Below are 461,373 nucleotides of genomic sequence, written 5' to 3' on the forward strand. Positions count from 1 at the left end.
CGAGGAAGCTCCCGGCAGGATCCACATACTTGGCAGTAATGCTGTGAGAGCCTACGCCAAGTGAACTTGTACTGAACGTTGCAGTGTAAGGTGCAGTCGAGGACAACGCGCTACTTCCAATCAGCGCACCTCCATCGTAGAACTGCACGCTTCCGGCGATCTGGCCTCCACTAACCGAAGATACGGTTGCCGTAAATGAGACACTCTGACCGACGTTAGCGTTCAGTCCCGAGGCGGCCAGAATAACCGAGACCGTATCCGGACTGACAGAGTGTGACACCGCCGCAGAGGTTACGCTCGTAAAGAAGCGATCCCCCGAGTAGCTCACGACAACCGAATGCATCCCAGGTTGCATATTGGCGACTTGAAACTCCAATGGCTGGCTGCAATCAGTTCCATTAAGCGTTACAGGATCACCTGTTACCGTTCCGTCCACGATCAGCAGCAACTGCCCTGTTGGGCATGGCGTCTTTGCCGTCGTAAGTTCCAAGAGCACTGATGTCCCATACGGCGACGGCTCTGGCATTCCTGTCAGAAGAGACAAGCTCAGTGCAGGATCGATTTTGTTGATCGTCAGCGTTCCACTCGCTTGACCGACATAGTTTCCATTTCCCACCGTCGCGACCACGTTATAACTTCCCGGATCGGTCGGCGGCATGGAAGTGGCGTCGTATCCCTCACCACTGTAGAGGACGTTGACGTTCAGGGGACTGGGCGTCGTCATGACAGACACAGCCTTGGGAGTTCCATCGAAAGGCTGATTCAGATTGCTCAATTGCACCAATGCCGTTGCTGGCGTGATCGTGAGCAGCGCCGTGTTGTACTTGATGCTGTAGTTCTGTACGGCATCTGCGGGGCTCAACGTCGCGCTGATTACATATGGGCCAGCGGCAACATCTTCACCCGGAGTGCGGCTATAGGTTGCGACGACTTTGTCGGAAGAAACGAAGCCGCTCAGCGTGCCCGTGAGTGCCGGATCAACCGCACCGTAAGTTTTGCTAGTTGCATCTGGCGTGACGGATGCGATTGCCTTATTGACTACGAGCGTTATCGAGGTACTGGCGCCACTGTAGTTGGTGGCGTCTGTCGGCGCAAATGTCACGTTTAACATTTGCGACCCTGCGCCCAAAATTGCACCCTCGGACGGCGTGTAGGTAAACGTTCCCGGAACGCCTCCGCTGCTGGCATTGAGTTGGACGCCGCTAAGAGCCGTACCGTATGTGATCGCATCAGGAGCATTCCAGGCGAGAACCGGAGTGGCTTTCGTTACGCTTAGAGTACCCATCGCGAATTGGAAGCTATAGTTCGCAGCCGTCAATGAACCAGGGGTCGCAGTGATGTCGTACGTTCCAACAGTGCTGTTGTTGTCGGCTGATGTGCTCAGGAACGGGGTACCGGAAACCACCGTCTCTGCTGTCTCGCCATTGACGTATCCGGTGATCTGGTACGTGAACTGTGGATTTGCGATGCCGTAGATCCGTGTCGCATTGTCCGGCGTCACAGTTAACACCGCGCCCGTCACTTTGATCGTCGTCGAGGCGCTCTGGGTCGTGTATGTAGCACCATCCGCAGGAGTAAATGTAACCGTCAGATTGCGCTCACCTACGGGCAACAACGTTCCGGAATCTGGACTGTAGCTGAACGTGCCATTCACGGTCTCGCCGTTATAAGTCGCGGATGCATTCAACTGCGAGCCGTCCAGCTTGGTCCCGTACGTGATGTTTGCAGGTGTGGGCCAGTTGATCACAGGAGCAATCTTGTTGACCGTCTCCAACAGCGCAGCGGAACTGCTGCCCGCGAATAGTCCGTCTGTATTCACGAATTTCGCGACGATGCTATGCGAACCTGCGGGAAGTCTCGTGCTCCATGTAGCCGTGTACGGTGCCGTCGAAGGCAAAGCCGCCGATCCAATTTGTACTTCGTTGTCGAAGAACTGAATCGTGCCTGTCAATGCCTGGCCTCCGTCCATCGGACCAGGATCTACCGTCACCATGAACGTCACATTCTCACCCACATTCACAGTCGAACCAGAGGTAGCCAAGATCACGGACGTCGTATCAGGATTCACAACATGCGAGACAACGCCAGAATTCGCACCCTGGTAGATCGCATCACCTGAGTAGCTGGCCGTCACCGTATGCGAACCCGGAGTTAACGTCGTCAATTGCAGTTCGACCGGTTGCGTGCAGGAGCTTTCATTCAGCGTGACCGGAGAGCCCGAAGCTATCCCGTCAACGAAGAACTGCACCGTTCCACTCGGACATGGTGACTTCGCCGTCGTCAGTTCAAAGTAAACTCGCGTGCCATAAGCAGAGGGCTCCGGCATTCCGGTCAGCAGCGCGAGAGACAATGCCGGGTCGACCTTGTTAATCACCAACGTTCCAGAGGTCTGACCTTGATAGTTCGAATCTCCGGCGATCGCCACCACCGAGTAGCTACCCGGCAGAGTCGGAGGCATAGCGTTAGCTGCGTAGGTCTCGCTGGAGTACGTCACCTGGACACTCAGAGCACTCGGCGTAGTTGAAACCGAAATCGCCTTCGGAGTGCCGTCGTAATTCTGGCTTAGGTTGCCGAGGTTGATGATCGCCGCCGCGGGAGTAATCGTGAACGGCGCCGTGTTGTACGTGATGTTGTAGTTCGCGAGTACATATGCCGGGCTCAGCGTGGCGCTAATCACATACGGGCTTCCCGCGACCGACTCACCTGTAGTCCGGCTATAGCTCGCAACTACGTTGTCTGAATCTACGAAGCCCGCCAGCGTTCCCGAGAGTGCCGGATCCTGTGCGCCAAAAGTCTTCGTTGTCGTTGCCGGGGTCACAGACGCGTTGGCGAGTTCCACGCTCAGCGAACCTGGAACCATATTGAAGATGTAATTCGTCGCGCTCAGAGATCCTTGCGCACAGGTAATTGCATAGGGACTTCCAGCCACAGGACTCGTCGTAGTCGCTGTTGTCGAGCAAGCACCTGCACCGCTCACAACCGAAGCAGAATCGCTATTCACGAATCCCGTGATTGCGTAAGTGAATTGCGGATTGCTCGCGCCATAGGCACGGGTGGCGTTGTTCGCCGTAACCGTCAGCGTAGCAGCGGATACGGTCAGAGTTCCGGCGTTGAACGCCAGGTCATAGTTCTGTGCGCTCAGGGTTCCCAGAGCTGGCGTAATCGGGTACGCACCCACTGCACTGGTTGCCGTTGCCGTGGTCGTAATGACAGGCGCACCGGTGACTGCAGTCGCTAGCGTGTCTCCACCCACAAATCCGCTATAGGTGACGCTAAATGCCGGATTTGCCTCGCCATAAGTTCTCGACGCATTCACTGCTGTCACCGTCAAAGGTGCAGCCGTGATATCTGCACTCGTGCTCGCCGTTTGGGATGAAAGCTGGTAATTGCCGGCATCAGTCCCAGCTATGGTGATTCCGCTCACAGACACAGTCTTGCCTGTACCAACGTTCTTGTCCGCAAAACTCGCGCTCACGTAGCTCGTCGATAAGGTGTCACCCGGCTTGCGATTGTCAGTCAGATTGACCGTGGCCGTTGCTGTGCCGTCATATGCCTTGTTGACGCCCGTCGCGCTTACGCTCAGCGTTGCTGCCGAGATGTTCGCGGTTGTCGTCGCGGAAGTATTCGCCACGTAGTTAGCGGCGTCGGTTCCACTGATCGTGATTCCGGAGACACTTACCTGCTTCGCTGTGCCCACGTTCTTATCAGCGAACGTCGCTGTCGTGTACGCGGTCGTCAGCGTATCGCCCGAAAGACGGTTGTCGCTCAATGTGACATTCGCAGTCGTTGTGCCGTCGTACGTCTTATTCGTGCCCGTGGCAGTGACGGCCAGCGCTCGACCGGTAATTACGCCGCTGTTGTTGCTCGCAAACGTAATGCTGTAGTTGCTGCCTCCATTGCCATCGCTCACCGACCCTGTGGGCGTCAGTGTCTTGCCTGTACCCACCGCCTTCGTCGCAAAAGCCTGAGCAAAGCTGCCGGTATCACCACTAACCAGGCTGCCGCTTGTAATCGTGGGCACGCCCGAGGAGGCCGTCGTTCCGTCGTATTGCTTCGTGTCCGTTGCAGCCGTCACCGTGATCGCGCGAGCCGTGATCGCGCCGGTGTTGCTCGCAAAACTTACGGTGTAGTTCGCGCCGCCATTCCCGTCAGAGACCGTGCCCGATGCAGTCAGAGTTTTCGTTCCGACATTCTTGTTGTTGAATGTCTGAGTGAAGCTCGCTACATCGCTTCCTGCCGGCGCCGGACTGACCGTCGGAACACCCGCCGAGGCCGCGGTCCCGTCATACTGCTTGGTGTCGGCTGCCGCGGTGACCGTGATTGGCAACGCCGTGATTACGCCCGTCGAGATCGTCGCCTTCGTAATCGTATAGTTGTTGCCGCTGTTGCCGTCGCTGATTGTTCCCGCTGGCGTCAGAACATGGGTTGTACCGACGTTCTTGTTGTCGTAGGTCTCCGTCCAAGTCGCCGTGTCACCCGACGCTAGCGATCCAGAAGTGATCGTCGGAATGGCCGTTGATGTCACGCCGCCGTCATAGGTCTTTGCCGACGTCGCGGCAGTTACCGTGATCGCACGCGCAGTGATCACACCAGTCGTATTGTTGGCGAACGTGACCGAGTAGTTCGCGCCACCATTCCCGTCCGAAACAGAACCTGCCGGAATCAGCGTGAGATTCGTGCCCAAGTTTTTGCTTGCGTACGTCTCGGTGAAGTTCGCCGTGTCACCCGAGACCAGACTGCCGGAAGTGATGCTCGGAACCGCGGCGGCAGATGTTGTACCGTCATACGGCTTGCTGTTCGCAGCAGCCGTGACCGTGATGGGGCGAGCCGTAATCACGCCAGTCGTATTATTTGCGAACGTGACCGAGTAGTTCGCACCGCCATTGCCATCGGACACCGAACCTGCCGGAATCAGCGTGAGATTCGTGCCCACGTTCTTGCTTGCATACGTCTCCGTGAAGTTCGCCGTGTCACCTGAAACAAGACTCCCGGAAGTGATCGTCGGAACAGCAGCTGCTGATGTGGCACCGTCATAGGCTTTGCTGTTCGCTGCAGCGGTCACCGTAATCGCACGCGCTGTGATCACACCGGTGTTACTGGACGCGAAAGTAATTGCGTAGTTTGCACCACTGTTCCCGTCCGACACTGAACCTACCGGAGTCAGTGTAAGGTTCGTGCCCACATTCTTGGTTGCATACGTCTCGGTGAAGTTCGCGGTGTCGCCCGACACTAGACTTCCGGAAGTGATCGTCGGAACAGCGGCTGCTGAAATGGTTCCGTCATAGGGCTTGCTATTAGCTGCCGCGGTCACAGTGATCGGCAATGCCGTGATTACGCCCGTGGAAATCGTTGCCTTCGTAACCGTGTAGTTGTTGCCGCTGTTACCGTCACTGATAGTTCCCGTCGGAGTCAAGACGTGGGTCGTGCCTACATTCTTATTGTCGTATGTCTCCGACCAGGTCGCCGTATCGCCTGAGACCAGTGAACCAGAAGTAATTGTCGGGATGGCGCTTGATGTTGGACCCCCGTCATAAGTCTTCGTCGACGCCGCAGCCGTCACCGTGATGGGACGTGCAGTGATCACGCCCGTCGTATTGTTCGCGAACGTGACTGAGTAGTTCGCACCGCCATTGCCATCGGACACCGAGCCTATCGGAGTCAGCGTGAGATTCGTACCTACATTCTTGCTTGCATACGTCTCGGTGAAGTTCGCCGTGTCACCCGAAACAAGACTGCCAGAAGTGGTCGTCGGAATCGCGGTCGCCGAGGTCGTGCCGTCATAAGCCTTCGTGTTCGTCGATGCCGTGACCGTGATTGCACGCGCTGTGATCACACCGTTGTTGCTGGACGCGAAAGTGATTGCGTAGTTCGCTCCACCATTCCCGTCCGACACTGAACCTATCGGCGTCAGCGTGAGGTTCGTACCTACATTCTTGCTTGCATACGTCTCCGTGAAGTTCGCAATGTCGCCCGAGACCAGGCTGCCGGAAGTTAACGTCGGAACCGCGGTCGCCGAGGTCGTACCGTCATAGGGCTTGCTGTTCGCAGCAGCCGTCACAGTGATTGGCAACGCCGTGATTACACCCGACGAGATCGTCGCCTTCGTAACCGTATAGTTGTTGCCGCTGTTGCCGTCGCTGATCGTTCCCGCTGGCGTCAGAACATGGGTTGTACCGACGTTCTTGTTGTCGTATGTCTCGGTCCAAGTCGCGGTATCTCCAGAGATCAGTGAACCAGAAGTGATCGTCGGAATGGCGCTTGAAGTCACTCCGCCGTCATAAGTCTTCGTCGACGCCGCAGCCGTGACAGTGATGGGACGTGTAGTGATCACACCGGTCGTATTGTTGGCGAACGTGACCGAGTAGTTCGCGCCACCATTCCCGTCCGAAACAGAACCTGCCGGAATCAGCGTGAGGTTCGTGCCCACATTCTTGTTTGCATACGTTTCGGTGAAGTTCGCCGTGTCACCCGAAAGTAGAGTTCCGGAAGTGATCGTAGGAACAGCAGCGGCGGAAGTCGTACCGTCATAGACTTTGCTATTCGCCGCGGCCGTCACCGTGATCGGCAAAGCCGTGATCACGCCGGTGGAGATCGTCGCCTTCGTGATCGTATAGTTGTTGCCGCTGTTGCCGTCGCTGATCGTTCCCGCTGGCGTCAGAACATGCGTGGCACCGACATTCTTGTTGTCGTAAGTCTCCGTCCAGGTCGCCGTGTCGCCTGACGCGAGGCTTCCAGACGTAACGGTCGGAACGGCGGCGGCTGATGTTGTTCCGTCATACGTCTTGCTATTCGCCGCCGCTGTTACGGTGATCGCACGAGCTGTGATCACACCAGTGCTGACCGTCGCCTTAGTGACCGAATAATTGTTGCCGTTATTGCCGTCACTTATCGTGCCTGACGGAGTCAGAACGTGAGCAGAACCAACGTTCTTACTGTCGTAGGTTTCCGTCCAAGTCGCCGTATCACCTGAAACCAGCGATCCAGAAGTGATGCTCGGAACCGCGGCGGCCGAGGTCGTTCCATCGTAGGCTTTGGAATTCGTGGTGGCAGTAACCGTAATCGGACGAGCCGTGATCTGGCCCGTTGTATTGCTCACAAACGTAACGGCATAGTTATTGCCGCTGTTTCCATCCGAAACCGAGCCCGTAGGCGTCAGCGTCAGGTTGGTACCTGTGTTCTTTGTTGAGTAGGCTTCGGACCACGTCGCCGTATCGCCTGTCGCCAGTGAACCTGAAGTAATGGTCGGCGCCGAACTCGCAGTGGTTGTGCCGTCGTACTGTTTCGTGTTGGCTGCCGCAGTGACCGTAATCGACCGGGCTGTGATGTTAGCCGAAGCAGTTGGCTCAGTTAGCGTGTAGTTCGCAGAATTGGTGCCGGTGAGTGACTGGCCGGAGATGGACACAGAAATCCCAGTACCCGCGTTCTTGTTGGCGAAGGTTCCTGCTGCTGTGCCGGTCAAAGTCACCGCATCTCCGGTGACTACTCCCGCGAGTGTTCCAGGTGTACCAGTAAGCGTAGCGGTTGTCGTTCCGTCGTATGCCTTATTGCTCGCCGTAACGCCCGAAACGGTCAGCGCCTTTTGATTCACCGTTAGCGTGACTGCCGTTGACGTACTGCCATTGTTGCTCGTGTCACCGCCATACACAGCCGTGATCGAGTGACTTCCCGCAGTAAGTTGACGCGCCGTTGTCGTATAAGCAGCGCTGCCGGCACTGAGCGTTCCGCTACCCAGCGTTGTGGCCCCGTCCATGAACGTGACAGTACCGGTGGCAGTGCTGGGTGAAACCGTTGCGGTAAACGTCACCAAGTCGCCATAGGTCGAGGGATTCGCGGAGGAGGTAAGGCTGGTTGTCGTCGTTCCGAGGCCTGTGATTGTCAGCGTACCAGTGTTGGAGGTAGTACCGATGGTCCCCTGGATTGTCTGCCCGCTGGTCCCTGTATAACTGGTGGGAGTGTAGTTCACAGAGCAAGTGCCATTCGAGATGGTGCAAGATGTCGGGGAGAATGTGCCCGAACCACCTCCCGTCACCGACCACGTGACGATGTTCGTTTTTTCGCTATTGCCAGTGCCACTTACTGTACAGGTAGTCTGAACGCCGACTGATGTCGCGGTGCAAGTAACGCTGAAATTGTCCGTGAATGTGTTCTGTGCCTGCGCCCCGGATGTTGTACCTACTGCAGTGAGGTAGAACTTTGCGCCGAGGTCCGTTGAGTCCGGAGCCCACATTCCATACATCACATTGCCGCCCGAATCTGCGACCGTCGTTTGCAACGGCGAAACGTTCGCAGTGGACGGGATCACCTGCATATACAGGTTGACGGTTTCATCCGGCTTCCACCCCGTGCCGGTCATAATCACCGGAGTTCCGGGAGCGTAGTCGGCCTGATCCGTTTTGATCGTGGCAAAGCCGTACAACTCGGCTGTCTTCTGATTGCTTCCGCCCGCGACCAAGAGTTGACCGTCGGCCATAGGGAACAGTGCTGCTCCAGTAGCACTCGAACGCGCATACGACATCGTTCCGGTGGCCGTGAACTTGCCACTCCAGGGTGTGTACAGTTCAGCCGTTGCCGTGTCAGCGCCATTGAATCGGCCACCAACCAGCAGCACCATATTATTGTTGGGCAGCAGGAACGCCTGATGCCCCGCGCGCGCGTTCACCATCGAGGCTGAGACCGGATTAATCGCTCCGGTTGCCGGATCAAAAATCTCAGCCGATCGCAACTCCGCAACGCCGCCATTTGCCGCAGCCCCCTCAGGATAACTACCACCTGCGATCAGAACGGTTCCATCCAACAGGGTTGTGGCTGTGGCGTTGGCTCTGGGTGTACTCAGATTTGGTCCTGCGTAGATAGTGCCGCTCGCGGGATCATAGATTGCCGTGGAGGCCAGTGTGTTTCCATCTGCGTCGGTACCACCGGCCAGCAGCACACGGCCATCCTGCAGGGCCGCCGCAGCGTGAGCTTTCCGTGCAGGCTGCAACGCGCCACCGAATGCAAACTGTCCACCCGAAAGGCTGAATAATTCCGCAGAGGACAATACGCCGTAAGAGTTCGCGCCTCCAGCAACCAACACAGAATCCCCTGTCAGCGCCGCCGGGTGGCCAGTTCGAGCTTCGCTCATGGGTACCGTGGCTGACCAAGTGTTCGTGGATGGATCGTATATCTCGGCCGATGCAAGCACTACCCCGTTGGCCCCTGTTCCGCCGGTCACAAGTACATACCCGCCGTCGCCACTCGCATTTTTCAGGAACGTCGCCGTGTGGCCAGTTCGCGCCTCATTCATCGGGGCGACCGCCTTAAACGTCCCGTCTGGAGAGTAGATTTCAGCGCTCGACAACACTGATCCGGCAGCATCCATGCCTCCGGTCACCAGCACCCTTCCATCACTCAGCGAGGCCGCAGCCGCACCAGTGCGTGCCGCAGACATAGCTCTGGTCTGAGTCCAACGTCCCGTCGCGCTTGGGGTTAGGGTGAGCGACTGCGCGTAAGACATCACAGCCAGACTCAAAAGCACAATCGCGACAGCGACCAGACCAGATTTGCGCATATATGTATAAGCCTCCTGCAATCAATAGCTTTCTGACATCTTTGGACACGGGTACGACACGGCACAGCTCGGCACACACTTCGCCCATTGCCTGTTTCAACAACAAACAAGTTTTCGAATTCGACTGCTTACTTCTTTAGGGGGAGGGTGAAAGTTCGGACAGAATCTCTGTCCAGGAACTTACATCTACGAGTATGTCAAGACCAGACTAGGTAGACAACTGTTTTTTGGGTGATTACCGAGGTTCAGTGCCATTTGTGCGATTTTTTTATTAAAGTTTGGGCGAATCTCGACCGACAGGTCCACAACGGCACCGCCGAACGGGCACTCACGACACGTCCGGTGGCCATATCTACACCCGCCGCTCCAGATGTCAAAGACGTATCAGTTCAGTCCACATGGAACTTTCAAAATAGGTTGCGTTCAGCGGAATTCCTGAGACAACATAGATTTTCGCCTTAAAAGCCGAATTCGCCCGCCCCAAGCGAAATGTCACGCTGCGCAGTAAATGCGTGCCCAAGCAGGGTGACTGTTGATCGGCCAAATCTTGTCCGGAGATCCTCTGTGTCCTTCCGTAGCTCGTTGTGTCTATTTCTACTCTCCTGCGTTGCTCTTTCCCCATCAGTCCTTACGGCTCAGATTGGCGAAACTCAACGGGGATCGTTTCGGGTGTTTGCGGGTTACTCCGGGTATCACCCGGGAGGGACGATTAGCGGAGCCACGGTCCCAGACTTCAAAAAGGGTTGGGCCGGGCAGGTCATGTTCGACGCAAATCGATGGGTCCGAATCGCTGCCGATGTGAACGGCCATTACAACAACTTTGCGGTAGCTCATGACTTCGCTCTCGGTCCGCAGTTCACGTTCCGGATCGGGCCGTTTACTCCATTTGCCGAAGTCATGACTGGAGTTCAGCACTTCAGCCCAAAGAATTTTCGCCAGCAAAACACGGCCACATATATTTTCGGTGGGGGGCTGGATATAAAGATCAACCGCCGATTCTCGATTCGCCCATTCCAAGTTGATTACATCAACACCTACTACACTGCGAATCTGCCATCCCTCAGCTCCAACCAGTTCAATGGATTCCGAGACCAGGCGGGATTGATCTATGCCTTCGGCTTACCAGAACCGCCTAGTCGCGCAGTGGCGGAATGCGCAGCGCAGCCCCCAACGGCCGTAACGGGCTCCCCCGTCGCGATTTCTGTCTCCGCATCTGGCTTCAAGCGGCACGACGTAGGTTATTCATACTCGAGCACCGGGGGAATAATTACAGCGAATGCAGAGTCCGCGAAGCTGGACACAACTGGCCTCGCTCCAGGCAGCTACACAGTCACGGCAAAGGCTACCGATCGGCACAAGTCACACCCTGAAATCGCGATTTGCAAGGTGTCAGTCACGCTAACCGCTCCACCAAAGCTCGATCCATCTCTCTCGCTCACAGCTGACCCCGCAACGGTTGTGGCAGGTACTCCGGCAACGATCACCGCCACCAGCAGCAGTCCTGACAACCACCCGTTGAGCTTGCAGTGCACTGCGTCGGCCGGAAACTTAACTGGCAACTCCCCAACACTGACGCTCGACACAGCGGGTGTTCCTGAAAGCACTATCGCCGTCAACTGCACGGTTAGCGATGACCGTAAACTCACGGCATCCGCTACTACGTCCGTGCAGGTCCATCTGCCACCACCCGTGCCAAATGCCTCCGAGTTTGGCAGCGTGGAATTCAAGCACGACAAGATTCGTCCCACCCGCGTCGACAACGAAGCAAAAGGCACGCTCGACCGTTTCGGTGACGCTCTCGCCGCAGCGCCAGACGCAAAGGCTGTGCTCGTTGGATTTGCAACAACGCAGGAGACAGCGGCTAAGAGCGGCACCGCCTCGCCACTTGATATGGCGGCGCAACGAGCAATCAATGCCAAGGACTATCTTGCGAAGGCCAAGGGCATTGACCCGGCGCGCATGGAACCGAGAGCAGGAACAGCGAGCGATCAGAAAGTGCAACTCTGGATCGTTCCTCCCGGTGCGACGGTTCCCGTCGAGGGCACGCGCGTTGTGGACGAGAACAAGGTCAAACCGGTCCCGCGCGTTCCGCTGAAGTCGCTTCGGAAATCGACTCATAGGGCAGCGCATTCAAAGGCTCACGCTAATACGCAAAAGGCCGTCCGGAAGACGAGTAAGGGGGCTAAATAGCCCCCTTGTAGTCACTACTTCGCGGTATGTAGTTAATTTCGGCGTTCGGTGAGCGCGGATGGGCAGGATGCCACAGGCATTCTGCCCGTTTCTGTATGCCCAAGCGTCTCGCGCACTTTTCTCGCTAACGCTCCCAGGCTGAAAGGCTTCTGCAGGAACGTCGCGCCGAGTCCGTGAACACCATGTCGCAACACTGCATCATCCGTGTAGCCAGACATGAAGATTGTTTTCAATCCCGGCCGTAATTCCGCCAGCATTTGCGACAGCACTCTCCCACTCATCTTCGGCATCACGACATCCGTGATCAGCAGGTGAATATTCCCTTGGGTTTTATGCGCCGCTTCAAGGGCTTGTTCGCCTGAGCTTGCTGCGATTACTACATACCCCAAGCTTCGCAGGAAAGAACTCATCGCATTCCGAAGCGCTTCTTCGTCTTCGGTCAGCAAGATGGTCTCTCTCCCCATCGGTCGCGGATCCGATTTTGCAAGCCTGACGGACTCCGCAGTCAGGTCCTCCACTGCTTTCGGCCAATAGATCGTGAAACACGCACCATGTCCCGGCTCGCTGTCCACCCAGACATACCCACCGCTCTGCTTCACAATCCCGTAAACGGTTGCGAGACCCAGTCCGGTACCTTTTCCCAACTCTTTCGTCGTGAAAAAGGGCTCGAAGATTTTTTCCTGCAATTCCCTGCTCAATCCCTCGCCGGTGTCAGTGATCGAGAGTTTCACATAGTCCGCTGCAGCCACATACTGACGTGCGATGGTGCTGGTGTCAGCAGCTACATTCTCGGTCGTGATCGTCAAGTTGCCGCCCTGCGGCATTGCATCACGCGCGTTGACAGCAACATTCATCAGCACTTGTACGATCTGATCCGGATCCGCCTGAATTGCCCACGTTGCGTTCAGAGCTTCCGCACATAGATCCACGTCTTCTCCGATCATGCGCTTGAGCATCTTCGTCGTTTCTTGGATAACTTTATTCAGATCGAGCGTTACAGGAGAAATCATCTGCTTTCTACTAAAAGCCAACAATTGCCGCGTGAGACTCGCAGCCCGATCCGAAGCCTTCATGATTTCTTTTATGAACCGATGGACCTCATCGTTTGCCGCAAGTGTGGTATCCAGCATATCCGCGTAGCTCTGGATAACCATGAGCAGGTTATTGAAGTCGTGAGCGACACCCCCGGCTAAGCGCCCGACGGCTTCCATTTTCTGAGCCTGCCTCAGCGCCTGTTCGAGTTTTAGCTTTTCTTCTTCTTTGGATTTGTATTCTGAAATATCACGAACAAAAACCAGTGCCCCCTTACGCCCCTCATAAGTGAAAGGGATTCCTGTCACCTCAGTGTCGAACGTGCTTCCATCGAGACGCAAATATCTTTCTTCAATGAAGGGAACGGAGACCGACTCCTCTGCCACTTTCCGCGCACGCTCCTCAACTTCTTGCCGATACTCGGGATGAATGCGATCCAGATGACTCGTTCCAATTAACTCCTCGGCATTACGCGCACCAAACATCTCGAGCATCGAGGGGTTCACGTATCGAATAACATCGTCCGTCTCAATGAACAGTCCCAGCGGTGCGCTCTCCACGACCTGACGGAATCTCGCTTCACTCTCTCGCAATTCCTGCTCCGCGCGTTTCCTCTCAGTAATCTCTCGCTGGAAACACACGTATATTCCACTTCCGTCTTCACCCTTCTGAAAGGTGACGCTCACTTCCATTTCGACAATGGTGCCGTCTTTCCGCCGGTGCCGCGTTTCAAACAGGTCGCGCCCTTTTTCCGCAATCTGCGCAGAATGGCGAGCGAACTCGTCGTCATCTTCTGTGTCCTCTAGATCGGTGACAAACATCAGCAAAAGCTCTTCCCGACTGTAGCCAGACATTGAGCAGTAGGATTCATTCACCTCGAGGATTTTTCCGCTTCGATCGACGAGGTAGAAGGCATCCTGCGTGGTATTCAGAATTGTGTGAAGCTGTCGTTCATGATCCCTCAATGCCGCCTCGGCTTGCTTATGCCGAGTGATATCGATGAACGCCCCTACCGCTCCTTGGACATTGCCGTCAGCATCAATGATCGGCACCGCATTACCGAGGAAATCGATCCAAGATCCGTCGTCGAAGACAACGCGATGCTCGAAATCTCGCACATCGCGTCTTATCCTCGCGGCAGTTCGCAACGGGAGTTCACTCAAAGGAATCTCACTGCCATCTTTCACGATGCAATGCGTGCTATGCCGTTCGCCAGGAACTGTCGGAGAGATACTGGAACCATAAGGCAACCTGAGAAGTTCATAGCCGGCCCGATTACTTGTAATCCTTTTGCATTCAGGGTCGTGAGCAATCAACGTGAGCGCCGGCACTGCATCCATGATTGCCGACACCTCTGTAGCACGAGCCTGAGCTTCTGCCTGGCTGCGTTCAAGCTGTGCATTGAACAACTTCAAACTTTCTGCTTCGCGACGTGCTGCAGCAGCTTTTTCGCGCTCATCTGCCCGCAGCTCAATCAACCTTGCTGCCCTGCGTAGCGATTCTCCGACTTCGTCAATCTCGCGGAGATCAAAGCGTTCAATGTTGGGTATTTCGCCCCGTCCGAGAGCGGATGCTGAGTTGAGCAGCGTCCTTACAGATACTGCCATCCTTCGCCCAATCAGGAGAGCGAACGAAAGACCGATTATAGAAAGAACTCCTGTACAAGCAATTGCCCCGAATACCCAACGCCAAATGTCTGCGATCAAGATCGCCTTCGGAGCACCCACCACGACAGTCCAACCAGACTCAAGTGATCGGCTGAAACTGTTTAATGTCTGTACGCCCTCCAGATTGACGGCCTCGGCGTATCCCTCCTGCTGATCCTTTATTTTTGACCCAAGTTCTGCTCCAATCTGCGCGCCCACGAATTTCTGAGAATTACGGTTGCGGGCCAGTATTGTATTCTTGCTATCAAAAAGCCTGCCCAGCCACCGTTGAGGCAGATACTTGCTGGAAAGAACGACCTCTAGGTTCTCTGCTGGGACGGATAAAGCCAAGTCGTAGACGACCTTGCCTTTGCGAAATACCGGCACATCAACACTGACCCGAAGATCCCCAGAGGTGACTGCTATATATGAATTGCTGATAACAGGCCGCCCCGTTGCAAATACTTGGTGAACCACTTCCACGACCGGCCGTTGGGGAAGCTTTGTACCGTAAGGTGTGACTGTGTTGAAGATTTGCATTCCCGTAGCGTCTATAAGAACGACATGCGCATTCGGCCGACTAGCGGCCAAAACCTCAGCCTCGTGGTAAAACGCTTCAAGGTTGTCTGATTGAAGTGCAGTAGAGCCAGCCAGGACACCGACGTCCGACTGCATGTCGAGCACTTCTCTATCCACGAGTTGCGTGAGGGCTCGTGCGGTGTCGAGCATGTTCTGTTGTGTCAGCGCACGTTTTGTCTGGTAGTTGTTATAGACAAGCAGTCCTGCGGCACCCCAAACAGGCAACACACATGCAGCGGCAAGCAATACGAGCCAAACGCGTATGGTCGCGGGGCGACGTTTGCGCCCCGGCGTCGTTTCTCGTTCGTTGCACGGTTGATCGCTTTCAGCTTTCTCAGCGAAGTGATGCGTCGCTTCCGTCTCCAGCTTCATGTATGTAGCGCCTATTTTGGGTATTGTGTAAGCAGAGTAAAGACAATTCAGTATTAGTCACTCGGGCGTTTGCCTTGTTTCGACTCTGGCCACATGCGATATTCGGCGCAAGCTAGGGCCTTTGCATGAGGGAGGAGGCAAAGCGCAGGTGGGTAGGCGCTTGGGCGTTACTGAGAGTTCCGCAATCTCCAGTAATCTTCGCACTCCAGCACTGAGAGTTTGTTGTTCTCGTGTACTTCGAAGGCAGCACCCTCCGACAGCAGCGCCTCGAACTCGAAGAGTAGTTCTCCGTCCCACCAGCCTTTCGCACATTCGTCACGCATGATTTGCAGTGCGTTTTCCTGAGTCAGTGCCGCTTTATAAGGACGATGCGTGGTCAGAGCGTCATACACGTCCACAATCTGCAGTATGCGCGCGGTCAAAGGGATCGCCTCCCCCTTCAACCCGTCGGGATAACCTGAGCCATCGAGTTTTTCGTGATGGTGACGAATGATCGGCAACACGGAGCGGAACGACTTCAGAGGGCGGCAAATTGCCTCGCCCACGACCGGGTGTTGCTTCATGACCACCCATTCCTCTTCGTTCAGCCTTCCGGGCTTCAGCAGAATCATGTCAGGAATCGCGATCTTGCCGATATCGTGTACGATTCCTCCGCGCCACAATGCAGCAATATCCTCGGGCGACACTGCGATGCGTTCGCCCAATTTTGCCGACAGCTTTGCCAGCCTTTCGCAATGTCCTTGCGTGTATGGATCTTTCGCCTCGATCGTGCGAGCCATGGTCAGTAACACCGCTTCAGCACGATCTAGTTCGTCGATCTTGCTCTTAAATGCGATCAGAGATTTGACCCGCGCTACCAACTCATGGCGGTCAATTGGTTTTGCGAGCAGGTCGTCTGCTCCAGCTTCGATACTGCGAATCCGATCCTCAACTGCTGCCAATCCCGTGATCATGATTACGGGGATGAACCTTGTATCCGGGGAGCCTTTCAGGCGGCGGCAAACCTCGAACCCATCCATTGAGGGAAGATGCACGTCGAGCAACACTACATCCGGCTGAACTGCGGAGATCAACTCGAGACATCCGGGGCCATCGACGGCGGTGCTGACATTGAGGCGTTCAAACATCAGCAGATTGCTCAGCAGGTCGCGGATCTGTTCATCATCATCTACAACCATTGCGGAACCAAGACAGCCTGCAGTCCGCACAAACCGGCTTCCCACGCGCGGCAGGAAATCTGGCGGATTCAAGGTTTGCAGTTTCACGTCTTCCATCCTGGGTAGAGAATCGGAAACCAGCAGCGTTCGTGCCGCACGCAATGCATGCAGCACCGACACAGCTCCCACTAACACGGGGCCTGTATATCGGCACAATTCTGAGGAAGATCAGAGTTTTCTTAATTATTTCGAGAACGACTGATTAAAACGGAGTTAGCGAACTCCCAAACGCACACAAAACGAAACCCGAGCCACGGCTCGGGTTCGATTAGTCAAGATTTAACATAGCTCTAATTACATTGCGGGCTTGTCAGTCTTCTGTCCCGGCTTCATGTTGGAATGCTTCTTGGCCTGGGCGATGTACATCCTTACCTGGTCAGCCTGCTCGTAATTCGGATTCTGCTTCAACAGCGTTTCCCAATCGCTCACGGCGCCTTTCACATCCATCTTGGCCTGCCACTTCACAATTCCGCGATTGAACATAGCGTTGCCGTTCTTCGGATCATCCTTCAGCGCGCGATCGAACTCCGCGATAGCCTGATCGGGCTGATTCGAATAAAAGAGCGCAGTTGCATAATCCGTGCGGACGGAGGCACTCTTCGGATCGGCCGCTAGTGATTTCTGGTAGTAATCGATCGCCGTCGGGAAAACCTGCGCGTCGTAGTACATGTTGCCGATCTGCGCCAGCAATGCCGGATCGTTCGGCTTCGACTTCAACTGTTCAATCATCGGAGCCGCTTGCTTGTCGGCCATCGCCTTCATCTGCTCCGGCGTTGGCATCTGCTGCCCATTGCCCATTCCCGCTGGAGGCATCCCTGGCTGACTGGAAGTCGCCGCCGCGGTCGCTGCCGGAGCGCTGCTGCTTCCCATCGAACCGCGCAGCAGGTAACCCACCGCACAGCCCACCACGAGGCAAAGCACCGCCATGATGTAGGCCTGTGTGCTGGTCCAACCTTGGGAACTCTTCGTTCCGTTTGCTTCTGCCATTGTCTCTATCCTTGGAAATAAACTGAAGCGGCTCGGCACGGACTGCTCCGCAACCTGCCTCCCACGACCTTATACTATCCCGCAGCGACCCGCCTGCGTGTGACTTTCATCACGAATCGGCTTTTTCGGAATTCTTGCAGATACCGTGAACGCCCTAGCTCAGACAAGGGCATTCGACGTATGAACTTGGCGTAATCAGTTCGTTTCGCCTGTTCCGATTGCGGAGGCGTGAGGCTACGAGGTTCAAGCGCAATCAACGCCTGCGCATTCGAAACTATTTTCTCGTAGCCCGTTCACCTGCGGATCATGCCCTAAAGCTGGAACAGGTCCCAACTCGCCGTCATGTTCCCGGGAACCGTCTTGCCATAATCCGGATTCCCTTCCGGATCACCTTCGATTTCCAGCACAAGCGGTGGAACCTGCGGGGCCGTCTTGAGAAGGTCTATCGTGTTCTTCCAATCGATCGTTCCCCCTCCGGGCCACAGGTGTTCATCTTTCGAGCCGTGATTGTCGTGCACATGCACGGAACGGATCACCGGCCTCAACATCTCGAATGCGGCCTCTACTCCCGGAGCCAGATGCGCGTGCCCAAGGTCCAGGCACACACCAATATCGTCGTAGTGCAAGGTCTCTATGAGGCTTAAGAGCTTTTCGGGCGCGGTGAGCTCGTTTGGAATGTTCTCCAGCAGCAACCGCACTCCAAGAGGCTTCGCAAAAGCATGCAAATGCTCTATCGATGTCAGCGAATGTTCGAACTTGAACTCGTCATACGATTCATCCGAGACCCCGACATGCAACACGAGTGATGTAAACGGCATGATCTCTGCCACTTCGATTGCGCGCTTGATCTCGTCCATTGCCTCAATGCGTTCTTTGCGCTCGCGTCCCGCCACATTAAGAGGGACCAGTTCCGAGCTGCCCCATTCGTCTCCAATAAACATCGGTGCATGCATCGACAACAGCGAGATACCGTCCTGCGAGCGAAACCACGAGGAGATTTCGCGCACCTGCTGTGAGTTCGTGTAATCAAAGTGCCCACGCATGGCAAACACTTCGATTCCATCGATTCCGCCCTTTGCCAGTCTGTCTAAAATCCCAGGATGAAGCCGTTCCTTTATATGCACATATGTCGATATAGCTTTCAGCATCCCATCACTCCATCTTGCAGACCACGCACGTTAAATGAAATACACACCCAACAAAATGCGACGGCAGGCTCACCAACCAACCGCCTTTCCGCCGTTCCTGGCATCGCTGGCTCCGATGCGCTCTCCGGTCTTCCAGTCGATGCCCACGCACTCGGCATCGCCCCACGATCCGGAGCGAACCACGTTATGCCCCATTTTCTCCAAAAGATCAATCGTATCTGGAGATGTCTGCCAGCCTTCTACCCTCAGTTCATCCGGCATCCATTGGTGATGAAACCTGGGCGCGTTCACCGACCGCTGCAGGTCCTCACCAAAGTCCACCGCATTGATCAACACATTCGCCACGGTCGTAATGATCGTTGGTCCGCCCGGTGATCCCAGCACCAAAAGCAGTCGGCCATCTTTCACCACCATTGTAGGAGTCATCGCACTCAGCGGGCGCTTTCCGGGAGCGATTACGTTGGCTTCTCCCTGGATCAGCCCGTACATATTCGGCACTCCTACTTTGGATGCGAAGTCGTCCATCTCATCGTTGAGCAAAAATCCCAAACCCGGCACCGTCACCCGCGAACCGAACGAATCATTCAGCGTTGTGGTCACTGCGACGGCATCGCCGGCTTCGTCGACCACCGAGTAGTGCGTTGTATTCTGCTTCTCGGGCCCGACAAATGGAAGCTGTAACTTCGCAGACTCGTCCAATCCCGCCATGCTGGGTCTTTTCAGTCCCGCACTCGCCGAAGCCTGCGCAGGATTGATCGTTTCCCGCCACCCCGCCGCGTATTTTTTATCAATCAACTGCGCCACTGGCACGTTCACGAAATCGGGATCGCCGAGGAATGTTGCACGATCAAAGAAAGCCCTCCGATATGCCTCCCCGACCAGGTGCAAATGCTCCGCCGAGTTCCGCTTAGCCGCCCGCAGATCGAATCCTTCCAGGATGTTCAATGTCTCGATCAGCGCGACGCCCCCCGACGAAGGTGGCGGAGCGCTGTAAATGTCATATCCGCGATATGTGCCATGAATCGGCACGCGTTCCACGACTTTGTACTCTGCAAGATCCTCAGCGGTAATCAGGCCACCACCTTTGTGAACCGCCGCTGCAATCTCCTTAGCCATTGGGCCGTGGTAGAACTCGTCCGGATTCTGCGCGATGCGCTCAAGTGTTTTCGCTAACTCCGGTTGTATGAGCAACTCTCCCTGCTCATACAAATGCCCATTCCGCTGAAAGATGCGGCGCGATTCCGGGTCGCGCGCCAGTTCTTTATCGCGCATGTTGGCGGCTTCATACTGCGTTACCAAAACGCCATCTCGCGCCAACTTGATTACCGGTGCCATCACCCGCGCCAGACCGAGTTTGCCCCACTTGCGTTCCGCCTCGACTAATCCTGCGACGGTTCCTGGTACCCCTGCCGAACGATATCCGTACTGGCTGTCTTCGGTAACGTTCCCCTTGCGATCGAGGTACATATCCCGCGAAGCGGCTTTGGGAGCCTTCTCCCGAAAGTCGAGGAAATGAGTCTCGCCCTTTGCGGTACGGAACAGCAAAAAGCCGCCCCCACCTAGGTTCCCCGCAGCGGGATGCACCACGGCAAGCGCGAACCCCACGCCTACAGCAGCATCTACGGCATTACCGCCTTCGCGCATGATCTCAGAGCCAACGTTCGAAGCCTCTAGATGCACGCTCGCGACCATCACGTGCCGTGCTCTTACCGGCTGGAACCCCTCGGCCCAAAGTTCGCCAATCATCAGTGCGCAGACACACGTGGCAGCCAGCAGCGTTCTGAGCGCTGGAATCCATTGGAAAACTCTTTTCATTCTCTTCAACTGCAACAGGGATTGGGTAGGCATTCGCATTCGGATTTTCAACCTAACCTCATTGTTAGCCAAGGTCAACCTGCACGCTTCTGCCACACACCAGAGAGATGATGCACAGAATTGCCACCCTAGACTACCTTAGCGCTGGCCTTCCATTTAGCACCTCTGCCGCATCTACCAAATCTCTGATTCTTTGCGAAAGGCCGGGGCCCTGAATGGATTCTTCGCACGCTGAGCACCTTCCAGATTGTCGATCGCAAGCCAATTCCGGCGGCGAGCCACAGCGTGTTCCACTGGAATCGGTGCTCATTACCCGCGAGCTTTCCCTTCGACCTCCCCGTGCTCCCCAATTCGAAGCAGAAAACCGTGCGCTGAAAGCACTCGCCCGCCACCTCGCCGATTCACCTGAAACCGTGCTGCAGAAGCTCGTGGACCTCGCCATGGAGCTCTGTCACGCTCACTCTGCCGGAGTCAGTCTGCTTGAAAGCAGGAAAGGTGAAGAGTACTTTCGGTGGAAAGCGGTTGCGGGACAAATCACACACAGCGCCGGATCGATAGTGGCGCGTGAGCTAAGCCCCTGTGGCAGAGTTTTGAAGGAACTGAAGCCGCAGCTATTTAGCTATCCGGAGAAGCATTTCGGTTCCTCGTCCCCTGCCGGTGCCCCAATTATCGAAGAGCTACTCGTCCCTTTTCGTCTGCATGGAAAGCCTATGGGTGCCATTTGGGTGATCTCGCACGATGAACAATTGAAGTTCGACAGCGAGGACGAGCGCATCTTACAGGATCTCGGAGACTTTGCTGCATCCGGATACCAAGTGCTCAGCTCACTCGAAGCCCGGCACGAATCCGAGGTGCGCTATCGCAAGCTCTTCGAGTCCATCGATGAAGGCTTCTGCATTATCGAAGTTATCTTCGATCACGAAGGCCACCCAGTTGACTATCGCTTCCTTGAGACGAACCCGGCGTTTGAACATCAAACCGGCCTCATTAACGCCAGAGGAAGGACTATACGCGAGCTTGCTCCCCGACATGAACAGCACTGGTTCGAGGCTTATGGGCAAGTCGCACTCACCGGCAAGCCAGCACGCTTCATAAACAAAGCCGAACAACTGAGAAGGTGGTTCGACGTGTATGCGTTCCCGGTAGCGGCGCCCGAGTTGCGACATGTGGCCATCCTTTTCCACGACATCACCGAGCGCAAGAGTGCGGAGCAAGCATTAAGAGAGAGCGAAGACCACCATCGCACGATCATTCACAACCTCTCCGAGGGGCTCATCATTGTCAATCCCCAGACAGGAGCATTGAATTGGAATAGGGCGGCACTCAAGATGTACGGCTATGACCAACCCGGACGGGAACTCCTGGACCTTCCCACTTTGGTGAAATCTCTCGAACTGTTTCGGCTTGATGGCACTCCGGTCCCGAGCAACCAGTGGCCTATTGCCCGGCTGTTGCGCGGCGAAGAAGTGCGCGATCACGAACTCATCGTGCGTAGAAAGTCCGATAACCGCGAACGCGTGTACAGCTACACTTCAGCGATGGTCAAAGGCTCCGGCGGCCAACCGAACATTGGCATTCTCAACGTGCGCGACCTGACTGACCTGAAGAAGGCCCAGCTACAGCTCATCCAAAACGAAAAGCTCGCGTCTGTCGGACGCATGGCAGCCACCATCGCCCACGAGATCAACAATCCGTTGGCCTCTGCCATGAATACGCTCTTCCTGGCCTCCAACAGCCCGGACCTTCCCGAAACCGCGCGATCATACATCGACATTGCCGACGCTGAACTCCGTCGCATCGCCCACATCATGCGCCAAACCCTTGGCTTCTACCGCGAAACAGGAAGTCCCGCCACGCTCGACGTTCCCAAGATGCTCGACGCAACGCTGCAGCTGCTCGGTCAGAAATTGCGCAACAAGTTCATCAAGGTTGAGTGCCGTTACCGCGGTACCAGACTTGCCTACGGCATCGAGGGCGAGTTGCGACAGGTCTTCTCCAACCTGATTTCCAATAGCATCGACGCGACCTTCCGCGGAACTCTGTACGTGCGAACCGATTCTTGGGATGGCCCCCGCCCGATGGTCCGGGTAACAATCGCCGATACCGGACACGGAATTCCCCCTGAGGACCTCACCCGCATCTTCGAGCCCTTCTTCACCAGGAAGAAAGCTTTCGGCACCGGCCTCGGGCTCTGGGTCACCTGCGAACTCGTCAAGAAACACGAAGGCCGCATTCGGGTCCGCAGCACTGTCGGCAGGGGCACCGTCTTCTCCATCTGGATTCCCGGCGAGCGCCGAGGCGACCAGCGTATATCCCTCGCGTCCTGATCGGCGTTCGTTTCCGGGCTCTAGAATAGGGGCAAAGCGCACAGAGCAGAGGGGGGAATGGCTCAACCAAGCCTTCGGCTGCTTGGAAACTCAGGTAAAATCCATATACTAGATTGGAATCTGAATTGCTAAATTAGACGGGTAACCGTTTTCAGTTCACAGCACGCGTTCGCGAATCCAGCTCTCGCTGGCATTGCGCGACTCGGCAGACCACAGCGGAGGGCGAATGGCATATACAGTGCAAGAGATACGACTTGGGAAGAAGATAGTTGGCAATGGCCATCCCTGCTACGTGATCGCCGAAATCGGAATCAACCACAATGGAGACGTTGATCTTGCTAAACGGTTGATCAGCGTCGCGGTCGCAGCTGGATGCGACGCGGTTAAGTTTCAGAAACGTACCATTGACATTGTGTACTCCGCTGAAGAATTGAGCCGTCCGCGCGAGAGTCCGTTCGGAACTACCAATGGTGACCTGAAGTATGGGCTCGAATTCCAGTACGAAGATTATCTGGAAATTGACCAGTACTGCAAGGCGGTGAACATGACGTGGTTTGCATCCTGTTGGGATGAGCCTTCGGTGGACATAATCAATCGCTTTGACGTCCCCTGCTTCAAGATCGCCTCTGCCTCGCTGACAGACGACAATCTTCTCCGCCACACTCGCGCAACGGGCAAACCGATTCTGCTCTCTACAGGCATGAGCACAGTCGAGGAAATCGACCATGCTGTGGAAGTCCTCGGCAAGGAAAACCTCATTCTTCTTCATGCTTGCAGCACATATCCGGCTTATTACGAAGAGCTGAATCTCCGTGCGATTACAACGCTCGAGGAGCGTTATGGCATTCCGGTTGGCTACTCAGGGCATGAGACAGGACTGCCCGCTTCACTCGCCGCAGTGGCGATAGGCGCCTGCGTCATCGAACGCCACATCACGACCGATCGCGCACAGTGGGGATCTGATCAGGCAGCATCCCTGGAGCCGAATGGAATCACAAAGCTTGTGAGCTATATTCGTTTGGCTGAGCGCTCCATGGGAGACGGAGTGAAGAGAGTATTGGAGCGCGAGCAACCGATTCTGAAGAAGCTTCGCCGTGTCGGAGCCGGCAGTGCCCATTAAGCTGATCGCCATGGATGTGGATGGGGTTCTCACCGACGGATCATTCTGGTGGGGACCGAACGGCGAAGAATGGAAGCGCTTCCACTTCGCCGATGTCATGGGCCTTTCCCGGGCCTGCAAAGCCGGATTAAAGTTGGCGCTCATCTCTGGAGAGGACAGCCCTCTTATCGACCGGCTTGCGACGAAAATGCAGATCATCGATGTCGCGAAGAACTGCAAAGACAAAGCAGGAGCACTCCGAGAAATCGCAGCTCGGCGGGACGTCGCATTGGATGAGGTCTGTTTCATCGGCGACGATGTAAACGATCTGGCAGCGCTCGAACTCGCTGGATTTGCGGCTGCACCAGCCGATGCTCAGCCCAAAGTTCGGGCTGCATGTGATTTCGTCTCCTCCGCCAGAGGTGGGAATGGCGCGGTGCGCGACGTGATTGAGAAAATCCTGTGCGAATCCGAATCCCGCTCTGATTCTAAGAACGGATAGCGCGTATGAATTGGCATGAAATCAGGAAACCTGCATGAAGGTTCTGCTGACCGGCGGTTCAGGCTTCATCGGCAGAAACCTGGTGGAATGCCTCGGCCACCAGTACTCAATTTGTGCGCCGACGTCATCTGAATTGAACCTGCTCGACGAGCAAGCAGTACGCGAATTCCTGCGAGCTGGTACGTTCGATGTTGTCGTGCACTCAGCGACAACTCGATCCAACCGCCGCCTCGGTGCTCCGCCAGACATGCTCGACCGCAACTGTCGCATGTTCTTCAATCTTGCGCGTAACTCCTCCTTGTTCGGCAAAATGCTGCATTTCGGATCAGGCGCCGAGTACAGCAGAGAAGGACTCCCTGCACATGTAAGCGAAGAGTATTTCGATACACGAGTGCCTCGGGACCCTTACGGCTTCTCGAAGTACATTTGTGCTAAACAAGCAGAGAACATCGAAAACATCTTCGTTCTCCGTTTGTTTGGGGTTTTTGGGAAGTACGAAGATTGGGACGTTCGCTTCATTTCGAACGCCTGTGCCCGGGTTGCAAAAGGTTTGCCGATTGTTATACGACGAAACGTCAGATTCGATTATCTTTACGTTTCGGACCTCGCAGAAATCACAGCTTGGTTCATGGCGCATACGCCACAGCACAAGGCCTACAACGTCTGCCGGGGGTGTACGTACTCGCTGCGTGAACTGGCAGAGATGGTGGCGATGTCTTCCGGAGTTGATCCTGCGATTGTGGTTCGCAACGATGAGTTGGCGCCAGAGTATAGCGGTGACAACTCGCGTTTAATGCAAGAGATCGGACCGCTCCAATTCCGCGATATGAGCGACTGCGTGAAGGAACTCTACCAGTGGTACCGAGTGCAGGCGGACGGAATCGACCTGCAGCAACTAAGGTTTGACGAGTCGGAGTGAACCGTTGAAAACACTAAGCATCGTTACCCCCTGTTTTAACGAAGAACTTAATGTTCGCGAACTTTACGAGCGTGTGCGTGCAGCAGTCGCATCGCTGGGAAACTACCGATACGAGCACATCTTCATTGACAATGCCTCTACGGACAACACTCTGGGCGTGCTGAAAATGCTTGCGGCAATGGACAAGAATGTGAAGGTGATCCGAAATACCCGCAATTTCGGGCACATTCGCTCACCAATTCACGCTTTCCATCAGGCTACAGGAGACGCAGTGATCGGCATGGCTGCTGATCTACAGGACCCGCCGGAGTTGATTGTCGACATGGTTCGTCACTGGGAAGCGGGAACGCCTGTGGTGATCTGTGTGAAGAAGGCGAGCGATGAGAACAAGCTTATGTTCTGGATTCGCAGACGCTACTATCGGATGGTGAATCACCTATCGGGAATTGAGACGTACGAGAATTTCACGGGATTTGGACTGTATGATCGCAAAGTTGCGGACCTGATTAAGTCGTTTGATGATCCCTATCCGTACTTTCGCGGAATCATTGCGGAGCTCGGTTTTCCGCGGGTCGAACTGCCATACCATCAACCAGCGCGGGTTCGTGGAGTGACGGCGAACAATTTTTATACACTGTACGACATGGCGATGCTGGGGATTACGAATCTGTCGAAAGTACCCCTGAGGATCGCTGTTTTCGCGGGTTTCGGAGGCGCAGCGGTTTCGGTTATCACGTCATTTTTGTACCTGTTTTACAAATTACTGTTCTGGAAAAGCTTCCAGGTGGGCGTGGCTCCGATACTGATCGGGTTCTTCTTTGTGGCCTCGATAAACCTGCTGTTTTTGGGGATTTTGGGGGAATACGTGGGGGCGATTCATACCCTCGTTCAGAAGCGTCCGCTAGCAATTGAACAGGAGCGAATCAACTTTGAATACGGTGCGGGAGAGCCGCTCGTGCCAGAGAGAGATTTGCGTCCGAGCCCGCATGTTTAGCGGGTGGGAAGGCAGTTTTGAGGCATTATCCGATTGCGTGCCGAAGCGGTGAGCCATTAGCTTTTGGGCTAATAGCTTCGGAGGCAGATTATAACTTTGTGGTATACGGTTTCTTTCCAGCGGCAAAAGTTAACCGAAAAGTACATGACTCTTCGCGAAATTAGTTCCTACAAAGTAACACCGTCGATTTCAGAAATGAGCTGATGCATCTCCCCGTGAAACATTCCGTCAGGACCACGTTCGCAAGTTTTCGAGAATCGCGGATATTTCGTGAGAATACCGGCAATGCGTTCTCGGCGGTAATGGACTAGAAAGTACGAGAGGAGTAATAGTGCTGGCAACGATCAGGCATCATCTGTCCGAGTTCAACGAGTACCGCAGAATGTTTGGCCTGTGGGATGCGTTGGGCGCAATTGTGTTCCACGCAAGCAGCGCGTTGTTTCCTCAGGTCTATCGTCGGCAAGGCGTGGCAATTTTACCTGAACTCGGAGGAAAGGCGTCAAGCATAGGTTCGGATGCGGCGAAGTTACTTGGCGACCTCGGTGTGGACAAAGACTCCCGAGAACTTTATGTCAGGGAATACGAATCTCTCCGACAAAAGTTATCCGAACGCGAACAGTCGGTCGCAAGAGCTTATCCGGAGTTTTACGCGGTCGAGAGTGAAAGCGCCTTGGTTCTTTACAGTCTTACTCGCTTCTTCCGACCACGCACCGTGCTGGAGACGGGAGTGGCGAACGGCCACTCAACCTATTTCCTGCTGCATGCTCTTCGGGAGAATGGAGAGGGAGAGCTGCACAGCATCGATATTGCGACGGATGTTGCGGGACTGTTGACTGTGGAAGAGCGCCGCCCGTGGAAGTTGCACCTGCTGGATATGACCGAGCCGGACGTATCATTGCAACAGATCCTGCGGGAGCTTCCCGCTGTGGACTTTTTCCTGCATGATGCGGACCATACCTATCGCGGGGTATGGCGAGAGTTGAATGCCGTGTGGTCTCATCTCGACAAGCAGGCGTTAGCCGCAGCCGACGATATTGACTTTTCCTGGGCGTTCGCAGATTTCTGCGAAAAGCACGACTTACCGATGCATGTTCTCTTCGATACAAGGAAGCTTTTCGGTGTAACTCGACTCAACGCCGGCAATAGTGTCGCTAGTGTGTCAAACAAAAACATTCAAAGCAAGACTGTTGGCATTTCATCCCGCTAACAAACAATCTGAGAAAGAACTCTTTAAAATGATCAAGAAAACTGTAGAACTTCTCTTGCGTTCGATGGGCTATGAACTTAAGCGAGTACAGAACTCCGATTTATCAAAGGAGCAGTACCCTGATTTCACTGACCGGGAGTGGGATATCTATCGCAAGGTGCGAATGTTCACCAAGGTTTCTCCCGAGCGTGCGATAACAAATATACGAGCCGTGGACCACATTCTGGCGAACAACATACCTGGGGATTTTGTGGAATGCGGCGTGTGGCGCGGCGGCAGCAGTATGTCAATGGCTTTAGCCTTGACTGGTCATGACCGGGCTATCTGGATGTTTGACACTTACTCTGGAATGACTGAGCCGACGGAGGTTGACTTGAGCCACAGCGGAGTGAAAGCTTCTCTGCTGATGACCAAAGCTAAGAAACATGAGCGTCTTGATACCAGCGACGTCCTGTCATATGCGTCACTTGGAGATGTAAGGGAGAACTTGCAGTCGACAGGTTATCCGATGGAAAGGATCCATTTCGTCGAAGGCCGTGTCGAGGACACCATTCCGCAAACCATCCCCGAGCAAATCGCGCTCCTCAGACTGGATACCGATTGGTACGAATCCACACGGCATGAACTGGAGCATTTGTATCCTCGACTCTCTCCTGGCGGAGTTCTGATCATTGACGATTATGGCCATTGGCAGGGGGCTAGGCGGGCTGTTGACGAGTACTTTGGTGGACGCTTGTTTATGAATCGCATAGATTACACGGGAAGGCTAGCGATCAAGCCAAAGGACTAACGCCCTCACAAGATTTCTATATTATCTTCAGCGTTCGGGAGAGCGAGTTAGGCAGCGGCGCGGTAAAGCCAATCAGCTTAGGATTCCACATCCGGCCGGAACGCCGAGTGAGAGGCCCGCTTAATTTGCGAAGGTGAATCTTCTCAATTAGGCGGCAATACTCTTTTCCCATCTGCTCAACCGAAAACTCATTTTGAACGCGTAAAATGCCTGCCTCACTCATGGATTGCCACTTAGCGGGATCGCTTACCAAGATGCTAACGCTATCCGCGAAGCTTTTGGGATTGTCGCTCTCTGCTAAGAATCCCGTGACATTCTCCAGAACACTTATGTCTGTGATTCCCACCAGACGCGAAACAATTGGGACACAGCCGCGAACCTGTGCTTCCACTGCTACAAGCCCGAATCCCTCAAAGAAGGAAGGCATGAGCAGAATATGAGCTTCCTGCATTTTCAATGCGGCCTCATCCTCCGATAATGCGCCGCAGAAATGCACCTGCTTCTGCACTCCCGCGCGGGCGACCCGCTGTTTCAATTCGGGCAGGTCTACTCCGTCGCCAACTACTTCCAGTGAGGCATCGATTCCGGTTTTGTTCAATTCAATGAGAATCTGGGGCAGAAGAAAAACATTCTTTTGCGGCTGATATATGCGCCCAGCGTATAGAAGCCTTGGCTGAAGCGAAACCGGAGGCCTCGTTCCTGTTGGGGAGAGTTTCGGCGGATCGATGCCCGCCAGAATCTGTGATACTTTGCTGTCGCCGACCCGTGCTACAACAGTCTCCCGCACCTTGGGACTGACGGGAACCAGAGCATCCAGCAACTCCACATTGGCGCAGCCGACCTCGTAATGGAGATCAAGATCGTTGTGGATGATGGCGACGGTGATGATTTTCTCAGGCAAGTTGGGAAGCGCCGCCTGCGCGTATCGCGCATCGTTCAAAATGAGGCAGTCGAAGTTTTTCAGTACCTGATGAACCCGGCGCACATGAGTCAGGCGGTTGAACGAACTCATAAGCGGAACGGATATGCCCTGCATGCCCGCTTCGGCAACCCGTGGCCACCACTCGCCTGGCTCCTCGGTGGCCACCACCGTGACCTCATGCCCCTGCCGCAAGAGATAGTTGCCCAGTCTTAGAACATAGGACTCCACGCCCCCGACAAACATATGGGCTACTACCAGGGCGATTTTCATACGGCAGATTGGTCCTTCGCTTTCCAGTCAGCGACAAATGCAGCCAGAGTGCGCGATAGTGGCTGAGTGATCAGCACGCGATCTGAGAAATAGCGGACCGCAAGGAGCAGTACACATACAGACATCGGTAAAGCTATCCAAGGCTGCGACCAAGTCGGAGTCCAAAGGCAGAGTGTCGTCACGCCAATTGTTGCAAATATGGCCTCCGTCATGTGAAGAGCGGTGCCTTTCGGAAAGGTTTTGCGAAAATAAGACAAATTCAAGTATGTGAGTACAAGATAGGCGAGCGCCGAGCTAAAAGGCAGTGCCGCAGCTCCCCATCTGCTCACGCCAGCCCAGGCGAACTGCACATAAAGCACAGCCCAGATGAGATGAAACACAGCGGGAGCCCACATTTGTCCCCACGCCTCAACCGCCGGGCCCAAACCAATTCCCGTACTCTGGATCATCACCACCAGTAATACCGCAACAAGGACTGTGCTGCCACAGTCAAAGTTTGCTCCATACAGTTTGAACACCTGAGGAGCCAGAAACATGAGGAGTGTCGCGAGGGGAAGGATCAGCAACATTATCGCGTTTTGGGAGACAACGGTAATACGGCGAAACTCCTCGGAGTGTGGGCCGTGGGAACTCTTGACCGAAGCAAAAACAGGCAACGCCGATTGCACGATCATGAGGGGAAGAAACATCATGAGGTTACGCCATTGCAACGCGGCAGTGTAGATTCCCATGGCGGAGTAGCCGCTGTGCCGCACCAACATCGAATTGCATAACCATTCCGCGGGAGTCATCATGACGGCGCTGAGGATGGCCGGAAGGGAAAAGCGCCATAGCACCGGCCATTCGCGGGCACCGCGAAGGGTGATAGGAATGCAGTGTTTCCTTGCCATGCGACGGCTCATCCAGCAGACCAAAAGACATGAAAGCAGCGCCTGCGCGGCTAGCGCGATGACGACCCCCTCAACTTCCCTCGAGAAGGCGCCAATTATTATGAGAGGGAATGCGGCCAAGCCACTGACGAAGTTAATGGCAGCAATTGATCGAAACTCTTCCAGCCCGGCCATAGTACCGTTCATAGCACCGGTCAGCGAACTCAATGCGATAGTTACGGCAGCAATTCGCAGCAGAGGGACCATTCCCGGGCGGGCCAGCGCATGCATAGAAAGCCATGGCGCAAAACAGTAGACAACGATCGCAGCAATTGCTCCTGAGACCGCAGCCACCGAATCGGAAATGGCGATGACATGGCCAGCGCGTATTGGTTCCCTAACGCGGTATTCGGCGACATGCTTCATGGCGGTGAGACCAAGGCCAGCAGAGGCGAAGACCTGGAACATCGCAACTGTGCTCTGCAGTATCCCCAGCTCACCAAACGATTCGCGCCCAAGGTGACGTGCCACAACAATCATGGCAGTGAAGGTCAGTCCATTGGCAGTGATTGTGCCAAACGTTGTCCATCCGACAGCGTGCGTCAAACGCTGAAGCAGCGGGAAGGGAGCTAGCAGCCTCTTTGCAGCGTCAACCGGTGCCCGCAGGAATGACACAATATCTCCATGATGCAAACAGATGTTGACAGTGACATCACGTTGAATACCATTCGAGAATACGGACCACAAGTCGTATAACATTCTGCAAGCGTGGCATTTGGTTCACTGTCGCTCTGAGATTATATGACAGAACTCTCGATCATCATTCCGACCTATAACCGATGCGAACTGCTTCGCCGTACCTTGCGGGGACTCTGCGAGCAGACGGATGGTGTTTGCATTCTTGAAGTGTTGGTTGTGAGCGATGGATCGACAGATGCCACGGCGGAGGTGGCGCAGTCGTTTGCGGAGAAACTTCCGATTCGTTGTATCCATCAGGAGAAGAGCAGCGTATCGGCGGCAAGGAATCGGGGGCTGCGTGAGGCGCGCGGGAAAATCGTGCTTCTGCTGGATGACGATGTGGTTCCGACGCGGCGGCTAGTACGAGAGCATTTGCAGTTTCACGACGAGCATCCCGAAAGGAATTCGGTACTACTGGGCTATGTGACGTGGCTCCCGGAGGTTCATGTGACTCCGTTCATGCGCTGGTATGGGGAGCACGCGCTGTTTCTGTATGGGCTGCTTGAGGATGGGACGGAAGTTGATAGGCGTTTTCTTTACACATGCAATTTAAGCTTCAAAACCGAGTTTCTGCGCGAGAGCGGGGGCTTAAATGAAGAGCTCTCGATCTACGAAGATCAGGAACTCTCCTACAGATTGAAGAAGATGGGCATGCGACTGTTCTACAGGCGCAGCGCACTCGGCTATCACAACCAGAGCTTTACGTTTCAACAGGCCTGCGACCGGATGCAGCGGTACAGCCGGGGTTTTGACGCTTTTCTGGCGACGGAGGCGGGGCAGGACATGGCCCGCTGGGAACTCACCCTGTTGACGGGTAAGAATCGTGAAATGGCAGGTTGGGAGAACAATCTGAAAAGTCCCCTCGCGATTTTGAATCGAAGCCGAGTGTTCAGAAAAGCGATCCGACCTCGCTTGCGGAGCGTGTTTCGCGTGGTGTTCAGGCCCTTGCTGCCACTGCTCAATAGCAACTTGAAAATGCCAGACAAGATCTACTCAGTGTTCTACTACGAGTATTCGGCACAGCCGGATTTCGCAAAATCAGCAGAGCAAAACATGCAACAAGTCGCAAACGACTAATCCCGCAGACACCCATGCTAGATCGCTTTCGGAATTGCTGTGTCCGGAGTTTCGAAGAGAACTGACCCGGCGAAAAAGCTATTGGCGGCGCGCAAGATTGGAGCTCTGCGGGGATCCTTCGCTGACGCTCAGAGTTTGTGACTTTTTTGGATTTTGGAGTTTTCGTCCTTGTAAGTTCCTTTGCTTGCAACGCGAGTTCTTACGCGATTTAAAAAGGTCACAAACTCTCAGGATGACTCCCACTCTTCCGATGCCGACGTGGATACAACTTCTGTGAAAGCGATTAGCCGAACAACTCGCGCTCAATAATTTCGCAAAGGATGTGGCCGGTGAGGATGTGGGCCTCCTGGATGCGAGGGGTGCAGTCGGAGGGGATGGCGAGAGCGTGGTCAACGACGGTGAGGAGTTTTCCGGCGCGTCCGCTGAGGCCGATGGTCGTCATTTGCCGGCTGCGCGCTACTTCGAGGGCGCGGAGGACGTTGGGCGAGTTTCCGCTGGTGCTGATGCCGAAAGCGATGTCTCCGGGGGCGCCTAGAGCAGAGAGCGGGCGGGAGAAGACTTCGTCGAAACCATAGTCGTTGCCGATGGCCGTGAGAGAAGAGCTGTTGGTGGTGAGGGCGAGGGCCGGAAGGCTTCGTCGCTCGAGAAGGAACCGTCCGGTGAACTCGGCGGCAAGATGCTGGGCGTCGGCGGCACTGCCTCCGTTGCCGAAAAAGAGCACCTTGTTGCCTCGGCGCAGGGCTTCGGCGATGGCTGCGGCTGCACAGGACAGGGCGGAGTGGAACTGGGCATCCTGCAAAAGCGTGTTGATGACAGCAATATGGTCGGCAATGCGGGTCTGGATGAAGGCTTCGTGCGTGGATGACATGGGGTCTCCGGAAAACAGGTCCGAATGCATTATCGCCCGGCGAAACAGAGAGAAGAGAAGATTTCTTGGGCCAAATCGTTACGGCAATCGTCAAACATAGGCGCGAAGCTGCGAGGACGTAACTGGCAGGTCAATTGAATATCTGGGTGGAAGTGAAGATGGGAGCGGCGACTGTCATCCTTCCTTCGCTTAGAATGACATCTCAAACCACGATCAAATGCAAACAGGGCGAGGGAGGGTGATCATGCCAAGTGTTCATCTGCCCAGGCTAACGCCAACGGAAGGCGCGAACCTGGGCATGATGAGTGAGTTAAGCGCCTCTGGAGCCTGCGCGGGCTTCGTCTAGCTGCACTTTGGCAGTTTTGCGATTCTTGCCGTGATAGTAGACGATCGCGACGGTGTCGCCGGAGCGATGGTTGTTCATGATATGCGCGAGATCCTGCACATCGTTGACCTTCTGGCCGTCGATTTCGACGATCAGGTCGCCTCCGATGATGATCTCGTAGTTTCCGTAGTAAACACGCTGGTTGCCGCCCTGGATGCCGGCGCGGGCAGCAGCAGATCCGGGAACAACCTGCATCACGAGAACTCCGCTGTCCGTGGGAAGATCGAGTTGCTCGGCCAGTTCACGGTTCATTGGAACAGGCAGAGGACGAATCCCGAGCGTTGGACGGCGGACGCGTCCGTACTGCACTAGATCGTTGAGCACGGCCTTGGCAGCATTGATGGGAATCGCAAAGCCGACGCCGGAATTGCCTCCGCTGGCAGAGGCGATCATGGTGTTGATGCCGATGACTTCGCCGTGAGAGTTGAGCAGTGGGCCGCCGGAGTTACCTGGGTTGATGGCAGCGTCGGTCTGGATGGCTTCGTCGATGTAGGTACCGTCGGGTTCCTGCACTTGGCGGATAGAGCTGACAATGCCGCGCGTCATTGTTCCGTTGAAGATGCCGAACGGATTGCCGATAGCGAGCACTTTTTGCCCGACCTGAAGGCCAGAGCTGTTGCCCAGTATGGCAGGCTGCAGGTTCGGAGCATGGATCTGGATCACAGCGAGATCGTGAGACTTGTCTCCGCCCACGACCGTGGCGGGATAGTGCTTCTTGTTCTCGAGAATGACTTCGAGCTTACGCGCGCCTTCGATGACATGGTAGTTGGTGAGGATATGGCCTTCTCGATCGATTACGAAGCCGGATCCGGCACCCTGCTGCGCCTGCGGTCCGAAGAAGAAATCATAGGAAACCGAGGTGGACGTGATGTTCACGACCGAGGGGACGACGCGCTTGTAGACATCGACATTGTTCTGCTCTTCGCCATCGAGCGCGGGGGCGGCCTGGGCCTCGGTGATGTGCACAGGTTCGCGTGTGACCCACGAGGCAGCCGGGCCAAATCGATGCGTTGTGTACAGGAAGAATGCCGCCGCAAGCAGCACTCCGAGAACAAAGGGTCTGAGAGCTTTCATAAGTGATGCCTGTTTCACAAGCATAAGTATAGACGCGCAGCCCCGGAGAAAGTTGCGTTCCGATGGGCGAACTGGCCGGGGGAGCGGGGCTGGAGTGGTTTAGCCCTCGACTGCGGTTTCCAGCTTGGCACCGCGGCGAAGCTTGCAGGCCTTTACCGTATTGCTCATGAGCATCGCGATGGTCAGCTTGCCGACTCCGCCAGGAACCGGTGTGCAGGCTCCGGCCACGCGCGTAACGCGAGGGTCGCAATCGCCAATGAGTGTGCTGCCCTTACTCGCAAACTGCTTTTCACGTTTTTCGTCGCCTTTGAAAAAGCGTTCAAAAAGAACCGGGTCGGTGAGGTGATTGATTCCCACGTCGAGAATCGTCGCGCCGGGCTTCACGAATTCGGTGGTGATGAATCCGGGGCGTCCAATGGCGGCGATAAGTATGTCTCCACGGCGGCATACAGCCGGAAGATCCCGCGTGCGCGAGTGGCAGATGGTGACGGTGGCATTGGCATTAGTCAGCAACATAGCGATCGGCTTGCCGACAATGTCACTGCGTCCGACAACGACCGCTTCCTGACCTTCGACGGGGATGTTGGCTCTGCGCAGAATTTCCATGCATCCGGCCGGAGTGCAGGGCACGAGTCCGGGACGTTGCGTGCTGAGATTTCCCACGTTCACCGGGTGGAATCCATCCACATCCTTGTCGGGGGAAACTGCGAGAAGAACGCGCTTGGCGTCAATGTGCGCGGGCAGGGGAAGTTGGACGAGAATGCCATCGATCTCGTCGCGGGCATTGAGTTGCTCAATCATTGCCACGAGTTCGTCGGTGGTGATGGTATCCGGCGGGGTGATGAGTTCGCTGAAAATGCCCAGTTCCTCGCAGGTGCGAACCTTGTTTCGAACGTAGGTCTGCGATGCAGGATTGTTGCCCACAAGAACCGCGGCAAGCCCAGGTCGAAGATCGGCGAGAGTCATTCGCTTAACCTCTTCGGCAATTTCGGACTTGATTTGTGACGAGTACAGGTTTCCGTCGAGCACGATTGCGGGCATAACAGGTGTCTCCCAAGACGAAAAGGGATGAATTGATCCTAGTGTACCGGATTGGAGCCGGAAGTGAGAGCTTGAGCGATTACAATGGGCACCATGATTCCCGCTAAGCTTGTGAAAATAGTGGTTTGCCCTATATGCCATGGTACTCTGCGCATCAATGCCGACTTCACGAGTCTGCGCTGCACGCAATGTGATAAGCGCTACCGTATACAGGATGAAATCCCGGTTCTGCTGCCCCAAGAGGCGGAGTAATCTCTGCGAATAGCGCCCCACCCGCTAGCGCGACCTTGGGAAAACAATTCGAGGGTTTCTGATCACGCTCCGGATGACATCTTTAGGTGGTGACTAAAGAGCCATTCGGGAAGTTGATCTTCTTCGTAGCTTCGATCCCAGATGAAATGCCCAGCGTGCTTGTACTCCGTGTATCTAACATCAGCGTGCAGCGCCTTAAGTGCTATGACCATTCTGCGGGATTCGGTCACCAGAACATTCCTGTCCGCATCACCATGAAAGACCCAGACGGGAATGCTCGCCACCATCCGCGCGGTTTGGGCATAGGGATTATCGTTCGGGTCTGGCTCTGGTTCAGGTGCTGGCCATATGATCCCGCCACAGATAACCACCAGTGCTGCGAAGCGGTCCGGATGGTGGGCGGCGATGGTCCAAGTTCCGTATCCGCCCATGGAGAATCCAGTCAGATAGGTGCGCAGTCGATCACCATTGAACTCCTTCGTCGCGGCTTCCAGTGCGGCGAGCGCCTGGGCCTCCATGGAAGGTGATCCCCACGAGTCATCCTTTCGGCACTGTGGCATCACGATCACGGCCGGAAAACGTTCGGGGTATTTGCGAACCGCGCTGCCTAGACCGACATAACTCTGAGTAACACCATCATCCCCACGTTCGATTGAACCGTGCAGAGAGAGGATGATGGGCCACGTCTTTTGAGCGGTCCAAGCCGCCGGGACGTAGACAGAATAGCGATAAACTGAACCATCCACTTGAACTGTACGCTGGAGAAAACCGGTTTCCGCAAAAACCGCAGCGGATGCCACAACTACGAACAGCGTTATGCCACACAGCGTTCGGAATTGCATGGCAGAGATGTTACATCCGCAACGAGCACCTCTGCCAAGAAAACGGACTTTCAGATTCGATCCCATTCTTGGAACGTCTATGGATGCAGGATGCGTCGCCCACTTTGGAAAGCGGGCGGAAATCAGTGTTGTTGATCCGTTCTATGTGCAGCGTCCAGCGAAGCATCCCAGATGGCCCGCGCAATACGCGCGATGACACCATCACGAACGCTTTCGGTGGCATACGAGTCGGACACGAACACGGCTATCGCCAGTTGCTGTCCGTTGGGCAACGTCACGAGTCCGAGATCATTTGTGGCGGGTGTGAATCCTCCGTCGGTCGACGAAGTTCCCGTCTTGTGTGCGACTGGCGTTCCGGGTGGCAAGAGACCCTTAATCCTTCGTGTACCGGTCTCGGTTTCGGTCATCCACTTCAGGAGCATGGCCGTGTGTTCTGGGGATAGCGGAGATCGATTGGCCAAGCGTTCCAGAAGTTGCACCATTGCGGCGGGCTCAGCGTAGTTTCGGTATTGGGCACGTGGATCCTGACCCAACTTCTTCTCTGTACTCCGGATCTCAATCCCCTTGATCCCGAGACTCCGAACGTATGTGTTGGCAGCGGACGGGCCGCCAATTTGGCGCAACAGTATGTCGGAGGCGATTCCGTCGCTTTCGGATACTGCCAACCGAAGCAGTTCCTCCAACTTCACATCCACATTTGCCTTCGGATATTGCTTGCCAAAAGGGCTGTGTTGGTGCGGGGAAATCAAGTCAGAGGGCAGGAATCGAACCGAAGATGTAAGAGACAGCTTGCCGTGCTCGACTGCATCCAAAACCGCCATCGCGATTGGTAGCTTGTAAACCGATTGCATTGGGAACTTGGAATGCGCGTTCCAGTTGCAGTCCAGTGGCACGAGCGTGTATGAGCACGCGACGCCGACATGGCCATGGGCCGCCTCTGAGATAGAGGCGATCTTGTTACTCAGGAGACCCGATTGCGCAAATGCTGCTTGTAGGAAGAACAGGAATATCCATGCTTGCCGCATACACCGAAGATTGTAGACGGCACTGCAGGATGGAGGAAGGCTTGAAAATGTTGCATTCAGGGGGAGCCAATCAGCCGATTCCTGGCGACATGTATACATCGCACTTTCGAAACCATCTCGTAATTCGATGATGTTTCCGGTAGGTGTTGCCGATGAATTAGCTAACCCCGACTCGCGTTGCTCGAAGATGCGAGTGAGATGACTCCCAACGGTCGATTCCGACTTTGGGACCCGGCGATTGCTGGAGGTGAAGAATGCCTGCACCCAAGCGCGACCTTTTTCCATCCAAAGGGTTACTTGATGTATGTGGAGGTGACCCAATGAACGTCGAAAAGTTCTCGATTCTGGAAATTGCGGAATTGCGCAGCGAGCTGTTACAGAGCGGGTTGGACGCCCGCGATGCGGCGGAGTTGATGCAAGCATTTCTGGCGGGACGCGGCTATGGGGTCTCTCCGGAAGAAGCACGTGCGGCCGCTTTCACAGTGGAAGGGTCGGGGTGCTCGCTTGAGGTTATGCAGCGCGAACTGGATCGGATCGCCATGATTCAGTAATCAAGCATCGAGAACATTGAATGGAAAAAGGGCGAACCGAATGTGGCCGCCCTTTGTATATGCAGCAATCTACTGAATAGCTACTTCTTGCCCTTTTTCGAGCTGCCGAATGTGGTTTGAACCGGAGCTCCGAGCGAGGCGAGCAGGTCCTTGGCAGCCTGGGCATACTTGCCATCAGGAGCCAGCTCAAGGTACTTGTTCAATGCATCGGTGGTACCGGGAGCCGGAACCATCTTGCCATCCTTAAGGCTGGCCTTGCTGAGAAGGTTTACGCCTTTCTGGTAGTAAGGATCCGGACGGGTCGGGTCGGCGGCGATTGCCTTGTCAAATGCCTGATTGGCCTCGTCAGCCTTACCCTGGTTTGTGAGAACCGCACCTTCGTTGAAGTAGTACATGCCGGCGTTCGGCGGGTCAAGCTGGGCGGCCTTATCGAACTCGGCCATAGCTGGGGCGGTCTTTCCCTGCTTCAAGAGAGCAGAGGCGAGACCGTTGTGATACATGCCAATAGACTTCGAGGTTGCGGGCGCAAGTTCGATGGCTTTGTTGTATGCAGTCTCAGCTTCCGGGAACTTCTTGTCATTGAGATATGCATCGGCCAGCGAGCCGTAAATGACGTCGTGGGTCTGATCCTGGGCGGCAGCCTGCTCAAGGATCGCCACGGCTTCGTCATACTTGCCCTGCTTCTTCAACTCGGTCGCTTGCGTAAGCATTCCGTTAAGGCCCTTGATCTTATCGTTTTCCTTCTTGGCCTTCTCGTATTCTTTGCGCTGTGCCTCAGTTACGCCAGTGGTCTTCGCGGTTTCGGCAGCGATCTTGGCGAGGTCAAAGTCGATGACGTTGTCGCCCGAGGCAGAAATGACTACGTTGTTGAAGAAGTAGAGTTGCTTGCCGTCGGGTCCGTTCAGCGTGACCTTGTACTTGCCCGAGGTGATTCCCATGGTGAAGTAATCACCGCGTTCGTTGGTCTTGACGTTCATTTTGTGGCCGTTGTCGAGGTTGTAATACTCGACCGTGCCACCAACGACGGGCTTGCCTTCCGTGTCTTTACAATTGCCTTTTACCGAGGTGGTGAACTGCGCGAAAGCAGCAGTGGCACAAATAGAAATTGCCAGGAGTAGGAGTGCTATGCGTTTTGTCATTTCCCGCCTCCAGCGGAGAAAGTGTCTGGTTGCCACGCGCACCTCTTGGCTTCCTGCTAAATGGCAGGCGCCAGATAAGGAATGGGATCAGAAGTACCCGCAGCTTCAAAGGCGCGCAAACGCAAGGCGCAGCTCTCACAGATACCGCAGGCACGATCTTCCCGGCTGTAGCACGACCATGTTAGCTCGAACGGTGCATGTAGTTCCAGACCTAGCTTGACGATCTCTAACTTCTTCATGGCAATCAAAGGCGTTTTGATTGTGATGTTTCCCTCTTTGGTGCCGGCCTGGATCAAACGATTGAACGCCTCGTAGTACTCGGGACGGCAATCGGGGTAGCCGGAACTGTCCTGGGCAACGGCTCCGATGTAGATGTCGCTGGCTCCGACGACCTCAGCCCAGCTCACAGCGACGGACAGAAAATGGGCATTGCGGAAAGGGACATAGGTGATGGGCACATGGGCACCAATCTCCGGACCCGCGTCAGGCACGGCCAGAGACGAGTCCGTAAGCGCCGATCCGCCGATCTGGCTGAGAGCCTGGTCGCGCACCATGAGGCGGCGCTGGATGCCGAGGCGATCGCAGATCTCCTGAAAAGCACGCTGCTCACGAGCTTCGGTGCGCTGTCCGTAGGAAACATGTAAGGCAGCAACATGCTCCGGTCCGCGGTCGCGAACGGCGAGCGTGGCGCAAACTGTGGAATCCATTCCTCCGGAGAGTGTGACGACGGTTTTGATATCGCTCATTTTCCTTGTCTTTCGATGTGATCTCTATACGCCCTTGAGTTGCGGCTCCCATATGAACTTGTGAATCTGGAGTCCGAGCCGCGCGTTGATGTTGTCGGCCAGCATCCAGTCGGCAAGTTCGCGAGGATCAAGCAGGCAGTTTTCGGTGCTGCGCGTGCCAGTGGCTCCCTTGCGGAACGCTGGGGAGAAGATGATGCTGGCCGCTTCCAGTTGATGGCGACGGATAAAGTCCCGGGCGTACTCGTAGTCTTCACGCGATGCGAGAACGAACTTGAGTTCGTCGCCTGTGGTGAGCGTGGCGAGATTCTTAATTCGGAAACGCAGATGCTCGCCGCTGCCCGGACACTTCACATCAACGATCTTGTGAACCTGCGATGGCACGGACTCAAGTGGCCGCTCGCCGCTGGTTTCGATCAGCAGTTCATAGCCAAGCGAGAGCAACTGCTGCATGAATGGAACGAGTTCGCGCTCCTGGAGCATGGGCTCGCCGCCGGTAATCTCGACGAGGCCGCCAGCGGGCGAGAGGCGCTGAACCTCGGCGATAATCTCGTCCGAAGACATCTTATGTCCGCCGGAAAACGTATACTCCGAATCACACCAGGCGCAGCGAAGATTGCATCCTGCTAGGCGCACGAAAATGCAGGGGAGCCCTGCGAAGGAACTCTCGCCCTGCAGCGATTTGTAAATCTCGATAATGTGCATTTTGCCTGTTAGGCCTATTCGTAGTAGGTCGCGATGGACGTGTCGGTCTCCCAAATGGTGACCTGCTTCACGCTGACGCGGCCTTCGGTGGTCTTCTTGAGACCAGTGTTGCACTCGTCAAAGAAATACTTGGCCAGATTTTCAGCTGTGGGATTGAGACGTGTGAACGGCTCAATGTCGTTGATCATCTTGTGATCGAGATAGTCAACGACGGGCTTCATCACCAGCTTCAATTCCTTGAAATCGAGCAGAAGTCCGGCGCTATCGAGTTCCTTGCCCTGCAGAGTGACGCGAACCCGGTAGTTGTGGCCATGCGGGTTCTCGCACTTTCCCTTGTAGTTGCGCAGGTAGTGGCCGGACGAAAAAGTATCTTGCACAGTAACTTCGAACATGAATCTCCAGACAGGATGCGGGGCATCCTCATGCCTTGACGTTGCGCCGGGGCGCCCTCGCAGTGCGAGGGACACAGCACAGGTCTCAAGGGGGTGCGACTGACCTAATTATAGTCGAGCCCGAGGTTTTGGATTCAGGGAGCGTGAGTCCGGAACGACCTACAGCTGCTTGCGCATGAAGATGGTAGCCTGCGGGTTGTCGTTGTAGCGAGGGCAGGCTGGGAATCCGGGATGACGACTCACGGGACCATCATTTCACGAGCAGGTTGCGAAGCTTCAGCTTGGTTCCGGGGGGAAGCAGCCCCACGGCCTGCTCGGCGAGGCAGTAGAGGGCAGCTAGCGGAAAACCGCCGGTGTCTTGAAAGTACCCGCCCTTCCACGGGGAACGAGCACCGCGCAGCCATCCTGAAAGACCATGACCGTGGGCGAGAATCAGAGGTGAGGACCACTCATCACTGGTCGGCTCTGTATGTACAAGTTGATGTCCGAGGTTTCGCTCCTTCGCACTTGGGAAAAACGCCAGTTGAAAAAGACGTTTCTGAGCGGCGAGGCGAACCTGATGCTCGCGAGGAGGGGCGCAGGCTGCTTGTGAAGCGAACCAGCGCGCATACGCCAGAACTCCTTCGCGCACGCAGTTCCGCACGGAACCGGACTCACGCTCCGCTTCGCGGGTAGCGCCCCGTTCACACAATAAGGGACGAACGGCGCCATCGGACTGCTGCTCAAAACCAACTGCCATGCCATGATCAGCCCGGCAGATGGACTCAAGCAGATAAGCTGCATGCCAGGCAGCAGCCTCAAGAAGTGTCGACCCTACTCGCTGATCGCACAGAATACCAACGGCTTTGCCTGCGGGAGACACCCTGTGAACTTCGTTCCAAAGGCCTAGGTAATAGCCGCGCGGCGGGAAGGCATCAACAGGCAGCGACAGTTTCGAAATTGCCCTCTGAATCGACCCGCGCCAACCGAGATCGACCAGCGCCGAGTTTCGATTCAAAACACCTTCCTGCCCTAAATAGCGAACAAGAAGATTGCGTTGATCGGCAATGTAGTTTCGGAGCGTCGCGGCCGTCGTCGAATCAGAGAGCAATGCCCGGATCCCCTCATTGCTTTGTACGTTGACACCCAACCGATGCGCCTCACGAGTCAGCAGGTCGAGGGGCAGCGCGTACATGGCACAGAGGCGTTCGAACTGAGTGCTGCCACGTCCGATGATTGAAACCTCATGAAGCGCGCAATCAATGCTGTGAATATCTCCGGTACACATTTCGTTGAAGGCGCATGCCACGGAGCGGCGGGACAGGTAGAGATAACTAAGGTTGAAGGAAGCCTCTGGTTGCTGAGCGACGATGATGCGAGCAATCTCAAGCGGTAACTCACCATCGCGAGCAAGAAAGGCGAGATGGTCAACTCCATCCTGAACGGCTTTGTTGAGTAGTAGCCGAACAAAGGAGACAAAAATTGGCCCGAATGTACGGTATCCCACAGCAAAGGAATTGGCCGAAAGCTCATTGGGATGAGGCGGAGCAACGGGCAGAGGGGCAGAACAAGTGGGGCGAACAGGTTTGACGCGGCGAACGCGGATTCCGAGATGTGCAGGGGAAAGACAATCAGAGAGAAGATTATCGCCAGTGTGCAAAATGTCAGAGAGAGGCACTTTTTCTTCACGAGCGACGAGCTCAAATAGTGTTCCACTGAACTTATTCGCCCGGTGCTCTGAGGACGTGTAGATTTTGGCAACTCCAGTCACGCGGTGAAGCTTGAGGAGGGCACAGATTTCGTCACTCGTGTAACGCGTGTCGGAGACCGCCACAATGCGATGGCCCTTTGCTGACTGTTCCCCAATCCAATTCACGAGCTCTGCATTTGGATACGTGAGGGCAGCTTCGTAGGCAAGTTCGAGAGCGGCTAACGCATCCGGTTCGGATTCGGCGAGATCTCTCAACCCAGCCTCCAAAAGTAACTGGCGAAAGGCATGAGCGTGAGTGAACTCAGGATCGCAGCCACAGCGGATGAGTTTGGCCGAGAGTTTGCTTTCAACGTCGCGGCGGAATCGTTCCAACCCGTGAAGCGCCGGGAAGTGATTGCGGTGAAGGACAGGGTTGACAGCAAGCGTTGACGCGCGCCATGCTGCGTCCTCCTCGGCGGTTCGGTTGAGTATGGTTGCAAATACGTCAACTGTTATCAGCTTTGGCCTGATCTCTGACGACTGAGTCGCGGCACGCAGCACTCCGATAGCCATGCGCATTGCGTTCCGAAACGTTTTTGTTGGCCTAAATCGCATTTAAAAGGTCCTGCATGCCGGAGCAGTGCTGGTCTGGTTTTACCAAATTCATTAGCACGCGAGGAAGACTTTCTTTCGGAGTTCACCTGTCCGCGTAACGATTCCTGATTCCGTGAGATATCATCGTGTTCTGCAATTTCAATAGGTCAAATCCCGAAGCTTGCAGATCCGTCGAGCACGGGACTGGAGTTCGTCCTTCGATGAAGCTTTCCGATTATGTAGTGCGATTTGTCGCCGATCTGGGAGTTAAGCACGTTTTCCTGGTCACGGGCGGCGGAGCTATGCACCTTAATGATTCTCTCGCTCGCTGTGAACGCATCCAGTTCATCTGCAACCATCACGAGCAGGCTTCGGCAATTGCTGCGGAGAATTACTCGAAGGCGACGAACAACTTTGGCGTTGCCATGGTGACTACAGGGCCGGGTGGAACAAACGCCATCACTGGAGTGGCTGGAGCGTGGCTGGATTCCACCCCGTGCCTATTTGTTTCAGGGCAGGTGAAGCGTGCCGACCGGATGTATGACGAAGACGGAACTCCGATTGGGGTAAGGCAGCGAGGGCCGCAAGAACTGGACATCATCTCGGTCGTGAAGCCGCTGACCAAGTACGCGGTCACTGTAACAGACCCAGCTTCAATTCGCATGCATCTGGAAAAGGCCGTTCATTTAGCAAAGGGCGGCAGGCCCGGACCGGTCTGGATCGATCTACCGTTGGATGTACAAGCTGCGACGATCGACGAAAACTCTCTCGCGGGTTATACACCGGAAGAATCGGACGTAAGTGCACCGGAGTTGTCCGAGCACGTGCATGAACTGATTGAGCAGTTTAATCGCGCGGAGCGACCCTTTGTTCTGCTGGGTAATGGAGTGCGTCTGGCGCATGCCGAACAGGAATTCCGGGACATAGCGACGTTGCTAGATGCTCCCGTGGGTACCACTTGGGTCGCGATGGATGTGTTTGGCGAGGACTATCCGCTGTGCATGGGATGCCCGGGTACGCTCGCCGGACGCGGCGTAAATTTTGCGATGCAGAACTCCGACTTTTTGCTGATTGTGGGCGCGCGCATGGATGTGCCATTGGCGGGCTGGAACAGCAAGCAACTAGCGCGCGGCGCATTCAAAGCGATGGTCGACGTGGATGCGGCAGAGCTTCACAAACTGGCGAGCGTGGTGCAACTTCCGATCTGTGCGGACGCGGGGCGCTTCCTGCGCGAGGTGCTGGCGCAGAAGTCATCCCTGGCTGCAAAAGACCGCAGCCAGTGGAAGCAGCGCTGCCTGGAATGGAAGAGGCGTTATCCGGTGATCACAGAGGAGCATCGGGCGAAGGGACCAGTGAGTGTCTTTCACCTTGCGGAGGTGATCTCGCAGGTAGCTGACCCCGGTGATCAGATTGTGTCGGGTAGTGCTGGAGTCGGAATCGAGATTTTTCTATTTGCGTATCCTGCAAAGACAGGGCAGCGAGTGTTCCATACCGCAGGTCTGGGCGCGATGGGGTACGGCATTGCCGCAAGCACCGCTGTGAGCCTCGCGACTGGGCGCAGTCGCACGATTTGTGTAGATGGTGACGGCGGGTTCCAGATGAACATTCAGGAACTTGCAACGGTTGCTCATTATCAATTGCCGATCAAGTTCTTCATCCTGAACAACGGCGGGTACTCGTCAATTCGTACGACACAAGAGAGCTTTTTCGGCACGCCGAACATCGGCTGCGACGAAAGAACCGGGCTCACTCTGCCGAATATTTGCGATGTTGCACGTGCATACGGTCTTAGCACAGCATGCATTGAGGATCAGACGAATCTGGCAGAGCAAGTGAAGCGCGTTTTGGAAATGCCAGGTCCAGTGGTCTGTGACGTGAAGGTGATTCCGGGTGAAATGCGCGCACCGAGAATGACTTCGAAACAGCGCGGTGATGGAACCTTTGTTTCGAAACCTCTCGAAGACCTATGGCCGTTTCTAGAGCGTGAGGAATTTCTCCGAAACATGATCGTCGAACCGATTAAAGAGTGAGTACCCCACGATGCATTCTGTGCTTCAGTTCAGCGTTGTATAGACTTAGGACCATTATTGCGACAGATTGATTACACCAAAGGCCGGACAGAATTAAAATGTTCATAGTCACCGAGATTGGAATGAATCACATGGGCGACCCAAGTTATGCGGATGCCTATCTAGATGCCCTGACTGCTGCACGTACGGACGGGATCACATTTCAAGTTCGCGAGGAAACCTATTACGCGAAGCAGCCTGCCGGTGAATCACCGTACCTTGATCCGGACTATTATCGCGAAGCTCGAAGCCGCATGCACAAGGCCAAGATCGCTTTTGGCGTGGGGCTCTGCGATATAAAAATGGTAGGGTTCTTCGCCGAGATTGGGACGGATTTCTACAAAATTCTAAGCAAGGACATAAACAATCTAGATCTGACTTCGGCAGTGATTGCGACAGGTAAGCCAGTGTACGTTTCCACCGGGATGTCGGACGAAGAAGAGATCGGAGACTTTCTTAAAACAACGGCAACGGCGGCGACGCAAGTGTCGCTTATACATACTCAGCTTTCGTATCACGACACGGACACGAATCTTCGAGCAATCGCCAGGTTGCGCGAACGTTTTCATGTTCCCGTCGCGTTTGGATCTCACAGCACCGACATGAATGTCCTGTACGCAGCGACGGCCTTTGCTCCTTCCGCGATGTACTTCTACGTGAAGGGAGACCGACCGATCCAGCACAAAGACGAAGATCATGCCGTGCCGCTGTCCAAGACAGCTGAGGTCCTAAAAGAAATCCGGCGATTAGAAACTATGCTCGGTGACGGATTGAAACAAAAGATGTCGAATCGAATTCCTGCTCAACGTATATGACAGAACCCACACAAAAGAACGCATTGGTGCTTGGAAGCTCTCGGGGCGTCGGCGCGGCGATCGCGACGGAGTTACGCGCTGCCGGCCTGACGGTCCCCACGATTTCGAGCAAAGATATCGACACTTCGGATGCGGCCTCGGTAGCAGCCTTCGCAAAACAGAATCCACAAACGGATGTGCTTGTACTCAACACCGGCGGCCCACCAAAGAAGGACTTCTTCGCAATTACAGACGACGAGTGGGCACGGTATCATCAGCAGCTTTTTGTGAGTTTTGCAACGCTGGTGCAGCGTGTGGAAGTGCGCGAAGGTGGATATATCTTCCTGATTTCGTCGCACCTTGTGACTGAACCGACGGAGAAGATGATCCTTTCGGCTTCTTATCGAATCGCAAGCTGGGCGATGCTCAAGGCACTGACGAAGCATTTCGCTAAACGGCAAGTTAGCTGCATCAACATAGCGCTCGGCCCGATACTTACCGACAGACTGCGCAAGCTGAACCCCGATCTAGGGAAACTGGAAAATGGGCTGCCGCTAAAGAGAGCCGGACGCCCGGATGAAGTTGGGAAATTTGTGCGGTCAATCGTTGAGAACGATATCAAGTATCTAACCGGTGTCAGCCTCACGTTCGACGGCGGGATTTCGAACTACCTGCTCTAGTTTACAAACGCTTGCGCATGAAGATGGTGGCCTGCGGGTTGTCGTTGTAGCGCGGGCAGTGCTCGTATCCGGTACTCAGGTAGAAGTGAATGGCGGCGTGGAGGTCGTCCTTGGTGTCGAGGTAGAGCCATTGGACGCCTTCGCGACGTGCGTGTTCCTCAGCCTCTTGCATCAGGATGTGAGCGATGCGGTGCCCGCGAAACTGTGGACGGACGTAGAGGCGCTTGACCTCGGCGGCACTGGGGATCTCCGGTAATGGGCGAAGCATAACTACTCCGGCAGGAACGCCGTCGGCAAGCGCAATCCAGATAGAGGCATCGGGGCTCTCCAAGTAGTGTTCGAGCGAGGCACGATCATCCCGCACTACTACCCCGATCGCTTCGTAGTATTCCTCGATCAACGAGAAGGCAGCGTCAGCTTCATGGGCAGTTGCATGCTGGACGGTGATGATAGAAGGTGTCACAGGTTTCAAGTGTCTCAAGGTTCGATGTGGCTTGTTCAAGAGTAGAACATGCGCCCAAGCATTGAAAGCTAACTCGCGCCCGCGTTCTGCGGCCAATTAGAATATTCCATATGAATGAGCAACGATGGAAGTTGGGGACGGTGCGTGCAGGTGAGGATGTGGCGTGGAGCTACGATCCGAGTTTTGCGCGGCAGGTAGTGGGCGGAATGGAACGTCTGGTGATTGCTCCGGGAGAGGCTCCGGTGCAGCTTTTGCGCGAGTTGCTGCCGCTACTGCCTGAGCCGCTATGGGTTCTGTATGTGCTGGTTACGCCTAGAACCGAAGCTCCGGCAGGACGGTATCAGTCGGCGACACAGCACAGTCGCGAAGAAGTCTTTGGAATGCTGAATCGCTTCGAGAATTACCTCGGGCATGACGGGCGGCACAATTTATGGCTCGCGGCACCTCCAGCCGGACAACTCGTGTTTGATCGCCATGACGTGATCTACGCCTATGGACAGATTGCAGAAATCAGCGCGAAGCTGAAGGAAAAGCAATTTGCTGAGACCGATATGATTCGCGTGCCGGTGCCGCACTCGCATCATTTTCACGAAGATCTCGACGCAGATGAACAGGCGATTCTTGCACACTGGCCGTGGCTGCATTCGGAGTTACAGGAGACAGACGACCTTTAACAGTTGAAGGAACCGTAGCGCTAAGAACCGATTTGGCAGCCCTAACACCCTCCAGTGGAACTTTGAGGAAGCGGGAAGCATCTCACAGTGTTGGGTTTGTTAGAATCTGTGGTTACTTCGAGCCCTTCCGAGTTCACAAAGATCATGACAACTACAAGCATTGTCGACAGCAGCATCCGTTGGGATTTGACTTCCATTTACACCGGCATCAGCGATCCACAGCTTGATGCGGATATCGCAGAGTTCACAAAGCAGGCAGAACGGTTTAGCAAAGAGTTCAAAGGCAAGCTGAGCGAGAAGCTTGGCCCCGCGATCACCGCATACTCCGAGTTAGACATGCTGGGGGGGAAGATTCTCGTCTATCTCTCGCTCAAGCAGAGCCTCGATGTCACGGACGAAGGCGTTAAGGCGAAGGTCGCCGAAGCGCAGCAGATTATGAGCCAAGTGCAAGGCGAGTATCTGACGTTCTTTGACCTGGAACTGGTTGCGCTCGATGACACCACGCTGGACGAGTGGTACGCGAAGGACGAAGTCGCGCGCAAGCATCGCCCGTGGATCGAACAGCAGCGCATTTTTAAACCGCACTTTTTGACTGAAGAGGTGGAGTCGGCACTGACAAAGCGCTCGCCGTTTGGGCCGAGTTCGTGGGATGAGTTCTTCGATGAGTGCGAGGCCGACTTGCGCTTTGACTACACGGGCGACGGCAAGCCGGAAAAGAAAACGCTCACGGAGATGCTCGATATTCTCGGCAACTCGAAAGACGCAGCGCTACGCGCCGAGGTACAGAAATCGATCAACGACGGGCTGGGCGGGTACTTTGCAAAGTATTCGGCGCAGACTCTGTGGGTGATTGTCGGAAAAGGCGCGGTGGAGCGCAAGGAACGCCACTACAAGAATCCGATGGACGGGCGGAATAAGGAAAACCGCATTCCGGACGAAGTTGTGGACGCGCTGCACAATGCCGTTATGCACGAAGGCGGTCCGCTAGCGCGACGCTATTACAAACTCAAGGCCGAGTTGCTCGGCATGAAGACGCTGAAGTGGAGCGATCGAAACGCGCCGATGCCGTTTACGGATACAACCGTGGTGCCGTATGAAAATGCGATGTCCACGGTCCTGTCGGCCTACGAGAGCTTCAGCCCGACGCTGACGAAGATCATTCGTGAATTCATTGAAGCGCGCAACATTGATGTTCCAGCAACGCAGGGCAAGCGCGGTGGAGCTTTCAACTGCTCGTTTGTACTGCCGGGAAACAGGCCGCAGTCGTTCACGTTCCTGAACTATCTCGGGTCGAACCACGATGTGATGACACTAGCCCACGAGCTGGGACATGGCGTGCACGGCATTCTTGCAGGCAAGGAGCAAGGGCCGCTGATGTTCCATCCGCCGATTGCATATTGCGAGACGGCTTCGGTGTTTGGGGAGATGACGACATTCAATTTTCTCAAAGACCAACTGCTCGCAAGTGGAGATCGCACGGCTCTGTTGGCACTGCTCACGCAGAAGATCGAAGGGATGCTGAACACGGTCGTGCGACAGATTGGCTTCTCCAATTTCGAGCGCCGGTTGCACGGTATGGACTCAACGTATTCGAAGTGGGAAGAACCACGGAAGCATTCGGCAGAAGAACTCGACAACCTGTGGCTGACGACGGCGAAGGAATTGTATGGCCAGGATGGCGAGGTTTTCACGTATGAGAACACAAGCCATCTGTGGACCTACGTGTCGCACTTCCATCGGCCGTTTTATGTGTACGGGTATGCGTTTGGCGAGTTGCTGACTCAAAGTCTGTATGCACAGAAGAAGCGCTTGGGAAGCCAGTTTGAGCCGCTTTACCTGGACCTGCTTCGTTCGGGGGCGACGAAGAGCATTTTCGAGTTGCTCACGCCGTTTGGATTGGAGCCGGCCAAGGAAACATTCTGGGCCGATGGGATCCGGGTGAGTCTGGAATCGATGATCGCTGAGGCTGAAGAGTTGGCACCAGCAGTTCAGCGGAGCTAGAAAGAACAAGCCCGTTTTCGTCTGAGTGCATGCTGTAGACTGATCTGCAGCTTGCATCCAGGGGAAGCGAGTGACTGAAGAGGAATTTCAACTAGATCGACGCAACTTCATTGCAGGAATAATGGCTGCCAGCGCAACGCTCGCCGTGCAGTCTTTTGATTTGCTGGCGAAGACGCATCGGGGAAGACGCGCGGCGTTAGCGCATAGCGCGACTAAGGATCTGCTGGTCGGCACCGGGACTGAAGACGGCATCCTGCACTACTCATGGAATGCTGCAACGGGCGAACTCTCCGGAGGCAAGATCGCGGCGAGAGTTCCCCGCCCTGTTTGGATCACGCTGTCACCTGACCGGCGATATCTGTATGCGGCGTGCGAGGTACCGAACTTCGATGGCAAGTCTACAGGTGGCGTAGCCAGTTTTCGGTTGCGCGGGAGCGAACTGGAACCGATGTCGCATGCGCCTTCGGCCGGGCCGGGCACGTGTCATGTCGCAATTGATGAGACAGGACGTGTACTGGTGGCAGCGGACTACGCGGGCGGAAGTGCCGCGAGCTTTTTGTGCGAGCAAGGAAAGATTATCGATCGAGTGTGGAGCGAGACGTACTCGGGTTCCGGGCCGGTTACGAGCCGTCAAGAGAAGGCGCATGCGCATTTTGCAAGCTTCTCGCCCGATGGACGATTCGCCTACATCAATGATCTCGGCTCAGACTGCATTCACATCTACGCCGTGGACGTCACCACGGCAAAGCTGAAACCTGCCGGAGCATTCCGCACTCATCCGGGTGCTGGTCCGCGAACGCTGCATTTCCATCCGAACGGGCACATCGGTTATGTGGTGAACGAGCTGGATTCCACGGTCGATGTGGTTGAACTGGATCGTGCGAGCGGAGCACTGAAGCAGGTGCAGAAAATCAATCTGCTGCCGGAAGGATACACGGGGCCTACTCGGGCCTGCGATACATTGCTTACGAGAGATGGACGCTTCGCTTACTTTGCCAATCGCGACAACAATTTCATCTACTCATTCCGAGTGAATTCCCCGGATGGAGACCTGATACCCATCGAGCGCACTCCCGCGGGAGGGGATAGGCCGCGCCACTTCACTCTTGATCCGACCGAGCGATGGATGCTGGTTGCGAATCAAGATTCGAACTACATCACCGTATTTGCCCGGAATCCGAAGACAGGAGAGTTGGCGAGCGAGGGAAAGAACTTCGCGGCGACGATCCCGATGAGTTTGGTGTTTATTTAGAGCGGCTTTAGGGCTGGTGCAGCTATGGGCGTTTTGCTCTCCCACCTTAGCCGCGCAGAAACGCGCGTCGAAGGTGGGGCACCCAGGCTGATGGGTATTTACCTAGTCCTCGTGGCTGCAGCCGAAGAACTCTTCGACTTTGCGGATGTCTGTGGTGCGTGTGTAGGCCGGAAGGCTTTCGACGAAGACTTTGCCATAGCGCATCTTGAGAATGCGATTGTCGAGTAGCACGAGCAAGCCGCGATCGCTTAATGAGCGGATAAGGCGTCCAAAACCCTGCTTCAACGTGATGACCGCCGCGGGGACGGAGTAGTCGAAGAAGCTGTTGCCTCCATCATCGTCGATGGCTCGGCAGCGCGCCTGCACGATCGGGTCACTGGGAACGGCGAACGGGATTTTGTCGATGACGACGCAGCTTAGCTGCTCGCCCTGCACATCGACTCCCTGCCAGAACGAGGAAGTCGCGAACAGCACTGCGTTAGGCGTAGCACGGAACTGCTCGATGAGCGCGGTCTTGGGTGCGGATCCCTGCAACAACATTGGGTAATCGAGTTGGCCGAGCAGCGCGTCGTGGACCTGCTGCATTTGCGCGAAGCTGGTGAAGAGGCAGAAAGCGCGGCCGCGAGTGATTTCGAGCACCTGCCGGATGCGCATGGTCGCCTTGGCCGTAAAGTTCGCATCACGCGGGTCGGGCATGTCGGGCGGGACGTAGAAGATGGCCTGTGATTCGTAATCAAAATGCGAATCGACGATGAGTTCGCGCGCGTTTTCCAGCCCGAGTCGCCCCTTTATGTAATCGAAGCCCCCGGCGACAGCCAGCGTGGCAGAGGTAAGCACGATGGAGTCGAAGCGGTCGAACAGTGACTGACGCAAGATGGCCGAAACATCTATTGGCGTGGCCTGGAGAAAGACGTTTTCGACCTTGGTGAACCTGCTGCTATCGCGAGTTGCGCCGCGTTGTCGTCCGCCCGAGCCCTGACGACCACCACGGCGCTCAATCCAGTAAACAGTGTTCTTGTCGTGGCTTTCCATCAGGAAAGAGAGCTGTGCGTGCAATTCGTCGGTGCGGCGGACGAGGTTGAACACTTCGTCGGGCTTGTTGGGGATGGCCTGCAACTCGGAATGAAGCTGGCGTAGGACATTTTTGAGGCCGAGGAACTCCGAGCCGCACTCTTCGAGGAACTCTTCACGATTGGTGAACGCAAAACGACCATCACCCTCAGGCAACAAAGAGAAGAAGAACTGCGAGCGTTCGCGCACTCGTGACGAGAGCTGCAGAAGATCGGTGGAAACGATCTTCTTGTCCTTGATGGTGAATTCGAGATCGCGAAGAAGGTCGTCAACCTTGAGATTTGAAACCGAGATGCCGAAATAGCTCGTGGCTACATCTTCGAGTTCGTGCGCTTCGTCGAAAACGACACAGGCGGCCGTGGGCAGAATGCCGACATCCGGAGCGCGCTCGGCAGCCAGCTTCACTGAGAGATCGGCGAAGAAGAGATGGTGGTTGACAATGACGATGTCGCTCTCAGCAGCCTTGCGGCGCATCTCGGTGATGAAGCATCGTTCGAACTCAGAACACTTGCTGCCGATACAGTGATCGGCGCTGGCGTTGAGCTTGCCCCAGAGCTGGCTGCTCTCGGGGAGAGACGAAAGCTCGGCGCGGTCGCCAGTCGTAGTCTCCTTGTCCCAGTCGAGAATGGTGCGAAACTCGTTTACCTCTTCAAGGCCATTGAGGATGGGTGCGTCGGTGAGTTCGTAGAGCTTCTTGCGGCAGAGATAATTCTGGCGCCCCTTCATGTAGCAGACCTTGAGCTGCGGCTCGCCTTCTTTTGATTCGCCAAAGAGTGCGCGCTCGAGGAACGGTACGTCCTTAAAAAAGAGCTGTTCCTGCAGGTTCTTTGTTCCGGTAGAGACGATGACGCGCTTGCCGCTCTTTATGATCGGCAAGAGATACGCGAGGGTCTTGCCGGTGCCAGTTCCGGCTTCAACGATCAAATGGCGCTTTTGTTCAAGTGCCTCTTCGACGGCGGTCGCCATCGAGAGCTGCCCGCGACGAAATTCGTACGCTGGATGGCGCTGTGAAAGCACACCTCCGGGGCCGAAGAACTGGTAAAGCGAAAGACGCGAGAGCTCAACCTGCGGCTTGGCGCTGGGCGTGGGAGATGACGAGGGCGCAGTAACGGATTGGGTACGCTCGGGCACTGCCCCTATAATAGACGGTACGGCAGCAATGACGGCGAAGAACCGGGGCGTCGTGATGACTCAGGGCCAAACTGCCGGTGGCCGGCTCCGGAATCCGGGTAACTTTGAAATTCAGGACAATATAGTGGCGAATATTCTGCAAGACCAGCACGAGGGCCTGCTGGCGATCGTGGGACGGCCCAACGTGGGCAAATCAACGCTCTTCAACAAGATGGTGGGACGCCGCCGTGCCATCGTGGGCGACGAACCGGGTATTACACGCGATCGCCTCTACGGCACCGTGCGGTGGAATGGAAAACAGTTTCGCGTGGTGGATACGGGCGGAATCGTGCCCGAAGACAAGGACCTGATTCCGGCAGAAATCTTCCGGCAGGCGCGCGTGGCGCTGGAAGAGGCATCGGCGATTGTGATGGTCACGGACGTGAGAACCGAACTCACCGGACCGGACATGGAACTGGCACGATTGCTGCAAAAGCTCGGAAAGCCTTTGTACCTCGCCGTAAACAAAGTGGATGATCCGAAGTTTGAGGCAGAGGCGGAGAACTTTCGGCGGCTCGGGATCAAGAACCTGTGGGCCATCTCGGCCGAGCACTCGACGGGAGTGGCAGAGCTGATCGAAGAGCTGATGCAGGTGATTCCGACGATCCCCGAAACCGAAGACGAGAAGCGGCTGAACAATTTCGCACGCCGGATATTGCCCGTAAAAGATATCGACGGGGATATTGAGGACGTGGCTGACGAAGAGGAAGAAGCCTCCGATGCGTTTGAGCCAGCGGATGAGGACGCGTTGGAAGATCAACTGCTCGAGGCAATGCCATCGGAGATGAAGGTGGCAATTATCGGGCGTCCGAACGTGGGCAAAAGCACGCTGCTGAATCAACTGACGGAAAGCGATCGGGCGATTGTGTCATCGATCGCAGGAACGACGCGCGATGCAATCGATGAGGTGGTGGAGCACGGAGAAAAGCGCTACCGCTTCATTGATACAGCCGGAATCCGACGCAAGGGCAAGACGCACCTGATGGCGGAGAAGCTGAGCGTGGTGATGGCGCGCAAGCATCTGGAAGAGGCAGACGTTGCTCTGCTGGTGATTGATGCCGTGGAAGGCGTTTCGGCGCTGGATGCGAACATCGCAGGCTATGCGCACGAGTCGGGGCGTTCGGTGGTGATCGTGGTGAACAAGTGGGACCTAGTCACCACGGCACGCAAGGATGGGAAGCCTGCGGCGGATAGTCGTCTTTACGAAGAGCAACTGCGGCGCACGCTGAAGTTCCTGGAATATGCTCCGGTGATCTTTATCAGCGCAATGAATGGCAAGAACGTGAAGCGCGTTTTTGAAACCGTGGAGCGAGTAGCGCGCGAACGTTGGCGCAGAATCACCACGGGCGAGATGAACCGCTTCCTGAAGACGGTCGATTTCGAGCGCGCATCGGTGCCAGCACGCAACAAGGTGAAGATCTATTACATGACCCAGGCGGCAGTGGCTCCGCCAACGTTCATTCTGTTTACGGATAAGGACGTGAAGCTGCACTTCTCATATCAGCGATTTTTGGAGAACCAGATTCGCGACGTGTTTGGGTTTGAGGGGACGCCGGTGTGGATCAAGGTGCGGGCGAGGAAGCGCAGAGAGTTTGTTCCGAAACCGGAGAAGGCATCCAAGAAAAGCAGGTAAGAGGAGTTCGATGCTAGTCGGGAGGTGCGCTCAGGGGTATAGTTCGGCGCATGAACAGACTGGCATGGGGAGCTTTGTTTCTTGCGGCGTTTCTGATTGCGCTCGGAATTGGATTTCTATTGCGAGATCCACTTCTGGGCGCATTGCTTTTTGCCGCAGGCGTGACCTTGACCGCGCAACTGGTGGTTGGGTATCTACAAGGGCGACGCCTCTAATGTAAGGAAGTGCATAACACGATCCCCGCCTGCTTTGGCGAGCCGATTGTCAGTCACTCGCTAGGCACGTCCATTCATCACGAAATCAGAAATGATGCGTGTTTCGGGATCGTAAAGCGCACCCCATGCACACGAACCTCCATCGCACACCTCCCAAAACTTGGTTGTCCAAGATTTCGTTACAGGTCCGCAGTACGCGTTTATATAGATCAGCTTACGGGTCCCCACCGTAATGGCTAGATATTGACGATAGTACTCGTACGGATTTTTGATGAGGTCGCCTACTTTGCCGCCCCCTCGACGTGGCAGGGATGGAATCTTTCGCAAGTCTGTTTCTAGCTGTTGTAGCTGGGTACTCGTTGGATTCCAGGTGCCCTGCACATTCTCCGGACCTAACCGAGAGCACTGTCTTGAGATTTCCCCAGCTTCGCTGGATGGGAGTAGCACCGAATTCTTGGGTTGAGACTGCAAGCTGCAACTGAGCACAAGAAGTACTGTGGTTGCGACAACGCCACGGCGCATTGCTGTCCTCCATATCCTAAGACACCTCACAACCACCACTTGTTCCAGCTATCTCTACTCGTAACGCAGTGCCTCCACGGGATCGAGGCGAGAGGCTTTCATGGCGGGTGCCATGCCGCTGATGAGTCCGACGACAAACAGAACAGCAGTGGAACCCAATACCGTAGCAGCTGAGATCTGCATGTGGATGTCGGCGCGGCCTGAGGTGTCTTTGTAGAGCGGGCCGAGCAGCGGGAGCGTGCCAACGGCCTTGGTCATGAGCCAGGCAAGCAGGATTCCGGCGGCTCCGCCGAGAAACATGAGGACGAAGGTTTCGGCAAAAAGCTGCAGCTTGATATAGCGGCGGCGAGCACCGAGGGCGCGACGTAATCCGATTTCACGAATGCGTTCATCGACGGAGACTAGCATGATGTTCATCACTCCAACGCCGCCGATGCCGAGAGTGAGCGTTCCGATGAAGAGCAACAATGCCTGGAGGCCGATGGTGATGCCGTCGATGATGGGACGCGTTTCGTCGCGACCAAACATGAGGACGGCTTTTTCGTCGGTGGGCGAGAAACCCTGGCGGGCGGCGAGTCCGGCGACGAACTGCTTCTTGGCAACAGACTCCATCGAGGGCTTCACGGGGGCGAAGATGAATACCGGAGCGTTCTTGGTGTCGTAGAGATCGCCGGCCGTCGAGAACGGAATCCAGGTGGACTTGTCGTCGCTGGTGAAGTAGTTCGAGAGCTGAATCTTCTTATCCATCACGCCGACGACTTCAAAACGCATGCCGCGCACGAGCACGGTTTCTCCAATGGCATTGCGGCTGCCAAAGAGCTGATGCTTGATTTTGTCGCCGAGGAAGATGACGCGGCGACGCTCAACGATATCCATGGGCGTGAGCCAGCGGCCAGCGGACGGGACCTCGTTGCGCATGTCTCCGTACTCGGCGCAGACTCCGCGGACGGCGGCGTTGACGTACTGCTCGTTGTACTGGATGGGCAGCCACTTGTTGCTCTCGCGGCAGATGGTTTTGATGGCGGGCGAGGTGGCCTTGATGTAGTCGAGGTCCTCCTGCTCGAAGCGAACCTGTTTTCCGGCGCGCTGGCCTCCGGCTTGCTGGCTGGTCTGCTGTGCCCAGGCGATGACGGCGGTCTTGCCGAAAGAATCAAAGGCCGTCACAAGCACGGAGCGGAAGCTTGAGCCATAGGCGATGAGCAACGTGACCGAGGCAATGCCCCAGATGATTCCGAGCATAGTGAGCAGCGAGCGGGTGCGGTTTTTGAGCAGCGCGGCCATGGCTTCGCTGAATATGTCATGAAGCAATCCCATGATTAGCCTCCGGCCTCGAAGCGCAGGGCTTCTATGGGCTCAATGCGGGCGGCCTGGCGCGCTGGATAGAGCGCAGCGCAGAACGCGACCGTGCCGAGCAGAACAATGGCGAGCGTTCCCGATTGCCACGTCGGGAGAAGTCCGGCGAAGAACGGCGGCATGGGGAAGCTATCGACAAAGGCGCAAAGGCCGTAGGCGATGCCGAGGCCGATGCCTCCGCTGAAGAAAACGACAATCATGGTCTCAAGGAAAAACTGCCGCATGATGCTGTGTGCGGGCGCGCCGAGCGCTTTGCGAACGCCGATTTCGCGGGTGCGCTCGCGGACGGCAACCAACATCACGTTCATGACACCAATGCCTCCAAGGAAAAGCGTGGTGACGCCAACGGCTCCGAGAAAGTACTTCATGCCATCGGTCATGGTGGCGAAGGCAGCGGCTTCCTCGAGGGTGTCCCAGTTGGAGATGGCTTCCTTATCTTCGGGATCGAAGTTGTGCAGGTGTGCGAGCGCGAGCGTGAGCTGATGCTTGCAGTTCTCGTGCTCGGCGGTGCTCTGAGGCTGGATGAGGAGGCGATCGACGCTGTGCGCGGTTTGCGGAGGCTTGTTGGGAAGATCTTGCTGAAGCACTGGAAACGGAACGAACACCTTGTTCACATCCCAGCCGTCGTAGCTGGAATTCTGCTTCTTGTCGCGCATGACACCGATGACGACGTAAGGGACGCCTTTGATGTAAATGTTCTGGCCGATGGAGCCCCCTTCGGGGAAAAGCTGCTTGTTGATCTCGCTGCCGAGAAAGGCGACACGCCGTCCTTCGCGAATGTCCTGCCAGGTGTAGAAGTTGCCTTGCGCGACATCGACGGCGCGAATCTCGGCAAAGGGCGGAAACGATCCGGCGACGGTGGGATGCGCGCTGTTGTAGTTGCTGCGGACGGAGGCTTCGTTGCTGAGTTCGGGAAGAACGTATTTGCAGGAGGGCGACTGCTCGGCGACGTACTGTGCGTCGGAGTCTTCGAAGCGAATGGCACGGCCGGCACGAGCGCCGCCGGCCTGCATGCTGGTGCGTCCGGCGAACACGATCATGAGGTCGCGCGCGAACGTCTGCTGCTGCTTGAGTTGGCCGACGCGCATGCCTTCCCCGGCGGCGACCATGAGCACAATGGAGACGATGCCCCAGGCGATGCCGAACATGGTGAGGAAGGTCCGAAGTTTGTTGGACCACAGCGTCGTGAAGACGTCGACAAACAGGTCGCGCAGCGACATAACCTACTCCGGCCGATGAGCCGCAAAGATTGCTGCGAGCTAGCTCGCGCAAGAGTAGATACGCTGGAAAAGGGCGAAAAGTTCAGCGGGCGGGAAGAATTTCTGAAACTCGGTTCACCCAGGCCGAGAACGCGGCCATTGCGCGCTCGCAAACCATCTGGTGTCGGATCTTTTTGTCCCGAACTTTCTTCTTGGTGGCGTCGTCGAGCTGCTCAAGAAGGTCGAAGGTGATGTTCGCTGGCTGGAAATCCTTGGGATCGGCTCCGCAGATGTAGTTCACTAGCGATCCGTGAGCCGATGCGCGGGGCGCAGGAATCGGCTCAACGCCGGTTGCGAGCGACGCGGCGGTGATTCCCGCTAGGAGGCCGGTGGCGATAGATTCGACGTAGCCTTCGACGCCCGAGATTTGTCCGGCGAAAACTATGCTCGGGTGCTGCTTCATTTGCAGCGTCGGAGTGAGCAGCGAAGGCGCGTTGATGTAGGTATTGCGATGAATCTGGCCGTAGCGCAGGAACTTTGCGTTCTCAAGGCCGGGGATCATGCGCAGGACACGAGCCTGCTCGCCGAACTTGAGGTGGTTCTGGAAGCCGACGAGATTGTAGGAGTCGGCGCGAAGGTTTTCCTGCCGCAATTGCACGACCGCGTAGGGAGTTTTGCCAGTCCTGGGATCGCGCAGGCCAACGGGCTTCATGGGACCGAACCGCAGAGTGTCAGGACCGCGACGGGCAATTTCTTCGATCGGCAGACAGCCTTCGAAATACTGTGCCTTGTCCCAATCGTGACCATCGACGCGCTGCCCCTCAGCGAGTGCGGCGATGAAAGCCTCATACTCCTCGCGAGTCATGGGACAGTTGATGTAGTCGGCAGTTCCCTTGTCGTAACGCGCCGCCATGTAGACCTTCGATTGGTCGATGGAATCAGCGTCGACGATGGGAGAAATCGAATCGTAGAAGAACAGCCGCTCGGTGCCCGAGAGCTGCTGAATTTCGGCGGCCAAGGCATCAGAGGTCAGCGGTCCCGTGGCAATGATCGTGATGCCATCGTAATCGGCGAGCGAAGTGAGTTCCTCGCGAATGAGGCGGATGAGCGGCTGGGCCGAAATGGCTTCCGTGACCATGCGGCTGAACTCAAGGCGATCGACGGCGAGCGCGTGTCCGGCGGGAACGGCGGTGGCGCGGGCCATATCCATCAGCAGCGAGTTGGCGTGGCGCATTTCCTGCTTCAGCAGCCAGGGTGCTGTGTTTTCGCTGTCGCTCTTGAGCGAATTGGAGCAGACAAGCTCGGCCAGCAGATCGGTTTCGTGCGCCGGAGTCTTGCGCGTGGGGCGCATCTCGTATAGGTCGACGCGGAGGCCACGGCGAGCACACTGCCACGCCGCTTCAGGGCCCGCCAGACCCGCGCCAATGATTCGAATTGCGACTTGCTGATTAGGCGACACTGATTGTTGTTTCCGTTTCAGAAGGCCGCCGCGATTTTGCCAAACGCATGATGAGCCAAATGGCCGCGATGACGCCGAGAATGACCGTCAAAGTGAGCGAGCGATGCTGCTTGAACAGCGAGGTCATAAGCTCGATGATCTCAGGGCCAAACTTGATGGTAAGCGCCGAGAGCAGCAGGAATCTCGTGAGGCGTCCGGTGAAGACCGCAAGCAGGAAATGCGGGTACGGCATTTCGGCCACTCCGGCCCCGAAGACAAAAAGCTTGAATGGGAAGCCGGGCGGCATCATCGCCGGAACGATCAGGGCAAGGTCTCCATACTTGTCCGACGCGGCGCGTACACGCGCGTACTTGCTCTCTCCCACGCGGCGGACGATAAGAGCTTCGCCACCTTTGTACCCGATGAGATAAGGGACTGTGCTGCCAATGGCGGATCCAACCGAGCCTACGAGGGCGTAGATGAGCGCTCGACGTGGATCTACATGGACGTAATAGGCCACGATGGGATCAAGGGGAATGCCGAACGCCGCAGCATCCAGAAAGGCAATGATGAGGACAGCCCAGATGCCACCCAAAGGGGCGAGCACGGCCATGATCCACTTTTTATAGGCAGCGAAGAAATGTTTCAGTGCGTTCACTCAATCTGCTTCTGCGCTGGCTTGGGCACGCGGGCTGTGATGAGCCCCGATGACGGCGGCAATCCTACGCTAAAAGTTAATAAATCGATTGTATCAAGATGCGGGTTTCGATCGGGAAGGGATTTAATCCAAAACGGGAGTCTGAAGCTAGGCACCAGCGGATTTTCGGTTGATAAGAAGGTGCCCGGAGCTATTCTCCAGCGAATACGAAGAGCACATAGAAGGAGAGGCCGATGAGTGCTGATCGTGATCGAAGGAAATGGCCGATTAAGAACATGGCGCTTGCATTTGCCGTCTCTTTTATCTCAGGTTGTCTCAGCGGGACCGCCATGTCAGTGCCTGAGGTTTCTGCGGCGACGAACTTACACCCCCAGCAACTTGAGCTTCGCGAAAGTGGCCCGCGATACTCGATTGCCATCTCTTATCCGCACATTGAAGGAGCGGATCAATTTAACAAAGCTGTGCACCAAGCCGTCACTCCAAAGGTGGAAAACTTTAAGCGCGCGATGGGCGAACCACTCCCCAAAGGCCTTCCTGATTACGACGGATACCTAAAAGGGCACTACACACTCATGAATGCCCGTTCGGGAATCGTCAGCGTTGTTTTTGATTTCGATGAGTACACGCCGGGCGCAGCCCACCCATGGGGCACGATGGCAAGCATCAATTATGACGTCCGCACGAGAAAAGTACTTACGTTCTCCGCCCTCTTCCGTCCCGAATCGCCGTACCTGAAACGTGTCTCAGAGCTCTGCATCGCCTCTCTCAAACAAACGCTCGGAGAGGCGCTGAATACGCAGGGTGCAGCGCCTCTTGAGAGCAACTTCAGGGTGTTTGAGTTAGACAGTGGCGCGCTTACATTGCACTTTCCTATGTATCAGGTTGCGGCTGGTGCGGCGGGTCCACAGAAAGTTACGATTCCGCTGAAGACGCTTGCACCTTTCCTGCGGCCCCGGTTCTCGCCTGGGCACTAAACCGGAGCGAAGCAGCTATGGCATTTCAAGCGAATCGTGCATAGCCCTATAATCTCCCACTGTATGACTACGCACCTTTCGCCCGCCGAGCGCGCCGAAGAACTACGCGATCAGATCCGCCATCACGAACACGCCTACTTTGTCCTGGACGCACCCGAGATCACGGATGCCGAGTTCGACAAACTCGTCAACGAACTCAAGAAGATTGAGCGCGAACACCCCGAACTCGTAACGCCCGACTCGCCTACGCAGCGGGTGGGCGGAAAGCCGCGAGAGGGATTCGTAAAGGTGCCGCATTCGGTGCAGATGCTCTCGCTTGACAACGCCTACAACGAAGACGAGTTGCGCGATTGGACACGACGTGTGACTGAACTGGCGGGTAGTCGCGATCTGGAATACGAGTGCGAGTACAAGCTGGACGGGCTTTCGATGGCGCTGCATTACGAAGCGAACGGAGATCACGGAGCGCGCTTTGTTCGGGGCATCACGCGAGGCGATGGAGCGGTGGGCGAGGACGTCACTGCGAATCTGAGGACGATTCGCTCGATCCCGCTGGCGGTGAGCCACGAGCAGATGAACAAGGCGGGACTGAAGGCTCCATTTGAAGTGCGGGGCGAAGTGCTGATGCCCACGAAATCTTTTGTGGCAATGAATGAGCAGCGCGAGGAAACAGGGCTATCGCTGTTTGCCAATCCGCGCAATGCTGCGGCGGGCGCGGTTCGCGTGCTGGAGCCGAATATCACAGCGCAGCGCAAGCTCGATTTCTATTCGTACTTTCTGCTGAAGGATGGGCGAATGGTGTGTGACACGCAGGGCGAGGCTCTCGATTCGCTAATGGCTGCAGGCTTCAAGGTGAATCCGCATCGCACGGTGGCGCGTTCGTTTGAAGAGATTTGGAAATTTGTGAGTGCGACCGAAGAGGCTCGCGACACGCTTCCCTACGAGATTGATGGCGTAGTGGTGAAGGTCAACGCGATTCCCCTGTGGGGACGACTTGGATTTACAGGCAAAGCTCCGCGATGGGCAATCGCTTACAAGTTCGCGGCTCGCGCCGGAGTGACACAGGTGGAAGACATTCTGATCCAGGTAGGGCGCACGGGCAAACTCACCCCGGTAGCTGCCCTGAAGCCTGTCCCAATTGGCGGCACGACTGTATCGCGCGCGACGTTGCACAACGAAGATGAAGTCCAACGCCTCGGTGTCCGGATCGGCGACTGGGTGATGGTGGAGCGCGGCGGTGACGTCATTCCCAAGGTGACGCGCGTGGTAGACGAGGGCGAACACAAGCGTCCGGCAGACACACGCGAGTTCCACATGCCTGCGACTTGCCCCGAATGCGGCGGCCACGTGGTGCGTACAGAGGGCGAAGCGAATACATACTGCGTGAACGCGAATTGCCCAGCCAAGCTTCGCGAATCATTGCTGCACTTTGCTTCGCGTCACGTGATGAACATTGAAGGCATGGGCGACGCACTGGTGGATCAACTGCTTTCCCGCGGGATGGTGCACGACATCGCCGACCTCTATTCGCTCACGCAGGCAGACTTGCTGCAATTAGAGCGCATGGGCAAGAAGAGCGCCGACAACGTACTGCGAGAGATCGAAGAGTCGAAGAAGCTCCCCCTGGAGCGCGTGATCTTCGGACTGGGAATTCGCATGGTCGGCGAGCGCACGGCAGAGTTTCTGGCGGGGCACTTTGGCTTGATGGATCGACTGATGGAAGCGAGCGAAGAAGAACTGCTCGAAGTAACTGAGGTCGGACCGCGCATAGCGGCCAGCATTCGGGAGTTCTTCGACGAAGAGAAGAACCACAAGCTGCTCGAACGACTGCGTGCAGCGGGATTGACTTTCACGGGCGAGCGCAAGGTGCGCGGCACGAAGCTGAATGGTATGACATTTGTCCTTACCGGAACGCTGCCAACGTATTCTCGCGATGACGCGAAGAAGATGATCGAAGACGCGGGAGGCAAAGTCAGCGGCTCGGTTAGCAAAAAGACAAATTACGTCGTTGCGGGAGAGGACGCTGGATCAAAGCTCGACAAGGCTCAGGCGCTCGAAGTAAAGGTGATTAGTGAGGCTGAATTGATGGAGATGCTCAAGGATTGATAGGTCTGCGACCAGACAGAAAGGAAGCTTGCGGTTATGACTCGAAATCGCTGTTTCACTTTCGTTGCGGTTCTTGTATTTGTCTTTTCTCTGCTTGGCGGATGGGCGGACTGTCTGGCACAGTCCGTTCAATCTGTCGAGCAAGTTCTCACTCAGCTCTCGAGGAATGCGGCTGAGTATAAAAGCGACCTTCCGAGCCTTATCTGTAGCGAGCGTATTACGTCGCAGTCTGTGTCAAACGCGAAGGTAAAAGAGACAATCCAGTTCGAATCAATTATCGAATTCAGACGCACCGCCGGAAAGATCGAATCTTCGGAAGTGCGCACCATTCTCAGAACTGATGGAAAGCCAGCGAAGTCTCAGAAACTGACCGGACCGATCATGTTCGCCGGAGCTTTTGACGGTGCGCTCAGCTTTCTGCCAACCTCGCAGGATTTGAAGTGTTATCAAGTCAGCATTGAAAACTCGAAAGAGAGGTCGCTGGAGATCAAATCTTCGCGCAACGACAACCAGGATGAACTCTGCCGTCACGCGAGTCCCAATTCGACGACTCACGCATGGATCGATCTGGATACAATGCATGTAACACGCATTGAGAGACGGCTTCTTCATCCTGGCACCCATCAACACGGAACATGGACATGGGCCGTTGACTATACTCCGGTGAAACTTGGCGACACCGCCTTCTGGCTGCCAAAAGTTATCGAATCGCGACTGAGTGATGACAGAAATCCGCGATACCTTAGGTATGTGGCCGAGTACAGCGACTGTCATCGCTTCGCGGCTACTACGAGGATAGTGATGCCCAATGGGGCACAGTGATGGACGGCGCAAGAGAATAGCTACATGAGATTTGCAGCCCTCGATTTCGAAACCGCCAACGGTGCGCGCGTCAGTGCGTGCGCGCTGGGGCTTGCCGTAGTCGAGGATGGCAGCATTGTATTTCGGCGTGAATGGCTGATCAGGCCTCCGTCGCTGTACTTCAGTCCGGCTGGTATCGATGTTCATGGCATCACGCCAGAGATGGTGGCCGATGCGCCGCAATTCGACGAGCTATGGCCCGAAGTTGAGCGCGAGATTGGCGACCGCGCGCTGGTGGCTCACAACTCTGGTTTCGACATGCCAGTGCTGCAAGCGGTTCTAGCGCATTACGAGATCTGGTCGGTAAGGATGCCGTTTCTGTGCAGTTGTTCGCTGGCGCGGAGGACGTGGCCGGAGATGGATAGCCATTCCCTCGCGGCACTGGCAGACAGGTTCGGCATCGTATTTCGCCATCATCATGCAGGTGAAGATGCGATGGTTGCGGCGCAGATCATTTTGCGAGCGGCGAAGGAGTTCAAAACTAACTCGCTCGAAGAACTTGCTGAATGCGCGCGGCTGCGCATGGGCGAGGTGTCGCCGGGAAAATACGTTGCGTGTCGCTCCATTGCGAAGAAGCGCACTCGGAAGTTAACGTATGAACCGGTGGACGCGACCTAGCGCATCCACCGCAACTCTAACGCGACAATACTTCCCTCATCCGTCGCGCAGTGATTTCCAATGATTCCGGCAGCACGCGGGTTTCACCAACGACCGACATGAAGTTGGCATCGGCCACCCAGCGCGGCAAAACGTGCATGTGAATGTGGCCTGCGACTCCGGCGCCGGCGGCTTTGCCAATGTTCATTCCCAGGTTAACGCCATCGGGGTGATAGAGCTCGCGCAAAGCAGTTTCGACGCGCTGAGCGAGGGAGATCATTTCCATCGCTGCGGGAGCTTCGAGCTTGTCGAGCTGATCGATGTGCGCGTACGGCACGATCATCACGTGGCCCGAAGTGTAAGGAAATGCATTGGCGAGTATGAAGCAGTGTTCGCCGCGATAGATGACAAGGTTCTCTTCGTCTTTCTCGCAGTTTACGTTGCGCCCGGGAGCGCGGTCACAAAATATGCAGGAGGGAGCGCGATCAGCCGTGGTGATGTAGGAATAGCGCCAAGGTGTGAAGATGTGGTCCATATGAAGCAGGGTACCAAAGTAGCGCGGAATTCCGATGTGCAAACGTTCGAAGTGTTCTCTACTCTTTTTCCGCTTTCACGATTTCTTCGAGTGTGCGCAGTTTGAGTGTGGGGTCATCCTGCACAAAGCGACGCAGCAGTGTGAGATGGCCTGCACCGTAGATGACGAGCACACGGTCGCCAGGTTCGATGATGCTGAGCAGGTTGTTGTGAATGCGCGTATTGCGGCGGTACCACTGCGTCAGCAATTCGGCACCCGCAGGGTGGGCATCGTCGCTGAAGTGAGCCGACAGCGCGTACCATCCGGCGCCGTCTCGAACGGCGTCGTCTGAATTCATCCGGCGGAGCATTTCGAAAACAGTGTGGGTCTTTAGGAATTCGTTACTTTCATTCACGAGCTCGCCGCTCTGTTTCAGTAGCGCACCGAGTTCTTCCTCCCGACCGTTCGCCTTTGCCCAGTTCTGAATGGCACCGAACGGGAACTCACCCTGAACGTCGATGGCGTACATTTTCTTGAGGCCGACCTGCTTGCCCAATCGGAAGCCGACTTGTTGCGTCTCATTCGTACTCAGCTCGCGCTTGCCGTCGAGGTACTCGCGATAAAATTTGTCGACCTTTTCCTGATCTTCGGCATTCCATTCAAGCGCAATCTTTGTGGGCTTGAAGCGTGCGAGCACAGCGGCCAACTCCTGAAGTTCGGCCTGACGTTTGGGAGAGCGCACGTCGTCCACCTGCATGTTGTGGAGGTCGCGCCCGGGATTGCTCATGTGATACGTGCCCAGAATGAGGACTTCGGCTTGCGGCTTCGGGTTGAGCACGTCGAGAGACTTCGGCTTTGAGGTTTGCGCATCAGCGACGGTTACCGCCAGAAATGCAAAAACGCAAGAGGCGACTGCGCGAATCCGTGACAGGTGCATGAGACAGAAATCCTCCAGGGTCAACTTACGGAGCAATGCTTAGATTTGTTCCAGAGTAGGGTACGTGAATTCGATTGCTGGTGTGCAGGTTCCTGCAGGTGAATACAAAATATCGGCCGTGCGCCAAGGGACTGCGGTGAAGTTTGCCTTGCTTCGCGGAGGGTGCACCGTGGTTTCTACTGACGCGCAGTTCGCAGAGTCCGAGAACTTCTGCGCCCCAGTGGCAGTCGTAACCGGATCTGACTCAAAAGTGGTGCAGATTCAAGTCGCGGCCATGAAGGGCGCCATCGTTTTCGGGCAGGACGCAAAGTAGAAACCCTTCTGAGCTTTTGCCAGCCGCGGGCACGCCTGCGGCTTTCGCATTTGCCTCGAGGTTTGCTCAGGCAGAATGCCCCTAGATGGCGGGCGTGGAGCTAGGTAGCATTTCCATGACCAACTCTGAAAATCTTGATTAAAACTTTGCGATATCGCGGCCCCTGCGTTTGACTCCAATCTTGGCCATTGCTATAGTCAGAACAGTCTCCCTGTTCCGGGCAATCTACTACAGGGAGTCCCGGCCGCTGGTTAGTTTAAAGCCTGTGCAAACAGGTTCCATTCCAATCAAGAATGCACACCAGCAGTCCGTATTTCCAGAAGCATCGGGAGTGCTTACCCGCACACCGACGCAGACGCGAACTTAATGGCTTTCGACGATATCCGCGACGATTCTATAAATTACGAGCATCCTCAGGACACCGGTTTGCCAACGGACAACCAGCCAGCCGAGCAACAAAGCCCCATCTCAAAAACGGTGCTGGAGAAGCCTGCCGAGGGCGGCTCCCGCAACACAAAAAACGAAAACATGACGGAAGATTTCGCAACAGCACTCGAGTCGTTCGAGCAAGAGCAAGCCGAACTCGCCGCTAACGAAGACCGCGTCCTCAAAGGCACGGTGGTTAGCATCAACAACAACTACCTTGTCGTAGACATTGGCCTCAAGTCCGAAGGCGTTGTGCCTCTAGAGGAAGCCAAGGATCACGAAGGAAATGTCAAGTTCCAACCTGGCGATGCCATCGACGTAATGGTCGAAAAGGGCCACACAGAAGAGGGATACGTCAATCTCTCGTATCTGAAGGCGCAGCGCCTACACGCATGGGACGAGATCGAAAAAGCTCATAACGAAAAAGCTTCCGTCAAAGCTCGCGTGATTGACCGCATCAAGGGCGGTCTGACCGTTGACATTCTCGGCGCTCGTGCCTTCTTGCCCGGTTCCCAGGTCGATATCCGCCCGGTACGCAATCTGGACGCACTGAAGGGTCAGGAGCTTGAAGTTCGCGTTATCAAGGTGAACAAGAAGCGCGGCAACATCGTGGTGAGCCGCAAGCAGATCCTCGACGAAGAGATCTCTGCCAAGCGCGACGTCACGATGGAGCACCTGGAAGAGGGTGCGGTGCTGACCGGCACGGTGAAGAACCTGACCGATTACGGCGCCTTTGTGGATTTGGGCGGAATCGACGGCCTGCTGCATATCACCGATATGAGCTGGGGCCGTTTGACGCATCCGCGCGACCTAGTCAACGTTGGCGACCAGATCCAGGTAAAAGTTCTGAAGTTCGATCGCGATAAGCAGCGCGTATCGCTGGGCTTCAAGCAGTTGACGCCTGACCCGTGGCTTGACGCCGCCGAGCGTTACCCGATCGGCGCACGCGTTCATGGCCGCGTCATCAGCGTCACCGATTACGGCGCGTTCATTGAGCTCGAGCAGGGCATCGAAGGCCTCGTCCACGTCAGCGAGATGACTTGGTCGAAGCGCATGAAGCATCCCTCGAAGCTGGTGAACGTGGGCGACCAGGTGGAAGCCGTCGTCCTGAACGTGAACCCGCAGGAACGCCGCATTTCGCTCGGCCTGAAGCAGCTTGAGTCCAATCCGTGGGAGAGCCTGCACGAGAAGTTCCCGGTCGGCTCCACCGTGGAAGGCAAGGTTCGCAACCTGACCGACTTCGGTGCCTTCATCGAGATCGAAGACGGCATCGATGGACTGGTTCACGTGAGCAACCTGAGCTGGACCAAGCGTGTAAAGCATCCTTCGGAAGTTCTGAAGAAGGGTGACAAGGTAAAGGCTATCGTTCTGGCAATCGAGCCGGAGAATCGCCGCCTATCGCTCGGCATCAAGCAGCTCCAGCCCGATGTTTGGGAGAGCTTCTTCGAACAGCATCGCGTGAGCGATGTGCTAAAGGGCAAGGTGCTTCGCCTTGCAAGCTTCGGAGCCTTTGTCGAACTCGCAGACGGAGTGGAAGGCCTGTGCCACAACTCCGAGGCAGTGGACGCCAACGGTCAGCAGATTGCAATGGAGCCTGGCCAGGAGTTCGAGTTCAAGATCATCAAGATGAACCCCGAAGAGAAGAAGGTGGGTCTGAGCATCCGTGCGGTAGGCGAGGAAGCAACTCGCGCCGACGTGGAAGCCTACAAGCATCCGCAGTCTTCGCCGGGCACCTCGACGATCGGCGAACTGCTCGACTGGAAGCGCTCGGGCGAGTAACTCGCGACAACGTTTCAGAGAAACACCTCCTTCAGGAGGTGTTTCTTTTTGTGCCAAATGTCGACTAATGCAGTTTGGCGTACTCGGCTTTTGCTTCCTTTAGCAAAGGTATGTCTGGGTCCGCGTCTTTCCACGCTCTGAAGAATTCCTCATATGCGACCTTTGCTTTGCTTCCATCGCCGGTCAACGCATACGCTCTTCCCTGCCCCAGTTGCGATAAAGGCACGCTGAGCGAATTTCCCCACCTCGCACAATGAACTTGGGTATTCTGAAACTCGGCAGCAGCGGTACTCGGTTGATTGCTCGCGAGGTAGGCTTGTGCGCGCAGGTACGTACTGCAGCAGTTCACATTTGCACGAGCGCTTGCGAACCCGTTGCTCTCGGCCGGAGCAAGTTCCTCGACGGCACGCACGAAATTACCAGTATGCATCCAGGTTACACCGCGGACCGCGGGCAGGACGCTGAGGTGAATTAGGGTGTCTTCCGGGAAACGAGTGGCTAAGTCGTCGGCCAACTGTTTTGACTGAGTCACATCTCCGGAGATTGCAAAGGCGATGGAGGAACTTGATTGCACATATCTCGCTCTGGAGTAGGTGAGAGCCGTGCTTGCTTGCGCTCTGGCTTCGCGGCCATTACCAACGAGTGCTTCGCGAATCGCAGCCGCAGCGTGATACGTGGCGGCGGGTTCAGCTTCGTCTGCGAGGAGTGCAGTGTCTGCCGCCTGTCGCGTGAGTACCCGCTGTTTCGCAAACTGTCCAGCGTACGCTGCCGACTCCGCTTCGAGTGCGAGCACGACGCTGCTGAGTGAGGACACCTTGCGCAGCTCGGCCAATTCCCTCTCCGCCCCTTGTCTATCTCCCCCAAGAAAGCTGATCCGATAGAGAACGAGGTGAATCGCGGGAAGGTCTCCATGCTTCAGCAGCGCTTGCTGTGCCACAGATCTCGCCTCGTCAAAGTGTCCTGCCTCGACGAGAGCCGCCGCGAGTTTTGCTTTGCCCGCGCCATCGTGCGGATTGAGCTGAATGGCTTTCTGAAACAAACTGAGAGCCTCGTCCTGCCGCCCAGTTTCGAGATAGATATCTGCCAACCCGAGCACTGCAACAGTGTCGCTTGGATACATGCGCGCCCATGAAGCGTATGCGGTCCGAGCTGCTTCCAGATTTCCCGTGACAGTAGCTGCGTACTGAGCTTCGATGAAGAACTTTTCGGGACCACTGGTTCGATCGCGCAGTTCGTACGCTTTGCGAATGCTCTCTGCTGCGCGCTCCGTTTCGCCGAGGCTTGTATACTCAACACCCAGTTGGGCATGGGCCATTGCGAAGTTCGGGTCCAGCGTTATGGCACGCCGAAACAGAGTCAGAGACGTAGCTCCATCCTCATGAGAGTTCGTCGCCTCTATGGCCAGCTTATATGCCTGCAGCGCGTCCATGGACGACGTTGTCAGATCCTCGGCAGGAGATTGATGTTTCTCAACAGCAGGCAGCGACTTGCCCAATTCCTGTCGTAGCCTTCGAGCTGCCTTGCCTAGTGATGACAACACTTGTTCCTTGCTGCTAGCTGTCGTCTGCACATCGGCCAAAAGATCGCCCGTGCGGCAATTCGCTGCTCTCAGATGCAGTACGTATTGGCTACCCATCGCGGAGATGGCGCCCTCGATCATCGCAGCGCTTCCTGTGCGCTGACACAGATCCCTTGCCACTTCGCTTGAGAGCCTTGCATTCTGTGGGTAAGTCATCAACGACAACTCATGAGCTATGCGCTGATCGGAGATCACTTTGAATGACTGTTGAAGGTGCGCCGAGAGACCTTGTCGCAAGGTTTGGTCAAAGGCTGAATCTCCTGTAGTGTTCGCAAACTCCGCGATTAAGACCGAATCTCTTGCGGCGAACTTCATCGAACGCATTTCGAAAAGGACCAGAGCAATCAGAGATGCTGCGAGCAGAACCCATCCAGCAGTCCGTGCATGAAGCTCAGTCGAAGAACTGGGCGGAGCCGGGGCGGCTTCGATTTCCGTACTATTGTCGTTTGGCGCATCAGGCTCTTGTTCCGCAGAAGTCGCATTGGAGCCTGATATTGCATTATCATCCCGCGAAACATTCTCAACCGGAGCAATGAATCGGTATCCTCGCTTCGGCAAAGTTTCGATGTATTTCGGCTCCTCAGCGGAATCTCGCAGTGCGCCTCTGAGCTTCGTCATTGCGAGATTGATCGCATGGTCTGCATCACTATACGGAGCATCGGACATTAGCTCGCTCTTTAGCTCGTCACGTGTAATCAATTCCCCAGGATTTTCGAGCATTGTCAGGAGGAGCTTAAGTGGTTGGGGCTGTAGCCTGACCGTCGATTCGGAATCGTGCAGTTCCCCTGTTGTGGGATCGAGTGAGAACAATCCGAATCGCACCAAATTGCGAGAATGCTGATGCTGCTGCATCTCACACATCCGTTCGGCAAGAGTCTAACCCCTGTTGATCACTCCGGCTCAACTTATTGAGACGCTCAGTTCCATCATGAAACTTTGCTCTGGAGACTTTTTGGAGACAGGTTGCATATGCGAAAAGTAGAGCCTGCGAATTGATATCCCTTTACCAAAGGGTGGATCGTGTCAACGTCTGTAAATGGCGACCATTAAGGAGGTCCGTGATGATTACCAATCTGAACAGGTCGCTCCGCTCTCTGCTGTTTGCAGCAGCAGTTGTTCTACTCTCTGTCAGTGCAGCGCGGGCTGAAGACGTTACAGGCAAGTTCAGCCTTCCGATGCAGGTGCAAATGGGAAGTGCCGTTTTGCCTCCGGGTGATTACAGCTTCGTGCTTGACACAACTGGCCAGCACCCAATGCGGCTGTATGCAACCGTGCAGGGCAAAACCAATGGGATGTTTACCATGTTCGGGTACACCGACCAACTGAATACTCCGTCCAAAAGTCAGTTGTTGTTGGTAAACATCGAAGAGAAGCCGATGGTTCATATTCTGTATATTGAGCCGATCCACACAGCGTTCCACTTCTGGGTCCCCAGAAGGTATGAAGTGACGAGCCGGATTATCGCTGGAGCCTCGAAAGCGCCTATTCAGCACATTCCGGTCATAGTGAATGGGGAATGATCATCTTGTCTGAAAGAGTGTTGGCAGGTTTTGGCCGTTGAACACGCGACCGAAACCTGCCAATCGGGATAGCTTGTTATTCCTTGTCCGTTCGGACGATCTTGCCTACAGCTATTTTTCGAGTTTCAGGTTGATGTGTGCCTGCTTGCGTGTATCGAATGAACTTAGAGTCTTAACCTGGCTCTTGTGGCCCTTCCACTCAGCGCGAATCTCGTAGTCGATATTCGGAGAGAGATTGTTGAAGCGGTAGCCGCCGTCCTGTTCGGTGATGAACGTGACGACGGCAAGTGTGCGGGTGTTCTTCAGATAGACGATAGCGCTCGGAACCACCCTGTCATCGTGGTCGAAGATCTGTCCGGTAAGGTTGCGCGGAGTCGAGATGTCGTCGCCTTTTTTGCCTCCGAACAGTTGGGCACTCAAGCATGCGGACAGAAACAAAATAGCCGTAGTAATCATGAGAACTCGACGCACGGTGACACCTCCAGTGTCGGACTACTTAGGATTCTACTCCTGAAGGTGTACACCAATGTCGACGCGTTCGTCGCTGTCAACGTGTATGCGGGTTTCCGGCAATTTGTCTTTTGAACGTTTCAGATCTGGAATCAGCACGTAGTCGGCTTTTTCGGCCGGGACGCGGAAGGCGAATTCGCCGCGATGATCCGAGACTGCTTCCCAACGGAACTTCTTCTCGTTAGCTCGACGCAGTTTCATATGCACGCCGTACAAGGGATGGTCACCCGGTCCCCACAGCGTCCCAAAGATCAGCGCGTATTGTGACGATTTTTTACTACCCGAGGCGGGCGCGACACAAGCCGACAAGCAAAGCAATACAACCGCAGAGATTGCCAAATGCTTGAGCCGACCCCGCCTAGTAGTCGCCATCTTCGTCCGAATCTTTTATCCCTTCCTCCTCGTCTTCATCGCTGACCTTGGTCAGTTCAAGGGGGCCGACACTAACGACTTCGAAATCACTGCCGCACTCGGTACACGAAACGATTTCGCCTTCGTCTAGTTCATCTTCTTCAATATCCAGATCGCTCTCGCACTCTGGGCACAGGACCATGATTTCCTCCAAACCGATTCACTGGGTTGCAGATGAATGCTTCCACCCGCCGTCCCGCCATTTATATTTAGATTCTCTTCCGTGCAGCGTCAAGTGGGGTCACAGACGGAAGTGACCGACTCGGAGCGTTTGGATGCCAAAGATGAACGTAAGAAACTTTTTTTCTGTACTCGGATTTGCAGTTCTTACTACATACTGCCCAGCGCAGGTTGCACAAATCAAATCGGACAAGCTCGATCCGAGGATTCAGCGCGCGGTGGCCGCCGTTTCTGCGCAGCAGTTACAAGCCTCAGACGTGACCCTCGTGAATTTCGGAACCCGGCATACGCTTGGGACTTCACTGCCGCCCGAGAAGCATCCCGGCGTGGTTACCTCGCGCCAGTGGCTGACCGCACAGCTTGAGCAGATTGCTAAAGACTGCAAGGGCTGCATGGAGGTCAAGAGCTATTCATTCACCGCAGGCCCGGCTCCACGTATTCCGCAGCCTGTAGAACTCACCGACGTGTATGCGGTGCAGAAAGGGACAGATCCGGCAGCGGCACATCGCATGATCGTCATCTGCGCGCACTACGACACCATCGCGATGGCAAGGATGAACGATCCGGAAGCACCAGCGCCTGGCGCCAATGACGATGGCAGCGGCACGAGCCTGGTGTTGGAAGCCGCACGAGTTCTGAGCCAGCAGAAATTTCCGGCGACGATTGTATATGCACTCTTTCCCGGTGAAGAGCAGGGACTCTTTGGCAGTGGCGGATTCGCCAAACTCGCTAAGGATCAGGGCTGGAAACTGGAAGCCGTGCTGAGCAACGACATCGTGGGAGGCGACAATACTCGCGATCAACATGGGCTGGCGCGCATCTTCTCCGAAGGGCTGACCGCTGGCGCGAAAGAATCCGAAACCCGCCGCGTGCGCCTGCTGGGAGCCGAAAGCGATTCGCCGTCACGTCAATTGGCTCGCTATATTGCGAGCGATGTCACGCCGTACCTTCCCGCCGGCAGCGTTCACCCGAAGATGATCTTCCGGCAGGATCGTTTTCTGCGTGGAGGAGACCATACTCCGTTCAATGAACAGGGCTTTTCCGCGGTTCGGATATCGGAGTTCCAGGAGAATTTTGACCATCAACATCAGCTTCCTCGGCAGGAAAATGGCATCGAATATGGTGACCTGCCGAAGTTTGTGGACTTCGAGTACCTGGCCGGAGTCACCAGGCTGAACGTCGCCGCGGCAGCGCTACTGGCATCAGCGCCAGCCCCGCCCGCCGACGTCAAGCTGCAAACAAAGGAGCTGGTGAACTCCAGCACGCTGCACTGGACTGCCTCTCCTGATGGACGCGCCGCGGGTTATGAAGTTTTATACCGGGACACGACGGCCCCACAGTGGGAGCAGGTCGTTCCAGCAGGTCCGGAATTGCAGATCACGGTGCCGCAATCGAAGGATAATGTTGTATTCGCAGTTCGCGCTTACGACGCGGAAGGACATCGCAGCTTGGCGGTCTATCCGACGCCGGAGCGATGAGTCAGAGGAGAAATATGGCACGCGGTGGCCCCGCAACGACGTTTGGATTCCCCCCGTTCACACGCGCGGTAAAAACACTAATCATCATCAACGTCGCCGTCTATTTGGCGATGCTGCTGATACGGCTGACCGTGCCATCGCTGAATGTCTGGGCCGAGTATCACCTGTATCTGCGCCCGTCTGCCGTACTGCATGGCCAGATCTGGCAGCTCATCACCTACTCCTTCATCCATGATCCGGGTGCCATCTCACACCTGCTGTTCAACATGCTTGGACTGTGGATGTTTGGTGCGCAGTTTGAGATGGATTTCGGCACCCGCAAGTTTTACGAGTTCTACTTCTGGTGCGTACTCGGCGCAGCGTTCACAGCGATGGCCGTGGGTGCCGTGGGAATGCTCGCGTATTCGTCTATTCCCATTCCGCTATTCGCCATCATGGGAAACATCTGGCACCAGGCGACAATCGGTGCCTCGGGTGGTGTCTATGGCCTACTGATCGCCTTCGGCATTCTGAATGGCGATCGCGAGGTGTACATGTTCCCGCTGCCGATCGCGATCAAAGCTCGCTACATCGTTGCGATCTGGATATTCATCTCGTTTGTCAGCGCGTTCGGCGGCGCAAATGGTGTCGCGGAATTTGCTCATCTCGGCGGCGCGTTGTTTGGCTGGATGTATCTACGATTTGTTCCGCGATATGGGCTGCAGACTGCCGCGTCGGAAGGCATTTTTGGAATTCGCAACCGCTACTATAAGTGGAAGCGGCGGCAGGCGGCGAAGAAATTCGAAGTGTATATGCGGAAGAACAAGAAAGAAGAGTACTTCGACGAGCACGGGAACTTCCGCAGTTCCTCTCTGGATGACAAAGATGATGACTCAGGCTGGGTAAACTAGATCACTACCTTGCAGGAGAATAGAAACGAGAAGGCCCCTCCTTCGCCGCGCACGGCAAACGAGGGGCTTTCGCTTTAAGCCCTAAACGCCGCTCTCCAGGATATCTTCCACAATTCCCTCCTGGGTCGAGAACACTGGCTGAAGCTCTTCATAGATCGTGTTGATCGTGCCGAACTCAGGCAGTCGCTGCCAGTAATAATGCACAGCCGGATCCTGCATAGCCGTATTGCGTGCTTCTTCCGACACCCAGATCCGCATGTGAACCAGTGTTCCGGGTTTCTTCCGATCATGGAATAGCATGTCGCGCGAATACTGTTTCGAGTACATCATCGCGTAAAACTCGCGTAGGAAGGCCATCATCTCCGGTTCTTTGCCGGAATGCGCTTTCATGATCGCCATCGATCGGATTGAATCGCTCATCGTTTAGAGTCCTTTGCTCTTTTTTTCTTCTGTTTCCCGTTAGCCCCGTCAGCAAGGGGACGAACTCGATGCAGGCGGATGAAGTTGGTCGATCCCGGCAGCACCATGCGGGTTCCACCAACAATGGCCACGACATCGCCGGTTTGCGCGACTTCTGCGCGGCGCACCTCGGCTTCCGTGACGTGGATCATCTCCTCGACCGTATGCGGAGCGTTGATCAGCACCGGCCGCACGCCCCAATACAGGTTAAGCCGACGGCAGACCTTCTCAACCGGAGTAAAGGCGTACACCTCGGCTCTGGGACGGTACTTGGAGAGAAGTCCAGCCGTGTTGCCGGTCGCAGTGAACACCGCGATTCCGCGAAGGTTCAGATCTTCACCCACATGGGCCACACTCTCGCAGATTGCCTCGGGGATCGTCAACTCACGCAGATCTCGGCGGTGTACCGGGGTGACGCTTCGGATGTCGGCCTCAGCCTCCATCACAATGCGTCCCATCATGCTGACTGCTTGCCGCGGATACTTGCCCGTTGCCGTCTCGCCAGAAAGCATGACCGCATCGGAACCGTCGTAAATTGCATTGGCTACGTCGCTTGCCTCAGCGCGCGTAGGCCGTGGGTTCTGAATCATCGAGTCAAGCATCTGCGTCGCGGTAATGACTGGCTTGCGCCAGCTCCGGGCGCGCCGGATGACATGCTTCTGGATGATTGGCACACGCTCCGGCGGAACTTCCACGCCGAGGTCGCCACGAGCGACCATCACGCCGTCAGCAATCTCCAGAATCTCTTCGAGGTTCTCGATTGCCTGTGGCTTCTCAAGCTTCGCAATTACCGGAGTGTCGCATCCGGCAGCCGCGATGATCTTCTTTACCGCTTGGACGTCCTTGGCCGAGCGCACAAATGAAATCGCTACGACATCCACGTCGGACTGCAAGCCGAACGCGAGGTCTTTTTTGTCCTTCGGTGTAAGCGACGGAACGCTCAGCACGGCGCCGGGCAGATTGATACCCTGATGCTCGCCCAATATGCCGCCATCGATCACTTCGCACAGCACATCGTCGCCCCTCACCTTCAATACCTTCAGCGACAGTCGGCCATCGGACAACAAAATGCGCGAACCGACTTCGGCCTCGCGGGCCAAGGTCTTGAATGTGGTGCCAATGAGTTCCGGTGTGCCTTCGATTTCCTTGTTGGTAATGGTCACGCGCGAGCCAGCCACAAGTTTTATCGGCTCGTGATTGCGCAGTGTGCTGGTGCGAATCTTGGGGCCTTGCAGGTCCTGCAATATGCACACGCTGCGTCCCAGCTCGGCAGCAACCTTGCGCAGGATGCGAATTCGCTCCTGATGCTCCTCGTGACTACCATGCGAGAAGTTCATACGCGCTACATCCATTCCCAGCGTAAGCAGCTCGCGTATTTGTTGCTCGCTGTTGGAAGCCGGCCCTAGCGTGCAGACGATTTTTGCGCGGCGGTGCGCCGTGGGCTGCAGTTGATTCTCTTCGGCCAGCAATGCTTTCACGTTCATATTCCTTTCGAATTCCCTTCACTGCCAGCAGGTTCCGGCTCGAGTTTGGAGAAAGATCCAAACAGGTAGCGCGGATTGCGAAGCGCGTTAAACTCAGCCCCGATCAGCACGACCAGGGACACGAGGTACAGCCAGATCAACAGCGCAATCGCAGTTCCCACCGAGCCGTAAATCACGCCGTAGTCCGCGTAATGGCGCAGATACCACCCGAAAATCGTGGTGGACGCAAACCACAACACAGTGGCCAGCACCGAACCGGGCACGACTCGGTGCCATGGTTGAGTGCGTGGCAATCCGTGGTGGTAGATCAGGGCCAGAACAGCAATGGTCGTGATCACCGCGATCATCCAGCGCAACACCGTCCACACGGCGAGAATGTAAATGTCCAATTCGTGATTGGCTCGAAACGCCAGCCAATGTTCAATCTGATGTCCGAAAGCCAGCAGAAAGCTGGCAAACGCCATGGGCAGTCCGGCCATAAAAACGAGCATGAATGAAATGAGCCGTTCCTTGGTCAGATTCCATGTCTTCGGAAGCTGGTAGGCGCGGCGAAATCCGTCCATCCACGAGATCATTACGCCCGAGCCGGTCCAGAGAGTAATTGCAGAGCTGGATACAATCATGCGGAAGGGCGCTGGTTTGCGGCCTTCGAAGAAGGTCAGAATGGACGACGCCGTCCCTGATGGCATGATGCCGCCAATGGCAAATGAAATTTCACGTACAAGACTAAGAGTGCTGTGTGATGCGGTAAGAATGGATGAAATCAGAAGAACAGCAGGAAACAGGGTAAAAATGGCCGAAAATGCCGTAGCCTTGGCGACCGCAAACTGGTCGTGCTCCAGCGTATTCACGAGCGCTATCTGTACCTGCTTCAGGAATCGCAGCATAGATGTGCTGTGCCTGCATTCTCCAGGGCCAAAGTTGGCCATGTTGATTGTAATTGACTAAACATCACTGGCGAAATGGCGAATCCGAAACTCTGGTTGTTATTCCTGAGCCCCCGGAAACCGAACAACCTGCTGACGGCCTCCGTGCTCAGATTCGTATGACAAAATCTCCAACCGACGCCAAAAGAAAAACATTTGCTTCAAAGCCTTACGCGAAGTCTTCGCGTTGCTGGCCAGGCTATGAACCCGTTCCGGGCAAGGGCGAGCACGAGGAAGGAAGTTGCCGCAAAAAGCCCGCCAGCCGAAACGTTGGACAAGAAGTAGATCGAGAAACGGCGCGAACGAAGCAGATCAAGTTGGGCGGAAAGCGGGCCGAGCAAGCGCACACTAAATCGCCAAACGCCTCCGAGCGTCGCGCCCACTCAAAGGCCGCCCGTGCTGGCAATAGCAAGCGAACCACGGCATCAAAGGCGCGCTGACATACTCTGCAGTAAGCACCGGCGGAGCGATCCTCCGCCGGTGTTGATTTCTATGCAGCGTAGCTTATGGTGTGGGTGGCGAAATCGAGGACGGTGGGCTTTACCAGTTGTTCGAAGTCTCGATAGGCAAGCTGAATCAGTTCGAGATGCGAGCCCGCGTTGAACGCAATTTCTTCATCGCGTGCCAGCGAAGGATCCACATACACCGGCAATCCATAAAGATTCCCAAACGGAGGCATGGCTCCGACTTCGCAGTCAGGGAAACGCCCCTTGAAGTCGCGCTCGCTCGCCAGGCTCACGTCCGTGCTGCCCGTGAGTTTGGCAAAGACTCTGAGATCGACATGCTTCGATGCTGGCAACACAGCCATGCAGAGTTCTCCATCTCTCTTGAGCATGACGGTCTTGGCAAGCTCGTTTCCCGAGATGTGCGCGCTGGCCGCTACACCCTGGGACGTATATGCCATGCTGTGTGTAATCACAACGTACTTGATTTGGTTTTGATCGAGATACTCGCGAAGCTTCCTGATGGGCATAGAACCTCCTGTCGTGCGCGAGTTCGGAGTGCGCGCGGTGCGTAGCGATATCGCACCGGATAGCGTTAGAGGTGCTTTCTTCTCTTGCCACAGTCTTCCAAGTGCAGAGTTCGCAGGCGAAAGACGCCCACTATTCTACGACCGTCCTCGGTCGCAGCAACGTTTATAGAGCCTTAGTCCGAAAATGGCACACCGCGGCGATCCAAAAGAACAGAGTCAGCGCAAGTTGCACATTTCAAAGACAAAAGAAAGACATGGCTGGGACTTTTCAAGCGTAGAAACTCGTGGTATTTTCACGGCGGTTGCGATGGGAGGCAGTATGCAACTCCAACTAACACCCAACGAACTACAGGTTTTAAACGACGCTCTTTCACGGCAAAATCGTGAATTGAGCCAGGAAATTTCCCACACCGACCGCCGCGAATACAAACTGATGTTACAGAAACGATTGGAGGCGCTAATCACGCTCCAGGGCCAGATACTCCACGGCAAGTACGAACCGAATGAGGAGAAGCGCACCCTGCTCTCCGAGGTGCTTGATGAACGCGAGCGCTCACTTTACTTCGAGATTGCGCGTACAGACGATCGGCAATTCAAGCATCTGCTGCGCAAAAATCTCGAATGGCTGGAGAGCGCACATAGCAAGCTTGCCGATGTTCGCGCGGCGGCGTGAACAAGTGTGAACTGAGCCTGTATAGCCGAGTGCTTGGTTGAGCCGCAATCGGGGGCTGCTCGGGGTCTCAGAGGATATTTCCATCCAAGATTCATCCGACAGGCGAGGTTCCACTTAGGGTAGAGTGGAACCTATGCCCGAGTTCAGCCGTGACATACCTCGCAATGCAGGAATCGACCTGCTGCGCGGAATTTCCATCGTGCTCGTAGTGATGCACCACGTCGGCCTGCGAATCCCGTTACGGAACGGTGTTCTCGCAACATTCCTTCCCAAGTGGTTTCTTAACGCACTCATTTACAACGGCTACGAAGCGGTTTTTATGTTCTTCGTAATCTCAGGCTTCCTCATCGCCTCAAACAGCCTGCAAAGATGGGGCAGACTGAGTGCAATACAGCCTAAAGCATTCTACGTTCGCCGCGCAGCACGCATCGTGCCCTGTCTCGTAATCCTGGTTTCCGTCCTCAGCCTGCTGCATCTGGTCGGAGTGCAGGATTACGTCATCAAGCATGCGAACCAATCGCTCGGGCGCGCTGTGTTGTCCGCGTTCGGACTGCATTTGAACTGGTACGAGGGCAACACTGGTTATCTTCCGGCAGGATGGGATGTCCTCTGGTCGCTATCCATCGAAGAAGTCTTCTACCTCGCGTTCCCGATCGTCTGTCTGCTGCTCAGACGCAGGTGGATGCTGGTTCCGGCATTGCTGTGTCTCGCCGCCTCCTTACCGGTCACACGTGCTGCAATCGTAGGCAACCCTATCTGGCAGGAAAAGGCTTACCTTCCCGGCATGGCTGGAATCGCCACCGGCGTACTTGGAGCCCTTCTGGCCGTAAGCTTTCGACCGCGGAAACGAGCGGTGCTCTACCCATTCTTTGCTGTCGGAAGCGTCGGCGTCGTGTGGGTCCTGTGTTTCGAGGACTCGCTATGGCGTCGGCTGGGCAATGGCACAATGCTCGTCCTGACGCTCTCCTCCGCGTGCCTGCTGCTGTTTTTCCGGTGGAATGACGCTGCAAAGCTCTCACCATGGTTTCTCGCGACTACAGGCTGGCTGCGCTCGTTCGGGACGCTGAGCTATGAGGTCTATTTGACGCACATGTTCGTCGTGATGGCGTTGGTGCGGGTCTTCAAGCGAACAAACGCGGGAATGTGGTGGGGCATTCTGTGGTACTTGCCCGCGCTGCTCGCTTCATGGCTCCTGGGATGGCTCGTTGCACGCTACATCTCAAATCCCGCGCAGCGGTATATGATCTCGGCGTTTGGTGCTCATGCACCTAAAACAGTAGACATCGAGATGCCGATTACAGAGGCTTCTCCATCCGAATGAGCTTGATCGGCATGGTGAGCTTTCTGCGCAGGTCTTCGTGCGGTTCTTCCGTACCTGTTTCGGCGTACCCGAAACGACGATAGATGGGCAGCAACGCGGTGCGTACGCTGACCACCGCGATCTGGGCAAACTTGCATCCCGCGTCGCGTAGAGCTTGCTCGGCGACTTGCATCATGGCCCGGGCCAAGCATTGATGCTGATGGTCGGGGCTCACGGCCAGCATGCCGATATAGCCTCGCTCGCCTCGCAGCTCGTAATAAACCGAAGCCACCAACTCGGTCCCCAGATGCGCGAGCAGAAAGTGTCCAGTACGAAACTGCTGTTCCAGTTGCTCGCGGTAAGTTCGTGGCCGATTCACAAAAAATGCTTCTACCTCAAACGCTGCATTCACGACGGCCATCATCTCGGGAATGTCGTCGGGCGTGGCCTCGCGAAAAGCAAGCCCGGCGGGCAAAGTCGAACTCTCCACAATCAGCTCCTGATCTCGCACTACAGCTTTAATCCATCCACCGGCACAGGTGTTGTCCACTTCGACTCGAGCAGGGCTGGCTTGTATTCTCGAATCCCCCTGAGCAGCGTCTCCGGCTCACGCTCGCTGATGCACAGATTCCGCCCGGATTGCTTCATGAAACCTTCACCCATGACGTGATTCAAGAAAGACTCAAGCCCATCGTAAAAGCCTTCGCAGTTCAGCAGAGCGACCGGCTTGCGATGGATGCCCAATTGCGCCCATGTCCAGATTTCAAAGGTCTCGTCCAGTGTTCCGATTCCGCCCGGGAGGGCGATGAATGCTTCCGAAAGCTCGGCCATAAGTGCCTTGCGCTCGTGCATGGATGACGTAATTCGCAGGTCGGCAAGGCCTCTGTGTGCCACCTCGCGATCGACCAATGCCTGCGGGATCACTCCGATGACGTCACCACCTGCCGCGAGGACCGCATCGGCCACTACGCCCATCAAGCCGACAGATGAGCCTCCATACACAAGCCCAACCCCCTCGGCTGCCATGCGCTCGCCCAACTCTCGTGCAGCTTGCGCATACTCAGCACGTACTCCCATGCTCGATCCTGAAAACACGCAGTACCGTTTGCTGACCTTCATTCCTTCTCCCAGCGATATCACAGCATACATAAATGAAGGGCTGCATCCGAAGACGCAGCCCTTATTTGTATCCGCTCCAAAGGAGCTGAACGGGTTAGCTTTCCGTGGGGAGTTCTTCCGGCTCGTTCTCGCCTTCGGTCCGCATGAGCTCGAGGTTGCGTTCGAACTCCTCCTGCTCCTTGCGGATCTCTTCCTGAACGTTTTCGGCAGCGGCTTCGAGTTCCGGAGCCAGTTGCACGTTGCGGTAGTACTCCATGCCAGTTCCAGCAGGAATCAGGCGGCCGACGATGACGTTTTCCTTCAGACCGCGCAGACCGTCTATCGAGCCAGTGATAGCTGCCTCGGTAAGCACACGCGTGGTCTCCTGGAACGACGCCGCGGAAATGAAGCTGTCGGTCGAGAGCGAAGCCTTCGTGATACCGAGCAGCAGTGCACGGCCAGTTGCCGGCTTGCCACCTTCGGCGATCACACGCTCGTTCTCTTCGCGGAAGCGGAACTTATCGATCTGCTGTTCGAGCAGGAAGTTCGTGTCTCCCACGTCCTCGATCTTCACCCAGCGCAGCATCTGACGCACGATGACTTCAATGTGCTTGTCGCTGATCGCCACGCCCTGCAGACGATAGACTTCCTGGATCTCGTTGACCAGGTAAGCCTGCAGTTCCTTTTCGCCGAGTACGGCAAGAATGTCATGCGGGTTAAGCGGGCCATCCATCAGCTGTTCGCCAGCGCGGATGCGTTCGCCTTCCTGCATGTTGACGTGGATACCACGCGGCACCGAGTATTCCTTTTCGGTACCGTCGTCGGACACGACGTACACCTTGCGGTAACCCTTGGACACTTCGCCGAACTTCACCACACCATCGATTTCGCTGATGATGGCGGTTTCACGCGGCTTGCGGGCCTCGAAGAGTTCGACCACGCGAGGCAGACCGCCCGTGATGTCCTTCGTCTTCGTGGTCTCGCGAGGAATCTTCGCCAGCACATCGCCCGGCGAAACCTCGTCGCCATCCTGCACCATGAGGTGAGCGCGCGAGGGCATCAGGTAACGCTTGTTGCCCTTCGCTCCCTTAATGACCAACGCCGGCTGGCGCTTTTCATCCGGGGAGTCGATCACCACGTGACGCGACAGACCGGTGACTTCGTCCACTTCTTCCTGAAGCGTCATGCCATCGATCAGGTCCTTGAAGGCCACGGTGCCACCGATTTCGGTGATGATCGAGAAGGTGTAAGGATCCCACTCGAGCAACGTCTGTCCGAGCTTCACCTGGTCGCCTTCGTTCACCTTGAGGTGAGCGCCGTACACGACAGCGTAGCGTTCCTTTTCGCGTCCCTTGTCGCCCAGAACCACGATCGAACCGTTGCGGTTCATCACGACCAGCGTGCCGTCCTTGCTGCGAACGGTCTGCAGGTTGATGAAGCGCACCGTACCGTTGTTCTTGGCTTCCTGACGCGACTGTTCGCTGACTCGCGAAGCCGTACCACCGACGTGGAAGGTACGCATCGTGAGCTGAGTTCCCGGTTCGCCGATGGACTGTGCCGCGATAACGCCGACTGCTTCGCCCAACTCGACCAAGCGGCCCGAAGCCAGATTGCGTCCGTAACACTTCACGCAAACGCCGCGCTTCGATTCGCAGGTCAGCACGGAGCGGATCTTTACGCGCTCAATGCCTGCAGCCTGAATCTGTCCAGCCAGATCCTCGGTGATTTCCTGGTTGATATCGACAATGACGTTGCCTTCGTAGTCCTTGATCTTCTCCAGCGAAACACGGCCCACAATGCGGTCGCGCAACGCTTCGATCACGTCTCCGGCTTCGATGATGGATCCGACATAGATTCCATCGGCCGTGCCGCAGTCGTACTCGCTGATGATCACGTCCTGAGAAACGTCAACCAGACGACGTGTCAGGTAGCCCGAGTCGGCCGTCTTCAGAGCCGTATCGGCCAAGCCCTTACGAGCGCCGTGCGTCGAAATAAAGTACTGCAACACCGTCAGACCTTCACGGAAGTTCGCCGTGATCGGGGTCTCGATGATTTCGCCCGAAGGTTTCGCCATCAAGCCGCGCATACCGGAGAGCTGGCGGATCTGCTGTTTCGAACCGCGGGCGCCGGAGTCGGCCATGACGTAAATCGGGTTGATCACGCCGGCCTTGTCGCGCTTCTGCATGTTCCCGAACATCTCGTCGGCCACCTTTTCGGTAATGCCCGACCAGATTTCGACCACCTTGTTGTAGCGCTCGCCCTGGGTGATGGCGCCGTCGAGGTACTGCTTCTGAACGGCGATCACTTGGTTCTGAGCATCGCCCACCGTGGTCTTCTTCGAATCCGGGATGACCATGTCGTCGATGCCGATCGACAGGCCCGAACGCGTTGCCGACTGGAAGCCCAAGAGCTTCACCTCATCGAGCATGCGAACCGTCGTCTCTAGACCGAACTTCAGGTAGCAGAAGTTCACCAGTTGGCTGATGCCCTTCTTCTTGAGCAGGCCGTTGATGTACGGCATCTCAGGAGCTGCTACACGCAGTCGGTCATTGAGAATCGCGCGGCCCACCGTCGTGCTGACGAACTGACGATCGAAGTGTACTGGCTCGGTGTGAGTCATATCCTGATCGTCGTACGCGGTCGTCAGGTCGATGACTTCGCCCGTGTAGCGCAAGCGGATCGGGGTCAGGGTTTCAACCTCCCCTGCCTCGCGCGCCAGCAGCACTTCCTCGATATTGGCAAATGCGCGGCCTTCGCCCTTCGCATCCACCTTCGCCTTGGTCAGGTAGTAGATACCAAGCACCATGTCCTGCGTAGGAACGGTGATCGGCTGTCCAGATGCAGGCGACAGGATGTTGTGCGATGCCAGCATGAGTACGCTGGCTTCGACCTGCGCTTCCGGCGACAGCGGAATATGAACAGCCATCTGGTCGCCGTCGAAGTCGGCATTGAACGCCGTGCAGACCAGCGGGTGAATCTTGATGGCCTTACCTTCCACCAGCACAGGCTCAAATGCCTGAATGCCCAAGCGGTGCAGGGTTGGAGCGCGGTTCAACATCACCGGATGGTCCTTGATGACCTCTTCCAGGATGTCCCACACGATCGGTTCCTGCTGCTCCACCATTTCCTTGGCCTGCTTAATGGTCGAGCAATGTCCGGTCTGTTCCAGACGGTGATAGATGAATGGCTTGAACAGCTCCAGAGCCATCTTCTTCGGCAGACCGCACTGGTGCAGCTTGAGGTCTGGGCCGACCACGATGACCGAACGGCCAGAGTAGTCAACGCGCTTGCCGAGCAGGTTCTGGCGGAAGCGTCCCTGCTTGCCCTTGAGCGTGTCGCTCAACGACTTCAACGGACGATTGTTCGCACCGCGCAGTACGCGGCCACGACGACCGTTGTCGAACAGAGCGTCCACCGCTTCCTGCAACATGCGCTTTTCATTGCGCACGATGACTTCGGGGGCGTGCAGATCCATCAGCTTCTTAAGACGATTGTTGCGGTTGATCACGCGGCGATACAGATCATTGAGATCCGATGTCGCAAAACGGCCACCGTCGAGTGGAACCAACGGGCGCAACTCCGGCGGAATGACCGGGATCACGTCAAGAATCATCCACTGCGGCTTATTGCCACTCTTGCGGAATGCCTCGGTCACCTTCAACCGCTTGGCATACTTCAGCCGCTTCTGCAGAGAGGTCTCGGTGCGCATTTTTTCGCGCAACTCCACTGTGGCCGTCTCCACATCCACGCGCTTTAGCAGTTCCTTAATGGCTTCCGCTCCCATCATGGCCTTGAAGCCCGTCGCGCGATACTGCAGGTCGAGTTCGCGGAACTTTACTTCGTCTTTAATGATCTCGCGTTCCTTCACCGGAGCTTCGCCAGCTTCGACAACCACATAGGCTTCGAAGTACAGCACCGCTTCCAGGTCACGCAGCGAGATATCCAGAATGTGCCCGATACGGCTGGGCAGGCCCTTGAAGAACCAAACGTGCGAACAGGGCGAAGCCAGCTCGATGTGGCCAAGCCGTTCACGACGTACCTTGCTAAGCGTAACTTCCACGCCGCACTTGTCGCAGATCACGCCGCGGTGCTTCATGCGCTTGTACTTGCCGCAGAGGCACTCCCAGTCCGTGACCGGGCCAAAGATACGGGCGCAGAACAATCCGTCGCGCTCCGGCTTGAAGGTTCTGTAGTTGATCGTCTCCGGCTTTGTTACTTCACCGTGCGACCAGCTGCGAATCTTCTCCGGAGAGGCGAGCTGAATCTTGATGGCGTCAAAATCCGCAATGTTGTTTCCGAGATCGAATGGGCTCGAGCGGTACAAATTGCCTCCTCACCTGGACGTTCGGTTTAGCGTCCAGGACTTGCGGCCTTGCGCGGCCGCCGTTCGGCTTCCGGTCGTTCGGAATCTCAAAATCGCTGACCGTCAGAGCCAGCTTCGTTGAGAACCCTTTAATTTCTTCCCGCCTGCTGCCGGAAGCGCAGCCGCAGGTTCAACTCATGAGAGCGAGAGAGTGATGGGCACCGGCTGACGACCGGTCCCACCCTCTAAATCGCTAATCAGCCGCTGCCGGAACAGGAGGCTCGGCCGGAACACGCGGCTTCACCTTTACCAATTCCACATCAAGACACAGCGCTTGCAATTCGCGGATCAGCACGTTGAACGACTCAGGCACACCAGGCTCGATGGCTGCTTCGCCCTTGACGATGGCTTCGTAGATCTTCGTTCGGCCATACACGTCATCGGACTTCGCGGTCAACAGCTCCTGCAGAATGTAGGCTGCACCGTAAGCTTCCAGCGCCCACACTTCCATTTCGCCAAAACGCTGTCCACCAAACTGCGCCTTGCCGCCCAGCGGCTGCTGGGTGATGAGCGAGTACGGTCCGATGGAACGCGCGTGGATTTTGTCGTCGACCAGGTGAGACAGCTTGAGCATGTATATGTAACCCACCGTTACCGGTTGCTCAAATCGCTCGCCTGTCATGCCGTCATACAAGTAAGTCTTGCCCGAGGTCGGCAGTCCAGAACGCTCCAGCAGCGCCTTGATTTCAAACTCCTTCGATCCGTCGAATACCGGCGAAGCGAAGTAGCAGCGCTCCTGCATATCCTTTGCGATCTTGATCAGCTTCTCGTCGTCGACGCCGTCGAACTCCGGAACGAACGGCATGCCGGTGAACAGCTCGCGAATCGACTTGCGGGCCTGCTCCGCGCCGTTGCCATATTCATCCAGCAATTCGGTGAGCTTCTTGCCAATCTCGGCTCCGGCCCATCCAAGGTGCGTTTCCAGAATCTGACCGACGTTCATACGGGAAGGCACGCCGAGCGGGTTCAGCACAATCTCCATCGGCGTTCCGTCTTCGAGGTAAGGCATATCCTCTTCAGGCAGAATGCGCGCGATGACACCCTTATTGCCGTGGCGTCCGGCCATCTTGTCACCGACGGAAAGCTTGCGCTTCATCGCAACATAGACCTTGACCAGCTTGATGACGCCCGGCGGCAGTTCGTCGCCCTTCTGGAGCTTTTCGATCTTCTCGCGGATGATCTTGCGCAGTACATCGATCTGGCGCGAAGTCATCTCTTCGATTTCGTCGATCTGTTCGTTTACACGCGGGTCCTTATCGTTTAGCTTGATGCGTTTCAGGTTGCGGGTCGAGATGCGCTCGATCGTCTCGCGATCAAGAACCGTGTCCTTGGTCAACAGACGCTTGTTCGTGCGCTCGTCGTGCAGGTCAGCCTGTACGGTCTTCCCGCCCAGCAATCCTTCCAGTCGCTTCAAACGCTCGTCGGTAAGGATTCGGATTTCATCCGAGAGGTTCTTTTCCAACCGCGCTACCTGCATGGCTTCAATGGCCTTCGCGCGCTCGTCCTTTTCCTGACCCTTGCGCGAGAAGATCTTCACGTCCACCACCGTGCCTTCGATACCCGGAGGGCACGTCAGCGAGGCATCGCGAACATCGCCGGCCTTTTCGCCGAAGATGGCGCGCAGCAGCTTCTCTTCTGGCGTTAGCTGGGTTTCGCCCTTTGGCGTTACCTTGCCCACCAGAATGTCGCCTGCCTTGACGTTGGCGCCGATGCGGATAACACCGCTTTCATCCAAATCGCGGAGCGCATTTTCACTCACGTTGGGAATGTCGCGGGTAACTTCTTCCGGTCCCAACTTGGTGTCGCGAGCTTCGATCTCGAATTCCTCGATGTGCACCGAGGTGTAGTAGTCTTCGCGAACCATCTTCTCGGAAACGAGGATGGCGTCTTCGAAGTTGTAACCACGCCACGGCATAAAGGCCACCAGCACGTTGCGTCCAAGCGCCAACTCGCCGTTGTCCGTGCAAGGACCGTCGGCGATCACCTGCCCCTTCAACACGCGGTCACCCTTCTTCACGATGGGCCGCTGGTTGATGCAAGTGTTCTGGTTGGAGCGCTTGAACTTCGTGAGCTGATAGATATCGCTGCCCACCTCGCGCGAAAGCTGCATCGGATGATGCTCGCCTTCAACACGAACGATAATGCGCTCGGAGTCAACCGAATCGATGATTCCCGAGCGGCGAGCAAGGATCACAGCTCCCGAATCGCGCGCCGTGACGCCTTCCATACCAGTGCCCACAATCGGAGCCTGTGCGCGAAGCAGAGGAACCGACTGGCGTTGCATGTTTGCGCCCATCAGTGCGCGGTTAGCGTCATCGTGCTCGAGGAACGGAACCAGCGAGGCAGCCACCGAAACCAACTGCTTCGGGCTGACGTCGATGTAGTCGACTTCATTCTTGCTGACCAGGACGAAGTTGCCCTGCTTGCGGGCGTTTACCAGATCAGTGACGATGTTGCCGTGTTCATCGAGTTCGGCGTTCGCCTGCGCGATGGTCCACTTGTCTTCTTCCCAAGCCGACAGGTAGAAGGAAAACGGCTCGTGCTCGACTGCCTTCTTACCCTTCGAGCGCAGTTCCTCGTTCACCTTCAGGATTTCGTCCTTCTCGAGGTGATCGCCTACCTTGTACTCGCTATCGCCAGCATTGAGCACGGTCACGTGATCGAGCACGCGTCCGTCTTTCACACGGCGGTACGGCGACTCGATGAAGCCGTAGTCGTTGATGCGTGCATAGCAGCTCAGCGACGAGATCAGGCCGATGTTCGGACCTTCCGGCGTTTCAATCGGGCAAATGCGGCCATAGTGCGTGGGGTGAACGTCGCGAACTTCGAAGCCCGCGCGCTCACGAGACAGACCGCCCGGTCCGAGTGCCGAAAGACGACGCTTGTGCGTGATTTCCGACAGCGGATTGGTCTGATCCATGAACTGCGACAACTGCGACGAACCGAAGAACTCGCGGATCGCTGCCATAACCGGCTTGGCATTCACCAAGTCGTGCGGCATCGCCGTCGACATTTCCTGGTACACGCTCATCTTTTCCTTGATGGCGCGTTCCATGCGGACTAAGCCGATGCGGAACTGATTCTCCATCAACTCGCCAACCGCGCGCACACGGCGATTACCGAGGTGATCGATGTCGTCCACCGAACCAATGTTCTTGCGCAACTTCAGCAGGTAGCTGATCGTGGCGTAGAAATCGTCCGGCTCCAGCGTGCGAACCTTGCGGTCCGTGGCGTCTTCGTTGTCAAACAGCTTGATATTGAACTTCAAGCGGCCCACAGCCGAGAAATCGTACTTGCGTGAATCGAAGAACATACCGTGGAACAGCGCAGTGGCCGTATCCAGCGTCGGGGGATCGCCCGGACGCAGCTTGCGGTAGATTTCGATCAGCGCTTCCTGCGGAGTCTTCACCGAGTCGCGCCGCAGCGTACCGGCAATGACCGTACCCACATCGTCACGCTCAGGGAAGAACAGGCTAATTTCCGTCACGCCAGCGTCGATCATCTTCGCCAGCTTGTCTGCCGTCAGCTCATTGTTAGCTTCCAGCAGAACTTCACCGGTGTTGGTATCGACCACATCGGCGGCAGTGAATGCGCCTTCCAGGTCGGCCAGATCGATTTCGATTTCGCTGATCTGGTTAGCATGGAAGTTCTTCAGAACGCTGCCAGTCACCTTGCGGCCGGAGTGTCCAATTTCTTCGCCTGCACGGTTCTTCACCGAGTGCGAAAGCTTCATGCCAAGCAGGTTTGTCGGACGCTCCGAGCCTGGCTCCAGAGTCCAGAACAGCTTCTTGTCCTTCAGCGCAACCTTGTCGACCGTGTAGAACGTGCGCAAAATCTCTTCATCCGAACGCAGTCCCAACGCGCGCAGGAAGATCGTTCCCAAAAACTTGCGCTTGCGATCGATGCGGACGTACAGAACGTTCTTCTGGTCGTACTCGAACTCAACCCACGATCCGCGGTAGGGAATAATCTTTCCCAGGAAATAGGTGCGATTGTTTGCCGTTTCGAAGAACACGCCCGGCGAGCGGTGCAACTGCGACACGATTACGCGCTCGGTGCCGTTGATGATGAACGTACCGTTATCGGTCATCAGCGGAATGTCACCAAAGAAGACTTCCTGCTCCTTGATGTCGCGAATCGTCTTGTTGCCCGTCTCTGCATCCTTGTCGAAGATCGTCAGGCGCATCGTGACCTTCAGCGGTGCGCTGTAGGTCATGCCGCGCTCTTCGCACTCGGGGACGTCATACTTCAACTGCATGCCAACCGGGTCGCCGCACTTCGAGCAGAAGTCAGGCGTGTTCGCGTTATACGTGCCGCACTTGGTGCAAAGCACATCACCCGGATGGAACGGATCGGTAACGACCGTAGATCCGCAATTGCGACAAGTGGTGCGCAGGTGATTCAAGCCCTTAAGGTGACCGCACTTGCACTCCCAATTGCCGATTGAGTAGTCAACAAACTCCAGTTGTGAAACGTTACGAAAATCCGTGATTGGAAACACAGACTGGAACACTGCTTGCAATCCAGCGTCGTCGCGCTCGCTGGGCAACTTGTCCATCTGCAGGAAGCGCTCATAGCTGCGCTTCTGAACTTCAATCAGGTTAGGGATTTGAATGGTCGCCGGAATCTTGGAAAAATCGAGTCGTTTACGATTGGCGATTTTCTTCTCTGCCATTTGAACTCCTCAGGATTGCCACACCCGCTTTGCTCGCGGGCTCCGGCGCCGCGTTCGCCGGAGGCATTACGTGCGGCTGTTTTACCGCACTTGCAGGCTGCCGGACCAGGCACGGCAACTCGCACAAACTATTCGCCATCCGGCCGCGTACCAGACAGCGAAGAACTTCGTTAAACAGAGCTGGACTGCTGTTGTAAAGCTACGAAATCAGCATGAACGTACCGACGTTGCGGGTGGGCAAGACCTTCTGCGACAACTGTCGCCACGGTCGCTGCGCAACGTTTTTGCAAGGCTGGCATAGGGAAAACACAGAGATCCCGAGGGACACAATGCCCCTTGGGCGCCATAATTGGCGTCTGCCACGTTTGCCCCGCGTGCTGGGGCTCCCGATGGATCACACCGGTACACAAATTGTAAGTTTCCCGCGCCAGTTCTTCAGAGCCTGTTCTTCAGCTCACCACGCATCCAGGAGCTGGAAGATGATGGTAGCTGCCGCCGTTCTTCTTTAGACCGCACAGCCTCTCCGCATGAGGCCGCACACGCTTCCACCAAGGAATTCTGCGGTTCACAGAAGATGTGTATACCCGCTCCGCTTCCTGGCTGAAAATCATATTGATGCGCCCGCTCCAACGCATCAAAATCTGAAATCGTGGGCAAACAGATTGCTGCACCCTTATCGATTTCGATATCTATTGATAATACAACAGAAACACGCCTCCCGGGGACTACGCGAGGCATCCAGATTGTAAATATTCGCAAACATAGATAAGGGCCGAGGCACAATCCGTGCCTCGGCCTATCTACTCGCAGCCTGTAAGCTGCAGAAACTACTTAACTTCGACGGTCGCGCCGGCGTCAGTGAACTTCTTCTTGATCGTCTCGGCTTCTTCCTTCGAAACGCCTTCCTTGATCGGCTTGGGAGCACCGTCAACCAGGTCCTTGGCTTCCTTCAGACCCAGGCTCGTGACTTCACGAACGGCCTTGATGACGTTGATCTTGTTCGCACCAGCGCCGGTCAGGATAACCGTGAACTCAGTCTGCGCTTCTGCGGCCGGAGCAGCAGCAGCGGCAGCGCCGCCAGCAACAACCACAGGAGCAGCCGCCGCAGCGGAAACGCCCAGGGTCTCTTCCAGTTCCTTCACGAGCTGCGCAGCTTCCAGCAGCGACAACCCAACAATCTGTTCCTTCAAAGCAGCCAAATCAGCCATGACCTTTAATCTCCAGTTTGATTCGAAATTCGTTGTGGTTCGGTTATCTCCGGCAAAAGTCGCGATTCTGGAGTTTCGAGTGGCCGCCACGCAATCCCTGCGTTACTTTGACTCGCGCTCCACTTGGGAGCTCTCCTGCCGCTGCCCCAGACAAGGCTGCGAACTGAACCGGCTTTCGACAATAGACAACACAAGCCGTAACTCACCAGGCGTCCGACAACGGGCGGCCACCCGGCGTGGTGCTGGGATAAACCAGCCCCGAAACCTATACCCAAGTTCATGATTCATGCCGTGAAGGCCAAATCTCCCGAACCTGGGTGGCCCACACATACCTTTTTGAGGCACGCGTGGAATGCAAACCCACAGGCGCGATTAGGCCGAAGCCGCGTCGCCACCCTTGAACTTGTTTTCCTTGACGCCCTGATCGACCACGACCGCCATTTTGCGTCCCACACCGGCCAGAGCCGTCGCCAGACGCGTTGCCGGAGCGTTGATCAAGAACAGCAGCTTGCTGTACAGCTCGTCCTTCGACGGAAGGCTTGCCAACGCATCGATCTGCTTGATGTCGACAACCTTACCTTCGACAACGCCAGCCTTGAACGACAGCTCTGGGTTGTCCTTTGCGTACTTTGTCAGCGCCTTCGCCAGAGCGACGATGTCTCCCTGGGTGTAAGCGATCGAGGTGCGACCCTTTAGAGACTTCGCAACCTCTTCGAATGCCGTACCCACAGTGGCGCGCTCGGCCAAGGTGTTCTTGACCACACGATACTTTGCGCCCGCTTCGCGAATTGACTTGCGAAGCTGATCGTCCTGAGCCACCGTCAGCTTGCCGTATTCGGCTATGAACCCATTGGTAACGCCCTGCAGTTCGCCGGTGAGCGTTTGAACCTGTTCGATTTTCTTTGCCTTAGTAACAGCCATTGCAGTTCCTTCTTAAATCTTGTCTGGGGCGGGAATCTTCCCGCCGGCAGCCTCGCGGCCGCTCCAACCTCTACGGGCTCTACTTCGTCTTCAGCGCTGCTTCCAAGGCCAGCGTATCCAGCGGCACACCAGGTCCCATGCTCGAACTGATGAAGCAGCCCTTGATGTATTTGCCCTTGGCCGCAACAGGCTTCGCCTTGATGACGCTACTGATCACTGTGCGCGCATTGTCCACCAACTTATCGGAAGTGAACGAGATCTTGCCCACCGGCACGTGAACCAGAGCCGTCTTGTCGGTGCGGAATTCAACCTTACCGGCCTTAACTTCGGCAACAGCCTTGGCGATATCCGTGGTAACAGTTCCGGTCTTCGGGTTCGGCATCAAACCGCGGGGACCGAGCACCTTGCCGAGGCGACCAACCGAACGCATCATGTCGGGGGTGGCGATCACAGCGTCATAATCGGTCCAGCCTTCCTTCTGAATCTTTTCGACCAACTCTTCGCCGCCAACAAAATCTGCACCTGCCGCTTCAGCTTCGCGCTGCTTTTCACCAGTGGCGAGCACCAACACCTTCTTGCTCTTACCAAGTCCGTGCGGCAAAACCACCGTGCCACGAACCATCTGATCGGCGTGCTTGGGGTCGACACCGAGGCGGAGAGTCACATCCACCGTTTCGTCAAACTTTGCAAACTTCACCTTCTGCAGCAGATCGACTGCTTCGGGAAGATGGTATGCGCGTGCTTCTACCTGCTCGCGCGCCTTCGCGATATTCTTTCCTGATTTACGTGCCATTCCATACTCCTGTCTTCCACCGCCGCCAACTTGCCGACCCTCCCGCCAACTTCGGCGTTCTTCGAGTCCCCCGTGACCGAAACCGGACAGGGCTGACAGCCGTGGTTCTTGCGACCGGGATCAGTGTGATCCACGGAAGAACTTCTTCGCCCACCCAGCGCGAGCCTTTCAGGGTGGCCCACTCGACGTTTTTCGTTGAGTGGGGCTGTTCCTTGTAAATCTAAACTACGCGACGGGGATTACGCGGTAACTTCCAGACCCATCGAACGTGCCGTACCCTTCACACTCTTGACGGCAGCTTCCAGAGATGCTGCGTTCAGATCTGGCATCTTCTGCTTCGCGATCTCGAGAACCTGCTTCTCGGTCACCTTGCCGACCTTGTCCTTGTTCGGCGTACCCGAACCCTTCGCGATGCCAGCCACTTTCTTCAGCAGCACGGCAACCGGCGGGGTCTTGGTAACAAAGGTGAACGTGCGGTCGCTGTACACGGTGATAACCACCGGCACAATCAATCCAGCCAATTCCTTGTTCTGCGTGCGAGCGTTGAACTGCTTGCAGAACTCCATGATGTTGACCTGCGCCTGACCGAGTGCGGGACCAACTGGAGGTGCCGGAGTCGCTTTGCCGGCTTCGATCTGCAGCTTAACCGAACCTGTAACTTTCTTTGCCATAACGAACCTTCCTTATAGCCCCGCCACCTCGAAGTCTAGGTTTTTCGGCTTCGCAGTACTTTGCGGCTAGAGCTGAGATACTTACGCTATTACCTTCTCCACCTGGCCAAACTCCAACTCCACCGGAGTCGAGCGGCCAAAGATGGTGACCATCACCTTCAGCGTTTCGCGATCTTCGTTGACCTCGTCCACCACTCCAGTAAAGCTGGCGAATGGGCCTTCGGTGATGCGAACCGTTTCGTTCTTTTCGTACTTGATCTTGAGCTTTGGCTTTTCCTTGCTGTCGGCGACGCGGTAGACGATCTGCTTTACTTCATCGTCCGAAAGAGGAGTCGGCTGCTGGCCGGTTCCAACAAACCCGGTGACCCGGGGCGTGGATTTCACCATGTGCCAGACTTCGTCATCCATGTCCATCTCAACCAGCACGTAGCCGGGATAGAACATGCTTTCGCGCGTGTACTTTTTGTTGTTGCGGATTTCCGTAACCGTCTCGGTGGGAATCAGAACGCGTCCCATGCGATCCTGCAAGCCAAACGCACGGATGCGCGATTCCAGTGACTCACGAACCTTCCGCTCGAACCCCGAGTAAGCGTGGATGATGTACCACTTCATCCGCGGGTTTTCGGACGACGCTTGCGACTCCGAAGTTGGCGGAGTGGCTGGCGCGCCGATCTCAGGAGTTCCTTCGGACGACCCCTCAGGCTTCGCTTCCGGTTGCTGTCCTGACCCGTCGCTCTCGTTCTTTAGAATGTCTTCCATAGTTTCCCTGCGCGCCGGCCATTCGGGCTGCGCGGCGGGCGCCCTCGTTAGTGTGTGCTGAAGTACTTGAATACCCCGTCCAGCGACCGCCCAATCACGCCATCGACTGCCCAAAAATAGGCGCCGAAGATGAACACCGTGACGATGACCACAACGGTCGTTGCTTGCACTTCCTTGCGCGTCGGCGTCGTGACCTTGCGCATCTCGTTGCGGACGTCGCCATAGAAAGCCTTGATGCGCTCAGGCAAGCCTTTCACCTGCTCCACGAAACCGGGTTGCGCGGTTACTGCTACTGTCTTCGCCATACATCCTGCTTTCGCTCTCGGAGCCTCTCCGGGTCCATCGAGCTGCTTGCTGCTGAATTCTGATTGCCATGGAGCTGAATCATGGCAGGGGCGGAGGGATTCGAACCCCCAAAAACGGTTTTGGAGACCGCCGGTTTACCGTTGAGCCTACGCCCCTAAGTTGCCACCGGACTTCACGAGGAACCCGGCTGCAGGTTACCCACATTCGGCGCTTCTGGCGCAAATCTTGTGGGCAGCCATGCGAGCTTACTTCACTTCGCGATGGTCCGTGTGCTTGCGGCACTTACGGCAGAACTTGCTGAACTCGAGACGTTCGGTCGTGGTCTTGCGGTTCTTGGTCGTCGAGTAGTTCTTATTCTTGCACACAGTGCACTGGAGCTGACAAATTTCACGAGGCATTTACTTCTTCTCCTATACCCGACAGGTTCCCTGCCGAGCCTTGTCCGGGTCAGAGCCCGGATATCGGCGACGAATAGCTAAACCGCCGAAGTACATCTCAACCGAACCAGTTGCCCCACATCTGCCATTGTCAGCAGATGTGGGGACGAACCTTACAGAATCTCGGAGATCGTACCAGCGCCCACGGTACGGCCGCCTTCGCGGATGGCGAAGCGCAAGCCCTTTTCCATGGCCACCGGAGTGATCAGTTCCACTTCGATCGTAACGTTGTCGCCAGGCATCACCATTTCGGTGCCTTCCGGCAACTTCGCCACGCCCGTCACGTCCGTCGTGCGGAAGTAGAACTGCGGACGATATCCATTGAAGAACGGAGTGTGGCGGCCGCCTTCTTCCTTCGACAGCACGTAAACTTCGCCCTTGAACTTCGTGTGCGGCGTGATCGATGCCGGCTTCGCCAACACCATGCCGCGCTCCACGTCTTCCTTCGCAATGCCGCGCAGCAGCAGGCCGGCGTTGTCGCCCGCCATACCTTCGTCGAGCTGCTTCTTGAACATTTCGACGCCGGTCACAACCGTCTTGCGGGTGTCGCGGAAGCCCACGATTTCAACTTCCTCGCCAACCTTCACCTTACCGCGCTCGATACGGCCCGTAACCACCGTGCCGCGGCCCGAGATCGAGAAGATGTCTTCGATCGGCATCAGGAACGGCTGATCAATCGCACGCGCCGGCAGCGGAACATTCTTGTCCACCGACTCCATCAGCTCGTCGATCGTCTTTTCCCACTTCTCTTCGCCGTTCAGCGCGCCTAGGGCCGATCCGCGAATCACCGGCAGATCGTCGCCCGGGAACTGGTACTTCGACAGCAGTTCGCGAACTTCCATCTCGACCAAGTCGATCAACTCAGGATCTTCAACCGCGTCGCACTTGTTCAGGAAAACCACGATGTAGGGCACGCCTACCTGGCGGGCCAGCAGAACGTGTTCCTTCGTCTGCGGCATCGGACCGTCGGTCGCCGCAACCACCAGGATCGCGCCGTCCATCTGCGCCGCACCGGTGATCATGTTCTTGATGTAATCGGCGTGGCCCGGGCAATCCACGTGGGCATAGTGACGATTGGCCGTCTCGTATTCCACGTGCGCCGTCGCAATCGTAATACCGCGCTCGCGCTCTTCCGGCGCATTGTCAATCGAGTCAAACGAGCGGAACTTGATGTTCGGATTGTGCTTCGCAAGCACCTTCGTGATCGCCGCCGTTAGCGTCGTCTTCCCATGGTCAATGTGACCAATCGTTCCAACGTTCACGTGCGGCTTGCTGCGGTCAAATTTCTCTTTCGCCATTGCCCTTTGCCCTAAATATTACGGTGAATTTTTGCGTACTTCCCGCGCAGACCTTGTGTGTGGTTCGCCTGGATGGGCGACCGCGGCTGCTGGTACCCGGTTCGCGGCACAATCCTTCTTGCACCACAAGGCGACCTGCGCGCGCCGACCGTTGCCGACTACTCGCAATCGCCTTCACTCAATCCCCGAACCCACAACAGCCCTCCAGAAGGAGGGCCGCAGTCGGATTCGGCCTTACTTAGAAATGGAGCTGATGACCAGGATTGAACTGGTGACCTCTCCCTTACCAAGGGAGTGCTCTACCAACTGAGCTACATCAGCATTTACAACTCGCAGTATATACGAACTGCAGAACTTCTGGAGCGGGAGACGGGAATCGAACCCGCGACCAACAGCTTGGAAGGCTGAGACTCTACCACTGAGTTACTCCCGCCCGCTAAAACTTACTCTTGCCCGGAACGGCTACGCTCTTCCAAAACCTCTCGCCGGTAATGAATCCAGCTTCGAAACGCGAACAACGCCAGAACTCCCAACGCTACTCCGCGAACGCTCACATCGAGCAGTGGCGCGCCACCAGGCCCAGTCACCGTGCGAATCGTTTCCGGACTCAACGTCGCCCATTCCAACACGGCCAGCACGGCGAACATAACCATCGCAATCCGGAATCTCTTCGCTCGCGCCATCACGCCTCAATCATACGCTGCCCCGGCGAGCCTTGCTCAAACCGGAGCGAAAAATGGTGCACAGGGGAGGATTCGAACCTCCGTAGACCTAAGGCCGACAGATTTACAGTCTGTTGGTTTTAACCACTCACCCACCTGTGCGAAAACTCTTGAATGGCACCGCAGTGCGCAATCGATTCCGCGCTAACTTTTGAAAGATCTGTCGGCGATCACCCGCCGCGGAACTTATATCATCCGGTTCAACCGAACGCTTCTGAACCGAACCTCACCGTGCGCGGACATGCCGCACTTTCAGTTTGTCCGGTAGATCCTATTGGAGGGCGTTTCTTCGAAAAGACGACCGCACTAGGGATCTTGCCTTACCGCGCATCCGCCGTGCACAGCAAGACGGAACTTGGAGCTGGCGAAGGGATTTGAACCCCCGACCCTCTGATTACAAATCAGATGCTCTACCAGCTGAGCTACGCCAGCCCTCCAAAGCCGTTTCCTGCCACACAACTACCGCGCTTCGGAAAACTGAACCGGCGTCCGGGACTCCAAAGCGAAGATAGCACGTGACCTTGCATCGCGCAACTCGCTTTCAAGTACCGACGCCAGGTGCTGACCTCGTGCTATCATTCGGCACCAAGACATGATATTACCTGAAAAGTTTTGGAGTGGCTACCAAAGCGCCATGAGCGATTTTGCAGCCGACTCCTCGCCATCTTTACGCACTTCCAGCTCTGCCTGTGCGCTACAAGTTCGCACCTGCGCCCGCAACACCACACAATCATGAGAGCCCGGCGCCGCCTTTTCATAATTTCGATTTGTGTTCTGCTGTTTGTAGCAGCCGTAGCCTCCGTAGTGTTGCTGCGAAAGCAGGCTGCCCCTGAAGCCGCGCGACTTTTGCCCGAAGCTGACGCCATCATTTACGTTGATTTCGGCACGGTTCGCAATCTCACCGCATTCGACCAGCAGCAATTGCCGCGGCTCGCGCCCGGCTACGACCAGTTCGTGAAGGACACAGGCTTTGCCTTTGAGCGCGACCTCGACGAAGCCGCCATGGCCGTACATCGCAGCCCCAATCGCGGCGGTACCCGCTATTCGGAAATCCTGGTTGGCCACTACGATCAGGTCAAGCTCACGCAGTATCTTCGCCAGCACTCGCGATCCATCGAGAATTATCGCAATGTCGATGTTTTCGCGATTCCCATCGAGAACCGAACCCTGCGCGTTGCCCTACTAGCCATCGATACGGTGGCCATCTCCAACATCGAAGACCCCAGCATCGTGCACGGAATGATTGACCGCTTCAAGAAAGTGGCTCTGCCCTTTGGCGGCCCCATTCTCGTGAGGAATTACTACAGCAAAGTTCCGCTGGGCAGCTTGCTATGGGCTATTTCGCGGATCCCGGCCTCGAACTATGCGTCCGCTCCGGGCCCGCACTCTGCTGCGTCATTCACGCTTCCAGGCGGAATCGATATCGGACTACCCAGTGATAGCGATGTCGTAGTCTCGTTGCGCATGTTGACCACCATCCACGCGCGCGCCGAGTTCTACACACAAAGCGAGGATGCGGCAAGAAGCTTCGCCGACCAGACATCTACCTTTCTCGCGCTCTTCCGCAGCATTCAGGCCAATACTGCTCCCGGTCCTGGCGATGCCGACGTGAAGGCCGTGTTTGATTCGATCAAGGTAACGCAGAAGGGCGAACGCGCTGAAGTCACAGCGACGATCCCGCCCAGCTTCCTGCGCAAACTCGTGAACGATCCCGCGCACAGCGCAGTCACCGGAGAGGAGCCTGCACCAGCAACTCCAGCAGTTCCGGCCACTAAGCATCCCTCCGGCAAATAGCGACAAGAGCGGGCCGCAATGGCCCGCTCAATACTTCTCGCAATTCGCTCCCACACATCGACACCGAGACAGCAGAAAAACCGTTTAGCTGGCCATCATTTCGCCACGCACTTCAGCGCTTTATAGCGCCATCCCTAGCTCGACGCCCGCATCGCTTCTCGGATTTGTGTTCCAATACTCTGGTGCTCCTTGAGCTTCGCAATCTCACCGTGGAATTCCCCACCGCACGCGGCCCTGTCGCGGCGGTGCACAACATCTCGCTCGCGCTCAAAGCGGGAGAAACACTCGCCCTTGTAGGTGAATCCGGCTCAGGAAAGAGCGTCACATCTCTAGCGATCATGGGACTTCTTCCCCCGCAGGCACGCATCACCGGGGAGGTCCTTTTCGAAGGTCACAACCTGCTCGCATCCACCCCAACTGAGCTGCAAAAGCTGCGCGGCACGCGCATGTCGATGATTTTCCAGGAGCCGATGACAGCGCTCAACCCCGTGATGCGCGTCGGAGATCAGATTGCTGAAGCTGTGACCGCCCACGATCCGACCGTCACTCGCGACCAGGCACGCCAGCGCGGCATCGAAGCTTTGCGCGAAGTTGCGATCCCTGACCCCGAACACCGCTGGCGTGCTTATCCACATCAACTCTCGGGAGGCCAGCGACAGCGCGTGATGATCGCCATGGCTATTGTGAACCGTCCCGCGCTATTGATTGCCGACGAACCTACAACAGCACTCGACGTCACCGTTCAGGCGCAGATTTTGTCCTTGCTCGCCGACCTTCGGAAGCGACTCGGTCTCGCCATGCTTTTCGTTTCGCACGACCTCGCCGTAGTGAGTCGCGTCAGCGATCGCATTGCCGTGATGTATGCCGGAAGAATCGTAGAAACAGCATCTTCATCCGCGCTCTTCGCCGAACCCGCGCACCCCTACACGCGCGGCCTGCTAGGCTCCATCCCCACACTCAACACCAATCGCAACGAACCGCTACGCGCTATCGAAGGCTCCGTCCCATCACCCGGCGCACTGCCATCCGGATGCTCATTTGCCCCGCGCTGCCCGCTGCACATCAGCGCCTGCGACGTAACCGTTCCCGATCTCATCGAAGTCGTACCCGGACACTACGCGCGCTGCATACGAACTGCTTCTAAAACAAGTGGAAGTTGATTTCTGCGTTGATCCCGACTGGCACTGGCTTGCCGTTCAACATGCCAGGTGTAAACCTCCACTTTCTCAAAGCATTAATCGCCTCCTGATCCAAGCCATAGCCTAGGCTGCGCAGAACCACGATTTCTCCCGGTACGCCCTTCTCATCAATCTCCAGGTACAAAATAACTATCCCGCCCACTTTCGCTTTCTTCCCCGCTTCCGTGTATTCCGGATCCGCTTTCTCCAATACTCGCGGAGCCGAAACGCCATCACCCACTCTGTACGGCCCTGGTGGCTCGTCATCAAAGCTGTCATTCAAAATTGGGTATTTGCAGAACTTGTAATCAAAGTGCCACCATTCGTTCGACCGCTGCACGAACCACTGACTCTCCATCGCCTTACGAAGAATCTCGAGATGCTTACGTTCTTCCGAAGTACCACCTGAATAGTTCGAGTACGCTCGCGGCGACATCTCGTCATAGCTGCTCGGCATTGCTACAGGCTTCCCACTCTTGAGATCGTATAGCGTTAAGTCAACAGCACAGCCTCGGTTATGCTGCGAACCTTTAGCGGGATCGGCCACGAATTCCCTCTTGCCCTCAGGAGTCGCTTCCCACATGAGCTTGGTCACATACCAGGGCCGATACGCGTCGTAAACAAGCAATCCATACCCCTTATGCGCAAGTTGCTCGCTAACATCCCGTAAAGCCATTGCAACTGGAAATTGCAGGTACGCCCGTGGCTGCTTGTACAAGGCCGTGCCTAAGAAGTTGTCGCTCGTTGCGTACCGAATATCCAACTTGATACCGCCGCCGACCTTCACTAGTTCGATCAGCGATGAATGGTCAAAATGCCCCGTCTCCTCCGGAGGCTTTGCCTTCATCGCCGCGGCCCGCAGTTCTTCAATCGGCCGCACGGGAGTGATGCGGCAAGTTTGAGACGTGCTCTCCGAAGATCCTGCAACTGCTTTTGCGGGCACCTGTCCGAAAGCAATGCAACCGAGAACGAACAGAACGATAACTGCTGCGCTAATCTGTCGACGTAGCATGCGGAAAGATTACCTGCTCTCTTCTGGCATTCGCATGCAATCTTCTCGCGCGGTTCACTTCATGCATGCGTTGCAGTAAACGCCCTGTACCTTGGCGCGCATCGTAACCCGCTGTCCATAAACTCGCACTCGGCGCTTGAAACCCGTTATCATTTACGGGCGGGGTTTTGCTGCCCCACACGGAGGCATCCATGTTCGGATTTACCCGCTATAACTACGACCGTTTTCGCCGCGAGATGCTGCAGGGACATGCTTCTGACCGCTGGAGCCGCGCTCCCGAACCTGGAGACGAAGCGCCCGGCTTCGAATTGCGCTCTCTTTCCGGCGACGTGGTCAAACTCTCCGATTTCAAGAATTCCCGCAACGTAGTCGTCACCTTCGGTTCGGCCACTTGCCCCCAGACTGCTGCTTCGATTGGCGGTCTGTGCTCGCTCGCCCGCGAGTTCCCGCGCTCCGAAGTTGAATTCCTGTTCATCTATGTGCGCGAGGCGCATCCCGGAGCCGAGCTGCCTCCTCATCACTCGATGACCGACAAGGCTCGCGCAGCCATGCTTCTTCGCGATCAGGAGAATATCGAGTTTCCGATTCTCGTCGATGAGCTCGGTGGCGAAATTCACCGCAAATACGGCGCGCTCCCCAATGCGTCCTTCGTCATCGACAAGAGCGGGCGCATCGCCTACCGTTCGCTGGCCAGCCATCCGAGTTCTATCGGCGCGGCCATTGAAGAACTGCTCGAGCGGCAGAAAGACCGCGGAGTTCAGCACGCTATTGTGCACGGCGGCGAGGACACCAACACTCCTTCGCTCAAGACTTTTCTCAACGCCTATCGCGCCATCGAGCGCGGAGGCTACGACGCCGTCATGAACTTCCGTGGCGAACTCGGATTCCCCGGACGTGTCGTCTTGCGCGGAGGCCGCATGGCTCGCCCGATGACCGAACATCCTGCCATCACCATCACGACAGCCGTAGGAATCGTTGCCGCGATTGGCCTCGGAGTCTGGGCAGGATACGAACTACGCAAGCGCCGCTTCGCCCGCCGTCCCTACGATGCTTACCGCAAACTAGAGCGTCGTCCCGCTGACGAGGACGACTACAGCGCCGTCGGCATCTAGCATTGCTGTTTTAAATCCGGTTGCCCCACATCTGCCGCCTTTCAGTAGATGTGGGGTTTTTCTTTGACCGTCGGGCGAACTTTTCTTTTCCCTAACCTGGCGCCCTAGAATTCCCCAAATGAATTTCCTCGCGACCAAGTTCCGGAACCACCATTGACACGCCAACTCTACATATGTAGAGTTACTCCCCGATGCTGGCCTCGATCAAACTCTCGCGCCAAACGCTTCAACTGCTCGAGGCGCTCCTTTCCGATGCTTACTCGTGGCACTACGGATACGACCTCAGCCGAGCAACCGGACTGAAGTCGGGCACCCTCTACCCAATTCTTATCCGGATGAACGAGCGAAAGTGGCTGGAGACTCGGTGGGAGTCCGCCGAGCATGGACGACCGCCACGCCACATGTACCGCCTCACCGGGGCGGGAATGAAGGCCGCACGCGCAGCAATCGATTGCACACGTAAAAGCGCGATCAAGAAACCGATCCTCGGTCAGGCTGGCGCCCAATGAAACACATGCTCGCGATTCTTACGCGTCGTTTATTACGACTCGCCGAGGCAATCACCCCTACCGAACAGCACGAGTGGATCTCTGCCATGCTCGCCGAGTCGCAGCTCATGCCGAGCGAAGCCGAAGCCTTTCAGTGGGCTATCGGAGCCTTCACCTTTGCCTGCCGCTGCCGCCTGCTTGCCTCACCAGCAATCATTAGGGAGAACCTGCTCATGAATCGCGCATCAACGTTGTCCTTGCTTGCAATGATCATCGTTGTCGCCGTGCTCTTTACCACTCCCTCATTTCGCGATGCAGCCACCATCCTGCCCGCCTCATTGCGCCTCGCTTCTGGACGAAGCGCAATCAGCCCTGATGAACTCCGCCAACTTGCGGCAGACGCCGAGCAGCATCGTGACGCGTCCACTCTCGCCTTTGCCGCAATTCACTTCGAACGCTCGGCCGACTCCTCCGAAGCGATGGACCTCGCCAACAAAGCTATCGCCATTGATCCCTCTCTCTCATGGATCCGCTACTTCGTGATTCGCAACGACTGGCGTTTCAATACAAGACGCACGACTTTCGCGACCGCCATTCCGCAGGTCATCGCGTCCGATCCCGACAATGCTCTCGGATACCTATTGCTAGCGGAATCCATCCATCGCTCTGATCCATCCCGTCGTGCTGAATGGAACTCGGCAATGGATCGAGCTCTTTCCGCGCCGATCTACGACAACTATCTTGAGCGTCGTTTTCAACTCGACCGGCGCGTTTCACAAGCGCACAACCTGCCCGCATTTGAGGCCACGTCAGCGATGCTTGGCACTGGAATAATCGATACCACAGGGATCATGAGCTACAGCCAGCGACTGATCTCCTCCGGAAACACCCGCGATTGTGCGCGAGCCCTTCGATTTGCCGCCATGCTGCAAGGGGGACAGACAAATTTTGAATGGCGTGTAGGTGAAGACCTTCGAAACCTTGCCGTCGCCGCTCTAGGGAAAGAACTCTCATTGCCGCTCGCTCCCGAACGACACAGTCTGTTTGCGCCCGTCAGCTACGCGCAGACTGCTCGAGGTTATGAACTCGACGCGACGCTCGTGCAAATCTCGCTGCTGCTCGCCGCCTTCGCCATCCCCAACACTGTAATTCTTTCGGCGATTGCCCTTCTTCGGCGCAAGACCTCGAACCGGCTGCAGCGCCTACTACAAGCGTCAGCCGCACTCTCCGTCTCCGCAGCGTTGCTCAGCTTCGTTGCCTATATTCCCTTCGCATCTGCCTACCGCGCGTACCAGAGTTCTGCGACAGTGCACGATGCAGTTCTCCACGCAACGTCATTCGTAGCATTTTGCAAACAGCCGACACGAGCTTACGTATTCCTCGTCAGTGGCACAGCGTCTTACTATGCGTGGCAGCTTTTCATCGTTGTTGCAGCGCTAGCGCTTGTCTGGTATGGAATTTCGCATTTTGTGAGCGGCCATCGTTCACACCAAATTCCGGGCGCGGCATGATCCTGGACACTACATCGCCATTTAACACTCGCAGTGTTGAGTTTGAGATAGACTTTCTCGCACACTTCGGTGTGACCTGATACTCCAGGTCATCCACGACTCAGTCAATTGTCAGAAAGGCAGTCCGTGATGAAGCTGCACACCTATCTCAACTACGGCGGAAACTGCGAAGAAGCCTTCCGCTTCTACGAACAGCATCTCGGCGCAAAGCTCCTCTTCATGATGAAGCACGGCGAATCGCCTGATCCCGGCACCGTCCAACCCGGGATGAGCGACAAGGTTCTCTATGCCAACCTTGCGATGGGCGAGACGCAATTAATGGGCAGCGACGTTCCAGCCGACCACTTTCAACCGATGCGCAGCGTCTACCTCTCGCTCTCAGTCGATTCCACTGCGGAAGCCGACCGCATCTACAACCTGCTCGCCGAAGGCGGCCAAATCTTCATGCCCATCTCCGAAACCTTCTTCGCATTCCGCTTCGGCATGTTGCGCGACCGCTTCGGCACCTCGTGGATGATCATTCACGAGCGCCCAATGCCGTCGCACTGAGATCAGCCCAAAACGTAAGAGGCGCGGGCCGTAGCCCGCGCCATTATCGACTTCGTGAAACCTTTTTCTTATTTCAGCAATTGCCGAATCACATACTGCAAAATTCCGCCATTCTGGAAGTACAGCACCTCCTGCGGAGTGTCGATTCTCAGTGTTGCATCGAACGCTTTTGTTGCCCCATCTGCGGCGGTCGCCTTCACCTGCACCGTTTTGCCCGGAGCAAAGTTCTTGAGCACCTCATCGAGCCCAACAATTTCGTAACTCTCCTCACCCGTGAGGCCAATCGTGTCCGGATTCTGATCCGGCAAAAATTGCAGGGGCAAAATCCCCATACCCACAAGGTTCGAGCGATGGATTCGTTCAAAGCTCTCAGCAATTACTGCCCTCACACCCAGCAGCAGCGGCCCCTTGGCCGCCCAGTCTCGCGATGACCCCGAGCCATATTCCTTGCCAGCAATCACGATGACCGGCACGCCTTCGGCCTTATACTTCATAGCCGCATCGTAGATCGTCAATTCCTCGCCGCTCGGAATATGCTTCGTGTATCCGCCCTCGATATGCGGCACCAGTCGGTTGCGAATTCGCGTATTAGCGAACGTGCCGCGCATCATCACTTCGTGGTTACCGCGGCGCGAGCCATACGAGTTGAAATCTATCGGCTGCACGCCATGCGCAATCAGGTACTTGCCAGCCGGACTATCTTTCTTGATCGAACCTGCGGGAGAGATGTGATCCGTCGTAACCGAATTTCCCAGACGCGCCAGAACTCGCGCACCCTTGATCGACGTAACGGGCTTCGGTGCCGGCTCCATTCCTTCGAAGTACGGCGGATTCTGAATGTAGGTCGAACTCGCATCCCAGGCGTACGTATCGCCCTCGGGAACGCTCAATCCCCTCCAGCGATCATCGCCGTCAAGCACGCTCGCATAGCTCTTGCGGAACATCGATGACGTGATGACGTTGCGCACTACATCATCCACTTCCTTCTGCGTCGGCCAAATGTCCTTCAGATACACCGGCCCATCCGTGCCCGTACCGATGGGATCGTGAAACATATCGATCATCTCGCCAGCCAATCCAAACGCCACCACCAGCGGCGGAGACATCAAATAGTTCGCGCGCACCTCGGAATTGATTCTGCCCTCGAAGTTCCTGTTCCCCGACAATACGCTAGCGACCACGAGATCGTTATCGACCACTGCGTCAGAAATTTCCGGTGGTAGAGGCCCCGAGTTGCCAATGCAGGTCGTGCATCCATATCCCACCAGGTTAAAGCCCACCTGATCGAGATATTTCTGCAGGCCCGCTTCGTTCAGATACTCCGTCACAACCTTCGATCCCGGAGCCAACGACGTCTTCACCCACGCAGGCCGCTTCAGCCCCTTTTCGACCGCCTTCTTTGCCAACAACCCCGCAGCCACCAGCACATTCGGATTCGAAGTGTTCGTGCAACTTGTAATGGCCGCAATCACGACGCTGCCATGTCGTAGCGCTGTCTTGTAATCGGTCGAATTCCGATCGGCCCTTGTCTTCGCAGGCGTCGTGGTCTTTGCATCCGGCTTCACCAGCGAGGGCAACGCATCGCCAAACGAGGCAGCCGCTCGCGACAACTCCACGCGATCCTGCGGACGCTTCGGGCCTGCAATCGACGGCTCAATTTTCGCGAGGTCGATGTGCAGCACATCCGAATATTCCGCTTCCGGCGAAGTCGCCGTATGGAACAGTCCCTGTTCTTTGTAGTAAGCCTCAACCAGCGCAATCTGCTCTTCACTGCGCCCCGTGAGCCGCAAATACCTGAGCGTCTCCTCGTCCACCGGGAAGATGCCGCATGTCGCCCCGTACTCGGGAGCCATGTTCGCAATCGTTGCGCGATCCGCCAACGTCAACGTGCCCAAGCTCGGACCGAAGTATTCGACAAACTTGCCGACGACGCCCTTCTTGCGCAGAGCTTCGGTCACAGTCAGCACAAGATCTGTTGCCGTCGAACCTTCCTTCAACTCGCCAGTAAACCGCACGCCCACAACCTGCGGAATCAGCATCGAAGCCGCCTGCCCCAGCATTGCGGCCTCGGCCTCAATTCCACCAACACCCCACCCGAGCACACCCAACCCATTCACCATCGTCGTATGCGAGTCGGTGCCGACCAGCGTGTCCGGATACGCCAGCGCTTGCTTCCCTGCGCGCTCCAGCACGAACACCACTCGCGCGAGGTACTCAATGTTGATCTGGTGCACGATGCCGGTATCGGGCGGCACAATGGCAAAATTCTCAAACGCCTTCTGCCCCCAGCGCAGGAACGCATACCGCTCCTTGTTGCGTTGAAACTCCATCGCGGCATTCAGATCGAACGCCTTTGCGCTGCCAAACTCATCCACCTGCACCGAGTGGTCAATCACCAACTCTGCCGGTTGCAGCGGATTGATCTTCGTCGCGTCGCCACCCAGACGCGCCATTGCATCTCGCATCGCCGCCAGATCCACCACCGCCGGAACGCCAGTGAAATCCTGTAGCAGCACGCGGCTTGGCATGAACGAGATTTCCTGCTCAGAAACCGCCTTAGCCGACCATCCGGCCAACGCGCGAATCATGTCTGCCGTGACGTTTACGCCATCTTCGCGCCGCAGCAAATTCTCCAGCAGAATGCGCAGTGAGAAGGGCAGCCGCGCCGTATTGAATCCATGTTTATCGAGAGAGGAAATGCGGAAGAAGTCGTACTGCTTGCTCCCAACCTTAAGCGAAGAACAGCTGCCGAACGTATCCATAGATCGCCTTGAGTGTGGAATTTAGGGCTAAACGCGGCCACCCCGCCGCATCTCCCGTAAGGCCAGCCAGACCGCCGCAGACACCCCACTGCGACCAACCGCGCCAACCGAATACAACAGTGTATTCCCAACCGCCCAAACGCGAAACTGCACCGTCATACGCCAGCGTGATCAAATGTGGTTGTCTCAACTGCTCTAGATGATCGATAGCACAAGTACGGCAGCTAATAGCGCGATTCCGGTCATAACCGCGTAAGTTCCCATCCGGGAAGACTCGTCAACCGCTTTGGGAACCCATTTCTGAATTCTGAAATGTGAATTCCCGAAGACCGCATCTATGATCTTCACGAGGTTTTCCCCACAGATCAGATTGCGCCACATCAACACCAACACACCAACAGTAAGACAAGCCAAACCGACCGCCAATGTGTAACGGTGTTTAAGATGCGCACCTCCAGTACCCAAAACCGCGGATACTGTTAGTCCAATTGTTCCACCGCCTATAACAGCCACCTTTTCGTAATAGGAACTTAGTTGATAACTGGATTGAACCAACAATTTCCTGAACTCAATTTGTTCGGCGCTCAATCGATTTCGTTGATCGACTTCTGTCTCAAGCATGCGGGCTTTGTACGTAATCCCTTAAACATGCCCCAAGGATATTCACTCGCACTGCACCTCATCCACCGTAACCCAATCTCCTCTAACCACTTCCAATCCCAACTTGCGCTCATGCGGATGTCCCACTCCCAGCACTCTCCCCTGCACATCGAACTTCCACACGGTCCCGATCACGCATGGAAGCGTGACACTCACCACTTCGCGCCTGCGATCTACGGCCATTCCCGTGTGCTCTGAAACTTCCCCCGGCAGCGAACTCCGCAGCCACGCCACGACGACTAGCTTTCCATCCTTGCGTTCCAACAAATGCACAACTGCCTGCGACTGCGTCACCGCCGTGACTTTCATTCGCTCATCCGCCAAACGAACAGGACGCTCCATCAGCCTGCTCGCAAACTTCATGGCATAGAAAGCGGGTTTGGGCTTGCCGTTCACGTCCTCCAGCCCCAAATGCGAATGCACCTTGTCCTCCGGCATTCTTTTGTCCGAGTGCCTGAAGTCATCAATCCGATACCACCCCACCAGACTCGCATCACCTTCGGCCACAGCCATTGCCAGGGTTTTGAATAGAAACTCCGCCGCATACCTCCGCGTGTGTTCGTAGCGGTAGTAAACATCGCTTCCCGTGCTCGACGCTTGCGCCGCACTGTACCGGTAGTCGGCGTAGCCCAGCTCGTTCATCCACAAATCCAGCGGCCTCGGAGTGGTCTCGATCAGCGTCTCCATTTTCCGAGCCCGCGTTGTGTAAGTCTCTTCAGCCCGCTCTTTATCCCAAGATTCCGGATACCCATGCATTGCCACCACGTCCACCCAACGATAGATCTGCTGCGGGCCCATCAACTCCTGCATAAACTCCGCTGGCCCATGACTCATCCCTGCCAACACAACAACCGCATCTGGATCGCCCTCACGCACTGCCTTCGCGCCAGCCTTCACCAAGTCGGCGAATTCCTGCGGCGTTCCTCGCCAGTACTCTTCGAGATCAGGCTCGTTCCACAGCTCCCAGCTCTTGATGCGTCCCCGATATCGTGCCGCCAGCGCCTTCATCACCCGCGCAAACATCGCGACATCGCTCGGCGGCTGCTCCCAGAACAACTCCTTCTTCCGCGCTGCCCACTCCGGCGTGTAAGCCACATACGGAATCACCTGCACGCCGGCTTTCTCCGCCTCGTCTACCAGCATGTCCCAGAACGAAAAGTCGTACCGGCCCTCTTCTGGCTCAATTCCGTTCCAACTGAATGCACACCGCAGATACCGCGCACCCACCGCCCGCGCCACGCGCAAATGCCTCCGCACCCGCGTCCGCGTGTCATGCCCATCGAAGTAGTCGTCGCCAACGGCGAACGCCATCTGGAAATATCCCTCGGCATCCGTCTGCACCCGCCGCGAAACCGTGAAGCGCTTCAGCGGCAGCCCACTTTCCCGCGCCGGAGCCGGAGCCTGCGCGTGTCCAAGCAGAGCGATTGTCAGAGAGAAGACGAGTGCAACGCGACAAAGCCCCCACATAGTCAGGACAGCTTCACCTCAGCCTCAGTCCAATGTCAATTTCAGAGCTCCTGCCTATGCACCATAGTCACACTGAATTGCTTTTTCGCGTTGCCCTGTGTTGAGTTACCAGCTACTCTGCCTTCGGACTCACTCTGCTTAGAGGTTCATATGCGCAATCGTCTCCTGCTGGGACTGCTCGTGCTGTTCGCGACGCTTACCGCCACAGCCCAGATCCGTGCGACTACAGAGGACGGGCGTTCCGTCCTCCTCCGCAATGATGGAACATGGAGTTATGTTCCGCTGCCCGCCAAGCAGTTATCGACTGCGCCACGTTTCCAGAAGAGTGCATCCGCCACGCAGAAGATTGCGCCCCCTCATGGGGAGTTCTCTGTATTCATCGATCCCAAGCGCTGGAAGAAGTCGAAGCTCGACGATGAGAAGCTCACGCTGGAGTCCACAAATGGCAAGGGCTATGCCCTGTTCATTGCCGACGCCATTTCGATTCCCACGAGTTCCCTGCGAGATATGGCTCTGCACAACGCCCAGAAAATGGACCCCGGTGCTCACATCGTCGCGGAAGAGAAGCGGATCGTAAACAATCGCGAAATTCTTTGCCTGCAAATGGAAGCCAGCTACATGAACATTCCGTTCACGTACTATGGCTACTACTACGGCGGCAGCTCCGGGAACGTTCAACTCGTCGGCTTCACGCAACGCTCGCAGTTCGCAGATATGCGGCCTGAGTTCGACGAACTTCTTAACGGCTTGGAAATCACTGACACGCCGGTGGCCGAAGCACCCGAAACGCAATCGATCTCTTTGAACAGTGGCGCTTTCCAGGTTGCATTCAACACCCGCAAGTGGAAGAGTCCAGAGAAACTCGAAGGCGACAAATTGCGGCTGGCGAACCTCAAAGGCAACGCTTGGATGCTGCTCATCCCCGAGTCGATCTCGTTTCCTCTCGATTCCTTCCCCGACGTCGCTCTTACGAACGCCAAGGCACTCGATCCAGATGCGAAGGTGATTTTCCGCGAGAAGAAGAAAGTGCACGGTCAGGATGTGTGGTGCCTCAAGATCACCGCCACCGTCAGTGGCCTTCCATTCATTTACTACGGCTACTACTACAGCGGTACAGCGGGAAGCATGCAAGCGGTGGGGTACACGACCAGCGGCACCTTCCAGGAGGTGGAACCGGACTTGGCCGAAATTCTTAACACCCTTGAGGTCACCGTCACACCTAAAACTGGTGGAGCCCAGTAATTCTCGTATATCCCACCTTGCGCACGCCAAGTGCGTGCCTAGGGTGGGGCGCTCAGCTCGTCCGCATCTCTCGATTGCGATTCACTATTGCGCTCTGCCCCCCGACCTGGCTATTGCGACACGCAACTTCCCGGCCTATGCTGCGAAACTGCGAACGTGCAACTCTCGTCCGGCACTAGCTCGCGTAACTTGGAATGTCATCCTGAGCGAAGCGAAGGACCCCAGCCGCCGCGTCGCATCTTCACCGCCGCCCCGGCTCACTACCACCGGACCTCGCGAAGCCTAGCCCCTTACAGCTTCCTCACGCCCCCGCTCAGCACTGTCCGCAGCACTCCATCGCTCTCGACCCGCAGGAACCCTCGCTGGTCCAGCCCACGCGTGACGCCTTCATAGCCGCCATCTTCTTCTACCGTCACCGGACAATCGCAGCAGTAGCTAGAGTGTTTCTCAAACCGTCGCAGAATGTTTTCCCGCGCCGCGTCGACTCCCTGCTCCAGCGCTCGCTGCTCACGATCAAGCGCCCTTAACAGCGCCGACACGATTTCCACACGCGAGAATCTCTTTCCCGCCTCTATCCTCAGCGAAGTCGCAATCGCATCCAACTCCGGCGGGAATGCCGTATTGTTCACGTTCAAACCCATCCCGATCACCACGAACCGAACCTTCGAGAACTCCGCATTCAACTCCGTTAGAATTCCGCAGAACTTCTTCCCGCCCATCATCACGTCGTTCGGCCAGCGCAGGTCGCCCCACAATCCTGTGACCTCGTGCACGGCCTCTACCACCGCCAGTCCGGCCACCAGCGAAAGCGTGATCGCATCCGTGGGCGTCAGCCGTGGACGCAGCAGTGCTGAGCAATAAATCCCATCTCCGGGATCTGACTTCCACGTATGCCCCGCGCGTCCTTTGCCCGCCGTCTGCTCCTCGGCTAGCCACACGGCGCCGCGATAACTCGCACTGCCACTCGTATTCGGACCAAAGTCCGCCACGCCTTCGCGCATCGCCGTCGCATTCGTCGAACCGATGGACACAAAGTGATGCACATTTCCGGCGAAAACCGTTCCGGCGATCTTTGGCTCTAATACCTCCGCCAGCGGAACGTCGGCCTTGCCCGCCAGCTTCCAGCTATGGTCACTCGGGTCCTCGACCCGCACGCCCAATGCCCGCAGTTCTTCGGCAATCTTAGAAATCTCGCTCTCGGGCACTCCTGCCACTTCGGCCCAAACTTTCGAACTCACGATTCCTGTTTTCTGAAGCGCTATGAGTGCTCGTCCCAACTCCGCACGCGTCTGCACGTTCTCTTCCGCCATAAAAGAAGTATAGAGTCCTCGTCCTTACTTACCCTCCAAAAGCGAAAGCCGCTCGCGATCCGAACGCGAACGGCCAAATGACTGAAGCTGGCAATTACTTGCTTAACTGCTGCCGCGCCACTTCCAACTCTAAATTTCTTCCCTGCGCGATATCGGCCACGGTCGCATGAACTTCGAAGTTCGGTTCAGGAATGCCTTCGGACAGAAAAACTCCCGGCCGCAACCGAGAGTCTTTTCGGATCACTTAAGAATTAGTACCCCGCTTCCACACTCAACTCCACTTTCACGTCCTTGGCCACTCCGACGCCTGTCGGGTCATAGCTCACGTGATAGTCAAATCGGTTCAAGGTCAGCGACCCTTCCACGCCCAGCCTCGGTTCGCCTTTCATGCCCTTGCCTTGTGCCAACGTAAACGGAACTTCAACCTGCTTCGTTACATCCCGAATCGTCAGGTTCCCCAACGCAACATACTTATCGCCATCCACATGGCGAACACTCGTGCTCTTGAATGTAATCTCCGGATACTTAGCCGTATCGAAGAATTCAGGGCTGTTCAAATGCTTGTCGCGGCTCGCGTTGTCTGTCGTGATCGACGCCGACTTGATCACCGCCGTCACCGAACTCTTCTCCGGCTTCGCAGGATCAAACAGAATCGTTCCGCTCACATCCGTGAAACGTCCATGCACCGTGGAAATTCCCATGTGCCGCACCGAAAAGTTAGCCGAAGAGTGCGCGCCATCAATCTTGTAAGTATCTGCAGCCACGGCCAACGAACTCATGGCCAGCAACGCCGTCAACAGCAGGAACAGTTTTTTCATCTTTCTCTTCACCCCGATAGTTGTTAGAACAACTATACAGATTCGACAACTATCCCCGGCGATGCACAAAATGTTCCAATTACCGGGCTGCCGTTTCAAATAGCGTTTGCACTCCGTATCCATTCGGGCGTCCGAACAGCCAGCTCACACCATCACGCTTCTTCTCCCTGAACAGCAGTGCCGCCCGTCCATATCCATCCGGATCAACCGCATCCACCAGCCGCACTTCAGGATAAAGGTCGAGTTCCCGCGGATCGCTCACGGTGCTGTACAACTTCACCAGCTTGCCTTCATCGTCGCGCGCGACAACCGTCACAACCCAGCTCCGGCCTTGCGCATTGTCCGGCGTGTATCGTCCTGAATACACCACGGTCGCGTAATTGTTGTAGTCCAGGTCGTAGGGAATAAACTGCTCATCCTTGAACGCAATCGCGGGCAGAGTCGAGGCGGAAGTGGCCTTCTTTCCGGCCACAGTTTTCGCAGATGTCGTTGTCTTCGCCGCGCCTGGCATCGCCAGCCCGCGCTGTGACGCCATTCGCCTCAACTCCGAAGCAGCCAACTCGCGCGCCATCGCCTCCAATTTCGTTCGCTCCGCCTCGTTGCTCACGTAAATCAGCGACTGCGCTTCCTGTGTCGCCTCATCGCTGACGGCCACCTGCCGCGATACGGGCTCTTCCTTCTTGAAGTCCGGAAGATCCAGCCCACTCTGCTCCTGTATCGGTTTACCGCGTCGCAGAATCGGGTGATCCGGGTCATCGCTCGGCGTCAGTTGCGGCTTCGGAACTACCGGACTGCCCGCGCTCGCATTCTTACCATCGTCCTCATCCTTGCGATGCAGCTTTGGACGATTCGCATCCTGATCGACTGAAGCCGTGGTCTGCTCTCCTTGCTTCTGCGCCCCGGACTCCTCTGCATCACTCCCCCCGCGCTTATGCAGACGAGGACGATCCGGGTCATCATCTGAAGGACTCGATTTCGCTGATTTCCTCGTCGTTGCCGAAGGATTATCTCCCTCGCTGCCTTCGCGCCGATGCAGCACGGGCTTCGAAGCATCCTCCACCACAACCGGAGCCACGACGACCTTCTTCGCTTTCGCGGCCTCTTCATCGGATGCCGACTTGAAGCGCCCGTTACCAAACCACGCATCCGACATCGGATCGCTCCGCGTCGCGCTCTTCAGCGTGAATGTTCCGAGTGCCCTGCCATACTGCTGCACTTCATAAACCGTGTCCGAATACAGCGTGAACGGAACCGGCGTCGAGCGATAAAGATCGGCGTCATAGAAGCGCTTCTCATAGTAGAAACTGATGGGAATCAGTCGCCGCGATCCGTTCTTGTAGGTTTCCAGAACACCCACCGCCCGCGGAGTCTTCTTTTCCGGCTGTGGGGCCCTGTACTGTGCCTGAATGGAAACGGAAAATGCACCCACTGCCACCGTCAGCGTGACGGCCTCGACCAGTTTGCGGTATAGATGTCTCATCATGGACGTCAACGATCAAGCTCCCGATTTTACTTTGCCCGACGAAAACGGAGAGCCCGTTACCCTCTCCTCCTTCAAAGGTAAACCCGTCGTCTTGTTCTTCTATCCCCGGGCCAACACCCCTGGCTGCACTATCGAAGCCTGCGGCTTCCGCGATCAATACGGCAAGCTGATCCGCGCCGGACTCACCGTCCTCGGCATATCGCCCGACACTCCCAAGGCGCAGAAGAAATTCCAGGAGAAATACGAACTCCCCTACACCTTGCTCGCCGACGCCGACAAGGACGTTGCCAAGCTCTTCGATGTCCTGAAGGAAAAGAACATGTATGGCAAAAAGGTGATGGGGATCGAGCGCACCACTTTCCTCATTGCCCCTGACGGAAGCATCTCTCAGGTCTGGCGCAAGGTTAAACCGGAAGGCCACGCCGAGCAGGTGCTCGAGCACGCCAAAGAGCACAAATAGCGAGAGCGAATACCCCGCGCCAACTTCTCTCACTCAGATGCAACCACCCCACCCTGAAACTTGCGTTTTTCGAGTCCAGGGTTGGGGTTGTTCTTGTCAGAAGCGTGGTTTTTCTTGGTTGTCATCCTGAGCGAAGGATTCCTGCCCTGTTCACATCTCCGCACCAGCCGGGTGCCCCAGGTTCGCGCCGCGCGTTTTGCGGCGCTAACCTGGGATAGCAATCCGCCCGCGTCTCTACCGAATCCTCTTCGTCCCCACCTTCACCCTGAACAACACATACGGCTTCTGCCGCATATCCTTGCCATCGTGAAACGTCGGCTGACGATGCAACTGGTTCGCCGTGACATACAGATACCCATCATCGCCAAGACTAAAAGTATCCGGCCACAGCAACCGAGAATCGTGCACCAGAGCCGAAATCCCTCCCGCCGGAGTGATCTTGTGAATCGAGTTGTTCTCGTAATCCCCGGCATACACATTGCCGTCTGCATCCGACTCCAATCCGTCCGACGCGCCTTTGCCGGTGACAACCTTTACCGTTTCGGCCACTTTGGCTTCCGACATCGACTCGTCCCGCAGCGCCTCCGTGCTCACCGAATACAACTTCCTCCCCGACAGCGCCGAGTAATACAGCGTCGCCCCATCCGGACTAATCGCAATCCCATCCGAGTTGATCATTAGCGGCTTGCCGTTACTCAACAGCGGTCTCCCCTCGACAATCGCCATGAAGTTCGGTTCGGCCAGCACACTCGGATGTTTCGCCAACTTCCGCCAACTCTTCCCCGTCTTCATATTCACAACGATGATCCCACCCACGCCCGAGTCGGTGATATACGCAAAGCCCTTCCCCAGATCAAACCGCACGTCATTCAGATACGTCCCCGGCACCGCGACCTCCGGCGGTACAGCAATCGTCTGCAAGATCTTCCCGCTAGCTAAGTCGAGCGCCACCAGCTTCGGCCCACCGGCCACCGGCCCCTTGAACATCGGAGCGCCCGTGTCGAGCACCCACAGCCTGTCCTGCGCATCGACCACGACGCTCTGAACGCAGATGAAGTGATGAGCCGCATCGGCCTCGTCATCGCGATTGATCTCCGCATTCGGATACGCCACGGCGTTTCCGTTCTTCACTTCAGCCACAGTGAACGCCACCTGGTCGCCCCACCGTGGGAAGTTCACAAAGATGCGTCCCTGCCGCGAAACCGTCACCCCGGTCGGCATCGGCCCATTGAACCTCGCCACCACCTCCAGCGTTCCCAGAGGCTGATCGGTCGCCAGCGCACCCGCGCTCTTCTTCTGCGCCTCACCAGCAATCGCCAAACTCACCACCGCCGCACACAGCAAAACCATCCGCAAGAATGCCTTCATCCCAATCTCCTTCCCAGATGAACTCTGCCCCATAAGATGCATTCCCTGTGCCCCGTTGAAGCTCTCTTTGGGCTTGAGCGGGAACAAAACTTTCCCCCAAAAACTCCTTGCCCGAGCTGTACTACGTGTTATAGTACACATCCAATGATTCCTTTTCGCGTAGAGTTCCGGTCTGGTGTTTCGCTTTACGAGCAGGTGGTCTACGCCGCCAAGAAGGCGATGATCTCCGGACAGATGCACCCGGGCGACCCATTTCCTTCCGTGCGCACGCTCAGCAAGGAACTCCGGATCAATCCCAACACCGCGCACAAAGTCATTGCTCACCTTGTGTCAACAGGACTGCTCGAGAGCCGCCCCGGAATCGGTACTGTCGTCGCCGTCCCACCCGAATCCAGCAAAGCCGAGCGAACCAATCTGCTTGGCCGCGAAATCGAGCAACTCGTCGTCGAAGCCAAGAAACTCGGCATTGCTCTCGACGATGTTCTTGAATCCATCTCTGCACAGTGGCGCTCTCTCAGCAGCAACGCCACCACTCTGCCCGCGCGCTCAGAACGAGGAGGCCGCAGCAAGTCATGACTACCGCAATTCAAGCCGTGCACCTCAGCAAACATTTCCGCCGACTAAAGGCGCTCGACTCGCTCGATGTCGAAATTCCCTCTGGAGCGATCTACGCGCTCGTCGGACCGAACGGTGCCGGAAAAACCACGGCCATCAAGATCCTGATGAACATCCTCCGCCCCACCAGCGGCGCGGCCACCGTCCTCGGAATCGACTCAACCAAAATCGCCGGTTCGGCCTTCGCCTCCATCGGCTACGTGTCTGAGAACCAGCAATTCCCCGGATGGATGCGCGTCGATCAGTTCCTCGCCTACCTTCGCCCGTTCTATCCCACATGGGACCGCAAGCTCGAAGACGAATTAGTTCGCCAGTTCGATCTCCCGCTAGACCGCAAGCTCAAGAACCTCTCGCGCGGAATGCGGATGAAAGCCGCCCTCGCCAGTTCCCTGGCCTACCACCCCAAGCTCATCGTGCTTGACGAACCTTTCAGCGGACTCGACCCGCTCGTGCGCGATGAACTCATCGAAGGTCTTCTCGAACGCGCCTTTGAAGCGACCATCCTCATCTCGTCGCACGACCTTGCCGAAGTCGAAACCTTCGCCAGCCACGTTGGCTACCTTGAGCAAGGCAAGCTTCTTTTCTCCGACGAAATGTCAGCGCTGATCGATCGTTTCCGCGAGGTGGAAATCACCTTCGACGCTCCGCCTCAGCCTCCCGCGCAATGGCCCGACACATGGATGCAGCCCACCGCGTCGGCCTCCGTCATCCGTTTTGTCGAACCGCGATTTGATCGCGAGCGAATCCAGTCCGAGATTGGCAAGGTCTTCACCGGAGTTCGCGACGTAACGTTCTCCCCCATGTCCCTGCGATCCATCTTCCTCGCCATGGCAAAAGCCGGACGCGGCGCAGCATAGAAAGAGCACGACAATGAGACAGGTCCTGAACATTTTCCGCAAAGACGTTCAACACCACTGGCCCGAAATCCTCATCACCCTCGCCTTGCTGTGCGCGTACGCATGGAAGCGCCCCGAGTGGGGATTCGGACAAGAAATGCATGCTGTTGGGTTCGGAGTCTCTATCGGTGCCGAGCTTATCGGAGTGCTTCTCGTTCTCGGCTGGTGGATACTGCTGATTCGCCTGATCCAAGATGAGCCACTCGTAGGCGACCGTCAGTTCTGGATCACGCGCCCATACGAATGGAAGAAACTGCTGGCCGCAAAGGTCTTGTTCTTCTTCTCATTCATCACTGTTCCTCTTCTTATCGCGCAACTCTACCTGCTCTTCAAAGCTGGCCTACACCCCGAGACATCCTGGATCAGCGGTCTGATGCGACTTCATCTATCTTTCACCGCCCTCTTAATCCTGCCGATCCTGACTCTTGCCGCCATCACCAGCACTGCTGTACAGACGATGCTGTGCATTCTCGGATGTGGACTGTACATCATTCTCACGTCCGCTCTCAGCCACTACTTCCCAGCCGCTGATCTCACCGACTTCACCACACTGTCGCAGAGCCTGATCTTGGGGTGCGCTTGCTTGGCCGCGATCCTCTGGCAATACTCCCGCCGTCAAACCTTGGGATCGCGCCTTCTCATCGCTGTCTCGCTCGTCGTCATCATCATCCTAGGATTTGCGGCTCCGGTTCGACTTCTCGCCAATCGCAAGTATCCGCTTCTTTCGAGTGAGACGACGCATTTGCGCATAACTTTTGATCCGCAACAGCCAAACGCCCAAGCCGGTCTAGACGAAAACAAGAATGTCAACGTCATCCTTCCCCTACGTCCTGAACTCACCTCAGCCGACTACTCTGCAACATTGCGAGCCTTAATGCTCACGCTCGATTCACCCGCCGGAACACACTGGAGTTCCGGATGGGTGTTTCGTGGCGGCTTCATTCACGGCGACCAGCGCGGCGAGAGCGGAGATTTCTCGTCGGCAGCCTTCGACGTTCCTAAGCCCCTGTTTGCGAAGCTCCAATCAACTCCGGTGCATGCCACGTTATCTGTCGCATACACGATTTGGCAGGATCGGGCTCCCGTCCGCGTCATCGGCAGTGAAAACCAGTTCGCAGTTCCTGGTCTCGGAAACTGCCAGATCCAAGAGCGTCCGCAATTTGCTCCACCGCACGGTCTCTTCTGTCTCTTCGCTGTTCAGCCCCCGCCACTGCTCCTTGTCCGTCCCGGAACCGCAGCATCAGACAGCAGTAATGAGCCATATATTTGGCGGACAAATATGGGCTCCGGTACCGGCGTTTTGAGTTCAGTTGGATCTACGATCTTTCCAAATCCCTCAAAGGGATCACAATTTTCTCCGGGAGACCCCATCCTCTTCAATTTCCCGAAGTACATCGGGAACGCTCGCACCGAAATCGCAATCGACTGGCTGAACCTCGCAGATTATCAGTTTGGCCGCCATATCCCAGCGCCTCCACCACCGCCAGCAAGTAAGTGAACTGATGGCGAAGCGCACTCAGCGCTTCGCCAAATTCATTGCACGAAGACACGATTTGCGTTCTTCTAGTGAGAGCTGACCTTCATTCGTTTGCATCACGAAAGGAAATCGCTCACGTGTCTGGCAAACTGCTGAACCAAGTACTCATATCATTTGCATTCCTCCTATTCTGTTGCGCACCTGCCTTTGCTGAGCAAGGGCCTGTCGTTAAGGTCACTGGCGGAGAAATCGTCGGCCGCTTCTGGCAGGACTCCAAAGGCGCAAGCTTCCGCGGCATTCCCTTCGCCGCCCCGCCCGTCGGAGACCTCCGCTGGCACGCTCCCATGCCCGTGGTCCCTTGGACCGGTAAACGCGATGCTGGCGAGTACGGCGCACCGTGTGCTCAAGTCGATGGTGGATGGAACTCTCGCGACTCTCACGACGGCAAAGAAGATTGCCTTTACCTCAACGTCGAAACCCCTGACCTAAAATCTCGCAAGCCGCTGCCCGTAATGGTATGGATTCACGGCGGAGCCAATGCCGGAGGAAGTGCACGGGGCGGCAAGGTCCTTGAAAATCCTTTGGCGCAGCATGGTGTAGTTTTCGTTTCAATCCACTACCGCCTCGGATACTTCGGCTTCTTTGCACACCCCGAGCTTTCGCGTGAGTCCAACAATGGCGCATCCGGCAACTACGCGCTGCTCGACCAAATCGCCGCGTTGAAATGGGTGCAGGAGAACATCTCGAAATTCGGAGGCGATCCGAAGCAAGTGACACTCTTCGGACAGTCTGCCGGAGCCTACGACATCACTCTGCTCATGACCAGCCCACTTGCGAAAGGTCTTTTCGCCCGCGCCATCGAACAGAGCGGTCCCACGATCCTTGGCAAGCGCCGTCCCGCGCCCCTCGCCGAATCTGAATCGCAGGGACAACAGATAGCCGAGCGTCTGCACGCACCTGCGCAAGGTGCTCTCGCCTACATGCGCAAGCTTTCGACCGAGGACATTCTGCGCACCTCGCCTGCATACGGTCAGGGCGGACTCATGGTGACCGTCGATGGCTACGTTCTGCCAACCGATCCTGCCACGGTGTACGCCCGCCACCAGGAACATTCGATTCCGCTCATCATTGGCAACAACTCGCGCGAATTTAACTTCTGGGGCGACCCCGCAAAGCTAAAGCCCGCCGTGCAGGAATTCTTTGGCAGCTCCTCCGCTGCAGTCCTCGACGCGTACGGTCTATCCGAGAAGCCCGCGCCTCAGATTCCCGAATACGGCACTGCGGGCGAGCAGTTCACGACCGATACGGCTTTCCGCTGCCACGCGGTTTTCATCGCGGATGAACACAGCCACATCGCTCCAACGTTCCAGTACGAATACTCCCATCCGCTCGCTGGCAGAAAGCTTCCCGGCGCCACTCACAGCGATGAACTCGGCATCGTCTTCGGCACCTTCTTCATGGCGCCTCCCAACGATGTCGATCGCAAGGTCTCGGCCACCGTTCAAGGCTACTGGACGAACTTCGCAAAAACCGGAACCCCCAACGGCGGTCGCCTGCCAAAATGGCCCGCTCACGACACGCAGTCCCGAGCCTACGTAGAGTTGACCTCTGACGGCAGCCACACCAAGTCAAATCTCCGCGGCGACATCTGCTCGCTTTACAAGGCCTCTATCGAGAGCGACATCTCAAAAGAGTCCGCACCCAAATCCGGTCACTGAGCAGCATTAACCCTCGCCCTCCAGCACTCCTGGAGGGCGATGTCTTCCCTCCGCTCCCCGCCTTCAATCCCAGAAGCTGCATGCATCTAAGCCTCAATGCACTACTCGTCTTCAAGCTTGGAACAGGGTTCACGCCCTGCATCTGAGACACAGCAACTTCCGTCGGATTGGACACAGTTCTCGCATTCAGCGTGGTGGCAGTCGCTCGACTCTGCCCCGCACACAGTGCTCATGTTGGACTACGACGGCACACTCGCACCATTCGTTCAACAACGCATGCAGGCCGTACCTTATCCCGGAGTTCGCGAGCGACTAGCTGGCCTCGCCAACGCTCCTTCGATCCGACTTGTCATCATCTCAGGACGCTGTACGGGTGATGTCGCCGCCCTCCTTCCCGGACTGACTGTTGAGATCTGGGGCAGCCATGGCCGCGAGCGATTACTGCCCAGTGGTAGATATGAAGTGACGGCTCTTACACCCGAACAGCGAAGAGCTCTCGATCAACTCGAATCCCGCATCGCCCAAACGGCCACCCCCGTTCAGATCGAGAAAAAGATTGGCAGCCTCGCCCTGCACACACGAGGCCTTGCGCCCGAAGAAGCGAGGGACATTCTGCACCTGGCCGAAGACACCTACCAGGCTGTCCGCACCTCCGAGAAACCTGCGGCTCTTGAATGGCTACCGTTCGACGGAGGTGTTGAGATTCGAGGAATTGGTTGCAGCAAAGCAGACGCCGTCACCAGTGTTCTCGCCGACACACCTCCCGACACCCCCTGCGCTTATCTTGGGGACGATCTGACCGACGAAGACGCCTTCCGCGCACTCAAAGGTCGCCACAACGCCGCATCCATACTGGTGCGCCATGAGGCTCGTCCATCTCAGGCAGAGTGGTGGTTGCGCCCGCCCGAGGAACTGATCGCCTTCCTCGACTCCTACTGCCAGTTCGTTCATGCCGCTACTGGAGAAGGACAATGACCGACAGGGGCCTCGTCGTGGTTTCCAATCGCCTTCCCCTCTCGTTCCGCCATCAGGATGGCCGCGTCGTCGCGGTACCTTCGTCCGGAGGGCTGATCGCAGCTCTTGAACCCGTGCTGCAGGAGCACGGCGGCCTCTGGGTCGGAAGTGCCGGAACAGAAGACAGCCCGGAGATGCGCGAACAACTCCGAGTCGCGACCAGCGGTAAAGGCTTCAGCTATGTTCCCGTCGTGCTCACCGACGAGGAGCAAGCGAAATACTACGAAGGCTTTTCCAACGAAGTTCTCTGGCCCCTTTTCCACGACCTTCAGTCGCTCTGCCACTTCGACCCCGAGTATTGGGATTTCTACGAGCTCGTCAATCGCAAATTTGCAGACGTCACGCATCAGAATGCAGGCGCAGGAGATTTCATCTGGGTGCAGGACTACCAACTCCTGCGGGTCGCGGGTATTCTTCGCGAACATCGCCCATCGGCATTCATTTCCTTCTTCCTGCACATCCCGTTTCCGCCACCTGACATCTTCGCCAAGCTGCCGTGGCGCAAAGAGATTCTCGAAGGCTTGTTGCAGTACGACTACATCGGCCTTCAAACGGCAAGAGACGAACGCAATCTCGCCGCAAGCATACGCACCTTCTGTGCTCAGGCCAAGGTCAGCGGACGCGGCGATCAACGCATCGTCGAGTCCGCTCGCGGCAAGACGATTATTCAGGCGGTTCCGATCAGCATCGATTTCAAGAAAATGGCCCAGTCCGCCCGCGCTCCGGCTGTGATGGAGCGCATGAATGACCTGCACGCCCTCGCACCCGACATGCAAATTGCCCTCGGTGTCGATCGCCTCGATTACACAAAAGGAATCCCCGAGCGGATGCGTGCGTTCCGAGCTTTTCTGCGCCGCTATCCCCAGTTTCGCCGCAAGATCACCCTCATCCAGGTCGTCGTGCCTAGTCGAGAAAACATTGTCGGATACCAGGACCTGCTGGCCGACATCGAAAAGCTCGTGTCCACGATCAACGGCGAATTCAGCGAGCCCGGTTGGACGCCAATCCAGTACATGCACCGCTCGGTTCCGCAGGACGAATTGCTCGCCCTCTACCGTGCTGCTTCCATCGCGCTCGTCACCCCGCTCAAGGACGGCATGAACCTCGTTGCCAAGGAATACTGCGCCGCTCACGTCGAAAACCGAGGAGTTCTGATTCTCAGCGAGTTCGCCGGAGCCATGCCCGAACTGCGCACCGGAGCCATCATCGTCCATCCGTATGACGAACTCGGTGTCGCAGCTGCGCTGAAAGAGGCAATGGAAATGTCAGACGACGAGCGGCATCGGCGAATGCTGCGCATGCGTCAGCAAATCCGACAAAACGACATTATGCGCTGGCGCGACCGCATTTTTGAGCAAATGCAATCCCCCGATCAACTCGCGGCCTAAAGGTGGCCCAGAGTCCGCATTATGCATGGAGGGTGGCCCAGAGTTGGCGTTTTTCCAACTCTGGGTTTCTCTCATGCGAGCAACATACAGTTGAATAAAACGCCGCACAACTTGCCGTAATATCACAGTTTGAGCACTCATCCGAGGTGGACATGAAAGCGATCCAAGTCTCAAAGACGGGCGGGCCAGAAGTTCTGGAAGTTGTCAATCTGCCCTCACCGCACCCGCGTCCCAATGAGGCCGTTGTGCAGTTGAAGGCCATTGGCATCAATTTCATTGACGTGTACTTCCGCGAAGGCATCTACCCCGCCAAGTTGCCCTTCGTTGACGGGCAGGAAGCCTCCGGGATCATCACGGAAGTTGGCAGCAACGTTAAGTCCACCAAGCCCGGCACTCCCGTCGCCTACACCGGAGTTCTCGGGGCGTACGCCGAATACGCTGCCGTGCCCGCCGACCGACTCGTGCCACTTCCCGAAGGCTTCGATTTTAAGAACGCCGCCGCGCTCATGCTGCAGGGTATGACTGCCCACTACCTCACCCACAGCACGTATCCGCTGAAGCCCGGAGAGTGGTGCCTCATCCACGCCGCAGCAGGCGGTGCAGGACAACTGCTCGTGCAAATGGCAAAGATGGCAGGCGCTAATGTGATCGGCACTGCCGGAACCGACGACAAAGTGAAAATTGCGCTCGCCGCCGGAGCCGACCACGCGATCAACTATGCCACGCAGAATTTCGAAGAAGAGGTGAAGCGCATCACGAATGGCGCGGGTGTGCATGTTGTCTACGACGGTGTAGGCAAGGCCACATTCGACGCGGGAATGAACTGCCTGCGTCCGCGCGGCTACTTCGTCTTATTCGGAGCCGCGAGCGGTGCCGTTCCTCCGGTCGACCCCATGCGCCTGAACCAGCGAGGCTCCATATTCCTCACCCGCCCCAGCCTGGTCCACCACATCGCCACCCGCGATGAACTCGAATGGCGTGCCAACGAAGTCATCAACTGGGTGCAACAAGGCAAGCTGAAACTCGCCATCGGCCAGACCTACCACTTAGAGGACGTGCAACAAGCTCATCGCGATCTCGAATCCCGCAAAACCACCGGCAAGTCACTGCTCATCCCATAGCCAGGTAGCTTCCTAGGGTGGCCCAGAGTTGGCGATTTTCCAACTCTGGGTAGCTGGAGCATGGAGACAAATCTCGTCAGCGCTTCCCCTGCTATCGTAATTACCAGCAATGGCTCGCTCTCCTAAGCTTCCACCCTTGCCCCGAGACTTCTTTTTGCGCGATCCTCGCATCGTCGCGCGCGAACTTCTCGGCAAGCTTCTTATCCGGCGTGAAGGCAGGCTCACCATCTCCGGGCGCATCGTCGAAGCCGAAGCCTACCTCGGAGCCGTTGATCCCGGAGCCCACGCATACAACGGACAGACCCCGCGCAACGCAGTTCTCTTCGGACCTCCCGGGCACGCATACGTTTACTTCATCTACGGCAATCACTACTGCACCAACATCAGTTGCATGCCACCGGGCGATGCCGGATGCGTCCTGCTCCGCGCCCTCGAACCCGTGTGCGGACTCGACTCCATGGCTGCCCTTCGTGGCCTCCAACTTCCTGCCGATCCGCGCCCGTCGCGGTTACGCCTGCTCACTTCCGGCCCCGGTCGCCTTTCACAAGCCCTCGGCATCGTGCGCTCGCGTGATAATGGCAAGGACCTCTGCTCCCCTAACAGCGACCTCTACGTAGCTGATGACAATTCCTCTAAGCCCGAGGTCGTCTGCACGCCGCGCATCAACGTCACTCGCGCTCCGCACGACCTTTGGCGATATGTCATTCGCGCCAACCCATTCGTCTCCGGCAAGCGTGTGCAGTAGCCAACAAAAAAGGCGCGCCAGAGCGCACCTCCATTCACGACATTGTTTTCACTGGAGACAGTGGGCCATCGACTTCCCGCTCTGTCCCGAATTCGCCAACGCTACTCGATCGTCTCTGTCGCGTTCAAAAACGTATTTCGATCCACGTAGTAAGGTCTGCGATCGCAAAAGAACTGCAACGCATCACGACCGTTCCATTTCCACCCGTTCCATTTTTCGACTTCCGCGAACACAATCGCGCCCTGTTCGATATACACCGGATCGCAGTATTCAGAGTGAAAAGCGATGAACTCTCGGGTGGCTTTGTAGGTACGCCGCACGTCTCTCGTCGGTTCGAGACTCAGCATCCAGTTTCCTCGCGTGAACGTTTGCCAAACATTCTGCTACTCTGCTTTTTCCACGTCAATCATTGATTTCAAACAAATTAGCATGGCACCAAGGTGTCGCCCCGCCTGCTCTCCCTATCAGCTTTGCTGCTACAATCCGGCCATGCGCTCGCGCTTTCATTGGAATTTAGGCCGCCGTACGCTCCCCCTTGCAGAGCGCACGCTGGTAATGGGCGTCCTCAACGTCACGCCTGATTCCTTTTCCGATGGAGGTCAGTTCTTCAATCCTGAAGCAGCCGTTGAGCACGGCCTCGCGCTGCTCGACGAAGGCGCAGACATACTCGACATTGGCGGAGAATCTACGCGCCCTGGAACCCCCGTAGTGCTCAGCAACGAACCTGCCCCCGCGGGAGCCGTCACCGCCCGCCAGGAACTCGACCGCGTGCTACCCATCATCGAAGCCATCAAGCGCGAGCGGCCTGACGCCGTACTCTCCATCGATACATACAAATCTATGGTGGCCCGCTACGCCGTCGATGCTGGCGTTGAGATCGTGAATGATGTAAGTGGTTTCCGATGGGATTCAGACATGTCCACGATCGTTGCCGAGCGACCATGCGCGGCCATTCTTATGCACGTTCGCGGACTGCCTCATCAGTGGATTGATCTTCCGCCCGAGCCTGACATCGTGTCACTCGTCCGCGAAGGCTTGCGCGAGCGCGCCGAAGAAGCTCTCGATGCGGGCATCGCGCGAAACTCCATCGTGATCGATCCCGGCTTTGGATTCGGGAAGAATCGCGATGAGAACTATGCCCTGCTAGCGCACTTCAGCCAATTTCACGAGCTCGGATTCCCGTTGCTTGCTGCCGTCTCCCGCAAAGGCTTCCTCGGACACACGGTTTCAGCCCGCCTTGCCGAAATCACCCACCAGGCAGCCGAAGGAATTCCTCCTGCGGAGCGCGACATCGCCACAATCGCCGCAACTGTGGCTGCCGCTCTCGCCGGAGCTCACATTGTTCGTGTGCATTCCGTGCGTTCCACGATCGAGGCACTCGCCGTAGCCGACGCCATTCTCCGCCAATCCTAGCTACGCGGCCCTCACGCGTACACCCTGCTCGTATCCAGCGAGTGCGTAATACACTGCGCGATCGAAGAAGCGATCCAGCGTATCTAGAAACTCCAACTCCCCATAGAGCTCCAACGCCTTCTCTGCCGCAGCCTCTCGATAGACATACTTCCAAAGCTGATCCTTGGAGAGCATCAATGCCCATGCCAGCTCACACGACGGAACTCCTTGTTTCGCCCGCTTTGCGCCAACCTCGCGAAAATGCTCTTCGACATCCGCCTCTGTCTTATTCAGCAACCAATCGCCGAGATGCGAGTACAAGGAAATCAGCGAGGCGCGAAGCTCATTCTGGTCGATCCTTTGATAACCCTGAGTTCGCTCAGAGCTGAGCAGCTTTGCCATCAAGCTCTCCGCAATGTCTTCGCAGTGTTTCTCAATCAGCCTCACCAGTTTCAACCCAAGCATCGCCACACCTCTCTTGCCAACTTTGATCAAGAGATGTCGAAGCGGGATGCGCGAAATCGCGGCACCCTGCCTCGCTCTGCTTCACTGCGGCTGGTGAATGACCGCGCAATCACGGACTGCAGGCCTTTCTCTGTTTGCGCTCACAGCAATTGCCGCATTCTCTTTCGATACGCTGCAAATGCCGTTCTGCCTTCCTTCGTCAGTCGAATCACTGTTCGCGGAATCTTCCCTCGGAACGTCTTCTCTATCTCGACGTACCCAGTCTCTTCCAGCTTCGCCAAATGGCTCGACAGCGTACCCTTGTTCAACTCTGTCTCATGTTGCAGATATAGATAGTCGCACTCCTGCAATCCTGAGAGCAGAGCCATGATCATCAATCGCCCCGGCTCATGGATGACCCGATCGATTTCCGACAGCGCGCGGATCTGGCTATTCATTCTTCCCCGTCCACTGCAGGTCTTGTCCGGCGGATGTAAATGACCAGCGTCGCGAATCCCGAGACCAGCCACACCAGCGCGCCAAACGACATAGACATCCACACAAACCCGTCCGCAACAAAGGTAGCAAGCGCGGTCAACCCAACCGCCATTACCAGAATCAGCCACTTCTTCCAGCCGTGATCTCCCCCGTACTTCAGAACAACCATCGCATACGAACCCACATACAACGCGTTCCCTAACGTCCGCATTTCGCTCAGGTGATTCCGTTGGAGCAGCACAATGCCACAGGCCAGCGCTCCCGAAGCCGCACATATCAGGATCAGAAACAACAACGCCTTCCAGCGCTCTTCGCCAGCAATCTTCAGCGGCATCGCATACCCTGTTCTCGGAAATGTAAATCTCTTTTTGATCTCGCGTGTGAATCGTGCTCCAACCGCGACAAGCAATGCCGGCAGGCCAACCATGATCAGCAGAATCCAGCCTCGGTGAGCCGCATGCTGCGAAACAAGCTCAGAAAGCAACCCCGCCACCAATATCGCGGCCAGCATCCAGCCGAATGCGATTTCCGTCGTTCCGTCCACGTTTTCGTAACTTCTCGGACGTGCTGCAATCTCCTGTAATCCGTCTTTCATGGATTTATCCCGCAAGTAGTCTGAACCGCCCATGGTTCAACAGCGCCAGCTAGTTTGCACCACCAACCAGTGTTAGTCAATGATCGGCGGTGATTATCTGGACGGATTTCAAATACGGGAATGGATCTCGACAATTGCTCGGGTGCCCCACCTTCGACGCGCACTTTATGCGCGGCTAAGATGGGAAAGCATACGCCGCGGCGGTTTGGTTACCCCTGTGTCGCCCTGAGTGTTAACAAACTTATCTCTGGCCTTGAACCCAGCCTTGCCGGAATTCCCAGCGTGCCCAGACCGCGATTCACGTACAGCAAAGCTTCTTGTCCGCCGCCCGGCATCGGACGCTGGTAACGCCCGGCGATGAACTCCGTCATAAACATTGCCGGATTCAATCCGTGGTTCACTATTTCGAAGTTGATCTGTCCGCCATGCGTATGCCCCGCCAGCGACAGTTCAATCCCCAACTCCGCTGCGTGATAGAAGGTGTTCGGGTTGTGCGAGAGCAGCACGTTGGGCATATCCCTGCGCACCAACTGTTCGACATCCTGCATTCTTGGGGGCAATTGCTCTCCGCGCGCCCTAACTTCGCGCTGGTAGTCCACGCCAATCAGATTCAGCTTCGCCTTTGCCCACTCCAATTGCGCAGACTCACCTCGCAACAACTTCATGCCGTAGCGATGAAACAGCGCCTCGGCCTCGTCTTCTGCAGCCGAGTAGATCTCGTGATTGCCATTGCATCCCCAAACGCCCAGCGCCGCTTGCAATCCGCTCAACTCGCGAACACAGCCTTCCAGCGGATCGCCTGCCTGGCTCATGAAATCTCCCGTGATCACGGCCAGATGCGGACGAAGTTCGTTAGCGATCCCGATAGCCCTTCGCAGTTCCTCTGGCGGCATGAAGTCGCCAATATGGATGTCGCTCAGTTGGACAATGCGGAATCCATCCAGCGCTGGCGGAAGCTTCGCCACGGGCAGATCCACTCGCACCACTTCGTATTGCAAACGCTCGCGCGCAAACCCATACACCGCGCCAACAAAAGGCAGCGCGCCCGCAATACGCACCGCATGCGCGAAAAACGCCCTGCGCCCCTGATTTTCGACTCCATCCCGAGCACGTTTGCGCGTGATGCCGTTCCACACCCATTCCAGCAGGTGCAAGACTTTCACGCAGAAGAAAGCGAAGGTCGAGGTGAACACCCAAAGCTGCACCACCGGCGATAGTGCCGATCTCATCGCATCTGGCAGGAACCGGTGAAATACGAAGTCAGACAGCATCGCGGTCAACACCGCGGTTGCCAATACCTCCAGCACGCGTACCGCCCCCCGCAGCGCGCTCGGTCGAATTCGTCCCGCCAATTGCCATCCGCGTACGAACCAAAACCTCTGGGGAAAGAACACCACCGCGATCAGCACCAAACGGCGCAACGACAACAGAACTAAAATTTCGTGCACGAATCCCTCGACGCTCACAATACTGACTACCTGAATAATACGATGCGAGCCCTGTAACTCCCCAGTTCCAGACGTAGAACGTAGTCCCTTGCAAGATATGCGAGCGCTCAATGCACGCTCGTGGCCGCCGATTCTTCGCCTTTTCATATTGGAACGGCCCTCAAAACTTCGCGCTGCTGGCCCGCATGGTTCACAGACAAGGTGTATCGTTCCAGTGCTCGGACACCCAAGGCACAAGCGGCAGGTCGCTTCGTCGCGTTCGCAGTCCCAGTTCTTCTGAACCGGCAAGGAGGTCGCCATGCCTCGTCAGAACGACTCAAGTTTCCGCAACCGAACTCACGTCGTGCTCATACCCGGTTTTGGCGGCTTCGACGCGCTCGGCAACGTGAAGTACTACTCTGGAGTCACCAGCCTGTTTCAGCAATGGAAAGCCAATCTCCCCAATGCAGTGCTCCACTATTTCGACAACCTTCCCACCGCGGCCGTCGTCACTCGCGCCACACACCTTGAGCGTTATCTTGCCAGCCGCATCGCTCGCGGAGAAATTCGTACCGACGCCGACGACGAGATCGTTCTGGTCGGGCACTCAACCGGAGGCCTCGATATCCGCCAACTGATTCTCAATCTCGCCGAGCACCCCGAACATGAGAACCTCGTTGATAACGGAGTCGCGGTCACGTCTGGCGAAATCCTCGATCACCTGCATCGTGTTGTGTTTCTTTCCGTACCCCATTGGGGAACGAATATCGCCGACTGGGTGCGCTCATACGGATTCCTTCGCCGTGCCATCGTCGAACAGATGCGCCTTGCCGTAAGCGCCTCTCAGGTTTACCCCATCGATTTCGTTGAGAAATCACTGGCCGGAGCTGCCGCCTGCTTTACCGATGCCGATTTCTTTCTCGCCGTCCGTGACTGTCTCACCGAGGCCAACGAAAACTACGGAAGTGCCGGTCCACTGCGCCGCGCCGCAGCACACCGCGCCGCTGCCAACCTCCAACTTTACGTTCGCGACATCGCCACTGACTTTCATGTGATTGACGATCTCACATCGCAACCGCCCGCCGAAGGCCCCGTCAGTCCTGCGCATTTCGATTTCGAAACCCGTGCCCGTGAGCATGAGATATGGGAATCGCGACGCATCACGTCCTTGTCTTTCGCCACCGTCGGACACCGACCCTTCGCATTCGCATCCGGGAGTCGCGTTGCGCCTCTTGATTTTGCAAATCCGTTTATTTATCCCCAACTTCTGCTGCAAAGCGGAGCGGCTGCAGGCACCGACATCTCATATCGTCTCTGTTATCTCGCCTGCGCCGGAGGACCTTTTCCCACCTGGATCCGCTCCCGCAAAATGCAGGCTTTGCGCACCGAAGTTCCGCAGTTCAATCTTGAATTCTGGGACAACGATGGCATCGTCAACACGTTATCGATGCTCTGGCCGTTCGGCAGAACTCATGTTGTCCTGGCCGATCATCTGGACATCGTTGGCCACTTCCAGCGCGTCTTCGCCTCGCCTGCCGACGAAGGGCGCAAATACCAGAGCTACAACACCCTTCGTTCGGGCTCGCGTTTCACTCAGCAAAAGTTCGAAGACGTCTGGGCCACGGTCTTCAACTTCGCTACCCAATCAAATTTCCGAGTGGCTTCAGTGGCATAGGCTCCGGGGGCGCGCCTCTTCTGCCCAAATTGGGACGGTAAGACTATCAACCTGTGCCCACCACCACGAGAGCCGCGGGATTCGGTGGATACTGCGGGGGATCAGTTGGTGGGCAGCGCTTTCCGGAGGCAATATTATCCCGGACTGCAGCGCTGCACCGCGGGAGGTGCCCTGCATGGCAAACACACTCGGTCTGGTCATGACCGGCGGCGGTGCGCGGGGCGCATATCAAGCAGGAGTACTGCAGCGCATCGGCGAGATCCCGCGTGTTCAGCAACAGGGAAATCCGTTCCCCATCATTGGAGGCTCTTCCGCCGGTGCCATAAACGCCACTGCAATGGCCGCTGGCAGTGACGACTTACCTTTGGCAACAAAACTTACCTCTGCTGCGTGGGCAAACCTCATCCCCGGGGAGGTCTTCCGTTGTGATCTTGTTTCCCAGGCCGTCAACTCTCTTACCTGGATACGGGACTTATCTTTCGGAGGCGCACTGGGCGGTGGCAATGCGCGTTCTCTGCTCGATGCACTTCCCCTGCAACACTTCCTGCGTCGCCACCTGCGTTGTGAACGAATCCAAGGCAACATCAGGAATCGACATCTTTACGCTTTGGCAATTTCCGCAACTAGCTACACCTCAGGAAGGGCTTATCTCTTCATCCAGGGAAGAAAAGGCCATCCCACTTGGAAACGAAGCCGCCTCATCACCGTTCCTGCCACTATAACGGTTGAGCACATATGCGCCTCCTCCGCGATCCCACTTGTGTTTCAGCCCGTAAGGCTAAAGGTGGGCAAAGGCTTCGCGTTCTTCGGCGACGGCTGCATCCGTCTCCAGCAGCCACTCAGCCCGGTGATTCGGCTGGGCGCAACCAGGATTGTGGCCATCGGAGTACGGGCTGAGGCTTTGGAGCGCCAGAAGGAAACGTCGGTGGACCTGAGTGAACCTTCCATCTCGCAGGTCATGGGAGTGCTTTTCGACGCAATGTTCCTGGACCATCTTGCGACTGACGTTGAACACCTTGTCCATCTGAATGAACTGGTCGCCCATGCGCCTCCTGAGCTGGACGGCAGAGAGGACCACGAACAGCTTCGTCCCTTAGAGCCGCTACTCATCACGCCGTCCGTCGATCTCTCAGAAGTCGCCTGGGAACATCAGCGCGATATGCCGCCCCTGATCAAGTACTTCTTGTACGGCTTGGGGCGAGATGCCGAGTCCTGTTCCGACTTGTTGAGCTATCTGCTGTTCACGTCGCCCTATACGCGCGAACTCATCGATATCGGCTACACCGATGCGAGCAACCGTATAGATGAGATCGAGGAGTTTCTGTACGCCGATGACTGATGATCGGTAATCGAATCCGCGGGTGCCCATACTAAACTCGCGTTCGAGTTTAGGGTGGAGTCTTTGATTTTGACGTTGGCTTGTCCTGATAGCCTTCTGCCGCAGAAGACAGTGTCTTGCTAGTTCTGTGTCTCTAGGTGTCATCCTGAGCCGTAGGCGAATGACCCCAGCCCCGGCTCACACCATCACACCCCGCCCAGTGTCACTTTCTACAAGCTTCAGCAGTTGGGTTGAGAGCAGCCAATTCTGCCACCCAGCGCAGAGTTATGCTGCCACCGAGTGCAAGAGTATGCTGCCGTCCCGGTGACTGTTCCAATCCGGGATAAGTCATGAATAGCCCTGTAGCCGCCATCTAAAACCCTCTACCGATTTAGGTTGAACATTCCAAATCGCTTAGCTACTCTCGCTTTTAGGATGTAACACATGTGGCGTTTAGGGCAAATGGCGAAATGTCTGTTCACACGGTTGCGTCTGGGAATTGCGAACTATGGTAGGCCAACTGAAACAAATCGGTCTTTGGCTTGGATTTGCCGTCACGGTGACAGTCATGCTCATTAATGCGTTCTACATGCTTCTGTCACCGAAGGCGTGGTTTGGACTGCCGAATTGGCTTAGGCTTTCAGGCGTGCTAACTAGAGAGCGGTATGGAAGCCGTTGGGGAGGAGTTCAGGTGCGCGCATTGGGTGCCCTGATCATCGGCACCTCGGCGTGGATTCTATGTACGCTGATCGGCAAGAGATAAACCATTACTCCCGCATGCTTCAACTCGCCTGAGTTTTTTCGTGACTGCGTAATCGCTAAGTCTGGACCTTTCCTACGTTGTGTTCCTCGCCGTCCCAGTTTTCCAAGAGATTCTCAGCCTGATTCGGTAGCGCTTCCTGGCGGCTAATCCCGTAGCGTTGACGTATCCCGTTTCGGGAGTTGGAGCGACATACTCTGAAGGCAACAGTTACACTTCCGCTGCGTTGCGCTGAAGAGCATAATCCGTGTGAGGCTGTCGCATGAGCAATTACAAAATTACGGCTAAGGGTGTTGTGATTGTGTTTTTGTTGTGCGCGGCATTTGATTTTCTTTTTGGCTACTCCAGGAGCCATTCGATTCCCGCAGCCATGGGTAGCGTGATTTTCGGTCTCTTTGGCACGGCGTTCTACGTGCTCACCCTTTCATGGGGTTCACGGAAGAGCAAGTCCGAGGGCGACGGCTCAGGCCATTAGGTGCTGCAATCCACGCCCCATCCATACATTCCTGGCGGCTAATCCCGAATACATGAGGTATCCCGTTTTGGACTTTGGCTCGACGGATCCAGCCGAGGTCTGATGGCACCGTTTCGTTTCGTTGCCCTGGCCGGCAGCTTAACGATACCGCGTAAGTTACGCAGTGGCTGCATTCGTTAGCGCGGGTGGCAGCATTTCATTGCCGCCAACATTGGTGGCCCGCAACTCTGGGTTCATCTTGATCTGACACGAACGCCCCATTATCCGCCCTTGCTGTACTCTAATGAGTCCATGGCCGGCGTTGCTTCTATCCTTGCCTCATACAAAGAACGCGTCACGCTTCGCCGCCCTGGCACTCCGAAAGGGCGCTGTGTTGTGTACTGGATGCAGCGTGCGCAACGCGCTCACGACAACCCCGCGCTCGACCTCGCTGTCGATCTCGGCAACTCGCTTGGCTTGCCCGTTGCAGTTTTCTTCGGAGTTGTTCCCTATCCCAACGCCAACCTCCGTCATTACGCATTCATGCAGCAGGCGTTTCCGGACACCGCGCATCGACTGGCCGAGCGCAACATTGCATTCGTCCTGCGCCGCCATCCTCACAGCGATGTTGCAGCATTCTGCGATGAAGTCGAAGCCGCGCTGCTTGTAGGCGATGAGAACCCCCTCCGCGAACCTCGACACTGGCGGGACGTGCTCGCGAAGAAGCTTCACATCCCTTACTACACGGTCGATGCTGACGTCGTTGTTCCCAGCAAGCTGCTGCTCAAGGCACAGTACGCGGCACGGACGATTCGTCCACGCCTCGAGAAACTCGCAGCCGACTACCTCATTCCCTCGCACAACCCGAAGGCCGAGCACACATTCACGCAGCGCGTCGACTCCTTCGACCTCAGCACTCCAGACTTCGACGTCACCGCCGGATGGAAGTCACTCGACCGCAGCGTCTCACCGGTGACCAGCTTTCGAGCAGGAACGACCGAAGCCTTGCGCGGTCTCGATCACTTCATCACCAACGATCTGGCGCACTACCCGGAGTTGCAGGGGGCCGCCGAACGCGACGCCACCAGCCACATGTCTCCGTATCTCCACTTCGGACACATCAGCCCCATCACCATTGCGCTTGCCGTACAAGCCGCGAAAGTGCCCGAGATCGTGAAGGAGAAATATCTCGACGAGCTGATCACATGGCGAGAGCTTGCGGTCAACTTCGTTACCTATAACCCTGTTTACGATTCCATTGAGTGTGCCGAGCCGTGGGCGCATAAGACTCTGGCCGCTCACACCGCCGATCGCCGCCCTGTTCTCTACACCAGAGACGAACTCGAACAAGCGCAGACGCACGATCAGCTCTGGAACGCCGCCCAGTTTCAGATGCTGCATCTCGGCTGGATGCACAACTACATGCGAATGTATTGGGCCAAGAAGATTCTCGAGTGGTCGCCATCGCCCGCCGTGGCCTACCAGACTGCAATCTGTCTCAATGACAAATACTTCCTCGACGGCCGCGATCCCAATGGATATGCCGGAGTGGCTTGGGCAATTGCGGGCAAGTTCGATCGCCCATGGTTCGAACGACCCATCTTCGGCGTGATCCGCTACATGTCCGCAAACGCCACTTCACCGGGAAGTACGTTCGTGACATGTACCACCTCGCACACCGGTCATTGTGAACCTGTCCTTCTGATGCGAATCAGTAACCAATTCCACATCATCGAATCGCCAGCAGTACTCATTTAGCCAACACGCAACACCCCGTCGAGCGTAAACATTGACTTGTTGGTACTCGCCTTACAAATAAGTTACTAACCAAAGAAGATATGCTTAGAACGTCTTTTTTGAGTCCACCAAGATCGTGACCGGACCATCATTCACGAGTTCGACCTGCATATGCGCTTGAAATTGCCCGACTTCGCATCGCACTCCGAGCGCCTGAACCCGCTCAACGAAATACTCATACAGGCTCCGAGCCCGCTCTGGACGCGCCGCAGAGTCGAACGATGGCCTTTTGCCCCGCCTTGTGTCGCCATATAGCGTGAACTGGCTAACTGCCAGCATCGCCCCGCCCCCCTCAACAACGCTGCGGTTCATCTTGCCTTCAGAATCCTCAAAGATTCGCAAAGCCACAATCTTCTGGGCCAGATATTCTGCATCCGCTTCGGCGTCCTCGGCACCCACGCCCAAGAGGACCAGAAGGCCGCGCTCTATTTGGCCAGTAGACCTAGATTCCATGGTGACCCGGGCCCGTGAAACACGTTGCACAACAGCTCTCATGCCCTGAGTAAAACTCAACAGAGTGCACATTGGATAGTGACGTTCTGGTTTCGCCCCGGGAGGTTCATTCCTGTACTTGACATCCTTTATTGCAGTTGCGCATTGACCTTCACAAAATCGAACGGTTAGGATGCTAATCGGAATCGTCTGGCTCAAAGATAATCATAAGTAGGCCGACTACTTTGCCGGGCGGCTCAACTTTTTGCAGGAGGCGCCAACAAAATGGCTGCTGTAGAAGAGAAACTGAAACAGATTATTGTCGAGCAACTGGGAGTGGATGAAGCGGAAGTCACCTCCTCGGCCTCGTTTGTAGATGACTTGGGCGCCGACTCGCTGGACATCGTTGAACTCGTTATGGCGTTCGAAGAGGCCTTCGACATCGAGATCCCGGACGAAGACGCTGAGAAGATCAAGACCGTGAAGGACGCGGTTGACTACATCAGCGCACATTCCAAGGCCTCGAAGTAACAAGCTGCCCAACATCTCTGTACAATAGAATTAGGAAGAAACGGCCACAGTAGCCCTCCGGGCATCACTGTCCCGGCGTGTGCCGTTTCCATTTCACTAAGGAGAATCGAATGGCTTCGTCAGAAGAGAAAGTCAAACAGATCATCGTGGAGCAGTTAGGGGTGGAAGAGAGTGAAGTCACCGCCAACGCTTCTTTCCAGGACGACTTGGGTGCCGACTCCCTGGACATCGTCGAACTGGTGATGGCCTTTGAGGAAGCCTTCGAAATCGAAATTCCTGACGAGGACGCCGAGAAGATCAAGACCGTGAAAGACGCAGTCGATTACGTCAACGCGCACGCGAAAGGCGGGAAGTAAGCTTGAAGCGCCGAGTTGTTGTTACAGGTCTTGGGCTCGTTTGCGGCGTCGGCAATACCACGGAGGAGGTTTGGGCAAGCCTCCTGGCAGGTAAAAGCGGTGTTGCCCCGATTACCCTTTTCGACACAACGCAGTTTGCCTGCACTATTGCAGCCGAGGTCAAGAACTTTGACCCGTTGAACTTCGTTGACAAAAAAGAACTGAAGAAGATGGGACGTTTCATCCACTTCGCGTTGGCTGCGGCCACCGAAGCGGTGAACTCGTCCGGTCTGAAGATTACGCCGGAAAACGAAGAAGCAGTCGGCGTTTATATCGGATCAGGTATCGGCGGATTCGACGTTATCGAGCGCGAACACACGGCGCTGATGGAAGGCGGTCCGCGAAAGATTTCGCCTTTCTTCATCCCTGCTACGATCGTGAATCTCGCTGCCGGACACGTTAGCATTCGTTTTGGCGCAAAAGGCCCCAACATGGCCAGCGCCACTGCCTGCACGACGAGCGCTCACGCAGTGGGTGACAGCTTCAAGATCATCCAGCGCGGCGACGCGGACGTGATGATCTGCGGCGGAGCTGAAGCCTCGATCACGCCGATGGGTATCGGCGGGTTTGCGGCAATGCGCGCTCTTTCAACGCGCAATGATGATCCCCAGCACGCCAGTCGTCCGTGGGACCGCGACCGCGACGGATTCGTCGTTGGCGAAGGTTCGGGCATCCTCATTCTTGAAGAGCTAGAGCGCGCAAAGGCTCGCGGTGCAAAGATTTACGCCGAAATCGTCGGGTACGGCATGGGCGGTGACGCCTACCACATCACCTCGCCCGCGCCGGAAGGTGCAGGTGGGTTCCGCGTGATGCGCAATGCCATTCGCGATGCAGGATTGCAGCCGACCGACATTGGTTACGTCAACGCACACGGCACATCCACGCCTGTGGGCGATGGACTGGAAGCCTGCGCGGTTCGCAACCTGTTTGGCGAGCACAAAGTTGCCGTAAGCTCCACAAAGTCCATGACCGGCCACCTTCTGGGCGGTGCAGGTGGACTGGAGGCGGGCATCACGGTTTTGGCTCTTTACAACCAGACCCTTCCGCCAACCATAAACCTTGAGAATCAGGACGAGGGAACCGCAGGGATGGACTTCGTTCCCAACCAGGCTCGCAAGGCGGAGTTGCAGTATGCACTGTCCAACTCTTTCGGCTTTGGCGGAACGAATGGTTCGCTAGTATTTAAGCGCTGGACCGAGTAGCGCAAATTCAGCAAAGAACATAAAACCCCGCCAGCAGGCGGGGTTTTTCTTTCGAATGAGTCCTCACTCACTTTGCGACCTGAGCAGCCGACGCGCGTGCGGCGTTGCGACGCAACTCGCGCTTATTACTACGGGCGCCTTCGAAGGCGACATCGCAAAGATCATCAACAAAATCGGGCGTCAACGTCTTGTGACGAATCAGGAAACGCATATAGATGGGGCCGTAAAGCGAATCGAGTAGCAGGTCCAAGTCCAGATCCGGCGGCAGCTCTCCGCGATCGATTCCTCTTTGCAGAGTGGAGTAGGCCTCTGCGCGGCGCGGCTTAAGGAAGCGTTCGCGGAATGCGCGAAGCAGCGTGGGGTCACTCTGACCGCCGCCCAGAATGGCCGCAACGATATTACCGCGGCGGCTGCGCAATATCTTGATAAGCTGCCGCATTTGCAGCGAGATATCTCTTCGGGCTGAGCCCGTGTCAGGAAAATGCAGCTTTTGGGTGACGCTGCTTGCGAAGGCATCAGCGACGAGAGCAGCTTTGGTCGGCCACCAACGATATACGGTGGCCTTGCCAACCCCAGCTTCAGCTGCAATGTTCTCGATCGTCAAATCTGCAAATCCGTTTTCTTTCGATTCGAGAAACTTAAGCGTCGTGCTAAGAATGGCCTGATGTGCCCGTTCGCAGCGGGGACGGCCAGGAGCGCGCCTGCTGTGCACGTCGTTACCAATATTTACCGTTTTGCTCATCGAGCCGATGCTAGCATGCGTTTTGGGGTAGTTGATAGAATTTTCTATCATTCTCAATCTAAGACGCTCTGTATCGAATCTAAAGATTGTATTCGGCAGAAGCCCCTCCGGAAACGCGGGCATTCTGTTCAGCCGGCTTTTCTGGAGTGATTCCGATCCATGTGGATTGTTGCTTTAGCCCTGAGGCGCCCGTACACATTTGTAGTGATGGCGCTACTCATCCTCATTCTGACGCCCATCACCATCTTCATGATGCCTACGGATATTTTTCCGGAGATCGATATCCCCGTGGTTTCCGTTATTTGGTTCTACACGGGAATGTCTCCGGAAGACATGTCGCAACGAATTGTTCTGAACTCTGAACGCGGCATCACTACTACCGTAAACAACATTGAGCACATGGAGTCGCAGTCCGTTAGCGGCTTGGGAATCATCAAGATCTACTTCCGTCACGGCACAAGCATTCAGACCGCAATCGCTCAAGTCACGGCCATTACCCAGACGACAGTTCGATCTCTCCCACCCGGAACAACGCCTCCGCTGGTCATCTCCTACAGTGCATCGACGACGCCAATTATCCAATTGGGATTAAGCAGCAAGACACTTCCTGAGCAGCAGCTATTTGACTTAGGACAAAACTTTTTGCGTACATCGCTGGCCACGGTAGAGGGCGCGGCCACGCCTTATCCTTACGGAGGCAAGATACGACAGGTTCAAGTCGATCTGGATATGGCAAAGTTGCAGTCCTATCACCTCGCACCGGTCGACATCGTTAGTGCCGTAAATGCGCAGAATTTGATTCTGCCGACTGGAACCGCAAAGCTCTCGGACCTTGAATACAACGTTGAGATGAACGGCACTCCCGCAACCATCGCGGAATTGAACGACCTACCGGTTAGAACGACAAATGGTTCCACGCTCTATTTGCGCGATGTAGCGCACGTTCGCGATGGCTTCGCACCGCAGACAAACATCGTGAGACAGGATGGCAACCGCGGCGCTCTGATGTCGATTTACAAGAACGGCCGCGCCTCAACGTTGCAGATCGTGTCCGGCATCAAGAAGATCGTGCCGCAGGCGCAACAGTCGCTGCCTCCTGAATTAAAGGTCAGTTCGCTGTTCGATCAATCGCTCTTTGTGCGTGCCTCGATCAATGGCGTGCTGCACGAAGCACTGACCGCCGCGCTGTTGACGGCCCTGATGATCCTGCTGTTCCTCGGTGACTGGCGTCCGACAATCGTCATTCTGATATCGATTCCGTTGTCGATCTTCTGTTCTATTCTTGCATTGGCCGCCATCGGCGAAACGCTGAACATCATGACGCTGGGAGGACTCGCACTGGCCGTCGGCATCCTCGTGGACGACGCGACGGTCGAGATTGAAAACATTGAACGCAACCTTGGCATGGGCAAGGAAATGCGTCAGGCGATTCTCGACGGCGCGCAGCAAATTGCAGTTCCAGCGTTCGTTTCAACGCTGTGTATCTGCATCGTGTTCGTCCCCATGTTCTTCCTGACGGGCGTTGCGCGATTCTTGTTTGTGCCGCTAGCTGAAGCCGTGAGCTTCGCCATGCTCGCCAGCTATTTGCTTTCCCGAACCCTGATTCCCACGCTGGTGATGTACATCATGCGTGGACACGAGCATCGCGCCGCCGGACCGAAAACATTTATGGGGCGCTTCCAACGCGGCTTCGAGCGCAAGTTCGACGATTTTCGCCATGGCTATCAGGCGATTCTTGAAACCACGGTTGCGCATCGCGGGGTGTTCGTCACTGGTTTTCTCGCCTTCTGCCTGCTTTCACTTGGACTGATCGCATTCCTTGGTGAAGACTTCTTCCCACAGGTCGATGCGGGCTTGATGCGACTTCACGTGCGTGCACGTCCCGGCCTGCGCGTGGAGGAAACGGCAAAGCTATGCGACGAGGTTGAGCAGGAACTGCATCGCCAAATACCCGGTAAAGAGATCCAAACGATTCTCGACAACATCGGCCTGCCGAATTCAGGCATCAACCAGTCGTATAGCTCTTCGGGAACTGTGGGCAGCAGCGATGCCGAAATCCTGATTTCGCTTGATCCTGAGCACCACAAACCCACGGCGGACCACATACGGCAGTTGCGCAAGGAACTTCCGCAGAAGTTCCCCGGCGTCGAGTTCTTCTTCCAACCAGCCGACATCGTAACGCAGATTTTGAATTTCGGCTTGCCCGCACCACTCGATGTACAAGTGATCGGGCCCGACATGAACAGCAATTACCAGATTGCACAACAGATCGCAAACCGGATGAGACACATTCCCGGGACAGCTGACGTCCACGTTCAGCAACTGCTGTCGTCGCCCACGCTGCACATGGATCTTGATCGCACGCGAATCACACAGGTTGGGCTGAGTGCGCGCGACGTTGCCCAAAGCGTATTGATAACTCTGAGCGGCAGCTTTCAGACTTCGCCAAACTTCTGGCTGAATCCGAAGAACGGCGTGACGTACCAGATGGCCGTACAAACGCCGCAGTATCGCATCACGAGTCTCGATGATCTAATGGCAGTTCCAGTAAACGCTCCACAAGGTGCGCAGTTGATGGGAAACCTTGTGCAAGTATCGCCAGCCGCGAGACCAGCAGTGGTGAACCACTACGGAATTCAGCCTGTAATCGATGTTTACGCCGGCACTCAGGACCGCGATCTCGGAGCAGTGGCGTCCGCCACAGATAAGGTCATCCAAGAGTTCAAGGGCCACTTGCCGCGAGGTACGCAGATTGTGCTGCGCGGGCAGGTGAGCACAATGCGAACTTCGTTTTTTGGACTTGGGGTGGGACTGCTCGGCGCGATCGTGTTGGTCTATCTGCTGATTGTGGTCAACTTCCAGTCGTGGCTTGATCCATTCATCATCATCTCAGCGTTGCCAGGAGCGCTCGCCGGAATCTGCTGGTTCCTGCTGCTGACGCACACAACTTTGAGTGTGCCTTCGCTGACCGGCGCCGTGATGTGCATGGGCGTGGCCACGGCGAATTCCATTTTGATGGTGAGCTTTGCCCGCGAGCAGATGGATGAAGGTGTCCCTGCCATTCAGGCCGCGATTGCCGCAGGATTCACGCGTGTTCGCCCGGTACTGATGACGGCATTGGCGATGATCATCGGCATGGTGCCGATGGCGCTCGGCTTCGGTGAAGGCGGCGAGCAGAATGCGCCACTTGGGCGAGCCGTGATTGGCGGACTCATGTTTGCGACGGTGGCCACACTTTTCTTTGTGCCCAGTGTCTTTGCAATTTTCCATAGCCGACTGGAAGCACGCCAGGCTCGGGCTGAGCAGGAATAGGAATCGGAGTAATTATGAGTACTGAGAACGACTTAAATCACACTCTACCGGAGCGGCAGCAGAACGCGCACGGGAGCGAGCATCATCGGCACATCCAGACGCAGGCGGAGCGCGACCAGGAAATCGAAGAACTGCAGCGACACTCGAAGCATCAGCCTCCGCACGTGGAGACACCGCCAGAACTGCCTCCTGCACCTCCACGCAGGGCTCTGACGTTTGTGGCCGCTGTGGTGCTGTTGCTGCTAATTGCAGGTGGAATCACGCTGCTCGCGCGCGTTAATCACGAACATGCTCTGGCGAAAGAGACGGAACGAAGTGCTGTGCCAATGGTGGCGGTTGTGAATCCGCAACCGGAAAAGGCGGAAGAAGAGTTGGTACTGCCCGGCTCGCTGCAGGCGTTTAAGGAATCTCCGATCTTTGCGCGTACGAGCGGGTATCTGCTGCGCTGGTACAAGGACATTGGCAGCCGCGTGAAGAAGGGCGAGTTGCTGGCGCAGATCGAGACTCCGGAGGTTGATCAGGAGCTGAACCAGGTGCGGGCGGCACGTCAGCAGATTCTCTCGCAAATGCAACTGGCAAAGATAAGCGCAGAACGCTGGGAAAACTTGCGGAAGACCGATTCGGTTTCCGCGCAGGAAGCCGATCAGCAGACCAGCGGATATCAGCAGAGTAAAGCCAACTTGGCCGCTGCCGATGCGAACGTGCGCAGGTTGGAGCAGTTGGAATCCTTCAAGAATGTTTACGCGCCGTTTTCAGGCGTGCTGACTCGCCGCAACGTGGATCCAGGCGCGTTGATCAACGCTGGAGCTGGTGGACGCGAACTGTTTGACATCGCCCAGGTGGACACGCTGCGCGTATTTACGAGCGTGCCGCAGGCGTATGCACCGCTAATCAAGACAGGCTCGAAGGTGGCTGTGACGTTGCAGGAGTTCCCTGGCGAGAAGTTTGTGGGAACCGTGGCGCGCACGGCGGAAGCAATTGACCCGCAGACGCGCACGCTGCTTACGGAAGTCGATGTTGAGAACAAAGATGGACGGCTGCTGCCCGGATCGTTTGGGCAGGTGCATTTTGCGGTCGGAGCCAACGTGCAGAAGCTCACGGTTCCTGTGAACGCAATGCTCTTCCGCGCGCAAGGGCCACAGGTCGCAGTGGTGGGTGCGGACAACAAGGTTCATTTGCGGCGGTTGAATATTGGTCGCGACTACGGTGCCATGCTTGAGGTTCTCAGCGGGCTTGAGGCAAATGACCAGATCATCATCAATCCTCCGGATTCACTTGAGGATGGTCAACCGGTGAACGTTTCACGTCCGCAGAATCCGGGCAATCAGAAAGGGAGCGCGTCGTAATGCGCGGAGCACGAACAGCAAAACAGGCGATCTACGCCGCTGCGCTTGCGACCTTGGGACTTGCAGCAGGATGCACCGTGGGGCCGCGTTATCAGCGTCCCACGGCAACCGCGCCGACCACGGCTGTTCCGAATGCATGGAAGACAGCGCCGCCATGGGAACAGGCTGCGCCAAAGGACTCGATTCCAAAGGGCGCATGGTGGCAGGTATTCCATGATCCTCAACTGGACGCATATGAACAGCAGCTATTGAAGGAAAACCAGTCGCTTGAGGTTTCTCGCAACAGACTGGAGCAGGCGCGGTCGCTGGCGCGTGTGGCTACTGCCGGAGAGTTCCCGCAGCTTTCGGCCGATCCCGGAGCACTGCGACAGCGTGGATCGGGAAATCGCGCTCTGAACGGAGCGAACCCCGCGCTGGTGTCACCCACTCCGTATACGCAAAACGTCTTCACGCTGCCATTTCAGATCAACTACGAGGTCGATATCTTCGGGCGTGTGCGGCGCAATGTCGAGGCAGCCAACGCGAGTCTGCAATCGACGGCGGCCGACCTGCAGAACGCGCAACTGGTGCTGACCGCGGAGCTCGCGGCAGACTACTTCACCTTGCGCGAACTCGATGCCGAGTTGATGGTTGTTGAGGAGTCGGTTGGGTACGAGCGCAGGGGCCTGGAACTGGTAAACAACCGCCATAATGGCGGCGTTGCCAGCGGGCTGGAAGTCGCGCAACAGGCAGCTTTGCTGGATTCGACTTTGACCCAGATGGCACTGGTGAAACAGTCGCGTGCCCAATATGAACACGCCATCGCGGTGCTATTAGGGCAGCCTCCCTCCAACTTCAATGTGGGTTCTGCTCCGCTGAATGCGGTGCCTCCGCCATTGCCGCTTGGAGTTCCTTCTGACGTGCTGGAGCGGCGTCCTGACATCGCGTCTCTGGAACGGCAGATTGCGTACCAGAATGCCCAAGTCGGCATCGCCCGCACGGCGTTCTATCCTCACATCACTCTTGGCGGTTCGGGCGGACTGCAAAGCCGTAACATCACGACCCTGGCAAATGCGCCGAGCTTCTTCTGGTCCCTGGGAGCCGACGCACTGGAACCAATCTTCCAAGGTGGCAGGAACCGCGCAAATTTGGCAGCGACACGCTCCGCGTACGATGCTGCCGTAGCAAACTACCGGCAATCGGTGCTCGAAGCCTTCCAGCAAGTCGAGGACGGCATCAGCAACCTGCAGACGCTGGCACAAGCGGCGAATACGCAAGCGGCCGCGGTGGAAGATGCGCGAAAAGAACTGGCGATTGCCAATAACCGCTATGTTGGTGGTGTGACTACCTATCTGGATGTAATCACGGCACAGAGCACGCTGCTCAACAATCAACGACTTGCGACACAGTTGCTCGGCCAACGCATGGTGAATTCGGTTTACCTGGTGAAAGCTCTGGGTGGCGGATGGGACGCGAACGAACTAAACCAGCAGGTGGTCCATCCCCAAGCAGGACAGATCGTGCAGCCGTAGCTGGCAAGGAGAACTGAGTGTCTGCGCTGATTTGGACCATTTGGACCATTAACGCTCTGCTCCAATGGGTGTTGTTGGGGGAGATCGCTTGGCGCCGTGCGTGGCGGCGGCAACCCGCATTTACGGCATATATCTCGGTGTCGTGCCTGAAAACGAGTCTGCTGATGTGGGTGGCATTGCACCAACAGGCTTTATACTTCCGGCTCAACAGCGGATTGAGACTCGTTCAGGTCCTGCTCGTGTTGGCGGTTTTTGTCGAGATCTTCTCAGCGGTGTTTCGTCCCTACTCGACTTTGCCCAAGGCGACGCTACGCTGGTTCAAAGGCACAGGCTTGGCGCTCATTTCCGGCAGTGTCGTATCTGCTCTCGCAATCCCACGATCCTCACCCAATGCGTTTGTGACGGCAGTTGTGGTGGCCAATCGATCAGTGTCGATTCTCTTTTGCGGGGCAATGGTGATCACTGCCATTACGTCGTTCTACTTCGGCCTTCCCTGGCCGCAACGCACCTACGGAATCGGTATCGGGTACCTGGTGTACATGTGCGTGGACCTGGTGGTTGCGCTAGTCACCGCGACCCACTATGGGCTGGAATGGGCAAACACTCTTAGCTCCATCGACATGGCCGCATTTGGCGTAGCACTCTTGGTCTGGGCCATATATTTCGCGCGACCCGAGCGTGCAGCAAACACTCTTTCTTTGGACGAAATGAGGCGATTCAAAAACGCACTTGACTTCACCAGTGAAAAAAGGTGAATCTGTGCTTAGTTCACGTAACAACTTAGGCTTAGAGTCGGGCGAATGATCGACGCGCGCAAAATCGAAGTGCGGTCCGTTGAGGGCTTGATCTCCGCATTGCAGCCAATCCGCAGTGCGGGGAGCGATACGGAGGTGACACTCCCGCGCTTGCGCATGATGAAGAGCAATATCTCTGCTGTGCTTTCATTCACACTTAATTCCGGCGACAACTCGATTCCCGATAATCCCGAGTACAGCGAAATCATCGCGGATGTTCGGCGCCAATGCCTGGCCATCAACAGTATGATCACCCGATTGATGTTCCGCCAACGTTGGTTGTTTGCAACGAGTTCACTCGATGAAATCTGCGAAGTGACGATGTGGTACGAACGAATGGCGCGAAGAGCGTCGGAAATGTGCTTCATCTCATCCCCTGACCTACGTAATACTCTTCTCGAATCCTTCTAAAATATTGAGCATCTCTGCTCGCTGATTTTTCTTTTCGATAGCGATTCACTGGCAACCCACCTCTACATAGGCCAAATCCCAATGCGCAATGATTTCCGAAGCTTGGATATCGTGCGTGTTCTGCGAGACCACACCACTGTCTGCCCGTGATTCGCATTTGCGGATCTTTTGATGAGTCCTTCGCGAAGGAGTCGAGAATGGAAGAACCTGCAAAAGGTCGGCTGAAAAGACCTCGATTGCTCCTGCTGTCCGCCTTCCTGCTTGGAACGGCTTCATTTCTCACTGGCCAGAACGCTGGCACTTCCCAAAATGTCGCGGGAAGTAACGTCCCAGCAACTCCCTACAAAGCGAACTACGTCGGCTCAGACACTTGCAAAGGGTGCCATGAGGACCAGTTCAAGAACATCGAAGGCAGCCCACACTATCGAACCAACTTGCCCAAGATTCGCGGCGAGGAAGTACATGGTTGCGAATCGTGTCACGGACCGGGATCGGCACACGTCGAAGGAGGCGGAGACAAAACTAAAATCTTCCGGTTCAAGGATGCTCGCGCCGAAGACATCAGCCGTCGCTGCTTGAGCTGCCACGAGTCCAGTCCACAACAACGCGACTTCTTGCGCTCGACCCACAATGAGAGTGGCGTCAGTTGCATATCGTGTCATTCTGTACACCACTCGAAGATGGAATCTCTGCTGGTGCAGAGCCAAACGCCACTGTGCTACTCCTGCCACATGGAGCAGCGCGCTGACTTCCAGAAGCCCTTCCATCATCGGGTCGAGGAAGGGTTGATGTCGTGCTCCGATTGCCATAATCCTCACGGCACGGTGCGCACGCGCCAACTACGCTCCACACCCGACCAGGACACTATCTGCTTCAAATGCCACGCGGACAAGCGAGGTCCATTCGTATTCGAGCATGAACCGGTGAAAGTGGAAGGTTGCACGTCATGCCACTTCCCGCATGGGTCCACGAATCCGCGCATGCTTACCAGCGCACGCACGAACTCGTTGTGCCTGCAGTGCCATGCGGCGACATCCGCCATTGGACACAGCCAGAACACTCGACTTCAGCAGTGCATCGACTGCCACTCAAGTATCCACGGCTCGAACGTGAGCGATGTCTTCTTCAAGTAAAGGAGCAGGAGAGAAGAGATGACCAATTCAGTAAATAAGCTCTCGTCGCGACTTCTCCTCACAGGAAGAGGGCCGCTACGAACTCGCAACCACGGCAAAGGCTGGTTGATGGCCGTTTCAGCCCTCGTGCTGATGGTTCCCTACTTTGCGGCAGCACAGGATGCGGATCAGGGAAACGATCAGGCTGGAACCGGACGCGTGTGGCGCCGCTACACAGTGCAGCAATCTGTCGAATTCGGGGGCCGCATTGCGGACGTGAACGGGAACCATGAGATGTACGACACGTTCGTCGATCTGCATAGCGGCCCCCGGTTACTTGGGCAGGAATTGACGATTCGGCCCATGACACGCGGGACCGGCGGCTTTTTCGATAGCCTTTACGTAAGCAGCTTTGGTTTCGGCGGTGATCCGAACGATGTGGGACGCGTGCGGATTGAGAAGAGTAAGTGGTACAACTTCGTCGGTCTCTATCGCCGGGATCGGAACTACTTCAACGACAATTACTTCGCCAATCCTCAGACCTTAAACCCTGGGATCACGAACTGCTCGACCGTAACAGCCGGTAGGGTGAATCCGTGTGCTGCGGCGTTTTCGCCACAGAGCAACTACTTCTACACGAACAGCCCGCATTTGCAGGTTACGACGCGCAACATGGGCGATTTCAACCTGCAACTGTTTCCGCAATCGGCGTTCCGCGTGCGCCTTGGCTTCGCCCGGGCGGATGACAAGGGCACAGTAGACTCAACCCTCGAAGACGTAAACATCGATCTGTATCAAAAGCAGAAGTGGCGCTCGGATCGCTGGAGCGTCGGGGTGGATGTGCGCGTATTGCCACGTACCACAATAAGTTTTGATCAGTTCTTTGAGCACGACAGGGTGGATACCGGATACATCAACAACCCGGTGAATGCTTTCACCCTTGGCGCGGGCGGGAGACCAGTGTTCATCCCGGTTTACTATCCGCCGTGCGCAGTCACAGTGGGAGGACTTCCGCAACCATACATCACGGCTCCGGGAGTACTGAATTCACGCTGTAACACCGGCGTGTTCTCGTACCTGCGGAATCACAACGTTCGCACGTTCCTTCCCACGTCGCAGTTGTCGTTCCAATCAAACTACTTCCACAAGCTCGATATAACCGCCAGTGGAACCTACAGTTCGGGCAATTCGAAGCTGTTGAACTACAACGAGCTTTTCTACGGGCTGGTCGCTCGCACCAATAACACGGCGTTCCAGATCGTTGGTCCTGCAAACACAAACCGGGTTTCGGCAAATGCGGATCTAGGGGTGACATATCACCTCACCCGTAGCGTGAGCGTGTCAGACAAGTTCCGCTGGGTCAATTGGCGGCAACCCGGATTCTTTGATCCTACAAATACCAACTGCTTCTCGAACTTGGCAGCGGGTGCGAACTTGTCCACGCCTACGGGAGCGCCTTGCGGTGTTCCGGGGGTTACGACAAGCGGATTTGCTCCTGCCGGTCTGATCGCGAGTACGGCAGCAGTATTCAACACGTTGCTGGGCGAGCGCTCGTACTTCAACACTGCGCTGCTGAACTTCAATCCGAACCGCCTGTTCGGAGCCTATGTCGGATACCGCTTCGGGCGCCGCGAATTGAGCTCGGCGTTCATCTCGAGCGGGACGAATGTTCCGACGATTGCAGGCGGCGGGCTTGGCGCAGCAACAGCTGCAGCTCCGGTGGACATTCCTGTCAGTTCTGAGCCTTTGAATCTGCACGCAGCACTTCTAGGCGTCGTGCTTCGTCCAACGGATGCCTGGCATATCAATGTGGACGCAGAGCTACTGAGTGCAGACAATGCATACACTCAAATTGCTCCGCGGCATGAACAGCGCGCTAGGGCGAACACGAGCTACAAGTTGAATCGTTGGTCCAGCATCAATGGCGCCGTTCACATCATTGAGACACGCAACGACTGGGCCGTGAACTTCGATGGACCGGGAAAGAATCTATTCCCTGCGGCTTATACCCCGGCCTACGGTACGCAAAGCCACTACCGCTACTACACGTTTGGCGCAAGTCTCCAACCAACCCAGCGAATCGGCGTGGACGTAGGCTGGACCTATATGGATCAGAAGTTCACAATCCCGGCCTGCATGGTTTTGTCATCGCCCACAATTGTTGCCGGAGGCGCACCGGCTGTTTGTCCGGTGACGACCAACCAGCCCACCGAGCCGGCACAGTTCAACATTACCCCGAACCAATTCACGGTTCCGGTGAACCAACTCTATCAAGAGAGCACGCACACAGCATTCGCAGCTCTCAACATTCGCCCTGTGCATCGGGTCAATCTTCACGTGGCCTACGATCTGACAACCACAAACGGCAATGATCATTGGCTACGCGGCGACAACGGTGCTCCGCTGCAAGTGCTCGGGGATATCTTCGGCAACTCGCCAGGAATTCCGGGCAATCCAGGCACGGTTGTTACGGGAGCGACCACGAGCGTGGGAACAATTCCATTCCTCGGGCCATTCCCCAACCAACCGCCGGGATCGCAGGTGTTCAACTGGCACGTGCTGAATGCGGGCATCGGCGTTGAACTGGCCAGGGGTGTGATGTTCAAAGGTTATTACGGGTACTACGACTATAACGAGAAGGAAGGAAACATCTCACCCAACCAGATTGTGACGCTACCACGCAATTTCCGAGCGAACGTCGGTACGTTGTCACTGCGGTATGCGTTCTAAACAAACTTGCGCGCAAAAAGAAACGCCCCGATATACCGGGGCGTTTTTAGTGCGTCGATGGAGGAAGTTACTGACGCTTGTAAACGCGAACGTAGTCGACGAGCATCTTCTGCGGGAACTGCGTGGTTGAGTCCGGGCTCCCCGGCCAGTTGCCGCCGACAGCCAGGTTCAGGATGATGAACATCGGCTGGTTGTCGAACACCCATGACGAACTTGTTGTGAAGTCAGTGTTGTGAATCGTCTTGTAATTGTTGTCGTCAATGTAGAAGCGCACAACCTGGGGCTCCCACTCGACGGCATAGACGTGATAATCGTCGCTCAGATTGCCGCTCGGAAGTGCGTACGATCCACCCGCCTGTGTAGATCCCGAGCCGAGAGGTCCATGCAGCGTTCCGTACACCGTCGCAGGCGTGCTGCCGATATTCTCCATGATGTCGGTTTCGCCACAGGTCGGCCAACCGGCGGTTGTAATGTTATTTCCCAACATCCAGAATGCAGGCCAAATGCCCTGTCCGGCAGGCAGCTTGATCTTCGCCTCGAAACGGCCGTATTGCTGCGAGAACAAACCTTGGGTCTTCAATCGTGCCGAGGTGTAGTTCTTGCTGACACCGTCAGTTCCGGTATAGGTTTCCTGCTTTGCGGTGATAACGAGATTACCGCCGGTGACCACGACATTTTCAGGACGATTGGTATAAGTCTCGAGTTCGTTATTCCCCCAGCCGCCGCTCCCCCATCCTAGGTCGTAGGTCCACTTGGCGGAATCCGGTGCGGAGCCGTCAGTGCCGTTGAATTCATCACTCCAGGCCAGGGTCCAAGTGCCGTTCCAGTTGTAAGTGCTAGTGCCAGAGGTGCCGCTGCCTGAACTGCCGTTATTTTGGTTGCTGCTGGATGTGCTTCCGCCGCTTCCTCCGCAGGAACAGAGGAGCAGAAGAGTGCCCAGCACCGTAACGACAACCGCGATTCGCATAAGACGACGTAAAAGACCGTTTGTGCTCACGTGAAACTCCTTACTGCTGTCGGCACTCATGCCGCTGATCTAGTTCACTGAATCCATTGAGAAGAAGACGTCTAACTGCTGAACAAGCCCTTCACGCTGGAAAATGCTGCTGCTGGTAGCTGCATCTAACGCGTCGCCAGCGAAGGCGCGTTTGCTTCCATCCGTGCGCGTCACGACAATCTGCCGCGGGCCGCCGCAATGGGCGACCACCGGCACCTGGCAAAGTGTGAACGCCAGACATCCGGGCGCGAGTTCAATGCTCTGCGGCGTGCCATTCACATTCCAGAACTGGAAATTTGCGGGCTCCGCGAGGAATTCGTCGCTCGTGATCAGATTTCCACGGAAATGAATCCGTCCGGAGGAGACTTCGACACCCATTTCTCCAAGGCGCGCGATGAAGTCTTCCTTCACCTGTCCGGTCATGCCCGGCTGCTGAGCACCAGCGAATCCCGGCGTGTGCGAATACGGATCCGTGGGAAATGCACCGTAGTTCGAAGGCGCTTTATGCGTTCCGAGTCCGTCGCGCACGCTGTTGTATTGCGCGCGCAACTGGCTAAGCAGCGATTCTGGAGCGCCCTCTTGCACGGCTTCAGCGAGTACTTCACGGACAGCAAGCAGAAGCTTCGAAACCATGTGCCAGTAAATGCACCCGATGCCTTCGTACTTGTAGAAAGACCCGGAACGGCCGGTGAAGAAGCGATGCTGAAACACTTCTTCGTACAGGTCGCAGATCTTATTAGCTTCCTGCTTTGCAAGAACGGCCAAGTCCGGGTCGGCAATCTTGTTCAGCGCCTCGCGCAGCAACGATGCATTGTGGAGAGACGCGTTGAAGTGGACTCCGCCATCGAGATCGCGAACAACCACTCGTTGATCGCCGCGCTCGATCATTGCAGACAACAAGGCTGAGCGCGAAACAGAATCGGAAGCCAGGTTGTTCTTGTCGAGGAATGACGACAGCATCTTGTACGGATACAGGATATAGCTGTTCTGATCTTCGCGATATAGCGGGCTCTCACGCAATGCATCAAGGAGCTGTGCAGCCTGACGTGGATTCAAAGCTCCCGAACTGAGCACAGCAACCTGACCCTCAAGCATGAGCGGAAGCTGTTGCACGTGCAGTTGATCGCCATCGATCTTTATCAAGTTATACGCATGGTACAAACCATCAGCTCGGCGGTTCGCACTAATCGACGCTTCGATGTGCTGGAGTGCGATATCGAAGAATCGTGTTAGTTGCGCTACCTCGACTGAGCTTTGTCCGTTCGAGAATCCGTTCGCATAAATCTGTTGACGATAGAGAGATGCGGCTTCGCCAAGCTCGTCAAGAATCGCCTTGCGTTCCTTGTCGGAGATGGACGCCTCGGATGGCACGTGACGCTCAAGCACATCCTGGATCGCAGCAAACAATTCCGCGACTTCGGCGGCCACAGAGACCTTAGGCGTGCCGCTCGCAGTAAATAGGTCGCGCGCGAAGACGATGAACCGGCGCAGATAGTAGAGCGTAACCATCGACGCTCCGTTGCCTACAAGCGCATTGTTGGCATCGTTCCACTCCGGGCGCTGCGTATTCATCCAGATCCCAGCGTCCGGAACAAAGTTCGAGAGCTTGGATAACAGGAGAATCAGAAGTTTCTCGGCGAGATTCGCCTTAACGATGTTTCCATCGGCAGACGCTAACGCCTTGCCGTCAGCTCCGAGGCTTGCCGCAAGATCCATAGTTCGGCGGTGGGCATCGAAGTCGAAGACGATCGTGCGCTGCGGATCCTTCACCAGATCGGCGTAAGGCAGAATGCGATACGGAACGTTGGCATAGGAGAACACTTCACGCGACAACAGTTCCGTAAGTCGCGTCGGTTCGTAGCGCTGTGCCTGCTCAAGCAGGCGGAGAAGATAGATGACCTGGTGATCTCCCCAGTATCCGATGAAGGACCACGCATCGTGCGGGTCGAGCACTTCCCAGTCATAGCCATCTCGCGTAATGCGATACGGGTTATATCCGTCGGGCGTTGAGGAATCCAGGAACTTGAAGATCATGCTGACGGCAAAACCCGGATACGAATGGCTGAGCGCTTCCCAGTTCTGGAAAATATCGCGCCAGTTCCCCTGGTAGTCGAGGATCTTGCGACCCTGTTCATCCTTCACGCGGATGTTGAAGATGTTCCACGGACGGCTTGGATCGCCGTGACGTCGGCTGAAGGTAAGGGGAAGATATTCGTAAGTGATGCGCTCAAGATCAGCATCGTTCTGTTCGCGAACTCGGGTAAGCAACTCCGCATGTAACAGCTTTTCAGGGAGTGCCGCCAGGAACGATTGGTGATCGGCGGCAACGCGACGGTTGATTTCCGCCACGAACTTCGCGAAGTCGGCTCCGGTAATGCTGTATCCCTCGTCCGGAATGCCACCACGCATTATGTTGAACAATGTGCTGGCGAAATGATGCCAAGTGCTTGCTTCGTCACCGGTCTGCTGCAAGCCGTCGGCAGCGGCGACAAGACGCACGAGGCTTTCGGTTCCGAGTTTTACGTCCTCGTCGACTTTTGCCGCGAGATCGGCCTCACTCTCGAGGAGATGAAGGATGCGGCGTACACCAGCAGCATCCTGATTGATGTCGGCTACAATCTTCCATTCTCGCGTAGCGTGTGGTACCAGTTCGAGCGAGGAGTGAACGAAGTACGCACCCCGCTGCCCATGGACATCAATCTCTTCACTGATGTCACAACCAGAGCGGAATCCATCCAGTTGCGCAGCACTGATTAAGTGCACAGGAGATTCCAGCCCGACTGCCCAGGCAACGTTTGCGCGCAGCGACTCGCTCGGCTCCGGACGATCCACGGGCACCGAGGTCAACTGGAACATGGCGAGACCTGTTTCAGGTTCGAGTTCCGTTCGCTTATAACCGTCAACCAGCGTGCTGTATTCCAACTGGAACCGCCGAGTGACTCCAGCAGGCATAAGGTTCTGCACGCCATCGAGGATCTGAATGCTTTGCGGCGAGGACTTCAGATTTGTTAGCCGAGAGTTCCGTACAAAACCGAAACGATCGCTGATTGCCCATTCGTAGGAGAAGCACAATCCAAGCTGATCGTGAATCTCCTCGAAGATGATCTTGTTGCCGTAAACGCTTTTATAGAGATTGCGCGTAACGGCTGAAGACGTGTCCGCAGCCTGATTTCGGATGCTGAATGGCTCCCATACGACGGGCTCGGACTTATAACAAACGCGGAACACGGTCTTACTGCCAGTGTTTTCGTTACCATCATGAATCCGATCGTCCGTGTAGTACGGGAAAAGCGTGTTATCAGGATCCTTGCGACCAGCAGTGAGGCCGCCGTTGCTGGAGATAAACAGATAGTGATCCGAATGGCTGACGATGCTCATGAAAAACGGCGGCATGGCATCGTAGTTGGCGATCCGGTAGAAACGCTCACCACGCACATCGACGAATGCGCCTTCGGCTTGCTTGAGCGCAGGGCTAAGTACCGCAGCTCCGGTTGATTCAGAGGCGCTCATTGTCCCACCTTCGCTTTCGGCTGCTCATCATAGGAGGGCGAAGTGGGCCCAGTCGGCTTCAGATCCGGATAGAGCTCGAGAATTGCAGGCTTTGCTTTACGACTTTCTGAGAACAATCCCCAGTGTCCTTCGGTGCCTTCGCCTTTCCACGGCTCGTCAAAGGCTTCGAAGATGAATGCGGTTACGTTGTTCTTCTTTGCCCAGTCGGTAATCTGGTCGAAGTAAATCTTCTGCTTGCTCTCATCGCCTGCGCGAGGAGCGTGCTGCGGCCCTTGCGTATAGGTCGGCCAGCCGATTTCGCCGAGGACAATAGTCTTATCTGGGTGAGTCTGGTGAACCTTGACGTAATTGGCCACCGTGCCGGAAACTCCGGTGTCGATGTCCTGCTTGCCCCACACCGGATAAGTGTGCAGAGCGATGAAATCGACATGATCCACGAGCGCTGCGTTGGGCTGAATCCAGTAGAGGAAGTCGTCGTCCACAGTGATGGGCGACTTCACGGCTTTGCGCACGCGTTCGACCGCTTCGATCATCTGCGCTTCCGTCATCTTGTGGTCGGACCACGAAACCAGGGCTTCGTTGCCTACGCTGACGGCTGCGATGAGTTCGGGGTACTTATTCGCTAAGTAGATGCCACCCGCGATCTGTCGCTCATTTTCAAGATCATGCCCGGGAGCTCCGGAGAGCCAGATTCCCAACATGACCTTGAGCGGAATGTGATGCTCACGGATGACATTCAAAATGTCAGCAGTGTGCTGATCAGAGCCATACACGCGGATCAGATTCCAGTGGCGGGAGAGGATGGTGAGATCCTCAAGCACCTGCTGCTGCGTGGGGAACGAGTTCTTGTCCGGATGCTGACCAGTGCGATATCCGGAATAACAAATGGCCGCACCGTTCCATTGCTGGCGGGTGAGATTCACTTTCGGTGCGGCCGTGGAGGCAATCTGAGCAAAACTGAACTGAGCTGCGACGAATAGGAATACCAGTACGATGCATGCTCGAAAGATCTTCTTCATTCTGATCTCCGTCTTCCTGAGCTAAATGTTTCTTATGCCTGAAGTGCCTTGCGCTGCTTTAGATCACTTTCGATTTTCACCATCATGGTGTCATCGAGTTCATAGAACAAAACCGCAGCGGCGGAAAGGAATCCGACAACGGCGGGGAAGAAACTCATCATGTAGCGAATGCCAACCTGCACACTATGAGTCTGCTCGACATTGGCGTGGAATCCGACCATGCCAATCAACCACAGGAACAGGGAGCTTCCCACAGCCCACCCCAGTTTCTGGGAGAACGACGCAGCGGAAAAGACCAAGCCCGTAGCGCGGCGGCCATTCTTCCACTCGGAGTAATCAGCAGTGTCTGCATAGAAAGCCCAGAGCAGCGGCGAGGTCGGAGCAAATAGTGTGGAGATGGCTATGTGCGTGATGAAAATGAGCGGCACGTTGCTGAGCGGCACGAAATAGAAGAGAACAGTCAGCGTGCTCGCCAGGCTCATGAGAATCATGTACGCGCGGCGCTTGCCACCAAGCAACTCAGACAAGGGGCGAGCCATGGACGCACCGAAGATCACACCCGCAGTGCCACAAGCCATGAACCATGAAGCGAGAGAGCCGGCGTCAAGACTTGCCTTTAGATGGAATCCGAACAGGTTGTAGTTCACATGGTAGAGCTCGCCGGGTCGCACGACGCAGTACTTGAAGTAGTAGAGGATCGCTCCCATGCGGATCGAGATGTAGAAGACCGCAAAGACTCCGATAAAGGAAACCATCACCCATGGGAGGTTATGGAACAGATCGCGAAGATCTTTAGTCAATGCAGTCTTTTGCTGCTGTTCGGGCTGTACGCGTTCGCGTGTGGAGATGAATGTATAGAGGAAAAGAAAGATGGCTAGAATGCCGTATACCACCATCGCCCACTGGAATCCCTTTTGGTCGTTGCCTTTGCCGAAGTACTTGACCATAGGAATCGTGAGGCCCTGAACCATGAAGAGTCCGATGTAAGCGAGTACGAAGCGATAGCTGGAAACGCTGGTGCGCTCAAGCGAATTCGGAGAAATCACGCCCATCAACGCGCCGTAAGGGATGTTGATGAAGGTGTAGGCCAGCATGATGAGGCCATAGGTGACGTAGGCGTAAATGAGCTTTCCGGTCGGGCCAAAGTTGGGGGTCGTAAACATGACCACGCCCATGATGGCCATTGGCAAGCATCCCCAAAGGAGATATGGGCGGTAGTGTCCCCAACGAGTCTGGGTGCGGTCGGCGACGATGCCCATCACGGGATCGATGAATGTATCGGGAATCCGTACAACAAGAAACATTGTTGCCGCAGCGGCGGCAGTGATACCGAAAACGTCTGTATAAAAGAACGCCAGGAAATTGAGGAACATCTGCCAGTAGAAATTCGAGGCAGTATCACCCAGTCCGTACCCGACTTTTTCACCGAATGAGAGCTTGTCGCTATTGGAAATCGTCATACTCATACCTTCGTCCGCTTCACCGCCGAACGTTATAGGTTGCGGTCGCTTCTGAAAGCGAAACCATACTGCGAGGCTGATGCACGTGTGGCGATAAACTCTGGGCAGCCTTGCGACTGCCCAGAGGGAGGGGTGAGTTGCAGCTTAGAACGTGATGCGTGCGCCAATCTGGCCCACGCGTGGTCCAAAGTTGCTGTACTTCTGGATGACTCCAAAAGTATTCTGGGCCTGTTTCGTGGGGTCCGAGGTCTTGTTGTTAAGGTTCGTATCCGGACCGGCGAGCTGGCTGCGGTTAAAAACGTTGAAGAATTCGGCTTTAAAGGTGAACTTGTAGCGGCCTTCGTTTCCGAACGACAGCGACTTATCCAGACCGAAATCTTCAGTTGCGGTACCGAAGTTCCGCAGGTTTGCGAGGTAGTTCTGCCCGTTACCTAATGCTGCAGGACCAAGCTTGTCACCATCACCAGGGTTGGAGAAGCATGCCTGATTAAGATACATCGAGCCCAAGCTCTTCTTGCCTGTTGTCAGCTTGCAGCCAGGAGCGATGTTGACGTAAACCGAGTTGAAACCCGGGAAGTTGTTGGTCGAGTGCAAATACATCGGAGTTCCGGTGTTGTAGTGGAAATTGCCGTTCAGTTTCCAGCCATTGACGATATTGTTCAGAACTGGGCCGGCGTTTCCAAGGAACATTTTGCCGCGACCGAACGGCAGTTCGTAGCTGACGAAACCCTTCACAATGTGGGTCATGTCAAACGACGAAATCTGATTGCGTTCGTGCTTCAGATCGTAAATGTTCTGAATGGAACCAGTACCCCAGAGTTCCTGGAAGCTCGTGTCCACATCTCCGTGCGTTGCCGAATAAACGTAGCTACCCTGCATCGTGAGGCCATGCGAAGCGCGCTTCGTCAAGCTGATCTGGAGAGCCTTGTAATCAGAGTTGCCTTGAGGGTTGCCCACGTAGAAGAGCGGCCCCCAAGAGGCTGCTACCGCAGGGAACTTTGCAAGGGCCATCCATGCGTTACCAGCAAATCCAGCATACGGGTAGGGCACACCAGCTGCTGCAGCCTCACCGGGGTTGGAAACCCAGTTCCACTGAGTTTTGCGATTCAAAAGCGCAAGATAAGCGTTGATATCTGTGGGCTGATTGCCGTTCAGAACGCCGCTCTGGAGGTGATAGCTCTGGCTCTGGATGTAGCTAACATCAGCCTTGAAATCACGGGTGATTTCACGCTGCACGCCAACGGTGAACTGCTGAGTATTTCCAGGAGTAAGGGCCTTGGGATCAATTGTGACCATTCCCCACTTGGTGAAGCTCGGGTCCTTACCGATCGCGACCGGCGTGCCAGTATATCCGCCATCCCAGTTGAATGCTGCTGCACGCTGACCAGTCGTTCTAATCTGATCGTCGTACCCGTAGCCAGGATTGAAGCTGTAGGGAATTGCGCCCCAGGTGTTCATGTTCAGAGGAACATAGAAGACTGAGAACGATCCACGAAGAACCGTCTTGTCATCCAGTTTGTATGACGCACCAACGTGTGGTGCGAAGTTCAACCAAGCCTGCTTCTTCTCAAACGACTGGCTACCATTGTCAAGGAAGCTGAGAGCACCCTTGACACCCGTCTTGGGGTTGGTAAGGGTCGGGTCAAACATCGACCAGTGGCCATTCAGCTCTTTGTAGGGGTTGTTGTAATCCCAGCGGAGATCAAGGTTTACGGTGAGGCGAGAGTTAACCTTGAAGTCGTCCGAAGCATACAGGGAAAGAGCCTTGCGGCGACCATAAATATTGATGGGGCGATTTACTGAACCGCTGTTCGCTTGACCGAGCAGGAAGCTGGCGAAAGGGTGTCCAACGTTGGTGGAGTATGACGTATTGGGAGCGCCCGTCTGAGCTGGGTCGAAGGTCACCTGGAGCGTATTCGCATCCGGGTGGCTATTGAACTGCATTGCACGGAATTCGCCACCGAACTTCATGGTATGACGTCCATACACCCAAGAGACATCGTCGTTCACGATGAAAGTATTGGCAGCATAGAAGTCATTAAAGGTGCTTCCGATAGAAGTCGGATTCCAAGACGTATAGCTGGCGCCATTGAAATTCACCTTCGGGAAGTTACCGGAGCCGCCTTCCTTCAACAGGCCAAGAGCGCTATCCCACTTGCCACCCTGTGCAGCATCAATGCTGGGGTTGTAGAAGCGGTTCATGGTGAAGCGCAGCGAGTTCAACACATTCGGTGTGATCGTGTAGGAATCGTTCAAACGAATCGCAGGCGACTTGGTGTCGTGCTGGTAAGCATTGGCCAGCGGGCCGCCCTTGGCTGCATTCAATGACCAGATACCGCCCTGGTCAGCAAGCAGACGAGGATAGTAGTTGTAAATGAAGGAGCCGTTGACGTGGTGGTTGGTGGAAATGTTGTAGTCAACCTTGGTGCTGAACTGGTTCTGGTGATTCCAAGGAATATTTGCGGCCGGCATCGCGTTGTTCTGCGGAAGGTCGTTTTGTGGTGCGTAGTACTGCTTGTAGATGTTGACGATCTTCTGCGATACGGCGCTGATGGGATCAGTAATGATGTTGTTCGCGTAGGCGCAGCCATCTTTCGGCCGGAGGATCGCGCCTTTGTAAATTGTCCCGCCGCAGGAGTCCGTTCCTACTGTGGTGGATTTGTCCAGTAGAGCGCTAAAGTCGCCATTCAGGAAGGCTGCGGTCGGAACCGAGGAGCCTGGCTGTCCGGGACCGAAGCTGTGGAACATGTAACGCTCGTAAGCGGTAAAGAAGAACAGCTTGTCCTTGACAATCGGACCACCGACGCTGCCGCCCCAATCATTCAGGGCGCTGGCTGAGCGCTGGTAGAATTTCGCATTCGCCGGGTCAGTTTTGAGGGCCAGCTTGTTGCTTGCTGAGTTTGCGTTGAAAGAGTGGCTCTGGAGATATCCGACCAAGCTGCCGTGGAAGGCGTTGGTGCCGGACTTCATTTCATAGCGGAACACGCCGCCACCGCTGCGACCTTCATCAGCGCGGATACCTGCGGTTTCAACCTGAAATTCCTGGACGCTCTCCATGGAGGGCTGGGATTCGCTGATGTAGCCGCCAAGCTGTGCGACGGCCGAAGTGCCGTCAATCATGACTTCCTTGCTCTTGGCAAGAGAACCGTTGATGTGGGAATCGTAGTCGCTGCCTTCGACGCCGGGAACATAGGCGAACATGAAGGAGGAGAGATTGCGTCCGCCGCTTACGGACAGAGGAAGATCATTTACGGATTGATTGTTCAGGTTGGTTGTCAGGGCTGCCGTTTCGGTCTGAACCATCGAAACTTCACTGGTGACTTCGACCGTCTCGGCCTGGGCACCTACCTGCAGGGTTACATCGACATTCGCAACTTGCGAGATACCGAGGGTCAATCCCTTGCGCTCGTAACTCTTGAATCCCTGTTTGCTGAACGAAACAGTGTAGCTTCCCACCGGCAGATTGCGCAGTGAGTAGAAGCCACTTTCGTTGCTCTTTACGCTCTGAATGTCGTTGGTTCCGGTGTTTTTCACCGTGACGTTAACACCAGCGACCATCGCTCCTGTCGAGTCTGTGATCAGACCCGTGATTGTAGCTCGATCAGACTGTGCAAAGAGAGCGCAGCTGAAGAGCATGCTCATCAGGAAAGCTGTAAAGCTAATTAGCCTTCGCTTGATCATTCGTGTTCCTCCTCAAACAATTGCAAGTACTTCCAATGGCCTACTTTGCAGAGCTCCTCCAGACGAACAGCGAAAACCGAGGCTGGCTGAGCGCCGTCGCGCAAACCCCATAATTCACGAGAAAAACCCTGTAACCACAGTTCTTAACCGTTTTAGTAGGCCGGGTGGAATTTGAACCCAGAGTAGATGGGTTTGTCAACGATTATCTGAACCGATTTAGTTTTTACGTGCTACTCTTATCCGCGTAGTGAAACAGAGTTCACAACACGACAAACCCAAGGTCACTCTCAAGTTCCTGGCAGAGCACTTGGGGCTGTCCCGCACCACGATCTCTTTCGTGCTGAGCAACTCGCCCATGGCGCGAACAATCGCGCCACGGACGCGCGAACGTATCTTGAAAGCAGCACAGGAGTTCGGTTATCGGCCTAACTTCCTGGCGAGGTCGCTGAGCCAGGGAAGAAGCTACCTCATAGGCGTGTTGTCGCCGGACCTAGCGGAAGGCTACGACGCCAGTTTGTTGGCCGGAATCGAGCAGTACCTACTCCAGAGCGAGTACCACTTTTTCATCGCCAGCCACCAGTGGTCCGAGTCGAGAATTCATCGCACGGCGGAGCTTTTTCAGGAACGCGGTGTGGAAGGAATCATCCTGGTCAATAGCGACTCGTTCCCTGAGACGAATTTGCCGGTGGTGCGGATTGGCAGGCATGACCCGCCGCTGAAGGGAACCTCGCTGCTGGTGAATAACTACGAGGGCATCCGGCTAGCGTTCGAACACCTGGTATCGCTAGGACATCGCAAGATTGCCTTCATCAAAGGACATGAAGGCAGTGCGGACACCGCAGATCGCTGGGAAGCGGTGCAGACTGTGGCTCGACAGCTTTCCATCCCGATCAATCCATCGCTGGTCGTGCAATTGAAGCGTGGTGGTGCAAGGCCGATGGTGGAAGAGGGTATCGCGTGCGCCGAGCAATTATTGCCTCATCGAGATGAGTTCACGGCAATGATGGCGTTCAATGATATTTCGGCCATTGGTGCGATCAATCGCTTGCGTGACGCAGGACTCAGCGTTCCAGAAGATATTTCGGTGGTAGGGTTCGATGACGTAATCGAAGCTTCGATCACGTACCCGCCTCTGACAACTGTGCAACAACCTCTTAGAACCATGGGCGAAACCGCGGCTCGAGAGATCATTTCGGCGATTACGAATGGGCTGCAAGACCAGCAACTTGTCTTTACGCCAAAGCTCATCGTGCGCAACTCCGTCGCCCCTGTAAGGCAGACGAGACATCTGGCGACGACTCATTCGAGTTAAGCACCTCTTATGGCCCCATTCGAAAAGCGGATTACCTGCGGAATTTGTTGACCCGTGCAATTAGTCCCTATAGGCTAGGCGCTACCGATATTTCGCATTAACTACTGGATCTGACGGGGTTTTTCAGCCCCGCCCACCTGAATAAACAACAGCATAGAAATCATCCTCGTTAATCGAGGCTACTTGTCACATTTGGACTAAGTACCAGCACAGCTATACGGAAAGCGGCTTCAGACCAGGCACACATGTAAGGAAGGAGATAGCAATGAGCGAACAACCTACATCCACATCCAGCCAGACCACACTCCTCACTGGTGCGGAGATCGTATGGGCCACCCTAGAGGGCGAGGGCGTTCGCGAAGTATTTGGCTATCCGGGCGGTGCGATCCTTCCTGTATATGACGCGCTGCGAAAGTACCCTATTCGGCACGTCCTTGTGCGTCATGAGCAGGGCGCGGCGCATATGGCCGATGGTTATGCGCGCGCTTCGGGCAAAGTGGGTGTGGCGATTGCCACCTCCGGGCCCGGCGCCACAAACCTTGTGACGGGCATCGCTACGGCAATGATGGATTCGGTGCCATTGGTCTGCATCACGGGCCAGATTTCCAGCAAATTGCTGGGTACGGACGCCTTCCAGGAAGTCGACATTACCGGCATCACACTGCCGATCACGAAGCACAATTACGTCGTGACTCGACCGCAGGACATTGCTCCCGTACTGCGCGAGGCATTCATGATTGCCAAGTCAGGGCGACCAGGGCCGGTGCTGGTGGACATCACCAAGGACGCGCAGCAGGGCTCTGCCGATTTCGACTTCGCCGCTGCTGCGCCTACGCCGCATCGTCCCCATCCCATGCTCTCGGCTGAGCACGAGGCCCTTAGCGAAGCACTCAAGCTGATTCTCGGTGCGAAGCGTCCGATCATCCTCGCTGGTCACGGCATTCTGGACTCGAACGCAATGGATCAGGTGCGCACGCTGGCGGAGCGTTTGCAAATCCCAGTTGCATCTACCCTCCTTGGACTTGGGGCGTTTCCGGCATCACACGACCTCTCGCTGGGCATGATGGGCATGCACGGCGAGGCTTGGGTCAACCAGGCAATTCAGCAATCGGATCTGTTGATCGCCTGCGGCATGCGTTTCGACGACCGCGTCACGGGAGTGCTTGCGAGCTACGCGCCGAATGCTAAGAAGATTCACATTGAGATCGATCCAGCAGAAATCAACAAGAACGTTAAAGTGGACATCGCGCTGATAGGGGATCTTCGCGAAATCCTTGAGACGCTACTGCCGCACATTGCGCCAAAGCAGAACCCGACATGGATTCGAGCGGTAAACGCATTGAAAGGCGATGCCGCCGTCCGCGACATCAAGAACCTCCCCGACCTCGGCCATCTCTACGCGGCCCACGTGATCCACGATCTGTGGCGCGCAACCGACGGCAAGGCGATCGTGGTGACCGACGTGGGTCAACACCAGATGTGGGAAGCGCAGTACTACAAGCACGATTCGCCGAGGACCCTGATCACTTCGGGCGGGCTTGGGACAATGGGTTTTGCGTTACCAGCAGCAATTGGCGCCAAGATCGCCTGCCCCGAGAAAGAAGTTTGGGTGATCGCCGGTGACGGTGGTTTCCAGATGACCTCGGCCGAATTGTGCACCGTGGTTCAGGAGCGGCTCGACATCAACATTGCCGTGATCAACAATGGCTTCCTTGGAATGGTGCGGCAGTGGCAGGAATTCATTTATGAGCGCAACTACGCGTGCTCTCCCATCCTCTCGCCCGACTTCGTGAAGCTCGGCGAGGCACACGGGATTCCGGGAATATCGGTCAACAAGCGCGAGGATGTGCTTCCGGCGGTGACTGCCGCTCGCAAATCAGGCGGCCCGTTCCTGATCAACTTCATGGTCGAGAAAGAGGATGCCGTTTACCCGATGATCGCACCTGGTTCCGCACTGGACGAGATGATTCGCCGTCCAGCGGGAAGACGCGATCCATTGGTAGAGACTTCGGAAGAGCCATAGGATTGCGTTTCGGACGAAACCTTTTTGCTAACCCGCTGACTTCGAGAAAGGTCTGGTTATGCTGCACACATTCGTAGCACTGGTGGAAGACAAGCCCGGCGTGCTGACCCGGGTCGCTTCCCTATTCCGCCGACTGAATATCAACATCATCTCGCTGACGGTTGGTCACTCCGAGCGATCGGATGTTTCGCGCATGACGATTGTGGCCGAAGCTGCCGCTGGAGCAGGACACCGCATCAAGGCATCGCTGTTCAAACTCGAAAACGTTCTTGACGTGGACGATGTCGGACAGTTCTCGTGCGTTACGCGTGAGCTTGCCCTGATCAAAGTCGCGGCGACCGCCCAGACGCGTGCGCCAATATTCCAGCTTGCAGATATCTTCCGAGCCCGCGTCGTGGATATCGCGCCAGAGTCACTGATGCTGGAAATTACCGGAGTTTCATCCAAGATTGAGGGGCTTATCCAGGTATTGACCGAAGGCGATAACCAGATTCTCGAGATTTCGCGAACCGGGCGCATGGTGATGCGTCGCGGCCAGCACACATCGCGAGTACTAGACGCCATGCGTGCCCCCAGCCCTGAAGAGGAGCCGATTATTCCCGTTACGGCTACCGGCGAGAACAGTCTCGAACTGATTCCTGGCGACCCGAACCACCCACTCTAAATGGACGTATCGTTGCAGTTCGCGCGCTTCTTCCGTTCTGGCAGGAGCGCGCAGCAGTCTCGGCGCAAAATCTTTTCCTCACCTGCAACTCTGAATCAGAGCTGGGCATCTTAGTGTTAAGGCCCGGCCACAGCCCAAGCTGTCCGCCCCAAGCTGATTTTACGATTGAAGAGGATCTGCATCACCATGGAACAAGGAACTGTAAAGTGGTTCAACGACGCTAAGGGATTTGGTTTTATCACCCGCCAGAGCGGCGAAGATGTCTTCGTGCATTTCACGGCCATCCAGTCAAAGGGCTTCCGTAGCCTGCAGGAGGGCCAGACAGTTCAGTTCAGCGTCGTGAAGGGGCCGAAAGGGTTGCAGGCCGAGAGCGTTGCCATCGTCTAGGTCGCAAGCAAAACATTTGAAAAGGGCAGCCGACGGGCTGCCCTCTTTGTTACTGGGAAACTTCGCAATTACGCAAGCAGGTTGGTGATCTTCGCCAGCAGTTCGCGGGGATGCAACGGCTTGGCCAAGACGTTGAAAGAGTATCCTTCCGCCCGGGCGCTCTCCAGCAGATCCTGGGTCGCCGCGTTCCCGGAAAAGATGAGGATCTTGTAATGCGGATGCTTGGAGTAAATGGCTTTGGCCATTTCGATACCATTCGTCTCGGGCATCATCACATCCGTGATGATGAGATCGGGGATAAAGTCCTCAAGGATCGCAAGTGCCTCGGCAGCACTGTATGCTGACCTGCAATCGTATCCGGCGCGCCGAAGGATCTGGCACAGCGTATCGCTGATCGGACGTTCGTCATCGACGACCAGGATACGGCATTCAGATCTCTTTCCATCGATGGTCTGGGCCGGTGACATTCTGCGAGGATTCCTTTGTGGTTTGTTCAATCGAAGTCGAGTACGAAACTGCTCAAAACCATACTGAACGAAGCGTTCAGTGAAGCTTCTCGATACAGTGTACACTTGCTCACTACAAACTGCTGACGTGCGGATTGCTGCGCGGCTCAGTCAGGATGTATTGCCGGTTGCCTACTGTTTTGTTCAAACTGAGCGCATGTACAACACTCTCCAGCTTATACTCGATATCCCTGAGTGATTGCGTGTTTTATTGACTTGAATTTGGCGGATCGGATCGTATGCAACAGATTGAAACCGGAGCAGTTCTTCTTGTGCGAGTGCCCGCGGCTGTATGTGCTCTCCCTCTGCGACACGTCATCGAGACCATGCGACCGCTTCCTGTTTCACCAGTCCCAGACGCGCCAGAATTCCTATCCGGAGTATCCGTCATACGTGGAGTACCAACCCCCGTTATCGATCTGTGCGCACTGTTCCAAGACGGACAGCACCTGCCATCCGAGCGATATGTCACCGTACGAACCGCCGGACGGGTCGTCGCACTTGCCGTGCAGAATGTGGCAGGGATAGCCGACCTGGGTCAGTTAAACGTCGTTTCCCTTCCGCCGCTACTGAAGAATGCGCGGACCGACGTGATGGAGGCGATTGGGACGCTTGACTCGGACTTGCTGGTGATGCTGCAAACCGCAGCGTTGGTCCCCGAAGCGATATGGAAGACTCTCGGAATACTCGAGGCGACGCTGTGAAGTCCAACTTCCAAATCGAGGAACTCGCAAGATTTCGCGACATCATTAATCGGCACCTTGGCCTTCGATTTGATGACACCAAGTTGGACGAGTTGGCGGAAGTCCTGAGTGCCCGAATGAAAGCCACAGGAAACAAGCAATTGGACGAATACCTGACTGCCCTGTCATCGTCGCAGCAGGAACAGTATGCGGTGGCGAGCTACCTGACGGTTCCTGAGACATTCTTCTTCCGAATGCAGGAACACTTCCGAGCGCTGCGCGAAATCATTCTGCCAGAGTTTCTGCAGCATGGCCGGGTGCGCATTCTGTCAGCAGGATGCGCTTCGGGCGAGGAAGCGTATTCCATTGCCATGCTTCTCCACGAGATGGGAACTTCGGCAAAGCACTCCGTTACGATCCGCGGTGTGGACGTGAATCCGGCGGTGATTGAGCGGGCTCGGCTCGCGAAGTATTCAGAATGGTCTTTACGGGAAACTCCGCAGCCGATACGGGACAAGTATTTCCATCGCCAAGGTCGCCAATACCAACTCGACGACACGATCCGCAAGATGGTCAAATTTGAGGAAGGTAACCTGCTGGACGAAGCCTCCACTTTCTGGCACCGTGAGTCGTGCGATGTCATCTTTGTGCGCAACGTGCTCATGTACTTCTCGCCTGAATGCACAAAGGAAGTAATCTCACATGCGGCACAGGCACTGGTGCCCGGCGGATACCTGTTCATGGGATCGGCGGAGAACTTGCGCGGGGTCTCACATGAATTTCACCTTCGCCAGACGCATGGAGCGTTCTACTACCAGCGCCGACGAGATGGGGACGCCGAAAAACCGAAAACTGAGACACGGCAACCACGGCGCACAACAGCGGCGAACACCACGATTGGCGCCGTTTCCGACAATATTCCGGAGATTCAGGGCGACTGGCTCGACACGATCCGTGCCGCGACAGAGAGGGTGCAAGGACTTGCGAAAGTTCGTCCGCACTCGGAAACAAACACAGCGTCGCCGAAGCCTCCCGCACAGCAGAAACGACTCGACATGACGGCCGCGATCGACTTGCTTCGCCGCGAGCGTTTCGGGGAGGCGTTGGATGCACTTCCACCTGATGCGAGCGCAAGCGGAGAGGTGCAACTGCTGAGAGCGGTAATCCTGGCGAACTCCGGCAAACTCACCGAAGCTGAGGCGACTTGCGAGATGTTGCTGAAAAGCGACGAACTGAACGCAGGCGCTCATTACGTGATGGCCCTGTGTCGCGAGCACGCACAGGATTGGAGCGAAGCAAGCCGCCACGACCAGACTGCCATTTACTTGGATCCATCCTTTGCCATGCCGCACCTGCACATGGGATTGCTCGCGCGCCGCTCGAAAGATCTCGACTCGGCTCGCCGAGAGTTACAGCAGGCTGCGCTACTACTTGAGCGCGAGGATGCTTCGCGTATTCTTCTGTTTGGCGGTGGATTCAGCCGCGAGTCCCTTGTAGAACTTTGCAAGCGAGAGCTGAAGGCCTGCGGAGGAACGGTGTGAGTTCAGTCGATCTGAAATTGCAAAGCAAGGTCGAGAAATTCCGTAAGCTGTTCGATGACAGCTTCGCGGCTCCCGAACAGACCGAGCGTCCTGCGGTTGAACATCTGTTGGCCATCCGTGTGGGCTCGGAGCAGTTTGCGGTCTCGGTGCGCGACATCTCAGGGCTAACGACAGTGAAGGGGCAGGTCCTCTCCGTTCCCAGCAGCGTGCCGGAGTTAGTTGGCATCACGGGAGTTCGCGGCGTAGTAGTGCCCGTTTTCAGTCTGGCGGCATTGCTTGGACTCACGTCACGAGCAGACAAGTATCATTGGCTACTCCTCAGCGGCGAGCGGCAGGCCACAATCGCGTTGGCAATTGATCTCCTCGAAGGCCACCTGGAGATACCGCTCGAAGACATGATTCCGCCTAGCGCGGAAACGAAGGCTCATTACATCAAGAGCACTGCGCGAAATGGCAACGTCCTGCGCGGTGTGATCGATCTCGAAGTCCTAATTCAAAAGATAAAGGGAAGAGGGCGCGTCTAGCCGTCCGACCCGCGGAAAGAAGGAGTCAACAGCATGGGCAACTCCTGGACTTTTGGCAAGAAGCTCGCATGGGGATTTGCACTGACAGCTGCCTTGTCTATTGTGATGGCTTTGACGGCGCTGTACGCGCTGCACCGGGCGGTCTCCAGCAAAGATTTTGTGATCTCCGTCAACTCGCAGAACCTAATTGATGCAGCCGAACTTCAGGCGTCTGCCGCTCGCAAGGGGTTGGCCGTTCGCGGTTATCTGCTCTCGGGCGACCAACGCTTTCTTGAGCAGGAGGAAAGCGAACATCAGGATTTCCTTCGGATTCTGAATCAGCTGAGGTCTCACGTGTACACGGATAAGGGCCGGGGGCTCATTGCCCGCATAGAGGAGCTCGATGCCGAACACCAGCGTTTGATTCTGCGCGCCAACAAACTGCGCGAGGGCCCATCGCCATCGATGGAAAAGATTTCGGATTTCATGACTCACGATGTGAGTCCGATGCGACAGAAGCTTGATGGCAGCATCGACGAGTTCGCGAAATGGGAACAGGAACTGCTCGATCAGGGCCGCAACGCGTCCACACAAGCGGCGAGCAAGGCTGCAACTTCGCTCATCATCATGGCCTTGCTTGTGGTTGCCCTTGCAACCGTACTTGCCCTGCTACTCACGCGAACGCTCACGCGGCAAGTCGGATCCGCCGTGCATGACGTCCAAAGCTCCTCCGCTGAGTTGCAGGCCACCGCCACCCAACAAGCGACCGGAGCGAGAGAGCAAGCGACAGCGCTCAGCGAAATCACCACCACCATCAGCGAACTGCTTGCCTCGTCACGCCAAATCGCTGAGAGCGCACAGCGAGTAGCACAGATTTCAGCCGAAACCGGGACCGCGGCCGAAGCGGGTGATCGTGTCATGCAGAACGCGCATGAGTCTGTACTAGGGATCAAGAAACAAGTCGATGTGATCGTGAATCACATGCTCGATCTGGGCCGCAAGTCGCAGCAGATCGGAGGCATCGTCGACATCATCAACGAACTGACCGAACAGACGAACATCCTTGCCATCAACGCAACAATCGAGGCAGCAGGCGCGGGAGAAAGCGGAAGACGGTTCGCCGTTGTGGCTGACGAAATCCGAAAGCTCGCCGACCGCGTAGGCGGATCGACCAAGGATATTCGCGCACTGATCGAAGAGATTCGAGCAGCAGTGAACTCGACAGTGATGGCGACCGAGGGTGGCAGCAAGGCGGTCGATGCCGGAACTCGCGACTTCGGCGACGTTACCAGTGCCCTCACTCAGATCAATTCCCTGCTTTCCACCACGACCGAGGCTGCACGCGAGATCGAACTCAGCACCAAACAGCAGACGACCGCAGTGGAGCAGGTGAAGGTCGCCGTATCAAACGTGGCCCAGGTCAGTAAGGAGGCGGAGGTCAGCACCGTGCAGGCGCTGAAGACTGCTTCGCAGTTAGCGGAGTTGTCGCGCAACCTTAGTTTGCTCATTCAGCCTCAACTTAACGGTACGCACTAATGGCACGGGACCTGTACAAGTACTTTCGCGTTGAAGCAAGAGAGATCGTGGAGCAGTTGAGCTGCGGCATGCTCCGCTTTGAACAAGGCGCTTTCGAACAGGCCAACGTGGCGGGCCTTCTACGCCACGCGCACACGCTGAAAGGTGCGGCTCACGTTGTAAAGCAGGCCCGCATCGCGCAACTGGCACATGAACTCGAGGACACACTGGCACCGTACTCCGGCGGGCAGGAGATTCCAGCGGAAACAGTGCGCTCCATGCTGCACGCGGTGGACGAGATCAGTTCCGGGATCGCACAACTCGATTCTCCGCAGCCTGCAAAAAAGGATGACAACGCAGCCACTCCCGCAACGTCTGCACCCGCACCTCCGCCCGTCGAAGAAGTTTTCGACACGGTGCGCGTCGAGATCGGCGACATGGACGTGCTGCTCAACGGAATTGCTGAAGCGAGTTTGCGGGTAGCCGGACTGAAATCCAAGCTGGCTGCCGTGGAGCAAGCTGCCGACCTTGGGGCGGTTTTGATGAATCAACTAGCTCGCCGCTCTCCCAACAATCCGGACGAACGCTCGAGCGCCTCATGGTCGAAGACGCGACTTCTCGCCGAAGACATGACCAATCTGCTGAAGCCACTTCGTCGAACCCTAACCGCCGGCTTGGAACAAGTTGAGAGCGAGTTGGCACAGGTTCGCGACACGGCTAGCCAAGTCCGACTAATCCCGGCGAGTGCCGTTTTCGGCACCATGCGCAGAGCAGTGCGAAACAGCGCAGAAACGCTGGGCAAGGAGGTTGAATTTGAAACCTCTGGAGGCGAGCATCGACTCGACGCACACGTGCTCGCGGCAGTTCGAGACCTGCTGTTGCATGTGGTCCGGAATGCAGTCGCTCATGGAATCGAGAGTCCTCCGGAAAGACTTGTGGCTGACAAGAATCCGACTGGAAGAGTCACACTCGAAGTCCGCCGTCAGGGAAATCGCGTCGCATTTTTCTGCCATGATGACGGCCGTGGATTTGATATCGAAGCACTTCGCCGCGCCATTGTGGCGACCGGAATTCGCTCCGAGCAAGAAGCACGGACCATGGACATCAATGAACTGTTGCGCGCGCGAGTGGCTGGCATTAGCACCAGTCGCACGGTGGATGAGATTTCCGGACGCGGGATTGGACTCGACGTTGTAAAGGAGATCGCCACAAAGCTCAAAGCCGAAGTCGCGATCGAAACGAACCCGGGCAAGGGCTCGACCATTCAGATATCCGTCCCCGTCTCGCTCATGTCGATACCGGCAATTCTTGTTTCCAGCAATGGAGTAAGCGCTTCGTTGCCTGTGGACGCGGTGCGCCAGACCCTTCGCGTGTCGGAGGACGACATCGTACATAACCCGGATGGCGAGGCGATTGTCTTCGAGGGGAAAACGATTCCCTACATCGAACTTGCACGAGCACTTGCACAGCCCGCAAGGCAGCAGGCGAAACGTGAAAAGTTCTCAGCCGTAGTTGTGCGTTCTGGGCCTGAAGTGGCCGCTATTGGCGTCGATCGACTGCTTGGAACAGCCACCGTGCTTCTTCGCCCTATCCCAACATTCGCCGGAGTGGATGCAGTCGTCGCAGGAGCCGCCCTTGATGCCGAAGGCAATGCGCAGCTTGTGTTGGACCCTCCGGCTCTGGTGCTCGCCGCGCGCACAAACCATTCTGATACGTATCAACCCTTGCCAATCGAGACTCCGGTTGTCCTCGTAGTAGACGATTCTCTGACCACGCGCATGCTCGAGAAGAGCATTCTGGAATCTGCCGGATATGAGGTCGATCTGGCGAACTCGGCGGAAGAGGCTCTCGAAAAAGGGCTAGCGCGCCACTATGATCTCTTTGTCGTAGATGTTGAAATGCCGGGCATGAATGGGTTTGAATTTGTAGCGAAGACGCGAGAATACTCCGCGCTCTCGGACGTTCCATCGATTCTTGTTACATCTCGCAGTTCTCGGGAAGACAAAAAGCGCGGCCAGGAGGTCGGCGCACGAGCCTACATCGTGAAAGGCGAGTTTGATCAAGGTGAACTGCTGCAGCGCATTCGGGAACTGGTGAGTTAAGCCAATGGGTAAGATACGTGTCCTCGTAGTAGATGATTCACTCACGGTGCGAAAGCGCATCGTGGAGGTGCTCGCCTCCGATCCGGCGTTGGACGTGATTTCGGAAGCCGACAACGGGCGTCGCGCCATTGAACTGGCGCAAGCTCTGAGGCCTGATGTGATCACCTTGGACATGATGATGCCTGAGATGGCTGGAGTGGCCGTCACAGAATACGTGATGGCTTACTGCCCCACGCCGATTCTCATCGTGTCTGCCTCTACGAATCGTGGGGAGTTATTCAAGACCTACGATGCGCTCGCCGCCGGGGCTCTCGACGTACTTGAGAAGCCAACCTCTGGAGATGTGGACGGCGACTGGGAGCGAAAGCTGATTTCCACGGTTAAGTTGGTTTCACGCATCAAGGTCATCACTCATCCTCGTGCCCGACTAATGCGGCCTGCGAGCATAGAGGAGCCAGCAGTGAACCCAGGTGCCGAGTCTGATTACGCGGTCGTCGCCATCGGCGCTTCAACCGGAGGTCCGGGTGCCGTTCTTGAGATATTGCGCGGGCTGCCGTCAAATTTCCCGTTGCCGATTCTGTTGCTGATCCATCTGGCGGAGCCTTTCGCGATGGCATTGGCAGAATGGCTCGACGGACAATCGCCCTTGCGTGTTCGATACGCTAGAGACCGTGAGCCACTTCCGATGAATGGTGTTGTCATGGCACCTGCCGGAAAACACCTCGTGGTGTGCGAAGGCAGGTTGCGGCTCACCGGCGACCCAGAGCGCCATTCCTGCAGGCCATCCGTGGATGTTCTGTTTGACTCTGTTACTCGCGAGTTTGGACGACACAGCATTCAATGTCTGCTGACCGGGATGGGAAGGGATGGTGCCGCCGCTATGCTCAACGCGCGACGAGCGGGAGCGATGACCATCGCACAGAACGAAACTAGTTCAGTCGTGTATGGTATGCCTGGTGAGGCAGTACGCATAGGCGCTGCTCGCCGTGTGCTGCCCGTGGACGATATTGCTCGTGAGCTGACTGAACTGGTGACAAGATCAGAAATTCGGAGGAGAAGTTGAAGGTCCTGATTGTAGACGACAGCCTCACAGTCCGAATGGACCTGAGCGAAGCATTCGAAAACGCGGGACAGGAGACCACTCCGTGCGCCTGCCTTCAGGATGCTCGCGCCGCGCTGTCGGAGTTTTCATTTCAGCTAATCGTGTTAGATGTGCTGCTGCCGGATGGAGACGGGATCGAGTTCCTAAGCGAGTTGAAACACAAGCCCAACACAACAGAGATCCCGATAATGCTGCTCTCCACCGAGGCGCAGGTTCGCGACCGTGTGCGAGGGTTGAAAACCGGGGCTGACGAATATGTTGGAAAGCCATACGACATCGCATACGTTGTGGCACGCGGCAAGGAGTTGATGAACTTGCACCGCGAACACGCGGATGCCGTCGCCGAGCGAAAAGTTCTTATCATCGACGACAGTCCGACATTCCGCGGCGAAATGCAGATGACGCTGGAATCCTCCGGCTATCGAGTGCTTACTGCTGCATCGGGCGAGGAGGGTCTGCAGGTCGCGGTCAATAATCGCCCCGCCGCCCTGATTGTGGACAACGGACTGCCCGGGATCGACGGCACAACCGTCGTGCGACGCGTACGCGAAGATGCAGCTTTAAGACGAACTCCCTGCCTGTTGCTCACAGCATCCGAGGACCCGACTGAGGAATTGCGGGCACTGGAAGGCGGTGCAGACGGCTTCATTCGCAAGGATCAGGATTTCAGCATTATTCTCGCCCGCCTCGCTGCCATCCTTCGTTCTTCCAGTACCCCGTCCGCGGTTGATACGCAGTCAGTCCTCGGCCCAAAGAAGATCCTGGCAGTTGATGACAGCGCGACGTTCCGCGAAGAATTTGCAGCACAACTGCGCCAGGAAGGCTATGACGTGGTGCTCGCCCGCTCGGGCGCAGAAGCATTGGAACTGCTCGCAGTGCAACCTGTGGACTGCATTCTGCTGGATGTAAACATGCCCGGCATGTCAGGCAACGATGCTTGCAAGGCGATCAAAGAGTCTCCGGAATTGCGAGACATCCCATTGCTGATGCTCACATCGCACGACTCCCCGGATGCAATGAACGAAGGGATCAATGCCGGAGCGGACGATTACATCTCCAAAACAATCGAATTCGATGTAGTTCGAGCGCGCATACGGGCCGCCTTACGACGTAAGCAGTTCGAAGACGAGAACCGCACGGTTCGCGAGCAATTGCTGCGAAAGGAAATGGAAGCCTCCGAAGCACGCGCTCAACGCGAACTGGCCGAGACACGGGCAGCATTCCTTTCCGAATTGCGCGAGACGGAAGAGCGGCTCAGGTTGGCGGCCGAGGCGGCCGATATGGGCGTCTGGTCCTGGTACCCGGAGACAGGCGAACACGAGTTGGACCAGCAGTGCATGAAGCTACTCGGTCTTTCAGAGGGAACAAAGCCCAGTCATATCGCATTTGTCTCCTGCATCCATCCTGACGATCGGGTGCGCACGGAGCAGCAACTTGCAGCGGCGCTGAAAAGCCGCGGCGATTTCGAGGTGGAGTGCCGAGTGGTATGGCCCGACGAGTCCATTCACTGGATCGTCACACGGGGCAGCGCACTCAAGGACGACAGGAATCGTGCGGTTCGCCTCACGGGCGTGGTGATGGATGTCTCCGAGCGTAAGCGAACTGAGGCAGCGTTGGTGCGCAGCGAAAAACTCGCATCCGTTGGCCGCATGGCCGCCACCATGGCGCATGAAATCAATAACCCATTGGAAGCTGCCACCAATGCTCTGTTCCTTATTTCCTGTGACGAGGACTTAACTCCGGAAACGCGCGCCAATGTAGATCTTGCCGAACGCGAACTGACCCGTGTAGCTCACATGACACGACAAACGCTTGGCTTCTACCGCGAAGGTTCGCAAGCCGGAGAGGTGAATCTCTCCGAGATGGTGGATGAACTAGTTGGCCTCTACTCGCGAAAGATAACTTCCAAGTACATTTCTCTGGAGAGGACTTACCGCGGCACATGTGTTGTCAAGGGCATTGCAGGAGAGCTGCGGCAGGTAGTTTCCAATCTGCTCGCGAACAGTATTGATGCTGTTCCATCCCGTGGCACCATCTACATTCGCGTGTCGGACGTGCACGTGAAAGACTACGCGGTGCGAGTGACCGTGGCCGATACTGGATTGGGAATCAAGCGCGAGAACCTGGCCATGATTTTCGACCCGTTTTTCACGACCAAAAAAGACATGGGAACAGGTCTTGGGTTGTGGGTTTCACGACAGATCGTCCAGAAGCATGGAGGCGTGATCCGTGTGCGCAGCAAAGAGGGGAACGGAACAGTGTTCACCATCTTCCTGCGTATGGAAGCAGCGGATCGCGAGAGCGACGCCGCTGGAGCCTAGTCGTCCATAGCCGAATGCGCAGAGACCGCGCGCAAAGCTACGCCACTCTCGTTTGGAAAGCTGCAACGTACAAAGGTTCTGTAACCTTCCGGCATCGTATGAGTTGCGTCTCTCATAAATGGTGTCGGCAATGGCCCGCAGGACTGCAACTTACAAACAAACTCACTTTCCCTCTGAGCCCCCAGCAGTTCAGGTAATCACCTCTCCTCCGCGTCGCCGCCGGATCGCCTCGCTGGTGGGTGTTGCCATCCTGATCGCGCTGATTGCGGTCGCGATCGTATTCGCACTGAAATGGCCATTCACGCCGAGGGGAATAGCCGAGCGCCTCCACCAGCACTCGTCAGCGGTGATTGAGTTCGGGAAATTCCACCAGGTCTTCATGCCGCAACCGGGCTTCGTAGCCGAAGATGTAACGATCAAACGTTCTCCACATGCCGAGCCGAGTGTGACGATCAAGCGACTAACACTACTCACCAGTTACTCCGGCATGATCGGTTCATCGAAATCGATTTCGTCTGTAAAGGCCGAAGGACTAGTGGTACGCATCTCGACCGCGGGCGCAGCAAACAACCTTGAGTTTCATCGTGGAAAACAGAAAGGGCAACTCACGCTTGATCATCTTGTTGCTGATGGAGCAGCGTTGGACGTAGTTGGCGACAATCCTCGAAATCCCTTGCGCTTCCCCATCTCTCGTCTCCGAATCGACAACGTTGGTCCGAACAAGACGAGCAACTTCGATGTCGCCCTGCAGAACCCCGTTCCGATCATGCAGATTGCCGCGAGAGGAAACATTGGCCCTTGGCAATCCAATGCAGCTATGCAGTCTCCGGTCTCAGGCACTTTCAGCGTGAACGATGGCCAGTTGCAAACAGCGCCCGCGATTGGCGGACTGTTGAGCAGTAATGGGCAATTCAAGGGCACACTCGGCAGCATCGCCGTCTCGGGCAGGACCGATGTCGCCGGATTCGAACTGCGGAGTGCGCATCACCCCATGCCACTGCAAGTACAGTTCAACGCAGTGGTTGAAACAAACAACGGCAAGATTGACCTCCAAACGGTCGATGCGCGGCTTGGTTCGACTGAGATAAAAGGCTACGGCGTTATCACGCCACAGCGATCACAAGACGCTCAGGATCTGGTACGAATGCAATTCTCGTGTGATCGGGGACGTGTTGAAGACCTGTTGCGTTTGTTTGTCTCCGCCCCGCAACCATCAATGATGGGGCCAATAACATTTAAGACAATCGCGAACGTAGAGCGCGGAAGCAGGCGTTTCCTTGAGCGCGTGCGACTTATCGGTAACTTTGCTATCCGTGATGCGCACTTCACATCACCGCAGACCCAACGAAAACTAGACGAGCTAGGAGCAAAATCGCGGGGGAACCCAAAAGATCCAGACCCGCCAGATCACGCCGTCACTGTGCTGTCGAGCAACGTGGATATGAAGGATGGGATTGCAGGACTCGCGGGTGCTAACTTCCAGGTGCCGGGCGCGACAGCGGATGGCGGAGGCACATTCAACGTTCTGAACAGCAGCGTGAACCTGAAAGGTAAGCTCCGGATACAGGCAAAAGTCTCGGAGGCGACAAAGGGCGTGAAGTCGTTTCTTCTTAAGTTCGTCGACCCTCTATTCAAAAAGCACAATGCCGGAGCAGAGTTGCCCGTCTCCATCACCGGTACGCCACATCATCCGAAGTTCAAGGTTGGCCTCAAGAAGTAACTCCAGCATAGTTGTCGCGTCCATCAGCAAACAATTAAGTTAGTAGAGATGTCTTAAGCGAGGACGCTCAATGCCGGATGCTGCTTTCTTCCAGCCTGATTTGTTCGTTTTCTTGCGCCAACTCAAACGCAATAACAACCGCGAGTGGTTTGCGAAGAATAAGGCGCGCTATCAGCAGGTAGTCGTCGAACCCGCAATGGAGTTCATCACGAGCTTCGCTCCGCATCTGGGCAAGCTGAGCCCGCACTTTGTCGCCGACGCGAGACCGACGCGAGGATCGCTGTTCCGAATCTATCGCGACACCAGATTCTCTCAAGACGGAATGCCGTACAAAACACACGTCGGCATGCGATTCATGCACGAGAACGGCAAGGACATCCATGCTCCGATCTTCTACCTGCACCTTGAACCCACAGGCTGTTTCGTTGCAGGGGGTGTCTGGCATCCAGACAATCCAACGCTGACCAAGATACGAACGGCAATCGTCAACCAGCCGCAACAATGGCAAAAAGTCGCACGCAAATACGAACTTGAAGGCGACAGCCTCACGCGACCTCCGAAAGGATTTGACCCGAAGCACGTCTGCATCGAAGACCTCAAGCGCAAGGACTACATCGCCTCCGTCGAACTCACGGCAGATCAAGTTTGCGGGCCGACGTTCATGCGCGACTTCGTTTCAGCATGCCGTTCGATGGCCCCGCTGGTAGAGTTCACGACTAAAGCGATGGGACTAAAATTCTGAAGTTAATGAGGGAGGAGGAACTCCCATGATGCCTGCAGTCTTTTTCGGACACGGCAATCCGATGAATGCCGTTACTCATAATCAGTACACCGAGGGCTGGGCGGCTATCGGCAAGTCCATCCCTCGACCGAAAGCCATTCTCTCCATCTCGGCCCACTGGTACGTACCCGGCTCAGCGGTAACTATAAGCACAGCGCCCAGGACAATACACGATTTTGGCGGCTTTCCGCGCGAACTCTACGATGTGCAGTATCGCGCCACGGGCGATCCCGCGCTTGCGACGCGCGTTCAGCAGTTGCTGGCTCCCCTTCCCGTAACAATGGATGATCAATGGGGACTGGATCATGGCACTTGGGCCGTGCTCTGCCACGTGTATCCCGACGCGGACATTCCCATCGTGCAGTTGAGCATTGATGAAACTCAACCCGCCAGCTTCCATTTCGAAATAGGCAAACGACTTTCGCAATTGCGCGATGAGGGAGTTCTCATTGTAGGCAGCGGAAATGTCGTTCATAACCTGCACGCATATGCCTGGGGACGTCACGTTGCGGAGCCATTCGACTGGGCCGTTTCGTTCGAGGCGCGCGTGAGAGAGTTATTGCTGGCCGGTGAATCATCTCCGCTGCTCAACTACGAGCAGAAACTCGGCAGAGAGGCGATGCTGGCGGTTCCGACACCAGAGCACTACCTACCTTTGCTATATGTCATTGGTGCGCGACAGGCAAGCGAGCCGATTTCTTTTCCTGTAGAGGGCGTCGATGGCGGATCGATTTCGATGCTCACAGTGCGCGTGGGATGAGTCTCAATCCTCGTACTTCGAGAAATGAATCTCACGATGCAGCATCTTAGAACGCAAAATGAGGCAGCCCCGAGGCTGCCTCACCGAACCGCAGTAGCGTATTGCTATTGCCTGCCGTCAGCAAAGATGTCGAACACATAGTCGTGGGCGGCCAGAGCGGCTTTCGCTGACTCACCACGGTTCACGAGTTCCTCGCGCGACAAGTCAAACACTGCTTCAAGGATTTGCGCCCGCTGCTGCGCGTTTGCCGAGCCGACTGCGAACAAAACGCGCGCGCTATGCTGGATGTAGCGATCCGAAAGCAATTGCTTCTTCAGCAGCTCCATGATGACCTGCGCCTTCGAGCGGTCGAAACGCCCCGGATCACCACGACGATCCAGTTCAGCGAAGAATTCACGCGTCCACTCATCGTGATACTCAAAGACCTTCTCGAACAGCTCTGGAGTGAAGCGAGTTCCAGCCTTCACCTGTTCGGCATTTGTGGCAGGAACCACGCCATCTTCGGTGAGCGCAGGACGCTTCAGGTATCCATCCTTAGTGATAGTTGCCCGATGATGAACCAGCGTCCATAGCCACGACATATCGATTCGATAGGTCGCAAGGTCATTCATGAAACGCAGGTATAACTCGTAGTCATCAATCGCTGCGGCAAAGTTTCCATTCAGAATCTGGAAGCCGTAGTTTGCAGCCATGTAGAACGCGTGCTGGATGTGCTCAATCGTCACATCACCCTTGGGAACGCTATAGATGGATTCCCAGAGCTCGGGTGACAAGAATTTCTCCGGAGCATCGAGCGACTCGCGCGTGATCACCTTCGGCGTGATGCGCCCTTTGGAATCGATCAGGCCGCGTGACTGAAACACCTGTTGCTCCGATTCGACGAGACCACTGTTCACGGTCGGTACCGGCTTGCCTTTCACATCCACCATGTCACGCTTCGCATCGAGCATCGCTTGCAACTGGCCCAAGGCAGCGCGCAGCGGAGCGTTTCCCGCCTCGACATAGCTTGTCTCGGGACTCGCGACCCAACTCTGCCGATAAGCATCGTAGAGTCTTCCTTTCACCTGGCCGGAGAGAATCTCCTCCAGCGTTGGCTGCGCAGCGAGCTGTTCGTCCGGAACGAACATCAGCCCAAGTAACCGTTCGCGAAGCTTATCGACGGCCATCGCACGCAACGCAAGCTGGTTGTATCGCGCGCGTCCGTAAGCATCGCCTTGCTGATAGATCATTACCGCCGCCATGCCACCGATCGGAGCGCCCTGCGTGAACTCGCCGTGCTTCAATCCCGAGAGCAGCATCACCAACGCGTTGTAGCGCTGGTACGCGATCATGTTTGGCGCGGCCATGCCGATTGTCTGAGGATCGGGGAAAACACCGTTGGGATCGTCCTTCCACATTTCAATCAAGCTGCCAAGGTAATCCCAGCGACCAACATTGGTGCCGAGCAATCGGCGGCGCAGCGTCCACACGATTGCAGGCAGGAACCGTCCACCATTGCCTTCCTCGTAGAGCATTTTAATTTTGATCGTTCCCGCCGGAACACCGATCATGCCTTCGAGCCGCGAAAACAGCTTCTCGACAATCAGTGCTTCGTGCGGAGTCTGCAGCTTTGGGATGTAGAAGTAAACGCTCGTTCCCGCGCGCTTCAGTGCGTCGTAGTTGTTGAATGTCCAGAGGACGGCGATTGCCACCAATCCCGGAGCAGGCTTTCCATCCACGAGCACGTGGTCATAGCGCACATGAATGCTCGGCGGACGAACGAAGCGTGTAGGCCACCTCCCCGGCTCGCGTGCAATCGTGTATTTGCGAGACTGGTGTTTCTTCTGCACTTCGTAGGCGCGGTCCTTCCACTTCCCCTCCAGAATTTCCTTCGCGTTCTTCAATGCGCCGAAGACACCGATAGGCTCATGCGACGGAGTGCCGTCGGGTCGGAAGTGCGTTGGCGAAGCATCTTCGAAATCCGGCATATTCATCGGGGCATTGCTGTTCAGCGCATTGAACGCCATGTCGAGCGGATACCACGGCCCGGTCAGCTCCAACCCAGCGTTCTTCAGAGGATGCGCATCGGCTGGTATGTCCACTTCGTCATTGAGTCGCCAGCGATGTGGAGTCTCGCGGCCGAGGAAGTTATCAATTAATCCCTGGATGATCTCGCGGAATGTCCACGGCTTCCCGCTGATCGGATCTTCGAAGCGCTCGTCCCACTTAGGCCACGCATACTTTTCACGCACAGGCTGCGGAGAGTTGAGGATTGCACGCCGGGCCGAGAGCGCCGCAGCTATCGCCGGATTGAGCTCACGCGTGAGTGTGGCGATGGTCTCTTCGATATTGAGCTCATGCCCAGCCACCTGCTTTGTGCCAAAAAGCTCAGGAAAACTCTGCAATACATCCTCACGAATCATCGCGGCTGCTCCTTGTGCTGATTAGAGGTCTCCAGAACGGAGACCGGAACTCGAAATGAAGTCACTCATACTCTGGATTCGCCAAAACACGTTTCGGTTGTGAGTAGCGGATTGAAAGTGACAACCGCGCCGCATACGAACCGGAATTCCGCACCCGAAATATTCAACAGCGTTGGACAGGATCCCTGAATACCGACGTTCGTATCAGCATCAGATGTGCGCTCCACACAGCAGGTTCCATCTGGTTGGGTCAAATGCATGAAGACGAGAATCCTATCACTTCTACTAGGTGGGAGACTTTAGATTGCAGGATTTGCTTCTTTATCCGCTTGCTCGCGGACGAATTGCCTTACGCTGGCCAGATCCGAGACGAGTCTGTCGTAGACCGCACGCGATTGCTCTTCGTCGGCACTTCTGAGCACGAAACTGGGATGCACGCTGATCACCGTGTGCTTGGCATAGGGCGTCTGCACCACTTTGCCCGCATCGCGAGTGATTCGAACACTGTTGCCAAGTAGAGACTTGGCAGCCGTCGTACCCAGCAGCACGATTGCTCGTGGCTGGATCGATTGCAGCTCGGATTCAAGCCAAGGTCGGCACGCTACGATCTCTGACATGCGCGGAGTCTGGTGAATGCGTTTCTTGCCCTGCCGAATAAACTTGAAGTGCTTCACCGCGTTCGTCATGTAAACGTCACCGCGCGGAATTCCAGCCTCAGCCATAGCACGGTCCAGTACCTCGCCTGCAGGTCCGACGAACGGGCGTCCTTCTTGATCCTCAACATCCCCAGGCTGCTCGCCTATAAGCACGACGCGAGCGTTGGCTGCACCTTCGCCAAAGACCGTTTGTGTTGCTTCGCAATGCAGCGGGCACGCAGTACACGCGCTTGCCGCCTCGCGCAGCACGTTGAGATCGCGGCTGTGTGGGACAAGAGGGTGCGCCGAAGTTGCCTGCTGACGCCGCATCGTCGCCAGCCGAGCCGGAACATCGGCCAGCACTTCGGGTAAATTCTGCAGCTCGGGAAGATGATTCCAGAAGCGGGACGGCATCTCCTGCCGCATCAGGTCGAGATTCATCCGCGCCGGGTTAAATGTCGTTCGGTAGTAGGTGGACCAGAGCGACTCGAGTTGATCGCTTTGCGGGGCACGCGGCAAAGCTACTCCAGGTGAATAGGACAGCCGCACGCCATCCCAGTTCGCCGAGCCGTGCGGCGTAAGGATGCTCCAGCGCATTGCCGCAAAACGCCGTTCGAAGAATGGTGCCGCAACGCGAATAATTCGGTAATCCGGCCGATACCACGCCACAAACCATTCTTCCCCATCGCGCTCCATTCGCCGGAAGCGCACGAAGGAGTGCATGTGATGAATGTCTCGTGCAACCTCCTGCCGCATTCGATTCAGACGTAGAACGTCTGGCTCAACCTGTACTGCCAGTAGATTGCGCTCACCGTGAACGATTCTCCACAGAACGCTGTACAGCAGGTGCCACCGCGCCGGATCCGTGTGGCAACAAACAAGCCGCGCGAGATCGAAATACTTCCGTGGAACCCTCAGCTTGTCTTCAGATTCCCCTACCGCCGCAGCAGGCAAGAGAGACAACTGCTCACAATCGGCGTCGGACCACGCAACATCATGAGGCGCGACATTGGCGGCGAGCAGCTCGCGACAGCGTTGTCGAAAGCTGTCAAAATCCGCCTCCACCGCGACGTGGATCACAGTTCACCCACGACTGCGGCATTGGCGGCGTCAAACAAAGCGAGCTGCTCAGGGGCGGCCGTCGCCGACTGCAAACGGCTAGAGTCCAGTAGCACGACTGAGGGACTGTGATCAGTGGTGATGATGAATGGCTTCGCGCGACGCAGCGAGATTCGCAGCTTGCGGAGATCGTCGAGCGAGAGCCGATGATAGCGGCGAATCGACAGTATACGCAGCGCGTTGCGGTAGCCTATGCCGGGAACGCGAAGTAATTGCTCGCGCGTGGCTCGGTTCACATCCAAGGGAAAGAACTCGCGATGCCGCAGGGCCCAAGCATGCTTCGGATCGACCTTCGAATCCAAGTTGGGCTGGTCTGCCGTAGTAAGTTCGTCGGCTTGAAAGCCATAATAACGCATCAGCCAGTCGGCCTCGTACAGACGATGCTCTCGCACCAGTGGTGGCGCCGCGATCGGGAGCCTTGCATCAGCTTTTGGAAATGGACTGAACGCCGAGTAGTAAACCCGTCTCAGTTTGTAAGCCGAGTACAAATGCGATGACTTGGCCAGAATCTGCGAGTCGGTGCTTGGAGTGGCGCCAATGACCATCTGCGTGCTTTGGCCTGCGGGAGCCAGAGCAGGAGCCGATTTCCGCTTCGAGCGCTCCTCCTTGGATGACACGATCTCCGTTTTCACCCGCCCCATCGCATCCTCGATCACTGCACCGTTTTTCTCTGGAGCGAGTTTGTCGAGGTCGGTCTGGGTTGGTAGCTCAATGTTTGCGCTGAGGCGGTCGGCATAGCTCGCCGCCTGACGTAGCAGCTCCGGCGAACAGCCAGGAATCGTCTTCAGATGAATATAGCCATTGAATCGGTGCTCCACGCGCAGTGTGCGTGCAACTTCGACGAGCTGCTCCATTGTGTAGTCGGGCGACTGAATGATGCCGGAACTCAGAAAGAGTCCTTCGATGTAATTGCGTTTGAAGAAGTCGATGGTGAGCTGCGCAACCTCCGCCGGAGTGAACCGTGCGCGGGGGATGTCGCTCGATGACCTGTTCACGCAGAACACGCAGTCGTAAATGCAGTAGTTCGTCAGCAGAATCTTCAGCAACGAGACACAGCGACCGTCCGGAGTGTAGCTGTGACACACACCGCACGCAGCGGTGTTGCCGAGAGCTCCGAGCTCGGCGCTGCGGCGCGAGCCGCTGCTCGCACACGAAGCGTCATACTTTGCCGAGTCAGACAGTATGCGAAGCTTGGTCTCCAGCTCCATTGATCAGATTGTAACAAGAGAACAGAAAGCGAAAACATACAAATTAGCCAAGCTTATCCGTGAGGTCAAAAGCTTTGAGTGCTAGCCCTCACCGAGGTCTTCCCGCACACGAATGTACCAATCGGTAACCAACAGAAAAACATAAGAAAGTCCCCGCCATAGAGCGACGGGGACTTGGAGGAGCATCTAGGTACGTGGTTAGAACTCGAATTTCAGCGAAATCTCCGAGAGGCGGCGTCCTACCGACAGTGGAGCATATCCGAAGTTTGAGTTTGTGCTTCTTGCAGTTGAAGGTGACGTGCCCGACATAACGAGTGTCGTCTGGTTCGGGTACGGAGTACCAAAGCTGTGCAGCGGGTGATTCAGGAAGTTGAAGGCCGCATAGCGGAAACGCAACTTGTATTCATTTCCGAGAGAGAATGCCTTCTCCAGACTGAGGTCGCTGTTGAAGTACGCTGGGCCGTGCATGTAAGGCATGATGTACGGACCGTTGGTTCCAACCGTCGGAAGCCCGAAGCATGCGCCATTGACGAACTGGTTCTTCGCGAGCCCCGAGCGCGGATTGCACGTTAGGACAGGCTGCAGGCTAACATCTGGTGTTCCGAGAATGGATTGGCTGCTGATCGAGTAGTTCTGACCATCGGCCTGATTGATCGTGCCCTGCAGGTAGAAGTTCGGCGAGAAGCTGACTCCAGTCTGCATGTTGCCGCCACTTTCAACTGTCGTGATTCCCGAAACCATCCAGTCGTTCGCAATCAACCCGAGCGAGCGCTGCGGAGTGACTTTGCCGAACTGGTACGAGTACGACAGGTTGAGGATGTGGCTGCGGTCAAAGTTCATCGGCCCGTAGTTGTTCCTGATGTGGAAAGGATCAACCGGAGCGGTGTAGTTGAAGTCAGCCGCGGAACCCAAAACGCCCAGCGACTTAGACCACGTGTAATTAATGTTGTAGGTAAGGTGTCCGGTCTGCTTCACCAACAGAGCCTGGAAGCCATTGTAGTTAGCGTATGTGTTGTGCTGCGGCACGATGATGCTGCCGTATTGCGGATACGGTCTTGCAGCCTGCACACTCGGCTCGCCCGCCCAATCCTGAGTGTTATTCAACTGCGCAGCCTGGTAAGGCGTGCAGCCTTCAGGATTGCATGGCCGTGGCATCCATGACGCGGTTGCAGCATTGATCTTGGTCGCCGCTGCCGACGAGAACAGGTACCCGATTGGAACAGCGTTCAGGTTGTTAAGAACGACAGCCTGTGTGGTTCCGTTATTCATCATCGAGTTGCTGTTGTTCCCTGCATAAGAGAATTGCAGGAAGGTGGTCCGGTTCAACTGCTGGGTGATGCTCAAGCTGTAATTGTTAGTAACGGGCGTCTTGTGATCGCTCGCAAGAAGTCCGGAGACGGAGGAAATCGGCAACGAGGTCTGCGTACCCCCGGCATTGCCGTAGGTCGCCGGATCCTGATGTACCGTGCTGACACCCGCCAGCGTGTTGCCACTGAAGCCTTGGAGGTCAGCCTTGCGCAGTCCGCTTGCTGTTTGGAATGCGCCGATTACATCATCAGCCGAGTCGTGGAAGCGGTAAGCGCCATATCCACCACGAACCACCGTCTTGCCATTCTTGAACACGTCCCACGCAACACCGACGCGGGGTTCGAAGTAAGCTCCTGAAGAACCTGTGCCTGAATTCGGAATCGCGGGATTGATGCCGTGCCACTGGAACCCTGGGAATGGATTGGTCGTCGCGTTCATTGAGGTTCCAATCAGGTTCGGCTGCCACACAGCAGCACCAAGCCCATGCGAGTCGGTCCAGGGTCCAAGATGGGCCACACGGAGACCGTAGGTAACGACAACACTGGGACTGAGCCGCCACGCATCCTGCGCGTAGCCTTCAATATTCCAGAAGTAGATATTGGTGCGAGGAGTAAATGAGGCCTGGTGGTAGTCCTGAATCTGGCCTTCGAAGAAGTTAGCAAGTGAGTTGCCGCTATTGAAGTGCGGAGTGGGATCGAACGCAGGGGTTCCGTCCGGATAGTATCCGTTGTAGCTGTGTAGCTCGTTTCCAGCAGCGCCAAACCAGTAGTTCTGGATAATGCCGTTGGCCTGGCTCTGGTTCGCCTGATTGTTGGCCACGCGCTGTCCGAAGATGCCGAACTTCAGCCCATGCTTGCCCACAACCTTGCTCAGGTTGTCGCTGACCGCTGGCTGATACTTGTGCAGGAACAGTCCACCAGTAGTGAAGTCCGGCCACAAGCCGAGCGGCAGGCCACCATAAGGTGTGTAGGTTCCCAACTGCGGATACTGCTGGCTTCCGTTGTCAAATACACCGTTGTACGGATAGTTGATCGTGGATTTTAGCAGTGCCTTCTGATTCTTCGGCTCGAACTGCTGCGTGAAGTAGGTGAGGGTCGCCGTCAATTCATTGGTCAGCGTCGGCGAGAAGACCTTTACGTAATTCGCCGAAGCGCTGTGCACATTGATCCGGTTTAGCAATCCGCCACCCGGTGTATTGACTGCACCCATGATGCTCTGCGGAGCGTAGTAAGGCACCTGCGGCTGTCCTTGCAGGCCATGTTCAAAACTGTAGCGGAAGAAAACCAGGTTGTTGGGATTGATGTTGTAGTCCAGGCGGCTAGTCGTCTGGAAGATATTGTTATCCACCAGGTTCAGCACCTGATAGTTGTATCCGTCTGCGTTGGTCTCCGGAAGATTCGGCAGAGGCAGGGTGTTGTTGACCAATGCCATCGCACCCGGATCGAGGAACGCCGAGATGTTGCCATTTGTCAGCGTGCCGCCCTTGTCACCCACGGTAGGCGTCGGCGAAATCTGAGCATAGGTCGCAAGCCGATTAGGATCATTCCAAATCGTATTGCCCAAGTAAGCCTTCAGTGCATTAGTGCTGAAATCGCCCTTGCGCATGTCCTTGGTCGGGACCAGCGCATTGACGATAGCGCTGCTCGCGCCGCCGTAAGCGTACACACTCTTCTGCGCATCGAACTCGGCGCCAGTGAAGAACGTCAACTTCTTGGTGCCGGGAACCGGACCACTGAGCGTGAAGCCGGGGTAGATGTAGCGATCGTCGGGGCGGTCAATCTTGTTGTACTTTGCCAGCGAATCATTCGAGTTCAGCGCGCTGGTTCTTGCGTAGGTGTAGAGCGAGCCATGGTACGCCTGCGTTCCCGGCTTCGTGACGCCCGTAATCACCACCGGTCCATTCGACTGATCAACACCGAAATTCGAGGTCTGCACCTGAACTTCGCTTACGAACGCCACATTGATGTTCTGCAGATTGGCGCCCATGTTGCCGGAATCGGTCAGGTTGGCGCCATCGAGCTTTAGGGTCGTGCCAGCCACGGGAGCGCCATTCGAAATATAAGCGTTCCCCATGCCGATGTTGACCTGCGAGAAATCGGCCGCGGTATTGGTGTTATCAGTGCTGCGGATTGCAAATCCCGGAAGGATTTTCTGAAGTTCCGTCGCGTCTCGTCCCACAACCGAGAGGCGATCAACATCTGTTGAGGAAATAGTAGAAGCAAGCTGGCCACTGTCGAGCGGGATCGTGCCCACGGCGCCTTCGACTGAAACAGACTCGGCGGTGGAGGCCAACGTCATCTTGAGTTCCTGAAGCGCCAGGCTATCACCCGGGTTCACATGAATATTCTGCCGGACCAAGTCGCGGAAGCCCGGCATCTTGATTGTGAGCCGGTAGTCACCGCTCGGAACTGCGGCAAAATAGAACGCCCCAGAGCTGGTGGTGGTAGCCGCGCGTTCGACACCATTCTGAGTATTAGTTAAGGTCACAGCCGCACCGGACACGACAGCAGAACTCGGATCCTGAACCATTCCGCTCAGGCTGCCTGCTCCTACCTGTCCGATCGCCACGCCGCACAGACATAATGCAACGAGACATATGAACAATGCGGGAAGCCACCGTCTCCTGAACGAGCGGTCGCCGCGATCAAAAGCTTCGTTACAATTGCGTCTCATTCCTGCCCTCCCAACAAACCGCGTCCCCACGGCTGCCGGATCATGCCGACTAGCTCGACTACGGGGAGGCTAAGCGATCTTGTTATAGGCGGAGTGTCTTTGCAATTTAAGGTGCCTTACAGAAAAATCGCGGCATTTATCAGGAAAAATTCTTGTGCAATGAGCAACTTAGATAAGAATGATTAACAATGTGACACGCCTATTTTTATCTTCGAAACGACTGCGCATGTAGCATCCGAGCGCACGCGGGCTCGCGCCTGGGATTCGAGATCCGCTCAGACTTGCAAGCCGACCCGCTCTGAGGAAACTTCTAGCAAAATTGTGCGCAGCGCCAACTATCGCTTCGGCACTCCATTGCGCAATGCCGCAATTCGAGACTGAGCCTCGGAGGCGAGCGCCGGGTCAACTCCTGCGCTGGCGTAGGCGGCTACGGCTTCGTCATACCGGTGGCCACCCTCCAACGCTTTGCCCAACCATAAATACAGTTGCGAATTCGGCCCGAGCTGCAGTGCATGAATGAAGTCTCGCGCAGCGTCATCAAACTTGGCTTCGTAATAGAACGCCTCTCCGCGGCCAAATAGTGAGTTGCGGCGCGCAGGGTTTAACTTCAGCGCAGCCGTAAAACCGTTTTCTGCCTCCAGATACTCTCCGAGAATCAGGTGTGCGGTGGCCAGATTGTTATAGGCGGACTCCCGCGCGACTGCCGACTCGGAGTATCGGATCACGGCTTCCAGTTCGGGGATGCTCTCTCTCACCTGCCCGTGCTGTATCAGGAATGTCCCAAGCGCAAGCGACGAGTGACGGGGAGACGAGTCCTTTGCCAGTTGGAGATGTTTCAATGCCTCATCGGCCTGTCCCGCATCCGCATAAGCAATACCTAGGTCGGTTTCGATCGAAGTATCCGGTACCCGAGCAACTTTCTCCGCCTGCGTGAACAGCGCGATTCCCGATTGCCAGTGTGTCAGAGTCACCCGCGTCGTCACAGTGAGTGCAGCGACGATCAAAAGAACGGCCATAGGAAGCACGTACGAGGGAACGAACCGAGTTTTCAATAACTCCGACGCGCCCCACACGACAACTATGTAAATGCCAATCAGCGGAGTGTAGGCATAACGGTCGGCCATCGCTTGTCCCCCGACCTGCACGATTCCTATGACCGGAACCAGGCTAAGCAGGAAGAACAGCCATCCAGCAGCAAAGTACTTCTTCTCTCGGAACACGTAGGCTGCGACCGAAATAGCGGCAAGCACCAGGAGAGAGCCTATCGCCATTACCCAAGAGATATGCGGAACCAGCGGATAGAAAATAGCCAAATCGCTAGGCCACACGGCCTTTGCCAGATAAGCCGTGTATCCCACAGCTGCGTTCTTCAGATGATCCGAGAAAGGCTGGGCCGTGTTCAACGTCTCTGTTGACTTCTGCGCCAGCACCGAGACGTAGGAATCCATCGCGCTCAGGAACAGTAGCGGAACTTTCTCTAATACAAGCCTTGTCGCAATTTCTCGTCGTGTCTTGCTTTCTCCCGGCACTTGCTAGAACCGTCGAAGTGGCCAGTAATCCGCAATCAGCAAGGCCAAAGGCATCGTGACGGCCATCGACTTTGCCGCGAGGGCCAGCACGAAACTTCCGACTACAACCGCATACCTCGACCACTTGGTCTCTTTCGCATACCAGGCGTATGCCCCGAACATCAGCAACGAAAGGAACGCGCTGAGCACGGTCTTTCGGTCGGCTACCCATGCCACAACTTCCACATTTAGCGGATGAGCTGCAAACAGCGTGGCCACAAGGAAACTTCGCCATCGCGCACCGGTAACTGACGCCAGCAACATGAAGACGAGCAGCACATTCGCCGCGTGTATCAGGAGGTTTGAATAATGATGCCCTGCAGGATTCAGGCCGAAGAATTGGCAATCCAGCATGTGCGAAATCCAAGTCAAGGGATGCCAGTGGCCCATCTCAAACGTGTGAAATGCCCAGCGGAGATTGTCAAATGTAAACCCGGTCACGACATGGGAATTCTGTGTTACATACATCGGGTCGTCGAAGTTGACGAACGGAAAGCGAACCACGGGATTGTAGAGCAGCAAAGTCCCCAGAACCAGAATTCCCGCGAGTATCACATTATTCAGGCGTAAGCGATCCTCGGCGAAGACTCGCCGACCAGCAGTTTCCCTCTTCAACACGTTATCCCTTTCGCTAAGTCCCAATGTACCTGACATCATTGGCCGAGGATAGGGTTTTGGAACCGAAGATATTCGGGAACAACAGACAAGGGCTGCCGATTGAGCAGCAGCCCTTGTCCGTTTAGCGCTGAGCTAGTCCTGCTTTTACTTTCTTCCGTGCAGTTTGATCGACGCCACCGACGACGCAGCTTCGCGAATGGTTTCGTTGGGCGTTTTCAGAGAAGTCGCACTTCCGCAGCAACATAAGTTGCCGCTGCAACTTGCTTCAGGCGCCAGAACCTTGATCAGGTCTTCGCCAAACGCAATCTGGGGAATGCTCAGGCTGCGCAGTCCGGCTGAAAGCGCGGTGCTCAGGTAGTCGGTCATCAGGCTTGCGCCAGAAATGCAGCCGACATACGCACTAACGTCGCGCACGAGTTCCTCAGGCAGAGGCTTGAGTAACACTATGTCGCTCACGGCAAAGTGTCCACCCGGCTTCAATACGCGAGCGATCTCACGGAACACCGCGGGCTTGTCGGCCGAAAGATTGATGACGCAGTTGCTTATGACGTAGTCCACCGATTTGCTTTCGACCGGCAGATCTTCGATGAACCCTTTGCGGAATTTAACGTTTGTCGCCCCCCGCTTTGCGGCGTTCTCACGGGCACGGCTCAACATGTCGTCGGTCATGTCGACGCCAATCACATGCCCCGTCGGACCCACCCGAACCCATGCCAGAAAAGAGTCGAACCCGGCGCCCGATCCCAGATCGAGCACCGTCATGCCTTGCTTGATCTCCGTCAGGGCAAGAGGATTCCCGCAGCCGAGGCCAAGGTTGGCGTCTCCGGCGATGGCCAGTTCTGCGTCGCTATAGCCAATCGACCGGGCGACATCCTCAACCGGCGCGCCACATCCCGATGCCTCGCCACGCGCAACAGCCGCATAGTGTTCTTGAACTGCCGCGGTAATTTTCTCTTGTTTCATCTCCATCTCCTATGAGTGCTTTCGACTACTGGTTCAGCGTTGGGCTAGGTGCTCCCTGTAATTTCACGAACTTCTGCGGTGCGCAGCATGCCAATGACAGACGTTCACGATCGCGCTGCATCTCTTTATCGCTCGCCAGCCAGCTCAAGGTGTCGTTCAACACCTGCCGCGCAAACGAATCTTTTGGGGTCGCGAGCCGATAATGCATCCACTTACCGCTGCGGCGCGCTTCGACCAGTCCCCGCTTTCGCAAATACGCCAAGTGTCGCGAGATTAGCGGCTGGGAGGCCTCAAGTATTTCGACGAAGTAGCAAACGCACACTTCGCTATCGCTCATGAGGTTCAAAAGGCGCAAGCGGGTACGGTCGGAAAGTGACTGGAACAGATCTTCCATGATCGCCACTGTTTTCTTCTCAGCCATGCGAGCAATAGTAGCACAACATATATGCGTTGGCGAATATGTATAGACAGGGTATTTGTACTCAGAATCGACGTGCTTGGTGATGACCTCTACGATCTTTTAGCGCTGGAGCTTAGGAATTCGCCCAGCATGGCGTGCGCGACCTCGACAGCTTCTGCCCCGAAGGATTCAATCCAATGCATTTCGCTCTCTTTGCGGAACCACGTTAGCTGGCGCTTTGCATAGTTCCGGTGTCCCTGCTGGGCTTGAGCGATCGCCTCTTCGAGCGAGCGTTTACCACGCAGATATTCCGCCGCCTGACGGTACCCGAGCGAGCGCATCGCGAACACGTCTGAGCCGTAGCGGTCGAGCAGCCTGCGAGTTTCCTCCACGAGCCCGCGCTCAAACATTTCCGCGCAGCGCTGGTTAATGCGTTCATAGAGCTTCGGCCGCTCGGGATTCAGCACGATGCGGAGAATGCGGTATCCCTGAATGGCGTCGCGTCCTTCAAGCAGCAACTCGCTCATTGGGCGGGCTGTCGCCGCGCACACTTCGATGGCGCGTATCAGCTTCGGCACATCATTCGCATGTATTCGCGAGGCCGCCTCTGGATCCATCCTGCGCAACAGTCGCCAGAGAGAATCCGGCTTCCGATGCCTTCTTAATCTCTCGCGGAGACTCTCATCCCGCTCCGGACCTTCGAAAAGCCCATCGAGCATCGCCCGAAGGTACAGACCCGTTCCACCGCACACAATCGGAATGCGTTCCCGCGCGGTGATCTCCCGAGCTGTCGCTCGTGCCATTCGCGCATACTCACCCGCCGTGAAGTACGCATCCGGCGCGACTACGTCTATGAGGTGATGCGGAACCTGCTTGCGCTCTTCTGGCGAAGGCTTCGCCGTTCCGATATCGAACTCGCGATACACGGCCACCGAGTCGCAACTGATCACCTCGCCGCCAAACTGCAGAGCGAGCTGAATTGCCAGCGACGACTTCCCGCTCGCCGTTGGTCCGGCAATCACGATCATGGGAGAGAGATCGGTGCTCATGCTTCGGAAACCATTTAGTGCAGGCCGAAAACCTGGTGGGCGAAGAAAGGAAAGAAGCGAATCACGGCAGTGCCCAGAACGAGTCCAAGCACAATCAAGAGTCCTTTTGTGTAGGGAATTTCAGGTTGTCGCGTAAGAAGTGGCACGCGCTCATTGTACGCGAATGCAGCGGGGTTACTCTTCCAGTTCGCCCGACTTGGGGTTGTACAAGAAGGTGATACGCAGTGCTAGATACGGCCCGTGGAACTCGTGAGGCAGCGGCGAAAACGGATCGGACGCCGTGATGCCGCCATACGCTGCGCGATCCAGCGGAATGTCTCCCGAGGGCAGTTCGATATACATTCCTGTCACGCGACCCGTAGGCGTTATGAGGAATCGGATTGCCACTTTGCCACGTTTCAGCAGAGGTGCCCGCGCTTCTTCCGGGATGAGGGTGTACCAGTTCTGCTTGATCGACTGCAACACGCGTGAAAGGTAAGGACCGAAGTCCACTCCCTGAGTGTCGCTGAGTACATCAAAGGGCCCAAGCCTCGCATTGCGATCCGCCGGTCCGAGCCCATATCCCGTACCACCACCGCCTCTTGGAATCGAACCCATTCGCGAAGCGTTCCTCGTTGCCTGTGCAATCGCAGCACCCGCCGTGCCCGGCGTCGTGAATGGATTCATCGGAGTCGGCTGCTGCTGAATTCTCGGCTGGGAGAAGTTGCTGGCGGACTGCTGAGCTTGCTGCTGTGGTGGACGTGGTGCCCCACCCTGCGCTGCCTGAGGCATTGCCTGTTGCGGCATTGCCTGCGGCTGCGGACGCGGCGCTGGAGGTCCCGGCGGCGTCTGGTTTCCGCGCAGTCTTGCTGTTTCCTTCAGCTGCTCCATTGTCTTGCGGTCAATGGGATGAGTCGTCTGGGCGATGCGGTTCTTGTCGCTGATTTTGTCGCTCTGCACCTTCTGCGGAGGCTTCTGCAGATCGTTGGGCAGCGCTAGGAAGGTCGGTTCCTTGTTCAGCGTGAGGTCCTGCGCACGAAGCAGGTGCGGTTGAGCCCAGTGAGGCAGCCATTGCGGCGAGAACACAATCAGCAGAATGCCGACGATATGTACGATTACAGAGATCCAGAAAGCCTCGCGCATGCGCGAACGCGCCAGCTCGTCCTCGAGCTGCGCGAGTATCTGCGGAACGAACTCCGGTGCCTCATCCGTGATCTGCCCTCTCGTACGCACGATTGGCGGGGACGGCGAACCCTCGGGTGAGGGCGCTGGAGGCTGCGCTACTTGGTTTTGGCTCTCCGAATCGATTTTCTCGTACCTCACTACGTTTGGATGAGAAGCAGCCCGCCTGCGACCCAGTTGATCACTTCCGGGGATGGCTCAGGCGCAACGTACTCATCAACTTACTTGGTCAGCACAATTCTCGCACTGGTCCGCCAATCGAGTCTGGCGAAAACAGAGTTCCCCCGATTGCGTAACCATTCTTTACTTCGGCGTTTGCTTGCTCATGAGCGCGGTGGCCAGTTCGTCCAGATGTGCCCGGTTCTTATGTATGGCCATCTGTTCCTGGATTTCGATTGCCAGGGCCAAAGCGGCTCGACCGTCCTCAAGTGTCACCTCGGGAGTTCCACGCCGCCGCACCGCGTTCAAGAAGCTACTCAGCTCTGCCCGTAGTGGCTCCTCTGACTGAACCTCTGGCTTCACAGGAACAATCTCAGGCATTCCGTTTTCGGTTGGCTTCACGTTCAGCGAGAAGACATCCCGTCGCGAGTAGTCGAGCGAAACGTATTGTGCTGGCTGGAAGAATCTCAGCTTTCGAACCCGCTCCGTGCTGATTCTGCTCGCCGTAAAGTTGGCGATGCAGCCCGTTTCGAACTCAATGCGCACATTGGCAATGTCCACATTTCTGCTCAGGACCGGCAAGCCCACGGCGCGCAACTCGCGTACCGGAGACTTCGCCATCTTCAACACGATGTCGAGATCGTGAATCATCAGATCCATCACCACATCCACATCGAGCGAGCGCGGAGTGAACACGCTCAGCCGGTGCACTTCAAAGAACATTGGCTTGGTCAGCAGAGCCCAAGTCGCCCGAACTGCGGGGTTAAAGCGCTCCAGATGCCCGACCTGCGCCACACGTCCATGCTGTTTGGCCAAGGCAATAAGTGCGTCGGCCTGTTCCACCGAAAAAGCCAGCGGCTTTTCGATCAGCACATCAACCCCGCGCTCCATCAACTCGCGCGCGGCTGCAAGATGCGCAACGGTTGGGACGGCGACACTCACGGCCTTCACTCCGGGACAAGTACCCAGCATTTCTCCGACTGAGCCAAAGGCCCTGCCGCCGAACTCCGCCGCGACTGTCTGTGCCCGCGAGAGGTCGGCGTCAACCACTGCCGCCAGTTCCACGCCTTCGCTGGCCAAGTCTTTGTACACACGGGCATGGTTGCGCCCAAATGAGCCAACGCCCACCACTGCTACCTGCAACTTGTCGCTGTTCACACTTCGATTCTCGCAGAAGCTACCCTCTGGGGGAAAGGGCAGAGCTCACGCAGGACTTGTCTCAGATTGCCAGCTATTTACCACCTTTGTACCCCAGAGAATCCGAATCGGCAGCCGATGAATCCAATCCAGAGCGGGCCAGAATAGGTCTCAGTACCCTGACGACATCGACCAGACTGCCGCCGATGACGTGTCCACTAGGACAGATCGGCTGATACCAAGGTGCTGCAAGGTAACCTCGAGTTCATGGATATCTCTAAGGCCCTGTGCGAAGATTGCCTTGGATTCAGCAAATCAAGGCTCAAGAATCAGCGTGCATGAGCCGTTTACGGGCTCAATAGTAAAGCGGAAGGTACCGATTCTCGGAATGGACGTTTTACACATGGCGCAAAGCATCAATGTTTTTCTGGTGGACGACAATCCGGTAATCCGGGGCTTGTTGACCGGAGCCATCGCGCCTTTGGCCTCCGTCCAGGCGTTTGCCAATGCCGCTGAAGCTTTTCGCCGCGCCGAGCACAGAGCGCCCGACCTGATTATTTCCGACTACCGCATGCCTGGCCTCAGCGGTCTCGAGTTGCTGGCGAAGTTGCGTATCTCGTTCCCCCGAGTGCCGGTCATCATCATGGCCTCGCGTTCGGACATCACTGGCCCGCTCGCCGGGTCCAGTCCGTTGGTCGAGGAATTCATCGAAAAGCCTTTCTTCGTGGAAGAGGCGATTGCCCGCATCAAGCGCGTCATCGATCGCATTTCGCTGGGCAAGGCTACCCGCGAAGCCGCCGATTCCACTAGCGTCCGTGGCACTCTGGCACAAATGTCCGTGGTCGATCTGCTGCAGACGCTCGATATCGGACGCAAAACCTGCCGCCTCGTTGTCACCCACCAAAACCAGATTGGCGAAATGCAGTTCCATGACGGCCAACTTGTGCACGCCATGCTCGGCGACGCCACAGGCGAACCTGCCGTTTACAAAATGGTGGCTTGGGCCGAAGGCCTCTTCATGATGGACTTCGAGCGCACCGAGTGCCCGCGCACCATCACCCACAGCACCCAGTCCGTCCTGCTCGAAGCCTTGCGCTTGTTCGACGAAGCGCAGCGCGACCTCGACTCGGACACCCCCGAGCGTCCATCAGCCCAAAGCTGCCCCGCTCCGTTCTCCCCCGCCGTCGGCTTCTAACGCAAAGCAAAGCCTCACAGACGTGAGCAAGCATCTCATTCACCGCGACTAAAGCACCGCGGGTGCCCCATATACGCTTGCCTCTTTTGGCAAGCGCATGTGGGTTCTAATAAAGACGAGCGAAGCGCCTTCGTCGCTTTTCTCTTGCCTTTGGTCTTGTTTTGTTTTTGATTTTGTCTCTGAGGCGCAGCCAAAGGCCCTACCCGGTTGAATTCCACCGCCCCAGGTCACCAACCGGGCACCTTTCCGAACCAATACTCACCATAACCCCCTGCGCTATACTCCCCTCAAGAGAGAACCCTGCATTGACGCCCCCGTTCCGCAAAGCGCTGCTGCTGTTCAATCCCGTGTCCGGCGGGAACCACCGGTCACGCCTCGAAACCATGGAGCGCATAGCCCAAGTCTTCCGAAATTTCGGCGTCGACGCCGGCCTTGAGGCCACCACCTCGCGCGGCTCCGGAGGTGATCAGGCACGCGCAGCGATTAACACAGGAGTCGACGCCATCTTCGCCTGCGGAGGCGACGGCACGGTGTTCGACATCCTCCAAGGCGTAGCCGAAACCCCTGCCACGCTTGGCGCCATCCCGCTCGGCACCGGAAACGTCCTCGCTCACGACCTCGATCTCGCCACCAGCCCCGAGAGCGCCGCCACCCGCCTGCTGAGCTACCGTCCCCAGTGCATCTCCGTCGGACGAATCGAGAGCGGTTCGCATAAGCGATATTTCACCGTCGCCGCTGGCGTCGGAGTCCACGCCGAGCTCATCTACTGCGCCACCGCCGCAGCCAAGCAGCGGGGAGGATTCCTCGCATATTACCAGCACGGCGCGCGCCTGCTTTTCAGCCATGACTTCGTGCCGTTCCCCGTTGAAATCACCACCCCCGATGGCCGCAGCATCCAGACCACCACGCTCGAACTGGTCGCCATGCGCGTCCGTTCCTTCGGAGGCCCACTGCGCCACTGGCGTCCCGGGAGTTCGCTGCTTTCCCACGATCTACGCCTGATGCTGCTGCAAAAAGCCCGACGCACCCACCTTCTAAGCTACTCGATCCAGGCGCTTACCGGACTAGCGGCCTACCACGATTTCGACGTCAGTAATGGCGATGCGCCGATGTCTTTCATCTCTGCCCAGTCCGTTGTCTGCCACGCGCCCGAGCGCTGTGCAGGCAAGCTGCGCGTGCAGGCCGATGGCGAAATCCTCGACTCCGTGCCCACCCGTATCTCCATCGTGCCCCGCGCACTCAACATCCTTTTGCCCGTCACCGCGGAGTGGAGAGCCTCAGACTCCCTTCACGAATCTGCACAACGCCTTTGACATTCCTCGCGAATGTTGCAACCCTGATCGTTAAAGAATGGAACCTGTCACTCACTTCCTGACCGGAGCCGTGCTTGCCCGCACGGGATTCAACCGCAAAACAGCGCTAGCCACCGTCACTATGACCTTGGCTGCCGAAGCCGCCGATCTCGACGTCCTCGCCTATTTCAAAGGCTCAGCCGTCGGATTCATCCAGCATCGCGGCATCACCCACACGTTCATCGCCGTTCCATTCGTAGCGGCCCTCGTCGTCGGCTTCGTCTGGATGCTCGACCGCCTCTGGCTCCGCCGCCGCAAACGAAAATCGTCGCAACCGCTCCAACCGCGCCACTGGGGCTTGCTATTTCTGTTTGCGTGTATCGCGGCGCTTTCGCACCTTCTGCTGGATTTCACAAACAACTACGGAGTCCGCCCACTCTATCCATTTTCCCGCCAGTGGTACGCCTGGGACATCGTCTTCATCATCGAACCGCTCATCCTGCTGGCTCTAATCGCCGCCCTAACATTGCCCGCGCTCTTCGGCCTCGTCGGGCAGGAGATCGGAGCGCGCCAGCGTGGACCACGTGGACGAGGCGCAGCCTTTGCCGCATTGCTATTCGTCGCCGCCCTCTGGGGACTGCGCGACTACGAACATCGCCGCGCCCTCGCCGCACTCGACGCAACGGAGTTCCACGGCGAAGCCTCCACGCGGCTCGCGGCTTTCCCCTACATGATCAATCCCTTCCACTGGGCCGGAGTCGCCGAAACCCCAACGGCCTACGTCTCGATGCACGTGAACTCGCTGCTCCCCGAGGTCGATCCCGGCAACCGCGCCACAACCTACTACAAACCCGAACCGACGCACATCACCCAAGCCGCCCGCCAAACTCCGCTCGGCCGCGCCTACATGGAGTGGGCACGTTTCCCGCTGATGGACGCCGAGCACGTCACCCCAGAGGATTTCTACGTCGTCCACTTCTCAGACGTCCGCTTCATGTACCCCGACGGAGGTCGCCGCGTCCTCGTAGGCACCGTCCTCCTTGACTCCCGCCTCCAGCAACAGTCCGCCGAAATGAAGTAACCTCCCCGGTGCGAAAACTTCCTAGGTGCCCCACATCTGCCGCAGTTAGCAGATGTGGGCTGTTGCTCTGGGTACAATCAACTCTGCCCAAATATTCTTGCGGTCCGATTTTGATCGCTCGTCCATAGGTAAGATCTCTCTTCCAAAGCGCTGCCGAAATCCACTAAACTTCTGCGCAAATGTGCAATCGTATCGTTCTCGCGGCTATTCTTCTGTTCTCCGCCACAGCTCTGCTCGCTCAGAGTGACTACAACCCCGCTCTCAAGGGCTACGTGACCCAAATATCTTCACCCAGCGAGATCGACGTAGACGGTGTTCACATTCACATCGACGCAAAAACGCAGTTTTACAACAAGACAGGCGACGAGTGTTCTCATATCGCGGCTTCCGACGTGAAGCTCTATGTCGGCCAGGTTGTGGAACTTTATGGCAAGCGTCACGACAAAGGACATGCCTTCTCGGCCACGCGACTGAATCTATCGCAGACGACAGTTCACACCGTGGAGGGCAGTGCTGTCGTAGATTCCTTGCTTGTCTCACCCGCACCCGGTGAACATATGGTGCGCGCAGATGGCTATGCTCTTCTCATTCCAGCCAGCGTTGTACCTGCCTTTGAGGAGTCGCTCACTGCCGATACCGCATTTACCACTAACGTCTGGGTCACCTTCCACGGCATTCAGCGCACCGATGGCGTGGTGGTGGCTGACAAGGTGAGCTTCCGCCCGAACAACGTTAGTGAAGGCGAGAGTCATTTGCGCAAGAAAACCGAGCACGACCCCGCGGCGGTCGACCCTGACAAGCACCAGAGCGCCACCGCCCAAGCATTTCTCGGCATAGACCCGCGCAAGATTCCACCCTACAAGGACGAGGCGATGCAGGCGCGAATCAGCGCCATCGGCGCAAAGCTAATTCCCAGGTATCAGCGTGATCTGCCGGATTCCGACGAGACCAAAATCAACTTCCGCTTCCAGTTAGTAGATGAACCAAAGTGGCACGACGCCAAAGTCTGGCCCAATGGCATCATTCTTGTTCCCTACCAAGTAGTAGAGCGCCTTAAGGACGATTCCGAACTTGCCGCCGTACTGGCCGACAACATGGCTTGTGCACTGGAGAAGCAGACGTATCACCTGGTGCAAGCTAGCCACAAACTGCGTGCTACAAACCTCGCAGGTGGCGTTGGAGGGGCTTTCATTCCCGGACTCGGGCTGGCCTCCCAATTCGCAACCGGTCTCACGTCCGACAGAATGATGCGGCATATCATGGAGCAGGGTTCGCGCGTCTCGCTCTCTCTGATGCACGATGCCGGATACGACATTTGCGCAGCTCCTCGCGCGTGGTGGGTGTTAACGGACACGAAACGGAAGGGCCTCGATAAGACACCATTACCTGCCCACTCCGAGTATCTCTATAAATTCCTAGGCGAAACCTGGCACGATCAACAGTGTCGTGGTCTTGCCCATTTCAACTAGATATTTCCCGAATGCGACCAGCGACGATCTTCATGCTTGGAACGCGCGTCTCATGTTGTTTAAGATTACAAATCGTCTGAGACTGCAAACACAGAAAAGCCGCCCACCGGCAGCTTCCCAATTCATCACGGACACTCTAACTCTTTTGCGCCAACTCCTTGAGCGCCTCGCCTTCGACGCGCATCGGAAGCCACTCTTTCATTCTCTTCGCCCCCAGCGCCTCGTAGAACTCGATCGCCGGAGTATTCCAATCGAGTACTTGCCATTCATACCTGCCGCAATTCTCTTCCGCCGCGATCTTCGCCAAGTGCAGTAGCAGCCCCTTGCCGATCCCCTTGCCTCGATGCTCCGGCCACACGAACAGGTCTTCCAAGTAGATTCCCGGACGCCCCTTCCACGTCGAATAGTTGTAGAAGTACAGCGCAAATCCAACCGGCTCTCCATCCCACTCCGCGATCACACACTGGAACTTCGGCTCCGCGCCAAACCCATCGCGAAGCAAATCCTCTTCCGTCGCGACCGCCATCTCCGGCGCGCGCTCATACTCAGCGAGCCCGCGAATCAACTTCAGAATCGTTCCCGCATCTTCGCGCCGAGCTTTGCGAATCCCGAGCATCCACTTCCTCCGTCCGTTTTTCTGATTTCAGTGTACCGGAATGGCGACACTCCACATCCGCCCGGGATGGTCGAGCGTGCGACTAACGATGAATCAGCACCAGTCAGTGTGACTTGCCGATGCGAGAGGCTGCTGGCTTCCTACTTCTGAAACTTCTCCGCCTCATTCACAATCTCGTCTACCACATCATTCGCTTTCTTTGTCGTCAGCGTGTGGTTGTTCGCCATGATCGAGAATACGAGCCGCTGCCCTTTTGCGGTCGTCAGGTATCCGGACAATGCGTTCACGTGATCGAGCGATCCCGTCTTTGCCCTGAGCATCGCCTTCGGAGGAAGAGTCTTGAAACGCGATACCAGCGTGCCATCCACTCCCGCCAGCGGCAGACTTTCCATGAACGTCTTGCCCCAAGGCTGCGTGGTCGCGTATCGCAACAGCTTCACCATCGCATGGGGAGAAACAAGATTTTGCCGTGACAACCCAGAGCCATCCGAAAACGAATACTCTTCCGGACGCACATCTGCTTGCGCAAGGAATGGCCTGAGCACTTCCAAGCCTCCTGCGATCGAACCGCTCGTGCCTTTCTCCCGTCCCAGCAATCGCAGCAACATTTCGGCGTGCAGATTCTGGCTCACTTTATTGATTACTGCAATGTCCATTCCCAACGGCAACGAGTCATGCTGTGCCAGCACCACGGGAGTAGCCTGCTGAGACTGTGCAGCCATCGATGTCTCTTGCCCGCCGCCCATCGGAACCGTGGTCGTCACCGTAATCGTTCCCAGACTTGCCATAGTCGTGTGCCGTGCCCGCGTCTTGCCATACATCGCAACGCCGCGCCGCTGCAGCAGTTCCCACAGCATCCGCGCACAGAACTCAGCGGGTTCTTCAACCGCCAAAGCCTCTCCAGCTCCGGGGTCGTCCTGTGGAATGTTTCCCCATATCTCCAGCTTGTTCGCTCCTGGCTGCCGTTGGACCACCACTTTCCTTGGCCCTGTCCCCGGAGGCGTTGTCAGCACGCGATTGTCAATGTGGTAGTACTCGGCGTAGGGTGAGATGCCGACAAAGGCACGCTCTCCGACGCGCTCCGCCGGCAGGATGTTCAGGTAAACGACGTTGTCGTTCAGAGCCAGGGCTGAAACCGGCGCGCCCCATTCCCACACCAGATCATCCTGCGACCACCCTTCGCCGTAGCGCTCATAGACAAAGAAGCTGTCGTCCGCGACAATATCGCCGTCTATCACCTTCACACCGCGCGCCACAATCTGGTCTGCCAACTCTTCCAGCACATGCTGCGGAGGCAGTGGCCTCTGCGTTCTCAGGTGGTAAGGAAGCGTTCGTCCACTAAGATTTGCATCTCCGCGCCCCACCAACACCAGATCGCCGCTCAGCCTGCCATACTTGTCCGGAATCGTCGCCGACTCCACCGTCGTGCGGACCTTGTAGTCCGGTCCGATCAGCGCCAGAGCCGCTGCGGTTGTAAACAGCTTTGTGTTGGAAGCAGGAATATAGAGTCGGTCGGCCTCGTGCGAATAAACAACCTCACCGCTGTCCAGATCTTCGACTTCGATCCCCCAGAACGCTCGCCCCACATCGGGCCGCGCAAGAATCGCGTCAATCTTCTTACCTAGATCTTTTCGCTTGTTTGCCGCCGTTGCCGGAGCAATCGCGAGCCACAACATCAGCCCGATGAGGGCGATATTCCTCGAAGACACACGAATACGAAGGTGTCGCATAAGTAGCGAATTTTAGCATTGTTCCCGCCCCACGCTGCTGACCTTCGCGGCTGTTCGCACGCTTGAGCACGGAGAACTCCGGCATTCGGAACTAACGATGAGCGATCATGCTAAGGCGTTTTGCCTTCGCACTCAGGGCCACCCGAATCGGTTCGTACACAGAATTACGGGCAATGAAGAGTATCGATCAACTTACCTTAAGCTCCCGCCGTCTGAGTCAGTGCTGACTCTCCCGGTGCGATAGGCAGAACAATCGAGAACACTGTTCCCTTGTGGGGGCCCGCCGTGTTCGACCGCACACGAATCGTCCCGTGATGTTTATCGACAATCTGCTTGCTCACCCAGAGTCCAAGCCCCGTTCCGAGCGAGCCCTTCGTCGTAAAGAACGGATCGAAGATGTGTTCCCGCACATCCTGGGGCATTCCCTTGCCGTTGTCCGCGACCGTCACGCGCACGTGTTGCTCATACTGCGATACTCGAATCCTGATCGATCCCTTGTTGGGAAGCGCGTCCAGACTGTTTGCAATCAGATTTGAGAAGACCTGTCGCAATTCTCCAGCGACCGCCAGAATGCGTAGATCGCCATCCCATTCCTTCTGCACTCTCGCCTGCTTCGTACGAACTTTGCTCCTCAGCAGATTGACAGAAGATTCCAGCACAGAGGTAATCGACACGCTTTCCGGAGCATTCGATTCGCGGTAGAACCCCAGCGATTGTCGCGCAATGTGCGCAACGCGCTTTAGCTCTTCATCGGCTGTCTCCAGAAATTCGCGAATTTCGTCCGGCAGATTTTCTGTCGTCGATGCCAGAAATAGCAGGTTCATCGCAGCGTCCAGAGGATTGTTGATCTCGTGTGCGATCGCCGCGGCCATCCTGCCCATTGAGGCCAGCTTCTCGCTGCGGATCAGCGCTTCTTCAGCGCACTTTCTCTCCGTAATGTCACGCACGTTGCCGGTTCGATACAGAGGCTTGCCTTTGGCATCACGTGTCAAAGCCATGTGATTCGCAAGCCAGCGAAACTCCCCGTCCTTGGCCTTGTACCGATACTCCGCTTCAGACGTTCCCGTCTTTTCCAAACGCTTGATTGCCGCGTTGAGTCCGGGCAAATCGTCCGGATGCACCCGCTTCAAGGCGGTTTCTTTGTCCTGCGCTGCGAGTTCCTCCGGAGTGAATCCGACCATCGCTTTCGCTGAAGGGCTCATGTATTCATACTGGCCGGTCTGCACGTTCAGCCTGTAAATCAGGTCTCTTGAGCTTTCGACAACTGTACGGAACTTGATTTCGCTCTCTCGCAAAGCGAGCTCTGTCTTCTTTAACTCCGTGACGTCCAGGCCTACGATACCGATGCCTCGCTTACCATCCGGCAATGGAATAGGAAAGTAAGAAGCTTGCCAATACGCCGTTTCGCCAGGCCGCGCTGGAACAGGACTATGGACTTCTTCGTTCAGATGCGAGGCGCCTTTGTCGATCACATCTCGCATGATCGGCCCGAAATTCTTCATGAACTCCGGGGCCAGTTCTGCCAAAGACTCTCCAATTAGACTCTGGCGATCCAGACCAAAGTACGTTGGTGTCAACCCATCCGTTCTGACGTAACGGAACTGATCGTCCACGATATTCAGGATCGCAGGAGAGGCCTGAAAGAATCCTTCCAGCATTGCCTCGCGCAGGCGTAGTGCTTCTTCAGCCTGTTTGCGGTCGGTAATGTCTTCCGTGAAGATCACGATCCCGCCGACTTCGCCTTGATGATCTCGCCATGGTCTTAACTCCCACCTGACCCACTGAACCGTTCCATCGGCGCGCTCAAAGCGATCCTCGTCTACCTTGATGCTTTCGCCCGCAAGGCCTCGGCGATGTGCTTCCTTCCAGGATTCGGGTAAGTAGGGGAACAGTTCGTAGTGCGATTTTCCCCGCGGATCGCCATGTAGACAGTAATCACTGATCCACCGCTGACTCGCGCAGATGTAGCGCATTTGCCGATCAAACATGGCCAGCGCAACCGGCGAATGTTCCATTACAAGACGCAGGCATTCTTCCGAGGCAAACGCTGCCATAGAAGGCTCAGACTCTACTTGCGAATCTTCTACGAGATGAGGGTGCTGACGGCCTTGCAGGTTAATACCGTGCATCGGAATACCAGGACTGGAACTAGCCTGCATTCGAGCTAAGCTGGCAGGCGGCAAGGAGAACCTTAGAGTAAAGGCTACTTGCCATCTGTGACCTCAGTCACATCTCGTGGAGAATCCCTAAATGCGTGATCGGCTCAGGGCAAAGCGCAGCCTGTGCTCGCAATCCGATTAAGTGCCTGACCCGATCTTTCGTTCAGAATCCCTTGTCAGTCGGAGGCGGCATCCATTTTTGTCCCAGCGACTGATCCCTCTTGTCCTTATCTTTTCCCCACGTCCAGTACATACCTACGTATGCATAGTTCTCCGTCTGGCCCGCAATGGAATGTCCATAGCAAAACAGGAACTGCTGTCCCGGGTGATTCTTAAAGTGGTAGTACCCGCCAATATCGACCATTGCCGAAGACTCGATCTGTGGAGGCGCCGTTCCTTCGCTTCCGTGGGCAAATAGCTCTGCGCCCAACTCGAGCCTCTCATTCATTTGCTTCTTCACTAGCCAACCCGTGTACGGGAAATTCCTAAACCCCGTTTGCGGATTCACCACGTATCCCGCACCACCATCGAGCGTCCACTTCCCTACGTTCTTCTGCATCCAGATCGGTAACTTGTACCACACCCTGCCCACGCCCAAGCCTCTGTCCGAGTCGCCCGTCGGAATCTCGAACATAGTGAACGATCCAATCTGTGGGACGTGCTTGCCTTCCTTTATAAATGCGATCTTCGCTCCCAGTTCCATATCAAGCACGCCATACTGTTTGGGCCCGCTTCCGCGCGGAAAGTACACTGCATGATTTCTTGGTGCAGAGACGCCAAACGGCAACACCGCATGTAACTGCACTCTCGGCACCGCACCCCAGTTAAATTCAAAAGCCGGCGCCGAAGCATCCATCTCCACTGGCGTCCCGTCCGCCGAGCCAAAGACATAGAACTCGTAGTGATGCAATTCCACCGGCACCGGATCGTCCGTCTGAAACGGTGGCCCCTGCGCCCACAGCTTCGATCCCGACAACATCATGAAATACAGAACCGCAACCGCGCCAATGGTGATACGAATCTTCATCGCCACACACTTCTGCGAAACGAGATAGACACTCACTTCCTGCTTAGATGCACTCAGAAATACGTCGATGCGAATGGCGCAATAGCGACCACACGTGCCAACCAAACCAGCAGCCCGATGCCTCGGATCCGCGCCGCGTCATGCGGCGATATCCCGCGACGCAGGCGGCTCTCTCTTGGTAGCTGCTCATGTTCTCTGGGGTGTCATCCTGAGCGCAGCGAAGGATCCCAGCGTCGGTGTCAGTCTCAAGGGCAGCTTCAAGTCACCGACTGCAACTCACGGTTGGGCGGCCGCGGGTGGCCTATTCAAGCGTTCTGGACGTCGGACATAAGCAATCAAGCGAACAGGCGTTCACTTACTTACTCTGTTTAATCCAGTTGCATTAGTAGACGTCCACGGAATACCACGTCTACCAGAAGAGTCCCTCGATGTGCGATAAGCCATGTACCTACGTTCTGGAACCGCGCAACTTCTCCAGTGACTCGGGTTTTATAGTGACCAGAGCAACGGAGGTTTCAGGCGATGTTGAAGAAAGCTGGACTTGCAATATTTGGATTGTTTTTGAGTGCTACATTGATGACCCCGCCAAAAGCAGCGGCCCAAGTACATGTTGGCGTTACGATCGGAACGCCGGCACCGGTTATCGTTCAGCCCGAGCCTTACGTGGTGTATAGCCAGCCTTACATCGTCGCCCACTACTGGGATTACGGATACCACGGAGGCTACTACTATGACCATGGCACCCGCTATCGGATGGAGCATGGGCGTAGATACTATGACGACCGATACAGAGACGAAAGGGCGAGATATGACCGGGAGCACCATGATAACGGCCGTCATAACGGATGGCACCACCACGGTCATGGACATGGACACGGTAATTAATAAAATCGCTCACGGCTAGGTAAACGCCTTGCTCCTGTACAACACAGGAGCAAGTGTTTTGCGATTGAGGATGTTCGATTGAAGGTGTCATCCTGAGCGCAGCGAAGGATCCCAGCCGCCACTTTGATCGCCTCCTGCGTCCCGGGTCACCTGCCTCCCCACAGCACTAAGGCTGCCGAACGCAGCTTTACTCGCCCAGCAACCCTCGGCATGAAGCAAGCGTTTTACTCTCCCCTCACCACCACGTTGTCGATCAGCCTCGTTGTTCCGAATGACGCCGCCACGGCCACCAGCGCACCTTGCTTCACGTCACTTACAGGGTCTAGCGTATCGGTACTGACGATCTCGCAGTAATCCAGTTGCGCTGCGGGTTCCGACGCGATCACTTTTAGAGCCGCGTCCTTAAGGGTTTGCGTGCAGTTCTCGCCCGCATTCACCAGAGCCGCCACATGTTCCAGGACCTTATGCAACACAAGAGCCTGTTTCCGCTGCTCATCCGAGAGGTACTGGTTGCGCGATGAAAGAGCCAGTCCATCAGCCTCACGCACAATGGGACCAATCACCATCTCGATCCCCATGTCGAGGTCGCGCACCATTCTCTTCAGCACCGCGACCTGCGCCGCATCCTTCTGCCCGAACACAGCCACATCAGGCTGCACAATGTGGAACAGCTTGGAGACCACCGTCGTCACACCCTTGAAGTGCCCGGGGCGCGAAATCCCGTCGAGCTTTTCGCTCAAGCCCGCGACGTAAACCACAGTCGTTGCATCCTTCGGGTACATCTGCTCCACCGTAGGCGCAAACACAATGTCAACGCCTTCAGCTTCGAGCTTTGCGCAGTCGGCTTCGAGCGTTCTCGGATACTTCGCGAAGTCCTCCGTCGGCCCGAACTGCAATGGATTTACAAATATCGATACAACCACTAATCCCGCCCGCGAGCGAGCCTCGCGCACTAGCGAGAGATGTCCCGCGTGCAACGCGCCCATCGTAGGAACCAATCCAATTGTTTTGCCCTGGGTTCTTGCCGCACGGCTAGCGGCCTGCATTTCGCGAAGGTCGCGAATCACTTTCATTTCTGCGTTCTCATTTCTTTTCTGAGTCTGTTTTGTTCGTATCCTGCTTCGGTTGCGCCTCGGGGCGCGGCTTTGCTATAGCCTGCCGCATATGCCAACTGTGAGCAGCCTTCTGGAAAATCGGTTCTAATCGCGTCATATCGTTCGGCGCGCAACGCAATGCAATCGAATAGACCATTGCGTCGTCGCCCTCGATGAGCGCAATCTCCTCAATCGACTCCGACTGGGATGTATTGTCGTGCAAGCGCACGCGAACGATCTCCGCTTCGCGCCCGTTAAGAATCACGCGGCTGCGCTGCAGCGTCTCAGTCGTGGTCGAAGCATCCTCCGGAGTGAGCACCATTTGCACCAGCGTGTCGAGCGAAGGCGTATTGCCGTTCTTATCTTTTTGCGGCACGTCGATAGCGGCAACCGTCAGTTGCGGCCAGTTCGCAGAATCCGTTCCCACGTGCTGCTCGGCCACCACGAATCCAAGGTCGCCAAACACGTCGCCCAACCGTTGCCAGTTTGCGGGCACGGTGACACATAGCCCCACGCTGAGCACGCACTCCGTGCGGCCTGCTATTGCCGCAGCCTTCTGTTGCGCCTTCGGGGTCTTCGCGGCCTGAGCATGCGCGTTGCCGCCGAGGCCCGCGATCAGTAGAGCTGTTGTGAGCAGAGTCTTCATGTCCGCTTACTTGTGGTGGACGATCGTTGCGTCGTGATGGCTTTCCTCCAGCGCACGCTGCGTTTCTCGCGGCAAGTGATAGGACTCTTTGTCCGCCGGGAACTCGCGCTTACGCACGTCATCGGAATACGACTGAATCGCGTCGCCGATCAGAGTCCCCGCATCGCAGTAGCGGCGCACAAATTTGGCCGGGGCGTTGAACGTCATGCCGGCTAAATCGTGGAACACCAATATCTGCCCGTCGCAATCCGGTCCAGCACCAATGCCGATGGTCGGTGTCGTAACCTCGCTCGTGATGCGCGTTGCTACTTCGCGCGGAATTCCTTCGAGCACGAGTGCCGCAACTCCAGCGCCGTCCAGCGCAATTGCGTCCTGGATGAGCGCGTCGATGGCCGACATCGTCTTACCCTGAACCTTGTAGCCGCCCATCTTGTGTACCGATTGCGGCGTTAATCCAATGTGTCCAACAACGGGAATTTCGGCCTCAATGATTCGGCTGATGAGCGGCACCCGCCCGACGCCGCCTTCGATCTTTACTGCCTCCGCTCCGCCTTCCTTCACAAAGCGGACTGCGTTCTCCAATGCCGTCTCATCTCCCGTGTGGTAGGAGCCGAAAGGCATGTCGGCTACCAGGAACGCGTGTTTCACAGCACGACGGACCGCGCGCGTATGGTGCAGCATTTCATCCATCGTGACCGGCAGCGTGCTGTCATACCCAAGCACAACCTGTGCCAGCGAGTCTCCTACGAGGATGAAATCGACTCCGGCCTCATCAGCAATGCGCGCCGTGGCGTAGTCATATGCAGTGAGCGAAACAATCGGCTCGTGTTTCGATTTCTTTTCGGCGAGTGTTTGGACCGTGATTCGTTGGCGGAAATCGCCCGTGGTGATACTCATAACTCCTCCAGTGTGGCTCCGCATTTGCGGATGCCGCCTGTGCGCCGTGGCGCTGGGCCGCTTGGAACGACCGCGCTGATTTTAGTCCTCCGCGAAAGCCAGAGGCAAATGTGGAGATTCGACGTGCTCGCGCCAAATCCCCTCTTACGGACACACCATTATCAGAAAAGTACATGGGTCTTTTTCCAACCATTCACCACTTGTGCAATGGCTCTAATCTGCTGCGGTCTGAACGTTGGAACCCGCTGTTTGCAATCCGGCACTTTGGGAAATGGCGAGCGTCAGGGCGGACCAGTCGAGTTCTCCATGACCATTGGCGATGGCAGCAAGAAAACGATCGCGAATGATGCTCGCGAATGGCATGGGAACTGAAAGTTTCTCTGCCGCCTGGAGCATCAGGCGCGTGTCCTTCAACCCAAGCGGCATCTTGAAACCAGCGGGCGAAAATTTCTCTTCAATGATTCTCGGTCCGTAGTTGTTGTATGCAGGAGCGCCGAAGAGGGTGCCACTCAGTACCTGAAAGACTGCGTTGGGATCGACTCCGGCTTTGCGTGCGACTGAGAATACTTCGCCCATGCTCTCCAGCGCGCAGGTGATCATGAAATTGCCGCAGAGCTTGATCAGGTTGGCGTGTTCCGGGTGTTCGTCGATCTCGAACGTGCGCTGTCCGAGAACATCAAATAGCGGCTTGGCTTTTGCCATCGCATCTTTCGGACCTGCGGCAACGATGAACAGTTTGGCTGCTGCAGCGGCATCGGGTCGGCCGAACACTGGTGCGGCAAGGTACTGCAATCCACGGTCGCGATGCGACATCACCATGCACTCAGACAGGCCCGGACTGATGGTGCTCATCGAAATGTGCAGGCTTCCTTTTTGCATACCGGAGATGAGGCCCTGTTCTCCGGTCACCACGGATTCGACTGCGTGATCATCGGCCAGCATCGTTATTGAGACTTCACCTGCAGCTTTGGCCGGGATGTCGGCAATTTTCGCGCCATCTTTGACCAGCGCCTCGGATGCGCTGCGACTGCGGTTGTACACCGTTACTTCGTGACCGGCGCGAATGAGATTCCGCGCCATTCCCTGCCCCATGTTGCCTAGACCTAAAAATCCGACACGCATTTCGACTCTCCTATCACAGATATAAGGCTGAGATGCCTGCTAGTTGCGCGTGGTCGCAGATGCTTGCAGGCGTCTGGAGCGGAGAGCATAATTCGGCACTGCTCGTGCGAGGAGAACCGCATGAATAGCATTCAGCAGCGCAGTTTCGAAAGACAGCATGTTCGGCGAGAGAAAAGCGGGGTGGACACAATTCTGTCACTCGCAGTCGGAGCTACGTTTTTTGCTCTCTGGTTCTGGCTGCTTCCCCAATGGTTGGGATTCAGTATGCACGCTGAGCTGACGCTACCAAGCTGGCGATGGATCGCCATAGCGTTCTCAGTGCTCGGCTTCGCCGTGGCGTTGCGCTGTGTGTGGGATTTCGGACGAACGGGACACGGCACACCTGCTCCCATTGCACCGCCGAAAAGGCTGGTGGTAGTAGGCGCATATCAATATGTTCGCAATCCGATGTACGTAGGGGTCGTCACGGGGTGGGTCGGTTTGTGGGTGGTATTTGGACGAGCCAACGTTGCAGGGGTTGCAGCGGCATGTGCTGCTGTTGCCGGAATTCACCTGTTCGTTGTGTTCTACGAGGAGCCGACTTTGCGGAAGAAGTTTGGTGCCGAATATATCGAATATTGCAAATATGTCCGAAGATGGATTCCGCGCCTGACTCCATGGAGAGCGAGATGAAGGCGGTGGTGCTCACAGCGCCCGGCCGGGTGCAAGATCGTCCGCTCCGCACGATAGAGATAGCTAAGCCCGAGCCCGCTGCAGGAGAAGTGCTACTTCGAGTGCTGGCCTGTGGAGTGTGTCGCACCGATCTGCATATTGTTGAGGGAGAGCTCAGACCGCAGCGCGGGAGCCTCATTCCGGGCCATCAAATCGTGGGCGAAGTAGTTGGCGGTGCTACCAGTGAATTGTCAGCAGGCACTCGGGTTGGCGTTTCGTGGATTGGCGGCACGGACGGCCAGTGCTGGTACTGCCGCCACGACGCCGAGAATCTTTGCGATGCGCCGACCTTCACGGGATACTCAGTCAATGGAGGGTACGCGGAGTTTGCGACAGCGCGCGCCGACTTTGTGTTTCCGCTCCAGGCTGCGCTCGATGCCTTGCATGCGGCCCCACTGCTCTGCGCCGGAATTATCGGGTTTCGCAGCTTGCGTGTGGCCGGAGTGGAGCGCGGCGAGCGCGTCGGACTGTTTGGATTCGGCGCCTCGGCCCACTTGGCAATTGACGTGTTGCGGGCATGGAATTGCGACGTGTATGTGTCCACTCGCGGAGAGTCGCATCGCAAGCTCGCCGAATCGCTTGGCGCGAAGTGGGTTGGATCGGAGCGCGAGAAGCCTCCTGTGCAACTGGATCGAGCGGTGACATTCGCGCCCGCAGGCGATGTGGTTGTGTCAGCGCTGTCGTGTTTGCGAAAAGGCGGAGTGGTGGCGATCAATGCCATCCATCTCGACCGCATGCCGCAGTTCGATTACGACACGCTACTCTGGGGAGAGCGCCAGATTCGCAGCGTAGCCAACATGACGCGGGACGACGCAAGAGACTTCCTCGCGTTGGCGGCTGAGATCGGCCTGAAGCCGAAGGTTACGACGTTCTCACTCGAGGAAGCGAACGATGCACTGATTGCCGTAAAGAATGACCAGATCGATGGAGCAGCGGTAATCGTGAACTCGGGCAGCCCTATCTCTTGAACTGGCGTGCGGCCTCGAGCATGACCGTGTTTGCCTCTTCCGTCAGATTGTCGAGTGCAATTGCCGTTTCGTGGACCATGTAGATGCAGGCCGAAACGAGACTGCCCACGGAGAGGACTCCGATGGCGAGCGCCACCAGGGCCGCGATGCGTGCCGGTACTGGAAGTTCGTAATGCACCAGTACACCGCCAAGCACGGCAATGAGAGCTTCGGCTGCGAATCCACCCACGGCGGCGTAACCAAGGCGCAGGGCCTTGCCGAGCATTTGCGAGCGCTGCTTGAGAAGAGCCGCCTGCTGTTGCAGTTTCACGTAGAGCTCAGAATTTTCCGCCACGCTGGCCATCACTCCTGCAACGGTGCGCGTGCGGTCGATGACGCGCGCGATGCGGTTTCCAAGACCGAGCACCAGAACCGTGGACGAATTGGTGAGCAACGCGGGAGCGACTACCGCCGTGAGAATTGCAAATGGACTTTCCGCTGCAGCTTGCATAGTTGTTCTGATACTAGAATGCGGTTTCTGGGTTGATGAAGCAACATGTGTTTTGCTCTCCCACCTTGGCCGGGCGCAAAACGCGCACCGAAGATGGGGACCCACAAGACCAGAGAATCTTAGCACTGCTTCAGTGCAGATACGTATTGCCGGTCAGTCCCGAGGATATGCTTCTGGAGCCAGTCTCGAAGGAAGTAGAGCACGTCGATGGTGATGGCTACTGAGGATGTATTGTGCTGGGCGTAGAACTCCTGAACCTTCGCCTCGAGTTCCCGATGTTCTGCGACGTGCGCGGAAAGCCCGGCAAAGTTGACACGCTTCATCGCAACTTCCTCGGCAGCGAAATGGCTGCGAGTGTAGCGAGAGAGTTCCTGCAGAATATTGCCTACGGCGAGACGCCCACGTTTTTCGGCCATAGCATCGTTCAAATCATTCAGTAACGAGAAGAGCTTCTTGTGATCATTGTCGAAGCGCACTACGGAAACAGAGTGCTCTTCCTTCCACTCAAATAAAGCCATCAGTAGATCCTTACAGAATGTGAATATCGGGTGTTTTCAGCGCGAGCTGTCAGTGCTTATTCTAGCTGCGCGCTGTGTTTTGTCCCAGAGGCAGGAAGTATTGCGTTCCCTTGATTGGCTCACTCAGACGGCGTAATAGCATCTGCAGGTCTTCGCTACGTTCGACGAAATCGATTTCGGAGGTGTTGACCACAAGCAGGTCGCTGGCCGAGTAATGGAAGAAGAAATGTTCGTATGCCTTTACGACCTCTTCCATGTATTCATCGCTGATCTGGCGCTCGTTGGGCAAGTTTTTACGGCGAAGACGCTTGCGGAGAACATCGATAGGAGCCTGCAAATAAATGACAAGGTCGGGAGTAGGCAATTCGGAGCGAAACAGCTTGTAATACTGGTCGTAAACGGCTAACTCAGGATCGGTGAGATTGAGGTTCGCGAAGATCTTGTCCTTCTCGAAAATGTAATCGGTGATGACGACCTTCTGGGCGTTGCGCGTCTTCAGCGGGCGAAGCTGTTCATAGCGCTGAATGAGAAACGAGAACTGGGCCTGAAATGCCGCGCCGGGCTCGCCATCATAGAAAGCGGAAAGAAAGGGATTCTGCTCCGGTTCATGGACGAGCTGGGCATGCATCTGCTCGGAAAGATAACGGGAGAGAGTGCTTTTGCCGACTCGAATGGGCCCTTCTACAGCAATATACCGGGATGGTTCAAAGAGATTGGCCATGGTAGAGCTGTTCGATTCCGCTGTTCAGAAGTTCAGGTGCAGGATAGCGCGCCAACTGCGCGCTGAGCAACAGGGTTCTCGGTCCGCATGCGTCTCGAAAGACACCCGTTGCAGCTAACGACAGCTGAAGAAGGTAGAATCATTGGCGATGATTGGTTATGTAGCAGGTACGTTGGCGGCGGCTGCCGCAACCTTCGCGGGAATGCACACCATGGTGCCATGGTCGCAGCTCTATGGCGGGAACTTCAACGGGATTCAGGAAGGGCGCAAGGTCCTGGCGCTCTCCTACGATGACGGTCCGAACGATCCGTGGACGATGCGGCTGCTCGAAGTTCTGGCGAAACATCAAGTGCTGGCGACGTTCTTCATGTTAGGGAAATACGTAAAGCAGCGCCCGGACATTGTGCAGGCGGTTTCGGCCGCAGGGCACGCAATTGGGAATCACAGCTACACGCATCCGCACATGATTTTTGCGAGCGAAGCAAAGATGCGCCAGGAGTTGGAGGACACGTCGCAGGCAATTGAAGAAGTCACGGGCGAGAGGCCGTTCCTGTTCCGCCCGCCATTTGGGGGGCGCAGGCCCGGGCAGTTCAAGGTAGTCGAGGAAATGAAGATGTTTCCTGTGATGTGGCGGGTGACCTGCTTTGACTGGTCGGCCAAGTCGAAGGACCAGATTCTTGGCCATGCGCGCAGGCAGATTGCGGGCGGCGAAATCGTTCTGTTGCACGATGGCGGTCATTTGCGAATGGGAGAAGATCGCAGCCGAACGGTGCAAGCGACGGACGAACTCATCGCGGAATACAAGGATCGCGGATACCTGTTTACGACCGTTCCAGAGCTGATGCAGATGCGTCCGGGAGTGCAGATGCCGTTTGGGACACAGCCGAAGGCTTAGTGTTTTCGAAGGCAGAAGAGGCGGCCTGCGGGCCGTCTTTTTTGTTTGACCAGGATTGGTGCAGTCATCCGCGTCTTGCTCTCCCACCTTAGCCGCGCATGAAACGCGCGTCGAAGGTGGGGCACCCGGCGTCGAAGGTGGGGCACCCGCTTTTTTGTGTTCTAAGTCGATTCGGAGAGAATCCTTTTTCGCAGAGAGCGCTCTTTACTGTTAGAGGGCAAAGAATGAGCACCATGGTTTCAGTGGCGCAATTGAAAGACGAGATTGGATGCGGCAGGGCGCCGCAGATGATCGACGTGCGCACAGCTACGGAATACGCCTCGGGACACATCCCTTGCGCGGTTAGCATTCCGATGGATCAGTTTGAGTCGCGCCGCAAAGACCTGCGGCTGGATGATCAGGTGGTACTGATCTGCAAGGGCGGCACTCGGGCCAAGATCGTGGCCGGATGGTTAGGCGAACAGTCGGCAGTGCGCGTTCTGGAGGGTGGCACAGACGCGTGGATTGCGAGTGGAAACGAAGTTGTGGCCTCGGTTCGGACACGGTGGTCACTTGAACGGCAGGTGCGATTGGGAGCCGGGTTATTGGTTCTGCTTGGAACCGGGCTGGCTATCTCTGGAGTCCATGCCGGGATCTGGCTGGCGATGTTTGTGGGCGCGGGGCTGACGTTTGCCGGGGCAACCGACATCTGCATGATGGGAATTTTGTTGGCCAAAATGCCCTGGAACCGAACGAAGCTGGTTTCCGGAACAGGAAATGAAGTGAAGGCTGCTGCGTCTTGTTGCAGATAGGCTCGGCGGAAAGCGGTTTCTGGTCCACAATCGGAGGGTATGGATTTTGAAGGGCTGACGAACGAACACAAGGACGCCGTCTATCGCCAGATGCTGCGCGTTTGCGGCAACCAGGCAGACGCCGAAGACGTGCTGATGGAAGCTCTACTGAAGGCGTATCGCAGCTTGGAGCAACTGCGAGAGGCGAGCGCGTTCCGAGCATGGCTGAGCCAGATTGCGCGCCGGTTGTGCTGGCAGCTGAGGGAGCGCGAAGCAATGGCGCCGCTGCTGCAGCTTTCGGAGATGGAGGACGGCGGCACGGAGCTTGCGTCGAAGCTTGAGCCTCCGGACGTTGAGTTGGCGAGGCGGGAGATCAAGGAAATTCTATGGCAGGCGATTGGAGAACTGCCGGAGGAAGCACGCGAGGTTTACATCCTGCGCGAGATCGAGGAGATGAGTGGCGAAGATGTTGCGCGGACATTACGAATTTCGCTGGCGGCGATGAAAAGCCGTCTGCACCGGGCGCGCCAGGCCCTCAGAGAGCGGCTGGATGAACTGCTGATGGCTAGTGCAGGGCGGCAATAGATTTAGGAGGAGAGAGGACGATGCTGGAAGTTACGGTAGATCATCTGGGTTCGGTACAGTTTGAGATCAAAACACGCGGACACTCCGTGATCAGCGATCAACCGGCAGAGAATGGCGGCTTCGACGAGGGCATGACGCCTCCGGAGTTGTTGCTGGCATCGCTCGGATCGTGCGCGGGATTCTATGCGGCGGATTATCTGAAGCGGAATAAGCTCGCAACTGAAGGCACGAAGGTTCGGGTGACGGCCGACAAGGCGAAAAACCCTGCGCGGTTGGACAATTTCAAAATTGAAGTAGAAGTTCCACTAGGACTGAGTGAGGAGCAGGTGAAAGGCGTGACGGACGCTGTTCATCGCTGCTTGATTCACAACACGCTGACGCATCCTCCGGCCATTGCGCTGGAGATCAAAACGGCTGTCGCGAGCTAGGTCTGTGCCCAGGGTTGTGGGGTATGGGGGTTTTGCTTTCGAACCCTTAGCCGCGCAGCGTTTGCTTCCCACCTTAGCCGCGCACAAGACGCGCGCCGAAGGTGGGGCACCCGGCACCTGTTCTGTTTGTTCTCAACTGGCAGACAAAGCAATGCTGAAACTGCTCTGAAAGTCAAAGGCTGCCCGAGAGCAGCCTTTGCGGTTACTTTCCGGCTCGCGTTTCCTGCAAGCGGCGGGATTTCTCTTCGACACCGCGTGCGAGCTTTTCTTTGTAGGCGAGGAGCTTTTTGGCCAATACAGGGTCGCTGGTGGCGAGGATCTGGGTTGCGAGGATTCCGGCATTGGTCGCGCCCGGCTTGCCGATGGCAACGGTGGCCACGGGAATTCCGGCAGGCATCTGCACCATTGCGAGCAGCGCATCGAGTCCGGCCAACGATGTTGCAGCGATGGGGACGGCTATAACGGGCAAGGTGGTTTCGGCGGCAATGACTCCGGCCAGATGAGCAGCACCACCGGCCCCGGCGACGATGACGCGAACTCCGCGACCGGCAGCATTACGACTGAATTCGCTGGTGCGGGCCGGGGAGCGGTGCGCGGAACAGATATCGATTTCGTACGGCACTTCAAAAAGGTCGAGCGCCTTGGCGGTCTCATTCATGATTTCGAGATCGCTGTCACTTCCCATGATGATGGAAACTAGCGGCTTTCTATCCATGTTCTCCGTATTTCTCTTTCCTTACTCCTGAACAGATGCGGCCAGCGCGGCGAAGGATTTAACGCTTCAAACGCCGATGGGCTATGTCGCTGCGATACTGCATGCCATCAAAGCTGATGCAGCGCACGCCTTCATAGGCGCGAGCCACTGCAGCTTCCAGCGATGCGCCGCGGGCGGTGACGCCGAGTACGCGACCTCCAGCGGCGGTGAACTGTCCATCGGTCGATCCGGTTCCTGCATGGAAAACTTTCACCCCGTCCAGTGCTCCGGCGCGCTCAAGGCCGGAGATGACTGCGCCCTTCTGAACCGTGCCTGGGTATCCGGCAGCAGCCATCACCACGCAAACACTTGGATCGGTGGACCAGCGGAACACACCGTCGCTGATGCGGCCTTCAATGCTCGCCTCAAAGGCTTCGAGCAGGTCACTATCAAGGCGCATCAGGATGGGCTGAGTTTCGGGATCGCCGAATCGGCAATTGAACTCGAGGACTTGGGGGCCTTTCGCGGTCATCATGAGGCCGCAATATAGGATTCCAGTGTAGGGATTGTCCTCGGCGGCCATTCCTTCGATGACCGGTTGAGCGATGTGGCGCAGCAACCAGGTACGCATGTTGTCATCGATCAGGCCGGGCATCGAATAGGCTCCCATGCCTCCGGTGTTCGGGCCGGTATCGCCGTCTCCGATGCGCTTGTGATCCTGTGCAGCAACGAGCGGAGCAACGCGTTCGCCGTCGCTCATTACAAGGAAGCTGATCTCCTCGCCTTCGAGGAACTCCTCGAACAAGACATGGTGACCTGCTGCGCCGAGCGAGCCCTGCAACATGGCGGTTGCGACCTGCGCTGCTTCTTCCTTGGTGTTGGCGATGACCACGCCTTTGCCCGCGGCCAACCCATCGGCTTTCACAACGATAGGAGCACTGAAATTAGCCAGTGCGCTCTTGATCTCCGAGGCTGAGTGAACCTGGACATAAAGCGGGGTCGGAATGCGATGGCGCGTCATGAACGCCTTGGAGAAACTCTTGCTCGATTCCAGCCTTGCCGCAGCCTGAGTGGGGCCAAATACGGGAATGCCGCGACGGCGCAGTTCATCAACCGTGCCCAGCATGAGCGGAACTTCGGGACCGACCACGACGAGATCAGGGCTGGCCTTGATGGCCGCCTCAATGATGGAATCCAACCGCGTCAGGTCGCAAGGAATGCATGTCGCATCCAGAGCTATCCCGGCGTTTCCGGGAGCGCAGAACACCTGTTCAACACGAGGCGACTGCTTGAGCTTCCATACGAGCGCGTGTTCGCGGCCACCGCCGCCAAAAACGAGAACTTTCATGACCTCTCCAACCCGAAAGGTTATGAGTTTTCAGGAGGATAAGTCAATCGCGAGCGCGAGCTTTCAGAATTTGCATACAAAATTGGCGCTGCCGTGTAGGGGAAGCAAGCGAAGGCCGAAGCAGCGGTTGAAACCTGCGCAGCGATGATCCATTCTGTTACGCTGAGTGGATTCGAGTTCGGTTGTGCATCACACAATGTAGACCGGGTCCCATGAAATTCAAACGATGAGCAGCGAAGGACAGCATTGGCGGGCAGAAACTGTGGCAACGGCTTTGCCGGAAGTGCGCACACGCATTCCTCTGCCCGACTCTGGGATACTCCGGAAACTGCTGGCCTTCGCCGGGCCTGGATTCCTGGTCGCTGTCGGCTATATGGATCCGGGCAACTGGGCGACCGATCTCGCCGCTGGATCGCGCTATAACTACAGTCTGCTCTACGTCATAGTTCTTTCGAACCTGATGGCGATCCTGCTCCAGAGCCTTTCGCTGAAGCTGGGCATTGTAAGTGGACGAGATCTGGCACAGGCCTGTCGCGAGCGGTTCGGTCCGAAAGCAGCGTTTGGACTTTGGCTTCTGGCCGAGGTGGCGATTGCGGCGTGCGATCTGGCCGAAGTGATTGGTTCGGCGATTGCGCTGCAATTGTTGTTTCACATTCCGCTGGTCATCGGCGTGGTGATCACGGGGTTCGATGTGTTGCTGCTGTTGCTTTTGGAAAATCGCGGCTTTCGGTACATCGAAGCAATTGTTGTGACACTGACGGCGACCATCGGGGTCTGTTTCGGGCTGGAAGTCCTGTTTTCGCGACCGGAATTTGGGATGGTGCTGAGAGGCATGTTCGTGCCTGACAAGGTCATCCTGCACGATCCGATGATGCTGTACATTGCGATCGGGATTCTGGGCGCGACGGTGATGCCGCACAACTTGTATCTGCACTCGGCCATTGTGCAGACCCGCGACTACGCCCGCACTCCTGAAGGGCGCCGCGAAGCCCTACGCTACTGCAACATAGATTCGGCTGTGGCGCTGACCATCGCTCTGTTTGTGAATGCCGCGATTCTCGTCGTAGCTGCAGCTACGTTTTACCGCGCAGGACAGCACCAGGTGGCCGAGATTCAGGACGCGTACAAGCTGATGTCAGGCTTGCTGGGCGTGACCGGCGCGAGCGGAATCTTTGCCTTGGCGCTGCTGGCGAGCGGTCAAAACTCGACATTGACCGGGACACTGGCCGGACAGATCGTGATGGAAGGATTTATCAATCTGCGTACAAGGCCCTGGGTGCGCCGGTTGATCACGCGCTTGGTCGCTATTGTGCCAGCCGTTGTCGTTACGGCCGTTGCAGGCGAAGGAGGCACGGCGCGATTGCTGGTGTTCAGCCAAGTAGTGCTGAGCATGCAGTTGAGCTTTGCCGTGGTGCCGCTGGTGATGTTCACGAGCGATCGCAAGCTGATGGGCGAATTTGTGAACCCCACGTGGCTGAAGATGCTGGCATGGTTTGTGGCGGCATTGATTGCCGGACTGAATTTGTGGCTTTTAGTTCAAGCATTTCGATAGGCGAACGGAACCTTCACGCGGCCGCTTTCGTAACTTGGTGCATGCGTCGGCTTCCGACCGCATTCGTGTGGCGAAGTTCGTATATCAGCCCAGAGCCGACCAGTTTTCATCGAGGACGCTATGACGAGCGGAAAAGCACTGGCAGTCTGCGTTGTAACAGCCTGGGCCGTACTAGGGACCACAAGCTGCATCAGCAAACATGAGAGCGGGGAGAACAAGAGCGTAAGCATAAACGCGCCCGGCGCGAGCATTCATGTAGACAAGGGAGCGATGGCAAGCGACTCGGGATTGCCAGTCTATGCCGGGGCAAAAGAAATGCCCGGCACAATGGGCGACCGGAGTCGAAAACGGGTTGATGTGACCGCCCCGTTTGTGAAATTGAAGGTCGTGAAATTGAAGTACACTTCCGAGGACGCGCCCGAGAAGATACTCGCCTACTATCGACAAAAGATGGGCATGTATGGACAGGTTCTGGAGTGCAAGGGCTCGAACGCAGAGGTTATCGCTCCTGGCGGGAAGAGTTTGAGCAGCCCTGTAACTTGCAAACAGGAAGGCGCACCCGGAGGAACAACGCTTAAGGTCGGCACCGAGGGCAGTCAGCACCTTGTAAGGGTGAGGCAAAGCGGAAATGGCACCGAGTTTGAGTTGGTGTTGATACAACTGGGCGATGATAACAATGCCCGAACTGAGCCGTCTTAGTTCACAAGAGATATCTAGGATTCTATGAGAACAAGTCTTACGGGATTGTGCCTGATTCTCGTCAGCGGGAGTCTGTTGATCTCCGGCTGCAGAGTGCGTCATGAAGGTCACGACAAAGACGAGAAAGTGAGCATCGAAGCGCCCGGAGCGAGCGTGCACGTGGATACGACTGCCGCCGCAAACGATTCCGGGCTACCGGTGTATCCCGGTTCGCGGGAGAAACACAGCACGGGTGACGATAAGAATCGCGCTCACGTGAATGTGAACACTCCATTCATGCAGGTGAAAGTAGTGACTGCGAAATACACGACCGATGACGCTCCGGAAAAGGTTGTGGCGTTTTATCGCGGCAAGCTGGCTAGCTACGGAACTGTGGTGGAGTGCAAAGGCCGGGGTGATGAAGTGCAACTCGGGCACGGCAAGAGCCTTGGCGATCCGGTGAAGTGTGGCAAAGACCAGAGAGACACGAATGAGATTAGCCTGAAGGTCGGAACCGAAGGCAATCAGCATCAGATTTCAGTAAAACCGAACGGAAAAGGCAGCGAGTTTGAATTGCTGTACCTGCATCTTGGCAACAGCAAGGACGACGACAGCTACGCCGGCAAACAACCGTCGTAGGACACGCGTGGGCAGAGGAGCGAACCGATGCCAGGTCTTAGCACGATTTGCGTAAGGCCCTCGGGGCTGTTAGGTTTTTTAGGTGGAGCACATGTGTAGCCAATGCGGGGCCGAGGTAGAAAGTGGACGTCCGTTCTGCCCGAAGTGTGGCGCCCCCCAAATCAAGGTACCAGTTCGCCCTCCGACGGCCCCGGTGACGGAACCCTTGCCGCCCGGAACTCCTGAGGATCTTCAGCCTCCGGCCGAACCCATTGCCGACCCAGGGAAGTCAACCGGCGCTCCAGCGCAGCGAATCCTGCAAACCCCATCTCCGAACAAACTGAATGGACGCGCTGCATTTCGATCAGCGCTGATTGCGGGCGTGATCGCTGCGGTCGGGACTTCGATTCCAGTCGTTCCGCTTGCGATGTTGTGCATGTTTGCCGCGGGTGGACTGGCGGTTACGTTTTATCGCCGCCGTGCCGGGCTGCGACCCGTTCGACCGTGGATGGGCGCAAAAATCGGATTGCTAGCTGGCGGACTGGGGTTCAGCTTGCGAGCACTGCCGAACTTGGTGGTTCTTTTTTCCGCTACCGCGCGGTCAGCAATGCGTACCTTGCTGCTGGATAAATTGCGCGAAACCGCCGCGAATGCTCCTGATCCCGAAGTGGCGCGTTCAATGCAGCAATTCAGCGGCTACATCAGCACGGATCGAGGTCTGATTGCGGTGATTGTGCTGCTGGTGGTGGTTGCAGCAGTGTTCTTCCTGATGTTCAGTGCCTTAGGTGGCGCGGTTGGGGCGTTTCTTTTTGGTCGCGAAGGAGCACCGAAAGAGCAAGCCTAGCCGAGGTTCCTTGCCGCCCGCTCACACGCTCGCGTATCATTTAGGCAGCTATGAACGTCATCTCTCGGCCTCCTAATCTCCGCGAAAAGGGGCAGATCATGTCTGCCTCCGAAATCGAGCGCACCCTCGTTCGCCTGGCGCATGAAATTGTTGAGAAGCACAACGGCATTAAGACACTTGGACTGGTCGGCATTCGCCGCCGGGGTATTCCAATTGCCGAGCGCCTGGGTAGGCACATTGAGCGCATCGAAAAAGCTCCCGTGCCGGTGGGCACGCTGGACATTACTCTGTATCGTGACGACCTTTCCACCGTGGGGCCGAAACCGGTCGTAGAACCGCGCAAGATCGGATTCAACATCACAGGCATGGACATTGTGCTCTGCGACGACGTGCTCTACACGGGCCGCACAGTAAGAGCCGCTCTGGATGCATTGTTTGATCAGGGGCGTCCTCGCAGCGTGAAGCTATTGACGCTGATCGACCGCGGACATCGCGAACTGCCGATCGAAGCCAGCTTCGTGGGACGCCGCGTGCAGACCTCAGACCTGGAAATTATTGAAGTGAAACTGAACGAGACGGACCAGATGGAAAAGGTACTGCTCGTCGAGCGCGTGCCGGAAACTGAAGGCTAAGCGAAGGTTCACATGAAAGCCAAGCTCCGGTCACTGCTCGGGATCGAGCCGCTGGATTCGGATCAGATTCTAGAAATACTAGCCCTGGCGAAACGGATGAATCCCGCCCGGCCGCGTACGACGCTTCGTGGCCGGCGAATCGCCCTCCTTTTCTACGAAAATTCAACCCGCACCCGCACCAGCTTTGAAATTGCAGCGAAATCCCTGGGCGCCTCCACGGTCGTGATTCACGCGACCACGGCCAGCATTGAAAAAGGCGAATCGCTCAAGGACACAGGCAGGACGCTGCAATCGATTGTGGACGCTATTGTTATTCGGCATCCTAGCTCGGGCGCGCCGATGCTGCTGTCGCGGCTGATCGAGATTCCCATCATCAACGCCGGAGACGGGATGCACGCGCATCCTTCGCAGGCGCTGCTCGACGCATTCACGATCCTCGATCACAAGAAGAGCCTGAAGGGGCTGAAGATCGTCACGATTGGCGACATCTTCCACAGCCGCGTGGCACGAAGCGACGCCCACCTGTTCAGCAAGTTGGGTGCGAAGGTCGTCTTCTGCGGGCCTGACGTGTTGCTGCCCGACACCGCGACCGAAATGGCTCCAGGGATCGAGATTGTGCGCGACATGGAAGAGGCGATCACGGACGCTGATGTGGTGATGATGCTTCGAGTACAGCAGGAGCGGCTGGCGGGAATGCAGATCAACGTCGATGAATACATTCGGCGTTATCAGCTAACGGCAGCGAAGCTGAAGCTGGCGAAGAAGGACGCAATTGTGATGCACCCCGGCCCGATGATTCGAGGCATGGAGATGACGGACGAGGTGGCGGACTGCAAGCAGTCCGTCGTGCTGGAGCAGGTGCTGAACGGAGTGAAGGTGCGCATGGCGATTCTCGCAACGCTGTTGGGAGGCAAGGAATGAGTTCGATCCTGCTGCGGGGCGGGCATGTTGTCGATCCGGCCAGCAATTTTGATGCTCCGGCGGATGTGTTGTTGCGTGATGGACGAGTGGAGGAAGTCGCCGAACCGGGTAAAACGAGCGGTGCGGCGGATGAGACGCTCGACGTTTCGGGCCTCGTTGTTGCCCCGGGGTTCATCGACCTGCACGTTCATTTGCGCGAACCGGGACAGACCCACAAGGAATCGATCGCGAGTGGGACGGCGGCGGCGGCGGCAGGTGGGTTTACTTCCGTATGCGCCATGCCGAACACGCGCCCGATCAACGACTCTCCTGCGGTCACGCGCTGGATGCAAGACGAAGAGCGCGGCGCCGTGGTGAACGTTTTCCCTATTGCAGCAGCGACACTCGGAAGCCTGGGCGAAAAGCTGAGTGATTATCGCGGGCTGAAGCAGGCTGGAGCCGTGGCGCTGAGCGATGACGGGCGAGCGATTCTCGACGATCATGTAATGCGCGAAGCGCTGGCCATGGCGGCGAAGGTCGGACTTCCGGTGATCCAGCACGCAGAAGACACGAAAATTTCCGGCGGCAATCCGATGAACGAAGGTGCGACCTCGTTCAAGCTGGGATTGCGCGGTCAGCCATCGGCCTCTGAGTGGCAGATGGTCGAACGCGATATCCGATTGACGAGCCAGGAAGGTGGACGGTTGCACGTGGCGCACGTTTCCACAGCAAAGTCGCTGCAGATGGTTCGGTTGGGTCGCGCGTCGGAGGTCAATGTAACGTGCGAGGTCACGCCACACCACTTCCTGTTCACCGATGATTGCTGCACGACGTACGACACGCGTTACAAGATGAATCCGCCGCTGCGCTCGCGAGCAGACCGCGACGCGATGGTTGCAGCACTAGTGGATGGCACAATCGACGCCATCGCGACCGATCATGCTCCGCACGCGCTGTATGAGAAAGAAGTGGAGTTTGATAAAGCCGCTTTCGGCATAACCGGGTTGGAGATTGCAGTGGGAGCGACGATTACTCTGCTGCATCAATCCGTCAAGGTGGGGCTAAAGAGGATCGTGGAGTTGCTTTCGACCAATCCTGCGAAGATTGTTGCGCTGGAAGGCCGAGGCACGCTGGCTGCGGGTTCGGTGGCCGACGTGACGGTGTTCGATCCGAAGAAGCTCTGGACCTACGACGTGACGAAGACTCGTTCGCGGTCGCGCAATTGCCCTTACGACGGTATGCAGTTCTATGGCAAGGTGCTGGCAACAATCGTGGGCGGGCGAGTGGTGTTCAACGAACTATAGGACAGACACAAACATTCTCACTCCGAGAACAAAGGCCTGCGACGAGCAGGCCTTTTGCTGTTAGAGTGAAGTTTCCAGCATGCAAGATGTTGATTCCATCCTGACCTCGATCTTCAGACTCGAGAGTTTTCGTCTGCAGCAGCGAGAAATCGTAAACGACGTGCTAGCCGGGCGCGATGCGCTGGTGGTGATGCCCACCGGGGCAGGTAAAAGCCTGTGCTATCAGTTGCCTGCCGTGGCGCTGCGCGGATTAACGCTGATCGTGTCGCCGCTGATCTCGCTGATGACCGACCAGGTGAGGCAACTGCGCGAGATGCGGATTCCAGCCATGATGCTCTCCAGCGGACAGGGCTGGGATGAGCAGCGCGAAACGATGGCACGCCTGCGCGGTGGTTTTCGCGGATTGCTGTACGTGGCGCCAGAGCGATTTAGCGCGCCGGGATTCTTCTCGATCATCACACAACGCAAGCTGTCGCTGCTGGCGATTGACGAGGCGCACTGCATCAGCCAGTGGGGACACGATTTTCGGCCCGAATACCTGCGGTTGGGTGAAATACGAAAACAATTAGGCAATCCGCTGACGATCGCGCTAACGGCGACAGCCACGCCCGAAGTGCGCAAGGATATCGTCAACTGTCTTGAACTGCAGAAGCCTGCGATTCACGTTACGGGATTCGACAGGCCGAACCTCAGCTATCAATCGATCGTGTTTGAGAAGGCGAAGAACAAGCAGGAAGAGCTGCTTGATTATCTGCGGCGTCAGAAGTTGGGCGGAATTGTGTACTGCTCGACCCGCAAGCACGTGGATGAGATTACGTCGTTGCTGGCAGGCCGTCTGCGCGGACGCTCCATCGTCTCGTACCACGCAGGTATGGATCAGGAAGCGCGAGACACAAACCAACGCCGATTCATTGATCACGACGATGCAATTGTGGTGGCGACGAACGCGTTTGGCATGGGAATCAATAAGCCGAACTTGCGATTCGTGATTCACTACAACCTCCCGGGCAGTTTGGAAGCCTACTACCAAGAGGCGGGGCGAGCGGGACGCGATGGACTGCCAGCGGAGTGCATTTTGTATTTCGCGAAGGCAGACGTGATGACGCAGAAGTTTTTCATCGACAAGATTGGCGAGGGGAACGATCGGCTGACGCCAAGAGATATTTCGACGCTGCGCCGACGGGCAAACAAGCAGCTCGAAGCCATGATGAACTACGCGCAATGGGAGCGCTGCCGACGCCGTCAGATTCTCGAATATTTTGGCGAAGACCGCGTACCCGAAAATTGCGATTGCGACGTTTGCCGTGCGGGCAGACCGGTGTTGCGTGTTACGGGAAAATCGGTAGCGGTGGCAGCGAGTGCAAAATCTGATTCCAAGGCCAAGCAATCAGATCGCATGGAGCACGCTCTCGAAGCTGCGGTGCTTGCGGGAAATGATATGCGACTGGCGCGTCTGAAAGACCTTCGGCGAGATGTGGTGCGGTCGCTGGGGACAGTTTTCTTTCAATACATGCCCGATGACCTTCTGTGCGATCTGATAGCGAATCCGCCGACTACCGTCAAGCAATTGCGCGAGCAGTTTGAGGTGCACGACAAGATTGTTGAGAACTTTGGGCTGCGGTTGCTGCACATCCTGAGCACAGGAAACGGCAAAGCAGCACCGATTGCGGCGAAAGAGATCGCATCGACAATTCTGCAAACGGAGGATAAGCCGAAGCGCTTACGACGAGAATCGCGGGCCAAGGTGGAATCTGCGCAGGAGATCGCCGGTGGCAAAGTGGGAGTGAAGCACGGGCGAGAGGTCGAGGCGCGCTTCGAGAAGCTACGCTCGTTGCGATTGGAGATTGCTCGCAAGCATCATTGGCCTCCGTTTCTGGTGCTGCAGGACGCGACGCTGCTCGAAATCGCTCGCACTCAGCCGCGTACGATGCGCGACCTGCTGGACATCAAAGGTATGGGAAAGAAGCGGGCTGAAAAGTACGGTGAAGCGTTGCTGGAGGCACTCGCCAAGGGGTAGCACCTCCAGCGGACTCGATCTAGGTCTGCTCCAGTGTTGGTGTAGCAGCAAGCATTTTGCTATCCCACCTTAGCCGCGCAAAAAACGCGCGTCGAAGGTGGGGAACCCGAACGTTCCAACCTATTTACTTTTGGTTCCCTTCGAGGGCCGACTGGAGGAATGCGCGCAAGTCTGCGGCTTCGCATCCGGTGGCCATGTGTCCGCAGTCTCCTTTCAACACCAGCAGAGGTACGCCGGCATCGTGCGCGAAGTTGATGCTGTTAATGGGATTCACCATGTGGTCCTGTGCGGCGGTGACAATCGCCATCTTCACCTTGAGCGCCTTGGCGGCCTCGGCAAGAGTTTTGCCAGGGGCGACATCGTGTCCAAGGATGGCCTGCAACTGGCGCACACGATCGTTGCCATCAAAAGTGTCAGCGGACTCGTCTTTCTGAATTGTGTCGAGCGCGATATTCGCAGGAGTGTTCTTGGCTAGGTAGCTGGGAGTGGTGAGGAGAAGCTTGTGAATGTCGGTTGTAGTGCGGAAGTTGGGGTGCCCCTGGTAATTGCCACCCTTAAATTGCGCGTCCTGCGTGATTCCGTTCAACTCGCCGTGCATGAGGATGATGTCATAGGACGTTGGGCGCGGTGTGCCGACAATCGGAATCGCAATGTCGATGAATTCAGGATGGGAAAAAGCCCACTGGTAGGTCTGCATGCCGCCCATCGACACAGCACAAACCGCGTGGATGTGCTTGAAGTGAAATACCTCCGAGAGGAGCCGGTATTGGCTCTCGACCATGTCGCGCATGGTGAACTGCGGGAATTGCATGCGCGGCTGGCGCTTGCTATTGGAAGGTGACGAAGAAACGCCATCGCCGAGTGCATCGACGGCGATGAAGGCGAACTTACCCGGAACCATTATGTTCTTTGCGCCAATCGTCCAGCTCCCGAGACCTTCGGTAGTGCCAAGGAACCAGGTGGGAACGAGCACGACATTGGATCCGTCTGGGGCAGGCGTACCAAATACGCGATAGCCAATGCGGCAGTCGAGAATCGATTGTCCGCTTTCAAGTTTGCAGGTGCCGAGGTCGGCGAATTGCTGACGTCCGTCCTGCGCGAGAGATGCGAGCGAGAGTAAGAGGATAATTGCGAGAACGCGAAGAGATCTCATCAGAACTCCGAAGCAATAGAAAATGGGCAGCAACTCTGCTGCCCATTGTACTGCTCGCATGAGAGATGACTAGCTGATAAGTCCCATGCGCTTTCCGGTCTTGCCGAGGACTTCGAGAGCGCGGTTGAGCTCTTCTTCGGTGTGGGTAGCAGTCACGATGGTGCGCACGCGAGCCTTTCCCTCTGGAACAGTCGGAAATGCGATGCCGGTGCCCATGACGCCTTCGTCGAAGATGGCCTTGCTGAATTCCATGGTGGCGCGGCCATCGCCAATGATGATGGGCGTGATCGGAGTCTCGCTGGCCGGCGTGTTTACGCCGCCAATGTTGAAGCCGAGCAGTCCGAGTTCCTTCTTAAAGAAGCGGGTGTTGGACCACAGGCGCTCCATGAGTTCCGGTTCGTTCTCAAGCACATCAAATGCAGCGATGCAGGCTGCGGTGACTGACGGCGGATGAGACGTGGAGAACAGGAACGGGCGGGCGCGGTGGTAGAGAAATTCGATCAGGTCGCGAGTGCCGCAGACGTATCCGCCGAGAGCGCCTATTGCCTTTGACAAGGTTCCGACCTGGATATCAACGCGGCCATGCACGTTGAAGTGGTCGATGGTGCCGCGGCCGTTACGCCCGAGAACGCCGGAGGAATGAGCGTCATCGACCATCATGATGGCGCCGTATTTCTCTGCCGCATCGCAGAGGCCGGGGAGCGGTCCGATGTCGCCATCCATCGAGAAGACGCCGTCGGTGATGAGCAGCTTGCGTCCGGGGAGATTGGCGACGCTGGCAAGTTGCTCTTCAGCGTGCGCGACGTCCTTGTGGCGGAATACGAGAATCTTGGCGCGGGAGAGGCGGCAGCCATCGATGATGGAGGCGTGATTCAACTCGTCGCTGATGATGTAATCGTCTTTGCCAAGAAATGATGAGACCGTGCCGGCGTTGGCAGTGAATCCGGACTGGAAGACAACGCAGGCTTCGACACCCTTGAACTTTGCGATCTTCTCTTCGAGCTGCATGTGCAGCTTCATGGTTCCGGCGATTGTGCGCACGGCGCCGGAGCCGACTCCGTACTTGCGAGTGGCTTCGAGTGCCGCTTCGCGAAGCTTGGGGTGCGTGGTGAGGCCGAGGTAATTATTGGAAGCGAGGTTGATGACCTTGCGTCCATCTACATGACAAACCGCCGCCTGCTCATCGTCGAGAACACGCAGCTTGAAGTATGTGCCTTTCTGCTTCAGCGCATCGAGTTCGTCCGAGAGAAACGCGAGTGGATTGGTGCGAGTTGTGGACATGAGTTCTCCGTTCAGAATGCGCGGTCAACGCCGTCGGTGTAGAGCAGAATCTTCGAAGCCTTACCAGTATTCAGTAACTCGATTCCCTTGCTGAAGTCTGCGATCGGGATGCGGTTGGTGATGACTGGATGAAGATCGAGCTTCCCAGACTTCAAAAGAGCCGTCATTTGGTACCAGGTCTCGAACATGCGTCGGCCGTTGATGCCGAGCACGGTGGCTCCCTTGAAGATGATGTCGCGTGCGAGATCGAGCTCAAGCGGACGCGACGGAATACCAAGCAGGCTGACGCGGCCTCCGGTGCGCAGAATGTCAAAGCCAAGCTTCACGGCATCCTTATGTCCCGCCATTTCGAGCAACACGTCCACACCGTATCCGCCAGTGTGATCGCGAATGATCGTGCGCACGTCCTCGGTTGCGGGATCGAGCACGAGGTCGGCCTTCATCTGGCGTGCGATGTTGCGGCGATACTCATTCACCTCAATGGCAAAGACCTGTGCAGCTCCGCAGGCGCGGGCAACTGCGATGGCGAAGAGTCCGATCGGTCCGCATCCGGTGATAGCCACGGTCTTCGCAGCCAAATCGCCAGAGAGTGCGGTATGCACAGCGTTGCCGAGAGGATCGAGGATGGAGGCGTATTCGTGAGGTATGGCGGGATCGAGCTTCCAGATATTTGATTCGGGGATGACGACGTAGTCGGCGAAAGCTCCGTCTTTATCGATGCCGATGATCTTGACGTTTTGGCAGATGTGACCCTGGCCTGTTCGGCACTGGAGGCATTTGCCACACGCTACGTGCATCTCGGCGGAAACGAAGTCGCCTTCTTTAACGCTTGTGACTTCGTTGCCGATGGCCTCGACGTATCCGCAAAACTCGTGACCTGGAATGAGAGGCGGCGTGATACGCCCCTGTGCCCATGGATCCCAGTTGTAGATATGAAGGTCGGTACCACAGATGGAAGCGACCTTGACCTTGACCAGAACGTCTGTGGGGCCGACGGCCGGCACAGGAACCTCGCGGATCTCAACGCCCGCTTTCGGCTCGCCTTTCACTACGGCCGCCATTGTTTTTGACATGACAGTTTGCCTCTCGGAGGGTAAAGGATGAGCATCCTCGCCCGACAGCTTGATATAACGGAACCTCTGATTTTAACACCGTGAACTTCGACGATCCTTTGCGCGCTGCGACGGCACAGTTCGCGGCAAGCGCGATAAAGAACGGAATGCGATAGGAACCGCGAAGCTGCACTTGAGACAAGTGATTCGAAATAATGTCATCCGTCAAGCAAAAAGATAAGGAATTCTGTTGACAATTAGAGTAGCTGGCCACAAAATCTTGGACTAGCACTAGTTTGACTGCTAGATGTAGATGGTAAGCAGTAATGCGTAGGAACTCTTCAAGGGAGAAGGTTCCAAACATGGGCCCCTGCGGTACTGGGTGACTCGATGTGTGCGAGGTGGCTAGACCTCGATATTCCCATAGCTCAGTCTCCGCTTGCTCGGCGGAGACTTTTTCATTTGTGTTTGCGACGTTGATGCAGCTCTGCACGCGTGTTACAAAAGCAGAAGATACATAGGAATCGCGATGCCAACAGCCAAACGCAAACACGCCAAGCCGCAAGCGGAGATTGTCATCCCCGACAAGATCTATTTCCGCATTGGCGAAGTGAGCGAGCTGGCCAATTTGCCGACCTATGTCCTCCGTTTCTGGGAGACAGAGTTCTCTCAGCTGAAGCCCACGAAGAGCAGCACGGGACAGCGCATGTATCGCCGCAAAGATGTGGAATACGTCGTTCAGATCCGGCGGCTGCTCTACGAAGAGGGTTTCACCATCGCAGGAGCGCGCGAGAAGCTACGTGAATTGGCGCGTGCAGGCCAGAGTGCAGTTGCTTCGGTGCCGGAAGCAGTGAAGGAGAGCGAGCCGGAGACACCAGTTGCTCCGCCTACACTCTCGTTTATCACAGCGAAACCGGCGCTGAGCGGCAAGGAAAGAATCCTGCAGCTAAGGCAGCAACTCTGCGAAGTTCTCGACCTGCTCTCATAATTTGTAAGCGCACCCGCACCTTAGACCCCGCATCCCACGGGGAATGAAACGCCGTGACTTTCTCGCTGGAATCGCACTGACTGGCGCGGCCGGGACGCTGAAGCTTCCGGCTCAGACTGCCGCGAACGAAGATACTCAGAGCACGCTCCCCGCCTCGGACATCAGCAAAATACCAATAGGAACAGCACCGGGCGAACTGCGCGGCGAAATGCTCTACCGCAAGTTGGGCACTACGGGCGTCGAAGTGTCTGCGATTGGGTTGGGCGGCGCGCATCTTGGTGCGGCGGAGATTACGGACCAGGAAGCGACGCGATTGCTGCACGAGGCCGTCGATCGCGGAATTACCTTCATGGATAACTGCTGGGATTACCACGAAGGGAGAAGCGAACGCCGCATGGGGAGAGCGCTGGCGCAAGGTGGATATCGCAAGAAAGTATTCTTGATGACGAAGATCGACGGGCGCACGAAAGAGGTAGCGGCCGCGCAGATCAATGAATCGCTGAGGCGCCTGCAAACCGATCATGTCGACCTGCTTCAGCATCATGAAATTTTGCGCTTCGACGATCCGGATCGCATATTTGCCGAAGGTGGCGGGATGGAAGCGGTCGTAGAGGCGAAGAAAGCCGGGAAGCTGCGCTTTATTGGATTCACCGGACACAAAGACCCTCGCGTGCACCTGTACATGCTTGAGATGGCTCGCAAGAACGGCTTCCATTTCGACACGGTGCAAATGCCGATCAATGTTTTGGACGCGCACTTCCGGAGCTTTTCGCAATTGGTGGTGCCGCAAGCGGTCAAGGAAGGCATTGCTGTGCTGGGAATGAAGTCAATGTGTGGCGGAACGGGCATTGTGCTGAAAAGTGGCACCGGCGTGGAAGCGATTGATTGCCTGCACTACTCGATGAATTTGCCGGTCTCGGTGGTGATCACGGGAATCAACAAACAGCCCATTCTTGAACAGGCGTTTGAGGCTGCGAAGACTTTCAAACCGATGAGCAGGGATCAGCTCGCTGCGCTACTGAACAAGACACGCGAAGTCGCGATGACCGGCAAGTATGAGCTGTTCAAGACCACAGCGCATTTCGATGGGACAGCGAGGCATCCGGACTGGATGGGTGCGGACGCGGAGCCAGTGCAGAAGATCGCACCCCAACCCGCGGGCTAGACGCCAACCGGATCAGGCCGGGACGCCCTTGATGTAGGCCTCGAGGTGGCGAATGGTTTCGCTCTGCTCGGAGATGATCCAGTTCACCAGATCGCGAATGGAGATAATTCCGACCGGGCGCTCGTGATCGAGCACCGGAAGATGGCGAATATTGTTTTCGCTGATGATCTTCATGCATTCGCCTACGGTGTGCTCGGGAGAAATCGTTATGACCGGTGCACTCATGATTTCTGCGACATGGGTGTCTTTCGAAGATCGCCCCTTGAGGATCACCTTGCGGGCATAATCGCGCTCGGAGATGATGCCGATGAGCCTTCCGTTGACCATCACGAGTAGTGCTCCCACCTGCTTCTCAGCCATCATCGCGATTGCATCGTAGACTGAGCTCTCAGGAGAGATGGAATGGAGAGTTCCGCCTTTCTGTTTGAGGATGGGGACGATCGATTCCGAGAGCTGCATCTTTCACCTCGAGGTGAAAGATGATAACCCGATTCCATAGCTGGTGGGGGTGAGCACAAAGAAATCATGTCAGGCCAGCCGAGGCGCATGACTGTTGCTCGCGGCATCTAAGCCGCAGTGGCGAAGCTTGAACCCGTACCAAAGCGCAACGTGGAGCAGGAAGAGAAATCTCCTGCTGAAGTTCTAAACGAAAGCTCATCCCGGCTCACCGCAGCAGAGATCTACTCAAACGTAGAAGAGAACGCACGCGCTGAACTGGATCGCACAGTGCGCGCTCTGGCCTTTAGCGGGCTGGCTGGCGGGCTGGTGATGGGACTCACCGGGGTCGGCGTGGCGAGCGTGAGAGCTGTGCTGGGTGACTCTGAACCGGCGCAGTTTATCTCTCTTTTGTTCTACCCGTTGGGATTCATCGCCGTCGTGATTGGGCGCGCGCAACTGTTCACCGAGAACACCTTGTATCCAATCGCACTGGTGCTGAGCGAGCGAAGGCATGTGATGAAAACGATTCGGCTCTGGATTATTGTCTTCATCTTCAACGTGCTGGGCGCAATGCTATTTGGCGCACTGGCGGTGAAGACCGGGGCACTGCATCCAGAGGTGGCACAAGCACTGGTTTCGCTCGGACGTGCAGCAGGGGCAGGAGAGCCGATTCACGTTTTCTGGAGCGGAGTGATTGGCGGATGGATCATTGCGCTAATGGCGTGGATTGTCTCCGGAAGCTCATGGACCAGCGGAAAGATCGTGGTGATCTGGTCGCTTACGGTGGTAGTAGGCATGGGACATTTTGCTCACTGCATTGCGAGCAGTGGAGAGATTCTGAGCGCGGTGTTCTCCGGATTCGTGCCGCCCGCGGAGTACGCTCGATGGCTGTTCTTTGCGACCTCAGGAAACATTCTGGGAGGGACGGTCTTTGTAACGCTGCTCAACTTCGGGCAGGTGAGCGATTGCAAGTAACTTTCACAATTTCACAACCTTTTCACAAAGCCATAGCCTGCCGCGTGCCGAAACGATCAAAGGTGGACACCACACGGCAGTTTGAACCCGCATCCTAAGCCTGACGACGATCTCTTACTGAGGAGTTATGCGTGCGCGGATGCTGGCGTTTTTGTTCATGTGGCGGGGCGAGGTATTCACTCTCAATTGCCGTAATCGGAGTCGCGCTGTTGGCCGGGTGCGGAACAGGAAAGAGCAACACTTCATCGACACCTGCACCGCCGGTCACAACACCACCGGTCACGACTCCTGTGCAAGCAAACTCGTGCCCCACTGTCACGCTAGCAATGAATCAAGGACCTAGTACGGGTACGGCGGCTTTTCCGCAGCCTGCGCCGGTGCCTCCGCCCTCGCCGGGAACAACCAGCGCGGGAACGGTCTGTGTCTCGACGCCAGTGAACAACGCGACCGTTACATCACCAGCACACGTGGTAGCGTCGGCAAGCCTTGTGAATCCGATCGATCACATGAGAGTTTACGTCGATGGAACGGCTGTGTATTTCAGCTTTTACAACCAGATCGACGCGCAGATCCTGATGAGCAACGGCACGCACACGATGGAGGTGATCGCGACCGACAAGAGCGGAAACGACACAAGTACTACTTTCCAGTTGAACGTCAACGGGCAGCAGAATGGAACTTTCCCCAATCTGCAACAACTGGCAGGCTGGGAGCCATGCACACAGAACTTTGCGCCGGGACATCCGCGTGCTGGGCAGGTTTGCGCTTCAGGCCTGGGCAACGCTGAATACACCATCACGCAATCGCAGAGCACGCCATCGATGAGCGGATCGTCAACCAAGTTCACAATCGCAGGGAGCACACCCTACTCCAACGAACTGTACACAAACTATTTCGCGGGCGGCGCTGATGTTACCCACTTCACCTACGACTTGTACTTTATGGTTGATCAACCAGAGCGCGCGCAGGCTCTCGAATTTGACGTGAATCAGGCGATCAACAATCAGCGATGGGTGTTTGGAACCGAGTGCAACTTCAAGGCCGATGGAGTTTGGGACGTGTGGGATGGTGCGATCAACAAATGGATCCCGACCAAAGTACCTTGCACACAATTTCCGGCCAACACCTGGATTCATCTAGTGTGGAACTTCGAACGCGTCGGTAACCAAGTCCATTACATCAGCGTTGCGGTCAACGACGAGACCAGCAAGGTGGACATGTATCAGGGCATTAACAGCTTCTGGCCAATGGAAGATATCGATGTCGCCTTCCAGATGGATGGAAACTACGCTCAACAGCCGTACACGGTGTGGCTCGACAAAGTTACGCTGACGGCGTTCTAGGCGGCTTGCTCGCCTTGCGACACACGCAACGTGTTTAGCAGAAGGCGTGCGTTGAGCGCGCCTTTGGGCGTTTCTTCGTGCTTCATGAAGACGTAAATATCACGTTCATCCGCAACACGACCGAGACGCTCAGCCATGGAGTGCATGTCGGCTTCAGAGTAGTCCGACTTTCTGTAGCGATAGTAGGCGAAGCTGGCGGTGTGAACCTCTGGCGATTGCAACTCGTCGCTCTCTGCAATGCATAATGCAACATCGGATTGGCGCATGAGATCGAAGACTTCATCTTTCCACCAGCTCTCATGACGAAACTCGATAGCGGCGCGCTTCCCTGCCGGAAGATGTTGCAGGAATGCACGGAGGCGTTCGACATCGCACTTGAGGTGCGGAGGGAGTTGAAAGAGCACGGGCCCCAACTTGCCAGATGCAGACAATGGTTCGAGTGATTCGAAGAAGCTGGCGATATCAGGACCGACATCTTTCAACCGCTTGATATGGGTTATGCGCTGATGTGCCTTAGTCACGAAACTGAAGTCGGCAGGAGTGCAATTGATCCAGCTTTGGAGCGTCTTCGCTGCTGGCCTTTGACGAAAAGTGAAATTCACCTCTACACAGTTCAGTTGCGTGGCGTAAAAGTCGAGAAACTTCGAAGCCGGAGTCTTCGGCGGATAGAATTCAGGCTTCCACGAAGCGTAAGCCCAACCGGATGTTCCGATGCGAACAGCATTCATCGTTCTCTCCTTTTACCAGCAGCTTGAGTTAGCTGAGATGGATTCACGTCACCTCGGGATGGATAGTCTGAATCTACAGTACATTCCTACTCATCTACACGTATATGTTGCAACAAACTTCTACAAGAGAGAACGCGACCTTGCACAAACCCCTGAATGACAACGCTCTAGATGTTCTGTTTCGCAACGCCCGCACTTACAATGGATGGCTCGATAAGCCCGTTTCAGACGAAACGATCCAGAAGCTCTATGACCTGCTGAAGTGGGGACCAACGAGCGCGAATGGAAGCCCTGCGCGTTTTCTATTCATCCGCTCGAAAGAAGCAAAAGAGAGACTGCGACCAGCACTCGCCCCAGGCAATGTCGATAAAACAATGGCGGCGCCAGTAACGGCGATCGTGGCTTACGATCTGCGGTTCTACGAAAAGCTCACGAAGTTGGCACCGAAGACTCCACAGTTCCGCGATATCTTTGCGAACAATCCTGAAGTCGCCGACGTTACGGCCAAGCGCAACAGTGCTTTGCAGGGTGCATACATGATAATCGCTGCAAGATCGTTGGGACTCGATTGCGGACCGATGTCTGGATTTGATCCGGCCAAGGTGGATGAGGAGTTTTTTGGCGAGAACGTGAAGGATCAGAAGATTTGGGAGGAGTTTGTGCCCGGCACGATCAAGTCAAACTTCCTCTGCAATATTGGCTATGGAGATCCGGCGACTCTGTATCCGCGCGCGCCGCGACTGGACTTCCTCGAAGCGTGCCACCTGTTGTAGTTTTCGGAGTGAGCGAACATACTCCTAAGCTTTGGAAAGAGCTTAGGAGTTCCAGCTGTCTGCGTGCCGCGGTGTATCACTGCTGAAGAGCCGCAGCCGGAGTAAGTCCGTGGCGCTTCATGATTGCAACGAGTTTCTCACGGTCAGGTGGTCCGCCAGCGGAGATGCTGAGCACCTCGGCCGTCTCACGAAAGTATTCAGGACCGATGGCGGCTGGAGTGATCGAGCAGAGTGCCTTGGCATCCTCCGTGCCATTGTTGTCGAAGCGGTGAACGGCGCCGCGTGGAATGCATAACGCCTGCCCCGGCCCAATCTCGATAGCTTTGCCATCGACGGTGAAAGTAAGCACGCCAGAGATGCCGTAGATCGTTTCTTCATAATGGTCGTGACTGTGCGCAGGAGCGGGCAGACGCTGCGCGGCAGGCACGATCAGCTCAAACGCAGCCAAGCTGCCGTTTGAATTCTTGCCTGTAAGCAAGAAGCGCACAAGCGAGTGGTCCCACCTGAATCGTTTCGTCACACGGATTGACATTGAGTGCGAGAGCTGAGCGCATGGAGTCTTCTCTTCCGTCGTAGAAGTGATCTGCCGTCGATGAACTTCGAAGTTAGTTGCTGCTGCTGCGCAACAGGTTGTTCAAATATGGGTTAGAGAACCTACGTACGTTTCAGAACATCGTACTCATGGCTCTGGTGAGCGACGAAGAGAGCCATCGCATATTCGAGCGGTCTGAGAGATGTACAATTGCCACCGTTTATGCAGACGAGAGAAATCTAGGAGGAAGCCATGTTCAAGATTCGCTTCGCCATCCCATTGATGCTCGCATTGTGCTTTTTGCCTGTGAAACTAGCGGCACAAGGTCCGTTCGGGCGCGATTCCGGACAGTACGTGATTTTGAGCGCGCAATATGGGCACGAGCGAAGGCACGTGGACGTGACCGATCGGCTTAGGGATTTGGCACGGCACGATCGGCCTATCAGAGTGAGCAACGACGTTTTCGGGGTGGATCCAGACCCGGGTAGACGGAAGACCCTTCGAATCTACGCCCGCGGCCCGAACGGTCAGGAGCAGATGTTTGAATATCGCGAGGGCGAGGTAGTAGATGGCGCACAGTTCCAAGGATGGCGTGGCGGCAATTGGGGCCATGGAGGCTGGAGCGGTGTATGGGGCGGTGGCGATAGAGGACGCGGCGGTGATGCAGGACAGTACGTCATATTGAGCGCGCAATACGGTTACGAACGCAGGCACGTGGATGTGACCGATCGCCTTAGAGAACTGGCTCGGCAGGACCGTCCGATCAGAGTGGCTAATGACATGTTCGGTGTGGATCCGGCCCCGAACAGACGGAAGACCCTACGCATCTATGCTCGCGGTCCGAACGGACAGGAGCAGATGTTCGAATATCGAGAAGGCCAGATGGTAGATGGAGCCCAATTCACAGGATGGCGTCGAGGTGATTGGGGCCGTGGTGGATGGAGCGGCAGGTGGTAAATCGCTATTGAACAACAGCCCCACTCAACGAAAAACAGCGTTGAGTGGGCCACACGGCAAAGCCAAGGGCGCCGAGCAATATTTGAAGGGTCGGAATATCGGAGAGAAGAATGGTCGGGATGGGCAGATTTGAACTGCCGACCCCTCGCACCCCAAGCGAGTGCTCTACCAGGCTGAGCCACATCCCGACGGTTTACGGCGCAGGCGCGCCGAAGGGGTGAAATGATTTTAACACTGTAAGCGGACAGAGCGGAGTGGAAAACGCGGGCGACCTCCCCGCGTTTTCACATTTTGATCCGATTACGGCTGAGGCTTGTAGCCCTCGGGAGCCTGACCACCACCGCCAAAGAAATACTGCTCCATCTGCTGAACGATGAAGTCCTGGTGTTCCTTTTTCCAGGGCTGTAGGCGGTATTCGTTCAGCAGCATCTTCATGTGATTCTGCCAATCTTCCCACGCCTGCTTGCTTACGTTGTCGTAGATCCTCTGTCCAAGAGGGCTGTCAAAGGGCGCTTCATCAAGGCCTTCAGCCTCGCGTCCCAGCTTTACGCACTGCACCATGTGTGCCATTCAGGAATCCTCGTACTGGTTTCTGGAGAATTGTACTAGCCCAAACCCCAGATTCGTCAAAACTGAGCATTAGTAGTGGCGACGTTTCTTACTGCGCTTCGCGGCGACGGGGTGTTCCTCGACAAGCGAAAACTGGAGCTTGCGCTCGACCTGGTCAATGCGGTCGAGAACTACCCGAACACGATCTCCGAGCGAGAACGTTCTACGAGTCCGCTGGCCGATGATCTGGCGTGTGTTCTCGTGGAACGTGTATCGGTCGTCGTACATCGTGTTCAGTGGGATTAGACCTTCGACGAATAAGTCCGTGAGTTCCACGAACATGCCGTATTTGGTGATGCTGACGATCAGGCCGTCGAAGTCTTCACCGACGCGGTCAGACATGAACCTGATCTTCTTCCACTCGACCAATTCGCGCTCAGCGGCATCAGCGCGGCGCTCTGCCATGCTCGCGTCCTCAGACTGCTGATGCAGTTCTGCCTCGGGGATCGGGCCGGAGAGCGGCGGGCGATGGTGGTGGTCCTTGTGGCCTTTACGCGAGGACTTCTTGGGCGGAGTAAGCTGCGCAGGCCATACGGAATCAGCGTTCTGCTCGACATGGCCTCCAGTGCCGATAGCGACTGGGCCATCCACCTGCTCGGGGTCGGAGGCGAGCACCCCCTTGAGGATGCGGTGAACGAGCAAGTCGGGATAGCGGCGAATGGGCGAAGTGAAATGGGTGTAGCAAGTGGCGGCCAGCGCGAAGTGGCCGTCATTGATATCCGAGTAGTGCGCCTGCCGCAGGGAGCGCAGCATGAGATAGCTGAGGATGCGCTCTTCGGGCTTTCCGGCGATCTTGTCTGCGAGCTTCTGGTACATCACAGGAGTGATGGCGACCTCCTGGGGGATCTCGATGTCGCGTGGCTTGGCGCGATGTGCACTGGAGCGCGACCAGACGCGTGAAGCACGGTTGTCAGGCTTCATCCGGAAGCGAGAGACGGGAAGCGCGCCGATTCCGAGCGAGTAACCAAACGCGGCGGCAAGGTTTTCGAACTCGTTGACGCGCTTTGGGTCGGGTGGCTCGTGGACACGGTAGACGGATGCGATTCGCTTCTGTTCCAGATAGGTCGCAACGGTTTCGTTTGCGGCGAGCATGAACTCTTCAATCAGGCGATGTGAAAAGAGGCGCTCGGAGCGTGTGACGGCCTTCATCAGCCCGTTCTCGTCAAACTCGATGAGAGGTTCGGGTAGGTCGAAATCGATCGATCCACGGCGTTGGCGCTTTTCGTTGAGGATTTGCGCGAGTTCCTGCATGAGGAGGAAGTTGTCGACCAGCGGAGCATATTTCTCGCGCATCTCGGAGTCGCCATCAAGGATCGCCTGCACGGCGTTGTAGGTCATTCGCTCGGCCGAACGAATGACGCCGGGCACGACTTCGTAGGACCGAATTTCGCCACGCGCATCGAGCTGCATGATGCAGGACATGACGAGGCGATCAACCTGCGGGCGCAGCGAGCAGATGTCGGTGGACAATTCCACGGGAAGCATCGGTATGGCACGATCAGGGAAATACACGCTGGTGCCGCGGATTTCTGCTTCGCGATCGATGTCCATGCCGGGGCGGACGTAGTGTGCGACATCGGCAATATGGACCTGTAGTTCGTAGTGGCCGTTTGAAAGCTTGCGTACAAAAACCGCATCGTCGAAATCACGCGCCGTTTCACCGTCGATGGTGACGATGGGAAGGTCGCGAAAATCGCGTCGGCGGGTCAACTCCGCTTCAGGGATATTTGGCGATATCCCCTTGGCCTCGGCAACAACCGAAGGCGGGAAGCGGTGCGGCAGGTGGTGCTTGCGGATTATGATTTCGACATCGACGCCGAAATCATCTTCATAGCCGATGATTTCGGTGACGCGACCCCGGGGATTCTTGCTGGCCGTGGGCCAACTAGTGATTTCGCAATCGACAACAATGCCTTCGAGGTCTTGCCACGGACGGCGGCTTGCTTCGCTCCCGATGACGCGGTCGCGCGCGAGCAGGCTATCCGACTCGGGCGTTGTTGGAACAATCTCGTCGCCCTCGGGAATGATGATGTCCATCTTGATGCGGTCGTCGATGGGGCGCACGTAGTTGTGTCGCCCTCCGTAGTGGAAGGTGCCAACCACGGTGGGATGGGCGCGCTCCATGACTCGCACAATGCGGCCTTCGAAGCGGCCTTCGCGCGAGTGAGGGGAAAGTTCAACAAGAACCTGATCCCCATGCATGGCGTCGCCCGTATCAAAGGGCGGGACGAACACGTCGCTCTGCAGGCGCTCGCGCACGTTGCGATCAAGCGGACGCACGAAGCCGAACCCGTCGCGGTGCATGCTGAGATTGCCGACGACGAGGTTGCGATTCACGGCAGCCGAAGCAATGGCGTAGCGGTCGCGTGCGACTAGCACGAGTTTGCCGCTCACAACCAAGTCGGCGAGCATGGACTCAAGTTCCTGCCGCTCGCGGCCGCGCAAGGAAAGTTCCCGGATTAGCTGCTTAAATCCGGCAGCATGGTGAGGCTGGTCTTCAATGTGTTGAAGCAGATCGCTTGCAGAGATCATCTGTCAATCTGTGATGGTATCGCGTTGTGGCGAGATACGGGAAATCGAGGATGGAACAGGGTTACGCTAACTTAGGCGTTAACTAGGCATGAATCCTAAGTTCAATGAGGTATTTGGGCCAGTGCAGAATCTTCCGACAAAGTGGAATATAGTGCATATCAGGGAACGAACAGCACGCCTTTTAGACAAGACAAGCCAACTAAAAAGCCTTTGTGCAATTCACACTTACAGGTTTGCACAGGGAATGGCGATGCAGGTGCAGACCTGCTAAATGAAAGGACTCACTAAAGCAAATGTGGAAGCCCTCTAATCAGCCCGGTAATAGCCCTGCGCCTGCGGAACCGCAGCGCCAGCCCTCCACACCGACTCCCGTTACGGAGTACAACAACAATCCGCCGAAGCCGATGAGCGCTCAACCGGCAGTTTCTGACCAGGCAACGATCGGCAAGTCTCTTGTGATCAAGGGTGAAGTGACCGGATCGGAATCACTTTACATCGACGGAAGAGTGGAAGGTTCGATACATCTTCCGGGTAATCGTGTAACCGTAGGTCGCAATGGCGTGATCGCCGCCAATATCACGGCTCGCGAGGCTGTGATCCTGGGCAAGGTTCGCGGAAACGTTTCCGCTACGGATCGCGTTGACATTCGCAACGAAGGCTCGCTGACCGGTGATGTGATCGCACAGCGGATCAGCATCGAGGATGGCGCGTACTTCAAGGGCGGCATCGACATTCGCAAACCCAACGCTAACGAAAAGCCACAACCGGTGGAAGCGCCCGCGCAGGATAAGGCAGCAGTTCGCGCCTAGACCTCCTGATGAAGGCGTGCCCGGTGACGCAATTTGCTGGCCCGGTAGCTAACTGCCGGGCCAGTGTCACATCACGGCCAGCTTTGCTAAGTCGATCTCTGCTCGGCTAAACAAAGATCACTCCAAAGCAGATGCCGGGTTAGCGAACGGTGTCGATGTCAGCGAGTGCGAATCTCGCGAGGTATGTTCTGAATGTTCAAGAAAGTGCTGAGCTTATTTTCCTTTGGTTGCCGGCACGCTCACCTGTCTGTGCCTTTTTCCATGGAGATGGCACGTCAAGATCAGGCGCATCTGGACTGGTCGGAAGAGCTTCCAGCCGGTTGCTCCCACTATGTCGTGTGCCTTGATTGCGGAAGACGTTTTGGTTATGACTGGAGCGCAATGAAGGTGATCAAGACAAAGTTGAAAGCCGCAGGCTAAGCCGTTTCTTTGTGCCACATTCGCTAGACGGGCGGATGTGGGCTGCCCTTTTGTGTCGCACGTTTTCCCCTACAGCGCTGAGTCGCAAATGCGTTTCATCCTGCGCAGGTCTTACGAGCATTCCCTCTTTTCTTGCAGTGCGAATAGCCTAGCCGCGCTTTCTAGCGAAACGCGCCGCCAAACTTCCGCCTAGCCCCATTGCAAACGTAAGCGCAAGGTAGATACAGCCGAAGACGGTGAGGATCACCATGCCTCGCAGCACAGGTGAGGTGAGGTGAAGTCGCCACTCGACCAGCACGGCAAAAGCTGCTCCTACAAGCGCAGCAGCCCAGAGTTTCAGGACGCGCGTGGCCGAGAACACAACGTGGCCGATCCGCGCCTGGATACCGCGACGCAACAGCGCAAACTCGATCCAGCCAGCAATGCCCGCAGAAGAGGTCAATCCGGCAACGCCCCAGTTGTGATCGATTCCCAAAGCCCTTGGCAAGGGCAGCGCGAAGAGATAGCCCAAGCAGAGCGTCAGAACAACGCGCACGAGAGCGTATCGCAGGGGAGTGCGGGTGTCGCGCAGCGCGTAGAACGTAGATGAATACAGGCGTCCCATGGTCTGTGCCAGCAGACCTACGCCAGAGCCAGCCAGCGCCGCCCAGACGAATAGCACATCCTGCTCAGTAAATTTTCCGGTGCGATACAGCGTGGAAGCCACTACATTACCAAGCGCGAGAAACGCTACCGCCGACGGAACGACAAAGTAGGAAATCTTCTCAAGCCCAGCACTCAGTCGCGTGCGCAAGGTCGCAGCGATTTCCGAGTCAGTCCCGATGGCGCTCGACATTGCGGGCAATTCAGCGGCTGATACCGACATCCCAAACAGTGAAACCGGCAACATGTAGAGCGTCTGCGCGTAGTTGAGCAGAACATTGCCGCTGGGTAGGAAGCTGGCAAGCTGCAGATCGATAAATCCCGAGATTTGGAAAACGCCCCGACTGATGAACACGGGAATGAATGCTGCAATGACCGCAGCAACGTGAACCGTGCGCAACTGAACATTTCCGGTGAGCGGGCGTAGCACGGAGAACACAACCGGAGCCTGAACGGCAAACTGCAGAATGGCTCCGGCCACTGCGGCCCACGAGATCGCGTATGCAAGTGAAACTGAGCCATGGCCCCGCAGTCCTCCTTGCCAGATCAGCGTGGCGATGATCGCCAGATTCATCATCACTGCCGAAGCGTAGGAGAGGAAAAACCGCCCATGACTGTTCAGCACTCCAAGGCACCAGGCGGCGAAGACCAACAATCCTGTGCCCGGGAAAACGATTCGGACAAATGCGATGGTAAGGTCTCGTTTTTCGCCGTGGAATCCGGGAGCGAGCACGCTGACCAGGATCGGAGCGCAAACGATGCCAAGTGCAACGATGATGCTGGCCACGAGGAACAGCAGGACAAACACGGCTTCGGCCAGTTCGCTCGCTTCCTTGTTGCGCCCTTCGGCGCGAAGCCGCGCATATACAGGAATGAATGAAGCCGAGAGCACTCCCTCGCCGAGCAAGTTCTGCAGCATGTTAGGCACGCGAAACGCGGCTCGATAAGCATCAGCGGCGATCGACGTGCCCAGATAATGGGCGAAGAGGCGGAACTGGATGAGCCCGCTAAGTCGGCTGAGTAGAATTCCAGCGGCAACCATGGTGGCTGCGGCTCTGCGCCTGAGAGGCTTCGGCGCTCGTTCGGAGGTCGTTTCGATCATCTCGGTGAAGGTGAAAACTGGGATTGATTCTACACGTTCGCTCTTCGAATTCGGCCCGGAATGCGCGTCGAGAGCAGGATTCAGTACAATGACAACACAGGTTTTCTATTAGGGGTACTTAATGATACATGCATGGCACGACATCACACCCGGTGGCAACATCCCCACTGAGTTCAATACGGTAATCGAGATTCCGTTTGGTTCCAGCGTGAAATATGAGTTGGACAAGCAGAGCGGGATGATCAAGCTTGACCGAATCCTGTATTCGGCCGTGTACTACCCGGCTAATTACGGGTTCATTCCGCAGACACTGGCGGAAGACGATGATCCACTTGACGTTCTGGTGTTCTGTCAGGAACCTGTGGTTCCGTTGACCATCATCCAGGCGCGGACCGTGGGATTGATGACGATGATTGACGGCGGCAAGAAGGATCATAAGATCATTGCTGTTGCCAGCAAGGATCCGGAGTTCAACAGCTACACCGATGCGCAGCAGATGCCTCCGCACCGTTTAATGATGCTGCGCCGCTTCTTCCAGGACTACAAATTGCTCGAAGGTAAAGCAGTGGAGGTCGAGGAGGTTCAGCCAGCAGAAGAGGCTTACCCGGTAATTGAGTCCGCACTGGCCGCCTACAGCAGACAGCGACGTAGCGGATTTGGGAAGTAGTTATTAGTTTTTTTAACGCGGCGGTCCTTCGGGACCGCTTCTTTTGTGCATGAAAAAACGCGGGCACGAGGCCCGCGCTGGATACTTCCCTCCCGGTTAGAACCAGGATATTGATTTCTTCTTCTTCGGAGGCGCGCTGGACTCGGCTTGCTGATCCTTGTTCTCCGCAGTCTCCGCAGTTTTGGGTTGTTCAGGCTTGGCGATAGGAGTCTTGCCCTTCTTGGCAGCCTTGGCTTCCTGAGCCTTCTTCTTGGCTTCCTGCTTGGCTAGCTTCTGCTCTTTCTTCTCGGCCTTCTTCGCAGCTTTTGCCTCCGCCTTTGCCTCGTGCTTCTTGTGATCCAGGTACTTGCTGCGCTCCTTCGGAGACATCTTGCTCAGCTTTTCTTTCTCTTCGGCGTCAGCCTTGGCCTTGGCGGCAGCGGCAGCAGCGGCGGCCTTGCGATCATCGTCGACCTTCTGCTTGGCATCCACTTCAGACTTCGCGCGGCCCAGTGCTGAGGTGCTCCCCGTCGGAACTTTCTCGTTCTTGTCGTGACCGACCACGACTACGGTCTTTTTCTTGCCCATGCCCATCTTGCCACGAACCTGCTTGGTCTTCGGACCCGCCTCGGAGGTGTAGACCAGCTTGGTCTGATTCGGGCTAGCTCCGGTATCGGTGTAACCGGGCTTGATGTCGATGTAGGCTTCTTCGCGCAACTTGGTCAGGTAGTCGCGCAGCGCAGGCTGAATCTTCTGGCTATAGAGCTGTTCCTGAATCTGCTCGCGAACGCGATCAAACGATGGCAGACCGGCATCAATGTGATCGTTTACGCGCAGGATAATGAAACCCTGCCGGGTGCGGATCGGCTCGGTGAATTGTCCCGCCTTGAGGCTGAACGACTTGTCCTCAAGTTCCTTGGCGAGATCGTTGCGCTTGAAGTATCCAAGATCGCCGCCCTGCTCGGCCGTGGAACCGTTGGATTCCTTGCGGGCGATTTCATCGAACTTGGCGCCAGACTTGAGCTGCTGATAGATGGAGTTGGCTTTTGCTTCGGCGGCTGCAACCTGCTCGGCCGAAGGCTCCTCAATCTTGTTTTCTTTGCCCGCTTCCGGCTTGGGAGCGTTCGGGTTCACCGCGATCAGAATTTCGCTTAGGCGTACGCGCTCAGGCTGAGCAAGGTCGGCCTTGTGGTCTTCATAGAACTTCTGCGCTTCTTCGCGCGTGACCTGCACGTGCTGTCCGACTTCTGACCCGATCACCTTCTGGGTAAGGATGTTGTTCTTCGTATTCTGTTTGAAGTCTTCCCAACTTACGCCCTGCGCTTCGGCCATCTTCTGGAGGTCTTCCATGGAGCCAGCCTTCATCTCTTTGCGCAGGTCATCGAGGCGCTTCACCAAGTCGGCGTCGGCGGAGATTCCGAGATCGGCTGCCTTCTGAATCAGGAGCTGCTGATCAATGAGATCGCGCAATGAGTTCGCTTGACGCTCTTCCACCACGTTTCGCGGAACATTCTGTTCCTGAGCGGTCTGCTCCTGGTTCTTCTTGAGGTCAGCGCGCGTGACGATGGAGTTATTCACGCGAGCGACGATCTCCTCAACGACAGTGTCTTGCTGCGCGAGGGCTGGTGAGGCTATGGAACAGAGGGCGATCAGCGACAACAAAAGCTTCTTCATTGAGATCCGGGGCGCGTTGCGAATCCGGCCCGGTTTACAGGCGGAACGCCGCTGGTAATTTGGCGGTACAAGACGATTTATTGTAACTCCCGGGAAGCACATCATCCAGCGTCTACCCGGTTTGCAAATCCCGGATAGCGTCTTCAGGGCAAAGATGAAGTAAAAGGCTAGGCGTCTCTAGAGATGGCTGCGACCGACATGTCGTTGTCCACATGCGTGCCGGCGTGCTCCAAAGCTGCGTCCAGCACGCGGCGGCAAAGCACTGGGGCGACACGCTCGACGCCGTGAGTCGCGTGCAGAAGCCCTTGGGCGCCGAACTCCGGGTTGCGGCCTAGGGTGGAAAGCAGGCCAGAATCGCCCCTCGCCTCCACAATGCCGCGCGAAGCCAAGACCAGCGCGCCATCCAGGGGAATTACCCGGAAACAGGCCTCGTGGGTAGCATGGGAAAACAACCCGAGCGGCAGGCCCGTGGATTCCAGAAACTCGTTGGAGTCTTCGGCAAGAAGGAGTCCGGGGACGTGCCCGGCATTGATATAGGTCAGAGTCCCAATTTCGGAATTGAACACGCCGAGGAAGGCCGCGGCCATGTGCGCACGTGCAGACAGGCTCAGAATGGTTCGGTTGAGGTGCAAGCAAAGAGCTGAGATAGCTTCAGACTCGTTGACCTCTCCCGTGAGCAGTTCCGGCGCATGTCGGCGATATTCATCCTGCACAAAAGCTGCGAGATCCATGGCGCTTGCGCGCCGACCAGCGATATCTATAAGGAGGAAGACGAGGCGCGAGTTGTCGATATTGAGAGCGTCAAAGAAATCTCCGCCGCTTCGTGCCCGATGATATTGCAGATCCACCCGCACGGAGTCCATCACAGGAGTGACCAGTGGTGCCGGAGTTCGGAGCACACTGGGGTGCGGAGCTATGAAATTCAAGAGCTTCATGGCTGCAATGAATTGAAATTAGCACGTTTCAGAGTGCAGCAGAACAGTAATGAATGTGCCGAGATGAAGTTTCCTGTATCGTGTTTGCCAATCGTGTGAACTGTTTCAGGTGAGTCCCTTAGTTGGATTGGATTGAATGAATCGCATTGGTTTCGCGTTCCTGAGTTTGGTTTTATGCTCGTCCGTGCTGTCTGCTCAGCAAAGAGGCGCCGTGCCGCCGTGGGAGGGCCCGACGTTACAGCTTCCAGGCGCTGTTGTCGTTCCACCTCCGCCAAGACCTCTCGAAAAGGCGCCTAGCAACGGCCCCACCGCGACACTGTATCGCGCATTGCGATCGGTGGGACTCGACGAGAAAGAGGTGTTCCATGTGCGCGAAGCCGTGATGGATCGCGATGAACTTCACCTCTATCTCACCGACGGCACAATTGCATTCACAGAAGACGTCGAGGGCCGCGTCACCGGAGCCTATTTCGTTGGCGATGGCGAAGTCCTCATGCGTCCGCCAAACATCACGGAGCACGCTTCGCTGGGACTTTTCTCCGGAATGGGCGTGCTGGATGAACGCTTTTCAGCCGCATATTTCCGATTCAATGACGACCTACTGACTCAACTCAAACCATACTTGCGTGACACCGAAGAACAGCCGCAAGAGTTCATAGCAAGCCATCAGGAAATATCGCGGGAACTCGCCGAACTTGATGCCTTGCGGTTGATGGAAAGCTTCACGGAAGCACCTTCGCTAGCCGCAATAGATCGATTCCTGCATGTGAGGCTCGCGACTCGGGTGGGCAACCTTGATGTTTTCCACGACTCGCTGCAGGAAGATCGATTCACGGTCGGTAACCTCGGGCACTCAGACGACAAGCCCTTTTTCGACGTGTGGATGGCGTTTCCTGGGCGCAAGGCCGAAGCTGAAGGCGCGCAGCGCGTTGTCGATCCGGTCGGCTCTGCCTCGGCCGTACCAGTTACTGCCTTTCAGATAGACACGATTCTGACTCCTCCCGAAACCCTGCAGGCTACGGCGGAGCTTGAGTTGGAGGTTCGGCATGGCGGCCAAAGATTGCTCAATTTCGAGCTCTCCCGCTGGCTTCAGGTGAGCAGTGTGAAGGTGGACGGAGCCGAGGTCGAATTTCTGCAGAACGAGGCGCTGACAGGCAGTGAACTCGCCAGGGTCGGAAACGATGTCGTAACCGTCGTGATGCCGCATACGTTGCAATCCGGGGAGCATTATCGACTACGTTTTCAGTACGCAGGGGCCGTCATGCAGCAGGCCGCTCCGGGGTTGCTGTACGTCGGTGCACGCGGCATCTGGTACCCGAATCGCGGCATGCAGATGAGCCGCTTCGACTTGAATTTCCGCTGGCCGCAGGAGTGGACCCTCGTTGCCACAGGGCATCACATCTCGACCCACGAAGAAGGCGATCAGAGTGTGGGCGAATGGCGTTCGGAGGGCAGCATACCGCTGGCCGGGTTTAACCTCGGGCAGTTTTCGAAGGCTTCGGCTCAAGTCGAGGGCGTGACGATTGCAAGCTATTCGGCCGGAGTTGTCGAGGAACCTATCGCAATGGCGACTCCAGTGCTCGCGAAGGAATCCTCTGCAAGGAACATCGCTATGGCACAGCGATCGGCCGAGACCATCCAGAAGTACTCGGAGTGGTTTGGTCCGTTCCCCTACAAGGAACTGGCACTAACGCAATTGCCCGGCCCGGTGTCACAGGGATGGCCAACACTCGTGTATCTCAGCAGCTTTGCGTACCTCAATGATCAGGAGCGGCGGGCACTGTCGCTGGACGAGTTTCGGAGACTGATATACGACGGGTTCATGCAGGATCACGAGACGGCGCACCAATGGTGGGGCGATCGCGTGGCGTGGCAGAGCTATAGAGATCAGTGGCTCATGGAGGCGCTTGCGAGCCTGAGTGCCTACATGATCATGGAGGAGAAGGATCCTGTTCGTGCCCGGGCGTTGCTGGAGTACTACCGCGAAGAACTTCTGGCTACGAATGCCAAGGGCAAGAGCTACGCGGATGCGGGTCCTGTCACGCTTGGGTATAGGCTCTCGTCCTCGATTTTTCCCAATGCGTATATTCCGGTGACCTATGGCCGCGGGTTGTGGCTCATGTTCATGCTGCGCGACTACTTCGCCGATTACGAGAACCTCGACAAGAAGACCGCGACTGGACAGAACGTCACAGAAGGACGCTTTCTTGCTGCCCTCCGCGAGTTCGGCCGAAGATATGACCGAAACACCGCCACGACTGAGGATTTTCGCAAGGTTCTGGAGGAATTCCTGCCGGCAAAAGCCAAGTTTGAAGGCGAGCGTAGCCTGAAGTGGTTCTTTGATGAATGGGTTAGCGGCAGCTCTGTACCAAGAATCGAGATCAAGAACCTCACTTTCCGCCAACGCGGAGAGGCGAGAATGGCCAGTTTCACCATTACCCAGCAGCAGGCGCCCAATTCCCTGATCACCTCGGTGCCGATTTTTGCGGAACTCGCAGGTGGGGAGCGCGTTTTTGTAGAGCGGGTGTTTACTGATGGGAACGAGGCGCCTCTGCAGATCAAGGTTCCACAGGGGACTCGTAAGCTGCTGGTGGACCCTGAGCGACGTCTCTTGAGGCTGTACTAAAATAAAGCTCGAAATCGGCAGCCGGTGGATATACGAAACAGAAATGCTTCCGTTATAATCGGCTCAGCCGTTGTGTGCGGAGAGATGGCCGAGTGGCTGAAGGCGGCGGTTTGCTAAACCGTTGTACGGTCAAAAGCTGTACCGGGGGTTCGAATCCCCCTCTCTCCGCCAGAAAATCCTAAGCAAATACAATCGACGGGTTCCGTCGATTTTTTGTTTGCACCGGCCTGCTACTCAGACGTTTGTCTCCTTATCGTCCCTACACTTTCCCTAATTGCTGCCCATTGTTCGTCTTGAATTCGGCAAAGGCGCAAATTCATCAGTAAAGATGGGATCTGGATCATCATGAAATCACACGCAGTGCTCACACAGGCCCTGCGCCCGCAACCTACGCGTTGCGATAGAAATACGACAGTGTGAGCAACGCGAGATCAGGATCGGCTGAAAAGGCTTCTGCGGTAAAGGGGGAGAGGTACGGAGTTCCGGGGGAGGATTTATCGAGATCGCGGAAGCCAAGCTGCCCGCCGAATTCGCGGCCATCGATGTTGCGATCGCTGATTACAAAGATGTCGGTATGTCGCGGGTCGGCCGTGATTCGAGCAAACATGTCGCGAACGACCGGGCCACTGCCTTCGATCACCTGCAGGAAATGGCCTCCCTTATGCAACAGCATGCCCGTAATGCCTACGTGGCTGTCATTATCGACGCACTCTCGCCGGAGGGCATCCAGCGCTTCTTCCGGCATCGGCTGGCTAGCGGTGCTGAAATAGACGATCGATCGCATCCCGCGCATGGTACAGCGGAGTTTCCCGAATAACAATCAAACAACTCCGCGTGCGCACCCTGAGTACCAACACCGGAAAAGCACCGGTGTTCGAAAAAGGGTCGAATGGCTGAACGCAGTTTGCAGTGGCGTGAGAAAATCTTTGTGCAATGGCACGCACACAAACTACAAATTCCCGCAAACGTCTGAACCAGCAGGGCTTGACCGAGCAGCAACGACTGCGCCGGATTGTCGAGGCCTTTTCAAAACTGAGCGTGCTGGTGATGGCCGACATGATCGCCGATGAGTTTGTAACCGGCGAGATCTCCCGTGTTTCGCGCGAGGCTCCAGTGCTGATATTGAAGCATCGTGACCGTACTCTGGTTCCGGGAGGCGGTGCGAACGCCATCATGAACCTCGCTGCGCTGGGCGTAACACCTCTGCCGGTGGGAATGGTTGGCGACGATGAAGCCGGACGTGCGCTGCTGCAAATTCTTCGTCGGAACAAGATTTCCGTCAGTGGAATTTCGAAGTTAAAAGGCCATGTCACAACCACAAAAACGCGCCTACTGGCATATTCCTCCCACTCCTCGCGTCAGCAGGTGGTACGGATCGACCGCGAGTGCCAGGAACTGAAGGATACGCATCCGGCACTAGTGGAGTTGGTGAACTCGGCGCGTGAATACGTTCCTGCGGCCGATGGGGTGTTGCTGAGCGATTACGGCTATGGATCGGTGTCGCCGAGGCTGTTCAACTTTGTGCGTGCGAAGGGCGTGCTCGGGGACACTCCGGTGACGCTCGACAGCCGCTATCGCCTTACCGACTACGAAGGCGTGACTGCGGCGACTCCGAATGAGTCGGAGGTTGAGGCCGCATTGAACGTCAGCATTGGCGATGATCGCGAAAAGCTCTTCGAAGCCGGAGCCGAGTTGCTGAAGCAAATGAAGCTTGATTCTCTGGTGATCACCCGCGGTGGTGACGGCATGGTCGCTTTCGGCAAGAAACATGAGCCAGTGGAGATTCCGATTTACGGCAGCAATCAGGTGGTCGATGTGACGGGCGCGGGCGACACGGTGATTGCGACATTCACGGCTGCGCTGGCTGCGGGTGCCGATGCGGCGCTGGCGGCAAAGCTTGCCAACTACGCTGGTGGAATCGTGGTCATGAAGCGCGGAACGGCCACGGTGAGCCAGAAGGAACTGCTAGAGGCTATCGGGGAGTGATGCGAAGTTCGCGAGGTTAGCGAGTTTCGCGAGGTTAGAAGCGAGAAGACGCTCGCTTTCTGAAGGCGACGACAAAGACAAAAAGCAACAACCCCACCCTAAACTAAGAAACACGAGTTTAGGATGGGGCACCCTCGTGAGTTGTGGAGAATTGAAGAGTGGGAGAGATTCTGGATCGTGCAGAGTTGGCAATTCGCGTTGCCGAGTGGCGCAGCGCAGGTGAGCGCGTGACGCTGGCCAATGGCTGCTTCGATCTGTTGCATGTTGGGCATGTTCGTTACCTGCAGGCCGCGCGTGCGCTCGGCGGCAAGCTCGTGGTCGGAATCAACTCCGACGAGAGCGTACGACGACTGAAAGGGGCTCCGCGCCCTACTATTCCAGAGGCGGAGCGCGCCGAGATCATCGCCGCGCTGGCGTGCGTTGACGCAGTTGTCATCTTCGGCGAACCCGACGTAAGAGCGCTGATTCGCGAGATTCACCCCGACGTGCAGGCAAAAGGCACGGATTACAGCGCTGAATCGGTTCCCGAGCGCGACGAAGTGATGGTTTATGGCGGGCGAGTGGAGATTGTGGGCGATCCCAAAGACCACTCCAGCACCGCGCTGCTGGAAAAGACTGGGAGCGGCTCATGAGCTCCCAACGCTACTGCGGCTCCGACCGCGTTGCGAGCCGGAATGTCTGAAGCAGCAAAGCTCATAAGAAACCGGGCAGGAGAAGAAACAAGGCTGAATCCCCGTGTGCTCATCGTGCGTTTGGGCGCGATGGGCGACGTTCTGCACGCTCTCCCGGCGGTGGCAATGCTGCGCAGGGCGCTGCCCGAGGCGCATATTGGCTGGGTCGTGGAGCGGCGCTGGCGCGAGCTGCTTTGCGCTAACGACGTCGAGTTGGCAGGGTCGCGCAGCGCGGGGCGTCCACTGGTGGACGAGGTTCACCTGGTGGACACGCGCAGATGGCGCAAGCATCTGCTGGCGGCGGATACACGAAGGGATTTTGGCTCGGTCATCGGCCAGATGCGGCAGGCGCACTATGATGCTGCACTTGAGATGCAGGGCGCAATCAAGTCGGCAGTCGTTGCTCGTCTAGCGGGACCGAAGATGATTGTTGGCTTTCGTACACCGCGAGAACGAATCGCAAGGACTCTCTACAGCACACTGGTCGAAGGCAGCTCCGAACACGTTATCGAGCAGAACATCGAAATTGTGCAGAAGTGGTTCGAGGAAATCGGACTGCCTCCGGTGACTTCTGCGCTGCAACCGGGAACAGCGCTGATGCCTCGCGACAATGCCAGCGAAGAGCGAATCGAGGCCAAACTCAGAACATCTGGACTCGCAGGAGAGCAAATCGCGATTCTGAATCCCGGCGCAGGATGGGGGGCGAAGCAATGGCCTCCTGTGCGATATGGTGAACTGGCAAAGCGGCTCGCGGCGCGAGGACTGCGCTCGGTGGTGAACTACGGGCCGGGAGAGGAAGAACTGGCGCGGGAAGCCGTTTCCGCAAGTGGCGGCGAGGCGGTCGCGTTGTCCACTTCATTAAGCGAACTCATTGCACTGGCGCGACGCTCAGAGCTTTTCGTGGGCGGCGACACGGGGCCGATGCATCTGTCCGCGCTGCTCGGGGTGAAGACCGTCGCGCTGTTTGGGCCTACCGATCCGGCGAGAAATGGTCCGTTCTGGCCGGGAACTCGGGTGCTGCGCAATGCATCGAGTATCACCAGCTACAGCCACAGCCGGACGGAAGATGCTGGATTACAGAAGATCTCGGTCGAGCAGGTGATGGAGCAAGCGGGGGAACTACTGGGGTGACGTGTTTCCAAACAGAGGGAAGCCGATGCGCAAAGGTGCAATCGATATCCAGTTACACTCGGTATTCAAAGAAAAGGTGCTGCAATGGCGTTCATGATCTCATTCACGGATCGTCCAGATCAGTACCGCGACGATGATCCGACGATACCATCGGCTGTCGGTAGAATCGTAGCAGGAACACTCGACGAGGAGTTCTCATCCAGCCTGTACGAGTGGGACAAACGGGCATACCAATCTCAATGGCTGCGCTCTCTCGAACGTTTTCTCGCGGGCGATGAAAAAGCGGTCTTGATTACCTACTATGTGAATCCGCAAGAGTCCTCAAATCTGGAATGGTGGGCTCTCTATCGTGGCGAGGCATACACAGTGCATGTGCAGAACCACATACTGTTTTATGACCAACTTGACCGGGAGTTTTCAGTCGCTGAGGCGAGCAGCTTCTTGCATGACCGAATAACTGTCTCAGAAAATGGAAATCCGATATCCGAGTGGGACGTCCCTTTGGCAGACGTAAAGTCTTTCTTCGACGAAATCAAGCAGCAGAGCCTTCATCTGCTCCGATGAGAGCAACAATGGCCCTTATCCCAAGTTATTCTGGCAGTCGGGTACCTTACTGAACGCGTCTATGTGCTCCGGCGCTGCCTAATCACACCATTCTCAGGTTATTACTTCTCATATTCTCCGTTTCAATTTCTCGAAGGTAAGCTATTGGTGGGCTTCGTGGTTCTCGCCTGATGCCTTAGAATACAAGGGCAGCTCTGAGTAAAAGCGAGGGGTAATGGACTGGGGACGTATCGCCAAAAGAATTCGTGTGCCCCTCGGGTTCTTATTTGCAGTTTTCTTTTTGTGGCGGGCTCAACCCGTTTGGTGGTCGTTGGCGGCGGGATCGGCAGTGGCGCTGGTAGGCGTGTGGATTCGCGCCATTGCCAGTGGACATGTCAAGAAGAATGAAGAACTTGCGACGACCGGTCCCTACGCCTACACGCGGAATCCGCTGTACTTTGGCTCCATTGTCATCGCTCTTGGATTTGCCTTGGCGTCCCTACGCTGGGAGATTGCGGTGGCGCTGCTGGTGATGTTTGCCCTCATCTATATCCCTGTGATCCGGGGAGAGGAGCAGTTTCTGACCCAGCATTTTGCCAACTACGCCGACTATTGTGCCCGGGTTCCGAGGCTGGTACCGCGGCTACGGGCGGGCAAAGAGGGACAGTCGCGGTTTTCGCGAGAGCTTTACCTGCAGCATCGTGAGTACAATGCCCTGCTTGGAACCTTGACGGTAATCGCCGTTCTGGTAGCCAAGCGGATCTGGATAGCGCACTAAACGGATGCGAACTCTACGATCGATTATCGGTTGGACTCTGGGAGCTATGGTTGCACTGGCCCCTCTGCCGGTCGCCCAGGCGCAGCAGGCCACGATTTCAGCCGTGACCAAGGCGGCCATTCAGCCTGGCGACTCTCGGCGATTCCCTAACAATGAGACATTGCACTATGACGCCGAGTGGCGGCTTTGGAAGGCCGGCACAGGGACGCTGAGGATTGAGCAACGAGGCGATCAGCAGCACGTGATCGGTACGGCAGAAGCGGCCGGGGCCGTCGCCGTGCTTTATCGAGTGCAGGACCGACTGGAATCGTACTTTGACCGTCGCACCTTCTGCTCGCAACGCATTGTGAAACATACGGAAGAAGGGCTTCACAAGCGCGAGACCTCCCTGCAGTTCGATCCTTATCGCGGCAAAAGCGTTCTGGACGAGCGCAATCTGCGCAATGGGGAGACAAAGCACCAGGAAACGGACTCCCCGGCATGCGTGACAGATGTGCTTTCAGGCATTTACTACTTGGCAGCGCAGCGACTTGATCCCGGAGTTACTCACGTTTTCCCCTTGAACGACGGCGGCAAGACGGTGGACGTGAAAGCTTACGTTGAGGGGCGGGAGGACGTAAAAACTGATGCAGGAACATTCCATACCGTGCGGGTTGGAGTTTCGTCTGACACAGGACCGCTGAAGGGTCGGGGCAAGGTGTGGATCTGGTACACGGATGACGCCCAGCACCTGCCGGTGCAAATGCGCTCCCGCCTGTTCTGGGGAACGATGACGCTGCGCCTGACCCGGGTAGACAGGTAGCTTCCTTCTAAACTTGTAAGAAATGCGCGGCTCGCGAGCCGCGCATTTCTTATTGCAGGCGAAAGCGTTCGCGCATCAAGCGTTGGAAACGAGGCCGGTAGAGCAGATCGTAGGCAAGTTCCTTGCCGGGGAACATGGCCAGGGCTGCTGTACGAGAATCGGCCACCATCTGAGAAGCTTCTTCGAACGTGAGCTTGGGATCCTGGGCAATGACCTGCATGACCAGGTTCATCATGATCTGCAAGCGTCGGAGGCGTTGCCCTTCCTCCTTCTGCTCGGCTTGGAGCTGGTCGGCTTGATGTGCGTACTCGGGTTTTTCATGACTCATGCAAAGTACTCCTCGTTCCGACGTGCTGTTATTTCGATGTCGAACAGCCGCCAAGCGGTGTTTCGAAAACTGCCCTCGCTAAGTGCAATTTGAGGTCAACAATGTTTTGCCACGGCGATAAGGATTGACCGCCGGGCTGGGCGGTACTACCCTCATCAGTCGCATCGAAGTGAGGAGGAGAAATCTATGGCCGAGCCACTCAGAGAAGAGCCGAACGAAGCCTTGGTGAATGTATTTGAAAGCGAGCAGGAATCCGAAGTCATGGTGGTAAAGGCCTTACTGGAATCCGCCGGAATCGACGCGCTGCAGACCAATTTCGACGCTCCGCAGGACGTACTGCCAGGTGTGGGCGGAGTGGCTCTGCAGGTGAGAGAAGATCAATCCGAAGAGGCACGTGCCATCATCGAGGAATACAGGAACAAGGGCGTGTCCGAAGCAGAAGCCGAGGCAGAAGCTCAAGGATAAAGATTTCGGTATGCCAGAGCGCGTCCTGCGGGGCGCGCTTTGTATTTACACGTCAGTTGACCAGTTCTGCTGCGAGAACATGTTTCCCCTCACCTTACCTTGGCACATATGGGTGCACTCCCTCTCGATCCATATAGAACGTAATGGGGCCGAAGAGGTCCGTACGGTATGTGCGCGCGTGGTGAGCGGCGAGTCGGTCGATGACCTCAGGTCGCGGGTGCCTAAAGGGGTTGCGGATTCCGGAGGAGACGACGGCATAGTTCGGGCGTACCGCGTCCAGCAGTTCGTCACATGACGAGGTGTTCGAGCCGTGGTGGGCCACCTTCAGCAGATCTACATGCAGAGAACGGTGATGCGTTTCGGCGTCCTCGACCAGCAGCTTTTCCATTCGCTTATGGATATCGCCCATGAGCAGAGCCGTGTGTCCTGCATACGTGAGCCGCAGAACCATTGATGCATCGTCCTGGCCACGCGGTTTCAGCTCCCAATCGACTGGCGGCGAGAGGACCTCAAAGCGAATGCCGTCGAAGGTGAATCGATCTCCATAGTGACGCTCCAGGCGTCGCACATGGAAGCGGTCCGCGGTTTCATCCAGAGTGTCAACCTCAAGCGACGGGAAATTGGGGCCGTACCACAGTTCTCGAGGGTGGAAATTGCGAATGATGGCCGACATGCCTCCGATGTGGTCGGCGTGACCGTGACTGAACGCAACAGCATCGAGGTGAGTGAGTCCACGTTGCCAGAGGTAAGGAGAGACGACGTCTTCGCCGATGTCGAGTTCGCTATGGCTGATCGGCAGCAGACCGCCCGAGTCAAGCAGCAGGGTGTGTCCGGCGGGAGTGACCAGCAGGAATGAGTCCCCTTGCCCGATATCGATGGCCGTGATTTCCAGTCGCGCAGGATCGTGAACAAATGGTCGCGGATGCTGAAAGAGATTCCAGGCAGCAGTGGCAAGCAATACGACCGAAGCCGTCGTGAGCAGGAAGTGGCGACGAGCCAGCAGCAAAGCGACGGCGTAGGCCGCCGCCACCGTGAGCATTGCGGTGAGCGCAGGCATGGCCACACGAAGATCGGGCACCTGGGCTCCGCCGGACCAGTGCACCGTAAAGAGGATTCCCCGCAACGACCAGCGCGCAACAATAGCGAAAGGCGTCGTCACGGAGTTTGCAATGTACGAGAATGCGACAGCCAGCATCGAGGCAGGCATCAGCAGACTCGTCAGCGGCAGCACTGCCATGTTGGCCCAGATTGCGTGGGAGTTCACGCGATGGAAGTACCAGACCGTAGGCAGCATGAGCGCCATCTGCATCAGGACGGAAATGGCTGCGAGCTCTGCAACAGCGACAATCGCAGTGATGAGCTTCGTGATGATCCAAAGTGCAGGACGATAGCCAATCACAATACCGATCTTCCCGGCAATGTCGCGGAGGTCGAGACGGAATTGTGCCTGGCGCGGGCGCAACGTGAGATCACGCTGGAGACTAGGAAGGTCGTTCAGACAATCGCGAATCGGAGTTGTCGTGCGCGACAGAATCGGCACGACGATTCCGGCGATTGTGAGCACCGCGAGGATCGTCAGTTGGAAGCTGGCGTCGAAGAGGGTTTGAGGATTCGCTACCAGCAGGAGCAACGCCGCGAGCGAAACCGTATTCAGTGGGGCACGATCGCGGTTGAGCAGCGCTCCGATCTGGTAGGCAACGATCATGATCACCGAGCGCAGAATCGGCGCTCCGAGATCAGTAAGCCAAGCGTAGCCACAGGTGAGGACAACGCTCGCGACGATGCCGCATTCGAGTGGAAGGCGGAGCCAGCGCATCAGCCAAAGCAGAAACACGGCGAAGATTGCAACGTTCATGCCACTGACGACGAGCAGGTGAAAGGTTCCACTGCGTTGAAATTCAAGGCGCTGATCGTGCGATACGAGGCCGCGTTCGCCAAACACCATTGCCTGAAAGAGCCCTGCATACGGCGCAGGCCACAGATGTTCCATATGTTGCAGAACGCTACGCCGGGCATGTGAACGCCACCGTGCAAAGCGTGTGCCGCCAAGACCAGGCAGAACATCGATATTTGTCGATTTCGCCGAGCCGAGGACTGCAATTCCCTGCCCTCGCAACCAGCCCACATAATCCATGTTGCCGGGGTTGCGATAGTTCGTCGGTGGGCGGAGTTTGGCACGAATTCGCAGACGCTGGCCGTAGTCGTAGTCGGGGAGCGCCGCCTGCTCTTCGTCGTCGTTCTGCTCATCCTCGTTCCATACCATTCGAGAGCCCGGAACATATACGTTGAGCCGTGCATTGCCCGTAACAGCGCGCGGAACGTCGCCATCGAATTGCGCCTGCTCCACCGCGAGGTCGAGTGATTCGCGGGCATCACGCCCGGCACGACGCGAACTGTCACGTGCTACGTAGCCGGTCAGGGTGAGTTCATCGCCGCCCGCATAACCCAGGATCGTTGGTTCAGGATGAGGGCGCGAGGAGTTTGCCTCCGTAAGAAGCGCTCCGGCTGGCACGAAAGCCAGAATCGCCGCGGTGTAACCAATCAGTGCGCGACGACGTGGAGCAGCGAACCGCAGTGCGAGCGCTGAAGCGCAGGCTAAGGACAATGCGCAAAACAACATCAATGCAGGTGGCTTGAAGGTATAGGTCTGCAGCAGGATGCCAACAGCAAAAGCCACGGTGGCAGCAAAGAGCGGTGCGGCTGGAGGTCGGCGGCGGGGAGCTTCCGGATTTTCGGGCGCGTCAGAGATCAAGGTCTTGCTAGGCGAAAGATTCGCCAGATGGCGCTTCCCGTGCAAAGCGACCGGAAGCGCCGATCAGAATTTCAGTAGAGCGAGTTTATAGCTTGTCGAGTGCTTCGTTGCCGATAACGACATTCCAAGGAATGAGCTCGTAGTTGGCGACGTTCTTCTTGTAGAAGGGATCGTTGTCGCGCAGTTCTGTGAGCGCCTGCTGCACATTGCCGTCGGGTACGCGTACCAGTAGTGCGCCTCCCACGCGCGGGTCCATCGGCCCGGAGGCAAGCAGAATTCCCTTTGCCTTTTGCTCGCGCAGGTAAGCGCGGTGTTCGTCGGTGACCTTTGCGACCTCCTCGATCGGAAGCCGGTAACGAATCACAACCAGTGCGTACATTCTCTGCTCCTTATCGCTGGCCAGATTACGGCAAAGAGGCTCAGCTTTGATGTAGATCTTCTTCGGTCAGCTATTAGCGCGCCAGATGAAGAACCGTTTCCATGTGATATGTCTGTGGGAACAGATCCACCATGTGAGCCTGCTCCACTCGGTATCCAGCGGCGATGAGCGAAACGAGATCGCGGGACAGCGTGGCCGGATCGCACGAGACATACGCGATTCGGGGGGCGGACAATGTGGCCAACAGCTTGGCAACGCGCTCGCCAAGTCCCGCTCGCGGAGGATCGACTACTACATAGTCCCAGCGCCCGCGCGCAGATTTCAAATAGTCCTCCGTCGTGCTGTGCACAGTTTGTATGTGCGGTACGGAGGAGTTCACGGCAAGGTCTTCGAAAGAGTTCTGCGCAATCTCGACTGCCATCGTGCGCTCGAAATTGTGCGACAACGGAAGAGTGAACAGTCCCACGCCCGCGAATAGATCGAGCGCGGCTCGCCCTTCGTGTCTGGCGGTAACTAGTTCGACCAGTTTGCTGGCCAGAAAGCGATTGGTCTGAAAGAACGATCCGGCTGAGACTCGGTAAGTCCGATCCGCAACCTTGTAGCTGATGTGCGCCGCGCCCTCGATGTGCGGCGGCCCAGAGCGAAGAATCCGGCGTGAGTTGTCGATACTTCCGTCGTCAATGTCACAGTCGCTTGGTCCAGAGGCAAAGACCGCCACGCCCGCAATCTGAGGCATGTGCTCACGTAGGGACTTGGCAAAGTTCGCGAGTGAACCGGGCTTAGTCGCGTGGTGGATGAACAGCTCAACCATGAGTTGACTATCGTCGTGATTGGCGAAGAACTGCACCTCGCGCAGTGCGGTGTGCGGAGCCGCCTCGGGCGCAAGATCCCAAACTGTCGCGATAGCCTTGTTTATCAGCGGAGAGCTAATCGGACAGTGGCGCACTGGTTCAAGTTCGTGCGAGCCATGGCGATAGTAGCCAAGCGAAAACTCAGGCTCGACCACAATCTTCATGCGCGTGCGATTACGGAACCCGTATGGCTCAGCGGAGTGAATTTCTATATCCGGGACTGTTAGCTTAGCGCCGCGCTGAATCGTTTCCTGCAGGATCTGGCGCTTGAAATCAAGCTGAGCCGTGTAGTCCGAATGCTGGTATTGGCAGCCGCCGCAAACGCCAAAGTGTGGACAAGGAGCGGCAACACGCGCAGGAGATGGAGAGAGGACCTGGACGAGTGACGCTCGGGTGTACCCCTTGCGCTCCTCTGTTATTTGTCCCTCGACTTGCTCGCCGGGCAGGACGTAAGGGATAAAGACGGTCTTTCCTCGACGCTCGTCGCCAGAAGCTGGAACGCGCGCGAGACCGTCTCCCCCGTAGATTAGTTTTTCAATGTTGAACTGCACTCTACGAGGATAACCCACGCGACGAAAATCGGTCGCATCCCCGCGTGAAGACTCTAGAGATAGAACAGGCTGAGACGTGGGAGTTTGTACTTCTCCATCAACTGTTTGTTGCCGTATTGGCGCAGCAACTGGTCAATCTGCGGACCAGACATTTTGCCGCGATAAGGTGCAAGTTCCCGCTCCGCCTGGCTGCGGGCTGCCACAAGCTCGTCATCGGACGCGTTGCTCCACAACGCCGCAAAGAGCTTTTCTTCCATCACCGTCATGTGTCGCTCAAGGTCTTCGAGATCGGGGGCAGCCGTGCTGGCCTTCATGGACGCTGCAAGCTCGCGCAGTTTTGAAGCCTGCTCCGATGTAAGCGCAGCCACTGCAGGGTTCGAATGTTTGCAGGCTGCGAGTTCCGCCGCATTACGCTCGAAATACTGCGCAATGTCTTCGTTCGGAATGGTAGTCGCGTCAGGATCACGTTGCGAGCCGATGGCAGCTTCCTTGAGATCTTCGACGGCGGCAAGCACTTCCTGCTGACAGTAGGCGAGGGAGTTTATTTTTCGTGCCTTGCTCGGCCGACGATCATATTTATCGAATGCCGCATCAATGCCACGAATAGCGGCCTCAAGCGGGATGCCTGCTTCCTTCCAGGTCTCCATCAGCGCCCAGTCAAGCGGCGAACAGATGAGGATGTTGCCGCGACGGCGCTGGAAGTGCTCTTCAATTTCAGAAAAATACGAGAAATGTTCCACGATAATCCAGACTAAGTTTGCTGCAGGGACCCCGACCACAGCTATGAAATGACGCAGCGCTCACGTACCGCAGGGGCGCTTGAATTAGCGTCAATTGTTACTAGCATAGCGCAAGGTCAGCGGCGCCGATTGTGGAGATTGCGGTCCCACACAATGCGCAGCCCCATCAGGGTAAGCGTGTCGTCGATTTCCGAAAGGAATTGCGAGCCGCTGGCGATAAATGCAGCCAATCCTCCTGTGGCAACGATCTTGGCTGGTCCAAGCTCGGCAAGCAGACGTTCGAGGACGCCATCTACAAGACTTACGTAACCGTGAAAGATTCCCGATTGCAGCGAATGAACAGTATTGCTTCCAATTACGTGCGGCGGTCGCTTGAGGTCCACGCGAGGCAGGCGCGCAGTGCGGGAAAACAGCGCGTCAGCGGAGATTATGATTCCGGGAGCGATCACGCCGCCGAGGTATTCGCCGCGACTGGAAACCGCGTCGAAGGTTGTGGCGGTGCCGAAATCTACAACCACGCAGCTCTGGCGGAATCGCTCATACGCAGCAATGGCATTCACGATGCGATCCGCACCGACTTCGGCCGGATTGTCATAGTGGACAGGCATTCCGGTCTTGATGCCGGGCTCGATGAACAGCGGCTTCTGAGCAAAGTATCGCTCACACATCTGGCGGATGCGCGTCGCAAGCGGCGGCACTACGGATGCGACCACGATGCCATGCACTGCGCTGAGTTCGAGTTCGCGCATGGCAAACAATTGCCGAATCAGCACGCCATATTCGTCGGCTGTCTGATGATGCAGGGTCGAGATGTGCCACTGCGCGCAGAGTTCCGAACCGGCGCTTCCGTCGGGATTAAGAGGAAACAGCCCTAACTCCGTCTCCGTATTTCCAATATCCATTACGAGCAGCATGGCGGTTTCCCATGATAGTACAAGTGGAGGAGTGCACGGCTACTGCGAAATGGCTGACTTCGCTTTCGATTCGCTGGTGAGTAGCGATTGAGCCCACGGCATTCTCTTTACCCCCAGGCCGATCAGGAATCCGACTATTCCACCTTGCACGCTTGCGCCAAGCACCATCATGGCTTCAAAGAATGCCTCAACACTGACGCCGGCGCGGGACGCAACGTCATCAGGATAGAAAAGCGAGGTTACGGTTGCCGCGGCCGGGACGGCTAGTTTGTCCCACTTAAACAGCAGAAAGAGGGCAAACTGCGAGTGAGTGAGTCGAAGTGCCATGACCAGCATGAGACAGACTAGGAGGCCACCGATGCCGAAGACCTCCGCCCAGATCCACTCGACCCTTTGTTTCACCTTCGTTCTCCTGCAACGAAGTTTTATCAGCGAACGCCCGCGTGCTCAAGCATAGAAGTGAAGCGCGCATTGGCCTGCTCAAGTTCAATCATCAGCGTGGGAGCCATAATCGGTTCAAGCGCCGAAGCGTCGAGCTTTACAAGGTCCTTCTCTGTGGTAAGAAAGCCGTTGGCATCGTGCTGCCGAGCCAGTCGCTGCAGCAGAGCGATATCCAACGCGTTGTAGCGATGATGATCGCCAAAGGCAAAGGTCCCCACTGGATAGATTCCGATGTCGGAGAGCGATTGCCAGAACTGTCGCGGCCTAGCAAGTCCGCAGAAGGCGATAGGGCGCGTTGGCGCCGGAGCGGGCAGAACCAAGCGACGCCGAATGTGCCAGATGTTTGGGCGCGTCAGTAGTGCGGCCAGATCCTCCGAGGCCACAACAGCATCTGCGCGTGCCAGCGATGACAGTGGCTCGCGAAGTCGTCCGAAGGGCAGGAGCTTGCCCTGAAGATCGCTGTGCGAGAGCAGAACGATGTCAAAGTCGCGATGCAGGCGGCGATGCTGGAATCCATCGTCCAGGATATGTAGCCGCGCTGGCCGCCTCGAACTCGTGGCAAATGCTTCCGCCGCGAGTCCCGCCTGATATCGATCTTCACCGACGAATACCGGGGCTTTCAGTGAGCGCGCCAACAGCAACGGCTCATCACCATAGGTTTCAGCTTTGCCTTGCGGATCGACCTGCAGCACGCCCTTTGTCTTGCGTCCGTAGCCACGCGACAGGATGTCGAAGGGGATGTCCTGCGCATTGAGCCATCGCCCAAGGGTCTGCACAAACGGGGTCTTCCCGCTGCCGCCCACGCTGATATTTCCAACGCTGATGACTGGCAATTTCAAGCGCACAATGTGTGCACGTTCCGCGTCATAACGCGCATTTCGGAGCCGCACGCCCAGCGAGAACAAGAATGTAAGGGGGTCGGGAATCATGTGCGCGGCCTCCCTGCAAGTTCAAGGATGCGGGTAACGCTGCGGGCAGTGGCTCCGCGCTGTGCCGCAAGGACCTGTTGTGCGCGTTGGCCCAGGGCTTCGCGTTCGGCAGTTTCACGCAGCAATGCAACAAACGTAATGCCCAGATTCTTCGTTGTACAGCGCACAACGGCGCGTTCGGCCTCGAAGCAGGCGAGAATGTCGCGGAAATTCTCCGTGTGCGGGCCGGTAAGAATGGGACGTGCGAAGAACGCTGGCTCCAGAATGTTGTGTCCCCCGCGCGGAACCAGCGAGCCCCCCACGAAAGCAACATCAGCATACCGATAGATGGCGGCGAGTTCTCCAAGTGTGTCGAGCAGCAAGACCGCGCCACGCAGATCCTGCTCCGCAGCATTAGGCGCGGAGCGGCGTACATGACGAATTCGTTTTCCCTTGAGCAGTTGTGCGACTTCGTCGAAGCGTTCACGATGACGTGGCGCGAGCACCAGCGATGCTGCGGGATGTTCGATGAGAACCATCTCGAATGCCTGAAGTACATACTCCTCTTCTCCCTCGACCGTGCTTCCCGCTACGAGGATGGGAGCGCCCGAGGATCGCAACTGCTGGCCTAGTTGCGTCACAGTTGGCGACTCCACCGGCGGAGCAACATCGAACTTTAGATTCCCTGCGACTTCGATGCGCTCAGGAAGTGCGCCGATCTGGCTTAGGCGGTCGGCATCGGCTTTGCTCTGGGCCAGAAACAGTTCGATCGTAGACAGCACAGTTTTGAGCAGTCCACGCCAGCGGAAATATCGCGGCAAGGAGCGATCGCTGATGCGTGCGTTTACGACCGCAACTCGCGCTCCGCTATCGGCTGCGAGGCGCAGGAAATTGGGCCAGAATTCGGTTTCAGCAAGGATGACGAGCGACGGACGCAGCGCACGCAGGTAGGGACGAATGCAGATGGTGAAATCGAGCGGGAAATAAAAGACGTTTTCCGCGCCGTATTTGTCTCGTGCCAGTTTCTGCCCGGTGTGGGTGGTGGTGGAGACGACCACGCGATACCCCACCTCCAGCAACTGCCTGACCAGGGGAGCAATCGCCAGGGCTTCGCCGACGCTCACGGCATGAATCCAGGCAACAGATGCGCCATTGGGCTCCGAATGAATGCGCGAGGGTACGCGGCCGAGCCGCTCCAAAAGTCCGGCGCGGTATTTTCCAAGTCGGAACATTTGCACCAGCCACCACGGCAACGACAGCAGCAGCGCCAAGGCTAAGATTGCGCTATAGAAGAAATACACGCCAGCCATTGTAGATGGGCGACCAGAGCAGACGAAAGGAATCAGCCATCCCGGAACAGTCCCGAGGGCAATTTCGGCACCCATCCGGACACTCTCCCGCCCTATAATGCCCGTCATGAAGCGAACTGCTTGCCTCGCGATCCTGCTCGCCGCACTGGTAATAGGCGCTTTTGCCGCCCGCGACTTTGTCATGCCCCGACTGGTTCCGGCCTCGACCATGGCCAATCACGACACCCACCCAATGGAGAAGATCACGCTCGGGGCCGATGCCTATGACACCGCGGAAAAGCAGTCTATCTTCCATCCGAATATGCAGGCGCGCTCCGTCATGCCGGTTTTGGTGGTGTTCACCAATGACGGCGACGCGCCAGTAGTGCTGAGCAAGGCACGATTCCAGCTAGTAACACGCGACCGCGCCAAGGCCGATCCTTACACAATGGAGGATCTGCGCAGGGTGTTCACCAACTTGCGTGCGCCGAATTCGCGTGCGCAGGACAAACTGCCGATCCCCATGCCGGGAAAGAACAAGGCACACGGCGGACTATCGCAGGAAGATCGCGATCAACTGGAACGGGCGTCCTTTGCGGCGAAGGCCGTGGAACCTCATGGCGGACAGCAGGGCTTTCTGTTCTTCGACGTGGGTGACTTGGAAGATCCCGCTCGCGGTGCACAACTGTTTGTCACCGGAGTGACGGACGCGAAGGGCCAAGAGCTGATGTACTTCGAAGTGCCACTCGGGAAACAGTAACCACGACCGCGTCCGTTACGGTTAGCGGTCCCGAGATGCTGTATCCCGAAGTCCTAGACCTCTGGCCTTTGTGAGCAACGGGGAACAACGACAGGGCAGAATTCCGCCAGAGTTACTCGGGGCCGCTCTAGTGGTGATGCCCGCACTGGCAATAGCCAGCTTCCGCTGTGCTTCCCTTCCCTGCGAGGAACTGGGCAACGGCCGCGTCCGGGCTGGCAATTCCGGGGAGTAAGGCAGTTTGAATTCCGGCACTCTGCATGGCAGCTGCCGCGCCACCGCCCATCCCTCCGCAGATCAGCACATCGCATCCTTCCAACAGCCCTAGAGCACCTCCATGGCTGCCATTGCTACCGTGGCAAATGCCTTCATTGTGTGGCGTGTCCGATGCAGTACGCAAAACGCGACCCTTGATGTCGAGGCCTTTGACATCAAAAACGATAAATCCCCTGCTTTGTCCAAAATGCTGTGAAACTGTTTCGCCATCGATGGTGGCAACTGCAATCTTCATGACGATCTCCGTGCGTGCGTTTGGAAAAACGCATTAGGTGTAAAATACACCTAAACGTAAACTTATACTAGAGGTGAGAGGGCATCGAAATGCGCACCGCGCCTCGAAGTGAGAATCTCGGAACTCGAAATCAGGGCACCCCGGGCGCTTGCGCCATGGGGAATATCTATCGGTTCATTGAACCGGCGCTGCTTATGATGCTGCACGAAAAAGGGCAGTCATATGGATACGAACTGGCCGAGGGAATCTCCGCGTACGCCCTGACCGATTCGCAGGTGGATCGCTCAGCCCTTTACCGCACACTTCGCACACTGGAACAGAATGGGTATGTTCATTCGAAGTGGGAGGTGAAGGGGACGGGACCAGCCCGTCGCGTCTATTCGATGACGGAGAGTGGACGGGAGCACTTAGCAGAGTGGGGCGGCATGCTGGGACGCCTTGGCCAGGCTATGCAGGCGTTTTCGCGGAGGGTTCGCACGAAGTTATAATCAAGCTTCATATGGCTACAACTGCAAATAAATCGGCGGGCGTTTTGTCCAAATATGAGACGGTGATTGGTCTCGAGGTGCATGTGCAACTCCTGACCAAGACGAAGATCTTCTGCGGCTGTGCCAACATCTTCGGCTCCGACCCGAATACGAACGTCTGCCCAGTGTGCCTTGGCATGCCCGGCGCGCTCCCGGTGCTTAATGAGCAGGCGGTAGAGTTTGCCGTGAAAGCCTCGCAGGCGCTGAACCTGACGGTCAACGAGACCTCGATCTTTGCGCGCAAGAACTACTTCTATCCCGACCTGCCAAAGGGATACCAGATCAGCCAGTATGACAAGCCTTTGGCCGAGCACGGGTGGATCGAAGTTCCGACTGCCGATGGCGGCAAGAAGCGGATTGGCATCACTCGCCTGCATATGGAAGAAGACGCGGGCAAGTCGATGCACGAAGGCTTCGCCGATTCCGACACTAAGACCTACGTTGACCTGAATCGCACCGGGACGCCGTTGGCCGAAATTGTCTCAGAGCCCGAGATCAGCACGCCGGATGAAGCTTACGAATACCTTACGCGCCTGAAGGAGATCATCCTCTACACCGGCGTGAGCGACTGCAACATGGAAGAAGGTTCGCTGCGCTGCGATGCTAACGTGTCGATCCGTCCGCGTGGGCAGAAAGAGTTTGGAACCAAGGTCGAAATCAAGAACGTAAACTCGTTCCGATTTGTGCGACAGGCGCTGGAATACGAAATCGAACGTCAGGCCGAGGTGTTGGACGAAGGCGGCAAGATCGTGCAGGAAACACGCCTCTACAACCCCGGCGAGGGTCGCACATACACAATGCGCACCAAGGAACGTGCGCACGACTATCGCTACTTCCCCGAGCCCGACTTGCTACCGCTGATAGTCGATCAGGCGAAGCAGGACGCGATTCGCGCGACCTTGCCAGAACTTCCGGAGGCGAAGCGGCAGAGGTTGGTTGCCGAGTATGGACTCACCGAAGGCGACGCCTCAGTGCTCACCGCTACGCAGGCGCGTGCCGATGCGTTCGAGTCCGAGGCAAAGAAGGCAAAATCGCCGAAGAAACTCGCTAACCTGGTCATCAGCGAATTGCAAGGTCGGCTGAAAGCTGCCGGGCTCGAACTCGAAGATTCCCCGATCACCATTGCTGGGGCGAGGATGTCAGCCGATCTGCTCGAAGATGGGACGATCAGTTCGAAAATTCTGAAGGAACTGTACGACCACGCCTTCGAACAAAAGGTGGATTTCCCGGTGATCTACGAAAAGGAAAAGCCGCAGCAGATCACCGATACCAGCGAAATCGAAAAAATGATCGACGACGTGCTTGCGGCCAGTCCAAAGCAGGTCGAGCAATACAAGGCCGGGAAAACCACGCTGATCGGATTCTTCGTGGGGCAGGTGATGAAGGCATCGAAAGGCAAAGCCAATCCAGCCGTCTTGAACCAGCTATTGACCAAGAAGCTGAGCTAGAGTTTCAAAAACAAAGGCCGGAGCTGCTATGCAAGAGCTCCGGCCTTTTTCTATTGGCTACGCTCTAGTTCGTCTTCAAAACCCAGTCTGCAATCATCTCCAACACCGTAGGCGAGATCGTTTCTTCGATCTGGGCGTATTCAGTTACAGCGCCGGTTTTCGCGCTCTGAAACAGGTGGTTGAGTCCTGACAATTCGACCACTTCGAAATGCTTGTTGCCTCCCTGCTGAAGCGCCTGCCGAATGACCGGAAGATTCTGCTTTGCCGGGACCTGCGTGTCGAGCGTGCCGTTCAGCGCGAGCACCGGGCACTTCACCTTTGTAATGAGGGGTGCAGGGTCGAAGGCGAGGAAGTAGCGGAACCACGGCGAGGTTAGCACTGTAATTTCGGCATTAACCTCCGATTCTGGAAGCCACCGCTTTGCCGACTCGTGCAGCTTCTTTTCCATTTGGTCGTGGTCTTTCTCATTCAGAACGATGGCAATGTCATCACTCTCGTAGCGGGCGCGTTCTTCGGCCTTTTCTGCCGGGACTCCGGCGGCAATTGCGACCAACTTTGCCTGCTCGGGAATTAGTTTGCTACCAGGCACGGCAGATCCGGCCATCATCACGATGAACGCCACATCAGAATTTCGCGACGCGACCATGGGAGCGATGCTGCCGCCTTCGCTGTGTCCAATGAGGCCGATCTGGTGAGGAATAATTTCGGGACGAGTCTTCAGATACGCCACTGCGGCCTCCACGTCCGTCGCAAAATCGGCAGTGGTCGCTGCGGCGTAGTCTCCTTGCGATTTCCCGATGCCCCGGTCGTCAAACCGCAGCACGGCAATGCCTTTGCGCGTCAGGTAATCGGAGAGGACGAGGAACGGGCGGTGCCCCAGCAGCTCTTCATCGCGATTCTGAGGCCCAGAACCAGTAATGAGAACCACGGCCTTATACGGTCCCTTTGCCTTGGGCAGAGTCAGCGTACCGACCAACTTGATCGACGCTGCCTTGTTCTCGAAAGTAACTTCCTCTTCCGTATAGGGATAGGGTTTTACGGGATTCTGCGGCCGGCGTTCTACCAATGACTCTTCTGTAACCCGTTTCAACACCAGCGGCAAATTAGCGCCGCTTTGCGACCAGGTTCCGTCAATTGATGACGCGTCGCTACTGAGCTTGCCCTCGAACTTCGCACCGATGTTCGACATATCGACCACGACATTGTCGCCATTCTGCGTGGTCGAAACAACTGGAATGCCCCTTGCACCCTGGTCGAGGCTATCCATGGTGGCCGTCAATCCGGCGGGCGTTTTGGACACGTGGATAGCCAAGCGGAGTGAATTTCCGCTGAACGTAATCTTGCCCAGCCATACACCTTCTATGGATGACGACGTCTGCTGTGCGTGGGACGAAAGACAGGCTGCAAAGATTGCAAAGAATAGGACAAGGCGCTTCATCGAGTCTCCGTGCGAAACGGCAAGATGTGAAACGGTGAAAAAAGACAGTGAATCGTACAGCTCAGCTTCATCAGCAAATAAATACTTTGTTGCTGACTAAAGATACGCTCCAAAGCGTCCGATAGTTCATACACCATCGAGAATTTGGAGGTAAATACCCCTGACCTAACGAGTTCCTAATGGGTCAACATCTAGGGACCGAAAAGTTGTTGCGCGGTGTCGTAACTATGCTATGTTCTAGCTCCCTTCAACCATGCAAGTCTCCCCCTGATTGAAGACGAGCCTGACTACGTGCGCATCTCAGGTGAAACTGGGGGAAGACTTACGTAATGCCGGACCGGAGACTAAAGATCCTAGTGGTGGATGACGAGCGAATGATCGCCGTCATGCTCGCCGAAGTGTTTGAATTGCACGGCTACGACACGGCTATAGCTTTCAGCGGTGAAGAAGCTGTAACAGTGGCTAGCACGTTCCAGCCCGACATCCTTTTGAGTGACGTTGTGATGGGCGGCATGAGCGGAGTCGATGCAGCAATCCGGATCCTGGCTGAGCATCCTGACTGCAAGGTACTGCTGATCTCCGGGAATGCACACTACGCTGACTCGGTGGGCAGCAGATCCATTAACGAAGGCCACAACCGAGGTTTTGAATTCGAGGTATTGCCAAAACCAATCAAGGCGAGTGAACTGCTTTGCAAGATATCAGAGGTTCTTTTTACCGACACCGGCACGCACAATCAGCATCTACAAGGAGTCTAGAGGGTGTGTGCCGTAACAGTGCTGTAGGGGGTAGTTATGTTCCGTTTTGTGTCCTCCATGTTCGGATGTCCTCATGATCATTGCACGTTCCCGATCACTGCTAAGCGACCGCAATCCGTTTCAGGCCAGGGTGAACCGGTGAAAACGACCTATGTCGTATGCCTCGATTGCGGCAAAGAATTCCCATATGACTGGCAGCAGATGAAACTCGGTCCCAAGCAGGCGGCATAACGCAGGAGCGCACAACCTCGTAATCCGCACGAGCGCGCTCGCGCGGCGGTAATCAGTCGATCCCTGCTTTCCTCCCAATCTTGATTGCGCAACAAGCCCTCGGCAGAGTTCCGGGCCTGTTGCGCTCTGATAAACTAAGAGTTTCCAAGCCGAGGAAATTCCTTTTCTTATGTCGCACGAACTATCGAAGGCTTACGATCCCGCCGAAATTGAACAACGCTGGGCCGAGTACTGGGTCCGCGAAAACCTGTTCCACGCCGAAACCCCAAAGGACGCCTCAAATGTGTTCTCCATCCTGCTGCCGCCGCCCAATGTAACTGGGCGCCTGCACATGGGACACATGCTCAACCACACGGAAATGGACATCCTGGCGCGCTGGCAGCGAATGCTGGGCAAGGTTTCCATGTGGCTGCCTGGCACCGACCACGCCGGCATCGCCACCCAGATGATGGTAGAGCGGCAGTTAGCCAAAGAGGGCAAGAAGCGTCAGGACATGGGGCGCGAAGCCTTCATCAAGCGAACATGGGAGTGGCGAGAGCAGTACGGCGGCTACATCCTGGAGCAGATGAAGCGTTTGGGCGACTCGGTCGACTGGTCGCGCGAGTTCTTCACCATGGACGAGCACCTGTCCCGCGCCGTTCGCGAGGCTTTTGTCCGCTTCTGGGAGGAAGGGCTCATCTATCGCGGTACTTACATTGTGAACTGGTGCCCGCGCTGCATGACCGCCTTGAGCGATCTGGAAGTTGTTCACGACGAAACACAAGGCAAGCTATGGGAGATCCGCTACCCGGTCGTCGACATGCCGGGCGAGTACATCGTGGTCGCCACCACGCGTCCTGAAACGATGCTGGGCGACACGGCGGTTGCAGTAAACCCGCGTGACGAGCGCTACACGCATCTGCATGGACGCAAGGTGCGCCTGCCGCTGGTCGGACGCGAAATCCCCATCATCCTCGACGAACTGGCGCAGCCTGAATTTGGTACCGGAGCGGTGAAGGTCACCCCGGCGCACGATCCGAACGACTTCGAAGCCGGAAAGCGGCATGGGCTCGAAGAACTGGTCATCATGGACGAGACCGCGCACATGAACGCCAACGCCGGTCCGCAATACCAGGGACTCGACCGTTATGCCGCGCGCGACAAAGTGGTTGCCGATCTCGAGGGCGAAGGCGCTCTGGTTGGTACAAAAGATTATGTTGTTGCGCTCGGCAAGTGCGACCGCTGCAAGACCGTGGTCGAGCCTCGCATCTCGACACAGTGGTTTCTGGCGGTCAACAAAGAGACAAAGGACGGACGTCCTTCGCTAGCTCAGGTGGCTCGCGATGTGGTGAATGATGGTCGCATTAAGTTCACACCCGAGAACTACAAGGCTATTTATCTACAGTGGATGGAGAACATTCACGACTGGTGCATCTCGCGCCAGCTCTGGTGGGGACACCGCATTCCGGCATGGCACTGCGCCGACTGCAAGGAAATTACCGTCGAGCGCGAAAATCCAACCAAATGCGCCCACTGCGGCAGCGCCAAAATCGAGCAGGACACAGACGTTCTCGACACATGGTTCAGCTCTGGTCTGCTGCCATTCTCGGCCCTCGGGTGGCCGCAAAAGACGCCTGACCTCGACGCGTTCTATCCGACATCGACGCTGGTAACGGGCTTCGACATTCTGTTCTTCTGGGTGGCGCGCATGATCATGCTGGGCTGCCACTTCATGGACGAGCAGAAGACCGACAAGCGCGACATCGTGCCCTTCCGCGAGGTGTACATTCACGCTCTCGTGCGCGATGCCGAACGCCAGAAGATGTCCAAGACCAAGGGCAACGTGGTTGACCCTATCGGCGTAATCGAGAAGTTCGGCACGGACGCTGCCCGATTTACGCTGGCTGCGATGGCCGCTCCTGGAACGGATATTGCTTTCAGCGAGAGCCGCACGGAAAGCTATCGCGCATTTGCCAATAAGATCTGGAACGCTGCCCGCTTCCTGTTCATGAACGTGGATCGCGCGGCGGAGACGGGCACGTGGTCGCTTACGGAGTTCGCCGCCCATTCGCATTTAAATACCTCCGTGGGCCTGCAGGGTTTCCGGGCGGCAACGCTTGAAGATCGCTGGATCCTGTCGCGATTCAATCGGGTTGCGGGCGAAGTTTCGGCCGCGCTGTGCGAGTATCGCTTCCACGAAGCCGCCCATGTGGTCTATCACTTTTTCTGGGGCGAATACTGCGATTGGTATGTCGAACTGCTGAAGCCGCGTCTTCTGTCGGAAGATCGCGAAGTGGCTCGCGCAGCGTACGCCAACATGGTTCAGGTATTTGAAGGCGCGCTGCGGTTGCTGGCCCCGTTCATGCCGTTCATCACCGAGGAGATCTGGCAGGCGGTTTATGACGGCAAGGCTCCGCTGAAATCCATTGCGCTGGCAGCCTATCCGGAGACCGATCCTGCACAACTCGACGTGGATGCCGAGCGCGACATGGCGATCCTGCAGGACCTGATCGTTTCGGTGCGCAACATCCGGGCGGAGTTGAAGGTCGGGCAGAAAGAAAAACTGCCCATACAGGTCTTTCCGCAGGACGGGGTGCGCGCGGTGATTGCCTCAAACACTGGAGCCATCGAGCAGTTGGCCAACGTTTCGACGCTGGACTACGTGGATCACTCGCTGGCAAAGGAGTCGAACTCGCGTGCGACTGCCCGGTTTGAGGTTCGCCTGGTTTACGAGCAGAAGATCGACGTCGCGGCCGAGAAGGCTCGCGTGCTGAAAGACTTAGAGAAGATGAACGCCGAGTACACGCGCAACACCGGACAACTCCAGAACGAAAGCTTCCTGTCGAAGGCCCCGGCGAAGGTGGTCGAAGGTTTGAGAACCCGACGCGTGGAACTGGAGTCGCTGATCGAAAAGGCAAAGTTGCGCCTGACGGACCTGGACGGTAAGAGGAACTAACATGAACTGGAACAGCCGCCGCATTACCGCGATCTTGTCGAACGCGCTAATCGAAGATCAGGCGATTCATGATGCCACGACGCTGGCGACCATTGACCCGCAGCAAATGGCGATGGCCACCATCCTGGCAAAACAGGATTGCGTGCTGGCAGGAATCGCCTCGGTGCAACGCATTTTCGAGGTTTTTGCCGAGCTGGAAGGCACGGCGCACGCCTATCCCGAGGTCAGCATTCCGCAGGAGATCTTCGATGGCGTAGAACTCCACAAAGGCGAGGCCATTGCGACGGTTCGCCACAATGCCCGCGTGCTGCTGAGCTGCGAACGGCTGATCCTCAACCTGCTGCAGCACCTGAGCGGCATTGCGACCATCTCGCACAAGTACGCCAAGGCAGTGGAGGGCACTGGGGCAAAGATTCTGGACACGCGCAAAACGGTCCCCGGTCTGCGGCTGCTGGAAAAGTATGCTGTGCGCTGTGGCGGGTGTCACAACCATCGGTTAGACCTTTCAGACGGTATCCTGATCAAGAACAACCACATCGACCTCGGCGGAGGTGTAAAGGTTGCAATCGAGCGCGCTCTGGCTAACCGCAAGGGCGAGCAACCGGTTGAGGTCGAGGTGCGCGACATGCGCGAGCTGGAACAGGCGCTGAAGTACGGTGCCGAATCCATCCTGCTCGACAACATGACTCCCACGCAGACGCGCGAGGCCGTTGCGAGAGTGCGCAAGGACTTCCCTGCCATGAGCATCGAGTCCTCGGGTGGCATCACGCTGGAAAACGTTAGGCAGTATGCCGAGGCCGGAGTGGACTACATCTCCATCGGCGCACTGACACACTCGGCGCGAGCGGTCGATCTGAGCATGAGAATTCAGCCGTCGTAAGCACTCGGTACCAAAGCAAAAGAAAGGCACGGAATCTCACCGTGCCTTTCACATTCTTCGCAACTCGCTGTTACTCGTGGCGCGCCAATTCCCGAACGATGGCCGCAATGAGTAAAGGCTTGAACTTATCGAATACCCTCTCGACGGCCTGATGCACGCGTTCTGCCTCGCTGATTTCTGGCTCCTCTTCCGCGACAGCTACCATCCCGTCTGGTTCCGCCTCGGCCGCAGTGTGAACCGTCCCGAGCGCGCCGATAGCCGAGAACCCAGTCACTGGTTCGGGCACTTGCACGAGTCGCGCATGAATATCCTCGGCTCCCGGAACCTCCATGCTGAGAATTTCTGTCTCGTAGCTTTCTGGTTGCGTTTGCTGCAGTTCGGCAGCCTCAAGTTGCTCAAGTGATTGCAGGGGCTGGGCTTCTGACGACGACTCAGCCGTGAATGACGCGACTTCAACGGCAGCAGCGGCTTCGGGCAGTTCCCCACTAGCCAATGAAGAGTCCTGCTCAGTTGGGGCGACTATCGACGCGGGAACAGGGTCCGTTTCCTCGCGTGCGGGGATGATGATCTCCTCAATTTCGGGATCGTACGCGGAAGCCTCAAAAATTTGCTGTGGCTCGATCTCTGTCACAACGGGAGACGCGGGTAGCTCAAGCTCGATTCCAGTCGACTCCGGCGAATCTGTTTCCCCGACCGGAGCAATGAAAGGCGACTCGACTGGCTCGGGTGAAATCGGTGCGTCAAAAACCGATTCAGTGGAAGCTGGCTCAATGATCTCTTCTATGATTGCCGGCTCATCGGCCACATCGAATTCGGCCGGGGCCTGTGGCGCAAAGGCCGCATAGGACGTCTCCGGCTGAACTGCTGGAGGTTCCGAACTGACTGAGCTTTCAATTGAATACCCGAAATTGTCAGTACCAACTTCAACCGAAGGTGGCTCAACCGGTGGCGGCTCAACTTGCGGTACGGGGACAGCCAACTCTGGAGACTGCTCGAAGAAATTGGCCGGCTCGCCATGGTATTCCTCTACAGGAAGCGGCTCATCGGAATTAAACAGCTCTTCAAATGCCGCTCGTCGCGCCTTCTGCTCTTCGCTGAGTCCCTCTTCCTCAAGGTCCAAATCCATTGCAGGCGCGGTTTCGGTAGGCTCGGGCTTCTCGAGGGCGCTTGAAGCAAGTGCGCTGGGCTCTTCCACCTCGCGCCCCTGCACCTCAAGCAGCGGGTCGGTCCCTCCATACGAACTCACGTCCATCGGCTCGGGAACTTGGAGATATGCCTCTCCGGCGGGTGCTGGCTGCTCCGCGACATCGGGCACCTCTACCGCGTGTTGGTCAGCTTCGGGAGCAGCAAACTCCGAGAACTGCTCTGGCCCAGAGGGATGAACGTCGACAATGTGCTCGGGAGCTGCGAAATCTGGGTGCGCGAAAGCTTGAACATCCACCCCGGCGGGAGTGACCGACACAGCAGCGATTTCGGGGACTTGCTCATCGATATCGAGTCCGGCGAAAGCCGACTCAAACCTGCCTGACGTACTGGGTGCCGCGGCTGACGAGAGAAAGTCTCCGGCTGACGCCTGGAAGGGCGTATGCGTTGCATCCGGATCGAACATCAGGCTCGCCACTCCGGTCGGCTCATCGTGAACTACCGGCTGCGTGTACGTCTCCTGAACTTCCTCTTCTTCCACGACCTCTGACTGTTGCACCACCTCGGGCTCGGGCTCAGGCTCGGGAGCCAACTGGTGTGGGGCGCCAATCAGACTGCGGACCGCGCCCACAAGTTCGTTGCCATTGAAAGGCTTCACAATGACGGCGTTCGAGTGAACGTGCTCGCCTTCTTCGGGCCGATAAGGCTCAAGCTTCCCGACTGTTAGCACCACCGGAAGTGACGCCGTTTCCGCGTTGGAGCGCAGCTTCTCGCAGATTTCCAGGCCCGTGTATCCGGGCATAAAGATGTCGAGGATCGCGATCTCGGGCTTCATCTCGTTGATTTTGCGCAGCGCTTCGAGGCCGTTGCTTACCGTAAGAACGCTGTATCCGGCATCAACGAGGATTTTCTTGCCCATGTTCTGGGCGGGGACGCTGTCATCAGCAAGCAGGATATTGAGAGACACGGCGCGGTCCTGACACTTTTGGATTCTGAGTAGAACTAGAGTGTCACGTTACCGCCGTTGAGGTATGAAGGTCAATGACAGCAAGCCAAGTCACAAACCAAAGGGACGAACAAGGCCCGCACGATGGTAACTTCGTGCGGGCCTTGTTTACTTCCACGAACTGCTGCCGATCCTAGAACGGAATCGGAATCTTGATGTGCCGCTTTTTCTTAGCCTTACGGCTGGAAGAAGCGCTTTCTTCCTTTGCGGTCGTGGCAGTGGATGACGTGTTTGCCGCATTCTGGTCCACAGAAGTGGACGTGCCCGCAGTGGACGACGAGCTCTCATTCAGTTGCGCAGGAGCTTCGGCGGGAACATCGCTCGGATTCACCGCAGCTTGGGTCGCCGAACGCGGAACTGGCTGATTTTCCGGCAGCTTGCCATTCGTTGCGTCAACCTTCTCGATTGCAACTTTTCCAGTACCGCCCCTCGAGGCCTCGTACTCGTTCTTCACGACGTCATTGATCTCGCGTGCCAGGCGTGGAGCATCCGTTTCTTTCGGATCGACCAGCGTGGGCTCGCCCGTGTGCACCGCAGCCGTGAGGTCGGGCCGCTTGCTCATGTTATTCAGGAAGCGCTGATAGCGAGTGGTCGCTTGGCGGCTTGCGAGTTCCTTCTTATTCTGCTCAATCGCCTCAGGTGAAGGGGTTGGAACCGGGCGGTCAATGGCGGCCAGGCGCTTGCGGGCATCTTGGTAACGAGGCATTGCCGGGTAGCGGGTCACGATCTTGCTATAAGCCTGCGCGGCGTTGTCGTAGTAACCCTTCAGCAACTTCTGTTTCAGCGCGTCGGGAGCATTCACTTCGCGGGTGCGTTCGGCCTGCTGTTCATAGGCTTCTCCCAAGATGTAGAGTGCTTCGTCCGACTTGCTATAGAGAGGAAAGGTATCGGTCAGCGTGCGGGCACGAGCTACGGCGGCCAGCAGCGATCCGCGCATGAAGTAGAAGCGGGCAATGCGGAATTCGCGCTCGGCCAGGACTTCCTGCACCTCAAGCAGACGCGAGCGTGCCGTGTCAGCCAGTTTGCTGTCCGGATACTGCAATAACATCTGGCGGTACTCATCCTCGGCGCGGCGGGCGTGTGCGTAATCGCGGTCCGGCTTCTCCATCTGGCGGTAGTGGATGTCGGCGATCTTCAACTGCGCTTCGGCAGCTTCCGGCATGTTAGGGAAGAAGGTAATGAAGTCGCGGAACTCGGTTTCGGCCTGAGCCAGCGCGGCAGTCGTGCCTTCCTGGTACCAGCTCTCGCCCACTGTCAACTTGGCGCGGGCTACATACTCGGAATCCGGATAAGTATTGATGAGGGTCTGCAGCGTCATGCGCGCTACGTCGTACTTGCGCTGCTTCATCGCCTCCATCGAGCGGTCGAAGAGCACCTTATCTGGCTGCTTGGAATTGATGTGAGCCAGCGGATTGGTGGCCTTCTTGTTCGTGCAGGCCACGCCGGCAAGTAAGCTTGCGGCCAGCAACAGGGATGTGAGTACGCGACGAAACATGACACCTCGGTAGAAACTCATGAGCATTAAGCTTTCTGCAAAGTAGCCGAACGCGCGGCGTGCAAAAGCTGTTGAACATTGTGGCCTGCATCGCCCCGGCCAAACACGGCGTTGCCAGCTACCATGATTTCGGCACCTGCTTGCACCACCATAGATATGGTATCAAGAGTGACGCCGCCATCCACCTCAATACGGAAGCCAAGAGAACGCTGGGCACGCAATTCCGCAAGATGGCGAATCTTCCGAAGCGTCCGGGGAATGAACTTCTGCCCCCCAAAGCCCGGATTGACCGACATCACTAGCACGTAATCGACGATATCCAGGATATCTGTCAGCGTGGCGACCGGCGTCGCGGGGTTAATCACCACCCCCGCCAGCGCGCCCCGTGAGCGAATATGCTCGATGACGCGGTCCAGATGCACGCATGCTTCCTGATGAACGCTGATCCAGTTGGCCCCGGCATCGACAAACGCCGGAATGTACTGGTCCGGGTTCTCGATCATCAGGTGGCAATCGAGCGGCGCATCGACATGCTTTCGCAGCGCGGCCACGACCGGCGGCCCAATCGTGATGTTCGGAACGAAATGGCCGTCCATCACATCGACATGCAGCACGGTGGCTCCGGCTTCCAGCACCGGCTTGACTTCTTCAGCCAAGCGGGCAAAATCAGCCGACAAAATGGAAGGCGCAATCTCGATCAAGTGGCTCTCTCTCTGGATTAGCTGCCGGAAATTCTAGCATGAGCAAGGAACAGATGCCTCGCGATGAAAGGAGAGCATCTGCCTCAAGGCGTTGTGACATGAATAACAACAAAGGCATCGTTTGCCCGGGTTTCGCGCTCTCCTGGTAACAACAACAATTGATCGGTAATGACGTGAACCTCTGAGATCAGACGGTCATCTTGAAGTAAGCAGAAGAATGGCTTTTCGTCTTCTGTTGGAACAAGGCCGCCCGCCTCTGCAAGATTACAGGGACGGCGGAGCGCATCAAAGAGGGTCTTTAGTTGGCCATCAATGTCGCCCTGTTCAAATATGTACTTCTTTTCCTCTGGCCTAAGAAGAAGAATGTCGAGTCTGCATCTCCGAGCGAATTCATCCGTTACAAGCGGAACAAAATCAAATCCAGCACTCGTCCATTTTCCGCCGATCTTCGCGATTCCAAGGTTATACGCGTCTTCCAATTCTTCCTGCGATGGAGGGTGATAGTTTATACGAATGTTCCCAACTTGCATTCCCGCATTTGAATATGCAAGCTGTTGGAGTTCACGTTTTATAGACCAGAGACGACGTAGCTGAGGATGAAGCTGCTGCCGGATTCGGTGCTTTTCGAGTGCCCGCCTTTTGCTGTTAGTGCAAGGCAATAGTTCACCGCGATAGAGAAGCCTGAATTCCACTAGATACTCGCTTTCATTTCGCTAAATTACCGATTATCGAAAACACATGCATTGCTCACTGCACGTCCCCATCCTGCTCCATTGCTCGGGCTGAGTCACGCATGTTGTTAGACTTTGGAAAGTTCAATACCGAGAACACGTGGAGTTGACGCGCGGAAACTTGCGACCTCAAAACTTTGAAACCTCTGCCTCTGTTACCCTTCTCTCATGGCCCTGGTTGAAGCCTCGCATCTCACCAAAACCTACGAATCCTCAGACGCATTTGGCAGACGAACTGGCACCGGACTGCGCGCCGTCGATGATGTCTCGCTCACCATCGAGCAGGGCGAAACTCTCGGACTCGTTGGCGAATCAGGATGCGGGAAAAGCACTTTGGGCCGCATGTTGCTGCGTCTCATCGAGCCTACTAGTGGCAAAGTCTTCTTTGATGGCTCCGAAATCACCGCTCTCGGCTCTCGCGCCCTCCGCCAAGCCCGCCGCGACATGCAAATCATCTTTCAGGACCCCTTCGGCTCGCTCGACCCCCGCCTGACCGTCGAAGAAATCGTCACCGAGCCCATAGCTATCCACGACAACCCCGGCAAGGCGACCCTCCGCCAGCATGCCGCCGAACTGATGCGCGCCGTCGGACTAGAAGTGAGCGCCCTGGCCCGCTACCCCCACGAATTCAGCGGAGGACAGCGTCAGCGCATCGGAATCGCCCGCGCCCTCGCCCTGCGCCCTCGCTTCATCGTGGCTGATGAAGCCGTCAGCGCCCTCGACGTCAGCGTTGCCGCCCAGATTGTGAATCTTCTCAAACAACTGCAAAAGGATTTCGGGCTAACCTACTTGTTCATCTCGCACTCGATGCCCGTTGTGCGCTATCTCTCGACCCGTATCGCCGTAATGCGCCGTGGCCAAATCGTCGAAATCGGCCCCGCCGAGCAAATCACCAGCGCACCAAAACACGAGTACACGCAGCAGTTGCTAAGCGCAGTCGCAGAGTAGGGCTCGCGGATTTCGCTTCAACTCAGTCCTGCAAAGTGGATAATGTGAGGCATGCACGGAATCAGGGCTGGACTGATCGCCACGTTGCTGTTGCTGGCGAGTTCTATGTGCGCTCAGACCAAGTGGAAGCAAGTCTCCTCATTTAGCTTCGACTGGAACGGCCACCACAATGTAAGAGTCATGCTCGAGATTCCGACATCGTGGAGCGACCCTGGTGACTTTACCCGTATCCTTGTCGCCGTTCCTGGACAGAAGGATTTCATACTCGACAACAGTGATGGGTGGATGAGGTACAAATCTAAAGAAGCTAGCGCGTCTAGCGAGGCCCTAAAGCTAAAAAACCTTGCCCAGTCCGACTATGTTTTAGTGGGGAAGTTGAGTGAGGGGCGATATGCGCTGTTCCTGTTCGGCTACTCTTATGCAAACTCGCCCGGTAGCCTGGATGTGATTGAACTCGCCAAAACTGGCGCTCCTCGCGCCATTCTTCACAGTAATGAGCTTGGTCTGAAAGACCTTCGGGATTTGGACGAAGATGGAATTGCCGAAATAATTGGATTTCCATGTTTCTCCGAGTCGCTTGGGGATGGATTACTCACCTATGACCCTTATCACGTATTCAATGTCGGGGAGCGGCCTGGTACTGAAGCAAGCCTGTCTATAGCTTTATCAAAAACTTACAACCTCAAGCACTACTATGGATGGGCGGGAACACGATGCAGAGAGGACGTTGCCGTGGTGCTGCGTCCTCCAACCGGAGGCAAACCTTTGGTGCTGCCGACGAAAGAAGCTCAGACAATGACACGGCGCAAGCATTAAGCCAACGTTATGAGGGCCGCGAATTACTCGCTAACGTCCCACACTCACTGCTCGCTCATTGGACACCTGCTCGACAGCCTTGGCGCGAAATCCCCATAGCAGCATGATCGACGCTGCCACGATCGCCAGTCCGACGATCATGAAGCCGAATTGCACGAAGCTCTCCTGCCACGGCGTGCCATGATGCCCCGCTCCCGTGATTGGCGATAACGCCGCAGCCCCGAATACCGCCGCCAATGTCGTCACAAACCAATTCGCGTAGGTGCCAAACAGTACCGTCCAGTATGCGACGCTTGTGCCGCGATTCGAAAGGCGCAATCCGCTCCACGCCCCACCGAGCGCGAGCAGGAAGATGCCGTTCATCACGCCTTCCAAGTGGGCTGCGAGAGCCATCCGAGTGTTGGCGAACTTCATTTCGGCGAATCCGGTGAACAATCCGAGCAGAAACAGAAACATGCCATGCCACATCAACCGTCGATTGTCACCACTCATACTGCCCTCCTCCACTGCGTATCTTTGGGTGCTGCTCCTTATTGAGACAGAGAGATGCACAATACCGGAGTCGGAGTTTCCGGAGATAACAGGCTTCGGATCGAATCGACAATCGAAGGTTGACACTTTTTGTTCTTTAGATCCTACTCACCCTGAGCTAACATGCTGTCGCTCCACTCCGACAATCGATTTGGCCGGGCCGCACAATCCTGAGGAATTACTACATCAACAAGGGATTCATTGTTTCGACCACGGTGCAACGCGTGTATGGCGTCTCTGCGTGCCTTTGGATTGGGATGTTCGTAACGCTGACCACCCTTCACATGGCCGGAGGGACACCTGGCCGCCTACTGCTTGCAGCGAAATCTTTGCTATTTGCAGAAGCATTGGCCAGTGCCTTGATTGTGGTCGCGATGGAATACTTTGTCGTCGCCTTCGACGAATCGTCCTCCACGATGAGGGTGCTCTGGTTCTTGCTGATGCTATTCGCGCCGCTTCTCATGGCGCCCGGTTACTATTTCATCGTGTACCGACGCTCAAACGCGGTGAAACATGCTTCTGAGAGCCGCTCCGAGGCAACTCTGCCATAGCCCGGGCGCTACTTCTTCCCGTCCTTCTGCAATTCCCTGTACACGTCGCTCTTGCTGATTCCCATTTCCTTTGCAACGCGCTTCATAGCTTCGCGCTCATCGATTTCTTCAGACTTCATCAGTTCGCGGACGCGAGTGCGAGCGTTCTTCTGCGCAACCGCCGGAAGCCCGTGTTGTTCTTCGGCACGCGCGATCAAGAGGGTGATTTCGCCGCGCACTTCGTCTCGCCCTTGGAAATTCTTAAGCACTTCAGCCGCCGTGGCCCGCACAAACTCTTCATAGATCTTTGTCACCTCGCGAGCCACGACCACATGCCGACCCGCCCCCAGAACATCGGCCACATCTTCCAAAGTGGCAACCAGTCGGTGAGGAGCTTCGTAGAAGATCTGCGTGCGCGGCGAGTGTTGAATCTCTTCCAGAGCCTTGCGCCTTTGGCCCATCTTTGCAGGCAGGAATCCGCGGAAGCAGAAGGAATCGGTCGGCAACCCGCTCGCGACCAGAGCGCTGAGGAACGCCGTAGCTCCTGGAATCGGGACAACTGGAATTTTGTGCCGGATGGCGAGCAAGGCCAGCCGATATCCCGGATCCGAAACACCGGGCATACCAGCGTCGGTGACGACAGCGATCGACTGCCCCTGCTCCAAGTGCATGATCAATTCTGCCGAACGCGTAAGCTCATTGTGCTCGTGGTAACTGATCGTGCGTGTGGCTATTCCATAGTGGCTCAGTAGCTTAGCCGTCTGCCGTGTGTCCTCGCAGGCAATCAAATCGACTTCCTTAAGTATCCTCAAAGCGCGCAAGGTGATGTCCTCAAGGTTGCCGATTGGGGTCCCGACCAGGTAGAGCGAGGGTTGAGAAGCGGGCATTTGCGTGAGCCTCCGAAACAACAAAGCTTCCAGAGCGTCGCCCAGAGCTGAGCTGGCGCTTTGGGCGAAGTGTACCAGAGGTGCCGGTGCAAAATTGACCGCATCCACCGCAGGAACCTAGAATCAAAGTAGAGATAGACGCTAATAGATCGCCGCGCCTGCTACCGCGGCCAAGGTTCAACGAAGGAAACATGCCTCTTTACGAATACAAATGCAGTGCCTGCGCTCACCGTTTCGAGCGCATCAGGAAGTTCTCTGACGAGCCCCTCAAGACCTGCCCCAAGTGCCACAAAGATACTGTCGAGCAGCTCATTTCCGCCCCGGCCATCCAGTTCAAGGGAACCGGCTGGTACGTGTCCGATTACGGCGGGAAGAACCTCGCTTCCACCGCCCCTGCCGAGAGCTCACACGATCACGGCTCTAATGGCTCGAATGGCAACGGTGCAGCTAAATCAACCGAACCCAGCGCGTCCGCCAGTTCGGAAAAGACCGTGGCGCCCGTGCCAGCAACCTCCAGCAGCACAGGGACGGCCGCGACCAAGTAGTTCGATCTTCGCGGGAAGTTCTGTTCCGCAGACGAAAGGCCCGCAAATGCGGGCCTTGTCTCTTTCTGTGCCTCTCTCCCTAAGCCGCCCTCCGATGCGGATTGGCCGGGACCTTCTTCCCTGCTCTACGTGCCTCGGACAATCCAATCGCAATAGCTTGTTTCGGATTTGTAACCTTCTTTCCGCTGCGGCCACTGCGGAGTTTCCCTTGCTTCATTTCCTTCATTTCTTTTTCTACATTCGCGCTTGCCGAAGGGCTGTACTTGCGGCGCGAACTGCTCGAAGCGCTCTTCTTTGCCGAGGTCTTTCTTGCTGTGCCTCTAGTGGAGTTCGAGGTCCTCGAACTTGAGGAAGCCGCAGTTGAGCGCCGGGTCGATCTCGAGTGCTTCGCCGAACTTGGCCGACGCGAGCGGCTTGAGCTAGTGCTGGGTGAGCGCTTTGCCGAAGTGCGTGAAGTTTTCGACTGTCCCGAAGAGCGCGTGCGTCCGGAAGCAGTCGAGCGTCCAGAAGAACTCGAACGCGTCGACGCACGAGCACGTTTTGTTTTGCCTGATGAGCTTCGTGCGGAGGTGGTGCGCCGAGACGAAGCGGATCGGTTGGCTGTCTTTCTTCCTGTAGTCTGACGTGAACTACGTTTTGCTGTTGCCATAGATGTCTAGCCTCCCAGTCTTTCTCAGACGCCGGGCAAGGGAGACCGAGTTGCGCGGACCACATCTTGAATCATCCAGTGCCCAAGATGAATCGGCGCTATCCAGGTCACAGAAAACCCGCCGAAGCATTCGGCGGGTCTCGATCATCGTCGCTATGTAATCGGCTCTACATGCGATGTTCCGCCTAGAGTAGAGAAGATAAAGCACACACGTACAGCATGAGTCTCACCTCTCGGACATCGACGAAGCCGGTTGTTCTACCTGCTCATGGGCCGCTGCGATTGTCTGTCGTTCTTTGCGCGTCTTCCCCGCAAACATCGGAAGCCAACTCACTCCATACGCTCCCAGAATGAAGCTTCCGATCAGCGACAGCACGCAAACGGCAAGATACTTCAGATATATGTTCCAGTGATATCCCCGGACGGCCAAGTTCGACAGCATGACCACTGGCATATGTACCCAGTAGATCGCGTATGAGCTCGAGGCCAGTTTCGCCAGCAGTGCGGAGCTGCCATTAAACACGCTGCGGAAAATTCCTAACAGCGCGAGCGTAGTTGCGAGACAGAACAGGCAGTGCAGCAGGCCATGACCAATCCGCACTTGGAGTTGCGGCATAAGGAAACCAAAGTGCGTTTTGTAACTCAGAAACACCATGCCGCTCATGATTGACACAGGAAGCCACACGGCAACACGTGGTTCAAATCCTGCGCCAATCCAACGCCTGCGATATGCGTACACACCGAGCGCGAAATAGAAGGCTTCCAGAGAAACTCGCGTAGGCTGAACCCAAAGAATGTACTTCACTGGGATCCAGGCAAAATCGAACCAGAACTGATTGATGAAGACGAACACCGCACTTGGTACAAGCCAGAAGAGCAGGAAGAACTTCCACGTTGGAGGCTCGCTCTTTTCCGCTACCACGCCGAGCGGCTTATAAAGCCAGTACGCAGCCGAGAGCGCCAGATAGAAAACCGTTAGAACGCCAAGGAACCACAGCGCGCCCTGGGTCGAGAATGTTTTCGTAAAGAACAGATGGGTGTAGAAGTATGTGAAGGATGGCGCTTGATGCCTGCTCACCAACCATAGATACGGTGAAGTGGGAGCAACGATCAGAAATCCAACAATCCAAGGCGTCACGATGCGCAGCAACTTGTCGTGCCAGAAAACAGCCTGCCCCTTCCTCACCAGCGAAGCCATCCCAAAATAGCCAGCAATCATGAACATGATCGGCATGATGGGCACGTCCGTCAGCAGCACCAATCCGGTAAAGAACAAGTTCTGCTGAGGATCAATGACGGGCCACCAGGTTGGGCAATACAACATGAAGGCCATTGCGGCGTGGAACACAACAACTACTAAGACGACGAATGAGCGAAGATTATCGAGATAGTAAAAGCGACCCTGGGACATTCGGCTGGTTACAACTGCGGCCGTTGCTGACATAGAGCCTCCACGAGGTGCCGCAGAAAGTATCAACCAGAATCTCCACTCCTGTCAGTCTGGCCGTGCGAATTAATCCGTTTCACATTCCCATTTTGTCCGCTCCTGCAGATACCAAAGCGACAGGAGTCGCCTCTCCCGGTCGCGGCCGTGCCTGAATCGTTATTAGTTGTTGCAACATCTAATTTCATAAAAGCAGAAATCAGCCCCGGAGGTACCCATGATCACAGTCCGACCCGCGAACCAGCGAGGCCACTTCGACCACGGATGGCTCGACACCTATCACACGTTTTCATTCGGGAGTTATTACGATCCGAAACATGTACACTTCCGAGCGTTGCGCGTGATCAATGAAGACGTAGTTGAGGCGGGCCGCGGATTTGGCATGCATCCGCACGAGAACATGGAGATCATCACCTATGTGCTGAGCGGAGAGCTCGAACATAGCGACAGCCTTGGCACCGGCCAAATCATCCGTCCTGGCGACGGCCAGCGCATGAGCGCCGGATGGGGCATCGAGCACCGCGAGTTCAATCCGAATCCGAGCAAGCCCGTGCACCTGTTACAGATATGGATCCTGCCGGACGAGGACAAACTCGACGTCGAGCCCAGCTACGAGCAGAAGCATTTCCCTGATGAAGAGAAGCGCAAGCAGTGGCAATTGATCGCATCGCCCACTGGCGAGAACGGCTCGGTAAAGATCAACGCCGACGTACGACTGCTGGTGACAAAACTCGAAGCCGACGAGATTCTTCCATTTGAGCTCAAGGCAGGACGCCATGCGTGGGTGCAGGTCGCGAAGGGAGCCGCTACGCTCAACGGCACTCCGATGCAGCAGGGCGACGGTGCCGGAGTGAGCGACGAAACGAAACTGGAACTCACGGCAACAGAAGACGCTGAGATTCTGCTGTTCGACCTCGCCTGAAGCGATGTAGCCTGACACACATGCTACTTCGGAACGAAGAGACGAAGAACAACGAGTCGCAAGCTGCGGCTGCCGAACGACATCTGGTGGCCGTGCTGCTTGCGGCTTTTTCTTTGCTCGCAATCTTCTACGGAGCGGCGAATGAAGCAGGCTGGCTGCCGTTCAACGCAGGTGCCTGGGTGGTGGGAGAAGACATCGCGCAACGCGGGCCGGTTGCGTACCTGATATCAGCAGCGCTGCATGCAATCGCCGCCGCGGGAGCATGGCGGGGATGGCGATGGGCGCGCTGGGGAGCCATCGTTTTACTCGCTGTCGGATTGTTGCCTGCGGTGCCTGGTATCTCGGCGGCAGTGGTCGATATGAGGATATCGGGAATTGCGCTGTGGGGGACGCTGATCGTATTGCGAACGGCGGCACTGTATGCGCTGTTCAGGGGAGATGTGGATGAGTAGGATTTCTCGGCGTAAAAGGCTTGGCACGCAAAGAGATGGTCCTCACCCAAGGAAGTCGTCATAAAATGAGGAGCCCAGAACGGGCTCCTCGACATCGGGCTTAGTTTACGCGGTCACATCATGCCAACTGCGTTGCCTCTTCCGGTTGCGTGGCCGCTTCGGCCTCTCGCCGCTGCACTTCAAACACAAGTTTGTCGTCTTTCGTATCGACAAGCACGTGATCTCCGTGCAACACTTCGCCGTCGAGGATCTTCATTGCCAGCGGGTCCTGAATCATCCGCTGGATGGCTCTCTTCAGCGGACGCGCGCCATATGCCGGGTCGTAGCCCTGCGCGAACAGCGTGCGCTTGGCCGCCTCCGTAAGCTCCAGTGTGATCTTTCGCGCCGCAAGCAGTTCCTTCAGATCCTCCAACCGCAGATCCACGATCTTCGTGAGCTGTTCAGTGCCCAGTGGACGGAACACCACGATGTCGTCGATGCGGTTCAGGAACTCCGGCTTGAAGTGTCCGCGCAGAGCAGTCATCACCTGTTCGGTGGCGCGCTGCCAACGATCGGGCGCGCTCAGGTCTCCCGAGAGCGACAGTGAACCGATGTTCGAGGTCATGATGAGGATCGTGTTCTTGAAATCCACCACTCGCCCCTTGCCATCGGTCAACCGACCGTCATCCATGATCTGCAGGAAGACGTTGAACACGTCGGGCGCTGCCTTCTCGATCTCGTCAAACAGCACCACGGAGTATGGACGGCGCCGCACGGCCTCGGTAAGCTGTCCGCCTTCCTCGTAGCCGACATAGCCCGGAGGCGCGCCGATCAAGCGTGAAACGGAGTGCTTCTCCATATATTCGCTCATGTCGATACGCACCATCGCGTGCTCATCGTCGAAGAGGAACTCGGCCAGAGCTCGCGCCAGCTCCGTCTTACCAACGCCCGTCGGCCCGAGAAAGATGAATGAGCCAATCGGACGTCGCGGATCACTCAGTCCTGCACGCGAACGGCGGATGGCATTGGAAACTTTCTCCAAAGCCTCATCCTGTCCAATAACACGCTGCCGCAGGCGCGCTTCCATGTTGACCAGCTTTTTGACTTCGCCTTCCAGCATCTTGGAAACCGGAATGCCCGTCCAGCGGCTGACAATGCGGGCGACATCTTCTTCGTCAACTTCTTCCTTCAACATGCGCGACTGTTTGTTTTCTGCCTTCGAGGTCAGCTCCGCCAACTGGCGCTCCGCCTTGGGCAGCTCGTCATATTGGAGACGCGAAGCACGCTCGTACTCGCCACGCCGCGCTGCTTCCATCTGCTGCAACTTAAGCTTCTCGATGGTCTCCTTCAACTGCCGCACACCCGCGATGCTGTCTTTCTCTTCTCGCCAGCGTGCCTTGAGCGCATTAGCTTGCTCGTTCACTTCCGCGAGTTCGCGCTCCACCGCCGCAAGTCGCTCCTTCGAGTTCGGATCATCTTCTTTTTTCAGCGCCTGCCGCTCGATCTCGAGGTTCGTTGCGCGACGCTGTAGCTGGTCGATTTCGGTCGGCATCGAGTCGATCTGAATGCGCAAAGATGCTGCCGCTTCATCGATCAAATCTATGGCCTTGTCGGGCAAGAACCGGTCGCTAATGTAGCGATGCGACAGCATCGCCGCCGAAACAATAGCCGAGTCCTTGATGCGCACGCCATGGTGAACTTCGTACTTCTCCTTCAGTCCACGCAGAATGGCGATGGTGTCCTCGACAGATGGCTCGCCGACATAGACAATCTGGAATCGCCGTTCTAAAGCCGCATCCTTCTCGATGTACTTGCGATACTCGTTCAGCGTCGTAGCGCCAATGGCGCGAAGATCGCCGCGAGCCAATGCAGGCTTCAGCATGTTACTTGCGTCCATCGAGCCTTCTGCCGCACCCGCACCCACAAGCGTATGCAGCTCATCGATGAACAGGATGATTGTGCCTGCACTCTCTTCTATGTCCTTGAGCACAGCTTTCAAACGGTCTTCGAACTCGCCGCGATATTTCGCACCGGCAACCATGGCGCCGAGGTCGAGTGAGACAACGCGCTTGTTCTTCAACTGCTCCGGCACATCGCCGGAAATAATTCTCTGCGCCAGGCCTTCAACAATGGCCGTCTTGCCGACGCCGGGCTCGCCAATGAGCACGGGGTTGTTCTTCGTTCTGCGCGACAACACCTGCACCGTTCGGCGAATCTCTTCGTCCCGGCCGATCACCGGATCGAGTTTGCCACGACGGGCCAACTCGGTGAGGTCGCGAGCATAGCGCTCCAGCGCCTGGTACTTCGATTCGGGATTCTGGTCGGTTACAGTCTGGTTTCCGCGGACTGCCGCGAGAGCCTTAAGCAGCATGTCCTGCGTGACGCCCTGGCTGATCAACAATTGCTGTACCGGATCGCGCTTCAGGGCCATCATGCCGAGCAGCAAGTGCTCGGTGGAAACGTACTCATCCTTGAAATTCGACGCAGCCTTGAACGCCGCGTCCAGAAGTTCGGTGGTCGAGTCGGCAAGGTGAGGCTGGGCTGCCGCATGGGCCAGCTTCGGCAAGGCCGCGATTTCGCGACGTACCTGCGCATCGATGGATCCGATCTGGACACCGGCGCGCGTCAGCAGGGGCGCGACGATACCTTCGCGGTCTTCGAGCAGTGCCCCCAACAGGTGAAGCGGGACCAACTCGGGATTACCGTTTTCGCTGGCCAGGTCGCTGGCCCTCTGCATCGCTTCCTGCGCCTTGACCGTCAACCGATCCCAACGGATTGCCATAATGAATGCTCCTTACGTGGCCGCCGCGCACTCTGCGCGTGCGGCCAAACAAATCGTGATTCTGAAATTCAAAAAGGGGAGCGGGAGGATTCCACGGATCCATCCAACGCTCCCCTTTTGGATGCCCGCGGGGCCTGGTTGAGCCCCGGTTCATCCCCCGACGTTATTACTTGCCGGCGACTGCTTTATCCCCGAGCTCGGGTGTCACGTTTACCTTGATCTGCTTCGGCCGGGCTTCGGCTTTCTTGCCCAGGTGAATGCTCAACACGCCCTTGTTGTAGCTCGCCTTCACATCTTCCGTGTTCACCGTGTTCGGCAGCGTGAAGCTACGGACGAAGCTGCCATACCGGCGTTCAATCCTGTGATAGTTCTCTTCCTTGGTCTCTTGCTCCAACTTGCGTTCGCCGCGAACGGTCAACAGGTTGTTTTCAAGCTGGATATCGATATCCTTCTCCTCGATACCGGGAACTTCCATCTTCACCTGGATGCCCTTCTCGTCTTCATATACATCGACTGGCGGGACAAAAGATCCAGAGGCCAGCAAATCTTGATTTGCGGTCTGGCCAAAGGAGTCACTGAACAGCCGATTCATACGTTCCTGCAACGTAGCAAGCTCTCGAACGGGTTCCCAACGGGTAAGCAACGTCATGGTGATTGATCCTCCTACTACCAAGATTGTCTGCGTGGCCGACCCGCGTTCGGTGGGTCTCGGCCTTACACAGTGTTTGATGCAACATCAGCACAAACGAATCATGAAATATGAGCGTTTTATTGTCAAGTATCTGACGACAACTTTTGCTCAGGTAGCCAGATGCGCCTTGCAGCATTTTCAACAACTTCAAGGACTGGGAGCACTCAAATCCGGCCGGGCGTCCCTCGGTAATGAGGCTTGTACTAGCAGCGCTGCCAGATAGTTACCGGCGTGACATGTTGGAATCGTGTTTCGTTGCCGATACAGATGTTTTTCACGGGAAAGGTAGGGCAATGCCGCTTTTTAACTGGAGCACCCAATACTCGGTCAAGGTTTCCACCTTCGACCAGCAGCACAAGCAGCTATTTTCGATGATCAACGAACTGCACGACGCTATGACGGCCGGAAAAGGACGCGAGGTCGCGCCCGCCATCCTCAGGAAGCTGGCGGATTACACTAAACAGCACTTCGCGCAGGAAGAGACCGCCATGGTCCGGACGAACTATCCCGGGTACACGCAACACAAGGCACAACACGACGCCCTGACGCGTGAAGTTGAGCAGAAGATCGCACAGCTTGAGAAGAGTCGGGCGACTTTGACCCTCGACTTACTCTCGTTCCTAAAAGACTGGCTGACCAAGCACATTCTCGCGACGGACAAGAGCTATTCCGCCCACATGAACTCGGCAGGCGTGAAATAAGCGTGTCTTCCAGTGGCATTCAAATGAAAAGGGTGGCCACTTGGGCCACCCTTTGCTAAACGCTTTCAAGCTCATGCAGGACTTGGACGCTCACCCGGATTCAATCCTGGCTGGCGGTTCGGTTCCGGACGCAGCACCTGCTGCACTGAACCTGAATCGTCTGCCGGCGGATTCTGTATGCGGGCAGGAAGCGGCTTTCCGGCGATCAACAATTGCAACTCGGCCGAATCCAATACCTCGCGCTCCAGCAATGCCTGCGCAATGGTCTCAAGCACCGCGCGGTTGCCATCGAGCACATCGAAAGCCGTCTTATAGGCGGAGTCGATGAAGTGGCGAACCTCGGCGTCGATCTCGCGAGCCGTTTCCTCCGAATAGTCGCGATGCTGCGAAAGCTCGCGGCCCAAGAAGATCTGCTCTTCCTTCTTGCCGAAGGTCAACGGACCAAGCTGGCTCATACCCCACTCGCAAACCATCTTGCGGGCGATTTCCGTGGCACGCTCGATGTCGTTTCCGGCGCCCGTGGTCATCGTCTGCAGGAAGATTTCCTCGGCGACGCGGCCACCCATCATGATCGCCAACTGGCTCTCAAGATAGACGCGGTCGTAGTTGTGCTTGTCGTCGATCGGCAACTGCATCGTGACGCCCAGTGCCATGCCGCGCGGGATGATCGTCACCTTGTGCAGCGGATCCGCATGCGGAACCTTGGCCGCTACCAAAGCGTGTCCGCCCTCGTGATAAGCCGTGATCTTCTTCTCTTCCTCGGTCAGGATCATCGACTTACGCTCGGCGCCCATCAGCACCTTGTCCTTGGCAAGTTCGAAGTCGTACATCAGCACGGTCTTGCGATTCTGGCGAGCGGCGAGCAGAGCGGCTTCGTTGACCATGTTGGCCAGGTCGGCGCCGCTAAAGCCCGGTGTACCGCGGGCAAGGATCGACAGATCGACATCATCATTAATTGGAATCTTGCGGGTGTGCACGCGAAGGATCTCTTCACGGCCACGCACGTCAGGACGCGCAACCACCACGCGGCGGTCGAAACGGCCGGGGCGCAGCAGAGCGGGATCGAGCACGTCGGGACGGTTCGTTGCAGCGACGAGGATAACGCCTTCGTTGGATTCGAAGCCGTCCATCTCAACCAGTAACTGGTTCAAAGTCTGCTCGCGCTCATCGTGTCCACCGCCGAGTCCGGCACCGCGATGACGGCCCACGGCGTCGATTTCATCGATGAAGATGATGCAAGGAGCATTCTTCTTACCCTGTTCGAACAGGTCGCGGACGCGGCTTGCGCCAACGCCGACGAACATCTCGACGAAGTCGGAACCAGAGATAGAGAAGAAGGGCACGTTGGCCTCACCGGCCACGGCGCGCGCTAGCAGCGTCTTGCCCGTTCCCGGAGGTCCGACAAGGAGTACGCCTTTCGGAATGCGCCCGCCCAGCTTCTGGAATTTCTGTGCCTCACGCAGGAACTCAATGATCTCGTGCAGCTCTTCCTTGGCCTCGTCCACGCCAGCGACATCCTTGAATGTCACCTTCTTCTGCTGCATGGAGAGTAGGCGCGCGCGGCTCTTGCCGAACGACAGTGCCTTGTTTCCACCCGACTGCATCTGGCGGATCATGAAGAACCACAAGCCGAGGATAACGACCAGCGGCAACATCTGGAACAGCCAGCTCGGCCATCCGCCGCCGCTGACGTCCTTGACGTTGACGCTTACACCCTTCTCGCGAAGGCTCTTGTACATGTCGGAGTAGTTCGCCGGCACGGTGGTATGGAAGCCCGCCTTCTCATCGCGATAGCTGCCGCGGACCTCTTGGCCGTAGATGGTTACGTCCTTGATTTTTCCCTGATCTACCTCGGCCAAGAACTGCGAGAAGTTGACTTCGCGCTCCTTCACGCCTGTGCTGTTGTTCTTGACGACAGACCACAGCAATACGCCGGAAAGAAGGATCACGAGCCAGAAAACGACTTGCTTAACGGTCGAATTCACCAAAAAGCTCCTATGTGTAGGGCGGAAAACCGTCTCTCGCGAGACCGCCTCACCTGATTAGATGCCCGTCCAGGCTGCTGGAATCAGGTTTTTCCCGCACCCCTCGGATTTTACCCGTTTTTTGAATATCCGGTATGCAACGCGACCCCACGCCGCCAATGCAGACTCTTCAAAGTGACAAATAGCGGAGCAGAAGCAGAACAATTGGATGGGCCTGTTAATCAGAGAGTATACATCTCTGCCCGCCGACGCGCCACTCGATTAGCGTCCCCCCGGCAGGCGATGCTCCGGCACTGCATAGATAAACGGAATATTCCGATCCAGGTATTCGGTCGGGGTGCCGAGTCCATAGCCGGCCAGCCATTGCGGTCCAATCTCAAATCCGCAATATGAGACATCGACGTCAATGCGGCGGTCAGCCTGCCGATTCAGGAGGCAGCATAGTGCAATCGAGGCAGCGCCTCGCGCCTGGAAGTTGCGAGTCAGGAAGTCTATCGTCTGTCCGCTGGAAAGAATTCCTTCGCAGAGCAGCACGTGAGCCCCCTTAACATCCACTTCCGGCGCGAAGAAGATTTCCCGCGTTGCGGTGTTTTGATGGACGATCTCGCGGGTGAATGGCTTCAGGAATTGGCAGCGCACGCGGCAGTCAATTTCGCGCACAAGGTCAGCCACAAAAATGAAAGCGCTGTCGAGAATTCCTACACAATGGACGATGCGGCCCTGGTAATCATGCGAAATCTGGCGCCCCATGGCGGCGATACGTTCGTGCAGCTGCTGTTCAGAGATCACTAACTCGTACTTTTCGATGGTTTGTCTCGCCATGGAATGCCGTGTCCTCTCCACTGCACATCTCCAGGATGACTGCCTCGCCCTGCCCCGGCGACCACGCAAACTCTGCGGCGACCGGCAATCCCGGTACCCACACAATGCGTCCGGCGGCGAGAACTACAGGCCAGCTTCGACGAGCCGTGGCCGGTACCGCTAGATCCTGCAACAGGCGCGTGACTTTGCGCTCACCGCTTGAATGCAGGCTACGAATTCGATCTCCAGGCAGCAGATTGCGAACCGTCAAACACGAGCCGACCCGGGACCTCTCCACAAAGGTGACGCGATTATACGCCAGCTCTCCTTCAGCGGAACCCCGCAATGCTGCAGAAATTTGCATACCTCGCAGCTCTCCGACGTTGCCCAGATCAACCCTGCCCGGAATCGCAAGTTCGAGCGAATACTCCGCCGCACGAGTCTCTCCCGCCTGCGGTGCGTGTAGCACCAGCAAAGCAGGAGCATTCTTCTTGCGCACTAATTCGGCTTCATAGCCGCGAGCCACTTGCAGGCGTCCTGCGCGCCCAGCCAGCGCAAACTCACGCACCAGTTCCAAGTGTGCGAAGTCCAGTGCCAGCCCGTGCGGTTGGCAAATAGCACGTAAAATGCGTCGCTGCAATGCGACTGGCTGACGCTGAAACTTCGAAAGGTCAATCGCTCCTTCGAACGCTTCCGCCAGGAAGATGGCTACTTGCTGTTCGAGATATTCGTTCTCCGCAGCCGCAATCTCGGCTGTCTCACACAGTGCCTCACGCACCGCTGGATTGAAGTCACGCTCAAGCGTCGGCAGTAATTCTGCTCTCACGCGGTTCCGCAAGAAGCGCGGATCCCCATTCGACGCATCCTGTCGAAACGTCTGGCCCAGTGACAGCAGATATTTCTCAACCTGCTGACGCGAAGTTCCGAGCAGTGGCCTGATTAGCCGCACGTCTTCCGCGGAAGGCTCATTTTCCTCGCCGTCAAGTGCTGTGGACGGCAGTGGGGCGAGTTCCTGTAGCGGCATCGTGCGATGAATCCCCGCTAATCCGCTCGTTCCTGCTCCACGCACCAACCGCAACAGAACTGTTTCGGCCTGGTCGTCGCGTGTGTGCGCCGTTGCAACCGCATCTAGTTGGAGATCCGCCGCAGCGCGCTGGAAAAACGCATATCTTGCTCTTCGTCCTGCTGCTTCGAGCGAGAGATGAAGAACCGCGGCAAGCGAGCCGACATCCTGCGATTCGATCTCGCACTCAAGCCCCAACTTCTTCGCCAGCTCACTTACAAACTGCGCATCGCCCTCCGACGCCGCGCCACGCAGGCGATGATTCAGATGCAGCACACAGGGCACGATCCCAACCGTAGGACCAAGCTCGACCAGAGCACGCAACAGTGCTACCGAATCCGCTCCGCCGCTCACAGCCACACCAATGCGTTCGCCTGCGTGCATCAGGCCATGCTTTCGGATGTAGCGTTCAAGCGTCTTGATCACTTCGACATGATAGCGGAGACCGATACATCAGGCGCACGCTGAGCAAAGGAGATCGGCTGCGAGAGCAAGCACAGCGGCATATCTGGAGTACTAAATCCATCTCTCGATTCCAAATCGGAACAGCGTGAACTTTGATGCAGACGATTCGGTGTTATCCACTAGTAATTCGGGGCACGATGTATCTGGAGGAAATTACGCCAATGGATTCAGAGCCAATAGATAAGAATTTCGGCGACTGGCAGCCACCAGTACCTCCCAGTTACGAGCAGTGTGTCGCGGCACCAGCCACGGTACACGCTGATCGTGTGGTGGACCCGCTTGAAATGGCCTCATTGCTTGCATGGGATGAGGACGAAGACGACGATTACTAACAACAACGACCTCAAGGTCCATTAACTTACGAAACAGCATTCATAAATACCTGGAAGTCATAATAAAAAGGGCAGGCCACTTAGGTCTGCCCCTTTTTAATGCTCACGCCAGTCGACTATTCGAGAGTCGTGCTGCGCGTCTGAATCAACCTATTCACGCGATCGACAAAGGCTTCGAGCTTCACCGTGCCTTCTGCCTTTTCCTGACCACGCACGCGGACATTGACCTCGCCAGCTTCAGCTTCTTTGTCGCCCACGACCAGAATGAACGGAACCTTCTGCAACGCATGTTCGCGAATCTTCGCGTTCATCTTCTCGTTGCGACCATCCACCTCGATGCGTGCGCCAATCGCCTTCAACGCGTCGCCAACCTTGTTGGCATATTCCACGTGCCGCTCGGCAATCGGAACCACCGTCACCTGCGTCGGCGACAACCATACCGGGAAAGCTCCAGCGTAGTGCTCAATCAGCACTCCGAAGAAGCGCTCCACCGATCCATACAGCGCGCGATGAACCATCAGGGGCTGATGCCGCTGACCATCTTCGCCCACGTATTCGAGTTCGAACCGCTTCGGCAGGTTGAAGTCGAACTGCACGGTCGAGAGCTGCCATAGTCTTCCAATGGCATCGACCAGCTTGACGTCGATCTTCGGACCGTAGAACGCTGCTTCGCCCGGGATGAACTTGTACGGGATCCCCTTGCGCTCGAGCACCGTCTTCAGCGAGTTCTGCGCCAATTCCCACTGCTCAGGCGAACCGACGTAGTGCGCACGATCCTCAGGATCCCAGGCCGACAGCTCAACCTTGAAATCCTGGAAGCCGTAGGTGTGCAGCACGCTAATCGCGAAATCAATGCAGCCTTCAACTTCGCTTTCAATCTGCTCCGGCGTGCAGAAGATGTGCGCATCGTCCTGCGTAAAGCCGCGAACGCGCATCAAACCGTGCATCACGCCCGAACGCTCGTAGCGATACACCGTTCCAAGCTCGCCCAATCTCACCGGCAGGTCGCGATACGAACGCAACTGGTCCTTGTAGATCAGGATGTGGAACGGGCAGTTCATCGGCTTCAACCGATACTCGGCGTCGTCGAGCTCCATGGTGTCAAACATGTTCTCGGCATAGAAGCCTTCGTGTCCCGAGGTCTGCCACAGAGCGCGTCGCGCCACATGCGGCGTGAACACCAGCGAATAGCCGCGCTTCAAATACTCGGCGCGCAGCCAGTCTTCCATGATGGTGCGGATCAAGCCGCCCTTCGGGTGCCAGAAGATGAGTCCTGGGCCTGCGAGTTCCTGGATGGAGTACAGATCAAGCTGCTTGCCCAGGGCGCGATGGTCGCGGCGCTTGGCTTCCTCGAGCTGCTTCATGTACTCGTCCATCTCTTTTTTCGAGTAGAACGAGGTGCCGTATATGCGCTGAAGCTGCGGATTTCCTTCCTTGCCGAGCCAGTACGCGCCAGCAATATTCAACAGCTTGAAAGCCTTGATCTTGCCCGTCGAAGGAATGTGCGGCCCGCGGCAAAAGTCCACGAACTTTCCCGTGCGGTAAAGCGAGATCTTTTCATCCGGCTTGGTGAACTGCTCGATGAAGTGGCACTTCATGAAGTCGCCTTCATCCTTGAAGCGCTTCAGTCCCTCATCCCGATCCAGAAAGTCGCGCGCGTACGGCTCGTTGCGGGCGACAATTTCCTTCATCTTGGACTCGATCTTTTCGAGGTCCTCAGGAGTGAATGGCGTCTCGCGCAGGAAGTCGTAGAAGAAACCACTCTCGGTTGCCGGGCCGTGGCCAAGCTTCGTCTCGGGGAACAGTTCCAGAACAGCCGCAGCCAACAAGTGCGCCGAGGAATGATGAAATACCTGGCGCGCTTCGGGATCCTTTTCGGTCAACAACCGTAGCTGCGAGTCCTGCTCGATGGGACGAGTGAGATCGACGAGCGTGCCTTCTTCTTCGGCCACAGCCGTCGCCGTCCCGCCGCCTCCGTTGCCGGATGCATTCAGGGGCGCAATCCTTGCGGCCAATGCGGCTTCGGCCAGCCGTGGCGAAATAGACTTCGCGATGTCGAGGGCGGTGGTGCCCTGGGGTACTTCTTTAATACTGCCGTCGGGGAGTTGAACCTTGATATCAGACATAGGGTAGGTCTCCGCTCGCGCTTACAAGTGCGCAATGCCGGAAATTTTTAGAGTCTTAAGTCTAAAGAGTTCGTCCGGGAGAAGCAAACGCGAAGAGCTTGGAGGTAAACCGCCACGAAGACAATTCATGGCTTTGCGTCAGCCAATAAGGCTTCCTTGTCCATCTGCACAGGCATCTATTTTTCGGGAAACAGAGCCTGATCCAGCTGTAGTCGTGACAATCACCTGCAAAGTAATTCTGCACTTGTTCTCGACACAAGTCTGTTTCGACGTTCCCGGAGGAGAGTGTCCGATGAAGGTTCGTCTCAGCAACATCGCCGGATGTATTGCACTGTGTGCTTTCATTACGGTTTCGGCCAGTGCATCGCAGCCCGTACCAATTCCACACACAACGTATGTACCTGTCACGACAGACTCATATCCGTTCGGTGCGGCCAATCATTTGAATGTCCCCGAGGACTTGGCGAGCGTGGGTTATACCGAGGATGAGTACTTCGTGAGCGGCACTGCCAATGTTTACAACTGGGCCGCGCCTGGAACTGCAACGATACGCACTCCCGATGCGCCGTACACCACGCGCATGCTTGTCCGACGTCCGATCAACACGCACCGGTTCAGCGGAAACGTGATTGTCGAAATCCTTAATGCTTCGAACCTCGTGGACCTCGAAATCGGTTGGGCTCTTTCCAAGGACTACATCGTCCAAAACGGAGACATCTGGGTCGGATTCACAAGTAAGCCGGTCACGGCCGCGGCATTGAAGAAATTCAATCCCATGCGTTACGCCCCATTGAACTGGGCTAATCCGCTTCCGTTGTCCGATCCGCAGAATTGCACAACATTGGTCTCCATCATCTCGGGTGACAATTCACGAACCACCGAGGACGGATTGATCTGGGACATCTTTAGTCAGATCGCCGCACTAGTGCGCAGTGACTCTCACCAAAATCCCCTCCGGCAGTACGACGTGGACCGTGTCTACGGATACGGGTACTCACAATCGGGATTTGACCTGCAGACCTACATTGACGCGGTCTTCCCTCTCGCCAAGCTGGGGAATGGCAAGCCTGTTTTTGATGGCTTCCTCGATGTTGCTGGATTCAATGCCCCTGCACCAATCAATCAGTGCTCACCGCCTCCCTCGGGCTCAGGGGCCGGTCAGATCAGGAATGCAGGTGTGCCAGTCATCCGTATCGCGACCAACAGCGAAGATGTTCTGCCCAGTGTGCAGGCTGGACGCCGTCCCGATAGCGACAAATATCCCGATCTGTTCCGCGAATACGAACTGGCCAGTGCTCCGCATGCCACGCCTGACGAACTTGATTTCGGACCAGCATTTGCTGACATACAGAAAGCTGGCGCCCCGAAACCCCCGCTCACATGCGGCTTCGGCCCACGCAGTCCACTGCCGACCGGCATCTTCCAGAACGCCGCATTTCAGAACCTCGATCTCTGGGTGAGGAAACATGTGCCACCGCCGCCGGGAGCTTTGCTCAAATATCAGAACGGAGTACAGGTGCTCGACAAGTTCGGCAATGCCGTTGGTGGTGTTCGCTCACCTTACGTTGATGTTCCTACCGCGCACTGGTTCGTCGGTAGCACGGGGCCGGGACTCTGCTTCCTGCTCGGCTACGAACACCCCTTCACCGAATCGGAGATGAAGTCCTTGTACCCATCTCATAGCGACTACGTCTCAAACGTCATTGCTGATACCTTCCGCCTCGTCGTGCGGCGATACATCACTCTCGACGACGGGCTGGAGATCATTCAACACGCGAAGAAGTCTGGCGTGCCGGAAGTTGCAGATATCCCTTCCGACCTGCCGGATGATATTCGCTAAACCCCGTGCGGCATCGGCGAATCGATGTGTCGCTGATGCCGCATTTGCTTCGAGAAACATCCCGCCGGAGAAACTTATTCCAGAGACCGGAAAGAAACTTTTTCCGTCATCTCCTAAAAACTTAGTTGACCTTTTTCGATTTCGGGCGTCTCATCTACGAAAGCTTTAGGAGATGGAAGTGACACAGAAATCGAAATCGAGCCAAACGCTGACCCCGCTGGAGCTGCAGATTATGCAGGTACTCTGGGATCTGGGGCCGAGCACAGTGAACGAGGTGCAGGCCAAGCTCCCCGGAGACCTCGCCTACACCACCGTGCAGACGATGCTCAACGTGCTGTTCCGCAAAAGCAAAGTGAAGCGCATTGCTGAAGGTCGCGCCTATCGCTACCAGCCAATCGTGAGTCGTGAGCGCGCAGCAGGCTCCGCCGTTCACGACCTTGTGAAGCGCATGTTTGGCGGATCGACCGAGGCTCTGCTCATGGCAATGGTGGATACCCGCCAGATCAGCGCCGAAGAGCTGGAGCGTGTTGCACACCGGCTTGCCGCCACCGATCGCGACGCTTCAAAGGAGGACTAGCCATGGAACGAGCGCTTCTCGAGTACATCCTGAATGCCCTGTGGCAGATTCCGTTGCTGGCCTCTGGTGGATGGTTGCTGATTCGCGCCCTTAAGGCTTCGCCCGCCACGCAGCACTACATCTGGCTTACCGTGCTGACGTTGGCCGTGCTGCTCCCATTGCGCGGCATCGACTCTCACCATCTGGAGAACGCCGCTGCTCCAATCACGCCTCAAGAACTTCGCACGGCGATGACGCTGCCCTCCGCTGAGGAAACGGCACAGGTCACTCCTGAGCCCTACGCTCGTGTCCCAGCGAGTTCGCGATGGACGCAAATTCCAGCACGCATCAGCAACGTGCGTTTGAGCAGCGCAACCATGCACGCGATCACGGTTGTTTACATCGCGCTCCTTTTGTTCGGGGTCGCTCGACTTGGTTATGCGTGGTACTCGGCACGTCAACTTGTAAACGCGTCACAGCCTCTGTCGCCTACTTCCGAGAGCATGGTCAGGCGCAAGCTACAAAGCATCCAGCCCATACGCAGTGAACTGGCGAGTTTGCCGTCCATAAGGCAGTCGGATGCGGTGGTGTCTCCCGTTGTCGTCGGAGCGATCTCGCCGACCATTCTGCTGCCGCGCAACTTCGCTCGCCTTACCGAAAACGAAGTGCGAGCTGCGCTCTGCCACGAGATGGCGCATGTTCGCCGGCACGATTATCTCGCCAATCTCGTCTGTGAACTCGCTTCCCTTCCCGTCTCATGGCACCCCATTACGCGAGCCGTTGAGCGACGGATTCGCCACACACGCGAAATGATTTGCGACGCAATTGCCGCACAGGAAATGCGTTCGGAGACCAGCTACGCCCGCTGCCTCGTGGCCATGGCACAGCGGATCGTCGCTGTCAGCCATCTTGCGGAGCGAGCACAAGCCGTTGGGCTTTTCAGCAAAAACACACTTGAGGAGCGCGTTATGCGATTGATGGAGACGAAGTCTGTTATGAGTATGCGGGCAAAGCTGGCTCGCCTGGCCTGCGGCGCCACCGCAATGGCTTCGGCCATCGTGATCGCCGCCATATTCCACGTCACGCCAATCATGGCGGCCCCACAATCATCCAGCGCGCCGCAAGACGCGCAGGCTGCACCCGTCGCTCCAGTCCCGATGGCAGCTCTTCCTGCTCCTCTTGCGCCAGCACCTGAAGCCGCGCCCGCACCCGCAGCACCGGCCGACGCCCAGAATGCTCCAGTTGCGCCTGGCGTTCCGGCATCACCGCAGAAGCCAAGCGCACAGCACCTCGCAGAAATCCCGCAGCCTCCTGCTCCCGGCGTTCCGCCCGAAATCCAGCGAGAGCTCACTCCCGAGCAATCTCGCGCACTTGGGATACCTGATCCCGCGACTCTGGCTGAATTGAAGCGCCAGATGGACGAAATCAAAAAGCAGTTCGACAGCCCTGAGTTCAAGAAGCAGATTGCTGACATTCAGCAGCACGCGCGTGAACTCACACTGCACAACGAAGAATTCCAAAAGCAGATGGCGACACTGCGCAGCGAAGAAATCAAGAAGGAATTGGAATTCATGAAGAGTGAGCAGTTCCAGAAGCAGATGGCCGAGGCACGCAGGGCCGCTGAACAGGCAAGGACTGCCGATTTCCAGGCCCGCAATGAGGAGATCAAGCGGCAGATGGCCGACCTGCAGAAACAGCTCCAGAGCGGCGAAATCAAGCAGCAGATAGATAAAGCTCTCGAGCAGCTCCGGCACGAACAACAAAGAATGCAGTCCACTCACTAGTCCGCCGATCGCGCTTAGAGCCGTACGTCACATCGGGAGTTGCACGCTACAGGTGCGACTCCCATCTCTTGCACGCACGTTTCCCCACATTCGCAAGACACCTACGCTGACAAACTCTGCTCCCCGCTCGCCATCCTATGCAGCAGGAGTGTGTCGGTGTCGAATTCGGATCTGACTTCAGCGTTATTCATTCTTTTACTACTAGTGGGCTTGGCCCAGCTATTGGGATTTCTTTTCGTCAAGCTGCGCCAACCCAAGGTCATGGGCGAGATCGTCGCCGGAGTCGTCCTCGGCCCTGCCTTGATCGGCCGCCTCACCGTAGCCGCACCACTCATGGAAGCCATCAAGCGAGAGGGCACGGTCCTGAGCTTTGTTTACTGGATGGGACTGCTGCTGCTCATGTTTCTGTCGGGAGCCGAAACCCGCCAGCTCTTCACACGCGAAGAGCGGCGCGAGGTCGGTTGGCTTTCCATCTTTGGCACCGGAATCCCCTTTGTCCTCGGCATCACGCTCGGCTCGCGCTTACTGCATCCAGCTCTCTCCGGACCGAATGGCAACCGACTCTCGCTCATCATCGTGCTTGCCGTCGGCGTAGCCGTAACGTCGGTCCCCGTAGTCTCAAAGATTTTTGCTGACCTCAAGATACTGCACACGCGATTTGCGCGATTGGTGCTTGGTGTCGCAGTGCTCGAAGACATTGTGCTGTGGCTCGCGCTTGCGGTCGCCACCTCGATGGCCGGAAAGACCTCGCTCAACGTGCGCCAGATGTCATGGCATCTCGCCACTACGCTCGCGTTCTTCGTCCTCGGACTTACCATCGTCCCCCGCGTCGTTAAGCGCATTAACAAAGCGCGCTTTAACGTGATCGCTCGGCAGTCTCCCGTTGCATATGCCATTTCCGTTCTGCTCGCCTACTGCGTAATCGCCGGAGCCTTGGATGTGAGCTTGGTTTTCGCCGCTTTCCTCGCCGGATTCGCCGTAGTCCACAAGAAGCGCCGTCTTTTCGCCGAAGCTCTCGAAGCAATTGGCAAGGTTTCGTTCGCGTTCTTCATCCCCGTTTACTTCGCCATCGTGGGATTAAAACTCGACCTCGTCCACGGACTGTCTCTCAAGATGCTCGCTGCCTTCCTCGTTGGCAGTTGCATCGTGAAGATCATCTCCGTCTCGCTCGCCGGACGCTTCGCCGGATTCCGCGGGCTCGATCTCATCAACCTTGCTGTCACAGCCAACGCACGCGGAGGTCCGGGGATTGTGTTGGCCAGTGTGGCTTTCGATGCCGGAATTATTAGCCCGAAGTTCTACACCACCCTTGTCCTCACTGCTGTGCTAACCTCGCAGGCTGCGGGCGCATGGCTCGACTACGTTTTGCGCAAGGGATGGCCTCTGCTAAGCGAGTCAGCCGCTGCAGAGTCGTCCGTAGTCGTTCCCGACGAGAGCCGTTCCGCAGCCTGATTCACGACCCTCGACCCAAAGCCATTCAGATACACATCGCCGCACATAAAAATGCCCGGCCACGTGGGCCGGGCTCTTCGGAGCGGGAAGAGAGATTGTCTATTTGCGGGTTACTGGAATGCGCCGCTCGCACTCCAGTCGTGCGCACTCTGCCCCGTGGAACTGCTCCTGCTCAGTCGAACCGTGGAAGGCTGTCGTGCTACTCTCGCCTCCGGCAATCACCTGCGCTACGTCGTCGAAGTATCCGGTGCCGACAAATAGCTGGTGCTTGATGGCGCGATACCCATCCTTCTCTGCCGCGAATTCCTTTTCCTGCAGTACCGAGTAGGCCGACATCGCGTTCTGTTTGTAACCCTTGGCCAAGTCGAAAATCGAGTAATTCAGCGCGTGGAACCCAGCCAGCGTGATGAACTGGAACTTGTAATTCATCGCCGCCAACTCTCTTTGGAAGTTTGCAATCGTCGCATCGTCCAGCTTCTTCTTCCAGTTGAACGATGGGGAACAGTTGTAGGCCAGCAGTTTTCCGGGGAAGCGTTCGTGGATCGCCTCCGCGAAGCGCCGCGCCTCGTCGATGTTTGGTTCGCTCGTTTCGCACCAGATCATGTCAGCATAAGGCGCATAGGCCAAGCCGCGCGCAATCGCCGTATCCAGTCCGCTCTTGATGCGATAGAAACCTTCGCTGGTGCGCCCTTCTCCGGTCAGGAACGGCTCGTCTGCCGGATCGATGTCGCTCGTTAGCAGCTTTGCGCCATTAGCGTCCGTGCGGGCAATGATGATCGACGGCACGCCGCAAACGTCTGCCGCGAGTCTCGCCGCCACCAGCTTGTGAACTGCTTCCTGCGTGGGCACCAGAACCTTGCCGCCCATGTGTCCGCATTTTTTTGCCGAACTCAACTGGTCTTCGAAGTGCACGGCCGCAGCGCCCGCCTCGATCATGCCCTTCATTAGTTCAAATGCATTCAGTGTTCCGCCGAAACCTGCTTCGGCGTCGGCTACGAGCGGAACCATCCAGTGCTTGCCGTTCTTGCCTTCCTGATGCCATATCTGGTCGGCCCGCAGTAGTGCGTTGTTGATGCGCCGACAGAGTTGGGGTACAGAATCCGATGGATAAAGACTCTGATCGGGATAAACCTGTCCCGCGCTATTGGCGTCGCCTGCGACCTGCCACCCGCTCACGTAGATGGCTTCCAGTCCGGCCTCCACCATTTCGATTGCCTGGTTACCGGTCATTGCGCCCAGTGCCGGAATATGACTCTGTGTCTGCATCAGGTTCCAGAGCCGCTCCGCACCCAGCCGGGCTAGCGTGTATTCAATATGGATCGTGCCTCGTAATCGCTTGACGTCCTCTGCCGTATAGGGACGTTCAATGCCGCTCCAGCGCGCATCCGTATTCCATGTATGTGTGATGTCGAAGCCGTTATTGTGTGCAGTCACTGTCGTTTGTTCCCCTTTGTAGAACTTGGTTTCTGAGATGATTTGTCGTTTGCTGCAAGTTGCGCTGCAGCCGCAAGAAGCTGCCGCCGGAGTTCCATCCGTGCAGTGCTTTCGTATGCAAAACAGAGTCAGCCTTATCCTCGGCATCTACTCGCCGGTGCCGTAGAAGGAGACAAATTGGACATTTCGAACACGATGGGTCGTGCACGCCCTGTTTACTTCGGGCAAGGCTCAGTCCTGAAAATCGTTATTCGAACGCGGCGCTGGTTGACGCCGGTCCAGACAGCGAGCCCTCAATGCCTGGGGCTGGAGGTCAATTGGGTCTTTCGAAAGGGAGCCTGGCGAGCTAGAGCGTAGTTGGTCCGCGCGCCGTTCTTCCTGCCTTCAGATGCACAGATTCCGAGGTCGGTTGCAGTTCTTTGTTCCCGTTTCACAATGAATTAACTGCTCGCCAGGCTCCTGATCGCCAGCCAAAACAACCTCCAGACGGGTTTTCGACAATTTCCCCACAGTCTTTCAGTGGTTTGCCCGAGCTTGGCTCTTGATAATTGAGCGTCGCTGCTTCAAGCTTTTTGTTATGCCGAATTCGAATTCAACCGCCGACGCTCCCTGCCCAATCTGTTCCGGCACGGGATGGCGCATGGTCACCCGAGAGCACAATGGCCGAACCGTCGAGCAGGCCACGCGCTGTGAATGTATCCGCAAGCTGCAGGGTCCGCGCCTGCTTGAGGCTGCGCGCATCCCCCGCCGCTATCTGCACTGCGAGCTTTCGAATTTCGAGCACGAAGGCCCATTCCGCTCGCTCGCCTCAGCCCACATGGCATCCCTGCGTTTCGTCGAAGAGTTCCCTATCGAGAGCGCCGGACTGCTCCTTACTGGCCCGATAGGTTGCGGCAAAACGCACCTCGCTGTCGGCATCATCAAGGAACTAATCGCACAGAAGAGCTCCGCCTGCTTGTTCTACGATTACCGCGAGCTTCTGAAGCAGATACAGAATTCCTACAACGCATCTGTGCAGGTCACGGAAATGGAAGTCCTGCGCCCCGTCTTCGAAGCCGATGTGCTTATCCTCGATGAACTCGGTGCTGCGAAGCCGACCGAATGGGTTTGGGACACCGTCTCGCACATCCTCAACACGCGCTACAACGACAAGCGCACCACAATTATCACGACCAACTACAAAGACCTTCCGCCCGCCGGAACGGAAATTCCCGAAGGCCGCGCCGTCCGCGCCTCACGCGAAGAAACCCTGGGAGACCGAATCGGTGAACGTATGCGCTCCCGCCTTCACGAAATGTGCCGCGTCGTCCGCGTCGAAGGCGAAGACTTCCGCATGAAATACAAAAGCGCCAGCCTGCGCTAGCACATAGTTCGTGTTGCTTTTCATGTGCGGCGCTTCTTGTCGGTGTACCCGAGGTCACCTACGCGCAAGTGCTATCGAGTTTCTATGTGACTACGGGCAGCCTTCACTCTGCAGCGCTCGCGCATTCTTAATCTCTGGAGGCCCCACATGCCGCTAGTTCGCATCGATCTCCTGGAAGGAAAGTCTGCAGAATACCGCGCTCGTCTTGGCGAAATCATCTATTGCGCCATGGTCGAGACGCTAAACGTACCGGAGAACGACAAGTTCCAGATCATCACCCCGCACCCTGCATCCGAGTTCGTCTTCAACCGCGAATACCTCGGCATTGAGCGCTCGGATGACTGTGTCTTCATCCAGATCACCCTGAGCGCAGGTCGCACCACCGAAGTGAAGCAGAAGTTCTACAAAACTGTTGTCGACGCGCTCCACAACGAACTCAAGCTTCGCCGCGAAGACGTGTTTATCAGCCTAGTGGAAGTTCAGAAGCAGGACTGGTCATTCGGCTACGGAATCGCGCAGTACGTAGCCTGACATTCCAAACATTCACAAACACGAATAAACGCAAAAAGCCCCATGCCGCACAGGACACGGGGCTTGGAGTTCTCTTCAACTTATCGTAGTGCGCAAAGTTGCAGCATCGCTGGAAGGTACTCTTTGCTTGCCGAGCGCAGGTACCACTCTTTCGCGCGCTCGGGTTCATCGGCGGCATCAAAAACGCTGCCGATCATAAACTCGGCCTCGGCATGACCGCTCACTGCGGCCACAGCCAGCGCCTCACACTCTTCTTCGCTCATCTGAATGTTTGGAAACGAAGTCAGGAATCGGCACAATTCACGCAGAGTTGTCGCCAGGCTTTTCCTTGTTGTTACATTGCGTAACGGCATGGTTACGACTGACATCTCACCCACACTCCTTATGCGTCGTAGTGTGCCAAACGCCGAGACAGCTCAGCAGTGATTTACTTCCGTCTGAAATTGTTCGCAGCGTCACAATCTATATCGGCACCGTGACTAATGGCCATCATTTCTTTCTGTCGTTTGTAGGTGATGATCCCAAAGCGGTACAGAGCGATGTCTCCCAACCCATGCAGGCTTCGCGGTACACTGTCCCCTGTGCTGACCCGCATCGAGTTTGACGCTGTACATGACGAGGAGTTCTTCTCCGCTCTTCCTGCTTCGCCAGCAGTCTTTGTACTGCGCCCATTGCAGGCCGGAGCCGAGCCCTACGTCAGCAAAACGTCGAATCTGCGTCGCCGTCTTCAACGCTTACTTTCGGTTGCTGAAGGTCGTCGCCTCAGCCTGCGCGATCGCGTTACAGCTGTAGAATTCCAACCTGTCGGTGGAGACTTCGAGGCCGGATTCGTGCTCTATCGCATGCTTCGTGCCGAGTTTCCGCAGAAGTATTCCGAGCGCTTGCACCTGCGCCCCGCGCCGCTCATCCAGTTACTGCTCGAGAATCCTTACCCGCGTGTCACGGTCACCACCCGCATCCGTTCGCTCCGTGGCGGCAGTGCTTATTTCGGCCCATTTGCGACGCGTGCCGAAGCCGAACAGTACGCCAACGACTCCCTTGACTTCTTTTTTCTGCGCCGCTGCGCTGAAGACCTCTCGCCCGATCCGGCCTTCCCTGGTTGCGTCTATTCCGAGATGAAGATGTGTCTCGCGCCATGCTTCCGCGGATGCACCGACGAGCGCTACGCTGATGAGTGCTCGCGGGTTGAACGATACTTCGAAACCGGTGGGCACTCGCTCGTAGTTGAGATCAGCCGCGCGCGCGACGAAGCCAGCGAGCGCCTCGAATTTGAAGCCGCTGCTGCTGCTCACGCAAAGCTGGAGAAGGTCAAAGGCGTTCAATCGCGCGCCGCCGAAATCGTCCACCGCATCGATCGCCTGAACGGCCTCCTGCTGCAACCGTCTCATCTCGAAGGACACATCGAGCTATTCCGAATCGTTGCCGGCATGCTGCACTCGCCCATCGCGCTCGACCTGCGTGATCATGCAACCAAGCCCGCCGAACCCACCACCGAGGGGCACTCTATCGCGCATCCGCAAAGCATGGAGGCCCGCATCAACGACCTGCTGCACGGCGTGGAACCAGTCGCCCCGCAGAGTGCGCAGGAGTGGATGGAGCACCTCGCGATCCTGAAGCGTTGGTATTACCGAACAACAAAGGTGGGCGAAATCTTCTTCGAAGACGAACACGGCACATTACCCATGCGCCGAGTTGTGCGCGCCGTTCGTCGCGTACTCAAGGGCGAAAAGCCTGCGGCAGACCTGAGCGAGACTGCCGGCGATTACTGGGTCTTCCGCAGCAAAGAAGCTGGCCTCTAGAGTCGCCTTGCGACGCTCGCAATAACGAAGGGGCTGATTCTCACCAGCCCCTCACGAAACTCATCATTCACTCCTCGCAGCGTCGATCATTGCTTTTTTGCCGCGCCGTGTTTTGCTTCTCTGTAACCTTCTTTTTGCGCTTCAGCTTCCGTCATGTATTCGCCATTCTTGGTCTTGCCGTACCAGCGATCACCCTGCTTGTGATACACCTTCGAATCTTTGTTGACCCATACTTTGTCGCTGCCACCCACCGCCGCGCTGCTGCTCGTCGCTGCGTTCTTAGACATCGAACCGGCATTCGAAGTGCTCGATCCCGAACTAGTGTTCGAGGTATTTGCGTTGCTGCTTGTGTTCGCTGGCGTCGTGGTATCAGAGGCGGTTTTGCTCTTGCGGCTCTTCTTCTTAGTTGTAGTTGCGTTCTGATCTGTGCTGGTGCTCTGGTTCGATTGCGTGCTCGTGGTATTGCTTTGGTTCGTCTGCGACGAACTCTGGGCTGAACTCATCGAAGTCGCGAGGATCAGCGCTCCCAGTACGGCTAGCAGTCTTTTCGGCATACTTCTTCTCCTGAGTATGTTCGAAGTGGCGCTCAGGTTGGATGCACACGAGCAGCGCAGGTGGCCTCACATAAACACTTCCAAGGAAAGCTGCTGGCGTTCTTACATCGAAACAAGTGAATGTTTTCAACAACGCGAGTTTTCGCGCTCAGAACGACTTTGTTTCGTAAACACGACACGAATGCCATCCCGCCAGCGTTCGTCCAGTCCCACCAGCTTCCATTCCAATTCAGGAGAGAAGTACTTCAGCATCGTCGCCGTTGCGGGATGCACATGCAGCGCAGGCGACGCCAGTATCAGAATCGGATCTCGTTCCGACAGCACGCGCCCGGGGAAATACCCATTGGTCTGAAAATCCCCTCGCCGATGATGCTGCCTCACCCTCGCCCAGTAATCCAACCCCTGCACCGGCAAATGAAAATCCTCGGCAGCCTTCAACTCAATCACTGCCAGCCTGCCATCTCGCGTGATTCCCAGCAGATCGATCACCGCACGATCTCCCGCGGCAAATGCCGGAACCTGCGGATACAGAGCTGCAGGATCGAGCTTTCCATCCAGCGTTGTTACATCGCGTTCCACGATTGACTGCAACCACCGTTCAGGCTGAAGCCGGTAGAAAGGATGAGTGCGATCGCGCCCAACGCGCTTCTCAAGCAGCCGTGCGATCAACTGCCGCAACAGCGGTTCCGTCTGTTCGTTCAATTCATATTCGGCCGGCGCTGCCCCAAACACAATCCGCTCTGCAATCCGGAAATGACGGTCCGGCTCCATCGTTGCGTGTGCAAACTCCAACCCATGAAACCGGAAACTCACCGAGGAAGAACTCTGCGCTACCGTCTCCACTCTGGGACAAAGCGCTCCCATCCTCTCCACCGACTTCCGGAATCGCTCCAGCATATGCTCTCTGTTCAGGCAGTGAATCAGTTGCGACGTCATGTTCAACTCCGCCGCGAGGTCGAGTTCTTCTGCCTGCTCAGTTTTCTCATCCAGCGCGAAAAGCCGCCACTTCGCCGCCTTGCGATTCAGATGCGATATCCGCAATTGCGCCGTGGCGGCCCGGCCTGCTGGCACAAACAGCGCCACGCCGGCGACATGCGACTTCGCCGCAAAACGCTCGCGGCAGTGGTCGAGCCAAAGAATCGCGACAGCCACCGCGTTGTCGATCGTCGCCTGCAACTCGCCATCGCCGCAGCCCACAATGGCCATGCGCTCCTGCCCTCGACGCAGCAGTCCTCGCGCACACACTGCTCCAAACGAATGTTCCAGGTCCGCTGCCGTCGCCAGCCTATCCAGCGTCCATCCCGGAAACTGCGCTGGCAGGGCACGTTCGAGCGCACGCTGATAGGCCGCCCGCATTGCCTTCAGTGCCGAAGGAGACTTGCGTTCTGCCTTCGAACAAATTTCCAGCCGCGATGGCCGAGCCTGCCCAAATCGCGCAACAGTCAGCTTCAGAATTCCGTTCTTGATTTCTGCGGTTGTCGCCCGCCGTACTATGTTTCGCTCTTCTGACCAGATTTCCAGCAAGCAACGGTCACGCTCCGGAGTCGCCGTGTAGCGCGCACCCGTAAAGTCAAACAGTTCCCTTCCGTCTTCGATCACCACTGCCGTCGGGTTCTCAGCCACGTAGTCTGAAACGAGCGCAGCAATCTCCTCGGGCGTTTGTACAGCACTCAACGTGTAATCCCCTTACTCAGCTTTCAGCGAGACATCGTCGAATTCAACATCGGCGGGCAAAGCGAATCGTTCGCTCTCTCGTCCCCAGCGCCTGAACCCCGGGGCATCAAAATGCACGCGCAGTTTATACACGGCCTTGTGCGCAATCCGCGCCTCGCGCTCATATCGATTGATCCAAGGATGCCATAGCAGCGGCATTTCTCCCGGACCATACGTCTTGCCATCGGCTGCGATCAGACTCGCTTGCGGCTTTAGATTTGGAATCAGCCTGCCCGTGCGCGAATCACGCGGCACAATCGAGAGCCTGGCATTCTGCTTTCCAGAGAAGTCGATCAGATTCTTCGGACGCAGTTTCGCACCGCCCACCTGCACCGCCATTTCGCCGGAGCCGAGCGCGTAGGCGACGAAATAATCTCCTGCCGCTTTCTCCTCACCCATGGCCGAGTGCTCCCACATCGCCGTGATCGCCGAACTTAGTGCCGCATTGCACGGCTTCAGCAGCTCGGCTTCATTCGCCCAAGCCGTGGCAGTCGCCAGCGGAATCGCCGCCACTGACTCCAACGCAATCTGCACCGGAGGAAACTCCGCAACCGTTGCACGATCTGCTGGCGAACCCTCCCGCGCCCCGGCCACCGCATCCACAGTCACTCTCAACGTGTACCGTCCGTCGGTATCCATCGGTACGTTTCCGCCGTATGCATTGATCAGCGGATACCAGCCAAAATCCAGGGGAACCCCCTGCTCATTTCCGTTCTCGTCCGTCAGCACCCCGCGCACCGAGAGCCCGGGGACGATCCTGCCGTCCACCAGGTCCATCACAAATACCCGTAGGTGCACCGCGTCATCCGGAGCATCGTGCCACGCAAGCTTTCCCCCGGCAGCTTTACTCCACCATCCTTCGGCAGGAGTAATTGTGTACGCCACTCGCATCTGTCCGGCACGCACATCGCCCTTGAGTGGGCCGGAGTTGGCCAGCACCCAGTCGAGCACCGCTGTATCAGCCGATCCCTCTTGCTTCGCTATCTTCAGTTGTTCTGATGGACGGCTGCCTTGCGCCACCGGTGGCATGCGAACGGGCGTAGAAGCTCCCGCCGCCGCTGCAGGTGCGGGCACAGGCGCAGCCGATTGCGCGAACCCAGGCGCAATCTCGAATAAAGAGGAAAACACTATCAGGGCTGGAATCAGTCGGCGATAGCGCCGAACAAATCTCTTACTTTGCGGCAAACCATCCTCCGGAATCATTGCGATCATCGCCGAGGCGCTGCTCACCACACTCTACACTTTACGCCGCACGCGTGCGACCGCCCACCGAAGCGGCTCACTCACATTCCTATAGTTGGAACGGTAAATCACCGCCTAAAACACCAAGCCTGCGCACCTCGGCGCCTTCCTGCGGCAGCGCTCTCAGCAGCTCCCCTACTGTCTTGTGCAGGATAGGATGCTCGACCTCTGCCGCAATCTCCGCCATCGGCTCCAGCACAAACCTGCGCTCATGCATTGCCGGATGCGGCACCGTCAAAGTCGCCGTTCGTATCACCTTGCCCCCAAACAGCACGATGTCCAGATCAATCACCCGCGGCCCCTTCGGAATATAGTCCTCCCCTCCACGGCGCCGCCCCATGTCGCGCTCAATCTCCATCAACCGTTCCAGCAGCCGATGCGGCTCGTCGTCCCACTCCAGCGCCAGAGCAGCGTTGGCAAACCAGGGCTGATCGGTGTATTCCACCGGCTCGGTTTCATACACGTGCGATATGGCATTCACCTCGGCTATGCCGCGCACGGCCTCAACGGCGCGCCGCAGATTCTCCATGCGATCGCCGATATTCGAGCCCAAAGATATGTACGCCAGATCCATCGCGCTCCGCCACTTCGTTATTAATTGCTGCTCACATTCTAGTCTCACCCGCGAATTCATTGGGCCGGACGCATCCAGCAACATACAACAGGTAGTGTGGATTCTTCTCAGAATTCGGCAACCCACAACCTATTGGGTTCGCCCATTGCGCCCCAAGGGGCATGAATACAGCCTGAAAATGATAGCCCTGTGGAAAAACCCGCATAAAATCTGAATGAAAGTGCTTGTCCACCGCAAATTTTACGCGTTATGATGTGCGGGACTGAGGCGTTCGACACGCTTCATCTTCAAGGAGGAATATCCCATGGCTGCAGGCTTGACCAAGACTGCTCTCGTTCGTCTTCTGGCGGAAAAGCTGGAAACCAGCAACAAGGCTGCTGGACTTTTCTTGAGCACCCTCGCGGAAATCGCGATTAAGGAAACGAAAAAGAACGACGTATTCGTTCTTCCCGGCCTTGGCCGTTTGAAGAAGTCGGCGCGCAAAGCTCGCGTGGGCCGCAACCCGCAGACCGGCGAACCGATCAAGATTCCTGCCAAGACCGTCGTGAAGTTCTACGTCGGCAAGTCCGTGAAGGACGCTATCGCCCCGGCGAAGAAGAAGTAGTCTGGTTTGGTTTCGCAGGGCCGGCCCACGGGTCGGCCTTTTCCATTTGAGCCCATTCAAGCAACGCGGGTGCCCATATACGCTGCCTCTTTTGGGACGCGCATGTTGCTTGTGACTTTGCTGTTGAGTGTCATCCTGAGGCGAAGCCGAAGGACCCCTACCCCAGCTCCAATCCTCACCACTGCCCCAGGTCACCTACCACCACCGCCCGTCACAACACCACGATCGTAATCCCGCGATTCATCCTTCCAAAGTCGCGATCTTCTTTGATCGCCTTGTCGCGCTTCACCAATTCCCAGCTCGCCTCATCGGAAAGCCGGAACTGCTCGCCGGGAATGAAATCTGCGATAAACCCATTCCTCTTGAATCTGTCGAGAGCCTTCCATACCTCCACGCGCAATCGCCCGCCCACTCCTGTCGAGCCGTACCCGTGAATCAGCTTCAGCATCGAGACGCCTTCTGTTCGCGCCGCCACAATTGCGCGGTCCAGTCGCAGCAGCCCGATGTTCACCGTCGGATGCCCTTCTTCCAGGTTAACGATCCTGAAGCCCATATCACATTTATCGTCGCATAACGACGGCGCTCTCTAGAACCCCAATTGCTTGTTCAGCGATGCCGAATCACGTGCGCCCCACCGCCGGTGAATCAGTCCATCCTTAATCTCGAACCATTCCATCGCGGTCAGCTCATAGGTCTTCCCCGTCGGCCCAAGACCGCGAAACGCCTTTACCGACTTGCCTCGTTCCACGTATCGCACTGCGACAACATCTGCTTCCGAGATAATGCCTGCGACTTCCAACTTGATATCCAGGCATTCGATCAGATCCTTCCAAATCGGGCGTGCCTGCTCGACCGTTCCCCATCCCATCACGCCCCACACCAGCGCGTCGGGAGTAAACAGCCGGCACACACCATCAAGATCGCCTTCGTTGAATGCCTTCACGTAAGCCAGCACAACATCTTTCACGCCAGCCATCGCCACCTCCGCCGCGAATTCTAGCAATCCCGAGCTGAGCGAAGTTGGCATAATTGCCTCTTGGTAGTGTGCGACATTGAAGCCTCTATACCTCTTCGCAATTCATCGCTGAGAACTGTGATTTGAGCCGCCGAAGTGGAGAGAGCTAGAAGTGCTGTGAGTGTTGCGAGAGCATAGGCGGAAATCCGCTTGGGATGTCAGGCTCATGGCTGCCGATTGTTAGCTGCCCATTTTGCTGCCGCAGGCTAGTCCGTGGAGTTCTCGCTGTTGTTCCGCCACGTGAAGCCTGTAGCCAGCATGTACACATTCACGCAATTGAGCAGCAGAAGCAACGCGCCGAGGACAGAAGCTTTCAAGCCCTCCGCATTGTCATCGTCGTATTCCTGATAGAAATCTCGAATCTGCTGAGCGTTGTAAACAGCAATGAGAGTGAATATAACAATGGCAACCGAGCTGAGCGCCCAAACTGACGAAGAGGTTCGGAACGTGAGATTAATCGCAACGAGAATGGCGACTCCGGACAGAAGCATGAAGACGCCTGTGATTGGTCGCGCAAGATCGAAATGCGAGCGGAAACCCCACAATGCCGTTACACCGTACATCAGTGCGGTGCACAGGAAGGCCACGGACAGCGATGCAGGCGAGATAAGGATGGAAAACTCGACAGCAGAGAAACCTGCGTAGACGAAAAGAAATATCCCTGCTGGAGCCATCGAGAGTTTCTCGATGTATCGATTGCAGAACCCTATCAGCAACAGCTGCACGATGAAGAAGACACGGACATACACCGCAAGAGCGAGAAAACTCTGAGGCGACCAGTTCTCAATAAGGGTCGCCGCAGTGATTGATCCTAGAAAGAGTGCACACGCAGCCATGCCGATGGCTCGCGCCAGAACCCGTCTATATGTTTGCTCAAGCGCGTCGTCCAAGACCGGCACGTCCGGTCCTGCAGGAATTGGCGTGCCCCCCTCGGGAAATGTGTCTAGAAACTCGGGATGTGGACCGCGCGCGATCTTGTTTTCCGCAACAGGCATGATCCCGGTACCCTCGGGAATTGGGGGAAGTTGATGATGCGGTAGAAAGGGACCAGCCATACCTACCATTCTGCCCGCAGGAGAGCTCGTGGACAAAGAACGAAGGTAATATGCATTGAAGATGCTCGCGGTGCTCCGATTCACTCAGTCGCTGCATTCGCATGTCATATTTTTGACAACTTCTTTACCGTCGCGGTCTGTTCTATCTAGTCTGATTCTGTCTGTTGCCGTGAAACTTGAAATTCGGCAGAGGAATCGCCGCGCGCTAAACAGCCGCCTCCAAGGTCGAGACCTAGTAATATGTTAGCTTCCTTTGCCGAGTCGCCTCGACTTTGTATTCACCAGCCTTCAGACGCGACGTTACCTGCTTCGTCCAGTTGCCATGAGAGTCGTATTCGTAGCTATAACGAGCTTTCGTCGTTGACTCGCGCGCCTGTAGTTTCTCTCCCTGCGGCACAAGCTTCCCTTGCTCATCGATACCGAATCCTGAACTCATCGCCGGAGCGTCTTTCCGCAGAGATTGTTCGGCTTCGACGTCGCCTTCTTTGTTGTATTGAAACTTCGTGACCGTCTCGCCCCAAATGCCCATATTCACGTGTTTCTCTGTCAGCCGTCCGGCGTGGTCATACTTGTAATCGGAGTCCCCATACGCGAAGGCCAGCGCCAGAACCTCAGTCATCGTTTTCTTCTGCGCATCGTTCAAAGGCATGTCCAATCCTCCGGCAATCTCCTTCGCACCCGCCTCCAAATTCTCCGCCCGAAGTTTATCCCCGACGATTCTCCCCTTCTCGTCGTACGTCCGCAGAATGCGCCCTATCAACACTCCAGCCGAATTCTTAATCTCTGCCTGCGAAGGCCTCCCTGTGTCGTCATACAACGTCACGATTGTCCCGCCCGAAGGGACTTGGAAGTGCAACTCGCTGTCTTCCCACGACGCTGCGCCCACCGCCACAGGCGAGCTTGTCTTCTCTATGACTGGAAGCTGCTCTACACTCAGCTTTCGTCCGTGCTCGTCATGTTGGATCTCCGGCAGCGCCACCTCGTTTCCGCCGAGTGAAACCAGTTGCCCATCCGGGGCATAGCGATAGGTCGTCACGGTTGCGTTCGATCCTTGTTCGGAACGCAGCTCCAGCAGTTTCCCTTCCGGCGAGTAAAGACGCGAGGTCGTCGCAGTGTACCCCGGAAAGCTACCCTGTGCTGGATAGCTTGTCTCTTCGACGCATTCCTTCACTGGCCCGCGCAAACCTACATCTGCTGCCTTGGTGTTCAACATATCTTCGCCACTCGCTGCCGCTACCTGCAGCGCTGCCACCATCGTCACAACCGTCAGAACCGCAAGGCGCATGGATCGCAAGTCACCCTCCTCCAACCTGCAACCCACTGAGATGTACTCCAGAGCCGATGTGCAACAAACTCTCTTGCCTTAATCCCGCGGCATGCCAGAATCAGACATGCGCCTCTGCCGCTTCATGGTTGCGTGTCTTCTTCTTTCCACTGTGGTGTTCGCACAACCGAATGCCGATTCCCTAACACGAAACGTGCACGCACACATGTCGTTCCTCGCCTCCGACGCGCTTCATGGACGCGGCAGTGGCACTCGCGATGAATGGATCGCCGCCACCTACGTTGTTTCGCAGTTTCAGGCTTTTGGACTCGATTCGGCAGAGATTCAGCAGGCCTATCTTCTTCGCGGCATCACCTACAACGCCATCGGAATATTGCGCGGCAGCGATCCCCAGCTATCTCAGGAAGTTCTCATCCTCACATCGCATCTCGATCACCTTGGCACCAGACGCAAAGGCGACAGCGAAGTCATCTACCACGGAGCCGATGACGACGCCAGCGGCACCACCGCCGTCCTCGAGCTCGCCCGCGCTCTGGCCTCACTCGCACAGCGTCCGCGTCGCACCATCGTCTTTGCGTGTTTCGGTAGTGAAGAAACGGGCGGTTGGGGAAACCGGTATTTCCTCCAGCACCCGCCCTTTCCCCTCGCGTCCATCGTTGCCGACCTTGAATTCGAGATGATCGGACAGCCAGATCGAGCTATTCCTTCACACCAGCTCTGGCTCACCGGATGGGAGCGGTCCAATCTTGGCCCCACACTCGCACGCCATGGTGCTCCGCTTGTTGCCGACCCCCACACTCGTCAAGATTTCTTCGAGCGCTCTGACAACATCGCTCTAGCGCGCCAGGGAATCGTCGCACAAACTATCAGCAGCTACGGACTAGGTCCGCACTACCACCAGCCCGCTGACGATCTCGCGCATATCGACTTTCCCCATCTCACTAGGGCGATTCAGTCGATGATTGCTCCCGTCGAGTGGCTCGCCAACACCGATTGGAAGCCTTCTTGGAATCCCGGCGGCAAACCCGTTACACCTTGAACCGCGTATCCCTCCGGCGTAGCATGCATGCTGTTGTAATGGGAACGGAAGAACAGCGATGAAACACGAAGCCAAGATCGATTGGTGGTTGGGGGCGCTTCTCGTTGCCGGACTCATCGCCGTCACGACATCCGCTATCACTACTCGCAATCCATGCTTCTACGCCGTAACAGCCATCGTTTGGATTATCGATTTTGGTGTTTGCTATCCACAGTCTTACGAGACCACCGAAGACACTCTCATCATCCGCGCTGGCCTCTGCCGATGGAAAATTCCTTACTCGTCCATTGTCTCCGTACGACCATCTAACGATTCGCGCAGCTCGATTGCACTCTCGCTCGATCGTGTCGAAATCGTGTACGCCTCCAGCACTATGCTCATAGCTCCCCGCGATCAGGAAGCATTCTTCACCGATCTCGCCTCCCGTGCTCCACAACTGTCGCGCCGCGGACAGGACCTTGTTGTCTCCATGAGCTGATTGCTTGCTTTTGCCGCGCCAAACTCAACAGCAATGCAACTCGGGTGCACTGCGTTCCGGAGGCTCGAAGTGCACCGGTTCCGTCGCCCAGTTACCATCTCCCATAAGCCTCGTAGCTCCTATGGCGGCGAGCTTTCCTTTCTCCACGGCACAGATTACGTAAACGCATCCCGTCCAGTGCCCTTCGCGCCGGTCTGATTCCGACGCATCTGCCGAGTGATCTGGATGCGAGTGATAGAAGCCCACAATCTCCAACCCAATCTCGCGTGCTTCTTTCTGAGTTGCGATCAACTCCACGGGATCGATCTGATACCGTCGTTCCGGCTCCGGATCGCAATTGCCACAAGGCTTGATGCGCACCACCGTCGAATCCTGTGCTTCACGCCGCCCTAGCAGAATCCCGCATCCCTCCCGTGGATACGCCTTCTCGACTTCGGCCTGCAATTCTCTCTGGCTCTCAAACGGAATCGATAGCATCGCCTGATCTTCCGACAGCTTCATCGCGTTCGCAAGTTTTACGTCCATGACCGCAGCCCAAGTTGCCCGATTTCACTGCGTTGTGCGACAGTATTGTGTTGCCAATGGCGGCCTGCCGTTTGCATTCGTCTCGACTGGCTCCGTGGGGGAGTTCAGTTCAGCCACGCCGCAACCGTTGAGGAGATCATGCCCAATTTCGCTCCACTCAAGAATGACGTCCGCAGCTTCGAACAGGCGGTTCAATGGCTTTCCAATCATGGCTTCGAGGTTTCGAGTGGTTCTGGCAATCAGCGCCTGGTGAAGAAATACAACTGCGTTGCCAGCATCGAACCCGGCACCAGCGGCCACTCGCGGATCGCGCAATACCCGGCACTCCTCGTCGCCGGAGAGCCTGCCGAGCTCGTCGACCGCGGCTATCAAAAGTTTCTCAAGACAAGCAAACTTGAAATCGCCGCCACAGCCGAGCACCTTAAGAACCTGCATTGCTTCAGCGAAGAATTGAAAGAAGCTCTCGGATACACCAGCCTCTACAACGAAGGACTCGGCACGGTCAGTGCTCGTTATCGCTACGATCGGGTTGTCGGGCGCGACCTCCCCGAACCGGAGCGCCCAACTCGTCCCTGGCAGCAGCCCAAATCTTCTTAGCCCGAATCCCTCACGCAAGCACGAAGGGGTGGGCCTGCAGCTCACCCCGAATTTCGACTGTTGCGATCATTTTCACGCCCTGCTCGTGTAAACCTTCCACGGCAAACTCTAATCCAAGCTTGAGGACGTTCCCGCCGATCGTGGCTTCGTGAGCCAGTTGGCCTATGGCCCGGGAACCTGTCAGCGCTCGCCTGCATGAAGGGTTCGGCGCTCAAGAGGGAAACATGATGAAATATGCATTCAGGCTTCTGCTCCTAACCGCGCTAGTTTCATCCGTGCCGGTCTTTGCACAGAGTGACAATGCGAAGAACACCGATACCACCGACAAGAAAGTTACGTCGTCCGGCAATCAGGACAAGGGAGAAGTGCAGCGCCGCCTGACGGAAGCATCCGAGGATCTCAACCGCCTGACCAACGCGGGTGACAACAACATTCCCCAATCCATTCTGGCCGACGCCAAGTGTGTCGCAATTGTCCCCAAGCTCATCAAGGGCGGATTCGTCGTAGGCGCGCAGCATGGCCGCGGCGTCGCCACCTGCCGCACACAGAAGGGCTGGAGTGCTCCCGCCTTCTTCGTTATTACTGGCGGTAGCTGGGGAGCCCAGATCGGCGTTGAAGGCGTCGATCTCGTTATGCTCTTCATGACCCAGGAAGGCGCCAATAAGCTACTCGATGCCGAGTGGAAAATCGGAGCTGATGCCGGAATCGCCGCTGGCCCCTTTGGCCGCGATGCCAGCGCCAACACCGATTGGAAGCTGAATAGCGGCATTCTGACCTATTCGCGCTCGAAAGGCGTATTCGCCGGAGCCACGTTGAACGGAGCCAATGTCCGCGCCGACATGGACTCGATCCGCTCGTTCTACGGCCGCACCTACGACTTCCGCACGCTGCTAACGGGACAGGTCACGCCTCCACCGGCGGCTCACCAGTTCCTCGCGCAAATCCGCCAGAACTTCCACGAAGCAAACGCCGCCAAGTAACATCCGCTTCGTGCCGCAACAAAAAAGGTCCAGCTTCGGCTGGACCTTTTCAACATCATTCACTCACCTAAGCACCGCACTTGCAAATCTGGATCATTCAAGAACCGCGAAGTCACAATGCGAGATCGACAGGGTGGCCCAGAGTTGGCGTATTTCCAACTCTGGGTTCTGCACACTCACTCGCGACACAACCTCTACTTCAGACCTAGCGGCCTAATCTCTCCCCCGCTCGCATTTCTAATCCCCAACTGAATCGGCCTCGGTGGGCCTTTCTTCGGAATCGTCGCCAGCACCCAGACCTCTTCTCCACGTTGAACGTGGCTCGGATCCTGCGCTGTATCAGGGATGAAGAACAGCACGGGCTCCGTGACCCTGACCACCGCATCGCTCGGCGATTCACGCATCACACGAGTGAACGAAAGGTTCTCGCAAACGCCGAACTGCGAGTTCTCGAACGCCGCAGTCGGCACACCATCGCGCATGACGATTGAGCCGCACTCGTGCCCAAAGAAGTAAGGACCATTCCATGAGTTCTTCGCCTTCATGGTCTCCCAGTTCTTGATATCGGCCGCGTATTTCTGCGCTACTTCTTCCGGAGTTCGCGAGTCCTTCACTTCGATTTGCAGCGCCACATATCGACCGCGAATTGGCAAGTTCGGATCCCACCTCTGCGTCTTGAACCACGCCTGCGGACGCGTCTTGCGGTCATAGAGCAGCTTGGCTCCAAGCGTCGAAATCAGCAGAACGTGCACCAGCGCAACCGCCACTGCCTTCGTCATAGGCTTCATCGCGCACCTCCCGCCGTACGCGCCACCAGCTTGCGGCGCAACTGTTCAAGCTTCCATCCGCCTAGCAGGAAGAGCAGTCCAAATGCGATCAGCGACGCCGAACGCCCCAGCTTGTCCATCATGGTCGAGAAGTAGAACGCGATGATCGTCAGCGCAAATCCGGCCACGCCCAAGTCGATTCGCTCTCTCCGCTGCTCCTGCAATCCCCACACCACCACGCCAATCGAACCCAATGCGTACAGCAGATACTGCAACACGTTCTGCATCAAATCCGAATAATCGAGCAGCGGAATCGCCACTACCCACACAGCGAATGCGACGTTCCACACCGCACCCTTGCCGCGCAGGAACCACGCCACCACCAGCGGCAGAGCAAACGCCATCAGCAAGCCGATGACGTGCATCGTGGCCGTCGCACTTGGGGCATGCCTCCAACTCTCCTCGTGACCAATAAACGCAAGCATCGGAGACAGCGGCAGCACCATGATTCCGCCGATCCATGCAAGCGCCTTACGCAATGTCGAATCTTCGCTCCCTTTGCGCGCGCCTAGATAAGCAAATGCCAGCAGTGTCAGGCACTGCGCAAGGTAGCGTTCCGAGTACGCATAGTGATCCATGCGCACCATCCATTCCGACACGATCCAAGCAGGAACCAGCACCATCGTCAGCGTTGCCTGCACCCAGTCGCGCAGAATCCACCACCCGACCGCCGCGCCCGCAGCCCACAGCATCACGCCACCCGGCCAATGCTCTTGCAGATTGAAGATCTGCCCGGCGAGAAAGATTCCTCCACCTAACGCGACCGTTCCAATCCCATGCAGCGCAATTCCCAACGCGTGCGAACGCCCCATCAGCGCTCCGCCTGCCACATGGAATCCCGTGACCATCGCGATCACCAGCGCAAAGCGCTGCGCGGGAGACATCTCATCCCAATGCGCGGCCACAAACAGCAACACCCCTGCGGCCACCATGATTGCGCCAAAGGCGATTGCCAGCAGCACCGGCCACTGCAGCCCCGCGCGCTCCGCTTTCGACTCAAACTGCCGGATGCGCTCAGCCGCTTGCGTGTCGATCACACTGGCCTCAACCCACCGCTGTAGTTTCTCGTCCAACTGTTCTGAAGTAGGCATAGTTTTGCGACGCAACAATACCCTTATCTACTCTGGCTGGCAAGCGAACACTCTGCGGACTCCGCGATTCGCCGTACAAAAACTTAACAAAAGATGACTTCACGCTCGCTGCATTCGGAGTACCTTGTCCTCCAATGTTCCGGACCCGCCTACGCGGCACCGAAAGGAAAGCGCTCTCATGAGACCGAAAGTTGTTCTCATCGTTGTGCTAGTTCCTGCGGTTGTTCGTCATATCTGTGGTCAACCGTCAGCCACGCCGACGCCGGCACTCCGTTCGAATACCGATCTTGTACTTGTCCCCACCATCGTCACCGACAAGTCCGGTCATCATATTCCCGGACTCAAAGCTTCTGACTTCTCTCTTCTTCAAGACAAGAAACAAAGTCGGCGCATCGCTTTTTGCGAAGAGATCACGCACGCCTCGGCTCGCACTCCGCAGCACGATTCTCTTCCACCCGGAACCTTCACTAATGTGATCGGCAGGAGTTCTGCTCCCAAGAATGTCGTCGTGATTGCAATTGACTTGATTAACACGCCATTCTCCGACCAGGCTTTTGCGCGCAAAGCTATCATTAAGTACCTAGCCGAGAGCATCCCGCCCGATACATCAATTGCTCTGCTGTTGATGACTCCGGGTGGAGTTCGCATGCTGCACGATTTCACAACCGACAGCGCTACGCTCATCGCCGCTTTGCAGGCAGTTGCGAAGGCAAACAAGAACTCAGACGGCCTCGCTTTTCCTAAGGCAGTTAGTATTTCGCAGATTGAGAATGAGGTGTCTAAGCTCTCAAAGTTTGGAGCCGAGGGATCACCGACGTCAGAGCAACCGAAATCGACCTTGCGCATCGCAGTGTTGTACAAGACACGGCTTCTGCGCTCTCTGAAATAGCTCACGCGTACTCCGGAGTTCCCGGTCGCAAGGCTCTCGTCTGGATAACATCAGGCGTGCCGGAATCCATAGAACTTGCCATGGCAGTGTTTCAAAGCAACAATCCATTGAAGGTTCATGAGACGGACGTATCTACGTACTTTGAGCGTGCGTGGAAAGACCTCAACGATGCAAACTTCGCCGTGTACGCCGTCGACGCCAGTGGACTATTCACCGGCAAAAGTTACTCGGGACAGATCCGCCCTAAAGTTGCGGCTGGATCGTTAGCTCATAGATCGGCTGAAGACCAGGCTCCGATGCTTGTTCACCAGGAAACCTTCAACACTCTGGAAACAATGTCGACGATGACCGGCGGACGCGCTTTCCTCAACACCAACGATCTTTCCAAGGGCATACATACCGCAGTCAACGATTCAGAGAGCTACTACCTTCTCGGCTTTTATCTCGACAGCCCCAAACCCGCACCCGGTTGGCACAAGTTGAAGGTCAGCACCTCCCGCAAGAACGTCTCGGTCCGTTCGCGCGAAGGCTTTTTCATTTCCCAGGCCCCAGTGGACTCCACAGACAGAGTCACCGCCGACCTCTCGCTGGCCCTGCGCTCTCCCCTGCAATTCAGTGGACTCCCGCTGGTGCTGCGTTGGCAACAATCAACTCAGCCATCCCCAAAGACTACTTCTCAATCCCAAGGCACAAGTAGCACGAAGACGCACATCGAGTTCGATCTCGTGATACCGCCCAATTCCATTGAGATCGACGAAGCGTCCTCCCGTGCGGTACACGTCGACATCGTAGGCATAGCGCAGGATTCTGCTAGCGACAAGGCCGCTACAATTCGCCACGTCATTAACCAGAAACTTACTTCCGAAGCCGCCGCCAATCTTCGCAACAATGGCTTGATTTACAAGGACTCAATGGAACTCGCACCCGGCAACTACATCGTCCACCTCGCCGTGCGTGACAGCCTCAGTGGAAGATTAGGATCTTCATCGCACCGCTCGAAGTACATTGAAGATGGCCCAGAGTTGATACATCGGTGGGCCGTCCCAGCTTTGAGAACATCATGTTGCTGCGCCAGAGCAAGTTGCTACCTCTCGCCTCTCTGTTAGCCGCCGATCAGAATTCTCCGTATTACCACGAAGAGAATAAGGGTTCCATCTTCTACGCCGAGTCCTGGGCTCTCACGCACTATCTTGAGATCAAGGACATTCAGAACCACACCCAGCACATGTCCGAGTACGGACGCCTCGTGATGAACAAGGTCGATTCCGTTACGGCTGCCACGCAGGCTTTCGGCGACCTCAAGGTGCTTGAGAGAAATCTTCAGCGCTACATCGAGCAGGGCTCATTCCTCTATATACGCGTGCCCGGCGCGACCGAAATCGACAGCTCCACCTACAAGGTTGTGCCCATGTCGATCAACGACGCTGATGCCATCCGCGCCGACGTCCTCGCCCTGAACAATCGCGTTGAGGATTCGCGCACTCTACTGGCGCGCGTGCTTCAGCAGGACCCTCAAAACGTCTCTGCCCGTGAAACCATGGGCTATCTCGCCTTCCGTGAAGGCAAGTTGAAGGAAGCGCAGGACTGGTACGAGCAGGCCGTTAAACTCGATTCGCAAAGTTACCTCGCCCACTACTACTTCGCTGCAATCACCATGCGCGAAGGTCTCTCGCCCGAACGCCTTTCGCAAATCGAATCCAGCCTGCGCCAGTCCATCAAACTCAATCCGGACTTCGCTCCTGCCTGCGATGAACTTTCACGTTTCTATGCCATGCAGCACAAGAATCTCGACGAAGCACGCGCGCTCAATCTGCGAGCCGTCGAACTCGAACCTGCAAACCTTGGTTTCCGTCAGAATGCTGCCAACCTGCTCATGTTGGCCGAGCGCATCGATGACGCTGTGCGCGTACTCGAAGTCGCTACAAAACTTGCCACTTCTCCCGAGCAAGTGGCCGCGCTCAACTCGCAGATCGAATCCATTCAGCATTACAAAGCCGAACGCGAACGCTACGAGCGTCAGTCACGCGAATACCACAGCCAACCCGACACCGGCAAAGTAGTCAACGTCGAGGTCACCGATCCCGAGCCCACCCTCGAACACCACGGCCCACGCCGCACCGCTAGGGGCAGGCTCCAGAACATCCAGTGCAGTTCGCCTGCAGCCCTGCGCCTCACACTCGCTGGCGGTCCCAAACCGATCGAACTTCGCTCCCGCAACTACTACAAGATCGAGTTCACCGCTCTCGGCTTCACCCCGAAAGAAGAACTCCACCCATGTAGCGACCTCGACGGCATGAAAGCTAAGGTCACCTACTTCGAGGGCACCACCCCCACCGAAGGCCAGATCATTGCAATCGAAATGAGCAAATAGCAGAGCAGCGTGATCTAAGCACCGTACATACTAGCGCTGATTACGGTGAGCATATTCGACCGGAGTCAGCCACCGCACCCTGCATCCCGTTCCCGCCCATCTAATCTTTACTGCAATAAACTCTCAATTCCTCCGTCATACCCAACAGGAGAGCTCAAGCGCGCCATCATGTCCGAAGCGACACAAAAAATCGCAGACACTTTCGCACGCGAGAAGGCACGCTTTCTCTCCTTTGTTCGACGTCGCCTTTTCGATCTGGCTGACATGGACGCCGAGGACATCGTTGCCGAGGTCACATACAATCTGCTGCAACGCGCCGACGTAATCGGCGAGGTTGAAAACCTCAGCGCCTACATCTACCGTTCACTGACTAACCGCATCACCGATCACCAGCGGCAATCCGTTCCACGGGTGTCAGCGGTCGAAATCGCAGATCCCTCGCAGCCTTCTCAGCCGGTTCTGCCGCCCGACTCGCGTCCGCGTCCCGATCAGGCCCTTGAGCACGACGAACTTCGCCGGCGTCTCTTCCTCGCCATCGACTCTCTTAACCCACCCGAACGCATCGTCTGGATTGCCACTGAGATCGACGGCCGCAGTTTCCGCGAGCTTGCCGAAGATTGGGACGAGCCCATCGGCACTCTTCTCTCGAGAAAGAGCCGCGCCACCGAGAAGCTTCGCCGCCTACTCGCCGATTACAAGAACATCCCATAGGAGTTTTGCAATGATGAACTTTCACGACCACGCCTATATGACCCCGCCCCGCCACCGCGCCTCGCGCGTGGTCGCACACATCGCCATGGCTGTTGCTTTTGGCGCCGCACTGTTACTGCTGTTCGGCTATGCCGTAATGGTGCTCTGGAACCAAGTTATGCCGTCACTCTTTGCCGTTGCTCACATCTCCTTCTGGCATAGCGTCGGCCTTCTGCTGCTCGCACGCATCCTCGTCGGAGGCTTCCATCACAGAGGTCATAGCCACCATCGTTTTGGTCACCGCAACTCGCGACGGCAGTATGAACAATGGTGGCAGGAGGTTGGACAGCAGTCTTTCCGCGACTTCTCAGCCGCCAACCCGCATGAAAAGAGTTAGGCCATCGTGCGCGAGAATTCACGCCCCCTCAGGTCTTTGCACAAAAATGAGAAAAACCTGGTTGGGCGTGCAATAACTCTGCTCCGCCATCGTCTTACCCAATGAAGCATCTTTTATTTTGTTCAGGAGTTTGCCGTGGTAGAACAACGTATCCTTGACTCGTTCCAACTCATGTGGGGACCCTTCCCCGAGCCAGTCATGCTGATTCAGAAGGATCGGACCATTCTTGCTGTTAATGATCTCGCCCGCTCCGCTGGCGTTCCGTCCGGAAGCAAGTGTTTCAGTCTTAATCCTGAAACTGGTGGCCGCAACGAACACTGCAGGCGCTGCAAGGCCAATCTCGCGCTCAAACTCGGACAGACCGTTTCCTCCGAAGAGGACATGGGAGACGGCCATCGTGTAATTGGCTACTGGATGCCGCTCAAGGAAGTTCCCGACGTCTACGTCCACTTCGGCATCGGCACCGCCGAAGCCATGGGAGTGGCCAAACCCGCCCTCGACCTCACCTCAATAGCCCCCGCCAACTAACCCGCCCAGTTAATCCAAAACACATGAGGGTACCGCAGGTACCCTCATCGCCAGTCTTGATATGCGCGCGCATCTCCTGGCCAAAAACGCACGATCAGCTGCCAATGTACGCTCTGCCTCTCAGGGCCAATCCGCCTTGCTAAAATATTCCTAAGCCGTTCATGACCTTCTCCGAACACTTCGACATTGCCGTTGTTGGCGCCGGGCACGCTGGATGCGAAGCCGCGATGGCTGCTGCCCGCCTTGGCCTGCGCACCGGACTATTCACCCTCAACGCCGACCTGATTGCGCAAATGTCCTGCAACCCCGCAGTCGGCGGAATCGCCAAGGGCCATCTTGTCCGTGAGATCGACGCTCTCGGCGGCATCATGGGCGAAGTCACCGACGCGGTGGGCATTCAGTTTCGTCTGCTCAACACCTCTCGCGGCCCGGCTGTCTGGTCGCCGCGCGCGCAGTGCGACAAGCAAGCCTACCGCGTCAAAATGAAACAAGTTCTGGAGTCGCAGCCCAACCTCCAGATCAAGCAAGCTGAGGTTGCCGAGCTTTTGGTCAGCGACGAAGGCGACCAGCATCGCGTCACTGGACTTCGTCTGCGCGACGGGCGCACCATTTCTGCGAAGGCTGTCGTTGTCACCACCGGAACGTTCCTCAACGGCCTCATTCATTGCGGCGAGCAGACCTACCCTGCCGGACGTAGTGGCGAACCCGCATCCGTCTATCTCGGCGAAAGCCTGAAAGCCCTCGGCTTGCGGCATTGCCGTCTCAAGACCGGAACGCCACCCCGCCTTGACGGGCGCAGCATCGACTTCTCGCGTTTTCAGGAGCAGCCCGGCGACGCCGAACCTACGCCATTCAGCTTCCGCACAAAGAAGATCACGCAGCAACAGGTATCGTGCTACATCGCGAACACCACCGCCGAAACCCACCGCATCATTCGCGAGAACGTGCATCGCTCGCCCATGTACAGCGGCCAGATCCATTCCATCGGCCCGCGCTACTGCCCTTCCATCGAGGACAAAATAGTCAAGTTTCCCGACAAGGAAACTCACCAGCTCTACCTCGAACCCGAGGGCCTGAATACGCACGAAATCTACATCAACGGCATGAGCACCTCGCTCCCCGTTGAAGTTCAGCTCGCGATTCTCGCCTCGATCCCCGGTCTCGAAAAGGCCGAAATGCTGCGCCCCGGCTACGCCATCGAATACGATTCCATCGACCCCACCGAGCTTGAGCGCACGCTCGAAACTCGCAAAATTCGCGGTCTTTACCTTGGCGGACAAATCAACGGCACCAGCGGTTACGAAGAAGCCGCCTGCCAGGGATTGATGGCCGGGATCAATGCTGCACTCGCCGTCAAAGGCGAACCGCCACTCATCCTGAATCGCAGCGAAGCATACACGGCGATCCTCATCGACGACCTCATCAGCAAGGGGACGAACGAGCCTTACCGCATGTTCACCTCGCGCGCCGAGTTCCGCCTGCACCTGCGCATCGACAACGCCGACCGCCGCCTCACTCCACACGGACGCCGCGTGGGCCTCATCTCCGACGAAGCCTGGGCCGACTACGAAGCCAAGCAATCGCGCATGTCAAACCTTCGGCAGCAACTCGAAACCCAGCGCGTCCCCAGCAGTTTCCCGCGGTTCAAAGAGGGGGGTCATCCTGAGCGCAGCGAAGGATCCCGGCCAGTCCCCGATCTCAACCAGACGTTCACCAAAAACCGCCAGTCCGAGGGTGGTGTAGTTGACTTCAATCCTGACTCCACAACTAACACTGACATCTCGGGTGCCCCACATATGCCCTCAGTTGGCATGTGTGGGGAAGCACTGACTTGTGCATCTGCTCCCGTGGGCCTAAGCTCCCTTTCCGAAAAACTCGGCTCCGCCTCTGTCGCCGGACAAACCTGGGCGCAACTCCTCCGTCGTCCTGAAATCACCATCGACGACCTCTTGCCCATTTGCCGCCAGTTCGCTCCCGAGTTCTTTACCCACGACGGCCTCGATGCCACGAGAGAACACACACACCTTCCGCGCTCCATCTGGGTCGAACTCAAGTCGGTGGAAACAGAGGTGAAGTACGCTGGCTACCTCCAGCAGCAGCAGAAAGCTATCGAGCGCCTGAAGAAAGCCGAAACCAAGACAATCCCCCAGTGGTTCGATTACTCCACTGTCAGCGGCCTCTCGCGCGAGATGAAAGAAAAGCTCACGCGACTCCGCCCCCAAACCATCGGACAAGCCTCGCGCCTTCCTGGCGTCACGCCCGCAGCAGTCTCGCTGCTCAATGTCTATATCGAAATCCAATCGCGCCAGCGCAAACAAGCCAGTTCCCTCGCCGACTAGACCTTCTTTTGTACTGTGCAGTGCGCGGGTGCCCATCTTCGATGCTGTGGGTGCGTGTACATGATCCAAGAGGGTGTACCTGGATCGGAGCCGGGTGCCCCATCTTCGACGCGCGTTCTGTGCGCGGCTAAGGTGGGAAAGCAAAATGCCGATATCTGCACCACCCCTACTGTCCTGCCCAAAATGAAACGCGGTGCCTCCGAGGAGAAAGCACCGCAAAACCTGTCACGATCCTCTGCCGTTCATCAGGACTCAGTCGTGTCGCTCCAATGATCACGCATTCCGGCTGCGACCTGCGGCCAGTAATTCTTCACGCTCCTGCTCGACATGAACAGTCCAACGTGTCCGCCCGGCACCAGTGTTTTTCCAATGACAGGAGCACCCGTGAATTTCTCCTCTGCGCTGAAGACCTGTTCTGGCGGCGTAATGTCATCCGATGATCCTGCGATCAGATACACAGGGCAGGTGATCTTGCCCAGGGAGCCATCCTCAAACAGTCGATTCTGTTGGAACAGCGTCTCCACCGCTTCAAGATAGAACTGCCCCGGCAAATTCAGCACATGCTCATACCACGAAGCGAAGTGCTTCGTGCGCTGCAGGTATTTCTCATCATCCATCTTTTCGAACAAATCCACATATTTTCCGCAGTAGTTCTGATACGCGTGCATGGACTTCCATCCTGCCAGCATCATCGCGCCGCGCATCAATCCTCCGCCCGCTTTCACTATGCTGCGGAACCACTCGATCGGATGCTCATTTGACAAGCGCTTCACGACGCCATCACCAGCCTGCGTATTCAGGGGGGTTCCAGCAATCGTAATTGTCTCCACCATCTCCGGAAAGCTGGCGGCGAACATGGCCGACAGCCATCCGCCTTGGCACAGTCCCACCAGGTGAGCGCGCCCGCCAATCTGTCGCACAGCCCGCCACAGATCGGCGACGTAGTGGTCGATTCCGTAATCCTTCATTTCGTACGTGGCCGATTTCCAGTCCGTGCAAAACGTGTGGAAACCTGCATTATTGAACACCTGCACCAAGCTCTGGCCTTCATCAAAGTCCGCAATCGTAGATGAGTGCCCCGCATAGGGAGCCACGATCAGCACTGGAATTCCCGATGCCTTGCCAAACTCGCGCACCTTCATCGTGCTCAAATCCGCGATCACTTCGTTGTGGGTCGTCCACTCCGGAGCAGGCGGAAACGTAACTTCGGTTGCCGCCACCCAATAGTTAAACAGTCGAAATTGCGGCATCATCGACATCCACGCCGTCGTGCTGCTTGCAGTTCCCGTGCCCGCGCTTCTTGCTCCCGGAGCACTCACCTTGTCGGAATTCAATCGTTCGCTCACACTTCCCCCAACAACTTCCGTCCTCAAGCTAACATTCAGCTACTCTGAACGGAATCGGGTGTTGTACTGCACTCACTCACCGAAATCACACGACCTGCCGTACTTACTCCAACTCACGGCTCGGAAGGCGCTATCTCACGTTCCCATCCAGCAAGGTTCAGACTCATCTCGGTGGCGATGCACACAAAACTCACAGCATGTGTTCAATTCCGTAACACAATTCCCATCTTTTCTTTCGTAAACACACCCGCTCAGTATAAAGTCACATATTTTTTGTGCTCGTATTTGTATATGCAGTATGCTTCAATTCTCTAGCACGAGCACAGCTGCTTCTCACCGCCTGCCGCGCTACATCACGGTTTCTAGCAGGACTGAAGTTTCAGGAGGTAGAGATGAGCTTCCGTTTGCGCCTTGCAACGGCTCTCTTCGTGTCGATTTCGACTCTCGCTATTGCGCAAGTTCGTGGCAATCTTCAAGGCCGCATCTCTGATCCCACAGGCGCATCTATAGCCAACGCGCATGTGGAACTCACAGAATCCGCGACCAATCTGCATCGCAGCACCACCACATCCAGTTCGGGAGACTACGTTTTTCGCGATCTCAACCCCGGCGCATACCGCCTCGATGTTTCCGCGCCTGGCTTTCAAAATCTCAGCCATCCACGCATAAAGGTGAACGTTGGAGAAACCGCAGCCGTCGATCTTGCATTGACGCTCGGCAGCGATAAGCAAACCGTCACCATCAATGCGGAGCCGCCCGTGCTGCAAGCCGCGACGAGTGATGTCGAGACCAACATTCCCGGCACTGCTGTCGTTGCAATGCCGTTGAACTCGCGCAATTACGTGCAACTCACCACACTCGCGCCCGGAGTCGAGTTGCCCCCCGGCACCGTTCTTCCCCGCATCAATGGCGGACGTCCGCGCACCAATGAATATCTCTACGATGGCATCTCCGCGCTGCAACCCGAGCCCGGACAAGTCGTTTTCTTCCCCATCATTGACGATATTCAGGAATTCACCGTGCAGTCCAATAATGTTGCCGCCGAGTTCGGGCGCTTCAATGGAGGCGTCGTCAACGTCGCCACTCGCTCCGGATCCAATGACCTTCATGGCAGCCTCTACGAGTTCCTGCGCAATGAAGATCTCAACGCGCGCAACTATTTCTCAACTTCATCCCGAAAGCCCGAGTACCGCCGCAATCTATATGGCGGAACCCTCAGCTCTCCCATTGTTCGCAATCGAGTTTTCTTCTTTGGCGGATATCAAGGTGTGAAGCAGTTGATTGGTGTCACGCGAATTTCCACTGTGCCTACGCTGAACGAACGTCAAGGCATCTTCACCGGCGTTGCACACATTTACGATCCTGCAACCACTGCATACAGCGAAGGCAAGTACTCCCGCAAGGAATTCGCAAACGACATCATCACGATGCCAATGGACACAGAAGCCTTGGCGTTGCTCGCGCGTTATCCGCTTCCCAACTTGGCGTCCGCCACCGGTGCGAACAATTACTCCCGCACGGCCAATGATACGGATCACCAGAATCAGTTCGATGTCCGCGTGGACGGTGCGCTTTCATCTCACGACCGGACTTTTACTCGCTATTCTTACTTCAACGAAGTTGAGCAGCCAGTCACTCCGCTTCCCGATGGCAGCGGTGCAATCTCCGGTTCAGTGATCGGCACCGGAGGCGTCGCGGGACTCTCACACGTGCTCGGGCAGCAGACCGTCTTCAGCGAGACTCATACCTTCGCCAATCATCTGCTCAATGACGTTCGCCTTGGCTATACGCGCCGCAGCAACAACATCCTTGGCCCCACTGTCAGCGATACGGCTTCGAATGCGCTCGGCATTCCTGGCATCCCAACCAACGCCGCATTCAACAATGCTCTGCCTCTGTTCACCGTTACTGGATTTCAGCAGATCGGAGCATCCGCCAGCACCACTTCGCAATATCAGACTGGCGTATGGGAATTGGTCGATGGGCTCTCATGGACACACGGACGCCATTCCATCAAGGGCGGCATCGATTTCCGTTGGTATCAACTGAACACCATCGCGCCCCCGAATCCCACTGGCGCTTTCGCCTTCACCACCACGGGCACGAACACGCAGATCACCAGTGGCACCATCGGAGGTAACGCGCTCGCCAGCTTTCTTCTTGGCCAAGTCGATACCTTCCAAATCGATCTTCAACAAAGCAAGCTTCGTCCTCGCGACCACATCATGGAGTATTTTCTGCAAGACGATTGGCACGTGAGCAGTCGCCTGACACTCAATCTCGGCGCACGCTGGACCTTACACTTCCCCTCGACTGAAAAGAACAATCAGGGAGCGGTCTTCAATCTCTCAACACAGCAACTCGATTACCTCGGACAGAACGGCTCCTCGACAAGCGCCCGCGAATTGCACTACGGCAACATTGCACCCCGCGTCGGCCTTGCTTTCCTGCTCACTCCAAAAACTGTCGTGCGTTCTGGCTATGGCATCGTCTTCATCGATCAGTCTGGGATCACCACACCATTCACCACTCCGCAGTTTCCGTTCATTCAGAACGTGCAGCAGAAGACTCAGGACAGCATCAACGCCGCGTTCACACTTTCCAACGGCCCCACCGTCGTCGCCATTCCGCAAACACCCGATGCTGGACTCGGACAGAGTGTCTATACCGTCAATCGCAACTCCGGTTCCGGTTACGTACAACAGTGGAACCTTGCCATCGAGCGCCAGCTCACCAACAACCTGTCATTTGAAGTCGCTTACGTCGGATCGCACATCGTCCACGTCGGCATTCCTGATTCCAATCTCAACCAACTCACCGTCGATCAACTTTCGCAGGGCACCGCATTACTCGCCAAGGTCACAAACCCCTACTACGGCCAGCTTCCCACGTGGAGTTCCATCGGTAGCAAGACCGTTACACAGGCGCAATTGCTCAAGCCCTACCCTCGATTCCTCAACGTCGCCATCTATCGCAACAACACTGGCGAGACCAACTACAACGCCATCGAAGCCAAGCTCGAACAGCGATTCAGCCGCGGCATGTACTTGCTGTTCTCCTACACGCACTCCAAGCTGATCGACGACGCATCATCCGTCTTTTCCTCTACCGTACTTTCCTCTCCAAACTCGAGCAGCCTGGTTGCAGCCGATACATACCACCCGCGACTCGAGCGTGATTCCTCCAGTGGCGACATGCCTAACGTCACCTCCATCAGTGGAATCTACGACCTGCCCGCCGGACGCGGCCATCGCTTCGCGTCCACCGGCATAGCCGACAAGGTCCTCGGCGGCTGGCGTCTCAACGTCATCGTCTCGCTTCAATCAGGCATGCCCGTCACCATCACGCAAGCCAACAACTACAACTCTTTCGCCGGATTCGTTCTGCAGCGCCCCACCATCACCGGCAACCCGGCATTGTCGTCCAACAAGCGGACGCCCAAGCAGTTCTTCAACACCAGCGCGTTCACCGAAACCAAGCAGTTCGCCATTGGCAACGCATCCCGCAACCCCGTGCGCGGTCCGGCCTATCGCGACCTCGATGTCGCGCTGGTTAAGAGGACCAAACTTTCCGAGCGCACCAGCCTTGAGTTCCGTGCCGAAATGTTCAACGTCACGAACACTCCCGCTTTCGCTCAACCAAACGGAAGTGCCGGAACCGCATCATTCGGCACCATCACTTCCACTACTACCGACCCACGCGTTGTCCAGTTCGCCTTGCGCCTAAGCCGGTAACTCCTCTGACAAACGGGACTCCACTGCCAATACTTCGGAGCCCCGCTTTTCGTTCATGCAACAAACATCTCAAGTGCATCTGCTCTCATTCCGAGTGTCTGATCATCCCGCGTAACCTACATTCACGAATTGGCGCATCTCCACCGCGCTCCTTTATCATTCCCCCAACAAGGAGCCCACATGAAAGCCGTCGGCTACATTCAGTCCTTACCGCCTTCTGATCCCAAGTCGCTGTTCGATTTCGAAGCTCCCAAGCCCACCCCTGGCCCGCGCGATCTCCTCGTGCACGTCCATGCAGTGTCGGTGAATCCGATTGACACCAAAGTCCGTATGCGCGCGCAGGGCACCGAAAGCCAGCCCAAGATTCTCGGCTTCGACTGCGCCGGAGTCGTTGAGTCCGTCGGCCACGAGGTCACACTCTTCAAGCCCGGCGACGAAGTCTTCTACGCCGGAACCCTCACCCGCCCGGGCACCAACTCCGAGTTCCATGTTGTGGACGAGCGCATCGTCGGACACAAGCCGCACACTCTCTCCTTTGCCGAAGCCGCAGCTCTGCCTCTGACCTCCATCACCGCATGGGAGCTGCTTTTTGACCGCTTGCGCGTTCCACTTGGCAAGCCACAGCAAGCCGGGACGCTTCTCGTCGTCGGAGCCTCCGGCGGCGTCGGCTCCGTCCTCGTACAACTCGCCCGCCGTCTCACAGGACTTGCCATCATCGGCTCCGCCTCTCGGCCCGAGTCCCAACTCTGGGCCATCCAGAACGGCGCGCACCAAACCGTTGATCACTCCAAAAAGCTCAGCGAAGAAGTTCGTAAGCTCGGCTTCAAGTTCGTCGAATACGTCATCTCTCTCACTCACACAGACCAGCACTTTGACGAGATCGTGGAGATCATCGCCCCGCAGGGCGCCTTCGCACTCATCGACGATCCCGCCCAACTCGATGTTCGCAAGTTCAAGCCCAAGGCCGCTTCACTCCACTGGGAGTCGATGTTCACGCGTTCCGTCTTCCAGACGCCCGACATGATTGAGCAGCACCGAATCCTTGAGCAAATATCGAGACTTGTCGATGAAGGCCTTATCCGCACTACGCTCAACGAGCCTGCCGGACGCATCACCGCCGAAAATCTCCGCAAGGCCCACGCCGCGATCGAACAAGGCAAGTCCATCGGCAAGATGGTGCTCGAAGGCTTCTAGCCCGCATCTCCACTCTTGACGAGGGTGCCCCGTCCTAGCTCCGCTGGGGCGGGGCTGTTGCTGTTGCTCTTGCTGTTGCTGTTGCTCTTGCTCTTGCTCTTGCTCTTGCTCTTGCTCTTGCTCTTGCGGTTGAGTGTCATCCTGAGCGGAAGCGAAGGATCCCTACCCCGAATCACATCTTCACCGCTGCCCCAGGTCACCTAACACTAACCTCGCGAGGCTTCTCCTCACCTCCCTCAACCTCGATTCTGGCTTCCTACTCCCGCTGTGCATTTCCTGGTTTTGTGACGGAAGTCATAGCTCCCCACCCCGCAGCCCCATAGGCTTTAAATAGAAGGTCTATCTTTATATATGTCGACTAATGCCGTACCCCCAGTAGAAGCCGCGCTGCCCGATCCCGCTTCGAAGCCCAAGAAGAAGCTGGTGCGCCGTGCCGCGCCCGACCGTTCTCAGCGCACGCGACTCATCGTGCAGTCCGCGTTTATCCTGCTCAACGTCTTTCTCTGCGCCAAGTTCTACCTCTTTGTTAAATACTTCGAGTCCGGCGCTACGGGCCCGCATGTTTCGCGCCCTGCCGGAGTTGACGGCTGGCTTCCCATCGCGGGCCTCATGAACACGCGCTACCTGTTCGCCACCGGACACATCCCCGCGATTCATCCCGCGGCCATGGTCCTGTTCCTCATCTTCGTCGCCATGAGCCTGCTTCTGAAGCGCGCCTTCTGCTCCTGGCTCTGCCCCATCGGCACCCTCTCCGAATATCTCTGGAAGGCCGGCCGAAAGTTTTTGGGACATAACGCCAAGCTCCCGCGTTGGATCGACATCCCGCTGCGCTCTCTCAAGTACCTGCTTCTCGCCTTCTTCGTCGTCATCATCGGAGGCGAGTCCGCCGCCTACCTTGAAGATTTCATGAACGGCCCTTACGGCCTGCTCGCCGACGTAAAAATGCTGCGCTTCTTCGAGCACATGGGCTCCACCGCTGTCATCGTCATCCTTGTGCTGGGCCTGCTCTCCGTGCTCATCAAGAATTTCTGGTGCCGCTACGCCTGTCCCTACGGCGCGCTCATGTCACTCGTCTCTCTCGCCAGCCCGGTCAAGATTCGTCGCGATCAGGACGCCTGCGTTGATTGCGGCAAATGCGCTAAGGCGTGCCCGCAGAACCTTCCTGTCGACCGCCTCGTGCAGATCCGTTCGGCGGAATGCACCGCCTGCCTCGAATGCGTCGCAAGTTGCGCCGCACAGGACGCGCTTCAGCTCGCACTGCCTCCGCGCACTTCACCCACGATCGCCGACCGTTGGACGGGACGCGCTCTGCAACCAGTCGCGGTCGTCATCATCCTCGCAGCCCTCTTCTTCTCCGGCATCGGGCTGGCTCGCATCTCGCACCACTGGCAAACCAACGTCCCCGACGACGTCTATCGCCAGCTAATCCCTCAAAGCGACACCCTGAGTCACCCAGGCTTCTAGCCCGCAACAAGAGAGGCGCTCACCCGAGCGCCTTTTCAATGCCAGAAAACATTGACACATGTGAATATGCGTGCACGCCATGTAAAAACATGTCTACATGTAGCCGTGTATACATCCACCTACACTAACCCAAGCACCGCGGGTGCCCCATATACGCTTGCCTCTTTTGGCAAGCGCATGTGGGATCTAACAAAGAAAGCGCGAAGCGCTCTCCAAAGGTTCATCCTTTGTCCTGCCGTTGCAGTTGATCTTGTTCTTGCTTCTGATTCGACTTAGATTTCTACCTTAGGCGTGATCTTGATCTTCGAGCTGTCACCCTTCGCGAAGCGAAGCCCCAATCCCTAGCATCCCAACCTGTCCGGAAATCCACACAGACCCAGAACCATTTATCCTGTCACTATGGATGACAGCACCCTGCTCGACCTTCTCGCCGCATACATTCCGCCCGCGGATGTTGACTCCCAACTTCTTGCCTCGATCCAAGCCCACCTGGATCTCCTTGTCCGCTGGAACCAGCGCATGAACCTCACTGCGGTGCGTACTCCAGAAGAAATGGTGACCCGACACTTCGGGGAGTCCCTTTTTGCTGCCCGTCAACTCCTACCCCGAGATTCTGCCCTGGACGTCTTCGATCTCGGCAGTGGCGCCGGATTCCCAGGCTTCCCGGTCAAGTATTGGGCTCCGACGCTCACACTGACGCTGATCGAGGCTCACGGCAAAAAGGCCACCTTCCTCAAAGAAGTCCAACGCGCCACCCAGGTATCCAAAGCCATCATCCGCAACCAGCGCGCCGAGACTATCTCTGAACAAGCCTCTCTGGTCACGATGCGGGCGGTCGAGAAGTTTGAGGCGATACTGTCATCCGCCATACGCCTTGTCGCCCCCGGAGGCCGACTCGCTCTCCTCATCGGAGCCACCCAGCACAACCTCGCTCTTTCGCTTCTGCCACAGGGCGATTATGTGGTCGCTCCGATCCCTTCATCCGACCAGCGAATACTGCTTACATGGAAGCGCCCCGCCTGAATGTTCCACGTGGAACATCGCCGTGCTCCATCCTTATGTTCCCCCTAGAACCTTCGCAAGCAATCGTTTGAGTGTTCCACATGGAACACTCAGCCTCACTCAAAGGCCTCGCCTCCCAGCCATAAACATCAATGTTCCACGTGGAACATCCACAGTTTTCCCCGAACCGGCTCGAGTCCGGTCGCGCGGCCCGCGCGCTGTTCCACGTGGAACATAAATTCACGTTCTGCACAGCTTTCTTCACTTATGCACCATATTCACAACCCTCCACAGCCCTTAAACCATTGCGAGCCGCTCTCCCACTCCTTTACCCTCAAACTTGTCCCACAATCGGCAACCGACGCCGTTTCATTACCGGCTGCCTGGAGCTTTCTATGTCTCGGGTCATCGCTATCGCCAATCAGAAGGGCGGAGTTGGAAAAACAACCACCAGCATCAATCTGGCCGCCAGCTTCGCCATGAATGGCCACTCAACGCTGCTAGTGGACTGCGATTCGCAATCCAACTCCTCCTCGGGTCTGGGGCTCGCAAAAGACGCAGATCGTCCCGGAACCTACGAACTCATCACCACCTATGCGCTCAGCGACGAAGCTGATCCCAACGAGCTCATCCAGGACACCGAAATCGACAAGCTGAAAGTTCTCCCGGCCTCCAGCCACCTCTCCGGCATCAATGTCGAGCTCGTCAACGGCGAATTCCGAGAATACCGCCTCCGTCATGTCCTTCAGAGGCTCCGCTCCGAGTACGAGCTCATCATTCTCGACTGCCCGCCGGCCCTCGACCTACTCACCATCAATGCTTTGGTCGCCGCAGATTCGGTCCTTATCCCCATGCAGGCCGAGTATTTCGCCCTCGAAGGCATCAGCGAGCTGTTAAATACGGTCGAACTGGTCCGCCAGAGCTTCAATCCCTCGCTGGAAATCGAAGGGATCGTCCTCACCATGTACGACGACCGCACAAATCTTGCCCAGGGCGTCACCGGAGAGCTCAAGTCCTACCTCGGCGACTATCTCTACGAAACCAGCATTCCGCGGAATATACGCGTAGCCGAAGCCCCCAGCCATGGCAAACCGGCCATTCTTTACGATCCCAAGTCCCGCGGTTCCGAGAGCTACGTCAAATTGGCTAAGGAAGTACTCACCCGCATAAAGAAACGCCCTGTGCCACAGCCATCACAAAGTGAGGTCCAGCAGTGAACTCGACCCAAGATAAGAAGAAAGCCCTCGGACGCGGACTCGGCGCCCTACTTCCGGCAGCCCGTGGCGTCCATTCCGGCAATGCAGCCCCAACGCCGCAGTCGCAGCAGCCCACCGGTGACCAAGTACGCGAGATCCCCGTCGACCAGATCGACCGCAATCCTTACCAAACCCGCACCGTTTTCGATGACATCGCCTTGAACGAACTAGCCGAGTCCATCAAGGTCTCCGGCGTCGTCCAGCCCATTACCGTCCGCCAGCACTCAGGACGCTATCAGCTTGTTACCGGCGAACGCCGCTGGCTTGCCTCCCAGCGCGCCGGAAAGAAAACAGTTCCGGCCATCGTGCGCCAGATTTCCAACGAGCAGGCCATGGAGATCACGATTGTTGAGAATCTCCAGCGCGAGGACCTCAACGCCGTCGAGCAAGCCCGAGCTTACGAGCGCCTCGGACGCGAATTCGGCCTGACGCAGGAGCAAATGGCTCAGCGCACCGGCAAAGATCGATCCTCGGTCTCAAACTTCCTGCGCCTACTAAAGCTCCCCGGCGAAGTCCTCAAGATGGTCGAGAGCAACAAGCTCTCCTTCGGACACGCCAAGGCCCTGATGACCCTTGACTCGCCCGAAGCCATGCTCCGTCTGGCCCAGCGTGCCGTTCAGCTCTCCATGTCCGTCCGTCAGGTTGAGGGAGCCGCCTACAACCTCGCTCATCCCGAACCGGCTGCAGCCAAACCGGAGCGCCAGGTAGATCCCAATGTACGCGAAGCCGAACAGCAGCTCCAGCGGTCGCTCGGCCTACGCGTCCAGATTCAGGACAAAAAGGGCAAAGGCAAGATCGTGCTCGAATACAAGTCGCTCGAAGACTTCGACCGCGTTCTAGAAATGCTCAACGGACAGAAGTAAGCAAACGACAAAGGGCGGCTCTTAGCCGCCCTTCTCTTCACAAAAAGACATTCACAGTTACAAATCTCTTAAGCTGTTTACTTCTGTGGTACCCCACCTTCAGAAACCATTAACCACCATGCAACACATCGCACTCGCAGCTATTGTCTTTTCAGACAATAGGTTAGCTCTTCTTGTCCTCGCCCTTTTTCGCTCGTGCGCACTTGCCCTTCATGCAGCAATCCATTTCCTTTGCCATCTTGCCGTCTTTGTCTTTCTTGCAGCAATCCATCTTTGCGCTCTTGTCGCGCTTGCACATCATGTGCTCATGCTCGGCGTGCTTGTCCGCATCACCGCTCTGCTGCGCCGCCTGCGCCCACATCGACACACAACTCAACAGAAGAACAGCCATCAAAGAACGAACCTTCATTCCACTCTCCTCTTCTAACTTAGCCCGCGAATTATACCCTGCCCCACCTCACTGCGACCACATTCTGCCTCACTCTCCTGCGAATCCCGAGCCCCGATTAATCATCTAACCGTGAGTCTGCAAGACACGGAGACAGCCCTTTGCACCGCACCACGCTTGGCGATTTCGAACTCACCATCATCAGCGACGGACTCTACTACCTCGACGGCGGCGCCATGTTCGGCGTCATTCCAAAAACCATGTGGTCCAAAAAGATCGCCGTCGACGAGCAAAACCGCCTGCACATGGCAATGAACTCGCTCGTAATCCGCACCGGAGATCACACCATCCTCATCGATACCGGAGCGGGCAATAAGCTGCACGAGAAGATGCAGCGCATATACGACACGCAATCCGCTCTGCTCGCCAACCTCGCTGCTGCAGGCTTTGCTCCTGATGATTTCGATATCGTAATTAACACACATCTTCACTTCGACCACTGCGGATGGAACACTGTGCGCCGAGCCGATGGCACCGTCGTTCCCACGTTCCCGCGTGCGCGCTACTACTACCAGCGCGGCGAACTCGCGCACGCACATCAACAACACGAGCGCGATCGCGTCAGCTATCTCACAGACAATTACGATCCGCTTGTTTCCAGCGGACGCGCCATTCTGCTCAACGGCAACTCGTCTATCGTGCCAGGCATTCGCGTCGAGCTCTTCACAGGACATACTCTTGATCATCAAGCCGTCATCATCGAGAGCCAAAACAAGAAGGCCGCCTATGTAGGCGACCTCATTCCCAGCACTGCACATCTTCAGCCAACGTGGGTCATGGGATACGACCTCTCGCCCATCGACTCCATCGACAATCGTCATCGATATTACAGCGACGCAATCCCCGAACGGTGGCTCACTATTTTCACCCACGATCCACTTACGCCGTGGGCTTATATTTCGCGCGACTCAAAAGGCGGATACATCGCCCAACCTGTCGAGTCCGCTGATAATCAGGCTTCGATCACACCAGCGAATGTCTTGAGATAACGCGCGAGTTCTGCGCGTGCCGTTATCGGCGCATCGACGAACTCAAGTCCACAGCGGAACCCGCGACGGTTCCGCACCACGGCCTGCAATCGCAATGGCTTTGACTCGGGCAGTGAAAACTCCACTTGCAACAGCGCCCCCGTCTCCAGTGTTTCCGAGGCGTACAGACTCATTCCACCTTCGCTCAACTCATACGTTCGAACCACGGTGGCAGCATCGTCCGGATCCTCCCAGCGTCGAATCCGCACGCGCATATCTACTTTATGTCGTTTCCATTTCCGCGTTGGAGCTTCCAACTGATCACCTCAGCACAACCGTTCATCAACCGCAACACGCATCGAAATCGCTGGCCTCAGCAACATCGCATACTTCCTCAATCTCCGTCTGCTTCCGCGAGAAGAACTCGTCCACAGCAGCGACGATCGCCTCAGGCGACTTAGCCTCATAGATCGCCTTACGCAGTTTCGCTCCACCTTCCACACCGTGCGTAAACCACGATGCGAACTGTTTCATCTTGCCGGTCGCATCCGGGAAACCTTCAACAATCAGCATCCCGAAGTAGCGACGAATCATCTCGTAGCGATCGTCGCGCGTTGGCACGTCGTATCGGCCCGAAGCGGTGTACTGCGCAATCTGTCGGAACACCCATGGATTCGAAGCCGCCGCTCGCCCGATCATCACCCCATCACACCCGGTCACCGCAACCATTGCGCGCGCGTCTTCCGGGGTCCGAATGTCGCCATTTCCAATCACCGGAATTTTCACCAGCGACTTCAGCTCGGTAATCCACTCCCACTGCGCCTGTCCGCTGTAGCCTTGCTGACGAGTGCGAGCATGCATGGCGACTGCGTCTAGACCGCTTCCTTCAGCCATCTTCGCCAGCTCGCGAAACACCAACTCGCTCTCGCTCCAACCAGCGCGGAACTTCACCGTAAACGGAATCTTCACTGCCGCACGCACCGATTCAAAGATCTTCTGAATTGTCGGCAATTCTCGCAGCAGGCCACTACCGCCGTTGCACTTCACAACCTTCTTTGCCGGGCACCCCAGATTCAGATCAACCAAATCAAATCCGAATCCCTCAACCATCTTGGCTGCTTCCGCCAGTGAGTCTGGATTAGAGCCAAACAGTTGCGAGCTGATCGGGTGCTCATCTTCATAGAAGTGCAGAAAGCGCTGCGCCTTCTTGTCTTTCTTCCGAATCACTCCATCAGCGGACGTAAACTCCGTCATCAGCAGGCCACAGCCGCTCATCTCTCGGATAAAACGACGAAACACCGTATCAGTAATTCCGGCCATGGGAGCCAGAACCGTTGCTGGTGAGATCTCGACCGAGCCGATCTTCAGACTCGCCGGAACCCTCACGTCTTCCGGTGCTTCATGCACCTGCGGGTTGTCATAAAACTTATGCACGTTCCTATTGTATCGGCATCCGATAGCCCAGACAGTTGCCAGATGAGGTTAAACACAGAGCCAAATACATTCTGAATTGCGCCTTGCAGCATCCAACTACTTAGCTCGCGTTCGCCCTGGCGAACACATCAATCCCACGAATGGCGACCTCTACCCAGCCCGCTCAAACGGCGATTTTGCCTGTTGCTCCCCACCATCGTGGACGTTCGTTCCTGCTCGCGCTTCTAGCTATCGTCGTCCCGATTGTCGCCGGACTCGTGTGGCATCTCACCTCTGACAATCCAGCCTGGCCGCTGATGCGCAACTCCCTCCAGCGCTGCGAACTTCACCAAGCGCAGATCTCCCCTGTTTCGCCCGACGGACAGCATCGGGCTCACATTGTTTACGCCACGTCCCTCGGACGCTTCACCGAAACTCTCGTCTTCGTGACTGGTACTGATGAGCGTTGGTCGCTCACTTCACTGGACCCAAACAAAGCCGTGCTGGAAGCGGCAGGCATTCGTTCCCTGGATGTTGTCGATTGGCAGAACACAGCAGACGGACTCTCTGCCCTGCAGCTCTGGTTTGTTCCTAACGCCTACCCAGCCCAAATCCATCGCATCGAGCGTTCCTCGGGCGATGTGATCATCAAGACGCTCACCAGCACTCCCGCTCCCGGTGCAGAACGTCTCGACTATTAGTATTTCGAGCACAGAAAAGCCCTCGCCTGTAGAGACGAGGGCCTTTCAACTCTTGCGCCGAGGGCGTCTTCACCCCAGCAAGGATCGCTTGCCGGAGACCCCGACCACCCGCGGGATTATTTCTGTTCGGCAGCCTTGGCCGCGTCCGACTTCGCATACTTCCGACGGAAGCGCTCGATGCGACCAGCGGTGTCCAGCACCTTCTGCTTACCCGTAAAGAACGGGTGGCAGCTTGAACAGATTTCAACGTGGATGTCGCCATGGTGAGTGCTGCGGGTCGTAAAGCTCGCGCCGCATGCGCACTTCACCTGGACCTCTTCATACTTCGGGTGGGTTGCTGCTTTCATGGTTCCTCAATTCATCTGATTAGACAGACACGACTAGTGTACCCTGCGGGGTCCGGAGCAAGCAAATACAGGGCTAAGCGGCTTTAGCCTCGTTCAATTTCCGACGGCGGACGACTGCCGCCTGCACCGTTCTCCCAAGGTTCCAGAGCAGCGCGCAACTTCCGGTCGCAATCGCCACCGGGATCGACACATGTCGATACGCGAGACTCATATCGGGTGAAGTCTGCGTCACCAGGCTCCTCACCAGGAAGAACACGATCCCGCAGAACAGGCCAAAGCCCATGCCAAACCCAGCCCACAAGATGGTCAGCAACACAGTGCGATATGCCTTCATCAGCAACCACACCAGCCAACTCGGCTCCCTCGCAGGTTCGCCGCCAACCAGCGTTTTGCTTCCGCGTGCCTCCATTTCGCCGACCTTCACATTTCCTCCTCACGCAGCCAGCATCGGATACCCCGGGGCGTCTGCCTGCGCTAGAATTGTAGTTTCCTATGTCGCACACTCAACAAGCAACCACGCACTCGCCCGCTGAAGTACTAAGGCTCTCTCCCGTGCAGCAATCGAGCAATGGCATTTGCTATGCCTCGAGTGGCGAGGTCAACCTCTCGTCCGTCGAACTGCAGCGTATGGTCGATGCCGTGCCGCAGCCTATCGCTTCCGTACTCACGCGCAAAGCATTCTACTTTGTTCCGCTCACGGTAGCTGATGGCGACCAGACATTGATTGCCGACCGGTACGATGTGCTACTCAGCGATCGCGCCGTCTGCCACCGCAATCTTACGCTTGGTGATGCCCAGTGTGTGTTCATCTCCACCCGCTTGATGGATGATCGCTTTTCGGTTGCATTTGAGTTCTACATCAACATCGCCCACGCCTTTACCGACCAGACCGGCTTCTCTCAGGCCTTTGCTGACGTCGTCTGGAAACAGGTACACGATAAGGTGAAAGGCGAGACTTCGCTTGATGCCAACGAGCTCCGCAAGATTGTGACCTCCACTGCACCTGAAGCGGAGAAAGCAAAGCAGGAATACTTCGAAACCACTTTCGCCGACGCGATTGCCATCTACCTTCTCTCGCTCTACCTCGATGTTGACTACTACGAACTGCGCGAGCGTGACTATCCTTTACTCGCTCCGTCAGCATTGGCCGAGCGCCTGCGTAAGGTGAATGAGCTGTTCCCTGCACCTCGCAGCTTCGAGTTCAACATCTACTACAAGCGCCGTCCCGAGCAGCGATAGAGCCATGATCGCGCACCTTCGCGGTACTCTTCTCTCGACTTCGCCTGGACGCGCCATCGTCGAATGCAACGGCGTGGGATACGACGTCACTGTCTCGATGAACACGTTCACCGAACTCCCTGACGCTGGCAACGAAGTGTCGCTCTTCATTCACACACACGTTCGCGAAGACCAGATTGCACTATTTGGATTCCATCAGGCCGACGAGAAGTCTCTATTTGAAAAGCTGATTTCCGTCAGTGGTATCGGTCCTAAACTCGCGGTCAATATCCTGGGCGGGATGAATGCTCGCGATCTCGTTTCGACCATTCGCGGCGGAGACGCCACTCGCCTCACGCGTATGCCCGGAGTTGGCAAAAAAACCGCAGAGCGCATGGTGCTCGAACTCAAAGATAAGCTCGCGGAATTTGGAATCACTGCAGCAGCACCGCGTCAAAAACAGGCTCTTGAAGACGACGTACTCTCGGCTCTCGTCAATCTCGGATATCAGGCATCTGCCGCCGAGCGTGCAATGGAAAAACTTGGGCCAGCGGACGGACGCAGCTTCGAACAACTCTTCCGCGCCGCACTGGCCCAACTCGCACACTAATTCCTTGTGAGTGGTCGTCGAGCCACTCACATTAACGCTGTCGCCTTTCCACTCCCGCACCTGGTCCGTCCCGCAACTCTCAATGTGGATACAATAGTTCGCTGCGACCCCGAGGGGTGGAGATGGCACTTGCCAAAGGCTCCCGGTTAGGCATCTACGAACTGGCCACGACCATTGGCGCCGGAGGCATGGGAATTGTCTATCGCGCACACGATCCGCGACTCGGGCGCGATGTTGCCATCAAATTGCTGCCTGACTCTTTTGCCGTCGACCGGTTGCGTCTTCACCGCTTTGAGCAGGAAGCCCGCGCCGCAGCGAGCATCAGCGACCCGCACATTCTCGCAATTTACGACATCGGCACGCAGGATGGCTCGCCGTACATCGTCTCGGAACTGCTCGAAGGTGAGACGTTGCGGAACCACCTCGGACACGGCGCTCTGTCCGTGCGAAAAGCAATCGACTATGCCACTCAAATCCTGCGCGGGCTAAGTGCTGCACACGACAAGAACATCATTCATCGCGACCTGAAGCCGGAGAACATCTTCATTACCCGCAGCGGGCGCGTGAAGATTCTTGATTTTGGCTTGGCCAAGCTGACACAGCCCGAGGCTTCTGCCGACGCTGCGACGATGTCCCTCGAAATGAACACCGACGCTGGCGCCGTTCTGGGTACAGTCGGCTACATGTCGCCCGAACAGGTCCGCGGTAAACCGGTAGACACTCGCACGGATCTCTTCAGCTTCGGCACGATCCTTTACGAAATGCTTGCGGGGAAACGTGCATTTCGCGCCCAAAGCTCTGCCGAGATATTGACCGCCATCGCCAGGGAAGATCCGCCGCCGCTGATGTCGGCGAACCCGCATGTCTCTCCCGCTCTCGATCGCATTGTCACTCACTGCCTTGAGAAGAATCCAGAGGAACGCTTTCAATCTGCACGCGACGTCATTTTCGCTCTTGAGGCACTCTCGGCCACGACCAGCGAAACGCCTATCAGCGTCGGTACGAAATCACCAAGAAGAAGAATCGCTCTCCCGATTGTCATCGCACTCAGCATCGTCACCGGGCTGCTCGCCGGATACTTTGCACCTCGCCAGTTCTCGCCATCACCGTCCATACCCAGCTTCCACCAGATCACCTTTGAACACGGAACCATTGATTCCGCACGTTTCACACCTGACGGTCACTCGGTACTCTACGCAGCAAACTGGAATGCTCATGGACTTGAGATGTATTCCACTCGCATCGACTCCGCCGGGTCTGTACCGCTGACATCGCGCGAAGCCACGATCACTTCAATTTCAAATTCTGCGGAAGCCCTGGTACTCCTGAATACAAACACCATCTTCGCATTCGCCACAGTCAGCACTCTTGCCCGCGTGCCGATCAGTGGTGGAAACCCGCGGCCACTGCTGAAGAATGTGCAGGATGCCGACTGGGCTCCAGATGGAAACATCGCAGCATCGCACTACGTGGATGGCAAGTACCAGCTTGAGTATCCAATCGGCCATGCCGTGTACCAGACTGACGGCTACATTTCCAATGTGCGAGTGTCACGGGACGGCACGCGCGTCGCCTTTGTCGATCACGATGTGCTCGGGGATAACGGCGGCTCCGTAGCCTTGATATATAAGTCGGGCCGCAAGCAGCAATTGACGCAACGCTATTCTCAAGTCACTGGACTTGCTTGGTCGCCTGATGACCACGAAGTGTGGGTGACCAGCAACGAAGAGCTATTTGCGGCCACGATGTCCCGCAAACCTCGCACACTCGTTCGATTTCCCATCGTTCCCAGCCTTCAGGATGTGGACAGAAATGGAAATGCACTGATTTCATTTGGGACCTGGCGAAATCACCTCATCGCCCGCGGAGCAGGACAAGAAAGTGAACGCGACCTCAGCGTAGGCGACTGGTCTTCGGGCGGCACAATCACTCCCGATGGGCGGTTCGTGTTGTTCGACGAAGAAGGCGCACTGGGAGGCGAAGCCTACTCCGTATTTATGCGTGCTACGGACGGCTCTCCCGCAGTGCGACTTGGGGAAGGAAGTGCGATAGCCATTTCACCCGATGCGAAGTGGGCGCTGATCGATCCTGTCGCCGGCATACCGTTATACCTTGTGCCTACAGGCCCTGGGGAGCCCAGAGTGCTCACAAACACTCTGATGCTCCATGGACAACGCGCCAGCTTTCTCAACGATGGCAAACGAATCGTATTCGGCGCAGCAGAACCCGGCCACAAGAACCGACTGTTTGTGCAGAGGATCGATGGTGGCCCACCACAGCCAATCAGCCCTGAGGGAATCACCGGTTTCGCAACAACGCCGGATGATAAATACGTTGCCGGGATTTCAGAAGATGGAACCAGCGCAGCCCTGTATCCCATAGATGGTGGCGAACCAGTTCCTGTTCGAGGACTCGGACCGAAAGAGAAGTTTCGAGCGCTTGCTTCTGAGAACGTGGCGTACGTGGCGGATCTGCCTAGTATGCCAGCAACTGTCTATCGCCTGAACATGAAGACCGGCAAGCGCGAACTCTATAAAACGTTAGCGCCCGCCGATCCTGCCGGCGTTGTAGCCATCGCTCCCATGAGCATTACACCCGACGGAAAATACTACTCCTACAATTACTATCAACAGCTTTCTGATCTGTTCGTAGTCACCGGCCTTCATTGACATTTATCAATTCTTTTCAGCGTCCGCAGGATCAACGAAGAGGTAGCTGACAAATGCAAAACGCATCCCATCCGGCGACCACGATGGAACATTCATTGTTCCCTGCCCGCCAAACAGCTTCGCAACGACCGTGATCTTATCATCAGCCATCGACATCATTCTCAGCATGACATCTTTGTTCGGCGGATGCCCCACAACGTCCTTCTCAAATGACAGGAATGCCATCTTCTGACCATCCGGCGAGAAGTGTGGGAACCAGTCATTCTCTTCTCCATGCGTCACTTGTTCCTGCTCACTGCCATCGGCTTTCATTCGCCATATCTGCATGTGTCCTGTGCGTTCGGAGTTGATGTAGATGTATCGACCATCGCGCGTGTACTCCGGACCGTCATCCAGTCCCTTTGCGGTTGTCATGCGCGTCTCTTCACCACCGTCCACAGGAATGGTGTTGATGTCGAACTCACCATTACGCTCGCCCACAAACGCCAATGTCTTTCTATCAGGCGACCAGCCGTGCCAATAAGAAGGCGCATTCTTTGTGATTCGGTTCGGAGTTCCGCCTGTAATAGGCAATGTGTACACAACCGATTTATGCTCTTCAGTACTGTCACTCACAACCAACATCTTGCCATCGGGAGACACACCATGATCGTTGTTGCAGTCCTTCGCAAATCCGGTATCGATCATCGTCGGCGTATTGTCGCCAACTGCCAACCGATAAATGCGTCCATTCCCGTTAAAGATGAACTGATTGTCGCGGGTCCAGTTCGGAGCTTCGATGTGCTGCGCTGTGACGTAAGCAACTTGCCGATTGAGTCCTGAAGGCATCACCGTCTCGAGCAAACTGAACATCACTGGATCGCCGCGCTTACCGTTGCGATTCTCAAGTTCCACGTTCGAGAACATCGCCCGTTCTACGGCGTCCTTATCGTGCGCACATACACCAATGCCGATGTAGTATTCGCCCGTGATGCGAATTCGCGGAGATCCTGCCGCGACCTCCAACTTCTCCCCATCTCGCGCCGCAAGCATGTACACGTAGTCTCCACGCTTCACAATCCGCACACGCTTCGGGCTGCGCACATTAGCTTGAACTTCCTGGCTCATGCCACCCTTCTCATCGCGGAATTGCAAGGACGTGAGCCCCTCGCCATGCACTGCCACGTCCGCGTACACCGAATCAGCATCGAGCGTTTGACGAACCATCAGCACCGCCTTGCGATGAGAATTCCCTGCACTCGCGGCCACGTCAACTTCCGCCGTGAGTGCGTAATCGCCACTCACCTTCTTCCACACAAACTGAAACGCGTCAGGTGACGCCCAGATGTTTTCGCCGCTTCCTGTAACCGTATAGAGTTGCTTCTTGCTGTCATACCCCACCGCGCCGCGATGAAGTACAGAGCCAATTTCTGAGTGCGCTTCAAATACTCCCAGTGGCGTCGATTGCGCCAACATAGTCCCTCCGACAAACACAAACATCAGTCCTAAAAAAAGCATTTCGCGAATCACAAACTCCTCCTGTCACTACAGCGAGAACAGCAAGCCGCGACGGCCCAAAAGAGTGGTGAACATTCGATCGTGTCAACCATAGCAGAACGTCTACAAATCATTAACCGATTTGCGAGCGCGGCTCTATACTGACTCCGTTCCATACACGTTCGTTTGCGCAGCATATCCGCGCACCCGCAAGTAGGAGATACGCGTGTCAGAGATCTCGAGGAGAAGCTTTGTAAAGGTCGCAACCGGTGCCGCCTTCGCCGGTGCAGCATTGAAACTCATACCTGGCGCGATGGCCTCTACATCCCGACTGCCGCTGGGAATCCAGCTCTACACGGTGCGCGATCTTCTTGCGAAGGATTTCCAAGCAACTCTGCACCAGGTTGCCGCAGCCGGATACCGGGAAGTCGAAGCCGCTGGTTACTATGGTCGCACCGCGACAGAATTCAAACACGCAGTCGAGCGTGCCGGACTCCGCTGCCCGAGCACACATCATCCGCTCACCGAGCTCCTGCTGAAAATGGATGAGTTGATTGCCTACGATCACGCGCTCGGAGTGCAGTACATGATCTGCGCTTCACCCGCACCTCGCGACCTCTCGCACCACGAACTTACGCTCGATGATTGGAAGTGGAACGCCGAACAGTTCAATCGAATTGGAGAAAAGACGAAGAAAGCAGGAATCCAGTTCGGTTATCACAATCACGTTGGAGAACTTCGCAAAGTCGACGGCGTGCTCGCGTACGACGAACTACTCCGGATGACTGATCCCGCGCTGGTCACCATGGAGATGGACTGCGGCTGGTTCCGCGTCGCTGGATATTAACCTGCCGATTATCTGAAGCGCTATCCGACGCGGTATTCCTTGCTCCACCTGAAAGACGAAGTTCTGCACTCGGCCGAAGATCATCATCCGACCGAAATGGGCCGTGGCAACATCGACTATGCGCCAATCTTTGCCGCCGCCGGAAACATCAAGCACTACTTCATCGAGCAGGAAGACTTCGACATGCCGCCCATCGACGCCATCAAGATCAGCGCTGACTACGTGAAGAAAGCGAAATTCTAAACACGAGTTTTGGCGAATTCGAGGACACGGTAAGCAGCTCTCGGCTTGAAACACTTCTTGCCTCGATTGTGCTGGATCAAACAGTTCTTGACATATACACAGGTCAGCATGTATACACGTGTGCATGTACACGATAGCAGTAATAGCGCAGAAGGGCGGTGTCGGTAAGACTACCCTCGCGATTCACTTAGCGGTTGCCGTAGAACGGGACGAGAAGACCGCAGCAGTCATTGACCTTGATCCTCAAGGAAGTGCTGCTACATGGAGTGACGTTCGCGCAGGGGAAACCCCCGTCGTTGTGTCAGCTCAATCGAACCGACTCCCTGCTGTCCTGCAGGAAGCCGAGCGAGGGGGGGCCGACTTTGCCATCATCGACACTTCTCCGAATTCCGAGTCTTCCTCTCTCACTGCGGCTCGCGCTGCCGACTTGGTGCTCATTCCGTGTCGCCCGCACCTGTTCGACTTGCAGGCCGTCACTACAACGATCGAATTGGCCAGAATCGCACGCAAGCCATTTGCAATAGTCCTTAACGCCGTTCCTGCTCAAGGCAGGCTCGGCCAGGAAACCGCCTCACTCCTCCAAGGGCTCAGCGTTGCCATCGCACCTGTTCAACTCGGTCACCGTGCCGCTTATTATCACTGTCTAACCAAAGGGCAGGTTGCATCGGAATACGCTCCACTTGGCAAGGCGGCAGAAGAAGTGTTCGCACTCTACCGCTGGGTGAGATCCCAGGTGGAATCGAAATCTCAACCCCCAACAAACCTCCAGGTGCACGTGTAGCACTGTATGACTGTCGCCATGATTGCACGTATGCATGTATACACACGAGAGAACGCCGATGCCTAAGCCCTCACTGAAGGAAGCGATGAGTCGTGCGGCTCACCGTACGCCATTTGGTCGCAACGCAAAACTCCCCCGAACCGAGTCAGTACAGGAACCCACAGTCACACCCGAGCGCCCGGCACCCAAGTCGGCTTCGAGACCCAAGAGCCGAATCGGGAAAAAAGTGATTAGCGGATTCTTCGACAAAGAAGTGTCTCGCCAGTTATCGAGGTTAGCCATCGACCAGGACCGTACGAATGAGGACCTGCTACGCGAGGCGCTCAATGACCTATTCGCGAAGTACCATCTTCCAAGCATCGCGTGAGAATCGCGCGGCACGGAAACGTCCGCCATGCAAAACAAAGCCCACCGAACTTGGTGGGCTTTTTAAAATCGCGGGTTGTTGTTATTGTTTTTCTGTTCTTAGATATCGAGGTTCTTCACATCTAGTGCGTTCTCTTCGATGAACCTGCGGCGCGACTCTACGTCCTCGCCCATCAACGTCGTGAAGATAGCTTCCGTCTCCGTCAGATCCTCAAGCTTCACCGAGAGCAATGTACGACGCTCCGGATCCATCGTCGTCTGCCAGAGCTGCTCGGCCGTCATTTCACCCAACCCTTTGTAGCGTTGAATTTGGTAGTCCTTGCGGCCCTGTTCCAGAACGAAGTTGAACAGATCGCGCACCGTCTTCTTCTCGACCGGCTCACGCGAGCCGCCCTTGAGCGCTACCCGTGCGGGAGTTCCGCCCTTGATCGTCTTACCTTCGATCTTTTCGGCGTCCGCCTTCTCTGCATCAGAAATCGTGTCATCAACTTCCTCCTTTGCAGGCTCGGCAGTCTTGACCCACTCAACAATGAAAGGTGGCTTCAGATACTCCGCAATTTGGCGATACCGCGACATCATCTGCTTGTACTCAGGACTCGACACAAGCGACCAGCTGATCGCGTGCGGCGTTCCCTGCGAGTTCACGAAATCGACTTCCCAAAGTTCCAGCTCTTCGTCGAAGTGAGTATTCACTGACATGAACTGCTCTTCTTTGGCCATTGCCTTCAGTCGCGCTTCAACCTTGGCAATCGGCTCCGGTACAGCGTCAGCGCTTCCACTGAAGTCCTCGCGCTTCGCCAATCCAAATTCAGGCAACATCTCCGTCACGCGCTCATTGCGGATTCGCTTGTCCACCTTGTCAATGAAGCCAAGATATTCGTTGAGCCGCGTCATGAACTGCGCGAGTTGCTTGCTTTCCAGCTTCGCCGCACCCTCGCCGTAGCGCACAACGAGCCCTTCGGATGCGCGCTTGATCATCACCTGAACAAACTCGCCATCGTTCTTGATGTACTGTTCGAACCGGCCCTTCTTAATGCGATACAGAGGCGGCTGCGCAATGTACACATTGCCGCGTTTGATCAGTTCCTGCATGTGACGGAAGAAGAACGTCAACAGCAGCGTGCGGATGTGCGAACCGTCCACGTCGGCATCGGTCATCAGAATAATCTTGTTATAGCGCAGCTTTGAGGGATCGAAGTCATCCTTGCCAATGCTGCACCCGAACGCGGTGATCATGGCACGAATTTCTTCGTGGCTCAGCATCTTGTCGTAACGAGCCTTCTCGACGTTCAGGATTTTTCCCTTCAACGGGAGAATTGCCTGGAAGCGACGGTCGCGTCCCTGCTTCGCCGTTCCACCTGCCGACTCGCCCTCGACCAGGTACACTTCGCAACGCTCAGGATCGCGTTCTGAGCAATCAGCCAACTTCCCTGGCAGACCACCGCTATCGAGTACGCCTTTGCGCCGGGTAAGGTCGCGAGCTTTCCGCGCAGCTTCACGTGCACGCGCCGCATCGATTGCCTTGTTGATGATCTTCTTAGCAACCTGGGGATTCTGCTCGAAGAACGCGCCCAGTTTCTCATTCACAAATGCCTGCACTGAGCCGGCAATGTCGGAATTGAGCTTGCCTTTTGTCTGACCTTCGAACTGCGGTTGCGGCAGCTTCACGCTGACCACCGCGACGAGGCCTTCGCGAACGTCGTCGCCCGAGAGATTCTCTTTCAGGTCTTTGAACAATCCCAGCGACTGTCCGGCGGCGTTGATCGTGCGAGTCAGAGCCGAGCGGAATCCCTGCAGATGCGTTCCGCCATCAATCGTGTTGATGTTGTTGGCGAAGCTGAATAGCGTTTCGCTGTACGAGTCGTTGTACTGTAAGCCGATTTCACAGGAAAGCTCAGGCTTCTCAGATTCCATGTAGATCGGCTTTTCGTGCAGCACGTTCTTGCCCTTGTTCAGGTGCTTAATGAACTCCGCGATGCCGCCGTTGAACTTGAATTCTGTATGCTTCGCCTCGCCGGTTTTCTGATCCGTAGTGCGCTCGTCGGTGAGCGTGATGATCAGGCCCTTGTTGAGGAACGCGAGTTCGCGCAGGCGATTGGCCAACGTGTCGTAGTTGTACTCGGTGACGCTGAAAATGTCCGGATCGGGATGGAAGTGAACCTTGGTCCCGCGCTTCTTGGTGACGCCAGCCTTCTTCAATCCATTCTGCGGCACACCGCGCGAGTAGTCCTGCTGCCACACAAATGGCCCATTGCCATCCGCATCAGGACGCCAGATTTCAATATTGAACTCGTCGCTGAGCGCGTTAACGCAGCTCACACCGACGCCGTGCAAACCGCCGGAAACCTTGTACGTCGAGCTATCGAACTTTCCGCCCGCGTGCAACACCGTGAGCACAACCTGCACAGCGGGAACCATCTCCCCATCGTGCTCCATCGGATCAACAGGGATGCCACGGCCATCATCGACAACCGAAATGGAGTTGTCGACATGGATCGTCACATCGATCTTTGAGGCAAAGCCCGCCAGCGCTTCGTCAACCGAGTTGTCGACGACTTCGTAAACGAGGTGATGCAGGCCCATTTCGCCAGTGGAGCCAATGTACATGGCGGGGCGCTTACGCACAGCTTCCATTCCACCAAGGACCTTAATTGAGTCGGCGGTGTATCCGTCACCGTTACCATTCCCGTTCTCGGCGGTCTTGTTGTTCAGCAATTCTTGTGCGTGGAGAGCTGTCTGCTTTTCGGCATCTGCGGTGGTTGGCTTTGAGGACATGTAGTTTTCTTATTTCCAGGAATCGTTTGGGCCGCGGGCAGCTAAACTAGCCAGCCGAAGCAGTTGGGACGACGAAAACAGGGTTCCGGAACACTTCGTTCCAGATTGTTTGTACTTCTGAACGACTTCGACAGAAGGGCTTTCGCCTACAATCGCCGTCACCTATAGGGATGTTGCCACCTGTATAGATTTTAACACAGAAGACGTTTTCTTGGACCCGTGTAAGTTATTGAGCAACCGCAGCTTACAGCGGTTTCTCGCAGCCTTCCACAGGCGTTCAAAGAGCGCCGGCTCCATCGGTCCTTTCAAGGGAAACTTACCTACAGGTTAGATGATTAGAATGTGACGCCTGCTCCAGAGATGATGAAACAAGATACGGCCAAGTTGACCTTCTTCTCGCGACTAGCCAGCCCTGCTTTGCATCCGAATGCGGTATCTTTTCAGTTTCGCGGGGAGAAACACCTTGCAGAACTCATTGAACTCACCTACCGCAGCCGTGCTCGGAGAAGTCGGACTTCCTTCCTCGGTTCGTGAACTCGCTCGGCGCCAGTGGGACGCGATCATCGTGGGTGCTGGGCATAACGGACTCGCCTGCGCTGCTTATCTCGCTCAAGTTGGAATGAAGGTGCTTGTTCTCGAGGCCCGGAAACGAGTTGGCGGCGCATGCACTATTGAGGAGTCCTTTCCCGGCGTGCACATGTCTCCCTGTGCCTATCTTGCAGGGTTACTTCATCCGCTCGTCATTTCCGAGTTGAAGCTTGCTGAGCGCGGCTTCCACTGGACTCCGGCGGTAAATGGGATGTTCGTCCCATTCCTAAATGGCTCAAGCGTCCAGCTCTGGGATGATGACCAACGTTGCGAAGCAGAGATCCGCCGTTTCGCTCCCGCAGAAGTTCAGGGGTGGAAGGCAATGAACGAACTTCTCGCTCGGGTTCGTGAAGCCTTGCGCCCGGCAGGCGAAACCGATCTATGGATCGGCGATGCGCCCACAGCAGATCAAATTGAGCATCGGCTCGATTGCCAGTTCGGCTCCGATTCCGACTCGAAGGCCGCCGCGCATGGTTTGCTGTTTGACTGGTCTATGGCTGAGTTCGTGGAGCACTATCTAAGCGACGATCGCCTGCAAACCGCGTACCTCGGCCAGGGAGTCATCGGAGCTAACGCGAGTCCTTTTGATCAAGGCACAGCTTCCATTCGCTTCCATCATGCTTCGGGGCGCCTCGGCGGAATGCCTGGAATGTGGGGCTACGTTCGTGGTGGCATGGGGATGGTCTCGTTCTATTTCTGCGACGCTGCACGTGAGGCAGGAGCCGTGGTTGCAGCCGGAGTTCCTGTTGCGCAGATCATTCCCGGTGAAGGCGTCGTGCTGGAAGGTGGAGAACGCATTGCTGCTCGCGTCGTAATTTCGAATGCCGATCCTCGCCGTACGCTAACCATGCTCGGCAACAACGCAGACTCGCTATGGCGCGAGCGAGTTGAGCAGATTCCCATCGAAGGCTGCACCGTCAAGCTCAACGTGCTTCTGCGAGAATTGCCCAATTTCACGGCGCGCCCCGGCACATGCGAGCCCCATCATTTCGGACAAATCAACACTCCGCTGACGAAGCAGGAATGGAAAGATGGCTTCGCGCGAGCCAAACGCGGCGAACTACCGGATCATCTCTGGTGTGAACTCTACTTTCAGAGCGCACACGACACGACCATCGCCCCAGCGGGACAACACACAATGTCTGTCTTTGCCCAATACGTGCCGTATCACTTCGCGCATGGCACATGGGACCAGCGCCGAGCCGAGGTCCGCCAACTCGCCCTCAACTCACTCTCGCGCTTCTGCTCCAACATCGACTCTGCAATGATTGACGCGCAAGTGCTCGGCCCGCCAGATATCGAGCAGAAAGTGGGACTCACGGGAGGACACATCTTCCAGGGCGAATGCCTGCCGCCCTATATGTGGTCGCATCGCCTCACGGCACGTACGCCGATGGAGGGTGTCTATCTCTGCGGAGCCTGCACGCATCCTGGCGGCTCAGTCATCGGCATCAACGGACGAAACGCGGCGATGGCCGTGCTCAAAGATTTAGGCCGCAAATAGAACGGCGAACTGCTGAGCAGTCCGCCGTTTGAACTCCGCGATGAATTCTGATCAGATTCGCATCGGCATCACGACGTAGCGATACTTGTATTCTTCTACGCCTTCAGGACGAAGCTGCCCGGCCGACTGCGCATCCTTGAACTCGATCCGTACTGTGTCGCTATCGGTAGCCTTCAGGAACTCGACCATGTACTGCGAATTGAATCCGATGGCTAGCGGATCCGAATCGTATTCCGTCTCAATGGAGTCTTCCGACTCGCCCGTCTCCGTCGAAGACGACGAGATGCGGAGCTCATTCTTCTCAAAGCGCATCTTGATGGCGCCGGAGCGTTCATCAGCAAACTGGGCAACGCGCTGGATAGCCTGTTGCAAGTCCACTGTGCGCACGCTGATGCTCTTGTTGTGCTCCTTGGGCAGCACAGCTTCGTAATTCGGGAACTGTCCCGTTAACTGGCGCGAAGTGAGCAGTCGCGAGCCAAGGCGGAAGAACAGCGTCGAGTCATCCTTGGCAAATTCCACAAACTCAATCTCCGGCGCGCTCAGTAACGAGAAGAGCTCAAGCATTGCCTTGCGTGGGATCAAGGTCTTCAACTCGCCCGTAATGTCGAACGAGAGACCGTCCTTCACAATGTGCGCCAGTCGGTGTCCGTCGGTTGAAACCATGGTGATCGACTCAGGCTTCAGCACAAGCAGGGCGCCGTTCAGGGTGTAGCGCGACTCCTCGTTCGAGATGGCGAAGACAGTCTTGGCGATTAGCGTTCGCAGCGTCTGGGCGGGAATCTTGATAGCGCTGTTGATCGGGAACACTGGAACGCTGGGGAAGTTCGAGCGCGCCATGCCGACCATCTTTGTATTCGAGCGTCCGGCACGGATATTGACCCAGTGATTCTCAAGCAGCTTAATGCTTACGTCCCCGTCGCCGAGCAACTTTACATAGTCATAGAGCTTGCGGGCGGGAATGGTGCAGGCGCCTTCCTTCTTTACTGTAGCCGCACAGGTCGTACGCAGGCTCAGATCCAGATCGGTGGCTGTGATTGTCAGCTCACCATCGGCGGCCTCAAACAGAAAATTAGACAGGATGGGGATGGTCGTCTTGCGTTCGACCACGCCCTGGGTCGCGGTGAGTTCTTTTAACAGGTCAAATTTACTGACCGTGATCTCCATTGCGGTTCCTTGCGCGATCGCTGTCTCTGCCATATAGTCCCCAAACCTTTCGCTACTATGACTTGCACTTATATCAAACTAAACCTAACAGATACCAGCAGTAATCGTAGGCACTGCGGAAAAGTGCAAAACTTAGGAAAATCTATCACTCTTCGAGGTTTAGGGCGAGAACCAGCTTGGAAAAACTGGTTTTTCGGGAAACTGGCTGGTGCATGATTTCCGCTCGTTTCGAAATTCAGCCAAGTTGTGCACAGAATTCACAGGCATTCCACATATGTCAATGTAAGTCCCACCCTCTATGTGATCGCGGAACTCTCATCCATTGAGCAGCTTAGGACAGTTCACATCTGTGGATCGCCGGTGTGAATTTCTGGAAAACTTCGCTTCAGCTCAAAGATGCAAAAAATCGTCTGGCTCGCTAGAGCTGCCGTGCAGTCTCGCCTTTGCTCCCTGCGAATGCACTAGAGCCGACGAGTATTCGAGAACTGCACAGGAAATTCACAGATTGAGGACGTAGAAAAGCCCGGGCGAGCTGCCCGGGCTGTATATGTGTGCGAAAAGTTAGTTGCTCAACTGCTCGGTGAGTTTGTTGAGCAGACGGTTGAGGTCCTTGTCGTCCTTGCGCTGCTCGTTGATCTTCTCAATCGAGTGCAGAACCGTGGTGTGGTGCTTCCCACCGAACTGGCGTCCGATTTCGGGCAGCGAAGCCTCGGTCAGATGCTTGCACAGGTACATTGCGATCTGGCGCGGGAAAACGATCTGCCGCGAGTTGTTCTTGGCCTTGATCTCCGGCAGGCGCAGTCCAAACTGCTCGCTCACGGCCTTCTGAATAGCTTCGATCGTCACCTTGCGGCTCTGCTGGTCGATGATGTTCTTCAATACCTGCTGAGCTGTCGAGAGGTTTATGTCGGCTCCGGTCAGCGAGCCATAAGCCACTAGGCGGATGAGTGCGCCTTCCAGTTCGCGAACGTTACTGCGAATGTTTGACGCGATGAACTGGCAAACATCGTCGGGCAGCATGACATGCTCGCTCTCGGCCTTCTTCTGCAGAATGGCGATCTTGGTTTCGAGATCAGGCGGCTGAATGTCGGCAATCAAACCCCACTCGAAACGCGAGCGCAAGCGATCTTCAATCTCGGCCAGTTCCTTCGGCGGACGGTCGCTGGCAATCACGATCTGGCGATTGGTGTCATGGAGCGCGTTGAAGGTGTGGAAGAACTCTTCCTGTGTACGCTCTTTTCCGGCGAGAAACTGAATATCGTCGATCAACAGGACATCAACTCCGCGGAAACGATCGCGGAAGCTCACCATCTTGTCGTGCTTGATCGAGTTGATCATCTCGTTGGTGAACTTTTCGGTCGACAGATAAACAATCGAGCTATCTGGCTGGCGAACCTTCACCTCGTGACCGATGGCCTGCATCAAGTGGGTCTTGCCCATACCCACGCCGCCGTAGAGGAACAATGGGTTGTAGGCCTTGCCAGGAGCAGTCGCCACGGCTAGTGCCGCCGCATGGGCAAACTGGTTTCCGCTACCGATAACGAAGCCGTTGAACGTATAACGGGGGTTCAGTTGGGCTGCGCCGTCAAAATCAAATCGCGCCTGCGCCGCTGGGCGCGCTGAAGATCCATTGAGTCCGCCGTTATGGCGAACAACGGGCGTGGGAACAGGCTCCGGTTCCGGTGGAACGGTTACAAACTCGACGTCTTCGTAGTTGAGACCAAGGTTCTCGATAGCTTCGAGGATCAGGTCGTTGTAGCGCTCGCCGATAGTACAAAACTCGGGGGACGGAACGGCGACGTAGAGTTTGCCGTCAGCATCATGACTGAAGCGTGTGGGCTTGAACCACGTGTCGTAGGAGTGGCGATTGACCTTCTTTTCGAGGCAATCCAGTATCTGAACCCACGGATTCGGGGTTGACGTCGTCGTCGATGTAACGAATGCTGACATGTACCGACCATCTTCCGGCACAAGCCCGCGAGCTCCCTGCCTCACACAAAATGCGCAAGGAATGCCCTGCTGGGGCTTGGCTGGACGAATTTTCAAAATGTCGTCGCTGAATAGATTCAACCCCACAGGCACAACGAATACCTGTGGAGCTGGGGGGCGCTGAGCGTGATTCGCAACCCGCACTCGCGGAAGAAAAACAGAGACCGCAAAACGGATACTAGCACGAATGCCGGGCTTATTGAGCGCCACTCCCAACATTTCTCGCGACGGAGTAGTACTCACTTTTGCCCTTAGAGAGCACTTCGTCAAGACATAAATTTGTCATTGCTCCGAATGATGTGCAGAGAAGACCGGGAAAATGTAGGATGAAGCATAGAGCCGGGCACGGCAGGAGAGCTACGGGCGGTTTGGCCCAACAGCGTTCCTTCATTTATACTTGCCCTTTGCTCACCGACATATCTCGAAGCAGGAGCAGTTAAGTCAATGCCTAAGCGCACATTCCAACCCAACCGCCGCCGTCGTGCCAAGGTGCACGGATTCCGGCAGCGCATGAAGACCAAGAGCGGCCAGGCCGTGCTGTCGCGCCGTCGTGCCAAGGGACGCAAGCGCGTCTCCGTTAGCCCCAGCTATCGCGACTAGCCAACTGAACGTAAATCATCGCAGGACCACGCCCGTTTCTGGCCCCTTCACAAATGGCGAAAGAAGCAGGAACGCGAACGCCGTGGATGATAGCGTGAGCGACACACCGAAAGGCAGTTTTCCGAAGACCGCGCATTTGTTGAAACACTCGGATTTTCAACGCGTGTATCAACAGGGACGGCGTCACTTTTCGGCGAACATGACCGTCTTCTATCTGCGAAACAAAACCGAAGCTGCTCCCGCGCCTGTCGAGGCCGGGGCAGCCGAGGACTTGTGTGCGCGGACGAGCGGTCGCGTGCGTGTGGGCTTCACCGCCTCAAAGGCGTTGGGTGGATCGGTCGAGCGCAATCGCCTCCGTCGCCGGACTCGCGAAGCCGTTCGCCATCATCTCGCCATGTTTGAAGGTATGCCTGCGGATGTGGACGTGGTGATTAATCCGAAGAAGTGCTTGATGGTGGCTGGGTTTCCGCAGATCTCGCAGGAGATCGAGCGGGCTTTTCGCGTGATACGACAGAATTGCGAAGCACCAGGCAGCAAAACTTCCCGGCGGGAGGCTCGCGCATGACCAAGATTTTATTAGCAATGCTCGCGGCCTATAAGCGTTACGTCTCGCCGCAGTTGCCAGCGGCCTGCCGCTTTACGCCCACTTGTTCTGAGTACGCGACGGAATCCATCACGCGTCACGGAGCCCTAGGCGGAACGCTGCTCGCCCTGTGGCGTTTGCTGCGTTGTCATCCTCTTGGTGGACACGGGCTCGACCCGGTACCGGAACATTTTTGCTGCCGCGCGGTGAACCATACTCCCGCAGCGGCTTTGATTAGGAACGAAGATTAGTACGACCTCGCGCCGCTGGCCGAGACCAATGGCGCGTGCACAGGAATTAGAACTTCAAGCCCGCGGCCCGTCCGCGCAGATCGGCATACTACCTTGAGCGAGTTCCAGAATCCGCAGAACCAGCCCGGCATAGACAAACGTGTCATCCTTATATTCGCGTTCACGATGGTGATGTTGGTCTTAGCCCAGCAGTTCCTGGTCAAGCCGCAGCAACAGCAGTCCGCGCAAAAGCAGCAGCAGGCCGCTAAGCTTTCTCCGGCTCCGACCACCCCAACACCCACACAGAGCGCCACTCCAACTACGGTCGAAGCACCGAGCCAGCCAGTCGCCGCCCGCGCTGCCACCAGCGAAGCCACAACAGTGGTTGAGAATGATCTTTATAAGATCACCTTCACCAACCGTGGTGGCCAGGTCAAAAGCTGGATTCTGAAAAAGTACAAGGACGACAACGGGCACGAACTCGATCTCGTGCAGCAGCAGGCCGCGGCGCAATACGGGTTTCCGCTCTCGCTTTACACGGGCGACGAAAATCTGCGCCAGCGACTCAATAACGCACTGTACGTTGTCAATGAACCCGGCAATGGTCCAACCAAGGACTTAACGTTCGAGTACGCAGATGGCGACCTTGCCGTTCGTAAAGAGTTCCACTTCGACAACACTTATGTAATCGGCATTAAGACCAGCGTGCGTCAAGGCGCGAACTACGTCACTGCTCTTCCGGCGTGGCCCGCTGGATTCGGTGACGCGACCGGCCTGCCCAGCTACGCCGAGCAGCGCCTCGACTACATTGCCACGGGCGAGAACGTAAAGCGTCTCAAACTCGATAAGAAGGGCAAAGACATCAGCGGAGGCCGTGTTCAGACCGGCAACTACCAGTGGGTGGGTGCGTCCGATGCCTATTTCGGAGCGGTGTTCCTTCCCGAGCAACCGCAGAACGCCGCTTTCGCCGAACTTCGCAATGCTATCCAGATCCCGAAGGATCCCTCGAACGCAAACAGCGAGAAGGTGAAGGCTGAAGTTCTTGGCGTCGCAGCCGGAGCGTTGAATGCTCCCTCGAATGTCCGTCTGTTTGCCGGACCAAAGGCAGTCGATGTGCTTGAGACCGTGCGCAGCACCAACGGAGTTGATATCCGTGGCACGCTCGACTTCGGCTTCTTTGAGTTCATCGGCAAGCCGCTCTTCGCCTGGGTTCGCTGGACGCAGCAGCATTGGACTTCCAACTGGGGATGGACCATCGTCCTCGTGACCGTGCTCATCAACGTCGCGCTTCTACCGCTGCGCATTTCGCAGATTAAGTCGTCGATGAAGATGCAGAAGGTCGCACCGCAAATGCAGGCGATCCAGGAGAAGTACAAGAAGTACAAGATCGATGACCCGCGTCGGCGTGAAATGCAAACCGAAATCGCGGCGCTGTATAAGCAGCACGACGTAAATCCCGTCGGCGGCTGTCTGCCCGTGCTGATCCAGATGCCCTTCCTCTTTGCGTTCTACACCATGCTGCGCAACGCAATCGAGTTGCGGCATGCAAACTGGTTGTATCTGAACGATCTCTCCGCGCCCGACCACTGGCACATTATCCCCATCGCGACCATCATTCTCATGATGATCATGCAGCGCATGATGCCCGCCAGCGGCATGAGCAAGGAACAGCAGCGCATGATGAACATGATGACGCCCGTCATGTTTGCCCTGTTCACATGGTCAGTGGCTTCAGGACTGGGCCTCTACATCATTACAGGCACCGTGGTGCAGATCATTCAGCAGCTTGTTATGAATCAGACGGAAATGGGCCGCGAAATGCGCACCATGGCCGAGAAACGCGCCCTGAAAGCGGCGGACAAGAAGCGCTAGGACCCGAGGATACCAATGGCAATCGAAGAAAAAATCGCAGCGGCAAAACAGATCAACGAACTGCTGAACAAAATTGTCCGGCTCGGCTCTTTTCGGGTGAAGTACCGCATCGCGGTCGATCCACCGGTGAACGAAGGTGCCGACTGGGATCGCCCTGCAATCCTGGTGGACTTCTCCGGCCCGGACAGCAATCTTCTCGTGGCCCGCGGCGGCGAACTCCTACACGCACTCGAAATGATCACCGTCGAATCCGTCGGTGACATGCTCGAACCCGACGAGCGCATTACGTTTGACGCCATCGGATTCCGCCAGGCACGCATCGACGAGCTTGTCATGTCGGCTAACGTCGCGGCTGAGAAAGTGCGACGGACCGGAGCGCCATACGCGTTCTCTCCCATGAACAGTCGAGAGCGTCGAGTCGTTCACCTCGCACTGCGCGACGTCGAAGATCTGCGTACGGAGAGCGAAGGTGAAGGTCCAGCACGTCACCTTGTGGTCTATCCGAAGAATTACAAAGGTGCGGCACCTGCGGCCCCAATGGCACGTCCGGCACGTCGTGGGCGCAGATAACACGCCACATAACAAAAACAACGTTGAGCCCCGCTGCGATTCGGTGAGAAACTCGCAGCGGGATTTTTATTCTGCGAGTAAGCAGAGGAAGCGCCTATGTCCACCAACGTAAGCATGCTGGCTGAAATTCCCATGTTCAGCCTGCTCGATCACGACGAGCGAACCACGCTGTCAGAGTTGATGACCGAGGAAACGTTTGCTGCAGGCAAACACATCTTCAATGTCGGCGACATTGGTGACAGCCTCTACATTGTGCATCGCGGCCGCGTGCAGATTTCAGTCGAGGATGATGCTGGCGAGGACGTAGTGATCGGCGAAGCCTGTGCAGGTGATGTGTTCGGGGAAATCTCCATGCTCGATGGAGGACCGCGAACAGCGAACGCCGTGGCTATCGAGCCGAGTGATGTCTTCCGCCTGGATCGAGAGAATCTGCAGGAGCTCGTCTCTTCTCACCCGCATGCTGCGCTCGACCTCCTGACTGTAGTCGGCCGGAGGTTGCGAGCAACCGATCAACTATTGCGAACGCACGTCACGCGCAACGCGAATGTCGAAGAAGCCGAGCAACTGACATTAGGGGCAAAGATCGCCGATCGCGTTGCGGCATTCGGTGGTTCGTGGACGTTTATCATCCTGTTCGCCGTCATTATCATCGGATGGATTGGGCTCAATAGCGTAGCGCTCATCAAGCACCCTTTCGACCCATTCCCCTACATACTTCTCAATCTTGTGCTCTCGACGCTTGCTGCGTTTCAGGCACCGGTCATCATGATGAGCCAGAACCGCCAGGCAGCCAAAGATCGCATCAAGAGCGATCTCGATTTTGACGTGAACCGCAAAGCCGAATTAGAAATCGCCACGCTGCATCGCAAGGTCGACCGCATGTACAACGCGGTACAGCAGCGATGGGGAGAGCAAGACAAAGAACGCCGTCAGCGCGCCCGACTCGACGACAAGGGACCGAACGACTACTACTGATACCAAGCTTGAAATGATCACAGCGAGGCAAAGTTGAATCTCGATGACACCATAGTCGCCATCTCCACACCGCCCGGACGCGGCGGCATCGGAGTGGTGCGCCTTGCCGGGCCCGAATCAACATCCGTTGCCTCCAAGATCCTTCGCCTGCGCCGTCCCCTCGAACCCAATCGTGCTGAGTTCACCGAGCTCATCGAGCTAGAAACCAGCGAGCGAATTGACGAGGTCGTAGCCACCTTCTTTGCCTCGCCACACTCGTACACCACCGATGACATTGTCGAAATTAGCTGCCACGGCTCACCCGTTATCCTGCGCCGGGCCGTGGAGATGAGCATCGCTGCAGGCGTCCGTCTGGCCGAGCCCGGCGAATTCACTCAGCGCGCTTTTCTCAATGGACGACTCGACCTTACTCAGGCCGAAGCCGTGCGAGACCTCATCGACTCGCAAACCCTGTATCAGGCCAAAGTCGCCGCTCAGCAGCTCAAAGGCTCTGTGTCGCATGCGATCCAGCCAATCAAGGAAAAGCTCGTATCCCTCATCGCACGACTTGAAGCGGGCATTGATTTTGCGGAAGACGATGTTGCGGTCGCACCCAGCGACGAAATCCTCACTGCCATCGAGAACGTACGCGCGCCGCTGCGCAAGTTAGCCTCAAGCTTCTCGTACGGCAAAGTCATTCACCAGGGATTAACCTTGGCCATCGTTGGCCGCCCTAACGTAGGTAAATCGAGCCTCTTCAATCAGCTCGTTGAACGCGAACGCGCTATCGTGACCGCAACCCCTGGCACCACCCGTGACCTCGTAACAGAGACAGTCTCCATCGGCGGAATTCCCGTGCGCCTGGTCGACACCGCTGGAATCCGCGAAGCACTCGACGAAGCCGAAAACATCGGCATAAGTAAATCGATCGAGGCACTAGCTGACGCCGACTTGGTCTTGGTCGTCCTAGACACCAGCCAAGGATTCAGCGATGTCGATCGCGAACTCCTGTCGGATGTTGCCAATCGATCCGCCATCGTCGTCCATAACAAGACTGACCTAGCGAATGAACTGCAATCTGCTGCCACCGCCACCCTGCCCGACAGCAATCTCCCGAAGGTCCACACATCCGCTCTGACGGGCGAAGGCATTACAGAACTTCGCTCCGCCATACTCGCCATCGTTCGCGGCCCGGCACAGCATGGCGGCGCAATGCTCACCAACCTGCGCCAACAAACTGCCGTCCGCTCCGCGCTCGCCTCCCTGGATGCAGCCGAAACCTCCGTCGAAAACTCCATTCCACACGAAATGATTCTTCTCGACCTCTATAACTCCCTCCGCTCCCTCGACGAACTCACTGGTGCCACCACCGCCGACGATATTCTCAATCTCATTTTCTCTACGTTCTGCATCGGCAAATGAGAGCAGATCCGAGAACGTCCGGCAATATCCAGAGTTACCACTGTAACATACGCTATTCATTAACTTAGATATCCACTAATGTCCGGTCGGGTACACTGAAAAACGACTGGATATGTGTCCACATGCGTGTCCACAATAGTGATCCTGTGTCACAGACTGCTTGCGTGGACACACTCGGAGGAGCTGTGAGTCAGCAAAAGAGCGATGGACCAAGGCCGTTAACGGAGCTTCGGATTCGTGCTCTGGAGGTCAGGCGGGAGCGCTATTACATACGTGACGCCGGGCATTCAGGACTTTGGATCGAAGTGTTCCCTTCGGGGACCTTGGCGTGGCGGTATCGGTATCGGCTAAACGGAAAATTGGAGAAGGTGGCACTTGGAAAGTATCCTCAGATCACACTGAAGGCTGCCCGCCAAAAAAGGGACGAACTCGCGGCTATGGTCGCAAGGGGCGAATCACCGGCACTGCAAAAGCAGCTTGCAAAGGAGGCACTTGCCGCAGACACAACCGTCCGTCAATTTGGGGAGCGTTATTTTTCCGAAATTGCGCAACGAGACGTGGCAGACACGAGCATTCTTCGCCGCTACTTGGATAAAGAGATCTATCCCGCATTCGGCAACAAGTGCCTGAAGAACATTACCGCAGCAGACATACAGAGCCTCGTGTTTAGAAAACGCGACAATGGATTTCCATCGGCAGCTGCCGGCATTCGGAATCTGTTGCGGCGAATTTTTGATTACGCGATCGTTTGCGGCGTCGCACTGAACAATCCCGCCCTCGCCACGCCAACTCGTTTCATTTCTCGTGCAAGGTCGCGAACAAGGGCGTTGTCACCGAAAGAAATTACCTCATACCTTCAGACGCTCTACTCCGCGAACATTCGAAGGCAGTTCAAACTCGCGCTCCATATCATTCTGCTTACGTTGATTCGTAAGTCTGAAATCCTTCAAGCCGACTGGAGCGAGTTCGATTTTGATGCAGGTGAGTGGCAAATTCCGGAGGAACACACAAAGACTGGGAAAGCCCACATTGTTTACATGTCACGACAGGTGTCCACAATGTTCCACGAGCTCAAATATCTCGCTGGAGAGTCCAAGCTCGTGATGCCAGGTCGACGTAGCTTGTCAAAGCCGTTTGCCGAGAACGCCCTCAACAAAGCCCTTGACGGAATCAACTTCGAGATTCCTCCATTCACCATCCACGACATGCGTCGCACTGCTTCCACACTGCTCAATGAGCAGGGGTTTCCGTCAGATGTGATCGAAAAGGCCCTTAATCACACGATCGGTGGCGTCCGCGGCGTTTATAACCGCGCAGAGTACGCGAATCAACGGAAGGAAATGCTTCAACACTGGGCCGATTACATTGATCAAGTTGCGTTTACGACACGGCCTGATTGCCGGATTGGAGTTCGTTAATGGTATCTCCCGTCGTGGCAAATGCGCCTGAGGCGGAATCTGCGGAACCTCAACCCTTAGATCTTTTCAACATTGAGGCCTATGAGCGAGTTCTCAGACCACTCGATTGGTATGTGCAGTTCGCCAGGCGCTGGGATCTATGTGAGATAGTTCGACTGTTCGAGGCCGCTGCAGATGATCCGGAATACCAGCATCGCTTCGCTGAAAGCTCCGGGCTTTATGCTCGAATCAACGATTTGGTGCGGAACCCGCTCTTAACAATTGATGATGTTTACTCGCGAGGCGGCTCGCTAGCCAGGTTCAGCTACTATCTTTGGGATGGTTTAACGAGCAGCGAAAACGCAGGACTCTTCCATCCACTTACAAATCGTAAGCTGATTTCGTCTGTAAGGAATCTATTAAGAGAAGCATTGCGAAATCGAAGCAGCGACGATGCCTCATTTCATGATCTTCTCAATAAATGGGTGATGGGTGACGATAGTCAGTTGTGGGCCGCTGAAGAATTGGAGCAACCTTTCGACTACGCCGGAGATTGGCTTTTGAATTTTCCATGGCGAATGTCAAACGAACTATTGTGCTCACAATTCCAAAAGTTCGTTGGTCGGCTTACAACGCTCCCGCCAGGTGAAAAGACAAGGCAGCCTAAGATAAGTGTTGTCGACAAGGCATCCCGCGAACGCTCTGGTCGTAATCGCAGATCTAATGCCAGCTTCTTCAGGGAGGTTTCAAGGCTACAAGTTCTCCCTTGTATGGATCTCGACCTCATAACACGGGCCTCGAAAGAAAGGAGGCCAACATACGACGAGTTTGCCAATAAGCTATTGGGCGAGCGCTACGAGGCAAAGGAAGCGGAGAATATCAGGAAGACAGTCTTCCGATGGGTGAGAGATCTCAGCTATCCAGACAGCCGCAAATCACGCGACCTTGAGGCAAGAGCGCTAAGCGATTTTCAACAGATGGCCTCAGTCGGCCAGCCTAACTCCGAGATAGCGGCAGTTCGTGCGGAGCAAGCACAAGATTGCGAGGATTTCGGAGTTTCTGAACCGACATTTTTAGGGGATTACCCAGACGAATACTGGGACGAGTTGTATAGAGAATGTGGCCTTGCTGAAACGGCTGCTGCCGACCCCCATTTACCAGAGGATGCTTCGTTCGAAGACTTACCGTACTAGCAACTACGATGTTTCACCTCTTCTGAACACGCACAAACGTGGGTACGCGAGGGTGTGAAATCTTGCGTACGCACGTTTCCACAAAACAATTGTGGAAATCCTCGCCAGTTCCGCCTGAACGGTCGCGGACGAAGGCGGCCAAATTCGTACGCCATTCGCGCCCCATCAGTCGCAAGACAACACCCCATCGGTCGCCATAAAGAAACCTATATTCTTCCTCTCAATCTTAAATACCCGGTAGTAGATCCAAAAAAGTGTGGATATGCGTTTTACCACAGGCGCCTTGTGATTTGAGAGCCGGAAGTATCACCATCACGCCGTCCTCTATAACCCGGAACAAATAAAGCTCGTATACATTCCTCGTCGTCTACCGTCGTCCGAGCGAGACTGACGCCATGCAAAGGAACGTACAGGTGTCTCTCAAGCTCCTACGTTTGCCCCGGGTCCTCGAGAAAACGGGGTACTCCCGATCTACGCTCTACGACGAGATTGCGAAAGGGAAGTTTCCGCGCCAAATCTCACTTGGAGGCCGCCGCTGTGTTGCCTGGATCGAAGCCGAAGTAGACCAGTACATCGCGGAACAAATCGAAAGCAATCGGCGGCAGGCTTGAAGAGATGAATCTATCACTCGCAAATATCGCCGAAGGGCAGTCTTCCGCAGCCGAAACAGCACCGGACGACATAAATGCCATTGAAACACGGCGGCTGTTTGGGCCAATTACATACGTACCGAGATGGCTGGTTCAGACTAACCTTCCGCATCGAGATCCAGGGCTGGTGCCCTCATGGACAAGGGTGAATGGAGCGTGCCGACTAACTGTTCAGCCATTCCTGGAGCAGATCGAGAGAGCTGATCAAATTGAATCGTCCTTTGGTCGCCCGGTCACAATGAATTATCAGGGTACACTCCATGTCTGCGTCCACCATGGAATCCCTTATGGCTCAATACCTCGACTGATTTTGGCATATATCGGGCTACAGGTAGTCATGTACGAGTCACGCATTATCGATCTAGGCGACTCCCTCACAGCGTTCATGACGGAACTAGGATTGGTGCCTAAATGGGGAAAGAACTCAACTAACAAACGCCTTATGGAGCAGGTCCACCGATTCGCAACGTGCAAGATAGCCATAACCGGACCGGATGACCGTTACAGGGACTATTCGTTTGTCGAAGGAATCGGGAATTCTTGGACCTTGTGGCGCACGAATCAACTCAGATGGGAGAAAACTTTACAGCTAACTGAAGCAGCATTCATGGACTTCCTGACCACCCGTGTTCCGACAAATCTCTCAACACTTTTCGTACTCAAGAAATCAGTCTTGGCACTGGACATCTATAACTGGCTGTCTCTCAGGCTATTTAGGTTGAAAGCGCCGACTGGCACTCTTTCCTACGCTTTGCTGGCGCGACAGTTCGGAAGCCACTACACGCGGCTACGGGACTTTGAACGCAAGTTCATTCGGGAACTCGGGAAAGTACTCAAAGAATATAAGCAAGCTAGAGTCGAAATGGTGTCAGGCGGTATACGCCTCTATCCATCACCGCCACACGTTCCTGAGCGGAAATCCATCAAAGGGAGGATATTGGCATAGCCCGCCCGATGAGTCGCGCAAGAATACAGAGCGGCACACCTGCATGTGCCGATTCCGGCGATTAACTTCCGCTAATAGAGTCAAGCTGCACACTCACACCAGGGGACCCGGCGGTGGTCGTACTTACCGCCCGATCAGTCGCAACCCTACGTGAATAGGTCTTCCTAAGCTCTCAATGGAGGAATGTTGATGATTATCACAGTGGCGAGTTTCAAAGGTGGCGTCGGAAAGACGACCACTTCAATTCATCTCGCAACATATCTTGCCGAAACTGCTCCTACGCTCTTACTGGACGGAGATCCGAACCGAAGCGCGTCAGGGTGGGCTAAGCGAGGAAGTTTACCTTTCAAAGTTGCGGATGAGCGATATGCAACCAAGTACGCGCGAGACTATGTTCATACCATTATTGATACTCAGGCTCGCCCGAGCCCGGAGGACATTGAGATATTGGTGGCGGCATGTGACCTTCTTGTTGTTCCGACAACGCCCGACGCCTTGTCCCTGGAAGCACTAATGTTAACCGTACGCGAATTGAAAAATGTTGGCGCGACCAACTTTCGCGTGTTGCTAACGATCATCCCGCCGGTTCCAAATCATGATGGAGAGGATGCCCGCAAAGTACTCATGGAAGCCAATGTTCCCCTATTTTCAGGCGGCATTCGGCGCTTCATAGCATTTCAGAAGGCAGCACTCGCAGGCGTACCGGTCGCGGAAGTTGACGATCCCAGAGCTCAACAAGCGTGGGATGACTACAGAGCAGCGGGGGCCCAGATCCTGTGACTATCGACAAGAAAACAGGAAGCAGATTTAGCGGGCTACTTAATCGCAATGACGAGGTGGAAAAGGAGCTGGGGAGGCAAACTTCCAGCGACAGCATACCCGCTATTCAGTCGCGTGGTCCGCTTGGAAAGCGCAGCGACGGATCGTTCGAGCAGGTAACCGCATATATTCGGAAGAACACGCATAGAGCCGTCAAAATAGCGTTACTGCAAGAAGGAAAGGGAACTCAGTTCAGTGAACTCGTCGAGCAGTTGTTGGATGAATGGCTGACAAAAGCACGTACGCAGGCACCTGAAAGTCCAGGTCGCTAAGTAGACGAAAGTGTGCGTGGGCGAATATGCGAGTACGCAACAATTTGCAAAATTGCGATCCATACGAAAGAGCTATTGAAAACCGCTAGCCGCCGATAGAAGATCGGAGTGCTGCTCATTTGTATTGCAGTTTAGGAGCAGTCCAGGACCGCCCCTAGCCGATCCTGTTCCGTACAAAGATGCAAGCTAAGGATTTGTAGCGCTGTGCCTTTGCCCAGCGCAGCGAGCCGAGTCAAGGCTCGAATATCGAACCTCCAAATCACCGGGTGACATGTGGGCGCGACTCACGTTGTTCCCGGAAATGAATGCGCTCTTCCGAACCTTTTCGCCAAATTCGGAAAAATGGGCCTTCGTATCCATGTCGCTTTCAACGAGGACTCCCATCTGCGCAGCACAAATACCGGTACAAGAGCGCCCGATGCGGCGCGACGTATTTGCATGCAGGTTTGTCCTGCATGGACTTTGTTCATTTGGAGACTTCGATATGGGATTACTTGCGGAACGAACACTCCGTAAATGCGCTGGACACAGCTGTCCAAATTTCCACTTTGGCCCAGGTCGCTTCTGCGGCTCGTGTAGACATGATCGGGAGATGTTCGGCGGGAACCGCCTGAAACGATTGCGCAAAGACCGATATAAGTGTGTATGTTGCGGTCGGCCAGCAGAGGTGGTGCACCATCGTCTTGCATTCTCCCGCGATGTCAGAGGACACCTGACACAGATCAGAAGGCAGGCTCATGCACTCAGGAGACTTGCAAGTCTCTGTCGGCGATGCCATCACCTACTCCACTGCTGGAAAGTCCTCAAAAAACGTGTCAGCCGCCGTTTCGAATTGCTATGGACGGACCTTCACCACTCAGCGATTCAAACAGGATTTCCCTGGGCCCCGAGTTATGGAGTGGAGGCATCATCATGAAGCTACTCACAGTTCTGTGTTTTGCAGTCGTGCTAGTCGGGTCGTCTGTGCTGGCATATTGCGCGATCAATTCTGTCCTTAGGCAGCACTCGAAGGGCAGCGCCGGACGCCTAGGCAACGCAGCAAGTAGCACTCAGCCCCAACCGATGAACAGCAAAAAGGTAAACGGACGTCAGGTGAAACCCGCAGGCGAAATGGCCAGTTCTTCCCATGAACCGGACGATTGGTTCCCATTCTCCCGAACTGATGTCCTCTTGATCCAGTGGATCTCAGGTGCGGCGTTCTTGGATACATGTGTTCTTCTCTTCTTGCTCGTGCAGTTGTTTCGCGACTTGCGCCTTTCGGCAATGAGAATGAAAGAACTCACCCATGGCGAAACGGTGGCACGCAACGAAGCTGTGCTGAAGGCAGCGCAACTTGGCGATGCGCAACATCAGGTCATGATTCTGAAATCAGAACGGATCAAATGGAAATCGGACCTGGACACGTGGAACGCAGAAGCTTCTAAGTGGAAGCAGGCAGCCTACCAGCAATATGAACGGGCGGAAGCTCTTGAGCAAAAATCACAGATGAACGCTAGGGCGCTCCGTGAAGTATTTCGCGAAACAGGAAGTCCATCCCCGGCGATACTAGCGGCGAGAAGCTTGCAGATGGCGAGGGTCAAGCAATGATGAAAGGATCCTTTGTCCTGGGGCCAGATACTGATGTTCCGGTCCTTCGCGCAGTATTAGATGCGGGTTACATAGATACCAAATTGCTTTATGACGAGTGTGTTGATGCTGGCATTGTAAGGAGCAAAGGCGCCTTCTATTGCCGGCTCAAAAAGCTTTTGACACACGGTTTAGTGCGACAAGTGAAAGTTGTTTCGAGCGTATTCGCGGTTTACTCAGCTACAGAGCGTGGCGTCCAGGAACTGTCATATCTGCACAAATGTCCCCGTTCAATTACTCCTGCGGGAAAAAGGAATTCGAATCTAACGTCAATTCATCATTCGCTTCAGTTGACTCAGATTCGAGCTTTCTTTCGCCAGGAGTTTGCCGCAACCGGAATGATTTCAGAGCTGGGTATACGCGAAAGTAGGATGAGTGAATCCGGTGAAGAGCGGTTAGCTAAGGAGTATGATCTGTTCTTTTCATTGCCCCGGCAACGATTCGGAAAGCGCCCCTTAGCGGTCGCGTTGGAGCTGGAAAGGACGCCAAAAGCCCTCGACAGATGGCGACAGATTGGAGAGATTCTTGAACGAGAAACCCTCGTCGATCTTGTCATGTATGTCGCCGCTGACTCGGAGATGGTAGCGGCGCTTGCAGACGTAATTCACCCGAAAGCAGTGATTGTTGCGTTCACAACAATTGGAAATCTGCTGAGCTCCGGACCCGAATTTAACGTCGTAATCCGCACCGAGTGGGGATTAACCGCGATGCCGTTCCTGGACCTAATTGATCGGGTCGAGTGAGATGGACGCCCAAACAACGTGCAGAACACATCCAGAATATGCCCAGAATGTCTCAAACTGAATCGGCCGCAAGGTTAGCTCTATCAGGTACTTGCGGACTGACTACTACTATTCGCTCGGCCGTTCATTCAGTGCTGTGTGAACCGCAGGCATTTTAGGCCTTCGCAGGGAATCCAAGTTGGCTAGAGTTGCAAGCAGCTCAAATGGCTTCCATCGACGAAATCGGACAATGAATGATGTTGCAACGTACAGATGTTTTGTCGCGATGGCGTTCATTTGGTGAACATTCAGGTTGCAGATTCAGGGAAGATTTGGGCGTGAGTTAAGTCGCGCCTACCAGGCCAAGCTTGGCTCCAGTCACTTGGTTTCTTTTTTCAGATTTGATTAGACAAAAGACTCCTGAGCAGGCTCTAGGATGCGCGATTTTCATACTCACGTGCGCGACGATGCCGCAGCAACCGGGACCTCGGTCGACGGAAAATTCTTCACAATTCTTGTTTTGTCTTGCGACCATTGGTTTCATACATGGCTTCCAACTGCAGGGAAAGATCACGTGAACACTTGACTAATTCGGTCTAGGGTTGGAACATCTGCATCTAAGGAAACGGTGGTCAGCCGTGCAAGGGACTTGCCACCTTGTTCTAACGCTTACGCGTTTTGAGCATCCTTACCAGTAGAAGGATCACAATCAGCATTCGCCAGTCGAGCGCGATGTTGACCACGATGTGCAACCACTGGTGGTGTTCCATATGCACCTCCATCAATACTCGATGGCTGCATAGGTCCACCTCCACCGAGTGAACCAGCCCGTAGGCCACCTCCCAGCGACTCCTACGGGCTTTTCGTTGTTGAAATTGTGACTCTGACAATGTTCCTAAGGGTAAGCATGACGCAATGGATGGCCGTGTCGGCGTGACCAAACATGACAGGCATTCTCCTATTGTTGTGAATCCGTGCTCGCGAAGAGGAGTTGTCATCATCTTCAGCAAACCTTGTTTTTCATTGGAACCAACCTCCGGTAACCAGGGCGTTGAAGAGCGTCGACGGATTCTGGAGTGGAGTCTTTGCCGGCGAAACGTAGTCGGCTTTTTAGCTAATTCACCTCGGCTAATTGCAGCATTGCCGCAACGAGAACGGGTGCAACATCCGCCTCAAGGAGGAATGCCTTGGCCCACTTTGACGAGCACTGTAACGACTGCGAAAGGCTTCTCGGCGACCGATGCGAAGACGTAAATCGGTGGATTGATAACGCGTTCGCGGACTTTGGGCCACGGCACCGGTTTGTGAAGCACCACTGGACGGGTGTGGAGAGAGCTTCTCAGCTATTCGGTGATCGCGGCAGAAAGGCCGCAATCATTCACATCCTGAAGGACTGCGGACATATTCCCATAGAAAGCCAATGGATAAGCAAGAGCACAGACTTCTTCGGCATGAATCCGGACCATCGATTCGATGGTTACTGGGACCCACAACAGTTCGATGAGGCTGCACATAAGTTGTTGAGTCACCTGTCGGCCCAGGGCGACGACGTTCCCGGTAACTAGATCAGGACAATTGGCACCCGTGCTGCTTCAGAACATCTTCGATATCCTCAGCCGCGGTGCCGGCGACGAGGCAGGATCTGTTCCGGGTTCAGTTTCTCGTAGATCCCGGCGTCAAGTCCTCTTACAAGTTTCGTCATTGAGATCTCCAGAACCTCACAGAGCCGAAGCATAGTTGTGACCGTAATGGGTCTGCCGGCCTCAATTTGCCGTTCACTGGACCGCTACGGCTCGATTCTCAATCTCGACGGTCATGTCCGGCAGGACTTGAGCGCTTCTTCTTTTCTACGCTGCTCTTCGTCTCACAGCCCCCATTGAAAGGCACTATGACTTCTATGACCCGAGCATGGGAGCGTCTCTTTGTCGGCAATCGGATGGATGCCGAACTGCTCTCCAAATCCAATCCATTTGGTATCACAACCGTAATCACGCTCTGCGAAGACGCGGTGGAGTTTCGCAATCCTGCGGTGAACTATATGCACATTCCCATCAGAGATTCAGAACCGATCGAAGTCGATGAGTTCGACTCCATTCTGGATGCCATCTCCGAAAACATTCGCTGGGGCACAGTGCTCATTCAGTTGCGGAAGCGGATGGAGCAGGGCTCCTGTCATGGCTGCCGCATGGATGGATGCTGTCGGCTACAAAAACCTGGACGCAGCGCTTGAGGAAATCGCAAAAGTTCGGACCGTGATTGCACATTCGTTGGCATTGCTCTCCAGTGTTCGAACACACTTAAGGTAACGATTCCGCGCCACCGCTGTGCCCCAAACTTATGACCTCGGTTGTACGCACCAACCTCAACCTCCGCTCCCGCAACGCAATTCCCCAAAGCACTCGACGTAAGCGGCAAGGAACACGCTGCACCCAAGCTGTGCGATCCACCAATTAACTCAGGTCCATTCCGTAGGAGGATGCCCTTTGTCACGAATTGAATGGCGCTCCTACAGGCGAAAGTTTCGCCATCTTAATTTCCTGAGCGCGATGAAGCACGCAAGTTGCCTCTATCGCGACGAGAATCTCCACATATATCCCCATCTATATTGCGGCGGCCTGCACGTTGGACACGCGCCCAGAAAACGAGCATCGCCCGAAGCCGTTCCCCCGCGCAACTCCCCCGAGGGGCGGATTCGGCGCACGCAGCTTCGATTGGAACGCGCGAGGAGTATCGATCCGAAGCTATCCGCAGGTCTCGGCAGCGTGTTGCGAGCCCGGAAGCTCATCTGAATCAGCTCCTCGTTGCACAGCAATTTCACCTCACATTGTGATGCACACCCAAGTGCTTCCGGCGATCTGGAGAAAGCCGCGCGCTAGCAAGAAACTGCAGGATTCGATTGGTATGGGATTCGGGCAGTTCCTCTCGGCAGGGGATAATTGGCAATGTTGCCAATTATGATCGCAGACACGTTCAATAGGGCGTCCGGTTGCATACTGCTCTGCTTGGAAACCAAGGACACTATTCCAGCAGTTTGCGCATGATAATGTCCTTTATCAATGAGTGAGGGAACCCACAGTCGTCCTTGCATCCGCGACGTCGTTGCCGTCCCTTTTCGGGGCACGTCCTGAGGCGCGTACCAGGCTGCGGGATTTCTTCAGCTCGCATATTCGCAACCGCAACACGCGGCGAGCTTACATGGGAGCGCAGTTCTCGACTTCTTCGCCGAACTCTGCATGGCGGACCTCGTACAGGTTGAACCGCCTTTGTCGAAGAGCAGCTGAAGACGAATTCGCGGCGGTGAAGCAGCGCCTTGCTGCGCTGCGCATGCTGTTGATTGGCTCGTCGTCGAAACGGCGAGGTCCAAGGTAATAGCAAAACTCTGCTTCCCGTGTCCGGCCACGGGAAGCAGTGCGAAAGTCGTCTTAAGGGGATTCTGCCGCTCCGGATAGTACCAGCGATGGAACTTGCGATGCGTGTCCTCCATTAACAGCGCATCGCCCCCCATCATGCGCTGCATGTTAACCAGAGATGCTTGCAACGCTGGATCGGAGATTAGACCATCTGCGTTTCCCACAAAGCTCGTCGCTGAAAGTAGAAATGGACCGGCCTTTATGCCCTGATCGTTGGTCGTAGCAAGCAGTGTGTTTGTACGGTCGAGTGTGGTCTGGAAACGAAGGAGAGTTGGATCAATCTGACGCTTCCCCAGGCTTTAACAGTGTCCTGGGCATCTTTGACCAAATCGGAGGTCTGCTGGGCAGTGGCATTCCAGTATTTCTTCTGTGCGCCACGCTGACTTCCGCCCTCTTGTCAGCATGACGGCAGCATTCATGGTTACAAGCTGCACGTTGTGGTCGGATCGACGTGGGGATCACAGCGGAACAACGAACGCTATTTGCGAAATCCTTCCGGAGATGGTCAACAGCGAACCCATCTTTCAAGTACCGTCTTCCCTCTCCAGCGCTGCCTGGACTACACGGACGACATAGACTGAGCCTCAGCAACCCGGATGGAATAAGACAATCGCGCTCTAAAAGGCTCTATGGTGCGCAACTCAAGCCATAGAACAAAACAGCAAAACGCCAAAGTGGAGGCTATTGCAGCGGCTGAAAGCGTCAACCCTTCTGCTGTTGGATAAAGATACGTGATTGCGCTAATCGTCAACGAGTGGAAAATGTAGAATGGGTACGATAATTCGCCAATCGTGCGATCTATCTTGTTTGTTTTGCTTACCTTGAATATGGAGGGAATCAACAAAGCAAAAACGAATGGATAGAGAATCGAGTCCAGTCCTAGATGTCGGCCGCTGGATGCGATGAACGTGACAGGTGGAACAGACCACATAACCATCGCAGATACAACCAGCGCAGTTGTCATGTACTGCAACCGACTTCCCTCTTTCACGAATCGGTTGAGAGTATTTCGGTGACGGTAGGATAGGGCTCCCATGCAGAAACATTCAAGTCCCACAAACAGCGGAGAGTGATAGCCATAGGGGATTAGCCTGATCACCGCTCCAACGATCGCAAAATAATATAGCCACTTGTCGGACTTAACGAGAAGCCACGGCGCTAGCAAATAAAAGGCGATCTCCACACCGATGCTCCACGACGGGCCGATGACCAGAATAGAATTGCTAGGCACATTGAGCCCAAACATCGTTAGAGACGACACTCCCAGCATGATGCCCTGCAACATGTGCGCTCTACTTCCCAGCCAGAACATGTTCGCCCAAGACTTTGCAGGTTCGATCAACTGCCTACTGGCGTAGGCAATGTACACGATCAGAGCAATTTTCAACAGAAGCGCGGCCACATAGGATGGATACAAGCGCAAGTACCTAGCTAGATAGAACTTGGATTTCCATTCCTTTCCCAATTTCTGAAGCGTGTACTTGTTTGCAATTACCATTTGTATGTAAAAGCCGGAGACCACGAAAAACACATACACTGCGGCATTTCCGGTAAGCCAATGAGTGCGGTAAGGGGAAGTGTGGAAAATGCAGACAGCTATTGCTAACAGGATCCTAAGGAGACCCAAGACTTTTTCCTTTTGAGAGATGCAACATCATAGCATTCGCAGTTGCGAAACATTATTGCACGCCAAGTAGCTCCAACAAATCTGAAAGTTGCTGCCCATGCTTTGGGTAACCTGCACGGCGCCCGCGGACAGAGAAGACATCAGATTGAACGATCCCTTGAAGTCTGATTCAGCCCGCAGCTTATGTTGCCGACAGCAGGTCAGCCATCACTCCGAAAGCTGCCACGTTTCCGTTGCCGCCGCCATCATCGCATAGTGGAGATTGCGCAACCGGAGTTCGCGGTTGCGCTAGTCGCAACTTGGTTTCGGCGCTATTACACAAAAAAGCATTCGTCGTACCTGGAAAACGGTTGCGCCACTGAAACTGCGTTACCGCTGTCGCGGTCAACTAAAGCGCCCCATAACCGGCCCCTAGGAGTTTTGCTTCACGGGGAACGCGCCCTATAATATTACGATGTCGCCTACAAGTCCCCATACTGAGCCGAGTGAGAGGCTTCAGTGGCTGGATTGCTTCCGCGGAATAGCTGTTTTGGGGGTTATTCTCGTTCACTCCGGTCAACTTGCCCGATTGCCAGGCGGCTTTCTAAGAGTATCAACAGAAGCTGGACAGTATGGTGTCCAATTATTCTTCATCGTCAGCGCTATTACTATCGGGCTCACTTATGACTCCCATCTTCGTAAGTTCGGGCACGGGATCCGATCGAATATCGGCTGGCTTACTAAGCGCTTCTTCCGTATCGCGCCGCTCTATTACTTGGCCGCCTTCTTTTATGTCACTGAGAATGCTGTCCTCACTCATGCTGGACACGCAATACCAACACGCAGTAGCCAAGTGTTTGACCTCGCCTCCAATTTGCTGTTCATTCATACCTGGGTACCGTCAGCGAACAATTCGGTTGTCCCCGGCGGGTGGTCAATTGGCGTAGAGATGTTCTTTTACCTCACGATTCCGTTTCTGTTTCTGATTCGTCGGGATCGGGTGCGGGTCATTCTCCTCTGGTGCCTAACACCTGTTGCGCTGGTTTCTTTCGTATATAGCAGGTCGCTGGCCAACGACGCATTTATCCACCACTGGTTCCCCACACAATACCCCGTCTTTGCCGTGGGACTCTCGCTCTATTTCTACGGAATCAAACGGATACCTCGCTCTACTCTCGCGCCCGCGTTTTCTGTCGCCTTTGTTGCTCTATTCGTGAGCGGAGTCGAACTGAGTTATCAACCCATATGGACCGTGCTGGCTACCCCCGTCCTAATTGGAGCTTCCTTTGCCTGCCTTGTTCTGAGCGGGGCGTGGCCGGTCTCCGGCCTTTTGAAAATCCCAGCGCTGGCTTATGTGGGGCGCGTAAGCTTTAGCGTCTATCTTGTTCACTTCATGGTTCTCGATGGCCTTCATGGGCTAGTGAAGGCAAAGGGTTTTCAGCTTTCTCCTTATCTTGCGCTTGTTAGTGTCGGTCACCTTCTCCGGGGACGCAGAATTATTTCTTAGATCTCGACTTGCGAGGATGCGAGGCTCTGATGCACGAAGGACCTTGCACCTCAAACTGGCAATACTGCGGATAACGATAGCGCGCTTCGTGCGTCCGGAATTCTGCGATAATGTCAGTACAGTCCATGCGCAACAGTTTTGAGCAGGCGCAGTTCGGGAGGCGTGTCTCCTTTGAAACGAAAAGTAGCATTAATCACTGGCATCACAGGACAGGATGGAGCATACCTTGCGGATTTTCTACTTCGCAAGGGATATGAAGTGCACGGGATTAAGCGCAGAACCTCGCTGTTTAACACCGACCGTATTGACCACCTGTATCAAGGGCCAGAGGTCGCAGACCGGAAATTCATATTGCACCACGGAGATATGACAGACTCGTCGAGTTTGATCAATGTCTGTCAAAAGGCTCAACCGGACGAGATCTATAACCTAGCGGCACAAAGTCACGTCGCGGTTTCGTTTGAGCAGCCAGAATACACTGCTAATGCCGATGCACTGGGCGCCTTGCGCATCTTGGAGGCAATTAGGATTCTAGGGCTGCAGTCTCGCTTCTATCAGGCTTCAACTTCCGAGCTTTATGGTTTGGTACAGCAGATTCCACAGACTGAACGCACTCCGTTCTATCCCCGTTCACCTTATGCTGTTGCTAAGCTCTATGCATATTGGATTACGGTGAATTATCGAGAAGCTTATGGGATGTACGCATGTAACGGTATCCTCTTCAACCATGAGTCGCCCACACGCGGGGAGACTTTTGTCACGAGGAAGATCACGCGTGCACTTGCTCGCATCAAGCTGGGCCTGCAGGATTGTCTATATCTCGGCAACTTAGCTTCGTTGCGTGACTGGGGACATGCGCGTGACTACGTTGAGATGCAATGGATGATGCTGCAACAATCGAAGCCGGAAGACTTCGTGATTGCGACCGGTGAGCAGCATAGCGTACGTGAGTTTGTTCAAACGGCCGCTGCCGAAGTTGGAATCCAGATTGAATGGCGTGGAACTGGTCTCGACGAGAAAGGGTTCGATACCTCAGGCCGAGTTATCGTTGCAGTTGACCCCCGGTATTTTAGACCCTCAGAAGTCGAGACGCTGCTCGGGGATGCGGCCAAAGCAAAAGAGAAATTGGGCTGGACTCCTCGTACCACATTCACTGAGCTAGTGCGCGAGATGATGAAAGAGGATCTCATCGCGGCCGAACGCGATCACCTCGTCAAGAGTAACGGATACAAGGTGTACGCCTACCATGAATAAACACTCCGAACGGATCTTTGTAGCCGGACACGCTGGTCTAGCTGGATCGGCTATCGTCCGGCAACTGCAGAAGTCAGGTTTCAGCGAGATCCTCACTCGCACTCATGCTGATTTGGATTTGTCCGACCGTGCGGCTACAACGCTGTTCTTTCGGGAGGAAAAGCCGGACTTTGTTGTAGTGGCCGCTGCAAAGGTGGGTGGAATACTCGCCAATTCCAATTATCCAGCAGACTTTCTCTTTAAGAACCTGAACATCGAGACGAGTGTCATCGAATCTGCGTACGAGTTTGGTGTGAAGCGTCTGATCTTCTTGGGATCGAGCTGTATATATCCTAGAGACTGTCCTCAGCCGATCCGTGAAGAATACCTGCTGTCTGGACCTCTCGAGCTAACAAATCGGCCATACGCTTTGGCGAAGATTGCCGGCATCGAGATGTGCTGGGCACTAAACCGGCAGTACGGAACGAAGTTTGTAGCCCTGATGCCTACCAATTTGTATGGCCCCAATGACAATTACGACCCGCAGAATTCGCATGTTTTACCCGCGCTTCTGAGGAAAATGCACGTCGCAAAAGTAAGCGGTGCATCGGAAGTTGTGGTTTGGGGGTCTGGACAAGTTCGTCGCGAATTTCTATATAGCGACGACCTTGGTAGAGCGTGTGTTCACATGCTGCAAATCCCAGAGGACAAGTATTTGGATCTATGCGCTTCGGTCGAACATCCGCCTCTTTTCAATGTTGGGTGCGGGGTCGATATGACTATCGAAGAACTGGCTAGGACTGTAGCTGAAGTGGTTGGGTTCGAGGGAAAGCTGAGATTTGATCACACGAAGCCAGATGGCACGCCGCGCAAGCTTCTCGATGTGAGCCGGATGCAGAAACTCGGATGGCAGGCGGAGATATCTCTACGCGATGGGCTGCGTTCAACGTACAACGATTATCTCGAAATCACGCGCAATTCACAGGGCAACGAGTCATAACCACTTTGATGATGAAATTCTTTTCACGCACGTCAGGGCTGCGGGAAGGACCGGAGTGGAGCCAAGTGCGACGATTGCTCAAAATGGTGAGGGAGTAAGTCCGCCGCAGTGCGCGCCCGGGCCGTCTTTGTACACAGCGCGAAGTGCGGACCCAGAAGTTAGCCTAAACGCATTGCCCACCTCTCGGGCTGGTTCGAGGTTCACGGCACTCGCGCTCACTTGGTACGAGTTTCACACTGCAAGCGTTTAGATAAGCCTCCGCAATGTTGTCCCATCGGTAGCGTCGATGTAGCGTCTGTACCACAGAGCGTGCCATGTCCAAGTTGACGTCGGTCCGCAACAGGTTGCCGAGTGTCTCTTCATCGGCAAAGTAGGCACCTTGTCCGCCGAGCGTACTGCGGTTGAATGAGCAGTCAAAAGCCAGAATCCGCGAGGTATGAAACAAGGCCTCCACCAACGATGGGTTAGTGCCGCCCACACTGTGGCCATGGACATAACCGCAGGCACCCGCGCGGAGCGCCGCCAATACTGCGAGGTCGTACACCGGATCGAGCAGGTACATGTGAGGACGCCGAGCGTAACACGCTTTCAGATCCCGACCATAGGTGCTTGCATTCCAGTTACCAACAAACACCAACCGACGTGAAGGCTCCACGTCAAATGCCTTCAGAATCATTTCGCAGTTATTCTCAGGCTCGATACGCGCAATCGACAGGTAATATGGTGGCGTAACGGGCACTGGCGACACAGCTGGCGGCACCATGGTGTGATCACCGCCGTAGGCAATCAATAGAGGATGAAGTCCGGGGTGAATAGCCTGGACCAAGGGCACCAAGGCTGCATTGTCGGCAATAACGCGGTGCGAGAAGCGCACTGCACAGTCCTCTAGCCAGCGAAGCACCCGCTTGGCGCGCGGCCCGAATTTCTCGCGTCGCCATTCCATACCGTCGATGTTGGTGACAATGAGCATATGCGGACGCAACAGACGCATGATTGGAAGCGCCCAAGCACCGGAATAGCCCAGCACCAGCATCACGTCCACGCGCGCCACCAGCGCCGCGTGCAGCATCGTCAACGCATCGTGCAATAAGCTGGCTGGTCCATTAGCGCGCAATGGCATGAATACCCTTCGGTGTCCTAAGAATCGGGTATCAGCCTGACCGCGTATTTCGGGGTAAGCACTGCGCTGGCAGTAAAGCACCAACCGTGCCATCGAGGGTGTGATACGTCGCGCCAGTTGCTCGGCTAGCGTCTCGAAGCCGCCGTAGCGACCTGGTACGCCGACCGTACCGACAACGCCAATCATCGTATTCCTGTTGAGTTCCGGTTGTGCCCCACTCACCGCGTTTGCTCCCCTGACAAGCGATCCAACACATCGGACACGCGCTTTTGAAAAGAATGGAATGAGAAATGTGCCCGGCGAGCACGTGCGGCGGAGCGCAGCGATTGAAGGCGAGGCGGATCATTCAGCAGAGCCAGCACCGCAGCCGCGATGTCTTCCGGGGCACGTGTGGGCACATCGAACGCCCATGCATCACCCAAAATTTCGGGTGCCACAGCTGTGCCAGCTGTGGCCACGGGGACGCCACAGGCCAGCGACTCAGCCATTACCAAAGAAAAAGTCTCGGTCCACAGTGATGGGTCGGTACATTGCAGCAAGAGGGAAGCCCCCGCAAACATCTGAAGCGGGTCTGAGAGGCCGCAGCGAATCTCCACGTTTGCTGCTTGCGCGGCCTCCGCCCAGCTACGTGCGGACAAGGGAATGCCAGGTACACAAGCAACAGTACGGACGCCGGCAGGAGGCAACCGTCGAGCCACCTCAACGAACAATGGGAATCCTTTTGATGCAGATACCTCACCAACAAACAGCAATATCGGTGGATCCAGCGGCGTGGTGTCGCTGCTATGGTCAACGCAGTTTGGCAAGACATGCGCAGGCACACCCAGCCGTTGGCGGTGCAGATTCGATACGCACAGAACGTGCGCGCCGCGGGAAGCTGACCACCGTAACAATCGTTGGAAGATGCGCGGATACTCGATCTCGTGCATGTGCAACACGACCCTATTAGGTGCCAGCCACAACATAGGCAGCACCGCAGGGATCGCATGCACAGTGTTTGCCCACACCAGGCTTCCACGCCATGCCGACCAGATCATGCGCGGCATCATGGCAAGAATCCACAGCGGGTACAGCACCTTGCGCAGGGAGATGCGGTTCACCCCCAAGAATCGGCGGACTCCGCCCACCTGCGACACAAAGCCGTTGGTGCCAAATCCCAGATGCACCTGCACCGGCACGTCAAGCCCCTGCAGCGCGCGGGCTAGCGTAGCGGCGATGCGCTGTGAGCCTGCCATTGCATCGAATGGATGCAGCAGCAGCACGTGCCGCTGGTGTCCCTGTGCGCTCATGCACTTCTCCACTGTCGGGATCGGTGCCACAGCAGACCGACCCCCAATGCCGCGCAGTAGAAAACAGACACCAGAATCAGTGCTGGCGGTGCTGAGCTCAGCTTCATGTGCGTCCACGACGCCAGGGAGCGAACCAGTACGCTTGCCAACGCGATCACGCTCAGCCAACCGATCAGCTCGATCCATAGGGATCGCGATGACCCCACCGCCCGCGACATGGCTATTGCCGCCACGCCATGGGATAACAAGAGTGCCAGCGGGAACGCCTGCACCCCCAGCACGTGCAACAGCGACAGGCTGAATGCCGCCGACATCAGTTGGGATACCACACCGTACACCGCGTAGCTGCGGCTCTTTTGCTGCGCCAGCAACGCTACTCCATGCACCAGATACAGCGACACTGGCACCAGCGCCACCAAGTAGAGGCGTATCAGACCGGCAATCAGACCGAGTTGGTCAGCACTCACGCGTGCCTTCCCGAATAGAATCGCCGCGATCAGATCGGCCCCTCCCCAAATGAGGGGCAGCACCGCGAGCAAAAACACCATCACCACACGTTGTACTTCTCGCCACACCACGGCAAACTCCTCGTCCGTGCCGCTGGTTGCGGCATGGGTTAGGCGAGGCACTGCTAAAGAGAACAACACACTGGCAATCACTGCCTGCAGCGTAGATTTGATTTGGGAGGAATAGTTGACGCTGGCCACCATTCCCACTCCAAGCGAAGAGGACAGCGCCTTCTCTAGCAATCCGTTGGCTTGCCCTGCACCATACGATAAGAACAGTGGCGCCGAGAACCAGAGGTAATCGAGCACTGCGGGGCCCGCAACTGGCCGCCACGGGGCGCCCAGAAAACGTCGCCGTAGCAACAGCATCAGCACGCAGCCCACTGACAGCAAGAGGTTCAGGTAGTAGGCCACCACCAGCGCGTATACTCCCAGCGTAGAAGCCAGTCCGTAGACGCTGACCAGGCTAGTCAGCGTCGAGCCCACCGCGATCCATTCAGGTGCATAGATCACCCCGCAGCAGTTCAGATAGGCGCTTCCCAGCGACTGTACTTGACTCAGCACTAACGATGGCAAAATCAGCGCAAAAATGCGCAACACCAACACCTTGCCATCATTGTGCGCTCCCGCGTAGAGAATGCTCAAAAGCCAGGGCCCCGCAAACCACAACAACAGCCCCAGTAGCACGCTTCCCATCGCGGTAAAGCGCAGCAGTTTCGTGGCTCCCCGTGCAGCTGAAGCAAAACCGTCACGAGCGGCTTGTTGAAGGAAACGGGACCGCGCGATTTCGTTGACGGGCCCCCAGGCCATCATGCCGGCCGATGCCACCACCCCTGAGGCAAACACCCAGGCGTCCATCTGCAGGCCGATGCCGAACAGGCGTCCATACAGGATCAGCGACATCACGGCAAGACCGAGCTTCACGCCCCGCAGGGTAGCTAACTGCAGAAACTGACGCTTCACCGCGGTATACCATGCGATTCCAGCTCAGCGCTGCCACGGCGCTCACGATGACGCGCCACTGCCTTCGCATAACAATCGAGCCAGAATGCCGGCCTGTGCTTCCAGTGGAAGCGCTCGGCGTCAGCTAACACCCGCTGCGCCATCTGCCGCAGCCGCTCCGGGTCCTCCGCCAGCGCATCCAGGTGGCCAGCGAAACCGGCCACCACTGCGTCGTATTGCCCAACCGGCACTTTCAGTCCAGATCCTTCCGTAATGGTGTCGTGCATACCGCAGTGGTCGATCGTCAGTGTGGGAACACCGCATGCCATCGCCTCCCATACCACCGTCGGATTGCCCTCGCTGACGCTGGTGATAACATGCAAGTGCGCATCGTTGAGCAGATTGTGAACCACCTCACGCTCAACTTTGCCATGCCACACAAATTGAAATCCTAATCCGGCCGAAGACACAGCGCTTTGTAATACGGAGCGAAGCGGGCCGTCACCCACCACGTGCACCTCGAAACGCGCAGCATGTCGCACCCGCTGCATTGCGTGAACCAGAATCGTAAGCGCCTTGCGCGCCTCAACGGTGCCAATCCATATCAATCTTAAGCGCGAGAGGTCTTGAAATTTCCCCTCATTTAGAGCGATTTCGCCTACAACGCCGTTTTCAGGCAAATACAGGCTCTCGGCTCCCAACACGCGGCGGAAGATGGCTTGGTTCTCGGTGGTGGCTGTCAACAGTACGTCTGCACGCGACAAAGCGCGTTGCACGCGCCTGCTGAAGCGCAATTGGAACCAATTTGCCACTGCACGCAAGCCCAGCTTAATGCGGCCTCCCACTGGCAGTGCCCGAGCCAGCACCCAAGGGAGGTTTGTTGCGCCACCGATCGGTCCCCAAACATAGGGCAAGTCCATACGCCACAGTGTTCCTGGTTCCCGGTAACCGATCGGCCCCAGGTAGTGGACAAGGTCGAAACTTTGTTCTCGAGCTAGCCGTCGCGCCACGCGCCCGGCCTCGTGGTGCCACAGGCGGTAGGCCAGGTAGAAACTGTAAGTGAGCCAGCCTCGGCGATTAGCCGCATTTAACAACCGTGCAAACACCGGCGGGGGAACCGGAACAAACTTTACACTTGGCAGTAACTTGAAAAGCATCGGGGCGGCCAGTTCTTCGAAGTCACCCATGTGCGTCCCAGCAGAGCCGTAAAGCACGGTAAAGTCGCAATACTTCGACATCCAGGTAATGTAGTTCCAAGCCACCGCATATTCGGAACCGCGTAGTGGAGAAACCATGTACGCCAATAATAGGACTTTCGGACGAGGCATCTGATATTCACAATTAAACGAACTGAAATGGTGCACACGTTGCCGCCTTATTCCAAATGGCCATCAGGAACCACAACATGTAGGCGGCAACAAGCGCCATCACACCCAGACGCATTGCAAGCCGGTTCTTTCCTTCTTTATTGCCAAGCCAACCAGTCACCACGAACGCCAGCGCTACGGGCTTGAACGCGGTGAAGCTGAACGCAAATCGCCCAAACGGGATGTAGTTAGTGTACATCGCTATTGGGGTCATCAAAGCCCCGATCAGGTACAGGTTGTAGTAGACTCGGAACCCCCGCCCCTCGAAACGCCGCTTCATCATGGGAGCCGAATAGATGATGAATAAGTCGATTAGCAATATGAAGATCATTCCTGGGCTAACGCCGGAAACTGGCTTCTCAAAGAACAGTGCATCCTGCAAACTGCTATAGCCGTTGTAATTCAAAGCCAGTGAAAGTAGCGGCAGCAACTGAAGCAGCTGCTCACTGAATTGGTGCCCGGCTACGTACGCCAAGAGTAGTACTGTCATCTGTAGATAGCGATTGGGCACCCAATCGCGGTCGAGGAGGAAATACAACGGCAGGAATATGAAGGCGGTTTGGTGTATAAGACCTGCTCCACACACAAGTATTATGTAGCGCAAGAACCTCTTCTCAATCAATGCGGGCATCGCCGAAAGCACAATGGAATAGGCGAGCGCCTGGCGAACGCCATTCAGCGACTCAAACACCAGCAGGCTGGTGAAGAAAAAGTAAACGTACCAAGATGCGATGACAGTGTTGCGCCGCAGCCAGATCGTCATGAACAGCATCTGCAGCGTGCAGGTGACCACGAAAAGGGACGCCGGCGGCAGTTCGAGCGCCCGCAGCGCACGAATAATCCAATAAAAACCCCTTTCATAGGGGACATCGGATGCGTGGACCCCTTTCACGGCCCCGAGGTAGTAGGTCACGTATCCTGGATAGTCACCGCCAACGTTGTAACGCAGACCCAAAACCAGACCATATAGCAGCACCGATACTGCCATCGCCATCGCCAGCGCCAGCGCCTCAGAAACCGGGATCGCATTGCGGCGCCACGCCGGCGGATGAGCCGCCAGCGCCGCCAGACTCCAAGTGGTCACCAGTGTGGTCATCAGCGATATGTAAACAATGTAGGCTAGTAGCATGTTATGGGTCGGGTCGAAGTTGCCCAGATGTTACGCGCGGCCGATCACCGACAGCTGCATGATTGCAATCGAATACAGATACTTGAGACGCCAAGAACGTAGCACTGGCCGTAGCAGCGTCGCCGTCTGCAGATGAGCGGCTAATCGTATCCTCTCCTGGGCATCCAGGCGCTTCCAGTAGTAGTAGATAGCGCCAACTGCCAGTGCGCTGTAAGTTGCCAGAACTCGTGTGCCTCGACCGTTCGCCGCATTACTCAGGCGAAAGCGCTCGAGGCTTTGAACTACGTGTATCATGTCAAGTGCATGCTTTAGGAACTTGCCCGAGTTCATGATTGAGCCCTCACGCACGTTGTACACGTATGAATCGTGCGCGAGCCTGCTCACCCGTTGCGCCCGGTAAAGGGCCTGCGGAGTAAACAACGCATCTTCGTGATAAATAGCTTGCTCAAACCGCAGCCCGTAAGCACGGTAGAACGAAGTTGACCAGACGTAGAAAGGCACCCCGTTTTGCACGCAAGTGAGCGAGAGGTAGTCCTCGCCGGAGTAAATTACGCCGGGCTGCGCGTGATTCACGACAGTGCTGTGCTTTCCGTCGGACATGACATAACCTACATTCAGCACATCTAGGTCCGGTTGCAGGCGTAGGGCCTGCAACACGCGCGACAAACTGTTTTCTGTCAGCCAGTCATCACTGTCGACGAACCACAGGTACTTGCCATTGACAGCGTCGGCCCCAGCGTTCCGCGCAGTTCCTAAACCCTTGTTCGACTGCCGGATGAAACGCACGTTCGGCAAGCCGGCGCAAACCTCTTCGGCAATCTTGATACTGTAGTCAGGTGAGCCATCGTCCACCACGATCAACTCACAGGCATCAACAAAAACAGGGTCCTCTGTGATACTGCGCAGACAGCGCTCGATCCAGGGCTCAACCTTGTAGACAGGCACGACTATGCTGAGTTGAATCATAAAAAGTCACCTAATACTCGGTCTGGTCAACAAAAAATACCTGCGATAAAGTGAACGCCGCACCCGCATCGAGTAGTCGGCAACAGCGTATCCGCGACATAGTTCATTCGGATAGACTACACGTTCGCTTACAGCGGCGGACGCCGCTGAAGCCGACAATCGCTCAGCTAAGTGGATGATATCGTAATCGCCGAGTACCAGCTTCCGCCCTATTTGCAGAGCATCGAAGCGTCGATCGTATTCTGCTTGAGGATTCTCCAACAATCGGCCGATGATTGCCAGCGAGCCCTCGACGTCATCCATGTCCAGACGAACCACAGCGTCTTCCGGGAAATAGCGGTGAACATTCGGACATCCGCCATAAACTGGGATGGACCAACCAAGAAACGGGTCCGACAGTTTCTCCGTCCACAAGTCAGGTTCCTGGCAATTTTCTATACAGACGTGAAACCGGTAAGGCAGTAGCGCATCATCTTTGTAAGGAATGAATCGGTGCCCACGTCCGAACACGTCTATACGCTCACCAAAGCGCTCCTGCAGCCGTGCAAGAAAATGACGCCGTTTCAAATGGTTGGGCATGTAAGCCAAATTGGACATGATAACGGACATGTCTTTCGTCTTAACCGGAGCGGGCAGATTTCGTAGCGCATTGTGGGTCCACCGGCGGCTTCGATCAGAAAGGTTGAAGCCAAAGTGCCAATCGTTGAAATGCTGTTCGGAACTGTTGGAAGGGCGCTTCCGGGCATACGCATGCGCGCAGAAACTGTGGTCAAACTGGTCCAGAAAAGCCGAGGTGTAACGCACTCCATCAGGAGGCTCGCCCGCGATAAAGATCAGCCCACCACTCTTGACACGCATGGTTCGCGGCGAGGGCAAACCGTCAAACACGATCACGAGATCCCAGTCGCGACCCTCATCGCTGTTCTCAACAAGACGGATCCGGTCGCCGAATCGGTCCGCATCAGCGTGCTGCGCAAAAAGAGGAAAGTTGTATCGGGTAAGGATGTTGATGTGCAACATGCAAACTGAGCCTTTCTTCACAGACCTAACCGGCGCCGGACAAGCAGATCGCGGCAGGCGCGCAAGCGTTCGTCGCGCAACGGCACTTCGCAACCGCCGAGAACAGAGGACCAGAAGGTCAGGGTGCTGTCGTTGGCGTCAATGCGGCAGTAACGAGCCATGGTGCGAAGCACCTGCTCAGCAGACATGCCTTCGGTGTTGACCAGTTCGAGATTGCGCGATGCCATGACCTCAGCTACTTCGGGTTCCCGGAGTAGAGCCTCATCGTTGGTCATTACATTCGAGTCTTGCGGCACGTACGCCAACCGCTTCATTACATGAGCTCGCGCGGCAGTACGATCGGAGAAGAAATCGCCCAAGCGGAGGTGCACCAGACAAGAATCAAGTTGGGCGGGTTCGATGGCCAGCTCATCCGCCAACTGCTGCAACTGACGAGAAATCATATCGGCCGGAAACGACTCATAATTCTCGGCGCACTGGAAGTAACCATCGAGATAGAAGCTGCGGCCAAGCTGCCACGGCTCATTGGATTGCCTGCACACTCGCTCCAGCACTTTGGGGACCCGGACCGCGGAGATCCATCTTTGCCACGTAGATGGATCGCCACCACGCGCAAGCTCCACGCTTCGAGGAAACGCATGACGGTAGTTAAGGTCATGCACCTCGCATAGTGTTAAACCTTTTTGCTCGGCAAACAAGCGGCCGAAAAACACTTGAAACAACTGATTGCCGAGCCCACCGTGGGTGCGTAGGACTGCGTGTGTTTCCATCAGAAACCCAGCGGCGCGAGGGTCTCGAAACCCCCGGGAATTCGGTGGTGCTTCAGAAGCAGCTCCGCGATACAGAGACCATCCTGGCCCGTGACTCCGGTGATCAACGCTTTTTTCAATGTTTTCTTCCTGAGTGTATTCAAATCGGATAAGGTCGCCCGCACTCAGTATCCTCCGCTGCCCTTTAAAATTGGCCCACGAATCCGGCGCGTACTCTCCAAGAGCACATCCTGTATGTACTTCCCTTAATCTTTTCGATTGTGCTACTTATCAAGTTCGGCCCGCATTTTATCCGTAATCTCCGAGGCCAGCACCCAGACAACGGACACGAAGAACCCGAGCATTATCGACACCACCACAATGAGCCCGCGTTTCGGTGAGCTCTTCCTGTCCGGTTCGATCGCAGGGTCCAAAACCTGAATCACTGCACCGTGACGAGCCTCGTCCAGTTTCGAAACCTCGAGTTGCTTGGCGAGTAACTCGAAGACCGTCTCGTAATACTTCACATCTCTTAAAGCACGAATGTACTCCAAACCCACTTCTGGGACTTTCCCAGTCGGTATCTGGATGTCGCCACCACCCGCGTTCTGCTGTCTCTCAAGCTTTGCCGATTGCGCCCGCAATCCCGCCAACTCCTCACGAAGTCTCAGCACATCGGGATTCTGGTCGGTAGCGGAGTATTGCATTGCTTGCAGTTGTACTTCTTTGGCGGAAATCTGCGCCCGTATCGCCGCCACAGACTCGATAATGGCCTTAGCCTGGCTATCCATCTGGATAAGACCGGTTTTCTGCTGTGTCTCTTTAAGTCTTATCTCTGCGTTGGCGAGATCATCTTTGGACTTTCGTAGTTGCTGCTCGAAGAACAAGCGCCGTTGTCCTGCTTCTGTAATTGCCAAATTTGACGTAAGATTGCGGAGTTCGTCCACGTAAGCATTTGCAATATCCGCGGCACGCTTCCGGTCCTTATCTTCGACCGACACCGTGATGAATCCTTCTTTCGCATGCTGGATATCCGTCGCACCCTGTAAACGGTTGCGCGCGTCCGATCCTCGCTGAACGTGGTAGACCTTCGTCAGATCAAATCTCTTGACCAGTGCATCTCCTACCACTCGGCTCCTCAGCATTCCGATGTAAATGTCATTTGGGTTCTTGAGCCCCAGATTGCCACCAGCAACCGAACCAAGCATGCCTCCAGCTCCACCCATCTGTGCAGCAAGTGCCGACGCCAGTGACTGAGGTTGTTGCGGAGGCAACAGGCTCGTTGTTGCGGTGTATCGATTCGGAATGAGTAATGAAACACCAGCCGCAATAATTGCTACCGCGACGGTCGTGCGGGCAATAAAAACTTTCCGCTTCATTATGATCGCGAACAACTCCAGCACGCCAATTACATTCGGATCGGACCCGCCGCCGATTTGAACGACATCGACCTTTGCTGTAGCTGTACTTTCGACCTGCTCAGTTGACATTTTGATTCCTTGAATGTGGGGAGGCTTTAAACTTCACGCTATACTTATTCATCCCGCGTGTAGAGGTCTTTCCCTGCACCCGATCTGCCCGAAACCTGCGACCAGTCCTTGATAGAGCGCATTGCAACTCCAATTCCAAGCGTGCAGATGCAATCGCATCTGGGTGAATAACCCTGATCCAACGAGGCACACGGACGGTAGAGCGATGAACCGGTACCTAGAATAACACTGCCTTGCCACGCTTTCCGCCGTTCGGGTTCAATGTCGAACCGGAATTGAACATCGATTAACTCTTCCACTAGGACCTAATGTTGATGAGCTTATTATTGGTACTCGACGTATTCGCGCCGTTGATACACACGCTCACCCTATAGCTACAGAAGTGTCCTTCACATCCAAGTGATCCGCAATGATCTCGGGTGATGTTTGCATAGTGGACTGAGCCGAAATCAACTCCCAGTCTTCAATCATGCGCTTCGAGAGCGTGTTCGCCAGCATCCTCTGTCCGTCTACACTGAGATGAAATGGGTCCGAGAAATATCTCGGCGAGAATTCCTTGTCGTGTGCCATTGAGAAACCACACGACGAGTCTACGAACATCATTTGGTGCTGCGAAGCCAAGCGTTTGAGAATCGAAGCTAAAGCTATTCTGTTGTACCAGACCCATTTGTCAGCACAAGGCAAGGGGCTAAGGACGTAGACAACAGCATTCGTTGCGTTGCGAATCTCTTGGAGCAACTGTCTCGTCGGAGGCTCAAGTAACTCAGGATTGAAAACAGCTCGCCCAAGCGAATTCAAACCCCTTGCAAATGTGTAGCGTGTCGAGTTCTTCAATCGTGCAATAAAACTAGATTGCAGACAACGGCTGGGATCTGCAGGTGTGAATAATTGATCTGACTTGCGTACAAGTGGCACTGACTGCTTAAAGGTCCACGGCAAGAAACGGTGCGCAGCCTTCCGCAGCGACGGGGCAGTTTCAAGGTTTCCAAGTTGCAGAACGACCACGTCAGGATGGCATTCTCGCATACGTTCTAGTATTCGACTGATAGAGGACAATTTTACGTATTCGAGGAGGTCATACTCGACGTTGGTTTGCATGGAACGCTGAATCCACTCTGAAGTTAGTGCGGGAAACCCGTAATCGTTTCCAAAAGGGAATCCAATTACATGACACCCCCCTGCAAAGAATAAGCGCACCCGTTTTTCAATTCCCATCGATAGCTGGCCCAACCATCTTCCTGACCTATGTTCCCAAGTTAAATGCGTTGGTTCAACAAGCACATCAGCTGAAAACCGCATTTCAGTATTGTTTCAGACATTATCGCCTTATGTGACTCAATTCGCATCTCGGCGCGATGCGGTCGCTATGTCCGACGAGACATTGTCTGCATACCCCTGTTGAGCTCCAGACGTCCACATGGACCCCGAGCACACTGAAGTCAAGATAACGTCTTGCCAGAGAAGTCTCGATTAGATTCCCTCGATTTTGCCCAGATTCAATAAATTCACAAACGGGCTTAGGTTTTGTCTGCTGACACCCGTTTAATGTTGTGCGAACTGCCGCGAGCTCAGCCAGGAATCTCGAGCTGGCCGGCTTAATAGGCCAATGTTTTTCTGACAGATATATCGGAGCGGTAATTTGGGTTCGCCTGCTCCGTGTCCAAACAGAAAGGACGAGGACCTTCAGTTTCAGACTTTGTGATGCATATCATCTTTCCAGCTCACGCAGACATGGTATGTAGAGTTTGGAAATTCAGAATAGCTGTATTTTGTTGATTCCGAGTTTTCCCCGCTTGCGGGCTCACGGCAGGTTTTCTGTCTGAAATTGAAGGTAATTAGACGTAAATGAGTGACTTCAGTACAAAAATTCTAAAGAAACACGCAGTCTGCACATTCGCTGTTCTGTGTTTCTGGTCCTTGCAAATGTTTGCAGTAGGTAAGGACGGAAAAGCAGCGCAGTCGAATGTCTTAAAATCTCAACATGCGATCCCCGGTGCAACATACGTAGGATCTGCCCAATGCAAGACCTGCCATGAAAAGCAGTTCGATGATGTAAAAGGCACCAAGCACTTCCATGCTCTTGGAATGAATGGCGACGCCAAGGTCAATGGCAAGGATGTGCACGGTTGCGAAAGCTGTCACGGCCCTGCTTCTGCTCACGTGGAAGCCGGTGGGGACAAGACCAAGATCTTCACCTTCAAGGGTGCCAAGCCCGAGGATGTGACCGCGCAGTGCATCAAGTGTCACGAGAACAATCAGGATCACCAGGGATTCATCAATTCCAAGCACAGCCGCGCAGGCGTTACCTGTACCTCTTGCCATGCGGCGCACGGCAACACCGAACCCGCACAGCTAGTTAAGAAGGATCCGGGTCTTTGCTACTCCTGCCACGCGAAGGCGAAGGCGGATTTCAACAAGTCTTTCCACCATCGCGTAAACGAAGGCCTCATCAAGTGCGCCGATTGCCACAACGTTCACGGCGGCAATGTTGAGCATCAGTTGCGCTCCGCTGCATCGCAGGACGCCGTCTGCTTCCGTTGCCACACCGAAAAGCGTGGCCCGTTTGTGTTCGAACACGCTCCGGTCAAGACCGAAGGTTGCTCGGCGTGCCACAATCCGCACGGATCGAACAATCCGCGCCTGCTGACGCGTGCACGCACCAATACGCTTTGCATCAACTGCCACTCGTCGCTGACCAGCGGTATGAATGCCGGCGGAAACCACAGTCAGAACGTAGCTCGTCAGTCTTGCACTGCTTGCCACTCTCAGATCCACGGCTCCAATGCCAACGCCCGGTTCTTTAAATAAGGAAGGAGGAACTGACCATGAAAACGAAAGTTGAATCTCAGCGCCTCCTTGCTGGAAGCGCGTCGCATAGGATGTCCGGAATGACCTGGAAGCGCATTGCTGGAATTGCTTCTCTAGCGGTTGCACTGTCTGCCTTCTCCGTAGCACAGGAAGATGAACAGGCGAAGCCCAAGGGCGAAGTATGGCAGAACTACACCGTACATCAGTCCATTGAACTCGGCGGACGCGTGTCCTCCGGTTTCGGCGGCAACCACTCAATGTACAACACACTCGTCAATCTCCAGGACGGAGTGCGCCTGCTGGACCAGTCGGTAACGATGCGTTCCTTCGGCCACCCCGGCACGTTGTATGACAGCTTGGATGAATCGATGATGGGCTTCGGCGGTGACCCGAACCAGGTCGGCCGTTTGCGCATGTCCAAGACGAAGCTGTATGACCTGTCGGTACAGTATCGTCACGATCAGTACTATTCAGATTACAGCCTGCTTGATAACTCGCTGGCCGTTCCCAATACGCTGAATGTGAACTCCTTCGCAACTTCGCCGCACTTTATGAACACTCGCCGCAGCATGGGCGACATCGATCTCAAAGTGCTTCCGCAGTCGTGGGTGAGCTTCCGTTTCGGATATTCGCGCGGACAGGATCAGGGCCCCGCATACACATCGGTACACAGCCCTGGCGATCTTATCTATCTGCAGAACTACAGCACGCGTTCGAACCGCTATCGCGTGGGCTTGGATGTGAAGCCATGGCAGAAGACTCAGTTCAGCTATGACTTCATTTACCAGCGCGACCGCAACGACACCGCTGGCGTTTCTGACGCACACAACATCTATAAGCTTGGAACCACTGGTTTGCTGATCGATCCGGGATTCACCTACGATCCGAAAGCCAACCTTCCTTCGGGTTGCACATTCTCCAGCGGAAACGTTGTGAATGCCACCTGTAGCGGATTCATCGCTTATAGCCGTACGCAGCCGGTTAGAACGGTTCTGCCTACGCACCAGTTCGCGTTCACTTCCAGCTCCATTAGCCACGTCGATCTTTCTGGATCGGTGAGCTACACGGCTGGAACCGCACGCAACAGTTCCTACACCGAGTTGTACAGCCGCTTCTCCAATCCCACGTACACGCAGAATGGGATCTACGGGAACTCGCTGGTTTCGCAGTTCACGTCCAATGCCGACTTCAAGGCGACCATCCACATCAGCCCGAGCTGGAGCTTCGATGAGAAATTCCGCTGGGTTAATTGGAGGCTGCCCGCAGCCGGCATGTTGACCGGCACCGCGACCTCGACGCTAACGGCTGGTACCATCCTGGCTCCAGCGACTCTGCCTAACCCGACTACCCAAAGCCTCTACTACAACTTCTTTGGTGAAGACTCCAAGTACGACACCATGCAGTTGAACTGGACGCCTTCGACCAAGTTTGCTGCCTGGGTTGGATACAAGATCGGCATCCGCGAGATCAATGATCGCGCCAAGACAAACACCCTGAACCTCACCACCAACGTAACCACCGCCGGAACTCCTTCGACTGGCTCCGATACGGAAACCGAGCATCACGCTCTTATCGGCTTCCGAGTTCGCCCGGCCGAGGCTTGGCAGATCAAGGTTGATACTGACCTGATGTCTGCAGACGGTGCTTACACGGCGATCACGCCGCGTCACGCTCAGACGATCAAGATCGACAGCTCCTATGACCTTAAGAGCTGGGCAACGATCGATGGCGCCGTGGCGTTCGACGAGCGCAGAAACGATGGCGATGCGTTGTTCCCCAGTGCCTATGCTGCGAAGGGCGAACAGTACAAAGCGCACACCCGCTTCTACAGCTTGAACCTGGCTCTGCATCCGAGCCGTATGTTCGACGTGGATCTCGGTTGGTCGTTGGATCAGGTATACGAAAACGCTCCTGAGTGCGTGCCTCTTACTCCGGGTTCCGCCAACTATGGATTCTCCGGCTATTGCACGTACACCACAGGCGCCAATCGCACCAACGCCTATCCGCTGTTCTCGATTTACAAAGAGAACACCAATAGCGGCTATGCAATGTTGGTCGTGAAGCCTGTACACCGTGTCCGCTTCAACTTCGGATACGACATCGCCAGCAACAGCGGAAACCAGAACTGGCTGCGCGCCGACAACGGTGCTGCCTTCCAGATGCCGGTTGACTCTACTGGCAACGCCGTCGTGAGCACCACACAGACGACTGCCGGATACTATAACGGTCTGTATCCGTGGCAGCCGCTGGGCACGCTTGCCTTCAACTGGCACCGTCCGGTTGCAGGTGTCGCGGTTGATCTTGCCAAGGGTGTCACGTTCAAAGGAAACTTCAACAACTACGATTACAACGAAAAAGGAAGCCAGGTCTCTTCTGCGGCTGCCCGTGATTTCCACGGCAACGTAATGACCTTGGCCCTGCGTTACTCGTTCTAGCCATCAGGAGGGCGGTCGCAAGATCGCCCTCCGTTTTCTATCTGCAGCACCCCCTAAGATTTTCGATTCCCATGCAGGATTTACTTCACCCCCTCTCCTGAAGCAGCTACAATCCTTCCAGTTCTCATCCTTCTTCGAGTTTGTCTCCCCCCGACGACTCGCACTCCTACTTGGGAGGGCACATGAGTGTCCGTACGCCACGATGCTTTGTTCTGTTCTTTGTCCTTTTGATCTTTTGTTACGCCTCTACAGGTGCATCCTACGGACAAATCACCATTCACGTTCCGTCAGATAAATCGACAATCCAAGCCGCGATTGACTCCGCACAAACTGGCGACACAGTCCTAGTCTCGCCCGGCACATATAACGAGCTGCTCGATTTCAAGGGAAAAAGCATCACGGTAAAGAGCACGGATGGAGCGATAAAGACAGTTATCGACGGACAGTCCAAGGGATCGGTCGTGACTTTCAAGAGTGGCGAAACGACCGCGGCTGTGCTTTCCGGATTCACAATCCAGCATGGATACTCGTCCGGCGGGGGTGGAGGCATTTACATCTCTTCCTCTAGCCCCACGATTGAGTACAACGTGGTCGCCACTAACGGCTGCGGCACTGGAGGCGGCATCGAGGTACAGTTCGCATCGCCGGTTATTCGTTATAACTCCGTACACCACAACAACCGAGCTTCGGATTGTTACGCCAGCGGACTGGGTGGCGGCGGAATCGAGATCGGAGGAGCCGGGAGAGCGCAGGTCCTCTATAACGAGATATACGAAAACTACGCGAGCTTCGAGGGTGGCGGAATTGAGACGTGGGCTGCCGGCAACGCATTGATCGAAGGAAACTTCATTCACAACAACAGTGCCGGTGTATACGGTGGCGGGTTGTCAATGGAGAACGAGGGAACATCGATTGTTCGCAACAACGTTATTGTGAACAACACAGGTGGCGGAGTTTACTGGGGGCGCATGCCTGCCGATTTCAGCAATAACACTGTGGCGTACAACACTAAGACATCCACAGATGCAGAGCTGAACGGTTATAGCTTCTGGGACGGCAAGATTCGCAACAATCTCCTTATCGCTGCGCCGGGCTTCACTGCCATCCGCTGCGAGACGAATAGCAATTACACAATTACTGCCTCAAACTTCACTTACAACGACGTCTATGCAGAGGGTGGCGCTGCCTATACCTGCGCTGATTTGACCGGCACCAATCACAATCTGTCTGTTGATCCGCTGTTTGCGAATCCTGAGGCGGGTGATGTTCAGTTGTCCACTGGATCCCCCGCGATCGACGCATCTGATCCGAGCACCAGCCCGGTTCCGACCTATGATGCATCACTCCAAACCCGCATCGTAGGTGGCCGCCTTGACCTAGGCGGAGTGGAGTATCAGGGTGAGACCACCTTCTCAATATCTCCCGCCAGTCTCGATTTTGGCTCACAGAAGGTAAACACACAGAGCGCAGCGCAGGTGGTAACTGTAACGAACACAGGCGGTAAATCCTTACATCTCAAGGCAGCTCAACTGGGCTCCGACTTCGTCGCGAGCGGGAATTGCTCAGGTCTGGCAGGAATCGCCTCAGGAGCGACTTGTTCGTTTTCGCTTGGGTTCTCGCCGCTCACCTCCGGAGCAAAATCCGAGACGATGGAAATTACAGGCGCCAATTCGTCGAGCACGGGCACCGTAGATCTTACCGGTACTGCCACGGCGCCAGTCGTAACTCTCTCCCCCGCGTCGCTCGATTTTGGTGACCAACCGCTGGCCACGACCAGCGCGGCAAAGACCGTGACATTAACCAATACCGGAGACGCCAGCCTTGTCGTCAGCGGTATCTCGGTTACCGGCGATTTCGCAATAACACATAATTGCAGCACGCTCGCACCGGGCGCCAGTTGTTCTATTTCCGTCACGTTTACGCCAACTTTCACGCGAAACAGGATTGGAGCTATTACCATCGCGGACGATGCTGCGGGAGCTCCGCATTCGGTGAGTCTTGCTGGCAACGGAACCGGTCCGGAGATAGCATTCAATCCAACCGCGCTTTCTTTCCCTGGTCAGCAAGTCGGTACTCTCGGTGGTACCTTAAAGCTCTCTGTCACCAACACCGGAACGTCGAACCTGACCATTAGCGCTGTTCAAATTGCAGGCGATTACACTCAGACAAACACTTGCAGCGCTCCATTAGCGCCCGGTACAAGTTGCGACGTAAGTGTCACTTTCCAACCAACTATGTATGGCAGCCGTCCCGGCAACCTGACGTTTGCAGATAACGCTGCACTTAGCCCCCAATCAGTCAGTATTTCGGGAACGGGTATTGAGCCGCTCGCATACGTGTCTCCCACGTCCTACACATTTCCCGATCCAGTTGTTCTTGGCTACTCCGGGACCGCTAATATTCGCTATTCGAATGTCGGCAACGATGTCATGTTGCTATCTGGAATCTCAGCCACCGGAGACTTCTCGCAAACGAATAACTGCGGAACAATGTTGGTGCAGGGGCATTCCTGCCTAATCACTGTAACGTTCACCCCGACTCAAACCGGGACACGTACGGGTTCACTGAGCATCACTGATAATGCCCCGAGCAGTCCGCACGCAGTGACTCTTGCTGGTCAGGCGCTGGCGACATTCCCTACTCCTTCGCTGACGAGTGTTTCTCCCCAATCGGTGAAAGTATCCAGTACCTCGCAGACTTTGACGATAACCGGCTCCGGGTTCTCGACTTACTCAGTTGCTTATCTCGATGGCACCGCCCTGCCGACTACCTTCTTCAACTCAGGACAACTGCAGGCGACACTCAGCACGATAATTAGCCTGGGTGAGCACTCGCTGACCGTGTCAAACCCAACTCCTGCGGGAGTGTTCTCCAATTCGCTGGCCATTACGGCGTTTCTGAGCATTCCTGTCTCCGCTCGTGACCTGGTGTACGACCCATACCGCAGAGTTCTGTACGCGTCGATCGCAGCCGCTGCTTCAACATCTCCGAACACCATTCTTCCTATCGATCCATCTACCGGCCAGACAGGTACACCAATTCCGGTAGGTAACGATCCTTCTGCACTTGCAATCTCCGAGGATGGTCAGTTCCTGTGGGTTGGCGTAAACGGAGAAAACAGCCTCAAGCGTGTGAATCTCTACACCAAGCAGGTTGATCTGACGATTACCGCAACTGGTTCTGGATACATTACAGACTTGGCGCCCGTTCCCGGTTCGCCGCACTCAGTCGCCGCAGCGTGGAGTGTTGGATTAAGCTCCGGCAACATATTCATCTACGACGACGCAGTGCCCCGCCCCAATGCGGGCAATCTTCCTTATACTTCGTGGCTTGCCTTCAACTCTAGCGGCTCTTCTCTGTACTCAACGGAAGGAGGAGTCTCTCCGCCATCTCTCTATGTGATGAAAGTAAATTCAACGGGCATCGCTTCAACAGCGAACAAATGGAATGCGGGAGGATCCGAACTTCACTATCTTGATGGCCGAATCTATTCAGGGTTATCGATCTACGACAGCAACACCCTTTCATCCATCGGATCGTTCTCATTCGGATCGTCGTGGATCACCTCAATGACACCCGAGGCAGGCACCGGACGCGCGTATTTCTTGGAGGCCTATTCAGACGGGACGGGAAAAACAATCAGGGTGTGGGCTGGGGATACTACAACGTTGACCTCAACCGGGAACTTATTGCTCACTGTTCCAAACTCCTTCGCCGGTCCCATCATGCGCTGGGGCCGAGATGGCATTGCCTTCCGCTACTATGGCGGATCAACAAACCTCGGCGGGGCTACTACTGACGATCAAGTCGTCGCCGTGCGCACCAAGATCACCAATCCATCCGCGACTGATAATCCAACCCCTGCACTTGATTCCATCACTCCGTCAATGGCTACACCGGGAGCCTCCAACTTCATCCTTACGCTGACTGGCAGCAATTTTGTGCCGGGGGCGGTCGTGCGATGGAACGGGGCTGACCGAACCACTCTGTTTGTGAACAGCACAACCCTAAAAGCGTGGATTTCAGCCGACGATTTGACCACAGCCGGCCAGGCACAAGTCACCGTCGAGAACCTCTCTCCAGCGGGTGGAGGATCCACAGCTCAAATCTTCTCTATTGGTTCAGGCATCATTGCTTCTCCACAGCAGCTCGACTTTGGAGGTCAAGCCAAGGGAACCTCAAGCAAGCCGCAAAGTGTGACTCTCTCTAACAATTCAGGCGGCGCCATCTCGATATTGCAGATCGCCACCACAGGCGATTTCTCCCAGGCAAATGATTGCGGGAGTGCTCTTGCCGCGTCTGCTTCATGCACGATCTCGGTTTCTTTCCAACCCGTTGCCGAAGGTGCACGCACGGGAGCATTGACGATCACCAGCGATAGTAGCCTGCAGGTCCCGCTTGCAGGTACAGGGCTCGGTGCTTCGGTATCGGTCTCACCGTCAACTCTCGACTTGGGTAGCGTGGTTGCGGGTGCCAGTTCGACGGCAACTGCAACTCTGACCAATGCTGGTCCTGCGGCTCTTGCTATCAGCTCTATATCCGCAACCGGTCCATATTCCGTCACGAACAATTGCGGAAGCAGTCTCGCAGCCGCTGCAAGCTGCTCCATCACCGTTAAGTTTGCGCCCGCAAGCGCGGGAGTGTTTTCCGGAACTCTCACGATTCAGCACGACTCAGGTACCGGGATCACGACAGTGCCGATCCAGAGCAACAGCAGTGATTTCACCATAGCGCCACAAAGCGGATCGACAGACGCGTCCCTCACAGCGGGACAAAACGCGACCTATGCTCTCGTGCTAAGCGGATCCAGTCTGTTCAATGGAACCGTGTCCTTTACCTGCTCCGGAGCTCCTGCGTTAGCAACTTGCACTGTGACTCCTGCCAGTGTCACAGTGCAACCGTCTTCCCCGACCACCGTCAACGTCACGGTGTCTACAACTGCCGCTGCAATGGCAGGCTTGCAGATTCCACCTCCGACTAGTGGGTCTGGTTCAGGACGGCTTGGAGCTTTAGCGTTCTGCACACTGATCGGGTTCATGCTAGTGTGTCAAAACAAAAAGCTAAGACGTGTTGCCCTTGTTCCCTCGATCTTTGGCGTTCTCGCAGTGGTCGCAAGCTGCGGTGGCGGTGGTGGTGGCGGAGGTTCCACTTCAAAGCCTGGAACTCCAGCCGGAGTGTACGTCATACAAGTGACAGCCTCCACCTCTGGTGTCAGTAAGACGGTGAATCTCAGTTTAACCGTGAAGTAGAACTTAGCTCACCAGAGTGGACGTTATCGCCTGCTCTGGTGAGCATTTCCGTCATCCACCGCCGCCTTGCGCGTAATCCTGCCCGCTGTGTTCATTCCTGTACAAGTTTCCACGGAGTTTTGCTGTTACTACTATTCTTCTTTAAGAACAAACAAATACAGCAGAAGCAGTAAGTGCTGCGGAAATGTGGAAAAATTCTGAACGGCCCACAAAGACTGATTTTGCGGTGTAAAAGCATTGCGGAAAACCTGGCCCGCGATGAGTTCATGCGGTGGATAGAACTCGAGTCACACGCATATACACACAAGTTCTTCACTATCTGCACAGACCTTCCACAGCCACAAACCTTATGCACACTTCTTCAACATGGCCCGCTACTGCGCGCAGTTACTAGGCAAACCGCCTATGCGAGGTCTGTGATTTTTCGGTGAGTGCTGTTGAAAATCGGCAGAATGCATGAAGTGGAGGGCAAAAGAAAGCGGAGCGCCGGTATCAGCGCTCCGCCTATTAGTGACGTGAGTTTACTTGCCTGGCGCGGGTGGTGGAGTCAGTTGCGTCAGGACCGTGTGCGTAGGTTGTGGGCCGCCTTTCAACGCAAGCTGTCCCAGCCGGCACAGGTTGATCGCATCGCCCAGAATCCTCACGGACTCTTCAGGAGCGTGGAAGCCCATTGAGTTTTCCGACATCACGAAGTCGATCATGAACTGACCTTTGCGCTGATATTCCTGGGCGGTCTTGATCGCGGCTTCGTTGTCTCCCTTTGCTTTAGCGTCCTTAATATCCCGGATCAGATCCATCAGCGAATCCAGTGCAACATTGCGCAGGTTAAAGTAGCGGTCCTGAATTTCCTCAACCCTCGCCTTTAACTCTGTCTCCGGGAAGTGATGGCATCCCTGGCACGAGCGATTGATCTTCAGCAATGGGCTGTTCACCTGGTGATCGCTGACCTTCAATCCGCCCTCGCGCATGTACGGCATGTGGCAGTCGGCACAGGCGACACCCGAGCGCGCATGTACGCCCTGATTCCACATCTCGAATTCAGGATGTCGCGCCTTAATCAGCTTGGCCCCTGAGTCCGGATGCTCCCATTCCTTGATACCGTCCGCATCTTCGTGCGCAATGATGTTCTCAACCTTCAAACCCTGCGACCATGGATAGGTGAGTCGCTTCTCCGGGCCTTTGAAGTAGTACGTCACGTGACACTGTCCGCACACATAGGAACGCATCTCCTGCCGCGTTGCCATAGTGTTGACGTCGTAATCTTTGACACCTTGCGAAGCCTTCAGTGCGCGGATACCTTCGATAAACGCCGGACGGGTCACGCGCAACTGCATGTTCTTCGGATCATGGCAGTCGATGCAGGCTACAGCGTGCTTCACCCGCTGACGGATTTGCGGATACGTCATGTGGCTCTTTGAAAACTCGTCAAAGCCCTTCATGATGTCGCCGTTGCCCATCTTCATGTACGTCGTCACCAGCGAAGCGTGGCAGTTGATACACATTGCAGGCGGGTTTGCCTTCTGACGACCGGTGTAGGTCTGATCGTCTAGCATATAGGCGTGTCCACGGCGCTCGCGGTAGTCGATGCTGAAGGCGTACCCTGCCCACATTGTCTTCAGGCGAGGATCCTGTTCCAGCCTTGAGCGTGCAACAACCGAACGCGGATCGGCATTCGTCGGAGTCTGCGGCATTGCCTCGCTTCCGCCGTACTTGGTGCGAACCTGGTCGATGGTCTTCTTATACCCGTCATACTGGAATGGAAAATTCTTTCCCCAGGTCGCCGGATCATCAATTGTGTCGTTCAGTTCTACAACACGGTAAAAGGGATTTTTTGCCTCCTGCTTGCGTTCAAAGATGTTCATGAGCAGCGCGGTGATGGCGACAGCCGCAAGCGCGGCCGCTATAGTTGCGCCCAGCAGCAGGCGGCGCGAGCGTTTCTTTTCCTGATTCAACGATGAGTCGTTATTTGCCATGGATGAGTTCCCCCAGTGCGGGCGTGCGAAGCTTGGCGGTGGATTCTGAATGTCCAACAGAGTTGTGGCAACGCAGGCAGCTGGTTTCGTTGCCGCTCCCGTGCCGTCCAGTGTCGATTGCCACAACTACGTCGGCGTGGCAGCGGCGGCAGGCGTTTTCTGTTACGTAGCGGCTAGTGCCGCTGATCTCGATGTTGTCGGGAAAGTTTCCTGTTGTGAAATAGAGTGAGTGAAAGAACCCGTTGCGGGCCTTAATTGCGTACTTACCCGCGAAGTTGTGAGGTGTGTGGCAATCGTTGCAGGTCGCAGCGTGCTTGTGGCTCCCTTTGACCCAGCCGTCGTACTGCGCATTCATCACGTGGCAATTCGTACAAGCCTGAGGATCATTCGATAAATACGAATACCCCTTGGCATAGATGAACGTGTACGCGCCGAGCCCTATCATTGCCCCCACAACCACGGCTAGAACCAGTGTGATGGGGATGGAGTTTTTCATCGTCCCTTCCAGGCGAAAGCGGCGAATTCGTAATCGCCGGTATTTTATCCTGCCGGGCGCATCCAGAATTGACTGCGACTTAAGTCACAGGCCAGCAAACCTGCAACAGTCCCATTCTGGACAGGAACTACCCCGCCCTTATCCACATCAATTTCACACAACTTCGCGAGCTTTTCGGCTCGATTGAGGCACTATTCGCCCTCGCTCTCAGCGGGTCACTTACCTTCATTGATAAACCTTGCACGTTCATCCTGCGCAGAGATTAAGGCGCAAGCTAAGACAAAAAAGACAGAGACACGGACGAGGGTTGAAGGCAACCGGAGCTGTACCCAAGCCGTCCTAAGCACGACAGCTACAACGGGCCGGTTCAATGCGCCCGCAATGACGTAAGCCAACCTTAAACAGAAGCGAAGAGGGTTTCATGAAGCGCTTGTGTCTTGTCGTGCTAGTCATATTGTGTTGTTCCTTGTCTCTGTTCGCAGTCGGCGTCGTCACCATCACAAGTCCTGTTGCCAATTCCACCGTCAGTTCTCCGGTATCCATAAAGGCGAGCTACAACGCCACTGCCAAGTACATGAAGCTTTGGGTTGATCACACGGCCATCACATACCAGAACAACACCAACGTGTTCAGCTATTCCATGAACATGTCTGCTGGTACGCACTTCATCGAAGTGCAGGCCGCCGACGCGGCCTCAGGCGCTGTGGTCACCAACTCAGAGAGCATCACAGTCAGCAGCACCAGCACTCATTCGGTCACCATCACCAGCCCAGTAAACAATTCGACCGTGAGCTCGCCCGTCCCAATCCAAGCCAGCTATAACGGCACGGCCAACTATATGAAACTGTGGATCGATCACACCGCCGTCACAGTTCAGAGCAACACGAGCAACTTCAGCTACTCCGCCTCGATGGCCAGCGGCGCCCACCTCATCGAGGTGCAGGCTGCCGATGCAGGCACCGGAACCATCTACAGCAGTTCTGTAACCGTAAACGTGGGCAGCGGAGGTGGCACGGGTAGCGCGGTCACCATCGTTACTCCCGTGAATGGTTCTACTGTCACCTCGCCCGTCCCCGTGCACGCGACTTATAGCGGCACAGCCAGTTACATGAAGCTCTGGGTCGATCACGCCGCCGTAATCGCCTTGCGCACCGGCAGCACTTTCGACTACTCGGTCTCGCTCGCTCTCGGAACGCATCTGCTCGAAGTTCAAGCCGCCGATGCCACGACAGGCGTTGTGTACACCACTCCTGCGACAATCAATGTTTCAACCAGTGCCGGAGTTCTCGTAACACCCACCTCGGCCACTGTGGTTGAGGGAATGTCGCAACAGTTCGCTGTCTCCGGAGCCAAGGGCACAGTCACCTGGTCGGTGAATCCATCCACCGCAGGCTCGGTCACCTCAAGCGGACTGTTCACTGCGGGTCTCACTGCTGGGGCAGCGACCGTCACGGCCTCGGATTCCGGCTCCGGGACGACAAGCAGCGCCAAGGTGAGCGTAGTGCCGTTGGCTATCACGCCTAATCCCGCGACAGTTGTTGCTGGTAACAGCATCACCATCACGGCTAATGCTCCATCCACCTGGGCCGTAACGTCAGGCGGAGGCACCATCTCCAACACCTCCACCGCGTCAGCCACCGCGACCTATACATCGCTTTCCACCGGAGGTTCGGCGACGGTTACCGCAACCGAAGCAGCCAACGGCTCTGTGACCGCCAGCGCAACCATCAACACCGGTTCGCTAGCTATCACACCGAGCGTAGCCAACACCGTTGAAGGACACACCCAGCAGTTCACGGCCAATGCAACGGTTACCTGGACTGCCTCTTGCGGCACCATCGACTCCAATGGGCTGTTCACTGCACCGAACGTCGTTGAAGATTGCACCATCACCGCCACACAAACCAACGGATCCGGCTCTGCGACGGCCATCGATCACGTCACCGCGCCCACGAATCAATCCATCAATTACACGACGTGGAAGAACGACAACCTGCGCACAGGCCAGCAAAGAAACGAATTGGTGCTGACCCCGAGCAACGTCAATTCCACGACCTTTGGCGTGAAGTTCTCGGTTTCGCTCGACGGCATGGTCTTTGCTCAGCCGCTGTATATGTCGGGACTCACCGTCAACGGCGCGAAGCACAACGTGGTCTTCGTCGCGACCGAGCACGACTCCGTGTACGCCTTTGACGCCGACAACTACAACAACGGCAATCCGCTCTGGAAACGCTCGCTCATCATGAATGGCGGAACCACCGTTCCGCAGGCGAATGTCGGCAGCACTATTGCTGGTGAAATTGGAATCACCAGCACGCCTGTTATCGACCCCGCTACTGGAACCCTCTACGTTGTTGCCGAGACGCTTGAAGGCGGAAACTACATCTTCCGATTGCACGCGCTCGATGTCAGCACCGGAAATGAGCGTAGCGGCAGTCCCCGTGTGATAGCGCCCTCTGGGTTTGCGCCCAAGGAGCAGTTGCAGCGCGCCGGTCTCGCTCTTGCGAATGGCAACATCTATGTAGCCTTCGCCAGCCACGGAGATCACCAGCCATACAACGGTTGGGTGATGGCCTACTCTGCCTCGACACTCGGCCTTGTCGCGGCATGGAATGACACTCCCGGCGGCACCGAAGGTGGCATCTGGATGAGTGGGGCTGCTCCCGCTGTTGATTCCAATGGCGACCTCTACATAACTAGCGGTAACGGCAGCTTCAACAAAACCACTCAGCTATCAATGAGCGTAGTAAAACTCAGTCCATCGCTCTCCGTGCTCGATTGGTTCGCGCCATGGAATGCGGTTACGGCCTCCAATGGCGACCTTGATCTCGGATCAGGCGGAGTGCTCATCGTCCCCGACCAGTCTGGTCCCTTCCCTCACGAGTTGATCGAATGTGGCAAGTTGCCGCAAGTGTACGTTATGAATCGCGACAACATGGGGCATCAGGGAACCACGTCCGATAGCCAGCTCATTCAGGAGCTTTCCAATGTCGTTGGCGGCACCAGCGGCACCCAGTCAACTGACAAATGCTTTATGACTCCGGCGTACTGGCAAGGCAACGTCTACTTCGTCGGAAACAATGACGTAGTGAAACAGTTCACGCTCAATCCTTCGACCGGCAAACTCTCCACTGCACCCATCGCTCAGGGCAGCTATGTGTTCACCTTCCCCGGAGGCCAACCAGTCGTGTCCTCTAACGGAGCGAGCAACGGAATCGTCTGGGTAGTGGATCGCGGCGCGCCGGCTCACCTGCACGCTTTTGACGCCGCCAATGTTTCGCGTTCGCTGTACACCAGCGGATCATTGGTTTTCGAAAAGTGGGCAGTACCGACCGTCGTGAATGGAAAGGTCTTCGTTGCAGGCCAGAACAGGATGTTCATCTTCGGTCTGTTCTGAGCCCCTACTCCGTCTGCCCCATCTCGCACTCGCTCAGATTGCGGTTCGGGATGGGGCACATACTTCAAGTCATATACTTCAATCTCGTGTACGCTCAGCAGATGCATCTTGATTTCACACAGGGCGACCTTGCCGAAGGACTCGCCCGCTATCACGCCGCGCGGTACTTTGACGCGCATGAATCATGGGAAAACGTCTGGCGCATTGCGCCTCAGCCGCAGAAGACCTTCCTCCAGGCTCTCATTCAAATCGCCGGAGCCTTCCATCATCTTCAGCGCAATAACATAAAGGGTGCGATTCTCCTGATGCGTGGAGCCCTTGGCCGACTCGATCCATATCCCGCGCAATTCGCGCAATTCTCCATAGTCGACATTCGTGATGAGATTCATCTATGGCTCCGCGCTCTGGAGAGCGATGACCGCACGCGCCCGAGCATGCCGGTTCAGATCCGTCCACAGCTTTAAATATCCATCGATCTCCAATCAGAAAATTCACCAGCGAACAAACGAGTATTGCGACAAGGTTCGCCACCAGCACTGGCCATCGCGCAACGCCCACCAGCAACTGCATTACTCCCACGTTTCCCACGAGCGACACCATCCCGTTCGACAAGTGAAACCGCAGTGCCCGCGCTGCAAGTTGGCGAAATCCCGCACCTACTTGCTTGTCGCACCACGTATTTCGCACGTGCCACACGAAATTGTGCAGCAGTGTGATCTCCAGTGCAGCCGTCGATGCCAGCAGAAAGTGCTTCGGCATCCATCGCGTGAGTACCGCCAGCGATCCCAACTGCACCACCATGCCGACCCCGCCCACCAGGTTGAATCGCCACCACCGCATGCTAGTCTTCACCGGATTCGCTCCTCGCGATAGAGCTGTGTCGTGTGTCGCGCCGTGCTCACCATGGCCATTGCCAGCATGCAACACGCGGCGATCGCGCCTCCCACATCGAACAGTAGCCATCGATGTCCAATGACCGTTGCGTAAGGACTCCGCAGTAGGGCAAGACTCCCCACCACGAGCAGAATGCGAATTTCGGTTGGCCCAAAAACACCCTGTGACATTTGGAACTGTCCCAGCGTGTATGTCGCCAGGTAGCTCTCAATTGCCAGCAGCAGGAATCCGAGCAGCATCGCCATTGCCGCCCACCAATGCACCAGTCCCGACATGCCCATGCCGCACATCAACGCAATCGCCCCAAAGGCGTCCACCATGTGATCCACATAGAATCCATATCGCGGACGCTGCTGCCCTCTCACGCGCGCCAGTGTTCCGTCCATACTGTCGCCGAGCCAGTTCAGTCCCAGGCACACGATCACAAGCAACAGCGCGCGCCGGTCATATCGTGCTAATGCATAGCAAGCTCCCGCCCCAACCTGCGCAACGAATCCAAGTACCGTAAGCTGATCCGAACTCACCCACCGCGGAGCGCGTTCTGCCATCCACACCAACGCTCGCTTTTCCATCGCGGCGGTCAGCCCTTCGTTCACTCTCCGCGCCGTCGCAAATCCCTCATCCACACCAGCCGCCTTCGAATTCATGTCATTTCCCTCCATCACTGCTTGCGCAATGCTTCCCGCGTTCTCCCAAGCGTGAACTCCAGCGATTCTCTCGGAATGCTTTGCACGAAAGGGCCGACGATCCAACCCAGCCCTCGCGGAATCTCCCGCGTCAGCGACACCGACTCAATCTGGATGTAAATTCCGCCGTCCCGCTCCACGTAGCTCCAATAGCTATTCAGCCGCCATAAGTAGCCATGCTGCTCGGCTCCTGTCAGTCGCCTCTCGTGCTTCGTCCCTGCATCCTCAATCTCGTCCAGTTCAGTACTGCGCGACTCGCTGAAGCCCTTTCCAAAGCGGATGTCGTACGTCGTATCCATCACCACCGTAAGCACGTGATGCTGTCGTACCCGCAACCGAGCTCGAAACCGCTCCCCATCTCTCATCAGCACTTCCGTCCTTACGATCTGCGGAGCATAGTGCCGGGGATAATCGCCAAACCCCTGCATCAGCCGGACAAAGTCCCCTGCGTTTGCGCCCGGAACAAAGGCCGTTCCTCGCCAATGGTGGAGCATGGCTCCCCTCGGTCCGTTTGCTGGCGACAACTGCTCGATCACCATCTCGCCCCCGCGCACTCTCCGTTGGACGTCACCGGATAGCTCTCCAGACCCCAGTCGCACTCCACTGCTTTTTGCGCTACGTTCCTGCGCCAGCCGCACCTCAACCTGTTTCGTATAGGAATCAAACGCCGAGTTCGCTGACGCAGATGGCTCCTCTGCCCAAACCACACCTGTCGCCGCCATCGCCCAACAAATCACGACCAAGAACTTCTGCCAGACCGATCTTGTGCCGTTCGTCATGCCCGCACCATGCTCCTCCTGCGCCTCACCGGGCAATGCACACAACCTCACCTGTCGGAATTTGTTCCTCACGGTGCAAGTTAATGCAACGTAAGAGGTTCATCACAGTTGTCATCCGCAGGAATGTTTTGGGATTGCGCTCGCAAGGGGATAAACTTGCCGGGATAGATGGCCTCTTCTCCCACATTTCGATTTGGAATCTTTGAGGTCGATGCCACCACGGGAGAATTGCGCCGCCAAGGACTGCGCATAAAGCTCAATTCCCAACCGTTCCAACTCCTCATCTTGTTGCTCGAGCGTCAGGGACAGTTACTCACCCGCGAAGAGATTTCCCAACAGCTCTGGCCCGATGGGACCTTCGTTGATTACGAACATGGTGTGAACTCGGCCATCAATCGCGTTCGCGAAGCCCTCGGCGATACCGCTTCCAACCCGCGCTACGTCGAAACCCTCGCCCGACGCGGATACCGATTCATCGCACCCGTCGAGCGCCTCAGTGCTGTAGCCGACGCCGCGACTGACTCGATCACGACCCCGGCCGATACGAAATCAGGCACCCCAGCCGAATCCGCCCCCGAACCTCAGCCCAATCCAATTGCCACAGAAGTTCTAAGCCTGGCCGACGCCGAGTCCGAAACCCGGCGCCTCCAGATCCTCGCCGCGCCGCACGAACTCCCGCACACGCCGCCGCGAGTAGTCGAAACCCTCTTCCTCTTGCTTCAGCTTATGTATGTGACGTTCTACGTTTCGGCTCTCGCCAACCTCGCCGAAATCGAAGAGCTCATGGCCGCCTTTCCACTCTCTGCCTATCTGTACCCCGTACTGATCGCCACGGCTGCCGTTCTCATTCCTGTTCGCATCTTCGTGTTGCTCTCCGTGGTCTTCCACGCCCCGCGTGTGCAGCCAAAACTGCTTCGGCTCTGGCCCCTGCTGCTGGTCTTCGATGAACTTTGGTCCCTCTCGCCCTTCCTTCTGCTCCACCACATCAATTTCGGACTGGCCCTCGCCTGTACGGCTCTGCTCGTTTACTCTCCTTTTGCTCAACGCTCCCTCATCCTCATGGGAGCCGGACTCCGCCGCGAATAAAATTGTCGGGTGCCCCACCTTCGACGCGCGCTTTTTGCGCGGCTAAGGTGGGAGAGCACGCTGCTTGCATCTCCTCAGCTCGCCCCATCTCTTTTGCTTCTATGAACTTTGCTTCGTCGTATTTCGTATTACCACACAGCTTCGCAATCGCAATTCCTCCGGGGCGGGCACATCTCGCCCCTTCTTTTTGTTTACAAATCCCTTCCGCCAATCCAGCTTGCAAATGGTACAAAGTAAGTCGGATCAAAATGCCTGAATCGCGTACTCCCAAGCCCGTTCGTTCCTACCACCTCATCGCGCTGGTGTTGCTCATCGCGTTTTTTGCACAGTGTGCCTGGTTCATCGCGTCTGTCCCGCTCACGCAGTTTGAGGCTGACCAGATCCTTCGCGGCGTCGCGCTTCTTCGCCACGTTCCGGTTTCCGTCGAACCCGTAGCCTCGCCGATGGTTCCGCTGATATCTGTCATCGGAATCTCCTGGCACCTGCCGCAAACCCCGTTTTTACTCGATCAGTTCTGGCTTGACCAACACCGCTGGTTCATCCGCGCCCCATTCCTCATTGCCGGGCTTTGTTTCGCCGTTTCTCTCTGGTACGTTGCACGCCGACTTTATGGAAACGCCGCGGGACACATCGCTCTCGCCCTGTTTGCTTTCAGTCCCGGAATGGTCGCCCGCTCATCGCTCGCTGGCCCCGAAATTTTCGCCGCTTGGGGAGCTTTCGGCCTTATCTTCACCGCAATTGCTACGGCCCACACGCTCTACGCTCCGCGCGAAGTGATTCTCTGGAACTGGAAGCGCATTCTGCTGCTTGGCATTTCCATCACGTTCGCCATCGGAGCGCAGTGGCCGCTTGCGTGGCTTCTCGTACCTGTTTCGGCTTTCATGCTGTGGGCTGTCCCGCACCGTCGCATTGCGGCTCTCATCATCCTTGCCGCTGCCTCGGCAATTTCGTTGGTACTGCTATCTATCTGCTATCTCGGAAACATCGGTGCGTTTGTTCGCGGTCTGCGCAATGCCACATGGATCAGTTTTGCCTTCCAGGACCTCAGCCCGCTGCACCCGGGCTCGATCTTGCGCCTGCTCGGACATTTCTACTTCAATGCTGTTCCTGCCGCGCTGCTCTTGTTTGCCATTGTCGTGTGCGCATGGCTGGCGTGGCGCCGCACGCGCTTCTTCGGAAACACCGCGCCACTGATTGTCTTCTTGACTCTGCTCGGCATTTCCATCGCACTCCCACTCAACGGAGCCGGAGTCGTCCTGTTCGCCAGCCTGCCATTTCTACTGCTCTTTGTTTCAGGAGTCTTCACCGACCTCATTGAGAGCAAGCTGCAGGATCCTGCGCTTGCAGTGATTTTCGCCGTGATTGCCGCCCAGGCCGCATACAGCATTGCGAGCCTCATGCGCATGTACTCCCGCATCCCCGGCCAATAGCAACTGCTCGATGTGAGCAGCAAGCTTGCATCTTCACCGTGCACAAGAGCAACGCGGGTGCCCATATACGCTCGCCTCTTTTGGCGAGCGCATGTGGGTTCTAATGAAGCCGCGCTTAGCGCGTTCAAAGATTCTCGGTTTTGTTGTTGTCCCTTCTGAGATGACTTACGCCACGTGTGCGCTTTGCATGTCCATCACGCGCCCTCGTCCGTAGCTGTCCAGATTCACCGCAACCGCTCCAACGCTAATCGCAAGCGCATCCTCGCCCAGCGCGACAACGGCATCCGGAAGTCCGGTGGACCGTACTGCGCCTTTTCGCACAAAATATCCTGCGAAGCTCCCGATCAGCGCTCCAATCATCCCCAGCATTGCTCCTTCCCGCTGCTCCGTCCGAGCCACGATCGAGCCGCACATCGCTCCCGAAAGCATCCGCCCCACCAGCACGCCGGGCGAAATTCGGTTTGGCGCAAATGGAAGTTTGTCGAAGATCATCTCGCCCACGGCCATCATCGTAAGTCCCCGTACCACCTTCGGATTCTCCAGCAACCATGGGCCTGTCGTGAACTTCTGTTGTTGTGCCAGCGCCAGAGCTGCCGGAGCCGTCATCGATCGCAATCCTGCTGCCACCCCTAGCAGCAGCGCGGAGTTAAACGTACGCTGATTCATGTCATCGCTCCCGTCCCAATGGATGGCGCAAACTCGATCAAGGTTGGGCTTTTGATGCCAACCTCGCATCAACTCACAATCTCCGGTGCGATAATCAATGAGCATGATTTCCTATCCCGCCGCGGTCGAGAACCTCTACGCTCTCGGCCACGAACTCCAGTCCGGCACCCCACGCAAGTTCGATATCGCGCACATGCGTTCGCTCTGCAGCGCTCTCGGCAATCCGCAGCGCCGCTTCCCCTCCGTGCTCATCGGCGGAACCAACGGCAAGGGATCCACGGCCGCCACTCTGGCCTCGATTTTGCGTGCTTCGTCGCATCGCGTGGGGCTCTACACTTCCCCACATCTTCTCCGCGTGAACGAACGCATTTCCATCGACGGGCAGCCCATTCCCGACTCCGACTTTGCTGCCGCCTACGATCATGTTCACTCCGTTGCCGCAAAGCTCGTTGCCGAGGGAGAACTGCCGCACCTGCCCAGCTTCTTTGAGACCATGACGGCCATGGCATTCGACTACTTCGCTGACCGCAGCATCGACATTGCAGTACTAGAGGTCGGCATGGGCGGGCGCCTCGATGCCACCAATGTCGTCGACCCCATCTTGTCCGTCATCACCGACATCGATCTCGACCACCAGAAATTTCTCGGCGACACAATCGCCGACATCGCTCGTGAAAAGGCGGGAATCCTTCGCCCGAACGTCACGGCTGTCACTCTCCCGCAGCATCCCGAAGCCAATCGCATTCTCGGCGATGTGATGACCTCGCTCGGCGTACGCGCCATCAGTGCCACTCGCAACATGGTGTCCGTATCGCCCGCTTCTGCTGCGCTTGTACATAGCTCAGCCACCCAGACGCGATTCCTGCTGAGCGTCCTCGGCAAAGAAGTTGAAATCGTGTCTCCCCTCGTCGGACGGCACCAGCTTCGCAATCTCGCCTTGGCCATCACCGCCGCAGAAGAACTCGCCGGGCAAGGATTCCTCGTTACATCAGAGACCATCGCCTGCGGTGTCCGCCAAACTAGCTGGCCCGCACGCTTCCAGCGTTTTGCCGCTACGGCAACACGCCCCGAAACCATTGTCGATGTCGCTCACAACCCTGCCGGAGCGTGGGCACTTCGCTCCGCGCTCACGGAGCAGTTTGCCGAACGCCCTCTCGTTCTTCTCTTTGGAGCGATGGCCGACAAGGCTGTGTCGGAAATGGCGCAGATCCTCTGGCCGATGATGCAGCACGTGATTCTCACGCGCACCTCGCACAATCCGCGTGCCGCCGCCCCTGCGACTCTCGTCACGGTGGCCGAATCACTCGGCGTCCCGCATTCCGTCGCCGAAACCGTCGCCGAAGGCCTCCGACACGCGTCCGAGAAGGCTCGTGCACTCGGCCCGGACGCAGTACTGGTGATCGCTGGCTCCATCTACGTCGCCGGAGAAGCCCTCAAATCACCTGTTTTGAATGAAGATTGAATCGCAGCTCTTGCTTAGTGTCCGCCGTGGTAGGGATGATGATTCAGAATGGCAAACGCTCTGTAGATCTGCTCGGCCATCACAACGCGTGCCAACTCATGCGGCAGCGTGATCTTTCCCAGCGATAGCTTCTGCTGAGCGCGTCCCAACGCCGCCTCTGTCCAGCCATCTGCCGGACCAATGGCAAATATCAATTCTTGCGTGCCGCGCTCCATGTGCCCGCGCACCAACTCGGCCAGCTCTTCGCTTGTCAACTGCTTTCCCCGCGAATCGAGCGCCAGCAGCACCGGAGCTGTGCGTCCGGGGCGTTCCAGCGATTTCAGCAGCGCCTCCTCGGTCGCAAACTCCGCGAGTTCGACCGTACCAAACCGCGCTGCTCGCTTCACATACTCTGCCGTCAACTCATCGACAGCCGAGTCCTTGCTCGCCCCTCTTCGCTTTGTGATGGAAACCAGCCGAATCTTCATGAGTGAAACAGAACTAGCGGGAATGCAGCACTGTGGCGAGGGTGCCCCACCCTGAACTCGCTTTCTGAGTTTAGGGTGGGGTAGTTGACCCTGCTTTTGATCTTGCCTTTTGAGTGCACCTAGAAAGAAGTTGTTTACTTCCTCTTTGTCGCCTTCTTCGCGACCTTCTTTGTCGCTGTCTTCTTCGTCGCCACTCGCTTTGCGGGAGCCTTCTTCGCTGCGCGCTTCACGCCGCCTCGCGCACCCGACCTCGCAGCCTGACGCACGCCGACCGCTTTCTTCTTTGCCGGAGCCTTCTTCGCGCGCTTCTTCGGTGCCTCTGCTTCCTCGGCCTGTACAACCGGGACTTCGCCCTTCAGCAGTTCTTCTTCTGTCAGCTTGTGAGCCGACTTCCAAAGGCGTTCCAGGTCGTAGTAGGCCCTGCGCTGCGCGTTGAAGATGTGTACGACGAAATCTACATAGTCCAGCAGAATCCATTCTGCCGTGTCGTATCCTTCTCGCGCATTCGGCTCCACGCGCATATCCTTCGAGAGCCGCTCATCCACCTCATCTGCAATTGCCTGCACTTGACGTGCGTTTGCGCCGCTGCAAATCAGGAAATAATCCGTGAAGGTGCTCGACTCCCTCGGGAGCTGCAATAGCGCTACGTCTTCCGCCTTCTTGTTATTCACGGCCTTCAGGGCCAGTGCAACCTGTTCTCGAATGTCTTGCGTCGGCATCGTTTCCTTTCGTCTCCGCTGAGCTATTGTGCGCAGCTTCCTCTCGGCACGCAAGCTCTAGTTCAACCCTTGCGAAACTTCCCAAATCCCGCACCGTGTTTTGACTTACGGTGTCATCCTGAGCGCAGCGAAGGATCCCAGCTGCCGCCCCAATCTCAACGACTGCTCAAGGTCACCAACTCCACGGTCTCGCGCAACTTCGGACACCTCGCGCACCTTACGCCTTCACAATCTCCGGCACACCCGGCTCTTCTACATCCTCATAAATCTTTAGCTTCGTAATGTACTCGGCGACTGCTGCGGTCACAAGCGATTCCAGTCCTACGCCGCGACGTGCCGCTTCCCGAATCTCCGTCGCGCTCACATCCTCATTCACGTCAGGAAGCAAATGAATCCTGGCCCCCTTCGTTTCCAGCGATCCTGTCTCGCGCAACTGCTTCGCTCCATGCTCATCTGGGCGCAACTCGGCTGGCAGCATTCGCGCCACTTCCTCCAGCGGATACCCCGGACGGCTCGCCACCACGAACTCCACCGAACGCAGCAGCCTCACTGGCTCTTTCCATTTCGCAATCGCCTGGAAAGCATCCACCCCAATCAGGAAGAGCAACCGGGTCCCCGGCTCCAGCCGCTCCCGCATTCTCTCCACTGTCTCCACCGTGTAGCTTGCGCGACGTCCCGAGGCGCGCACAATCTCCGGAGCCTCCAACAGCGATGGCACAAACCTTTTTTCGCCTGCCAAAGCCAGTGCCAGCATCGCATAGCGATGGTAGAAGTTCGTCACCTTCTGCTGCGCTTTTAGCGGTTGTACATGTGCAGGAACGAAGTACACGCGTGCGATCCCGAACCGTTCCACCGCCGCGCGAGCCACCGCCAGGTGTCCTCTGTGCACGGGATCAAACGATCCGCCATACAACGCCACGCATTCACACTGCTCGTTCATAGCAGAGCTCATCGAGAGCTTAGCCTAATCCACCTTTGTCTTGAATGGGAATTGTCGAACCGACAATGGGCTAACGGACAAAATTTCGGCGCGGACCGTTTCAGGCCCGCGCCCTGACAGATGAACGAACTACTTCGTCGCCTTAACGGCCTTCTTGGTGGCCTTCTTGGCGGTGGTCTTCTTCGCAACCGGCTTCTTGGCGGCGACCTTCTTTACGGCCTTCTTCGCAACTTTCTTGGCGACGGTCTTCTTGGCAGCGACCTTCTTCACAGCCGGCTTCTTGGCGACGGCCTTCTTTGTAGCAGCTTTCTTTGTAGCAGCCATTGGTATTCTCCCTTTTGTTATTTTTTTCTTTGGAGCCTCTTCCTCATCGCCCATAGGCTCAAGGTCGATTGCTCCTTCTCCGCCGTTATTTTGGCGGCGAACTTCCTCGACGTAACGCGCCATTGCCCATGCCAGCTCCGAAACACCGGCACCCGTCACGGCGGAAATCTCATAGAACTCGAGACCCAGCTTCCGCGCGTGCTTGCGTAGCCGTTCCACCTTCTCCGGATTCGCCGCGTCCATCTTGCTGGCCACGACGATCATGGGTTTGCGTTCCAGTTCTGCGCCAAAGCGTCTTAGCTCGCGCATGATTACATCGAAATCCTTCACCGGGTCCGGACGTCCACTTGCGTCCGAGCAATCCACCAGGTGTACCAGGCAGCGTGTGCGTTCTACATGACGCAGGAACTGAGTGCCCAGTCCCGCGCCTTCGCTTGCCCCTTCAATCAGTCCCGGAATGTCGGCCACCACGAAGCTGACCACATTCGGCATCTCGCCCAAAGCCACCACGCCCAGATTCGGTTGCAGCGTGGTGAATGGATAATCCGCGATCTTCGGTCTTGCTGCCGAAATACGCGAGATCAGAGTGGACTTGCCTGCGTTCGGATAGCCGACCAGTCCCACGTCAGCCAACAATTTCAACTCGAGCCGTAGCCGCAGCTCTTGTGCTGGTCTTCCCGGTTCGTGCTCTCGTGGTGCCTGGTGAGTCGGCGTTGCAAAGTTCTGATTGCCTCTTCCGCCGCCTCCACCTTTTGCAATCACGATTCGTTCGTTGGCGGTTGCAAAGTCGTGCAGCAACTCGCCTGTCTCGTCGTTATAAACGATCGTTCCTACCGGAACCTTAAGCGTGATGCTCTTGCCGTCCGGTCCAGTCTTGTTCGAGCCTTCTCCGTGGCGTCCTCGTTGTGCTTTGTATTCAGGATTGAATCGGAAGTGCACCAGCGTGTTGTGCCGCTCGCTTGCTTCCATGATGACGTCGCCACCGCGACCGCCATCACCCCCGCTCGGTCCTCCACGGGGAACAAACTTCTCGCGGCGGAAAGCCATGCAGCCGTTGCCACCGGCTCCCGATGCGACTCGAATTTTTGCTTCATCTACGAACATCGATACTCGCGTCCTAACTGAGATATTTCACCACAACTAGTGCAAGAAACATAGATGGGAAATGACGAAAGAATAAAGATTTATAAATGTGAATGCGCTTCATGGCGTACTTCTTCGTTTCGTATCGCCTGCCTGCCTCATCACTTCTCATCTCATTCGTTCGCATGTTCCACCACGTCGCTCGCTTTCAAACATTGTTTTCGTCCAGCATTCATGCGCCTTTGCAGTGCACGTTGGATCTTACATACCGCATCTCTCCGGATGCTTGACTCACGACAGGTCACCTCTAGCGCATTGAATAGAATGAGCACTCACCATTGCCGATCCCGACAGAAAAATTTCTACTCGCCGCCGAATTTCCGACCAGCAAATCCTCCCAACGGAGATGAAACGCGCTTCTTGCCACTCTCCATCTCTCGCTTCCTCGGAGATTTCGATGCCTGCCATATCGAACGTGAATACATTCACATTTATCTCTTTGAGCGTCGGCGTAAAGATGCTCGCTGAAGTTCCTCATCGCTTCATGTACGTCGCGATTCTCTGACCCCGGTTCAGCGATCAGGTCTTACGATGCTCACTCAGCCCACCTGCAACTCTCTCTCGTACTCGTCATGTCCCTAAGGTGTCCCAGCGATATTCGTTATGGATCTTCTACGCTGATGCATTGCTCATGGCTGGCTTCTGTGGCGAACTGCTTTCTATCACCTGCGCCACTTAGCGTCACCCGGCATCGCACCCTAAAGCACTTCGTAAAATCGAAACGCACCGTTCCGAGCCTTCACCCACTACTCGCGTTCCGCGCTAAAATACCGCATGCCTTTTCCGATTAAGACCTGCATCATTTGCAACGAAGAGTTCGAGCTCAAGCCGGATAAACCCGGCTTTGCCAATCGCTGCCCCGAGTGCACGGAAGCCGAAGAGGAAGCCAAGGCCGCTCGTGAGGGGCAAACCGACAATGACAACGGCAGGAACTCACCCGAGTTGAACGAAGCGCGCCGTCAGGCTATGCGCGATCTGCTCTACCGCAAGGACAGCTAAAGGACAGCTTCACTAGTTCCACTGATCCAATCGCTTCGTCTCGGCCCTGGCACATCTCTCCTGCATGACCAATAACAATCGACCAAACGCACGAAGGCCCCGCCCGTAGGCGAGGCCTTTGCTTTGAACTTGATTTATGAAGCTTATGCTTGTGCGATCGGTTCAACGTGGACGAACTTGCCCATCGTTCCGCGATCCATGAACTTCACCTTGCCGTCGACCTTGGCAAAGAGCGTGTCGTCCTTGCCGCGTCCAACATTCAGGCCGGGCTTGATGCGAGTGCCGCGCTGGCGAACGATGATCGTGCCGCCCGTGACGGTCTCGCCGCCGAACGCTTTCACGCCAAGACGCTGTGCGTTCGAGTCGCGGCCGTTGCGGGATGTACCTTGACCTTTTTTGTGTGCCATAACCGAATTCCTGTTCCTTCACTCATCCGCCGCTTGCGGCGAACAGAGATGTTACTTGCTCGATTTCTCGGCTGCCGTCTTCTTTGCTGCAGCTTTCTTTGCCGGAGCTTTCTTCGTTGCGCCGGCGCTCTTCGCTGCCTTTGGTGCCTTTACGGCCGCCTCGGGAGCCTTGTACGTCTCTCCGCCTGCGCTGATTTCCGCAATGCGTACCTGAGTGAACGGCTGTCTGTGCCCGTTCAGCTTCTTGTACTGCTTCTTGCGTTTAAAGTGAAAAACCAGAACTTTGTCGGCGCGGCCCTCTCCGAGAACTTCGCCTACAACCTTGGCATCCTCGGCCTTGGCGATCTTGCCCTCTTCGCCGCTGACTGCCAAAACTTCAAACTCAATGTTCTGATCGCTGTTGGACGTCTTTTCGACCTTAACGACGTCACCGGGGGCGACGCGATACTGCTTACCGCCAGCGCGGATCACCGCGTACATAGCAATGCCTCCATAAATCATCCCTCCATCGGAGGACACCGCTATTCGAGGAGGCCGATGGAGTTTCCTAATCAATTCTGTGCGCTTGCACTTCCTCGCAGATCGAGAGATCGAAGGCAGATCCAGCGCTCTCGTAACGAAACAAAACACTAGACCTGATGCGGGGTGCCTCTGACGAGGCGAAGCAGTACAGGCAAACCATGAAGATTCTATCGTTTTCCTCAGCCCAAGGTCAATTGACCTCTGCAAATCACAAAAAATCTCGTCTAGGTGGCCCAGAGTTGGCGCCTTTCCAACTCTGGGAGAGCAGCCAGAACCTCTATTTCACCCGCTCCGCCACCGTCACCACCCATCCCTCGGGATCCTCGAACGCAAACTCCTTCATTCCGTAGAACTGCGTCTTCAGCGGCATCGTGATCTTCGCCCCACTCTTTTCCACCTTTGCTAGCAACTCCTCGATTCCCTCGACTTCCAGAAACAGCGTCATGCTCCCGCCAATCGCTCGCTCACCGAGAGCCGGATACTCTTCCCTTACCGCCTTCTGGTCATTAAAGAAGATCTCAACCGCACCATTCGCCGATACCACCGATCCAAATACATACGGCGGCGCCTCCGGCACAGTCATTCCCGGCTCAAACCCCAACACGGAACGATAGAAATCAATGCTTCGTTCCACGTTTGCTACAACTAAGTTTGGGGTTAGCTTGTTAATCTGCATTCCATATCCTTTCATGCCGCATGTGTTTTCTGAGCTGCCTCGAGCTTAACCTTCAGCACCACGAGAGTCATATCATCAAACTGCTTCACATTCCCAGTGAACTTGTCGGCTGCGTTGATGATGCAGGCCACCGTCTCCGCCGCGTTCACGCCATCGCAGCTTTTCAGAGTCGCCAGCATGCTCTCTTCGCCCCATTCCTGTTCTTCGCCGTTCATCGCTTCGCTTATGCCATCAGTGAACGCCACCAACACATCTCCCGGATTCAATTGCACCGACTCCTGCCGATAGCAGAATTCCGGCAACATGCCGACAACCGTCCCGCCCACTTCCAGGCGCCTCACTCGCCACTCGTATCCGCACTTACTCAGCACCATCGGCGGATTGTGTCCTGCATTCACATAGGTCAGCACATGAGTCACAGGGTCGTATTGGGCAAAGAAGATTGTCGCATAGCGCTCGGGCGACGAAACCTCGTATACCAGCCGATTCACTCTCCCGACCAGGTCTGCCATGTCTTCAGGCTTGCTCATCGTTTGGCCGCGCAACGAGGCCTGCAAACTTGCCATCATCAGCGCTGCCGAAATCCCCTTGCCCGACACATCTCCCACGGCAATGCCCAACTGCCCTCCCGGCATCTGCAGAAAGTCGTAATAATCACCACCAACTCCGCGTGCCGGACGGCACACGCCGCAGTAGTCGAGGCCGTCCACCTGCGGAGGATTCTGCGGAAACAATCTTTCTTGCACTTGTCGTGCAATCTCCACCTCGCGCTTCATCGCTTCCCGCTGCGCTGCTTCTTCAGCCACCGCCGACGCGAGCCGCGCGTTTTCCAAGGCGAGTGCAGCCTGTGCCGCAACTGACCCCAATAGCTGCACGTCGTTGCGCGAATATGGTTCCTCGCTTCGTTTCTGACTCAGGCTGATAAATCCTCGTAACCGCCCCATCGCCAGCAGCGGAATCAGCAATTCCGATTGAAGCCGCGCCAACGTGCCACGCTCATCCGGTGCAATCTCCTCATCGCGATTCACCCAGTTGTTCGGATCGCGCAAGTAAACTCGTGTCGGCTGCTTTGCTTCGCTCAACTGCGAAACCGTCCGCGATGTTTCTGGGAATTCAACATCCGGCTCCATGTCATAGCCCATGGCATACGCCAGCCGGTACGGACTGTCATTCTGAAGCAGCACAGCCACCCGCGGTACATGCAGCGATTCCGCAATGCGATGCGAGATCGTTTCTAGCAGCGGACGCATCTCCACCATGGTTCGCACCTGCTCGCTGAGTTCCATCAGCAAGTGTTCTGCGTTGTAGCTGTCTCGGAAGAACCGCCGGTCAATCCACTTTGCCAAGCGTGTAGCGCCCAGTCCAAGCAGATAGATGGCGACGAGTCCCAGCGAAATCACTATCACAATCTGCGGCAACGTGGTCGCGTGTGTCTTTGCCAGTACACCGATTATGACCACCAGTGCTCCGGTCAGCACTGCCTGCATCAACTTGATTCCTCTTCGCGCCAGTGTGTACTGCAACCCCTGACGCACCACCACTCGTATGTCCATCGCGCGGTAGGCGACGATCAGGTACGCCAGCGACACCGGGAATAGGAACGAGAGCAACAGGCAGGGCAGTTCGATCCACGCGGGGAAATCATCAAGCGTCTTCTGTACCACAGCTCCGACAATCACCAATACCAGCGAAGGTACGAGCGCGAAGAATATCCCCCAGTAGAGCCACCGCAGTCTGCGCCGTGCATCGCGATTCGAGGTCAAGAAGTACTTCGCAATGATGGTGACGAAGAATAGCCCAATGCTGATCAATGTCACTATGCTGAAGGCGGTCGCAATCCGATGCAGCGTTTGTCCCGGCAAGATTTTGCGCACAACGGCAGCCGTCGCGTCCCCACCCAGCGACAGTTCGGTGACCACCAACTGGAAGATGGCCGAGGCTGCCAGCGGCGCGATGATCAGCCACTTCAGCCATGGGTGCCGCTTCTCAAATGCCAGGCGCTCGGGGAAATACAAACCCAACACAAACAGCCATAGCACCCAAGTCGAGTTGAAGAACACCTTGTAGCCCAGCGCCAGGTTTGAAGATATCGTGCCATCGCGCAGTTCTGACGAGAGCCAAAAGATTTGGCTGAATCCCATCAGCAGGGCGAGCAGCATCCACGCCAGTTTCTGTCGCGGCCTGATCATCGCGACCCAAAATCCCAATGCCGTGCAAAGCAGAGGCAGGGCGATATGCAGCGTGATGACAAACAGCCAGTAATCACTCGCAGTCTCATCGCGCGGAGCCAAGCGAATGGCGGCTGTTACAGGTTGCGACTCCCCTCTGTGTTGTATGGTTAACGTCAGCACATCTCCCGGATGCGCATACTCCAAGGCATGTTCCACGTCATGAGTACCGTGATACGGCCGCCCGTTGATTTCGAGCAACCCGTCGCCTGCACGCACTCCCGCTTGTTCGGCTTCAGGCCGCACCCTCGAGATGATTTTCGTGCCGCCCTCAACTTCGCCCGGCGCTCGCACTGCTCCCGCCGTACCCGCCATGTACTGGGCAATGTAGCCGACGTGTTTTATGTAGTAGCCCACCGTGCACAGCATCAGCAGGGCGAGAATAGAGTATTGGAATCCAGCGGACTTACGCGCCGTCGTCACCGGCGCACGGACTAGTGTTTCAGTCGTCATACTGGAAGATCTCCGGCCACGACCTACAGGCAAGAATCTGGTTTCAGCATTAAACAGAAATCACGCAAACCTTGCAATACAAGACGAACTATCTTGGTTTTGATTACTTCTACTTCAGGAAGAAATACGCTGCCATGCCCAACCCAATTGCAATAACGATCCAGCGCACGTGTTCCTGCTTCATCTTTTGCGCAAAGTAGCCGCCATAGTATCCGCCCAGCAGCGAACCGGCCACCATGATTCCCGCATGTTTCCAGTAGATGACGCCTTTTGCGATGAATGCCACGATCGCGATTCCGTTGCATGCGGCCGCCTGCACCGTCTTGTACGCGTTGATGCGATGAATCTGCGTCATTCCAAGCAGTGCCAGCAACGCCATCATCAGAATTCCAGCGCCCGCGCCGAAGTATCCGATATAGAAGCCAACAAAGAGCTGCGCGGCTGCAGCGCCCATCGTTGTCAGCGGAGCCTCGCCACCCTTCGGACGCAACGCCGCCGTGATCCTGCGACTGAAAGCAAACAACAATGTCGCCGACAATAGCAGCCACGGTATTAAATGCAGAAATGTTTGTTGTGGCGTGAACAGCAGCGTGATCGCCCCGAGCAGTCCGCCCGAAACGCCCGTCGCCAGCAGAGGAACCAGCACGTGCCGCGCTTCGGGTCCTTCGAGCTCTCGCCTGTACGCCCCAATACTTCCAATGATTCCTGGCCAAAGCGCAATCGTGTTCGTCGCGTTTGCCTGGATCGGCGGCACACCCACCAGCAACAGCATCGGGAAGCTCAGGAAACTTCCCCCTCCAGCCACTGCATTCATCGCCCCGCTCACGATCGCAACCGCGAACAGCAATCCGCCCTGTTCCAAACTCAGCACCCAGCAATTGTAAGCTGGGCTGACCTCAACCAAAATAGAGACGATCTTTGGTGCCCCACATATGCCTGTCGTTGGCATGTGTGGGGTATGCACCCTGCGACACTACGCGAGACAAAAAACAAACGGGCCGATCGTCCGGCCCGCCGTGTCGTCCCCCGATTTTTCTTGCTACTGCACGTTCACATTGCTGTAGGTCTCATACAGCCGCCCGGTGGTATCCCACGCCAGCACCGCGATGTAGTGCGAGCCTGGTGTCACCGTTACGTTTGCGGTGATTCCAGGTCCTGCCGATTGCTGCTTGTTCACGCCATCCACGTAAACGATCATCTTCGTCGTCGGTTTCGGATTTCCCGTAACCTCTGCCTGCACGCGGAACGTCGTTCCCGTCACATCCACTCCTGATGGAGACAGTAACTGGATTCCGGGATTGCATACTCCCGTCCTTGGGTTGCAGTCGCCGTCATAGAAGCTGTTGAACTGCCGAGTCAATGTGCTCTTCACGCCCGAGCTGTTGGTTGCGGTGATCACCAGTGTATGACTGCCCGGAGCCGCGAAGACCCCCGTCTGCAGTGGAGCCGTTGCTGAGCCCATCATTGTTGAGTTGAAGATTGCCTTGCCATCTAGCGCCATCGTCCAGCTCGTCACGTTCGTCGCAAATGCGGCCGAGATCGGGACCGAGCTTTCTGGCTGATAGCTTCCCTGTGCGGGCCAGCAGAGGGTAATGGCACTCGTGCCGCGCGCGCATGCCCCAACACCGAATCCGGTCACGGTGAAGCTCTTCTTCGCTTGGTATAACTTCCCGTTCACGTCCCACGCGTTCACTGTGATGTTGTGATATCCGTTCTTAATTGCGTAGTCGATCAATGTTCCTGGCAAGAAGTCCAGAGTATCCACTTGCTTTGAACCGTCATAAACGTTCACATGGGTGATTGGAACCGCGCCCGAATTTGCAGCCAGCTCGATTACCGCTGGATACATTACTGTCGAACCCGTTGAAGGAAAGCACATCGCCAGTCCGCTTTGTGCGGGAACAGGGCATTCGGCAACCGCCGCAGACGTGAGGGCGGCAACCATAACACAGCAGAGCATCAAACCACGACCATCACAGCGCATACTTCTCTAGGCTCCCAAGATAGATAATTCTTCCCGCTTACATTTCTGTGTAGCTGCAATTCGCCACCCAAAACAGGACAGCCACTTTCGCCTGTAATTTCTATCTACTGTGCAAAATCCGTTGTTGAACCTTGCTTTGAGTGAGTACTTCGATGCTCAATCTGAGACTCTTGCAGGGCGCCTAAGGTAAACATTGCGTGCGATCTCTGTGCAGCAAAAAAGCCCAGAAAACGATGCAAAAAAATAGGGGCCGCCGATGCATTCCAGCGAGCCCTACGCTCCAAACTCTTTGGTCCTCAGTTCGCCACCATCCTCGCCAAATGCATGACTCCGGTTGTGCGTTTTCCGTCCTGTTCGAAACTCCACTCCTCGTCATGGTGATTAGCGTCGATAATCACGAGCGTCAATCCCACCATGTGCCCGTCCTTCGGCCCGATGTTGGTTCCATCCTTGAATTCAAACACCAACCGCTTCGGAGTCGCCGAAACCAGCTTCATTCTCGGCTGATTGTGTGCCGCGCAGTAATGCGTTGCCAGCAGATCGTCCATGTCCGGGTGAAACATGGTGATCATCTCATGCGGAGTTCCCTTCGCCATCCAATGCATCAACGCTGATCCACCGCCCGTCATGCGCATTTCAACATTTGCCGGAAACTCCTTGCCACCGTCAATCATCGTGCCGTTCCAGTTTCCAACGAGCGACTGCAACGTCGTCCATGCCTGCGTCTGCTGTACCGGGCGATGCTCATCCCCCGCCCACGCCACTGCCGTCCACGCCAATGCCATTAGCAATACGAAACTCCGCCGCATGCCACTTTACCTCCATCCAGAAGTGCGCAACATACTACACCATCCCCGCACTCCTCCTTTGTCTTTGCATCAACAAGGAAAAGAGCGCCGCAGCTCTCCGCTTCAGAAATCACATCTGCTGACGGTCTTTTGCATTTGCAGTTGTTTGCCGCAGTCCTCTTTTGCATTTGCATTTGAAGTTGCTTCGCGGCCGTCATCCTGAGCGAAGCGAAGGATCCCAGCTCGCGCGTGTATCTCCTCTTCCGCCCCAGGTCACCAACCACCAACTCGCGACACTTTTGGTTCCCTACAGTGTCGCGTACCTACCGTCATCGCCCAGAAACTCTCTCGCCACCATCACCGTCTGCACTCGTTCCTGCTCGCGTGTGCCGCTCGCTGTGGCTGCGATATTAAGTTTTCATTGTGAGAAGTGCTGGGCTTCGCCAACACGCCTGGGGCAAGACCCTCCGACAGTAACGAACCACGTATATTCGCGATTCTTGAATTCTCAAATCCCAATCGCGCGCAAACGCAAAAAAGCTCTCCCCGCGGGGAGAGCTTTTTCACACTAATTGATGCTATTCGAGCAACGTAGCCTGTTCATCGCCATTGCCGTTTCCGTTGCTCTCTTCCTTCGGAAGCACAACAGCAGCGGCCACGCGATCATCGTTATCGAGCTGAAGCAGTTTCACGCCCTGCGTCGCACGTCCGGCTTCGCGAATCGTGTCCGTGCCCATGCGAATGATCTTGCCGAACTGGCTGATCAGCATCGCCTGGCTCTCTTCGCTCACCAGCAGGATGGCGACCACCTTGCCATTCTTTGCCGTGGTCTTCAGGTTGATAACGCCCTTGGCTCCGCGCCCGGTCAATCTGTAATCATCCACCGGAGTCCGCTTGCCATAGCCGTTTTCAGAAATGGTGAGAATCAGGTTTGGCATTGCCTCGCCGCTCTCATCCTCGCCCTTCTTCTTCCGGCTCTTGTGCTCGGCCGCTGGCGGTGCATCCTTCGGAGTCACGACCATGCCGACGATGTAGTCTTTCTCGGCCAAGTTCATGCCGCGAACACCGTAAGCCGGACGTCCCATCGAGCGCACATCATCCTCGTCGAAGCGAACAGCCATTCCGTCGTGCGTCGCCAGCAGAATGTATTGCTGACCGTCCGTCACCTGCGCCGAAACCAGCTCGTCATCCTTGTCGATGCCGATGGCGATAATGCCGCGCGAGTTCACGTTGCAGAAGTCCTTCAGCGGAGTCTTCTTCACCGTGCCCTTGCGTGTCGCAAAGAAGATGAACTTTCCTTCTTCTTCCAGGTCCTTCACATTCAGGAAGGCCCTCACCGTCTCGCCCGGTTGCAGGCTCACAAGATTTCCAATGTGCTTGCCCTTGCCTGCAGCCTGCACGTCAGGAATCTCATACACCTTCAGCCAGTAGACGCGACCCGTGTTGGTAAAGATCAGGATGTAGTTGTGCGTCGTGGCCGCAATCATGTGTTCCACGAAATCTTCTTCGCGTGTGCTCATGCCCTTGCGTCCCGTGCCGCCGCGCCGCTGCTGGCGGTAGGTCGACACGTTGGTCCGCTTCAGATATCCGGCATGGCTTACGGTTACCGCAACCTGCTCGTCCGCGATCAGGTCTTCCAGTTGCAGCTCTTTCGCTTCGTCCTGGATGATCGTGCGCCGCGGATCCTTTGTCGGTCCGCCGTAGTTCTTCAGAATCTCTTTGAACTCATCGGTGATCACCGACTTCAGCTTCTTCTCCGAAGATAGGATCAGTTCATACTCGGCGATGCGTTCACGCTGTTCCTGCAACTCGTTGACGATTTCGTCGATCGAGAGCCGCGTCAGCCGGTGCAATTGCAATTCGAGAATCGCGTCTGCCTGCTTTGTGCTGAACGGCTTTTCCGTATCCGCCGTCGGCATCTTGCCAGTCAGGTTGATCGTGATCTTCTTGCCGCCGAAGTATGCGACTAGATTGTCACGAGCTTCCGAGCGATTCTGGCTGCCGCGAATGATCGCAATCACATGATCGAGGTAGTCCAGAGCCTTCTGGTAGCCCTCGAGGATGTGTGCGCGGTCCTTCGCCTTTTGCAGCAAGAAAGCCGTTCTGCGACGCACGACATCCACGCGATGGTCGATGAAGTATTGCAGTGCCTGCACCAACCCCATCTCGCGCGGCTGGCCGTTTACAACGGCCAGGAAAATCATGCTGAAGCTCTCTTGCATCTGTGTGTGCTTGTAGAGCTGGTTCAGTACGATTTCGGCTTGCGCTCCGCGCTTCAACTCGATCACAATGCGCATTCCATCGCGATCGCTTTCGTCACGGATATCGCTGATTTCTTCAATCGTCTTTTCGTTCACCAGATCGGCGATGCGTTCAATCATCCTCGCCTTGTTCACCTGGTACGGAATTTCCGTCACGATGATCGCGTCGCGTTCCTTCGTCAGGTGCTCAATCGCGACCTTGGCGCGCATCATGAAGCGGCCGCGCCCTGTCCTGTATGCGTCGAAAATCCCCTTGCGTCCATGGATGAACGCACCAGTGGGGAAGTCCGGTCCCTGCACAATCTTCAGAACTTCTTCAAGCTGCGTCTGCGGGTTCTGTACCAGCAAAATCGCTGCATTCAGGATTTCCGTCAGGTTGTGCGGAGGGATGTTCGTCGCCATGCCCACGGCGATTCCGTTCGAGCCGTTCACCAACAGCGTCGGAATCCTTGTTGGCAGTACGGTCGGCTCGGCGGTCGTGTCGTCGAAGTTCGCGACGAAATCCACTGTGTCCTTATCGATATCCGCCAGCAGTTCCGAGGCGATCGCTGTCAGTCGCGATTCGGTGTAACGGTAAGCCGCCGGAGGATCGCCATCGACCGAACCGAAGTTGCCTTGTCCATCCACCAGCGGATAACGTAGCGAGAAATCCTGGGCCATACGCACGAGCGCGTCATACACCGAAGAGTCGCCATGCGGGTGATACTTACCGAGCACTTCGCCCACGACCTTCGCGCACTTTACGTGCTTCTTGTTGTAGAGCAGGCCCATGTCATGCATCGCGTACAGAATGCGGCGATGCACTGGCTTCAGCCCGTCGCGGATGTCCGGCAACGCGCGGCCAATAATGACCGACATCGAATAGTCAAGATACGATTTCCGCATCTCCTCTTCAATGTTGATCGGCAGTACGTTTGAGGGTGGCCCCCCGCCGCCTTCCAGCGGAAGCTTAGGATTGTTGGTTTCGTCGGCCATTTAGTTCAGATACCTTCCGGCATGCTTGCAGAATCGGAAGCAGTCAATTTCACCGACCCCACTCGGAGCCTATGACTACTTGCATGTAGGGAATTCTCAGTTGGTAGCACAGCCCATTATAGCACGCCAGAACCATTCCCCGTCCGGAGTAAACATTTCTATCTCAATCACTTACGGCTACACGAGGGCTGTCATCCAGAGCCGCAGGCGAAGGATCCCCGCCTTCTTTCCAATCTGAGCACCTGCTCTAGCTCACAATCGTAAGCCACACGCATGTGGCACTCTAACGCGCACCGTCCAGGGAGCCCCCAGGCTGCGCAATCTCCCGATACCCGTCTGGTATCCGGAACAGCTCTTCCGCCTGTCGTCCTTCGCGCACATTGCGTAATTCATATCTCGAAGTAGCGGTCACCCGCCGTATCGCTGTATGCAGCCTCGGATCCATCCAGACTTCGACCTCTCCATCTTCGGTGGTTTTGTAGTGGCTTACTCTCCTGCCGTTCAATGTCTCGAAAGCCGTCTCAGTCCGCGGGGTCTCAATGGACGTCACCAACTTGTGCTGCACCTTAGGTACCCAGTACACCTTGGCGTCCGGATCGAGTACCGCCACGAATCCTTTTTGCGTCCAAATAGACACACGCTTCCGCCCCCCGCATTGGCTCTCCCGCCTCACTCCCCGAGGCTCATGCAGTGTATTGACGTAGATACGCCCAACACAGTCCTTGGTCGTATCTTTCATGTCTTCTGAAACGAAGTCCGCGGAATACCCCGACGCCCATTCATCCGTGCCACCGCGACGTACCTTCGCACAGGCCGCCAATGCCGCTACACCCAACAGAACAAAAGCGACATATCTCCACATGCTCACGCTCCCAGCAAGCCGAGCCGCCCGTTTGTGCCGGCCTTGATGTGAGATGCCTGACAAACTCAGAACTATTACATGGAGGAGGAGAGTAATCCTGAGCCGCAGGGACGGATACCAGCAGCGGTGTCGGGGTGTCCCATTCTAAATTCGCCGCCGTTGGCGAGTTTAGAATGGGCTAATTGGTTTTGCTCTTGTCGTCGCAGTTGCTTCTGTTATTGCTGAATTTGCTCTTTCTACGCGGCCATCCACGACAGCGCGCGGCTCAAATACGCTTTCAGATCCTTCCTCGGCACCACTGCGTCAAGGAACCCTTTTTCCACCAGGAACTCGCTTCGCTGGAACCCTTCTGGCAGCTTCTGCCTGATCGTCTGTTCAATCACTCGAGGTCCGGCAAATCCGATCAGCGCTCCTGGTTCGGCAATATTCAAATCGCCCAACATGGCAAAGCTCGCCGTCACCCCGCCGGTCGTGGGGTCAGTCAGCAGAGAGATGTACGGCACGCGAGCTTCATCCAGACGTGCCAGCGCTGCCGAGACCTTCGCCATCTGCATCAGCGAAATCGTGCCTTCCATCATGCGCGCTCCGCCCGTGGACGACACCACAATCAGCGGAATGCGATCCCGCAGAGCCTTTTCCACCGCACGCGTAATCGTCTCGCCCACAACGCCGCCCATGCTGCCGCCGATGAAGCCATACTCCATCACCGAGACGATCACCTCGCGCCCATTGATCTTTCCGCGCGCATTCACAATGGCGTCTTTGCGCCCGGTCAGTGCCCGTGCTTCTTTCAGCCGATCCTTATAGGAGCGCCGGTCTGCGAACTCCAGCGGATCAACCGTAGCCAGGTTTGTGTCTTCCTCCACGTAGCCTTCGTCCAGCAGATACCCCAGCCTCGTCCGCGCATCGATCCTGAAATGCTTGTCGCACTTTGGACACACATGGAAAGTGGCTTCCAGGTCTTTCTTCCAGATAATCTGCCGGCACTGGTCACACTTCACCCAGAGCCCTTCGGTGCGCACCTTGCGCTCCCCGCTCGTATCCAACTCTTGCGATTCCCGTCTAAACCAGCTCATGCCTTCACGAACTTTCTCTCGTTCTTCGGTGTCATCCTGAGCGAAGCGAAGGACCCCTACCGCCCTCGCCACTTCCTGCTCCGCCCCAGGTCACCAACCACCCAACTTCGCGAACCTTGAAACCTGCCCTAGTACTCAATCCCCCGCTGCGCCTGAATCCCCTTCTGGTACGCGTGCTTCACTTCGCGCATCTCCGTCACCGTATCAGCAAGCTCAACAATCTTCGGATGCGCATTCCGTCCAGTCAAAATCACGTGCACCATCTCCGGCTTCTGCTTGAGCGCTTCGACGACCTTTTCCGGATCCAGCATTTTGTACCCGATGGCGTAATTGATTTCGTCCAGGATGACCAAGTCCCACAGCCCCGACAGGATCGCTTCTTCGGCTTCCTTCCAGGCTTCTTCCACCATCTTCACGTCTTCAGGATCGGTTTCCGCGCCGCCGACCTTCACAAATCCGCGGCCCAACTGTTTCATTACAAATTGATCGCCAAAGGACTTCACGGCATCCAATTCGCCGTAGTGCCACGACCCTTTCAGAAACTGCAGCATCAAAACTTTCAGTCCGGCGCCAACTGCGCGCAGACCGGTTCCCATTGCTGCCGTAGTCTTGCCCTTACCCGGCCCGGTATTGACTATGATCAATCCCTTACGGACATCTGCCATCATCTCTGTTAAGCTCCTAACGTATAGAGAAGTCTTCCGGCCGTCCCGGAGCCCGCAGCGAATCGAACCGCCGCCAAATCTCCAGTGCTTCGACGATTGTAAACGGTGCGAACTAACGCCGCACGTTGGCTATGGTCGCCACCCGCTCCGCCGATTGTCCGCACGACACACATTAAGAGGTCTGATGTTCATCATCCCCATTCGCCAATTACGTAAGCTGGCTTTTCTGCTGGCCATCGCCTCATCCCTTTTCGCCACGTCCGTTGCGGCCTCTGCTGCAGATGGTAAGGTCCTCCTCGAGCAGGGACACTTCCGTCAGCTCGCTGCCGTCGCGCAGGATCGCCTCCGCCATAATCCCAATGACGCCGAAGCCCTTTCCTGGATGTCAGCCGTTCAGGATGCCTACGGAAACTTTGAAAAGGCTGTCGAGCTCGCGCGCCGCTCCACCGAAATCGCGCCCACCAGCGCCGATTTCCATTGCCAGCTCGCCGACACCCTCGGCGATCGCGCACTCCAACTCGGAGTCCTCGGCGGCGGCGTGCAGCTCGCTCGCCAAATGCGCCACGAGCTCGACATCTGCCTTCAGATCAACCCGCGCAATATCCGCTGCCTCAAGGAATCTATGGGCCTCTACGAGCAGTCACCTGCCCTCGTCGGCGGCTCCAAATCGAAAGCGCGTGAAACCCTGCAGCAGATCTATAAGATCAATTCCGCCGACGGAGCCCTTGCCGAGGCCGCACTCCTGCAAATGCAGAAGCGCCCGCTGCATGAAATCGAAGCCCACCTTCGCCAGGCCGTACAGCTCAACCCGCGCCTTTACCGAGCAATCATCGACCTCACATCCATCCTCGATAGCGAATCCTACCGACGTTACTCTGAGGCCGAACACTTCGCCCGCATGGCGATTTCAGCCGACCCTGCACGTGTTGGAGGATACCGCTACCTCGCCAGCGCCCTCGCGCACCAGCAGCGTTGGAACGACCTCGACGCCACGCTAGCCGAATCCCAGCACCGTGTTCCTGACGATGCCTATCCGTTCTTCGCCGCCGCCCAGGCCCTGCTCGAAACCGGAGCCGACATGCCCCGCGCCGAACGCTACCTGCGCCAGTACCTTTCGCACGAACCCGAAGCCGGAGCCCCAACCCACGGCACCGCGCATTGGAAACTAGGTCTCGTCCTTGAACGTGAAGGCCGCCGCAATGACGCCGCCAACGAACTCCGCGCCGCCGCCCGCCAAGTCGGCAACGACCCCGCCTTCAAAAAGGACTACAAGCGCATCGCCGGCTAACGACGAACACTCTCGACTCACTGGTGCCCCATTTCTGCCGTAGTTAGCAGAAGTGGGGCTTTTGCATTTGCCTTTGAATCGCCGTTGCTCTTGCTCTCGCTCTTAAGTGTCATCCTGAGCCGCAGGCGAAGGACCCCAGCCGCCGCTCACCTCATCACCCCCCGCCCAAGGTCACCTACCACAGCCCTCATGGGCTTCTGCATTTGCTTTTGCCCTTGTGGGGTTGCCGTTGCTGTTGCCTTTTGCTTCTGGTGTCATCCTGAGGCGAAGCCGAAGCACCCCTACCCTCACCACTGTCTCTCAATCTAGTACTCTAAAAAACGTGAATCACCCCTCCATCCGCCTCGCGACCATCTCCGATGTCTCTCGTCTTGCTGCATTCGCAGCCGAAGTGTTTCCTCTCGCCTGCCCTCCGACGCCGCTGCGCGATCTCGAAGCCTACATCCGAACCGAGCTTTCCCCTGCTCGCTTCGAAGCCTTTATCCAAGACCGCAATTTCATGGTCCTCATCGCCGAAACCTTCGTTCCCGAGCGCACCCTCGTCGGATACATCGTCATAGCCCGCCACAATCCGCACCCTTCGCTCGACGCGCCCAATGCCGCCGAAATCCGCAAGCTCTACACCGGCCCCGCCCACCACGGAACCGGCCTCGCCAGCGCACTCGTGCACTGCGCGCTCTCAATGCTGAGCGCTGAATCACCGCGTCCCGTGTGGCTTGGCACCTTCTGCGAGAACCACCGCGCCATCGCCTTCTATAAAAAGTGGGGTTTCGAAATCGCTGGCGAACACACCTTCATGGTCGGCAACGACCCCCAAACCGACCTGCTCATGCTCCGCCCCGCCGCAGTCGTCCCCCAATGATCTGTAGTTGAGAAGCGGCAGCAGAGAATAGAGCGAGCGCGGGTGGCCCATTCAAGCCTTCCATTGGCTTGAGTGGGGTATTTCGAAGGGCCTGCCCTATGCAAATGGCTACGAAGGCACCGTGGAGATTCAGTCCGAGTGGACGACGCGAAAACGCCAAAAGCTTCGAGAACCAACAGCCCTAGTATTCGTTGTAGGGTTTGCCCCGACTGTCTTTTCCTCGTGCCCCGCTTCTAACGTCGACCATTCCCGGCAATGTTTCGATTTTCCCGTTCCTGTAAACAGGGCTATCAAGTTCGGGAACCCACGTGTCTTTCCTTCCGACAATTGGGTCATCCGGAATATCCCGCAGAAACCCCGAAGAGACAAGATCTTCCAGCGAATTAGGCAAATGCTTGTTAGCTTCAGCGTACTTGATGATCGCGACTCGCATGGCATAGAGGTCCTCGCGTAGTGCCTGCTCTTTGCTGACACGCTCTGAGCGACCGCAATCGGAGAGGACAACACAAACGAACAAGCAGAGCACAACCTTGTAGCGCACAAGCGCCAACCTCGCGAAGCCTCGCATAACTTCGTCACCCTTGCGAAACCTGGCCTTTACGGCCCCATATTATCCGGGGTGCAAGTATTCGTCCCCAGCGACGCATCCGTTACCGGCGCTGGAGGTGTCGGCGGAGTCGCCCACGGCACTGTCGTAAAGTCGAAGAACTCCAACAGATCAGGCTGAGCAGCGTCCCTTGCCGTCAGGCTCGTACCCGGCGCAATGAAACGGCTCTGCACAAACTTCAGTACCGCCGTGTGATCCATCGGAGTGTGCGAAACATAGTGCTTCTTCGTGAACGGCGACACAATCATGTTAGGTAGCCTGAATCCCAACTGCGCCTTAAACCCGTTCACCGTTGCCGCGTCCGTCGGAGAAGTCCCTGGTTCACCCGATTTCAAATCGCAGTTCGCCGTCGGAGTCCCACCGCTCGGCAGACATGGATTGAACGCATCGGGATTCACCGCAATGCTGCCAATATCGGTCGTCACTCCCAGGCTTGCACTCGTGAAGTCGTTCGTATGTCCCGCCACCGGAGGCACGTGATCATACGGTCCGCCGCCTTCGTCATAGCTCAGGAAGAACACCGAGTCCGCCCACGACGGACTCGCCATCAGCTTGTTGATGATGTTCGCCGCCTGCGATTGCCCCTGCAGAATCGATTGTCCTGATCCCGGATGCTCATCGTTCGCTCCATACCCAGCTTCAATATAGGAGAAGGCGGGCAGCGTTCCATTCGTCATGTCTGTATAGAGCTGCGACAGCGGAGCGATATGCGACGAGTCGATGCAGAACGTATTCGTTGCATTACCTGCCTTCAGCGGAGCCGTACACGCCGCATGCGTTGGATTCGCATACAAATACTTACCGGAGTACGTGAACCCGGTGAAGGTCGTAAACGGTACTCCATCCGAGCCCGTCAATGAGTAGTAGATTTTCCATGAAACCGGAGGCGTCGCCGTATCCAGTTGCTCGAAGATCGTCTTGATCGTCAGCCCCGTCAATTTGTCATCCACAAACGGATCGCGCACCAGTCCCTGCGTTGTGCCACCCGTCATGGTCGCAACGCGGTTCGGCGTGCTCTTGCTCGAGACGGGCGAGAACCACCGGTCCGACAGCGCAAATTGCGATGCCATGTAGTAGTAGTAATTCAGGAAGTGCTCGTCGTAGTAAGCCATGGCGCGCCTTCCCGTCTTGTCCGTGAATGTTCCGCTGCCTGCTCCGCTCAGGGCGAAGTTCTCCGCAACGTGCACAAACCCATCCATCAGAATCTTGCGGTTGGTCGAGAAGTCATAACGGTTTACCTCGCCATAGCTCTCCAGCCACGCCGAAGTCATATCATCCAGACACGTCGAAGTAGTCTTGAACAGCTTGAACGACTGCCCCTCATCGTTCGTGTTCGAGATGGTCGACAGTTTGTCTTCTATGCCGTCAACGTCGTACACCTTGCCATCGTCACCCGTTGCCATGCCATTGTTGTGGCGATACGGGTTCAGCATGCCGAAGTAGTGATCGAACGTGCGGTTTTCTTGCAGCATGAACAGCACGTGATTCACTGCCTGCACGCTCCCGATGATTCTCACCGTCACTGTTGCGGTCGCCGTTCCGCCCGACCCGGTCGCTGTTGCGGTGTAGGTGGTCGCCTTTGAAACCGTCACCGCCTGCGTACCGCCCGCGCCCGGCAGAGTGAACGTCGTTGTGTCCACGTTGTTGCTGATCACCACGCTTGTCGCGTTCGTCGCGGTCACCGTCAGGGTGGACTGTCCACCCGGTTGCACCGCCGCCGGATTAGCCGTAATCGTCACCGTCGGCGGAGGCCCAATCACCGTCACTGTTGCCGTCGCCGTTACGGTTCCACCCGCGCCTGTTGCCGTTGCCGTGTAGGTGGTCGTCGCCTGGGGAGTCACCTGCGCTGTGCCGCCAGTCGGCTGTAGCGTGATGCTCGTTGCATCCACGTTGTTGGTCACCACCACGCTCGTGGCATTCGCCGCAGTCACTGTCAGAGTGCTCGGGCTGCCCTGTTGCACTGACGTCGGATTAGCCGTGATCGCCACCGTTGGCGCGTTTGCCGAAACCGTCACCGTCGCCTGTGCTGTGGTACTTCCACCCGGGCCTGTCACCGTGATCGTGTAAGTCGTGGTCTCAGTAGGCTTCACCACGACCGATCCCGACGCAGATACCGCTCCTACTCCGTGATCGATGCTCGCGCCCGTGGCGTTCGTCGAAGTCCATGTCAGCGTCGCGCTGCCGTTCGTAGGAGGTATTACCGTGGGGTTCGCTTTGAACTGCACCGCGGGTGCAGGATTAAAGGGAGCGGCCGTGCCGGTTCCGCATCCATTGAGGGTAAGAATTGCGAGAAGGAAAAAGGCTAGAGCAGAAACAATACGGCCAGCTCTCATTACAAGGTTCTCCACACGAGTTGGAGTCGATCCTACATACCCAGAGTTGCCCTTGCATTCTGGTCTCCCACCGCACACCAGACTCTGCTTTGCTAAAACTTTGAACCTTAAGCACTAGATCGGCAGATTTTTCCGACGCGGGACCAATCTGAATGCGTGAATCTCGGCAGATGTCCTTGCTGATTACCGATCCAGCCTTTGCTCGCGTCTCTATCGCTTCCACAACCCAGTACTCAGAATGTTCCCCGCAATGCCACCGCCCTGCTTTATCCTGAAAATGACCATGAGCACACCAGCGCACAGACTTTCCACCCGACTCGCGTCCTATTTTGTGCGCAATCCGCTCATCTACCTCTACACCGGCGTCCTCGGAACTCTTTCGCTGCTCAGCTCTTTCTTCGATCGCGGCGGACGCATCCAGCACGGCTTTGCCCGACTCTGGTCCTCGCTCATTCTTCGCACATCGTCCTGTCCGCTTACTGTCGAAGGAGCCGAGCACCTCGATCTTTCTCAGCCCGCTATCTACGCCGCCAATCACTCTTCTGCTCTCGACATTCCGGTTCTTTACCTCGGACTGCCTTTCCAGTTCCGCATCCTCGCCAAGCTCGAGCTTTTCCGCCTGCCGTTCCTCGGATGGCACCTCCGCCGCTCGGGCCAAATTCCTATCGACCGGGCCGACGCCCGCGCCTCGCTCCGTTCTCTCTCCGCCGCATCGCAAACCGTGCGTCAGGGAATGCCGCTCGCCATCTTCCCCGAAGGCGGACGCAGCGCCGACGGACACCTCCAGCCTTTTCTTGGCGGAACCTTCTACGTCGCCATCAAGGCGCAGGTCCCCATCGTGCCCATGGCCATCGTCGGAACCTACGAGGCGCTGCCGATGAATACCTTCGTCATCAAGCCCACTCCGTTCCGCCTCATCATCGGCGAACCTATCCCCACCACCGGCCTCGTAGCCCGCGACATGGAAGCCCTCTCCCAGCGCGTCCAGCAGGCCATGCGCGACCTCTACTACTCGCACACAACCCTCCCCGCCCCCGTCGCCTAATCAAATCCGCCCGCCTAATTGCCGATATGGGACGAGCACAAACTAACAACTACTAATGGGGACGAGCACAAACTAACCCTCTGCGCGAACCCAAGCACCGCGGGTGCCCCATATAAGCTCGCCTCTTTTGGCGAGCTTATGTGGGTTCTAATAAAGAAGCGCGAAGCGCCTTCCTAGCTTTTGCTTTTGACGTTGTTCTTGTTCTTGCTAGCTTTTGCTTTTGGTGTTGTTCTTCTTCTTGCTCTTGGTTTTGCTCTGTCTTTGGTCTGTCATCCTGAGGCGCAGCCGACGGATCCCTCCTGCCGCTTCAATCTCCACCACCGCGCCGGGTCACCTACCACCCCACCTCGCGAAACCTGTGCCTACACCGCCAACTCCACCTTCCGCAGCTCTCTCTTTTCTCCGCTACCAAACTTCCACCTGTGCCCCAAGGCCACCCACCGCGACTCGAAGTACTTCCACGACGCCCACCCAATTCCGAGGCTCACGGCATAAGCCACCACCAGTGCCGCCCATTCCGCCTCACGCCTCCACGCGCCGGTCGCAGGCAGCATCCTCAAGAACGCCATCAGCAGTGGCTGATGTACCAGATACACGCAATACGAAATCCCACCCAGGAACCGCAGCGCCTTCCATCGCAGCATTCGCGACAGCCATTCCGGACAAGCCAGTACGGCCACCAGCAACACTCCTCCATACATCAGAGCGATCGCCGTCAGCCCCCATTCCATCAGTGCATTCGCAGGAGACGCCGTCTCCGCAGGCAGCCACCACCCCACGCCCCACATCACCAGCCACAACCCAACCACTGCTGCATAGAGCCAAACCCGATTTGCCCGAACCCACTCTCGCGCTCGGCGCGAGCGCACCACCAGCGCGCATCCCACGCCGATCATCAGCGCATCTGCCCGGAACCACGGCAGCGCATACGCCTGATCCTGCGAAACCCATCCTGCTGCGCAACAAGCCCATCGCGTTCCGAGCACAGCCAAAATAGCGATTACCACCACGCGCTTCAGCCACCGCCGCGAAACCCGTCGCACTACCACCGGCAGCGTCAGGTAGAACTGCTCTTCCACCGCAAGCGACCACGTCACTGGAAGGAAGAACAGCGTCCCATGCTGAGCCAGAAAGAAGTTGTTGGTGAATGTGACGTAGGCCCACCAAGCCATCGGCTCGCCGGTGTTCCACACGATTTCCTGCCGGGCCGCACCGCCCGCAGCCCACATCACGCCGTAGCAGACCAGAACCATCACATATACAGGAATTATTCGAAACGCACGCCGCACATAGAAAGGACCGTAATACTCAGGCGCGTGCCGCTCGTCCATCAGAATCCCGCCAATCAGGAACCCCGATAACACAAAGAACAAATCCACCCCTGACCAGCCCACCTCAAAAAGTTCGGCCAGAGGTCTCCACGCAACTTGCACATAAACGTTGGCATGAAAGGCCAGCACCAAGGCGATCGCCAGCCCGCGCAACCCATCCAACTCAGCTATACGACCGCCCGCCCGCGCAACCCATCCAACTCAGCTATACGACCGCCCGCTTTCCGCACTTCCACCGAACATCAGATGCGGCCTCTCCACCCCGTTCTGCACGGCAGCAACAGTTCCAAACAGTTGGCCTGCAAGGTGAGTACGCGAGCACTTAATCCCTATGTACCGTCTCCATACTGAATGCAGGCAGACACACGGCAATGTACTCTGCTCCTTCCGGAGTCGAATACTGCACCCACTCTCCTTTGTGAGCAATCACTGCCTGCCCAGCCGCCACATCCAGCACTCCATCGCGGCTCGTCACCCGCAGCTTGCCTTTCAGCACCACGGTAAACTCGTCAAACTCCGGAGTCTGCCCCGGCTCGACCCATCCCTCGGGACTCCGCATATGGGCCACGCTCACTCCTTCGGTCTTCGAGTTCACGCGCCCAATATATTCATCAATCAGCTTCGGCTTCGTTCCCGCCGCCGGAACTCTCTTCGGTTCTGCAATCAACGTTGGCATGCGCGGCATTGTAGTACAAACGACAGGCGTGTAGCGGATTGAGCATGCGCGAAATGAAGCACCGCGGGTCGTTAACTGGTGCCCCATATTCGCTTGCCTCATTTGGCAAGCGCATGTGGGATCTAACAAAGAAGCGCGAAGCGCAACCAAAGGTGTTGCCGTTGGTGTTGCGGTTGTTCTTGTCTTTGTTGCTGTCTTTGTTCTTGTCTTTGTTCTTATCTTTGTTGCTGTCTTTGTTCTTGTCTTTGCTCTTGCTACTGCCTTTGTTCTTAGGGTGTCATCCTGAGGCGCAGCCGAAGGACCCCTACGCCTATCCACATCTCGGCACAGGAGCTCCAGATCACCTACCACGCCACCTACTTCACCCCCGACCCCAACACCATCTGTGCCTCCATCCTCACCCGCTCCCCATCGAAGCTCTTTCTCATCGCTTCCAGCACCGCGCCATCCACCTCTGCATCACCATCAACCTTCTCCAGCATCGGACGAAACGGCACCGTCACTCCTCGGAAATAATCCCAAAGCTCCTCCGGAGTTCCATGCCAGTCCCACTTCACCTGTTGCACTCGCGCTTCGACCTTCTGGAAGCCCGCTCCCGCCAGTGCCGTTGCCAGCCTTTCCGGTTCGCCAAACTTAAACATCCCACGCGCAGCCTGCGGAACCTCCATCCCCGGCCTCACCCGCAGTACCGTGCCAATCGTCATATCGAAGTACGGCTGTTCCATCGGCCCCCAAGCCAGTAGCGAAACCCTGCCTCCAACTCGCAGCACGCGCCGCATCTGCCCCAGCGCTTGTGCGACGTCGCTGAAAAACATCACGCCCAACCGGCTCGTCACCCGATCGAACGTCTCATCATTGAACGGCAGCGCGTGAACATCTCCTTGCACAAACTCAATGTTCTTCAGCCCGCGCTTCAGCGCCCGCTCTCGTGCGACCTCCAGCGGCATCGCCGCCATATCGAGACCAACCACATGCCCCGTTTCGCCCACCGCAGTCGCAATCGAAATCGCAGGTTCTCCCGACCCGCACGCCACATCCAGCACGTGCATCCCCGACTGCAATTGCGCTTCGCGCACAATCGCCTCAGTCGTATCGGTACCCATCTCCGCCGATTGTTTCTTGAATCGCTCTCCCGCATTCAGCCGCGCAAAACTATCCCACACCTGTTCTGCCATCTCACTTGCCCCCGAGAACTGAAAGGTAATCAGCGCACGCCACCGCCGAGGCAGATCATCCTATCGCCGCCGGCCGAAGAAATCTATGCGTCAGAACCAGCGCTTGGCTTTGAAGTAGAGCAGCACCAATGATGTGGAGATCAGCATCAGTAATCCCGCATAGGCCGTACCGTGTGGACTGTTGGTCCACGGCAGATGCAGGTTCATCCCAAAGAATCCCGTGATGATCACCAGCGGAAGCGCCACCGTCCCCCAGATCGTCAGCACCTTCATCACTTCATTCGTACGGTTCGCCACTGCCGAAAGATAGATGTCGAGTGATCCGGAGAGCAGGTCTCGATACGTCTCAATCAAATCGACTGTTCGAATGATGTGGTCGTAAATGTCCCGAAAATAGACGTCCAGATCGTCTCCCAACAAACCGTTCTCGCGACGCATCAACGCGTTCACAACTTCGCGCATTCCGCTTGCAACCCGGCGGAATTCGATCAGCTTTCGCTTTAGCGAGAAAATGCGGGCGAGCACATCGGGATCGGGTCGAGAGAGCACGAGGTCTTCTATGTCTGAGATCTCGTCAGCCAGCTTGTCCAGTACGGGCTGATACTCGTCCACGATTTGGTCAACGATCATGTAAAACAGGCGGTCCACGCGAGTCACCCGATCCTGCTCGACACGTGCCCGTACTTTTTCAAAAATCCCCGAATCCGCATTTCGCACGCTGATCAGGAAGTCGGAGCCGACAAAAACATCAAAGTCGTCGAATTCCAGCTCACCGTTGTTGTGCATGTGCTTCAACACGGTGAAGATGTAGCGATCATGCTCTTCCGCCTTGGGGCGCTGAGGTCTGTGGCGACAATCCTCAATTTGAAGTTCGTGAAGGCCAAATCGGCGGGCCAGTTCGTCCAGCTCAGGAGAGTTCGGATCGGCTATATCGAACCATGCGAGTTGCGGCAGCACAGGTTTCATCGAGTCCACATTGTAGAGTTCTCGTTGCAGGCTGTGAATCCCTGCTGGCGGGTGGCATTCAACGCTCTTTCGTCGAGTGGGGAAGTTGATCTTCGTCCCGTTTCCGGATAACTCCATCCTTGGGGTATATCGACAAGAAACTCAGTTCAGGGGTCTCACGCTTGCGTTATTGAGTGCAATGATCCCAATCCTCATCGGTGTATAGCTGCACGGAGTACCATTGCCTTCCTAGGCGCCTCACCACAGGAACCTCGCAAGGTATACCGCTGTACCTTCCCGGCATCCGGCTCTTGGCGGCGGACGCAAGCGAATCAGTCGGATCGAAGACCAGGTAAGCGACTGTATTGTTCCCAGCCCAGCCCCAGCTATCCCATTCGAGGTGTTGCAAGTCCTCGTTTGTGGTGCGTGGTTGCGCCAGAACCGCCGATTTGTACCGATTCGACCAGAGCAACCATCTGAGCGTGGGGTGGAGTTGGGAATAGTTCATGAACAGAACAACGGTGACCGCGAAGAAGGCCACTATAGCCCCAAGGACAGATAGACGCTGACGTAGCTTCTTTCGGGCCACAAAAGCCCCAAGCAGGACGAGGCCGATGACAACCGCAACGGCGAAGGTGTAGAGGAATGTGTCAATGTCAGAGCAGTAACCCGCGACTAGAAGGAACACGGTGCCAGCGCAAAGTGCGGAGCACAAAGGCAGCCACCAGTTAAATCGATCTTCCGAATCATCTTGGTGAGCCATAGAACACAGGTAATCTAGCATGATAACTGGCGATTACAGGGCATTCCATGATCTATCCCGAACCGGGATTACTCCATACTGAGGGATTTATGGTTGGCTATCGTCCGGCTTCTGTTCACGTTTCTTCTTGATGCGGGGAAGCACTTCAAACCAAGCAATGGCAATCGCCGTCAGCACTGGCCCAATCATCGCCCAATCGGCTGCTTCGCCTTTGACATGCGGAGCAAGAACGTGCATCAGCGTGATGAATGGAATCGCTATGTAGACGTATGGCCTTCCGAACTTCGCCCTCATGCGCGTATCCATGCGCTCGCCGAGTGTTTCTTTACTGCCACCTTTTAGCAAATCGAACATTCCGTTGCCTCAACCTTGATTCTGCATCGATTGCCCCTGGCAGGATAGTGAGCGACATGGCGATTATTCGCCAAGAATCGGCTGCCGCCTCAGGGTAGGTACAGAAGCGGCTGTGATCTTTTCACATACTCGCTACACGCTTCATCCCAAGGAAATAAACCGCGCTTGTCTGGCCAAAAGCACTGAATGAGCGGGAAACAATCATCTTCGTAGAACCAGAGATCGTACCCGACGTGACCACGGTAGTGGTTCCGATGAACATCCTTAAAGGCGCACCGATACGGCTCTTGAAGAATATCGGCATAGTCAAGTTCAGGTCTGTAACATGCTCCGGACTTCACCGCATTCCCAATGACGTTGATGACATGCATACAGGTGTCTAGCGGCAGCCCACACAGAATCACCTCTGGGTGAGCATACGTGTGGAATACCACTCCGGCCCCTCTTCCCCCTCTCGCGCAAACACTTTGACCACATGCCAACCGATGGTCTGGATGTCGTCCAACACCTTTGCCTCAGAGGCCGTGAGTCCGTTCGTTGCGTCGAGAGGTCTTGTCATTTGCGCATTGAGAATAACAGGCTGAAAGCAGATAGCTGGCGGCTACAGACCTATTCATGACTCATCCCGGATTGGAATAACCACGAACGTTCTGAAGTTCTAGGCTAGCTCCGTTCTGAGCCCGACATATCGGGGATGGCAGCATAGCCTTGCAATCGTGGCAGCATAACTCTGCTCTGGATGGCAGAATTGATTGCATTCAGTAGCATCAGTAATCGCGCATTTCTCCGTATCGAATCCGCAGCTCCGCACCCGAATGCTGTAAACGCGAATGCTGCCCTTTTGCCTCCTTGCCGACCTCGCGTTACCATCTACCTCCATGAAGCCGCGCATTGCTATCCCCGTGCCTAACTCCGATCCCGAGTACTCCTCGCGAGCGCTGCCCGAGTATGTGCGTTCTATCGAAGGCGCTGGCGGAGAGCCGGTCGTGATCGATCTCAAGCTTCCGAGCACCGAAGCCGCACAGCTAGCTAAGTCTTGCGATGCCATTCTGCTCCCCGGCTCGCCCGCCGACGTCGATCCGCAGAAATATGGCGAGCAGCGACATCCCAAGACTGCTCCATCCGACCCGGCACGCGACAATATCGACGAGCTTCTGCTGCAGGACGCGCACAACATGCGCAAGCCCATTCTATCCATCTGCTACGGAACGCAATCCCTCAACGTCTGGCGCAATGGAACCCTAGTCCAGCACATTGAGTCGTCAGTGCAGCATTCACGTACCCCCGGCGCGCCCCGCACCGAAGTCATCCAGCACACCGCACAGGTCGAGCCCGGTTCCAAGCTTTCGGCCATCACCGGCAGTGATCCCATTGTCGTCAACTCCAGCCATCACCAATCCATCGCCACTCCCGGCGATGCTCTCAAGGTAGTTGCCCGTTCCCCCGAGGACGGCATCATCGAAGCCGTCGAGGGAGCCGCCCCTGAGCAGTGGGTCCTCGGCGTCCAGTGGCACCCTGAACGAACCTTCCAAGAAAACGAAGTATCGCGTCGAATCTTCGAAAAACTCGTCACCGAGGCACGATCCTGGCACGAGCGTTTGGCCGACCGCTCTCCCGACTTCGAAAACGCTCGGGATTAACCACCCTGACAATACTGACGCTGGTGTATTGACGTCGGAGATAATTGATCTGGCTTCCGCCGAAAACCATTGCCTTCGATGTAACCATCCCTCAAAAATGGCATTCACTCCTTGGTTAATGGTTCCTCCCCGTTTCACGCGCCTCGTTCTAAGATGGTGAGTTCGCGAAGTCATCGAAATCTTTCAGTCTTACTAAAATGGAGAACCCTCAATGAGTGTCCCAATGGATCTCACCGGCAAGGTTGCGCTCATCACCGGAGGCTCGCGCGGCATCGGCGCAGCCTGCGTCCGCCTCTTTGCCCAGGCCGGCGCCAGCGTGCTGTTCAACTACCAGAAGAACGCCGAAGCCGCACAGCGCGTGGTCATCGCCGCTGGTCAAGACCGCGCCGCCGCCGTGCAGAGCGACCTCATTGGCGAGGGTGCCGAAGAGATGCTCGTCGAGGAAACCGTTTCGCATTGGGGACATCTCGACATCCTCGTCGTCAACCATGGCATCTGGCCACCTCACGATCAGCCCATCGATGAGATGAGCGACGACCAGTGGCGCTCCACCATGGCCACCAATCTCGACAGCGCATATTTGTTGGTCAAGTCGGCTGTTCGTGTCATGAAACACTCCAAGCGCGGAGGCCACATTGTTCTCGTCAGCTCCACCGCCGGACAGCGCGGCGAAGCGTTCCACTGCGACTACGCGGCGACCAAAGGTGCGATCATCAGCATGGTCAAAGGACTCTCAACCGAGTTGGCGCGCGACCGCATCTATGTAAACTGTGTAGCACCTGGTTGGGTTGCGACGGATATGTCGGCGCCCGCAATGGCCGATCCTGAACTACAGAAGAAGTACACCAGCCTTATTCCGCTGGGCCGCATCGCCAAGCCAGAGGAGATCGCGGCTCCTATCCTGTTTTTGTGTACGCCGCACGCAGGCTTTATCACAGGTGAAGTTTTTAACGTTAACGGCGGCGCCGTGCTGGTGGGCTGATCGCGTAACGTGGCAAGGTGCAATAGAGCGAAACAATGATGAAGAGATTCCTATCCCTTTTGCTGACTGCCTGTGTAGTCCCCGCCGTCCTTTCGCAAAGCGGGTTTGCGCAGGATCCGTCTTCCGTCGATGCACCTCCTACGTCGAGCACCGCTCCGGCGAAGCCTGCCTCTACGCCCGATGCGTCCAGCCAGAAAGCTCGGCAGCTTCTCGATGACATGGTGAAAGCTCTCGGCGGGCAGGCTTGGCTCACTTACCAAACCAGCGAACAGCAAGGTCGCAGTTACAGCTTCTATCATGGCAATCCGAACTCGGCAGGCACGCTCTTCTGGCGCTTCTACCAGTATCCGGACAAGGAACGTCGCGAACTCACCAAGCAGCGCGATGTGATCTACATCTACAACGGCGACAAAGGGTACGAGAAGACATTCAAGGGAACAGCCTCGGAAGATGACAAGACGATGCAGGAGTACATTCGCCGCCGCAGGCATTCGCTCGAAACGATCATGCGCGAGTGGCTCAAAGATCCCAAAACCATCGTCTTATATGAAGGCCAGTCCGTTGCGGATCAGCAGATGGTGGATGTCATCAGCATTCTCAACGCCAACAACGATGAAGTGAGCATTGGGATCGACGTTCACACTCATCTGCCTATCAACCGTCGCTATACATGGCGTGACGCCGACAAGTACAAGATCGAGGATGAAACCGTCTACGGCAACTATCGAACAATACAGGGGATCACCACTCCATTCACCACTACAAGCCGCCGCGATGGTGAAATCACGGGACAGAGTTTTCTAACTCACGTCGAGTACAACGTCCCTTTGCAGCCGGACTTGTTCGATGCCAAAGCTACCTATGACCCGCATAGCTACAATCCACGGGCCAAGAAGAAGTAGGCATATTGCGGAATCCGAACCGCACGTTTTCACTTGTAGAGACACGCACTGTGGCGAAAATCCCACAGTTCGCTAGAGAGAATTCCCTGTAACCTGAATAGTGGTAAATAGGTTACAGGAATCGTTGATTTCAGAGCAGACAGTCCGCGCAGCCGTTGAGTGCAAAGGCGTTGGCCTTCATAGCGGTGTACCTGTCCGCATGCGCATTGTGCCTGCGTCGCCAGGCTCAGGGATTGTCTTTCGTCGCACAGATCTCGATGATTTTCAGGTTGAGGCTACCGGGCGCAACGTCGCCAAGGTAAGTTACGCCACAAGCTTGATGAAGAAAGGCGTGTTGATCTCCACCACGGAGCACGTGCTTTCGGCTTTTGTAGGCATGGGCGTCGACAACGCCATCGTCGAACTCGACAATCTTGAATTGCCGATTCTCGATGGCAGTGCGCTTCCGATTGTGGAGATGGTGCAGCGAGTAGGCTTGCGCCGACAGCGCCGCGCCCGACAATATCTGCGAGTGCTAAAGCCAGTGCAGGTGCAAGAAGGCGAAAAATTCGTGGGGCTCTATCCTGCAGAGAATTTTTCCGTCACTTACACCATCAACTTCCCTCATCCTCTTATTGGCGAGCAATCGATTGGTGTCGATCTTTCACGCGGCGACTATGCTCGCGATATCGCACCGGCGCGTACATTTGGATTCCTGCACGAAGTCGAAGCGCTGCGAAACATGGGATTGATTCGCGGCGCAACGGAAGAGAATGCCATCGTGCTCACGCGCGAGGGAATTCTGAATGGCGAGCTGCGGATGTCGAATGAATTTGTACGGCATAAGGTTCTCGACCTCATCGGCGACCTCTCGCTGATTGGCCATCAAGTTCTGGGGCGCGTAGTCGCCGACCGTGCAGGTCACGCCATGCACACCGCGCTCGTCAGCCGGTTGTTGCGCGATCCTTCGTCGTGGGAACTGACGACGCTCGAAGATTCGGCGTTGCAGCCTGCCGAAATGGCGCAGTAAGCACGAAACATAAAACTACTTTTCTGAGATTGTATGTGTCTTAATACACAGTTCCCAGAGTTGGAAATGCGCCAACTCTGGGCCACCCGTCCATTTTGTTGAGGTGTAGGAGCCTTTCTGTTCCTTAGTTCTTCACCGTCATTGTGTCTGAGTTAACTGCTTTCTTTCCCGTAATACCTTCCAGTCCGGCCAGCAAGCCCCGATAGTCGCTCTTGTCGGCTTGGAATGCGATACCACCCTTCTTGCCTCCATCGTCCCAAGTGAGGCCAACGAAGTGCTTCTTTGACTTGGTTAATGCCATCAACGCTCCAACGCCGAGCGTGACAACACCGATCCCTACTGCCGCACCAACGCGGCGATGAACGTCTTGGCCGTAGCTGATCTCTTTCACCGCCGAAGCTGGAATAACCACTACCGCAGTTTTATCCCTCATTATTCGTATATTGCCGTTTTCCATATAGAGCTTCATGCTCGTCCCAGCCTTCAGATCGGGCAGAGACCCGCCATCATAGCCAATCTTGTAGCTGTTATCGCCGGCAAACACCGCAACTGGAATCACCATGCAGAGAAACAGTGCGAGAAACTTCTTCTTCATCGTTTCCTCTCAAGGACAGAAGTTTGGGACAGCGTTGGGGGAGGGTACGAATTCTAGGCTGCTACATTCCAGTCGGCGGTGATGGCGGTCACAACATTCCCATGGGCGTGGCTTGAGAAAGTATGGACGGGATGGGCCACGCCTCTCGAACTTCTATAATCAGTGCTTCGGTTCCATCTACTGCTACTTAATGCAGTTCTGGGCATCCAATCCTTGTGAGCAAAAACATGGACAAGCGGTTTTTCTTTGAGAAGTATGGGCTGAATGAGCGCGACCTCGAGAAGTATCTGGGCGCGGCACTTTCGGCCGGTGGCGATTACGCCGACCTGTATTTCGAGTACCTGACCTCGACTGCGCTTTCGGTGGATGAGTCAATGGTGAAGTCGGCGTCGCAGGGCATCAGCGCGGGATGCGGAGTTCGCGTCGTGACCGGCGAGCGTACTGGCTATGCCTACACGGACGATCTTGCGCCAGAGAAGATTCTGCACGCGGCGCGCACTGCGGCCCTGATTGCGAGCGGCCCGGCGAAAACTCCAGTGGTGAGCCTGAAGCAGAATACTCGGCCAAGCCTGTATCCGATTACCGACGCAGCTTCTGACGTAGAGCTCTCAAAGAAAGTCGAACTAGTATTTCGCGCGGACAAAGCGGCACGCGCGTTTGATCCTCGGATTAAGGAAGTGCGCGCAGGGTATGCCGATGAGCTGCGGCGCATCCTGGTGATCGGATCGGATGGAACGTTCGCCGAAGACGTGCAACCACTATCGCGCATGAGCGTGTTTGTAATTGCGCGCGACGGCCAGCTTAGTGCGAAAGGAAACTCGGGCGGCGGCGGACGGCATAAGTTCGACATGTTCCTGACCGAGAAGACGCCGGAACACTTTGCGCAGGAAGCAGCGCGGCAGGCGCTCTTACAGTTGAGTGCCGTCGCGTGTCCGGCGGGTGAGATGCAGGTCGTGCTTGGCCCCGGCTGGCCCGGCGTGTTGCTGCACGAGGCAATCGGGCACGGGTTGGAAGCGGATTTCAATCGCAAGAAAACCTCCGCGTTCTCTGGACTGCTTGGTAAGCGGGTGGCCAGCGACAAGTGCACGGTAGTCGATAACGGAACGCTGAATGAGCGTCGCGGCTCGATCAACGTGGATGATGAAGGTAACGCCACGAACAACACGATGCTGATCGAGAAAGGTATTCTCAAGGGCTACATGGCTGACAAGCTTTCGGCGCGCTTGATGGGACTGCCGAATACGGGCAATGGACGCCGCGAAAGCTACGAGCACATTCCCATGCCGCGCATGACGAACACGTACATGCTCGCGGGTGAGGACGCTCCGGAAGACATCATCAAGAGCGTGAAGTACGGGCTCTATGCGGTGAACTTTGGTGGCGGGCAGGTGGATATCACGAATGGAAAGTTCGTGTTCGCCGCAAGCGAGGCTTACCTGATTGAAGACGGCAAGGTGACGGCTCCAGTGAAGGATGCAACGCTCATTGGCAACGGACCTGACGTACTGACGCGGGTGAGCATGGTGGGCAACGACCTGCAACTCGACGAAGGCATCGGCACCTGCGGCAAAGATGGGCAGAGTGTTCCGGTGGGCGTCGGGATTCCGACATTGAAGATTGACCGAATGACGGTGGGCGGCACAGGGAGCGCAGCATAATGGCCACAACAGTGACTCCAGCAGAAGTGAACCTGCGCGAACTCGCTACGGGTGTGGTGCAGAAGGCGATTACACTCGGCGCTTCGGCGGCTGAAGCCGTGGTGGCGGAAGGGTCGGAGTTCTCAACCGTAGTGCGATTGGGCGAGGTCGAGACGTTGAAGGAATCAGGCTCGCGCGCGCTGGGTGTCCGAGTGTTCGTGGGAAAGCACGCGGCGAATACTTCCACCAGCGACCTGTCTCCGGAAGGCGTGGAGCAACTCGTGCGTGGCGCAATCGCGCTGGCGAAGATTACATCCGAAGACCCCATGGGCGGCATTCCCGCGCCGGAGCAGTTGGGGCAGATTGAAGGTGATCTCGGCCTGTATTACGACGACGTGTATTCGCTTTCGAACGCGGAGCGCATTGAAATGGCGCGGCGCGCAGAGAAGGCTGCACTGGCGGTTGATCAGCGATTGACGAACAGCGACGGTGGCACGTTCGACGCGAGCATCGGGCGGAAAGTGCTAGCGAATTCGCATGGGTTCGTCGGTGAGTACCGTTCTTCGTACTGTTCGATTTCGGCGGTGCCGATTGCGAGCGATGCTGAGGGCAACATGCAGCGCGACTACTGGTATTCGGTGGCGCGCACACTGAACAAGATGGATTCGCCGGAAGAGGTCGGCCGCATTGCAGCCGAGCGAACACTGCGGCGGCTCGGTGCGCGCAAGGTAAAGACGCAGAAGGTGCCGATTGTGTTCGATCGCCAGACCGCTGGCGCGTTGCTCGATCATATCTTCGACGCGGCAAATGGCGATGCCGTCTACCGCCATGCTTCGTTCCTGGCGGACAAGCTAGGCGAGAAGACGTTTGGCAGCAATGTGACGGTGATCGATGACGGCACGATTTTCGGCGGGTACGGGACGCGTCCGTTTGACAGCGAAGGTGTACCCACGCGCCGCACTACGGTGATCGAAAACGGCGAGTTGAAGAGCTACCTGCTGAACACCTATACTGCGCGCAAACTCGGCTTGGCGACCACGGGCAACGCTGCGCGCGGACTGGCTGGCACGCCCGGAATCGGCAACGGAAACTTCTATCTGCTACCGGGAGAAAAGTCGCAGGAAGAGATCATCAAGAATGTGAAGCAGGGACTGCTCGTAACTGAATTTCTCGGCTTTGGCGTGAACCTTGTGACGGGAGATTTCTCCCGGGGCGCGAGCGGCATCTGGATCGAAAATGGTGAGCTTGCATACCCGGTGGAGGAAATCACGGTTGCCGGGAACCTGCGAGAGATGTTCAGCAATCTGTCCGAAGTTGGCAACGACCTCATCTGGCGCGGTTCGATTGCGTGTCCTACGCTGCGAATTGAAGGAATGACGATCGCAGGCGAATAACCAACTTACATTGCAGGAAAAATGCATCTCGCGATCACGACAGTGGTCGCGAGATATCTTTATGCGAGCTAAAAGCGGAGGCCAACACCTCACGCTCCTAACTCACGTCAATAGTTACTGTCCGGCCCTATCGAGGTCTGCACGTACGCTTACGTTCCCGCCGGAGGTATGCAGCTTCCTTTCGTAAGCTCGATAGCCTTTCTTGCTCACGCGCAAAGTGTGAACTCCATTTGCGAGAGAGACAGTGGAGGGCGTGCTCCCTACGAAAGCACTGTCAACCTCGATCTCACAATTCGGCACGTTTGCATCTACTGACACCTGTGACAACCCGTTGGTCGATGCAGCCGAAGCAGAAACGACTGCGGGCTGAGGTGCGAATCTTGCCAAATCAAGCGATACGTCGCCATTGATGTACGCAGTTGTCTCTGCACCCTTAGGGATCGTGATGTCCTTACCATGCATCAGTAGGAAGAGTGCCGAGCCTCCTAATGTAAAGATGGCGGTTGCTGCCATTGCCCCTACCATCGCGCCGGTATGGCTTCCGCCTTTTCCGCCCGCACTGGCGGTCAATGCAGCTTTTTCGTTGTCGACCAAGCGTACATAGTCCAGAACCAAGTCAAGCTTTCCGGCTCGCCCCATTCTTTTCTTGGGCTGCGCGTCGGTCACCGTAGCTGACGCGGTGGCTCCTTTGGCAATTACAACAACGCCTTGAACTTGGACTTCTTCCAATACCTCGAAATCAACGTGTTCGCCAATCTTCGCGTCGGCAGAAGATATATTCCGGCCGATGCGCAGCTTGACCGGGGTTCCATCAAGCAATGTGTTCGGTTTTGCAGGAGCAGGAGCCGAAGAAGTCACTGGAGTGGTACTGGTCTTTGTTTCTTGTGCAAAAGAAGTCGAAGCGAGAAGAGAGAAGATTAAAAGAACGCTTAGAAATTGCTTCATTACTCCGCGAATCTCCATATAGAGCTGAGCCATGATGTAGTGAATTAGGGGCGTTAACACATTGGCACTCTGAAAAAGGTAAGTCAAAGGAAAGTAGCTGATTGCATCTAACCTTCTTCTCACTTTAGTAACCGCGTGCTGCTAGAATGAGCCTGCCATGACTGAGCCCAACGACACCGATCCAAAGACCACACCCACAGAACCTGTCCTGTTTGGTGCGCCGCAAGTGGAAAAAGAGCCGCACAACTGGACTCCGCTTATCGTGGGGTTTGTCGTGCTGCTTGTAGTAGTGGGCATCATCGCGATACTTGGGCGTTCGAAGAAGGAAGTTGCGAAGACTGCCGATCCTTATGCAACGAATCTCTCGATTGAGCAGGCGAAGCTGAGCCAAGCCGATAACTTCCTCGGCGCGACCGTGACCTACATCGATGTCGTGGTCAAGAACAATGGTCCGAAGACAGTCGTTGGAGGCACGATCAATGCGGTCTTCAAGGACACGTTGGGGCAGTCTGTGCAGAGTGAGTCAGTGCCGATGCGGGTGCTCGTCCCTCATTCATTGGGTGGTGACGAGGAAGCCGTTGAGCTAGCAAAATCTCCACTTGGGCCCGGGCAGACGCGCACGATCCGGCTTACGCTGGAGCACATTTCCTCTGAATGGAACCAAGCGCAACCCGATCTGGAATTTCGCGGTCTACGCTTCAAGTAAATTGATATAAGTCGATCTGGTTCGCCCTGCACGCACTATTGAACAGGGTTTATGCGGTGTTCGTGCGAGGGTGACACCTCCAGAATAGTTTCGGTATCGTTGCCGAAGTGCGTCTCTTTGCCGTGTGCCAGGAATCGCGTGTAGACGTTTCGGACGGTCGCGGCAGCACCGATGCCTCCACCTACGTATCGCGAGCCGATGCCTGCGGCTGCGAGTCGGCCTATCAGGGCAAATCCGTTGCTTGAAACAGCAGCTTTCGTCAGGCCTCCGTCTTCATCGCAAGAAAGGAATCTACGTAACTCGTTGAGAATGAGCCGCCCATGTCAACACGAGCCACGCGAGCACCGCGATAAGGACGAAGACGACAAACTTGATCATTTTTATGGTCTCGCGCTTCGGCTCATCAGGGTCCATTGAGCGGTACACCAGTCGTTTACCGCGCCACTGACTCGGTTTGTAGTGAATGCCCACTCGTTACATGCTCCAACGAACTCGGGATCCGTCGACAAACATACTGGGTGGTAAAAGCCCTTATCGCAACTTATCGTACGCCGAACGCCCGCAGACTCGAAAGCGGCAGTTGGACGATGCAAAGGACCGCCGACACGACGATGACGAGCAGCTTTCCGATGATCGTTCCGCCGACGATGATGGGTTGGCCGTCGCGCAGATGGGTTATTGGATTGAGCTGGAGTGGAGATTAGGAGTGAGGGACTTCTTCTCTTTCCCGGTGCCTCTCAGGGTTGGGGGTGGTTGTTGGGCAGGAGGCGAGGCATTCCTGCAGCAGGTCGGGAAGTTCGGGAGCATTGCTGCAGGTGATTGCTTGGATGCGGGTGCTCGCAAAAACGCAATTGGCACATTGCACGCAATTTTGCACAGCTTGGGGATGGGGCGCGAGCATTGCCCGCTTGGGATGCGGAATAATGGGGTGTGAAGTCCACTGGAATATCTCATCCTGCTGTAGGAATCGATTTCGGAACGACCAACAGTTCACTGGCGCTCGCAAAGGGCGACTCGCTGGAATTGGTGCGCTTTGTCTCTGAGAGCGGGGCGACAGAATCGTTTCGCTCCGTGCTTTATCTCGAACAACACAAGAAGGCTGGCCAGCGCAACGTGCAGTCGTGGACGGGGCCTTGGGCTATTGAGCAGTATCTCGACGCAGAGCATAAGGGGCGGTTGATCCAGTCGCTCAAGTCTTATCTCGCAAGCAGATTGATGACCGGAACCGAGGTGCTTGGTCGCCACTACACGCTGGAAGACCTGATCTCGCGAATTCTGGCCGATCTCCGCCTACATGCCGAAAAGCAGTTTGGCGTGCCCGTTCGCAACGCGATCGTAGGGCGTCCGGTGCAGTTTGTGAGCGCCGAGAAACCGGAAGATGAGAAGTATGCGCTGGCACGTCTGCGTCACGCGTTCAAGCTGGCGGGCTATGAGCACGTCGAGTTTGAGATGGAGCCAGTGGCGGCAGCTTACGCCTACGAATCCGGACTCGATCACGACGAGCTGATTATGATTGGAGACTTTGGCGGCGGCACCAGCGACTTTTCCTTGTTGCACGTAGGCCCGGGCGTCAGGAAGCGCGGACGCACGGAACGCGACCTGCTGGGAAACAGTGGTGTGGGGCTGGCCGGAGATGCATTCGACGCACGGATTGTGCGCAAGCTGGTTTCGCCCGCGCTGGGTTCGGAAAGCATGGCTCGCTCTGGGCAAAAGATCCTTCCGGCGGTGCCCGCGTGGATCTACGCGAACCTGGAACGCTGGCATTACTTGTCGTTTCTGCGTACGCGGCAAGTGATGGAGTTGCTGCGCAGCGCATATCGCCGAGCACTGGAGCCTGAGAAGATCGAGTCGCTGATCATGCTGGTGGATGAGGATTTGGGATACCAGCTTCATCAGGCGGTACAAAGGCTGAAATTTCAACTTTCCACCGATGAAGCCGCAGAGTTCAGGTTCCGCGAAGGTGGGTTGGAATTGAGCATTCCCGTGACGCGGACAGATTTCGAGAGCTGGATTGAGGAAGACCTTGGGCGTATCGAGCAGTGTGTAGATGAACTACTCACAAGGAGCGGAGTAGATGCGCGTGCGGTGGACCGAGTCTTTCTCACGGGAGGCACGTCACTGGTTCCGGCGGTGCGGCGCATCTTCGAAACTCGATTTGGTTATGATCGCGTACGCACCGGAAATGAGTTCACCTCTGTGGCAAGAGGGTTGGCGTTGCGCGCAGCTGAGGCAAATCAGCAGAAAAAGTAAGACCCACATCCGCAGGAGGCTGTGGGTCTTGTTCATCTCTGGAGACAGACTATGTGCCGGGATTTGCGGGCGGGATGGCGCGCAGGTATTCGTAAATTGCACGCAGGTCGCGATCCGAAAGCGACTGGTACGTGGGCCACGGCATTACTTGAAGAAGTTGGCCTGGGTGATCGAAGTCGGTTCCCTTACGCATGATCTGCACGAACTCCTGGTAGGTGTGCCCGGCAGGTAGACCGTTTTCCGGCGTCAGGTTGCGAGAGACGAATGGGCCGAACGTTTGCCCGCCCGCGAGGTAGTTTGCGGCATTCACTTTTTTGGGCTGGCCGAGGAACGGGTTTCCGCCCGGTGCATAGCTAGGTTGGGTGTGGCAATCGTTGCAGCCGCCTACGGCGTTAACGAGATAGCTGCCGAGTCCGACTTGAGCGTAATTCTTTCCGGCAAGGTCAAGTGGAACCGGG

The 461,373-nt window shown here is 56.3% G+C and carries 405 protein-coding genes, 7 tRNA genes and 1 pseudogene (2 of these 413 cut by a window edge); 206 read left to right on the plus strand and 207 right to left on the minus strand.

Features of this window, described 5'->3' with window-relative positions:
• A protein-coding gene (locus AC6IZD_RS17030; protein WP_497784693.1) for a YDG domain-containing protein crosses the window boundary here: on the minus strand, positions 1-9,547 show its 5' portion. It extends 1,958 nt beyond the left edge of the window; the window shows 9,547 of its 11,505 coding nt (coding positions 1-9,547); its start codon is at positions 9,545-9,547; the stop codon falls past the left edge of the window.
• Positions 9,548-10,111: 564 nt separating this feature from the next.
• Here AC6IZD_RS17030 and AC6IZD_RS17035 point away from each other — a divergent pair.
• The gene (locus AC6IZD_RS17035) at positions 10,112-11,737 is read left to right on the plus strand and encodes an OmpA family protein (RefSeq protein WP_497784694.1); all 1,626 of its coding nucleotides are present in this window, start codon (positions 10,112-10,114) and stop codon (positions 11,735-11,737) included.
• A 32-nt stretch (positions 11,738-11,769) separates the two neighbouring features.
• On the opposite strand, the gene AC6IZD_RS17040 is transcribed toward AC6IZD_RS17035, so the two are convergent.
• The 5 genes from AC6IZD_RS17040 to ggt form a co-directional block, all read right to left on the minus strand.
• Positions 11,770-15,366 (minus strand): PAS domain S-box protein, encoded by a 3,597-nt coding sequence (locus AC6IZD_RS17040; protein WP_497784696.1) that lies wholly within the window; start codon positions 15,364-15,366, stop codon positions 11,770-11,772.
• Between the two features lie 167 nt (positions 15,367-15,533).
• Positions 15,534-16,697: an HD domain-containing phosphohydrolase gene (locus tag AC6IZD_RS17045; protein ID WP_497784698.1), complete on the minus strand. Its 1,164-nt coding sequence runs from the start codon at positions 16,695-16,697 to the stop codon at positions 15,534-15,536.
• Positions 16,698-16,877: 180 nt separating this feature from the next.
• Positions 16,878-17,570 (minus strand): tetratricopeptide repeat protein, encoded by a 693-nt coding sequence (locus tag AC6IZD_RS17050; RefSeq protein WP_497784699.1) that lies wholly within the window; start codon positions 17,568-17,570, stop codon positions 16,878-16,880.
• A gap of 311 nt (positions 17,571-17,881) precedes the next feature.
• Positions 17,882-18,718 carry a sugar phosphate isomerase/epimerase family protein gene (locus tag AC6IZD_RS17055; protein WP_497784701.1) on the minus strand — a complete coding sequence of 279 codons (837 nt, stop codon included), beginning with the start codon at positions 18,716-18,718 and terminating at the stop codon, positions 17,882-17,884.
• Between the two features lie 69 nt (positions 18,719-18,787).
• On the minus strand, positions 18,788-20,533 hold the full coding sequence (ggt, locus tag AC6IZD_RS17060; protein WP_497784702.1) for a gamma-glutamyltransferase: 1,746 nt from the start codon (positions 20,531-20,533) through the stop codon (positions 18,788-18,790).
• A 215-nt stretch (positions 20,534-20,748) separates the two neighbouring features.
• Between ggt and AC6IZD_RS17065 the strand changes: the two genes are divergently transcribed.
• The 7 genes from AC6IZD_RS17065 to AC6IZD_RS17095 all read left to right on the plus strand — a co-directional run bounded on the left by AC6IZD_RS17065 (position 20,749) and on the right by AC6IZD_RS17095 (position 28,371).
• Positions 20,749-22,860: an ATP-binding protein gene (locus tag AC6IZD_RS17065; RefSeq protein ID WP_497784704.1), complete on the plus strand. Its 2,112-nt coding sequence runs from the start codon at positions 20,749-20,751 to the stop codon at positions 22,858-22,860.
• A 226-nt stretch (positions 22,861-23,086) separates the two neighbouring features.
• A complete protein-coding gene (locus tag AC6IZD_RS17070) occupies positions 23,087-23,980 on the plus strand; it encodes an N-acetylneuraminate synthase family protein (protein WP_497784706.1) in 894 nt (297 codons plus the stop codon).
• Positions 23,970-24,461 carry a KdsC family phosphatase gene (locus tag AC6IZD_RS17075; RefSeq protein WP_497784707.1) on the plus strand — a complete coding sequence of 164 codons (492 nt, stop codon included), beginning with the start codon at positions 23,970-23,972 and terminating at the stop codon, positions 24,459-24,461. The genes AC6IZD_RS17070 and AC6IZD_RS17075 overlap by 11 nt, the downstream gene beginning before the upstream one ends.
• 34 nt (positions 24,462-24,495) lie before the next feature.
• Positions 24,496-25,380, plus strand: a complete 885-nt coding sequence (locus AC6IZD_RS17080; RefSeq protein WP_497784709.1) for an NAD-dependent epimerase/dehydratase family protein — start codon at positions 24,496-24,498, stop codon at positions 25,378-25,380.
• Between the two features lie 4 nt (positions 25,381-25,384).
• Positions 25,385-26,374 carry a glycosyltransferase family 2 protein gene (locus AC6IZD_RS17085; RefSeq protein ID WP_497784710.1) on the plus strand — a complete coding sequence of 330 codons (990 nt, stop codon included), beginning with the start codon at positions 25,385-25,387 and terminating at the stop codon, positions 26,372-26,374.
• Positions 26,375-26,705: 331 nt separating this feature from the next.
• Positions 26,706-27,581, plus strand: a complete 876-nt coding sequence (locus AC6IZD_RS17090; protein WP_497784711.1) for a class I SAM-dependent methyltransferase — start codon at positions 26,706-26,708, stop codon at positions 27,579-27,581.
• A gap of 28 nt (positions 27,582-27,609) precedes the next feature.
• On the plus strand, positions 27,610-28,371 hold the full coding sequence (locus AC6IZD_RS17095) for a TylF/MycF/NovP-related O-methyltransferase (RefSeq protein WP_497784713.1): 762 nt from the start codon (positions 27,610-27,612) through the stop codon (positions 28,369-28,371).
• Positions 28,372-28,387: 16 nt separating this feature from the next.
• Here the strand turns inward: AC6IZD_RS17095 and AC6IZD_RS17100 are convergent, their stop codons facing one another.
• Both AC6IZD_RS17100 and AC6IZD_RS17105 read right to left on the minus strand, forming a co-directional pair.
• A complete protein-coding gene (locus tag AC6IZD_RS17100) occupies positions 28,388-29,563 on the minus strand; it encodes a glycosyltransferase family 4 protein (RefSeq protein ID WP_497784714.1) in 1,176 nt (391 codons plus the stop codon).
• A complete protein-coding gene (locus tag AC6IZD_RS17105; RefSeq protein WP_497784716.1) occupies positions 29,560-31,107 on the minus strand; it encodes an oligosaccharide flippase family protein in 1,548 nt (515 codons plus the stop codon). Before AC6IZD_RS17105 ends, AC6IZD_RS17100 begins: the two co-directional genes overlap by 4 nt.
• A 126-nt stretch (positions 31,108-31,233) precedes the next feature.
• On the opposite strand from AC6IZD_RS17105, the gene AC6IZD_RS17110 reads away from it, so the two are divergent.
• Positions 31,234-32,247 (plus strand): glycosyltransferase family 2 protein, encoded by a 1,014-nt coding sequence (locus AC6IZD_RS17110; RefSeq protein ID WP_497784718.1) that lies wholly within the window; start codon positions 31,234-31,236, stop codon positions 32,245-32,247.
• A gap of 283 nt (positions 32,248-32,530) precedes the next feature.
• On the opposite strand, the gene AC6IZD_RS17115 is transcribed toward AC6IZD_RS17110, so the two are convergent.
• The 3 genes from AC6IZD_RS17115 to AC6IZD_RS17125 form a co-directional block, all read right to left on the minus strand.
• Positions 32,531-33,115, minus strand: a complete 585-nt coding sequence (locus AC6IZD_RS17115) for a D-sedoheptulose-7-phosphate isomerase (protein ID WP_497784720.1) — start codon at positions 33,113-33,115, stop codon at positions 32,531-32,533.
• A gap of 310 nt (positions 33,116-33,425) precedes the next feature.
• Positions 33,426-34,574 (minus strand): S1C family serine protease, encoded by a 1,149-nt coding sequence (locus tag AC6IZD_RS17120; RefSeq protein ID WP_497784721.1) that lies wholly within the window; start codon positions 34,572-34,574, stop codon positions 33,426-33,428.
• Between the two features lie 99 nt (positions 34,575-34,673).
• On the minus strand, positions 34,674-35,615 hold the full coding sequence (locus tag AC6IZD_RS17125) for a bifunctional 5,10-methylenetetrahydrofolate dehydrogenase/5,10-methenyltetrahydrofolate cyclohydrolase (protein WP_497784722.1): 942 nt from the start codon (positions 35,613-35,615) through the stop codon (positions 34,674-34,676).
• A gap of 93 nt (positions 35,616-35,708) precedes the next feature.
• On the opposite strand from AC6IZD_RS17125, the gene AC6IZD_RS17130 reads away from it, so the two are divergent.
• Positions 35,709-35,867: a Trm112 family protein gene (locus AC6IZD_RS17130; protein WP_497787599.1), complete on the plus strand. Its 159-nt coding sequence runs from the start codon at positions 35,709-35,711 to the stop codon at positions 35,865-35,867.
• A gap of 62 nt (positions 35,868-35,929) precedes the next feature.
• Here AC6IZD_RS17130 and AC6IZD_RS17135 read toward each other — a convergent pair whose 3' ends face one another.
• Positions 35,930-36,709 (minus strand): carboxylesterase family protein, encoded by a 780-nt coding sequence (locus AC6IZD_RS17135; protein WP_497784723.1) that lies wholly within the window; start codon positions 36,707-36,709, stop codon positions 35,930-35,932.
• A gap of 122 nt (positions 36,710-36,831) precedes the next feature.
• Positions 36,832-38,019, minus strand: a complete 1,188-nt coding sequence (gene bla / locus AC6IZD_RS17140; protein ID WP_497784724.1) for a class A beta-lactamase — start codon at positions 38,017-38,019, stop codon at positions 36,832-36,834.
• Positions 38,020-38,054: 35 nt separating this feature from the next.
• Between bla and AC6IZD_RS17145 the strand changes: the two genes are divergently transcribed.
• Complete coding sequence (locus AC6IZD_RS17145; RefSeq protein ID WP_497784725.1) at positions 38,055-38,285, plus strand: hypothetical protein; 231 nt, start codon at positions 38,055-38,057, stop codon at positions 38,283-38,285.
• 80 nt (positions 38,286-38,365) lie between these two features.
• Here the strand turns inward: AC6IZD_RS17145 and AC6IZD_RS17150 are convergent, their stop codons facing one another.
• The 5 genes from AC6IZD_RS17150 to AC6IZD_RS17170 all read right to left on the minus strand — a co-directional run bounded on the left by AC6IZD_RS17150 (position 38,366) and on the right by AC6IZD_RS17170 (position 43,548).
• A complete protein-coding gene (locus AC6IZD_RS17150; protein WP_497784727.1) occupies positions 38,366-39,424 on the minus strand; it encodes a carboxypeptidase-like regulatory domain-containing protein in 1,059 nt (352 codons plus the stop codon).
• Between the two features lie 56 nt (positions 39,425-39,480).
• Positions 39,481-40,170, minus strand: coding sequence for a 7-cyano-7-deazaguanine synthase QueC (gene queC, locus AC6IZD_RS17155; RefSeq protein WP_497784729.1), 690 nt, complete (start codon positions 40,168-40,170; stop codon positions 39,481-39,483).
• 24 nt (positions 40,171-40,194) lie between these two features.
• Positions 40,195-40,872 carry a radical SAM protein gene (locus AC6IZD_RS17160; protein ID WP_497784730.1) on the minus strand — a complete coding sequence of 226 codons (678 nt, stop codon included), beginning with the start codon at positions 40,870-40,872 and terminating at the stop codon, positions 40,195-40,197.
• A gap of 14 nt (positions 40,873-40,886) precedes the next feature.
• Positions 40,887-41,264 (minus strand): 6-carboxytetrahydropterin synthase QueD, encoded by a 378-nt coding sequence (gene queD / locus AC6IZD_RS17165; RefSeq protein ID WP_497784732.1) that lies wholly within the window; start codon positions 41,262-41,264, stop codon positions 40,887-40,889.
• 250 nt (positions 41,265-41,514) lie between these two features.
• Positions 41,515-43,548 carry a hypothetical protein gene (locus AC6IZD_RS17170; protein ID WP_497784733.1) on the minus strand — a complete coding sequence of 678 codons (2,034 nt, stop codon included), beginning with the start codon at positions 43,546-43,548 and terminating at the stop codon, positions 41,515-41,517.
• Between the two features lie 200 nt (positions 43,549-43,748).
• On the opposite strand from AC6IZD_RS17170, the gene AC6IZD_RS17175 reads away from it, so the two are divergent.
• The 3 genes from AC6IZD_RS17175 to AC6IZD_RS17185 all read left to right on the plus strand — a co-directional run bounded on the left by AC6IZD_RS17175 (position 43,749) and on the right by AC6IZD_RS17185 (position 47,070).
• On the plus strand, positions 43,749-45,557 hold the full coding sequence (locus AC6IZD_RS17175) for a thiamine pyrophosphate-binding protein (RefSeq protein WP_497784735.1): 1,809 nt from the start codon (positions 43,749-43,751) through the stop codon (positions 45,555-45,557).
• Positions 45,558-45,655: 98 nt separating this feature from the next.
• Complete coding sequence (locus tag AC6IZD_RS17180) at positions 45,656-46,411, plus strand: N-acetylneuraminate synthase family protein (protein WP_497784737.1); 756 nt, start codon at positions 45,656-45,658, stop codon at positions 46,409-46,411.
• Positions 46,408-47,070, plus strand: a complete 663-nt coding sequence (locus tag AC6IZD_RS17185; RefSeq protein ID WP_497784739.1) for an SDR family oxidoreductase — start codon at positions 46,408-46,410, stop codon at positions 47,068-47,070. The genes AC6IZD_RS17180 and AC6IZD_RS17185 overlap by 4 nt, the downstream gene beginning before the upstream one ends.
• A gap of 1 nt (position 47,071) precedes the next feature.
• Here the strand turns inward: AC6IZD_RS17185 and AC6IZD_RS17190 are convergent, their stop codons facing one another.
• A complete protein-coding gene (locus AC6IZD_RS17190) occupies positions 47,072-47,533 on the minus strand; it encodes a GNAT family N-acetyltransferase (RefSeq protein ID WP_497784741.1) in 462 nt (153 codons plus the stop codon).
• Positions 47,534-47,643: 110 nt separating this feature from the next.
• On the opposite strand from AC6IZD_RS17190, the gene AC6IZD_RS17195 reads away from it, so the two are divergent.
• From AC6IZD_RS17195 to AC6IZD_RS17205, 3 genes are all read left to right on the plus strand, one after another.
• A complete protein-coding gene (locus AC6IZD_RS17195; protein WP_497784743.1) occupies positions 47,644-48,207 on the plus strand; it encodes a hypothetical protein in 564 nt (187 codons plus the stop codon).
• Positions 48,208-48,351: 144 nt separating this feature from the next.
• Positions 48,352-50,208, plus strand: a complete 1,857-nt coding sequence (locus AC6IZD_RS17200; protein WP_497784744.1) for a M3 family oligoendopeptidase — start codon at positions 48,352-48,354, stop codon at positions 50,206-50,208.
• Positions 50,209-50,329: 121 nt separating this feature from the next.
• Positions 50,330-51,460 (plus strand): lactonase family protein, encoded by a 1,131-nt coding sequence (locus tag AC6IZD_RS17205; RefSeq protein ID WP_497784746.1) that lies wholly within the window; start codon positions 50,330-50,332, stop codon positions 51,458-51,460.
• A gap of 102 nt (positions 51,461-51,562) precedes the next feature.
• On the opposite strand, the gene yoaA is transcribed toward AC6IZD_RS17205, so the two are convergent.
• Complete coding sequence (gene yoaA, locus AC6IZD_RS17210; protein WP_497784748.1) at positions 51,563-53,662, minus strand: DNA repair helicase YoaA; 2,100 nt, start codon at positions 53,660-53,662, stop codon at positions 51,563-51,565.
• A 124-nt stretch (positions 53,663-53,786) separates the two neighbouring features.
• Between yoaA and der the strand changes: the two genes are divergently transcribed.
• Positions 53,787-55,334 carry a ribosome biogenesis GTPase Der gene (gene der, locus AC6IZD_RS17215; RefSeq protein ID WP_497784750.1) on the plus strand — a complete coding sequence of 516 codons (1,548 nt, stop codon included), beginning with the start codon at positions 53,787-53,789 and terminating at the stop codon, positions 55,332-55,334.
• 50 nt (positions 55,335-55,384) lie between these two features.
• The gene (locus AC6IZD_RS17220; protein WP_497784752.1) at positions 55,385-55,549 is read left to right on the plus strand and encodes a hypothetical protein; all 165 of its coding nucleotides are present in this window, start codon (positions 55,385-55,387) and stop codon (positions 55,547-55,549) included.
• A gap of 60 nt (positions 55,550-55,609) precedes the next feature.
• Here AC6IZD_RS17220 and AC6IZD_RS17225 read toward each other — a convergent pair whose 3' ends face one another.
• The 5 genes from AC6IZD_RS17225 to AC6IZD_RS17245 all read right to left on the minus strand — a co-directional run bounded on the left by AC6IZD_RS17225 (position 55,610) and on the right by AC6IZD_RS17245 (position 60,719).
• A complete protein-coding gene (locus AC6IZD_RS17225) occupies positions 55,610-55,876 on the minus strand; it encodes a hypothetical protein (protein WP_497784753.1) in 267 nt (88 codons plus the stop codon).
• A gap of 249 nt (positions 55,877-56,125) precedes the next feature.
• A complete protein-coding gene (locus AC6IZD_RS17230; protein ID WP_497784755.1) occupies positions 56,126-57,385 on the minus strand; it encodes an ABC transporter permease in 1,260 nt (419 codons plus the stop codon).
• 2 nt (positions 57,386-57,387) lie between these two features.
• Positions 57,388-58,644, minus strand: coding sequence for an ABC transporter permease (locus AC6IZD_RS17235; protein WP_497784757.1), 1,257 nt, complete (start codon positions 58,642-58,644; stop codon positions 57,388-57,390).
• A gap of 82 nt (positions 58,645-58,726) precedes the next feature.
• Entirely contained in the window at positions 58,727-60,082 is a 1,356-nt protein-coding gene (trmFO, locus tag AC6IZD_RS17240) for a methylenetetrahydrofolate--tRNA-(uracil(54)-C(5))-methyltransferase (FADH(2)-oxidizing) TrmFO (protein WP_497784758.1), read from the minus strand.
• Complete coding sequence (locus tag AC6IZD_RS17245) at positions 60,072-60,719, minus strand: YqaA family protein (protein WP_497784760.1); 648 nt, start codon at positions 60,717-60,719, stop codon at positions 60,072-60,074. The genes trmFO and AC6IZD_RS17245 overlap by 11 nt, the downstream gene beginning before the upstream one ends.
• 233 nt (positions 60,720-60,952) lie before the next feature.
• Here AC6IZD_RS17245 and AC6IZD_RS17250 point away from each other — a divergent pair, with 233 nt between their 5' ends.
• The 4 genes from AC6IZD_RS17250 to AC6IZD_RS17265 all read left to right on the plus strand — a co-directional run bounded on the left by AC6IZD_RS17250 (position 60,953) and on the right by AC6IZD_RS17265 (position 65,278).
• Positions 60,953-61,693: a DUF3298 and DUF4163 domain-containing protein gene (locus tag AC6IZD_RS17250; protein WP_497784761.1), complete on the plus strand. Its 741-nt coding sequence runs from the start codon at positions 60,953-60,955 to the stop codon at positions 61,691-61,693.
• 63 nt (positions 61,694-61,756) lie between these two features.
• Positions 61,757-63,799 (plus strand): NAD-dependent DNA ligase LigA, encoded by a 2,043-nt coding sequence (ligA, locus tag AC6IZD_RS17255; RefSeq protein ID WP_497784763.1) that lies wholly within the window; start codon positions 61,757-61,759, stop codon positions 63,797-63,799.
• A 36-nt stretch (positions 63,800-63,835) separates the two neighbouring features.
• A complete protein-coding gene (locus AC6IZD_RS17260) occupies positions 63,836-64,621 on the plus strand; it encodes a hypothetical protein (protein WP_497784765.1) in 786 nt (261 codons plus the stop codon).
• A gap of 24 nt (positions 64,622-64,645) precedes the next feature.
• Positions 64,646-65,278 (plus strand): 3'-5' exonuclease, encoded by a 633-nt coding sequence (locus AC6IZD_RS17265; protein ID WP_497784767.1) that lies wholly within the window; start codon positions 64,646-64,648, stop codon positions 65,276-65,278.
• Positions 65,279-65,294: 16 nt separating this feature from the next.
• On the opposite strand, the gene AC6IZD_RS17270 is transcribed toward AC6IZD_RS17265, so the two are convergent.
• Together AC6IZD_RS17270 and AC6IZD_RS17275 are read right to left on the minus strand one after the other, a co-directional pair.
• Positions 65,295-65,834: an HIT family protein gene (locus AC6IZD_RS17270; protein WP_497784769.1), complete on the minus strand. Its 540-nt coding sequence runs from the start codon at positions 65,832-65,834 to the stop codon at positions 65,295-65,297.
• Between the two features lie 16 nt (positions 65,835-65,850).
• Complete coding sequence (locus tag AC6IZD_RS17275; RefSeq protein ID WP_497784771.1) at positions 65,851-66,708, minus strand: DUF5694 domain-containing protein; 858 nt, start codon at positions 66,706-66,708, stop codon at positions 65,851-65,853.
• 64 nt (positions 66,709-66,772) lie between these two features.
• On the opposite strand from AC6IZD_RS17275, the gene AC6IZD_RS17280 reads away from it, so the two are divergent.
• Positions 66,773-67,021, plus strand: a complete 249-nt coding sequence (locus AC6IZD_RS17280) for a hypothetical protein (protein ID WP_497784772.1) — start codon at positions 66,773-66,775, stop codon at positions 67,019-67,021.
• A gap of 366 nt (positions 67,022-67,387) precedes the next feature.
• Positions 67,388-69,226 (plus strand): 30S ribosomal protein S1, encoded by a 1,839-nt coding sequence (locus AC6IZD_RS17285; RefSeq protein ID WP_497784774.1) that lies wholly within the window; start codon positions 67,388-67,390, stop codon positions 69,224-69,226.
• A gap of 64 nt (positions 69,227-69,290) precedes the next feature.
• Here the strand turns inward: AC6IZD_RS17285 and AC6IZD_RS17290 are convergent, their stop codons facing one another.
• Entirely contained in the window at positions 69,291-71,666 is a 2,376-nt protein-coding gene (locus tag AC6IZD_RS17290) for a tetratricopeptide repeat protein (protein WP_497784775.1), read from the minus strand.
• 200 nt (positions 71,667-71,866) lie between these two features.
• Here AC6IZD_RS17290 and AC6IZD_RS17295 point away from each other — a divergent pair, with 200 nt between their 5' ends.
• Positions 71,867-72,325 carry a hypothetical protein gene (locus AC6IZD_RS17295; protein ID WP_497784776.1) on the plus strand — a complete coding sequence of 153 codons (459 nt, stop codon included), beginning with the start codon at positions 71,867-71,869 and terminating at the stop codon, positions 72,323-72,325.
• Positions 72,326-72,436: 111 nt separating this feature from the next.
• On the opposite strand, the gene AC6IZD_RS17300 is transcribed toward AC6IZD_RS17295, so the two are convergent.
• From AC6IZD_RS17300 to AC6IZD_RS17310, 3 genes are all read right to left on the minus strand, one after another.
• Complete coding sequence (locus AC6IZD_RS17300) at positions 72,437-72,796, minus strand: carboxypeptidase-like regulatory domain-containing protein (protein ID WP_497784777.1); 360 nt, start codon at positions 72,794-72,796, stop codon at positions 72,437-72,439.
• 33 nt (positions 72,797-72,829) lie between these two features.
• A complete protein-coding gene (locus tag AC6IZD_RS17305) occupies positions 72,830-73,036 on the minus strand; it encodes a hypothetical protein (protein ID WP_497784778.1) in 207 nt (68 codons plus the stop codon).
• 157 nt (positions 73,037-73,193) lie between these two features.
• On the minus strand, positions 73,194-73,388 hold the full coding sequence (locus AC6IZD_RS17310; RefSeq protein ID WP_497784779.1) for a hypothetical protein: 195 nt from the start codon (positions 73,386-73,388) through the stop codon (positions 73,194-73,196).
• A 133-nt stretch (positions 73,389-73,521) separates the two neighbouring features.
• On the opposite strand from AC6IZD_RS17310, the gene AC6IZD_RS17315 reads away from it, so the two are divergent.
• Positions 73,522-74,904, plus strand: a complete 1,383-nt coding sequence (locus tag AC6IZD_RS17315) for a M28 family metallopeptidase (protein WP_497784780.1) — start codon at positions 73,522-73,524, stop codon at positions 74,902-74,904.
• A 14-nt stretch (positions 74,905-74,918) separates the two neighbouring features.
• A complete protein-coding gene (locus AC6IZD_RS17320; protein WP_497784781.1) occupies positions 74,919-75,794 on the plus strand; it encodes a rhomboid family intramembrane serine protease in 876 nt (291 codons plus the stop codon).
• An 81-nt stretch (positions 75,795-75,875) separates the two neighbouring features.
• Here AC6IZD_RS17320 and AC6IZD_RS17325 read toward each other — a convergent pair whose 3' ends face one another.
• From AC6IZD_RS17325 to AC6IZD_RS17335, 3 genes are read right to left on the minus strand one after another with little or no spacing between them, the layout of a single operon-like run.
• On the minus strand, positions 75,876-76,214 hold the full coding sequence (locus AC6IZD_RS17325) for an NIPSNAP family protein (protein ID WP_497784782.1): 339 nt from the start codon (positions 76,212-76,214) through the stop codon (positions 75,876-75,878).
• Entirely contained in the window at positions 76,211-77,737 is a 1,527-nt protein-coding gene (gene pyk, locus AC6IZD_RS17330; protein WP_497784784.1) for a pyruvate kinase, read from the minus strand. Before pyk ends, AC6IZD_RS17325 begins: the two co-directional genes overlap by 4 nt.
• A complete protein-coding gene (locus AC6IZD_RS17335; protein WP_497784786.1) occupies positions 77,734-78,624 on the minus strand; it encodes a YihY/virulence factor BrkB family protein in 891 nt (296 codons plus the stop codon). Before AC6IZD_RS17335 ends, pyk begins: the two co-directional genes overlap by 4 nt.
• 158 nt (positions 78,625-78,782) lie before the next feature.
• On the opposite strand from AC6IZD_RS17335, the gene AC6IZD_RS17340 reads away from it, so the two are divergent.
• The gene (locus AC6IZD_RS17340; RefSeq protein WP_497784787.1) at positions 78,783-79,103 is read left to right on the plus strand and encodes a hypothetical protein; all 321 of its coding nucleotides are present in this window, start codon (positions 78,783-78,785) and stop codon (positions 79,101-79,103) included.
• A gap of 50 nt (positions 79,104-79,153) precedes the next feature.
• Here AC6IZD_RS17340 and AC6IZD_RS17345 read toward each other — a convergent pair whose 3' ends face one another.
• Complete coding sequence (locus AC6IZD_RS17345) at positions 79,154-79,636, minus strand: aminoacyl-tRNA deacylase (RefSeq protein WP_497784788.1); 483 nt, start codon at positions 79,634-79,636, stop codon at positions 79,154-79,156.
• 184 nt (positions 79,637-79,820) lie between these two features.
• On the opposite strand from AC6IZD_RS17345, the gene AC6IZD_RS17350 reads away from it, so the two are divergent.
• The gene (locus AC6IZD_RS17350; protein ID WP_497784789.1) at positions 79,821-80,309 is read left to right on the plus strand and encodes a hypothetical protein; all 489 of its coding nucleotides are present in this window, start codon (positions 79,821-79,823) and stop codon (positions 80,307-80,309) included.
• A 133-nt stretch (positions 80,310-80,442) separates the two neighbouring features.
• A complete protein-coding gene (locus AC6IZD_RS17355; protein WP_497784790.1) occupies positions 80,443-81,630 on the plus strand; it encodes an acyltransferase family protein in 1,188 nt (395 codons plus the stop codon).
• On the opposite strand, the gene AC6IZD_RS17360 is transcribed toward AC6IZD_RS17355, so the two are convergent.
• The 4 genes from AC6IZD_RS17360 to rpoB form a co-directional block, all read right to left on the minus strand.
• Positions 81,605-82,159, minus strand: a complete 555-nt coding sequence (locus tag AC6IZD_RS17360; RefSeq protein ID WP_497784791.1) for a GNAT family N-acetyltransferase — start codon at positions 82,157-82,159, stop codon at positions 81,605-81,607. The genes AC6IZD_RS17355 and AC6IZD_RS17360 overlap by 26 nt on opposite strands.
• Positions 82,120-82,728 carry an LOG family protein gene (locus AC6IZD_RS17365; protein ID WP_497784793.1) on the minus strand — a complete coding sequence of 203 codons (609 nt, stop codon included), beginning with the start codon at positions 82,726-82,728 and terminating at the stop codon, positions 82,120-82,122. The genes AC6IZD_RS17360 and AC6IZD_RS17365 overlap by 40 nt, the downstream gene beginning before the upstream one ends.
• Positions 82,729-82,822: 94 nt before the next feature.
• A complete protein-coding gene (rpoC, locus tag AC6IZD_RS17370) occupies positions 82,823-87,031 on the minus strand; it encodes a DNA-directed RNA polymerase subunit beta' (protein WP_497784795.1) in 4,209 nt (1,402 codons plus the stop codon).
• A gap of 232 nt (positions 87,032-87,263) precedes the next feature.
• Complete coding sequence (rpoB, locus tag AC6IZD_RS17375) at positions 87,264-91,745, minus strand: DNA-directed RNA polymerase subunit beta (protein ID WP_497784797.1); 4,482 nt, start codon at positions 91,743-91,745, stop codon at positions 87,264-87,266.
• Positions 91,746-91,815: 70 nt separating this feature from the next.
• Here rpoB and AC6IZD_RS17380 point away from each other — a divergent pair, with 70 nt between their 5' ends.
• Positions 91,816-92,046 (plus strand): hypothetical protein, encoded by a 231-nt coding sequence (locus AC6IZD_RS17380; protein ID WP_497784798.1) that lies wholly within the window; start codon positions 91,816-91,818, stop codon positions 92,044-92,046.
• Between the two features lie 526 nt (positions 92,047-92,572).
• On the opposite strand, the gene rplL is transcribed toward AC6IZD_RS17380, so the two are convergent.
• The 14 genes from rplL to AC6IZD_RS17450 form a co-directional block, all read right to left on the minus strand.
• Complete coding sequence (rplL, locus tag AC6IZD_RS17385; RefSeq protein WP_497784799.1) at positions 92,573-92,953, minus strand: 50S ribosomal protein L7/L12; 381 nt, start codon at positions 92,951-92,953, stop codon at positions 92,573-92,575.
• 372 nt (positions 92,954-93,325) lie between these two features.
• On the minus strand, positions 93,326-93,874 hold the full coding sequence (rplJ, locus tag AC6IZD_RS17390; protein ID WP_497784800.1) for a 50S ribosomal protein L10: 549 nt from the start codon (positions 93,872-93,874) through the stop codon (positions 93,326-93,328).
• A 79-nt stretch (positions 93,875-93,953) separates the two neighbouring features.
• Positions 93,954-94,667, minus strand: coding sequence for a 50S ribosomal protein L1 (gene rplA / locus AC6IZD_RS17395; protein WP_497784801.1), 714 nt, complete (start codon positions 94,665-94,667; stop codon positions 93,954-93,956).
• Positions 94,668-94,906: 239 nt separating this feature from the next.
• Complete coding sequence (gene rplK / locus AC6IZD_RS17400) at positions 94,907-95,338, minus strand: 50S ribosomal protein L11 (protein WP_497784803.1); 432 nt, start codon at positions 95,336-95,338, stop codon at positions 94,907-94,909.
• Positions 95,339-95,419: 81 nt separating this feature from the next.
• The gene (nusG, locus tag AC6IZD_RS17405) at positions 95,420-96,097 is read right to left on the minus strand and encodes a transcription termination/antitermination protein NusG (RefSeq protein WP_497784805.1); all 678 of its coding nucleotides are present in this window, start codon (positions 96,095-96,097) and stop codon (positions 95,420-95,422) included.
• A 47-nt stretch (positions 96,098-96,144) separates the two neighbouring features.
• A complete protein-coding gene (gene secE / locus AC6IZD_RS17410; RefSeq protein ID WP_497784806.1) occupies positions 96,145-96,402 on the minus strand; it encodes a preprotein translocase subunit SecE in 258 nt (85 codons plus the stop codon).
• Positions 96,403-96,484: 82 nt separating this feature from the next.
• A tRNA-Trp gene (locus AC6IZD_RS17415) sits at positions 96,485-96,559 on the minus strand.
• 89 nt (positions 96,560-96,648) lie between these two features.
• Positions 96,649-96,801: a 50S ribosomal protein L33 gene (rpmG, locus tag AC6IZD_RS17420; protein ID WP_497775215.1), complete on the minus strand. Its 153-nt coding sequence runs from the start codon at positions 96,799-96,801 to the stop codon at positions 96,649-96,651.
• A 152-nt stretch (positions 96,802-96,953) separates the two neighbouring features.
• Positions 96,954-98,138: an elongation factor Tu gene (gene tuf / locus AC6IZD_RS17425; RefSeq protein WP_497783944.1), complete on the minus strand. Its 1,185-nt coding sequence runs from the start codon at positions 98,136-98,138 to the stop codon at positions 96,954-96,956.
• 245 nt (positions 98,139-98,383) lie between these two features.
• Positions 98,384-98,459: transfer RNA gene (locus tag AC6IZD_RS17430), tRNA-Thr, on the minus strand.
• Positions 98,460-98,496: 37 nt separating this feature from the next.
• Positions 98,497-98,571, minus strand: a tRNA-Gly gene (locus tag AC6IZD_RS17435).
• A gap of 10 nt (positions 98,572-98,581) precedes the next feature.
• Complete coding sequence (locus AC6IZD_RS17440) at positions 98,582-98,821, minus strand: hypothetical protein (protein ID WP_497784808.1); 240 nt, start codon at positions 98,819-98,821, stop codon at positions 98,582-98,584.
• A gap of 54 nt (positions 98,822-98,875) precedes the next feature.
• Positions 98,876-98,962: transfer RNA gene (locus tag AC6IZD_RS17445), tRNA-Tyr, on the minus strand.
• A gap of 254 nt (positions 98,963-99,216) precedes the next feature.
• Positions 99,217-99,292: transfer RNA gene (locus tag AC6IZD_RS17450), tRNA-Thr, on the minus strand.
• 300 nt (positions 99,293-99,592) lie between these two features.
• Here AC6IZD_RS17450 and AC6IZD_RS17455 point away from each other — a divergent pair.
• Positions 99,593-100,654, plus strand: a complete 1,062-nt coding sequence (locus AC6IZD_RS17455) for a hypothetical protein (protein ID WP_497784809.1) — start codon at positions 99,593-99,595, stop codon at positions 100,652-100,654.
• A 164-nt stretch (positions 100,655-100,818) separates the two neighbouring features.
• Complete coding sequence (locus AC6IZD_RS17460) at positions 100,819-101,814, plus strand: ABC transporter ATP-binding protein (RefSeq protein WP_497784810.1); 996 nt, start codon at positions 100,819-100,821, stop codon at positions 101,812-101,814.
• Here AC6IZD_RS17460 and AC6IZD_RS17465 read toward each other — a convergent pair.
• Positions 101,795-102,844: a TonB family protein gene (locus AC6IZD_RS17465; RefSeq protein WP_497784812.1), complete on the minus strand. Its 1,050-nt coding sequence runs from the start codon at positions 102,842-102,844 to the stop codon at positions 101,795-101,797. The genes AC6IZD_RS17460 and AC6IZD_RS17465 overlap by 20 nt on opposite strands.
• A 191-nt stretch (positions 102,845-103,035) precedes the next feature.
• Here AC6IZD_RS17465 and AC6IZD_RS17470 point away from each other — a divergent pair, with 191 nt between their 5' ends.
• The 4 genes from AC6IZD_RS17470 to AC6IZD_RS17485 all read left to right on the plus strand — a co-directional run bounded on the left by AC6IZD_RS17470 (position 103,036) and on the right by AC6IZD_RS17485 (position 106,504).
• Complete coding sequence (locus tag AC6IZD_RS17470; protein WP_497784814.1) at positions 103,036-103,956, plus strand: peroxiredoxin family protein; 921 nt, start codon at positions 103,036-103,038, stop codon at positions 103,954-103,956.
• A gap of 191 nt (positions 103,957-104,147) precedes the next feature.
• On the plus strand, positions 104,148-104,465 hold the full coding sequence (locus tag AC6IZD_RS17475; protein WP_497784815.1) for a PadR family transcriptional regulator: 318 nt from the start codon (positions 104,148-104,150) through the stop codon (positions 104,463-104,465).
• Positions 104,462-105,955, plus strand: coding sequence for a hypothetical protein (locus AC6IZD_RS17480; protein WP_497784817.1), 1,494 nt, complete (start codon positions 104,462-104,464; stop codon positions 105,953-105,955). The genes AC6IZD_RS17475 and AC6IZD_RS17480 overlap by 4 nt, the downstream gene beginning before the upstream one ends.
• Positions 105,956-106,084: 129 nt before the next feature.
• Positions 106,085-106,504: a VOC family protein gene (locus tag AC6IZD_RS17485; protein ID WP_497784819.1), complete on the plus strand. Its 420-nt coding sequence runs from the start codon at positions 106,085-106,087 to the stop codon at positions 106,502-106,504.
• Positions 106,505-106,572: 68 nt separating this feature from the next.
• Here AC6IZD_RS17485 and acnA read toward each other — a convergent pair whose 3' ends face one another.
• The 3 genes from acnA to AC6IZD_RS17500 form a co-directional block, all read right to left on the minus strand.
• Positions 106,573-109,266, minus strand: coding sequence for an aconitate hydratase AcnA (acnA, locus tag AC6IZD_RS17490; protein WP_497784821.1), 2,694 nt, complete (start codon positions 109,264-109,266; stop codon positions 106,573-106,575).
• Positions 109,267-109,461: 195 nt separating this feature from the next.
• The gene (locus AC6IZD_RS17495) at positions 109,462-109,887 is read right to left on the minus strand and encodes a hypothetical protein (RefSeq protein WP_497784822.1); all 426 of its coding nucleotides are present in this window, start codon (positions 109,885-109,887) and stop codon (positions 109,462-109,464) included.
• A gap of 42 nt (positions 109,888-109,929) precedes the next feature.
• Positions 109,930-111,393 carry a GH39 family glycosyl hydrolase gene (locus AC6IZD_RS17500; protein ID WP_497784824.1) on the minus strand — a complete coding sequence of 488 codons (1,464 nt, stop codon included), beginning with the start codon at positions 111,391-111,393 and terminating at the stop codon, positions 109,930-109,932.
• Positions 111,394-111,543: 150 nt separating this feature from the next.
• On the opposite strand from AC6IZD_RS17500, the gene AC6IZD_RS17505 reads away from it, so the two are divergent.
• Complete coding sequence (locus AC6IZD_RS17505) at positions 111,544-112,635, plus strand: hypothetical protein (protein ID WP_497784826.1); 1,092 nt, start codon at positions 111,544-111,546, stop codon at positions 112,633-112,635.
• 290 nt (positions 112,636-112,925) lie between these two features.
• Here AC6IZD_RS17505 and AC6IZD_RS17510 read toward each other — a convergent pair whose 3' ends face one another.
• The 3 genes from AC6IZD_RS17510 to AC6IZD_RS17520 form a co-directional block, all read right to left on the minus strand.
• Positions 112,926-113,945, minus strand: coding sequence for a biotin--[acetyl-CoA-carboxylase] ligase (locus AC6IZD_RS17510; protein WP_497784828.1), 1,020 nt, complete (start codon positions 113,943-113,945; stop codon positions 112,926-112,928).
• Between the two features lie 251 nt (positions 113,946-114,196).
• Positions 114,197-114,763 (minus strand): YceI family protein, encoded by a 567-nt coding sequence (locus tag AC6IZD_RS17515; protein WP_497784829.1) that lies wholly within the window; start codon positions 114,761-114,763, stop codon positions 114,197-114,199.
• A gap of 79 nt (positions 114,764-114,842) precedes the next feature.
• Complete coding sequence (locus AC6IZD_RS17520) at positions 114,843-116,246, minus strand: hypothetical protein (RefSeq protein ID WP_497784830.1); 1,404 nt, start codon at positions 116,244-116,246, stop codon at positions 114,843-114,845.
• Here AC6IZD_RS17520 and bcp point away from each other — a divergent pair.
• Positions 116,245-116,706: a thioredoxin-dependent thiol peroxidase gene (gene bcp, locus AC6IZD_RS17525; RefSeq protein ID WP_497784832.1), complete on the plus strand. Its 462-nt coding sequence runs from the start codon at positions 116,245-116,247 to the stop codon at positions 116,704-116,706. The genes AC6IZD_RS17520 and bcp overlap by 2 nt on opposite strands.
• A gap of 234 nt (positions 116,707-116,940) precedes the next feature.
• Here bcp and AC6IZD_RS17530 read toward each other — a convergent pair whose 3' ends face one another.
• Positions 116,941-118,074, minus strand: coding sequence for an L-dopachrome tautomerase-related protein (locus AC6IZD_RS17530; protein ID WP_497784833.1), 1,134 nt, complete (start codon positions 118,072-118,074; stop codon positions 116,941-116,943).
• A gap of 144 nt (positions 118,075-118,218) precedes the next feature.
• Here AC6IZD_RS17530 and AC6IZD_RS17535 point away from each other — a divergent pair, with 144 nt between their 5' ends.
• The 8 genes from AC6IZD_RS17535 to AC6IZD_RS17570 all read left to right on the plus strand — a co-directional run bounded on the left by AC6IZD_RS17535 (position 118,219) and on the right by AC6IZD_RS17570 (position 127,048).
• Positions 118,219-118,650 carry a GntR family transcriptional regulator gene (locus AC6IZD_RS17535; RefSeq protein ID WP_497784835.1) on the plus strand — a complete coding sequence of 144 codons (432 nt, stop codon included), beginning with the start codon at positions 118,219-118,221 and terminating at the stop codon, positions 118,648-118,650.
• Positions 118,647-119,546: an ABC transporter ATP-binding protein gene (locus AC6IZD_RS17540; RefSeq protein WP_497784836.1), complete on the plus strand. Its 900-nt coding sequence runs from the start codon at positions 118,647-118,649 to the stop codon at positions 119,544-119,546. Before AC6IZD_RS17535 ends, AC6IZD_RS17540 begins: the two co-directional genes overlap by 4 nt.
• A 13-nt stretch (positions 119,547-119,559) precedes the next feature.
• The gene (locus tag AC6IZD_RS17545; protein ID WP_497784837.1) at positions 119,560-121,083 is read left to right on the plus strand and encodes a hypothetical protein; all 1,524 of its coding nucleotides are present in this window, start codon (positions 119,560-119,562) and stop codon (positions 121,081-121,083) included.
• 116 nt (positions 121,084-121,199) lie between these two features.
• Positions 121,200-122,780, plus strand: a complete 1,581-nt coding sequence (locus AC6IZD_RS17550) for a carboxylesterase/lipase family protein (RefSeq protein WP_497784838.1) — start codon at positions 121,200-121,202, stop codon at positions 122,778-122,780.
• A gap of 96 nt (positions 122,781-122,876) precedes the next feature.
• Positions 122,877-123,755, plus strand: coding sequence for a trehalose-phosphatase (otsB, locus tag AC6IZD_RS17555; RefSeq protein ID WP_497784840.1), 879 nt, complete (start codon positions 122,877-122,879; stop codon positions 123,753-123,755).
• Positions 123,752-125,182 carry an alpha,alpha-trehalose-phosphate synthase (UDP-forming) gene (locus AC6IZD_RS17560; protein ID WP_497784841.1) on the plus strand — a complete coding sequence of 477 codons (1,431 nt, stop codon included), beginning with the start codon at positions 123,752-123,754 and terminating at the stop codon, positions 125,180-125,182. The genes otsB and AC6IZD_RS17560 overlap by 4 nt, the downstream gene beginning before the upstream one ends.
• A 152-nt stretch (positions 125,183-125,334) precedes the next feature.
• Positions 125,335-126,303, plus strand: a complete 969-nt coding sequence (locus tag AC6IZD_RS17565; protein ID WP_497784842.1) for a quinone oxidoreductase family protein — start codon at positions 125,335-125,337, stop codon at positions 126,301-126,303.
• Between the two features lie 109 nt (positions 126,304-126,412).
• Positions 126,413-127,048 (plus strand): DNA-3-methyladenine glycosylase, encoded by a 636-nt coding sequence (locus AC6IZD_RS17570; RefSeq protein ID WP_497784844.1) that lies wholly within the window; start codon positions 126,413-126,415, stop codon positions 127,046-127,048.
• A 101-nt stretch (positions 127,049-127,149) separates the two neighbouring features.
• Here AC6IZD_RS17570 and AC6IZD_RS17575 read toward each other — a convergent pair whose 3' ends face one another.
• Positions 127,150-127,395, minus strand: coding sequence for a hypothetical protein (locus AC6IZD_RS17575; RefSeq protein ID WP_497784845.1), 246 nt, complete (start codon positions 127,393-127,395; stop codon positions 127,150-127,152).
• 82 nt (positions 127,396-127,477) lie between these two features.
• Between AC6IZD_RS17575 and folP the strand changes: the two genes are divergently transcribed.
• Entirely contained in the window at positions 127,478-128,461 is a 984-nt protein-coding gene (gene folP / locus AC6IZD_RS17580) for a dihydropteroate synthase (RefSeq protein WP_497784846.1), read from the plus strand.
• Here folP and AC6IZD_RS17585 read toward each other — a convergent pair whose 3' ends face one another.
• From AC6IZD_RS17585 to AC6IZD_RS17600, 4 genes are all read right to left on the minus strand, one after another.
• The gene (locus tag AC6IZD_RS17585) at positions 128,462-128,905 is read right to left on the minus strand and encodes an RsbRD N-terminal domain-containing protein (protein ID WP_497784848.1); all 444 of its coding nucleotides are present in this window, start codon (positions 128,903-128,905) and stop codon (positions 128,462-128,464) included.
• A gap of 140 nt (positions 128,906-129,045) precedes the next feature.
• A complete protein-coding gene (locus AC6IZD_RS17590) occupies positions 129,046-129,342 on the minus strand; it encodes a transcriptional regulator (protein WP_497784849.1) in 297 nt (98 codons plus the stop codon).
• Positions 129,339-129,977, minus strand: coding sequence for a hypothetical protein (locus tag AC6IZD_RS17595; RefSeq protein WP_497784851.1), 639 nt, complete (start codon positions 129,975-129,977; stop codon positions 129,339-129,341). Before AC6IZD_RS17595 ends, AC6IZD_RS17590 begins: the two co-directional genes overlap by 4 nt.
• 209 nt (positions 129,978-130,186) lie before the next feature.
• On the minus strand, positions 130,187-131,425 hold the full coding sequence (locus AC6IZD_RS17600; protein WP_497784852.1) for a metallophosphoesterase: 1,239 nt from the start codon (positions 131,423-131,425) through the stop codon (positions 130,187-130,189).
• Between the two features lie 298 nt (positions 131,426-131,723).
• Here AC6IZD_RS17600 and AC6IZD_RS17605 point away from each other — a divergent pair, with 298 nt between their 5' ends.
• The 5 genes from AC6IZD_RS17605 (at position 131,724) to AC6IZD_RS17625 (ending at position 137,369) form a co-directional block, all read left to right on the plus strand.
• Positions 131,724-133,079: an esterase/lipase family protein gene (locus AC6IZD_RS17605; protein ID WP_497784853.1), complete on the plus strand. Its 1,356-nt coding sequence runs from the start codon at positions 131,724-131,726 to the stop codon at positions 133,077-133,079.
• 175 nt (positions 133,080-133,254) lie between these two features.
• The gene (locus tag AC6IZD_RS17610; protein WP_497784854.1) at positions 133,255-134,418 is read left to right on the plus strand and encodes a patatin-like phospholipase family protein; all 1,164 of its coding nucleotides are present in this window, start codon (positions 133,255-133,257) and stop codon (positions 134,416-134,418) included.
• 487 nt (positions 134,419-134,905) lie between these two features.
• Positions 134,906-135,160 (plus strand): hypothetical protein, encoded by a 255-nt coding sequence (locus AC6IZD_RS17615; RefSeq protein ID WP_497784856.1) that lies wholly within the window; start codon positions 134,906-134,908, stop codon positions 135,158-135,160.
• 259 nt (positions 135,161-135,419) lie between these two features.
• Positions 135,420-135,632, plus strand: coding sequence for a hypothetical protein (locus AC6IZD_RS17620; protein ID WP_497784857.1), 213 nt, complete (start codon positions 135,420-135,422; stop codon positions 135,630-135,632).
• A 291-nt stretch (positions 135,633-135,923) separates the two neighbouring features.
• A complete protein-coding gene (locus AC6IZD_RS17625; RefSeq protein ID WP_497784859.1) occupies positions 135,924-137,369 on the plus strand; it encodes a deoxyribodipyrimidine photo-lyase in 1,446 nt (481 codons plus the stop codon).
• 84 nt (positions 137,370-137,453) lie between these two features.
• Here the strand turns inward: AC6IZD_RS17625 and dtd are convergent, their stop codons facing one another.
• Entirely contained in the window at positions 137,454-137,891 is a 438-nt protein-coding gene (gene dtd / locus AC6IZD_RS17630; protein ID WP_497784861.1) for a D-aminoacyl-tRNA deacylase, read from the minus strand.
• Positions 137,892-138,125: 234 nt separating this feature from the next.
• Between dtd and acpP (AC6IZD_RS17635) the strand changes: the two genes are divergently transcribed.
• From acpP (AC6IZD_RS17635) to fabF, 3 genes are all read left to right on the plus strand, one after another.
• Positions 138,126-138,371, plus strand: a complete 246-nt coding sequence (acpP, locus tag AC6IZD_RS17635) for an acyl carrier protein (protein ID WP_497775249.1) — start codon at positions 138,126-138,128, stop codon at positions 138,369-138,371.
• Between the two features lie 110 nt (positions 138,372-138,481).
• Positions 138,482-138,727: an acyl carrier protein gene (gene acpP, locus AC6IZD_RS17640; protein WP_497784862.1), complete on the plus strand. Its 246-nt coding sequence runs from the start codon at positions 138,482-138,484 to the stop codon at positions 138,725-138,727.
• A 2-nt stretch (positions 138,728-138,729) separates the two neighbouring features.
• The gene (gene fabF, locus AC6IZD_RS17645; RefSeq protein ID WP_497784863.1) at positions 138,730-139,968 is read left to right on the plus strand and encodes a beta-ketoacyl-ACP synthase II; all 1,239 of its coding nucleotides are present in this window, start codon (positions 138,730-138,732) and stop codon (positions 139,966-139,968) included.
• A 67-nt stretch (positions 139,969-140,035) separates the two neighbouring features.
• On the opposite strand, the gene AC6IZD_RS17650 is transcribed toward fabF, so the two are convergent.
• The gene (locus AC6IZD_RS17650) at positions 140,036-140,710 is read right to left on the minus strand and encodes a TetR/AcrR family transcriptional regulator (protein WP_497784864.1); all 675 of its coding nucleotides are present in this window, start codon (positions 140,708-140,710) and stop codon (positions 140,036-140,038) included.
• A 159-nt stretch (positions 140,711-140,869) separates the two neighbouring features.
• On the opposite strand from AC6IZD_RS17650, the gene AC6IZD_RS17655 reads away from it, so the two are divergent.
• The 7 genes from AC6IZD_RS17655 to AC6IZD_RS17685 all read left to right on the plus strand — a co-directional run bounded on the left by AC6IZD_RS17655 (position 140,870) and on the right by AC6IZD_RS17685 (position 151,926).
• Positions 140,870-144,022 carry an efflux RND transporter permease subunit gene (locus tag AC6IZD_RS17655; protein ID WP_497784865.1) on the plus strand — a complete coding sequence of 1,051 codons (3,153 nt, stop codon included), beginning with the start codon at positions 140,870-140,872 and terminating at the stop codon, positions 144,020-144,022.
• A 14-nt stretch (positions 144,023-144,036) separates the two neighbouring features.
• Positions 144,037-145,368: an efflux RND transporter periplasmic adaptor subunit gene (locus AC6IZD_RS17660; RefSeq protein ID WP_497784866.1), complete on the plus strand. Its 1,332-nt coding sequence runs from the start codon at positions 144,037-144,039 to the stop codon at positions 145,366-145,368.
• Positions 145,368-146,879: an efflux transporter outer membrane subunit gene (locus AC6IZD_RS17665; RefSeq protein WP_497784868.1), complete on the plus strand. Its 1,512-nt coding sequence runs from the start codon at positions 145,368-145,370 to the stop codon at positions 146,877-146,879. Before AC6IZD_RS17660 ends, AC6IZD_RS17665 begins: the two co-directional genes overlap by 1 nt.
• 17 nt (positions 146,880-146,896) lie before the next feature.
• The gene (locus AC6IZD_RS17670; RefSeq protein WP_497784869.1) at positions 146,897-147,634 is read left to right on the plus strand and encodes a hypothetical protein; all 738 of its coding nucleotides are present in this window, start codon (positions 146,897-146,899) and stop codon (positions 147,632-147,634) included.
• A gap of 45 nt (positions 147,635-147,679) precedes the next feature.
• Positions 147,680-148,084 (plus strand): hypothetical protein, encoded by a 405-nt coding sequence (locus AC6IZD_RS17675; protein WP_497784871.1) that lies wholly within the window; start codon positions 147,680-147,682, stop codon positions 148,082-148,084.
• A 197-nt stretch (positions 148,085-148,281) separates the two neighbouring features.
• Positions 148,282-149,217, plus strand: coding sequence for a DmsE family decaheme c-type cytochrome (locus AC6IZD_RS17680; protein WP_497784872.1), 936 nt, complete (start codon positions 148,282-148,284; stop codon positions 149,215-149,217).
• Between the two features lie 18 nt (positions 149,218-149,235).
• A complete protein-coding gene (locus tag AC6IZD_RS17685) occupies positions 149,236-151,926 on the plus strand; it encodes a hypothetical protein (protein WP_497784874.1) in 2,691 nt (896 codons plus the stop codon).
• A gap of 67 nt (positions 151,927-151,993) precedes the next feature.
• Here the strand turns inward: AC6IZD_RS17685 and AC6IZD_RS17690 are convergent, their stop codons facing one another.
• The 5 genes from AC6IZD_RS17690 to AC6IZD_RS17710 form a co-directional block, all read right to left on the minus strand.
• On the minus strand, positions 151,994-152,923 hold the full coding sequence (locus tag AC6IZD_RS17690) for a glycoside hydrolase family 16 protein (protein WP_497784875.1): 930 nt from the start codon (positions 152,921-152,923) through the stop codon (positions 151,994-151,996).
• 39 nt (positions 152,924-152,962) lie between these two features.
• Positions 152,963-156,433, minus strand: coding sequence for a 1,3-beta-D-glucan phosphorylase, GH149 family (locus AC6IZD_RS17695; RefSeq protein WP_497784877.1), 3,471 nt, complete (start codon positions 156,431-156,433; stop codon positions 152,963-152,965).
• Positions 156,430-157,452, minus strand: a complete 1,023-nt coding sequence (locus AC6IZD_RS17700) for a glycosyl hydrolase family 17 protein (protein WP_497784879.1) — start codon at positions 157,450-157,452, stop codon at positions 156,430-156,432. The genes AC6IZD_RS17695 and AC6IZD_RS17700 overlap by 4 nt, the downstream gene beginning before the upstream one ends.
• A 32-nt stretch (positions 157,453-157,484) precedes the next feature.
• Positions 157,485-158,912 (minus strand): MFS transporter, encoded by a 1,428-nt coding sequence (locus AC6IZD_RS17705; protein ID WP_497784881.1) that lies wholly within the window; start codon positions 158,910-158,912, stop codon positions 157,485-157,487.
• A 144-nt stretch (positions 158,913-159,056) separates the two neighbouring features.
• Positions 159,057-162,593: a carboxypeptidase-like regulatory domain-containing protein gene (locus AC6IZD_RS17710; protein WP_497784883.1), complete on the minus strand. Its 3,537-nt coding sequence runs from the start codon at positions 162,591-162,593 to the stop codon at positions 159,057-159,059.
• A 247-nt stretch (positions 162,594-162,840) separates the two neighbouring features.
• Here AC6IZD_RS17710 and AC6IZD_RS17715 point away from each other — a divergent pair, with 247 nt between their 5' ends.
• From AC6IZD_RS17715 to AC6IZD_RS17730, 4 genes are all read left to right on the plus strand, one after another.
• The gene (locus AC6IZD_RS17715; RefSeq protein ID WP_497784885.1) at positions 162,841-163,905 is read left to right on the plus strand and encodes a LacI family DNA-binding transcriptional regulator; all 1,065 of its coding nucleotides are present in this window, start codon (positions 162,841-162,843) and stop codon (positions 163,903-163,905) included.
• Between the two features lie 265 nt (positions 163,906-164,170).
• Positions 164,171-165,928: a biosynthetic-type acetolactate synthase large subunit gene (ilvB, locus tag AC6IZD_RS17720; RefSeq protein WP_497784887.1), complete on the plus strand. Its 1,758-nt coding sequence runs from the start codon at positions 164,171-164,173 to the stop codon at positions 165,926-165,928.
• 58 nt (positions 165,929-165,986) lie between these two features.
• Positions 165,987-166,592, plus strand: a complete 606-nt coding sequence (gene ilvN, locus AC6IZD_RS17725; protein ID WP_497784889.1) for an acetolactate synthase small subunit — start codon at positions 165,987-165,989, stop codon at positions 166,590-166,592.
• Between the two features lie 186 nt (positions 166,593-166,778).
• On the plus strand, positions 166,779-166,979 hold the full coding sequence (locus tag AC6IZD_RS17730; protein WP_497784890.1) for a cold-shock protein: 201 nt from the start codon (positions 166,779-166,781) through the stop codon (positions 166,977-166,979).
• A 68-nt stretch (positions 166,980-167,047) separates the two neighbouring features.
• Here the strand turns inward: AC6IZD_RS17730 and AC6IZD_RS17735 are convergent, their stop codons facing one another.
• Entirely contained in the window at positions 167,048-167,446 is a 399-nt protein-coding gene (locus AC6IZD_RS17735; protein WP_497784891.1) for a response regulator transcription factor, read from the minus strand.
• 278 nt (positions 167,447-167,724) lie between these two features.
• Between AC6IZD_RS17735 and AC6IZD_RS17740 the strand changes: the two genes are divergently transcribed.
• From AC6IZD_RS17740 to ygiD, 10 genes are all read left to right on the plus strand, one after another.
• The gene (locus AC6IZD_RS17740; RefSeq protein WP_497784893.1) at positions 167,725-168,189 is read left to right on the plus strand and encodes a chemotaxis protein CheW; all 465 of its coding nucleotides are present in this window, start codon (positions 167,725-167,727) and stop codon (positions 168,187-168,189) included.
• Entirely contained in the window at positions 168,186-169,709 is a 1,524-nt protein-coding gene (locus AC6IZD_RS17745) for a CheR family methyltransferase (protein WP_497784895.1), read from the plus strand. The genes AC6IZD_RS17740 and AC6IZD_RS17745 overlap by 4 nt, the downstream gene beginning before the upstream one ends.
• Positions 169,706-170,233: a chemotaxis protein CheW gene (locus AC6IZD_RS17750; protein WP_497784897.1), complete on the plus strand. Its 528-nt coding sequence runs from the start codon at positions 169,706-169,708 to the stop codon at positions 170,231-170,233. The genes AC6IZD_RS17745 and AC6IZD_RS17750 overlap by 4 nt, the downstream gene beginning before the upstream one ends.
• A gap of 33 nt (positions 170,234-170,266) precedes the next feature.
• Positions 170,267-171,748 (plus strand): HAMP domain-containing methyl-accepting chemotaxis protein, encoded by a 1,482-nt coding sequence (locus AC6IZD_RS17755; RefSeq protein ID WP_497784898.1) that lies wholly within the window; start codon positions 170,267-170,269, stop codon positions 171,746-171,748.
• Positions 171,748-173,829, plus strand: a complete 2,082-nt coding sequence (locus tag AC6IZD_RS17760; protein ID WP_497784900.1) for a hybrid sensor histidine kinase/response regulator — start codon at positions 171,748-171,750, stop codon at positions 173,827-173,829. Before AC6IZD_RS17755 ends, AC6IZD_RS17760 begins: the two co-directional genes overlap by 1 nt.
• 4 nt (positions 173,830-173,833) lie before the next feature.
• Entirely contained in the window at positions 173,834-174,892 is a 1,059-nt protein-coding gene (cheB, locus tag AC6IZD_RS17765) for a chemotaxis-specific protein-glutamate methyltransferase CheB (RefSeq protein ID WP_497784901.1), read from the plus strand.
• Positions 174,889-177,252 carry a response regulator gene (locus AC6IZD_RS17770; RefSeq protein ID WP_497784902.1) on the plus strand — a complete coding sequence of 788 codons (2,364 nt, stop codon included), beginning with the start codon at positions 174,889-174,891 and terminating at the stop codon, positions 177,250-177,252. The genes cheB and AC6IZD_RS17770 overlap by 4 nt, the downstream gene beginning before the upstream one ends.
• Positions 177,253-177,382: 130 nt before the next feature.
• Entirely contained in the window at positions 177,383-178,972 is a 1,590-nt protein-coding gene (locus AC6IZD_RS17775; protein ID WP_497784904.1) for an AsmA family protein, read from the plus strand.
• Between the two features lie 70 nt (positions 178,973-179,042).
• On the plus strand, positions 179,043-179,714 hold the full coding sequence (locus tag AC6IZD_RS17780; protein WP_497784905.1) for a DUF2461 domain-containing protein: 672 nt from the start codon (positions 179,043-179,045) through the stop codon (positions 179,712-179,714).
• 25 nt (positions 179,715-179,739) lie between these two features.
• Entirely contained in the window at positions 179,740-180,513 is a 774-nt protein-coding gene (gene ygiD, locus AC6IZD_RS17785) for a 4,5-DOPA-extradiol-dioxygenase (protein WP_497784906.1), read from the plus strand.
• A 104-nt stretch (positions 180,514-180,617) separates the two neighbouring features.
• Here ygiD and AC6IZD_RS17790 read toward each other — a convergent pair whose 3' ends face one another.
• From AC6IZD_RS17790 to AC6IZD_RS17840, 11 genes are all read right to left on the minus strand, one after another.
• Positions 180,618-182,915, minus strand: coding sequence for an aldolase/citrate lyase/malate synthase family protein (locus AC6IZD_RS17790; RefSeq protein WP_497784907.1), 2,298 nt, complete (start codon positions 182,913-182,915; stop codon positions 180,618-180,620).
• 299 nt (positions 182,916-183,214) lie between these two features.
• Complete coding sequence (locus AC6IZD_RS17795; protein WP_497784908.1) at positions 183,215-184,630, minus strand: UdgX family uracil-DNA binding protein; 1,416 nt, start codon at positions 184,628-184,630, stop codon at positions 183,215-183,217.
• Positions 184,627-185,877, minus strand: coding sequence for a putative DNA modification/repair radical SAM protein (locus AC6IZD_RS17800; protein ID WP_497784909.1), 1,251 nt, complete (start codon positions 185,875-185,877; stop codon positions 184,627-184,629). Before AC6IZD_RS17800 ends, AC6IZD_RS17795 begins: the two co-directional genes overlap by 4 nt.
• 198 nt (positions 185,878-186,075) lie before the next feature.
• On the minus strand, positions 186,076-189,858 hold the full coding sequence (locus AC6IZD_RS17805) for an outer membrane beta-barrel protein (protein ID WP_497784910.1): 3,783 nt from the start codon (positions 189,856-189,858) through the stop codon (positions 186,076-186,078).
• A gap of 335 nt (positions 189,859-190,193) precedes the next feature.
• Positions 190,194-191,306: a tetratricopeptide repeat protein gene (locus tag AC6IZD_RS17810; protein WP_497784911.1), complete on the minus strand. Its 1,113-nt coding sequence runs from the start codon at positions 191,304-191,306 to the stop codon at positions 190,194-190,196.
• A gap of 84 nt (positions 191,307-191,390) precedes the next feature.
• Positions 191,391-192,041, minus strand: a complete 651-nt coding sequence (locus AC6IZD_RS17815; RefSeq protein ID WP_497784912.1) for a hypothetical protein — start codon at positions 192,039-192,041, stop codon at positions 191,391-191,393.
• 147 nt (positions 192,042-192,188) lie between these two features.
• Positions 192,189-193,007, minus strand: coding sequence for an arsenite methyltransferase (arsM, locus tag AC6IZD_RS17820; RefSeq protein ID WP_497784913.1), 819 nt, complete (start codon positions 193,005-193,007; stop codon positions 192,189-192,191).
• Between the two features lie 25 nt (positions 193,008-193,032).
• A complete protein-coding gene (locus AC6IZD_RS17825; RefSeq protein ID WP_497784914.1) occupies positions 193,033-193,428 on the minus strand; it encodes an ArsR/SmtB family transcription factor in 396 nt (131 codons plus the stop codon).
• 89 nt (positions 193,429-193,517) lie between these two features.
• Positions 193,518-194,456, minus strand: coding sequence for a tRNA (adenosine(37)-N6)-dimethylallyltransferase MiaA (miaA, locus tag AC6IZD_RS17830; RefSeq protein ID WP_497784915.1), 939 nt, complete (start codon positions 194,454-194,456; stop codon positions 193,518-193,520).
• 174 nt (positions 194,457-194,630) lie between these two features.
• Positions 194,631-195,758, minus strand: a complete 1,128-nt coding sequence (locus AC6IZD_RS17835; RefSeq protein WP_497784916.1) for a TonB family protein — start codon at positions 195,756-195,758, stop codon at positions 194,631-194,633.
• 162 nt (positions 195,759-195,920) lie between these two features.
• On the minus strand, positions 195,921-196,934 hold the full coding sequence (locus tag AC6IZD_RS17840) for a Gfo/Idh/MocA family protein (protein ID WP_497784917.1): 1,014 nt from the start codon (positions 196,932-196,934) through the stop codon (positions 195,921-195,923).
• Between the two features lie 367 nt (positions 196,935-197,301).
• On the opposite strand from AC6IZD_RS17840, the gene AC6IZD_RS17845 reads away from it, so the two are divergent.
• The 4 genes from AC6IZD_RS17845 to AC6IZD_RS17860 all read left to right on the plus strand — a co-directional run bounded on the left by AC6IZD_RS17845 (position 197,302) and on the right by AC6IZD_RS17860 (position 201,950).
• A complete protein-coding gene (locus tag AC6IZD_RS17845) occupies positions 197,302-198,108 on the plus strand; it encodes a DUF4388 domain-containing protein (RefSeq protein ID WP_497784918.1) in 807 nt (268 codons plus the stop codon).
• A 305-nt stretch (positions 198,109-198,413) separates the two neighbouring features.
• Positions 198,414-199,421 carry a diacylglycerol/lipid kinase family protein gene (locus AC6IZD_RS17850; RefSeq protein ID WP_497784919.1) on the plus strand — a complete coding sequence of 336 codons (1,008 nt, stop codon included), beginning with the start codon at positions 198,414-198,416 and terminating at the stop codon, positions 199,419-199,421.
• Positions 199,422-199,458: 37 nt separating this feature from the next.
• Positions 199,459-200,481 (plus strand): metal-dependent hydrolase, encoded by a 1,023-nt coding sequence (locus tag AC6IZD_RS17855; protein ID WP_497784920.1) that lies wholly within the window; start codon positions 199,459-199,461, stop codon positions 200,479-200,481.
• A gap of 179 nt (positions 200,482-200,660) precedes the next feature.
• The gene (locus tag AC6IZD_RS17860) at positions 200,661-201,950 is read left to right on the plus strand and encodes a DUF5666 domain-containing protein (RefSeq protein ID WP_497784921.1); all 1,290 of its coding nucleotides are present in this window, start codon (positions 200,661-200,663) and stop codon (positions 201,948-201,950) included.
• Positions 201,951-202,086: 136 nt separating this feature from the next.
• On the opposite strand, the gene AC6IZD_RS17865 is transcribed toward AC6IZD_RS17860, so the two are convergent.
• The 4 genes from AC6IZD_RS17865 to AC6IZD_RS17880 all read right to left on the minus strand — a co-directional run bounded on the left by AC6IZD_RS17865 (position 202,087) and on the right by AC6IZD_RS17880 (position 207,482).
• A complete protein-coding gene (locus tag AC6IZD_RS17865) occupies positions 202,087-202,566 on the minus strand; it encodes a GNAT family N-acetyltransferase (protein WP_497784923.1) in 480 nt (159 codons plus the stop codon).
• Between the two features lie 140 nt (positions 202,567-202,706).
• On the minus strand, positions 202,707-204,296 hold the full coding sequence (gene dacB, locus AC6IZD_RS17870; protein ID WP_497784924.1) for a D-alanyl-D-alanine carboxypeptidase/D-alanyl-D-alanine endopeptidase: 1,590 nt from the start codon (positions 204,294-204,296) through the stop codon (positions 202,707-202,709).
• 197 nt (positions 204,297-204,493) lie between these two features.
• Positions 204,494-206,350, minus strand: a complete 1,857-nt coding sequence (locus AC6IZD_RS17875) for a PAS domain-containing sensor histidine kinase (RefSeq protein WP_497784925.1) — start codon at positions 206,348-206,350, stop codon at positions 204,494-204,496.
• A gap of 268 nt (positions 206,351-206,618) precedes the next feature.
• A complete protein-coding gene (locus tag AC6IZD_RS17880) occupies positions 206,619-207,482 on the minus strand; it encodes a transporter (protein ID WP_497784926.1) in 864 nt (287 codons plus the stop codon).
• A 522-nt stretch (positions 207,483-208,004) separates the two neighbouring features.
• Here AC6IZD_RS17880 and AC6IZD_RS17885 point away from each other — a divergent pair.
• Positions 208,005-208,367 (plus strand): hypothetical protein, encoded by a 363-nt coding sequence (locus AC6IZD_RS17885; RefSeq protein WP_497784928.1) that lies wholly within the window; start codon positions 208,005-208,007, stop codon positions 208,365-208,367.
• Positions 208,368-208,591: 224 nt separating this feature from the next.
• Here the strand turns inward: AC6IZD_RS17885 and panC are convergent, their stop codons facing one another.
• The 4 genes from panC to AC6IZD_RS17905 form a co-directional block, all read right to left on the minus strand.
• A complete protein-coding gene (gene panC, locus AC6IZD_RS17890; RefSeq protein WP_497784929.1) occupies positions 208,592-209,440 on the minus strand; it encodes a pantoate--beta-alanine ligase in 849 nt (282 codons plus the stop codon).
• Positions 209,441-209,450: 10 nt separating this feature from the next.
• Entirely contained in the window at positions 209,451-210,107 is a 657-nt protein-coding gene (locus AC6IZD_RS17895; protein ID WP_497784930.1) for a hypothetical protein, read from the minus strand.
• A 6-nt stretch (positions 210,108-210,113) separates the two neighbouring features.
• Positions 210,114-211,004 carry a 3-methyl-2-oxobutanoate hydroxymethyltransferase gene (gene panB / locus AC6IZD_RS17900; RefSeq protein WP_497784931.1) on the minus strand — a complete coding sequence of 297 codons (891 nt, stop codon included), beginning with the start codon at positions 211,002-211,004 and terminating at the stop codon, positions 210,114-210,116.
• 213 nt (positions 211,005-211,217) lie between these two features.
• Complete coding sequence (locus AC6IZD_RS17905) at positions 211,218-212,126, minus strand: NAD(P)-dependent oxidoreductase (protein WP_497784932.1); 909 nt, start codon at positions 212,124-212,126, stop codon at positions 211,218-211,220.
• Positions 212,127-212,246: 120 nt separating this feature from the next.
• Between AC6IZD_RS17905 and AC6IZD_RS17910 the strand changes: the two genes are divergently transcribed.
• On the plus strand, positions 212,247-212,798 hold the full coding sequence (locus tag AC6IZD_RS17910) for a methyltransferase family protein (protein ID WP_497784933.1): 552 nt from the start codon (positions 212,247-212,249) through the stop codon (positions 212,796-212,798).
• On the plus strand, positions 212,762-213,805 hold the full coding sequence (locus AC6IZD_RS17915; protein ID WP_497784934.1) for a zinc-dependent alcohol dehydrogenase family protein: 1,044 nt from the start codon (positions 212,762-212,764) through the stop codon (positions 213,803-213,805). The genes AC6IZD_RS17910 and AC6IZD_RS17915 overlap by 37 nt, the downstream gene beginning before the upstream one ends.
• Here the strand turns inward: AC6IZD_RS17915 and AC6IZD_RS17920 are convergent.
• The 3 genes from AC6IZD_RS17920 to AC6IZD_RS17930 form a co-directional block, all read right to left on the minus strand.
• Positions 213,795-214,295: a DUF2721 domain-containing protein gene (locus AC6IZD_RS17920; protein WP_497784935.1), complete on the minus strand. Its 501-nt coding sequence runs from the start codon at positions 214,293-214,295 to the stop codon at positions 213,795-213,797. The genes AC6IZD_RS17915 and AC6IZD_RS17920 overlap by 11 nt on opposite strands.
• Positions 214,296-214,414: 119 nt before the next feature.
• The gene (locus tag AC6IZD_RS17925; protein ID WP_497784936.1) at positions 214,415-214,813 is read right to left on the minus strand and encodes a bacteriohemerythrin; all 399 of its coding nucleotides are present in this window, start codon (positions 214,811-214,813) and stop codon (positions 214,415-214,417) included.
• 61 nt (positions 214,814-214,874) lie between these two features.
• On the minus strand, positions 214,875-215,534 hold the full coding sequence (locus tag AC6IZD_RS17930; protein ID WP_497784937.1) for a deoxynucleoside kinase: 660 nt from the start codon (positions 215,532-215,534) through the stop codon (positions 214,875-214,877).
• Between the two features lie 148 nt (positions 215,535-215,682).
• Here AC6IZD_RS17930 and AC6IZD_RS17935 point away from each other — a divergent pair, with 148 nt between their 5' ends.
• The 4 genes from AC6IZD_RS17935 (at position 215,683) to AC6IZD_RS17950 (ending at position 218,212) form a co-directional block, all read left to right on the plus strand.
• Entirely contained in the window at positions 215,683-216,429 is a 747-nt protein-coding gene (locus AC6IZD_RS17935; RefSeq protein WP_497784938.1) for a polysaccharide deacetylase family protein, read from the plus strand.
• A 224-nt stretch (positions 216,430-216,653) separates the two neighbouring features.
• Positions 216,654-217,220 (plus strand): rhodanese-like domain-containing protein, encoded by a 567-nt coding sequence (locus AC6IZD_RS17940; RefSeq protein WP_497784939.1) that lies wholly within the window; start codon positions 216,654-216,656, stop codon positions 217,218-217,220.
• A 39-nt stretch (positions 217,221-217,259) separates the two neighbouring features.
• Positions 217,260-217,784, plus strand: coding sequence for an RNA polymerase sigma factor (locus AC6IZD_RS17945; RefSeq protein WP_497784940.1), 525 nt, complete (start codon positions 217,260-217,262; stop codon positions 217,782-217,784).
• 20 nt (positions 217,785-217,804) lie between these two features.
• Positions 217,805-218,212 (plus strand): OsmC family protein, encoded by a 408-nt coding sequence (locus AC6IZD_RS17950; protein ID WP_497784941.1) that lies wholly within the window; start codon positions 217,805-217,807, stop codon positions 218,210-218,212.
• Positions 218,213-218,414: 202 nt separating this feature from the next.
• Here the strand turns inward: AC6IZD_RS17950 and purE are convergent, their stop codons facing one another.
• Positions 218,415-218,927 (minus strand): 5-(carboxyamino)imidazole ribonucleotide mutase, encoded by a 513-nt coding sequence (purE, locus tag AC6IZD_RS17955; protein ID WP_497784942.1) that lies wholly within the window; start codon positions 218,925-218,927, stop codon positions 218,415-218,417.
• Positions 218,928-218,985: 58 nt separating this feature from the next.
• Positions 218,986-220,254 (minus strand): phosphoribosylamine--glycine ligase, encoded by a 1,269-nt coding sequence (gene purD / locus AC6IZD_RS17960; RefSeq protein WP_497784943.1) that lies wholly within the window; start codon positions 220,252-220,254, stop codon positions 218,986-218,988.
• A gap of 226 nt (positions 220,255-220,480) precedes the next feature.
• Here purD and AC6IZD_RS17965 point away from each other — a divergent pair, with 226 nt between their 5' ends.
• The 8 genes from AC6IZD_RS17965 to AC6IZD_RS18000 all read left to right on the plus strand — a co-directional run bounded on the left by AC6IZD_RS17965 (position 220,481) and on the right by AC6IZD_RS18000 (position 228,799).
• Complete coding sequence (locus AC6IZD_RS17965; protein ID WP_497784944.1) at positions 220,481-221,806, plus strand: Nramp family divalent metal transporter; 1,326 nt, start codon at positions 220,481-220,483, stop codon at positions 221,804-221,806.
• A gap of 120 nt (positions 221,807-221,926) precedes the next feature.
• Positions 221,927-222,505 (plus strand): hypothetical protein, encoded by a 579-nt coding sequence (locus AC6IZD_RS17970; RefSeq protein ID WP_497784945.1) that lies wholly within the window; start codon positions 221,927-221,929, stop codon positions 222,503-222,505.
• Between the two features lie 24 nt (positions 222,506-222,529).
• Positions 222,530-223,123, plus strand: a complete 594-nt coding sequence (locus AC6IZD_RS17975) for a hypothetical protein (RefSeq protein ID WP_497784946.1) — start codon at positions 222,530-222,532, stop codon at positions 223,121-223,123.
• 91 nt (positions 223,124-223,214) lie between these two features.
• Entirely contained in the window at positions 223,215-223,946 is a 732-nt protein-coding gene (locus AC6IZD_RS17980; RefSeq protein WP_497784948.1) for a zinc ribbon domain-containing protein, read from the plus strand.
• A 50-nt stretch (positions 223,947-223,996) separates the two neighbouring features.
• The gene (gene pyrR, locus AC6IZD_RS17985) at positions 223,997-224,578 is read left to right on the plus strand and encodes a bifunctional pyr operon transcriptional regulator/uracil phosphoribosyltransferase PyrR (RefSeq protein ID WP_497784950.1); all 582 of its coding nucleotides are present in this window, start codon (positions 223,997-223,999) and stop codon (positions 224,576-224,578) included.
• A 12-nt stretch (positions 224,579-224,590) separates the two neighbouring features.
• Entirely contained in the window at positions 224,591-225,499 is a 909-nt protein-coding gene (locus AC6IZD_RS17990; protein WP_497784951.1) for an aspartate carbamoyltransferase catalytic subunit, read from the plus strand.
• Positions 225,496-226,782, plus strand: a complete 1,287-nt coding sequence (locus AC6IZD_RS17995; protein WP_497784952.1) for a dihydroorotase — start codon at positions 225,496-225,498, stop codon at positions 226,780-226,782. Before AC6IZD_RS17990 ends, AC6IZD_RS17995 begins: the two co-directional genes overlap by 4 nt.
• Positions 226,783-226,861: 79 nt before the next feature.
• Positions 226,862-228,799, plus strand: a complete 1,938-nt coding sequence (locus tag AC6IZD_RS18000) for a RecQ family ATP-dependent DNA helicase (protein ID WP_497784953.1) — start codon at positions 226,862-226,864, stop codon at positions 228,797-228,799.
• 124 nt (positions 228,800-228,923) lie between these two features.
• Here AC6IZD_RS18000 and AC6IZD_RS18005 read toward each other — a convergent pair whose 3' ends face one another.
• The 3 genes from AC6IZD_RS18005 to tdh form a co-directional block, all read right to left on the minus strand.
• A complete protein-coding gene (locus tag AC6IZD_RS18005; RefSeq protein ID WP_497784954.1) occupies positions 228,924-229,952 on the minus strand; it encodes an alpha/beta fold hydrolase in 1,029 nt (342 codons plus the stop codon).
• Between the two features lie 69 nt (positions 229,953-230,021).
• Complete coding sequence (locus tag AC6IZD_RS18010; RefSeq protein WP_497784955.1) at positions 230,022-231,233, minus strand: glycine C-acetyltransferase; 1,212 nt, start codon at positions 231,231-231,233, stop codon at positions 230,022-230,024.
• An 11-nt stretch (positions 231,234-231,244) separates the two neighbouring features.
• Positions 231,245-232,306, minus strand: a complete 1,062-nt coding sequence (gene tdh, locus AC6IZD_RS18015; protein ID WP_497784956.1) for an L-threonine 3-dehydrogenase — start codon at positions 232,304-232,306, stop codon at positions 231,245-231,247.
• A 508-nt stretch (positions 232,307-232,814) separates the two neighbouring features.
• Between tdh and AC6IZD_RS18020 the strand changes: the two genes are divergently transcribed.
• Both AC6IZD_RS18020 and AC6IZD_RS18025 read left to right on the plus strand, forming a co-directional pair.
• Entirely contained in the window at positions 232,815-233,273 is a 459-nt protein-coding gene (locus AC6IZD_RS18020) for a MerR family transcriptional regulator (protein ID WP_497784957.1), read from the plus strand.
• A gap of 43 nt (positions 233,274-233,316) precedes the next feature.
• Complete coding sequence (locus AC6IZD_RS18025) at positions 233,317-234,438, plus strand: aldo/keto reductase (RefSeq protein WP_497784959.1); 1,122 nt, start codon at positions 233,317-233,319, stop codon at positions 234,436-234,438.
• A 12-nt stretch (positions 234,439-234,450) separates the two neighbouring features.
• On the opposite strand, the gene AC6IZD_RS18030 is transcribed toward AC6IZD_RS18025, so the two are convergent.
• The gene (locus AC6IZD_RS18030) at positions 234,451-234,897 is read right to left on the minus strand and encodes a CBS domain-containing protein (RefSeq protein ID WP_497784960.1); all 447 of its coding nucleotides are present in this window, start codon (positions 234,895-234,897) and stop codon (positions 234,451-234,453) included.
• Positions 234,898-235,014: 117 nt separating this feature from the next.
• Here AC6IZD_RS18030 and AC6IZD_RS18035 point away from each other — a divergent pair, with 117 nt between their 5' ends.
• Positions 235,015-235,851, plus strand: a complete 837-nt coding sequence (locus AC6IZD_RS18035; RefSeq protein ID WP_497784961.1) for a formate/nitrite transporter family protein — start codon at positions 235,015-235,017, stop codon at positions 235,849-235,851.
• A 94-nt stretch (positions 235,852-235,945) separates the two neighbouring features.
• Here AC6IZD_RS18035 and AC6IZD_RS18040 read toward each other — a convergent pair whose 3' ends face one another.
• Entirely contained in the window at positions 235,946-236,134 is a 189-nt protein-coding gene (locus AC6IZD_RS18040; RefSeq protein ID WP_497784963.1) for a hypothetical protein, read from the minus strand.
• Between the two features lie 43 nt (positions 236,135-236,177).
• Here AC6IZD_RS18040 and AC6IZD_RS18045 point away from each other — a divergent pair, with 43 nt between their 5' ends.
• Positions 236,178-237,194, plus strand: coding sequence for an Ig-like domain-containing protein (locus tag AC6IZD_RS18045; protein WP_497784964.1), 1,017 nt, complete (start codon positions 236,178-236,180; stop codon positions 237,192-237,194).
• Here the strand turns inward: AC6IZD_RS18045 and AC6IZD_RS18050 are convergent.
• On the minus strand, positions 237,191-237,922 hold the full coding sequence (locus AC6IZD_RS18050) for a DUF72 domain-containing protein (RefSeq protein WP_497784965.1): 732 nt from the start codon (positions 237,920-237,922) through the stop codon (positions 237,191-237,193). The two genes, AC6IZD_RS18045 and AC6IZD_RS18050, sit on opposite strands and share 4 nt — an antisense overlap.
• Before the next feature lie 140 nt (positions 237,923-238,062).
• On the opposite strand from AC6IZD_RS18050, the gene AC6IZD_RS18055 reads away from it, so the two are divergent.
• On the plus strand, positions 238,063-238,695 hold the full coding sequence (locus tag AC6IZD_RS18055; RefSeq protein WP_497784966.1) for a malonic semialdehyde reductase: 633 nt from the start codon (positions 238,063-238,065) through the stop codon (positions 238,693-238,695).
• A gap of 76 nt (positions 238,696-238,771) precedes the next feature.
• Here AC6IZD_RS18055 and AC6IZD_RS18060 read toward each other — a convergent pair whose 3' ends face one another.
• Positions 238,772-239,227 (minus strand): cupin domain-containing protein, encoded by a 456-nt coding sequence (locus tag AC6IZD_RS18060; RefSeq protein WP_497784967.1) that lies wholly within the window; start codon positions 239,225-239,227, stop codon positions 238,772-238,774.
• Between the two features lie 252 nt (positions 239,228-239,479).
• Here AC6IZD_RS18060 and AC6IZD_RS18065 point away from each other — a divergent pair, with 252 nt between their 5' ends.
• Positions 239,480-240,184 (plus strand): hypothetical protein, encoded by a 705-nt coding sequence (locus AC6IZD_RS18065; RefSeq protein WP_497784969.1) that lies wholly within the window; start codon positions 239,480-239,482, stop codon positions 240,182-240,184.
• Positions 240,185-240,295: 111 nt separating this feature from the next.
• Here the strand turns inward: AC6IZD_RS18065 and AC6IZD_RS18070 are convergent.
• From AC6IZD_RS18070 to AC6IZD_RS18080, 3 genes are all read right to left on the minus strand, one after another.
• Positions 240,296-240,372, minus strand: a tRNA-Pro gene (locus AC6IZD_RS18070).
• Between the two features lie 112 nt (positions 240,373-240,484).
• A complete protein-coding gene (locus tag AC6IZD_RS18075) occupies positions 240,485-240,754 on the minus strand; it encodes an oxidative damage protection protein (protein ID WP_497784971.1) in 270 nt (89 codons plus the stop codon).
• A 69-nt stretch (positions 240,755-240,823) separates the two neighbouring features.
• Positions 240,824-243,325: a ribonuclease R family protein gene (locus AC6IZD_RS18080; RefSeq protein ID WP_497784973.1), complete on the minus strand. Its 2,502-nt coding sequence runs from the start codon at positions 243,323-243,325 to the stop codon at positions 240,824-240,826.
• 293 nt (positions 243,326-243,618) lie between these two features.
• Between AC6IZD_RS18080 and AC6IZD_RS18085 the strand changes: the two genes are divergently transcribed.
• On the plus strand, positions 243,619-244,134 hold the full coding sequence (locus AC6IZD_RS18085) for a bactofilin family protein (protein WP_497784975.1): 516 nt from the start codon (positions 243,619-243,621) through the stop codon (positions 244,132-244,134).
• Positions 244,135-244,326: 192 nt separating this feature from the next.
• Complete coding sequence (locus AC6IZD_RS18090; RefSeq protein ID WP_497784976.1) at positions 244,327-244,554, plus strand: hypothetical protein; 228 nt, start codon at positions 244,327-244,329, stop codon at positions 244,552-244,554.
• A gap of 148 nt (positions 244,555-244,702) precedes the next feature.
• Here AC6IZD_RS18090 and murJ read toward each other — a convergent pair whose 3' ends face one another.
• On the minus strand, positions 244,703-246,238 hold the full coding sequence (murJ, locus tag AC6IZD_RS18095; RefSeq protein ID WP_497784977.1) for a murein biosynthesis integral membrane protein MurJ: 1,536 nt from the start codon (positions 246,236-246,238) through the stop codon (positions 244,703-244,705).
• Between the two features lie 181 nt (positions 246,239-246,419).
• Between murJ and AC6IZD_RS18100 the strand changes: the two genes are divergently transcribed.
• Positions 246,420-246,965, plus strand: coding sequence for an inorganic diphosphatase (locus AC6IZD_RS18100; RefSeq protein ID WP_497784979.1), 546 nt, complete (start codon positions 246,420-246,422; stop codon positions 246,963-246,965).
• Between the two features lie 96 nt (positions 246,966-247,061).
• On the opposite strand, the gene AC6IZD_RS18105 is transcribed toward AC6IZD_RS18100, so the two are convergent.
• Positions 247,062-248,723, minus strand: a complete 1,662-nt coding sequence (locus AC6IZD_RS18105) for a peptidylprolyl isomerase (RefSeq protein ID WP_497784980.1) — start codon at positions 248,721-248,723, stop codon at positions 247,062-247,064.
• 62 nt (positions 248,724-248,785) lie between these two features.
• Positions 248,786-249,553 (minus strand): PP2C family protein-serine/threonine phosphatase, encoded by a 768-nt coding sequence (locus AC6IZD_RS18110; RefSeq protein WP_497784982.1) that lies wholly within the window; start codon positions 249,551-249,553, stop codon positions 248,786-248,788.
• Between the two features lie 136 nt (positions 249,554-249,689).
• Here AC6IZD_RS18110 and AC6IZD_RS18115 point away from each other — a divergent pair, with 136 nt between their 5' ends.
• Both AC6IZD_RS18115 and AC6IZD_RS18120 read left to right on the plus strand, forming a co-directional pair.
• Positions 249,690-252,179 carry a M1 family metallopeptidase gene (locus tag AC6IZD_RS18115; RefSeq protein ID WP_497784983.1) on the plus strand — a complete coding sequence of 830 codons (2,490 nt, stop codon included), beginning with the start codon at positions 249,690-249,692 and terminating at the stop codon, positions 252,177-252,179.
• Between the two features lie 78 nt (positions 252,180-252,257).
• A tRNA-Ser gene (locus AC6IZD_RS18120) sits at positions 252,258-252,350 on the plus strand.
• Positions 252,351-252,567: 217 nt separating this feature from the next.
• Here the strand turns inward: AC6IZD_RS18120 and AC6IZD_RS18125 are convergent.
• Entirely contained in the window at positions 252,568-252,972 is a 405-nt protein-coding gene (locus AC6IZD_RS18125) for a BLUF domain-containing protein (protein WP_497784984.1), read from the minus strand.
• Between the two features lie 140 nt (positions 252,973-253,112).
• Here AC6IZD_RS18125 and AC6IZD_RS18130 point away from each other — a divergent pair, with 140 nt between their 5' ends.
• The 6 genes from AC6IZD_RS18130 (at position 253,113) to AC6IZD_RS18155 (ending at position 258,090) form a co-directional block, all read left to right on the plus strand.
• Entirely contained in the window at positions 253,113-254,165 is a 1,053-nt protein-coding gene (locus AC6IZD_RS18130; protein ID WP_497784985.1) for a bifunctional heptose 7-phosphate kinase/heptose 1-phosphate adenyltransferase, read from the plus strand.
• 158 nt (positions 254,166-254,323) lie between these two features.
• Positions 254,324-254,797, plus strand: coding sequence for an adenylyltransferase/cytidyltransferase family protein (locus AC6IZD_RS18135; protein ID WP_497784987.1), 474 nt, complete (start codon positions 254,324-254,326; stop codon positions 254,795-254,797).
• Positions 254,798-254,839: 42 nt separating this feature from the next.
• On the plus strand, positions 254,840-255,967 hold the full coding sequence (locus AC6IZD_RS18140) for a glycosyltransferase family 9 protein (RefSeq protein ID WP_497784988.1): 1,128 nt from the start codon (positions 254,840-254,842) through the stop codon (positions 255,965-255,967).
• 84 nt (positions 255,968-256,051) lie between these two features.
• Positions 256,052-256,531, plus strand: a complete 480-nt coding sequence (locus AC6IZD_RS18145) for a hypothetical protein (protein ID WP_497784989.1) — start codon at positions 256,052-256,054, stop codon at positions 256,529-256,531.
• 214 nt (positions 256,532-256,745) lie between these two features.
• The gene (locus tag AC6IZD_RS18150) at positions 256,746-257,288 is read left to right on the plus strand and encodes a methyltransferase family protein (protein WP_497784990.1); all 543 of its coding nucleotides are present in this window, start codon (positions 256,746-256,748) and stop codon (positions 257,286-257,288) included.
• Between the two features lie 4 nt (positions 257,289-257,292).
• On the plus strand, positions 257,293-258,090 hold the full coding sequence (locus tag AC6IZD_RS18155) for a DUF3108 domain-containing protein (RefSeq protein ID WP_497784991.1): 798 nt from the start codon (positions 257,293-257,295) through the stop codon (positions 258,088-258,090).
• A 49-nt stretch (positions 258,091-258,139) separates the two neighbouring features.
• Here the strand turns inward: AC6IZD_RS18155 and AC6IZD_RS18160 are convergent, their stop codons facing one another.
• Positions 258,140-258,418 (minus strand): hypothetical protein, encoded by a 279-nt coding sequence (locus tag AC6IZD_RS18160; RefSeq protein ID WP_497784992.1) that lies wholly within the window; start codon positions 258,416-258,418, stop codon positions 258,140-258,142.
• A gap of 186 nt (positions 258,419-258,604) precedes the next feature.
• Between AC6IZD_RS18160 and AC6IZD_RS18165 the strand changes: the two genes are divergently transcribed.
• Entirely contained in the window at positions 258,605-258,883 is a 279-nt protein-coding gene (locus AC6IZD_RS18165) for a putative signal transducing protein (protein ID WP_497784993.1), read from the plus strand.
• 94 nt (positions 258,884-258,977) lie between these two features.
• Here AC6IZD_RS18165 and AC6IZD_RS18170 read toward each other — a convergent pair whose 3' ends face one another.
• The 8 genes from AC6IZD_RS18170 to AC6IZD_RS18205 form a co-directional block, all read right to left on the minus strand.
• Positions 258,978-261,680, minus strand: coding sequence for a ComEC/Rec2 family competence protein (locus AC6IZD_RS18170; RefSeq protein ID WP_497784995.1), 2,703 nt, complete (start codon positions 261,678-261,680; stop codon positions 258,978-258,980).
• Between the two features lie 40 nt (positions 261,681-261,720).
• Complete coding sequence (locus AC6IZD_RS18175) at positions 261,721-262,014, minus strand: YciI family protein (protein WP_497784997.1); 294 nt, start codon at positions 262,012-262,014, stop codon at positions 261,721-261,723.
• 73 nt (positions 262,015-262,087) lie between these two features.
• A complete protein-coding gene (rlmD, locus tag AC6IZD_RS18180; RefSeq protein WP_497784999.1) occupies positions 262,088-263,434 on the minus strand; it encodes a 23S rRNA (uracil(1939)-C(5))-methyltransferase RlmD in 1,347 nt (448 codons plus the stop codon).
• Positions 263,435-263,469: 35 nt separating this feature from the next.
• Positions 263,470-264,156: a hypothetical protein gene (locus tag AC6IZD_RS18185; protein ID WP_497785001.1), complete on the minus strand. Its 687-nt coding sequence runs from the start codon at positions 264,154-264,156 to the stop codon at positions 263,470-263,472.
• Positions 264,157-264,272: 116 nt separating this feature from the next.
• The gene (locus tag AC6IZD_RS18190; protein WP_497785003.1) at positions 264,273-265,070 is read right to left on the minus strand and encodes a type III pantothenate kinase; all 798 of its coding nucleotides are present in this window, start codon (positions 265,068-265,070) and stop codon (positions 264,273-264,275) included.
• 39 nt (positions 265,071-265,109) lie between these two features.
• Positions 265,110-265,472 (minus strand): hypothetical protein, encoded by a 363-nt coding sequence (locus AC6IZD_RS18195; protein WP_497785005.1) that lies wholly within the window; start codon positions 265,470-265,472, stop codon positions 265,110-265,112.
• A 26-nt stretch (positions 265,473-265,498) separates the two neighbouring features.
• Complete coding sequence (gene lpxK, locus AC6IZD_RS18200) at positions 265,499-266,440, minus strand: tetraacyldisaccharide 4'-kinase (protein WP_497785007.1); 942 nt, start codon at positions 266,438-266,440, stop codon at positions 265,499-265,501.
• Positions 266,437-267,804: a 3-deoxy-D-manno-octulosonic acid transferase gene (locus tag AC6IZD_RS18205; RefSeq protein WP_497785009.1), complete on the minus strand. Its 1,368-nt coding sequence runs from the start codon at positions 267,802-267,804 to the stop codon at positions 266,437-266,439. The genes lpxK and AC6IZD_RS18205 overlap by 4 nt, the downstream gene beginning before the upstream one ends.
• A 31-nt stretch (positions 267,805-267,835) precedes the next feature.
• Between AC6IZD_RS18205 and AC6IZD_RS18210 the strand changes: the two genes are divergently transcribed.
• A complete protein-coding gene (locus tag AC6IZD_RS18210; protein ID WP_497785011.1) occupies positions 267,836-268,468 on the plus strand; it encodes a hypothetical protein in 633 nt (210 codons plus the stop codon).
• Between the two features lie 127 nt (positions 268,469-268,595).
• Here AC6IZD_RS18210 and AC6IZD_RS18215 read toward each other — a convergent pair whose 3' ends face one another.
• On the minus strand, positions 268,596-268,976 hold the full coding sequence (locus tag AC6IZD_RS18215) for a NifB/NifX family molybdenum-iron cluster-binding protein (RefSeq protein ID WP_497785013.1): 381 nt from the start codon (positions 268,974-268,976) through the stop codon (positions 268,596-268,598).
• A gap of 89 nt (positions 268,977-269,065) precedes the next feature.
• Here AC6IZD_RS18215 and AC6IZD_RS18220 point away from each other — a divergent pair, with 89 nt between their 5' ends.
• On the plus strand, positions 269,066-269,464 hold the full coding sequence (locus tag AC6IZD_RS18220) for a PadR family transcriptional regulator (protein ID WP_497785014.1): 399 nt from the start codon (positions 269,066-269,068) through the stop codon (positions 269,462-269,464).
• An 11-nt stretch (positions 269,465-269,475) separates the two neighbouring features.
• The gene (gatB, locus tag AC6IZD_RS18225) at positions 269,476-270,951 is read left to right on the plus strand and encodes an Asp-tRNA(Asn)/Glu-tRNA(Gln) amidotransferase subunit GatB (protein ID WP_497785015.1); all 1,476 of its coding nucleotides are present in this window, start codon (positions 269,476-269,478) and stop codon (positions 270,949-270,951) included.
• Between the two features lie 64 nt (positions 270,952-271,015).
• On the opposite strand, the gene AC6IZD_RS18230 is transcribed toward gatB, so the two are convergent.
• Complete coding sequence (locus AC6IZD_RS18230) at positions 271,016-272,389, minus strand: alpha/beta hydrolase family protein (protein ID WP_497785016.1); 1,374 nt, start codon at positions 272,387-272,389, stop codon at positions 271,016-271,018.
• Positions 272,390-272,718: 329 nt separating this feature from the next.
• On the opposite strand from AC6IZD_RS18230, the gene AC6IZD_RS18235 reads away from it, so the two are divergent.
• The 4 genes from AC6IZD_RS18235 (at position 272,719) to nadC (ending at position 277,193) form a co-directional block, all read left to right on the plus strand.
• Positions 272,719-273,147, plus strand: a complete 429-nt coding sequence (locus tag AC6IZD_RS18235; RefSeq protein WP_497785018.1) for a response regulator — start codon at positions 272,719-272,721, stop codon at positions 273,145-273,147.
• A 36-nt stretch (positions 273,148-273,183) separates the two neighbouring features.
• Entirely contained in the window at positions 273,184-273,378 is a 195-nt protein-coding gene (locus tag AC6IZD_RS18240) for a hypothetical protein (RefSeq protein ID WP_497785019.1), read from the plus strand.
• Between the two features lie 169 nt (positions 273,379-273,547).
• Positions 273,548-276,313, plus strand: a complete 2,766-nt coding sequence (locus AC6IZD_RS18245; RefSeq protein WP_497785021.1) for a valine--tRNA ligase — start codon at positions 273,548-273,550, stop codon at positions 276,311-276,313.
• Position 276,314: 1 nt separating this feature from the next.
• Positions 276,315-277,193, plus strand: coding sequence for a carboxylating nicotinate-nucleotide diphosphorylase (gene nadC, locus AC6IZD_RS18250; RefSeq protein ID WP_497785022.1), 879 nt, complete (start codon positions 276,315-276,317; stop codon positions 277,191-277,193).
• A gap of 70 nt (positions 277,194-277,263) precedes the next feature.
• Here the strand turns inward: nadC and AC6IZD_RS18255 are convergent, their stop codons facing one another.
• From AC6IZD_RS18255 to AC6IZD_RS18270, 4 genes are all read right to left on the minus strand, one after another.
• Positions 277,264-279,303, minus strand: coding sequence for a response regulator (locus AC6IZD_RS18255; RefSeq protein ID WP_497785024.1), 2,040 nt, complete (start codon positions 279,301-279,303; stop codon positions 277,264-277,266).
• Positions 279,304-279,475: 172 nt separating this feature from the next.
• Positions 279,476-280,837 carry an outer membrane protein assembly factor BamD gene (gene bamD, locus AC6IZD_RS18260; protein WP_497785025.1) on the minus strand — a complete coding sequence of 454 codons (1,362 nt, stop codon included), beginning with the start codon at positions 280,835-280,837 and terminating at the stop codon, positions 279,476-279,478.
• Positions 280,838-280,863: 26 nt separating this feature from the next.
• Entirely contained in the window at positions 280,864-281,538 is a 675-nt protein-coding gene (rpe, locus tag AC6IZD_RS18265) for a ribulose-phosphate 3-epimerase (RefSeq protein ID WP_497785027.1), read from the minus strand.
• An 83-nt stretch (positions 281,539-281,621) separates the two neighbouring features.
• The gene (locus AC6IZD_RS18270; RefSeq protein ID WP_497785029.1) at positions 281,622-282,017 is read right to left on the minus strand and encodes a hypothetical protein; all 396 of its coding nucleotides are present in this window, start codon (positions 282,015-282,017) and stop codon (positions 281,622-281,624) included.
• Between the two features lie 420 nt (positions 282,018-282,437).
• Here AC6IZD_RS18270 and AC6IZD_RS18275 point away from each other — a divergent pair, with 420 nt between their 5' ends.
• Together AC6IZD_RS18275 and AC6IZD_RS18280 are read left to right on the plus strand one after the other, a co-directional pair.
• Positions 282,438-283,217, plus strand: coding sequence for an ABC transporter ATP-binding protein (locus AC6IZD_RS18275; RefSeq protein WP_497785030.1), 780 nt, complete (start codon positions 282,438-282,440; stop codon positions 283,215-283,217).
• 51 nt (positions 283,218-283,268) lie between these two features.
• Positions 283,269-284,033, plus strand: a complete 765-nt coding sequence (locus AC6IZD_RS18280) for a hypothetical protein (protein ID WP_497785032.1) — start codon at positions 283,269-283,271, stop codon at positions 284,031-284,033.
• Between the two features lie 30 nt (positions 284,034-284,063).
• On the opposite strand, the gene AC6IZD_RS18285 is transcribed toward AC6IZD_RS18280, so the two are convergent.
• On the minus strand, positions 284,064-284,525 hold the full coding sequence (locus AC6IZD_RS18285) for a styrene oxide isomerase (RefSeq protein ID WP_497785033.1): 462 nt from the start codon (positions 284,523-284,525) through the stop codon (positions 284,064-284,066).
• 296 nt (positions 284,526-284,821) lie between these two features.
• On the opposite strand from AC6IZD_RS18285, the gene AC6IZD_RS18290 reads away from it, so the two are divergent.
• Positions 284,822-285,115, plus strand: coding sequence for a hypothetical protein (locus tag AC6IZD_RS18290; protein WP_497785034.1), 294 nt, complete (start codon positions 284,822-284,824; stop codon positions 285,113-285,115).
• Between the two features lie 8 nt (positions 285,116-285,123).
• On the opposite strand, the gene rsmI is transcribed toward AC6IZD_RS18290, so the two are convergent.
• Positions 285,124-285,981 carry a 16S rRNA (cytidine(1402)-2'-O)-methyltransferase gene (rsmI, locus tag AC6IZD_RS18295; protein WP_497785035.1) on the minus strand — a complete coding sequence of 286 codons (858 nt, stop codon included), beginning with the start codon at positions 285,979-285,981 and terminating at the stop codon, positions 285,124-285,126.
• A gap of 191 nt (positions 285,982-286,172) precedes the next feature.
• Here rsmI and AC6IZD_RS18300 point away from each other — a divergent pair, with 191 nt between their 5' ends.
• Entirely contained in the window at positions 286,173-286,526 is a 354-nt protein-coding gene (locus AC6IZD_RS18300; RefSeq protein ID WP_497785036.1) for an FmdB family zinc ribbon protein, read from the plus strand.
• A gap of 79 nt (positions 286,527-286,605) precedes the next feature.
• Here AC6IZD_RS18300 and AC6IZD_RS18305 read toward each other — a convergent pair whose 3' ends face one another.
• Positions 286,606-286,752: a DUF6496 domain-containing protein gene (locus AC6IZD_RS18305; protein WP_497785038.1), complete on the minus strand. Its 147-nt coding sequence runs from the start codon at positions 286,750-286,752 to the stop codon at positions 286,606-286,608.
• Positions 286,753-286,789: 37 nt separating this feature from the next.
• On the opposite strand from AC6IZD_RS18305, the gene AC6IZD_RS18310 reads away from it, so the two are divergent.
• On the plus strand, positions 286,790-287,149 hold the full coding sequence (locus AC6IZD_RS18310) for a hypothetical protein (RefSeq protein ID WP_497785039.1): 360 nt from the start codon (positions 286,790-286,792) through the stop codon (positions 287,147-287,149).
• A 252-nt stretch (positions 287,150-287,401) separates the two neighbouring features.
• Here the strand turns inward: AC6IZD_RS18310 and AC6IZD_RS18315 are convergent, their stop codons facing one another.
• Positions 287,402-288,619, minus strand: coding sequence for an acyltransferase family protein (locus tag AC6IZD_RS18315; protein WP_497785040.1), 1,218 nt, complete (start codon positions 288,617-288,619; stop codon positions 287,402-287,404).
• 217 nt (positions 288,620-288,836) lie between these two features.
• Here AC6IZD_RS18315 and AC6IZD_RS18320 point away from each other — a divergent pair, with 217 nt between their 5' ends.
• Together AC6IZD_RS18320 and AC6IZD_RS18325 are read left to right on the plus strand one after the other, a co-directional pair.
• Positions 288,837-289,541, plus strand: a complete 705-nt coding sequence (locus AC6IZD_RS18320) for a pirin family protein (RefSeq protein WP_497785041.1) — start codon at positions 288,837-288,839, stop codon at positions 289,539-289,541.
• A 20-nt stretch (positions 289,542-289,561) separates the two neighbouring features.
• Entirely contained in the window at positions 289,562-289,993 is a 432-nt protein-coding gene (locus AC6IZD_RS18325) for a hypothetical protein (protein WP_497785043.1), read from the plus strand.
• Positions 289,994-290,111: 118 nt separating this feature from the next.
• On the opposite strand, the gene clpB is transcribed toward AC6IZD_RS18325, so the two are convergent.
• Together clpB and AC6IZD_RS18335 are read right to left on the minus strand one after the other, a co-directional pair.
• Positions 290,112-292,754 (minus strand): ATP-dependent chaperone ClpB, encoded by a 2,643-nt coding sequence (gene clpB / locus AC6IZD_RS18330; protein WP_497785045.1) that lies wholly within the window; start codon positions 292,752-292,754, stop codon positions 290,112-290,114.
• Between the two features lie 166 nt (positions 292,755-292,920).
• Complete coding sequence (locus tag AC6IZD_RS18335) at positions 292,921-293,403, minus strand: Hsp20/alpha crystallin family protein (protein WP_497785046.1); 483 nt, start codon at positions 293,401-293,403, stop codon at positions 292,921-292,923.
• Positions 293,404-293,738: 335 nt separating this feature from the next.
• Between AC6IZD_RS18335 and AC6IZD_RS18340 the strand changes: the two genes are divergently transcribed.
• Positions 293,739-294,146, plus strand: a complete 408-nt coding sequence (locus AC6IZD_RS18340) for a bacteriohemerythrin (RefSeq protein ID WP_497785047.1) — start codon at positions 293,739-293,741, stop codon at positions 294,144-294,146.
• A gap of 71 nt (positions 294,147-294,217) precedes the next feature.
• On the opposite strand, the gene ftsH is transcribed toward AC6IZD_RS18340, so the two are convergent.
• From ftsH to tilS, 3 genes are all read right to left on the minus strand, one after another.
• Positions 294,218-296,131: an ATP-dependent zinc metalloprotease FtsH gene (gene ftsH, locus AC6IZD_RS18345; protein ID WP_497785049.1), complete on the minus strand. Its 1,914-nt coding sequence runs from the start codon at positions 296,129-296,131 to the stop codon at positions 294,218-294,220.
• 261 nt (positions 296,132-296,392) lie between these two features.
• Positions 296,393-296,953, minus strand: coding sequence for a phosphoribosyltransferase (locus AC6IZD_RS18350; RefSeq protein ID WP_497785051.1), 561 nt, complete (start codon positions 296,951-296,953; stop codon positions 296,393-296,395).
• Positions 296,910-298,421: a tRNA lysidine(34) synthetase TilS gene (tilS, locus tag AC6IZD_RS18355; RefSeq protein WP_497785052.1), complete on the minus strand. Its 1,512-nt coding sequence runs from the start codon at positions 298,419-298,421 to the stop codon at positions 296,910-296,912. Before tilS ends, AC6IZD_RS18350 begins: the two co-directional genes overlap by 44 nt.
• 200 nt (positions 298,422-298,621) lie before the next feature.
• On the opposite strand from tilS, the gene AC6IZD_RS18360 reads away from it, so the two are divergent.
• Entirely contained in the window at positions 298,622-298,792 is a 171-nt protein-coding gene (locus tag AC6IZD_RS18360) for a hypothetical protein (protein WP_497785054.1), read from the plus strand.
• 116 nt (positions 298,793-298,908) lie between these two features.
• Here the strand turns inward: AC6IZD_RS18360 and thrS are convergent, their stop codons facing one another.
• Complete coding sequence (thrS, locus tag AC6IZD_RS18365) at positions 298,909-300,918, minus strand: threonine--tRNA ligase (RefSeq protein WP_497785055.1); 2,010 nt, start codon at positions 300,916-300,918, stop codon at positions 298,909-298,911.
• 292 nt (positions 300,919-301,210) lie between these two features.
• On the opposite strand from thrS, the gene AC6IZD_RS18370 reads away from it, so the two are divergent.
• The 4 genes from AC6IZD_RS18370 (at position 301,211) to AC6IZD_RS18385 (ending at position 306,550) form a co-directional block, all read left to right on the plus strand.
• The gene (locus tag AC6IZD_RS18370; protein ID WP_497785057.1) at positions 301,211-302,758 is read left to right on the plus strand and encodes an alpha/beta hydrolase domain-containing protein; all 1,548 of its coding nucleotides are present in this window, start codon (positions 301,211-301,213) and stop codon (positions 302,756-302,758) included.
• A gap of 178 nt (positions 302,759-302,936) precedes the next feature.
• Entirely contained in the window at positions 302,937-303,335 is a 399-nt protein-coding gene (locus AC6IZD_RS18375; RefSeq protein WP_497785059.1) for a BlaI/MecI/CopY family transcriptional regulator, read from the plus strand.
• A 2-nt stretch (positions 303,336-303,337) separates the two neighbouring features.
• Positions 303,338-305,098 (plus strand): M56 family metallopeptidase, encoded by a 1,761-nt coding sequence (locus AC6IZD_RS18380; RefSeq protein WP_497785061.1) that lies wholly within the window; start codon positions 303,338-303,340, stop codon positions 305,096-305,098.
• A gap of 156 nt (positions 305,099-305,254) precedes the next feature.
• Positions 305,255-306,550: a cation:proton antiporter gene (locus AC6IZD_RS18385; RefSeq protein ID WP_497785062.1), complete on the plus strand. Its 1,296-nt coding sequence runs from the start codon at positions 305,255-305,257 to the stop codon at positions 306,548-306,550.
• 99 nt (positions 306,551-306,649) lie between these two features.
• On the opposite strand, the gene aceA is transcribed toward AC6IZD_RS18385, so the two are convergent.
• Positions 306,650-307,984 carry an isocitrate lyase gene (gene aceA / locus AC6IZD_RS18390; RefSeq protein ID WP_497785063.1) on the minus strand — a complete coding sequence of 445 codons (1,335 nt, stop codon included), beginning with the start codon at positions 307,982-307,984 and terminating at the stop codon, positions 306,650-306,652.
• Positions 307,985-308,561: 577 nt separating this feature from the next.
• On the opposite strand from aceA, the gene AC6IZD_RS18395 reads away from it, so the two are divergent.
• Together AC6IZD_RS18395 and AC6IZD_RS18400 are read left to right on the plus strand one after the other, a co-directional pair.
• Positions 308,562-309,347: an ATP-binding protein gene (locus AC6IZD_RS18395; protein WP_497785064.1), complete on the plus strand. Its 786-nt coding sequence runs from the start codon at positions 308,562-308,564 to the stop codon at positions 309,345-309,347.
• Positions 309,348-309,494: 147 nt separating this feature from the next.
• Complete coding sequence (locus AC6IZD_RS18400) at positions 309,495-309,878, plus strand: tautomerase family protein (protein WP_497785066.1); 384 nt, start codon at positions 309,495-309,497, stop codon at positions 309,876-309,878.
• Between the two features lie 80 nt (positions 309,879-309,958).
• Here AC6IZD_RS18400 and AC6IZD_RS18405 read toward each other — a convergent pair whose 3' ends face one another.
• The gene (locus AC6IZD_RS18405; protein WP_497785068.1) at positions 309,959-310,246 is read right to left on the minus strand and encodes a hypothetical protein; all 288 of its coding nucleotides are present in this window, start codon (positions 310,244-310,246) and stop codon (positions 309,959-309,961) included.
• Positions 310,247-310,417: 171 nt separating this feature from the next.
• On the opposite strand from AC6IZD_RS18405, the gene AC6IZD_RS18410 reads away from it, so the two are divergent.
• A complete protein-coding gene (locus tag AC6IZD_RS18410) occupies positions 310,418-311,677 on the plus strand; it encodes a hypothetical protein (RefSeq protein WP_497785069.1) in 1,260 nt (419 codons plus the stop codon).
• An 86-nt stretch (positions 311,678-311,763) separates the two neighbouring features.
• Here the strand turns inward: AC6IZD_RS18410 and AC6IZD_RS18415 are convergent, their stop codons facing one another.
• The 4 genes from AC6IZD_RS18415 to folK all read right to left on the minus strand — a co-directional run bounded on the left by AC6IZD_RS18415 (position 311,764) and on the right by folK (position 315,760).
• Positions 311,764-312,231, minus strand: coding sequence for a sunset domain-containing protein (locus tag AC6IZD_RS18415; RefSeq protein WP_497785070.1), 468 nt, complete (start codon positions 312,229-312,231; stop codon positions 311,764-311,766).
• A gap of 126 nt (positions 312,232-312,357) precedes the next feature.
• The gene (locus tag AC6IZD_RS18420) at positions 312,358-313,905 is read right to left on the minus strand and encodes a hypothetical protein (RefSeq protein ID WP_497785071.1); all 1,548 of its coding nucleotides are present in this window, start codon (positions 313,903-313,905) and stop codon (positions 312,358-312,360) included.
• A 12-nt stretch (positions 313,906-313,917) separates the two neighbouring features.
• Positions 313,918-315,174, minus strand: a complete 1,257-nt coding sequence (locus tag AC6IZD_RS18425) for a hypothetical protein (protein ID WP_497785072.1) — start codon at positions 315,172-315,174, stop codon at positions 313,918-313,920.
• 61 nt (positions 315,175-315,235) lie between these two features.
• The gene (gene folK / locus AC6IZD_RS18430; protein WP_497785073.1) at positions 315,236-315,760 is read right to left on the minus strand and encodes a 2-amino-4-hydroxy-6-hydroxymethyldihydropteridine diphosphokinase; all 525 of its coding nucleotides are present in this window, start codon (positions 315,758-315,760) and stop codon (positions 315,236-315,238) included.
• Between the two features lie 304 nt (positions 315,761-316,064).
• Between folK and AC6IZD_RS18435 the strand changes: the two genes are divergently transcribed.
• Positions 316,065-316,364, plus strand: coding sequence for an HU family DNA-binding protein (locus AC6IZD_RS18435; RefSeq protein ID WP_497785075.1), 300 nt, complete (start codon positions 316,065-316,067; stop codon positions 316,362-316,364).
• Positions 316,365-316,575: 211 nt separating this feature from the next.
• Here AC6IZD_RS18435 and AC6IZD_RS18440 read toward each other — a convergent pair whose 3' ends face one another.
• The 4 genes from AC6IZD_RS18440 to AC6IZD_RS18455 form a co-directional block, all read right to left on the minus strand.
• On the minus strand, positions 316,576-316,917 hold the full coding sequence (locus tag AC6IZD_RS18440; protein ID WP_497785077.1) for a hypothetical protein: 342 nt from the start codon (positions 316,915-316,917) through the stop codon (positions 316,576-316,578).
• Positions 316,918-316,950: 33 nt separating this feature from the next.
• On the minus strand, positions 316,951-317,391 hold the full coding sequence (locus AC6IZD_RS18445; protein ID WP_497785079.1) for an ester cyclase: 441 nt from the start codon (positions 317,389-317,391) through the stop codon (positions 316,951-316,953).
• A gap of 194 nt (positions 317,392-317,585) precedes the next feature.
• Entirely contained in the window at positions 317,586-318,434 is an 849-nt protein-coding gene (locus AC6IZD_RS18450) for a Bax inhibitor-1 family protein (protein ID WP_497785081.1), read from the minus strand.
• 232 nt (positions 318,435-318,666) lie between these two features.
• A complete protein-coding gene (locus AC6IZD_RS18455; protein ID WP_497785082.1) occupies positions 318,667-319,728 on the minus strand; it encodes a hypothetical protein in 1,062 nt (353 codons plus the stop codon).
• A gap of 82 nt (positions 319,729-319,810) precedes the next feature.
• On the opposite strand from AC6IZD_RS18455, the gene AC6IZD_RS18460 reads away from it, so the two are divergent.
• Together AC6IZD_RS18460 and AC6IZD_RS18465 are read left to right on the plus strand one after the other, a co-directional pair.
• Positions 319,811-320,758 carry a M20/M25/M40 family metallo-hydrolase gene (locus AC6IZD_RS18460; protein ID WP_497785084.1) on the plus strand — a complete coding sequence of 316 codons (948 nt, stop codon included), beginning with the start codon at positions 319,811-319,813 and terminating at the stop codon, positions 320,756-320,758.
• A gap of 58 nt (positions 320,759-320,816) precedes the next feature.
• Complete coding sequence (locus tag AC6IZD_RS18465; protein ID WP_497785086.1) at positions 320,817-321,236, plus strand: PH domain-containing protein; 420 nt, start codon at positions 320,817-320,819, stop codon at positions 321,234-321,236.
• A 24-nt stretch (positions 321,237-321,260) separates the two neighbouring features.
• Here the strand turns inward: AC6IZD_RS18465 and AC6IZD_RS18470 are convergent, their stop codons facing one another.
• A complete protein-coding gene (locus tag AC6IZD_RS18470; RefSeq protein WP_497785088.1) occupies positions 321,261-321,761 on the minus strand; it encodes a M67 family metallopeptidase in 501 nt (166 codons plus the stop codon).
• Positions 321,762-321,899: 138 nt separating this feature from the next.
• Here AC6IZD_RS18470 and AC6IZD_RS18475 point away from each other — a divergent pair, with 138 nt between their 5' ends.
• Complete coding sequence (locus tag AC6IZD_RS18475; RefSeq protein ID WP_497785089.1) at positions 321,900-322,358, plus strand: hypothetical protein; 459 nt, start codon at positions 321,900-321,902, stop codon at positions 322,356-322,358.
• Positions 322,359-322,582: 224 nt separating this feature from the next.
• Entirely contained in the window at positions 322,583-323,338 is a 756-nt protein-coding gene (locus AC6IZD_RS18480) for a lipid-binding SYLF domain-containing protein (RefSeq protein ID WP_497785090.1), read from the plus strand.
• Between the two features lie 194 nt (positions 323,339-323,532).
• On the opposite strand, the gene AC6IZD_RS18485 is transcribed toward AC6IZD_RS18480, so the two are convergent.
• Positions 323,533-324,126: a hypothetical protein gene (locus AC6IZD_RS18485; RefSeq protein WP_497785091.1), complete on the minus strand. Its 594-nt coding sequence runs from the start codon at positions 324,124-324,126 to the stop codon at positions 323,533-323,535.
• On the minus strand, positions 324,123-325,256 hold the full coding sequence (locus AC6IZD_RS18490; RefSeq protein ID WP_497785092.1) for a DUF2157 domain-containing protein: 1,134 nt from the start codon (positions 325,254-325,256) through the stop codon (positions 324,123-324,125). Before AC6IZD_RS18490 ends, AC6IZD_RS18485 begins: the two co-directional genes overlap by 4 nt.
• Positions 325,257-325,434: 178 nt before the next feature.
• On the opposite strand from AC6IZD_RS18490, the gene AC6IZD_RS18495 reads away from it, so the two are divergent.
• The 7 genes from AC6IZD_RS18495 (at position 325,435) to mnmG (ending at position 332,470) form a co-directional block, all read left to right on the plus strand.
• On the plus strand, positions 325,435-326,145 hold the full coding sequence (locus AC6IZD_RS18495) for a VWA domain-containing protein (RefSeq protein WP_497785093.1): 711 nt from the start codon (positions 325,435-325,437) through the stop codon (positions 326,143-326,145).
• Positions 326,142-327,251 carry a VWA domain-containing protein gene (locus AC6IZD_RS18500; protein ID WP_497787600.1) on the plus strand — a complete coding sequence of 370 codons (1,110 nt, stop codon included), beginning with the start codon at positions 326,142-326,144 and terminating at the stop codon, positions 327,249-327,251. The genes AC6IZD_RS18495 and AC6IZD_RS18500 overlap by 4 nt, the downstream gene beginning before the upstream one ends.
• Positions 327,206-328,516, plus strand: coding sequence for a tetratricopeptide repeat protein (locus tag AC6IZD_RS18505; RefSeq protein WP_497785095.1), 1,311 nt, complete (start codon positions 327,206-327,208; stop codon positions 328,514-328,516). Before AC6IZD_RS18500 ends, AC6IZD_RS18505 begins: the two co-directional genes overlap by 46 nt.
• Positions 328,517-328,684: 168 nt before the next feature.
• Positions 328,685-329,227 (plus strand): RNA polymerase sigma factor, encoded by a 543-nt coding sequence (locus AC6IZD_RS18510; RefSeq protein WP_497785096.1) that lies wholly within the window; start codon positions 328,685-328,687, stop codon positions 329,225-329,227.
• A gap of 10 nt (positions 329,228-329,237) precedes the next feature.
• Positions 329,238-329,603, plus strand: a complete 366-nt coding sequence (locus AC6IZD_RS18515; RefSeq protein ID WP_497785097.1) for a hypothetical protein — start codon at positions 329,238-329,240, stop codon at positions 329,601-329,603.
• A 135-nt stretch (positions 329,604-329,738) separates the two neighbouring features.
• A complete protein-coding gene (locus AC6IZD_RS18520) occupies positions 329,739-330,131 on the plus strand; it encodes a hypothetical protein (RefSeq protein WP_497785099.1) in 393 nt (130 codons plus the stop codon).
• A 161-nt stretch (positions 330,132-330,292) separates the two neighbouring features.
• Positions 330,293-332,470, plus strand: a complete 2,178-nt coding sequence (mnmG, locus tag AC6IZD_RS18525; protein WP_497785100.1) for a tRNA uridine-5-carboxymethylaminomethyl(34) synthesis enzyme MnmG — start codon at positions 330,293-330,295, stop codon at positions 332,468-332,470.
• Between the two features lie 245 nt (positions 332,471-332,715).
• Here mnmG and AC6IZD_RS18530 read toward each other — a convergent pair whose 3' ends face one another.
• Positions 332,716-333,816 (minus strand): alpha/beta fold hydrolase, encoded by a 1,101-nt coding sequence (locus AC6IZD_RS18530; protein WP_497785101.1) that lies wholly within the window; start codon positions 333,814-333,816, stop codon positions 332,716-332,718.
• A 392-nt stretch (positions 333,817-334,208) separates the two neighbouring features.
• Between AC6IZD_RS18530 and AC6IZD_RS18535 the strand changes: the two genes are divergently transcribed.
• The 6 genes from AC6IZD_RS18535 (at position 334,209) to AC6IZD_RS18560 (ending at position 343,329) form a co-directional block, all read left to right on the plus strand.
• Positions 334,209-337,550, plus strand: a complete 3,342-nt coding sequence (locus AC6IZD_RS18535) for a TonB-dependent receptor (protein ID WP_497785104.1) — start codon at positions 334,209-334,211, stop codon at positions 337,548-337,550.
• Positions 337,551-337,730: 180 nt separating this feature from the next.
• Positions 337,731-338,744 (plus strand): zinc-binding alcohol dehydrogenase family protein, encoded by a 1,014-nt coding sequence (locus AC6IZD_RS18540; RefSeq protein ID WP_497785105.1) that lies wholly within the window; start codon positions 337,731-337,733, stop codon positions 338,742-338,744.
• Between the two features lie 351 nt (positions 338,745-339,095).
• On the plus strand, positions 339,096-340,208 hold the full coding sequence (locus AC6IZD_RS18545) for a 4Fe-4S binding protein (protein ID WP_497785107.1): 1,113 nt from the start codon (positions 339,096-339,098) through the stop codon (positions 340,206-340,208).
• A gap of 399 nt (positions 340,209-340,607) precedes the next feature.
• Positions 340,608-341,231: a 16S rRNA (guanine(527)-N(7))-methyltransferase RsmG gene (gene rsmG, locus AC6IZD_RS18550; protein WP_497785109.1), complete on the plus strand. Its 624-nt coding sequence runs from the start codon at positions 340,608-340,610 to the stop codon at positions 341,229-341,231.
• 374 nt (positions 341,232-341,605) lie between these two features.
• Positions 341,606-342,427 (plus strand): ParA family protein, encoded by an 822-nt coding sequence (locus AC6IZD_RS18555; protein ID WP_497785111.1) that lies wholly within the window; start codon positions 341,606-341,608, stop codon positions 342,425-342,427.
• Positions 342,424-343,329: a ParB/RepB/Spo0J family partition protein gene (locus tag AC6IZD_RS18560; RefSeq protein WP_497785112.1), complete on the plus strand. Its 906-nt coding sequence runs from the start codon at positions 342,424-342,426 to the stop codon at positions 343,327-343,329. The genes AC6IZD_RS18555 and AC6IZD_RS18560 overlap by 4 nt, the downstream gene beginning before the upstream one ends.
• 163 nt (positions 343,330-343,492) lie before the next feature.
• Here AC6IZD_RS18560 and AC6IZD_RS18565 read toward each other — a convergent pair whose 3' ends face one another.
• Complete coding sequence (locus AC6IZD_RS18565; protein WP_497785114.1) at positions 343,493-343,738, minus strand: hypothetical protein; 246 nt, start codon at positions 343,736-343,738, stop codon at positions 343,493-343,495.
• Positions 343,739-343,878: 140 nt separating this feature from the next.
• On the opposite strand from AC6IZD_RS18565, the gene AC6IZD_RS18570 reads away from it, so the two are divergent.
• On the plus strand, positions 343,879-344,766 hold the full coding sequence (locus AC6IZD_RS18570; RefSeq protein ID WP_497785115.1) for an MBL fold metallo-hydrolase: 888 nt from the start codon (positions 343,879-343,881) through the stop codon (positions 344,764-344,766).
• Here AC6IZD_RS18570 and AC6IZD_RS18575 read toward each other — a convergent pair.
• Positions 344,730-345,014: a PilZ domain-containing protein gene (locus AC6IZD_RS18575; RefSeq protein ID WP_497785116.1), complete on the minus strand. Its 285-nt coding sequence runs from the start codon at positions 345,012-345,014 to the stop codon at positions 344,730-344,732. The genes AC6IZD_RS18570 and AC6IZD_RS18575 overlap by 37 nt on opposite strands.
• 73 nt (positions 345,015-345,087) lie before the next feature.
• Positions 345,088-346,179: a tRNA dihydrouridine synthase DusB gene (gene dusB, locus AC6IZD_RS18580; RefSeq protein ID WP_497785118.1), complete on the minus strand. Its 1,092-nt coding sequence runs from the start codon at positions 346,177-346,179 to the stop codon at positions 345,088-345,090.
• 140 nt (positions 346,180-346,319) lie between these two features.
• On the opposite strand from dusB, the gene AC6IZD_RS18585 reads away from it, so the two are divergent.
• Entirely contained in the window at positions 346,320-346,859 is a 540-nt protein-coding gene (locus tag AC6IZD_RS18585; protein ID WP_497785120.1) for a hypothetical protein, read from the plus strand.
• Positions 346,860-346,975: 116 nt separating this feature from the next.
• Here AC6IZD_RS18585 and rpmE read toward each other — a convergent pair whose 3' ends face one another.
• Both rpmE and AC6IZD_RS18595 read right to left on the minus strand, forming a co-directional pair.
• Positions 346,976-347,206, minus strand: coding sequence for a 50S ribosomal protein L31 (gene rpmE / locus AC6IZD_RS18590; RefSeq protein WP_497785122.1), 231 nt, complete (start codon positions 347,204-347,206; stop codon positions 346,976-346,978).
• Positions 347,207-347,279: 73 nt separating this feature from the next.
• Entirely contained in the window at positions 347,280-347,630 is a 351-nt protein-coding gene (locus AC6IZD_RS18595) for a hypothetical protein (RefSeq protein ID WP_497785123.1), read from the minus strand.
• Positions 347,631-347,698: 68 nt separating this feature from the next.
• Here AC6IZD_RS18595 and AC6IZD_RS18600 point away from each other — a divergent pair, with 68 nt between their 5' ends.
• From AC6IZD_RS18600 to AC6IZD_RS18610, 3 genes are all read left to right on the plus strand, one after another.
• Positions 347,699-348,445: a hypothetical protein gene (locus tag AC6IZD_RS18600; RefSeq protein ID WP_497785125.1), complete on the plus strand. Its 747-nt coding sequence runs from the start codon at positions 347,699-347,701 to the stop codon at positions 348,443-348,445.
• A 4-nt stretch (positions 348,446-348,449) separates the two neighbouring features.
• Entirely contained in the window at positions 348,450-349,034 is a 585-nt protein-coding gene (gene ruvA / locus AC6IZD_RS18605; protein WP_497785127.1) for a Holliday junction branch migration protein RuvA, read from the plus strand.
• A 122-nt stretch (positions 349,035-349,156) separates the two neighbouring features.
• Positions 349,157-351,703: a protein kinase domain-containing protein gene (locus AC6IZD_RS18610; protein WP_497785128.1), complete on the plus strand. Its 2,547-nt coding sequence runs from the start codon at positions 349,157-349,159 to the stop codon at positions 351,701-351,703.
• Between the two features lie 6 nt (positions 351,704-351,709).
• On the opposite strand, the gene AC6IZD_RS18615 is transcribed toward AC6IZD_RS18610, so the two are convergent.
• Positions 351,710-353,200, minus strand: coding sequence for a TolB family protein (locus AC6IZD_RS18615; RefSeq protein WP_497785130.1), 1,491 nt, complete (start codon positions 353,198-353,200; stop codon positions 351,710-351,712).
• Positions 353,201-353,405: 205 nt separating this feature from the next.
• Here AC6IZD_RS18615 and AC6IZD_RS18620 point away from each other — a divergent pair, with 205 nt between their 5' ends.
• The 4 genes from AC6IZD_RS18620 (at position 353,406) to AC6IZD_RS18635 (ending at position 355,417) form a co-directional block, all read left to right on the plus strand.
• On the plus strand, positions 353,406-354,026 hold the full coding sequence (locus tag AC6IZD_RS18620; RefSeq protein WP_497785132.1) for a sugar phosphate isomerase/epimerase family protein: 621 nt from the start codon (positions 353,406-353,408) through the stop codon (positions 354,024-354,026).
• A gap of 39 nt (positions 354,027-354,065) precedes the next feature.
• A complete protein-coding gene (locus tag AC6IZD_RS18625) occupies positions 354,066-354,269 on the plus strand; it encodes a hypothetical protein (protein ID WP_497785133.1) in 204 nt (67 codons plus the stop codon).
• 124 nt (positions 354,270-354,393) lie between these two features.
• On the plus strand, positions 354,394-355,050 hold the full coding sequence (gene parA / locus AC6IZD_RS18630; RefSeq protein WP_497785135.1) for a ParA family partition ATPase: 657 nt from the start codon (positions 354,394-354,396) through the stop codon (positions 355,048-355,050).
• A gap of 58 nt (positions 355,051-355,108) precedes the next feature.
• Positions 355,109-355,417, plus strand: a complete 309-nt coding sequence (locus tag AC6IZD_RS18635) for a ribbon-helix-helix domain-containing protein (protein ID WP_497785137.1) — start codon at positions 355,109-355,111, stop codon at positions 355,415-355,417.
• Between the two features lie 98 nt (positions 355,418-355,515).
• Here AC6IZD_RS18635 and gyrB read toward each other — a convergent pair whose 3' ends face one another.
• Positions 355,516-358,191, minus strand: a complete 2,676-nt coding sequence (gene gyrB / locus AC6IZD_RS18640; protein WP_497785139.1) for a DNA topoisomerase (ATP-hydrolyzing) subunit B — start codon at positions 358,189-358,191, stop codon at positions 355,516-355,518.
• A gap of 463 nt (positions 358,192-358,654) precedes the next feature.
• Here gyrB and AC6IZD_RS18645 point away from each other — a divergent pair, with 463 nt between their 5' ends.
• Positions 358,655-360,283, plus strand: coding sequence for a phytoene desaturase family protein (locus AC6IZD_RS18645; RefSeq protein WP_497785141.1), 1,629 nt, complete (start codon positions 358,655-358,657; stop codon positions 360,281-360,283).
• 51 nt (positions 360,284-360,334) lie between these two features.
• Here AC6IZD_RS18645 and dnaN read toward each other — a convergent pair whose 3' ends face one another.
• Together dnaN and dnaA are read right to left on the minus strand one after the other, a co-directional pair.
• Entirely contained in the window at positions 360,335-361,480 is a 1,146-nt protein-coding gene (gene dnaN / locus AC6IZD_RS18650) for a DNA polymerase III subunit beta (protein WP_497785142.1), read from the minus strand.
• A gap of 528 nt (positions 361,481-362,008) precedes the next feature.
• On the minus strand, positions 362,009-363,397 hold the full coding sequence (dnaA, locus tag AC6IZD_RS18655) for a chromosomal replication initiator protein DnaA (protein ID WP_497785144.1): 1,389 nt from the start codon (positions 363,395-363,397) through the stop codon (positions 362,009-362,011).
• A 483-nt stretch (positions 363,398-363,880) separates the two neighbouring features.
• Between dnaA and rpmH the strand changes: the two genes are divergently transcribed.
• The 13 genes from rpmH to AC6IZD_RS18720 all read left to right on the plus strand — a co-directional run bounded on the left by rpmH (position 363,881) and on the right by AC6IZD_RS18720 (position 374,944).
• Complete coding sequence (gene rpmH, locus AC6IZD_RS18660; RefSeq protein WP_497785146.1) at positions 363,881-364,036, plus strand: 50S ribosomal protein L34; 156 nt, start codon at positions 363,881-363,883, stop codon at positions 364,034-364,036.
• A gap of 94 nt (positions 364,037-364,130) precedes the next feature.
• On the plus strand, positions 364,131-364,601 hold the full coding sequence (gene rnpA, locus AC6IZD_RS18665) for a ribonuclease P protein component (RefSeq protein WP_497785148.1): 471 nt from the start codon (positions 364,131-364,133) through the stop codon (positions 364,599-364,601).
• The gene (yidD, locus tag AC6IZD_RS18670) at positions 364,598-364,870 is read left to right on the plus strand and encodes a membrane protein insertion efficiency factor YidD (RefSeq protein WP_497785149.1); all 273 of its coding nucleotides are present in this window, start codon (positions 364,598-364,600) and stop codon (positions 364,868-364,870) included. The genes rnpA and yidD overlap by 4 nt, the downstream gene beginning before the upstream one ends.
• 93 nt (positions 364,871-364,963) lie before the next feature.
• Positions 364,964-366,721 (plus strand): membrane protein insertase YidC, encoded by a 1,758-nt coding sequence (yidC, locus tag AC6IZD_RS18675; RefSeq protein ID WP_497785151.1) that lies wholly within the window; start codon positions 364,964-364,966, stop codon positions 366,719-366,721.
• A 15-nt stretch (positions 366,722-366,736) separates the two neighbouring features.
• The gene (locus tag AC6IZD_RS18680) at positions 366,737-367,291 is read left to right on the plus strand and encodes a Jag family protein (protein WP_497785152.1); all 555 of its coding nucleotides are present in this window, start codon (positions 366,737-366,739) and stop codon (positions 367,289-367,291) included.
• A 96-nt stretch (positions 367,292-367,387) separates the two neighbouring features.
• Positions 367,388-368,266 (plus strand): DUF1003 domain-containing protein, encoded by an 879-nt coding sequence (locus tag AC6IZD_RS18685; RefSeq protein ID WP_497785154.1) that lies wholly within the window; start codon positions 367,388-367,390, stop codon positions 368,264-368,266.
• A 33-nt stretch (positions 368,267-368,299) separates the two neighbouring features.
• Positions 368,300-369,667, plus strand: coding sequence for a tRNA uridine-5-carboxymethylaminomethyl(34) synthesis GTPase MnmE (mnmE, locus tag AC6IZD_RS18690; protein ID WP_497785155.1), 1,368 nt, complete (start codon positions 368,300-368,302; stop codon positions 369,665-369,667).
• 185 nt (positions 369,668-369,852) lie between these two features.
• Positions 369,853-371,085: a tyrosine-type recombinase/integrase gene (locus tag AC6IZD_RS18695; protein WP_497785157.1), complete on the plus strand. Its 1,233-nt coding sequence runs from the start codon at positions 369,853-369,855 to the stop codon at positions 371,083-371,085.
• Positions 371,085-372,257, plus strand: a complete 1,173-nt coding sequence (locus AC6IZD_RS18700) for a hypothetical protein (protein ID WP_497785159.1) — start codon at positions 371,085-371,087, stop codon at positions 372,255-372,257. The genes AC6IZD_RS18695 and AC6IZD_RS18700 overlap by 1 nt, the downstream gene beginning before the upstream one ends.
• 395 nt (positions 372,258-372,652) lie before the next feature.
• Positions 372,653-372,868 carry a helix-turn-helix transcriptional regulator gene (locus AC6IZD_RS18705; RefSeq protein ID WP_497785161.1) on the plus strand — a complete coding sequence of 72 codons (216 nt, stop codon included), beginning with the start codon at positions 372,653-372,655 and terminating at the stop codon, positions 372,866-372,868.
• A gap of 4 nt (positions 372,869-372,872) precedes the next feature.
• Positions 372,873-373,853 carry a replication protein RepA gene (locus AC6IZD_RS18710; protein WP_497785163.1) on the plus strand — a complete coding sequence of 327 codons (981 nt, stop codon included), beginning with the start codon at positions 372,873-372,875 and terminating at the stop codon, positions 373,851-373,853.
• A 189-nt stretch (positions 373,854-374,042) separates the two neighbouring features.
• Positions 374,043-374,633 (plus strand): ParA family protein, encoded by a 591-nt coding sequence (locus AC6IZD_RS18715; RefSeq protein ID WP_497785165.1) that lies wholly within the window; start codon positions 374,043-374,045, stop codon positions 374,631-374,633.
• Positions 374,630-374,944 carry a hypothetical protein gene (locus AC6IZD_RS18720; RefSeq protein WP_497785167.1) on the plus strand — a complete coding sequence of 105 codons (315 nt, stop codon included), beginning with the start codon at positions 374,630-374,632 and terminating at the stop codon, positions 374,942-374,944. Before AC6IZD_RS18715 ends, AC6IZD_RS18720 begins: the two co-directional genes overlap by 4 nt.
• A 490-nt stretch (positions 374,945-375,434) precedes the next feature.
• Here the strand turns inward: AC6IZD_RS18720 and AC6IZD_RS18725 are convergent, their stop codons facing one another.
• Positions 375,435-375,722, minus strand: a complete 288-nt coding sequence (locus AC6IZD_RS18725) for a hypothetical protein (protein ID WP_497785169.1) — start codon at positions 375,720-375,722, stop codon at positions 375,435-375,437.
• Positions 375,723-375,856: 134 nt separating this feature from the next.
• Between AC6IZD_RS18725 and AC6IZD_RS18730 the strand changes: the two genes are divergently transcribed.
• The 4 genes from AC6IZD_RS18730 (at position 375,857) to AC6IZD_RS18745 (ending at position 379,522) form a co-directional block, all read left to right on the plus strand.
• Positions 375,857-376,531: a hypothetical protein gene (locus tag AC6IZD_RS18730; protein ID WP_497785170.1), complete on the plus strand. Its 675-nt coding sequence runs from the start codon at positions 375,857-375,859 to the stop codon at positions 376,529-376,531.
• Complete coding sequence (locus AC6IZD_RS18735) at positions 376,528-377,313, plus strand: hypothetical protein (RefSeq protein WP_497785171.1); 786 nt, start codon at positions 376,528-376,530, stop codon at positions 377,311-377,313. Before AC6IZD_RS18730 ends, AC6IZD_RS18735 begins: the two co-directional genes overlap by 4 nt.
• Positions 377,314-378,479: 1,166 nt before the next feature.
• Positions 378,480-378,857, plus strand: coding sequence for a DUF6915 family protein (locus AC6IZD_RS18740; RefSeq protein WP_497785172.1), 378 nt, complete (start codon positions 378,480-378,482; stop codon positions 378,855-378,857).
• 323 nt (positions 378,858-379,180) lie between these two features.
• Positions 379,181-379,522 carry a protein-tyrosine phosphatase family protein gene (locus AC6IZD_RS18745; RefSeq protein WP_497785173.1) on the plus strand — a complete coding sequence of 114 codons (342 nt, stop codon included), beginning with the start codon at positions 379,181-379,183 and terminating at the stop codon, positions 379,520-379,522.
• 924 nt (positions 379,523-380,446) lie between these two features.
• Here AC6IZD_RS18745 and AC6IZD_RS18750 read toward each other — a convergent pair.
• Together AC6IZD_RS18750 and AC6IZD_RS18755 are read right to left on the minus strand one after the other, a co-directional pair.
• Complete coding sequence (locus AC6IZD_RS18750) at positions 380,447-380,866, minus strand: hypothetical protein (RefSeq protein WP_497785174.1); 420 nt, start codon at positions 380,864-380,866, stop codon at positions 380,447-380,449.
• A 395-nt stretch (positions 380,867-381,261) separates the two neighbouring features.
• On the minus strand, positions 381,262-382,329 hold the full coding sequence (locus tag AC6IZD_RS18755) for an acyltransferase family protein (protein ID WP_497785176.1): 1,068 nt from the start codon (positions 382,327-382,329) through the stop codon (positions 381,262-381,264).
• Positions 382,330-382,783: 454 nt separating this feature from the next.
• On the opposite strand from AC6IZD_RS18755, the gene AC6IZD_RS18760 reads away from it, so the two are divergent.
• The 3 genes from AC6IZD_RS18760 (at position 382,784) to AC6IZD_RS18770 (ending at position 386,048) form a co-directional block, all read left to right on the plus strand.
• The gene (locus AC6IZD_RS18760; protein WP_497785177.1) at positions 382,784-383,815 is read left to right on the plus strand and encodes an acyltransferase family protein; all 1,032 of its coding nucleotides are present in this window, start codon (positions 382,784-382,786) and stop codon (positions 383,813-383,815) included.
• 171 nt (positions 383,816-383,986) lie between these two features.
• A complete protein-coding gene (gmd, locus tag AC6IZD_RS18765) occupies positions 383,987-385,069 on the plus strand; it encodes a GDP-mannose 4,6-dehydratase (RefSeq protein ID WP_497785178.1) in 1,083 nt (360 codons plus the stop codon).
• Positions 385,062-386,048, plus strand: coding sequence for a GDP-L-fucose synthase family protein (locus AC6IZD_RS18770; protein WP_497785179.1), 987 nt, complete (start codon positions 385,062-385,064; stop codon positions 386,046-386,048). The genes gmd and AC6IZD_RS18770 overlap by 8 nt, the downstream gene beginning before the upstream one ends.
• A 163-nt stretch (positions 386,049-386,211) precedes the next feature.
• Here the strand turns inward: AC6IZD_RS18770 and AC6IZD_RS18775 are convergent, their stop codons facing one another.
• The 10 genes from AC6IZD_RS18775 to AC6IZD_RS18820 all read right to left on the minus strand — a co-directional run bounded on the left by AC6IZD_RS18775 (position 386,212) and on the right by AC6IZD_RS18820 (position 397,229).
• Positions 386,212-387,390: a DUF1972 domain-containing protein gene (locus tag AC6IZD_RS18775; RefSeq protein WP_497785181.1), complete on the minus strand. Its 1,179-nt coding sequence runs from the start codon at positions 387,388-387,390 to the stop codon at positions 386,212-386,214.
• Positions 387,387-388,457 carry a glycosyltransferase family 4 protein gene (locus tag AC6IZD_RS18780; RefSeq protein WP_497785182.1) on the minus strand — a complete coding sequence of 357 codons (1,071 nt, stop codon included), beginning with the start codon at positions 388,455-388,457 and terminating at the stop codon, positions 387,387-387,389. The genes AC6IZD_RS18775 and AC6IZD_RS18780 overlap by 4 nt, the downstream gene beginning before the upstream one ends.
• Positions 388,454-389,926: a lipid II flippase MurJ gene (locus AC6IZD_RS18785; RefSeq protein WP_497785183.1), complete on the minus strand. Its 1,473-nt coding sequence runs from the start codon at positions 389,924-389,926 to the stop codon at positions 388,454-388,456. The genes AC6IZD_RS18780 and AC6IZD_RS18785 overlap by 4 nt, the downstream gene beginning before the upstream one ends.
• The gene (locus tag AC6IZD_RS18790; protein WP_497785184.1) at positions 389,923-391,233 is read right to left on the minus strand and encodes a glycosyltransferase family 4 protein; all 1,311 of its coding nucleotides are present in this window, start codon (positions 391,231-391,233) and stop codon (positions 389,923-389,925) included. Before AC6IZD_RS18790 ends, AC6IZD_RS18785 begins: the two co-directional genes overlap by 4 nt.
• A gap of 13 nt (positions 391,234-391,246) precedes the next feature.
• Positions 391,247-392,368 (minus strand): EpsG family protein, encoded by a 1,122-nt coding sequence (locus AC6IZD_RS18795; protein ID WP_497785185.1) that lies wholly within the window; start codon positions 392,366-392,368, stop codon positions 391,247-391,249.
• A 63-nt stretch (positions 392,369-392,431) separates the two neighbouring features.
• Positions 392,432-393,367, minus strand: coding sequence for a glycosyltransferase family 2 protein (locus AC6IZD_RS18800; protein WP_497785187.1), 936 nt, complete (start codon positions 393,365-393,367; stop codon positions 392,432-392,434).
• A 6-nt stretch (positions 393,368-393,373) separates the two neighbouring features.
• Complete coding sequence (locus AC6IZD_RS18805; protein ID WP_497785188.1) at positions 393,374-394,387, minus strand: glycosyltransferase family 10 domain-containing protein; 1,014 nt, start codon at positions 394,385-394,387, stop codon at positions 393,374-393,376.
• A 17-nt stretch (positions 394,388-394,404) separates the two neighbouring features.
• Positions 394,405-395,157, minus strand: coding sequence for an O-fucosyltransferase family protein (locus AC6IZD_RS18810; RefSeq protein ID WP_497785190.1), 753 nt, complete (start codon positions 395,155-395,157; stop codon positions 394,405-394,407).
• Between the two features lie 263 nt (positions 395,158-395,420).
• On the minus strand, positions 395,421-396,626 hold the full coding sequence (locus tag AC6IZD_RS18815; protein ID WP_497785192.1) for a GumC family protein: 1,206 nt from the start codon (positions 396,624-396,626) through the stop codon (positions 395,421-395,423).
• Between the two features lie 363 nt (positions 396,627-396,989).
• On the minus strand, positions 396,990-397,229 hold the full coding sequence (locus tag AC6IZD_RS18820; RefSeq protein ID WP_497785194.1) for a hypothetical protein: 240 nt from the start codon (positions 397,227-397,229) through the stop codon (positions 396,990-396,992).
• 1,320 nt (positions 397,230-398,549) lie between these two features.
• On the opposite strand from AC6IZD_RS18820, the gene AC6IZD_RS18825 reads away from it, so the two are divergent.
• The 3 genes from AC6IZD_RS18825 (at position 398,550) to AC6IZD_RS18835 (ending at position 407,118) form a co-directional block, all read left to right on the plus strand.
• Positions 398,550-399,434, plus strand: a complete 885-nt coding sequence (locus tag AC6IZD_RS18825) for a DmsE family decaheme c-type cytochrome (protein ID WP_497785196.1) — start codon at positions 398,550-398,552, stop codon at positions 399,432-399,434.
• 17 nt (positions 399,435-399,451) lie between these two features.
• The gene (locus tag AC6IZD_RS18830; RefSeq protein ID WP_497785198.1) at positions 399,452-401,869 is read left to right on the plus strand and encodes a hypothetical protein; all 2,418 of its coding nucleotides are present in this window, start codon (positions 399,452-399,454) and stop codon (positions 401,867-401,869) included.
• 182 nt (positions 401,870-402,051) lie between these two features.
• Positions 402,052-407,118 (plus strand): choice-of-anchor D domain-containing protein, encoded by a 5,067-nt coding sequence (locus AC6IZD_RS18835; RefSeq protein ID WP_497785199.1) that lies wholly within the window; start codon positions 402,052-402,054, stop codon positions 407,116-407,118.
• Between the two features lie 521 nt (positions 407,119-407,639).
• Here AC6IZD_RS18835 and AC6IZD_RS18840 read toward each other — a convergent pair.
• Positions 407,640-409,091: an ammonia-forming cytochrome c nitrite reductase subunit c552 gene (locus AC6IZD_RS18840; protein WP_497785201.1), complete on the minus strand. Its 1,452-nt coding sequence runs from the start codon at positions 409,089-409,091 to the stop codon at positions 407,640-407,642.
• Positions 409,081-409,587 carry a cytochrome c nitrite reductase small subunit gene (gene nrfH, locus AC6IZD_RS18845; RefSeq protein WP_497785203.1) on the minus strand — a complete coding sequence of 169 codons (507 nt, stop codon included), beginning with the start codon at positions 409,585-409,587 and terminating at the stop codon, positions 409,081-409,083. The genes AC6IZD_RS18840 and nrfH overlap by 11 nt, the downstream gene beginning before the upstream one ends.
• 421 nt (positions 409,588-410,008) lie before the next feature.
• Here nrfH and AC6IZD_RS18850 point away from each other — a divergent pair, with 421 nt between their 5' ends.
• Together AC6IZD_RS18850 and AC6IZD_RS18855 are read left to right on the plus strand one after the other, a co-directional pair.
• Entirely contained in the window at positions 410,009-412,984 is a 2,976-nt protein-coding gene (locus AC6IZD_RS18850) for a hypothetical protein (protein WP_497785204.1), read from the plus strand.
• Between the two features lie 50 nt (positions 412,985-413,034).
• The gene (locus AC6IZD_RS18855; RefSeq protein WP_497785206.1) at positions 413,035-413,448 is read left to right on the plus strand and encodes a DUF309 domain-containing protein; all 414 of its coding nucleotides are present in this window, start codon (positions 413,035-413,037) and stop codon (positions 413,446-413,448) included.
• A 10-nt stretch (positions 413,449-413,458) separates the two neighbouring features.
• Here AC6IZD_RS18855 and AC6IZD_RS18860 read toward each other — a convergent pair.
• From AC6IZD_RS18860 to AC6IZD_RS18870, 3 genes and pseudogenes are all read right to left on the minus strand, one after another.
• A pseudogene (locus tag AC6IZD_RS18860) lies at positions 413,459-413,947 on the minus strand (GtrA family protein); the annotation flags it as partial.
• Positions 413,833-414,525, minus strand: coding sequence for a CDP-alcohol phosphatidyltransferase family protein (locus tag AC6IZD_RS18865; RefSeq protein ID WP_497785208.1), 693 nt, complete (start codon positions 414,523-414,525; stop codon positions 413,833-413,835). The gene AC6IZD_RS18865 and the pseudogene AC6IZD_RS18860, both read right to left, overlap by 115 nt.
• A 14-nt stretch (positions 414,526-414,539) precedes the next feature.
• Positions 414,540-415,343: a hypothetical protein gene (locus AC6IZD_RS18870; protein ID WP_497785210.1), complete on the minus strand. Its 804-nt coding sequence runs from the start codon at positions 415,341-415,343 to the stop codon at positions 414,540-414,542.
• Positions 415,344-415,511: 168 nt separating this feature from the next.
• On the opposite strand from AC6IZD_RS18870, the gene AC6IZD_RS18875 reads away from it, so the two are divergent.
• On the plus strand, positions 415,512-416,429 hold the full coding sequence (locus tag AC6IZD_RS18875) for a winged helix-turn-helix domain-containing protein (RefSeq protein ID WP_497785211.1): 918 nt from the start codon (positions 415,512-415,514) through the stop codon (positions 416,427-416,429).
• A 248-nt stretch (positions 416,430-416,677) separates the two neighbouring features.
• Entirely contained in the window at positions 416,678-417,859 is a 1,182-nt protein-coding gene (locus tag AC6IZD_RS18880) for a glycosyltransferase family 39 protein (protein ID WP_497785212.1), read from the plus strand.
• 165 nt (positions 417,860-418,024) lie between these two features.
• Here the strand turns inward: AC6IZD_RS18880 and AC6IZD_RS18885 are convergent, their stop codons facing one another.
• Positions 418,025-418,525: a hypothetical protein gene (locus AC6IZD_RS18885; RefSeq protein ID WP_497785214.1), complete on the minus strand. Its 501-nt coding sequence runs from the start codon at positions 418,523-418,525 to the stop codon at positions 418,025-418,027.
• 97 nt (positions 418,526-418,622) lie between these two features.
• Here AC6IZD_RS18885 and AC6IZD_RS18890 point away from each other — a divergent pair, with 97 nt between their 5' ends.
• A complete protein-coding gene (locus AC6IZD_RS18890; RefSeq protein ID WP_497785215.1) occupies positions 418,623-419,987 on the plus strand; it encodes a bifunctional folylpolyglutamate synthase/dihydrofolate synthase in 1,365 nt (454 codons plus the stop codon).
• Positions 419,988-420,001: 14 nt separating this feature from the next.
• Here the strand turns inward: AC6IZD_RS18890 and AC6IZD_RS18895 are convergent, their stop codons facing one another.
• The 4 genes from AC6IZD_RS18895 to obgE form a co-directional block, all read right to left on the minus strand.
• The gene (locus tag AC6IZD_RS18895; RefSeq protein WP_497785216.1) at positions 420,002-420,454 is read right to left on the minus strand and encodes a 23S rRNA (pseudouridine(1915)-N(3))-methyltransferase RlmH; all 453 of its coding nucleotides are present in this window, start codon (positions 420,452-420,454) and stop codon (positions 420,002-420,004) included.
• Positions 420,455-420,588: 134 nt separating this feature from the next.
• Positions 420,589-421,173: a ribosome silencing factor gene (gene rsfS / locus AC6IZD_RS18900; RefSeq protein WP_497785218.1), complete on the minus strand. Its 585-nt coding sequence runs from the start codon at positions 421,171-421,173 to the stop codon at positions 420,589-420,591.
• Between the two features lie 217 nt (positions 421,174-421,390).
• Positions 421,391-422,113 (minus strand): nicotinate (nicotinamide) nucleotide adenylyltransferase, encoded by a 723-nt coding sequence (nadD, locus tag AC6IZD_RS18905; RefSeq protein ID WP_497785219.1) that lies wholly within the window; start codon positions 422,111-422,113, stop codon positions 421,391-421,393.
• Between the two features lie 129 nt (positions 422,114-422,242).
• Positions 422,243-423,541, minus strand: coding sequence for a GTPase ObgE (gene obgE / locus AC6IZD_RS18910; protein ID WP_497785221.1), 1,299 nt, complete (start codon positions 423,539-423,541; stop codon positions 422,243-422,245).
• Between the two features lie 813 nt (positions 423,542-424,354).
• Between obgE and AC6IZD_RS18915 the strand changes: the two genes are divergently transcribed.
• Entirely contained in the window at positions 424,355-424,579 is a 225-nt protein-coding gene (locus tag AC6IZD_RS18915) for a hypothetical protein (RefSeq protein ID WP_497785222.1), read from the plus strand.
• Between the two features lie 143 nt (positions 424,580-424,722).
• Here the strand turns inward: AC6IZD_RS18915 and rpmA are convergent, their stop codons facing one another.
• The 11 genes from rpmA to cobO form a co-directional block, all read right to left on the minus strand.
• A complete protein-coding gene (rpmA, locus tag AC6IZD_RS18920) occupies positions 424,723-424,986 on the minus strand; it encodes a 50S ribosomal protein L27 (protein WP_497785223.1) in 264 nt (87 codons plus the stop codon).
• Between the two features lie 51 nt (positions 424,987-425,037).
• The gene (rplU, locus tag AC6IZD_RS18925; protein ID WP_497785224.1) at positions 425,038-425,466 is read right to left on the minus strand and encodes a 50S ribosomal protein L21; all 429 of its coding nucleotides are present in this window, start codon (positions 425,464-425,466) and stop codon (positions 425,038-425,040) included.
• A gap of 319 nt (positions 425,467-425,785) precedes the next feature.
• Entirely contained in the window at positions 425,786-426,184 is a 399-nt protein-coding gene (locus AC6IZD_RS18930; protein ID WP_497785225.1) for a VOC family protein, read from the minus strand.
• 11 nt (positions 426,185-426,195) lie between these two features.
• Complete coding sequence (locus AC6IZD_RS18935) at positions 426,196-428,865, minus strand: SpoIIE family protein phosphatase (RefSeq protein ID WP_497785226.1); 2,670 nt, start codon at positions 428,863-428,865, stop codon at positions 426,196-426,198.
• 109 nt (positions 428,866-428,974) lie between these two features.
• Entirely contained in the window at positions 428,975-429,814 is an 840-nt protein-coding gene (locus AC6IZD_RS18940; protein ID WP_497785227.1) for a sulfite exporter TauE/SafE family protein, read from the minus strand.
• A 90-nt stretch (positions 429,815-429,904) separates the two neighbouring features.
• On the minus strand, positions 429,905-430,849 hold the full coding sequence (locus AC6IZD_RS18945) for a hypothetical protein (RefSeq protein WP_497785228.1): 945 nt from the start codon (positions 430,847-430,849) through the stop codon (positions 429,905-429,907).
• A gap of 296 nt (positions 430,850-431,145) precedes the next feature.
• A complete protein-coding gene (locus tag AC6IZD_RS18950) occupies positions 431,146-431,658 on the minus strand; it encodes a hypothetical protein (RefSeq protein WP_497785229.1) in 513 nt (170 codons plus the stop codon).
• Positions 431,659-432,215: 557 nt separating this feature from the next.
• Complete coding sequence (gene gyrA / locus AC6IZD_RS18955) at positions 432,216-434,873, minus strand: DNA gyrase subunit A (RefSeq protein WP_497785231.1); 2,658 nt, start codon at positions 434,871-434,873, stop codon at positions 432,216-432,218.
• 283 nt (positions 434,874-435,156) lie between these two features.
• The gene (locus tag AC6IZD_RS18960) at positions 435,157-435,735 is read right to left on the minus strand and encodes a hypothetical protein (protein ID WP_497785232.1); all 579 of its coding nucleotides are present in this window, start codon (positions 435,733-435,735) and stop codon (positions 435,157-435,159) included.
• Between the two features lie 236 nt (positions 435,736-435,971).
• Positions 435,972-436,811 (minus strand): acetyl-CoA carboxylase, carboxyltransferase subunit beta, encoded by an 840-nt coding sequence (accD, locus tag AC6IZD_RS18965; RefSeq protein ID WP_497787601.1) that lies wholly within the window; start codon positions 436,809-436,811, stop codon positions 435,972-435,974.
• Positions 436,812-436,939: 128 nt separating this feature from the next.
• Entirely contained in the window at positions 436,940-437,479 is a 540-nt protein-coding gene (cobO, locus tag AC6IZD_RS18970; protein ID WP_497785233.1) for a cob(I)yrinic acid a,c-diamide adenosyltransferase, read from the minus strand.
• Positions 437,480-437,660: 181 nt separating this feature from the next.
• Between cobO and AC6IZD_RS18975 the strand changes: the two genes are divergently transcribed.
• Both AC6IZD_RS18975 and AC6IZD_RS18980 read left to right on the plus strand, forming a co-directional pair.
• Positions 437,661-438,764 carry a tetratricopeptide repeat protein gene (locus AC6IZD_RS18975; protein ID WP_497785234.1) on the plus strand — a complete coding sequence of 368 codons (1,104 nt, stop codon included), beginning with the start codon at positions 437,661-437,663 and terminating at the stop codon, positions 438,762-438,764.
• 322 nt (positions 438,765-439,086) lie between these two features.
• Positions 439,087-439,626: a GNAT family N-acetyltransferase gene (locus AC6IZD_RS18980; RefSeq protein WP_497785235.1), complete on the plus strand. Its 540-nt coding sequence runs from the start codon at positions 439,087-439,089 to the stop codon at positions 439,624-439,626.
• Between the two features lie 181 nt (positions 439,627-439,807).
• Here AC6IZD_RS18980 and AC6IZD_RS18985 read toward each other — a convergent pair whose 3' ends face one another.
• Both AC6IZD_RS18985 and AC6IZD_RS18990 read right to left on the minus strand, forming a co-directional pair.
• Positions 439,808-440,194, minus strand: coding sequence for a hypothetical protein (locus AC6IZD_RS18985; RefSeq protein ID WP_497785237.1), 387 nt, complete (start codon positions 440,192-440,194; stop codon positions 439,808-439,810).
• Between the two features lie 29 nt (positions 440,195-440,223).
• Positions 440,224-442,566: an alkaline phosphatase family protein gene (locus AC6IZD_RS18990; protein WP_497785239.1), complete on the minus strand. Its 2,343-nt coding sequence runs from the start codon at positions 442,564-442,566 to the stop codon at positions 440,224-440,226.
• 283 nt (positions 442,567-442,849) lie between these two features.
• Between AC6IZD_RS18990 and AC6IZD_RS18995 the strand changes: the two genes are divergently transcribed.
• Complete coding sequence (locus tag AC6IZD_RS18995; protein WP_497785240.1) at positions 442,850-443,611, plus strand: lysophospholipid acyltransferase family protein; 762 nt, start codon at positions 442,850-442,852, stop codon at positions 443,609-443,611.
• A gap of 362 nt (positions 443,612-443,973) precedes the next feature.
• Here AC6IZD_RS18995 and AC6IZD_RS19000 read toward each other — a convergent pair whose 3' ends face one another.
• From AC6IZD_RS19000 to AC6IZD_RS19035, 8 genes are all read right to left on the minus strand, one after another.
• Positions 443,974-445,104 carry an acyltransferase family protein gene (locus tag AC6IZD_RS19000; RefSeq protein WP_497785242.1) on the minus strand — a complete coding sequence of 377 codons (1,131 nt, stop codon included), beginning with the start codon at positions 445,102-445,104 and terminating at the stop codon, positions 443,974-443,976.
• Between the two features lie 160 nt (positions 445,105-445,264).
• Positions 445,265-445,618 carry a cupin domain-containing protein gene (locus tag AC6IZD_RS19005; protein WP_497785243.1) on the minus strand — a complete coding sequence of 118 codons (354 nt, stop codon included), beginning with the start codon at positions 445,616-445,618 and terminating at the stop codon, positions 445,265-445,267.
• Positions 445,619-445,974: 356 nt separating this feature from the next.
• Positions 445,975-446,793: a class I SAM-dependent methyltransferase gene (locus tag AC6IZD_RS19010; RefSeq protein ID WP_497785244.1), complete on the minus strand. Its 819-nt coding sequence runs from the start codon at positions 446,791-446,793 to the stop codon at positions 445,975-445,977.
• 90 nt (positions 446,794-446,883) lie between these two features.
• Positions 446,884-447,759, minus strand: coding sequence for a magnesium/cobalt transporter CorA (corA, locus tag AC6IZD_RS19015; protein WP_497787602.1), 876 nt, complete (start codon positions 447,757-447,759; stop codon positions 446,884-446,886).
• Between the two features lie 166 nt (positions 447,760-447,925).
• On the minus strand, positions 447,926-448,501 hold the full coding sequence (locus AC6IZD_RS19020; RefSeq protein WP_497785245.1) for a hypothetical protein: 576 nt from the start codon (positions 448,499-448,501) through the stop codon (positions 447,926-447,928).
• Between the two features lie 87 nt (positions 448,502-448,588).
• A complete protein-coding gene (locus AC6IZD_RS19025) occupies positions 448,589-448,855 on the minus strand; it encodes a hypothetical protein (RefSeq protein ID WP_497785246.1) in 267 nt (88 codons plus the stop codon).
• 89 nt (positions 448,856-448,944) lie between these two features.
• Positions 448,945-449,226, minus strand: coding sequence for a DUF4262 domain-containing protein (locus AC6IZD_RS19030; RefSeq protein WP_497785247.1), 282 nt, complete (start codon positions 449,224-449,226; stop codon positions 448,945-448,947).
• A gap of 29 nt (positions 449,227-449,255) precedes the next feature.
• Positions 449,256-449,414: a hypothetical protein gene (locus AC6IZD_RS19035; RefSeq protein WP_497785248.1), complete on the minus strand. Its 159-nt coding sequence runs from the start codon at positions 449,412-449,414 to the stop codon at positions 449,256-449,258.
• Positions 449,415-449,733: 319 nt separating this feature from the next.
• Between AC6IZD_RS19035 and AC6IZD_RS19040 the strand changes: the two genes are divergently transcribed.
• The 4 genes from AC6IZD_RS19040 to lpxC all read left to right on the plus strand — a co-directional run bounded on the left by AC6IZD_RS19040 (position 449,734) and on the right by lpxC (position 453,388).
• The gene (locus AC6IZD_RS19040; protein ID WP_497785249.1) at positions 449,734-450,495 is read left to right on the plus strand and encodes a gamma-glutamyl-gamma-aminobutyrate hydrolase family protein; all 762 of its coding nucleotides are present in this window, start codon (positions 449,734-449,736) and stop codon (positions 450,493-450,495) included.
• A gap of 211 nt (positions 450,496-450,706) precedes the next feature.
• Entirely contained in the window at positions 450,707-451,477 is a 771-nt protein-coding gene (locus AC6IZD_RS19045) for an SDR family NAD(P)-dependent oxidoreductase (RefSeq protein WP_497785250.1), read from the plus strand.
• A gap of 35 nt (positions 451,478-451,512) precedes the next feature.
• Positions 451,513-452,379, plus strand: a complete 867-nt coding sequence (locus tag AC6IZD_RS19050) for a hypothetical protein (protein WP_497785252.1) — start codon at positions 451,513-451,515, stop codon at positions 452,377-452,379.
• A gap of 124 nt (positions 452,380-452,503) precedes the next feature.
• Positions 452,504-453,388, plus strand: a complete 885-nt coding sequence (gene lpxC / locus AC6IZD_RS19055; protein ID WP_497785253.1) for a UDP-3-O-acyl-N-acetylglucosamine deacetylase — start codon at positions 452,504-452,506, stop codon at positions 453,386-453,388.
• A gap of 124 nt (positions 453,389-453,512) precedes the next feature.
• Here lpxC and AC6IZD_RS19060 read toward each other — a convergent pair whose 3' ends face one another.
• Entirely contained in the window at positions 453,513-453,983 is a 471-nt protein-coding gene (locus AC6IZD_RS19060; protein WP_497785254.1) for a hypothetical protein, read from the minus strand.
• Between the two features lie 227 nt (positions 453,984-454,210).
• Between AC6IZD_RS19060 and tldD the strand changes: the two genes are divergently transcribed.
• Both tldD and AC6IZD_RS19070 read left to right on the plus strand, forming a co-directional pair.
• Positions 454,211-455,641, plus strand: coding sequence for a metalloprotease TldD (gene tldD, locus AC6IZD_RS19065; protein ID WP_497785255.1), 1,431 nt, complete (start codon positions 454,211-454,213; stop codon positions 455,639-455,641).
• Entirely contained in the window at positions 455,641-457,014 is a 1,374-nt protein-coding gene (locus AC6IZD_RS19070) for a TldD/PmbA family protein (protein ID WP_497785257.1), read from the plus strand. Before tldD ends, AC6IZD_RS19070 begins: the two co-directional genes overlap by 1 nt.
• 114 nt (positions 457,015-457,128) lie before the next feature.
• Here the strand turns inward: AC6IZD_RS19070 and AC6IZD_RS19075 are convergent, their stop codons facing one another.
• Entirely contained in the window at positions 457,129-458,019 is an 891-nt protein-coding gene (locus AC6IZD_RS19075; RefSeq protein WP_497785258.1) for a PEGA domain-containing protein, read from the minus strand.
• A 97-nt stretch (positions 458,020-458,116) separates the two neighbouring features.
• Here AC6IZD_RS19075 and AC6IZD_RS19080 point away from each other — a divergent pair, with 97 nt between their 5' ends.
• Positions 458,117-458,665 (plus strand): hypothetical protein, encoded by a 549-nt coding sequence (locus AC6IZD_RS19080; protein ID WP_497785260.1) that lies wholly within the window; start codon positions 458,117-458,119, stop codon positions 458,663-458,665.
• Between the two features lie 930 nt (positions 458,666-459,595).
• On the plus strand, positions 459,596-460,915 hold the full coding sequence (locus AC6IZD_RS19085) for an Hsp70 family protein (RefSeq protein WP_497785261.1): 1,320 nt from the start codon (positions 459,596-459,598) through the stop codon (positions 460,913-460,915).
• Positions 460,916-460,964: 49 nt separating this feature from the next.
• Here the strand turns inward: AC6IZD_RS19085 and AC6IZD_RS19090 are convergent, their stop codons facing one another.
• Positions 460,965-461,373: the 3' portion of a hypothetical protein gene (locus AC6IZD_RS19090; RefSeq protein ID WP_497785263.1), read on the minus strand. 137 nt of this gene lie beyond the right edge of the window; the window shows 409 of its 546 coding nt (coding positions 138-546); its start codon lies beyond the right edge, outside the window — the gene reads right to left on this strand; the stop codon is at positions 460,965-460,967.

The organism is Koromonas humicola (assembly GCF_059726255.1).

Excerpts from the sequence above, each read along its gene's own strand:
- AC6IZD_RS18960 (WP_497785232.1), bottom strand. The coding sequence starts at position 435,735 with ATGTGGAGATATGTCGCTTTTGTTCTGTTGGGTGTAGCGGCATTGGCG.
- ruvA (WP_497785127.1), top strand. The coding sequence starts at position 348,450 with ATGATCGCGCACCTTCGCGGTACTCTTCTCTCGACTTCGCCTGGACGC.
- AC6IZD_RS17875 (WP_497784925.1), bottom strand. The coding sequence starts at position 206,350 with ATGGCAGCGTTTGCCTCGGAAGAATGCCTGCGTCTTGTAATGGAACAT.
- AC6IZD_RS17760 (WP_497784900.1), top strand. The coding sequence starts at position 171,748 with ATGGCACGGGACCTGTACAAGTACTTTCGCGTTGAAGCAAGAGAGATC.
- AC6IZD_RS18490 (WP_497785092.1), bottom strand. The coding sequence starts at position 325,256 with ATGCCTACTTCAGAACAGTTGGACGAGAAACTACAGCGGTGGGTTGAG.
- AC6IZD_RS17660 (WP_497784866.1), top strand. The coding sequence starts at position 144,037 with ATGAGTACTGAGAACGACTTAAATCACACTCTACCGGAGCGGCAGCAG.
- AC6IZD_RS18405 (WP_497785068.1), bottom strand. The coding sequence starts at position 310,246 with ATGTCAGTCGTAACCATGCCGTTACGCAATGTAACAACAAGGAAAAGC.
- AC6IZD_RS18990 (WP_497785239.1), bottom strand. The coding sequence starts at position 442,566 with ATGAGAGCTGGCCGTATTGTTTCTGCTCTAGCCTTTTTCCTTCTCGCA.
- AC6IZD_RS18700 (WP_497785159.1), top strand. The coding sequence starts at position 371,085 with ATGGTATCTCCCGTCGTGGCAAATGCGCCTGAGGCGGAATCTGCGGAA.
- AC6IZD_RS17810 (WP_497784911.1), bottom strand. The coding sequence starts at position 191,306 with ATGGATTCCTACGTCTCGGTGCTGGCGCAGAAGTCAACAGAGACGTTG.
- ligA (WP_497784763.1), top strand. The coding sequence starts at position 61,757 with ATGACTACGCACCTTTCGCCCGCCGAGCGCGCCGAAGAACTACGCGAT.
- AC6IZD_RS17295 (WP_497784776.1), top strand. The coding sequence starts at position 71,867 with ATGATTACCAATCTGAACAGGTCGCTCCGCTCTCTGCTGTTTGCAGCA.
- secE (WP_497784806.1), bottom strand. The coding sequence starts at position 96,402 with ATGGCGAAGACAGTAGCAGTAACCGCGCAACCCGGTTTCGTGGAGCAG.
- AC6IZD_RS17070 (WP_497784706.1), top strand. The coding sequence starts at position 23,087 with ATGGCATATACAGTGCAAGAGATACGACTTGGGAAGAAGATAGTTGGC.
- AC6IZD_RS17310 (WP_497784779.1), bottom strand. The coding sequence starts at position 73,388 with ATGGTCCTGTGCCCAGAGTGCGAGAGCGATCTGGATATTGAAGAAGAT.
- AC6IZD_RS18150 (WP_497784990.1), top strand. The coding sequence starts at position 256,746 with ATGGACTGGGGACGTATCGCCAAAAGAATTCGTGTGCCCCTCGGGTTC.
- AC6IZD_RS18395 (WP_497785064.1), top strand. The coding sequence starts at position 308,562 with ATGCCGAATTCGAATTCAACCGCCGACGCTCCCTGCCCAATCTGTTCC.
- AC6IZD_RS18080 (WP_497784973.1), bottom strand. The coding sequence starts at position 243,325 with ATGATCTCTGCAAGCGATCTGCTTCAACACATTGAAGACCAGCCTCAC.
- AC6IZD_RS17120 (WP_497784721.1), bottom strand. The coding sequence starts at position 34,574 with ATGAAAGCTCTCAGACCCTTTGTTCTCGGAGTGCTGCTTGCGGCGGCA.
- AC6IZD_RS18065 (WP_497784969.1), top strand. The coding sequence starts at position 239,480 with ATGTTCAAGATTCGCTTCGCCATCCCATTGATGCTCGCATTGTGCTTT.
- AC6IZD_RS18770 (WP_497785179.1), top strand. The coding sequence starts at position 385,062 with ATGAATAAACACTCCGAACGGATCTTTGTAGCCGGACACGCTGGTCTA.
- rplJ (WP_497784800.1), bottom strand. The coding sequence starts at position 93,874 with ATGGCTGTTACTAAGGCAAAGAAAATCGAACAGGTTCAAACGCTCACC.
- AC6IZD_RS17520 (WP_497784830.1), bottom strand. The coding sequence starts at position 116,246 with ATGATGAGACATCTATACCGCAAACTGGTCGAGGCCGTCACGCTGACG.
- AC6IZD_RS19050 (WP_497785252.1), top strand. The coding sequence starts at position 451,513 with ATGATGAAGAGATTCCTATCCCTTTTGCTGACTGCCTGTGTAGTCCCC.
- AC6IZD_RS17470 (WP_497784814.1), top strand. The coding sequence starts at position 103,036 with ATGTTCGGATTTACCCGCTATAACTACGACCGTTTTCGCCGCGAGATG.
- AC6IZD_RS17970 (WP_497784945.1), top strand. The coding sequence starts at position 221,927 with ATGACGAGCGGAAAAGCACTGGCAGTCTGCGTTGTAACAGCCTGGGCC.
- AC6IZD_RS18145 (WP_497784989.1), top strand. The coding sequence starts at position 256,052 with ATGGCGTTCATGATCTCATTCACGGATCGTCCAGATCAGTACCGCGAC.
- AC6IZD_RS18555 (WP_497785111.1), top strand. The coding sequence starts at position 341,606 with ATGTCTCGGGTCATCGCTATCGCCAATCAGAAGGGCGGAGTTGGAAAA.
- AC6IZD_RS17695 (WP_497784877.1), bottom strand. The coding sequence starts at position 156,433 with ATGAGCGCCTCTGAATCAACCGGAGCTGCGGTACTTAGCCCTGCGCTC.
- AC6IZD_RS17080 (WP_497784709.1), top strand. The coding sequence starts at position 24,496 with ATGAAGGTTCTGCTGACCGGCGGTTCAGGCTTCATCGGCAGAAACCTG.
- AC6IZD_RS18995 (WP_497785240.1), top strand. The coding sequence starts at position 442,850 with ATGAGCACACCAGCGCACAGACTTTCCACCCGACTCGCGTCCTATTTT.
- AC6IZD_RS18140 (WP_497784988.1), top strand. The coding sequence starts at position 254,840 with ATGTCTGAAGCAGCAAAGCTCATAAGAAACCGGGCAGGAGAAGAAACA.
- AC6IZD_RS17175 (WP_497784735.1), top strand. The coding sequence starts at position 43,749 with ATGAAGCTTTCCGATTATGTAGTGCGATTTGTCGCCGATCTGGGAGTT.
- AC6IZD_RS18400 (WP_497785066.1), top strand. The coding sequence starts at position 309,495 with ATGCCGCTAGTTCGCATCGATCTCCTGGAAGGAAAGTCTGCAGAATAC.
- AC6IZD_RS17170 (WP_497784733.1), bottom strand. The coding sequence starts at position 43,548 with ATGCGATTTAGGCCAACAAAAACGTTTCGGAACGCAATGCGCATGGCT.
- AC6IZD_RS18805 (WP_497785188.1), bottom strand. The coding sequence starts at position 394,387 with ATGTTGCACATCAACATCCTTACCCGATACAACTTTCCTCTTTTTGCG.
- AC6IZD_RS17205 (WP_497784746.1), top strand. The coding sequence starts at position 50,330 with ATGGCTGCCAGCGCAACGCTCGCCGTGCAGTCTTTTGATTTGCTGGCG.
- AC6IZD_RS17250 (WP_497784761.1), top strand. The coding sequence starts at position 60,953 with ATGAGTGCTGATCGTGATCGAAGGAAATGGCCGATTAAGAACATGGCG.
- nrfH (WP_497785203.1), bottom strand. The coding sequence starts at position 409,587 with ATGAAAAACTCCATCCCCATCACACTGGTTCTAGCCGTGGTTGTGGGG.
- miaA (WP_497784915.1), bottom strand. The coding sequence starts at position 194,456 with ATGAGCACCGATCTCTCTCCCATGATCGTGATTGCCGGACCAACGGCG.
- AC6IZD_RS18585 (WP_497785120.1), top strand. The coding sequence starts at position 346,320 with ATGGCGACCTCTACCCAGCCCGCTCAAACGGCGATTTTGCCTGTTGCT.
- AC6IZD_RS18060 (WP_497784967.1), bottom strand. The coding sequence starts at position 239,227 with ATGTCAATCCGTGTGACGAAACGATTCAGGTGGGACCACTCGCTTGTG.
- AC6IZD_RS17885 (WP_497784928.1), top strand. The coding sequence starts at position 208,005 with ATGTTGAAGAAAGCTGGACTTGCAATATTTGGATTGTTTTTGAGTGCT.
- AC6IZD_RS17365 (WP_497784793.1), bottom strand. The coding sequence starts at position 82,728 with ATGAAGGTCAGCAAACGGTACTGCGTGTTTTCAGGATCGAGCATGGGA.
- AC6IZD_RS18335 (WP_497785046.1), bottom strand. The coding sequence starts at position 293,403 with ATGACGTTGCTTACCCGTTGGGAACCCGTTCGAGAGCTTGCTACGTTG.
- rsmG (WP_497785109.1), top strand. The coding sequence starts at position 340,608 with ATGGATGACAGCACCCTGCTCGACCTTCTCGCCGCATACATTCCGCCC.
- AC6IZD_RS17145 (WP_497784725.1), top strand. The coding sequence starts at position 38,055 with ATGAACGTCGAAAAGTTCTCGATTCTGGAAATTGCGGAATTGCGCAGC.
- rpmH (WP_497785146.1), top strand. The coding sequence starts at position 363,881 with ATGCCTAAGCGCACATTCCAACCCAACCGCCGCCGTCGTGCCAAGGTG.
- AC6IZD_RS17775 (WP_497784904.1), top strand. The coding sequence starts at position 177,383 with ATGGCCCGCAGGACTGCAACTTACAAACAAACTCACTTTCCCTCTGAG.
- rplK (WP_497784803.1), bottom strand. The coding sequence starts at position 95,338 with ATGGCAAAGAAAGTTACAGGTTCGGTTAAGCTGCAGATCGAAGCCGGC.
- AC6IZD_RS18470 (WP_497785088.1), bottom strand. The coding sequence starts at position 321,761 with ATGGACGTAAAACTTGCGAACGCGATGAAGCTGTCGGAAGATCAGGCG.
- AC6IZD_RS17495 (WP_497784822.1), bottom strand. The coding sequence starts at position 109,887 with ATGCTTGAGACAGAAGTCGATCAACGAAATCGATTGAGCGCCGAACAA.
- AC6IZD_RS18975 (WP_497785234.1), top strand. The coding sequence starts at position 437,661 with ATGTTCATCATCCCCATTCGCCAATTACGTAAGCTGGCTTTTCTGCTG.
- AC6IZD_RS18485 (WP_497785091.1), bottom strand. The coding sequence starts at position 324,126 with ATGAAGCCTATGACGAAGGCAGTGGCGGTTGCGCTGGTGCACGTTCTG.
- gatB (WP_497785015.1), top strand. The coding sequence starts at position 269,476 with ATGGCTACAACTGCAAATAAATCGGCGGGCGTTTTGTCCAAATATGAG.
- AC6IZD_RS17355 (WP_497784790.1), top strand. The coding sequence starts at position 80,443 with ATGCCCGAGTTCAGCCGTGACATACCTCGCAATGCAGGAATCGACCTG.
- AC6IZD_RS17895 (WP_497784930.1), bottom strand. The coding sequence starts at position 210,107 with ATGAAGACTCTGCTCACAACAGCTCTACTGATCGCGGGCCTCGGCGGC.
- AC6IZD_RS17575 (WP_497784845.1), bottom strand. The coding sequence starts at position 127,395 with ATGCTGAGTCTCGAACCGACGAGAGACGTGCGGCGTACCTACAAAGCC.
- AC6IZD_RS17485 (WP_497784819.1), top strand. The coding sequence starts at position 106,085 with ATGAAGCTGCACACCTATCTCAACTACGGCGGAAACTGCGAAGAAGCC.
- AC6IZD_RS17825 (WP_497784914.1), bottom strand. The coding sequence starts at position 193,428 with ATGGCTGAGAAGAAAACAGTGGCGATCATGGAAGATCTGTTCCAGTCA.
- AC6IZD_RS17480 (WP_497784817.1), top strand. The coding sequence starts at position 104,462 with ATGAAACACATGCTCGCGATTCTTACGCGTCGTTTATTACGACTCGCC.
- AC6IZD_RS18315 (WP_497785040.1), bottom strand. The coding sequence starts at position 288,619 with ATGTCAGCAACGGCCGCAGTTGTAACCAGCCGAATGTCCCAGGGTCGC.
- ilvB (WP_497784887.1), top strand. The coding sequence starts at position 164,171 with ATGAGCGAACAACCTACATCCACATCCAGCCAGACCACACTCCTCACT.
- AC6IZD_RS19060 (WP_497785254.1), bottom strand. The coding sequence starts at position 453,983 with ATGAAGAAGAAGTTTCTCGCACTGTTTCTCTGCATGGTGATTCCAGTT.
- AC6IZD_RS17515 (WP_497784829.1), bottom strand. The coding sequence starts at position 114,763 with ATGAAAAAACTGTTCCTGCTGTTGACGGCGTTGCTGGCCATGAGTTCG.
- AC6IZD_RS17940 (WP_497784939.1), top strand. The coding sequence starts at position 216,654 with ATGAGCACCATGGTTTCAGTGGCGCAATTGAAAGACGAGATTGGATGC.
- gyrA (WP_497785231.1), bottom strand. The coding sequence starts at position 434,873 with ATGGCCGACGAAACCAACAATCCTAAGCTTCCGCTGGAAGGCGGCGGG.
- AC6IZD_RS17975 (WP_497784946.1), top strand. The coding sequence starts at position 222,530 with ATGAGAACAAGTCTTACGGGATTGTGCCTGATTCTCGTCAGCGGGAGT.
- AC6IZD_RS17065 (WP_497784704.1), top strand. The coding sequence starts at position 20,749 with ATGGATTCTTCGCACGCTGAGCACCTTCCAGATTGTCGATCGCAAGCC.
- AC6IZD_RS17585 (WP_497784848.1), bottom strand. The coding sequence starts at position 128,905 with ATGCTTGGGTTGAAACTGGTGAGGCTGATTGAGAAACACTGCGAAGAC.
- AC6IZD_RS17050 (WP_497784699.1), bottom strand. The coding sequence starts at position 17,570 with ATGGCAGAAGCAAACGGAACGAAGAGTTCCCAAGGTTGGACCAGCACA.
- AC6IZD_RS18230 (WP_497785016.1), bottom strand. The coding sequence starts at position 272,389 with ATGAAGCGCCTTGTCCTATTCTTTGCAATCTTTGCAGCCTGTCTTTCG.
- AC6IZD_RS17880 (WP_497784926.1), bottom strand. The coding sequence starts at position 207,482 with ATGAAGATTCGTATCACCATTGGCGCGGTTGCGGTTCTGTATTTCATG.
- AC6IZD_RS18865 (WP_497785208.1), bottom strand. The coding sequence starts at position 414,525 with ATGAATTCGAAGGCGGCTGGTGTGGATGAGGGATTTGCGACGGCGCGG.
- AC6IZD_RS17325 (WP_497784782.1), bottom strand. The coding sequence starts at position 76,214 with ATGAGCGATTCAATCCGATCGATGGCGATCATGAAAGCGCATTCCGGC.
- AC6IZD_RS18850 (WP_497785204.1), top strand. The coding sequence starts at position 410,009 with ATGAAGCGCTTGTGTCTTGTCGTGCTAGTCATATTGTGTTGTTCCTTG.
- AC6IZD_RS17130 (WP_497787599.1), top strand. The coding sequence starts at position 35,709 with ATGATTCCCGCTAAGCTTGTGAAAATAGTGGTTTGCCCTATATGCCAT.
- AC6IZD_RS17665 (WP_497784868.1), top strand. The coding sequence starts at position 145,368 with ATGCGCGGAGCACGAACAGCAAAACAGGCGATCTACGCCGCTGCGCTT.
- AC6IZD_RS18565 (WP_497785114.1), bottom strand. The coding sequence starts at position 343,738 with ATGAAGGTTCGTTCTTTGATGGCTGTTCTTCTGTTGAGTTGTGTGTCG.
- AC6IZD_RS17220 (WP_497784752.1), top strand. The coding sequence starts at position 55,385 with ATGAACAGACTGGCATGGGGAGCTTTGTTTCTTGCGGCGTTTCTGATT.
- AC6IZD_RS19045 (WP_497785250.1), top strand. The coding sequence starts at position 450,707 with ATGAGTGTCCCAATGGATCTCACCGGCAAGGTTGCGCTCATCACCGGA.
- acnA (WP_497784821.1), bottom strand. The coding sequence starts at position 109,266 with ATGGATACGTTCGGCAGCTGTTCTTCGCTTAAGGTTGGGAGCAAGCAG.
- AC6IZD_RS18025 (WP_497784959.1), top strand. The coding sequence starts at position 233,317 with ATGAAACGCCGTGACTTTCTCGCTGGAATCGCACTGACTGGCGCGGCC.
- AC6IZD_RS17990 (WP_497784951.1), top strand. The coding sequence starts at position 224,591 with ATGAAAGCCAAGCTCCGGTCACTGCTCGGGATCGAGCCGCTGGATTCG.
- AC6IZD_RS18220 (WP_497785014.1), top strand. The coding sequence starts at position 269,066 with ATGCGCACCGCGCCTCGAAGTGAGAATCTCGGAACTCGAAATCAGGGC.
- AC6IZD_RS17095 (WP_497784713.1), top strand. The coding sequence starts at position 27,610 with ATGATCAAGAAAACTGTAGAACTTCTCTTGCGTTCGATGGGCTATGAA.
- AC6IZD_RS18915 (WP_497785222.1), top strand. The coding sequence starts at position 424,355 with ATGCCTTTTCCGATTAAGACCTGCATCATTTGCAACGAAGAGTTCGAG.
- AC6IZD_RS18005 (WP_497784954.1), bottom strand. The coding sequence starts at position 229,952 with ATGAGATCTCTTCGCGTTCTCGCAATTATCCTCTTACTCTCGCTCGCA.
- tldD (WP_497785255.1), top strand. The coding sequence starts at position 454,211 with ATGGACAAGCGGTTTTTCTTTGAGAAGTATGGGCTGAATGAGCGCGAC.
- AC6IZD_RS18360 (WP_497785054.1), top strand. The coding sequence starts at position 298,622 with ATGGATTCAGAGCCAATAGATAAGAATTTCGGCGACTGGCAGCCACCA.
- mnmG (WP_497785100.1), top strand. The coding sequence starts at position 330,293 with ATGACCTTCTCCGAACACTTCGACATTGCCGTTGTTGGCGCCGGGCAC.
- AC6IZD_RS18800 (WP_497785187.1), bottom strand. The coding sequence starts at position 393,367 with ATGATTCAACTCAGCATAGTCGTGCCTGTCTACAAGGTTGAGCCCTGG.
- AC6IZD_RS18435 (WP_497785075.1), top strand. The coding sequence starts at position 316,065 with ATGGCTGCAGGCTTGACCAAGACTGCTCTCGTTCGTCTTCTGGCGGAA.
- AC6IZD_RS18475 (WP_497785089.1), top strand. The coding sequence starts at position 321,900 with ATGCCCAATTTCGCTCCACTCAAGAATGACGTCCGCAGCTTCGAACAG.
- AC6IZD_RS18945 (WP_497785228.1), bottom strand. The coding sequence starts at position 430,849 with ATGCGCTGTGATGGTCGTGGTTTGATGCTCTGCTGTGTTATGGTTGCC.
- AC6IZD_RS17200 (WP_497784744.1), top strand. The coding sequence starts at position 48,352 with ATGACAACTACAAGCATTGTCGACAGCAGCATCCGTTGGGATTTGACT.
- AC6IZD_RS17305 (WP_497784778.1), bottom strand. The coding sequence starts at position 73,036 with ATGAAACTGCGTCGAGCTAACGAGAAGAAGTTCCGTTGGGAAGCAGTC.
- AC6IZD_RS17055 (WP_497784701.1), bottom strand. The coding sequence starts at position 18,718 with ATGCTGAAAGCTATATCGACATATGTGCATATAAAGGAACGGCTTCAT.
- AC6IZD_RS18735 (WP_497785171.1), top strand. The coding sequence starts at position 376,528 with ATGATGAAAGGATCCTTTGTCCTGGGGCCAGATACTGATGTTCCGGTC.
- AC6IZD_RS18710 (WP_497785163.1), top strand. The coding sequence starts at position 372,873 with ATGAATCTATCACTCGCAAATATCGCCGAAGGGCAGTCTTCCGCAGCC.
- AC6IZD_RS18745 (WP_497785173.1), top strand. The coding sequence starts at position 379,181 with ATGACTTCTATGACCCGAGCATGGGAGCGTCTCTTTGTCGGCAATCGG.
- AC6IZD_RS18725 (WP_497785169.1), bottom strand. The coding sequence starts at position 375,722 with ATGGCATCGCCGACAGAGACTTGCAAGTCTCCTGAGTGCATGAGCCTG.
- AC6IZD_RS18280 (WP_497785032.1), top strand. The coding sequence starts at position 283,269 with ATGCACGGAATCAGGGCTGGACTGATCGCCACGTTGCTGTTGCTGGCG.
- AC6IZD_RS18050 (WP_497784965.1), bottom strand. The coding sequence starts at position 237,922 with ATGAATGCTGTTCGCATCGGAACATCCGGTTGGGCTTACGCTTCGTGG.
- bla (WP_497784724.1), bottom strand. The coding sequence starts at position 38,019 with ATGGAAAAAGGTCGCGCTTGGGTGCAGGCATTCTTCACCTCCAGCAAT.
- AC6IZD_RS18495 (WP_497785093.1), top strand. The coding sequence starts at position 325,435 with ATGAGACCGAAAGTTGTTCTCATCGTTGTGCTAGTTCCTGCGGTTGTT.
- AC6IZD_RS18285 (WP_497785033.1), bottom strand. The coding sequence starts at position 284,525 with ATGAGTGGTGACAATCGACGGTTGATGTGGCATGGCATGTTTCTGTTT.
- nadD (WP_497785219.1), bottom strand. The coding sequence starts at position 422,113 with ATGAACGAGCAGTGTGAATGCGTGGCGTTGTATGGCGGATCGTTTGAT.
- ygiD (WP_497784906.1), top strand. The coding sequence starts at position 179,740 with ATGATGCCTGCAGTCTTTTTCGGACACGGCAATCCGATGAATGCCGTT.
- rplL (WP_497784799.1), bottom strand. The coding sequence starts at position 92,953 with ATGGCTGATTTGGCTGCTTTGAAGGAACAGATTGTTGGGTTGTCGCTG.
- AC6IZD_RS18685 (WP_497785154.1), top strand. The coding sequence starts at position 367,388 with ATGTCCACCAACGTAAGCATGCTGGCTGAAATTCCCATGTTCAGCCTG.
- ggt (WP_497784702.1), bottom strand. The coding sequence starts at position 20,533 with ATGAAAAGAGTTTTCCAATGGATTCCAGCGCTCAGAACGCTGCTGGCT.
- AC6IZD_RS17135 (WP_497784723.1), bottom strand. The coding sequence starts at position 36,709 with ATGCAATTCCGAACGCTGTGTGGCATAACGCTGTTCGTAGTTGTGGCA.
- AC6IZD_RS18730 (WP_497785170.1), top strand. The coding sequence starts at position 375,857 with ATGAAGCTACTCACAGTTCTGTGTTTTGCAGTCGTGCTAGTCGGGTCG.
- cheB (WP_497784901.1), top strand. The coding sequence starts at position 173,834 with ATGGGTAAGATACGTGTCCTCGTAGTAGATGATTCACTCACGGTGCGA.
- acpP (WP_497775249.1), top strand. The coding sequence starts at position 138,126 with ATGGCTGCTGTAGAAGAGAAACTGAAACAGATTATTGTCGAGCAACTG.
- AC6IZD_RS18235 (WP_497785018.1), top strand. The coding sequence starts at position 272,719 with ATGCCGGACCGGAGACTAAAGATCCTAGTGGTGGATGACGAGCGAATG.
- dnaN (WP_497785142.1), bottom strand. The coding sequence starts at position 361,480 with ATGGCAGAGACAGCGATCGCGCAAGGAACCGCAATGGAGATCACGGTC.
- AC6IZD_RS17935 (WP_497784938.1), top strand. The coding sequence starts at position 215,683 with ATGATTGGTTATGTAGCAGGTACGTTGGCGGCGGCTGCCGCAACCTTC.
- AC6IZD_RS18600 (WP_497785125.1), top strand. The coding sequence starts at position 347,699 with ATGTCGCACACTCAACAAGCAACCACGCACTCGCCCGCTGAAGTACTA.
- arsM (WP_497784913.1), bottom strand. The coding sequence starts at position 193,007 with ATGAAACAAGAGAAAATTACCGCGGCAGTTCAAGAACACTATGCGGCT.
- AC6IZD_RS18445 (WP_497785079.1), bottom strand. The coding sequence starts at position 317,391 with ATGCCAACTTCGCTCAGCTCGGGATTGCTAGAATTCGCGGCGGAGGTG.
- AC6IZD_RS19025 (WP_497785246.1), bottom strand. The coding sequence starts at position 448,855 with ATGTTCGATTTGCTAAAAGGTGGCAGTAAAGAAACACTCGGCGAGCGC.
- AC6IZD_RS17285 (WP_497784774.1), top strand. The coding sequence starts at position 67,388 with ATGGCTTTCGACGATATCCGCGACGATTCTATAAATTACGAGCATCCT.
- AC6IZD_RS17865 (WP_497784923.1), bottom strand. The coding sequence starts at position 202,566 with ATGCTCGGGATTCGCAAAGCTCGGCGCGAAGATGCGGGAACGATTCTG.
- AC6IZD_RS17590 (WP_497784849.1), bottom strand. The coding sequence starts at position 129,342 with ATGAATAGCCAGATCCGCGCGCTGTCGGAAATCGATCGGGTCATCCAT.
- AC6IZD_RS18815 (WP_497785192.1), bottom strand. The coding sequence starts at position 396,626 with ATGTCAACTGAGCAGGTCGAAAGTACAGCTACAGCAAAGGTCGATGTC.
- AC6IZD_RS18930 (WP_497785225.1), bottom strand. The coding sequence starts at position 426,184 with ATGCAGATTAACAAGCTAACCCCAAACTTAGTTGTAGCAAACGTGGAA.
- AC6IZD_RS17340 (WP_497784787.1), top strand. The coding sequence starts at position 78,783 with ATGACAAAATCTCCAACCGACGCCAAAAGAAAAACATTTGCTTCAAAG.
- AC6IZD_RS18940 (WP_497785227.1), bottom strand. The coding sequence starts at position 429,814 with ATGCCAACGACAGGCATATGTGGGGCACCAAAGATCGTCTCTATTTTG.
- AC6IZD_RS17500 (WP_497784824.1), bottom strand. The coding sequence starts at position 111,393 with ATGTGGGGGCTTTGTCGCGTTGCACTCGTCTTCTCTCTGACAATCGCT.
- AC6IZD_RS17465 (WP_497784812.1), bottom strand. The coding sequence starts at position 102,844 with ATGCTACGTCGACAGATTAGCGCAGCAGTTATCGTTCTGTTCGTTCTC.
- AC6IZD_RS17350 (WP_497784789.1), top strand. The coding sequence starts at position 79,821 with ATGGCACACCGCGGCGATCCAAAAGAACAGAGTCAGCGCAAGTTGCAC.
- AC6IZD_RS17610 (WP_497784854.1), top strand. The coding sequence starts at position 133,255 with ATGGCAAACACACTCGGTCTGGTCATGACCGGCGGCGGTGCGCGGGGC.
- AC6IZD_RS18460 (WP_497785084.1), top strand. The coding sequence starts at position 319,811 with ATGCCAGAATCAGACATGCGCCTCTGCCGCTTCATGGTTGCGTGTCTT.
- tuf (WP_497783944.1), bottom strand. The coding sequence starts at position 98,138 with ATGGCGAAAGAGAAATTTGACCGCAGCAAGCCGCACGTGAACGTTGGA.
- pyk (WP_497784784.1), bottom strand. The coding sequence starts at position 77,737 with ATGAACGTGAAAGCATTGCTGGCCGAAGAGAATCAACTGCAGCCCACG.
- AC6IZD_RS18160 (WP_497784992.1), bottom strand. The coding sequence starts at position 258,418 with ATGAGTCATGAAAAACCCGAGTACGCACATCAAGCCGACCAGCTCCAA.
- AC6IZD_RS19035 (WP_497785248.1), bottom strand. The coding sequence starts at position 449,414 with ATGACAAGACCTCTCGACGCAACGAACGGACTCACGGCCTCTGAGGCA.
- AC6IZD_RS18795 (WP_497785185.1), bottom strand. The coding sequence starts at position 392,368 with ATGACCACACTGGTGACCACTTGGAGTCTGGCGGCGCTGGCGGCTCAT.
- AC6IZD_RS18130 (WP_497784985.1), top strand. The coding sequence starts at position 253,113 with ATGGCACGCACACAAACTACAAATTCCCGCAAACGTCTGAACCAGCAG.
- AC6IZD_RS17755 (WP_497784898.1), top strand. The coding sequence starts at position 170,267 with ATGGGCAACTCCTGGACTTTTGGCAAGAAGCTCGCATGGGGATTTGCA.
- folK (WP_497785073.1), bottom strand. The coding sequence starts at position 315,760 with ATGGATCTGGCGTACATATCTTTGGGCTCGAATATCGGCGATCGCATG.
- AC6IZD_RS19005 (WP_497785243.1), bottom strand. The coding sequence starts at position 445,618 with ATGCCAACGTTGATTGCAGAACCGAAGAGAGTTCCGGCGGCGGGAACG.
- rpmA (WP_497785223.1), bottom strand. The coding sequence starts at position 424,986 with ATGGCACACAAAAAAGGTCAAGGTACATCCCGCAACGGCCGCGACTCG.
- dnaA (WP_497785144.1), bottom strand. The coding sequence starts at position 363,397 with ATGTCAGCATTCGTTACATCGACGACGACGTCAACCCCGAATCCGTGG.
- AC6IZD_RS18415 (WP_497785070.1), bottom strand. The coding sequence starts at position 312,231 with ATGCCGAAAAGACTGCTAGCCGTACTGGGAGCGCTGATCCTCGCGACT.
- AC6IZD_RS18305 (WP_497785038.1), bottom strand. The coding sequence starts at position 286,752 with ATGAAGGAAATGAAGCAAGGGAAACTCCGCAGTGGCCGCAGCGGAAAG.
- AC6IZD_RS17510 (WP_497784828.1), bottom strand. The coding sequence starts at position 113,945 with ATGGCGGAAGAGAACGTGCAGACGCGTGCGGAGTTGGGACGAGCACTC.
- rplA (WP_497784801.1), bottom strand. The coding sequence starts at position 94,667 with ATGGCACGTAAATCAGGAAAGAATATCGCGAAGGCGCGCGAGCAGGTA.
- AC6IZD_RS17700 (WP_497784879.1), bottom strand. The coding sequence starts at position 157,452 with ATGAAGAAGATCTTTCGAGCATGCATCGTACTGGTATTCCTATTCGTC.
- nusG (WP_497784805.1), bottom strand. The coding sequence starts at position 96,097 with ATGGAAGACATTCTAAAGAACGAGAGCGACGGGTCAGGACAGCAACCG.
- rpmG (WP_497775215.1), bottom strand. The coding sequence starts at position 96,801 with ATGCCTCGTGAAATTTGTCAGCTCCAGTGCACTGTGTGCAAGAATAAG.
- corA (WP_497787602.1), bottom strand. The coding sequence starts at position 447,759 with ATGAAACCTGTGCTGCCGCAACTCGCATGGTTCGATATAGCCGATCCG.
- AC6IZD_RS17800 (WP_497784909.1), bottom strand. The coding sequence starts at position 185,877 with ATGGAGCTGGAGACCAAGCTTCGCATACTGTCTGACTCGGCAAAGTAT.
- AC6IZD_RS18190 (WP_497785003.1), bottom strand. The coding sequence starts at position 265,070 with ATGCTGCTCGTAATGGATATTGGAAATACGGAGACGGAGTTAGGGCTG.
- AC6IZD_RS18825 (WP_497785196.1), top strand. The coding sequence starts at position 398,550 with ATGTTTGCAGTAGGTAAGGACGGAAAAGCAGCGCAGTCGAATGTCTTA.
- AC6IZD_RS18030 (WP_497784960.1), bottom strand. The coding sequence starts at position 234,897 with ATGCAGCTCTCGGAATCGATCGTCCCCATCCTCAAACAGAAAGGCGGA.
- AC6IZD_RS17125 (WP_497784722.1), bottom strand. The coding sequence starts at position 35,615 with ATGCCCGCAATCGTGCTCGACGGAAACCTGTACTCGTCACAAATCAAG.
- AC6IZD_RS18895 (WP_497785216.1), bottom strand. The coding sequence starts at position 420,454 with ATGAAGATTCGGCTGGTTTCCATCACAAAGCGAAGAGGGGCGAGCAAG.
- AC6IZD_RS18175 (WP_497784997.1), bottom strand. The coding sequence starts at position 262,014 with ATGTACGCACTGGTTGTGATTCGTTACCGGCTTCCGATCGAGGAGGTC.
- AC6IZD_RS17540 (WP_497784836.1), top strand. The coding sequence starts at position 118,647 with ATGACTACCGCAATTCAAGCCGTGCACCTCAGCAAACATTTCCGCCGA.
- AC6IZD_RS17625 (WP_497784859.1), top strand. The coding sequence starts at position 135,924 with ATGGCCGGCGTTGCTTCTATCCTTGCCTCATACAAAGAACGCGTCACG.
- dacB (WP_497784924.1), bottom strand. The coding sequence starts at position 204,296 with ATGCGACACCTTCGTATTCGTGTGTCTTCGAGGAATATCGCCCTCATC.
- AC6IZD_RS17335 (WP_497784786.1), bottom strand. The coding sequence starts at position 78,624 with ATGCTGCGATTCCTGAAGCAGGTACAGATAGCGCTCGTGAATACGCTG.
- AC6IZD_RS18010 (WP_497784955.1), bottom strand. The coding sequence starts at position 231,233 with ATGTCCACAACTCGCACCAATCCACTCGCGTTTCTCTCGGACGAACTC.
- AC6IZD_RS17320 (WP_497784781.1), top strand. The coding sequence starts at position 74,919 with ATGGCACGCGGTGGCCCCGCAACGACGTTTGGATTCCCCCCGTTCACA.
- AC6IZD_RS18165 (WP_497784993.1), top strand. The coding sequence starts at position 258,605 with ATGGCCGAGCCACTCAGAGAAGAGCCGAACGAAGCCTTGGTGAATGTA.
- AC6IZD_RS19070 (WP_497785257.1), top strand. The coding sequence starts at position 455,641 with ATGGCCACAACAGTGACTCCAGCAGAAGTGAACCTGCGCGAACTCGCT.
- queC (WP_497784729.1), bottom strand. The coding sequence starts at position 40,170 with ATGAGCGATATCAAAACCGTCGTCACACTCTCCGGAGGAATGGATTCC.
- AC6IZD_RS19080 (WP_497785260.1), top strand. The coding sequence starts at position 458,117 with ATGACTGAGCCCAACGACACCGATCCAAAGACCACACCCACAGAACCT.
- AC6IZD_RS18705 (WP_497785161.1), top strand. The coding sequence starts at position 372,653 with ATGCAAAGGAACGTACAGGTGTCTCTCAAGCTCCTACGTTTGCCCCGG.
- AC6IZD_RS17925 (WP_497784936.1), bottom strand. The coding sequence starts at position 214,813 with ATGGCTTTATTTGAGTGGAAGGAAGAGCACTCTGTTTCCGTAGTGCGC.
- AC6IZD_RS17965 (WP_497784944.1), top strand. The coding sequence starts at position 220,481 with ATGAGCAGCGAAGGACAGCATTGGCGGGCAGAAACTGTGGCAACGGCT.
- tdh (WP_497784956.1), bottom strand. The coding sequence starts at position 232,306 with ATGTCAAAAACAATGGCGGCCGTAGTGAAAGGCGAGCCGAAAGCGGGC.
- AC6IZD_RS18125 (WP_497784984.1), bottom strand. The coding sequence starts at position 252,972 with ATGCGCGGGATGCGATCGATCGTCTATTTCAGCACCGCTAGCCAGCCG.
- AC6IZD_RS17950 (WP_497784941.1), top strand. The coding sequence starts at position 217,805 with ATGCTGGAAGTTACGGTAGATCATCTGGGTTCGGTACAGTTTGAGATC.
- AC6IZD_RS18450 (WP_497785081.1), bottom strand. The coding sequence starts at position 318,434 with ATGGCTGGTCCCTTTCTACCGCATCATCAACTTCCCCCAATTCCCGAG.
- queD (WP_497784732.1), bottom strand. The coding sequence starts at position 41,264 with ATGTTCGAAGTTACTGTGCAAGATACTTTTTCGTCCGGCCACTACCTG.
- AC6IZD_RS18210 (WP_497785011.1), top strand. The coding sequence starts at position 267,836 with ATGAAGCGAACTGCTTGCCTCGCGATCCTGCTCGCCGCACTGGTAATA.
- AC6IZD_RS19030 (WP_497785247.1), bottom strand. The coding sequence starts at position 449,226 with ATGCATGTCATCAACGTCATTGGGAATGCGGTGAAGTCCGGAGCATGT.
- AC6IZD_RS17150 (WP_497784727.1), bottom strand. The coding sequence starts at position 39,424 with ATGACAAAACGCATAGCACTCCTACTCCTGGCAATTTCTATTTGTGCC.
- AC6IZD_RS17910 (WP_497784933.1), top strand. The coding sequence starts at position 212,247 with ATGAATAGCATTCAGCAGCGCAGTTTCGAAAGACAGCATGTTCGGCGA.
- AC6IZD_RS19020 (WP_497785245.1), bottom strand. The coding sequence starts at position 448,501 with ATGGCTCACCAAGATGATTCGGAAGATCGATTTAACTGGTGGCTGCCT.
- nadC (WP_497785022.1), top strand. The coding sequence starts at position 276,315 with ATGAACTGGAACAGCCGCCGCATTACCGCGATCTTGTCGAACGCGCTA.
- AC6IZD_RS18880 (WP_497785212.1), top strand. The coding sequence starts at position 416,678 with ATGCCTGAATCGCGTACTCCCAAGCCCGTTCGTTCCTACCACCTCATC.
- rpmE (WP_497785122.1), bottom strand. The coding sequence starts at position 347,206 with ATGAAAGCAGCAACCCACCCGAAGTATGAAGAGGTCCAGGTGAAGTGC.
- AC6IZD_RS17185 (WP_497784739.1), top strand. The coding sequence starts at position 46,408 with ATGACAGAACCCACACAAAAGAACGCATTGGTGCTTGGAAGCTCTCGG.
- AC6IZD_RS18090 (WP_497784976.1), top strand. The coding sequence starts at position 244,327 with ATGTTCAAGAAAGTGCTGAGCTTATTTTCCTTTGGTTGCCGGCACGCT.
- AC6IZD_RS17505 (WP_497784826.1), top strand. The coding sequence starts at position 111,544 with ATGCGCAATCGTCTCCTGCTGGGACTGCTCGTGCTGTTCGCGACGCTT.
- AC6IZD_RS18985 (WP_497785237.1), bottom strand. The coding sequence starts at position 440,194 with ATGCGAGGCTTCGCGAGGTTGGCGCTTGTGCGCTACAAGGTTGTGCTC.
- AC6IZD_RS18380 (WP_497785061.1), top strand. The coding sequence starts at position 303,338 with ATGGAACGAGCGCTTCTCGAGTACATCCTGAATGCCCTGTGGCAGATT.
- AC6IZD_RS18505 (WP_497785095.1), top strand. The coding sequence starts at position 327,206 with ATGTTGCTGCGCCAGAGCAAGTTGCTACCTCTCGCCTCTCTGTTAGCC.
- AC6IZD_RS18540 (WP_497785105.1), top strand. The coding sequence starts at position 337,731 with ATGAAAGCCGTCGGCTACATTCAGTCCTTACCGCCTTCTGATCCCAAG.
- pyrR (WP_497784950.1), top strand. The coding sequence starts at position 223,997 with ATGAACGTCATCTCTCGGCCTCCTAATCTCCGCGAAAAGGGGCAGATC.
- AC6IZD_RS17570 (WP_497784844.1), top strand. The coding sequence starts at position 126,413 with ATGGCTCGCTCTCCTAAGCTTCCACCCTTGCCCCGAGACTTCTTTTTG.
- AC6IZD_RS17855 (WP_497784920.1), top strand. The coding sequence starts at position 199,459 with ATGGAACCTGTCACTCACTTCCTGACCGGAGCCGTGCTTGCCCGCACG.
- AC6IZD_RS17805 (WP_497784910.1), bottom strand. The coding sequence starts at position 189,858 with ATGAGACGCAATTGTAACGAAGCTTTTGATCGCGGCGACCGCTCGTTC.
- AC6IZD_RS18715 (WP_497785165.1), top strand. The coding sequence starts at position 374,043 with ATGATTATCACAGTGGCGAGTTTCAAAGGTGGCGTCGGAAAGACGACC.
- AC6IZD_RS17560 (WP_497784841.1), top strand. The coding sequence starts at position 123,752 with ATGACCGACAGGGGCCTCGTCGTGGTTTCCAATCGCCTTCCCCTCTCG.
- AC6IZD_RS17705 (WP_497784881.1), bottom strand. The coding sequence starts at position 158,912 with ATGACGATTTCCAATAGCGACAAGCTCTCATTCGGTGAAAAAGTCGGG.
- AC6IZD_RS18100 (WP_497784979.1), top strand. The coding sequence starts at position 246,420 with ATGATACATGCATGGCACGACATCACACCCGGTGGCAACATCCCCACT.
- AC6IZD_RS18885 (WP_497785214.1), bottom strand. The coding sequence starts at position 418,525 with ATGAATCAGCGTACGTTTAACTCCGCGCTGCTGCTAGGGGTGGCAGCA.
- AC6IZD_RS17180 (WP_497784737.1), top strand. The coding sequence starts at position 45,656 with ATGTTCATAGTCACCGAGATTGGAATGAATCACATGGGCGACCCAAGT.
- AC6IZD_RS18870 (WP_497785210.1), bottom strand. The coding sequence starts at position 415,343 with ATGACGAACGGCACAAGATCGGTCTGGCAGAAGTTCTTGGTCGTGATT.
- AC6IZD_RS19040 (WP_497785249.1), top strand. The coding sequence starts at position 449,734 with ATGAAGCCGCGCATTGCTATCCCCGTGCCTAACTCCGATCCCGAGTAC.
- AC6IZD_RS18515 (WP_497785097.1), top strand. The coding sequence starts at position 329,238 with ATGATGAACTTTCACGACCACGCCTATATGACCCCGCCCCGCCACCGC.
- AC6IZD_RS17735 (WP_497784891.1), bottom strand. The coding sequence starts at position 167,446 with ATGTCACCGGCCCAGACCATCGATGGAAAGAGATCTGAATGCCGTATC.
- AC6IZD_RS18370 (WP_497785057.1), top strand. The coding sequence starts at position 301,211 with ATGAAGGTTCGTCTCAGCAACATCGCCGGATGTATTGCACTGTGTGCT.
- AC6IZD_RS18935 (WP_497785226.1), bottom strand. The coding sequence starts at position 428,865 with ATGACGACTGAAACACTAGTCCGTGCGCCGGTGACGACGGCGCGTAAG.
- otsB (WP_497784840.1), top strand. The coding sequence starts at position 122,877 with ATGCACTACTCGTCTTCAAGCTTGGAACAGGGTTCACGCCCTGCATCT.
- AC6IZD_RS17265 (WP_497784767.1), top strand. The coding sequence starts at position 64,646 with ATGAGATTTGCAGCCCTCGATTTCGAAACCGCCAACGGTGCGCGCGTC.
- gyrB (WP_497785139.1), bottom strand. The coding sequence starts at position 358,191 with ATGTCCTCAAAGCCAACCACCGCAGATGCCGAAAAGCAGACAGCTCTC.
- AC6IZD_RS17930 (WP_497784937.1), bottom strand. The coding sequence starts at position 215,534 with ATGGCCAATCTCTTTGAACCATCCCGGTATATTGCTGTAGAAGGGCCC.
- AC6IZD_RS18810 (WP_497785190.1), bottom strand. The coding sequence starts at position 395,157 with ATGGAAACACACGCAGTCCTACGCACCCACGGTGGGCTCGGCAATCAG.
- AC6IZD_RS18510 (WP_497785096.1), top strand. The coding sequence starts at position 328,685 with ATGTCCGAAGCGACACAAAAAATCGCAGACACTTTCGCACGCGAGAAG.
- AC6IZD_RS18830 (WP_497785198.1), top strand. The coding sequence starts at position 399,452 with ATGAAAACGAAAGTTGAATCTCAGCGCCTCCTTGCTGGAAGCGCGTCG.
- rsmI (WP_497785035.1), bottom strand. The coding sequence starts at position 285,981 with ATGCCCGCTTCTCAACCCTCGCTCTACCTGGTCGGGACCCCAATCGGC.
- rpoB (WP_497784797.1), bottom strand. The coding sequence starts at position 91,745 with ATGGCAGAGAAGAAAATCGCCAATCGTAAACGACTCGATTTTTCCAAG.
- AC6IZD_RS17235 (WP_497784757.1), bottom strand. The coding sequence starts at position 58,644 with ATGTCGCTGCGCGACCTGTTTGTCGACGTCTTCACGACGCTGTGGTCC.
- AC6IZD_RS17845 (WP_497784918.1), top strand. The coding sequence starts at position 197,302 with ATGGACGTTTTACACATGGCGCAAAGCATCAATGTTTTTCTGGTGGAC.
- AC6IZD_RS18790 (WP_497785184.1), bottom strand. The coding sequence starts at position 391,233 with ATGCCTCGTCCGAAAGTCCTATTATTGGCGTACATGGTTTCTCCACTA.
- AC6IZD_RS17675 (WP_497784871.1), top strand. The coding sequence starts at position 147,680 with ATGATCGACGCGCGCAAAATCGAAGTGCGGTCCGTTGAGGGCTTGATC.
- AC6IZD_RS18610 (WP_497785128.1), top strand. The coding sequence starts at position 349,157 with ATGGCACTTGCCAAAGGCTCCCGGTTAGGCATCTACGAACTGGCCACG.
- bcp (WP_497784832.1), top strand. The coding sequence starts at position 116,245 with ATGGACGTCAACGATCAAGCTCCCGATTTTACTTTGCCCGACGAAAAC.
- AC6IZD_RS18155 (WP_497784991.1), top strand. The coding sequence starts at position 257,293 with ATGCGAACTCTACGATCGATTATCGGTTGGACTCTGGGAGCTATGGTT.
- AC6IZD_RS18440 (WP_497785077.1), bottom strand. The coding sequence starts at position 316,917 with ATGGGCTTCAGGATCGTTAACCTGGAAGAAGGGCATCCGACGGTGAAC.
- AC6IZD_RS17995 (WP_497784952.1), top strand. The coding sequence starts at position 225,496 with ATGAGTTCGATCCTGCTGCGGGGCGGGCATGTTGTCGATCCGGCCAGC.
- AC6IZD_RS18205 (WP_497785009.1), bottom strand. The coding sequence starts at position 267,804 with ATGGGTGCCGAAATTGCCCTCGGGACTGTTCCGGGATGGCTGATTCCT.
- thrS (WP_497785055.1), bottom strand. The coding sequence starts at position 300,918 with ATGTCTGATATCAAGGTTCAACTCCCCGACGGCAGTATTAAAGAAGTA.
- AC6IZD_RS17260 (WP_497784765.1), top strand. The coding sequence starts at position 63,836 with ATGACTCGAAATCGCTGTTTCACTTTCGTTGCGGTTCTTGTATTTGTC.
- AC6IZD_RS18110 (WP_497784982.1), bottom strand. The coding sequence starts at position 249,553 with ATGAAGCTCTTGAATTTCATAGCTCCGCACCCCAGTGTGCTCCGAACT.
- AC6IZD_RS18245 (WP_497785021.1), top strand. The coding sequence starts at position 273,548 with ATGTCGCACGAACTATCGAAGGCTTACGATCCCGCCGAAATTGAACAA.
- AC6IZD_RS17945 (WP_497784940.1), top strand. The coding sequence starts at position 217,260 with ATGGATTTTGAAGGGCTGACGAACGAACACAAGGACGCCGTCTATCGC.
- AC6IZD_RS17730 (WP_497784890.1), top strand. The coding sequence starts at position 166,779 with ATGGAACAAGGAACTGTAAAGTGGTTCAACGACGCTAAGGGATTTGGT.
- AC6IZD_RS17595 (WP_497784851.1), bottom strand. The coding sequence starts at position 129,977 with ATGAAAGACGGATTACAGGAGATTGCAGCACGTCCGAGAAGTTACGAA.
- AC6IZD_RS17440 (WP_497784808.1), bottom strand. The coding sequence starts at position 98,821 with ATGGCGCGAGCGAAGAGATTCCGGATTGCGATGGTTATGTTCGCCGTG.
- AC6IZD_RS17545 (WP_497784837.1), top strand. The coding sequence starts at position 119,560 with ATGAGACAGGTCCTGAACATTTTCCGCAAAGACGTTCAACACCACTGG.
- AC6IZD_RS18320 (WP_497785041.1), top strand. The coding sequence starts at position 288,837 with ATGATCACAGTCCGACCCGCGAACCAGCGAGGCCACTTCGACCACGGA.
- AC6IZD_RS18350 (WP_497785051.1), bottom strand. The coding sequence starts at position 296,953 with ATGGCGAGACAAACCATCGAAAAGTACGAGTTAGTGATCTCTGAACAG.
- yidD (WP_497785149.1), top strand. The coding sequence starts at position 364,598 with ATGACCAAGATTTTATTAGCAATGCTCGCGGCCTATAAGCGTTACGTC.
- AC6IZD_RS17040 (WP_497784696.1), bottom strand. The coding sequence starts at position 15,366 with ATGAAGCTGGAGACGGAAGCGACGCATCACTTCGCTGAGAAAGCTGAA.
- AC6IZD_RS18820 (WP_497785194.1), bottom strand. The coding sequence starts at position 397,229 with ATGATGTTCGTAGACTCGTCGTGTGGTTTCTCAATGGCACACGACAAG.
- bamD (WP_497785025.1), bottom strand. The coding sequence starts at position 280,837 with ATGTTTCGTCGCGTACTCACATCCCTGTTGCTGGCCGCAAGCTTACTT.
- AC6IZD_RS18325 (WP_497785043.1), top strand. The coding sequence starts at position 289,562 with ATGCTACTTCGGAACGAAGAGACGAAGAACAACGAGTCGCAAGCTGCG.
- AC6IZD_RS18410 (WP_497785069.1), top strand. The coding sequence starts at position 310,418 with ATGTCTCCCAACCCATGCAGGCTTCGCGGTACACTGTCCCCTGTGCTG.
- AC6IZD_RS17455 (WP_497784809.1), top strand. The coding sequence starts at position 99,593 with ATGAGAGCCCGGCGCCGCCTTTTCATAATTTCGATTTGTGTTCTGCTG.
- AC6IZD_RS17100 (WP_497784714.1), bottom strand. The coding sequence starts at position 29,563 with ATGAAAATCGCCCTGGTAGTAGCCCATATGTTTGTCGGGGGCGTGGAG.
- acpP (WP_497784862.1), top strand. The coding sequence starts at position 138,482 with ATGGCTTCGTCAGAAGAGAAAGTCAAACAGATCATCGTGGAGCAGTTA.
- AC6IZD_RS17710 (WP_497784883.1), bottom strand. The coding sequence starts at position 162,593 with ATGATCAAGCGAAGGCTAATTAGCTTTACAGCTTTCCTGATGAGCATG.
- AC6IZD_RS18105 (WP_497784980.1), bottom strand. The coding sequence starts at position 248,723 with ATGATGTGCTTCCCGGGAGTTACAATAAATCGTCTTGTACCGCCAAAT.
- AC6IZD_RS18760 (WP_497785177.1), top strand. The coding sequence starts at position 382,784 with ATGTCGCCTACAAGTCCCCATACTGAGCCGAGTGAGAGGCTTCAGTGG.
- AC6IZD_RS18300 (WP_497785036.1), top strand. The coding sequence starts at position 286,173 with ATGCCTCTTTACGAATACAAATGCAGTGCCTGCGCTCACCGTTTCGAG.
- purE (WP_497784942.1), bottom strand. The coding sequence starts at position 218,927 with ATGGATAGAAAGCCGCTAGTTTCCATCATCATGGGAAGTGACAGCGAT.
- AC6IZD_RS18480 (WP_497785090.1), top strand. The coding sequence starts at position 322,583 with ATGATGAAATATGCATTCAGGCTTCTGCTCCTAACCGCGCTAGTTTCA.
- rsfS (WP_497785218.1), bottom strand. The coding sequence starts at position 421,173 with ATGCCGACGCAAGACATTCGAGAACAGGTTGCACTGGCCCTGAAGGCC.
- AC6IZD_RS18020 (WP_497784957.1), top strand. The coding sequence starts at position 232,815 with ATGCCAACAGCCAAACGCAAACACGCCAAGCCGCAAGCGGAGATTGTC.
- AC6IZD_RS18215 (WP_497785013.1), bottom strand. The coding sequence starts at position 268,976 with ATGAAGATTGCAGTTGCCACCATCGATGGCGAAACAGTTTCACAGCAT.
- lpxK (WP_497785007.1), bottom strand. The coding sequence starts at position 266,440 with ATGATTCCCGACCCCCTTACATTCTTGTTCTCGCTGGGCGTGCGGCTC.
- AC6IZD_RS18545 (WP_497785107.1), top strand. The coding sequence starts at position 339,096 with ATGTCGACTAATGCCGTACCCCCAGTAGAAGCCGCGCTGCCCGATCCC.
- panB (WP_497784931.1), bottom strand. The coding sequence starts at position 211,004 with ATGAGTATCACCACGGGCGATTTCCGCCAACGAATCACGGTCCAAACA.
- cobO (WP_497785233.1), bottom strand. The coding sequence starts at position 437,479 with ATGATGGCAGATGTCCGTAAGGGATTGATCATAGTCAATACCGGGCCG.
- AC6IZD_RS19010 (WP_497785244.1), bottom strand. The coding sequence starts at position 446,793 with ATGGCAGAACAGGTGTGGGATAGTTTTGCGCGGCTGAATGCGGGAGAG.
- AC6IZD_RS18840 (WP_497785201.1), bottom strand. The coding sequence starts at position 409,091 with ATGGCAAATAACGACTCATCGTTGAATCAGGAAAAGAAACGCTCGCGC.
- AC6IZD_RS17475 (WP_497784815.1), top strand. The coding sequence starts at position 104,148 with ATGCTGGCCTCGATCAAACTCTCGCGCCAAACGCTTCAACTGCTCGAG.
- AC6IZD_RS18000 (WP_497784953.1), top strand. The coding sequence starts at position 226,862 with ATGCAAGATGTTGATTCCATCCTGACCTCGATCTTCAGACTCGAGAGT.
- AC6IZD_RS17605 (WP_497784853.1), top strand. The coding sequence starts at position 131,724 with ATGCCTCGTCAGAACGACTCAAGTTTCCGCAACCGAACTCACGTCGTG.
- AC6IZD_RS17860 (WP_497784921.1), top strand. The coding sequence starts at position 200,661 with ATGTGCAATCGTATCGTTCTCGCGGCTATTCTTCTGTTCTCCGCCACA.
- AC6IZD_RS17115 (WP_497784720.1), bottom strand. The coding sequence starts at position 33,115 with ATGTCATCCACGCACGAAGCCTTCATCCAGACCCGCATTGCCGACCAT.
- AC6IZD_RS17680 (WP_497784872.1), top strand. The coding sequence starts at position 148,282 with ATGGAAGAACCTGCAAAAGGTCGGCTGAAAAGACCTCGATTGCTCCTG.
- AC6IZD_RS18275 (WP_497785030.1), top strand. The coding sequence starts at position 282,438 with ATGGCCCTGGTTGAAGCCTCGCATCTCACCAAAACCTACGAATCCTCA.
- AC6IZD_RS18290 (WP_497785034.1), top strand. The coding sequence starts at position 284,822 with ATGTTCGTAACGCTGACCACCCTTCACATGGCCGGAGGGACACCTGGC.
- AC6IZD_RS17740 (WP_497784893.1), top strand. The coding sequence starts at position 167,725 with ATGCAACAGATTGAAACCGGAGCAGTTCTTCTTGTGCGAGTGCCCGCG.
- AC6IZD_RS18085 (WP_497784975.1), top strand. The coding sequence starts at position 243,619 with ATGTGGAAGCCCTCTAATCAGCCCGGTAATAGCCCTGCGCCTGCGGAA.
- AC6IZD_RS18835 (WP_497785199.1), top strand. The coding sequence starts at position 402,052 with ATGAGTGTCCGTACGCCACGATGCTTTGTTCTGTTCTTTGTCCTTTTG.
- AC6IZD_RS18535 (WP_497785104.1), top strand. The coding sequence starts at position 334,209 with ATGAGCTTCCGTTTGCGCCTTGCAACGGCTCTCTTCGTGTCGATTTCG.
- AC6IZD_RS17530 (WP_497784833.1), bottom strand. The coding sequence starts at position 118,074 with ATGAAGGCATTCTTGCGGATGGTTTTGCTGTGTGCGGCGGTGGTGAGT.
- AC6IZD_RS18950 (WP_497785229.1), bottom strand. The coding sequence starts at position 431,658 with ATGCGGCGGAGTTTCGTATTGCTAATGGCATTGGCGTGGACGGCAGTG.
- AC6IZD_RS18075 (WP_497784971.1), bottom strand. The coding sequence starts at position 240,754 with ATGGCACACATGGTGCAGTGCGTAAAGCTGGGACGCGAGGCTGAAGGC.
- AC6IZD_RS18680 (WP_497785152.1), top strand. The coding sequence starts at position 366,737 with ATGGCAATCGAAGAAAAAATCGCAGCGGCAAAACAGATCAACGAACTG.
- folP (WP_497784846.1), top strand. The coding sequence starts at position 127,478 with ATGGCACCAAGGTGTCGCCCCGCCTGCTCTCCCTATCAGCTTTGCTGC.
- AC6IZD_RS17655 (WP_497784865.1), top strand. The coding sequence starts at position 140,870 with ATGTGGATTGTTGCTTTAGCCCTGAGGCGCCCGTACACATTTGTAGTG.
- AC6IZD_RS18780 (WP_497785182.1), bottom strand. The coding sequence starts at position 388,457 with ATGAGCGCACAGGGACACCAGCGGCACGTGCTGCTGCTGCATCCATTC.
- AC6IZD_RS18465 (WP_497785086.1), top strand. The coding sequence starts at position 320,817 with ATGAAACACGAAGCCAAGATCGATTGGTGGTTGGGGGCGCTTCTCGTT.
- AC6IZD_RS17685 (WP_497784874.1), top strand. The coding sequence starts at position 149,236 with ATGACCAATTCAGTAAATAAGCTCTCGTCGCGACTTCTCCTCACAGGA.
- AC6IZD_RS17535 (WP_497784835.1), top strand. The coding sequence starts at position 118,219 with ATGATTCCTTTTCGCGTAGAGTTCCGGTCTGGTGTTTCGCTTTACGAG.
- obgE (WP_497785221.1), bottom strand. The coding sequence starts at position 423,541 with ATGTTCGTAGATGAAGCAAAAATTCGAGTCGCATCGGGAGCCGGTGGC.
- AC6IZD_RS17650 (WP_497784864.1), bottom strand. The coding sequence starts at position 140,710 with ATGAGCAAAACGGTAAATATTGGTAACGACGTGCACAGCAGGCGCGCT.
- AC6IZD_RS17915 (WP_497784934.1), top strand. The coding sequence starts at position 212,762 with ATGGATTCCGCGCCTGACTCCATGGAGAGCGAGATGAAGGCGGTGGTG.
- AC6IZD_RS18340 (WP_497785047.1), top strand. The coding sequence starts at position 293,739 with ATGCCGCTTTTTAACTGGAGCACCCAATACTCGGTCAAGGTTTCCACC.
- AC6IZD_RS17790 (WP_497784907.1), bottom strand. The coding sequence starts at position 182,915 with ATGATTCGTGAGGATGTATTGCAGAGTTTTCCTGAGCTTTTTGGCACA.
- AC6IZD_RS17905 (WP_497784932.1), bottom strand. The coding sequence starts at position 212,126 with ATGCGTGTCGGATTTTTAGGTCTAGGCAACATGGGGCAGGGAATGGCG.
- AC6IZD_RS17615 (WP_497784856.1), top strand. The coding sequence starts at position 134,906 with ATGGTAGGCCAACTGAAACAAATCGGTCTTTGGCTTGGATTTGCCGTC.
- AC6IZD_RS17920 (WP_497784935.1), bottom strand. The coding sequence starts at position 214,295 with ATGCAAGCTGCAGCGGAAAGTCCATTTGCAATTCTCACGGCGGTAGTC.
- ilvN (WP_497784889.1), top strand. The coding sequence starts at position 165,987 with ATGCTGCACACATTCGTAGCACTGGTGGAAGACAAGCCCGGCGTGCTG.
- AC6IZD_RS17780 (WP_497784905.1), top strand. The coding sequence starts at position 179,043 with ATGCCGGATGCTGCTTTCTTCCAGCCTGATTTGTTCGTTTTCTTGCGC.
- AC6IZD_RS18115 (WP_497784983.1), top strand. The coding sequence starts at position 249,690 with ATGAATCGCATTGGTTTCGCGTTCCTGAGTTTGGTTTTATGCTCGTCC.
- AC6IZD_RS18045 (WP_497784964.1), top strand. The coding sequence starts at position 236,178 with ATGAATCAAGGACCTAGTACGGGTACGGCGGCTTTTCCGCAGCCTGCG.
- AC6IZD_RS18635 (WP_497785137.1), top strand. The coding sequence starts at position 355,109 with ATGCCTAAGCCCTCACTGAAGGAAGCGATGAGTCGTGCGGCTCACCGT.
- AC6IZD_RS17980 (WP_497784948.1), top strand. The coding sequence starts at position 223,215 with ATGTGTAGCCAATGCGGGGCCGAGGTAGAAAGTGGACGTCCGTTCTGC.
- AC6IZD_RS18875 (WP_497785211.1), top strand. The coding sequence starts at position 415,512 with ATGGCCTCTTCTCCCACATTTCGATTTGGAATCTTTGAGGTCGATGCC.
- AC6IZD_RS18240 (WP_497785019.1), top strand. The coding sequence starts at position 273,184 with ATGTTCCGTTTTGTGTCCTCCATGTTCGGATGTCCTCATGATCATTGC.
- panC (WP_497784929.1), bottom strand. The coding sequence starts at position 209,440 with ATGAAAGTGATTCGCGACCTTCGCGAAATGCAGGCCGCTAGCCGTGCG.
- AC6IZD_RS18855 (WP_497785206.1), top strand. The coding sequence starts at position 413,035 with ATGGGGCACATACTTCAAGTCATATACTTCAATCTCGTGTACGCTCAG.
- murJ (WP_497784977.1), bottom strand. The coding sequence starts at position 246,238 with ATGGTTGCCGCTGGAATTCTACTCAGCCGACTTAGCGGGCTCATCCAG.
- purD (WP_497784943.1), bottom strand. The coding sequence starts at position 220,254 with ATGAAAGTTCTCGTTTTTGGCGGCGGTGGCCGCGAACACGCGCTCGTA.
- AC6IZD_RS17315 (WP_497784780.1), top strand. The coding sequence starts at position 73,522 with ATGCCAAAGATGAACGTAAGAAACTTTTTTTCTGTACTCGGATTTGCA.
- AC6IZD_RS17160 (WP_497784730.1), bottom strand. The coding sequence starts at position 40,872 with ATGCACATTATCGAGATTTACAAATCGCTGCAGGGCGAGAGTTCCTTC.
- accD (WP_497787601.1), bottom strand. The coding sequence starts at position 436,811 with ATGAGCTGGTTTAGACGGGAATCGCAAGAGTTGGATACGAGCGGGGAG.
- AC6IZD_RS17275 (WP_497784771.1), bottom strand. The coding sequence starts at position 66,708 with ATGCACCTGTCACGGATTCGCGCAGTCGCCTCTTGCGTTTTTGCATTT.
- AC6IZD_RS18615 (WP_497785130.1), bottom strand. The coding sequence starts at position 353,200 with ATGCTTTTTTTAGGACTGATGTTTGTGTTTGTCGGAGGGACTATGTTG.
- AC6IZD_RS17195 (WP_497784743.1), top strand. The coding sequence starts at position 47,644 with ATGAATGAGCAACGATGGAAGTTGGGGACGGTGCGTGCAGGTGAGGAT.
- rplU (WP_497785224.1), bottom strand. The coding sequence starts at position 425,466 with ATGTACGCGGTGATCCGCGCTGGCGGTAAGCAGTATCGCGTCGCCCCC.
- AC6IZD_RS17230 (WP_497784755.1), bottom strand. The coding sequence starts at position 57,385 with ATGGGATTGCTTCATGACATATTCAGCGAAGCCATGGCCGCGCTGCTC.
- clpB (WP_497785045.1), bottom strand. The coding sequence starts at position 292,754 with ATGGCAATCCGTTGGGATCGGTTGACGGTCAAGGCGCAGGAAGCGATG.
- AC6IZD_RS18890 (WP_497785215.1), top strand. The coding sequence starts at position 418,623 with ATGAGCATGATTTCCTATCCCGCCGCGGTCGAGAACCTCTACGCTCTC.
- AC6IZD_RS17345 (WP_497784788.1), bottom strand. The coding sequence starts at position 79,636 with ATGCCCATCAGGAAGCTTCGCGAGTATCTCGATCAAAACCAAATCAAG.
- AC6IZD_RS17110 (WP_497784718.1), top strand. The coding sequence starts at position 31,234 with ATGACAGAACTCTCGATCATCATTCCGACCTATAACCGATGCGAACTG.
- parA (WP_497785135.1), top strand. The coding sequence starts at position 354,394 with ATGTACACGATAGCAGTAATAGCGCAGAAGGGCGGTGTCGGTAAGACT.
- AC6IZD_RS17620 (WP_497784857.1), top strand. The coding sequence starts at position 135,420 with ATGAGCAATTACAAAATTACGGCTAAGGGTGTTGTGATTGTGTTTTTG.
- AC6IZD_RS17290 (WP_497784775.1), bottom strand. The coding sequence starts at position 71,666 with ATGTGTGAGATGCAGCAGCATCAGCATTCTCGCAATTTGGTGCGATTC.
- AC6IZD_RS17565 (WP_497784842.1), top strand. The coding sequence starts at position 125,335 with ATGAAAGCGATCCAAGTCTCAAAGACGGGCGGGCCAGAAGTTCTGGAA.